The organism is Pseudomonas sp. MHK4 (assembly GCF_054600775.1).
On record NZ_BAAIAK010000006.1, the window covers coordinates 57,672 to 393,210 of the forward strand.

General features: G+C 60.3%; 295 protein-coding genes, 3 tRNA genes, 7 pseudogenes and 2 riboswitches (1 of these 307 running past the window's edge). Of the genes and pseudogenes, 134 read left to right on the plus strand and 171 right to left on the minus strand.

What is annotated here, in order from left to right; all coding sequences use genetic code 11:
• A protein-coding gene (locus ACYP2Q_RS16740) for a GntR family transcriptional regulator (RefSeq protein ID WP_459731483.1) crosses the window boundary here: on the minus strand, positions 1-480 show its 5' portion. It extends 261 nt beyond the left edge of the window; the window shows 480 of its 741 coding nt (coding positions 1-480); the start codon lies at positions 478-480; its stop codon lies off the left edge, out of view.
• A 116-nt stretch (positions 481-596) separates the two neighbouring features.
• On the opposite strand from ACYP2Q_RS16740, the gene ACYP2Q_RS16745 reads away from it, so the two are divergent.
• Positions 597-1,952, plus strand: a complete 1,356-nt coding sequence (locus ACYP2Q_RS16745) for a class-II fumarase/aspartase family protein (protein ID WP_459731484.1) — start codon at positions 597-599, stop codon at positions 1,950-1,952.
• Between the two features lie 72 nt (positions 1,953-2,024).
• Positions 2,025-3,326: a C4-dicarboxylate transporter DctA gene (dctA, locus tag ACYP2Q_RS16750; RefSeq protein ID WP_110625416.1), complete on the plus strand. Its 1,302-nt coding sequence runs from the start codon at positions 2,025-2,027 to the stop codon at positions 3,324-3,326.
• 188 nt (positions 3,327-3,514) lie between these two features.
• On the opposite strand, the gene ACYP2Q_RS16755 is transcribed toward dctA, so the two are convergent.
• The 6 genes from ACYP2Q_RS16755 to ACYP2Q_RS16780 form a co-directional block, all read right to left on the minus strand.
• Positions 3,515-3,588, minus strand: a tRNA-Cys gene (locus tag ACYP2Q_RS16755).
• A 45-nt stretch (positions 3,589-3,633) separates the two neighbouring features.
• Positions 3,634-3,709 (minus strand) — tRNA-Gly (locus tag ACYP2Q_RS16760).
• A gap of 60 nt (positions 3,710-3,769) precedes the next feature.
• Positions 3,770-4,330, minus strand: a complete 561-nt coding sequence (gene pgsA, locus ACYP2Q_RS16765; protein ID WP_459731485.1) for a CDP-diacylglycerol--glycerol-3-phosphate 3-phosphatidyltransferase — start codon at positions 4,328-4,330, stop codon at positions 3,770-3,772.
• A 32-nt stretch (positions 4,331-4,362) separates the two neighbouring features.
• Positions 4,363-6,186, minus strand: a complete 1,824-nt coding sequence (uvrC, locus tag ACYP2Q_RS16770) for an excinuclease ABC subunit UvrC (RefSeq protein WP_459731486.1) — start codon at positions 6,184-6,186, stop codon at positions 4,363-4,365.
• Positions 6,187-6,188: 2 nt separating this feature from the next.
• Complete coding sequence (gacA, locus tag ACYP2Q_RS16775) at positions 6,189-6,830, minus strand: response regulator transcription factor GacA (protein ID WP_008015884.1); 642 nt, start codon at positions 6,828-6,830, stop codon at positions 6,189-6,191.
• A gap of 127 nt (positions 6,831-6,957) precedes the next feature.
• Positions 6,958-7,434, minus strand: coding sequence for a GNAT family N-acetyltransferase (locus tag ACYP2Q_RS16780; protein ID WP_459731487.1), 477 nt, complete (start codon positions 7,432-7,434; stop codon positions 6,958-6,960).
• A 626-nt stretch (positions 7,435-8,060) separates the two neighbouring features.
• Between ACYP2Q_RS16780 and ACYP2Q_RS16785 the strand changes: the two genes are divergently transcribed.
• From ACYP2Q_RS16785 to ACYP2Q_RS16845, 13 genes are all read left to right on the plus strand, one after another.
• Positions 8,061-9,137 (plus strand): 3-deoxy-7-phosphoheptulonate synthase, encoded by a 1,077-nt coding sequence (locus ACYP2Q_RS16785; protein ID WP_459731488.1) that lies wholly within the window; start codon positions 8,061-8,063, stop codon positions 9,135-9,137.
• 188 nt (positions 9,138-9,325) lie between these two features.
• The gene (locus ACYP2Q_RS16790; RefSeq protein WP_459731490.1) at positions 9,326-10,207 is read left to right on the plus strand and encodes an esterase/lipase family protein; all 882 of its coding nucleotides are present in this window, start codon (positions 9,326-9,328) and stop codon (positions 10,205-10,207) included.
• Between the two features lie 106 nt (positions 10,208-10,313).
• Positions 10,314-10,595 carry a peptidylprolyl isomerase gene (locus ACYP2Q_RS16795; RefSeq protein ID WP_047529711.1) on the plus strand — a complete coding sequence of 94 codons (282 nt, stop codon included), beginning with the start codon at positions 10,314-10,316 and terminating at the stop codon, positions 10,593-10,595.
• Positions 10,596-10,730: 135 nt separating this feature from the next.
• Entirely contained in the window at positions 10,731-12,599 is a 1,869-nt protein-coding gene (locus tag ACYP2Q_RS16800) for an extracellular solute-binding protein (RefSeq protein WP_459731491.1), read from the plus strand.
• Positions 12,599-13,657 carry a microcin C ABC transporter permease YejB gene (locus ACYP2Q_RS16805; RefSeq protein ID WP_408596664.1) on the plus strand — a complete coding sequence of 353 codons (1,059 nt, stop codon included), beginning with the start codon at positions 12,599-12,601 and terminating at the stop codon, positions 13,655-13,657. Before ACYP2Q_RS16800 ends, ACYP2Q_RS16805 begins: the two co-directional genes overlap by 1 nt.
• A complete protein-coding gene (locus ACYP2Q_RS16810; RefSeq protein WP_459731492.1) occupies positions 13,657-14,679 on the plus strand; it encodes an ABC transporter permease in 1,023 nt (340 codons plus the stop codon). The genes ACYP2Q_RS16805 and ACYP2Q_RS16810 overlap by 1 nt, the downstream gene beginning before the upstream one ends.
• A gap of 14 nt (positions 14,680-14,693) precedes the next feature.
• Positions 14,694-16,271 carry an ABC transporter ATP-binding protein gene (locus ACYP2Q_RS16815; RefSeq protein ID WP_459731493.1) on the plus strand — a complete coding sequence of 526 codons (1,578 nt, stop codon included), beginning with the start codon at positions 14,694-14,696 and terminating at the stop codon, positions 16,269-16,271.
• 134 nt (positions 16,272-16,405) lie between these two features.
• Positions 16,406-17,821 (plus strand): sigma-54 interaction domain-containing protein, encoded by a 1,416-nt coding sequence (locus ACYP2Q_RS16820; protein WP_459731494.1) that lies wholly within the window; start codon positions 16,406-16,408, stop codon positions 17,819-17,821.
• Between the two features lie 286 nt (positions 17,822-18,107).
• Positions 18,108-19,499 (plus strand): GntP family permease, encoded by a 1,392-nt coding sequence (locus tag ACYP2Q_RS16825; RefSeq protein WP_459731495.1) that lies wholly within the window; start codon positions 18,108-18,110, stop codon positions 19,497-19,499.
• 7 nt (positions 19,500-19,506) lie between these two features.
• The gene (hbdH, locus tag ACYP2Q_RS16830; protein WP_459731496.1) at positions 19,507-20,280 is read left to right on the plus strand and encodes a 3-hydroxybutyrate dehydrogenase; all 774 of its coding nucleotides are present in this window, start codon (positions 19,507-19,509) and stop codon (positions 20,278-20,280) included.
• 117 nt (positions 20,281-20,397) lie between these two features.
• Positions 20,398-22,353, plus strand: a complete 1,956-nt coding sequence (locus ACYP2Q_RS16835; protein ID WP_459731497.1) for an acetoacetate--CoA ligase — start codon at positions 20,398-20,400, stop codon at positions 22,351-22,353.
• A gap of 266 nt (positions 22,354-22,619) precedes the next feature.
• Positions 22,620-25,157 carry a PAS domain-containing hybrid sensor histidine kinase/response regulator gene (locus tag ACYP2Q_RS16840; protein ID WP_459731498.1) on the plus strand — a complete coding sequence of 846 codons (2,538 nt, stop codon included), beginning with the start codon at positions 22,620-22,622 and terminating at the stop codon, positions 25,155-25,157.
• A gap of 49 nt (positions 25,158-25,206) precedes the next feature.
• Positions 25,207-25,482 (plus strand): peptidylprolyl isomerase, encoded by a 276-nt coding sequence (locus tag ACYP2Q_RS16845; protein ID WP_007933743.1) that lies wholly within the window; start codon positions 25,207-25,209, stop codon positions 25,480-25,482.
• Positions 25,483-25,532: 50 nt separating this feature from the next.
• Here ACYP2Q_RS16845 and ACYP2Q_RS16850 read toward each other — a convergent pair whose 3' ends face one another.
• From ACYP2Q_RS16850 to ACYP2Q_RS16895, 10 genes are all read right to left on the minus strand, one after another.
• A complete protein-coding gene (locus ACYP2Q_RS16850; protein WP_459731499.1) occupies positions 25,533-26,450 on the minus strand; it encodes a sugar kinase in 918 nt (305 codons plus the stop codon).
• Between the two features lie 140 nt (positions 26,451-26,590).
• The gene (locus tag ACYP2Q_RS16855; RefSeq protein WP_459731500.1) at positions 26,591-27,808 is read right to left on the minus strand and encodes an amino acid deaminase; all 1,218 of its coding nucleotides are present in this window, start codon (positions 27,806-27,808) and stop codon (positions 26,591-26,593) included.
• A gap of 38 nt (positions 27,809-27,846) precedes the next feature.
• Positions 27,847-28,611: an IclR family transcriptional regulator gene (locus tag ACYP2Q_RS16860; protein WP_459731501.1), complete on the minus strand. Its 765-nt coding sequence runs from the start codon at positions 28,609-28,611 to the stop codon at positions 27,847-27,849.
• A gap of 153 nt (positions 28,612-28,764) precedes the next feature.
• Complete coding sequence (locus ACYP2Q_RS16865) at positions 28,765-29,154, minus strand: RidA family protein (RefSeq protein WP_459731502.1); 390 nt, start codon at positions 29,152-29,154, stop codon at positions 28,765-28,767.
• A gap of 29 nt (positions 29,155-29,183) precedes the next feature.
• A complete protein-coding gene (locus ACYP2Q_RS16870) occupies positions 29,184-29,978 on the minus strand; it encodes an amino acid ABC transporter ATP-binding protein (protein ID WP_459731503.1) in 795 nt (264 codons plus the stop codon).
• Positions 29,975-30,637 carry an amino acid ABC transporter permease gene (locus ACYP2Q_RS16875; RefSeq protein ID WP_274075952.1) on the minus strand — a complete coding sequence of 221 codons (663 nt, stop codon included), beginning with the start codon at positions 30,635-30,637 and terminating at the stop codon, positions 29,975-29,977. Before ACYP2Q_RS16875 ends, ACYP2Q_RS16870 begins: the two co-directional genes overlap by 4 nt.
• A 9-nt stretch (positions 30,638-30,646) precedes the next feature.
• Positions 30,647-31,309 (minus strand): amino acid ABC transporter permease, encoded by a 663-nt coding sequence (locus ACYP2Q_RS16880; protein WP_459731504.1) that lies wholly within the window; start codon positions 31,307-31,309, stop codon positions 30,647-30,649.
• Between the two features lie 47 nt (positions 31,310-31,356).
• The gene (locus ACYP2Q_RS16885) at positions 31,357-32,205 is read right to left on the minus strand and encodes a transporter substrate-binding domain-containing protein (RefSeq protein WP_459731506.1); all 849 of its coding nucleotides are present in this window, start codon (positions 32,203-32,205) and stop codon (positions 31,357-31,359) included.
• 366 nt (positions 32,206-32,571) lie between these two features.
• Complete coding sequence (locus ACYP2Q_RS16890; protein WP_459731507.1) at positions 32,572-34,131, minus strand: TerC family protein; 1,560 nt, start codon at positions 34,129-34,131, stop codon at positions 32,572-32,574.
• 302 nt (positions 34,132-34,433) lie between these two features.
• Positions 34,434-35,300, minus strand: a complete 867-nt coding sequence (locus tag ACYP2Q_RS16895; protein ID WP_459731508.1) for a LysR family transcriptional regulator — start codon at positions 35,298-35,300, stop codon at positions 34,434-34,436.
• Positions 35,301-35,403: 103 nt separating this feature from the next.
• On the opposite strand from ACYP2Q_RS16895, the gene ACYP2Q_RS16900 reads away from it, so the two are divergent.
• The gene (locus ACYP2Q_RS16900; protein WP_459731510.1) at positions 35,404-36,948 is read left to right on the plus strand and encodes an MFS transporter; all 1,545 of its coding nucleotides are present in this window, start codon (positions 35,404-35,406) and stop codon (positions 36,946-36,948) included.
• Between the two features lie 156 nt (positions 36,949-37,104).
• Here the strand turns inward: ACYP2Q_RS16900 and ACYP2Q_RS16905 are convergent, their stop codons facing one another.
• The 4 genes from ACYP2Q_RS16905 to cobW all read right to left on the minus strand — a co-directional run bounded on the left by ACYP2Q_RS16905 (position 37,105) and on the right by cobW (position 43,825).
• On the minus strand, positions 37,105-37,650 hold the full coding sequence (locus tag ACYP2Q_RS16905) for a vWA domain-containing protein (RefSeq protein WP_459731789.1): 546 nt from the start codon (positions 37,648-37,650) through the stop codon (positions 37,105-37,107).
• 119 nt (positions 37,651-37,769) lie between these two features.
• Positions 37,770-38,768: an ATP-binding protein gene (locus tag ACYP2Q_RS16910; protein WP_459731512.1), complete on the minus strand. Its 999-nt coding sequence runs from the start codon at positions 38,766-38,768 to the stop codon at positions 37,770-37,772.
• Between the two features lie 161 nt (positions 38,769-38,929).
• Positions 38,930-42,754 carry a cobaltochelatase subunit CobN gene (gene cobN, locus ACYP2Q_RS16915; RefSeq protein WP_459731513.1) on the minus strand — a complete coding sequence of 1,275 codons (3,825 nt, stop codon included), beginning with the start codon at positions 42,752-42,754 and terminating at the stop codon, positions 38,930-38,932.
• 3 nt (positions 42,755-42,757) lie between these two features.
• On the minus strand, positions 42,758-43,825 hold the full coding sequence (gene cobW, locus ACYP2Q_RS16920; RefSeq protein ID WP_459731515.1) for a cobalamin biosynthesis protein CobW: 1,068 nt from the start codon (positions 43,823-43,825) through the stop codon (positions 42,758-42,760).
• A 99-nt stretch (positions 43,826-43,924) separates the two neighbouring features.
• Positions 43,925-44,136, minus strand: a riboswitch (cobalamin riboswitch).
• Between the two features lie 95 nt (positions 44,137-44,231).
• Positions 44,232-44,457: riboswitch (cobalamin riboswitch) on the plus strand.
• Between the two features lie 121 nt (positions 44,458-44,578).
• Between cobW and ACYP2Q_RS16925 the strand changes: the two genes are divergently transcribed.
• The 4 genes from ACYP2Q_RS16925 to cobM all read left to right on the plus strand — a co-directional run bounded on the left by ACYP2Q_RS16925 (position 44,579) and on the right by cobM (position 46,725).
• Complete coding sequence (locus ACYP2Q_RS16925) at positions 44,579-44,770, plus strand: CbtB domain-containing protein (protein ID WP_459731517.1); 192 nt, start codon at positions 44,579-44,581, stop codon at positions 44,768-44,770.
• A gap of 11 nt (positions 44,771-44,781) precedes the next feature.
• Complete coding sequence (locus ACYP2Q_RS16930; RefSeq protein ID WP_459731519.1) at positions 44,782-45,486, plus strand: CbtA family protein; 705 nt, start codon at positions 44,782-44,784, stop codon at positions 45,484-45,486.
• Positions 45,483-45,896 carry a cobalamin biosynthesis protein gene (locus tag ACYP2Q_RS16935; protein WP_459731521.1) on the plus strand — a complete coding sequence of 138 codons (414 nt, stop codon included), beginning with the start codon at positions 45,483-45,485 and terminating at the stop codon, positions 45,894-45,896. Before ACYP2Q_RS16930 ends, ACYP2Q_RS16935 begins: the two co-directional genes overlap by 4 nt.
• Positions 45,897-45,978: 82 nt before the next feature.
• Positions 45,979-46,725, plus strand: a complete 747-nt coding sequence (gene cobM / locus ACYP2Q_RS16940; RefSeq protein WP_459731523.1) for a precorrin-4 C(11)-methyltransferase — start codon at positions 45,979-45,981, stop codon at positions 46,723-46,725.
• 142 nt (positions 46,726-46,867) lie between these two features.
• Here the strand turns inward: cobM and nfuA are convergent, their stop codons facing one another.
• The 3 genes from nfuA to ACYP2Q_RS16955 form a co-directional block, all read right to left on the minus strand.
• Positions 46,868-47,452, minus strand: coding sequence for a Fe-S biogenesis protein NfuA (gene nfuA, locus ACYP2Q_RS16945; protein ID WP_007912592.1), 585 nt, complete (start codon positions 47,450-47,452; stop codon positions 46,868-46,870).
• 57 nt (positions 47,453-47,509) lie between these two features.
• Positions 47,510-48,544, minus strand: coding sequence for an acyltransferase family protein (locus ACYP2Q_RS16950; protein ID WP_459731525.1), 1,035 nt, complete (start codon positions 48,542-48,544; stop codon positions 47,510-47,512).
• Between the two features lie 87 nt (positions 48,545-48,631).
• The gene (locus ACYP2Q_RS16955) at positions 48,632-50,929 is read right to left on the minus strand and encodes a fatty acid cis/trans isomerase (RefSeq protein WP_459731527.1); all 2,298 of its coding nucleotides are present in this window, start codon (positions 50,927-50,929) and stop codon (positions 48,632-48,634) included.
• A 156-nt stretch (positions 50,930-51,085) separates the two neighbouring features.
• Between ACYP2Q_RS16955 and metH the strand changes: the two genes are divergently transcribed.
• Positions 51,086-54,796: a methionine synthase gene (gene metH, locus ACYP2Q_RS16960; RefSeq protein WP_459731529.1), complete on the plus strand. Its 3,711-nt coding sequence runs from the start codon at positions 51,086-51,088 to the stop codon at positions 54,794-54,796.
• 52 nt (positions 54,797-54,848) lie between these two features.
• Here the strand turns inward: metH and ACYP2Q_RS16965 are convergent, their stop codons facing one another.
• On the minus strand, positions 54,849-59,627 hold the full coding sequence (locus tag ACYP2Q_RS16965) for an NEL-type E3 ubiquitin ligase domain-containing protein (protein WP_459731531.1): 4,779 nt from the start codon (positions 59,625-59,627) through the stop codon (positions 54,849-54,851).
• 5 nt (positions 59,628-59,632) lie between these two features.
• A complete protein-coding gene (locus tag ACYP2Q_RS16970; protein WP_459731533.1) occupies positions 59,633-61,882 on the minus strand; it encodes a dermonecrotic toxin domain-containing protein in 2,250 nt (749 codons plus the stop codon).
• A gap of 174 nt (positions 61,883-62,056) precedes the next feature.
• Here ACYP2Q_RS16970 and ACYP2Q_RS16975 point away from each other — a divergent pair, with 174 nt between their 5' ends.
• The 3 genes from ACYP2Q_RS16975 (at position 62,057) to ACYP2Q_RS16985 (ending at position 64,927) form a co-directional block, all read left to right on the plus strand.
• Complete coding sequence (locus tag ACYP2Q_RS16975) at positions 62,057-62,272, plus strand: DUF2970 domain-containing protein (RefSeq protein WP_459731534.1); 216 nt, start codon at positions 62,057-62,059, stop codon at positions 62,270-62,272.
• A 518-nt stretch (positions 62,273-62,790) separates the two neighbouring features.
• Complete coding sequence (locus ACYP2Q_RS16980) at positions 62,791-64,449, plus strand: nitrite/sulfite reductase (RefSeq protein ID WP_459731536.1); 1,659 nt, start codon at positions 62,791-62,793, stop codon at positions 64,447-64,449.
• The gene (locus ACYP2Q_RS16985) at positions 64,433-64,927 is read left to right on the plus strand and encodes a DUF934 domain-containing protein (protein WP_459731538.1); all 495 of its coding nucleotides are present in this window, start codon (positions 64,433-64,435) and stop codon (positions 64,925-64,927) included. The genes ACYP2Q_RS16980 and ACYP2Q_RS16985 overlap by 17 nt, the downstream gene beginning before the upstream one ends.
• Before the next feature lie 68 nt (positions 64,928-64,995).
• Here the strand turns inward: ACYP2Q_RS16985 and ACYP2Q_RS16990 are convergent, their stop codons facing one another.
• Together ACYP2Q_RS16990 and sohB are read right to left on the minus strand one after the other, a co-directional pair.
• On the minus strand, positions 64,996-68,823 hold the full coding sequence (locus ACYP2Q_RS16990) for a leucine-rich repeat domain-containing protein (protein ID WP_459731540.1): 3,828 nt from the start codon (positions 68,821-68,823) through the stop codon (positions 64,996-64,998).
• A 178-nt stretch (positions 68,824-69,001) separates the two neighbouring features.
• A complete protein-coding gene (gene sohB, locus ACYP2Q_RS16995; protein ID WP_459731541.1) occupies positions 69,002-70,024 on the minus strand; it encodes a protease SohB in 1,023 nt (340 codons plus the stop codon).
• A gap of 201 nt (positions 70,025-70,225) precedes the next feature.
• Here sohB and ACYP2Q_RS17000 point away from each other — a divergent pair, with 201 nt between their 5' ends.
• The 6 genes from ACYP2Q_RS17000 to ACYP2Q_RS17025 all read left to right on the plus strand — a co-directional run bounded on the left by ACYP2Q_RS17000 (position 70,226) and on the right by ACYP2Q_RS17025 (position 77,536).
• Positions 70,226-70,936 carry a histidine phosphatase family protein gene (locus tag ACYP2Q_RS17000; protein WP_459731542.1) on the plus strand — a complete coding sequence of 237 codons (711 nt, stop codon included), beginning with the start codon at positions 70,226-70,228 and terminating at the stop codon, positions 70,934-70,936.
• A gap of 78 nt (positions 70,937-71,014) precedes the next feature.
• Entirely contained in the window at positions 71,015-71,329 is a 315-nt protein-coding gene (locus ACYP2Q_RS17005; RefSeq protein WP_459731543.1) for an SCP2 sterol-binding domain-containing protein, read from the plus strand.
• Between the two features lie 292 nt (positions 71,330-71,621).
• Positions 71,622-73,469, plus strand: coding sequence for an amidohydrolase (locus ACYP2Q_RS17010; RefSeq protein WP_459731790.1), 1,848 nt, complete (start codon positions 71,622-71,624; stop codon positions 73,467-73,469).
• A gap of 221 nt (positions 73,470-73,690) precedes the next feature.
• On the plus strand, positions 73,691-74,554 hold the full coding sequence (locus ACYP2Q_RS17015; RefSeq protein ID WP_459731545.1) for a LysR family transcriptional regulator: 864 nt from the start codon (positions 73,691-73,693) through the stop codon (positions 74,552-74,554).
• 745 nt (positions 74,555-75,299) lie between these two features.
• A complete protein-coding gene (locus tag ACYP2Q_RS17020) occupies positions 75,300-76,451 on the plus strand; it encodes a sterol desaturase/SRPBCC family protein (protein ID WP_459731546.1) in 1,152 nt (383 codons plus the stop codon).
• Positions 76,448-77,536 carry an SMP-30/gluconolactonase/LRE family protein gene (locus ACYP2Q_RS17025; protein ID WP_459731547.1) on the plus strand — a complete coding sequence of 363 codons (1,089 nt, stop codon included), beginning with the start codon at positions 76,448-76,450 and terminating at the stop codon, positions 77,534-77,536. Before ACYP2Q_RS17020 ends, ACYP2Q_RS17025 begins: the two co-directional genes overlap by 4 nt.
• Before the next feature lie 113 nt (positions 77,537-77,649).
• On the opposite strand, the gene ACYP2Q_RS17030 is transcribed toward ACYP2Q_RS17025, so the two are convergent.
• The gene (locus ACYP2Q_RS17030; protein WP_459731548.1) at positions 77,650-77,892 is read right to left on the minus strand and encodes a hypothetical protein; all 243 of its coding nucleotides are present in this window, start codon (positions 77,890-77,892) and stop codon (positions 77,650-77,652) included.
• A 97-nt stretch (positions 77,893-77,989) separates the two neighbouring features.
• Positions 77,990-78,220, minus strand: coding sequence for a DUF465 domain-containing protein (locus ACYP2Q_RS17035; protein WP_459731549.1), 231 nt, complete (start codon positions 78,218-78,220; stop codon positions 77,990-77,992).
• Between the two features lie 218 nt (positions 78,221-78,438).
• On the opposite strand from ACYP2Q_RS17035, the gene ACYP2Q_RS17040 reads away from it, so the two are divergent.
• Positions 78,439-78,960, plus strand: coding sequence for a DUF4142 domain-containing protein (locus tag ACYP2Q_RS17040; RefSeq protein WP_459731550.1), 522 nt, complete (start codon positions 78,439-78,441; stop codon positions 78,958-78,960).
• A 56-nt stretch (positions 78,961-79,016) separates the two neighbouring features.
• Here the strand turns inward: ACYP2Q_RS17040 and ACYP2Q_RS17045 are convergent, their stop codons facing one another.
• Complete coding sequence (locus ACYP2Q_RS17045; RefSeq protein WP_274075921.1) at positions 79,017-79,205, minus strand: hypothetical protein; 189 nt, start codon at positions 79,203-79,205, stop codon at positions 79,017-79,019.
• A 214-nt stretch (positions 79,206-79,419) separates the two neighbouring features.
• On the opposite strand from ACYP2Q_RS17045, the gene ACYP2Q_RS17050 reads away from it, so the two are divergent.
• From ACYP2Q_RS17050 to ACYP2Q_RS17075, 6 genes are read left to right on the plus strand one after another with little or no spacing between them, the layout of a single operon-like run.
• Complete coding sequence (locus ACYP2Q_RS17050; protein ID WP_459731551.1) at positions 79,420-80,271, plus strand: STAS domain-containing protein; 852 nt, start codon at positions 79,420-79,422, stop codon at positions 80,269-80,271.
• Between the two features lies 1 nt (position 80,272).
• A complete protein-coding gene (locus ACYP2Q_RS17055) occupies positions 80,273-80,635 on the plus strand; it encodes an STAS domain-containing protein (RefSeq protein WP_213938129.1) in 363 nt (120 codons plus the stop codon).
• On the plus strand, positions 80,632-81,036 hold the full coding sequence (locus tag ACYP2Q_RS17060) for an anti-sigma regulatory factor (RefSeq protein ID WP_323606389.1): 405 nt from the start codon (positions 80,632-80,634) through the stop codon (positions 81,034-81,036). The genes ACYP2Q_RS17055 and ACYP2Q_RS17060 overlap by 4 nt, the downstream gene beginning before the upstream one ends.
• Entirely contained in the window at positions 81,033-82,043 is a 1,011-nt protein-coding gene (locus ACYP2Q_RS17065) for an ATP-binding protein (protein WP_459731791.1), read from the plus strand. The genes ACYP2Q_RS17060 and ACYP2Q_RS17065 overlap by 4 nt, the downstream gene beginning before the upstream one ends.
• Positions 82,036-82,911, plus strand: coding sequence for a sensor histidine kinase (locus ACYP2Q_RS17070; RefSeq protein ID WP_459731552.1), 876 nt, complete (start codon positions 82,036-82,038; stop codon positions 82,909-82,911). The genes ACYP2Q_RS17065 and ACYP2Q_RS17070 overlap by 8 nt, the downstream gene beginning before the upstream one ends.
• The gene (locus tag ACYP2Q_RS17075; protein ID WP_459731554.1) at positions 82,901-84,844 is read left to right on the plus strand and encodes a response regulator; all 1,944 of its coding nucleotides are present in this window, start codon (positions 82,901-82,903) and stop codon (positions 84,842-84,844) included. The genes ACYP2Q_RS17070 and ACYP2Q_RS17075 overlap by 11 nt, the downstream gene beginning before the upstream one ends.
• Positions 84,845-85,020: 176 nt before the next feature.
• On the opposite strand, the gene ACYP2Q_RS17080 is transcribed toward ACYP2Q_RS17075, so the two are convergent.
• The 3 genes from ACYP2Q_RS17080 to ACYP2Q_RS17090 all read right to left on the minus strand — a co-directional run bounded on the left by ACYP2Q_RS17080 (position 85,021) and on the right by ACYP2Q_RS17090 (position 90,803).
• On the minus strand, positions 85,021-87,654 hold the full coding sequence (locus tag ACYP2Q_RS17080; RefSeq protein ID WP_459731555.1) for an excinuclease ABC subunit UvrA: 2,634 nt from the start codon (positions 87,652-87,654) through the stop codon (positions 85,021-85,023).
• A gap of 142 nt (positions 87,655-87,796) precedes the next feature.
• Entirely contained in the window at positions 87,797-89,908 is a 2,112-nt protein-coding gene (locus ACYP2Q_RS17085; RefSeq protein WP_459731557.1) for a hybrid sensor histidine kinase/response regulator, read from the minus strand.
• A gap of 205 nt (positions 89,909-90,113) precedes the next feature.
• Positions 90,114-90,803 (minus strand): GntR family transcriptional regulator, encoded by a 690-nt coding sequence (locus ACYP2Q_RS17090; protein ID WP_459731558.1) that lies wholly within the window; start codon positions 90,801-90,803, stop codon positions 90,114-90,116.
• Between the two features lie 140 nt (positions 90,804-90,943).
• Between ACYP2Q_RS17090 and ACYP2Q_RS17095 the strand changes: the two genes are divergently transcribed.
• The 7 genes from ACYP2Q_RS17095 (at position 90,944) to ACYP2Q_RS17125 (ending at position 98,292) form a co-directional block, all read left to right on the plus strand.
• Positions 90,944-92,029 (plus strand): ABC transporter ATP-binding protein, encoded by a 1,086-nt coding sequence (locus ACYP2Q_RS17095; protein WP_459731559.1) that lies wholly within the window; start codon positions 90,944-90,946, stop codon positions 92,027-92,029.
• 1 nt (position 92,030) lies between these two features.
• Positions 92,031-92,948 (plus strand): ABC transporter permease, encoded by a 918-nt coding sequence (locus tag ACYP2Q_RS17100; protein WP_459731560.1) that lies wholly within the window; start codon positions 92,031-92,033, stop codon positions 92,946-92,948.
• Entirely contained in the window at positions 92,945-93,733 is a 789-nt protein-coding gene (locus tag ACYP2Q_RS17105; RefSeq protein ID WP_459731561.1) for an ABC transporter permease, read from the plus strand. Before ACYP2Q_RS17100 ends, ACYP2Q_RS17105 begins: the two co-directional genes overlap by 4 nt.
• An 18-nt stretch (positions 93,734-93,751) precedes the next feature.
• Complete coding sequence (locus ACYP2Q_RS17110) at positions 93,752-94,804, plus strand: extracellular solute-binding protein (RefSeq protein WP_274075910.1); 1,053 nt, start codon at positions 93,752-93,754, stop codon at positions 94,802-94,804.
• 132 nt (positions 94,805-94,936) lie between these two features.
• On the plus strand, positions 94,937-96,133 hold the full coding sequence (locus ACYP2Q_RS17115; protein WP_459731563.1) for an amidohydrolase family protein: 1,197 nt from the start codon (positions 94,937-94,939) through the stop codon (positions 96,131-96,133).
• On the plus strand, positions 96,130-97,617 hold the full coding sequence (locus tag ACYP2Q_RS17120; protein WP_459731564.1) for an amidohydrolase family protein: 1,488 nt from the start codon (positions 96,130-96,132) through the stop codon (positions 97,615-97,617). Before ACYP2Q_RS17115 ends, ACYP2Q_RS17120 begins: the two co-directional genes overlap by 4 nt.
• Positions 97,618-97,629: 12 nt before the next feature.
• Positions 97,630-98,292, plus strand: coding sequence for a flavin reductase family protein (locus tag ACYP2Q_RS17125; protein WP_459731565.1), 663 nt, complete (start codon positions 97,630-97,632; stop codon positions 98,290-98,292).
• A 132-nt stretch (positions 98,293-98,424) separates the two neighbouring features.
• Here the strand turns inward: ACYP2Q_RS17125 and ACYP2Q_RS17130 are convergent, their stop codons facing one another.
• The 5 genes from ACYP2Q_RS17130 to ACYP2Q_RS17150 form a co-directional block, all read right to left on the minus strand.
• Positions 98,425-101,523, minus strand: coding sequence for an error-prone DNA polymerase (locus ACYP2Q_RS17130; protein ID WP_459731566.1), 3,099 nt, complete (start codon positions 101,521-101,523; stop codon positions 98,425-98,427).
• Positions 101,499-102,914 carry a Y-family DNA polymerase gene (locus ACYP2Q_RS17135; RefSeq protein WP_459731568.1) on the minus strand — a complete coding sequence of 472 codons (1,416 nt, stop codon included), beginning with the start codon at positions 102,912-102,914 and terminating at the stop codon, positions 101,499-101,501. Before ACYP2Q_RS17135 ends, ACYP2Q_RS17130 begins: the two co-directional genes overlap by 25 nt.
• A 7-nt stretch (positions 102,915-102,921) precedes the next feature.
• On the minus strand, positions 102,922-103,539 hold the full coding sequence (gene imuA, locus ACYP2Q_RS17140) for a translesion DNA synthesis-associated protein ImuA (RefSeq protein WP_459731569.1): 618 nt from the start codon (positions 103,537-103,539) through the stop codon (positions 102,922-102,924).
• A complete protein-coding gene (gene lexA, locus ACYP2Q_RS17145) occupies positions 103,539-104,156 on the minus strand; it encodes a transcriptional repressor LexA (RefSeq protein WP_459731570.1) in 618 nt (205 codons plus the stop codon). Before lexA ends, imuA begins: the two co-directional genes overlap by 1 nt.
• A 142-nt stretch (positions 104,157-104,298) precedes the next feature.
• Entirely contained in the window at positions 104,299-105,213 is a 915-nt protein-coding gene (locus ACYP2Q_RS17150; RefSeq protein WP_459731572.1) for a LysR family transcriptional regulator, read from the minus strand.
• Between the two features lie 103 nt (positions 105,214-105,316).
• Between ACYP2Q_RS17150 and ACYP2Q_RS17155 the strand changes: the two genes are divergently transcribed.
• The gene (locus tag ACYP2Q_RS17155; protein ID WP_459731574.1) at positions 105,317-107,059 is read left to right on the plus strand and encodes an amidohydrolase; all 1,743 of its coding nucleotides are present in this window, start codon (positions 105,317-105,319) and stop codon (positions 107,057-107,059) included.
• Between the two features lie 109 nt (positions 107,060-107,168).
• On the plus strand, positions 107,169-107,906 hold the full coding sequence (locus ACYP2Q_RS17160; protein ID WP_459731575.1) for a TorF family putative porin: 738 nt from the start codon (positions 107,169-107,171) through the stop codon (positions 107,904-107,906).
• A gap of 153 nt (positions 107,907-108,059) precedes the next feature.
• Here the strand turns inward: ACYP2Q_RS17160 and ACYP2Q_RS17165 are convergent, their stop codons facing one another.
• From ACYP2Q_RS17165 to ACYP2Q_RS17205, 9 genes are all read right to left on the minus strand, one after another.
• Complete coding sequence (locus tag ACYP2Q_RS17165) at positions 108,060-108,338, minus strand: DUF971 domain-containing protein (protein ID WP_459731577.1); 279 nt, start codon at positions 108,336-108,338, stop codon at positions 108,060-108,062.
• Positions 108,335-109,297 carry a HEAT repeat domain-containing protein gene (locus ACYP2Q_RS17170; protein ID WP_459731579.1) on the minus strand — a complete coding sequence of 321 codons (963 nt, stop codon included), beginning with the start codon at positions 109,295-109,297 and terminating at the stop codon, positions 108,335-108,337. Before ACYP2Q_RS17170 ends, ACYP2Q_RS17165 begins: the two co-directional genes overlap by 4 nt.
• Positions 109,294-110,142 (minus strand): ABC transporter ATP-binding protein, encoded by an 849-nt coding sequence (locus ACYP2Q_RS17175; protein ID WP_459731580.1) that lies wholly within the window; start codon positions 110,140-110,142, stop codon positions 109,294-109,296. The genes ACYP2Q_RS17170 and ACYP2Q_RS17175 overlap by 4 nt, the downstream gene beginning before the upstream one ends.
• Positions 110,142-110,924 (minus strand): ABC transporter permease, encoded by a 783-nt coding sequence (locus ACYP2Q_RS17180; RefSeq protein WP_459731582.1) that lies wholly within the window; start codon positions 110,922-110,924, stop codon positions 110,142-110,144. Before ACYP2Q_RS17180 ends, ACYP2Q_RS17175 begins: the two co-directional genes overlap by 1 nt.
• Before the next feature lie 133 nt (positions 110,925-111,057).
• Entirely contained in the window at positions 111,058-112,464 is a 1,407-nt protein-coding gene (locus ACYP2Q_RS17185) for an ABC transporter substrate-binding protein (protein WP_459731583.1), read from the minus strand.
• Positions 112,465-112,682: 218 nt separating this feature from the next.
• Complete coding sequence (locus ACYP2Q_RS17190; RefSeq protein WP_008060065.1) at positions 112,683-112,928, minus strand: 4Fe-4S dicluster domain-containing protein; 246 nt, start codon at positions 112,926-112,928, stop codon at positions 112,683-112,685.
• 26 nt (positions 112,929-112,954) lie between these two features.
• Positions 112,955-114,685 (minus strand): fumarate reductase/succinate dehydrogenase flavoprotein subunit, encoded by a 1,731-nt coding sequence (locus ACYP2Q_RS17195; protein ID WP_459731584.1) that lies wholly within the window; start codon positions 114,683-114,685, stop codon positions 112,955-112,957.
• Positions 114,682-115,434 carry a GntR family transcriptional regulator gene (locus ACYP2Q_RS17200; RefSeq protein ID WP_459731585.1) on the minus strand — a complete coding sequence of 251 codons (753 nt, stop codon included), beginning with the start codon at positions 115,432-115,434 and terminating at the stop codon, positions 114,682-114,684. The genes ACYP2Q_RS17195 and ACYP2Q_RS17200 overlap by 4 nt, the downstream gene beginning before the upstream one ends.
• Before the next feature lie 179 nt (positions 115,435-115,613).
• Positions 115,614-116,501 carry a Dyp-type peroxidase gene (locus tag ACYP2Q_RS17205; protein WP_459731586.1) on the minus strand — a complete coding sequence of 296 codons (888 nt, stop codon included), beginning with the start codon at positions 116,499-116,501 and terminating at the stop codon, positions 115,614-115,616.
• 259 nt (positions 116,502-116,760) lie between these two features.
• On the opposite strand from ACYP2Q_RS17205, the gene ACYP2Q_RS17210 reads away from it, so the two are divergent.
• On the plus strand, positions 116,761-118,386 hold the full coding sequence (locus ACYP2Q_RS17210; RefSeq protein WP_459731587.1) for an NADP-dependent glyceraldehyde-3-phosphate dehydrogenase: 1,626 nt from the start codon (positions 116,761-116,763) through the stop codon (positions 118,384-118,386).
• Positions 118,387-118,430: 44 nt separating this feature from the next.
• Positions 118,431-119,453: an FUSC family protein gene (locus ACYP2Q_RS17215; RefSeq protein WP_459731792.1), complete on the plus strand. Its 1,023-nt coding sequence runs from the start codon at positions 118,431-118,433 to the stop codon at positions 119,451-119,453.
• Positions 119,454-119,459: 6 nt separating this feature from the next.
• Here the strand turns inward: ACYP2Q_RS17215 and ACYP2Q_RS17220 are convergent, their stop codons facing one another.
• Positions 119,460-120,353 (minus strand): DMT family transporter, encoded by an 894-nt coding sequence (locus ACYP2Q_RS17220; protein ID WP_459731588.1) that lies wholly within the window; start codon positions 120,351-120,353, stop codon positions 119,460-119,462.
• Positions 120,354-120,490: 137 nt separating this feature from the next.
• Here ACYP2Q_RS17220 and ACYP2Q_RS17225 point away from each other — a divergent pair, with 137 nt between their 5' ends.
• A complete protein-coding gene (locus ACYP2Q_RS17225; protein WP_459731589.1) occupies positions 120,491-120,928 on the plus strand; it encodes an Lrp/AsnC family transcriptional regulator in 438 nt (145 codons plus the stop codon).
• Between the two features lie 67 nt (positions 120,929-120,995).
• Here ACYP2Q_RS17225 and ACYP2Q_RS17230 read toward each other — a convergent pair whose 3' ends face one another.
• Positions 120,996-121,667 carry a Bax inhibitor-1/YccA family protein gene (locus ACYP2Q_RS17230; RefSeq protein WP_431758902.1) on the minus strand — a complete coding sequence of 224 codons (672 nt, stop codon included), beginning with the start codon at positions 121,665-121,667 and terminating at the stop codon, positions 120,996-120,998.
• Positions 121,668-121,790: 123 nt separating this feature from the next.
• Here ACYP2Q_RS17230 and ACYP2Q_RS17235 point away from each other — a divergent pair.
• From ACYP2Q_RS17235 to ACYP2Q_RS17245, 3 genes and pseudogenes are all read left to right on the plus strand, one after another.
• Positions 121,791-121,878: transfer RNA gene (locus ACYP2Q_RS17235), tRNA-Ser, on the plus strand.
• A 217-nt stretch (positions 121,879-122,095) separates the two neighbouring features.
• Positions 122,096-122,304 (plus strand): annotated as a pseudogene (locus tag ACYP2Q_RS17240) (hypothetical protein).
• Positions 122,305-122,836: 532 nt separating this feature from the next.
• Positions 122,837-123,247, plus strand: coding sequence for a response regulator (locus ACYP2Q_RS17245; RefSeq protein WP_459731590.1), 411 nt, complete (start codon positions 122,837-122,839; stop codon positions 123,245-123,247).
• Positions 123,248-123,418: 171 nt separating this feature from the next.
• On the opposite strand, the gene ACYP2Q_RS17250 is transcribed toward ACYP2Q_RS17245, so the two are convergent.
• From ACYP2Q_RS17250 to ACYP2Q_RS17260, 3 genes are all read right to left on the minus strand, one after another.
• Positions 123,419-124,090, minus strand: coding sequence for a response regulator (locus ACYP2Q_RS17250; RefSeq protein ID WP_459731591.1), 672 nt, complete (start codon positions 124,088-124,090; stop codon positions 123,419-123,421).
• 237 nt (positions 124,091-124,327) lie between these two features.
• Positions 124,328-125,308 (minus strand): tripartite tricarboxylate transporter substrate binding protein, encoded by a 981-nt coding sequence (locus tag ACYP2Q_RS17255; RefSeq protein WP_459731592.1) that lies wholly within the window; start codon positions 125,306-125,308, stop codon positions 124,328-124,330.
• 53 nt (positions 125,309-125,361) lie between these two features.
• Complete coding sequence (locus ACYP2Q_RS17260) at positions 125,362-126,651, minus strand: OprD family porin (RefSeq protein ID WP_459731793.1); 1,290 nt, start codon at positions 126,649-126,651, stop codon at positions 125,362-125,364.
• A gap of 602 nt (positions 126,652-127,253) precedes the next feature.
• Between ACYP2Q_RS17260 and ACYP2Q_RS17265 the strand changes: the two genes are divergently transcribed.
• The 3 genes from ACYP2Q_RS17265 to ACYP2Q_RS17275 all read left to right on the plus strand — a co-directional run bounded on the left by ACYP2Q_RS17265 (position 127,254) and on the right by ACYP2Q_RS17275 (position 129,039).
• On the plus strand, positions 127,254-127,463 hold the full coding sequence (locus tag ACYP2Q_RS17265) for a hypothetical protein (RefSeq protein ID WP_401125917.1): 210 nt from the start codon (positions 127,254-127,256) through the stop codon (positions 127,461-127,463).
• Positions 127,464-127,548: 85 nt separating this feature from the next.
• On the plus strand, positions 127,549-127,875 hold the full coding sequence (locus tag ACYP2Q_RS17270; RefSeq protein WP_459731593.1) for a hypothetical protein: 327 nt from the start codon (positions 127,549-127,551) through the stop codon (positions 127,873-127,875).
• 285 nt (positions 127,876-128,160) lie between these two features.
• Positions 128,161-129,039 carry a sterol desaturase family protein gene (locus ACYP2Q_RS17275; protein WP_459731594.1) on the plus strand — a complete coding sequence of 293 codons (879 nt, stop codon included), beginning with the start codon at positions 128,161-128,163 and terminating at the stop codon, positions 129,037-129,039.
• A 199-nt stretch (positions 129,040-129,238) separates the two neighbouring features.
• Here ACYP2Q_RS17275 and ACYP2Q_RS17280 read toward each other — a convergent pair whose 3' ends face one another.
• The 39 genes and pseudogenes from ACYP2Q_RS17280 to ACYP2Q_RS17470 form a co-directional block, all read right to left on the minus strand.
• Positions 129,239-130,171, minus strand: a complete 933-nt coding sequence (locus ACYP2Q_RS17280; RefSeq protein WP_459731595.1) for an FkbM family methyltransferase — start codon at positions 130,169-130,171, stop codon at positions 129,239-129,241.
• Between the two features lie 599 nt (positions 130,172-130,770).
• Positions 130,771-131,829, minus strand: coding sequence for an acyltransferase family protein (locus ACYP2Q_RS17285; protein ID WP_459731596.1), 1,059 nt, complete (start codon positions 131,827-131,829; stop codon positions 130,771-130,773).
• 177 nt (positions 131,830-132,006) lie between these two features.
• Entirely contained in the window at positions 132,007-132,522 is a 516-nt protein-coding gene (locus ACYP2Q_RS17290; RefSeq protein WP_459731597.1) for a DUF2514 family protein, read from the minus strand.
• On the minus strand, positions 132,519-133,070 hold the full coding sequence (locus tag ACYP2Q_RS17295; protein WP_459731598.1) for a glycoside hydrolase family 19 protein: 552 nt from the start codon (positions 133,068-133,070) through the stop codon (positions 132,519-132,521). Before ACYP2Q_RS17295 ends, ACYP2Q_RS17290 begins: the two co-directional genes overlap by 4 nt.
• A 56-nt stretch (positions 133,071-133,126) precedes the next feature.
• Positions 133,127-133,342 (minus strand): hypothetical protein, encoded by a 216-nt coding sequence (locus tag ACYP2Q_RS17300; protein ID WP_459731599.1) that lies wholly within the window; start codon positions 133,340-133,342, stop codon positions 133,127-133,129.
• 80 nt (positions 133,343-133,422) lie between these two features.
• Complete coding sequence (locus tag ACYP2Q_RS17305; protein WP_459731600.1) at positions 133,423-133,836, minus strand: DUF1353 domain-containing protein; 414 nt, start codon at positions 133,834-133,836, stop codon at positions 133,423-133,425.
• Positions 133,833-134,351, minus strand: coding sequence for a DUF4376 domain-containing protein (locus ACYP2Q_RS17310; protein WP_459731601.1), 519 nt, complete (start codon positions 134,349-134,351; stop codon positions 133,833-133,835). Before ACYP2Q_RS17310 ends, ACYP2Q_RS17305 begins: the two co-directional genes overlap by 4 nt.
• A 544-nt stretch (positions 134,352-134,895) precedes the next feature.
• Positions 134,896-135,283: pseudogene (locus tag ACYP2Q_RS17315) on the minus strand (tail fiber domain-containing protein); the annotation flags it as partial.
• A gap of 1,090 nt (positions 135,284-136,373) precedes the next feature.
• Positions 136,374-143,546, minus strand: coding sequence for a phage tail tip fiber protein (locus tag ACYP2Q_RS17320; protein WP_459731602.1), 7,173 nt, complete (start codon positions 143,544-143,546; stop codon positions 136,374-136,376).
• A complete protein-coding gene (locus tag ACYP2Q_RS17325) occupies positions 143,543-143,941 on the minus strand; it encodes a DUF6950 family protein (RefSeq protein ID WP_459731603.1) in 399 nt (132 codons plus the stop codon). The genes ACYP2Q_RS17320 and ACYP2Q_RS17325 overlap by 4 nt, the downstream gene beginning before the upstream one ends.
• A gap of 5 nt (positions 143,942-143,946) precedes the next feature.
• Positions 143,947-144,546 carry a hypothetical protein gene (locus ACYP2Q_RS17330; protein WP_459731604.1) on the minus strand — a complete coding sequence of 200 codons (600 nt, stop codon included), beginning with the start codon at positions 144,544-144,546 and terminating at the stop codon, positions 143,947-143,949.
• A complete protein-coding gene (locus ACYP2Q_RS17335; protein WP_459731605.1) occupies positions 144,546-145,130 on the minus strand; it encodes a hypothetical protein in 585 nt (194 codons plus the stop codon). The genes ACYP2Q_RS17330 and ACYP2Q_RS17335 overlap by 1 nt, the downstream gene beginning before the upstream one ends.
• A gap of 19 nt (positions 145,131-145,149) precedes the next feature.
• Complete coding sequence (locus ACYP2Q_RS17340; RefSeq protein ID WP_459731607.1) at positions 145,150-148,398, minus strand: phage tail tape measure protein; 3,249 nt, start codon at positions 148,396-148,398, stop codon at positions 145,150-145,152.
• A gap of 87 nt (positions 148,399-148,485) precedes the next feature.
• Positions 148,486-148,932, minus strand: a complete 447-nt coding sequence (locus tag ACYP2Q_RS17345; RefSeq protein ID WP_459731608.1) for a hypothetical protein — start codon at positions 148,930-148,932, stop codon at positions 148,486-148,488.
• A gap of 285 nt (positions 148,933-149,217) precedes the next feature.
• Positions 149,218-149,547 carry a hypothetical protein gene (locus ACYP2Q_RS17350; protein ID WP_459731609.1) on the minus strand — a complete coding sequence of 110 codons (330 nt, stop codon included), beginning with the start codon at positions 149,545-149,547 and terminating at the stop codon, positions 149,218-149,220.
• Between the two features lie 40 nt (positions 149,548-149,587).
• Positions 149,588-150,076, minus strand: coding sequence for a hypothetical protein (locus ACYP2Q_RS17355; RefSeq protein WP_008061040.1), 489 nt, complete (start codon positions 150,074-150,076; stop codon positions 149,588-149,590).
• A 53-nt stretch (positions 150,077-150,129) separates the two neighbouring features.
• Positions 150,130-150,516 (minus strand): DUF3168 domain-containing protein, encoded by a 387-nt coding sequence (locus tag ACYP2Q_RS17360; protein ID WP_459731610.1) that lies wholly within the window; start codon positions 150,514-150,516, stop codon positions 150,130-150,132.
• Entirely contained in the window at positions 150,509-151,087 is a 579-nt protein-coding gene (locus ACYP2Q_RS17365; protein WP_459731611.1) for an HK97-gp10 family putative phage morphogenesis protein, read from the minus strand. The genes ACYP2Q_RS17360 and ACYP2Q_RS17365 overlap by 8 nt, the downstream gene beginning before the upstream one ends.
• A 5-nt stretch (positions 151,088-151,092) precedes the next feature.
• The gene (locus ACYP2Q_RS17370) at positions 151,093-151,260 is read right to left on the minus strand and encodes a hypothetical protein (protein WP_459731613.1); all 168 of its coding nucleotides are present in this window, start codon (positions 151,258-151,260) and stop codon (positions 151,093-151,095) included.
• Between the two features lie 9 nt (positions 151,261-151,269).
• Complete coding sequence (locus tag ACYP2Q_RS17375; protein WP_459731614.1) at positions 151,270-151,602, minus strand: head-tail adaptor protein; 333 nt, start codon at positions 151,600-151,602, stop codon at positions 151,270-151,272.
• On the minus strand, positions 151,602-151,943 hold the full coding sequence (locus tag ACYP2Q_RS17380) for a head-tail connector protein (RefSeq protein WP_459731615.1): 342 nt from the start codon (positions 151,941-151,943) through the stop codon (positions 151,602-151,604). The genes ACYP2Q_RS17375 and ACYP2Q_RS17380 overlap by 1 nt, the downstream gene beginning before the upstream one ends.
• A gap of 1 nt (position 151,944) precedes the next feature.
• A complete protein-coding gene (locus tag ACYP2Q_RS17385) occupies positions 151,945-152,280 on the minus strand; it encodes a hypothetical protein (protein ID WP_459731616.1) in 336 nt (111 codons plus the stop codon).
• Positions 152,281-152,334: 54 nt separating this feature from the next.
• The gene (locus ACYP2Q_RS17390) at positions 152,335-153,525 is read right to left on the minus strand and encodes a phage major capsid protein (protein WP_459731617.1); all 1,191 of its coding nucleotides are present in this window, start codon (positions 153,523-153,525) and stop codon (positions 152,335-152,337) included.
• Positions 153,526-153,594: 69 nt separating this feature from the next.
• Positions 153,595-154,458, minus strand: a complete 864-nt coding sequence (locus tag ACYP2Q_RS17395; RefSeq protein ID WP_459731618.1) for a head maturation protease, ClpP-related — start codon at positions 154,456-154,458, stop codon at positions 153,595-153,597.
• Positions 154,459-154,460: 2 nt separating this feature from the next.
• A complete protein-coding gene (locus tag ACYP2Q_RS17400) occupies positions 154,461-155,771 on the minus strand; it encodes a phage portal protein (RefSeq protein WP_459731619.1) in 1,311 nt (436 codons plus the stop codon).
• A 150-nt stretch (positions 155,772-155,921) separates the two neighbouring features.
• Positions 155,922-157,610, minus strand: a complete 1,689-nt coding sequence (locus ACYP2Q_RS17405; protein ID WP_459731620.1) for a terminase large subunit — start codon at positions 157,608-157,610, stop codon at positions 155,922-155,924.
• The gene (locus tag ACYP2Q_RS17410; RefSeq protein WP_459731621.1) at positions 157,611-158,105 is read right to left on the minus strand and encodes a terminase small subunit; all 495 of its coding nucleotides are present in this window, start codon (positions 158,103-158,105) and stop codon (positions 157,611-157,613) included.
• Between the two features lie 156 nt (positions 158,106-158,261).
• On the minus strand, positions 158,262-158,585 hold the full coding sequence (locus ACYP2Q_RS17415) for an HNH endonuclease (protein ID WP_459731622.1): 324 nt from the start codon (positions 158,583-158,585) through the stop codon (positions 158,262-158,264).
• 54 nt (positions 158,586-158,639) lie between these two features.
• On the minus strand, positions 158,640-158,834 hold the full coding sequence (locus ACYP2Q_RS17420) for a DUF7940 domain-containing protein (protein WP_459731624.1): 195 nt from the start codon (positions 158,832-158,834) through the stop codon (positions 158,640-158,642).
• A 3-nt stretch (positions 158,835-158,837) separates the two neighbouring features.
• Entirely contained in the window at positions 158,838-159,167 is a 330-nt protein-coding gene (locus ACYP2Q_RS17425) for a phage holin, lambda family (protein ID WP_459731625.1), read from the minus strand.
• A 136-nt stretch (positions 159,168-159,303) separates the two neighbouring features.
• The gene (locus tag ACYP2Q_RS17430) at positions 159,304-159,708 is read right to left on the minus strand and encodes a hypothetical protein (protein WP_459731626.1); all 405 of its coding nucleotides are present in this window, start codon (positions 159,706-159,708) and stop codon (positions 159,304-159,306) included.
• A gap of 191 nt (positions 159,709-159,899) precedes the next feature.
• Positions 159,900-160,463: a hypothetical protein gene (locus ACYP2Q_RS17435; protein ID WP_459731628.1), complete on the minus strand. Its 564-nt coding sequence runs from the start codon at positions 160,461-160,463 to the stop codon at positions 159,900-159,902.
• A 3-nt stretch (positions 160,464-160,466) separates the two neighbouring features.
• Positions 160,467-160,616 (minus strand): hypothetical protein, encoded by a 150-nt coding sequence (locus tag ACYP2Q_RS17440; RefSeq protein ID WP_459731630.1) that lies wholly within the window; start codon positions 160,614-160,616, stop codon positions 160,467-160,469.
• Between the two features lie 97 nt (positions 160,617-160,713).
• A complete protein-coding gene (locus tag ACYP2Q_RS17445) occupies positions 160,714-162,000 on the minus strand; it encodes a tyrosine-type recombinase/integrase (protein ID WP_459731631.1) in 1,287 nt (428 codons plus the stop codon).
• Positions 161,997-162,428, minus strand: coding sequence for a VRR-NUC domain-containing protein (locus tag ACYP2Q_RS17450; RefSeq protein ID WP_459731633.1), 432 nt, complete (start codon positions 162,426-162,428; stop codon positions 161,997-161,999). Before ACYP2Q_RS17450 ends, ACYP2Q_RS17445 begins: the two co-directional genes overlap by 4 nt.
• Entirely contained in the window at positions 162,425-162,643 is a 219-nt protein-coding gene (locus tag ACYP2Q_RS17455) for a DUF3310 domain-containing protein (protein ID WP_008055947.1), read from the minus strand. Before ACYP2Q_RS17455 ends, ACYP2Q_RS17450 begins: the two co-directional genes overlap by 4 nt.
• Positions 162,643-163,143, minus strand: a complete 501-nt coding sequence (locus ACYP2Q_RS17460) for a hypothetical protein (protein WP_459731634.1) — start codon at positions 163,141-163,143, stop codon at positions 162,643-162,645. Before ACYP2Q_RS17460 ends, ACYP2Q_RS17455 begins: the two co-directional genes overlap by 1 nt.
• Positions 163,143-164,129 (minus strand): annotated as a pseudogene (locus ACYP2Q_RS17465) (replicative DNA helicase); the annotation flags it as partial. The pseudogene ACYP2Q_RS17465 and the gene ACYP2Q_RS17460, both read right to left, overlap by 1 nt.
• An 83-nt stretch (positions 164,130-164,212) precedes the next feature.
• Positions 164,213-164,428: a Cro/CI family transcriptional regulator gene (locus tag ACYP2Q_RS17470; RefSeq protein ID WP_459731635.1), complete on the minus strand. Its 216-nt coding sequence runs from the start codon at positions 164,426-164,428 to the stop codon at positions 164,213-164,215.
• A gap of 87 nt (positions 164,429-164,515) precedes the next feature.
• Between ACYP2Q_RS17470 and ACYP2Q_RS17475 the strand changes: the two genes are divergently transcribed.
• From ACYP2Q_RS17475 to ACYP2Q_RS17515, 9 genes and pseudogenes are all read left to right on the plus strand, one after another.
• On the plus strand, positions 164,516-165,172 hold the full coding sequence (locus ACYP2Q_RS17475; protein ID WP_459731794.1) for a helix-turn-helix domain-containing protein: 657 nt from the start codon (positions 164,516-164,518) through the stop codon (positions 165,170-165,172).
• A gap of 153 nt (positions 165,173-165,325) precedes the next feature.
• Positions 165,326-165,577, plus strand: coding sequence for a DUF1654 domain-containing protein (locus ACYP2Q_RS17480; protein WP_459731636.1), 252 nt, complete (start codon positions 165,326-165,328; stop codon positions 165,575-165,577).
• Between the two features lie 415 nt (positions 165,578-165,992).
• Positions 165,993-166,181: pseudogene (gene csrA / locus ACYP2Q_RS17485) on the plus strand (carbon storage regulator CsrA); the annotation flags it as partial.
• Between the two features lie 98 nt (positions 166,182-166,279).
• Entirely contained in the window at positions 166,280-166,954 is a 675-nt protein-coding gene (locus tag ACYP2Q_RS17490) for a polysaccharide lyase family 7 protein (protein WP_459731637.1), read from the plus strand.
• A gap of 483 nt (positions 166,955-167,437) precedes the next feature.
• Positions 167,438-167,800 (plus strand): hypothetical protein, encoded by a 363-nt coding sequence (locus ACYP2Q_RS17495; RefSeq protein ID WP_459731638.1) that lies wholly within the window; start codon positions 167,438-167,440, stop codon positions 167,798-167,800.
• Between the two features lie 11 nt (positions 167,801-167,811).
• Positions 167,812-168,030: a hypothetical protein gene (locus ACYP2Q_RS17500; protein ID WP_459731639.1), complete on the plus strand. Its 219-nt coding sequence runs from the start codon at positions 167,812-167,814 to the stop codon at positions 168,028-168,030.
• On the plus strand, positions 168,027-168,488 hold the full coding sequence (locus tag ACYP2Q_RS17505; RefSeq protein ID WP_459731641.1) for a hypothetical protein: 462 nt from the start codon (positions 168,027-168,029) through the stop codon (positions 168,486-168,488). Before ACYP2Q_RS17500 ends, ACYP2Q_RS17505 begins: the two co-directional genes overlap by 4 nt.
• An 81-nt stretch (positions 168,489-168,569) precedes the next feature.
• Positions 168,570-168,998 (plus strand): hypothetical protein, encoded by a 429-nt coding sequence (locus ACYP2Q_RS17510; RefSeq protein ID WP_459731642.1) that lies wholly within the window; start codon positions 168,570-168,572, stop codon positions 168,996-168,998.
• A 667-nt stretch (positions 168,999-169,665) separates the two neighbouring features.
• Complete coding sequence (locus ACYP2Q_RS17515) at positions 169,666-170,016, plus strand: hypothetical protein (RefSeq protein ID WP_459731644.1); 351 nt, start codon at positions 169,666-169,668, stop codon at positions 170,014-170,016.
• A gap of 11 nt (positions 170,017-170,027) precedes the next feature.
• On the opposite strand, the gene ACYP2Q_RS17520 is transcribed toward ACYP2Q_RS17515, so the two are convergent.
• The gene (locus ACYP2Q_RS17520; protein ID WP_459731645.1) at positions 170,028-170,408 is read right to left on the minus strand and encodes a hypothetical protein; all 381 of its coding nucleotides are present in this window, start codon (positions 170,406-170,408) and stop codon (positions 170,028-170,030) included.
• A 105-nt stretch (positions 170,409-170,513) separates the two neighbouring features.
• On the opposite strand from ACYP2Q_RS17520, the gene ACYP2Q_RS17525 reads away from it, so the two are divergent.
• On the plus strand, positions 170,514-171,377 hold the full coding sequence (locus ACYP2Q_RS17525) for a hypothetical protein (RefSeq protein WP_459731646.1): 864 nt from the start codon (positions 170,514-170,516) through the stop codon (positions 171,375-171,377).
• On the opposite strand, the gene ACYP2Q_RS17530 is transcribed toward ACYP2Q_RS17525, so the two are convergent.
• A complete protein-coding gene (locus ACYP2Q_RS17530) occupies positions 171,374-171,835 on the minus strand; it encodes a hypothetical protein (protein WP_459731647.1) in 462 nt (153 codons plus the stop codon). The two genes, ACYP2Q_RS17525 and ACYP2Q_RS17530, sit on opposite strands and share 4 nt — an antisense overlap.
• 49 nt (positions 171,836-171,884) lie before the next feature.
• Here ACYP2Q_RS17530 and ACYP2Q_RS17535 point away from each other — a divergent pair, with 49 nt between their 5' ends.
• Complete coding sequence (locus tag ACYP2Q_RS17535) at positions 171,885-172,445, plus strand: hypothetical protein (RefSeq protein WP_459731648.1); 561 nt, start codon at positions 171,885-171,887, stop codon at positions 172,443-172,445.
• A 117-nt stretch (positions 172,446-172,562) separates the two neighbouring features.
• Here ACYP2Q_RS17535 and ACYP2Q_RS17540 read toward each other — a convergent pair whose 3' ends face one another.
• The gene (locus tag ACYP2Q_RS17540) at positions 172,563-173,816 is read right to left on the minus strand and encodes an HNH endonuclease (RefSeq protein WP_459731649.1); all 1,254 of its coding nucleotides are present in this window, start codon (positions 173,814-173,816) and stop codon (positions 172,563-172,565) included.
• Between the two features lie 131 nt (positions 173,817-173,947).
• Here ACYP2Q_RS17540 and ACYP2Q_RS17545 point away from each other — a divergent pair, with 131 nt between their 5' ends.
• The 6 genes from ACYP2Q_RS17545 (at position 173,948) to ACYP2Q_RS17570 (ending at position 176,999) form a co-directional block, all read left to right on the plus strand.
• Complete coding sequence (locus ACYP2Q_RS17545) at positions 173,948-174,274, plus strand: hypothetical protein (RefSeq protein ID WP_459731651.1); 327 nt, start codon at positions 173,948-173,950, stop codon at positions 174,272-174,274.
• A complete protein-coding gene (locus tag ACYP2Q_RS17550) occupies positions 174,271-174,465 on the plus strand; it encodes a hypothetical protein (RefSeq protein ID WP_459731653.1) in 195 nt (64 codons plus the stop codon). The genes ACYP2Q_RS17545 and ACYP2Q_RS17550 overlap by 4 nt, the downstream gene beginning before the upstream one ends.
• 217 nt (positions 174,466-174,682) lie before the next feature.
• Positions 174,683-174,928, plus strand: coding sequence for a hypothetical protein (locus ACYP2Q_RS17555; protein ID WP_459731655.1), 246 nt, complete (start codon positions 174,683-174,685; stop codon positions 174,926-174,928).
• Positions 174,925-175,650 (plus strand): hypothetical protein, encoded by a 726-nt coding sequence (locus ACYP2Q_RS17560; protein ID WP_459731656.1) that lies wholly within the window; start codon positions 174,925-174,927, stop codon positions 175,648-175,650. Before ACYP2Q_RS17555 ends, ACYP2Q_RS17560 begins: the two co-directional genes overlap by 4 nt.
• 41 nt (positions 175,651-175,691) lie before the next feature.
• Entirely contained in the window at positions 175,692-175,928 is a 237-nt protein-coding gene (locus tag ACYP2Q_RS17565; protein WP_459731657.1) for a DUF4224 domain-containing protein, read from the plus strand.
• A 3-nt stretch (positions 175,929-175,931) separates the two neighbouring features.
• Complete coding sequence (locus ACYP2Q_RS17570; protein ID WP_459731658.1) at positions 175,932-176,999, plus strand: tyrosine-type recombinase/integrase; 1,068 nt, start codon at positions 175,932-175,934, stop codon at positions 176,997-176,999.
• 296 nt (positions 177,000-177,295) lie between these two features.
• Here the strand turns inward: ACYP2Q_RS17570 and ACYP2Q_RS17575 are convergent.
• A pseudogene (locus tag ACYP2Q_RS17575) lies at positions 177,296-177,891 on the minus strand (SAM-dependent methyltransferase).
• 264 nt (positions 177,892-178,155) lie between these two features.
• Positions 178,156-179,943 carry a thiamine pyrophosphate-requiring protein gene (locus tag ACYP2Q_RS17580; RefSeq protein WP_459731659.1) on the minus strand — a complete coding sequence of 596 codons (1,788 nt, stop codon included), beginning with the start codon at positions 179,941-179,943 and terminating at the stop codon, positions 178,156-178,158.
• 288 nt (positions 179,944-180,231) lie between these two features.
• Here ACYP2Q_RS17580 and ACYP2Q_RS17585 point away from each other — a divergent pair, with 288 nt between their 5' ends.
• Together ACYP2Q_RS17585 and ACYP2Q_RS17590 are read left to right on the plus strand one after the other, a co-directional pair.
• Positions 180,232-182,091 carry an ABC transporter ATP-binding protein gene (locus tag ACYP2Q_RS17585; protein WP_459731660.1) on the plus strand — a complete coding sequence of 620 codons (1,860 nt, stop codon included), beginning with the start codon at positions 180,232-180,234 and terminating at the stop codon, positions 182,089-182,091.
• Between the two features lie 188 nt (positions 182,092-182,279).
• The gene (locus tag ACYP2Q_RS17590; protein WP_459731661.1) at positions 182,280-182,840 is read left to right on the plus strand and encodes a hypothetical protein; all 561 of its coding nucleotides are present in this window, start codon (positions 182,280-182,282) and stop codon (positions 182,838-182,840) included.
• 908 nt (positions 182,841-183,748) lie between these two features.
• Here ACYP2Q_RS17590 and ACYP2Q_RS17595 read toward each other — a convergent pair.
• The 3 genes from ACYP2Q_RS17595 to ACYP2Q_RS17605 form a co-directional block, all read right to left on the minus strand.
• Positions 183,749-185,152: an MFS transporter gene (locus ACYP2Q_RS17595; protein WP_459731663.1), complete on the minus strand. Its 1,404-nt coding sequence runs from the start codon at positions 185,150-185,152 to the stop codon at positions 183,749-183,751.
• 83 nt (positions 185,153-185,235) lie between these two features.
• Positions 185,236-186,579 (minus strand): dicarboxylate/amino acid:cation symporter, encoded by a 1,344-nt coding sequence (locus tag ACYP2Q_RS17600; RefSeq protein WP_459731664.1) that lies wholly within the window; start codon positions 186,577-186,579, stop codon positions 185,236-185,238.
• 107 nt (positions 186,580-186,686) lie between these two features.
• Positions 186,687-187,742 carry a tartrate dehydrogenase gene (locus ACYP2Q_RS17605; RefSeq protein WP_459731666.1) on the minus strand — a complete coding sequence of 352 codons (1,056 nt, stop codon included), beginning with the start codon at positions 187,740-187,742 and terminating at the stop codon, positions 186,687-186,689.
• A 136-nt stretch (positions 187,743-187,878) separates the two neighbouring features.
• Here ACYP2Q_RS17605 and ACYP2Q_RS17610 point away from each other — a divergent pair, with 136 nt between their 5' ends.
• Positions 187,879-188,787 (plus strand): LysR family transcriptional regulator, encoded by a 909-nt coding sequence (locus tag ACYP2Q_RS17610; protein WP_459731667.1) that lies wholly within the window; start codon positions 187,879-187,881, stop codon positions 188,785-188,787.
• A gap of 31 nt (positions 188,788-188,818) precedes the next feature.
• Here ACYP2Q_RS17610 and ACYP2Q_RS17615 read toward each other — a convergent pair whose 3' ends face one another.
• The 8 genes from ACYP2Q_RS17615 to ACYP2Q_RS17650 all read right to left on the minus strand — a co-directional run bounded on the left by ACYP2Q_RS17615 (position 188,819) and on the right by ACYP2Q_RS17650 (position 197,384).
• Complete coding sequence (locus ACYP2Q_RS17615) at positions 188,819-189,724, minus strand: LysR substrate-binding domain-containing protein (protein WP_459731668.1); 906 nt, start codon at positions 189,722-189,724, stop codon at positions 188,819-188,821.
• A gap of 88 nt (positions 189,725-189,812) precedes the next feature.
• Positions 189,813-190,349, minus strand: a complete 537-nt coding sequence (locus ACYP2Q_RS17620; RefSeq protein WP_459731669.1) for a 2,4'-dihydroxyacetophenone dioxygenase family protein — start codon at positions 190,347-190,349, stop codon at positions 189,813-189,815.
• 213 nt (positions 190,350-190,562) lie between these two features.
• Positions 190,563-191,678 (minus strand): glycerol dehydrogenase, encoded by a 1,116-nt coding sequence (locus tag ACYP2Q_RS17625; RefSeq protein WP_459731671.1) that lies wholly within the window; start codon positions 191,676-191,678, stop codon positions 190,563-190,565.
• Between the two features lie 61 nt (positions 191,679-191,739).
• Positions 191,740-192,510, minus strand: coding sequence for an SDR family oxidoreductase (locus tag ACYP2Q_RS17630; RefSeq protein ID WP_459731672.1), 771 nt, complete (start codon positions 192,508-192,510; stop codon positions 191,740-191,742).
• Between the two features lie 58 nt (positions 192,511-192,568).
• The gene (locus ACYP2Q_RS17635) at positions 192,569-193,273 is read right to left on the minus strand and encodes an ABC transporter ATP-binding protein (protein ID WP_459731674.1); all 705 of its coding nucleotides are present in this window, start codon (positions 193,271-193,273) and stop codon (positions 192,569-192,571) included.
• Complete coding sequence (locus ACYP2Q_RS17640; RefSeq protein WP_459731676.1) at positions 193,266-195,047, minus strand: branched-chain amino acid ABC transporter ATP-binding protein/permease; 1,782 nt, start codon at positions 195,045-195,047, stop codon at positions 193,266-193,268. Before ACYP2Q_RS17640 ends, ACYP2Q_RS17635 begins: the two co-directional genes overlap by 8 nt.
• Before the next feature lie 11 nt (positions 195,048-195,058).
• Positions 195,059-195,934, minus strand: a complete 876-nt coding sequence (locus tag ACYP2Q_RS17645; protein WP_459731677.1) for a branched-chain amino acid ABC transporter permease — start codon at positions 195,932-195,934, stop codon at positions 195,059-195,061.
• Between the two features lie 70 nt (positions 195,935-196,004).
• Positions 196,005-197,384 carry an ABC transporter substrate-binding protein gene (locus tag ACYP2Q_RS17650; protein WP_459731679.1) on the minus strand — a complete coding sequence of 460 codons (1,380 nt, stop codon included), beginning with the start codon at positions 197,382-197,384 and terminating at the stop codon, positions 196,005-196,007.
• Between the two features lie 304 nt (positions 197,385-197,688).
• On the opposite strand from ACYP2Q_RS17650, the gene ACYP2Q_RS17655 reads away from it, so the two are divergent.
• The 5 genes from ACYP2Q_RS17655 to ACYP2Q_RS17675 all read left to right on the plus strand — a co-directional run bounded on the left by ACYP2Q_RS17655 (position 197,689) and on the right by ACYP2Q_RS17675 (position 203,613).
• Positions 197,689-198,477, plus strand: a complete 789-nt coding sequence (locus ACYP2Q_RS17655; RefSeq protein WP_459731680.1) for an SDR family oxidoreductase — start codon at positions 197,689-197,691, stop codon at positions 198,475-198,477.
• Positions 198,478-198,685: 208 nt separating this feature from the next.
• Positions 198,686-199,648, plus strand: coding sequence for a 3-hydroxyacyl-CoA dehydrogenase (locus tag ACYP2Q_RS17660; RefSeq protein WP_459731681.1), 963 nt, complete (start codon positions 198,686-198,688; stop codon positions 199,646-199,648).
• A gap of 50 nt (positions 199,649-199,698) precedes the next feature.
• Positions 199,699-200,625: a beta-keto acid cleavage family enzyme gene (locus tag ACYP2Q_RS17665; RefSeq protein WP_448119020.1), complete on the plus strand. Its 927-nt coding sequence runs from the start codon at positions 199,699-199,701 to the stop codon at positions 200,623-200,625.
• Between the two features lie 97 nt (positions 200,626-200,722).
• On the plus strand, positions 200,723-202,090 hold the full coding sequence (locus ACYP2Q_RS17670) for an MFS transporter (protein ID WP_448119021.1): 1,368 nt from the start codon (positions 200,723-200,725) through the stop codon (positions 202,088-202,090).
• Positions 202,087-203,613, plus strand: coding sequence for a UxaA family hydrolase (locus tag ACYP2Q_RS17675; RefSeq protein WP_459731682.1), 1,527 nt, complete (start codon positions 202,087-202,089; stop codon positions 203,611-203,613). Before ACYP2Q_RS17670 ends, ACYP2Q_RS17675 begins: the two co-directional genes overlap by 4 nt.
• Positions 203,614-203,684: 71 nt before the next feature.
• Here the strand turns inward: ACYP2Q_RS17675 and ACYP2Q_RS17680 are convergent, their stop codons facing one another.
• The 7 genes from ACYP2Q_RS17680 to ptrR all read right to left on the minus strand — a co-directional run bounded on the left by ACYP2Q_RS17680 (position 203,685) and on the right by ptrR (position 209,982).
• Positions 203,685-204,458: a GntR family transcriptional regulator gene (locus ACYP2Q_RS17680; protein ID WP_459731683.1), complete on the minus strand. Its 774-nt coding sequence runs from the start codon at positions 204,456-204,458 to the stop codon at positions 203,685-203,687.
• An 11-nt stretch (positions 204,459-204,469) separates the two neighbouring features.
• Positions 204,470-205,000 carry a gamma carbonic anhydrase family protein gene (locus ACYP2Q_RS17685; RefSeq protein WP_448119024.1) on the minus strand — a complete coding sequence of 177 codons (531 nt, stop codon included), beginning with the start codon at positions 204,998-205,000 and terminating at the stop codon, positions 204,470-204,472.
• A gap of 115 nt (positions 205,001-205,115) precedes the next feature.
• A complete protein-coding gene (locus ACYP2Q_RS17690; protein ID WP_459731684.1) occupies positions 205,116-206,456 on the minus strand; it encodes an MFS transporter in 1,341 nt (446 codons plus the stop codon).
• A 36-nt stretch (positions 206,457-206,492) separates the two neighbouring features.
• Positions 206,493-207,425 (minus strand): beta-keto acid cleavage family enzyme, encoded by a 933-nt coding sequence (locus tag ACYP2Q_RS17695; RefSeq protein WP_110751312.1) that lies wholly within the window; start codon positions 207,423-207,425, stop codon positions 206,493-206,495.
• 93 nt (positions 207,426-207,518) lie between these two features.
• Positions 207,519-208,307: an SDR family oxidoreductase gene (locus ACYP2Q_RS17700; RefSeq protein WP_459731686.1), complete on the minus strand. Its 789-nt coding sequence runs from the start codon at positions 208,305-208,307 to the stop codon at positions 207,519-207,521.
• Positions 208,304-209,026, minus strand: coding sequence for a GntR family transcriptional regulator (locus ACYP2Q_RS17705; RefSeq protein WP_459731687.1), 723 nt, complete (start codon positions 209,024-209,026; stop codon positions 208,304-208,306). Before ACYP2Q_RS17705 ends, ACYP2Q_RS17700 begins: the two co-directional genes overlap by 4 nt.
• A gap of 83 nt (positions 209,027-209,109) precedes the next feature.
• On the minus strand, positions 209,110-209,982 hold the full coding sequence (gene ptrR / locus ACYP2Q_RS17710; RefSeq protein ID WP_459731689.1) for a putrescine utilization regulator PtrR: 873 nt from the start codon (positions 209,980-209,982) through the stop codon (positions 209,110-209,112).
• A gap of 100 nt (positions 209,983-210,082) precedes the next feature.
• Here ptrR and ACYP2Q_RS17715 point away from each other — a divergent pair, with 100 nt between their 5' ends.
• Positions 210,083-211,474, plus strand: coding sequence for an aldehyde dehydrogenase family protein (locus ACYP2Q_RS17715; protein ID WP_459731690.1), 1,392 nt, complete (start codon positions 210,083-210,085; stop codon positions 211,472-211,474).
• Between the two features lie 129 nt (positions 211,475-211,603).
• On the opposite strand, the gene ACYP2Q_RS17720 is transcribed toward ACYP2Q_RS17715, so the two are convergent.
• Entirely contained in the window at positions 211,604-212,848 is a 1,245-nt protein-coding gene (locus tag ACYP2Q_RS17720; RefSeq protein ID WP_459731691.1) for a saccharopine dehydrogenase family protein, read from the minus strand.
• Between the two features lie 27 nt (positions 212,849-212,875).
• Positions 212,876-213,973 carry a carboxynorspermidine decarboxylase gene (nspC, locus tag ACYP2Q_RS17725; protein WP_459731693.1) on the minus strand — a complete coding sequence of 366 codons (1,098 nt, stop codon included), beginning with the start codon at positions 213,971-213,973 and terminating at the stop codon, positions 212,876-212,878.
• A gap of 508 nt (positions 213,974-214,481) precedes the next feature.
• On the opposite strand from nspC, the gene ACYP2Q_RS17730 reads away from it, so the two are divergent.
• Positions 214,482-214,688 carry a hypothetical protein gene (locus ACYP2Q_RS17730; RefSeq protein ID WP_459731694.1) on the plus strand — a complete coding sequence of 69 codons (207 nt, stop codon included), beginning with the start codon at positions 214,482-214,484 and terminating at the stop codon, positions 214,686-214,688.
• A 540-nt stretch (positions 214,689-215,228) separates the two neighbouring features.
• On the opposite strand, the gene ACYP2Q_RS17735 is transcribed toward ACYP2Q_RS17730, so the two are convergent.
• On the minus strand, positions 215,229-215,783 hold the full coding sequence (locus ACYP2Q_RS17735) for a nucleotidyltransferase family protein (RefSeq protein ID WP_459731695.1): 555 nt from the start codon (positions 215,781-215,783) through the stop codon (positions 215,229-215,231).
• 135 nt (positions 215,784-215,918) lie between these two features.
• Here ACYP2Q_RS17735 and ACYP2Q_RS17740 point away from each other — a divergent pair, with 135 nt between their 5' ends.
• Positions 215,919-216,902 (plus strand): LysR substrate-binding domain-containing protein, encoded by a 984-nt coding sequence (locus tag ACYP2Q_RS17740; RefSeq protein ID WP_459731696.1) that lies wholly within the window; start codon positions 215,919-215,921, stop codon positions 216,900-216,902.
• Here the strand turns inward: ACYP2Q_RS17740 and ACYP2Q_RS17745 are convergent.
• Positions 216,794-218,017 (minus strand): YbfB/YjiJ family MFS transporter, encoded by a 1,224-nt coding sequence (locus tag ACYP2Q_RS17745; protein ID WP_459731697.1) that lies wholly within the window; start codon positions 218,015-218,017, stop codon positions 216,794-216,796. The genes ACYP2Q_RS17740 and ACYP2Q_RS17745 overlap by 109 nt on opposite strands.
• 226 nt (positions 218,018-218,243) lie before the next feature.
• On the opposite strand from ACYP2Q_RS17745, the gene ACYP2Q_RS17750 reads away from it, so the two are divergent.
• Complete coding sequence (locus ACYP2Q_RS17750) at positions 218,244-219,272, plus strand: D-cysteine desulfhydrase family protein (protein ID WP_459731698.1); 1,029 nt, start codon at positions 218,244-218,246, stop codon at positions 219,270-219,272.
• 1,178 nt (positions 219,273-220,450) lie between these two features.
• Here ACYP2Q_RS17750 and ACYP2Q_RS17755 read toward each other — a convergent pair.
• The 3 genes and pseudogenes from ACYP2Q_RS17755 to ACYP2Q_RS17765 all read right to left on the minus strand — a co-directional run.
• Positions 220,451-220,564: pseudogene (locus tag ACYP2Q_RS17755) on the minus strand (DUF6124 family protein); the annotation flags it as partial.
• Between the two features lie 233 nt (positions 220,565-220,797).
• Positions 220,798-222,219, minus strand: coding sequence for a group II intron reverse transcriptase/maturase (gene ltrA / locus ACYP2Q_RS17760; RefSeq protein WP_459731699.1), 1,422 nt, complete (start codon positions 222,217-222,219; stop codon positions 220,798-220,800).
• 627 nt (positions 222,220-222,846) lie between these two features.
• Positions 222,847-223,308: an HvfA family oxazolone/thioamide-modified RiPP metallophore gene (locus ACYP2Q_RS17765; protein WP_459731700.1), complete on the minus strand. Its 462-nt coding sequence runs from the start codon at positions 223,306-223,308 to the stop codon at positions 222,847-222,849.
• A 381-nt stretch (positions 223,309-223,689) separates the two neighbouring features.
• Here ACYP2Q_RS17765 and ACYP2Q_RS17770 point away from each other — a divergent pair, with 381 nt between their 5' ends.
• Positions 223,690-224,226, plus strand: a complete 537-nt coding sequence (locus ACYP2Q_RS17770; protein ID WP_459731701.1) for a glyoxalase superfamily protein — start codon at positions 223,690-223,692, stop codon at positions 224,224-224,226.
• Positions 224,227-224,347: 121 nt separating this feature from the next.
• On the opposite strand, the gene ACYP2Q_RS17775 is transcribed toward ACYP2Q_RS17770, so the two are convergent.
• The 13 genes from ACYP2Q_RS17775 to ACYP2Q_RS17835 form a co-directional block, all read right to left on the minus strand.
• Complete coding sequence (locus ACYP2Q_RS17775) at positions 224,348-224,743, minus strand: hypothetical protein (RefSeq protein WP_459731702.1); 396 nt, start codon at positions 224,741-224,743, stop codon at positions 224,348-224,350.
• A 22-nt stretch (positions 224,744-224,765) separates the two neighbouring features.
• Positions 224,766-225,164, minus strand: a complete 399-nt coding sequence (locus ACYP2Q_RS17780; protein ID WP_447803113.1) for a hypothetical protein — start codon at positions 225,162-225,164, stop codon at positions 224,766-224,768.
• 148 nt (positions 225,165-225,312) lie between these two features.
• Positions 225,313-226,455, minus strand: coding sequence for an acyl-CoA dehydrogenase family protein (locus ACYP2Q_RS17785; protein ID WP_459731703.1), 1,143 nt, complete (start codon positions 226,453-226,455; stop codon positions 225,313-225,315).
• Positions 226,456-226,467: 12 nt separating this feature from the next.
• Positions 226,468-227,661: an acyl-CoA dehydrogenase family protein gene (locus tag ACYP2Q_RS17790; RefSeq protein WP_459731704.1), complete on the minus strand. Its 1,194-nt coding sequence runs from the start codon at positions 227,659-227,661 to the stop codon at positions 226,468-226,470.
• 140 nt (positions 227,662-227,801) lie between these two features.
• Positions 227,802-228,884, minus strand: a complete 1,083-nt coding sequence (locus tag ACYP2Q_RS17795; protein ID WP_459731706.1) for a Zn-dependent alcohol dehydrogenase — start codon at positions 228,882-228,884, stop codon at positions 227,802-227,804.
• Between the two features lie 28 nt (positions 228,885-228,912).
• Positions 228,913-230,340, minus strand: a complete 1,428-nt coding sequence (locus tag ACYP2Q_RS17800; RefSeq protein ID WP_459731707.1) for a coniferyl aldehyde dehydrogenase — start codon at positions 230,338-230,340, stop codon at positions 228,913-228,915.
• 95 nt (positions 230,341-230,435) lie between these two features.
• Positions 230,436-231,803, minus strand: coding sequence for a DUF1329 domain-containing protein (locus ACYP2Q_RS17805; protein ID WP_459731708.1), 1,368 nt, complete (start codon positions 231,801-231,803; stop codon positions 230,436-230,438).
• A gap of 26 nt (positions 231,804-231,829) precedes the next feature.
• Positions 231,830-233,662 carry a DUF1302 domain-containing protein gene (locus ACYP2Q_RS17810; protein ID WP_459731709.1) on the minus strand — a complete coding sequence of 611 codons (1,833 nt, stop codon included), beginning with the start codon at positions 233,660-233,662 and terminating at the stop codon, positions 231,830-231,832.
• Positions 233,663-233,724: 62 nt separating this feature from the next.
• Complete coding sequence (locus tag ACYP2Q_RS17815; RefSeq protein WP_459731710.1) at positions 233,725-234,933, minus strand: lipid-transfer protein; 1,209 nt, start codon at positions 234,931-234,933, stop codon at positions 233,725-233,727.
• A 31-nt stretch (positions 234,934-234,964) separates the two neighbouring features.
• Positions 234,965-236,104 (minus strand): acyl-CoA dehydrogenase family protein, encoded by a 1,140-nt coding sequence (locus tag ACYP2Q_RS17820; RefSeq protein ID WP_459731711.1) that lies wholly within the window; start codon positions 236,102-236,104, stop codon positions 234,965-234,967.
• A 222-nt stretch (positions 236,105-236,326) separates the two neighbouring features.
• Positions 236,327-237,850: an acyl-CoA synthetase gene (locus tag ACYP2Q_RS17825; protein WP_459731712.1), complete on the minus strand. Its 1,524-nt coding sequence runs from the start codon at positions 237,848-237,850 to the stop codon at positions 236,327-236,329.
• Between the two features lie 4 nt (positions 237,851-237,854).
• The gene (locus tag ACYP2Q_RS17830) at positions 237,855-239,411 is read right to left on the minus strand and encodes an acyl-CoA synthetase (protein WP_459731713.1); all 1,557 of its coding nucleotides are present in this window, start codon (positions 239,409-239,411) and stop codon (positions 237,855-237,857) included.
• A gap of 60 nt (positions 239,412-239,471) precedes the next feature.
• Positions 239,472-240,275: an enoyl-CoA hydratase/isomerase family protein gene (locus tag ACYP2Q_RS17835; protein WP_459731714.1), complete on the minus strand. Its 804-nt coding sequence runs from the start codon at positions 240,273-240,275 to the stop codon at positions 239,472-239,474.
• Positions 240,276-240,478: 203 nt separating this feature from the next.
• On the opposite strand from ACYP2Q_RS17835, the gene ACYP2Q_RS17840 reads away from it, so the two are divergent.
• From ACYP2Q_RS17840 to ACYP2Q_RS17865, 6 genes are all read left to right on the plus strand, one after another.
• Entirely contained in the window at positions 240,479-243,292 is a 2,814-nt protein-coding gene (locus tag ACYP2Q_RS17840; protein WP_459731715.1) for a LuxR C-terminal-related transcriptional regulator, read from the plus strand.
• Between the two features lie 256 nt (positions 243,293-243,548).
• Entirely contained in the window at positions 243,549-244,688 is a 1,140-nt protein-coding gene (locus ACYP2Q_RS17845) for an acyl-CoA dehydrogenase family protein (RefSeq protein ID WP_459731717.1), read from the plus strand.
• A gap of 27 nt (positions 244,689-244,715) precedes the next feature.
• Positions 244,716-245,900, plus strand: a complete 1,185-nt coding sequence (locus ACYP2Q_RS17850; RefSeq protein ID WP_459731718.1) for a lipid-transfer protein — start codon at positions 244,716-244,718, stop codon at positions 245,898-245,900.
• 29 nt (positions 245,901-245,929) lie between these two features.
• Positions 245,930-246,370: a MaoC family dehydratase N-terminal domain-containing protein gene (locus ACYP2Q_RS17855; RefSeq protein ID WP_459731719.1), complete on the plus strand. Its 441-nt coding sequence runs from the start codon at positions 245,930-245,932 to the stop codon at positions 246,368-246,370.
• A 14-nt stretch (positions 246,371-246,384) separates the two neighbouring features.
• Positions 246,385-246,801: a MaoC family dehydratase gene (locus ACYP2Q_RS17860; RefSeq protein ID WP_459731720.1), complete on the plus strand. Its 417-nt coding sequence runs from the start codon at positions 246,385-246,387 to the stop codon at positions 246,799-246,801.
• A 31-nt stretch (positions 246,802-246,832) separates the two neighbouring features.
• Entirely contained in the window at positions 246,833-247,657 is an 825-nt protein-coding gene (locus tag ACYP2Q_RS17865) for an SDR family NAD(P)-dependent oxidoreductase (RefSeq protein ID WP_459731721.1), read from the plus strand.
• Positions 247,658-247,751: 94 nt separating this feature from the next.
• On the opposite strand, the gene ACYP2Q_RS17870 is transcribed toward ACYP2Q_RS17865, so the two are convergent.
• The 3 genes from ACYP2Q_RS17870 to mexE are packed head-to-tail and all read right to left on the minus strand — an operon-like array spanning position 247,752 to position 253,618.
• On the minus strand, positions 247,752-249,170 hold the full coding sequence (locus ACYP2Q_RS17870; RefSeq protein ID WP_459731722.1) for an efflux transporter outer membrane subunit: 1,419 nt from the start codon (positions 249,168-249,170) through the stop codon (positions 247,752-247,754).
• Positions 249,167-252,346, minus strand: coding sequence for an efflux RND transporter permease subunit (locus ACYP2Q_RS17875; RefSeq protein WP_459731723.1), 3,180 nt, complete (start codon positions 252,344-252,346; stop codon positions 249,167-249,169). Before ACYP2Q_RS17875 ends, ACYP2Q_RS17870 begins: the two co-directional genes overlap by 4 nt.
• A gap of 12 nt (positions 252,347-252,358) precedes the next feature.
• The gene (mexE, locus tag ACYP2Q_RS17880) at positions 252,359-253,618 is read right to left on the minus strand and encodes a multidrug efflux RND transporter periplasmic adaptor subunit MexE (protein ID WP_459731724.1); all 1,260 of its coding nucleotides are present in this window, start codon (positions 253,616-253,618) and stop codon (positions 252,359-252,361) included.
• A gap of 173 nt (positions 253,619-253,791) precedes the next feature.
• Between mexE and ACYP2Q_RS17885 the strand changes: the two genes are divergently transcribed.
• Positions 253,792-254,349, plus strand: a complete 558-nt coding sequence (locus tag ACYP2Q_RS17885; protein ID WP_459731725.1) for a TetR/AcrR family transcriptional regulator — start codon at positions 253,792-253,794, stop codon at positions 254,347-254,349.
• A 3-nt stretch (positions 254,350-254,352) separates the two neighbouring features.
• Here the strand turns inward: ACYP2Q_RS17885 and ACYP2Q_RS17890 are convergent, their stop codons facing one another.
• Genes ACYP2Q_RS17890 through ACYP2Q_RS17900 form a run of 3 tightly spaced genes read right to left on the minus strand, consistent with a single transcriptional unit; the run spans position 254,353 to position 257,887 of the window.
• Positions 254,353-255,585: a nucleoside permease gene (locus tag ACYP2Q_RS17890; RefSeq protein ID WP_459731726.1), complete on the minus strand. Its 1,233-nt coding sequence runs from the start codon at positions 255,583-255,585 to the stop codon at positions 254,353-254,355.
• A 44-nt stretch (positions 255,586-255,629) separates the two neighbouring features.
• Positions 255,630-256,682, minus strand: coding sequence for a sugar phosphate isomerase/epimerase family protein (locus tag ACYP2Q_RS17895; protein ID WP_459731795.1), 1,053 nt, complete (start codon positions 256,680-256,682; stop codon positions 255,630-255,632).
• 38 nt (positions 256,683-256,720) lie between these two features.
• The gene (locus tag ACYP2Q_RS17900; RefSeq protein ID WP_459731727.1) at positions 256,721-257,887 is read right to left on the minus strand and encodes a Gfo/Idh/MocA family protein; all 1,167 of its coding nucleotides are present in this window, start codon (positions 257,885-257,887) and stop codon (positions 256,721-256,723) included.
• A gap of 190 nt (positions 257,888-258,077) precedes the next feature.
• Here ACYP2Q_RS17900 and ACYP2Q_RS17905 point away from each other — a divergent pair, with 190 nt between their 5' ends.
• On the plus strand, positions 258,078-259,085 hold the full coding sequence (locus ACYP2Q_RS17905; RefSeq protein ID WP_459731728.1) for a LacI family DNA-binding transcriptional regulator: 1,008 nt from the start codon (positions 258,078-258,080) through the stop codon (positions 259,083-259,085).
• Between the two features lie 244 nt (positions 259,086-259,329).
• On the opposite strand, the gene ACYP2Q_RS17910 is transcribed toward ACYP2Q_RS17905, so the two are convergent.
• A complete protein-coding gene (locus tag ACYP2Q_RS17910; RefSeq protein ID WP_459731729.1) occupies positions 259,330-259,668 on the minus strand; it encodes a hypothetical protein in 339 nt (112 codons plus the stop codon).
• A 111-nt stretch (positions 259,669-259,779) separates the two neighbouring features.
• Entirely contained in the window at positions 259,780-260,298 is a 519-nt protein-coding gene (locus tag ACYP2Q_RS17915; RefSeq protein WP_459731730.1) for a winged helix-turn-helix transcriptional regulator, read from the minus strand.
• Positions 260,299-260,397: 99 nt separating this feature from the next.
• Here ACYP2Q_RS17915 and ACYP2Q_RS17920 point away from each other — a divergent pair, with 99 nt between their 5' ends.
• Both ACYP2Q_RS17920 and ACYP2Q_RS17925 read left to right on the plus strand, forming a co-directional pair.
• On the plus strand, positions 260,398-261,021 hold the full coding sequence (locus ACYP2Q_RS17920) for a cysteine hydrolase family protein (protein WP_459731731.1): 624 nt from the start codon (positions 260,398-260,400) through the stop codon (positions 261,019-261,021).
• 7 nt (positions 261,022-261,028) lie between these two features.
• On the plus strand, positions 261,029-262,594 hold the full coding sequence (locus tag ACYP2Q_RS17925; protein WP_459731732.1) for an aldehyde dehydrogenase (NADP(+)): 1,566 nt from the start codon (positions 261,029-261,031) through the stop codon (positions 262,592-262,594).
• 65 nt (positions 262,595-262,659) lie between these two features.
• On the opposite strand, the gene ACYP2Q_RS17930 is transcribed toward ACYP2Q_RS17925, so the two are convergent.
• From ACYP2Q_RS17930 to ACYP2Q_RS17940, 3 genes are all read right to left on the minus strand, one after another.
• The gene (locus ACYP2Q_RS17930) at positions 262,660-263,730 is read right to left on the minus strand and encodes a GGDEF domain-containing protein (RefSeq protein WP_459731733.1); all 1,071 of its coding nucleotides are present in this window, start codon (positions 263,728-263,730) and stop codon (positions 262,660-262,662) included.
• Between the two features lie 407 nt (positions 263,731-264,137).
• On the minus strand, positions 264,138-264,335 hold the full coding sequence (locus ACYP2Q_RS17935; RefSeq protein ID WP_034150399.1) for a YbdD/YjiX family protein: 198 nt from the start codon (positions 264,333-264,335) through the stop codon (positions 264,138-264,140).
• A gap of 2 nt (positions 264,336-264,337) precedes the next feature.
• Positions 264,338-266,395 carry a carbon starvation CstA family protein gene (locus ACYP2Q_RS17940; protein WP_459731734.1) on the minus strand — a complete coding sequence of 686 codons (2,058 nt, stop codon included), beginning with the start codon at positions 266,393-266,395 and terminating at the stop codon, positions 264,338-264,340.
• A gap of 296 nt (positions 266,396-266,691) precedes the next feature.
• Between ACYP2Q_RS17940 and ACYP2Q_RS17945 the strand changes: the two genes are divergently transcribed.
• The 3 genes and pseudogenes from ACYP2Q_RS17945 to ACYP2Q_RS17955 form a co-directional block, all read left to right on the plus strand.
• Entirely contained in the window at positions 266,692-268,062 is a 1,371-nt protein-coding gene (locus tag ACYP2Q_RS17945) for a cache domain-containing protein (RefSeq protein ID WP_459731735.1), read from the plus strand.
• Between the two features lie 7 nt (positions 268,063-268,069).
• Complete coding sequence (locus ACYP2Q_RS17950) at positions 268,070-268,702, plus strand: response regulator (protein ID WP_459731736.1); 633 nt, start codon at positions 268,070-268,072, stop codon at positions 268,700-268,702.
• Positions 268,703-268,839: 137 nt separating this feature from the next.
• A pseudogene (locus ACYP2Q_RS17955) lies at positions 268,840-269,121 on the plus strand (hypothetical protein); the annotation flags it as partial.
• A 98-nt stretch (positions 269,122-269,219) separates the two neighbouring features.
• Here the strand turns inward: ACYP2Q_RS17955 and ACYP2Q_RS17960 are convergent.
• Positions 269,220-269,435: a TOBE domain-containing protein gene (locus ACYP2Q_RS17960; protein ID WP_007904463.1), complete on the minus strand. Its 216-nt coding sequence runs from the start codon at positions 269,433-269,435 to the stop codon at positions 269,220-269,222.
• 239 nt (positions 269,436-269,674) lie between these two features.
• Here ACYP2Q_RS17960 and ACYP2Q_RS17965 point away from each other — a divergent pair, with 239 nt between their 5' ends.
• Together ACYP2Q_RS17965 and ACYP2Q_RS17970 are read left to right on the plus strand one after the other, a co-directional pair.
• Positions 269,675-269,836, plus strand: a complete 162-nt coding sequence (locus tag ACYP2Q_RS17965; RefSeq protein ID WP_459731738.1) for a hypothetical protein — start codon at positions 269,675-269,677, stop codon at positions 269,834-269,836.
• Positions 269,833-270,480 (plus strand): helix-turn-helix domain-containing protein, encoded by a 648-nt coding sequence (locus ACYP2Q_RS17970; protein WP_459731739.1) that lies wholly within the window; start codon positions 269,833-269,835, stop codon positions 270,478-270,480. The genes ACYP2Q_RS17965 and ACYP2Q_RS17970 overlap by 4 nt, the downstream gene beginning before the upstream one ends.
• 115 nt (positions 270,481-270,595) lie before the next feature.
• Here ACYP2Q_RS17970 and ACYP2Q_RS17975 read toward each other — a convergent pair whose 3' ends face one another.
• The 8 genes from ACYP2Q_RS17975 to ACYP2Q_RS18010 form a co-directional block, all read right to left on the minus strand.
• Complete coding sequence (locus ACYP2Q_RS17975) at positions 270,596-271,117, minus strand: hypothetical protein (protein ID WP_459731740.1); 522 nt, start codon at positions 271,115-271,117, stop codon at positions 270,596-270,598.
• 345 nt (positions 271,118-271,462) lie between these two features.
• On the minus strand, positions 271,463-272,350 hold the full coding sequence (locus ACYP2Q_RS17980; protein ID WP_459731741.1) for a hypothetical protein: 888 nt from the start codon (positions 272,348-272,350) through the stop codon (positions 271,463-271,465).
• A gap of 88 nt (positions 272,351-272,438) precedes the next feature.
• A complete protein-coding gene (locus ACYP2Q_RS17985) occupies positions 272,439-273,419 on the minus strand; it encodes a YiiG family protein (RefSeq protein WP_459731742.1) in 981 nt (326 codons plus the stop codon).
• Positions 273,420-273,589: 170 nt separating this feature from the next.
• The gene (locus ACYP2Q_RS17990; protein WP_459731743.1) at positions 273,590-273,895 is read right to left on the minus strand and encodes a hypothetical protein; all 306 of its coding nucleotides are present in this window, start codon (positions 273,893-273,895) and stop codon (positions 273,590-273,592) included.
• A gap of 14 nt (positions 273,896-273,909) precedes the next feature.
• A complete protein-coding gene (locus ACYP2Q_RS17995) occupies positions 273,910-278,112 on the minus strand; it encodes an RHS repeat-associated core domain-containing protein (RefSeq protein ID WP_459731744.1) in 4,203 nt (1,400 codons plus the stop codon).
• Positions 278,113-278,117: 5 nt separating this feature from the next.
• Positions 278,118-278,585, minus strand: a complete 468-nt coding sequence (locus ACYP2Q_RS18000; protein ID WP_459731745.1) for a DcrB-related protein — start codon at positions 278,583-278,585, stop codon at positions 278,118-278,120.
• Positions 278,586-278,621: 36 nt separating this feature from the next.
• Positions 278,622-279,209 carry a hypothetical protein gene (locus tag ACYP2Q_RS18005; RefSeq protein ID WP_459731746.1) on the minus strand — a complete coding sequence of 196 codons (588 nt, stop codon included), beginning with the start codon at positions 279,207-279,209 and terminating at the stop codon, positions 278,622-278,624.
• Positions 279,210-279,221: 12 nt separating this feature from the next.
• On the minus strand, positions 279,222-281,075 hold the full coding sequence (locus ACYP2Q_RS18010; protein ID WP_166620575.1) for a type VI secretion system Vgr family protein: 1,854 nt from the start codon (positions 281,073-281,075) through the stop codon (positions 279,222-279,224).
• Between the two features lie 633 nt (positions 281,076-281,708).
• Between ACYP2Q_RS18010 and ACYP2Q_RS18015 the strand changes: the two genes are divergently transcribed.
• The 7 genes from ACYP2Q_RS18015 to ACYP2Q_RS18045 all read left to right on the plus strand — a co-directional run bounded on the left by ACYP2Q_RS18015 (position 281,709) and on the right by ACYP2Q_RS18045 (position 285,712).
• Positions 281,709-283,169 (plus strand): DUF6861 domain-containing protein, encoded by a 1,461-nt coding sequence (locus ACYP2Q_RS18015; RefSeq protein WP_459731747.1) that lies wholly within the window; start codon positions 281,709-281,711, stop codon positions 283,167-283,169.
• Positions 283,170-283,177: 8 nt separating this feature from the next.
• Entirely contained in the window at positions 283,178-283,507 is a 330-nt protein-coding gene (locus ACYP2Q_RS18020) for a hypothetical protein (protein ID WP_046820293.1), read from the plus strand.
• Between the two features lie 62 nt (positions 283,508-283,569).
• Positions 283,570-283,800: a hypothetical protein gene (locus tag ACYP2Q_RS18025; RefSeq protein ID WP_052760685.1), complete on the plus strand. Its 231-nt coding sequence runs from the start codon at positions 283,570-283,572 to the stop codon at positions 283,798-283,800.
• Positions 283,787-284,050 (plus strand): hypothetical protein, encoded by a 264-nt coding sequence (locus ACYP2Q_RS18030; protein WP_459731748.1) that lies wholly within the window; start codon positions 283,787-283,789, stop codon positions 284,048-284,050. Before ACYP2Q_RS18025 ends, ACYP2Q_RS18030 begins: the two co-directional genes overlap by 14 nt.
• A 68-nt stretch (positions 284,051-284,118) precedes the next feature.
• A complete protein-coding gene (locus tag ACYP2Q_RS18035; protein WP_459731749.1) occupies positions 284,119-285,027 on the plus strand; it encodes an immunity protein Tsi6 family protein in 909 nt (302 codons plus the stop codon).
• A 39-nt stretch (positions 285,028-285,066) separates the two neighbouring features.
• A complete protein-coding gene (locus ACYP2Q_RS18040; protein ID WP_077183100.1) occupies positions 285,067-285,414 on the plus strand; it encodes a hypothetical protein in 348 nt (115 codons plus the stop codon).
• A gap of 19 nt (positions 285,415-285,433) precedes the next feature.
• Positions 285,434-285,712 (plus strand): DUF6966 domain-containing protein, encoded by a 279-nt coding sequence (locus tag ACYP2Q_RS18045; protein WP_046820296.1) that lies wholly within the window; start codon positions 285,434-285,436, stop codon positions 285,710-285,712.
• 266 nt (positions 285,713-285,978) lie between these two features.
• Here the strand turns inward: ACYP2Q_RS18045 and ACYP2Q_RS18050 are convergent, their stop codons facing one another.
• The 5 genes from ACYP2Q_RS18050 to ACYP2Q_RS18070 form a co-directional block, all read right to left on the minus strand.
• Positions 285,979-286,452 (minus strand): hypothetical protein, encoded by a 474-nt coding sequence (locus ACYP2Q_RS18050; RefSeq protein WP_459731750.1) that lies wholly within the window; start codon positions 286,450-286,452, stop codon positions 285,979-285,981.
• 39 nt (positions 286,453-286,491) lie between these two features.
• A complete protein-coding gene (locus ACYP2Q_RS18055) occupies positions 286,492-286,770 on the minus strand; it encodes a hypothetical protein (RefSeq protein ID WP_223542075.1) in 279 nt (92 codons plus the stop codon).
• 46 nt (positions 286,771-286,816) lie between these two features.
• The gene (locus tag ACYP2Q_RS18060) at positions 286,817-287,359 is read right to left on the minus strand and encodes a CbrC family protein (protein ID WP_046820299.1); all 543 of its coding nucleotides are present in this window, start codon (positions 287,357-287,359) and stop codon (positions 286,817-286,819) included.
• A gap of 28 nt (positions 287,360-287,387) precedes the next feature.
• Positions 287,388-287,915, minus strand: coding sequence for a DUF4303 domain-containing protein (locus ACYP2Q_RS18065; RefSeq protein WP_046820300.1), 528 nt, complete (start codon positions 287,913-287,915; stop codon positions 287,388-287,390).
• Positions 287,916-288,185: 270 nt separating this feature from the next.
• The gene (locus ACYP2Q_RS18070) at positions 288,186-290,351 is read right to left on the minus strand and encodes a M48 family metallopeptidase (protein ID WP_459731751.1); all 2,166 of its coding nucleotides are present in this window, start codon (positions 290,349-290,351) and stop codon (positions 288,186-288,188) included.
• A gap of 301 nt (positions 290,352-290,652) precedes the next feature.
• On the opposite strand from ACYP2Q_RS18070, the gene ACYP2Q_RS18075 reads away from it, so the two are divergent.
• From ACYP2Q_RS18075 to tssA, 16 genes are all read left to right on the plus strand, one after another.
• Positions 290,653-291,063: a hypothetical protein gene (locus ACYP2Q_RS18075; RefSeq protein WP_459731752.1), complete on the plus strand. Its 411-nt coding sequence runs from the start codon at positions 290,653-290,655 to the stop codon at positions 291,061-291,063.
• Positions 291,044-291,796, plus strand: a complete 753-nt coding sequence (locus ACYP2Q_RS18080) for a hypothetical protein (protein ID WP_459731753.1) — start codon at positions 291,044-291,046, stop codon at positions 291,794-291,796. The genes ACYP2Q_RS18075 and ACYP2Q_RS18080 overlap by 20 nt, the downstream gene beginning before the upstream one ends.
• Before the next feature lie 68 nt (positions 291,797-291,864).
• Positions 291,865-292,398 carry a type VI secretion system contractile sheath small subunit gene (gene tssB / locus ACYP2Q_RS18085; protein ID WP_007978739.1) on the plus strand — a complete coding sequence of 178 codons (534 nt, stop codon included), beginning with the start codon at positions 291,865-291,867 and terminating at the stop codon, positions 292,396-292,398.
• A gap of 10 nt (positions 292,399-292,408) precedes the next feature.
• Positions 292,409-293,911 carry a type VI secretion system contractile sheath large subunit gene (gene tssC, locus ACYP2Q_RS18090; RefSeq protein ID WP_459731754.1) on the plus strand — a complete coding sequence of 501 codons (1,503 nt, stop codon included), beginning with the start codon at positions 292,409-292,411 and terminating at the stop codon, positions 293,909-293,911.
• 25 nt (positions 293,912-293,936) lie between these two features.
• Positions 293,937-294,419, plus strand: a complete 483-nt coding sequence (tssE, locus tag ACYP2Q_RS18095; RefSeq protein WP_459731755.1) for a type VI secretion system baseplate subunit TssE — start codon at positions 293,937-293,939, stop codon at positions 294,417-294,419.
• Positions 294,419-296,251 (plus strand): type VI secretion system baseplate subunit TssF, encoded by a 1,833-nt coding sequence (tssF, locus tag ACYP2Q_RS18100; protein WP_459731756.1) that lies wholly within the window; start codon positions 294,419-294,421, stop codon positions 296,249-296,251. The genes tssE and tssF overlap by 1 nt, the downstream gene beginning before the upstream one ends.
• Positions 296,215-297,276, plus strand: a complete 1,062-nt coding sequence (gene tssG / locus ACYP2Q_RS18105; RefSeq protein ID WP_459731757.1) for a type VI secretion system baseplate subunit TssG — start codon at positions 296,215-296,217, stop codon at positions 297,274-297,276. The genes tssF and tssG overlap by 37 nt, the downstream gene beginning before the upstream one ends.
• Positions 297,273-299,864, plus strand: coding sequence for a type VI secretion system ATPase TssH (gene tssH / locus ACYP2Q_RS18110; RefSeq protein ID WP_459731758.1), 2,592 nt, complete (start codon positions 297,273-297,275; stop codon positions 299,862-299,864). Before tssG ends, tssH begins: the two co-directional genes overlap by 4 nt.
• 23 nt (positions 299,865-299,887) lie before the next feature.
• Entirely contained in the window at positions 299,888-300,643 is a 756-nt protein-coding gene (gene tssJ, locus ACYP2Q_RS18115; protein ID WP_459731759.1) for a type VI secretion system lipoprotein TssJ, read from the plus strand.
• Positions 300,640-301,983, plus strand: coding sequence for a type VI secretion system baseplate subunit TssK (tssK, locus tag ACYP2Q_RS18120; RefSeq protein WP_459731760.1), 1,344 nt, complete (start codon positions 300,640-300,642; stop codon positions 301,981-301,983). Before tssJ ends, tssK begins: the two co-directional genes overlap by 4 nt.
• Entirely contained in the window at positions 301,980-302,693 is a 714-nt protein-coding gene (icmH, locus tag ACYP2Q_RS18125; protein ID WP_323628529.1) for a type IVB secretion system protein IcmH/DotU, read from the plus strand. The genes tssK and icmH overlap by 4 nt, the downstream gene beginning before the upstream one ends.
• Before the next feature lie 30 nt (positions 302,694-302,723).
• Complete coding sequence (locus tag ACYP2Q_RS18130; protein ID WP_459731761.1) at positions 302,724-306,587, plus strand: type VI secretion protein IcmF/TssM N-terminal domain-containing protein; 3,864 nt, start codon at positions 302,724-302,726, stop codon at positions 306,585-306,587.
• A gap of 31 nt (positions 306,588-306,618) precedes the next feature.
• Entirely contained in the window at positions 306,619-307,545 is a 927-nt protein-coding gene (tagF, locus tag ACYP2Q_RS18135; RefSeq protein ID WP_459731796.1) for a type VI secretion system-associated protein TagF, read from the plus strand.
• Positions 307,542-310,016: a type VI secretion system membrane subunit TssM gene (gene tssM / locus ACYP2Q_RS18140; RefSeq protein ID WP_459731762.1), complete on the plus strand. Its 2,475-nt coding sequence runs from the start codon at positions 307,542-307,544 to the stop codon at positions 310,014-310,016. Before tagF ends, tssM begins: the two co-directional genes overlap by 4 nt.
• Before the next feature lie 152 nt (positions 310,017-310,168).
• A complete protein-coding gene (locus ACYP2Q_RS18145; protein WP_077183092.1) occupies positions 310,169-310,687 on the plus strand; it encodes an Hcp family type VI secretion system effector in 519 nt (172 codons plus the stop codon).
• A gap of 95 nt (positions 310,688-310,782) precedes the next feature.
• Positions 310,783-311,871: a type VI secretion system protein TssA gene (tssA, locus tag ACYP2Q_RS18150; RefSeq protein ID WP_459731763.1), complete on the plus strand. Its 1,089-nt coding sequence runs from the start codon at positions 310,783-310,785 to the stop codon at positions 311,869-311,871.
• A 221-nt stretch (positions 311,872-312,092) separates the two neighbouring features.
• On the opposite strand, the gene ACYP2Q_RS18155 is transcribed toward tssA, so the two are convergent.
• The 3 genes from ACYP2Q_RS18155 to ACYP2Q_RS18165 are packed head-to-tail and all read right to left on the minus strand — an operon-like array spanning position 312,093 to position 315,332.
• On the minus strand, positions 312,093-313,439 hold the full coding sequence (locus ACYP2Q_RS18155; RefSeq protein ID WP_459731764.1) for a glutamine synthetase family protein: 1,347 nt from the start codon (positions 313,437-313,439) through the stop codon (positions 312,093-312,095).
• Between the two features lie 23 nt (positions 313,440-313,462).
• Entirely contained in the window at positions 313,463-314,017 is a 555-nt protein-coding gene (locus ACYP2Q_RS18160) for a helix-turn-helix domain-containing protein (RefSeq protein ID WP_046820316.1), read from the minus strand.
• 25 nt (positions 314,018-314,042) lie between these two features.
• Complete coding sequence (locus ACYP2Q_RS18165; protein ID WP_459731765.1) at positions 314,043-315,332, minus strand: NAD(P)/FAD-dependent oxidoreductase; 1,290 nt, start codon at positions 315,330-315,332, stop codon at positions 314,043-314,045.
• 492 nt (positions 315,333-315,824) lie between these two features.
• Here ACYP2Q_RS18165 and purU point away from each other — a divergent pair, with 492 nt between their 5' ends.
• From purU to ACYP2Q_RS18195, 6 genes are read left to right on the plus strand one after another with little or no spacing between them, the layout of a single operon-like run.
• Positions 315,825-316,691, plus strand: a complete 867-nt coding sequence (purU, locus tag ACYP2Q_RS18170) for a formyltetrahydrofolate deformylase (protein ID WP_459731766.1) — start codon at positions 315,825-315,827, stop codon at positions 316,689-316,691.
• Complete coding sequence (folD, locus tag ACYP2Q_RS18175) at positions 316,688-317,584, plus strand: bifunctional methylenetetrahydrofolate dehydrogenase/methenyltetrahydrofolate cyclohydrolase FolD (protein WP_459731767.1); 897 nt, start codon at positions 316,688-316,690, stop codon at positions 317,582-317,584. Before purU ends, folD begins: the two co-directional genes overlap by 4 nt.
• The gene (locus tag ACYP2Q_RS18180) at positions 317,566-318,807 is read left to right on the plus strand and encodes an FAD-dependent oxidoreductase (RefSeq protein ID WP_459731768.1); all 1,242 of its coding nucleotides are present in this window, start codon (positions 317,566-317,568) and stop codon (positions 318,805-318,807) included. The genes folD and ACYP2Q_RS18180 overlap by 19 nt, the downstream gene beginning before the upstream one ends.
• Before the next feature lie 13 nt (positions 318,808-318,820).
• Positions 318,821-319,120 (plus strand): sarcosine oxidase subunit delta, encoded by a 300-nt coding sequence (locus ACYP2Q_RS18185; RefSeq protein WP_459731769.1) that lies wholly within the window; start codon positions 318,821-318,823, stop codon positions 319,118-319,120.
• A complete protein-coding gene (locus ACYP2Q_RS18190; RefSeq protein ID WP_459731770.1) occupies positions 319,117-322,014 on the plus strand; it encodes a 2Fe-2S iron-sulfur cluster-binding protein in 2,898 nt (965 codons plus the stop codon). The genes ACYP2Q_RS18185 and ACYP2Q_RS18190 overlap by 4 nt, the downstream gene beginning before the upstream one ends.
• Positions 322,015-322,017: 3 nt before the next feature.
• Positions 322,018-322,596 (plus strand): sarcosine oxidase subunit gamma, encoded by a 579-nt coding sequence (locus ACYP2Q_RS18195; protein ID WP_459731771.1) that lies wholly within the window; start codon positions 322,018-322,020, stop codon positions 322,594-322,596.
• 701 nt (positions 322,597-323,297) lie between these two features.
• On the opposite strand, the gene ACYP2Q_RS18200 is transcribed toward ACYP2Q_RS18195, so the two are convergent.
• The gene (locus ACYP2Q_RS18200; RefSeq protein WP_459731798.1) at positions 323,298-324,119 is read right to left on the minus strand and encodes an AraC family transcriptional regulator; all 822 of its coding nucleotides are present in this window, start codon (positions 324,117-324,119) and stop codon (positions 323,298-323,300) included.
• Positions 324,120-324,207: 88 nt separating this feature from the next.
• Between ACYP2Q_RS18200 and ACYP2Q_RS18205 the strand changes: the two genes are divergently transcribed.
• Positions 324,208-325,425 carry an MFS transporter gene (locus tag ACYP2Q_RS18205; protein ID WP_459731772.1) on the plus strand — a complete coding sequence of 406 codons (1,218 nt, stop codon included), beginning with the start codon at positions 324,208-324,210 and terminating at the stop codon, positions 325,423-325,425.
• Here the strand turns inward: ACYP2Q_RS18205 and ACYP2Q_RS18210 are convergent.
• The gene (locus ACYP2Q_RS18210; protein ID WP_459731773.1) at positions 325,409-326,155 is read right to left on the minus strand and encodes a DUF72 domain-containing protein; all 747 of its coding nucleotides are present in this window, start codon (positions 326,153-326,155) and stop codon (positions 325,409-325,411) included. The genes ACYP2Q_RS18205 and ACYP2Q_RS18210 overlap by 17 nt on opposite strands.
• Positions 326,156-326,333: 178 nt before the next feature.
• Between ACYP2Q_RS18210 and ACYP2Q_RS18215 the strand changes: the two genes are divergently transcribed.
• Positions 326,334-326,984, plus strand: coding sequence for a glycosyltransferase family 2 protein (locus ACYP2Q_RS18215; protein ID WP_459731774.1), 651 nt, complete (start codon positions 326,334-326,336; stop codon positions 326,982-326,984).
• Here ACYP2Q_RS18215 and ACYP2Q_RS18220 read toward each other — a convergent pair whose 3' ends face one another.
• Genes ACYP2Q_RS18220 through ACYP2Q_RS18230 form a run of 3 tightly spaced genes read right to left on the minus strand, consistent with a single transcriptional unit; the run spans position 326,985 to position 329,379 of the window.
• Entirely contained in the window at positions 326,985-327,584 is a 600-nt protein-coding gene (locus tag ACYP2Q_RS18220; protein WP_459731775.1) for a class I SAM-dependent methyltransferase, read from the minus strand. It abuts the gene before it with no gap.
• Positions 327,581-328,354, minus strand: a complete 774-nt coding sequence (locus ACYP2Q_RS18225) for a PIG-L deacetylase family protein (protein ID WP_459731776.1) — start codon at positions 328,352-328,354, stop codon at positions 327,581-327,583. The genes ACYP2Q_RS18220 and ACYP2Q_RS18225 overlap by 4 nt, the downstream gene beginning before the upstream one ends.
• Positions 328,351-329,379 carry an acyl-CoA dehydrogenase family protein gene (locus ACYP2Q_RS18230; RefSeq protein ID WP_459731778.1) on the minus strand — a complete coding sequence of 343 codons (1,029 nt, stop codon included), beginning with the start codon at positions 329,377-329,379 and terminating at the stop codon, positions 328,351-328,353. The genes ACYP2Q_RS18225 and ACYP2Q_RS18230 overlap by 4 nt, the downstream gene beginning before the upstream one ends.
• Before the next feature lie 191 nt (positions 329,380-329,570).
• On the opposite strand from ACYP2Q_RS18230, the gene ACYP2Q_RS18235 reads away from it, so the two are divergent.
• Both ACYP2Q_RS18235 and ACYP2Q_RS18240 read left to right on the plus strand, forming a co-directional pair.
• On the plus strand, positions 329,571-330,107 hold the full coding sequence (locus ACYP2Q_RS18235; protein ID WP_459731779.1) for a cupin: 537 nt from the start codon (positions 329,571-329,573) through the stop codon (positions 330,105-330,107).
• 51 nt (positions 330,108-330,158) lie between these two features.
• Entirely contained in the window at positions 330,159-330,314 is a 156-nt protein-coding gene (locus tag ACYP2Q_RS18240) for a hypothetical protein (protein WP_459731780.1), read from the plus strand.
• Between the two features lie 12 nt (positions 330,315-330,326).
• On the opposite strand, the gene ACYP2Q_RS18245 is transcribed toward ACYP2Q_RS18240, so the two are convergent.
• From ACYP2Q_RS18245 to ACYP2Q_RS18255, 3 genes are read right to left on the minus strand one after another with little or no spacing between them, the layout of a single operon-like run.
• Positions 330,327-331,271 (minus strand): methyltransferase, encoded by a 945-nt coding sequence (locus ACYP2Q_RS18245; RefSeq protein ID WP_459731781.1) that lies wholly within the window; start codon positions 331,269-331,271, stop codon positions 330,327-330,329.
• Positions 331,272-331,288: 17 nt separating this feature from the next.
• Positions 331,289-332,671: an iron-containing redox enzyme family protein gene (locus ACYP2Q_RS18250; RefSeq protein WP_459731782.1), complete on the minus strand. Its 1,383-nt coding sequence runs from the start codon at positions 332,669-332,671 to the stop codon at positions 331,289-331,291.
• A gap of 47 nt (positions 332,672-332,718) precedes the next feature.
• On the minus strand, positions 332,719-332,916 hold the full coding sequence (locus ACYP2Q_RS18255; protein ID WP_459731783.1) for a hypothetical protein: 198 nt from the start codon (positions 332,914-332,916) through the stop codon (positions 332,719-332,721).
• 289 nt (positions 332,917-333,205) lie between these two features.
• Here ACYP2Q_RS18255 and ACYP2Q_RS18260 point away from each other — a divergent pair.
• Positions 333,206-334,560, plus strand: a protein-coding gene (locus ACYP2Q_RS18260; RefSeq protein ID WP_459731784.1) for an IS3 family transposase whose coding sequence is annotated in 2 segments (ribosomal slippage) — positions 333,206-333,662 and positions 333,662-334,560 — 1,356 coding nt in all. Because the reading frame shifts where the segments join, the coding sequence is not laid out codon by codon here.
• Positions 334,561-335,539: the final 979 nt, after the last annotated feature.

Sequence of the window (335,539 nt, forward strand, 5' to 3'; positions counted from 1 at the left end):
ATGCTGCTCGGCAAGCTCGATGACTTCCGAATAAATGTCCTGGGCATACACGTCAGTCCAGCACAGTGGCGCACGTAGATTCTCTTGGTCGACCCGAATGCTCGAAACACAAAAATAGTGCTCGCCAGGTTCTAGCCCCAATCGTTTGGCCAGCGCGATATCGGCCACGAAGTGCTGCACGCTCTGAATGCTGCGCACCTGGGTTTCGGCCAGATGAACCAGGTCGGATACCGAGGCCAGCGACTGCGAATAGCCGCCCTTGGGTGTGGCGGACTCGACTCGCGTGCCCACCCGTTTGCGCCGTGACACCAGCCCCTGATTCTGCAACTGAGTGATGGCGGCACGTACCGTATGTCGGCTCACGTCATACAACTCGCACAGCTCGAATTCCGTCGGCAGCAACGTTCCAATCGGGTATCGCCCGCTGGAAATACCCTCCATCAAGTCTTTTGCAACGACCGCATAGCGCGTCTGGTTCATACCTTTCATCAGTCCCGAGCGTTCACCGAGTTGACAGTGTATCAGTGAGCACGTAAGAATTATGTACGGACATATAGAATATGTCCGATCAATAACAAACATATCAGGATTACCTCATGTCCAGCACTGTCTTCGACTCCGCCCTCTTTCGCGACATGTTCGGCACCGCCGAGATGCGTGGTGTGTTTTCCGACAAAGCCCTGATCGAACGCTATATCGAAGTGGAAGTGGCGCTGGCCCGCGCCGAAGCCCGCTGTGGCGTAATTCCGAATGAGGCCGCCGAGCAAATTGCCGAACTGGCCACCTACGCCTCTCTCGACTTGACGCTGATGCAGCACGAAACCGAAATCGTCGGTTACCCGATCCTGCCGTTGGTTGAACAACTGTCGAAAACCTGTGGCGAAGCCGGTCGCTACGTTCACTGGGGTGCTACTACCCAAGACATCATGGACACTGCTGTTGTGCTGCAAGTACGCGCTGCGCTGGCATTGGTCGAGCGCGACATCCAGGCCGTCCGTGGCCTGCTAGCCGATTTGGCCAAGCGCTATCGCGACACCCCTATGGCGGGTCGTACTCACCTGCAACATGCCCTGCCAATCACCTTCGGCTACAAATGTGCGGTGTGGCTGAGCATGTTCGACCGTCACGCCGAGCGCCTGGTGGAATTGCGCCCTCGGGTCGAGATCGGTCAGTTCGCCGGTGCGGCAGGCACCTTGGCGTCATTAGGCGACAAAGGCCTGGAAGTCCAGGAGGCCCTGATGGCTGAATTGGGTCTGGGCGTGCCACAAGCGACTTGGCACGTTGCGCGGGACGGCCTGGCTGAAACCCTGAATTTCCTCGGCTTGGTCACTGGCTCCCTCGGCAAAGTCGCCTTGGATGTGATGATGATGATGACCAGCGAGCTGGGCGAAGTGTACGAACCCTTCGTCAAAGGTCGTGGCGCAAGCAGCACCATGCCGCAGAAGCGCAACCCGATTTCCTGCGAGTTGATGTACGCCGCTGCCAAAGGCGTCCGCCAGCACGCCGGTCTGATGCTCGATGCAATGATTCAGGACTTCGAGCGCTCTACCGGCCCTTGGCAGGCCGAATGGATCGCCATTCCTGAAGCCTTTGCCTTGAGCGCCGCCTCTCTTGGCCAAGCGAAATTCATGCTCGCAGGTTTGGAAGTCCGCACTGAGCGCATGCGCAAAAACCTCGACATGACGCAAGGCCTGATTGTGGCTGAAGCGGTGATGATGGGCCTGGCCCCAGCGCTCGGTCGCCAGGTGGCACACGACGTGGTGTATGCGGCCTGCCGTATGGCAAACGATGAAGGCACCAGTCTGCTCGATGCCTTGCTCGCTCAGGGCGAAGCCACCGCGCAACTGGATATCGAGGAACTCAAGCGCTTGACCGACCCGTCTAACTATTTGGGCCTTGCTCCCCAAATGGTGGATATCGCGCTGTCTCGTGAGGGTTCTGTTAAGCGTTAATTTCACGGGGCTCGTCCATGCCGGGCCCCTTTCTGCATTTTGCTCGCCAATAAAAACAACGAGATCGCAGACATGACCACTATCAACAAAAAGCCGTTCTACAAAGACCTGACCTTCCAGGTCATCGCAGCCATGGTGCTGGGTATTGCCTTCGGCTTTCTGGCACCGGAACTGGCTGCCAAATTCAAGATTCTCGGCGATATCTTTCTCAAGTTGATCAAGACTGCCGTTGCCCCCCTGGTGTTCTTCACCGTCGTCCATGGCATCGCCTCGGCAGGCGATATCAAGCGGGTCGGCAAGGTCGGCTTGCGTGCGCTGATCTACTTCGAAATCGTCTCAACCATTGCCCTGGCCATAGGCCTGCTGTGGGGTAATTTGCTGAACATCGGCTCGGGCATGCACGACGCCCATCCGAGCAGTGCCACGGCGGCAGCTGCCAGTGCGGCGGTCGCCAAAGGTCACGCCCCGGCCTCGACGATGGACTTTATCTACGGGATTTTCCCGGACAACTTCGTCGGAGCCTTCGCTGGCGGACAATTGCTGCAGGTGCTGGTGATCTCGGTACTGTTCGGTTTTGCCCTGCTGGCGCTCAAGCCTGAGCGTCGCAGCGTGATCGAGGACGGTTTGAGCCGCGTCTCCGAATGCTTCTTCGAGTTCATTAACTTGATCATGAAGTTCGCCCCGCTCGGCGCCTTCGGTTCAGTAGCTTATGCCGTGGGTAGCAACGGCAGCGCCGTGCTTATGTCGCTGGCCAACCTGGTGCTGATGTTCTACATCTGTGTCGCGTTTTTCATCTTCGTAGTGCTGGGCGCGGTTTGCCGTATTTCAGGCTTCAGCCTGTGGCGATTCCTCAAGTACATCAAGGATGAGATTTTCATCGTGCTCGGTACTGCTTCCTCGGAAAGCGCTCTGCCACGCCTCCTGCAGAAACTGGAGAAATTCGGTTGCTCGAAGCAGAGCGTCGGCCTGGTGTTGCCTACCGGCTATGCCTTCAACCTCGATGGCACCTCGATCTACATGTCGTTGTGCGTGCTGTTCATCGCCAATGCCTACGGCGTACCGATGAGCTGGGAGCAACAACTCGGCACCATCGCCATCATGCTGGTGACTTCAAAGGGTGCAGCGGCGGTTTCCGGTGGCAGCTTTGTGGTGTTCGCTGCCACGGTGACAGCGATCGGCGTGCTGCCAGTGGAAGGCCTGGCACTGCTGTTCGGGGTATACCGGTTCATGTCCATGGCCATCGCCACCTGCAACACCATCGGCAATAGCGTGGCAACGGTAGTGGTATCGAAATGGTCAGGAGAGTTTACCGAGCAGACTGCGAAGGCTGAATACAGCCGAGTATTCGGGCGGAATCCGGAGGCGGCGCTTTAATGGTTCCAAGGTGGTAACTGGAAATGCCAACTCCCTCAGACTGAATAAAAATCGATAACAAAAAAGGTTCTTCACGGATTACCGGGAAAGACGCTCTTGATCTTCATGAAAAAGAACGCGCTGTCCCGGTAATCCGTGAAGAACCAATAAAAAACCCCGCAGACGTTAATCTGCGGGGTTTTCAATAGTGGAGGCCGAGGTCGGAATCGAACCGGCGTAGGCGGATTTGCAATCCGCTGCATAACCATTTTGCTACTCGGCCTCAAAACATCTGTTGTCAGTAGCGCGACATCAAATGCGTAAAACTTGGAGCGGGAAACGAGACTCGAACTCGCGACCCCGACCTTGGCAAGGTCGTGCTCTACCAACTGAGCTATTCCCGCTTGGTGTGGCGCATTCTATAGAAATCAGAAGCGCCGTCAACCCTTTGATTCAAAAAAGTTTTATTTCTTTTGCACGTCGGTACGCAGATGCGGCCAGGCTGCCCGCAAGTACTGGACCATGGACCACAATGTCAGGGCCGCGGACACCATCAGCAGGGTGTAGCCCAGCAGAACCCAGAAGCTGAAGTCCTTCGGATTGGCCAGCAGGATGACCAGCGCCAGCATTTGCGCGGCGGTTTTCCATTTGCCCAGGTTCGACACGGCCACGTGCGCACGGGCGCCGAGCTCGGCCATCCATTCGCGCAAGGCCGAGACCACGATCTCGCGACCGATGATCACCGCAGCCGGCAGCGTGAGCCACAGGTTGCCGTGTTCCTGTACCAGCAACACCAGGGCAACGGCGACCATCAGCTTGTCGGCCACTGGGTCGAGGAAAGCCCCGAACGGCGTGCTTTGTTCCAGGCGTCGGGCCAGGTACCCGTCCAGCCAGTCGGTGGCGGCGGCGAAGGCGAAGACCGAAGCTGACGCCAGGTAACTCCACTGGTAAGGCAGGTAGAACAGCAAAATGAAGATCGGTATGAGCAGGACGCGTAGAACGGTAATCAGATTAGGGATATTCATCGGCACAACTGGCTACGAGGTGAGGGGGCATTCTACTCGCTGTGCAGATTTGCATAAATCAACTCTGCGAGCTTTTTACTGATCCCGGGGGCTTTGGCGATTTCGTCGATGCTGGCACGAGACAGCTCCTGCAATCCACCAAAATGTTTGAGCAAATCGCGACGACGTGTCGGCCCGACACCGGCAACGCCTTCCAGCGTCGAGGTGCGGCGGGTCTTGCCGCGTCGCGCGCGGTGCCCGGTAATCGCAAAACGGTGGGCTTCGTCGCGAATCTGCTGGATCAGGTGCAGCGCGGGGGAATCACCGCGCAAGGTGAATTCGTGGGCGGCGTCGTTGAGGTACAGGGTTTCGAAACCAGCCTTGCGCGTCGCACCCTTGGCCACGCCAAGCAGGATCAGGTCGGGCACCGCCAGCTCATCGAGTACGTCGCGGGCCATCGACAACTGGCCCTTGCCACCATCGACCAGGAGGATGTCCGGCAGCTTGCCCTCCCCGTCCTTGAGCTTGCTGAAGCGCCGGGTCAGCGCCTGGTGCATGGCGGCGTAGTCATCGCCGGCCGTGACGCCTTCGATGTTGTAGCGCCGGTAATCGGACTTGATCGGGCCTTCGGGGCCAAACACCACGCACGAGGCCACGGTCGCCTCCCCGCTGGAGTGACTGATGTCATAGCACTCGAGGCGCTGGGGTGGTTCGTCCAGCTTGAGCACTTGCGCCAGGGCCTCGAAACGCTCGGCAACGTGTTGCCGGTTTGCCAGGCGCGCACCCAGGGCCTGCTCGGCATTGGTCACCGCCAGTTGCTGCCAACGCGCACGCGTTCCGCGCACCCGGTGACTGATGCTCAGTTCGCGACCGCGCAGCTCGACAATGGCCGCGATCAGTGTCGGAAAGTCCTCGTGGACCACATTGACGATCAGCTCGCTCGGCAAGTCGCGTTCAGGGCTGCTGACATAGTACTGGCCGAGAAACGCTGCCATGACTTCAGAAACGTCCTCTTCGATACCCACCTGCGGGAAGAAGTTCTTGCTGCCCAGCACTCGCCCGCCGCGCACGCTGATCAGGTGAACACAGGCACCGCCCGGGTTGACGAACGCTGCAATCACATCGACGTCGCCCGTGCCACCTTCCATGCTCTGTTGATCCTGGACCCGGCGCAGCAGCGAAATCTGATCGCGCAGTTCGGCGGCGCGCTCGAATTCGAGGTTGATCGCCGCCTCTTCCATGGCCGCGGACAGCTCGTCGGTCAGTGCATTGCTGCGCCCTTCGAGGAACATCACCGAGTGCCGCACGTCTTCGGCATATACCTGCGGGTCGACCAGGCCGACACAAGGCGCCTTGCAGCGCTTGATCTGGTATTGCAGGCAGGGCCGCGTGCGGTTCTTGTAGTAGCTGTCTTCACACTGGCGCACGAAAAATGTCTTCTGCAACAGGCTCAGGCTTTCGCGGATCGCGCCGGCACTCGGATAAGGGCCGAAGTACTTGCCCTTGGCCTTCTTCGCCCCGCGGTGGATGCTCAAGCGCGGAAACTGGCCATCGGAGAGAAAAACGTAAGGGTAGGATTTGTCGTCGCGCAGCAGGATGTTGTACGGCGGCCGCCACTCCTTGATCAGCGTCTGCTCAAGCAGCAAGGCCTCGGTTTCATTGGCCGTGATGGTCGTTTCGACCTGGGCGATACGGGCCACCAGGGCCGCGGTCTTGGGGGCCAGGCCGGTTTTTCGGAAGTAGCTCGACAGGCGATTCTTGAGGTTCTTCGCCTTGCCGACGTAGAGCAGGCGCGCATCGCTGTCGAACATGCGATACACACCGGGGCGCCCGCTGACCGTCGACAGGAAGGCGCTTGGATCGAAGATTTCGGTCATTTTCAGAGGCTGGCATCAACCATGCCGTGACGAACCGCCAACAGCGTCAACTCGACATCGCTGCTGATCGAAAGCTTCTCGAAAATGCGATAACGGTAGGTGTTCACGGTTTTCGGCGACAGGCACAACTTGTCGGAAATGATCTGGACTTTCTGGCAGCCGACAATCATCAACGCGATCTGGATCTCCCGTTCCGACAGGGCGTCAAAGGGCGAATCGTTGGTTGGCTGGAAAGACTTGATCGCCAGTTGCTGGGCAATCTGCGGGCTGATGTAGCGCTGCCCGGCAAACACCAGGCGGATGGCCTGGACCATTTCCGGCAATCCGGCGCCCTTGGTCAGATACCCTGCCGCACCGGCTTGCAACAGCCGCGTGGGAAACGGATCTTCCTCGCACACGGTCACGGCGACGACCTTGATGTCGGGATGGCTGCGCAATAATTTGCGGGTGGCTTCAAGACCGCCGATCCCGGGCATCTTGACGTCCATCAACACCACATCGGGTTTCAACTCACGCGCCTTCAGCAGGGACTCTTCCCCGGACTCTGCCTGGCCGACTACTTGCAGGCCATCGATGTCAGCCAGCATTCGTGTAATGCCTGTACGAACGAGATCATGGTCATCGACTACTAGCACCCTAATCAAGCAGACACCCCGCGATATGATCTTGTTGGATTGCCCGCCACCTTAGCAAAAAGCAACTGGCAGACCTAGCGGCAAGCGTTATATAAAAAGTTTCCATTCATCTTGCAGGGCCTGTCGGCAGCGTGTTTCAGCGCTGCGCTGCGGCTACTTCCCGCTCCATGCGCAGGAAACACTCGTCCCTGCCCACCACCTTCAAGCCTTTGCGTTCGTACAGGGCCCGCGCCGGATTATTCTCAAAAACCGTCAAGCGCAAGGCCGCACGCCCTTCCCCGCACGCCAGTGCCACTACCTGATCGATTGCCCAGGCACCGGCCCCCTGCCCTCGATACGCCTGGCCAACCTGAAGTTCGCGGATGTACAGCGCCCGGGCATCCCGACTCAGGCTGACGAACCCCAGCCGGCACTCAAAGCGCACAATCACCCGGTTGTCACGCCCGGCCCAGGCGACATCGAACGCTTCGTCCAGCCACAACAGATCATGCTGGATGTAATAGCGCAGCATGTTGATGCGCGTCAGGTCCCGGGCGAAATCGAGGTCGTGATGGGTCGCCGGGCGCCAGTCAATCTCCGGCAAGCCCCGGCGAATGTCGGGCAGTGGCGTCATGCTGATCCCGTGGCGGCAAAAAACCCGGAGTGTGTCACAACTTCTTCGGCACTCAAGCAATAGAAAACGCCGTCGATGAGCGATAGCATTTTCTGATTGAAACCTCGTACCGGCCTCTAGTAAGCTCGGTGCACTCATCGGAGACAGACCATGTCCAACGCCCGCCCACCGCTTCATACCGCCAGCGCCCCGCGCTCGGTTGCGGCTGCCCGGGTGAATGACGTGTGCACTCCGGCAAGCTTTTATTTTGGGTATTGGTTTAGCCACTGGCGCGCCTGATACCCACACGGCGCCCACTTCAAACGGGTCGCCACCAGAGAATTCTCAACCCCCGGTCGGCTTCCCGACCGGGGGTTTTGTTTTTTTGGGCCCGCCACCCGCTCCAGACACGTTTAGCGACATACCGCCATCAAGAGGATTTTAGAAATGAACTACGCCACTTATTACCGTAACGACAGTTTTACCGCCTGGCGATTTACCACCCTCCGCTCGGGACAGCCTGCCGCCTCCGATCGGTCACCCACAGGTGGCAAGCACACACACGCAGCCAATCCGGCCAATTGTCGAACACCCCAGTAGGGCCGAGCGCGCGGGAATGAACCCGCCGCCGCCCAGGAAGCCTGAACATGAACTCGTCCGTCTCTGCTCTGCCACTGTCGACCCTCACCTGTGCCAACGAAGCGCTGACCCTGCGCCTGCCCAGTTCGTTGCAACTCAAGCAGCAATTGCCACTGACCAATGCCCTGGCCCGGCAAGTCGCGGCTCACCGCCAGGCGGTTCGCGCGATCCTCGACGGTGAAGACTCCCGTCTGCTGGTCATCGTCGGCCCCTGCTCCATCCACGACCCGCAATCAGCACTTGAATACGCCGACAATCTCGCCCGCCTGAGCGCCGATGTCAGCGACCAGATGCTCCTGGTGATGCGCGCCTACGTCGAAAAACCTCGCACCACCGTCGGCTGGAAAGGCCTGGCCTACGATCCGCACCTCGATGGCAGCGATGACATGGCCGCCGGCCTGACCCTGTCCCGCGAGCTGATGCGGGAAATGCTCATGCTCGGCTTGCCGGTGGCGACTGAACTGCTGCAACCCATGGCCGCCGGCTACTTCGACGACCTGCTGAGCTGGGTGGCCATTGGCGCCCGCACTACCGAGTCGCAAATCCATCGCGAGATGGCCAGCGGCCTGGGCATGCCGGTAGGCTTCAAGAACGGCACCGACGGCGGTGTCGGCGTCGCCTGTGACGCCATGCGCTCGGCCGCCCACCCGCATCGACACTTCGGCGTCGACAGCCAGGGCCATCCCGCGATCATCCAGACACCGGGCAACCCCGACACCCACCTGGTGTTGCGCGGCGGTCATCACGGACCGAACTACGACCGCGCCAGCGTCGCCCGCGTGCACGGCGACTTGACCCGACTGAAGATCCCGGCCCGGATCATGGTCGACTGCAGCCACGCCAACAGCAGCAAAGATCCGCTGCGCCAACCCGCCGTGTTCAATGACGTGCTGGAGCAACGCCTGCAGGGCGATCGCTCGCTGATCGGCATGATGATCGAAAGTCATTTGTTCGAGGGCTGCCAGCCACTGAGCCCGTCGCTGAACTACGGCGTATCGGTCACCGACGGCTGCCTGGGCTGGGGCGCGACAGAACAACTGTTGCACCAGGCGGCGGATCGGCTGCGGGCACAGCAAGCCCGCTGACCGCCGGCATCATCGAACTGCACCAACCCGTCTTCATCCGCAGACGGGTTGACAGCCACCAGGATTCGTACCCTGCCTATGCCTTTTTCCCCAGGCCACAGCGGCTATTTCATACATCGCTGCGGCGCTGGAGTCATTAGAGTGACGTTGAAATCACTTTCTTGAACCACCCTGGAAAAGGAATGAACATGCAACGGAATGCAAAGACTCATTATCCCGTCCTGCTGGTGCACGGGTTGTTCGGCTTCGAGCGCATCGCCAGCGTGCACCTCTTCCACGACGTCAGGCAGGCCCTGCGCAGCGCAGGCACGAGGGTGTTCGTCCCGCATTTGTCCGCCACCCACAGCAACGAAGTACGCGGCGAACAACTGCTGGCGCAGATCCAGCGGGTGCTGGAGGGAACCGGCGCCAACAAGGTCAACCTGATCGGCCATAGCCAAGGTGCACTGGCCGCACGCTATGCCGCCGCGACAGCGCCCGGCAAGGTCGCCTCGGTGACGTCCGTCAGCGGGCCGAACCATGGCTCGGAGCTGGCGGACCTGCTGCGCAAGGCCTTGACGCCGGGCCTCCTGCCGGAAATCGTGGCCGAAACCATAACCACCTTGTTCGCCGACTTTCTTTCGTTACTCAGTGGCAAAAGCCGGATGCCGCAAAATGCCATCGCCGCGCTGAACGCCCTGACCACCCAAGGTGTGGGCGCATTCAACCAGAAGTACCCGCAAGGGTTGCCGCAAACCTTTGGTGGCAAGGGCCGCGAACAGGTCAACGGTGTCCGCTACTACTCATGGAGTGGCATCCTGCAGGGAAAGCGCTGGCACGAAGGACTTGACGCCGCCGATCCGTCCCATGGACTGATGCGCGCGCTCTCCCGTTATTTCACCCTCGAGCCCTTGCAGAATGATGGCCTGGTCGGCCGCTACAGCTCCCACCTGGGCACCGTCATCCGCTCGGACTACCCGCTTGACCATCTGGGCACCCTTCGCCAGGCGGGCGGTCAAAGTGTAAGGCGCGTCGACCCGATCGATCTTTACGTGCAACACGCCGAGCGCCTGAAAAAAGCCGGGCTTTGACCCAAGCCTGCCGTCCAGAGCACTGGCAACGGAACTTTGAGGAGAATTAGGCCACTGAATCCGGTAGGCTCAGCACTTTACCGTACATTGAATGGAGAGTTTTCCCATGGCCAAAGCCACTGCCCGTCACATCCTTGTTGCCAGCGAAGCCAAATGCAACGAACTGAAGGCCCAAATCGAGGCGGGTGCAGACTTCGCCGAAATCGCCAAAGCCAACTCCACCTGCCCTTCCAGCCGCCAGGGCGGTGACCTGGGTTCGTTCGGCCCGGGCCAGATGGTCAAGGAGTTCGACACCGTGGTCTTCAGCGCACCGATCAACGTGGTGCAAGGTCCGGTCAAGACCCAGTTCGGCTACCACCTGCTGGAAGTAACCAGCCGCCAGGACTGATAGACGCCTGGATGTGCTTTGCAACGGCCCGCCATCTGGTGGGCCGTCGTGTTTCAGATGCGTAATACGGCTGGCGAGGGACGCGCCGCTAGCGTACAAATTGTGGCTGACGACCACCCGGCTCTAAGGCTGAAAATGCGACTGGCTTTCCCGACTTTATTGTTCACTGCCGTGGCCCTGCTCCTGGGCGCCGCCGGTGTGAATGCCGCACCCCAACATGCGTTGACCGTCTACGGCGAGCCCGCCAAGTACCCTGCCGGCTTCAGTCATTTTGCCTACACCAACCCGCAGGCCCCGAAAGGCGGGACGATGAGGCGTTCGGCGATCGAGATCGGGCATTTCGATCACATCCTGCCTTATATAGACAAGGGCATTGGCGTGACCCAGATCGATGGCCTGCTCTACTCCCCCCTGGCGCAGCGCTCGCTGGACGAACCCTACACCGTGTACGGCCTGGTGGCGCAGCAGATGGAGCGCTCCGACGACGGCCTGTTTCTGCGCTTCTACCTCAACCCCAAGGCGCGCTTTGCCGATGGCAAGCCGATCACAGCCGAGGACGTACGCTACACCTTCGATCTGTTGATGACCCAGGGCAGCCTGCGTTATCGCACGCAGTTCGCCGACGTCAAGGGCGTCGAAGTGGAATCGCCATTGACCGTGCGCTTCGACTTCAAGAACAACGAAAATCGCACCCTGCCGCTGGACATCGCGACCTTGCCAGTGTTTCCCGAACACTGGTGGAAGACCCGTGATTTTGCCGATGGCGGCGGTTACGAGCCGCCCCTGGGCAGCGGACCGTACAAGGTCGGCAAGGTCGATTCGGGACGCAGCATCACGTTCGAACGCAACCCCGACTGGTGGGGCAAGGACCTGCCGGTCAGCCGCGGCCTGTACAACTTCGACCATTTCAGCATCGAGTATTTCGGCGATACCGATGTCGCCCGCCAGGTCTTGCGCGGTGGCGCCTACGACTACAACCGCGAGTTTTCCGCCACCGGCTACTCCATCGGCTACGACAGCCCGGCCCTGAGCGACGGTCGCCTGCAAAAGGCCCACCTGGCCACCGAAGCGCCACAATCGGCCCAGGGTTTCGTGTTCAACCTGCAAAATCCGATGTTCCAGGACCGCCGGGTGCGCCAGGCGCTGGCGATGCTCTGGGACTTCGAATGGAGCAACCGGCAGATGATGCGCAACCTGTACATCCGCCAGCAGAGCTTCTTTTCCAATACCGACCTGGCGGCCAGGCAGCTGCCTGATGCCGGTGAGCTGGCAATCCTGGAACCCTTGCGCGGACAGATCCCCGATGAAGTCTTCAGCCAAGTGTTCGAGCCACCGAAAACCGATGGCAGCGGCTTGATTCGTGACAAGCAACTGCAAGCCCTGGAGCTGCTGAAACAGGCCGGTTGGAAACCCCAGGGCGACCAACTGGTGAACGCCGACGGCGAGCCACTGAGCTTCACCTTCCTGGTCAGCCAGAACGGCATGGACCGCTTGCTCCTGCCCTACAAGCGCACCCTGAAACAGATCGGCATTGACCTGAACATCCGTCGCATCGATTCGTCCCAGTACGTCAATCGCCTGATGAGCCGCGACTACGACATGATCGTCACCGGCTATCCGGTCACCACCTCCCCCGGCGGCGAACTGATCAACTACTTCGCCTCGGTCTCGGCCCTTGATCCCGGCGCCAACAACTACATGGTCTTGAAGAACCCGGCGGTGGACACCCTGATCAACGGCCTGATCCGCGCCAACACCCAGGCCGACATGCTGCACTATGCCCATGCGCTCGACCGGGTGCTGCAATGGAACTATTACTGGATTCCCAACTATTACCCGCCGGGCAGTTCCACCGTGTGGTGGAATCGCTTCGGCATACCGAACGTGCAGGCAAGCAATGACGAAGCCATCGAGAGCTGGTGGGAAATGAGCACCACGCCGCTGACCAACCAGCAGATGACCGCCGAGCGGATCCGTCGCGGCGGCCCCGGAGGACCCCATTGATGTGGGCTTATATCGTGCGGCGCCTGCTGCTGATCATCCCGACCCTGGTGATCATTCTGCTGGTCAACTTCGTGATCGTCCAGGCCGCGCCGGGTGGCCCGGTGGAACAGGCCATCGCGCACCTGCAGGGCATCGGCGGCGCCAATGTCGGGGGCGGCTCGAGCGAGACCATGGGCCATTCACGCGCCAGCCGCGGCCTCGATCCGCAGTTGATCAAGGACATCGAAAAGCAATACGGCTTCGACAAGCCGGCACCTGAGCGCCTGTGGTTGATGCTCACCAGTTACGCGCGCCTGGACTTCGGCAAGAGCTTCTTTCGCGGGGCCACCGTCACCGACCTGATCCTGGAAAAAATGCCGGTCACCATCTCCCTCGGGCTCTGGGCGACGCTGATCACCTACCTGGTGTCGATTCCCCTGGGGATCCGAAAGGCCGTGCACCACGGTAGCCACTTCGATGTCTGGAGCAGCACCGCGATCATCATCGGCTATGCCATGCCGGCCTTCCTGTTCGCCATGTTCCTGATCGTAGTGTTCGCCGGCGGCACCTCGCTGAACTGGTTCCCGGTGCGCGGGCTGGTCTCGGACAATTTCGAGTCGCTGTCGACCCTGGGCAAGGTCGCCGATTACTTCTGGCACCTGGTGCTGCCGGTAACCGCCCTGGTGATTGGCGGTTTCGCGACCCTGACCATCCTGACCAAGAACTCCTTCCTCAACGAAATCACCCGCCAGTACGTGGTCACCGCCCGCGCCAAGGGCCTGAGCGAACGCCGGGTGCTGTACGGCCACGTGTTCCGCAACGCCATGTTGCTGGTGGTATCGGGGATTCCCCAGGCCTTCATCAGCGTGTTTTTTGCCGGCTCCCTGCTGATCGAAGTGATCTTCTCCCTCGATGGCCTGGGTCGCATGAGCTACGAGGCGGCCGTGTCCCGGGACTACCCGGTGGTGTTCGGTTCGCTGTTCATCTTCACGCTGTTTGGCCTGCTGATAAAACTCGTCGGCGACCTGTGCTACACCCTGGTCGACCCGCGCATCGATTTCGCCGCGAGGAACGCCTGATGCTCAAGCTTTCGCCGCTGGGCCGACGCCGCTTCGAGCGTTTCAAGAAAAACCGCCGCGGCTGGTGGTCGCTGTGGTTGTTTGTCGGGTTGTTCCTGCTGACGCTGTGTGGCGAGCTGATCGCCAATGACAAGCCGCTGATCGTCAGTTATGAGGGGTCGTTGTACTTCCCGGCGCTCAAGCGCTATACCGAGCAGGAATTTGGCGGACAACTGCCCTTCCAGGCCGATTACCGCAGCGACTACGTGCAGAAGCTGATCAAGAAGGACGGTGGCTGGCTGCTGTTCCCGCCCATCCCCTTCAGCGACGACACGCCGAACTATGACCTGAACAAGCCGGCCCCGAGCCCGCCTTCGAACGTCAACTGGCTAGGCACCGACGACCAGGCGCGGGACGTGTTGGCGCGGGTGATTTTCGGCGCGCGGGTGTCGATCCTGTTTGCCCTGATGCTGACCTTCGTCAGCGCGCTGATCGGCATCGCCGCCGGCGCCCTGCAAGGCTATTACGGTGGCTGGGTCGACTTGCTCGGTCAGCGGCTGCTGGAGGTCTGGTCCGGGTTGCCGGTGTTGTACCTGCTGATCATTCTTTCGGGGTTCGTCGAGCCGAATTTCTGGTGGTTGCTGGGGATCATGGCGCTGTTTTCCTGGCTGGCGCTGGTGGACGTGGTGCGTGCCGAATTCCTGCGCGGGCGCAATCTGGAATACGTCAAGGCGGCCCGTGCGCTGGGCCTCAGCGATCGCAAAGTGATCGTACGGCACATCCTGCCCAATGCCATGAACGCGACCTTGAGTTACCTGCCGTTCATTTTGACCGGGGCCATCTCGACCCTCACCGCGCTGGATTTCCTTGGTTTCGGCATGCCGGCCGGCAGTGCGTCGCTGGGCGAACTGATCGGCCAGGGCAAGCAGAACCTGCAGGCGCCCTGGCTGGGTCTGACGGCGTTTTTCACCCTGGCGTTGATTCTTTCTCTATTGGTGTTCATCGGCGAAGCCTTGCGCGACGCTTTTGACCCTCGTGCGTGAAGCGGACCGTTGATATGAGCAACCTGATCGAAATCCGTGACCTCAGCGTGGCCTTCAGTGGCCAGACCGTGGTGCGCAACCTGTGCCTGGACATCCGCCCCGGCGAATGCCTGGCGCTGGTCGGCGAGTCAGGTTCGGGCAAGTCGGTGACCGCCCACTCGATCCTGCAACTGCTGCCCGAATGCGGCACCGACACCACCGGCAGCATCCGTTATCGCGGCCAGGAACTGGTGGGCGCCGATGCGCGCAAATTGCGCGAACTGCGGGGTAATCGCATCGCGATGATTTTCCAGGAGCCGATGACCTCCCTGAACCCGTTGCACAGTATCGAAAAGCAGATCGGCGAAACCCTGCTGGTGCACAAAGGCATGGCCGGCAAGGCGGCGCAGGCGCGGATCCTCGAGTTGCTGCACCTGGTAGGCATCCAGAAGCCCAAGGAGCGGCTCAAGGCCTATCCCCACCAATTATCCGGTGGCCAGCGCCAGCGGGTGATGATCGCCATGGCCCTGGCCTGCGAACCAGAATTGCTGATCGCCGACGAACCGACCACGGCACTGGACGTGACGGTACAACGCAAGATCCTGCTGCTGCTCAAGTCGCTGCAACAGCGACTGGGCATGTCGCTGCTGCTGATCAGCCACGACCTCAACCTGGTGCGCAGCATTGCCCAGCGCGTCTGCGTGATGAAGACTGGGGAAATAGTCGAGCAGGCCACCTGCGAGACGATGTTCACCGCACCGAAACACCCTTACAGCTGCCTGCTGCTCAATGCCGAGCCGGAAGGCGAAGCGCTGCCCCGGGACGAGCGCGAGAAAGTCCTGGAAGTGCACGACCTGCGGGTGCAATTTCCGGTCAGTGGTGGACTGTTCCGGCGCAAGACTTACCTCAAGGCCGTGGACGGCATCAGCCTGAATATCCAGCGTGGCAAGACCCTGGGCATCGTCGGCGAATCGGGTTCCGGCAAGTCCACCCTCGGCCAGGCGATCCTGCGCCTGCTGGATTCCGAAGGTGGTATTCGCTTCCAGGGGCAGGCCCTCGATGGCCTGACGCAAAAGCAGTTGCGGCCATGGCGCAAGAAAATGCAGGTAGTGTTCCAGGACCCGTTTGGCAGCCTCAGCCCGCGCATGTCCGTGGCGCAGATCATCAGCGAAGGCCTGGAGGTGCATAGCCAGTTGAGCGCGGAGCAATGCAACGCCGAGGTGATACGGGCGCTGCAGGAAGTCGGGCTCGACCCCCAAAGCCGGCATCGCTACCCCCACGAGTTTTCCGGTGGCCAGCGCCAGCGCATCGCCATTGCCCGGGCACTGGTGTTGAAACCGGCGCTTATCCTGCTCGACGAGCCGACCTCGGCGCTGGACCGCACCGTGCAGAAGCAGGTGGTTGCCCTGCTGCGCCAGCTTCAGGAAAAACACGGGCTGACCTACCTGTTCATCAGCCATGACCTGGCGGTGGTGCGCGCCCTGGCCCACGACATGATCGTGATCAAGGACGGCAAGGTGGTCGAAAGCGGCGCCAGCCACGACGTGTTCGATTCGCCGCAGCATCCCTATACCAAGGAGCTGTTGGCGGCGGCGCATGTGGGGCAGGCATAATCCAGCCAGACCGCGTCGCGGCCTTCGCGAGCAAGCCCGCACACAGGGGATTTGTGACCGACACAGATCACCTGTGGGAGCGGGCTTGCTCGCGAAGACGGCCTCATCGGCAATACACATCCAGGACCTTGCGCATGAACACCACCGAAAGCCTCAAGGACTACCAGCGCGTGCGCCTGTTGGCGATCCGCTCGCTGTTCGAGATCATCGAGCAGTCCAGTGAAGGCACGGTGATCGTCGACCGCGATGCCAACATCGTCTGGATGAACGAACGTTATGCCAAGCGTTTCGGCCTGCAATCGGCCGAAAGCGCAATCGGCAAGGCCTGCGAAAGCGTGATCCCCGGCAGCCTGTTGCGCGAGGTGGTGCGCACCGGCCGACCGATCCTGCTCGACATGCAGGACACCCCCAAGGAACCACTGGTGGTCATGCGCCTGCCGATCCACGACGATGCGGGCGAGGTAATCGGTGCCATCGGCTTTGCCCTGTTCGACGAATTGCGCAGCCTGTCACCGATGCTCAAGCGCTACATGAGCATGCAGCAAGAGCTGGCTTCCACGCGCTCGCTGCTGCGGGCGCGCCAGACTCGCTACAACTTCGCCCACTTCATCGGCACCAGCGCCGCCAGCCTGGAGGTCAAGCGCCGCGCCCGGCGCAGCGCCAGCACCGACTCGCCGGTGTTACTGCTCGGTGAAACCGGCACCGGCAAGGAATTGCTGGCCCAGGCGATCCACAATGCATCGCCGCGAGCCCACAAGGCGTTTGTCAGCATCAACAGTGCCGCGATCCCCGAAACACTGCTGGAAGCCGAATTTTTCGGCACCGCCCCTGGCGCTTTCACCGGCGCCGACCGTAAAGGCCGCGCCGGCAAGTTGCAGATCGCCCAGGGCGGCACGCTCTTTCTCGATGAGATCGGCGACATGCCATTGCCGCTGCAAAGCAAGTTGCTGCGCGTACTGCAGGAAAAGGAATTCGAGCCGGTCGGCTCCAACGAGGTGATCCAGAGCGATGTACGGGTCATCGCCGCAACCTCGACCGACCTGGAAGCGGCGATCAAGCGCGGCAAGTTTCGCGCCGACCTCTACTACCGCCTCAACGTCCTGCCGATCCAGGTGCCACCCCTGCGCGACCGTCTCGACGACCTGCCCGCCCTCAGTGAAGCGATCCTTGAAGAGCTGCGCAGCCAGCACGAACTGAACAGCGAAGCGCTGGCGCTCTTAGGTCAGCACGCCTGGCCGGGGAACATTCGCGAACTGCGCAACGTGCTGGAGCGGGCGGCGTTGCTCAGTGATGATTTGCGGCTGACGGTGGCGGATATCCGTGCTGCGATCGGCACGTTCATGCCGGTTGCGCGCGTGGCGCCGTTGACCATCGAGCCGGTGGAACATGAGACGTTCAGTGCCGCGCGGGAGCGGTTTGACCGGCAATTGATTGAAACGGCCTTGGCGCAATGCGGGGGCAAGGTGATTGAAGCGGCGGCGCGATTGGGGTTGGGGCGGTCGACGCTATACAAGAAGATGGTGGCGTTGGGGATTGCCGAGTCTCAATAAAGAGACACTAATCTCCATTGGTAGATATGGCCACTTCGCGGGCAAGCCGCTCCTACAGGTCTACCGTCGCTCCTGATTAATACGATCACTGTAGGAGCGGGCTTGCCCGCGATGGGGCCGGAAAAACCGCTGAAAATCTCCAAACCGAGACAGTTCAAACCATCTCAATTCGGCACAACAGAATATTTCTTTATATTTCAATAACTTAGCCAAATGGCACGAAACTCGCTATAGCCCCTCCCCACAACGTACTACCTTAAAAAAATAACAATCCAGGAGACACACCATGAGTGTGATCATTGCCTTGGCAGCCCTCACGCTGCTGATGTTGGCTGCCTACCGTGGCTACAGCGTGATCCTTTTTGCCCCGATTGCCGCCCTCGGCGCCGTCCTGCTCACCGACCCTTCTGCCGTCGCCCCGGCCTTCACCGGGGTGTTCATGGAAAAAATGGTCGGTTTCATCAAGCTGTATTTCCCGGTGTTCCTGCTGGGCGCGGTGTTCGGCAAGCTCATCGAGTTGTCCGGCTTCTCGCGCTCGATCGTCGCGGCGGCCATTCGCCTGCTCGGTACCCGCCAGGCGATGCTGGTGATCGTGCTGGTCTGTGCCCTGCTGACCTACGGTGGCGTCTCGCTGTTCGTGGTGGTGTTCGCGGTCTATCCCTTTGCCGCGGAAATGTTCCGCCAGAGCAACATCCCCAAGCGCCTGATCCCGGCGACCATCGCTCTGGGCGCCTTTTCGTTCACCATGGACGCCCTGCCCGGCACCCCGCAGATCCAGAACATCATCCCCAGCACCTTCTTCAACACCACCGCCTGGGCCGCGCCATGGCTGGGGGTGATCGGCACGATCTTCGTGTTCTGCGCCGGCATGCTGTTTCTCCAGCGCCAGCGCAACAAGGCCCAGCGGGCCGGTGAAGGTTATGGCACGGAACTGCGCAATGAGCCGGAAACCGCCGCCGACATCCAGCTGCCCAACCCCTGGATCGCCCTGTCGCCACTGTTGGCCGTGGGCATCATGAACCTGCTGTTCACCCATTGGATTCCGCAGTGGTACGGCAAGACCCACAGCCTTTCGCTGCCAGGCATGGCCGCACCGGTGACCACCGAAATCGCCAAGCTGACGGCCATCTGGGCAGTCCAGGCGGCGCTGTTGGTGGGCATCCTCATGGTGCTGGCGTTCGGCTACAAGGCGATCAGCAGCAAGCTGGCCGAAGGCAGTAAAAGCGCGGTCAGCGGGGCCTTGCTGGCGGCGATGAACACCGCCTCGGAATACGGTTTCGGTGCGGTGATCGCCTCCCTGCCGGGCTTCCTGGTGCTGGCCGACTGGCTCAAGAGCATCCCCAACCCGTTGGTCAATGAAGCGATTACCGTCACCCTGCTGGCCGGCATCACCGGTTCCGCCTCGGGGGGCATGAGCATCGCCCTGGCGGCGATGTCCGAGCAGTTCATCAGCGCCGCCCACGCCGCGAACATCCCGCTGGAAGTGTTGCACCGGGTTGCCGCCATGGCCAGTGGCGGCATGGACACCCTGCCGCACAACGGCGCGGTGATTACCTTGCTGGCAGTGACCGGCCTGACCCACCGCGAGGCCTACAAAGACATTTTCTGTATTACGCTGATCAAGACCCTCGCGGTTTTCGTAGTGATCGGCACTTTCTACGCCACTGGCATTGTGTGAGGTATTGATGACGACTCTTTCGGGCAAGACCGCACTGGTCACCGGCTCCACCAGCGGCATTGGCTTGGGGATCGCCCTGAGCCTGGCCAAAGCCGGGGCTAACCTGATTCTCAACGGATTTGGCGATGCATCCAAAGTGATTGCCGAGGTCGAACAGTTCGGCGGCAAGGTCGGCCATCACCCGGCCGACGTCAGCGACCCGGCGCAGATCGCCGACATGATCGCCTATGCCGAGCGTGAATTCGGCGGTGTCGACATTCTGGTCAACAACGCCGGCATCCAGCATGTGGCGCCGGTGGACGAGTTCCCGGTGGAGCGCTGGGACTCGATCATTGCCATCAACCTGTCGTCGGTGTTCCACAGCACCCGGCTGAGCCTGCCGGGCATGCGCGCCAAGGGCTGGGGCCGGGTGATCAATATCGCTTCGGTGCATGGCCTGGTAGGTTCGACGGGCAAAGCCGCCTATGTCGCCGCCAAACACGGGGTGATCGGGCTGACCAAAGTGGTCGCCCTGGAAACCGCCACCAGCAACATCACCTGTAACGCGATTTGCCCGGGCTGGGTGCTGACGCCGCTGGTGCAGAAACAGATCGACGATCGCGCCGCCACCGGCATCGACCCGCAGCAGGCGCAACATGACCTGCTGGCCGAGAAGCAGCCGTCGCTGGAGTTCGTCACGCCGCCGCAATTGGGTGAACTGGTGCTGTTCCTGTGCAGCGAAGCCGGCACCCAGGTGCGTGGCGCGGCGTGGAATGTCGATGGTGGGTGGTTGGCGCAGTGATCTGACGTAGACCGCGTTATCGTTCTTCGCGAGCAGGCTCGCTCCCACAGGGGATCGCATTTCAAGTAGAAGTGAGCCTGTTTGTGTATGAATTTGAATTAGAAGAAGAGGCAAATCATGTCCGACATCCTCTGGCAACCCAGCGCCGAACGCATCGGCAAGACACGCATGGAGGCCTTTCGGCGCTTCATCAATCAACGCCACCACCTGCACATCGACGACTACCCCGCCCTGCACCAATGGTCGATCGATCAGCGACCGGACTTCTGGCAGGCGATCGTCGACTTCTTCGACATCCGCTTCCATGAGCAACCCGACGCAGTGCTGCTCGAAGGCCGGCAAATGCCCAGCGCCCAGTGGTTCCCCGGCGCGACCCTGAACTTCGCCGAACACCTGCTGAGCCGTCGCGACGATGCCTTGGCGGTGGTGGCCGTGGCTGAAAACGGTCAGCGTGAACACCTGACCTGGGCCGAGCTGGCAGAGCATGTCGCCGGCTTTCAAAATGGCTTGATCGCGGCCGGTGTCGGCCTCGGCGACCGGGTGGCGGCGTGCATGCCCAACACCTGGCAAACCCTGGTGGCCATGCTCGCCACCACCAGCCTCGGGGCCATCTGGTCCTGCTCATCGCCCGACTTCGGCACTCAAGGGGTGATCGACCGTTTCGGCCAGATCGAGCCGAAAGTGCTGGTCACCTGCGCCGGCTATCGTTACGCCGGCAGGGAGATCGACCAGACCGCCAAGGTCAACGAAATTCTCGAGCGCCTGCCGACGTTGCAACAGTTGGTCATCGTGCCTTACGCACGACCGAAAACCCACATCGAAGACTTCCGTACCCGGGCCAATGTGACGCTGTGGGACGACTTCTATGAACCAGGCGGCGAACCGGATTTCGTCCCGGTGCCCTTCGACCATCCGCTGTACATCCTCTACTCCAGCGGCACCACTGGCGTGCCCAAATGCATCATCCACCGCACCGGCGGCGTGCTGCTGCAACACGTCAAGGAACATGGCCTGCATTGCGATCTCGGCCCCGGTGACCGCTTGTTCTACTACACCACCTGCGGCTGGATGATGTGGAACTGGCTGGTCTCCGCCCTGGCGGTGGGCAGCGCCGTGGTGCTGTACGACGGCTCGCCGTTCCAGCCGGATGCCGAACGCTTGGTCGAGCTGATCGACGACGAGCGGATCACGGTGTTCGGCACCAGCCCCAAGTACCTCGCCACCCTGCAAAGCAGCGGCGTGAAGCCTGCGCAAAGCCATGACCTGGGCAGCCTCAAGACGCTGCTCTGCACCGGTTCCGCGCTGTCGCCGCAGAGCTACGACTACGTCTACCGCGATTTCAAGGCGGACCTGTGCCTGGCGTCGATGTCGGGCGGCACCGACGTCGTCTCATGCTTTGTCAATGGGAACCCTTGGCAGCCCGTGCGCCGTGGCGAAATCCAGGGCAAGAGCCTGGGCATGGCCGTGGAGGTGTGGAACGACGAGGGCCAAGCGGTGATCGGTGAAAAAGGCGAGCTGGTGTGTACCCGGCATTTCCCGGCGATGCCCATCGGCCTGTGGAACGACCCCGATGGCGAAAAACTCAAGGCTTCCTACTTCAGCCAATTTCCGGGTGTCTGGGCCCAGGGCGACTACGCCGAACAACTGCCCCATGGCGCGATGATGATCCACGGCCGTTCGGACGCCGTGCTCAATCCCGGTGGCGTGCGCATCGGCACTGCGGAAATCTACCGCCAGGTGGAGAAAGTCCCGCAAGTGCTCGACAGCGTCGCCATCGGTCAACAGTGGCAGGATGACGTACGGGTGGTGCTGTTCGTGCGCTTGCACGATGGCGTGGAGCTCGATGATGCCCTGCAGCAGCAGATCCGCCAGGTCATTCGCGCCAACACCACGCCGCGGCATGTGCCGGCGAAGATTGTCGCGGTGACCGACATCCCGCGGACCATCAGCGGCAAAGTCGTCGAGTTGGCGGTGCGCAATGTAGTGCACGGCCAAAAAGTGAAGAACACCGACGCCCTGGCCAACCCTCAAGCCCTCGAGCAATTCCGCAACCGCCCCGAACTCCAGGACTGAACGCTGCCCCCTTGTAGGAGCTGGCTTGCCAGCGAAGGGGCCCCTGAGCTTTGCAATAAGCTCATTGACGCCTTCGCTGGCAAGCGAGCTCCTACAGGGGATCGCGTTAGTCCATCAGTCGGCGTGCAACGCATCGATTTGCATGGCAAAAAACACCTGCGAAGCATTCAATGATAAAAAAATGACCTGAAGCAGGTCATCCAGCGTCTACTGCACTGCAAAGGATAGTAGACGCCGCCACACCGAATCATGTGCAGGACATCTTGATGAACGCATCACCCACCGGCAGCGATGCCCAGGCCTTGATTGCCAGACTCGACTGGGCGAGCAGCCCGCTAGGCGCTGCCGGCACCTGGCCGCAGAGCCTGCGAACCGCCGTGGACATCGTGATTCATTCGCCGATGCCGATGCTGCTGCTCTGGGGGCCGCAACTGACGCAGATCTACAACGATGGCTTTGCGCTGCTGGCCGGCAGCAAGCATCCGCACGCTTTCGGACAGCCAACCCACCTGATCTGGCCCGAATTAAAGGACTTTACCGACCCGATTTACAGCGCGGTCCTGCAAGGCCAGGTGCGAACCTACAGCGAACAGCGCTTCACCCTGCAGCGCGACGGCATCGATTCCGACTTCTGGCTTGACCTGACCTACAGCCCCATCCGCGACGAAAACGCCCAGGTCGCCGGGATCCTGGTCACCGCCATCGAAACCAATGAACGCCGGCGCATCGCCCTCGAGCTGGAACAGCGCTCCGCCGCAAGCCTCAAGGCCCAGCAAGATACCGAGGAACGCCTGCAACTGGCCCTCGCCGCCACCGACGCGGTCGGCACCTGGGACTGGGACATCAGCGAGGACCGCTTCATCGCCGACGCCCATTTCGCCCAGTTGCACGGCATCGAACCGGCCCTGTCCGGCCAACTGCCAATCAGCGAATACCTGCACGGCGTCCACCCCGAAGACCGCACCCTGATCGCCCGCAGCATCAAGCATTGCATCACCCACGGCACCGAATACGCCGAGGAATACCGCCTGCTGCAACCCGATGGTGAGTTGCGCTGGGTGTTCGCCCGCGGACGTTGCTACAAGGATCACCACGGCCGGCCGATCCGTTTCCTCGGCGCCGCCCTGGACCTGACCGATCGCAAGAACACCGAACAGGCCTTGCGCCAGAGCCAGACCGAACTGCAGTTGATCATCAACGCCATGCCGATCCTGATCAGCTACGCCGACCGCGAGGAACGCTTTCGCCTGAACAATGCCGCCTACCTGGACTGGTATGGCCTGACGCCCCAGGAGCTCTATGGCCGCACCATCCGTGAAGTGCTGGGTGACGAGGCCTATGAATTGCGCGCCGGGTACATCGCCCAAGCCCTGTCCGGCAAGGCGTGCAGCTTCAGCATCAGCACCCCGCACCGCGATGGCAGCATCCGCCAGGCGCTGATGAATTACCTGCCGCGTCACGGCGCGGATGGCGCGGTGAACGGTTTCTACATCTTCGTCATCGATGAAACCGAGCGTAAACAGACCGAAGAAGCCCTGCGCAACCTCAATGAAACCCTCGAGGAACGGGTGAGCGCCCGCACCCGCCAACTGGCCGAGGCCAATGAAAAGTTGCTCAGCGAGATGTTCGAACGCGAGCGCGCCGAAGAAGCCCTGCGCCATGCGCAGAAGATGGAAGCGGTTGGCCAGCTCACCGGCGGCATTGCCCATGACTTCAACAATATGCTCACCGGCATCATCGGCAGCCTCGACCTGATGCAACGCTACATTGCCGACGGCCGCGCCGCCGAAATCGCCCGTTTCACCGAGGCCGCGGTGTCCTCGGCCAACCGCGCCGCCGCCCTCACCCATCGGCTGCTGGCGTTCTCCAGACGGCAGTCGCTGGACCGCAAGACGCTGAACGCCAATGACCTGATCCACTCCCTGGAAGACCTGCTCAGCCGGACCAAGGGCGACCATATCGAACTCAAGCTGCAACTGACAGAAGACGTCTGGCCGGTCAGTACCGACGTCAGTCAACTGGAAAACGCCCTGCTCAACCTGGTGATCAACGCCCGGGATGCCATGCCCGATGGTGGCCAGTTGTGCATCGAAACCGCCAATGTCTATCTGGACGGCAGTGACATCACCACCCTGGAACCGGTCAAGGCCGGGGATTACCTGATGATCGCGGTCAGCGACAACGGCACCGGCATGACCCCCAAGGTATTGGCCAAGGCGTTCGACCCGTTCTTCACCACCAAACCCATCGGCCAGGGCACCGGATTGGGCCTGTCGATGATCTACGGTTTTGCCCAGCAGTCCGGTGGCCACGTGACCCTGTTCAGCATGCCGGGCCAGGGCACCAGCGTACGCCTGTACTTGCCGCGCCTGCTCGACGTCGAGCCGCAGGACGTGCTATCGCCCGTGATCGGCGAACCACCGTCGGCGATTGCCGGCGAAACGGTGGTGCTGGTGGAAGACGATCCGGCGGTGCGCATGCTGGTGTTCGACCTGCTCAAGGAGTTGGGTTATCACGCCTATGAAGCCGAGGACGCGAAGACCGCCCTGCCCTTGCTCGAGTCCGACCTGCGGGTCGATCTGTTGGTCACCGATGTCGGATTGCCCGGGATGAACGGCCGGCAACTGGCGGAGATTGCCCGTCAGCATCGGCCGGAACTGAAAGTGCTGTTCATGACCGGTTACGCGCAAATGGCCGCCGAACGCCAGGGTTTTCTCGAAGAAGGCATGGACATGGTGGCCAAACCGTTTTCCATCGATCTGTTGGCCAACAAGATTCGCACGATGATCGGTCAACCGAGATAGGGCATAATCACGCGCCCCGCTGTCAAGACCGTTGCAAGGTATCTACCCCATGAAAGCTCAAGCCCGCCATATTCTGGTGAAAACCTCGGAAGAAGCCGAGCAACTCAAGCAACGCATCGCCAAGGGCGAAGCCTTCGATGTGCTGGCCAAGAAGTACTCCACCTGCCCGTCCGGTAAACGCGGCGGCGACCTGGGCGAAGTGCGGCCGGGGCAGATGGTCGGCGCGATCGATGCGGTGATCTTCAAGAAACCGCTGCGGGTGGTGCATGGGCCGATCAAGAGCAAGTTCGGTTATCACCTGGTGCAGGTGTTTTATCGGGATTGATGGGTTGGCTTGAGGGCCCCATCGCTGGCAAGCCAGCGGCCATCCTCCCCTTACCTCGGAATCAACGCCCCCGGCACCTGAATCACCCGACTCGCCAACCGATGCCCCGCCTCGGCCGCTTCAATCGGGCTCCCACCCTTGAGCCGCGAAGCTAGGTACGCCGCACTGAACGAATCCCCCGCCGCCGTGGTATCCACCACCCGTTCGACCTTCTGCGCCGGCACTTCGAACGACTCGCCGGCACAACGAATCAGACAGTCCTCGGCACCGCGCTTGAGCACCACTTCAGGCGTGCCGATCTGCTCGTACGCGGCAAACACCGCCGCACAATCGGAGAAATGGAACAGCGCCTGCTCGTCATCGACGGTCAGCAGCGCCAGGTCGACATAGGGCAGGACCTTGCGATATGCCGCCCGCGCGTCCTCCACCGAGGCCCACAGACGCGGGCGGTAGTTGTTGTCGAAGACGATCCGCGCATCGCGCTGGCGGGCCTCGATCAGGGTTTCCAGCAGTTTTTCCCGACCTTGTACGCCCAGTACCGCGAGAGTGATGCCGCTGAAATACAACACTTCGTAATCCGGCAGCGCCGCCAGGATTGGCGCGGCGGCTGGGGTGGTGAAGCAATCGCGCACTGCCGCTTCATTGCGCCAATAGAGAAAACGCCGCTCGCCGGCGGCATCGGTCTGGATGCAATACAGCCCCGGCAAGCGGCCGGGCAGGCGCTGGACCATGCCAAGGCCGATGTTTTCGGCGGCCCAGCTCTGGCACATGGCATCGCTGAAACTGTCATCGCCCAGGGCGGTGACGTAATCCACCGAGCCACCCGCACCCAGCTCTCGGGACAGGTAGACCGCGGTGTTCAGGGTATCGCCGCCGAAACTCTGTTGCAGACTGCCGTCGGCGCGGTGTTGCAACTCGATCATGCATTCGCCGATCAGGGCGATGCGTGGGGTGTTGATGGTGCTCATTTTTGTGGGGTCTCTGGTGTTGCGATGTTGTCTGTCAGGGCCCCATCGCCAGCAGGCTGGCTCCCACAATGGATCTTCAGTGTCCACAAGACCCTTGTGGGAGCCAGCCTGCTGGCGATGGCCGCGCCGCGGTCGGAACCTTAGAAACAGGTTTGCATGTTCTCGATGACGTTCAATTGCTCATCCACCAGACACCCCGTGCGCCACTTGTCGAACGTCAGGCACGGGTGCGAAGTGCCGAACGAAATGATATCGCCCACCCGTAAATCAACCCCCGGCGCCACGGTCATGAAGGCATGCTGGTCCATCACCGCGGTGACCTTGCAGGCACTCACATCATCGCCCTTGGCCGGCACCACACCGGCCGGGTAACGCCGCAACGGCACCGGCAGACCGGCGTCGTAGGCCACGTCGCGTTTACCCAGGGCAATCACCGCAAAACCCGGCTCCGGCAACGACTGCACGTGCGCCCAGACTTCCAGCGCCGGACGCAGGCCCTCCTGCAGATCACTGCGACGATCGAGCACGCAGCATTGCGCTTCCTTATAGATGCCATGGTCGTGCGCCACATAACTGCCGGGACGCAAGACGCTGAGGAAACGCCCGCCCGCGTTCTGCGCCTCGAACTCTTCGGCAATCAGGTCATACCAGGCCGAACCGGAAGCAGTGATGATCGGCTTGGCAATCGCGAAGGCGCCGCTGTCCTGCAACTGCACCGCCAGGCGCACCAAAGAACCGGCGAATGCGCGGATGCCGCTCACCGCGTGGTCACCGTGGATCACGCCTTCATAACCTTCGATCCCGGTCAGTGCCAATGCCGGTTGCGCGGCGATTGCCTTGGCCAGGTCCAGTACTTCCTGTTCGCTGCGGCAACCGCAACGACCGCCGACCACGCCGTATTCAATCATCACGTTCAGGCGCACGCCGCGGGAAGCGAAATAGGCACCGAGGTCAGCGACGTTGTCCGGGTGATCGACCATGCAATAGAAGTCGAAGTTCGGATCCGCCAAAAGATCGGCAATCAACGCCATGTTCGGCGTGCCGACCAGTTGATTCGCCATCAGCACCCGGTGCACGCCGTGGGCATAGGCCGCACGGGTTTGCGTGGCGCTGGCCAGGGTGATGCCCCAGGCGCCGGCATCGAGTTGTCGACGAAACAGCGCCGGGGTCATGCTTGTCTTGCCGTGGGGCGCGAGTTCAGCGCCGCTGTTGCTGACAAAGTCCTGCATCCAGCGGATGTTGTGTTCCAGCGCTTCGCGATGCAGCACCAACGCTGGCAGGCTGACGTCGCGCACCAGGTTGGCGCCAGTGTGGGCAAAGCCCTTTTCCACGGCGGCAGTATTTTTCGCAGAAGACATGGTCGAACTCCTCACTTCGCGGCCGCAGGCAGCCGCTGTTATTCGTTGATGCGACGGGCCAGGCTGTTGGCGCTGTCGATCAGCACCCGGCGGTAGTCGGTGTAATGGGTTCTGGCATCGGCCCGTGGGGCAACGATGCACAAAGTGGCAATGGCCACGCCATCGGGGTCTTTGACCGGGGCGGCGAAGCAATGGGTAAAGGTGTCGGCCACGCTGTCGAAGGAAAAAAAGCCATCGATGCCGGCCTGGCGGATTTCCCTGAGGAACTGTTCCAGCGGCAAACGTTCACCGTTGGGCAGGATGAAGTCGTCATGGTCGATCAGGTCGATGATTTCCTCGTCACTCAGGTGCGCCAGCAACAGGCGCCCGGATGCGGTCCAGGGGATGGGCGCGTTCTCGCCGATGTCCGAGGAAATGCGGAAATGCCGCTCGCCTTCCTTCATCAGCGCCACGGTGTATTTGCGCCCGTTGAGCAGGCACATCTGTGCGGTTTCGTGGGTCTGGCTGACGATGTCCTGCAGGGCGTGATCGGCCTCGCGGGTCAAGTCGAAATGACGCAGGTGCGCCTGCCCAAGGAAGTACAACTGACGGCCGAGGTAGACGTGACCGTCCTTGCCGACCGGCTCCAGGATACGTCGTTCAAGCAACGAGGCCACCAGCTCGTAGACCGTGGATTTCGGACTGCCGATGCCGTTGGCGATGTCGTTCGGGCGCAGGGGCTGGCCAATCTCCTTGAGGAAATCGAGAATATCGAACGCCCGGTCCAGACCGCGTGCCCGGCGCTTGATGGTGTCTTCGCTCATGTCAGTGGTCCCCATTCAAATTCGCCGGGATATTAACGGACTGCGGTGGCGACAGTCAGGCCGCCTTCGCTGGCAAGCCAGCTCCTACAGGTATGCGCAGGACCTGTAGGAGCTGGCTTGCCAGCGAAAGCGCCCGCACCGCTACCGCAAATCTCAGGCCTTTTTCTTGTACGCGATGCAGTCGATCTCGACCTTGCAGTCGACCATCATGTTCGCCTGCACACAGGCCCGCGCCGGGGCGTGTTCGGGCTTGAAGTACTCGCCGAAGACCTTGTTGAAACTGGTGAAATCCCGCGGATCCTCCAGCCACACGCCAACACGCACCACATCTTCCAGGCCGAAACCGGCCTCTTGCAGAATCGCGATCAGGTTCTTCATGGTCTGGTGGGACTGTTCAACAATCCCGCCAGTGATGATCTCGCCGTCCACCGCCGGCACCTGCCCGGAAACGTGCAGCCAGCCATCGGCTTCAACGGCGCGGGCGAAAGGGCGAGGCTGGCCGCCAGCGGCGGTGCTGCCGGTGCCGTAACGAGTAATGCTCATGAGTGTTTCTCCTGATTGAAATTGAGAGTTTAAAACCGCGTGCTTTTGAGAAATTCAGCCAGTCGCGGCGATTGCGGGCGCTCGAACAGGTCCTTGGGCGGACCCTGCTCTTCAATGCGCCCCTGATTCATGAAGACGATCTTGTCCGAGACCTCGAAGGCGAAGCGCATTTCGTGGGTCACCAGCAGCATGGTCATGCCGTCTTCGGCCAGGCCCTTGATCACGCTGAGCACTTCGCCCACCAGTTCCGGGTCAAGCGCCGAGGTCACTTCGTCGAACAGCATCAGGCTCGGGTTCATCGCAATCGCCCGAGCTATCGCCACACGCTGTTGCTGGCCGCCGGACAGCTGGCCGGGAAAATGATCGCGGCGCTCCAGCAGGCCGACCCGCTCCAGCCATTTTTCCGCCAGGGCCACCGCTTCGTCCTTGTGCAGCTTCTTGACCTTGAGCAAACCCAGGGTGACGTTCTGCAGCGCGGTCAGGTGCGGGAACAGGTTGAATTGCTGGAACGCCATGCCGGTCATGGCGCGATGGCGGGCGATGACCTTCTCCGGGTGGCGGATGCGCTTGCCGTTGACTTCGTCATAGCCGATGGATTCGCCGTCCAGCAGGATCTGCCCGCCCTGGAATTCTTCGAGCATGTTCACGCAGCGCAGCAGCGTGGTCTTGCCCGAACCGCTGGAACCGATCAGCGTCACCACGTTGCCGCGTTGCATGCTCAGGTCGACGCCCTTGAGCACTTCGAGCTGGTCGTAACGCTTGTGCAGGCCGCGGATATCCAGCAGCGGTTGACCGTTTTGTGCGTTGGTTTGAGTCTGAGTCATGGCAAGGCCACCCGCTTTTCAATATGCCGGCCGAGTAACTCGATGCCGTAGTTGATGACGAAGAACAGGAATCCGGCGAACAGGTAGAACTCCAGGGTCATGAAGTTGCGGGCGATGATCTGTTGGGTGCTGAGCAGCAGCTCGGCCACGCCGATCACCGACAACAGCGTCGACGCCTTGACGATCTCGGTAGACGAGTTGACCCAGGTCGGCAGGATCTGCCGCATCGCCTGGGGCAACAGCACGTAGCCGAGGGCCTGGTAGAACGTCAGGCCGATGGCCTGGCTCGCTTCCATCTGCCCGCGCGGCAGAGCCTGCAACGCACCGCGCACGATTTCGGCGACGTGGGAGCCGCAAAACAGCGTCAGCCCCAGGGCACCGGCCTGGAACGCGCTGATCTGCCAGCCCAGCGCCGGCGCCATGTAGAAGCAGGCCAGCACCAGCACGAACACCGGGGTACCGCGAATCACGTCGACGTAAAAACGAAACGGCGCGCGCATCCAGAACTTGCCGTAGGTCAGCACCAGACCGGCGAACACACCGAGCAGTGTGCCAAGCAAAATCGCCAGCGCCGACACCTGCACGCTGGTCAGGAAGCCTTGCCAGAGCGGCTCGCGCGCCACCCATAACTCATGCAACCAACTGGGGGATTCGTACATCGGGGCCTCCTATCGGCGGATCGCCAGACGCTGCTCGAGGTAACGCAGCATCATGGCAATGAGGTAACAGGCCGCCACATAGAGCGCCGTGGTCACCAGCCAGGTTTCAATTACCCGGTAGCTCTCGACATTGATCTTGCGCGCGTAATAGGTCAGCTCCGGCACGGCGATCGCCGCCGCCAGCGAGGTGTCCTTGAACAGCGAAATGAAGTTGTTCGACAGCGCCGGCAGCACATTGCGCAGCATCACCGGCACGGTGACGTAGGCCTTGACCTGCCATTCGCCCAGGCCGATGGCCAGGCCGGCTTCGCGCTGGCCCTTGGGAATGCTCAGCAGGCCGCCGCGGAACACTTCGGTCAGGTAGGCCCCGGCATACAGCGACAGGGTGATGATGAACGACGGAATCTTGTCCAGGCGAATCCCCAGGCTCGGCAAGGCGAAATAGATCAACAGAATCAACACCAGGATCGGCGTGTTACGGATCACCGTGACATACACCGAAGCCAGCACCCGCAACGCGCGATGCCTGGACAACAAGGCAAACGCCATCAGCAGGCCGATCACGCAGCCGATGGCGATCGACACCAGCGCCAGTTCAAGGCCCAGGCCGAGCCCCGCCAGCAAGGTGTCGAAATCGCGCCACACGGCGGCAAAGTTCAACTGATAGTTCATGGTCGGCAATACCTTGAGCGGGGCGCGAACGCCCCGCCCTCACGGGATCATTTGAATTCGGCGGGGAAACCGATGGCAGGCGTCGGCAGGTCGACACCGAACCACTGCTTGAACGACGCCGCGTAGGTGGGGAACTCAACGCCGGTCATGGCTTCATGCAGGGTGGTGTTGACGAAGTTCAGCCAGTCCTGATCGCCGCGCTTGACCGCACAGGCATAGGTTTGCGGGCTCCAGGCATAGGCCGGGCTGCGATAGCGGCCAGCGTTCTGCACCATCAGGTATTTCACCGAAGACTGGTCGGTGGCCGCCGCGTCGGCACGGCCGGAGTTCACGGCCTGGTACATCAGGTCGACGCTGTCGTACTGATCGACCTTGGCTTTGGGCAGCGCCTGGTGCACCAATTCTTCGGCGTAGACGTTTTGCAGCACTGCCACGGTGACGCTGTCACCTGCGGCTTGCATGTCGTCGATTTCCTTGTACTTGCTGTTGGCCGGCAACAGCAGGCCAACGCCTTCGCGGTAGTACGGCAAGGTAAAGGCCACTTGCTGGGCACGGCTGGCGGTCACGGTGATGAACTGGCAGCTCATGTCGACCTTGTCGGTCAGCAGGTTGGGAATCCGCGCATCGGACGACTGCACCACGAACTCGACCTTGCTCGGATCGTTGAACAAGCCTTTGGCAACCATGCGCGCAATATCGATATCAAAGCCCTGCAACTTGCCATCCGCCCCCTGGAAATGCCAAGGCGCATTGGTGCTGCCAGTGCCCACGATCAGTTTGCCGCGGGCCAGAACACTGTCGAGCTTGCTGTCCGCCGCCTGGGCCACGCCCACGGCAGCAGCAGACGCTGCAAAAAGTAAAACACACGCTTTGAACAATGAAGGTCGGCGATGCATGGCAAGCACTCCAGGGTGATGTTTATTCCGCTATACCGGAATACGGTATGTAACAACGGAATAGACAGCAGAAAGTGTGCCACAGGTTGTGAAGGGAATGTAGGGGAGATTGAAAAGTGTTTTGAATCAGTGGGATGCAATGATGCGAGGAAAAAGCGTTACTAAAGGAGGCGGTGACGCAGCGCTACCGTTGGCTACGGGTGGCGGGTATCTGGTTCCCGTAGGGCGCGAATGTGTTTCCCTGTGTGAGCGAGCCTGCTCGCGATGGACGTCAACGATAACGCGGGCTGTCTGAATGCCCGCGTTGTCCGGGCGTTTTTCGCGAGCAGGCTCGCTCCTGCAGGTGCAACGCAGGTTACGGAAAAATCACCCGCCGAGGCGCGCCAGAAACACCCGCTTCACCCTCCGCTCTTCAACCGACATGACGGTCATACGCCAGCCTTCCCACTCGTGGCTGTCACCGATCATCGGCAGCCGATCCAGCAGGCTCACCACCATACCGGCCAGGGTCTGATAGTCGTCGGTCGGTTGTGCCGCGAACCCGGTCCGCTGATGCACCCGCGCCAGGTTCAATGCGCCGCTGACCACGAACCCGCCCATTTCCTCGACCACGTCCGGGCCTTCGATTTCGCTGGCGTCGGGCAACTCGCCCGCAATCGACTCGAGAATGTCGGTCATGGTCAAAACGCCAACGAAATCACCGAATTCGTTGACCACAAAGGCGATATGGGTCGACGCCTTGCGCATCTGCTCCAGGGCATTGAGTATCGAATAGCTGTCCAGCAGGTTGATGGTCTGACGCGCCAGGTGGGCAAGATCGGGCTGGTTGCCGGCCAGGAATTCCTTCAGCAGCTCCTTCTTGTGTACGAAGCCCAGCGGCTCATCCACCGCGCCGTCGCGAATCAGCGGCAGTCGCGAGTACGACGAATGCATCAGCCTTGTACGAATCGCCTCGGCGTCGTCAGCCAAGTCGATGTGATCGACGTCGGCGCGTACGGTCATCAAGCTGCGGATCGGCCGCTCGGCCAGTTGCAAGACACCACTGATCATCACCCGCTCACGACGATCGAACAGCTGTTCGCCCGGCGCCTCACCGTTATCCAGCATGTCGGCAATGTCTTCACCGACCTCTTCCACCGCCAGCTTGCGCCCGCCAAGCAAGCGCATCACCGCATGGGCGGTACGCTCACGCATCGGTCGCAGGCCCTGCATCGAGCGCTTGCGCCGTGCCCGGGCGATCTGGTTGAACACTTCGATCAGGATCGAGAACCCGATGGCCGCGTACAGGTACCCTTTGGGGATGTGGAAGCCCAGGCCTTCGGCGGTCAGCGCAAAGCCGATCATCATCAAAAAGCCCAGGCACAGCATGATTACTGTGGGGTGAGCATTGACGAAGCGGGTCAACGGCTTGCTGGCGACGATCATCAGGCCGATGGAAATGATCACGGCGATCATCATCACCGCGAGCTCGTCGACCATGCCCACCGCAGTAATCACCGCATCGAGGGAGAACACCGCATCGAGCACCACGATTTGCGCCACGATCGGCCAGAACATGGCGTAAGCCGCATTGGACGTGCGCTCGCCGACATTACCTTCGAGCCGTTCATGCAGCTCCATGGTCGCCTTGAACAACAGGAACACACCGCCAAACAGCATGATCAGGTCGCGACCCGAGAAGCTCTTGTCGAACACTTCGAACAGCGGCTGGGTCAGGGTCACCAGCCAGGAAATACTCGCCAACAGGCCCAGGCGCATCAACAACGCCAGGGACAGACCGATGATTCGCGCGCGGTCGCGCTGTTCGGGCGGCAATTTGTCCGCCAGGATCGCGATGAACACCAGGTTGTCGATGCCCAGCACCAACTCCAGCACAATCAACGTCAACAAGCCCAGCCATGCCGTGGGGTCAGCTAACCATTCCATTTAAACGTCTCGATCTCTTCAGTGAATTCAGAATGCCGGGCAAGGCAAGGCACGGCGCAGAGGCCGGGGAAGTGCAATGGCAGGGAGATCGGGACGCCAGAAGACCGGATGTTTCGCGTGCATCAAGACCGCGCGTTGGCGCGAGGGGAAAGGATAACTGGGGGGCTCCGTGAGGGCGTTCATGCAAGTCCTGAAAAGGAAAAAAGGACTTGAATCGTACAGGCGATGCCGACAATTCCTACAGCTGGAAATCATTTCAAAATCTGTAGCATCGTTGCAGTTGCAGTGTTCTCGCGATGTTTTTAACTATTCTTGACTCGCTCGATGTACCGCACCACCGCCGGGGACTTCTCGAACCGCCGATGAATCAACGCCAGCCACGACGATGCATTGCAGTCGTTGATCTGGCGATACACCACGTTCGGCAAACTGACGTGGCCAACCACCGACTCCGGCACCACCGCCACGCCCTGCGCCAGGGAAACCAAGGCAATCACCGCCACCAGCCCACCGGGCTGCGCACCGAGTTTCGGTACGAAATGACCTTGGGAAGCGATTTGCAATGTACCCACGACCTGTTCCGGGAGAATGAAGTTTTCATTCTGTAAATGCGCCGAATTGATCAACGGCAAGCGATTGAGCCACGAGTTGACCGGCAACGCCAATACAAAGCCTTCGTCGCTCAACCGCACAGCCTCGATGCCCTCGGGCAGGGCCAGCGGACAACGGATATAGCCCAGGTCGAAGCGACCTTCCAGGATCATGTTCGGCAGGCTGGCCATGGGGCTTTCCCGCACGTTGAGGCTGACATCCGGGTACTCGGCGGCAAATCCCTGCACCTGTTTTTGCAGCAGCCCCGAATACACCGCCGAGGCCACGTAACCCAGTTCGATATGACCAATGTCTCCGCGCCCGGCGCGCTGGGCGTTTTGTTGGGCGTATTCAAATTGCCGCACCGTTGCCTCGGCTTCGATCAACAGTGCGGCGCCGGCTTCGGTCAAGCTGACTTCACGCGTCTGGCGCACGAACAGGCGCGTGCCGAGTTCGTTTTCCATGTCCTGGATCTGCCGAGTCAAGGTCGGCGGTGCGATGCCAAGTTGTTCCGCGGCGCGAGTGAAGTTGCCTTGCCGGGCAACAGCGAGAAAATAGCGGAAATGACGGATGTCCATCGGTGCGTTAGCTCAAAGGTAATGAAGTGACAGTACGCGCCTAACAAAGGGGGCGTCAGCCAGCGATAAGCTGCACCCAACCTCACAGTAGAGAACCCTGGCCATGTCCGTCAAACCCAAGGTGAGCCCGCGCCTGACCCTGCTCACCGCCTCCGCGGTGTGCTCGCTGATCGTGCTCGACACCAACATCGTCGCTGTTACCTTGCCCAGCATCGCCCGGGACCTGGGGGCGAATTTCGCCGACATCGAATGGGTGGTCAGCGCCTACATGCTGGCCTTCGCCGCGCTGTTGCTGCCCGCTGGCAGTCTGGCCGATCGCTTTGGCCGGCAGAAAATGCTGATGTGGGGGCTGGGCATTTTCATCCTCGCGTCGATTGGCTGCGCAGCGGCACCGAATGCACTGTTTCTCGACATTGCCCGCGCCATCAAGGGCGTTGGCGCGGCATTGCTGTTGACCTCGGCGCTCGCCTCCATCGGCCACACCTTTCACGATGAAGTCGAACGGGCCAAGGCCTGGGCATTCTGGGGCGGGTGCATGGGCGTGGCGATGACTGCCGCGCCGACCCTGGGCGGCTTGATCACCGAATACATCGGCTGGCGCTGGATTTTTTACCTCAACCTGCCAGTGGGACTGCTGCTGATGGTCATGGTATGGCGCGCGGTGCCGGAATCGCGCGATGCCCAGGCCGCCCGCCTTGATCCGTGGGGCAGCCTGGCTTTCAGCGCCAGCCTGTTGTGCCTGATCTGGGGCTTGATCGAAGCCAACCGGATCGGCTGGAACACCCCCCAGACCTACGCCCGCTTGGTGGGCGGCGCCCTGTTGCTGGGGTTTTTCGTAGTGATCGAACGCCTGCAACAGCGGCCGATGATCGACCTGCAACTGTTCCGTCACCCGCGTTTCATCGGCGCGTTGCTTGGCATGTTTTCCTACGCCGCGTGCGCCCAGGTGATGATGACCATGCTGCCGTTCTACTTGCAGAACGGCTTGGGTTTCAGCGCCATTTCCGCGGGGCTGGGCATGCTGCCATTTGCGGTGACCATGCTGATTTTTCCGCGCATCGGTGCACGCCTGGCGGGCCGCGTGACGCCGGCAAACATGATGGCCATCGGGCTGACCCTGGTCGGCAGCGGTAACTTGCTCAGCGCGTGGGCGGTCAATAGCGGCGGTTACCTGCCCTTCGCCCTGGCGATTGCCGTGACCGGTGCCGGGGCCGGATTGCTCAATGGCGATACACAGAAAAACATCATGGCCTACGTGCCTCGGGAGCGCACCGGCATGGCGTCGGGCATGAGTACGACGATGCGCTTCAGTGCGGTGATGCTGGCCATCGGCGTGTATGGCGCGTTGCTTTCGGGGCACAGCGAACGGCTGCTGCACGACGGCCTGGTGGCACAGGGCGGGCAATGGCTCGAACTCACCCAAGGCGTCGCCTCGCGGGTGGTGGCGGGCGACATGTCGGCGGCGCTGAGTTTGTTGCCAGAAGCCGCGCGGCCGATGGTCGAGCCGCTGGCGCGACAGGCGTTCGTGGGTGGTTTCAGCCTGTTGCTTTGGGTTGCAGGGCTCGCGGGATTGGTGGGGGCGCTGGTGGTGGGCACGCTGATGCGCAATCCGATTCCGGCGCCCCGCACAGCACTGGTGCTTGAATGACGCGTACCTGGCGATTTCATCTTTGAATGTGCGGCCCTCATCGCCAGCAGGCTGGCTCCCACAGGGGATATTCGGCGCCCATGAAATCTGCGTCTCACCCGAATCTCTGTGGGAGCCAGCTTGCTGGCGATTTGGCCAGCACAGGCAACATAGAACTCAACCAGGAAACAGCTCGTCGATATGCCGATATTCGGATTGCAACTGCGCCGCCAATAATTTGCTGCGTTCGAGACGAATCGGCCCGCGCTCGATGTCGATCACCAGCCCAGGACAATCGAGCGCGGACAACGACGGCCATTCTTTCAACCGGCCATCGGTCACCACCAGTAACCTTTGCTGCTCCGCCGGAAAACGCTTTTGCCGCACGGCCAGCCAGCGCCCCGCTTCACCCAGCGCCGCCAGCAACGGCGTACCACCACCGGCGCCCAAGCCATCGAGCCATTGGCGCAAACCCGTCGACGCTTTCAGCCCCTGCACCTGCCACTTCGGCAGCGCACCGCTGGCCGTCAGCAAGGCCAGGCGCGCACGCTGGCGGTAGGCGTCGTCGAACAACTGTGCCAGTAACCCCTTGGCATCACTCAAGGCTTGATGACGCCGGGTGGACGCCGACGCATCGACAATCACCAGCCACAGTTCATGGGGCGAGCGCGTGCGTTGCTGGAACAACAGGTCCTGGCGCTGACGCGGCCGGCCGTTGAGCAGCGTGCCTGGCCAATTGATCGAGCCGCCATGGGTCGCGTGACGTTTACCCTGCTTGCCGTGATCCAGTCGTCCGGCACGAGGTCTGGCATTCGCCCCCGCATCAGATCGAGGGCGAATGCCTAGGGCTTTTTTGGCCAGGTCGGCACTTCACGTCGCGCACCCACCGGCAGCGCCTGAGCGGGCATTTCGCCCCACTGGCCCTGTCCTTCGCCGGGATTGGAATTCTGGGTGGACTGAGCCTGGTTCTGTTGGGGTGCAGGTGGAGCCTGTTCTCGACGACGATGGCGCAGGGCAAACTCGGCGACCGCGTCGATATCATCGATGCCAATCGATGTAGCCCCGCGCCACGCCGCATGCGCTCGCGCCGCGCGCAACCAGACCAGATCGGCGCGCAGGCCATCGACACCGGCGGCAAAGCAGCGCTCGGTAATCTGCGCCAACGCTGCATCGTCGAGGGGAATGCTCGCCAATGTGCTGCGCGCTGTTTCGCAGCGCTCACGCAACGTCTGCTGCTGGCTCTCCCATTCGGCGCAGAATCGTTGCGGATCACTGTCGAAATCCAGGCGCCGACGGATGATTTGCCCGCGTTCGGTCGGGGCCGTGTGGCCACTCAGGGCGACGTTCAAGCCAAAGCGATCGAGCAGTTGTGGACGTAGCTCGCCCTCTTCCGGGTTCATGGTGCCGATCAGCACGAACTTCGCCGAATGCCGATGGGAAATACCGTCGCGCTCAACCACATTGATGCCGCTGGCGGCCACGTCGAGCAGCAGGTCAACCAGATGATCGGGCAGCAGATTGACCTCGTCGACATACAACACGCCGCCGTCAGCCTTGGCCAGCACACCGGGGGAAAATTGCGCGCGCCCCTCACTCAGGGCCGCGTCGAGGTCGAGGGTGCCGACCAGGCGTTCTTCGGTTGCACCCAAGGGCAAGGTGACGAACTGGCCGCTGGCCAACAGGTCCGCCAGGCCGCGGGCGAGGGTCGACTTGGCCATGCCGCGCGGGCCTTCGATCAATACGCCGCCGATCTTCGGGTCGATGGCGGTCAGGTACAACGCGAGTTTCAGATCGTCGGCGCCGACCACGGCGGAAAGCGGGAAATGGGGGGTGTCGGTCATTGTTCAATCTCGGTCATGGTCGGTGATCTTTCAACAATATCTCATGCACCTCAACCCCTGCAGGAGCGGGCTTGCCCGCGAAGAGGCCAGCACATTCAACAGCTTCGTTGACTGACAGACCGCCTTCGCGGGCAAGCCTGCTCCTACAGGTTTTGCGGTGATCAGTTGTCTTCTTCTATATCCAGCAACAGGTTTTCCAGCGCCTCGCGGTAGTCCCCCGGCTCTTTCCACATGCCCCGCTGTTGCGCTTCGAGCATGCGCTCGGTCATGTCGCGCAGGGCATGGGGATTGTGCTCACGCACGAAATTCCGAGTGCCCGGATCGAGCAAATAGGCATCCGCCAGCAGTGCGTACTGGTGATCGTCGATCAACTGGGTGGTGGCGTCGAAGGCGAACAGGTTGTCGACCGTCGCCGCCATTTCAAAGGCGCCTTTATAGCCGTGCCGCTTGACCCCATCGAGCCACTTCGGATTGGCCGCCCGGGAGCGGATGACCCGGTTCAGCTCTTCCTTCAGCGTGCGAATCTTCGGCAGGTCCGGCTGGCTGTGATCGCCGTGATAACTGGCGGCCGCCTCGCCACGCAGGCTTTCCACGGCGGCCAGCATGCCGCCCTGGAATTGGTAGTAGTCATTGGAGTCGAGCAGGTCGTGTTCGCGGTTGTCCTGGTTTTGCAGCACTGCTTGCACCTGACCCAGGCGCCGGGAGAACTGCTCACGGGCTGCGGTGCCTTCGTCGGAACCGCCGTAGGCGTAGCCGCCCCAGTTCAGGTAGACCTCGGCCAGGTCCTCGCGGCTTTGCCACAGTCGACCGTCGATGGCGCCTTGGACACCCGCGCCATAGGCGCCGGGTTTGGCACCGAAGATGCGCCATCCGGCCTGTCGCCTGGCAGCGTCTTCATCCATCCCCGATTGCAGCAGCGCCTGACGTTCGGCGCGAACCTTGGCGGCCAAGGGATTGAGGTCGTCTGGCTCGTCCAGTTCGGCCACCGCTTGCACTGCGGCATCGAACAGGCGAATCAGATTGGCAAAGGCATCGCGGAAGAAACCCGATACACGCAAGGTAACGTCCACCCGCGGTCGATCAAGCAGACTCAACGGCAGGATTTCAAAGTCGTCGACCCGCTGACTGCCGGTGGCCCAGACCGGGCGCACGCCCATCAACGCCATGGCCTGGGCGATGTCGTCGCCGCCGGTGCGCATGGTCGCGGTGCCCCAGACTGACAGGCCGAGTTGGCGCAAGTGATCGCCATGGTCTTGCAGATGGCGCTCAAGAATCAGGTTGGCCGACTGGAAACCGATGCGCCACGCGGTGGTGGTCGGCAGGTTACGCACGTCCACCGAATAGAAGTTGCGCCCGGTGGGCAGCACGTCCAGGCGACCGCGACTGGGTGCGCCGCTCGGGCCGGCAGGGACGAAACGGCCACTGAGGGCATCGAGCAGGCCGCGCATCTCGGCGGGACCACAGGCATCCAGTCTGGGGGCGACGACTTCGCGCAGGTGGTCGAGGATGGCGTTCACTTCAGACCAACTCGCCTCCTGTGGGAGCCAGCCTGCTGGCGATGGAGTGTCAGTCGACATCAATGTGGCTGACACTCCATCGCCAGCAGGCTGGCTCCCACAGGAGATCAGTTGTGTGGCGAACAGTTCGAGACGTTCGCGGGTATCGCCGGTGGTGCGCCAGGGCTCATCACTGATCGACAACAAGTCGCTCGGACGCGGCCCAACCCACGGCTCGGCCAGCGCACAATCGAGCGGATCGAAGCCCAGCGCGAACGCCTTGGCCAGCGCCCGCAGCAGACTCGATTGCGCACCACGGCCATCGCCCCGGGGAATGCGCAGCAGCGCGAGCAAGGTATCGATGCGCAGCCGCCCCACCGGGGACTCGCCAAACACGTGCAAGCCATCGCGGATCTGCGACTCTTTCAAGTCGCACAGGTAAGTGTCCAGGCGCGGCAGCCAGATCGCCGCATCGGCATCGCTGTCCAGCTTTTCGTCCAACTGCAGTTCGCGGTCGATGTGGGTGTCGCGCACCAGTTGCAGGATGTCGCGCTGCAACTCCCGGGCACGGCGCGGGTCGAGCAACTGCGCCTCGTAATACTCGTCGGCCAACAGTTCGAGGTTGCGCAGTGGACCGTAGGTTTCGGCGCGGGTCAGCGGTGGCATCAAGTGATCGATGATCACTGCCTGCGTGCGGCGCTTGGCCTGGGCGCCCTCGCCCGGATCGTTGACGATGAACGGATAGATGTTCGGCAGTGGCCCGAGCAGCGCATCCGGCCAGCAGTGCTCCGAGAGCCCGACGCCTTTACCCGGCAACCATTCCAGGTTGCCGTGCTTGCCGACGTGGATCACGCCGTGGGCGCCGTAGGTGGTGCGCAACCAGAAATAGAACGCCAGGTAGCCGTGGGGCGGCACCAGGTCCGGGTCGTGGTAAACCGCACTCGGGTCCACCTGATAACCCCGCGCCGGCTGGATGCCAACAAAGGTCAGGCCAAAGCGCAACCCAGCGATCATCATTCGCCCGCCACGGCACATCGGATCGCTGTCGGGCGCACCCCAGCGCTCCAGCACGGCCTGGCGGTTGGCTTCGGGCAAGGCATTGAACATGCGCAAATAGTCGTCCATCGCCAGGCTTTGCTGGCACGGACGCTGGTCGAGGGTGTCGAGGTCGTTGCTGACGCCGCCGAGCAACTGCTGGATCAACGCAGTGCCGCTGTCGGGCAACTTGGCTGGCAGCGGATACCCTTCTTCATGCAGCGCCCGCAGGATATTCAGCGCCGCAGCCGGGGTATCGAGCCCGACGCCGTTGCCGATGCGACCATCGCGGGTCGGGTAATTGGCCAGGATCAGCGCAATGCGTTTTTGCCCGTTGGGCACCCGCGCCAGCTCGATCCAGCGCCGTGCCAGTTGCGCGACAAAGTCCATGCGTTCCGGCTGCGCGCGATAGCAGACCACGTCGGACTGACTGCGCTCGCTGCGCCAGGCCAGGTCCTTGAAGCTGATCGGCCGGCTGATGATGCGCCCGTCCAGTTCCGGCAACGCAATGTGCATCGCCAGGTCCCGCGGGCCGAGACCCTGTTCACTGGCGCGCCAGCCCGGTTCGTTGTCCTGGGCGCAAATGGCCTGGATCACCGGGATATTACGGCGAAACGGTCGCAAATGTGGTGCTTCAGGGCTGGATTGGGCGAAACCGGTGGTATTGAGAATCACCCCTGCCTCGACTTCATCCAGCCAGTCCTCGACCACGCAAAGGCAGCCGGGCTCTTTCAAGCTGGCCAGCGCAATCGGCAACGGGTTAAGCCCCGCCGCCTGCAAACGCTGGCAGAAAACATCGATGAAAGCGGTGTTCGCCGCCTGCAAGTGCGAGCGGTAAAACAGCACCGCCGCCACCGGTTGACCGGTCTGCCAGTCGGCTTGCCAGTCACTCAGTTGCGCGGGGCTTTTTCGCGGGTGGTAAATCGCCGTGCGCGGCAGGGTTTGCGGCTCGGCCCAGGCGTACTCGCGATCCAGCCAGCGATTGGCCAGGCAGCGGAAAAAGTCGAGGGCATTGCCCATGCCACCCTGGCGCAGGAATTGCCAAAGGCGGTCGCGATCCTCAGGGCCCACGGTGCTGAGGTCGCTGAGCTCCGGGTCCGGGCGATCATCGCCAGGCACCAGGATCAGCTGCACGCCGCGCTGCGACAGCTCCACCAACCGCTCGACGCCATAACGCCAATAGGCAATGCCGCCGTGCAGCGAAATAAGGATGACTTTGGCGTGGCGCAGTACTTCGTCGACATACAGATCGACCGACGCATGGTTCTGCACCTGCATCGGGTTGGCCAGGCGCACGCTCGGGTAATCGTCGGGCAACTGCTGCGCCGCTTCGGCAAGCAGTGCCAGGCTGGAGTCGCCGCTGCACAGGATCACCAGCTCGGCGGGGGTTTGTCCAAGGTCGGCAATGTTGTCGTCCGACACGAATCCGCCGGGCTGGGTCCTGAGCAGGTGCATGGGTTACACGCTGAGCGCGGCGCGCAATTGCGCTTCGAGCGTTGTTGCATCCAATGCCTGGCCGATCAACACCAGGCGCGTGGTGCGTAGTTCTTCAGCGCCCCACTGGCGGTCGAAATGTTTGTCGAAACGAGTGCCCACGCCCTGAATCAGCAGGCGCATCGGTTTGTTCGGGATCGCCGCGAAACCCTTGACGCGCAGGATGCTGTGCTCGACCACCAGTTGGGTCAGCGCATCCATCAGCAGGCTTTCGTCGGCTTGCGGCAGTTCGATGGAGATCGAATCGAAGGCGTCGTGATCGTGGTCATCATGATCCTCATCGTCGTGGTGGTGATCGTGATGGCTGTGACGGCTGTCGATGTGTTCTTCGGAACCGGCGCCGAGGCCGATCAGCACGTCCAGCGGCAGGCGACCGCTGCTGGCTTCGATGACTTTCACCGCAGGCGGCAATTCTTCGGCGACTTCCAGGCGCACACGGGCCAGGTCTTCCGGGCTGATCAGGTCGGCCTTGTTGAGGATCACCAGGTCGGCGCTGGACAACTGGTCGGCGAACAGCTCGTGCAGCGGCGATTCGTGGTCCAGGTTCGGGTCGAGTTTACGCTGGGCGTCGACCTGGTCCGGGAACGCGGCGAAAGTACCCGCCGCCACAGCCGGGCTGTCGACCACGGTGATCACCGCATCAACGGTGCAGGCACTGCGGATTTCCGGCCACTGGAAGGCTTGCACCAGCGGTTTGGGCAGGGCCAGGCCGGAGGTTTCGATCAGGATGTGGTCGAGATCGCCGCGACGGGCCACCAGTTCGCGCATCACCGGGAAGAACTCTTCCTGCACGGTGCAGCACAGGCAGCCGTTGGCCAGTTCATAGACGCGGCCATTGGCTTCATCGATGGTGCAACCGATGGAGCACTGCTTGAGAATTTCGCCGTCGATGCCCAGTTCGCCGAACTCGTTGACGATCACCGCGATGCGGCGGCCCTGGGCGTTGTCGAGCATGTGCCGTAGCAAGGTGGTCTTGCCCGAGCCGAGGAAGCCGGTGACGATGGTGACGGGGAGTTTGGCCAGTGTTTTCATCGGATGCCCTTTGGCAAGGTGGCGGGCATACGGGACGAGAACCGGCCACGCACAAGCGCGCCAGAAGCGTTCGCCACCGGATCACCCCGCCCGGTTGTAGTGAGAATCTGTATCGAGGCAGGTCTCCTGGCTGACGGTGTGCTGGCCTTGGAGCCTGGCATTCGCTGCGCCTTCCCGCGGGCTCGGACTTGAGCGTGCAGTGGCGTGGCAGCGAACATCACCGTTCACAGTTGCGGGGGCAGCCGCGGCATTGACCGCGTTCCCTTCTTAGCTTCGACAAGCGCCGAAGAACCTCGAAAGCGCAAGGCTACGCATGGTAATGGGGCGGGTCAATGTTCACATGAGATTGACTCGGTTCCAAGTTGAGAACGCTTGCCAATTGACGCGAATCCCTCACCCATGCTCTCCTACGCACCTTGTTACGGGTGCCCTTCACAGGGTGAAACGGGAAACCGGTGAATCATGTGCTTTACTCTAAAGCCATGTCAGTCCGGTGCTGCCCCCGCAACGGTAAGCGAGCGAAGCGTCAGATCCACTGTGCCAATGCGGCATGGGAAGGTGACGCTTGCAGGTCAAGGCTAACGCCTGCGCCCCTCGTGAGCCCGGAGACCGGCCCGCAACACAAAGTGACCAACACGATCACTGAATCAACAAACCCGCGGTGGGCGGGCGCTGTTCGGACTTCTGCGCGCTCGCTCGTGCGGGGTCCTGCCTGCGCTCTTATTCCCCGCTGACAGAACAGAGGGAAGCGCCATGTCGATCATCAGTAGCACCGGCCACAGCACCACCAGCAGCACCACTACCCTGTCCCAACGCCTGACCGCCGCTATTTGCGCGTCGATCCTCGGCGCGTGCCTTGTTTATTTCGCCGGTTTCTCGCACATCGAAGCCGTGCACAACGCCGCTCACGATACCCGCCACAGCTCCGCATTCCCGTGCCATTGAGACCTGCCGACATGATCAAGCGTATTGCGCAAACCGCAGGTTTCACCGGGCTGCTGGCCGCCCTGCTGCTGACGCTGCTGCAGAGCTTCTGGGTTTCGCCGCTGATCCTGCAGGCCGAAACCTACGAAAAATCCGAACCTGCCGCCGTTGCAGTCCACGAACACGCCGCGGGCGTCGCTGCCCACACTCACGACGCCGAAGCCTGGGAGCCGGAAGACGGCTGGCAGCGCGTGCTGTCGACCACGGGCGGCAACCTGGTGGTGGCAGTCGGTTTCGCCCTGATGCTCGCCGGCCTCTATACCTTGCGCGCGCCGACCAAAACCTCCCAGGGCCTGCTCTGGGGCCTGGCCGGTTACGCCACCTTCGTCCTGGCGCCGACCCTTGGCTTGCCGCCTGAGCTGCCGGGCACCGCGGCGGCGGATCTGGCGCAACGGCAGATCTGGTGGATCGCAACCGCAGCGTCCACCGCAGTCGGTATCGCCCTGATCGTATTCAGCCGTCACTGGCTGATGAAGGTCCTCGGCGTGGCGATCCTCGCCGTCCCCCATGTAATTGGCGCACCGCAACCGCAAGTGCATTCGATGCTCGCGCCAGAAGCCCTGGAAGCCCAGTTCAAGATCGCTTCGCAGCTGACCAACGTGGCGTTCTGGCTGGCCCTGGGTCTGATCAGCGCCTGGTTGTTCCGCCGCAAGAGCGACGGTCAATACCACGCATGACGGATCTCAGCACAGCGCCGACCCTGGTGGTCGGCCTGGGCTGCCAGCGCGGCTGCCCCGTCAGTACGTTGCGGGCATTGCTCGACCAGGCATTGCAAGCGCACCAAATCGAACTGCATCAGATCAAGGCCTTGGCCAGCATCGACCTGAAGCGCGGCGAACCGGCCCTGATCGAACTGGCCGAACAGCTTGGGCTGCAGATGATGTATTTCAGCAGTGAGCAACTGGCAGGTTATCAACCCCGACTCAGTCACCATTCGGACATCGCCTTTGAACGTACCGGGTGCTATGGCGTGGCGGAAAGTGCCGCACTGGCCCTGGCCGAACAACTGGCCAATGCCCCGGCCAAATTGCTGATCCCGCGACAGAAATATGCCCAGGCCACCCTGGCATTGGCCGGCGCCGCGTAAAATCCCCGATAGTCCACGCATTCGATCATGAGCAATCTTCATCTGAAGCCTGCCTTTCCCCTATTTCCAACAGGAACCGACGATGACCGTCTACTTCATTGGCGCAGGTCCCGGCGACCCCGAACTGATCACCGTCAAGGGCCAGCGGCTGATTCGCAGCTGCCCCGTGATCATCTATGCCGGCTCGCTGGTGCCCGCCGCAGTACTGGAAGGACACTGCGCCGAACAGGTGGTCAACAGCGCCGAACTGCACCTGGAACAGATCATCGAACTGATCAAGGCCGCCCACGCCAATGGCCAGGACGTGGCCCGCGTGCATTCCGGCGACCCGAGCCTGTATGGCGCCATCGGCGAGCAGATTCGCCATCTGCGTGAACTGGATATTGCGTTTGAAATCATTCCCGGCGTGACCGCAACGGCCGCCTGCGCGGCGCTTCTGGGCGCGGAACTGACCTTGCCGGACGTGTCACAAAGCGTGATCCTGACTCGCTACGCCGACAAGACCGCGATGCCCGCCGGAGAAGAACTGGTCAGCCTGGCGCAGCACGGGGCGACCATGGCGATTCATCTGGGGGTCAATCACCTGGCAAAAATCGTCGAGGAGCTGCTGCCACACTACGGCGCCGATTGCCCGATTGCGGTGATTCACCGGGCGACCTGGCCGGATCAGGATTGGGTGGTGGGAACGCTTGAGGATATTGCCGGGAAGGTCGAAGCCAAGAGGTTTCGGCGTACGGCGTTGATTCTGGTGGGTCGGGTATTGGGCAGCGAGCATTTCAGCGAGTCGTCGCTGTATCGTGCGGGGCATGCACATTTGTATCGGCCATAGGGCCTCATCGCTGGCAAGCCAGCTCCTACAGGTGACCACGTTCCAATGTAGGAGCTGGCCTGCCAGCGATGAGGCCATTGAATTTATCCCATAAAAAAACGGCGCTCACGGGGCGCCGTTTTTTCTTTTCGCAGCGAACACCTTAGTAGTAGGCGTTTTCTTTCTGCGTGTGGTCGGTCACGTCACGCACACCCTTGAGCTCGGGAATACGCTCGAGCAAGGTGCGCTCGATGCCTTCCTTCAAGGTCACGTCGGCCTGGCCACAGCCCTGGCAACCGCCACCGAATTGCAGCACGGCAATGCCGTCTTCAACTACGTCGATCAGGCTGACCTGGCCGCCGTGGCTGGCCAACCCCGGGTTGATCTCGGTTTGCAGGTAGTAGTTGATGCGCTCGTTGACCGGGCTGTCGGCGTTGACCATCGGCACTTTGGCGTTGGGCGCCTTGATGGTCAGCTGGCCACCCATGCGGTCGGTGGCGTAGTCGACCACGGCATCGTCCAGGAACGCTTCGCTGAAGTGGTCGATGTAGGCGGTGAAGCTTTTCAGCCCCAACGCCGTGTCTTCGGGTTTTTCTTCGCCCGGCTTGCAGTAGGCAATGCAGGTTTCGGCGTACTGGGTGCCAGGCTGGGTGATGAAGACGCGGATGCCGATGCCCGGGGTGTTCTGCTTGGAGAGCAGATCAGCCAGGTAATCGTGGGCGGCGTCGGTGATGGTAATAGCGGTCATGGAAACTCCTCGCAGGCTTGGACGCAGTTTACGCCAATCATCGCGCCGGACAAAGTCCTAGTATTTTTGTCGGGAAAGAATCGGGGTAGCCTCAACTGGCGATTCACCGTCAATCCAGACTTTAAGCCGCCGATAACTGCTTTTTTCCACCCATTCATAACTTGCCCACGATCCCACTCCGATGGTCACGACACAGATTGCGAACATGACGTAGGAATCGATCCCATAGCGCTGTGCGACAAAACCGCCGGCGGATAACACCAGCACATGCATCAGGTACACCGAGTAGGAACAATCGCCCAGTAACTTGAACAATCTGTTGTTCGCGAAAAACCGCTCGAGCGACATGCAAGCCATGACCAGCACCGCGCTCGGCAAGCCCCAGGCCAGCAACCGTGGCTGCGGGGCTGCGTGATAGATCACCATCAGCGCGCCGACGATGCCCAGCAACGGCAACCAGAGCCCGGGCTTGATCCAGCCACTGCGGTAGATCATGCCAATGGCGATCCCCAACAGAAACTCATAAACAATGCCCGAGCGATAAAACTCGCTGACCCAGCCATATCCCGTCCACGCCTGGCATACCGCAAACAGCAAGGCCGCGACAATCAACAACCGGACCTGCAAGCGAAACAGCAGCGCCCAGGCAAACAGCACGTAAAACAGCATTTCATAGTTGAGCGTCCAGCCAACATTAAGCGTCGGATAAATACCGTAGCCACCAGGGTTCTGCGTAGGAATAAACAACAACGACAGCAGGAAATGCGACCAGTCGACCGTCTGATCCGGCAACACTGGTTTGGCGAACACGACCAAAAGGGCCATCAGCACCGTATACAGCCAATACGCCGGGACAATGCGAAACAGTCGATACAGTAGAAAGCGACCTGGCGGCAGTGATTTGTTCTCGGTGGACAAGAAAATCACCAGCCCGCTGATGACGAAAAAGATGTCGACGCCCACCGCGCCCTTGTCGATGAACATCTGCCCAATCGGCCCGCGAGCATGAAAGTCGAAGAAAATCTGCATGAAATGGTGGCAAACCACTGTCCAGGCCGCGAGCGCGCGAAGCGCCTGTACTGAAATCAACATCGATGGCCCTCCCAATACTTCAACCCACCAACCCCGTGCAGGATCGGTGGAGCCTATTGAGTCCGACACCAGACCATCGTCAATCGATCAAAGATTCTCGTAGCGATTCATGTCCAGCACGCCCTCTTCCACCGGGTCGGTTTCGTGGATATAGCGGCTCAAATCATGAAAATACTGCCAGAACTGCGGGTGACTGCGACGGATGCCCCAGCGTTCGACGATTTTCTCGAAGCGGTTGGCAACCTTGGCATTCTCCATCGCATCGACGAATTCCGGGACTTGATCAGCGGGAATGTTGAACATGAAATTCGGGTAACTGCTGAGAACTCCAGGAAAAATCGTGAGCGTATCGAGCCCCGGCTGGTAGCGCAGCGACTCACCGATCAGGAACGCCACATTGCTGTGTGCGCGGTTGCGCAGCAGGCTGTAGATCACACGCTGTCCGCTTGCGGTCTCGACCCGCAGCATGGTCGCTTCCGGCAGTTGATCGATGACCTTGAGGCCGGCCGCCGGACGGGAGGCCAGGCGACTCAACGCCTGCTCAGCCGCCTGCAGGACCGGATCGATGTTCGGCCGCGAACAATAGGCACCGTCGCAGCGATTGATCGGATCAGGCTTGGCATTCAGCTCGCCGTAGCGCGCCAGCAACTGCATGGCGAAGTCGCGCTTGGGGTCCTGCTCATTGAGTTTCAGCGCCGTCGACGTGTCGTCGTCGATGGACTCATAGTCCAGCCACATCTTGAATTTGCCGCTGTTCTGGTACCAGTCGTCGAGGTAACCCTCCCGCGAGTCAGCCGGCATCAGGCGCAGGAAATTCTGTTCGGCGCCATTGCGGATCAGGTCGAAATACAGGCGCGTCTGGGCCTGATGGGACACATTGCCGAACACGTCGAAATTCACCGCCAACTGGTAATAGGTGCGCTCCAGCAACGGAAAGTCGAACAGCCACATGGTCTGCGGCACGTCGCCGATCAGGCCCTTGGTCACCGCGGCGCTGTCGAAATGGCGGAAGATGCTCAGCAGTGCGTTGTCGTTGCCGGCCCACAGGCTCGACCAGCTTGGCGGCGGCTCATCGGCGTAGCTATCCCGGCGCAGGGCTTCGTATTCGTTGCGTTTGTCGCGGTAGTCGTGCCACAGGCTCAGGACACTGCCAACATCGTCGTTTTGCCCCGGCATCGCCAGCAACGGCGTGGCCTGCCCGCGATAGTTCGGGTCGGTGATGTAGAGGTCGTGCTCCGGCGCCTGGAACAGCGCCCAGAAATTGTCGCGGATCACATCCGTGGCGATCTGCCCCCGGCAGACCGGGCCGCGAATGAAGGTACGGACGAAATACTCGGCGTTGTCGAGCATGAACTGATAACGCGCCTGGGCCGGGATCGCTTCGAAGGTGGCAAACGGATTGGCCCGACGTTCCGGGCCGTAGCCCGGCAAGGCATTGACCTGCCAGTTGCCGTTATAGAACAGGCTTTTGACCCGCGCCATCTTCGCCGCGCCCAGCGGATAGGTGATGTGCGTCTTGTGCACGATCACGCCCTGCACCGGCCATAAGCGGTAATACACCTGGGTGCCGGGGTCGTCATTCGGCCGACGGGTGTTGATCAGGTCGATGGGCTGGCCGGTGGGCGTGCGAGACCGCACCCACTGGAAGAAATGCCCCGGCTCGCCGTCCTTGAAATAGAGGTGCGCAAGAAACCAGTGTTCGAACAACCAGCGCCCGACCAGGCTCTCCCGCGCGCCCGGAGCATTGAGCAGGTTTTCCCACTGCACCACCTGCAATGCTTCTTTTGCGCTGGGCACCAGGGCCTGTTCATCGATGGGTGCACCCGAGGACAGCCAGCGTTGCAACGTCTGGTATTGCTGATCGGTCAGGCCGGTGACCGCCAGGGGCATGCCTTCCCTGGGATGAGTACGGGCATAACCATCGAACTCGTCCGGCGAGGCGCACATGTTGTTGCGATTGAGGCCCAGGACAATGCCCTCGGGCAATTTGGCATTGGGCTGCAACGCATTGCTGTGACCCAGCTCCAGCATGCGCGCCATCAATGCCGCCTGGCTGCCCTGGGCGTCGAGCACCGAATAGAAGCCTTTCTGTTGCCAGGCCCGCTTGCCGAATGCGTCATAGAACAGACGGCTGGGCGCGACCGCCTGGCTGCGATCACCGTCATACACCGGGACTTTCGTCGCGCCACGGGCCGCACCCTCCCCGCTGCCCAGGTTGAGCTGACAGGCGGCGTCGTTGCAGGCGTGGCAGGCCACGCACTTTTCGCTGAAGATCGGCTGGATGTCGCGACTGTAGGAAATACCAGCGGGATTTGCCGGACCTTGCGCAATCGCGCCCCAGCTTAAAAGCAGCAATACACTGCTGATGACGACGCGATACGACATGTCCCTGGTCCCGATCCTTTAGAAAACGCCGCGATTCTACCGGGCTGGCCGTCTCACCAACATGAGCGATATTCATGCAAAACCCGGACATGCTCTAAAAGCGCACAGGTTTGCTATCATCCCGGCCCTTCGTCATGGTCTTTCCGAGTAGTCCCAATGTCCGATCGCAGCGTTCGCCTCCAAGCCCTCAAGCACGCCCTCAAAGAGCGCATCCTGATTCTCGATGGCGGCATGGGCACGATGATCCAGAGCTACAAGCTCGAAGAGCAGGATTATCGTGGCAAACGCTTCGCTGACTGGCCGAGCGATGTCAAAGGCAACAACGACCTGTTGGTGCTGACGCGCCCGGACGTGATTGGTGGCATCGAGAAAGCCTACCTGGATGCCGGTGCCGACATTCTGGAAACCAACACATTCAACGCCACCCGGATTTCCATGGCCGATTACGGCATGGAAGAACTGGCCTACGAATTGAACGTAGAAGGCGCTCGCCTGGCGCGCAAGATCGCCGATGCGAAAACCCTCGAGAACCCGGACAAGCCGCGTTTCGTCGCCGGCGTGCTCGGTCCTACCAGTCGCACCTGTTCGCTGTCGCCGGACGTGAACAACCCCGGCTATCGCAACGTGACCTTCGATGAGCTGGTAGAAAACTACACCGAAGCCACCAAGGGGCTGATCGAAGGCGGTGCCGACCTGATCCTGATCGAAACCATCTTCGACACCCTCAACGCCAAGGCCGCGATCTTCGCCGTACAAGGGGTGTTCGAAGAGCTGCACATCGAATTGCCGATCATGATCTCCGGCACCATCACCGATGCCTCCGGCCGTACCCTGTCCGGCCAGACCACCGAAGCCTTCTGGAACTCCGTGGCCCACGCCAAGCCGATTTCGGTCGGCCTGAACTGCGCGCTGGGTGCCAGCGAGTTGCGCCCGTACCTGGAAGAGCTGTCGAACAAGGCCAACACCCACGTTTCCGCACACCCGAACGCCGGCCTGCCCAACGAGTTCGGCGAGTACGACGAATTGCCGGCGCAAACCGCCAAGGTCATCGAAGAGTTCGCCCAAAGCGGTTTCCTCAACATCGTCGGCGGCTGCTGCGGCACCACGCCGGGCCACATCGAAGCCATCGCCAAGGCCGTGGCCGGTTATGCCCCACGGCAGATTCCGGAAATCCCCAAGGCTTGCCGCCTGTCGGGGCTGGAGCCGTTCACCATCGATCGCAACTCGCTGTTCGTCAACGTTGGCGAGCGGACCAACATCACCGGCTCGGCCAAATTCGCCCGCCTGATCCGTGAAGACAACTACACCGAAGCTTTGGAAGTCGCGCTGCAACAGGTCGAGGCCGGCGCCCAGATCATCGACATCAACATGGACGAAGGGATGCTCGATTCGAAGAAGGCCATGGTGACCTTCCTCAATCTGATTGCCGGCGAACCGGACATCTCCCGCGTACCGATCATGATCGACTCCTCCAAGTGGGAAGTGATCGAAGCCGGCCTCAAGTGCATCCAGGGCAAGGGCATCGTCAACTCGATCAGCATGAAGGAAGGCGTCGAGCAGTTCATCCATCACGCCAAGCTGTGCAAGCGCTACGGCGCCGCGGTGGTGGTGATGGCCTTCGACGAAGCCGGCCAGGCCGACACCGAAGCGCGCAAGAAAGAGATCTGCAAACGCTCCTACGACATTCTGGTCAACGACGTCGGCTTCCCGCCGGAAGACATCATCTTCGACCCGAACATCTTTGCCGTAGCAACCGGCATCGAAGAACACAACAACTATGCCGTGGACTTCATCAACGCCTGCGCCTACATCCGCGACGAACTGCCGTACGCGCTGACCTCGGGCGGCGTGTCCAACGTCTCGTTCTCGTTCCGTGGCAACAACCCGGTGCGCGAGGCGATCCACTCGGTGTTCCTGCTGTACGCGATCCGCGCCGGCCTGACCATGGGTATCGTCAACGCCGGGCAACTGGAGATCTACGACCAGATCCCGGTGGAACTGCGCGACGCCGTCGAAGACGTGATCCTCAATCGCACCCCGGAAGGCACCGACGCCCTCCTCGCCATTGCCGACAAATACAAGGGCGACGGCAGCGTCAAGGAAGCCGAGACCGAAGAGTGGCGCAACTGGGACGTCAACAAGCGTCTGGAGCATGCCCTGGTCAAGGGCATCACCACGCACATCGTCGAAGACACCGAAGAATCGCGCCAGTCATTCGCCCGTCCGATCGAAGTGATCGAAGGCCCGCTGATGTCCGGCATGAACATCGTTGGCGACCTGTTCGGCGCCGGCAAGATGTTCCTGCCGCAGGTGGTGAAATCTGCCCGCGTGATGAAGCAGGCCGTGGCGCACTTGATCCCGTTCATCGAACTGGAAAAAGGCGACAAACCAGAGGCCAAGGGCAAGATCCTCATGGCCACGGTCAAGGGCGACGTGCACGACATCGGCAAGAACATCGTCGGCGTGGTGCTGGGATGCAACGGTTACGACATCGTCGACCTCGGCGTGATGGTGCCGGCGGAAAAAATCCTGCAGGTGGCCAAGGAACAGAAGTGCGACATCATCGGCCTGTCCGGCCTGATCACCCCTTCGCTGGATGAGATGGTCCACGTGGCGCGCGAGATGCAGCGCCAGGACTTCCACCTGCCGTTGATGATCGGTGGCGCCACGACTTCCAAGGCACACACCGCGGTGAAGATCGAGCCCAAGTACAGCAACGACGCGGTGGTGTATGTCACGGACGCCTCCCGTGCTGTCGGCGTGGCGACCCAGTTGCTGTCCAAGGAGCTGAAGGCTGGCTTCGTCGAGAGAACCCGCGAGGAGTACATCGAAGTCCGCGAGCGCACCGCCAACCGCAGCGCCCGCACCGAACGCCTGAGCTACGCCGCCGCCATTGCGAAAAAGCCGCAGTTCGACTGGAGCACCTACGAACCTGTCAAGCCGACGTTCACCGGCGCCAAAGTGCTGGATAACATCGACCTGAAAGTGCTGGCCGAATACATCGACTGGACGCCGTTCTTCATCTCCTGGGACCTGGCCGGCAAGTTCCCGCGCATCCTCCAGGACGAAGTGGTCGGTGAGGCCGCCACCGCGCTGTACGCCGACGCCCAGGAAATGCTCGCCAAACTGATCGACGAGAAATTGATCAGCGCCCGTGCGGTGTTCGGCTTCTGGCCGGCCAACCAGGTGCGAGACGACGACATCGAAGTCTACGGCGATGACGGCAAGCCTCTGGCCAAGCTGCATCACCTGCGCCAGCAGATCATCAAGACCGACGGCAAGCCGAACTTCTCCCTCGCCGACTTCGTCGCTCCGAAGGACAGCGAAATCACCGACTACGTGGGTGGCTTCATCACCACCGCCGGGATCGGCGCCGAAGAAGTGGCCAAGGCTTACCAGGACGCCGGCGACGATTACAACTCGATCATGGTCAAGGCCCTGGCCGACCGCCTGGCCGAAGCCTGTGCCGAGTGGCTGCACCAGCAAGTGCGCAAAGAGCACTGGGGTTACGCCAAGGATGAAACCCTCGACAACGAAGCGTTGATCAAGGAGCAATACAGCGGCATCCGCCCTGCCCCCGGCTACCCGGCGTGCCCGGATCACACCGAGAAAGCCACGCTGTTCAAGCTGCTGGACCCGCAAGCGGAAGAACTCAAGGCCGGTCGCAGCGGCGTGTTCCTCACCGAGCATTACGCGATGTTCCCGGCAGCAGCGGTCAGCGGTTGGTACTTCGCTCACCCGCAGGCGCAGTATTTTGCCGTGGGCAAGATCGACAAGGACCAGGTGCAGAGCTACACCTCGCGCAAAGGCCAGGAGTTGAGTGTGACCGAGCGTTGGTTGGCGCCGAACCTTGGGTACGACGACTGACCCGATCCACGCCGCTGCAATCACGCCGATTGCAGCGGCTGCCGTTTCCCCCTTACAGGCCCAATTCAGTCCGCTCAAGCCCCGTGAGCTCAATTTTCAACGCCTGCTCTGCGACGTTTTTGTCGATACTCCAGGCCTGCATCGCCAGTTCGCGCGCATCGTCGAAATTCGGATGAAGTTCCTCCACCCGGTCGTACTCAACTTCATGTTGACGTTGAAAATCGGCAAACCTTTGCGGATACGTTTTCTTCAGGTAGTCGCTCCAGAATGTGCGCTCTGCAAGGCTGCTCACCAATTCGTCCGTTTGCTCCGCCGCCGTCACCTGGGAGAAGGCAGCGTCGAGATCGGTAGAGGAAATGTTGGCTATACCTTCATACAACATGTCCCGTGGCTGGTTCGGCAGTTGCAGTCTATTGGCTAGGCCCTTGCGATAGGCCAAGCGAATTTCTGCCGGATCCGTCCCTGGATTGGCTTTGACGCGCGCGTCGGCAATGGCCTTGACCTTGTCCAGGCGAAATAGCCGTTTGGCCAATCCGAGGAGTGCGGCGCCTTGTTGCCCGGTTCCCACGGATTGTTCGGTGTTGAACACCAGCACCTGAACTTCCAGGTCGCTGAACAGCAGAATGCGTCCATCCCCGCAGGTGTAGCCTGATCGCGACGCGCCGAACAGCAGCTCGCGGAGAGAGTCATTACGATCAGCAGCCTCCAAGACTTGCCAGACGCGGTCGGTGAGGTCGGCCCGGGTTCGGGCAAAGTCGGCGCTTTCCCTCAGTTCCGAGAGCAAGTGAAAGAACGCCTCGTTGCTCTCTTGCGCCTTGAGCCGCTGCCAAATGGCTCTTCTTGTTGCGTTATTCGCCACATCGTCGGTCAACCAGCGTGCCAGTTGTTCCTCCTCGCAATCATTGGCTTGCCCCAGAGACTCGTCGGCAGACGCCTCTTCTTCGCCCGACATCGAACCCTCGTCCGAGGCACTTCCTTCAAGGTCATCCTGGGAGTAACCAAGGCGATGGCCATGCTCTCGCGAACAATCGAGAATGGCCAAAACGTCCTCGTGCGATAGAGGGTTGTCGCTGATATCCATGCCACTGATCAAGCGCTCATGCCTGAGTACAGCGTTCACATACGGCCCCCGAGGCGGGCCACTCTGCAAATCCCATAACGCCTCGGGAATCGTTGTCAGTCGATTGCGGCTCAGGTTCAGTGTCCTGAGGCCTGGAACCTGCAACACCCCCGTAGGCCATTCCGCCAGGTTGTTGCCTTCCAGATTCAGGACCTCAAGCCGAGGCATTACACTGACGTCAAATGCCAGCAGGCGGTTGTTGCCCAAGTCCAACTCCCTGAGCGCAGACAGGCTGTTGAGTTGGCGTTGCAATGTCTCGGTCATCGACAATTCGTTGTAGCGCAATTGCAAGCAGCTGAGGTCACGCATGCCAGTCACTGCGTCCGGCAAACTCTCGAGCCGGTTTTGATCGAGCACCAGATTGCGCAGTCGAGGAAAACTGTTGAGGAACCCATTGGAACCTTGCTCACTCAACCCCGCGCCACCCAACCTGAGGGTATGAACCGAGGCAAGAGGTTGCGCCAGGGCCGGTAAATCCCCCAGCCCCAGATCCGTCAGGTCGAGGATCGCCCCGCCGCCGGGTGCCCGCTCAACCGGGCCGACCAGCACTTCCCGGCGCCAGCACCACAGGATGCTGTCTGCAGCGCGTCGACGGGAGCGCTGCGAAACATTGCGCCCTGCCTCGCCGAAGACCCGGCTTTCAATCCAGGTATTGAGCGTATTCCTCGTCGTTACATACGCCTGGCGCCATTGCGTGATGCGCGCATCAATCTGCGTCGGGCTCAGGCCCTCGCCCTCAAGTCCCTCGATGACCTTGTGCGCCATCGCCTGGTCCATGTCCGGATCGAGCCTGCGCAAGCGTTCGTGCGCGGTGAGCGCCGGTTCACCCGGGACCACCTCGGCGGGCAAGTCCGGCAACACGCATTCGGCACGTATCGCGTCGAGGTCCGGATAAAAAAGCGGTTGAGCCGGCTCAAGCATCATTTGCAGATGACTTCGATCTGCAACCGCAGGAGCGGGCATGGGCGGAAGCCCTAGACGTGCACGAAGCCGATTGGCGACATCCAGTTGCTCGGCGATGGCCTGATCGGTCAATCGGCAGCCACGCACTTGAGCCATGGCCAACAGGTGCTCGTTCGCTATCGTTATCGGCTGCGGGAAGGAGGTGATACCGCTGTTGTTGAAGTTCACGCTGCGCAAGTTGGGCAAATCCAGTACCCCGTTTGGCCACTGGGTAACGGCAGTACTGCTCAAATCCAGGGATTTGAGTGCGGTCATGCCACTGACATCCAGCGCTCCCACCCGGTTGAATTGCAGGTTCAGTACTTCAAGGCTGGTCAAGCGGCTCAAGCGCCCCTGTATGGCAGGGGTAATCGTCAGGTCGTTATGGCTCAGGTCCAACACCCGCAACCGGGTGAGCTGGTCCACGGCGGTCGGCAGCTCGTAGAGGCGGTTGTACCTCAGATCCAGGTTTTGCAGCTGCGGCAGTCGGGCCAGAAGACGGTCCACCTCGCCTTGCGCCAGGAATGTCCTTTGCAGGTTCAGGGTCTGCACATGGGTGTAGGCCGCCGACGGCAGATCGGGCAAATCAGCTAACAGGCCGCCCGACAAATCAAGCACTGGTGCCGTCGCGTGCCCTTGGGTTTCTCCCCCCCAACGGGCCTGCACGCCATAACGCCAAGAAGCCAGCAGGCGATCAGCAACGACTTGGCGATGATCGCCGTCATAGCCCATACGTTCGACCCTGATCGATTGGGCCTTCCAGTCATCCAGTTGCCGCACGAACTGGTCCTCCTCCCGGCGCATCTCGCCGATCTGCTCAAGCAAGGTGGCGGTGGTGACGCCTTCCTCCCTGGACGGTAGTTGGAAACGGGCCTGTTCGGACACCGGCACTCGGCTTCTCAAGCATCCCCCGCGGTAATGGTTGGCCATTTGCTCGGCGTCGGCCAGGTGGGCAGGGTTGTCCAGCACATGGCGATAAGCCGACATGAATGATGCATGCTCCAGCTTGCTCCAATCCATGACCAGGCCTCTCCACAGCGGCTCATGGCCGCTGAGCAGCGCCTGCGGCAGCCTGCTGATCGGGTTTCCCGATAGATTCAGTGACTGCAAGTGATCCAACTCCAGGATGCCCGCCGGCCATTGCTGCAACTGGCAATAGGACAAATCCAGCTGTCGCAGCTGGCTCAGGCGGTTCAGGTCAAGGCCTTCCATCTTCCCTCTGATGCTGAGCGTTTGCAGCTGCGGCATCGCATTCAATTGCGCTTGCAACTCAGCCGAATGGCTAAGCTCCCAACCCTCAAGGTGCAGCTCGCGAAGGCCAGTGGCGGCCGTGACGGAGGCTGGTAACTGCGCGCCCTCGGTGATCGTCACACGAACGCTCCTCAGCTTGGGGAACTGACTCAACAGTTCCCCGGCAGCGGGCGACGCGCAGAGTGCGCTATTGAGCTTTATCTCTTTGACATGGGAGAAGTCAGCCGCCAGGACAGGAAGGTCGCTAGCGCCAGAGAGATCCAGGTTAACGTTGGCGTTGCCGTCGCGGTGCAGCCCCAATCGCCAGCAATGAATCAAACGGTCGGCGACGACTCGCCGATTCAGGCGATCAATACTCAGCGATGGCCCTGCCTGGGGTTCTACCCACCCATCAAGTGTCGCGGTCAATGCTTCGAGTTCGCGGGAACGGTTGTTCAGTAAAGTGAAAATCTGCTGATCGGACCGCCCGCAAAGCATTTGGTCACTGACAAACCGACCCGCCATTTCCTCCGTCAGGTTGGGATAGATGTCCCGCACCCGGGCAACCAGTGAGGCGTTGTAGCCCACCTGCGCGCCGGCGCCGCGCCCACTCAGCCCATAGGCTGCAACGCCCGGCTCCGGCCCCCTGAATCCGCGTCTGGGTGGTTGTTGTTTCAATGCTCGCGACATCTCGCTGCGATGGCCAATGGCATACTCGGTCACTGCCTTTTGCAGGTCCGCACCCTGCCCCACGCTGGGCATCGCCAGATCGCTGCGCACGCCATCCGGCAGGGCATGAAGGATGGAGGAAAAGTAGTTACGCCCCTGGCCCGACACGCCGTTCAAAGTGTTTCCCTCAGCGTCATAGGCTTGGAACTGATTGTCCCGGATGACCAGGTATTTACGTTCTGGCGCCATATCACTACCGATGCTGTCGACCAGGCGACCCTCTACGCTGCCTTCGCGAATCTCCAGTCGTACCTTGCCCTGCCAGCCCGGCAGGTGCTCCAGCGCGTGCAGCGCGACGCGATCGCTGTCCAGCGAAGCCAGGCTGTCCAGGCTCAGGCCGGCAAAGGCCCGGTTCAGGCGGGCCTGTTGCATCAACCCGCGAGCCTTTTCGGCCATGGCCAGCGGCACGCGTTGGCGCTTGTTCAGGCTCAGACGTTCCAGCTCGGAGGCCTCGGTCAACAACTGTCGTGCGATGCTGTCAGGCATGCCGGGATTGGCCCGCTGAAGGACTTTTAAATCCGCTTCGACGGCGCCTGTGCCTCTTTCAATTTGGGTGAACATAGAGGTCTTTTGGCTGTTCAAGTGGTCAGCCATCTGCTTGCTGAACTCGGTCACCCACTCGCTCCTGCCTCTGGCGCCTTCGCCCCCGAGTAACTGGCTGACTTCCCGCTCGTCCAGCGCGGCCAGTACAGACCCCGGCAGTTGACCGCTGGAAACCTGCTCTGCGGTGACCTTGATCGTGGGCTTGGCCCGTGTCGGTGCATACCCGTAACGCGTCGACTTGCCCACAAGCCCCGGGCCCTCGAACACTTCGATCACCCGGCCGAACGGCCAGCGGGCATATCAACCAGTACCGGTAATACAATGTCGGCACGGTTATCGGCGATGCCTTTACCCGTGCGCACCTGGTCTACCAGCGTATTGACTTCCTGGTGGATCTTGAACTGGTTCAAGGTTTCGGCCAGCAGCGGTGGAGGTGGCTGATGATCGATGTGCATGGCGCGCAGTGCGTCGTCGCTGACCCCGCTGACGTCGGCAATGTGCGCCAACACCTCATCGGTAAAGGGCTCCGTCACATGGCCCATGCGCCGCAACAGCATGGGGCGATCCCACTCCAGGGGCTGCTCCAGGCTATGACGCCAGGCGCCCAGACCGTTGTGGTGCAAGATGGGCTGGTACGCGTCGAGGTCGGTCGGGTGCCTGAGCCGCCATTTTTTGATCTGTGAATCAAAGTGTTTTTCATAGACCTTGCCGTCCTGGCGAATGTAGCTTTTGCCGTTCACCGAATACTCGCCCTGGGCGTTGGGCTTGAGCGTTTCGCCCAGCAACACGTCGCTTTCGTAGGGAACCAGGTCGGGCTTCCACAACCGTACCTGGCCATTGGGCAACTTGACCGGCAGCAACCCGTCCACCACCTGGCTGCCCCTGATTTGCGGAGGTGTGCCGGCTTTTGCGCCGATCACACCCAATGCAGCGATGAATGCGACGTTTTGCACAACGGATCGCAGGTGTGTCCATGCCTCCTCGGCATCGCCCTGTTTCCAGGCTTCCACCCCGTGGTAAACCTCGACCGACAATTGGACGACGGTCACCGCCATCATCACCTCTCCCAGCCCCGGCACGAAAAAGGCGGCCACGTTCAGGACATTGAGCCCCCATTCAGCGTAGTGCTTGAGCCGTTCGATCCAGGCCTCGTGATCTACTTCAGCGGTGGGAATCGCCAGCAACAGCGCATCGGCTTTGATCCTGGCCAAATGACTTTTATAGAGCTCACCAAACACCTCACCGTCAATGAAGGTTTCATCCATCGCAAGATCAATGTCGTCGTTCCAGACTTGTTCGTATATGCCATCGCGAAACGCCAACGGGTTATAGGGTGGGCCTGGATAGACCGGGTTTGGGTTCCAACGGTAGACCTTGAGCTGATTCTTGAGTCGATGAAAGAACCTCGCGTACTCATCCCGCGGGACAAATCCTGAGAAGAATCGCTGATAGCTGGCAGACCGCAGATTGATTGCCAGCACCTTGGAGAACTCGCTCAAGGAGGCATATTGTTTGAAGGGACTCAGAGGGTCCGCCGGGATGTAGACAATGATTTGAGTGTCAGACAAAAACCTCGTAAGAGTGGGTAAAACAGGCACCGCCATTGTCCAAGGATTCTCGCCGATTTTGCGCAATTTTCGCCAACCTGGGCCGATAACCAGGATATCGTTCAAGTCCGAGCCAAAGACCTGCAACCGGCTATAGGACAGCGATGCCGAGACGCTATTGGTTTGCGGCGTGTCATTGAGTATCGCCATCAACGTGGTGTAGGCCGTTTCATCTATGTTGGAGCGCGCCCGGGCGATATGCGCTTGCAAGCGCATCCGATCCTTGTTGGCCGTAATCGTCTGCCGGCGCACCTGCGCGGCCATGTGAGGCGCGTCGAACGTCGCGCTCAGGTGGTCCTGATACTGCTTGCCCAGGTCCAGCTTGCGGCACAGGCTGGCAAACTCGGCAGGCTTGATCGACAGCTTGTTGTGAATGATGTAGCGCGAATTGAAATGGGGGAAGATCGGACTCGTACCGTACGCCTGGCTCTCCAGTGCATCCGCGGGGGCCAAGGCACTGGTTTCCTGCAAGGCAACCCCATCAAAAGGTTCATCAGCCTCGAAGTTGCGCAGCGCCGCCTGCAGCAGGGGCTGATGTTCGAGCAGGTTGGGCGAGCGTAAATGAAACAGGTGGGTCCGATTGACATCCGGAGCCTGGCCGAACTGTTTGCGCATGGCCTCTTCCAGCAATGGCTTGGCAAACTCGGTGATGCCTTTGAAGTCTTTGAGGGTCTTGGCCAGCGCCAGGTTGGATGCTGTGCTCTGTGCCTGGCTGTCAAGCAAGGCTTGGCGCAATGCGGGCGATGCCTGGGCGTACTGCTGGGGGTAAGCAGCGATGAACTGCTGAGCGGGGTCCCGAGCCCGATCCAACGCCTGAATATGGGCGGGCGTGAGGTGCTCAATCCAGCCGGGTAGACGACTCTTGATCAACGAGGCGTGGAGTCCCGGTCCGGCGGGTTTTGAAGGAGCTGGCATAAAGTCGTTCCTGATACCTGAAAAATGAGGTGTCAGGACATCACGCCCGTGTCCGGTCATGGTGGTACATAGTTATAACGGCAAAGCTTGATCATAGAGCCAGGATTGCCGCGATCAGCGGTAAAACTGACTACCCTAGGGTGAGTACACAGACATCACATCGCGTGAGGCCCCATGGACGATTCAAACAACAAACCGCCGACTTTCTGGCAAATGCTCCACAGCGTGATGGCGGCGGCGTTCGGCGTGCAAAGCGCGAAGAACCGCGCCCGCGACTTTACCCACGGCAAGCCCAGTCATTTCGTGATTTTGGGGATTGGGTTCACGGTGGTGTTTGCCCTGATGCTGTTTGGCATCGTCAAACTGGTGCTGATGTTGGCAGGGGTTTGACGCGCCCCCCCCGGCCATTCGCTGCGCCTCAAAGCCAGCGAATGTCCGTGAAACGACGCTTGTTGCGGTTTTCGCCCGTCAATTGCCGCAGCGGAGCCCGGACGGGGCCGATTACTGGTGACTGACCCAGAATACCGCAGTGCCGACGACCAGGATGATCAGGAACAGAATCGCCCAGGCATCGACCGAACTATCGCTTTTCGTTGCTTTGGTTGGGTTGCTCATTGCATCGCCTCTTGTCGGTTTTATCGGTGATTGCATAAAGACTCGATCACATTAAAGACGACGATTGCCCGCACCACAAACAGGGTCTTTGCAACAACGATTCTCATTAGTCCTTTTGGTTCTTTACATATACTCAAACATCACTTTTGCGCATAACCGCAAACTGGTATCTTGCCCCGGCTCCGTAGGGAGTGCGCGGCCGTGCGCGCAGAATTGCAGAGGTTTTATCGGACTCCGGCAAGCACAAAAACGCAGCGGTATCCGAGCGACCCAAGCCTGAGAACAGGACTTATATGTACGTATACGACGAATACGATCAGCGGATCATCGAGGACCGCGTCAAGCAGTTCCGTGATCAGACCCGACGCTATCTGGCAGGCGAGCTGAGCGAAGAAGAATTCCGCCCCCTGCGCCTGCAAAATGGCCTCTATATCCAGCGTTTCGCGCCGATGTTGCGAGTCGCCGTGCCTTACGGCCAGCTGACTTCGCGGCAAATGCGAATGATGGCCAAGATTGCCCGCGACTACGACAAGGGCTACGCGCACATCAGCACCCGGCAGAACGTGCAGTTCAACTGGCCGGCCGTGGAAGACATCCCGGATATCCTGGCTGAGCTGGCCACCGTGCAGATGCACGCGATCCAGACCAGCGGCAACTGCCTGCGCAACGTCACCACCGACCAGTTCGCCGGTGTCGCTGCCGACGAATTGATCGACCCGCGCCCATGGTGCGAGATCGTGCGCCAGTGGACCACCTTCCACCCGGAATTCGCCTACCTGCCGCGCAAGTTCAAGATTGCCGTCAACGGTTCGACGTCCGACCGTGCCGCCATCGAAGTCCATGACATCGGCCTTGAGCCGGTGCACAACGCCGCTGGCGAACTGGGCTTCCGTGTGCTGGTCGGTGGTGGCCTGGGCCGTACGCCGGTGGTGGGCGCGTTCATCAATGAATTCCTGCCGTGGCAAGACCTGTTGAGCTACCTCGACGCCATCCTGCGGGTCTACAACCGCTATGGCCGTCGCGACAACAAGTACAAGGCGCGGATCAAGATCCTGGTGAAAGCGCTGACCCCTGAAGTCTTCGCCCAGAAAGTCGACGCGGAAATGGAACACCTGCGCGGTGGCCAGACCACGTTGACCGAAGCCGAAGTGCATCGCGTCGCCAAACACTTCGTCGACCCGGACTACAAGGCGCTGGATAACCAGACCGCCGCCCTGGCCGAACTCGACCAGCAACACCCAGGCTTCGCCCGCTGGCGCGTGCGCAATACCCTGGCCCACAAGAAGCCCGGTTATGTCGCCGTGACCCTGTCCCTGAAACCGACCGGCGTTGCCCCGGGCGACATCACCGACAAGCAGCTCGACGCCGTGGCCGACCTGGCCGAGCGTTACAGCTACGGCCAACTGCGCACTTCCCACGAGCAGAACATCATCCTGGCCGACGTCGAACAGGACAAGCTGTTCGCCCTGTGGGGCGAGTTGCGCGAGCAAGGTTTCGCCACGCCGAACATCGGCCTGCTGACCGACATCATCTGCTGCCCGGGTGGCGATTTCTGCTCCCTGGCCAACGCCAAGTCGATCCCGATCGCCGAATCGATCCAGCGCCGTTTCGACGACCTGGACTACCTGTTCGACATCGGTGAACTGGACCTGAACATCTCCGGTTGCATGAACGCCTGTGGTCACCACCACGTCGGCCACATCGGCATCCTCGGGGTGGACAAGAAAGGCGAAGAGTTCTACCAGGTTTCGCTCGGCGGCAGCGCCAGCCGTGACGCCAGCCTGGGCAAGATCCTCGGCCCGTCCTTCGCCCAGGAAGCCATGCCTGACGTGATCGAGAAGCTGATCGACGTGTACATCGAACAACGTACCGAAGACGAGCGTTTCATCGACACCTACCAGCGTATTGGCATCGACCTCTTCAAGGAACGCGTCTATGCAGCGAATCATTAAGAACAACGAAGTCGTCGACGAAACCTGGCACCTGCTGCCCAAGGACTTCAACATCGACGAGATCACCAACTGCGACGACTACATCGTTCCGTTGCAGCTGTGGCGCGAACACAGCCGCATGCTCCTGGCCCGCGACGGCGGCCTGGGCATCTGGCTGGATGCCGGTGAAGAAGCCGAAGAAATCGGTGAAGACGTGGCGAGCTTCCAGGTCATTGCCTTGAACTTCCCGGCCTTCACCGATGGCCGTAACTACTCCAATGCCCGTTTGCTGCGTGACCGTTACGGTTTCAAAGGCGAACTGCGGGCGATTGGCGATGTACTGCGCGACCAGTTGTTCTACCTGCACCGCTGCGGTTTCGATGCGTTCGCGATACGCCCCGACAAAGATCCGTACGAAGCCCTGGAAGGTCTCAAGGACTTCTCGGTGACCTATCAGGCCGCCACCGACGAACCGCTGCCGCTGTTCCGTCGCCGCTGACTGTCAAACCTTGAACCCCGTTCGGGGTTCAAGGCTCCCTCCCTGCAGGCACCACGGATAATATCCGTTCAAAGGCCTGCGCACCGTTCCAGCGTCCCGAAAGCCACCCATGGGTTTTCCAGCCGCCCGCGCACCGCGATCAATTGACTCCATAAGACGTCTGAAGCATCGGCCTGCTCCAGGAGTCGCCAAACGCGCGCCTGAAGCATCGGATAAGCGACACGGAAGTCTGGGGTCAGGCTCAACCTGTCTATTGCGCTCAAGAACCGCGTACCGGAGGGTTTTCCTGCCAGCCGTTGCCAAAGTGCTTGCCGGGATTGTTGCAGCGCTGCGTCGCAGTCTCGCAGCCATGCCATCGGCTGCCCATAGTCAGCGCCTGGCGCGCCCAGCCATAAACTGATCCCCGTTTGCTCGCGATGAGCGATCAGTCGGCGCAGCGTGTCCTCGTCCGTCAATGGATTGCCCCACAGCAGCACACGATCCACCGAGACAGCCTGGTTCATCACCGCGGGCGGAATCCGCGCAATGTGGTTATCACGCAAATCCAGTGTGATCATATAGGGCTCGTGGTTGATGCCGATCGGGCAAGAGGTAATCCGGGTGTTGTACAAGTTCAGCCGCCGCAAGTCATTCATCCCAAGCACCAGGGGGGGGACGCCCAATGGGTTGTCGCTCAGGTCCAGTGCTCGCAGCCTGACCAGCCCGCTCAACTGCGAGGCCGTCGCTTCGGTGAATTCCAGGCCGATGGCCTTGAGACTCAGCGACCTGAGATGTGTCATGCTGAAGATGGCCGTCGGCAGCACAGTCCGCCCATTGCCCTGGTCGTCGAATTCCATCAGTTCGGCACCTTCGAGATTCAGGGTCTGCAGGTTTGGAAAACACTCCAGGAACCCGCTCAGGGTTTCACGCTCGGCCACGTGGAAGTGCGACATCTGCAACTCGACGACATCGTTGAACCGTATGTTCATGACCGGCAATCGGTGATAGTCCTCGTACCCCAGGTGGAGCTTGAAACCCACGAGTTCCTCGCCTGAATAGACACGCAGGTCGTCTTTCGCACGCCTTTGCCAGATGTCTTTGAGCTCGTCAGCCAGCTCGATCCTGGTTTCCCGTTCGTAGTTGATCGCATTCTGGACCAGCTCTTCGTTATGCTCTTCGATCTCCTCATCCGCCAGTCCCTCTGCCCCGTCATCGTCTGCGTCGAGGAAGTCAATGTCCATGTCCTCAATGTCGTCCATCACCTGATCGATCCAGGCATTCAAGTCAGTGTTGAGCTGCTGGAACTGTTGTTTCAGCCAATCGATGTGTGCCTGCGCACCGCCACCGGTACGCTGTAGCAGCTCATCGGCTTCAGTATTGGTGAAATCCGGGTAGATCTCCTTGAGCTGCAGCCTCATCATTTCGTGCGTCACCGCTGCACCCTCCGGCGGACCGGGGAAACCGCCACCGCGCAGCCCTTGCGCCTCGAAGGGCACACCGCTGTCCATCCTGTGCAGTCCGCGCACCAATTCCGGGCGTGGCAATGCCTGCTCACTGACTTTCAGCCGCAACGCCAATGCCGGATCGACCGCAGACAATTGCAATGCCGAACGCTCGTCCTCGGACAAGACTTCGACCAGTGCTGCATAAAAATCCATCTGCCCGGCTCGCCCCTGGTAATGACCTGCAACCTTGATCAGTCGTCTGACGCTGGGGGCGTCAAGCCCGCCGGTACGATCGATCATTGGGCCGATGAGGGAGTGCTCGCGGACTTCAATTCGCAGGTTCTTTGGCCATCCGGGCAGATTTTTCAGCGAATGCAGGGCCAGCGTGTCCGCCTGCGCAGTGACCTGCGAGCGAATGTACAAGCCTTCATAGGCACGATTGAGCCGCACATGCTCCTGGTATTGCAGGGCCTTGTGGTTCAGCTGCTTGAACGCTTGACGGACACGGGCAGCGTCCACAGGGCTCTGGATGTCCACGCCATAGCGGTCGAGCATTTGTTCGATGGCGCTCCTGGGCAGGCCAGCGTATTGCCGCTGGAACATCCGGACCCACTGATGCTCCGAGCGCTGAAGCGCCTGGTAACGGGTGGAAAACAGCTCGGCGCGTGCGCTTTGTGACATTAGCGCTTGCTCCAGTTCCTGATCGATCCTGAAACGGCTGATGATATCGGCCAGCAAGGGCGTCGGCGGGCGCCCGCTGTGCATCAGGCGCAGCATGTCATCATCGATTGCACTGACCTTGCCGATCTGCGCCAGCACTTCATCGCTCAAGGATGCCACTGAGGGTCCGATTCCGCGAAGAAGCTCCACACGGTTCAACGTTGCAAGATCCGCTGGCGCTGGAGGGCCCGCGAGCGGATCCGGCAATGGCCTGGCGTCGCCCGGATTCAGGCCTGGTTCGCGGAGACGCCCGGCAATGCCGCCAGCCTCCGCAGCATCGCCCTTGAGCACTGCGCCTGCGCCTGCCAGCGGCAGCGCATTGAGCAAACCGAATACGGTGCGGGTGACACCCGCCGCTCGATCATCCGAAGTTGCACCGTTGACTGCCTGATCGAGACCATAACCGGCGTCGATGATGCCGGCCAGCGCCAGCAGCCCTTCGCCACCGGGGACGAACAGCGCCAGTGGACCGAACCGGTTGATCCACTGCACCACAGGTTCGACGACTGCACTCAGGTTATCCCGATTGACCTGTGCATCGTCACGGATGGTTTTGACACTGGCCAGGGAGGCCTCCTTCATGCTCAGCACCATCTGGGCAAACGGCTCTGCGCCTGCTGGCGAGTCATCGAAACCGACGTAGCGCGCAGGCTCCCAAAAACCGTCATCGTTGAAGAACCCCGCTTCTTTGGTCAGCCGGTGTTGCCGCGGATAGACCGCCATGCCATCCAGCGCCGTCAGTACACCGGCGTGAAAGGTGCCGTCCTTGCGGTCATCCTCGGCAAAGTGCTCAGCTAGGGCTAGTTTCGTCGCGTCACTTCTGCCCTGTTCCACCACCCATTGCTGCATTTGCCCGGCATCGTTGAAGACGTGCAGCGGCGAAGCGTTACCGGGGATGTACAAAGCAATCCGACCATCCGGATCACGCCAGCCCCAGATATCCTTCGCGGTGTAGCGATAAAGCTTCAGGCGACCCGACTTCGGCTTCAGTCTGCGGTCCGGTGCCTGCAGTTGTTCGAGTTTAAGTGTTGCCCACGCCTGATCAGGCGGCAGTCCTGCGGCCTGCAGGGCAAGCTCCAGGCCTTTTCGACTCAGGCTGCTCTCACGAAACTGTAGAAAAGCGGCCATGACAAAGGCGGCTCTGGCCGAGGTTTTCAGGGCGTGCGGCCGGGCTGCGACGATCTCGGCGTCCGCTGGCCAGGCTTGATCTAGATAGGCCTGGTACAGGCCCTGCAAATTCAGTCGCCAGACCCACTGCTTGAAATCGGCGGGCCTCACGGCGATTTGGGTGGCGGGCCCGTAGCCTTGCGGCACAGTCTGGCGATAGATGCCTTCGTAGCTGGCGTGGTTGCCGCTGCCAACATCGGCAAACTCGTCGACGTGCGCCACGATCCGTATCGACGGCCCGACGTCCGGTGGCGTGTACATCCCAAAGGCGGTTTCACCGAAGCGCCCGTCGCCCACGGTCTGATAGTTGGACAGCAATGCTTGCACCAGGGACATCGAACTCACCACCCGTCCCTGGTGGATGCCGTCCTGCGCAGGACGCCCTTTGAAATCGTAATCCAGCGTCACCAACTGCGCGGTCGCCGGATCAATGTCCTGGCCCCACTGTTGCCTGATCAAATACTCGCCAAACTGGCCAGGGGTTTGCGGCAGGGATATGTCCAAAGCAGCTTTGAGTTCATCGCGCATCCGCAGACGCGGAGCGGGTTCAGGGCTTGTAACAGTGTCGAGAGGGATTTCATTCATGGTGCATTCCATTGCGATCATTTCAGGAACATCACCATACCCGGCCCCGATCCCCGCGAAAGCGGGAGCTATCGTCAGGGACTCTAGGAAATTTCCCTTCTTCGCAAGGAATGTGGAGCGTCCTGAAAGAAAAAAACCGTGGGGTTATCCACGGTTTTTTTTTCAATGGCTAATGAAATTACCAGAAGCGTTGCTGGGTCAATCGGCTCCACCAACTCAGCAACACACGATCGACCGAACCGCTGGCCGCCATGCCAATGCGCTCTTGCAGGCTTTTGCGTTCGGCATAATGCAAGTGATAAAGCTCGGATTGCTTGGCGCGCTCGGCCAGGTACTCGTCACTGGTCTTCAGTTCGTCCACCAGTTGCTTGTCCAGCGCCGCAATGCCCAGCCAGATTTCACCGGTGGCGACTTCATCGATGGCCAGTTGCGGGCGATAGCGGGCAACGAAGTTCTTGAACAACTGGTGGGTGATGTCCAGGTCTTCCTGGAATTTCTCCCGCCCCTTCTCGGTGTTTTCGCCAAATACCGTCAGGGTGCGTTTGTACTCACCGGCCGTCAGCACTTCGAAGTCGATGTCGTGCTTTTTCAGCAGACGATTGACGTTGGGCAACTGCGCGACCACGCCGATCGAGCCGAGGATCGCGAACGGCGCGCTGATGATTTTCTCGCCAATGCAAGCCATCATGTATCCGCCGCTGGCCGCGACCTTGTCGATGCACACGGTCAGCGGTACGCCGGCCTCACGGATACGCGCCAGCTGGGAGGACGCCAGGCCGTAGCTGTGGACCATGCCGCCGCCGCTTTCCAGGCGCAGGACCACTTCGTCCTTGGGCGTGGCCAGGGTCAGCAGCGCGGTGATTTCGTGGCGCAGGCTTTCAGTGGCTGAAGCCTTGATATCGCCGTCGAAGTCCAGCACGAAAACCCGCGGTTTGGCCTCGTGCTGCTTCTTCTGTTTTTTCTCGCTCTTGACCTGGGACTTGCGCAAGGCCTTGAGCTGGTCCTTGTCGAGCAAGGTTTGCTCCAGGCGTTCGCGCAGCCCCTTGTAGAAATCATTCAGTTTGCTGACCTGCAACTGGCCGGCGGTTTTGCGTCGACCTTTGCTGCGCAAGGCCGCAAAGCTGGCCAGCACCACCAGGATGGCGATCACCAGGGTCACGGTCTTGGCCAGGAAAACGGCGTACTCGGACAAAAACTCCACAGGGACTCCTTAAACGTTGCGCGGCATGCAAGCGCGCGGGATACCACCAGCATACCCATGCGCCGCGCCTGCGACCAGCCGTGAAACCAATGGCAACAGGCCTGTAACGAGCATTTCAAACAAGCGTATGTTTTTTCATTGACAGCTCAGCGTCATCCCCATAACCTCGCCAAACCTTCAACGTACCGGGACGACGCGGACGTGGGCAGCATCTATTTGATTCGACATGGCCAGGCCTCCTTTGGTGCAGACGACTATGACGTCCTGTCGCCCACCGGTATTCGCCAGGCACAAATTCTCGGCCAGCACCTGGCGGAACTCGGTATCAGCTTCGATCGTTGCCTGTCGGGCGACCTGCGTCGCCAGCAACATACGGCCAACAGCGCGCTCGAACAATATGCCGCCGTGGGCCTGCCGGTGCCGATCCTGGAGACCGATTCGGCGTTCAATGAATTCGATGCCGACGCGGTGATACGCGCGCTGTTGCCGGCCATGCTGGCGGACGAGCCCGACGCGCTGAACATCCTGCGCAACGCCACACAGAACCGCGCCGAATTCCAGCGTATTTTCGCCCTGATCATCGAGCGCTGGCTCGCCGGCACCTATGACACCCCAGGCCTGGAAAGCTGGCTGGGCTTTGTCGAGCGGGTTCAGGCCGGTTTGCAGCGCATCCTCGAACGAGCCGACAACACCCAGAAAATCGCCGTATTCACCTCCGGCGGCACCATCACCGCCCTGCTCCACCTGATTACCCAAATGCCTGCCAAACAGGCCTTTGAACTGAACTGGCAAATCGTCAACACCTCGCTCAACCACCTCAAGTTTCGTGGTCGCGAGGTGGCCCTGGCTTCCTTCAACAGTCATGCGCACCTGCAACTGCTGAAGGCCCCGGAACTCATCACGTTTCGCTGAGTCCGGACTATTGTGACCCTGGCTGTAATCACCCAGCTCTAATTACCCTGCTCTAATTACCAGAAAAAGGATCAAACCATGACCTCCGTAGCAGATGCAGTACAAGCAATGAAAGCCAAGTTCAACCCAGCCGCTGCTGCCGGTCTGGACCTGGTCTTCGGTTTCCGCATCGACGACACCAAGAACTTCTCGCTGGTCGTCAAGGACAGCACCTGCGAGCTGCTGGAAGGCGAAAACCCGGACGCTCAGGTGACCCTGGTGATGGACGGCGAAACCCTGGAAGGCATCGTCAGCGGCGAAACCGACGGCATGCAGGCATTCATGGGTGGCAAACTGCGCGCTGAAGGCGACATGATGCTGGCGATGAAACTGTCCGAGTTGTTCCCGGCCTAAGCGCGCCGCTTGCGGCTTTCGCAAGCGCGCCTGGCTGCAAACGAATCCCGCCCCTTGTGGCGGGATTCGTCGTTTCGGCGTCTGAAAACGCCTGCCCGCGGATTTGCCGACTATATTCCTTCTGGCCGCATGCGGCGCTTTGCGCTGTTTGCCCTCAACTCACGTTGCGCAGAGCACTGACATGAGCCCACCTGAGGAACACCACGGCGTCAACCGCCGTCACGTACTGCAAGGTCTTAGCGCAGGCGCCGTCGGTGCCTGGATCAGCCCGCTGTTCGCAGGGAGTAAAACCATGCCAGACACCCCCGCCGACCTCATTCTCTACAACGGACGCCTGCACACCGTCGATCGCAAGAAACCCCAGGCCAGTGCCGTCGCCATCAAGGACGGGCGCTTCGTGGTGGTTGGCAGCGACGCTCAGGCCATGGCCCTGCAAGGTCCCGGCACGCAGGTCATCGACCTGCACGGGCGCACGGTGATCCCCGGCCTCAACGACTCGCACTTGCACCTGATCCGCGGTGGCCTCAACTACAACCTCGAACTGCGCTGGGAAGGCGTACCCTCGCTGGTCGATGCGTTGCGCCTGCTCAAGGACCAGGCCGACCGCACGCCAACTCCGCAGTGGGTACGGGTGGTCGGTGGCTGGAACGAATTCCAGTTCGCCGAAAAGCGCCTGCCCACCCTCGACGAGCTGAACAAGGCCGCGCCCGACACGCCGGTGTTCGTCCTGCACCTATATGATCGCGCGCTGCTCAATCGCGCCGCGTTGAAAGTGGTGGGTTATACCCGCGATACGCCGAACCCGCCGGGCGGCGAAATCCAGCGCGATACCAATGGCGATCCCACGGGCATGTTGATCGCCCGGCCCAATGCGATGATCCTGTACTCGACCCTGGCCAAGGGGCCGAAGCTGCCACTGGAGCACCAGGTCAACTCGACCCGGCAATTCATGCGCGAGCTCAATCGCCTGGGAGTCACCAGCGCGATCGACGCCGGCGGTGGCTACCAGAATTACCCGGACGACTACCAGGTCATCCAGCAACTGGCCAAGGACCAGCAGCTGACCGTACGCATCGCCTACAACCTGTTCACCCAGAAACCCAAGGAAGAGCTCACCGATTTCAAGAACTGGACCAGCACCTCGCGCTACGGCCAGGGCGACGATTTCCTGCGGCACAACGGAGCCGGGGAAATGCTGGTGTTCTCGGCGGCGGATTTCGAAGACTTCCTTGAACCGCGCCCGGACCTGCCGGCGAGCATGGAACAGGACCTGGAGCCGGTGGTGCGGCATCTGGTGGAGCAACGCTGGCCGTTTCGCCTGCATGCCACCTACAACGAATCCATCAGCCGCATGCTCGATGTGTTCGAGAAGGTCAACCGCGACATTCCGTTCGACGGCTTGCCGTGGTTTTTCGACCACGCCGAAACCATCACCCCGCAGAACATCGAGCGGGTCAAGGCGCTGGGCGGCGGCATTGCCATCCAGGATCGCATGGCGTTCCAGGGCGAATACTTCGTCGACCGCTATGGCGCCCAGGCGGCGGAACACACGCCGCCGATTGCCCGCATGCTGGCCGAAGGCGTACCGGTGGGCGCCGGCACCGATGCGACGCGGGTGTCGAGCTACAACCCCTGGACTTCGTTGTACTGGCTGGTCAGCGGCCGCACGGTCGGCGGCCTGGCGTTGTACCCGCAGGGCTTGAGCCGCGATACCGCGCTGGAGTTGTTTACCCATGGCAGCGCCTGGTTCTCGTCCGAGCAAGGCAAGAAAGGCCAGATCAAGGTCGGGCAGCTGGCGGACCTGATTGCCCTGTCGGGGGATTATTTCCATATGGAGGCCGATGGCATCAAAGGGATCGAATCGGTGCTGACCCTGGTCGATGGCAAGATTGTCTACGCCAGCGTCGAGTTCGAAAAACTCGGGCCGCCACCCATCCCCGTGGTACCGGAGTGGTCGCCAGTGGCCAAAGTGCCTGGGCACTGGAAAGCATCGGCACCGCTGACGGCTCAGGTGCATCAGTGTGTCGGGGCTTGTGCGGTGCATGCGCACAGTCATGAGCGGGCGCGCTTGTCGAATGCGCCGGTCAGTGATTTCCGTGGTTTCTGGGGTGCGTTTGGCTGCTCCTGTTTCGCGTTTTGACCGACAGTCTCGCTAGCATCGCAATCCAATGTGGGAGCGGGCTTGCTCGCGAAGGGGCCATGTCAGTCAACGCAAATGTTGACTGAACTACCGCTTTCGCGAGCAAACCCGCTCCCACATTGGATCTGCGTGGGGGGTGCATTTTTCATCGCTGAACACCACCTGTAGCAGCTGGTGAAGCCTGCTCCTACAATGCCAGCACTTCCCGCACCGGCCACCCCATGGACATCGATCTCGCCCGTACCTTCCTGGAAATCGTCCGCCACGGCAGCCTTGCCGCGGCGGCCGAGAAACTCCACGTCACCCAGACCGCGATCACCGCCCGGGTACAGAAGCTCGAAAGCCACCTGGGCAGCACGCTGTTCGTGCGCAACCGCGCCGGTGCCCGCCTGACGCCCAATGGCGAGGCCTTCGTGATCTATGCCAATCAACTGGTGGAAACCTGGGAAGCCGCACGGCGGGACTTGCCCTTGCCCGAGGGGTTCCACGACGTCCTGCACATCGGTGGCGAGGTCAGCCTGTGCAATCCGTTGATGCTCAGTTGGGCCGGCGTGCTGCGCGACAGGATTCCCGGCCATGCGCTGCGCATGGAAATCCGCGACGGCGAAAACCTGCTGCGCCAACTGGAGCTTGGCGTGCTCGATGCGGCGCTGGTCTATCAACCCGAGTACTGGCCACGCTTGCAGGTCGAGCAGATCCTCGAGGAAAAACTCATCCTCGTACGCCACCCCGAACGCTCCGAACCCTACGTCTACATCGACTGGGGCCAGCACTTTCGCCGCCAGCACGACGCCGCCCTGCCGGAAAAAGCCAAGGCGGCGCTCAGTTTCAACCTTGGCCCGCTGGGTTTGCAGTACATCCTCGAACACGGCGGCAGCGGTTACTTCCGCACCCGGGTGGTCCAGAGCTACCTGGAAAACGGCATGCTGGAACCCGTGCCCAAGGCCCCGGAATTCAGTTACCCGACCTACCTGGTCTACTCCCGCGACCGCGACTCGCCGGCGCTGCAACGGGCCTTCGACCTGCTGCGCGAGGTGATCAGGAGCGATGATGATTGGTCGCAGCGGTGGAATCCGCTGACTTGAGTAGGCTTTGCATACTGCACTGTTCTTTCGGGCGCCATCGCTGCGATGCGGCGACCCGACAAGCCAGCTCCTACAGGGGAACGCGTACCCACCCAACAACGAGGTCGAGCGTTAGCTCGCCTCGCTTTGGCTTTTGCTTTTGCTTTTGATCTGGCTTTTGATTTTCTTGCCCCATCGAGAGGCTTCGTTCCGGTTCTGCGCAGTGGGTAAACCGGCATGGATGCCGGTTTAGCCGCGCTGGGCCATGGATGGCCCAGCGCGGCGGGCCCACGGAGCAGGACCGGAGCGAGGGCATGCCGAGCATTAGCGAGGCACCGAACGCCAGGGGCAAGAGCCCTTGGTTACTTAGGGCCGGGCGGCGTTCCGTTCTTCCAAGTGACTCGCTGTAAGAGCGAAACCATAAGCGGCCGTTACCGCAGGAATGGATATGTACTCGGTTAGCAAATAATAGGTCGTCTGTCAGGACGCCATCGCCGGCAGGCCGGCTCCCACAGTAGATCGGGCACAGCCGCGAGAGATTGGTTGGCTGTGAGGCCGTCATCGCCGGCAAGCCAGCTCCTACAGTTTGATCGGGCACAACCGCGAGAGATTGGTTTGCTGTCATGCCGCCATCGCTGGCAAGCCCGCACAGTGGATCGGGTACAGCCGCGAGAAATGGGTCGTCAACAAAATCCAGCCCGGCCACCAGCCAAAACCGCGGGATCGGCTAATCTGCTGGAGATAACAAAAAAGACAGGTGATTGCAGTGAGGCAGACCACCGAAGCATTCCGTGCCCGTTACCGTTGCGACATCCATCCCCACTATAACCCTTGGCTGCATGGCACCTTCGTACTGGTGTTCGGCCTGGTGGCGATCAGCGCTTTCTGGAGCACCGTGCACCAGGTAAAGCCCCTTGAATGGCTGGCAGTACCGGTGGCGTTGCTGTTCTTCAATCTCATCGTGTACCTGGTGCATCGGCACCTCGGTCATCACAAAAAGAACTTCGCGCGGATGTTCTATGCCCGCCATGCCGGCGATCACCACAGCTTTTTCGCCCCCGGCCACATGACCTACGACAGCGCTCGCGACTGGCGGGTGATCCTGTTCCCGGCCTGGCTGATCGTGCTGCATACCCTGTTGATCACCCTGCCCCTGTGGTGGCTGCTCAAGGCCCTGGATGTAAACGTCGCCGGACTGGTTGGCGGCTGCCTGGTCCTGGGCTACCTGACCTATGAGGTGTTCCATGCCTGCGAGCATCTGCCGGCGCACAACCGCATCACGCGCCTGCCCTGGATCCGCCAGATGCGGCGCCTGCATGAACTGCATCACCGCCGCGAAATGATGCAGCAGCGCAATTTCAACATCGTTTTTCCGTTGATGGATTACCTGTTTGGCACCCTCTACTGGGAACCCGAACCGGAGCCGGCCTTCCAGCACCTGAGGAGAACGCCCATGACCCGCATGCGGCATCAGATCGACATCGCCGGCGACCCCATCGCCGTGCTCGCCTATGCCAGCACCGTGACCCACTGGCCGGACTGGCATCCATCGTCCCTCAGGATCAATGGCCAGAATGGACCCTTGCACGCCGGCGCGCGGTTCGAGGAGGACATCCGCGCCGGTGGGCGTGACGGGCACTTGAGCTGGATGGTCGATGAGTATCTGCCTGGACGCCGCTGGATTGCCCGGGCCCAAGGCGATAATGGCCTTTCATTGATTCTGACCTACGAATGCGCGGCCGAGGGCGATGCCACGCGCTTTGTTCGCACCCTGGACTACCACTTCAGTGGATGGGCGATGCGCATGGCCAACCCATTGCTGCTCAAGCGACGGATCGAGCGCGAATCGGCGGCGTCGATGCTGTCACTGCGCAAATGCGCGGAAAAACACCTGGCACCCTCAGGAGTCCGTGCGTGAGCCGAGCGATCAGGTTTCATCATTGGCTATTGCTGCTGATCGTTGCCCTCGTCGCCTTCCTGCTATTGATGCCGACCAAGGTCAAGCCCGTCGCCTGGACCCCGCAACCGGCACCGTCCCTCAGCAGTGGCCCATACGCGGACAACCAGCGCCTCAAGGGCATGGAACGCGTCGGCGCCGCGGACATCGACGGCCCCGAAGCGCTGCTCATGGAAAACAACGCGCTGATCACCGGGTTGCATGATGGTCGGGTCATTCGCACCAGCCTGGACGGTCAGGACACCAAGGTGTTGGCCGACACCGGCGGCCGGCCCCTGGGGTTGGCCCGCCACCCCAATGGCTTGCTGGTGATCGCCGACGCGGTCAAGGGCTTGTTGTCGCTGGACGCCCAGGGACGCCTGGTAGCATTGACCACCAGCGCCAACGGCGTGGCATTTGGTTTCACCGACGACGTGGTCATCGACAAGCCCGGGCACTACGCCTACTTCAGCGACGCTTCCAGCCGATTCGGCTACGGCAAGGACCTTGATGCCATCATCGAGCATGGCGGCGACGGACGCTTGCTGCGTTATGACTTCCAGACCGGCAAGACCTCGGTGCTGCTGGACAAGCTGGAGTTTGCCAATGGCGTCAGCCTGGGTCCGGACGACGCCTTTGTGCTGGTCAACGAAACCGGCGCGTATCGCATCAGTCGCTACTGGCTGAGCGGGCCGAACGCCGGCAGCCATGACCTGTTCATCGACAACCTGCCGGGGTTGCCGGACAACCTGGCCTTCAATGGCCGCGATCGCTTCTGGGTGGCGCTGTATGCGCCGCGCAACGCCTTGCTCGACAAAACGGCGGCGCACCCTTTCGCGCGCAAGATGATCGCGCGCGCGATGCTCGTCCTGCCCAGGCCAGTGGAAAAACGCGCGTTTGTGCTGGGACTGGACCTCGAGGGCAAGGTGGTCACCAATCTCCAGGACGGCAGCAGCGACAATTATTCGCCGATCACCACCGTGCGTGAGTATGGGCAGTGGTTGTATTTTGGCTCGTTAAAAGCGAAGAACATGGCCCGATTGCGGCTAAGCACGGCATTGCAATAAGCCTGTAGGAGCGTGGCTTGCCCGCGATGGCGCCCTGTCAGTCGATATCAATGTTGAATTTGCTGGCCGCATCGCGGGCAAGCCCGCTCCCACAGGAAATGTCGATGTCCGAATTACCTGGGATCCATCTCGCCATCGCGCACTGCATTATCGGTTTCTTCCCGTACCCGCTCCCGATCGATGTCAGCGCCGTCATCCTGATCCATGGGGATGGCACCTTCGTTGTTCGGTAGTTCATCTATTCCCGGCTCATCCTCAGGGTTGACGGTAGTGCGGCCGGGACTCAAGGGTTCTGGGTGGGTCGGGATGGGATCGTAGCCGCCCTGTTCTTCACTGGGGAATTTTGGATCAGTCATGAGGCACCTCGCATGTAGCCGCGTCATCGGGCTCCAAGCATTCGAGGTGCCGGTCAATATCGCCGTTCCAATTATTCAGCCACCGATTGTCGGTGGCTCACGGCGCCTGGAGTTGCCTGACGATCTTGTCCTTGACCTCCAGGCGCTTGGCCTTGAGCTTTAACACCGCGTCATCACTGGATTTGGCTTGCTCTGCCTTCACGACTTCGGCGTCCGCCTGCGAGTATTTGTTGATCAGTGAATCCAATAACGGATCCTTGGTGCGTTTCTGCTGGATTTCTTCCTTTGTGCAACTCAAATCCTGATAAAGGTCATGGGGCACCGGCATGGAACACCTCCGTTTGTTAATCGGTAGCAAACGCGATTGATTGCGTTCGCCAACTATCAGAATGGCCTTGGTTGGCCGGTTCTGTCGACCACCTGTCAGACCAGCGGTGTCCGTTCGTCGTCCTTTCGAAAATGCAATAAAACCTTTGCCCCCGCCGCGCCCTCCACAGCATAACGATCAACTCGATCGCCAATGATCAACTGTGTGGAGAAGAACCAATGGACGGATTTAACCTGCGCCACCTCACTCTGGCCATCGCCTTGAGCACCACCATGGGCGCGGCATTCGCGGCAACCTCCAACGATTTCGTCGACAAGGCAGCCGCAGGCGGTATCGCCGAGATCGAGACCAGCCGCCTGGCGCTGGAAAAAAGCCAGTCAGCCGACGTCAAGGCGTTCGCCAACATGATGATCACCGATCATTCCAAGGCCAACGATGAACTGGCGGCCATCGCGAAAAAGAATGACATTGAAGTGCCGGACACCACGACACTGGTGAAACAGGCCAAGGAAAAGATCCTCGACATGCGAGACGAGTCCTTCGATTCGGCCTATGCCAACAATCAGGTCAAGGCTCACGAAGACACCATCGAGCTGTTCAAGAAAGAAGCCAATACCGTGACCGACGACAAGACCAAAGGCGCAACGGAGCTCAAGGGCTTCGCGCAAAAAATGTTGCCAGGGCTGGAAAAACACTTGGATATGGCGAAAAAGCTGCAGGCCGCCCATCCAGACAAATAGGCCTCATTAAACAAAAAAAGACCGCATCAGATGCGGTCTTTTTATTTACGCCAAACCTAGCCACCGTCGGTATCGATGTCGGCATCCGTGTCATCGCCAGGCTTGGGCCGATCGGGATCAGGTTTAAAGCCCGGGCTGAACTCATTGTCGTTGTCGCTGTGAACATTTTTCTGATCGACCGCTTTGTCGGCACTTTCCGGTTCGGGGGTCTTGGCGTTTTCGTCTAGTTCATTTTCATCTTTCATAACTACCTCGTGCATCGCGTTCGAAACGTTCGGGTCATAACAATTCGAAGTCTCAAAGCCAGCAACGTTCCCTTCGCTTCTGTCCTACAGTCCATGGGCAAGCGGATGAAATTTCCTGTTGAACGCGAACAACTATTTCATCCGCCAAATGTCACTGCTTTGCGCCGGTCATTTTTTGGGGAATCGGCTGCATACTTTCAAGGAGACAAGTCCCATGGCGGCACTGCAAACCAGCACGCTCGAAGCGATGAAGAAAAACCAGGCACACCTGCTTGCCGAATGGAAAAACGGCCTGGAGGCCAGCGGCGCCACGCGCAATCTCAAAGAGCAGGATCTGCAACAGCAGACTTCGGAATTCCTGCAACTGGTCATCTCGGGCCTGCAAAATGGCAATGGCCAGAACATTGCCGCGTCGAGCTGGGATGAAATTCGCCAGTTCCTCGACAAGCTCTCCCATAGCCGCGCCCTGCTCGGCCAGGATTCGCACCAGACCGCCAGTTTCATCTTCTCGCTCAAAGGTCCGCTGTTTGCCCTGTTGCAGAACCATTACCAGGACAGCCCGGCGCTGTTGGCCGAGCAACTCTGGGAAATCTCCGAACTGCTCGACGCCCTGGGCATGCACACCATCCGCACCTTCCAGAAATCTCGCGAAGCGGTGATCAAGCGCCAGCAGGAAGAACTGCTGGAGCTGTCGACCCCGGTGGTCAAACTGTGGGACGGCGTCCTCGCCCTGCCCATGATCGGCACCCTGGATTCGCAACGCACCCAGGTGGTGATGGAATCGCTGCTGCAGCGGATCGTCGACACCGGCTCGGAGATCGCCATCATCGACATCACCGGCGTGCCGACCGTCGATACCCTGGTGGCCCAGCACCTGCTCAAGACCGTCACCGCGATTCGCCTGATGGGTGCCGACTGCATCATCAGTGGGGTGCGCCCACAGATCGCCCAGACCATCGTGCACCTGGGGCTGGACCTGCAAGGCGTGGTGACCAAGGCCAACCTGGCCGATGCCCTGAAACTGGCCCTGACCCGGCTGGGACTGAACGTCAGCAAGGCGCACTGAGATGGAGCGCATTCCGATTCTGCAAATGGGCGACTTCCTCCTGGTGACCATCCAGGTGGACATGCATGACCAGTTGGCCCTCACCCTGCAAGACGACCTGTCCGAACGCATCAGCCGCACCTCCGCCCGCGGCGTGCTGATCGATATCTCCGCCCTGGACATGGTGGACTCGTTCATCGGCCGGATGATCGGGACCATTTCCGGGCTGTCGAGAATCATGGACGCCCAGACCGTGCTGGTCGGCATGCAGCCCGCGGTGGCCATCACCCTGGTGGAGCTTGGCCTGACCCTGCCCGGTGTCAGTACCGCGCTGAATGTCGAGCGCGGGATGAAACTGCTTCAGGCACGAGTACGCGAACAATGACTGTACGCAGCAGCGGCACTCATCCGATTCACATCGAGCAGGACGTCGTCCTGGCCCGCCAGCTGGCGCGCAAACTCGCCCAGGAATGCGGCATGCGCCTGATCGACCTGACCAAAATGGTCACCGCGGTCAGCGAGTTGGCGCGCAATACCATGGTCTACGGCGGTGGCGGCGACATGGACTGGCAAATCCTCGATGAAGACCCGCGCGTTGGCCTGCGCCTGGTGTTCCGTGACGAAGGCCCGGGTATCCCCGACATCAAACTGGCCATGACCGATGGCTGGACCTCCGGTTCCGGCCTGGGCCTGGGCCTGACCGGTGCCAAGCGTCTGGTCAATGAATTCGAACTCGACACTGCACCGGGAAAGGGTACTCGCGTAACGATTACCCGATGGACATGAATTTCGGCGGAGCGATGACCCAAGTGCTGGTCATCGAGGACAACAGCCAAATCGGCCATGCACGGCGTACTGCGCACAAACTTGCAGAGCTTCACGGCTTCGACACCACGGACGCGGGACGGGTAGCGCTGGTCGCCACCGAGCTGGCCAGCAACATTCTCAAGCACGCCGCCCGGGGCGAAATGCACCTGAGGGTATTGCCCCGGACAAACGGCGCCGGTATCGAGATGCTCGCCATCGACCGCGCCCAGGGTTTTGACCTGCAGGCCTGCCTGGCCGACGGGTTTTCCACCGGAGGCACCCAGGGTATTGGCCTCGGCGCCGTATCGCGCCAGACCGAGGTGTTCGATGTGTATGCAGATTCGCGGGGGGCCGTGCTGCTCACGCGCTTGTACCCACGCACGGACAAGGCCGCGGACCTGCGCATCGGTGTCAGCCAGCATTCGTTGCGCAACGATCCCGCCTGTGGCGATACCTGGCACCTGGCGCTGGACGGGCCGCGCATCAGCGCCCTGGTGATCGATGGCCTGGGTCATGGTGAAGAAGCCGAACTCGCCGCCCGCGCCGGCGAGAAAGCCTACGCGCTGCAGCCCTTCGCCTCACCGCTGCTGGTGTTGGAAGACATTCATCACGCCATGACCGGTACCCGCGGCGGTGCGCTGGCCGTTGCCCAGTTCGACGCTGACCGCGATGCGTTGCAGTTCATCGGCATCGGCAACATCGGCGCCTGCCTGATCGCACCGGACAAGTCCCGCGGCCTGGCCTCTCACCCCGGCATCGTCGGCGGGCAGTATCGAAAGGCGCAGCCCTTTGACTATGCTCAGGTAAGCGGTCAACTGCTGATCATGTACAGCGACGGCCTGCAGTCGCGCTGGAACCTTGCGGATTACCCCGGCCTGGTGCACCGCCATCCGGCCGTGATCGCCGCCATCCTGCACCGCGATTTCTGCCGTGGACGCGACGATGTCACGGTGCTGGTCATTGCCCTGGAGGCAGCCCATGGCTGACATGCCCATGAGTCAAATCGACGAACAAGCCGCCATGATCGCGCGCTTGCAGGGTGAAGCCATTGCCCTGCGCGCCGAGCTGGATGAAACCAACCAGGGCGTTTTGGCGCTATACGCCGAACTCGACAACCAGGCCGAACAGCTGCGCCAGGCCTCGGACCTGAAAAGTCGCTTCCTGTCCTACATGAGCCATGAGTTTCGCACGCCCTTGGGCTCGATCCTGAGCATCGCCAGCCTGCTGACCGATGAACTCGACGGGCCGCTGAGTGGCGAGCAGCACAAGCAGGTGGCCTTCGTCAGCAATGCCGCGCGGGAGCTGAGCGACATGGTCGACGACCTGCTGGACCTGGCGAAGATCGAAGCCGGGCGCATCACCATTTCACCGGCCTGGTTCGACATGTTCGACCTGTTCGCCGCCCTGCGCGGCATGTTCCGGCCGATTGTCGATACCAGCGCCGTGGACCTGATCTTCGAAGAGCCGGTGGGCCTGCCCCGGCTGTACACCGACGACAAGAAGCTCGCGCAGATCCTGCGCAACTTCATTGCCAACTCGTTGAAGTTCACCACCCGCGGAGAAGTCCGGGTCTCGGCGCGCCTGGAAAACGATGACTACGTGCGTTTCGCCGTCAGCGACAGCGGAATTGGTATCGCTCCAGAGCTACATGGTGCATTGTTTGAAGACTTCTCCCAAGTCGACTCTCCGCTGCAAAAACGCCTGCGTGGAACCGGGCTCGGGCTGTCGCTGTGCAAACGCTTCGCGCTGTTGCTGGGCGGCGAAGTCGGGGTCCAGAGCACGCCAGGCGTGGGCTCGACCTTTTTCGTGATCATCCCGCTGGCCATCGCCATGGAGCCTGCCGATGAAACGTGACCTGCGTTTGCTGATCGTCGACGACAACGTCGCCACGCGCTACGCCTTGCGCCGGCGCCTGGAACGTCACGGCTATGAAGTGCTGGAGAGCGGCACCGGCAGCGAAGGCCTGGAGTTGATCGCCAGCGTGGCGATCGACGCCTTGATCCTCGACGTCAACCTGCCGGACATGAGCGGTTTCGACATCGTCCGCAAACTGCGCTCGGAGCCTGCTACCGCCCTGCTCCCGGTGATTCACGTATCCGCGGCGTCGATCCAGACCGGCGACATCATCACCGGCCTCGACGCCGGTGCCGACGCCTACCTGATCCACCCGGTGGACCCGGATGTGCTGCTGGCGACCCTGCGTACCCTGCTGCGGGTGCGCGAAACCGAGAATGCCCTGCGCGAAAGCGAGTCGCGCTTTCGCGAGATTTTCGTCAATGTCTCGGCGCCCATCGCCGTGCTGGATGCGCAACTCAAGGTCCACGAATGCAACCATGCGTTCGCCCAGCTGATTCAGGACAACCTCGAGCCGGAGACCCTGAGCCAGTGTTTCGCCGACGACCAGTGCGCGGTCATCGAGGAGCTGCGCCTGCGCCTGGCCTATGGCGAACGCTGGAAAGGCACCTTGAGCATGCGCGTGCAGGGGGAGATTCGCGAGACGGAGTGGCAGATTTCACCTTACCGCACACCGGAACTGAGCCTGGTGTTCGTCGAGGATGTCACCGAGCACCGGCACCGCGAACGCTCGCACCTGGCGCGACTGGACGATGCCACGACCCAACTGGCCAACGAAGTCGCCGAACGCGCGCGCACCGAAGCCCAGCTGCTGCAGGTGCAGAAAATGGACGCGCTGGGCAAGCTGACCGGCGGCATTGCCCACGACTTCAACAACCTGCTGACTGGCATCATCACCAGCCTGGAACTGATCCAGAAACGAGTCGCCGAGTCGCGTACCGACAAGGTCGCGTTCTATGCCGAAGCGGCGTTGAACTCGGCCATGAGTGCCGCCTCCCTGACCCATCGCCTGCTCGCATTCGCCCGTCAGCAACCCCTCGATACCCGGCCCGTGGACATCAACCAGCACATCCGCTCCCTCGAGGAACTGCTGGTGCGCACCATCGGCGAACGCATCGCCCTCAAGCTTGAACTGACCAGCAAACCGGCCATCGCCCTGGTCGATCCGATCCAACTGGAAAGCGCCGTGCTCAACCTGGTGATCAACGCCCGCGATGCCCTGCCCCAGGGTGGCAATATCTGGGTCAACACCTATGCCGCCTATTCCCACGGCGATCCCAACCTGGCCGATGGCGCCTATGTCGCCCTGTCGGTGCGCGACGACGGTACCGGTATCGAACACAACGTGATCGACAAGGTGTTCGATCCGTTTTTCACCACCAAACCCCTGGGCCAGGGCACCGGGCTCGGGTTGTCGACCATCTACGGTTTCGCCCGCCAGTCAGGTGGCGATGCGCATATCCGTAGCGTGGCGCGACGCGGGACCGAAGTCACCATCATGTTGCCGGCCAGCGCCGACCCCACCGCCGCCGCCGTCGAATCGGCGACCATGGCCCCTGAGGGTGGCGGTGAACATGTGCTGATCGTCGAGGACACACCGTCGGTGCGCATGTTCGTCGCCGAAGTGCTGGTGGATGCCGGCTACCGTTGCACACAGGCGAGCGACATCGAAGGGGCCCTGGAACGCCTGCAGAACGACGAATCCATCGACCTGTTGCTGACCGATGTCGGCCTGCCGCGCATGAGCGGCCGGGAACTGGCCGACATCGCGCGGGGCTGGCGCGAACACCTGCCGATCCTGTTCATGACCGGCTATGCCGAAACCGCGATCAACCGCCAGGTGTTTTTGGGTGACGGCATGGAGATACTGATCAAGCCGTTCCAGATCAATGAGCTGCTGGACAAGGTGCGGCGCACGATCAACGGCGCCTGAGAGCATGATGGCGGCATAACGGCCGCCACCGCATCGCCAGCAAGCCGGCTCCTACAGATCTGTGTCACGCCCCAAACCCAACGCACCCCGCAAACCCTGTAGGAGCTGGCTTGCCAGCGAAGGCGGCATAACGGCCACCATCGCATCGCCAGCAAGCCGGCTCCTACAGAGGCGTGTCACGCTCCTAGAACCCGTGCCAGAAACGGCGCCGTCCGGCTTTTTTTGCTGCCGGCGACTTTCTGCGGCGCCCCCGCCACCACAACCTTGCCCCCCTGATCCCCCGCCCCCGGGCCGATATCGATCACCCAGTCACACTGCGCCACCACGCGCATTTCATGTTCGACGACGATCACCGTGTGCCCCGCAGACACCAGGTTGTTCAACTGCTCGAGCAAGCGATCGACGTCGCGCGGGTGCAGGCCCGTCGTCGGTTCGTCGAGCACGTAGAGCGTCGCCCCGCGCTGGTTGCGTTGCAGCTCGGTGGCCAGCTTGATGCGCTGGGCTTCACCCCCGGACAGCTCGGTGGCCGGTTGGCCGAGGCGCAGGTAGCCCAGGCCGATATCGCGCAGCACCTCCAGGGAACGGCGCACCGCCGCTTGTTCGGCGAACACTTCCACCGCCTGGTCCACCGTCAGTTGCAGCACCTGGGCGATGGTCAGGCCCTGCCAGGTGATCGCCAGCGTCTCGGGGTTGTAGCGCGCGCCGTGGCAGGTCGGGCATGGCGCATAGACGCTGGGCATGAACAGCAATTCGACGCTGACAAAACCTTCGCCTTCACAGGTCGGGCAGCGGCCTTTGGCGACATTGAAGGAGAACTGCCCGGCGTCGTATCCCGCCGCCTGCGCCTCAGGCGTGGCCGCGTAGAGCTTGCGCACGTTGTCGAACAGCCCGGTGTAGGTCGCGAGGTTGGAGCGCGGTGTGCGGCCAATGGGCTTCTGATCGACCTGCACCAGGCGCTTGATCGACGCCAGGCCCGCCGTGACCTGCCCGCCACTGACGGTCGGGGCTTCGTCTTCCAGGCTCAGTTCCTGCGGCTCGCTCTCGGTGCCCGGACGCCCCAGATGCGCACCGACCAGCTCCAGCAACGCCTGGCTGACCAGGCTGGATTTACCCGAACCCGACACACCGGTCACCGCCGTGAAACAGCCCAAGGGAAACTCGACGCTGAGGTTGTTAAGATTGTTGCGCGTGACGCCTTCGAGACGCAGCCAGTCGCTGGCCTTGCGGGCACGGCGGGATTGGCTGACGTGTTCGGCGAACAGGTAGGCGCGGGTCTGCGAATCCTTCACGTCTGCCAGCCCCGCCGGCGCACCGCTGTACAGCACCCGGCCGCCATGCTCGCCCGCCGCCGGGCCGACATCGATCAACCAGTCGGCGCGGCGCATGGTTTCCAGGTCGTGCTCGACCACGAACAGGGTATTGCCCGCCGCCTTCAAGCGCTGCAGGGCTTCGAACAGCGCTTCACCGTCGGCCGGGTGCAATCCAGCCGAGGGTTCGTCCAGCACATAGATCACGCCGAACAACTGAGAACCCAGCTGGGTCGCCAGGCGCAGGCGCTGCAACTCTCCGGATGAAAGGGTCGGCGTACTGCGCTCCAGGGCCAGGTAACCGAGGCCAAGGTCGGTCAAGGTGCTGACCCGCTCCAGCAAGTCCTGGGCAATGCGTTGCGCAGCGAGGCGTTTTTCCACCGAGAGATTCGGCGTGTGGCGCACATCGGGGGCGTTGGCGTGGCCACTGGCGCCGTGGGCCACGCGTTGCTCGCGGGCCTGGCGGGTCTGCTGGTGGGTCAATACCTCACCGGCCTCATCGGCCTCTTCGAGGTAATGCCGGGCCGCTACCGGCTTGAGCACTTCGGCGACTTGCAGCAAGGGCATCTGCGACAGTTCACCGATGTCGTAGCCGGCGAAGGTCACCGACAGGGCTTCGTGCTTGAGGCGCTTGCCCGCACACAACGGGCAAGGGCTGCCGAGCATGAAACGCGAGACGCGCTTCTTCATCAGCGCACTTTGCGAATGGGTGAACGTGTGCAGGATGTAGCGCCGGGCGCCGGTGAAGGTGCCCTGGTAACTCGGTTCCATCTTGCGCTTGAGGGCGACCCGGGTTTCCTGCGGGGTGAGCCCGGCGTACACCGGCACTGTGGGGGTTTCTTCGGTGAAGAGAATCCAGTCGCGCTGCTTTTTCGGCAGGTCGCGCCAGGGCACATCGACGTCGTAGCCCAGGGTCACCAGGATGTCCCGCAGGTTCTGGCCCTGCCAGGCCATGGGCCAGGAAGCGATGGCGCGCTGGCGAATGGTCAGGCTCGGGTCCGGCACCATCAGTGCTTCCGTGACTTCGTATACCCGGCCCAGGCCGTGGCATTGCGGGCATGCGCCTTGGGGCGTGTTCGGAGAAAAGTCTTCGGCATAGAGCATCGGCTGCCCCGCCGGGTAGCTGCCGGCACGGGAATACAGCATGCGGATCAGGCTCGACAAGGTCGTGACGCTGCCCACCGAAGAACGTGTGCTCGGCGTGCCCCGTTGTTGCTGCAGGGCCACCGCGGGCGGCAAGCCCTCGATGGAATCGACATCCGGCACGCCCACCTGATCGATCAGGCGTCGCGCATAAGGCGCCACGGATTCGAAATAGCGCCGCTGTGCTTCGGCGTACAGGGTCGAAAACGCCAGGGACGACTTGCCCGAGCCGGACACGCCGGTGAACACCACCAGGGCATCGCGGGGAATGTCGACATCGACGTTCTTGAGATTGTGCTCCCGGGCGCCACGCACCCTGACCATGCCGGAGGGAGGGTTGCAGGTGCGTTTGTCAGTCATGGCCCAGCCTTGATCGGAAGGTTAAAAACTGTAGGAGCTGGCTTGCCAGCGAAGGCGGCTTCGCAGTCAACAACAATGCCAGCTGATACACCGCCATCGCTGCGATGCGGCGACCCGACAAGCCAGCTCCTACAGGACATGTTCAGCCGTTGAGCACTGTACGGATCATCTGGGTCAGCGCTTGCGGCCCATAGGGCTTGCTCAGCAAATGAGTATCCGGGCTGAGCTGGTGATTGCGCGAGATGATGTCGCGGGTGTGGCCGGAGGTGAACAACACCGCCACCGGGGGATGCTGGACCTTGGCCCATGCCGCCAGGTCCGAGCTTTTGATCAGGCCCGGCATGACCACGTCGGTGAAGATCAGGTCCACCGCCGCGCCCTCCAGCAACATCTGCATGGCAGCATCGGCATTGGCGGCGGTGAGCACCTGGTAGCCCTCTTCGCGCAGCAACTCCACGGTTGAAACGCGTACCGCCTCATTGTCCTCGACCACCAGGATGCGCTCGTTGGCGCCCTGTTGCTGCACATCGGCACGGGGCGTTTCACTGTCCATCGAACGCAGGCTGCGCGGGAAATACATCTGCACCCGGGTGCCCTGCCCAACCACGCTGGACATTTCGATATGCCCGCCACTCTGCTTGACGAAACCGAACACCATGCTCAAGCCCAGCCCCGTGCCCTGGCCGTCGGGCTTGGTGGTGAAAAACGGCTCGAACGCCTGGGCGAGCACCTGCGGCGGCATACCGGCGCCGCTGTCGGCCACGGACACCCGCACATAGTCGCCGGCGACGATGCCCTTGCCGGTGCAAAAGCCCTGGTCAAGGCAAATATTCTCGGCGCCAAGGTCGATGGTCCCCTCACCCTGCATCGCATCACGGGCATTGATCGCCAGGTTGAGGATGGCGTTTTCCAGTTGATTGCGGTCGACGAAGACCTGCCAGGAGTTCGGTGGCGCGCTCATATGGACGTGGATGGTTTCGCCCAGCGCGCGCTGCAGCAGTTCACCCAGGCCGTCGAAAATCTGCTGCGGCGTACAAATGGCCGGGGACAACGGCTGGCGCCGGGCAAATGCAAGCAATTGCGAAGACAATTTTGCCCCGCGCTCGACAGCGGCAATCGACGCCGCCACCCGGCGCTGGACATTGGCGTTCTGCGGCTCATGTCGGGCCAGCAGGTGCAGGTTGCCAGCGATCACCTGCAACAGGTTATTGAAGTCATGGGCCACGCCCCCGGTCAGGCCCCCAATGGCCTCGAGTTTCTGCGACTGGCGCAATTGCTCTTCCGCCGCCAGCCGCGCCTCGACTTCGTCGGCAACTCGCTGCTCCAGATTGCGGGTGAACCTGAGCAAGGATTCTTCGGCGCTCTTGCGTTCATGGATGTCGATCAACACCCCGGGGAAACGAAACGGTTCGCCCTGCTCGTTGAACTCGCAGCAGCCACTGGCGAGCACCCAACGGTAGCTGCCATCGGCGCGCAGCACCCGGTATTCGGCATTGAAGGGCTCGCCGGTTGCGACTGACTGCTCGACCTGTTCCTGCATCCAACTGAGATCGTCGGGGTGAATCCGTGCTTCGGCGATGTCCGGTGGCAGGTCGGCCAGGTTTTGCTCGGCGGGGTAGGAGAAGGTCCGGGCGAAACGTTCATCGCCGCTCAGCACATTGGCCTTGACGTCCCAGACGAACGATCCGAGCAAGGCGCCGGCATTCAACGCCAGGCGCACGCGTTCGTTATCGGCGCGATAAGCATCTTCGGCAGCCTGGCGACGGCGTTCGGAAATCACATGTTCCGTCGTCTCGACGACCATTGCCATGACCCCGGCCGGCTTGCCGTCATCGTCAGCCACCGGGCTGTAATAGAGGTCCAGCCAGACGTCCTCGGGGACGCCATCGCGCAGCAGCACCAACTCCTTGCCCCGGTAGGACAAGGTGCCGCCGGCCAGGCAGGTATCGACCACGTGCCGATTGAATTCGGCGACTTCCGGCCAGCCCAGTTCCACCGGCGCCCCCAACAGATAGGGATGGCGCCCGCCGGCGAACTTCGAATAGGCGTCGTTGTAGATCATGTAGCCGGGCCGCCCCCACAACATCACCATCGGCAACGGCGAGGCGAGCATCATCTGCACCGAACTGCCAAGGCTTTTCGGCCAGGCATCGAGGCTGCCCAGCTCGGTCCGGCTCCAGTCGAACGCACGAATACGCTCGGCCATTTCGCCGTTCCAACCGGCACATCCGTGGCTATCTTCTAGAAACTGCATCGACTGGATCTGCGTCCCGGTAATTGCACCCGTCTGTTTCGAGCATCGCGGATGGCAATGGTTTCATAGAGGTATAGCTGATTCGAGAAATTGACGCAGCCCTTGAAGGAGCTGCCGCAGGCTGCGATCTTTTGATCTTGCTTTGAAAAAATCAAAGTCAAAAGATCGCAGCCTTCGACAGCTCCTACAAGGGGCGCGGGAAACTTTAGACCTCAATCAAATGCTTGAGCGGGTGATACCCCGTTTTCAACGTGGCCGCCACATCCAGAATCGCCTTCTCGATGCCATTCAAATGGATGCAGGTCAGCTCGATCGCCGCGCTCTGGTTGCCCGCCTCGATGTACTCGATCAAACGCAGGTGTTCGTCATCGCGACAGGCTTCGTGGCTGTCGTCGTCCAGCGCGGCGGCGTACAGCGAGGCCCGGGAGATCAGTTTCTGGAACCAGTCGAGCAACACCGGGTTGTTCAGGCTGCGGGCCAGCTTGATGTGGAACTCGCCGAGCAGATGGATCAAGCGTTCGTGGTCACCGTCGCGATGGGCCTCGTCCTCCAGTAGCAAGTGATCGCGCAGATCCCGGGTCACCGCCGTATCGCGCCGGCGACACAGTTCGCTGACGATGCCGATCTCGACCAGGCGCCGGGTTTCGAACAACGAACGAATCTCTTCGTCGCTAGGCAGCGACACCGACGCACCCTTATTGGGCTCGGTGGTGACCAGTCCATCGGCTTCCAATTGCTTGAGCGCGGCACGCACGGACGTGCGGCTAACGTTGAAAAGTTCGGCCAACGAAGATTCGCCGAGCTTCATGCCAGGACGCAGCGAGCGTTTGCTGATCGCCTCGTAAACCCCTTGGTAGACGCGGTCGACCGTGGTTTCCAGTTTCTTCTCCGCCATTCGATGACTCCTTGAGCGCTACGCAACCCACTCCAGGCGAATCCACAGCCTTGCAAAAGGGGGTTGCACAAGCAGGTTAATCCGGGTATTTCTAAATTGCATCCAGATTTTGCATACAATAATTAGAGGAATGCACCATTATGGGTCATCCAATTGCAATTGAAGTGCGAAGCGTCTCAAAACGTTATTCCGACGATCCCGGGCTGGCGCCAGCCCTCGACAATGTGTCTGTCGACATCGCCGACAACGAATTCTTCACCCTGCTCGGCCCCTCCGGCTGCGGCAAGACCACCCTGCTGCGCACCATCGCCGGCTTCGAGCATGTCAGTGAGGGCGAGATTCGTCTTGCCGGTGAACCGGTCAACGATCTGCCGCCGTTCAAGCGTCGGGTCAACACGGTGTTCCAGAGCTACGCGCTGTTTCCGCACATGAGTGTCGCGCAGAATATCGCCTTCGGCCTCGAGATGCAGGGTCTTGATCGCAAGCTGATCCCGCAACGGGTCGATGAGATGCTGGCGCTGGTGCAAATGCAACACCTGGCCAAGCGCAAACCGGCGGAACTGTCCGGTGGCCAGCAACAGCGAGTGGCGCTGGCCCGGGCCCTGGCGCCGAAGCCCAAGGTGCTGTTGCTGGATGAACCGCTGTCGGCGCTGGACCTCAAGCTGCGCAAGGAAATGCAGGTCGAACTCAAGCGCGTGCAGAAAGAAGCCGGGATCACCTTCATCTTTGTCACCCACGATCAGGAAGAAGCCCTGACCCTGTCCGATCGCATCGCCGTCATGTCCGCCGGCAAGATCCTGCAGATCGGCACGCCGAACGAAATCTACGAAAATCCCCAGCACCGGTTCGTCGCCCAGTTCATTGGCGACATCAACTTCCTCCCCGGCCACCTCAAGCGCGGCCAGCACAACGAAAAGCTCTTCGTGCCCAACGGCATGCCGGTGGAAATCCCCTGCCCGGCCCAGGGCTTCGACGGCTCCAGCGTGCAACTGGCGTTCCGCCCGGAGCGTTCGCAACTGGTCGACCCGACGCAACCACACCACCTGCGCGGGGTGATCGAAGCGGTGTTGTATGTCGGCACCGCGACCCTCTACCAGTGCCGCTTGAACAACGACATCAAGGTCATGCTGCGCGAAAACAACGAAGGCCTTAACCGCAATCGCGGGGTCGGCGACCGTGTCGCGGTCAACCTGCCACCCCACGCCTGCCTGTTGATGGAGGCCTGAGATGAGTGTCAGCAGCACTTCCCCAGCCCTCAACCGCGCGCTGTTACTCAGCCCGGTGGTCCTGACCCTGCTGGCCCTGATCGCCATTCCGCTGGGCATCATGGGCTACATCAGCCTGTTGCCGCGCAACGTCTATGGCGGCGTCGACTGGCAGGCCGACTGGCAATTGCAAAGTTATGTGCAGCTGTTTTTCCAGGAAGGTTTCGACGGCGAACTGGAGCTTAATTGGGTCTATGCCCAGGCGCTGATCCGCTCGGTGTTCCAGGCAGGCGGCACCACGGTGTTGTGTTTCCTGTTCGGCTTTCCGGTGGCACTGTGGATGTCGAGCCTGACCCCGCGTCGGCGCAACCTGATGGTGTTGCTGATCACCATCCCGTTCTGGACCAACCTGCTGATCCGCAACTACGCCTGGCTGATCATCCTGCGCGAACAGGGCTGGGTCGCCCAGAGCCTCAACGCGCTGTTCCCCCAGGCCGGCGGCATCACCCTGCTCTACAACGACTTCGCGGTCAGCGTCGGGCTGGTCTACAGCTTCCTGCCGTTCATGATCCTGCCGATCTACTCGACCCTGGAAAAACTCGACTGGCGCCTGGTGGAAGCCGCTTATGACCTGGGGGCCAACCGCTGGCATGCGTTGAAGCGGATCATCCTGCCGCTGTCGATGCCGGGGGTGATCGCCGGTTCATTGCTGGTGTTCGTACCGAGCCTCGGTGCCTTTATCACCCCGGCGATTCTCGGCGGCGGCAAGACCTTGATGATCGGCAACCTGATCCAGCAACAGTTCGGCACCGCGCGCAACTGGCCCCTGGGCAGTTCGCTGTCGTTCCTGCTGCTGGGGATCATGTTGCTGTCCCTGGTGCTGTACGCCCTCTATAGCCGCAAGGCCGCCAAGACCCACCGCCCGGGAGCACACGCATGATCGCCCTGCACCTGAAAAAACTGCCGCTGACCCGTGAAGTCAGTCTGTTGATGCTGGCCTATCTGTACCTGCCGATCTTCGTGCTGATCGCCTACAGTTTCAACGCCAACCGCTCGGCGACGGTATGGACCGAGTTCTCGTTTGCCTGGTACGGGCGGATCCTGGCCAACCCGTCGATCCAGACCGCGGCGCTGAACTCGATCATCGTCGCCAGCATCGCCACGGTGTGTGCCACGGCGATTGCCCTGCTCGCGGCACTGGCGACCTACCGGCCGTTCTATGGGCAGAAGATGGTCGAAGGCGGGATCAACCTGCCGCTGATCCTGCCGGAGATCGTCACAGCCGTGGCCACCCTGCTGCTGTTCATGGCGCTGGGGATCAAGCTCGGTTTGCTCACGGTGATCGTCGCGCACGTCGGCTTCTGCATTCCCTTCGCCTACCTGCCGATCCGCGCGCGGCTCAATGACCTGGACAAGAGCCTGCTGGAAGCGGCGAACGACCTGTACGCCAATCCATGGCAGGTGTTCCGCCGGGTGACGCTGCCGTTGCTGTGGCCGGCGGTGCTGTCCGGGTCGGTGCTGGCGTTCGTGGTCAGCCTCGACGATTTCATCATGACCTTCTTCGTCGCCGGTCCCGGTTCGACCACCTTGCCGGTGTACATCTTCTCCGCGATCAAGGCCGGCGTGACGCCGGAGATCAACGCGATCTCGACCCTGATGCTGGTGATTTCCATCGTGCTGGTGGTGCTGGCCTTCTGGCTGGGACAGCGCGGCAAAAACCAATAATCCTGGAGCGCTTCAACCATGAAAACAAAAAGCATGTGCTTCGCTGTTGCCGGTCTGGCCCTGAGTTGCTTCACCGCGTTGAGTACACAGGCCGCCGAGCCCAAGGAACTGTTCTTCTACAACTGGACCGACTACTACCCGGTCGACCTGCTGGCCAAGTTCGAAAAGGAGACCGGGATCAAGGTCACCATGGACGGCTACGACAGCAATGAAACCCTGCTGGCCAAATTGCAGGCCGGTGGCGCGGCGTACGACGTGATCGTGCCGTCGCAATCGATCATGCGCACCCTGATCAACCAGGACCTGCTGCTGGAAATCGACGCCTCGGCCCTGCCCAACTTCCAGCACGTCAAGCCGGCGTTCCGCGACCCGAGCTTCGACCCCGGCCGCAAGTTCTCGGCACCGTACCTGTGGGGTACCACCGGGTTCTCCTATGACAGCGCGCGGGTGCCCGGCGGCAAACTCGACGACTCGTGGAAAGAGTTTTTCGAACCGCGCAAGGAACTGCAAGGCCAACTCGCCGCCCTCGACACTTCCAGCAGCGTGATCAACGCCGCCAGCCACTACCTGAATGTCGATGAATGCAGCGAAAACCCCCAGGACGCCAAGCGCATCCTGGAGCTGCTGCAAAAGCAGAAACCCTTCCTGAAGATGTACAGCTCGGACAACACCGTCGACCGCATGGCCAGCGGTGAAGTGATCATGATGCAGAACTGGAACGGCTCCACGGCCCGGGCCACCTTGCAGAAGAGCACGATCAAGTACGTGTATCCGAAGGAAGGCCTGGCGATGTTCCAGGACAACTTCGCCGTGCCGAAAAGCGCACCGCACCCCGGCAACGCGAAGATCTTCATCGACTGGATGATGAAACCGGAAAACGCCGCCGCCGTGTCCAACGCCATCGCCTACGCCAACGGCATCCAGAGCGACAAGTTGATCGACGCCAAGTGGCGCGTCATGGATGCGATCAACATGCCCGACGAATTCGCCTCACGCCTGCGCCCGGAGAAGGAATGCAGCAACAAGGCGCGGGAGCTGCAGGACCGCATTTGGGCGAAGCTCAAGGGCTGATCCAGGACCGAGTCGCGGCCTTCGCTGGCAAGCCAGCTCCTACAGGTATTGTGTTTACGCCGACGTCCCCCTGTAGGAGCTGGCTTGCCAGCGAAGAGGCCCGCCTGAACAACACAGAATTAGAGGTATGAAATGACCCCACCCCGCTGGCTACGAAATGTACGCCCCTACGGCGCCCCCGCCGAAGACATGCTGATCGAAAACGGCCGCTTCACCCAACGTCGCCCCGCCTCGACCACCGAGCTGCTGGCCACCGACATCGACGGCCAGAACCACCTGCTGACCCCCGCCCTGGTGGAAAGCCACGTGCACCTGGACAAGACCCTCTGGGGCCAACCCTGGCGCCCGAACAGTGCCGGCCCGACCCTCAAGGACTACATCGCCAACGAACGACGAATCCTGCGCGAAGTCACCGCGCCCATCGCGCAACGGGCCGGCACCCTGCTGGAAAACTGCATCGCCCGTGGCTCGCTGACCATGCGCTGTCATGTCGACATCGACCCGGAATTCGGCCTGCGCCACGTCGAGGCCATGCAGCAACTGCAGGACAAATACCGCGACCTGATCGACCTGCAACTGGTGGTGTTCCCGCAAACCGGCCTGATCAGCCGCCCCGGTACCGCCGAGCTGATGCGCGAAGCCATGGCCCTGGGCGTGGAAAACGTCGGGGGCCTGGACCCGTGCGGCATCGACAACGACCCAGTGGCGCAACTCGACTTCGTGTTCAACCTGGCCAGCGAGTTCGAGCGTGGCGTCGACATTCACCTGCACGACAAGGGCGAGCTGGGCCTGTGGCAGATCGCGCTGATCGCCGACTACACCGAGCGCTTCGGGCTTGAAGGCCGGGTGATGATCAGTCATGCCTATTGCCTGGGCATGTTGCCCTGGAGCCAGGTCAAGCCTGTAGCCGAGCGTCTGGCAGCCCTGGGTATTTCGCTGATGAGTTCGGCGCCGGCCGACTGCGCGGTTCCGCCGTTCCTGGCGTTGCGCGAGGCTGGCGTCAATGTCTGCCTGGGTTCCGATGGGATTCGCGACGCCTGGTCGCCCATGGGCAACGGCGACATGCTGGAGCGGGCGATGCTGCTGGCGTTTCGATTCGACTTGAACAAGGACGAAGAACTGGCGGCGGCGTTTGCGGCGGCAACGGTCAATGGTGCCCGGGCGCTGGGTTGTGAAGGTTATGGCCTGGAGATGGGTCAAGCGGCAGACTTTTTGTTGATACCAGTGCAGACCCTGGGCGAAGCCGTGGTTTCGCGGCCGGTTCGCCAGGTGTATCGCGGCGGACAATTGATCGCTTCTGGCGGTCGTTTGCTGGAAAGCCGCCTGTGAAACGCATCGGCTTGCGGGCCAGCTGCGTGGTCGGCTTCGACGGCACGCAGCATGTGCTGTGGCGCGATGGCGAAGTGGTGTTCGAAGGCTCGCGCACCGTGTTTGTCGGGCGCGATTACGCCGGGCCGGTGGATCAGTGGATCGACCATGGCAACGCGCTGATCGGCCCGGGTTTCATCGATCTGGATGCGCTGGGCGATCTCGATTCCACGGTGCTGACCCTGGACAACGGCGACGAGCGCGCCATGGGCCGGATGTGGTCGGCGCAGTATCTGGCGCGCGGCCCGCGGGAGAGTTACAGCGCCGAAGAAGAAGTCTTCAAGTACCGCTACGCCTTCAGCCAATTGATCCGCAATGGCATCACCACGGCCATGCCGATCACCTCGATGTATTACCGCGAGTGGGCCGAAACCTACGACGAGTTTGCCGCGGTGGCGGGCGTGGCGGCCGAGCTGGGGCTGCGCACTTACCTCGGCCCCTGCTACATGAGCGGCATGGGTTACTGGCAGGCCGACGGCACGCTGGCCCATCACTGGGACGAAGCCAGGGGCATGGCCGGGCTCGAGGCGGCCGAGCGGTTTTTCCAGGATTTCGATGGAACTCATGGCGGCCTGATTCGCGGCGCACTGCTGCCGGATCGCATCCAGACCTGCACGCCGGCGCTGCTGCAACGCACCGCCGCACTGAGCCGCGAACTCAACGCGCCGATGCGTTTGCATTGCTGCCAGGGGCTCGGCGAGGTGGCGATGGTTGAACAACTGCGCGGTCTTTCGCCACTGGCCTGGCTGGAGGATTTGGGCCTGCTAACCCCGCGCAGCCTGTTGCCCCATGGCATCTACACCCAGGGCGATGCCGACCTGCAACGGGTGGTGGATGGCGGCGCCAGCCTGGTGCATTGCCCGGTGGTGTTTGCCCGGGATGGCGAGGCGCTCAATTCCTTTGGTCGCTATCGCGCCAAGGGCATCAACTTCGCCCTGGGCACCGACACCTGGCCGGCGGACCTGCTGGACAACATGCGCCAGGGTTTGAACATCGCGCGGTTGATGGAAGGCGGTAATTCCCTGACCAGCACGCTGGATCTGTACAACGCCGCCACCCTCGGCGGTGCCAAGGCCCTGGGCCGTGACGATCTCGGGCGCCTGGCGCCGGGGGCCAAGGCCGACATCACGGTGTTCAGCCTGCGCGGCCTGCACCTGGGGCCGCTGTTCGACCCACTGAAAAACCTGGTTTTGGCCGGGCGTGGAGACGATTGCATCGCCAGCTACATCGACGGTCGCTGCGTGATGCTGGACGGTCAGGTCCAAGGTGTCGACTACCCCGCCCTGCAGCGCCAGGCCCAACGACAATTCGAAAAACTGATGCGCAGCCACAGCGACCGGGCCTTCGGCCAACCGGACTGGAAGACCTTGTTCCAGCCGGCCATCCCGTTCGCCGACGACTACAGCGCACAGGTGCCGCTCTGCGCCATCGATCCACTCCTTTAGAGAATTCTGCCTATGCAAAGCTTCGACTTCAGCACACTGAGTGCGCGCGACAAATACAAGATCCTGATCGGCAGCGTGGTGCCACGGCCGATTGCCCTGGTCACCACCGTCGATGCTGAAGGCCGCGTCAATGCCGCGCCGTTCAGCTTTTTCAATGCGCTGTCGGCCGACCCACCGATCCTGGCGCTGGGCGTAGAAAACTACGGCGACCAGAGCCCCAAGGACACCACGCGCAACATCCAGCTCAACCAGGAGTTCACCGTGAACATCGTCAGCGATGCCCTGGTGGAAGCCATGAACGTCTGCGCCGTGCCCTTCGCCCCGGGTTTCGACGAATTGACCGCCGCCGGCCTCACGGCCATCGCCGGCACCACGGTCAAATGCCCGCGCATCGGCGAGGCGCCGGTGGCCCTGGAATGCCGGCGGATGATGGCGCTGTCCATCGGCCAGTCGCGGGAGATCATCTTTGGCGAAGTGTTGATGGCCCATGTACGGGATGAATTGATCGACCCGAAAACCCTGTACATCGATCAGCTCGGGCTCGATGCGATCGGGCGGATGGGCGGGCATGGGTATGCGCGCACGCGGGATTACTTTGATTTGCCGACGCGGTCGTTGCAGGCGTGGACGGATGCACCGGGGGGTGGTGAGCGGTTTTGGCCAGTCACAAAATAACCCGCCTTCACGAATAACCTGTAGGAGCGAGCTTGCTCGCGATGGACATCAGGACGCCGCGGGGCATCAGGTTTTTCGCGTCATCGTTGACGACCATCGCGAGCAGGCTCGCTCCTACAGGGGGATGTGGCGTTAGTGGAAATCGCGGCTGCGCACGGTGATGCCGTCGAGCAGCGGGCTCAGGTCACTTAACCGCCCGGCAATCAAATGCCGCACCTCCCCTTCCTTCTCCCAGCGCCCATCGACCTTGAGCAACTGCGAGCCGACCAACACCTGGCGCTGGCGCTCGGCCAGGTCGCGCCAGACCACCACGTTGACGTTGCCGAACTCGTCTTCCAGGGTGACGAAGGTCACGCCGCTGGCGGTGCTGGGGCGTTGGCGACCGGTCACCAGCCCGGCGACGCTGACCGGCCGCCCGTGTTCGACATCCAGCAACTCCTTCGAACTGCGGCAGCGCCGGGCTTTCAACTCACCGCGCAACAAGGCCAACGGATGCGGCCCGAGGGTGGTGCCGAGGCTGTTGTAATCGGCCAGCAGGTCCTCGCCCACCGTGGGTTTGGGCAGCGCCACCGCGTCCTCCTCCTGACGGGGCAGGCCGGCAAACAGGCCGAGCTGTTTTTGCACCCCCGCCACTTCCCAGCGCGCCCGATGCCGGTCACCGGCCAGCCCCCGCAATGCTCCGGCATCGGCCAGTTGTTCCTGGGCGCGGGCATCCAGGCGCGCCCGTTCGCCAAGGTCGGCGATGTCGGCAAACGCACCCTTGGACCGCGCCACCTCGATGCGCCGGGCATCGTCCTCGCGAAAGCCCTTGATCATGCGCAACCCCATGCGAATCGCCGGTTGCGCGCCGGCAATCGGTTCCAGGCTGCAATCCCAGTCGCTGGCTCGCACGTCCACCGGGCGAATCTGCAAATGGTGACGGCGCGCGTCCTGCAGAATCTGGTCGGGGCTGTAGAACCCCATGGGCCAACTGTTGATCAGGGCACAGGCGAAGGCCGCCGGTTCGTGGCATTTCAACCAGCAACTGGCGTAGGTCAGCAAGGCAAAACTGGCGGCGTGGGATTCGGGGAAACCGTAGCTGCCAAAACCCTTGATCTGCTCGAAGATCTGCGCGGCGAAATCCGCGCTGTAGCCTTTTTTCTTCATCCCGGCGGCCAGGCGATCCTTGTGTGGCTCCAGCCCGCCATGGCGTTTCCAGGCCGCCATGGAGCGGCGCAACTGATCGGCTTCGCCGGGGCTGTAGTCGGCGGCGACGATGGCGATCTGCATCACCTGCTCCTGGAACAGCGGCACGCCGAGGGTGCGTTTCAACACCTCGCGCAACTCCTCGGAGGGATAGCTTTCCAGCTCTTCCTTGTTTCGCCGGCGCAGGTACGGGTGCACCATGCCACCCTGGATGGGACCTGGGCGCACGATCGCCACCTCGATCACCAGGTCATAGAACTTGCGCGGCTTGAGCCTGGGCAGCATCGACATCTGTGCCCGGGACTCGATCTGGAACACGCCGACGGTGTCGGCGCGGCCAATCATGTCGTAGGTCAGCGAGTCCTCGGAGGGGATGGTCGCCAGGCTCAAGTCGAGGTTGCGATGCCGCCGCAGCAGATCGAGGCAGCGGCGAATCGCGCTGAGCATGCCCAGCGCCAGGATATCGACCTTGAGCAGGCCGACCGCGTCCAGATCATCCTTGTCCCACTGGATGATGGTGCGCTCGGCCATGGCGGCGTTTTCCACCGGCACCAGGTGGTCCAGCGGCTGCTCGGAAATCACGAAGCCGCCAGGGTGCTGGGACAGGTGCCGGGGGAAACCGATCAACTGTTGGGTCAAGCTCAACACCCGGCGCAGCACCGGGCTCTCGGGATCGAAACCGCCTTCGCGCAGGCGCTCCACCGGCGGTGTTTCATCACTCCAGTGACCACAGCAATCGGCCAGGGCATTGATCTGGTCCGGCGGCAGGCCCAGCGCCTTGGCCACATCGCGCACGGCGCCGGCCGCGTGGTAAGTGCTGACCACGGCAGTCAATGCCGCGCGGGTCCGGCCATAGCGCTGGAACACGTACTGCAGGACTTCCTCGCGGCGTTCGTGCTCGAAGTCCACATCGATATCCGGCGGTTCGTCGCGCTCCTTGGAAAGAAAGCGTTCAAACAGCATGTTCATTCGGTCCGGGTCGATCTCGGTGATGCCCAAGGCGAAACACACCGCTGAGTTGGCCGCCGAACCCCGGCCCTGACAGAGAATTTTTTCGCGCCGGGCGAAGGCGACGATGTCCTGGACGGTGAGGAAATAACTCTCATAGCCCAGCTCGGCGATCAGCCCCAATTCCTTGTCGATCAGCCCGCGCACCTTCTCGCTCGCCCCCTGGGGCCAGCGCTGGCGAATGCCGCGCTCGGTCAATTCCCTCAGCCAGGACGCGGCGCTGTGGCCATCGGGCACCAGCTCCCGCGGATACTGATAACGCAACTGGCCAAGATCAAAGGTGCAGCGCCGGGCAATGTTCAGGGTTTCGTCGAGCAAGGCTGGCGGATAGAGCTCACGCAGCGCATCGAGGCCGCGCAAGTGGCGTTCGCCGTTGGGGTGCAGGCGCAACCCGGCATCGGCCACCGGCAGGTGATGGCGGATCGCGGTCATGGTGTCCTGCAGGGCCCGGCGCCCGCGCGCGTGCATGTGCACATCGCCGCTGGCCACCGCGGGGATGTGCAGTTGCCTGGCCAACGCCAGCAGATCGTTCAGGCGCCGGCTATCGTCCTGGCCGCGATGCAGCTGGACCGCCAACCACAGGCGTTCGGCGAAGACCTGCTGCAACCACTGGCCCTGTTCGACGTCATCGACCGCGTCCGGCACCCACAGCGCCAACAGCCCTGGCAAGGGTTCGGCGAAGTCTTCGCGCAGCACTTGATACTGGCCTTTCTGGGTACGGCGTCGGGCGCGGGTGATCAGTCGGCACAGGGTCTGGTAACCCTCGAGGTTTTCCACCAGCAACACCAGTTTCGGGCCATTCTCGATGCGCACTTCACTGCCGATGATCAGCGCCAGCTCCACGGATTTCGCCGCCTGCCAGGCACGAACGATACCGGCCAGGGTGCATTCGTCGGTGATCGCCAGGGCCTGGTAGCCCTGTTTTTTCGCCCGCTGGAACAGCTCGAGGGCACTGGAAGCACCGCGCTGGAAACTGAAGTTCGACAGGCAGTGCAGCTCGGCATATCCGGCGCTCATGCGAACCAGCCCTGCAGCCACAACGGACCACCCTCGCCCACCGTGCGATAAGCCCAACCCTGCTGGCCGGCACGGGTTTCGATCAGGTAGTAATCGCGGCGCACGTCGGCACCGTCCCACCAACCGGACTCGATGCGTTCCGGCCCCATGAGGATGCGCGTCGAGCCTTCGTGCACCGCCAGCGGCTCGGTCAGCAGCCAGCCCGGTCGCTGCACGGTCGGCAAGCCCGCACAGGGCTGGTGGTCGGCACTGGCCTGCCACGCGCACTCGGGCCGGTGATCGGCCTGAAAGCCCAGGCCATGCACCGCGTCATCCCCCAGCCGTGCGCGCAGGCGCTCACGCAGTTGCTCCCAGGGCAAGGATTGCTGCGGGCGATCGTCGAACAGCTCCTGAAACTGCGGAACGAAGCTCGGCAAGTCTTCGGCGCGCAGGCGAAAACCGCGCACCGGGGCCTCGACCTGGACTTGCTCCAGCCGCCCCCGGGCCAGTTCGAACAGCATGGCCGGATCGCGTTCGGCGCTGAGCAGGCCGACCTTGATCAGCGTGTCGGGCAGCCCGGCGTGTTCCAGGTGCAGGTCGAAACGCTGCACACCGCTGTCCCGACCGCAGAGGAACGCCGACAGGTCACCGGTCAATCGGCGCAGCGGAAACAGCAAGGCCTGATGGGACTGCACATCGAAATTGAGCTCGATGCGCACATCGAAACGGTCCGGCGGCAGGTAGAACGTCAGCGCTAACCGCCGCGTGCCCAGCAACGCATCCAGGTGCTTGAGCACCTCGGCCTCGAAACGCCGGGCCAGGCTATGCCGGGGCAACGCCTGCACCTGGCTCAAGGTGCGCAGGCCCATGCGCGACAACGCCGTGGCGACGCTGGCCGCAAGCCCGATGCGGTCGACAGGCATTTGCCCGAGGTGATGCTGCAAGGCTTGCTCGTCGGGCACCACCAGGCCGTCATGGGCGTTGGCCAGCATCCGCGCCGCCACCGGGTTGGGCGCGGCGACGATGCGGTGACGAAAACCCAGCTCGCCGAGTTCGCTGCGCAGTCGCGCCTCGAATTGCGGCCAGGCGCCGAACAGGCCCAGGCTGGACTCGATTTCGAACACCAGCGCCCGCGGGTAATGCACGCTGACCTGGGAACTGAAGCGATAAGCCCAGGCGGCGAGAAATTGCTGCCAATGTTCGATGGCGGCGACGTCGTACTCGGCGGTGGCAAAACCCTTGCTCAAGGCCTGGGCGGCGCTCATGGACTGGCCGGGGCGCAGACCCTGTGCCCGTGCCGGGCCATTGACCGCCTGCAGCACCCGACGCTGGGCCGGGCCGGTCAACAGCGCCAGCGGCTCTTCGGGGTCGGCGCGCTGGCGCAGTACCGCGTCCAGCGCCAATTGCGGGAACAGAATACACACCCAGCGCATGGCAACCTCAATGCCCCACGGCGAAGGCAATCGGCGCCGAACGGGCCAACCCGCCCCGGCACTTGAGCACCCGCAATTGCGCAGGCCTGGCATCGATGGCGATGCGCAGGGCCGCGGGCGACGGGTTGATCGCTTCACTGAGCGAGCGATAGGCGAACGCCAGGGTCGAGCCGGTTTCCGCGGCCACCTGCAAGCGGCGCAAGGCGCGGTCATCGGCCTTGTGCGGCCAGCACAGCACCGCGCCGCAACTGCCCGAGCGCAGGCATTGTTCCGCCGCCCACAACGCCTCGCGCTCGCTGGCCTGGATGATCGACAACTGGCGCAGATCGACCCCGGCGCGCTGCCAGGCCTGGGGATACGGCACATACGGCGGCGCCACCAGGACAATGCGCTCGCCCGCCGCCGACAGCCGCGCCAGCGCCGGCCACACCAGTTGCAACTCGCCCACGCCCTGTCCGGCCAGGAGGATTTCCGTCAGCGCCGCCTCCGGCCAGCCGCCCGTGGGCAGCGCCGCATCCAGCGCGGCATGCCCGGTGGGTTGCGGGCTGACGGTCGGCGGCGCAGGCCGGCCTCGCCAGACCTGGCCGCCATTGAACAGCGTATCCAGCGCAACGACGGCACCCATCAGCCTTGCCTCACCAGTCCGCAGAACACCCCTTCGATGGCCAGGTCCCGGTCGGCTTCGACGATGATCGGCTGATAGGCCGGGTTGCGCGGCAACAGGCGAACCCGCTCGCCGACCCGCTCGAAGCGCTTGATGGTGACTTCGCCGTCGAGACGCGCCACGACGATCTGGCCGTTCAGCGCCTCGGGGCTGCGGTGCACGCCCACCAGGTCGCCGTCGAGAATGCCGTCCTCGATCATCGAGTCGCCGCGCACCCGCAGCATGTAGTCCGGCACCCGGGAGAACATCGACGGATCGAGCAGCAAGCGGCGATGGACCTCGGCATCGGCACCGATCGGCGCACCGGCCGCGACCCGGCCAAGGACCGGGATGTCCAGCAGCTCGGGGCGCGGTGGCTGCCCGAGCAAACGAATGCCCCGGGCCTGATGCGGGTTGACCTCGATAAACCCGGCTTCGGTCAGCGCCAGCACATGCTTGCGCGCCACGCTGCGGGAGGCGAAACCAAACGCCTCGCTGATCTCAGCGAGGCTCGGGGACTGACCGTGCTCGGCGATGCGCTCGCGGATAAAGGTCAGGATGGCGGTACGGCGGAGAGTCAGGGTCGTCATGGAGTACATTTGTACTCCTGTCGGAATTATCTGACAAGCACTTGTAGGAGCGAGCTTGCTCCGAGCGGCGATCCGACGATGAACTTCAGAGCGCCGCGTTCAGCCAGAAAACACGCGTTATCGTTAACGACCATCGCGAGCAAGCTCGCTCCTACAAACCACGGCCCCCCAGAAACCCTGCGATGTAATCAATGAACGCCAGCACCTTGGCCGTGGCCCGCCGATGGCTGGGATACACCGCCAGGATGTGCGGGCCGAAACTGTCCGGGTCGATCGCGTAATCGGCCATCAATCGCACCAGTCGCCCATCCGCGATATACGGCGCCGCGCTCCACAACGGCGTATGCAGCAGGCCGCGTCCGGCCAGGGCATTGGCCAGCAACAAGTCGTAGTTGTCGCTGCGCAGGCGTGGCGCCTGGGGCTGCGGCAGGCTCAGGCGCTGGCCGTCGCGCTCGACCCACCAGAATTCGCGGCTGAGCAACGGATGGCAATACAGCAACCAGTCATGCTCGTCGAGGGTTTGCGGGGTGACCGCCAGGCCCTTGCGTTCGAGGTATGCAGGGCTGGCGCACAGCGCCAGGCAATTGCTGCCGACCACACGGGCGATCAACCCCGGCAAGTCGTCATGCCCTTCGCGCAAGGCCAGGTCATGGCCGCTCTCCAGCAGATTGACGAAGTCGTCGCACAGGTCCACTTGCAGGTTGATCTGCGGGTACTGGTCAAGAAAACCGCCACACACCTGATCGAGAAAGGCCTGTCCATAGGCCAGTGGCGCGGTGATTTTCAGGCTGCCGCGCAAACCATGCTGCAATTGCTCGATTTCCTCGCCGGCCTCGTCCAGTCGCTGCAACACCTGGCGCGCGGTTTCCAGGTAGAGCCGCCCGGATTCGGTGAGCAGGATCCGCCGGGTACTGCGCTCGAACAACCGCGCGCCGAGCTCCGCTTCCAGGTGATTGACCGCTTTGGTCAGCGCCGACGGGGTCTTGCCCAATTGCTCGGCGGCGCGGCTGAAGCTGCCCAGTTGCGCCGTGACCACGAACATTTTCAGTGCACCCAGCTTGTCCATACTTTTTCCATTCAGGCAAAAACGTTTTTCGTGAGTGAGGCGTTCTGTCGAGCGCGGCAAGCCACTAATCTGGCCATCAGACGCAATAACAAGGAAACATTCAATGAAAAGATTCATCCCGAATCTGTTGATGCTGGCAGTCAGTTTTGCCTCGTTGGAAGCCATGGCGGCGACCGACCTGGTGCTTATCAACGGCAAGATCTTCACCGCCGACCGCAACCAGCCCAAGGTCCAGGCGCTGGCGGTACAGGATGGAAAAGTGTTGCAAGTGGGCAGCGATGCCCAGATCAAGGCCCTGATCGAGCCAGGCACCCAAGTCATTGACCTGGGCGGCAAGACCCTGATGCCCGGCCTGATCGATAGCCACTCCCACGCGATTTTCGGTGGCCTGGAAATGGTGTCGGCCAATATGGAAGACGAGGTGGTCGATCTCGACGAACTGGAAAAACGCCTGCGCGCCTGGCGTGACGACGGTAAAGCCAGGCATGGCGATGTCCTGAGCGTGGCCGGCATGAGCTCGGCTTACTGGGCTCAGGCCGAAGCCCTGGGCAAGAAATTCAACAGCGGCGAATGGGCCGACGTCTTCGTGGTATTCACCGGCAGCGATCACCACACAGCCTGGGCCAACAACGTGATGCTCAAGCGCGCCGGCATCGATGCCGCGCTGCTGAAAAGCCTGCCGGACGCCGAGAAAGACACCATCGGCAAACTCGCCGACGGCAGCCCCAACGGTTTCCTGGTGGACGCCGGCTGGGACCGGGTGGCCTCGAAAATGCCATCGCCAAGTGCCGCCGATATGTTGAAAGCCGCGCAAACCGCCGTGAGCTACAACAACAGCCTCGGCATCACAGCGTGGATGGACCCCGCCGCCAACGCCGCGCCCGGCGAGCCGATTTTCGCCCTCAAGCCCACGGAAAAAACCGTCGGCGTGCTGCCGGTGTACAAGGCCCTGTCGGAAAGCGGCGGCATGAGCGCTCACGTGGCGGCGCTGCTGGTGGCCAACGGCAAGAGCGTTCCCGCCGATCTCGACACCCTGGACAAGGTCCGCCAGCAATTCCAAGGCATTCCCGACCTGACGTTGCCCGGTATCAAGATCTTCGCCGATGGCGTGATCGAGTACCCGGCGCAGAGCGCAGCGATGATCGACCCTTACACCAACTCGCACAAACCGGGCGAGTTGCTGATCGATCCGAAGCACTTCGGTGAGCTGGTCAGCGCCATCGATCAGCGCGGCTGGCTGGTGCACATCCACGCCATCGGCGACCGCGCGGTGCGCGAATCGCTGAACGGCATCGCCCAGGCGCGCAAGGACCGGCAGAGCGGCGTGACCCACTCCGTCACGCACTTGCAGATCGTCAACCCGAAAGAGTTCGCCCGCTTCAAACCCCTCGACGTCATCGCCTCGATGCAACTGCTCTGGGCCAGCGCCGACGACTACACCACGGACATGATCAAGCCTTACGTCAGTGCCCTGGCGTTCCGTTACCAGTACCCGGCGCACTCGCTGCTCAAACAGGGCGCGACCATTTCCGGGGCCAGCGACTGGCCGGTGTCCACGCCGAACCCGTTCAACGCCATGGCCCAGGCCATGACCCGGGTCGGCCCGCTGGGCGTGCTCAACGCCGAGGAACGCATCGACCGCGAAACCATGTTCTACGCCTACACCCTCAATGCCGCTCGCACCATCGGCCTGGACAAACAAATCGGCTCGCTGAGTGCCGGTAAACAGGCCGACTTCATCGTGGTCGATCGCGATGTGTTCAGCGTCGACGAAAAAGCCCTGCACGACACGCAAGTACTGCAGACCTGGTTCGCCGGCCGTCAGGTCTACGCGCAAACCCTCTGACAAAAAGCTGCAACGCCCCCACCGCCCGACCTCGTGTTTCTCGACACGAGGCCCGGCGCAGCCTTGCCCGACATCTGCCCTTAACAATAAAAACAACGGGACGTACCCCATGAAAGCTTTCACCCTGTTCGCCCTCGGTTCCTTGAGCTTGCTGCCAATGTGCAGCCAGGCCGTGCCCTTGAACGATGATTTCTCCTTGCTGCTGGATGTCACCCTGGCCAGCGACTACCGCACCCGCGGCATCTCGCAGACCCAGAACGACCCCGCCTTGCAGGCCGGTGCAACCCTGGCGCACAGCAGCGGCCTGTACCTGGGCGCGTGGACGTCCAACGTCGACTTTGGCGGCGGCCTGAAGACCCGGCAGGAAGTCGACTACTACGCCGGTTGGTTCTGGCAGGCCACCGATGATGTCAGTCTCGACCTGGGCTATCTGAAGTACTCATATCCGAAGGAGAGCCAATTCAATCAGAGCGAGGTCTACGGGATTCTCAGTGTCTATGGTGTGAAGCTCGGCGCCTATTATTCCGACGATGCCCCGGGCATCGACAGCGAGCAGAACTCGCTCTACAGCTACGTCGGCTACGAGACCGAACTGCCTTACGACACCGGCCTGAAACTGCGCTACGGCTTGATGGACTTCAAGGATCCGCACCTGTATTCGAGCTCGGGTGAAGCCGAGGATTCGTACCGTGAATGGGAGGTCAAGCTGACCCACGAACTGGCGGGTGTGATGCTGGGCCTGAGCTACATCGACACCGATCTGTCCAAGAGCCAGTGCACCAGCAACTGGGGTTTCGACGACGTCTGCAGCGCGACCGTGGTAGCAAGCATCAGCAAATCCTTCTGAGTTCCCACTCTGTATTTGGCCTTTGAATCTTGTGCTGAATTTGAGATTGCCATCGCTGGCAAGCCAGCTCCTACAGGGGCCAGGCGACCACAATATTGGTGTCGTCCCCGATCAATTGTAGGAGCTGGCTTGCCAGCGAAAGCGGTATTCCATTCACAGATCAAGTCCGCGGAGATAGGCCCACGGGTAGATCCCGCGTTCGTGGCCATCACTGAACACCAACTGCAATCCATACCCTTGGGCATTCACTTCGATCAGCCGAACACGGTCGTCCACCAGCGGTGTCATCCCGCGCAAGCGAAACGCCCGGCATTGCGAACAGGGGCATTGACGGCGCAACTGCGCGTGATCCAGCCGCTGCTCACGGCCATCGGGCCAGTTCAAGCGCAGCTGTTGTTTGCTCCGCGAATTGCCCACCGCCACCGGGTTCATTGCAGCTGACTCAGGGCAATGCGCACCGCCTTGCGCACTTCCGGATCGCCATCGTCCTGCGCGGCCAGCAACGGCGCAATGGCGCCTTTTTCGTTCAACTCACCGAGGGCCAGGGCGGCTTCCTTGCGCAGGTTGCTGATGCGGTGGCCGAGGGTGTCGATCAGCGCGTCTAAACCCTGGGCGAAACGCAAACGACCCAGACTGCGGGTGGCGCGCAGGCGCACTTGCCAATAATCGTCGCTCAAGGCTTCGACCAGGGCCGGGCCGGCGTCGATGTGCCCGACCTTGCCCAAGGTCGTGGCGGCTTCCTCGCGCACTTGCCAGGCTTGGTCCCGCAACGCCTGGCGCAGGGCCGGCAGCACCTGTGAGTCGGACGCCAGGCCGAGGGCACCGGTGGCGGCGCGGCGCACTTCGGTGTCCGGGTCGGCGCTGGCCAATCGTGCCAAAGCCGGCAAGGCATCGAGCTGCTTGAGCCAGCCCAGCACCCCCACCGCTTCACGGCGGACATTGGCGTCCTGATCGGCCAAGGCCAACAGCGCCGCCGAGGCCGCTTGCGGATAGCGCAACTCGCGCAAGGCCCTGAACGCGGCGATGCGCACACCGATGTCGGCATGCCCGGTCCACGGCAGGATCACCCGGCCCGCCGCCTCACTCTTGAGCAGGCTGAGACTTTGCGCGGCGGCGGCTTGCACCGCGGTGGAGGGGTCGGTCAGCGCCTGGCACAGCGCCTCGACCACCGGCTCATCTTCCCAGGCCTCCAGCAGCCGTGCGCCTTCGGCACGGACCTCCTCGGCCGGGTCTTGAGCCAGTCGATCGACCAACCACAGCAGGCCGTCCGGCTCTTCCAGGTCGGCCAGTTCAATAAGTGCGATGCGGCGCACGCCGGCATCGTCATCGGTCAGGCGCGGTTGCAGGGCAAGAATGTCGTCGTTGTCGGTTACATCGAATAGTGAGGTCATAGGGCAAATCGCGGCAGTTTGTTTTCAGGAGGCAGTCCGAGAGGGTTCAGGCGCGGTAATTGCCGACCGTCTTCGTGACGCAGTAATTCGAGGCAGTGACGTTTCAAGCGGGAGAACTCATGGCTGGTCACCAGTTCAGTGGTGCGCGGCCGGGAAAAATCCAGGCGCAGGTCTTCGATGATCCGCCCGGGACGCGAACTCATGACCAGCAGGCGGTCGGCGAGGAACAGCGCTTCGTCGATGTCGTGGGTGACAAACACCACGGTGGTGCGAATGCGCGTCCAGATGTCCAGCAACAGTTCCTGCATGTTCAAGCGGGTCAGGGCATCGAGGGCGCCAAAGGGCTCGTCCATCAGCAACAGCCGTGGCCGATTGACCAGCACCCGGGCGATTTCCACCCGCTGCTGCATACCGCCGGAGAGCTGATCCGGCCAGCGCTCGGCAAAACCTTGCAGGCCCACCAGGGCGAGGATTTCGTCGGCGGCCTGGTGTCGCTCGGTTTGGCCGACGCCGCGCATTTTCAGGCCGAAGGCAACGTTGTCGCGCACGGTTCGCCAAGGGAACAGCGTGTGATGCTGGAACACCATGCCGCGTTGCGGCGACGGTCCCGAGACTTTTGCACCGTCGACATTCAAGGTCCCGGTGTACGTGGTCAGATGCCCGGCCAGGGCGCCAAGCAAGGTGGATTTGCCGCACCCGGACGGCCCGAGGATGCACACGAACTGCCCCGGTTCGATCAGGCAATCGAGGCCTTGCACGGCTTCAAACGCCGCACTGCCCTCACCCAGGCTGATCGACAAAGCGCGGATATCGATACGCCCTTCAGGTTGTTGAAAAACACTCATCAGGCTTTTCCTCGTGGTCGATGCCAGGGCGTGAACACGCCGCCCAGGCGTTTGATCAACAGGCTGCTGCCCATCCCGAGTACGCCGATCAGCAACATGCCGACCACGATGTCGGGGTAGTTCTGGATGGTGTAGGACTCCCAGGTGTAATAGCCGATGCCGTATTGGCCGGAGATCATCTCGGCGGTCACCAGGCAGAACCACGAGGTGCCCATGCCAATGGCCAGGCCGGTGATGATGCTCGGCGCGGCGCCCGGCAGGATCACTTCCAGCAGCATCGCCCGGCGCCCTGCCCCGAGGCTTTTCGCCGAGGCGATCAACCGTGGGTCAACGCCTTCTACGCCGTGCACGGTGTTGAGCAGGATCGGGAACAAGGCGCCGGTAAAGGTGATGAAAACCATCGACAGCTCGGACGAGGGGAACATCAGGATTGCCAGGGGAATCCAGGCCACGGCGGGGATTGGGCGCAGTACTTCCAGTGGAGGCAGCAGCAAGTCTTCGGCCCATTTCGAGCGACCGATGGCCAGGCCCAGGGCGACGCCGATGATCAGCGCGGCGAGGTAGCCGGCAAAGACTCGGCTGAGGCTGCTGCCAAGGTGTCGGGCGAGCTTGCCGGAGTCGCCGAGGCCCAGCGCCGCCTCAATAACGGCCAAGGGGGTCGGGACGTTGGCGAAGGTCACCAGGCCCAGGTTCCAGTGGTGGCTGGCGGCGAGGTGCCAGAACAGCAGGCAGAGCAGCAAGGATGCGGCCCTTGGAATCCAGCGTAAAAATGATCCGTACACATTATTCCCTCTCTCTGGAAACCTGTGGGAGCTGGCTTGCCAGCGATTGCGGTGTGTCAGTCAACATTGATGTTGGCTGGTCGGACGCCTTCGCTGGCAACCAGCTCCTACAGGGTTCGAGGTGTTCTGGCGGTTAGCGGACGGCCAGGGCCTGGGTGGTGGCGTCGGTGAAATCGAACACCTTGCCGCCCTGGGCCGTGGCGAATTGCTGGGCCTGGCCCTTGAGCAGGAACGCACTCAGACCACCCTTGGCATCACTGGCAAACCACGCCTGGTCCGCCAGCAACTTGATCCCGCTGTCACTGGCCTGGGCATACACCGCGCGGATGTTCTTGCCTTCCTGCTTCAGCGCGGCCAGCGCGGTGAACGCCGCTTGCGCCGAGGCGTACTGGCGAACCTTAGGCTCGCCGCGCACCCAGATCTCAGCCACATGGCTGAAGTCGGTGATGGCTTCGCCGCTGGCGGCATCGACGGCCTTGAGCGGCGTCTGCTGGTAATTGGCAAGCTGCGCGCTGTAGTCCAGGTTCGAGGCCTTGAACGCGGCGCGGATGTACTGGTCGTCGATGAAGGTATTCAGGTCGAGGCCGCGATCGGCTTTTTTCAACAGCTTGAGGGTGTCGATGGCGGTACCGACGGCCTGGCGATATTCCGGTTTCCAGGTGAGATCACGGGTCTGCACGCCGAGCGGGCCGTGGAACAGGTAGTTGACCTCGGCATCGACCCCGGTGACCTTGGCGATCAGTTCGCTGTACTTCTCAGGTTCGGCGGCGAGCAGCTGGTTGGCTTCGATACTGGCGCGCAGGTAAGCGACGACGATTTCCGGGTATTTCTTCGCATAGGCCTGGTCGACCAGCGCCCCGTGGAAAGTCGGCGCGCCGGCTTGGGAACCGTCGTAGATCTTGCGTGCAAAACCCCGGCTCGGGAACAGTTCGGCGAACGGCACGAAGTCGGCATGGGCGTCGATCTTGCCGGCCTGCAACGCGGAACCGGCGACTTCCGGCGGCTGGGCAATGATGTTCACGTCCTTGAGCGGGTCCCAGCCCTGGGCTGCCACCGCGCGCAGCAACATGCCATGGGCGGTGGACGCGAACGGCACGGAAATGGTCTTGCCCTTGAGCTCGGCCAGCGACTGCACACCCGATGCGCTCGGCACCACGATGCCGTTGCCACTGCCCTTGGTGCTGCCCGACAGCACGCTGATAAACAGGCTGTGCTTGCCGGCGGTTTCGAAGGCCACGCCGTTGAACGAACCGGGGAAATCGGCCATGGCGCCGAAGTCGAGCTTGCCGGCGACCATCTCGTTGGTCAGCGGCGCGCCACTGGTGAAGTTCCTCCACTCGACGTCGTATTGGGCGTCTTTGTACTGGCCGTCGTGGGGCAGGTATTTGTCCAGCAGGCCCAGTTCGCGAATCAACAGGCCGCCGGCGGCGCAGTTGATGGTGGTGTCCTGGGTGCCGATGGCAATGCGGATGGTTTCGGCCTGGGCCGACAAGGTGAATGAAGCCAGTACCAGACCGGCCAATGCTGCACGCAATAACATGGTAAATCCCCTCGAATCATTTATTGGATGTTCGTCTCCGCCACGATCAGGGCGTGGTGGGAAACGAGGGGTGTCTTTCAATTCAGCGTCCGGTGTTGCCGGGTGGCTTTTGGGTTGTCTGGGCTGGCCTCATCGCTGGCAAGCCAGCTCCTACAAGGTCCGGAGTCGTTCACAAAGCACCTGCAGGAGCTGGCTTGCCAGCGATAGCGGTCTGTGATTCAACGCAGCAAATAAGGAATGTCCACTTTCACCGCCCCCGTCGGGCAATCCTTTTCACAGGGCATGCAGTACCAGCATTCATCGAAGGCCATGTAGGCCTTTTGCGTGGCCGGGTTGATCGCCAGCAAGTCCATCGGGCAGACGTCGACGCACACGGTGCAGCCCTTGTGGGCGATGCACAGGTCCTCATCGACTGTGACCGGCGCATTGGAGCGAAAGAATATTTCCTGGGGTTGGTAGGCCATTTCACGGTCTCTCTCTAGTGTCATGCTCAAGCCGCATCGGCACCGACCCGCAACCGGTCGTAGGCCTGCATTTCCGCGGCTTCCAGCGGGATGATGTAAGGCTCGACAGCTTTCTTGAAACTGCTCATCAGGCCGTTTTCATCCTTCTTCAGGTGGCAGTGGCAGAACCAGTCGCTGTCGTTGCGTTGCGGGTGATCGACCCGGTAGTGATAAAGCCCCCAGCGACTTTCGGCGCGAAACAACGAAGCACGGGCGGCCATTTCGGCGCAGTCGCGGATCATGCTGACTTCCATGGCTCGCATCAGCTCATGGGCGTTATGGGCCTTGATCTGATCGAGGTCGCGCTCGATGTCGCTGAAGCGCTGCAAACCGATCTGCATCTTCTTGGTCACTTTCGGCGGCTGCAGGTAGTCGTTGACGAAGCGCCGCAGCTTGTACTCGACCTGGGCCGGCGGCAGGCCGTGTTCGCGATCCAGGGGTGCGTAGACCCGCTGCTTCTCGACTTCGATCTGCTGTGCATCCAGCGCGGAAAACTCGCGGCCGGCGACAAAATCCGCCGCGTTGTTGCCGGCAAACCAGCCATAGGTAAACGCACCCAGCATGTAGTTGTGCGGCACCGCAGCCATGTCACCCGCCGAATACAGGCCCTTGACCGACGTCTCGGCCTTCTCGTTGACCCACACCCCCGACGCCGAATGCCCGCTGCAAAAGCCGATTTCGGAGATGTGCATCTCGACCATCTGCGTGCGGTAATCGGTGCCACGATTGGCATGGAACTGACCGCGGCTCGGCCGCTCGTTGCTGTGCAGGATCTCTTCGATGTTCTGGATGGTTTCCTCGGCCAGATGATCGAGCTTGAGGAACACCGGGCCGTTGCCGCTTTCCAGCTCCTGGTGGAACTCCCACATCATCTGCCCGCTCCAGTAGTCGCACTCGATGAAGCGCTCGCCCTTGTTGTTGGCGGTGTAGCCGCCCAGGGGGCCGGTGACATAGGCGCAGGCCGGGCCGTTGTAGTCCTTGATCAGCGGGTTGATCTGGAAGCATTCCAGGTTCGCCAGTTCCGCCCCGGCGTGGTAGGCCATGGCGTAGCCGTCGCCGGCATTGGTCGGGTTTTCGTAGGTGCCCATCAGGTAACCCGAGGCCGGCAGCCCCAGGCGCCCGGCGGCACCGCAGGCGAGGATCACCGCCTTGGCCTTGATCACATGGAAGTCGGCCGTGCGGCAATCGAACCCCATCACGCCGTTGACCGCGCCCTCGGTGTCGGTCAGCAAGCGCGTGCAGACCAGGCGATTGGTGATGCTCACACGCGCCCGCTTCAACTGCCGGTAGAGGACTTTCTTGATGTCATGCCCTTCCGGCATCGGCAGCACGTAGGCGCCCATGTGGTGGACCTTTTTCACCGCGTAGTCGCCGGTTTCGTCCTTCTCGAACTTGACGCCCCAGCGGTCCAGTTGCTCGATGGTCTCGAAGCTGTGGGTCGCGTAGGCATACACCGCGGCCTGATTGACGATGCCGTCGTTGGCGATGGTGATTTCCTTGGTGTACTGCTCAGGTGTCGAGTGGCCGGGGATGATCGCGTTGTTCAGGCCGTCCATGCCCATGCTGATCGCGCCGCTGCGCTTGACGTTGGCCTTGTCGATCAACAACACGCGCAGATCGCGGTTGCGCTCCTTGGCCTTGATCGCCGCCATGGGCCCGGCGGTGCCGCCGCCGATCACGACGATGTCGTATTCCTGTTCCAGAGTCGTTCGGGTCATGCCTGCGCCCCTTTTTGCCGGTCGATCCGCAGGCGGTACTGGAAGGCATCGCCACGGTAGTAAAGGTGTTCGAAGTCCACTGGCCGGCCTTGGGCATCGTGGGTCAGGCGCTCGATGCGCATGATCGGCGAGCCGGCCTCGACGTTCAGCGCCTGGGTCAGGTCGCTGTCGGCCAGCACCGCGTCGATGGCCAGGTCAGCGTGCCCCAGGGCCAGGCCGCAGTCGTTTTCCAGGATCAGGAAGATGTCGCGGGTGACCAGGTCGGCCTTCTCCAGGCGTTCGCCAAGGGCTTTGGGCAGGTAGGTGATTTCCAGCGAAATCGGCTCGCGGTTGATCAGCCGCACCCGCTTGATCTGCGCCACGGTCTCGCCTTCGGCGACCTGCAGACGTTCGGCGACCAGCTTGTCGGCGGCGATGAATTTGAAGCTGCGCAGGCGGTTGATCACCTCATAACCGCGACCGGTCATGGACTCGGCCAGGCCTTGCAGGGTGCTGACGTTCTGGAAGGTTTTCGGTTTGGCGACGAAGGTGCCTTTGCCGTGAATCTTGAAGATCAGCCCTTCCTTCTGCAGATCGCCGAGGGCCTGGCGCACGGTGATGCGGCTGACCTTGAACAACGTGCCAAGCTCGCTTTCGGACGGCATCTGGCCGTCCTGCGGGTATTCACCGTCGAGGATGCGCGCACGCAGTATGTCGCGCAGCTGGGTGTGCAGCGGAACGCTGCTCAGGGATAGAACGTTATCGGTCATGAAGATCACTTGTCATAACGAGTTATGACGTGATCTTAGAGTTCTAAGGACAGGCTTGAGAAATACTGTTTGAGCATAAGGTTAGATTCACTGTAGGAGCTGGCTTGCCAGCGAAGGCGGTATGCCTGACTCACCGCATCGCCCTATTCGCCGGCAAGCCGGCTCCTACAGATAATGTCTCAACCGAGACGCAGCGCGCGCAGATCGAGATGACCGTCCTTGAGCGGCGGGCACCAGTAATAGCCGCCGGTGATCGGCCGGCTGATGCGATACAAACCATCGGTAATCCCGTCTTCCAAGCCGCTCATGCGTCGCAGTTGGGCTTCGAAGGCATCAAGGGAAAAGCCGAAGGCCAGGAACATCAGCCCGGCGCGGTCGCCTTCGATCCACGGCATCGAGCGGCGAACCACGAACGCTTCAGGGGCAAAGCTCTCCTGGGCGGTGCGTTTGACGTGGGCGGAAATCGGCGCGTCGTCGAGTTCTTCGTTATCGCTCAGGCGGCGGCCCATGATGTCATCCGTCTCGTGGGACGGCAGCGCGCGAAAGCCCTTGAGGTCATGCTGCCACTGCTGAATCGCGGCGAAACTGCCGCCCACCGTGCCCTCGACGCCCGCCCTCACCAGCGCGGCGGCCGCGGCGGCTTCGTCACGGGGGTTTTCGGTGCCGTCTTCGTAGCCGGTCAGGTCATGGCCGTCACGGTGGCGGAACCCTTCGGTCACTTGCACCAGGCGCAGGGCCGGCGCCAGGGCCGCCTCAAGGGCGTGGCTGCGGTTCAGCAGTTCGCCACGGTCGGTGCCGTGCAACCAGCACCACAGCGCCTGTTGCGTCGACGGGTTGTCGACACCGACACCCGCCAGCGCCGGAAATGGCCGCAAGCCGTCGATATGCCCGTCGAGGGCCTTGACCAGGGATTCACCGAAACCGACCACCGCCGATTTGCCGTCCACCAGTTGCATCAGCTTGTCCAGCGCGGCCGGCAGTGCAGCCACCGATTCCAGGGCGAAGAACATATGACGGGCGAGCGGCGGAACAGGGGTGGCGAGAATGCCCGGCTGGTAGTGACTCATGTGAACTCCTTATGAAAGAGCGCGAAGTTTAACCTCGACACCGGCCATTGTGTGGTCCCAGGTCAAAAGATCGCGTTTCACCCAACGCCGATTGCGGTCTACGCTTGAAGCACAAGATCCACACCTTCACCCCTCTACTCTGCCCATCAGCGCTCGATTGCAGCTAAAAAACCGCACCAACAAGGCGTATAACCCTTGAACCGGATTCTTCAACGGCTAGCCATAAGCGCACGGCTGACACTACACACGGGGTAGCGACATGACCACAGCACAGATTCTCGGCAACCTGTTTCCCGACGCCGGCAGCATCCCGGAAAAATACCGTCTCGACGGCCAGACCGAACAACGTGAGTACCTGGTCGACGGCGTCCTGAAAACCTGGCCTGGCCCCCTCGCCCAGGTCCGCAGCCCGGTGTACCTCGCAGGCCCCGACGGCGATGAACAAGTCATCCTCGGCAGCACGCCACTGCTGGATGCCGCCACCGCCCTGACCGCCCTCGACGCCGCCGTGCGCGCCTATGATCGTGGCCAGGGTTTGTGGCCGACCATGCGCGTGGCCGAACGCATCCAGCACGTGGAAACCTTCCTCGGCCACATGCGGGAACAGCGCGACGCGGTGGTCAAGTTACTGATGTGGGAAATCGGCAAGAACCTCAAGGACTCGGAAAAGGAGTTCGATCGCACCTGCGACTACATCGTCGACACCATCAACGCCCTCAAGGAACTCGACCGACGCTCCAGCCGCTTCGAGCTGGAACAGGACACCCTCGGCCAGATCCGCCGCGTCCCCTTGGGCGTGGCGCTGTGCATGGGGCCCTACAACTATCCGCTGAACGAAACCTTCACCACGCTGATCCCGGCGCTGATCATGGGCAACACCGTGGTATTCAAGCCGGCCAAGCTTGGCGTGCTGTTGATTCGCCCGCTGCTGGAGGCCTTCCGTGACAGCTTCCCGGCCGGGGTGATCAACGTGATCTATGGCAGCGGGCGCGAGACGGTCAGTGCGCTGATGGCCAGCGGCAACATCGACATCTTTGCGTTCATCGGCACCAACAAGGCCGCCAGCGACCTGAAGAAACTGCATCCAAGGCCGCATCGTCTGCGCGCGGCGCTGGGACTCGATGCGAAGAACCCTGGCATCGTCCTGCCGGAGGTGGACCTGGACAACGCGGTCAACGAAGCGGTCACCGGTTCCCTGTCGTTCAACGGCCAGCGTTGCACCGCGTTGAAGATCCTGTTTGTCCACGAAGACGTGGTCGAAACCTTCATCGAGAAATTCAACGCCAAACTCGCCACGCTCAAGCCCGGCATGCCGTGGGACAGTGGCGTGGCCCTGACGCCGCTGCCGGAATCGGGCAAGGTCGATTACCTGCACTCGCTGGTGGCCGACGCAGAGAGCAAGGGCGCCAAAGTGGTGAACCCCCATGGCGGCGAGGCCCGCGCGTCGTTCTTCTATCCTGCTGTGTTGTACCCGGTGACGCCGCAGATGCGCGTCTATCAGGAAGAACAATTTGGCCCGGTGGTGCCGATCGTGCCCTATCGCCACCTGGACACGGTGATCGATTACGTCCTCGAATCGGACTTCGGCCAGCAACTGAGCATCTTCGGCACCAACCCGGTGGCGGTCGGCCGCCTGGTCGACACCTTCGCCAACCAGGTCGGGCGCATCAACCTCAACGCCCAATGCCAGCGCGGCCCGGACACCTACCCGTTCAACGGCCGGAAAAACTCCGCCGAGGGTACCTTGTCGGTGCATGACGCCCTGCGGGTTTTTTCGATCCGCACGCTGGTGGCGACCAAATTCCAGGAGACCAACAAGGATCTCATCAGCGAGATCATCAGCGGCCGCAGTTCAAGCTTCCTGACCACTGATTACATCTTCTGAGGAGAGTCAACCTGAGCGCATCCACGGCCCTTCACCTGCCACCGCTGCTGCGTCGGTTATTGCGTCCGTTGCTGGACCCATACCGGCGCTATCGCCATGCACGGATGATCCATGCGGTCCGCGTGTCGCTCGGATTACTGGCGTCGATCCTGCTGACTACCGGCATCCACCTGCCCCACGGCGAGTGGGCGTCGGTGACGATGCTGGTGGTGATCGGCGGCTTGCAGCACCACGGCAACATCGGCAAAAAAGCCGCCGAACGGGCCATCGGCACCCTGGTCGGGGCGGCTGTCGGCCTGGTCCTGGTGGTGCAACAGTCCTGGCTCGGCATGCCGTGGCTGACCTATTTCGCCATGGCGGTGGTGTGCGGATTCTTCTCGTACCACGCCATCGGCAAAGGCGGATACACCGCGCTGCTGGCCGGCATTACCGTGTTCATCGTCGCAGGCCATGGTGACAATCCGGTCTCCGACGGGCTGTGGCGCGGGGTCGACATCCTGATCGGCATTGCCCTGGCCCTGGCGTTTTCCTTCGCCCTGCCGCTCTATGCGGTTTATTCCTGGCGCTACAACCTGGCGGACGCCCTGCGTGATTGCGCGACGATCTACGGGCGCATCATCAGCGGCCAATCGGTGACCGCCGACGAACACCTCAAGTTGATGGGTCGCCTGAACGTGGTCATGGTGCAACTGCGCTCACTGATGCCATCGGTGTCCAAGGAGGTGAAGATTTCCATGAACGAACTCGATGCCATCCAGCGTCAGCTGCGTCTGTGTGTCAGCACCCTGGAGATATTGGGCAATACCCGGCCGGACGCCAGTGACCTGCAAACGGCATTGAAAGCGGAGCATCGGCTGATTCGCGTGCAACTGATCGGTATGGCCCGGGCGCTGAAGTCCGGCGTCACCCAGCGACTGAACCGGCCCATGGCGTTGCCGGTCGTCAGTCTCGATGCCCCGGTCTACAACGCCCTGGACGGTTACCGTTTGTTGACTGAACAACTGGCCGCCAACATCGGCGAGATGCGCCATCGTCTGGCCAGGACTGCGCCGAACTGGAACATCTGATCGGGCTCATGGGGTGACTGTGCGGCGAAACTTCAGGCTCCAGCCCTGCTGCATGCCGGCAGCGGCCAGCAGGATCGCGACAACCCCGAGCCATTGCAGCGGTTCCAGGCGATGGCCGAAGGCAAACCAGTCGACGAAGATCGCCGCGATCGGGTAGATGAACGACAGCGCGCCGGTCAGCGCCGTCGGCAGTTTCTGGATCGCGCCATACAGCAACACATACATCACGCCGGTGTGCACGATACCCAGCGTCACCAGGCTGGCCCACTCGCCCGGCGCTTGCGGCAGCGCCGAAAAATGCGCGAATGGCGCGAGCAACAGCACGCCGGTACTGACCTGAATCAGCGCGATCAAATGCGGTGGCGTCCCGGTCAGGCGCTTGATGATCAACGCCGCAATCGCATAAAGGAACGCCGCACCCAGCGCCAGGACAATCCCGATCAGGTACTGGCTGCCGCTTTCGCCCTGCCCGCCATGGGCACTGACGATCGCCAGCATCCCGAGAAAAGACACCCCCAGCCAGGCCAGTTTCTGCAGGGTGATTTTCTCGTTGAGAAATACCGCCGCCAGCCCCACCAGCATGAATGGCTGGACGTTGTAGACCGCCGTACCGATGGCAATCGAGGCCCGGGAATAGGAGGCGAACAACAGCACCCAGTTGCCGACAATCGCCACACCACTGAGCACCGCCAGCAGAAAGGTGGTGCGGGTCAGAATGTCCGTACGCAAAAAACCGAAAGCCGCGCAAATCAGCAGCAAGGTGCCGGCCCCGAACAGGCAACGCCAGAACACCACATCCAGCACCGGTTGCCCGGACACCAGCACGAACCAGCCAATGGTCCCGGAGATCAGCATGGCGGCGGTCATTTCCAACGAGCCGCGACGTATCGAGTTGTCCATCATCAGACTCCTGTGATTGATGGGACAAAGTATGCCAATCGACCGGGGCGCTGCTCCAGCGCAAAAAGCAGGCTAAACTTCGAATCTGCCTTTAATGCGAAGGCGATTTTGCAAAACTGCCTAATTGAGGTTTCACCATGACCGATGACATCGACCAGGTGCTGATCACCGCCTTGATGGAAGACTCGCGACGCTCGCTCAAGGCCCTGGCGCAGATCAGCGGCCTGTCCTCGCCCAGCGTCGCCGAGCGCCTGCGCCGTCTCGAAGAACGCGGGGTGCTCAAGGGCTACACCGTGGACATCGACCCGAAATGCTTCGGCTATCAACTGCAGGCCATCGTGCGCATTCGCCCGCTGCCGGGCCAGTTGCAGGAAGTGGAACGGCAGATCATGGCCATTGCCGAGTTCACCGAGTGCGACAAGGTCACAGGAGACGACTGCTTCATCGCCCGCCTGCATGTGCGCTCGATGGAACAACTGGACACCCTGCTCGACCGCCTCAACACCCACGCCGAAACCAACACCGCCATCGTCAAGAAAACCCCGGTCAAGCGGCGCCTGCCGCCCATGGCCTGACCGCCGTTAGATTGGCCGCGCATAAAAAAACCCGCCGAAGCGGGTTTTTTTCAATCATGGCTGGCGATCAATCATCGCGACCCATGATGCCAAACAGCTGCAACAAGCTGATGAACAGGTTGTAGATCGATACATACAGGCTGATGGTGGCCATGATGTAGTTGCGTTCGCCGCCGTGGATGATGGCGCTGGTCTGGAACAGGATGCACACCGACGAGAACAGCACGAAGCCCGCGCTGATCGCCAGTTGCAGGCCGCTGATCTGGAAGAAGAAGCTCGCCAGCGTCGCACCCAGCAGCACAAAGAAGCCCGCCGTGATGAAACCGCCGAGGAAGCTCATGTCCTTGCGGGTAATCAGCACGTAGGCCGACAGACCGCCGAACACCAGGGCCGTCATCGCAAACGCCGAACTCACGACCTCGGCACCGCCCTGCATGCCCAGGTAACGGTTGAGGATCGGGCCGAGCAGGAAACCCATGAAACCGGTCAGGGCAAAGGCGGACACCAGGCCCCAGGCGGAATCACGAAGCTTGTTGGTGAGGAAGAAAAGGCCGTAGAAACCGATCAGCACCACGAAGATGTTCGGGTAGCCGACACGCATCTGCTGGGCGACAAACGCCATCACGCCGCTGAATGCGAGGGTGAGAGCGAGCAAGCCGTATGTGTTGCGCAGGACGCGGCTAACCTCTAGCTGCTCAGCCTGCACGCTGTTATTAACTGCGTAATCCTGTTCGCGCATGGCGACACTCCTGTTGGTTTGAAACGTTCAGTCGCAAAGATCATAACAGACGCCCTGTAACAAGCTATGCAGAGAGTTTGACAGTGTGTTTCATTCAGGTATTATGGCGCCCGCAACACAAACGGAGGTGTGGCCGAGTGGTTTAAGGCAACGGTCTTGAAAACCGTCGACTGTAACAGGTCCATGAGTTCGAATCCCATCGCCTCCGCCATCTTCTATACGAGAAAGCCCTGATTATTCAGGGCTTTGTCGTTTCTGGGGTTTGAGTTTTCGTTCTGGCTTCCACTGATCGTTTCCGCATCTTTTCGGCTATTTCCGCAACTCGCCCTCAGAAATGACTTGAGACAGCTGCCTTTCTCCCCCTTCCCCCGGCGTACTGCCGGCCTTAAATTGCCCTGCTACGCTTACCTCAAAACCGAGGATTCGCGATGCCAAATTCTGATCTGCTCCCTTCTCTGCTTTTCAAAATCAATGAAAACCAACTCGCCCTGGAAGCCGCCATCCTAGAGCTTTCGAACTGGGTCGAGCAGCGCGGCGCGGCCGACGTCCCGATAACGTCCGCGGCGCCTTGGACACCATCGATAAAAATGAAGAGTTCATCAAGCTGACGCTCGCTGTGCTGATGACCCCGGAGTGACTACGATCGGCCAAAAGCAGCCGTTCGATTCATCCCAAAAAAGATGCATTGATGTATCATCAGCGGCTGGTTATCGCACCACTGAATGCAAAACGATAACGCTCAGTGCCCATCCGAATGCAAGAATTCCCATTCCAAACGTGATGCCAAGAAGCAGAGGATGTTTCCACAAGGGTCTGTCTCCTATTGCCGTCTTTAGTGATTCTCAGTAGAAACGTTAGAGCAATATCCAAGCCACTAAACAACACAGGGTCTAGGATCAATGCCTAGCGACGAAGTGGCCGCTAGGTAGCGTTGCAGATTTCAATTGTCTGAGGCAGAAAGCCCAAAACCTGGGGAGCCTTCCCAACAACGGGGGTTAAGACCCCAACATCGCGGCACATATTTCCCTTTCGCTACCCACTCCTTTGTCGCCAGGAAAGGCTCGCAACAAGCCGAATCGCTTTCGGGCAGGCAGGACTCGCAAGGCGGAATACACTCAACAATGAAAGTTGGAATGCATTTGTGTCTTGCATGGCTAAGGAGCCGAAAATTGAAGGTTAATTGGGAAGGTCTGCTACCGGTTCAAGGAGAAATCATCGTCATCGAAGATGATGTGACACTACGTGGACTAATGGTGGAAATCGTCAAAGAATCAGGCGCTAAGGCATCAGCATTCGAAACCGCTGATGATGCGCTGACCTATCTATTGCAGGCACAGGGCGAATGCCGGCTCGTGATTGTCGATCACGGTCTCCCTGGGCAAATTCAAGGCATAGAGTTCATTGAAATGGTCAGAGGAAAATGGCCTTCCATTGCGTCGATTCTCACCTCCGGATACCAAATAGATCCCGCAGCAGTGCCACCCTCCACGATTTACCTGCACAAGCCGTGGTCACTGGATGACTTGATCACTGCGATAGCCGCTTTGCTTCAGCCTGACTTTCCGATCCGAAAAACGTAAAGCTTGCGAACACCAACGTCGGCGATGGATCGTTCCCGCCCCTCGTGACAGGCCTAAACGGCCAATAGCTGTCATTCGCCAAGACTACATCACTGATGCTCCACCAGTCGCCCCCCAATCTACTCGACGAGTACCCAACCGTTCGGGAAGAGCTGGAACGATCCGAAACCTCTAAACATCACGGCTTTCAAGCAAATAACCCAGACCACGAAAAGTTACGATCGATATGGGGTTGCCTTCGAGTTTTTTTCGCAACCGATGGATATAGATTTCGATCGCCTCGAGACTCACCTCTTCGTGCATGCCAAACACTTGCGCAGCCAACTGATCCTTGCTCCTCAACCGCCCCGCATTGGTGATTAATACTTCAAGCACGACTTGCTCTCGGTATGTCAGCACCAACGGTTCTTCGCCAATGGTAAAGCGTCGTGTGTCGAGGTTATAAATCAATACGCCACAGCGGTATTCGCGTGCACTGGCGGGCACGCTACGGCGTTGTAGGGCTCTTACGCGAGCTTCGAGCTCGGTCAGCTCGAATGGCTTGGCCAGGTAGTCATCAGCTCCCGCGTTCAGACCATACACGCGATCCTTCACATCGCTGCGGGCAGTCAGCATTAGCACCGGCAAGTTCCGACCACAACCACGCAAGTGATTCAGAACTTCAAAACCGTCCATGCCTGGTAGCCCAACATCGAGAATGACCATGGTGTATTGCCCGGTTTTCAGAGCCGCGTCCACGTCCTCGCCGCGATATACCACGTCTACTTTGAATCCCTTGCTTCTCAAGGCCTGAGCGATGACGTCCGACAAACTCAGATGGTCTTCGGCGAGCAGAATACGCATACGTCTCCTATAACGCGCTGGCCTGTGGAGGCAGTGACGGCGCGGACTATGGTCATTGACGATCTGCTGGATAAATTGTGGTCGGGAGAACGACGAGCCACACAAACAACGGTATCAACGTCAATTTTCAGGGCGATACAGTCAGTACCTTTTCGCTGAGTCGACCACAAACCGCGCTAGCACGGTGGCAATGCCGGCGCACATGACAGTAGGATTTCAGATATCAGACGTGGTCAGTTACTGGGACTGGCTGAGCTCTTTGACCAGCAGCCTGTAATTCACCACCTGCTGCTTCACGTACTTATCCAGCTCTTCACCGGTCAGGGCAAAGGGCAGCAATTTACGTTCGCTCCGCAGTTTGGCGAAGGCTTGCGAAGCCAGTTGTTTATCGAAAGTGTTTTTCCACCAGGTATAGGCTTCGTCGCTGACTTTTGGCCCAAGGTAAAAGCCTCGAACCACCGGACAGACGATGTCGTAGCCTTGCTCCCTGGCAGTCGGGATGTCTTTCATCTCAGGCGTATCCAGGCGGCTTTCCGAGAACACCGCAAGTAGGCGGACTTCACCGCGCAGGACATAGGGCATGGACTCGAAAACGTCGGTGCTGCTGACCTGAATGTGCCCGCCGAGCAAGGCGGTAGTGATTTCACCACCACCTTCCAAGGCGATATTACGCAAGTCTTGTATGTTTATACCTGCGGCCTTGGCGATCAATGCTGCTTGCAACCAGTCGTGGCTGCCAGCGGTGCCACTCGTACCAAACAAGACTTGGCGTGGATTTTTTTTCAGTGCTTTGACTACGTCATCGAGGTTTTTGTACGGAGAGTCGCTTTTAACCGCAATGGCGCCGTAACTTTTACCCACAGCAGCCACCCAGCGCACCGCGCTTTCATCGAAACGACCAAACTTGCCTTGCGCAATATTCAATAACGAGCCGCTTGACCAAGCTACCAGCGTGCCTTCCTCTGCTGGCCGTTGTGTGACGATCGTGTTGTAGGTTACCGCCCCAACTCCACCAGGCAGGTAGGACACCCGCATCGGTTCGTTTAAAACCTTGCTCTCGGCTAAAGCGCTTTTTATCAGTTGGCACGTCAAGTCGCCTCCCCCACCCGGAGCGCCCGGTACAATGCACTCAGGATGGAGGAGCTCCACAGCGAACAGTCGGGTTGCCACAGCCATGCAAATGGCAGCCAGAGCAAAACGATGCAATGTTAAAATCATGACGGTCTCTCTTTGGAGTTCTTGTTTTTTTCAAGCAAATGATTTTTCAACTTTTACCAGATGCGAAGCGTGTAACTCACCAGCAGCCTTACCTCATCAGCGTCGCGGGCAAAGCTTGAGCGATAAGTAGCGTTGCGCAGGCGCACAGCGATGTCTTTCAACGCGCCGCTCTGTACCACGTATTTGATTTCGCTATTGCGCTCCCACTCTTTGCCGTTTTCGCCATTGTTCAGTTTCACATTATCGCCGCTCACATAGCGGCTCATGAAACTCAGGCCGGGAATGCCGAGGGCAACGAAGTCGTAATCGTAGCGGGCTTGCCAGGAACGCTCGTCAGCGCCAGCAAAGTCATTGATCTGCACGAAATTGACCAAGTAAGGGTCACTACCATCCACGTAGGGAAATGCCGTGTCGCCTGACATGTGCTGATAGGCAGCACTGAATTTGTGACCGCTGAGGCTATAGCTGAGCATGCCATTGAGCGAGGTGTTGTCGATATTGCCGCCGCGCGCCTGGCCCTGTTCATCGCTGAAGGCGGCACGCAAGTCGCTGGCGAAAGTGCCCTCCCCCAGTTTCTGCGAGGTGGTCAGGCCGACGAAATGCTGGCGGTAAACGTCGTCGAGTTGGGCGAAATAGTAACTGCCGGTGATCTTGTCGGTGAGCTTGTAGTCCAGGCCCGCAGTATCGAAATGGTTGCCGGTCACGGTACCGAGAAAGCGATTGTTCTTGTTGTTTAGGGCGATGTCTTCCCAGTTGGTGTCATCGCGATCCTTGATCCTGTCCAGGCGTCCACCGGTGAACGTCAAGCCCTTGATTTCCCTCGAGGTCAGCAAGCCCCCTTCGAAGGTTTGCGGCAGAATGCGTCCATCGTTGGCCTTGAGGACAGGTAGTTCGGGGGCCTGTGTGCCGACCTTCAATTCTGTGGCGGAGACCTTCACCTTGCCGGTCAGACCGAGCTTGGAATACTCGTCAGCAGCGCGACCGTCATCATGGGTCGGTAAGAGGCCGGATCCTGTGCGGTCAGGGCTGGAGTCAAGCTTGATCCCGAGCATGCCCAAGGCATCGATACCGAACCCGACAACACCGTCGGTGTAACCTGATTCCAGATTGAGCATGAAGCCCTGGGCCCACTCGTCGCGCTTGGATTGCTGCGCACTAGTGCCGTCGTGAAAATCGCGGTTGAAGTACATATTACGCGTTTCGAAGGTTGCGCTGCTGTCTTCGTAGAAAGCAGCGAAGCTTAATGGTGAGAATCCGGCCAAGACGGCGGCGCTGGCAAAGGCAGCGGGTTGTAGGCGAAAGGTTGGGGCAGGCGCGATGGCCTGAGGCTGCATGGTCAGCATCATCTATGACTCCAATATTGTTCTTATTAGTGCCGAAAAACACGTCGAGGTGTATTCCGGTGGTGCTACAGGGTTGCGACCTGTCAAATCGACCCTGAAGCGATGCTAAGACCAGGAGCTTTCAATAACCTTTCAGCGCAATGTCATTGTCGTTGTGGCTTCAAAGGTTGGAGGCGCGGGAATGGGTTCCCGCGAAGTCGATATCAGATCGCCAATATCTGGTAGTGATTGGTTCAAGGCATCGGTGAGAGACAGCTGCGGGATAGAATCAATGGGATACAAATTTCTTAATCGCTCTCTGGGTAATTTTCTGCGGACTACAACCGACCGCTTTGGGTCGATTTCAGCCCCTCGCAAAGCCGGTATAGCTTCTGCCCTCCTTCGGCGTCCTGCCAACCGAACACAATCCGCCCTTCGCAGTAGAGATTCACCGATTCAACGCTGGTATTCTCGCCGCCACGTTCGCCAGGCATTAAGGGATGCAGGCGAAAATAGAAGCCCCGGAGCCGCGAACCTTCGGGGGCTTTGCTTTTTCTGAACTCTCCGGCCCGGCCTTCCCCGCCCCCCGGTGCTACGCTGAAATCTCCATGGAGGATTTCGCGATGCCAAACTCTGACCTGCTCCCTTCCCTGCTTTTCAAGATCAATGAAAACCAGCTCGCCCTCGAAGCGGCCATCCTGGAGCTCTCGAACTGGGTCGAGCAGCGCGGCGCGGCCGACGTCGCCGATAACGTCCGCGGCGCCTTGGACACCATTGATAAAAATGAAGAATTCATCAAGCTGACGCTCGCGGTGCTGATGACCCCCGAGTGACCAGCTTTGCATTCCGTCGCCAGCATTCGCCATCTCGCCCGCTCTCGATTACTGTATATCCAAACAGTATCCGTAAGGCGCAACCGTGGACCACTACGACATCGAAGACACCAGCGATTGGCTCGGCAGTCCGACCAGGCTGGAAACCGTCAAGCATTACGCCCATATGCTCGAGGAGGACATCGAAGAGCTGAGGCGGCAACTAAATGCGGCAAAGGAAAACATTTTCACCCTTGTCGAAATGAACGACCAGCTGTCAGCCGAACTCCAAAAGAAGCGGATATGGATGGCGAACCTAGAGGCGGAAACCACCGATCAGCTTGGCCAGATCCGGAGCCTGACAATGGTCCTGGATCAAAAAGAAAGGCTCATTCGAGATCTGCAGGCGGGCACACCGAACCAGAGGAGCTGACAGGTACGGAAGACTCTCCAGATACTGCGAGATACACGACTTCGTTGCTGCGCTGAGTATGCCAAATGCCTAGCCAGTTCCACCGGTGTCCAGCAGAACAAATAGAACGGCCCTAGGGGAGTCGAGTGAGGCCTTCACATGGTTTAAAGTGGAACGCGAAATAGGCAATGTCCGCAATCAAGGTTATGAGTTGATCAAGGCGGACAACGATTCACCTCCCTGACTTTTGCATTGGACCTGACAAGCTGGGTCTCTGTAGACTCGCCCACAAAAAATGGGGCGGCAATGAACGATTTCTTGCAGTACATGATCCTGGTGGCTCAGGGCAACGCCAAAGCAGGGCTGGTCGCAGTCATGATTACGGGTGCCGTTTGGTTGTTTGAATGGTGGAAGCCAGCCGTAGCCGACCCTGGCTTACGCGGTAGGTGGCACAATGTCAAAGTCTTCATTTTATTGCTATTCGGCTTAACACTTGCAGCGCCTTTATTAAATCGATGCACGCAACTCTTGCCGAGCATTTCACTGCTCGACCGAATAGTGCCGGATTGGCAATCAAAAGGTATAGTCGGTGGCATCCTTGCCACCCTCATCTATGCATTCATTTGGGATTTTTTCCAATATTGGACTCATCGATTTGAGCATAAATATGGTGCCCTGTGGGCATTTCATCGTGTGCATCACAGCGATGCGGACATGCATGCCTCAACCTCTCTTCGCCAAAGTGTTGGAGGTGCACTCATCGGCTATTTCCTTGCGCACTTACCCACATCAATAATATGTGGAGGAAACATGCTTCCATATCTTGGCTCGTTGATATTATTCAGCGGCTGGGGCTATTTCAATCATGCGAATGTCCGCGTCTCATTGGGCCCGCTCACCCGATTCATTTCAGGCCCACAGTGGCATAGACTGCATCACGGGAAAGAAACTCAGCATCACAATTCAAACTATGCTGCTTTTTTTCCTATTTTCGACCTGGTATTTGGGACATTACGACTACCGAAAAAAGACGAGTGGGTAGAAACTGGCCTTCTAAATGATATATCTCCACAGAATTCGTTTAAACAAGCCTTTTTATCTTGGCGCAATAAAGACACATCTATTTCCAACACACCTCACGCCCATTCTTCTGCAGAGCCCCTAGAGCCGCTTGGTCAGCGATGAACCCTGCGCCCACGGGGCCTGTATCGCCCCTTCCGGAAACGCTGGCGGTACCGGATACGTCCCCGCCACTGGTACGGTAACTTTCCGCGATGCCAGCCGGCGAGCAGAGCCAGCAGCACGACATGGACCGCCAACCGGCAAGCCGCCATGCGGGGCAGTTATGGCACGCCCTTGAAGAAGACGTGCTGGCCCAGAGATCTCACTTGGTTATTGATGACGTAAGGTGTTTCGCTAACCCACTCTTTCCGTAAACCAACTCCGCGACTGCGGCCTGTGCCAAGGCATCATCGTCAGTCTCTGTATGTTCTCGAAAGAACACGGCATCTGCCCAACCCAGCCGTTCGCCAGTAGTTGTCGGGTCTGGAACGGCTTCATACGCATAGCGGCACAGGTGCGTGAAATCGACGAAATAGAACCCACTTTTTGCCAGCAAGCGTTCAATTTCGGAAAAAACGGAAGTGCCTTTGTAAATCGGCGCAAACTCTACTTCGCAGTGGACGACATTGGTACGCTGCAAAACCTTTTGCGCTCCTAGAAGCGCCGGACCTTCGAAGCCTTGAATGTCAAGCTTCAGGAAATCAACTCGCCCAACATCGGATAACACGTCGTCAAGCCGCGATGTTTTCACCCGCTCCGTTCTAAGCGTTCTAAGTCCAGACAGGTGGTTGTGGTGGCTATTGAATTCTTCATTCAACGGGAGCAACGACGAAGTAGCATCGTCATTATTGACGTAGAATGTCTGCTCTGATCCGTCACCTATGAAATGTGGCAACATTTCTATAGTGCCGTCCTCACGCTCGATGCGTTTGTTCTCCAGCGGTTCAAACCCGATGCAACGGTTCGGCAGCTGCATCAATGGCGCATAGATATGGCTTTCGTTGGCCAGATTTTGCGCCCCAACATCAACAATAACCAACGGTCTGGATGGTCTGTAACTAACGAGTGGCTTTGCCGTTTTCGGCAGCTTTGCCGACTTCAGAAGATACTCCTCGCTAGATGTGATCGAGTTCAAGACTTCTCGCGGCCCATTATTGGCTGCCATCAGAGCGACGTAGTGCGCCAGTCCGCCTGGGTCGGGCTCCCGGGCCAATAGTGTCCGATAAAGTGTTGACACATATTCTTCGTCGTTCATGCGGAAACCTTAGAGAGGATGGCCTTGTAAGTGGCGTTGATTGGTTGGGACGCCAAGGCATCGCTCAACACAACCCGCCGTGCACGCTTGACACACTATCAATGCATCGTGGACCTTTACAAGGCGACATCGGCGCAAAAACCCACGTTCAGCGCGATGCCAAGTGGCACGTCGGCGGCGATCGGGTGGGTCACCATACGCGATTTGTACGCTGTGATCGCAGTCCAGTGCGGCGAGTATGCAAGTTCTTGCCACAGACGCTCCTGATCGCTCCGTCTGCGGATGGTGTCCCTCTCCAACAACCTCGGCATGCATCAGTGTAATTGCTTGGCAATATCAACATTCGCCTGTTGCTAGTCTGGCCTAGGGCCGGGCGTGGTCAGCAAGTGCTACCCATCACTCGTTTCGCTTGATCATCAGCACACACTGTTACGCCGTGGGCAACTGACTATTTAACAACAGCACTGGTGGCATGGTGGGCATCTACGACCGCAGACCAGTGACGCTATCGTCCAGAACTGGCCCAAGGAGGCGTTTGGCTGGTTCGAATTTGACCGGGCCATCGGCAAGGAAAGAGGCATCCATGCCAGGCCGGCTTTTTATGACGATTGCAACTCTTGTTTTGCTACGATATCCGTCTCGGTGTTCTGCTTCCTTACCCTAGATTGCAGCCGCTTCCTCATCGCATGAACTGGGCGCTCTACCAAATAATGCCCAATGGCACCTAGTATAAATACGCATGATAGGTATATACCGAGGGAGTCAACTGCTGTAAAGACACCGTAGTTTGCAGCGGCGTCAATCACCAGCACATGGCACAAGAATGCTCCATAAGATACATTACCCAGCCACTCGTCAAAGCCCCTTCGCTTTAAATTTGAAAGTATAAACACAAGAGGAATACCAACAATCAGGCCAAGCAATACAGCTTTGTTGTAAGTTGCCAACTTATCCATCATCGAGCAAGCAACATATAACGCCAAAGTAAATGCATAAATCAGCAGCAGCAAAACTCCTGCCTGTTTTTTACCATTGTTATAGTCGTACATCAGGGAACCGCTTAGGAAAACGAACAGCACACCTGGAAGAAAAAAGTAACCATACACAGGTTGATTTACGACATCCAGAGCTGCCAATGCGAAAAGCACTGAGCTGGAGATCACTGCAACCAAGCGGGATCGCAGAAAAAGTATAAAAGGAAAAATAATATAGAACTGCATCTCTAAGCCCAACGACCATGCTGGATGGATTAGAATGTACCGCGTTAGCCCGCCGAACTCTGAAAAAATATGGAACACGCTTCCTGATAGCACAGCCCAATTGAGAGGTACGATAGCTAGGCTTAAGAGGAAGTTTTTAATTGAGAACGGGTCTATTGGATACCCAGCTCCCTGAAATCCGGAATATTCAAAAAACAAGACGTACAACAGGTAAAAAAATATGAACTGCGGATAGATACGCAAAAGACGATCAGCATAAAATTTTGGAATAGTAGCGTAACTAGTAAACTTCGTCCTTAATAGGCCGGTCATGACAAACCCAGAGAGCATGAAAAATATCGTCACGGCGCAGATTCCGAAATTTATCCCGAAAATTACTGTGCCCGTATGACCGATAGCAACGAAAAATGCCAAAAGCAAGCGCAAAGTCCCAAACATTTTAGGCGATCATCTAGTGAAAAAAGTGAGCAACGATACCTTACTCGCCAATATTCATCTAGATGGTAGCGCTGGTATTAAATTGGATCCAAGATGCATGTTAACACCAAGCTTTGCTGGCAATTCGTGATGGCACAGAACGACCTTCTCCGACAACTTTGTCATGAATCAGCGTAATTACTTGGCAACATCATCATATGCCTGTTCGCAAGTCAGTCCCCGGGCTCGGGCTTGGTCAGCAATTGCAGCCAGGTCGCCCGCTCGCTGGTCAGTGCGCTTGAGCACGTCGGCAAGCACCATTGCGGCGCGGGCAGCTGCCTTGCTTGCGGCGGCAGTGCAGGAATTACCGCTGGCTTGACTGGCTGCGAGTTGAGCTGCAAGGGCGTCGGCTGCCACGCGCAGGCTGTCAGCAGAAGTGCGAGCGGCAGCAGCATCAGCAGTTGCTTGATCGATCGTGCGTTGACCATCTTGAATTGCCTTGTTGATTAATTGTTGGCGGGTTTGTTCTTTGGCTCGCTCGGTGGACTCATTGGCGGCTAGAGCCTTAGCGTCCAGAGTGTTGCGGTCGTTCCACAGGCTCTGCCATTCAGTATCTTTCACCGACAGGCCGTGATGGTAGGCGCCGAACAGTGCACCGACCGCCAGCAGCACCGCAGCTATATAAGGAAGCAGTCGGAGCAGGATGGCGTTCATGCCAGCACCCTCAGCGCGGTGTTGTAGAATGCTTGCCGCTCGGCCAGGCCATTGGTACCACCATTGATGCGCCGTGTTACTCCAACAAAATCTTCAGAATCGGCCAATACGTTCAGATTTCGCGAATTCCAGAACCACGCCGCCGACTTGCAAGCCCACTCTGCCTGCTCGAGCAGTTCAGGCGTGCGCAACAAACGGTCGTCGCCGAACAGCGCCTTGCTGCAGGCCAGATAGTTGTCACGGCCCGTTATTTGAATCAAACCCCTGCCCCTGTACTTCTGCCCGTCCCCGTCCGCCTCTGGCGTATTGCCAAGACGTTTAGCCAGCGGGCCGGTGTCGTACTTGCTCAGGTACTGGTCGCCGCCGATCTCCTTCACGTAGCGGAATTGGCCCGACTCATGTCCCACCTGGGCAATGAAAGCCGCCATGCGCAACCTGGTATTGATCTGGTACCGCTCCATCGCCAAATTGAGCGCAGACACAAAAACGCCGGCTTGTTTGCCGACGTTCGGGAGGATCTGCAGCAGCTGCTGCTGAGTGAGAGGCATACTTTTCTCCAGGCGAAAAAAAGCCCGCGCGTGCGGGCACAGGAAGGTGCGCGTAGTCAGTTCGCAGGGTCTGTAACTACATCCGGCACGGGCTCGGCCGTAATGATTACCTCGGCGCTGTAGGCACTGATCAGCTGCGCCGTGCGGACCACGGCCTGCGGCTGTCCGGTGACAATGGCGCGCGCCTGGACGTCCGCCTCTTCGGCCGTGGCGAAGACTTCGTGATGGATCGGGTCGAAGTTGTTGCTGGTGTTGATGACGATAAAGGACATGGTGAATCTCCGGTTGCAGATTTTGGGCAAAAATAAACCCGCTCGATGGCGGGTGACTGTGTTCTGTGCAGATCAGACCATCAGGGTTGCGGCGGGGAGCTGGTCAGGGTATTGGCCGGCCTGGGAGCCTTGCTGTATCGCCCAGCGCCACCTATTCGAACACCGCCCCAGAACAGCCAGGCTCGCCAACGCGCCACCCCTTCAGCGCGCAGGGCACGGTAGAAAATGGCGTCAGCTTGCTTGCGGCTGACGGTACCGGTTGCGTACAGCCAGTCATGCACTGTTGCTGCATAGTTGCCGTAGCCTGACACCAGCGCGAAGAGCGCGAACAGGAAGGCATTGTGCAGCACCTTGATACTGGCGAAGTCCGTGGCGAAGCCGGCCGGCACCGTGATGACGCGCTGGTTCTCATCGGCCAGCACCAACTCATCAAGGAGAATGTGCGTCCACTTGCCGATCTGCTCAGTTTTCAGGGTGGTGGTGAAACGACTCATACCGGCCACCCCTCATTCAACATGGCGGCAGTGAAGGTACCATCGCCCACCGCTGCCAGCAGGTCAGCTTCACGATCAAAGCAGCCCTGGACAAAGTCCGCGACCGCCTCTGCCATCACCAATACCTGGGCAGACGGCAGGTCAACGAAACCTTCCGGGGTTTTCCAGCGCAAGGTGTAGGCCAGGTTGCGCATGGCCTTAATGGCTGAACCATTGATCAAGGTCTTGGCGCGGTCATCGGTATTGATGGCCATGCCATCAACGGTGATGCCCGCCGTTTCAACTTCATACCGCCGTTCCGCGATGCGCGCCGCTTGCTGTTCTGGCGTCAATTGAGCTTGCACGTAAAGGCCGATAGCGCCGTGCGCACCCGAGGTGAGAGATGCATACAGCTCACGACCGAACTCATTGTCATCGTCTGGCGAGGCGGTAAAAGGAATCCAGCCTAGGGCCTCGTGCTCTACTTCACAATCGACGGTGCCGCGTTGGTTGTAACGAGGATTTTTAATATTCATTACGAAACCCTCATAAACAACGTTGCTTGATTGTTTGCGGCGGCGCTCATGGCCCTCCAAGCACCTGTAGGCGCACCCCAAGCAGAGTTAGCGGTATCACTAAAACTTAGGCTTGAGCCAGCCACTACTGCTCCACTGGCCACGACGGCGCCCGTTAAGTTTCTAAGGAAGGAATAACTACCCACTTGATTGAAGGCAACGGATGAAGCCAAGTTATTGGTGGTGATAACTTCATCCCAGACACTCCACGCATTCGTAACGTAGATTCGTTCAAACTTCCGTCGCGACCCCCAATATGTCAGTGTTTGGTAAATCACTACTGTAGATAGATTCTTTACCTCCAACAGTGCATCACCAACAATTGGCATGTTTCCTGAGCCACTCAGTATGTAGTACAAGCCAGAAGGTCTTACACCATTTGCATCGGAAATGGTTTGTAATGTAGTGCCCGTCATTCCCCAGCCAAATGCTCCGGGCATTAACAGAGCCCCTGCTGTAGCGTCATGCGACGATGTTTGCACTGCGCGAGTGGAGCCATTGCCTAGCCCGAGCCCCGCTCTCGCGCTCGCCGCATCGGTGCCACCCGTCCCGCCCTTGGTAAGAGGCAAGATGTCGAAGTTGCCGGTGGTCCCCAGGGCGGCCATCTTGCTGCCGAACTGGTTCACCAATGCCCGCAGAGTATCGGCCGAGTCTTTGACGTAGCCCTGCATCGGTGCCAGCGCATAGACGCCCGCTGCGGTGGTCGCCCCCTGATAGTTCGGCGAGATTGCCAGGGCCGTGTCGCTGGCAATATTGGTGATTTCATACCAGCCCCCATCCGGGCCGCGGAAGGCATCACCGACACGGGCATTGGCAATAAACGCGGTGCCCGCGCCAATGACGGAATTGGAATTTTGGGTGACAGAGACTGATCCCGATTTATACCAGGGCAATTGAATATCTCCAGAAAGTGTTCAGGCCAGTAATTTGGCGCAGAGGAATGCCGGCGTTTATCGCCTAGTAGTTAAGTGCCAGGGAGTCGAGCAAAGATCGCGGCGGGCTGACCGTTATCCGTCCATGGCCCCGCTCCCAAAGCCACGACATACGTCTGCAGCCTGTTTTCTGAGTAGTTAAATCTGACGCCTAAGTTGAGCCACCCGGCGTTCTGCGGTCTAAGTACGCCACGTGAAAATGGGTTAATCATGAAGTATTCATCAGACGCAAGCGCGGCTACCAGTTCATTTCTGTAATAGAACTGAGAGCCAATCGTCATCGGAACACTCCCTTGATAACTCCAAGAATGGTTGGCTTTGGTGACGATAACGGGAACGGCACCTGAGTCGTAACAGAGCGAACCGTCTGCTGCCCACAACCGCAGGCCGTAGGCGCTCTTAGCCAGTGATGCGAACACCGCAGCAAACCACTTACCCAAAGGCCGCCAAGTTACGTTAGCCGCCTGTATGTTGAAGCCTGTCCAATTACCAGGACCACCATCGATTGTTGTTTGCCAGTAAATATCATTCGGTCTAGACGGGTCATTCCTTATAAAAATACACGGAGGCTCGCTCGTCGTAATGGGTGACGGGAACGTGACTCTAGCGTAGTGGTCGCCAGTGGCCTGATATGTTCCATTGTAAAGTGCGCACAGCCTTGGAGTTTCAGAGTCAATCTGGACATAATTACTCCCATTGATTGCCATTAGCCCAAAGCTCAATTTTTATACCTCATCACTAGAAGTCGGAACTGAATAGCCGAACCAATGGATGCGCTTGGCTCGGAAGGGTTGCGCGATCTAATCGTTACAACCCCTTCTGCCACTGACTCATAAGGCATGGCGTTCAAACTGTTTTCCGCCGAAGCGGCTTGTGTTGGAAGAATAGCAGCAGCGCAGGTAGATGGACTAAACCCCGCAATGGGGATTGTTAGAACCTGATTCACCGCCAACTGATACAGTCCATTGTGAATAACTTGATACGTGAAGTTGTCTGTGTCGAGCTCAGGAGTGCCATTGGCACTCCAAGTCCTCAGTCCATATGCCATTTTTTACCCCAGATAGCCAAGCCGGACACGCAACACATTGTTGGCGTCGTAGACCGAGACGTTCTGCGAGTTGATCACCAGCCGCCCCTGTCCCGGGACAATGCCGTTGATCTCTAGCGTTCCGTCTTTATAGAGAACCCAGCCTTGCTGGCCGGCGATGTAGTTGGTGGAACTGATGTAGCTGCCGATCTTGGCATTGGTGATGGTGCCGTCCTGAATGAACGCAGAGTTCATGAAGACCTGGCCGCCCTGCACTGCAAACGGAACCGAAAGGGCACCGCCAGCCATGCTGTTGACGACGGCAAACCGATCTGCGGCGACCAGAAACTGGCTTTGCAGTCCAGCACCGGTGTTCTCGATGCCCAACCCGGCGCCCGCGGCAACATACTTGCCGTCGGCAGTGACCTGCATCTTCACCGACCACATCACGTTGAGCTTTCCGGCGGTGTCGGCATAGGCCGTTGACGTCTGCTGGATGGCAGCCGTGTTTTGCCCTGCCGTTACAGACAGCTGATCAATCTTCGTCGCCGTCGCAGACTGATTGGTCGCAACCACCTGTTCCAGCTCGGTGATGTTGGCCGTGTTCGCTCCTATCTGGGCCTCAAAGCCAGTGAGCCGCTGCGCAAAGGCTTCAGTTTCAGAGGTGCGAACCTTGGATTCCGAAGCGATTTCGGCGGTACTGGTCCAGCCTTTCAGCGCGTCCGCCAGATCGCCTTCCCCGTTGTCGTCTCGCGACGATGCTTGAAGCGCCTGAAACGCTGTGGCCTGGGCGGTGACCTTCCCTTCCGTGGAAGTGACCCGCGTATCCAGCGAATTGAGCGCCGTCGCCTGACCGCTGTTGACACCCTCGACATCGCCCACCCGGTTTGTCAGTTGCGTGAGGCTGTTGCCTTGACTGGTGAGCGTGGTGCCTTGTGAGGTGACGGTGCTGCTCAGCGAGCTGATGGCCGCGCTCAAGGCTTCCGCGTTGCGCTCGTTCGAAGGCGCGTAGGCCGTGGCGACAGAACCTTCCTGAAACTGGACGTTGTCCACTTCCATCCACATGTCCATGGTCCCGCCGCTGCGGTTGAACATCCGGCCGGCGTAGATGCCGCCGAATGCTGCACCTGCCGGAGCCACCCCAGTGAGGACATAGCGGGTGAACGTCGTGGTCAGTGCGACCTCAGCAAGCGTCATCGTGCTGAGCACGGTGCTGCCCGCAGCGTCGAGGAACTGCACGTAGGTCGCCAAGCGTACCGTTGCAGCCGAGCCTCTGGCCCACACGCTCAAGGTGTACGGCTGACCCGGCGTGACCTTCGGCCGGGCGGCCTCCAACGAGTTGAAGATCACGTCGGAATACTGCCCGTTGGTGGCGGCCAAGCGAGTGATCCTTAGCGCCTTAGTGCTGGATGGCAGCGCCGAATCCACAATGGATGGCGTTGGCACGGCGGTACCGCCGACGCTCCAGTTCAGGGGGCGAGTGGTACTGCCCGCTGCCAGCGTCTCGAACGAGGAGTTCGGCAGCAGGTTGTCGCCGCCAATGGCGTTCAAGCTGTTGGTCAGCGAGGTGATCGAACTGCCCTGACTGCTGATCGTCCCTTCCGCCGCCGTCACTCGAGTGGTCAGACTACTGACCGCCGAGGCATCGGCCTTGGTCGCGACCTGCGACAGCGCGGAGGCCGCTGCAGCCGCTGCATCGGTGGCCACCTTATCGGTCACCGCGACCCACGCCGAGCCGGTCCAGCGCTTCGGCGTGTTCGCCCCGCCGGTGATGTCGATCCACAGGTTCTGCGCCAGCTGATCGGCCGCCGCCGGTGCGCCGGTTTGCACGATCACCTTGCCCTTACCGCCGGCCAAAGTGTTCGCCGCGTTCGCTGCTGTCTGCGCGGCAGTCACGTTGGTGTTGGTGGTGGTCAGGCTGTTGTTCAGCGAGGTGATCAACGACGACTGACTGGTGTTCACACCTTCGGCCGCTGCCACCCTGGCATCCAGCGCCGACACGGCAGATGCGTTAGCCAGGCTCTGGTCGAAACTGTTACCCGTAACGAACGGCGACGGATCAGTTACGCCGTTGACCACCGGCTCGACCATGATCTGATCCAGCCAAAGCACGCGACCGGTAACGTTAGAGCGGTTGGTCTGGATACTCAGCTGCGCCTTGTCGCCGCTGAAGCTGCCGGCGTTGGACACGTCCATCACGACCGAATATCGCGCCCAGGTATCGGTCACAGTCAGCAACGTGGCTGGACCGGTATTGAAGCCCGAGCCTGCCGCGTTCAACACCCGCAGGTAACTGGCAATCTGATGCCCAGCCACGCTGGCCCGAGCCTTGAACGACACGATGTATTTCTGCGCCTTGAATGACATGTTGCAGCCGGCCGCAGTCAGCGACGGGCCCAACGTAACCGTCGTGTTGGTGGTGTTGGTGGACTCGACCCGCAAGGCATAGCCGCGCAGGGTCGCCGCGTCCGCCTCTGTAGTCACCGTGAACGACCCTGTAGTGGTCACTGGCGCAGACGGCCCGAACACCGTGTACTCAGCCGGCAGCAGGTTGACCCCGCTGGCCCCAAGCCCCCCAATCGCCGCCTGAACACTGGTCAACGCAGCACCTTGCGCCGTCAGGCTGTCGCCCTGTTGACTCACGGTGTTGCTCAATGCCGACACGCTGTCCGCGCTCGCCTTGGTGTTGGCCACCGACAGGGCATTGGCGGCTGCCGTTGCCGCATCGGTTGCCACCTTGTCGGTCACCGCGACCCACGCCGAGCCGGTCCAGCGCTTCGGCGTGTTCGCCCCGCCGGTGATGTCGATCCACAGGTTTTGCGCCAGTTGATCGGCCGCCCCCGGTGCGCCGGTTTGCACGATCACCTTGCCCTTACCGCCGGCCAAAGTGTTCGCCGCGTTCGCTGCCGTCTGCGCGGCATTCACGTTGGTGTTGGTCGTGGTCAGGCTGTTGTTCAGCGAAGTGAGCGAGGCGCTCTGACTGGTCAGGATTGTGCCCTGCTGAGTCACGGTGCTGGTCAGCGAGCTCAAGGCATCCGACGTGGCCGCCTGATCGGATGCCAGCGCCAGCGTGCTATCTCTCCAGCCCGACACGGCCGACCCGAGTTCCAGCTGGGCGCGGGTGAATTCCACGAAGCCAGCTGTGACGCTGCCGCCGAAAATGCGGAAGAACGACGTGACCTTCGCGGTGTTGGCTGGCAGGTTCGCAAACAGCAGCGTGGCGCGCTGGGTAGAGCCGGTGGCCACGATCAGCGACGTGGACGGTACCGACAGCACGTTGCCTGCCGCGTTGTTGGCTTCCAGATAAATCCGAACCTGCAAGCCTGCAGTCGCGCGGAAGTAAACGGACAGCGCGACAGAGGTACCCGCCTGCACAGCCGGTCTTACCGCAGCGACCGGGATGATCGAGCGGTACAGGTTGGTGTCGTTCAGCCCGGTTACGTCGATGCGCTGGGCGTTCTCGCTGGCGTTGATCCACGACGGCACCAACGAGTAGACGCCGGTAGAAGCACCAGGCGTGATCGGTGTGTTGACAGCCCACCCATCCGCCACACCGGTAACGCTGCCCAACTTGACGAACGCTGGGTTGTATAACAGGTTCTCGCTACCTACATCGCCGATGCTGTTGGTCAGGCTGACGATCGAGCTGCCTTGCGAACTAATCAGTCCCTCTGCAGCGGTGACCCGTGTACCCAGGCTGGTGACCGCCGAGGCATCTGCTTTGGTCACGACCTGCGACAGTGCCGAAGCGGCCGCAGCGGCAGCGTCGGTGGCGATCTTGTCCGTTACGGCGGCCCAGGCACTGCCGGTCCAACGCTTCGGCGTGTTTGCCCCGCCGGTGGTATCGATCCACAGATTCTGCGCCAACTGATCGGCCGCCGCCGGTGCGCCAGTTTGCACGATCACCTTGCCCTTGCCGCCGGCCAAAGTGTTCGCCGCGTTCGCCGCGTTTTGCGCGGCAGTCACGTTACCGTTGGTGGTGGTCAGGCTGTTGTTCAACCCGGTGATCGAAGTGCCTTGGCTGCTGATCGTCCCTTCCGCCGAGGTTACCCGGGTGGTCAAGCTGGTCAGCGCTGCCGCATCGGCCTTGGTGTTGGCCACCGACAAGGCGTTGGCGGCTGCCGTTGCCGCATCGGTGGCCACCTTGTCGGTCACGGCTGCCCAAGCCGAACCCGTCCAGCGCTTCGGCGTGTTCGCCCCGCCAGTGATATCAATCCACAGGTTCTGCGCCAACTGATCGGCCGTCGCCGGCGCAGCGGTCTGCACGATCACCTTGCCCTTGCCGCCGGCCAAAGTGTTCGCCGCGTTCGCCGCGTTTTGCGCAGCAGTCACGTTACCGTTGGTGGTGGTCAGGCTGTTGTTCAGCCCGGTGATCGAGCTACCCTGGCTGCTGATCGTCCCTTCAGCCGCTGTCACGCGGCTGTCCAGGCTCTTGACTGCCGAGGCATCGGCCTTGGTGTTGGCCACCGACAAGGCATTGGCTGCCGCTGCCGCCGCATCGGTGGCCACCTTGTCCGTCACCGCTGCCCACGCCGAGCCGGTCCAGCGCTTCGGCGTGTTCGCCCCGCCGGTGATATCAATCCACAGGTTCTGCGCCAACTGATCGGCCGCCGCCGGCGCAGCGGTTTGCACGATCACCTTGCCCTTGCCGCCGGCCAAGGTGTTCGCCGCGTTCGCCGCGTTTTGCGCGGCGGTCACGTTACCGTTGGTGGTGGTCAGGCTGTTGTTCAGGCCGGTGATGGCCGTGCCTTGGCTGGTATTGACCCCCTCGATGCTGGTGATTTTGGTTTCAGTGGTGTTGACCCGAGCAGCCAAACCGTTCGACTCGGACACTACTTGACCAACATCCACCCAATAGGTCGCATTCGGCGGCGACTTCGCGCCGCTGGCATCCGCCGGTACCGCGATTTTGGCTTGGTACAGACGATCACTCAGGCGCGTTGAGGCGCCGGCGGCGTAGGCTTTGTCCTTCTGGTATTCGGCCGACTTTGCGAGTGTGGAGACCTGATCGATTTGCAACTGAAGGTCGGCTTGAGTTTCGCTGAACGCCTGCTGCGCTTCGCTCAGCGCGACTTGCCCTTCGTTCACCAGCTCCTGCAGGTGATCCGTGACTTCGCCGATTTGCTCGCCCAGCTCATTCACTCGATTGTTGACTGATCCCGGCAGAGTTGATGGGCCGTCAATCAGCTCGATCCGCCCCAGCAGATGCTGGCCGAGGTGAGAATCCGTTATTTCCCCCTCCAGCGCATCCAGGTAAGCACCGACGTCATTCGACGTTGATGCGGGTACGTACAGAAATGCGCTTTTGCCATAAGCATTTGACGACCGAACGAAGTAGTAATAGTTGGTGTAGAAGCCGAGTCCGGTATGAGTAAAGGAAAGACCCTGCCCCAGATACACCGCATCATCCGGGTCAGATGCTGGAACCGTGCTGAAGAAGTACTCATAAGTCCCGCCATTCAGCCCGCGCAAGGTGTTGGACGGAATCAAGGTGATCGAATCAATCGATGACTGCACCACACAGGCTTCAGGAATGGGCGGACCATTCACGCTGACTGAAATAGTCGCCTCGCCCGACCGAGCCATCGGCCCCACCGCCGCCACACTCATCGTGTAGCTACCCGAAGGCAAGCCATTGATAGCCCGCTCGGTGGACGTCGCCGGAACATTGTGCGATTGGATCGCGGTCGCACCCTGGCGAACGATGACGATGTATTCCTTCACAATGCCGGACGGAGGCACCCAGGAGAGGATGCCCTGTGTCACCTCGGCCGATGCATCCTGCGTCCACTTGAGGTTTGTGGGAGAACCCAGGCCACCGGTCGGTAGGTTGATAAAGCCGATCGGATTGTAGGGCTGGCCAACTGCATCACTGAAAATGGCCGGCTCATACTGCGCCACCGAGACACTGCAGCCATCTTTATCACCCATCGACCAATTGGTGACGATGAACTCCCCCAGGATGTTCAGCGACGGCAGGTTGACCCTGATGACCCGACCAGGCCGGCAGTTGTAGCCGGAAAGGTTCATGGGAATGCTGATGGTCCCACCCGCCCGCCGGCGGCGCAGTTCGATGTTTGCCAGGCGCTGAGCCTGGTACGGATCAGTGACATAGGAGAAGGTCAGCGTCTCCGCCGCCTCCCCACCGTCTTCGACAACCCACTGATCCACTTGCACTTCGGGATAGTCGGTTTCGGTCCAGGACTGCGAAGGGTCAATGAAGGTGCCGCGCACCGTGTTGATGGCAGAATCGTTGGTTGGCTCGGTGCTGCCAGTGATGGTGCCCACCACCATGTCTTCGGTGATCTCGAAATCATACGGACCGTAGTACGCGCCCGTCTGGAGCATCCAGCGACCACCTACACGGATAAGCTTGCCCGCGCACGCCGCCTCAAGTTTCTGCAATACACCTGTGCGTTGCTCGTCAGCGCCGATTACGCAAGATGTCCGGTAGCGCGGACTGGCCGATCCGTCAGCGTTGGTGACCGTCTCATCGCAGACGTTGGCTGCACTGGCAAAAGTCGAAAACACAATCTCATCATCCGGCACACCGCAGCGCGTGCGCAGGTACCAGAGAATGTGCAGCGCCGTGTTTGCGGAATACCCGGATGTCCCAGTGCGCGGGTCATAAATATCGTTGCGGCCACGAACCACGAAACGCGCATCCGGAATGCCCGATGGAAACTTCTCGGCGCTGTACCGGAAAGACACGCGCACGAACGAGAGCCCGCGGCCGATCTGGCTTTCCTTCCACCCCGGGCAATTGGCAAGAAGGAAGGCGTTTACTTGCGTTGGATTGACGACCAGTTCATAGCTGGCGAACTCGCCGAATGTACCGATCTCCTCTTCGCCCAGGTAGATATTTTCCAGCGCGTCGATGCCGCCCTCACAGAGGACGTAGACCATATGCAACCATTCGCCGTCTCCGACAGTGCCGGACTGCTCCTGGCCCCAGGCAAGCACGCCACCGGTTGCAGCACGGCCCAGGATGAAGCGCACTGGAGCCTTTGAAGAGCGCAGTGTCTGCGCTGAGGGCTCGTTGTCGCGAAGTGGCGATTTGGTGTTGAGCTTTTCCTGCTGCTCGGCAGCATAAAAGGCCAGGCCGGCACCGATGATCGCACCGACAATATTGCCTTGAGCAAAACCAATTACCGCGCCGACGGCAACTTGGGCAAGTTTTTTTACGCCAGAACTCATTCAACCCTCCACGCGGCCAGTGGCGCGCACTCAACCCGGGCGACACCGTCTTCAGTGGTTGCCCAGAAATCACCTGCCCAGAACACGGCCATACTTCGGCCGCCAGGCGCGTCGTACAACACCACGTCACCGCGCTGAATGAAGGCCAGGGACACCCGCGTAAAGCAGGCATCCCATGCCGCTTCAAGGCTGCCGTGCTGTTTCCTGAGCTGCCGCTTTGCTCCCCGCTCGGTCTTGTATTTGCCGCGGTACTGCTCGGCAGGATCGACACCGCACACAGCAACAGTGCAATCCGCGGAAAACAGGCAGCAGTCAAATTCGCCCCATGAAAAAGGCCGCCCGTGGGCAGCCTTGATAACGTCATGAAGACGCGTGGTCCAATCTCTATGCCGCATGGTGTCTACTCATAGGTGAATGTCGGTGCGTCCTTCTTCGACCCCCAGTAAATGGGCCACTCGGACATCTGGGCGATGGCGTAAAAGAAGCGGTCGCCGTCATGACGCGCACGGTGGTTTTCGTCGGTGAACCGCTCGGTACCGGTACGGCTCCACTCGGCCATACGGTCGATCACCGGAACGGCGATGCTGTTGCCTTCCGGACCATTACCAGCAAAGGAAAACTTGGCGGCATCCATGCGCCCCGAGAAAAGGATGTCAGCGGCATAGGTGCCGTTCTCGTCGAACACCACGAATATCACCTTGGCCAACCGCCCGCGACAACCGCGCACATTGGTCTCGGACAGGATGTACGCATCGAGGCCGCTCAACGTCAGCTCAACCGACATCGGCGAGCTTGAGTTGTCGCTTTCCTGGGACTGACTCACCTCGCCGAAATTGCCGACTCCCAGATAGGTAATGCCGTCGATGACGAGATCGCCGGTACCGGTATGTGCGAAGACCATGCCGTCGACAAAGTCCAACTGCACGGCATAGACGGGCATGAACTTGCCGGTGGCGATGATGTTCACCACGCTCTGGCTGAATGGGAATGCTGACGGCATCAGAAAGCCTCTCGAAACTGAAAGCTGCCGTTGGCCACGACGGGCTGAACAGTCAGCTGATTGGTGTCATCCACTCGGCGCATCTCGGAATAGGGGTTGCGATACTCCACGGCAGCCCCGGGCGTGATAGCCCGGCGAATCCGTTTGTTGAGAAACACCTGAACCCGTCCCTGAACGTTCGATGCGGCGTCGTCCACCACCTCAAACATCTCACCGGCGATGGAGATGTAGTCGCCAAAAGAAAAGACCTTCTGGTTCGGCGTCACCCCACCCAAGATCATGTTGGTGGCTTGGGCATTTGCTGTGGCCACCACCGGTGCGCCAATGTTGTCGGACCTGGTACGCGTGAAGGCAGGAATATTCACCGTCCCAAACATGCCCTGAAGGCGGCCCAGCAGCGCCGTTACTTCGCGCTCGTCCTCATCAAACAGGCCATCAAAGCTGAGCGTGCACAACCAGTAGGCCCCCGGATAGCCCATGATCTGCTGGGCGTTGGACAGCGTCGACGTGAAGGCCCGGTTGTTGTAGACCATGCCCCAGGTCATTTGCGACGGCCACAACGCAGCCGGCCAAGCGATAGCCATGAAGTACTCCTACAGCCGTTTACCGGCGATTGATTAGCTGACGGGCGGGGCCGTTTTGTTTGAGGTCCTTGAGCACCATCTGGTAGCCGCCTTCGGCACCACGTCGCGCCGCCTCCTGGATACGGGCGAGCGTGGCTTCGTCAGCATTGCCCTGTACGGTGATGTGCTGCGTGATTCCGCCAACGGACACTATTGCAGCGGATTCAGCTGCTGACGCCTCTGATCCACCAATGGCCCGAACGCCGAGCGACCCATCAGCCGCCCGAGTGAGCGGCATGATTGCCTCGGGGCCGGCTTCCGCGAAGATGCCGGCGCCCTTGGCGAAGGCGAAGGTCTGCGGTGTGTCGTAGACACCGCCAGAATACGATGACAGGCTCGCAGAGCTGTAGACACCACCTTTGGCGTTGGCCACCATCGCGCCTTCGCTGAAGCCGGTCATGGTTCCGCTGCCAGCCCCCCAGCCCGTGAATGCGCTGAATGCACTGCTGAGGAAACCGGCAGCGGCTTGCCGAACCTGAATTCGAATCAAGTCCTCGATAATCGAGTCAGCCATATCCTTAAAGGACAGCTTCCCCGTTTTAACGAAGTCGACGATGCCATCCTCCAGCCCACTAAAGGCACTGGTGAACATTTGCTTGGTTTGGCCGGCAACATCAGCAGCCTGGTCAACGTAGTCCTGCAGTGCATCCGACGCACCGTTTGACCAGTCGGACTGGGCGGCATCCACCTGGCTGAAGTAGGTCTGTTGGGCAGCCAGCCGCTTGCCGAGCTCATCCTGCAGAACTTTCGTCTCGCTGGCATAGAGCTCTGGCGAAATCTGTCCGGTGTTGCGTTGTTCGTTCAAGCTGGCCAAGTCAGCCGCGTACTTTTGTCGAAGCGCCAGATCCGCACGCATCCGGTCGCGGGCCTTGTCGCCCATGCCGATGCCGGCCAATTCCTGATCGAAACCGTCCTGTGTGGTCTGCGTACCAGTGGCCTGCGCCGCCTTGAAGGCCGTCAGCTTCAGGTCGTCTTCATTGGCCTTCTTGATCTTATTCAGCGCGTCGAGCTCGGCGGCCATGCCCAGCAGGCGTTTTTTCTGCTCCTCGGTCAGCTTGCCGAGTTTGCCTTCCTGCAGCTCGAAGGAGAGCTTCGCCACCTCGGTGGCATCCTTCTGCTTTTCGCCAGTGGTGTTGATCAGCTCGATCTGACGTTTGTAGCTTTCCTCAGTCGACTCAAACGACTTGAGTTGCTGCTTGGCGGCTGACTCGCCTTCGCTGGCGTTCTTCTTTGAGGCCTTGGTTGCGGCATCATCCGCCGCTTTCTGGGCGTCTTTGGCAGCAGCAGCCGAACGGATGGCGACGATCATGCCTTCCGTGAGGTCAGTGTTTTCCTCAATGAATCGGTTTGCGGCATCCAGGCTGGTTTTGTCCTGAGCGGCGCCGAGTTGCTTCTGCAGTTGATCGAGGTATGCCTGGCCGACACCCGCCGCTTTCGCTTTGGCGGCTGCGTTTCCGCGCTCTGCACGCGTATTTTCGTCAGTCTCGCCGGTCAGGGCCGCAAAGGTCGCTCGTTGTTTATCAAGCTCCGCAGATAGCTCGGTGACGGGGCGTTGGCTTTCCTCAATGGCCTGCGCCATCGACTCAGTGACACCAGGCATAACACGGAGCTGGTCAGCGACGGCCTTCCAGTCGACAGTCATACCGGTCGCCTGATCTTTGGAAGCTTTGCGCACCAGTTCCAGTGCGCTCTGCGCCTCCGCCGGCAGCGGTGCCAGCCCTGTCATTAGACCATCGGCGCCGGCAGCACCGATGTTCCGGAGATCATTCTCGAACTGGTCAGCGATAGCCCCGGCTTTCTGCCCGAGGCGAGATTGCATGTCGTCGATTTCCGACTTCAACTGGCGAAGCGTGACCGATTGAGTGGCCCGATTCAGCGCACCGAAGCGCTCGATCAGCTTATCGATAGGGTCGGCGAGATCACCGAGCTTATCCTCCAGCACGCTGGTGTTATCACGCAACGTCAGAAATGCCGTGGCCGCACCAATGGCGAGCGCTGCAATTCCTAACGGCCCGCCAAGGACGCCCATAATCACGCCGCTGGTACGACTCAATCCGGCCTGAGCGACAGCTACGGCGCTCGTTGCACGCGCCTCCACCATCCTGGCCTCGGCCAACTGGATCGACATTTGAGTCTGTACCGCTGTGCCACGCGCCGCGACGGCCTCTCTTTCGGCCAGAACCACCGAGGTCCGGGCCTTCTGCTGCTCGGCCTCAGCGGCGAGCAGAACAGCCGCGGCTTGCGCCTTTCGTGCGGCAGCATCTTTAAATGCGGCATACGTCGCCACGGCGGCGGTATTCGCGGAACTCACCCCGTACCGGGTCAAGGCAGCGATAGCCGAAACAATGGCAATATCTGCCAAGGTTTCGAAGTTGTTGCCTAGGGCACTAATCCCCCTGCCCAAGACGCCTGTGAAATCAGCTGTCTCGTTCAGCCTGCCCATGTAGACGGTGAATGCGTTCGAGAGGTTCTGCACCGCATCGCGAACTGCGATGCTCATGCTGTCCGCCAATATTCCATTTGCCTCTGCGGACTTCTGCAGGCCTTCGGTCAGAATATCCAGGCTGAGCTTACCCTGTGCCCCAAGGCTGCGGATCTCTTCGGCTGTTTTCCCTGTGGACTTTGCAATCGTGTCGACCACTGTCGGCATGGCTGCGAGAATCGACTGCCAGCCGTCAGCTTCGACCTTGCCGGTTTGCAGCGCTTGCGAATAGGCGTCGATGGCTGAGCTGGCCTTGTCTGCCGTCGCCGAATTGGTCACCAGCAGGAAGCTGAAGCTGTCCATCACATCCAGCGCCTGGCCGGTGTTGTAGCCCATCGACTTCAAGCTGTCAGCGGTCCGGATGTATAGCTCTTGCGCTTCACTCAACGGGCGATAGGTGCGCTTCGCGGTCTCCAGCAAGCGCTGCTGCACCAGGTCGTATTCGCCGACACTGCTGGTAGCCATGCCGATGCGGTCGGACATCTGTCCGTAGGAGTCTGCCGCTTCTACAATCCTGCCGATGGCTGCGACGCCAATTGCCGCGCCAAGGGCGTTCTTGATCAATCCAGCGGCGCTTTCGGCGCTTTCACCAGCACGATCAAAGGCTTCGTCTACTTGCCCCAGGCTCTTATCGATTTTGCCGGACGCCTGGGCCACGCTGGAGTCAGCCCGCGCCATCTCTTGACGCAACTGTGCAGTAGTTGCCTCAATGCGAACCAGCATCCCCTGCACATCTGTGTCTGCCATGGTTTTCTCCTGGCACAAAAAAGCCCGGCGCAGTCCGGGCTCTTCGCTGTCTTCTAATTTTGGCCAATCATCTGGCAGAACGCGGCATCATTTGCCGCCAGATTTATACAAATAAGGTGGTCGACCGGAGAGCGACAGCCCAGGGTCACCCATCATCCCTCTGTAACCCCTGACTTGATAGGAGTAGCCCGGTTTCAAGTCCAATGCGAGCTCCTGTAAACCGCCACCTCCACACATGCTGTTGCTCTTGATTCCAAGCATTACCGGGCCGGGACGGTGATAAAAAGTAGCTGTCTCTGACGTTCCAACCGATGCAACCTTCTCTCCGTCGATGTGAAGATGCAAGTCATAGAGCATGCATGAAGCGCCGCTATCTCTAGTAAACACGATTCGCGCATCATCAGGACTGGTAGATCGCTGCATTCCGTAGAGGGAGTCGGCTGGTACCGGATCTGCCTCGTTTGGAGGCACTGGACTGGTGGCGCAGCCGGCGGTCACAATTAACGCAACCGTCACGGTTAAAAATTTCAGCACGTTCAATTCCTCTTTGAGCGGGCCTCAACTCTATCAATTATTTCGATTCGCGTCCGGTGAACGCCTGCCGCAGCTTGGCCGCAACGGTCGACGGCTTTGGCTTTTCCTTCGGACCGGACTGCTTTCCGCCAAAGGGGTTGGTCATCTGTGCCCACTCGATCCGCGCGTCCATCGCTAGGAACAACTCGGGGAGCGGCGTACGCCACGCAGTTTCGGGCGACCACCCCAGCCAGCCCGTGGCCACCGCGTACATCCGGTCGACGTAGCTGCCGTCCTCGACAGCGCTTACTCCTTCGCCGTCTTCTCCTTTCCCGGCACTGTACCCCGTGGGTTATACAGCGCCGCCAGGTAACTGTTCAGCTGAACAGATACTTCAACCACACCCGCCTGCCACACTTGTTCCTCGACCGCTTCAGCGTGCTTTCCAGCGAGGCCAGCACCAGCAGCAATGATTGCAGCGCAGCCCTCAACGCTAAGCGACGTGATGGCCTGGGCTGCGCCCCGCAATCCGCCAAAGCGCGCTTCGATCGCGCGAACAGCGGCCAACGTTGGCAGCAGTTCATAGCTCTCATCTCCCAGGGTGATGGTGGTCGTACCGTGCAGGGTTTTGCTCATGGATCAATTCCTTGGAAGGTTGGGGCCGGAGCCCCACCGGTCATGTCGGGAGGATTTCAAGGATGTCGGAGTTGATGCCGATGGTGACATTGCGGCGCACCACGTTGTCAGCGGCACCGGCAGCGACGGTGTTGTTCATGACCTTGCCACGCATGTAGAACGTGGTCGGAAGAATGGCCGGGGTTGCATCAGGATCGCCGTCGTTCAGGGTGACTTTGATGTTGTAGTCACCTTTGCTGCGATCCTTGTGGGCAACTTTAAGCTTGGCTTGGCCCAGGTCGCCGTTGTCCAGGCCCACGGTCAGCGTCAGGTCGCCCGCATCGGCGGTACCCTTGTATTTGCGAACACGACCATCCCGTAGGGACGTGAAGTTCACGGAGCTGAAAGTGTCGCCGAATTCGCCCAGGTCTTCGATCTCGCCGACTTCGACATAGGTGTCCGCCTTGTAGAGCGCTTCGGTATCGGCGCCGTTCTTGCTGCCGATCGAGAATCGGCAGCCGGCGGCGGTATTGAGGTTGTCATCGGCCATGGGGGTTCCTCCAAAGGCACATTGGATAAAGCCGCGAGGCGGCCGGATTTAAATTAATGAGTGGTGATAACGCGAACAGCGATCGAACCTTGATAGGTGACACCATCCGCATCGCGCTGAGCGTCGGCCTGCTCAACCCTTACGGAGACAACCCGGCCAACCGTCAACGGTAAACGGCGCTCGTCCAAGGCTGCGACGATCTCGCCGTTGATCCGCTTCACTTCCGCCTGGCCGTGAGCATCAGACCAAACCGACAGGTAGAGCATCCGGGTTTCGCGCTTACGGCCGGAGATGGGCCGAGTATTCACCGAGACTTCGCGATCAAACGAAATGTAAGGCATCGGCGTATCCATCGGAGCACCGTCGTACACAGGACACGAAACCTCAGCTTCCAGTCGCGCGACCAGCGCTTCCTGCAGTGCAACAGACGGATCAGCCATCGGTAATGCCCTCACTCGCTTTGCTCAATGTCCTGGCCACGGCGGCACGGATATTGGCCAGGACAAATTCCCGATTCACGGCCATTGCAGGTCGTAGCCATGGGTGTGCGGGCCGAGCCGGTATATCCGGGTAATTGCCGTAAAAGTGACCACCATCACTTTTGTTCTTGGTAGGCCGCTGGTTCAGGGCATTGCGGCGCCCCTTGAGTTGCGACTTATCCCGGTTGTTGGTGTGCTCACCGCCGACGGCGTTGGCATCAGCCCGTCGATAAAGCGCGCCGCTGTAACCCTTGGTGCCGTACTCAAGAAAGCGCAAATAGAAAAACCGCCGCATGTCCTTTTTACCTCGGATGCCGATCTGCGCATCCAGGCCACTTTTGGAAACGAAGGTTCTCAAAGCAGACGCAGCGGTGCCGGTATCTTTCGGCACCAACTGCCGCATGGTGGTGAGGATTTGGTCCGCTGACTCCTGCATCGCCGGGACCAATTCGTTATCCATCTTCAAGTGAATGTTGCGCAATGTGCGCCGCAACTTGAAGTCACCGGACATGCGCGAGCGGCGAGCAGCCATGACCATTACTCCTTTGCTGCTTCGGTCTTTTTGGCCACCGGCGACTCGACTGCTTCGCGAACAAGCCCGCGATTGACCAGTTCGGCACCTGTCTTGGCATCGACAGTGAACTCCTCGCCTTTAAATTTTTCGCCAGTGGCGCCGGACAGGTTGCCCAATGCAATTACTTTCATGGTTCACCTCTAAGGATTGGGGACGTTTGAACAGAGGAGCCGAAGCATCGAGCGGGCGTTATCCGGCAACACCGCCTCGATGAGGTAGGTCATGGCGATACCGCCGACCACATGCACCAGGCGATTTCCGGCGACTGCATCCGCGCGGGGCCGGATGCGAATTTCAGCTGACACAGTCGCCTTCAATTGCTCAGCAACAGGGGCGATGCGTCCGGTGGGCAGCGCGATATCAGCCCAAAGCTTGCCGACTTCTGCCCAAGTGACCTCGAAGCCGGCAGATGAGTTCTTAACGCGCACCGGCTTTTGCATGGCACAGCGATGACGCAAGGATCCTGCTCTCACTACACCCCCCAGCCAATACGATATGGCGTTAACAACGATCGTGACCCCATGGGTAGCTCGGAAGAAATCGTACCGACGACGACATCTTCCCGGTTCGCGTAGAGACTGCCGGCTATCAGCAGGCACGCCGCGCTAATGGATGGGTTAATGACAATTGGCTTGCTGCCAGCAGAGCCATCCGACACGGCTGCAGCAAGCGACAGTTCATCCGAATAAAAGCGTCGGTTCAGAAACTGTGCCGCGCTGTCTTCGGCTGCCGCCAGAAGCAACTCCACATACGCACGATCGTCTTCCTCCGCACGTAAATGCTGCATTGCTTCATCGGTCGATATGGCGCTCATATCAGGCCTTTGGATCTTTGTCAGTCGCGAGGCCGGCAGCGATCAGCGAGGTCGCGTCATGCTTCGGCGAAAGATAACCGGCACCACCCCGGCGGCGGATTTCTTTGCCGTCCAGGTAGCTGCGCAGCGGGTAAATCATGATCGAGTTGTCCGACGCTTGTACGCTTGTAGCGGTGATCGCACGCACATCGAGCGCGGCGATACCCATGGCAGTAGAGTCGCCGGGGATAACCTGCCCTGCATTGTCAGTAGCCGCTCCGCCAGCGGCAGATGCAGCCACAGACGTATCAGTGACATTGTCATTTTCCGCAGGCGAGCTTGAAGTATTACGCGCCATATCGATCTCTCCTAAACGAGCAAGGCCACCGAGCGGTGGCCTTTTAATTGGGGATTAAGCGGCAGTCAGGTCGCCAGTAACGAACGCTTCAGGTCGGTACACGGCGAACGCCAAGCGTTCTTCTGCACGGATGGTGACCATGTTGTTTTCGAAGTCCTTGTCGTTCTCGGTCGAGATGAGCACCTCGATGCCCATGCGGTCGAAGATCTGCGCGGCAAGGCTGAAGGCGCCGACCAGGAACTGGTCTTGGACGATGGCCTGAGTTTCAACAACCGGCAGGTTCCATAGGCGAGGTGCGGTGCCGTCCTGAGGCTTGCCGATGATGTAGCGACCATCGCCGTCCTTCAGGAGTTCGATCGCAGCCCAGTCGATCGGGTTAAGAACCACGCCGGTCGATGGGAACTCAGCCAATGTCGCCTGCAGCAGCGCCAGGCGAATGCGGTCGATGCGCTGCTCGGCGGCCACGGTGATTCCGGCCGGCGCGGCGTACGCTTGAGCTTGGGGAATGATGCCGTTCAGGTTGTTGCCGGTACCGTTGCCATACAGCAACTGGGCTTCTTCGGCCAGCAGCAGCCCGTAACGCGCACGTGCGTCAATGTAGCTTTGCAGTGCGGCGGCATCGTCCAGAATCTGGCGGCTACCTTTGAACAGGTGAGCAATGGTGCGAACGTTCGCGTTCTCCAGCCCGAAGGTCAGATCGCTGTATGGCTTGGCCAAGCCTTCGCCGACGATCGCCGCGTTGTTGGTAAAGCCGGTCTCCCGGACGTACTCGACAGCGTTGCTGCCAGTGGTACCCGGCGCGACCAAGTCGCGAATAGTCAGGCGGCGCTGAGGGGCAATAATCACGCCGACGCGGTCAGGGGCGACCAGGGCGCCGCCGGTGGCAGTGGTGATGGCGGCGCGCGGAACCTCGACTCGACGCGAGCCGCGAAACGAACTGGTCACGCCCTCTTCGGTCATCTTGGCGGCCACCAGGTGACCAGCAGATTGCTGCACTTCTGGCTCGTGCAGCTTGCCAGCATTGACCAGCTTCTGCTCGGCCTCCTGCACACGGGCTTGCAGCTCGCCTTGCTTGAGCAGCAGCTCATCCACCTTGCCACGGGTTTCCGCCTGCATCTCACCGGAAGCTTTGATTTCCTTCTCGGTGCGCTCAGCATAGGTTTTGATTTGATCGCCAACAGCTTTTAGGTCGGCCTGGGTTTGCTTCTGGGAGGCTTCGATTTGAGCATAATCCGGAGCTGGCATTTTTTGGTCCTTTCAGAAATGAAAAAACCGCCACAGGGGCGGTAGGTAATCGGGTGCGGTTACAGCCGCTCAGCGGCTCGGGAACAAACTTCGAAGCGCTGACGCCTGGTTTGCGGTTTCTTCAAACGCGGATACATCAAGGACAGCGCTGGGCATGCCCGGCACGACAGCGCGAAGCGTGTCGCCGCCAGCAGTGCTAGACGTGCTGGTCTTGATTTCGGAAATGAGCTTTCGCCGTTCGCTGCGAGGCATGCCGGACTTCGCCAGTGCCGCGTCAAGCTTGCGCGCTGAATGGGCCTGCGCCCCCTCTTCGCTTGGCGTTTGCTCAACCTCGGTTGCGGAAATAAGACCGGTAGCGAATCCCTTCTCGACGGCGTTCGATCCGTTCATGTAGGTCTCGGCGTCGAGCATTTTCTCTACCGCAGCTTCATTTTGCCCGCTGGTGTCTGCGTACAAGCTGATCATGGCGCGATCGAACTCCTCCATGGTGTCGGCCAGTTCGCGGATGGCGTGCCGGTTGCCAGCGAAGTACGTCCAGCAGTTGTGGATCATCAGGAATGCGGTCTTGGCAACTTCGCGTTTGGCGCCTGCCATGGCAATAACGGATGCCGCCGAAGCGGCCAGGCCTAGCACCTTGATGGTGACCTCTTGCGAATGCTCGATCAGGCGGTTGTAAATCGCGATGCCTTCGAACATGTCGCCACCTGGCGAGTTGATATAAACGGTGACCGGCTTATCACCAATGGCCCGCAGCGCTGCGTCGACGCGCTTGAGGGTGACGCCCTCGCCGTACCAGTCCTCACCAATAATGCCGTACATGGTAATGGTGTCGGTACCGGCCTCCAGCGCCGCGCGCAGATCCGGGTTCCATAGATCGAGCGCGCGCGGGCTCAGCTCGCAGTTGAAACTGCGAGCATTGATATTCAGTGCCATGGTTACTCCTTATGGCCGAGCCAGCTTTTCAAGGCTGTTTGTGCGGCCTGGCCATCGGTGGATTCGCCCAGCTTGTCGATGGGGGTCAAGTTTGTTTGAACTGTTAGCACGCCTGCATTGCCGCCGTGTCGGGGCAGGTTCTCTTTTACCCTGCACTCGTCACGAGTCATGATGCCGTTCTGGGTCATCTGGCTATACCAGGCTGAACGCCCGGCGGTGTCGGCTTTCAGGAATGCCTCAAGCGAAAATTCGGCGTAGTACGAAACGCGATCCGCCGGAGTCAACAATCGCTTGTTAACGCACTGCTGAATCTGGTTGGTAATCGAACTGATACTAAAGGTCAGGAAGGCAATCATCTGCTGCTCAAGCCCGGTACCCCAATTACTGCCCGCATCCGTTTTTCCCACCATCCATGGCGGAACGCCGAACCAGCGGCACACCTCTTCAACGCTGTAACCCCTGGACTCGAGCAACTGAGCATCCACGGGATTAATCCCGATGGATTCTGGCGTGATGCCCTGCTCAAGCACTGGCGATCGCCCAGCATTCAAAGCCCCCGACACCTGCTTTACATAATCGCGAAACTCTTCTCGCTGCTCTGGCTTGAGCACGCGATCAACCTTAAACGCCACCGCGGGAAGCAACCCGTTCTTGAACGTTCCATTCGCGGCATCATCCGCGGACATTGCAGCGCCGAAAACATCAGCGCCGTAGCGGATGGCCGAAAGGCCAACACGCCCGTCTAGGCTAAACGCCGGGATATGCAACATGTTCGAACGCTGGATCTGGCGCCGGGCACCTTTTTTCGGGCGGTACCAATAGGTGATCCTGCCATCCGCATCCAATTCCAAATCGACACGGCTCGGTAGCAGGAAATCTAAGGCGACAACTCGATTACCTATGCGCAAGATTTCCGCAAATGCATTCCCGCGTAGAAGCATGGCGGCAACCATCGCCTGCCAGAATTGAAACGCCGTCATGTCCTCGTTGGGGCTTGTGTGCACGATGTCATAGAGGCCAAAGTCCCGGGCATCCTTGCGTCCACCGTCAGCTTCGCGTCGATACACACCCATCGGCAGGCCGGCCACCGACGTCGAGATGATCCTGACGCAAGACCAAACCGCCGAGAGCTGCATAGCGTTGTCGACCGTAACGTTCTTGCCCGAGCTGGATTCGCCACCAAGGAACTGCCCCCAGAAGCCGCCGTCGCCCAAGCCGATCTGCCGACCGATCCATTCGTTCAGGGTGTGTCCCAGCGATGCGCTCGGCTTGCGGGCCGCGCGGCCCAGCACGGCCGATAATGATTTAGTCACTGATCAGCCCCTTGCGCACAAATCCAGCGAGCAGAAGTAACGCAACGCCTCCGGCGATTAGCGCCCAGCCCAAGCCTTGCAGAACGTAAACGCCTGCAACGACCGAACCGAACCCGCACAGCGCGAGCAGAATGAATACGTGCAATGGGTTCATACGATGATCGGGTTCCTAATGGCGGCCATGAAGTCATCGTTGCCCCGGCCTTCGGGGTTCAGAGAAATCAAGGTCACCGCGTTGAATAGAGCCATCAAGGGATCGATCTTGGCCGAGCCACTGGCTTGCTTGGTGATCAGGATGGAGTTCGCCCGCGGCTCGACTTTCGCATTGCTGACACACCAGGCCATCATGGGTTGGCCGCCGTGCTTCATGCCGCCTTCGGCGAGCTTGCGTTCCGCCGTCTTGATCGCCCCGCCGAGCTTCCAGCCCTGGCTGATGGCGACAATCTTTTCCGGAGGGATTTCGCGCTCGATCATCGCGTCGTAAATCGCGCCAATCCCGACCGGGTCGACGCCGACCTTGTCCAGCAGGCCCGACTCTTCCACCTGTTCAACCAGGTCAGCCACCTCGAGCACGTCATCGCCGATTCGCTTTGACAGAGTCAGGTCGCCGTCTTTCTCAAAATCATGGAAGCGTGGGGCTTCTGCCTTTCTTCGCTCGAGCACGGAGGGATGCGCCCAAGCGTGAGTCCAAACCAACCAATCTCGGGTTCGTTTGTCCCGGCCCACCGCAGCGAAACCCAGTAAATCGTCCAGACCACCGCCATCGATCCCGATGTCGATGACGTCGCATCGGGCAATCACATCATCAAGGGTGAGCTTCTTTTCTGCTGCGCCGACCCAGTAATCAGCGCCTGCCCACCGGTCTGAGCGCAACGCGAGGCCGATCTCGACGTTAAGGTGCTTGGACATAAAGCCCAGCACCTCCGCCTCACCGGCCTCCTCCGCCTTTTTCATTTCCCGAATCAGGAATTTCTCGCTAACCGAGTACCCCATGTTCGGGTTGGTGATGTAGAAATTCTCGGGCTTGCGATGATCATCTGCCTCAAGGATCTTTTTCGGAAACTCGTAGATCACCGGCAGGAAGTTCGGATCGACAATCGTGCCGTCACGCACCCCCCGGGCGTACTGGAGCTTTTCGCGAAACACTCCCGCCGGGGGCTGGTCAGACTGCGTCGTGAGATAGATCACGAACCCTTCGGGCCGAGACGCAAGTCCACCGGTGGCTTCGCGCAGCATGTTGGCCGCATGTGGGTTCTTGCCAAACAGGTGAAGCTCATCGACCAGGACGACGGCGGCCTTCTTCCCGCCGACAGTATTTTGATCGGCGGCCACCACCTTCAATGTCGCCCCGGACTCACGATGGGTGATCGTCCGAACGTGATCCTGCACATGCAGCAGTGCCGAAAGCTCTTCATCGTGTTTGACCATGTCGCGGGCCGGCGCGTAGGCGTTGTTCGCCACCTCGATCGTCGGGGCCAGGATGATGAACTCGGCTGACTGGCGCCAGTTACGGATCAGCACCGTGAGCATGATCGCCGCAGCAATGGTGCTCTTTGCGTTCTTTTTACTGATGAGGAGAAAGAACTCCTGAATCAGCCGCTCGCCAGTATTGGAGTTGTAAGCGCCGAAAATGGCGCCGGCCAGGTCACTGATCCACGGTGCACAGGAGTCGCCAATCAACGGGCTACCAGGTGCGTCGACAATCCGCAGGTCATTAAGGACCTGCATGCACTCGGCCGCCTCATCCGGAAACAGCGGCGGAAACGGAACCAGCGATTGTCGATTGATGATTCGCGATTCCCAGTCTGGGCACGCTGTGTCCCAGGTGGGTTCGTTCACTTATTTCACCGATCGCAAATGAGTTGGGGGTGGAGGTGCAGCGCCGAACTTGCCTTTGGCAGCCTTCTTCGCGGCATCTTCCTTTTCTTCCTTTTTGCCGCCTTCACCTTTACGCGGATGAATGAACGGCATGAGTGCTTTCGCTGCGTCGACCCGAAGCTTCGCGTCCGCGTCGTAGTCGTTCATGGTCGCGATCAAGAATGCTTTCGGATCGGTAAATGTCATCGCCTTGGAAAAGTCGAAAGAGGATTCGACATCACCCCGGGCTAGGTTTTCGGCCGGCGGTTTTTCATTTACCGGCTTGGGGCCGGCTTTAACATTTTTGTTAATGGGTGAAGAGGCCAATGCGGCGAGGACATTCGGGTGTTTGGCCAATCGTGAACCGGCGACCGACGCGCTGGAGGCCGCATATCCTGCGGCTATCGCTGCATCTTTGTTGGACGCACCTCCCCTCACAGCGTCGACAAAAGCACGCTGCTTGGTTGTTAACGCCATTAACAAAAAACCTGTGTGGGGGAAAAAATCTGTCCGTGCGGTCGGGGGCGGTGTCCTATGCAAAATCTTCCATGGTTTCGACCCGGCCCGGGGTACTGGCGTGCCACAGAAGCCAATCGATACCGATTCGCATTGGACCGACGAAATCGCCGGACATCACGCTCGCCCCGCCCCCTCGGCCGACTCGGCGGCGGTCTTCTGCTTGTGGCATGGGATGCAGAGCGCCTGAAGGTTCTCTTCGTCGTCCAACCCACCACGAGCGCGGTTCACAATGTGATCGACCTCGAGCTGCAACGTGATGATGCCGCAGGTTTGGCAGGTGTACTCGTCACGTATCAGTATCGCGGCACGCTTACGTCGCCAAGGTCGACCACCACGGCCCGAACCCCAGCCATCTGCACCTCCATCTGCGATGGGGACAGCGAATGGTCGTCCTTCGGTTTGCTTAATTCGAGGCGGTAAAGTTTTAAGTCGAGACATACTTGATTGACCTTTGGGCGACACAACTTGCCTATTCGCGAAACGTGTCGCGAGCTACTTTCTGAGCTTCGGCTGCAGCACGACTCGGGCGATCATCACCAGGAGGCCCAGCACCCCGTAGGCCACCGGAGGCAGCACAGCCTGTAGTTGCGGCATCAGTTGCTCAGCCACGCCAAGCACTGCGATAGCACCACCTGCCTGAACACTGGTCATGCTCAATGCTTGCTTCCAGTTGTCGATCAGTTGCATCGGTTACTCCTGCCGCTTGGGCAATTTGAAGTCAGTGAATCGGTCGGCCAGGTCGGCCACCTTCTTCACCCCCAGGGTGCCGATGACGGCGCCGAGAGCTGCCGCCAGACTTGATGGGAGGTTGAAGTATTCGAGCAGCGGGAATGCCCCGGCTGTGATCGCGCCGCACAGGCAGGACTCAAGCATGGCCTGACGCCGTCCGCCGCCGCCGTAGATGACACGCAGGAAGGCAATCCAGCACGAAAGCGTTGCGGCATAGAACATCGGGGCATGCTGGCTCAGCCAGGCCACAGCGATAAGCCAGGTGTCTGGTTTGTCGGGCATGTTCGGCATCTCGGATTCCTCCCTCGCGGGGAGCGGTATAGGTCCGGCTCCAGCAGCACTCCCAACTCGGAGCGATCGTTGTGGTGGAGCCGAAAACGAAAAAGCCCCGGCGGATGCCGAGGCTCTGTGTTAAGGGGATAACGCGTTAAAGAATGAGGTAGCCCGTGATAAGGGCGTACGAGATACAGACAATAGATTTACCGAGATAACCTGGAGCCTTCCACACCAGTACGCCGCCTAGAGCAATCAGAGCTAAGGCCGCAGCCAATCCAACTCGATCTGACACAACGGGCGAATACCCAGACACCTTCATTGACTTTTCCACAACAACCCAGAGTTTGTGAGCTGCAAGGAGGCAAGCTGCGCCCGCAATTGAGATGATGAACTGAAAGCGGTTCGCAGCGTCATTAGAGCCACGGTTAGATGATGAACCCGAAGAGGCGCGCGCGGCTTCCTTTTGGCGAATGTCTCTATTAGCCCATTCGGCATCATGAGAGTAAAAATGCTCATTCCCTTTTGAGTCTCTGTGCCAACCATCTTGATCACTCATCGCCCTCACCATCCCTGGATAGAAATACTCAATTTTCAGGATAGTAGCCAAAGGCCAATATCTTCGCCAGGGCGAGCAGGTTTATCGAACCAAAAAAAAGCCCAACTCAATGGCCGGGCTTTTTGTGTCGTATCTCATAACGCGCAAGATCGACATGATGGGTTTAATTTACGGCCAGTCGGCCATCACGGTCAAGCGGCATCTACAAAGATTTGTTCCTGGTCGAATATCTCGGTCGCATGGATGACTGCCGCCTCTTCGAGCTGCTCCAACCGCTTGTGGACTCCTGCCCTCCAGTTGCGGCGGGTGCGCTCCGGTGAGCCGGCGAGATCCCAGTTGTTCATGTCGTAGAACTCGGCAGGAAGGACGATCATGTCGGTGGAACGCTTACCGGTCTGGATGCCCTTGAGCTTGGGAATAGCCCAGGCAGTGAGTGCCTTGTAGACGAACAGCTGCGGCGCCGGGGAGATCATTCGAGATCCCAAGCGGCCAATGGCGGCAACCTTGTTCGCCTTGTGGGTAGAGTACTTCGCGACGAGGACATCCCATTGGGCCGGCTCAAGCTGTCGATGAAGCAGCGCGTACAGGCAGCAGTCGTAATCGAACTTGTCCCGGGGTGAAAGAGTGCTGCCGGAACCACCTTGGCGAAGGTCAGCGTCGATCAGCTTCTGCCAGGACTGCTTCGTGCTGTTGTCGATGTTGTCGGCGGCCAGTACGCGCACCAGTGTGCCCATCACGTCTTTATAGATACCCATCGCTCAATCCCCTGTGAAGTTCGTTCCGCCGGCCCCGCGGCGGTTGTTCTGTTCGTATTGCTCCTGGGCACCGCCGATGACATGGCGCGCCTTGGCGATCTCGGTGAGTGCGTCCTTCAAGCGCGCATTGAGTACCGGTACAACGTCGCTCAACGGCAGAGTCTGGAGGGTGTGGCCGCATACCGCATCGAGCTGATTTCGGCTGGATTCACGGCGAGGCCGGATGCCTTATCGAGCAAAATCATCATTTTTAAACCTCGCCTATGGTTGATTCATGATTGGCCTCGCAGGCCTTGTATTCTGCGGCTTCCAGCGGATTTCCCGAATTTTCGTTTCTACCGTCCTTCAACCCGTGAATTAGGGAAAAACCCTTGCCGTCTAAATGGCCGTGCCACAGTTCGAGGGCGGCGCGCTTTCGCTCTTCGACGGTGGTATGGATGTAGGCCTGCACGTTGTGGCCCATCGCGTGGTTGATCAGCATCTCGCCGATTAGGAAGTCGATCCCAAGGTCTGCCCATCCAGTCCGGGCCAACTTGCGCAGGTCGTGACTGCTCCACTCGCCCTTCCCTAGCCCGGTGAACACGGCGCTGGCCTGCGCTTTGCTCATGCCCTTCCCATTTCTAGCGGGAAACAGGAACTGCCCCTCGTAGCCGCTTGCCTTCTGGTGTGCCCGATACCCAATCAGCAGCGCACACACCTGCTCAGTCAGTGGTAGCGAGTGCTCGACTCGGGTCTTGGTGTTGCCTACCGGCAGATACCAGGTGCGCTCTGACAAACTGACGTGCGACCACTGCGCTTTGCGGGTTTCACCGATGCGCGTGCCGTGGCAGAGCATCATCAGCGCGAGCATGGCCGGTTGTGGATCGGACTCGAAAAGCTCATGCAATTGGCTCATCAGCGCCTCGATCTGCACGCCACGAAGACGCGCCGGCTTGGCTTTGATCTTTGTCTTGGAGAAGTCGCTGAACTTGATGCCCACCATCGGGTTCTTCGGTATCAAGCCCAAGGTGTGCGCCTGCCGGCACGCCACTACCAGCACACCAAAAATCAACCGCACATACTCGAGCGAGAGTGTCTCTTGCAGCGGCCACATCAATTGAGCATCGAGGGTGCCGTGACGTATGTCTGTTATCGGCATTTCACCTACACGCGGGATAAGGTGCCGCGCGATTGCTGACTTACTCGTTGCCTTGCGCTCATCCGACAGGTTGCGATCCCGGCTCATCCGGTCGGCGTGCCACTTAAACAGCTCGCCCAGCGTCGACCATGCGGACACGGTGGCACCAGCCTCCGGATCTGCTCCCAACCTCATGCGTAGGTCGGGCAGCGCGGCCAGCACAGCTTTCGCCGAAAGGTCGGGATAGGCGCCGATCCGGTTCCACTTCTTCCGAACGACTAGGCTCCAGGTCCCGCGTGGGCGAGCCTCGGTGAACCGGAAATACAACCCCGGGTGACGAGGATCACGCATCAGCACCGCGGCCGGGTCATCGGCACGCCGACGAATTTCGGCATCGGAGAAGGCCACGGTCATTGTCATGCGGCCACCACCGTAGGAGCGAGCCGCAGGTAGGCTCGAATTTGCTCCATCGTGTCGAAATGCCCACGACATACGACCGCCAGATAACCCTGGTCATTGAGCTTGCGAATGCGTTCGTGCTGATTGGGCGAGATCGCAGCATCGTTCGGCGGCGTGGCCTTGAACTCGATGTACAGACCAAAGTAGCCCCCACGGGCCATGGTCAAAACCAGATCGGGAATGCCGGCCTTCACACCCTGGGCTTTCAACTTGCCAGCGACCGCTTTGACACGGTGCCCACCGTTAGGAACGTGGTAGATCAGTTCGAACACCGCCGGGTAGCGCAGTTCAAGCTCGCGCATGAGCGCAGTCTGTTCCTGCCCTTCGCGGTCGACTGGCTTACCCCGCACGGGCTTCTGTTTGAACAACTTTGGGTTGGTTAGGGTCATTCCGGCGCCCTCGCCTGCTCAAGTTCAATCAGCAGCTCGAGGAAATGCTTGGCCTTCTCCAGATCGGCAATGCCGCCCTTATCGCGCCACCGCGTCACGTACTTGATGACGCTGCCTTCGGCGAAGGGAATGCCGTTCGCGTGAATGTATTCGATCGGCTGGATCTTCAACGACTTGTAGTGCCCGCCTGACACCTGTTTTCCCAGTGCGCTCATTACGCAAACTCCCTCAACGCTTCCTGCAAACGCTTGGCTTTGATGATCGCTTCGGCATTGCTCTCCCTTTCGGCTTCAACAGAAAGCGCCACCTCTTCGATCCGCGCAGCAAGAGCTTTCATGCGCTTGCTGAACTCACCCGACAGGTCCACCACTTCGCCGGAAAGAGCCGCTAGCACATCGAGTGCACCCTCAGGCTTCTTGTTAGGTACAGCTGTCTGCGGGGCTACCTGTGTCATCACTTGCTCCTTCTTTGGTTTTGGGATGGCTGCATCGCGCTGAAACTTTCCGCCTACCGGCTCCCGGACGAGCCCGGCGTCCTTCAGCTCGCCAAGTGCTCGGCGTATCGCATATGCCGACGCACCTGTTGCATTGGCTGCAATGACAGCCCCGTGGATATCGTGAGCGCTCCAGCTCGCTTGCATCGGTACGAAACCAAAGACCTTTTGGGCGATTGAGGACTGGCCTGCGAGGATTTGGGTTTGGCGTGATTCGTTCATCAGAATCGTTCCTTTTTGGCATATCGACTGGCCAGGCTTGCAACCTTTTCCGGCTGCTCGGCAGGCTCTGGCTTCCACCCGGCAGCAAGGTTTTCGAATCGGTTGTATTGGCCAAGGAAGGCGGTGCGGACGGTGCCCATCTCGATGTCTCGACCCTTGCCGATGATGATTTCGGCAATGCCTTTTGCCTCGGTGTTTTCGTGGTAGACCTCGTCGCGATAGACGAACATGATCACGTCGGCGTCTTGTTCGATGGCACCCGATTCACGCAAGTCGGAGGGCACCGGGCGCTTGTTGGGACGCTCTTCGCATTTGCGAGACAGTTGACTCAACAACACGACAGGGATGCCCAACTCTTTGGCAAGCAGCTTGCAGCCGCGACTGATGCTGCTCACCTCTTCGGTACGGTTGCCGCCGTCCCCTTCCACAAGCTGCAGGTAGTCGATCATCAGCAGGTCCAGGCCATACCGAAGCTTGTGGCGTCTGGCCAAGGAGCGAATGCGCCCAATCGTCGAGCCGGCACGGTCGGCAATGTATAACGGGGCGCTGCGCAACAACCCAGCCGCTGCCGCCAGTTCCGCGCCATGGCTCTGGCAAGCCGTGCCCGTCTTCATCAGGTTGAGTGGAATACGCCCCTCCGAAGCCACGGCACGGTCCAGCAACTGACCTTTGTTCATTTCTAAACTAATAACGAGTGCCGACTTGCTCTGGCGTACTGCTGCGTCGATGACAAAGCCCATGGCAAGCGTGGTCTTGCCCATGGCCGGACGCCCGGCAACGATGTACAGGTGGTCAGGCTGCAAACCACCGAGCTTCTCATCCAGATCTTTCAAGCCAGTCGACAGACCAATGAGGGTTTCGCCCCGGGAATGGCGATCATGGCGGTCCTGCCAGACTTCAAGCTGATCGACGAGCACGTCTCCGACTTTGACGATGTCGTCATCACCCGAACCGCAATCAATCGCCATGGCCGCCGCCTGAGGCGCACCTTCACCTGGTGCTCGTGCCGGTGGGTTTTATCGTCGTAGGCCATAGATTTACTTCCGCTTTCGGGGTGGCGTGGCGTGGTTTAGGCGGCTGTTTTGCGAGCTGTCTGATGGCGGGAGCAAAGGTCGCGAGCAGTGATTTGCCCGCCTGTCAGCTCTTCCGCTTTGAAAGCCTTCTCGGCGCTCATCAGATGAGTTCCGGACACCCAGTACGAAACCGCAGCCTGAGATACGCTGAGAGCCAAAGCTGTTTTGGTTTGCCCGCCGAAGAAGTCGACGAGCCTTTCGATGGGAGTCATTCCTATCCCTCCTGATAAGCCTGCTTATATCCTAAGTAGAAGGACACTTATTTGCAAGCCGATAAGGAAACTTATAAATTCCAACGGATGAGCACACTCGCCGAACGAATTAAATCCGCACGAATTCACGCCAAACTGACGCAAAAGGCTCTCGCCCTAAAGGCTGGAGTCGAGCAGCCAGTGATTTCGCAGTTGGAGACTGGAAAGAATCTTCAAAGCGCTCACCTGCCGAAGATCGCGCATGCTTGTGGCGTGAGCGCAATCTGGCTGTCTGAAAATATTGGTCCAATGATCAATGCCGCGAAGGTCGACTCGAACGTAGGCGAAGCTCGCCAGCCGGTTGAGTCTTTCCGGTATCCGGTAATCAGCTGGGTTGCCGCCGGCGCATGGGCCGAAGCGGTTGAGCCCTTCCCTCCTGGATATTCCGATCGGTATGAACTGTCGGACTACGACTCAAAAGGTCCTGCTTTTTGGCTCGAGGTAAAAGGTGATTCGATGACGTCGCCAGTCGGAACGAGCATCACCGAGGGGACACTGATCCTGGTCGATACGGAAGCTGATGCCCAGTCAGGAAAATTGGTGGTAGCGAAACTGGCAGATAGCGACCAGGCAACTTTTAAAAAACTTGTCGATGATGGCGGCCGACGGTTCCTGAAACCGCTAAATCCTGCGTACCCTACTGAAATGTGTGCAGAAAATTGCAGGATTGTCGGCGTGGTAGTCAGGGCGCTACAAAAGCTTTAGAGATTGCCCGAAATTTACGCGTCACAAAGCCCACCACCGAGTGGGCTTTTTTGTGCCAGACATCGAAAAGAGTACAAATGTACTCCATACATCTTGCCAAAATGATTCCGCACTAATACTGTACATTCATACAGTTACGTTAAGGAAAACCGCATGCTCTCCTCCTCGATTCCTACGACAAAACCTCGCACGTCCTACGAATTAACCGGGCGCCGCTTACAAGCGATCATTGCAGCACCTGGCGTTCAAAAGGTTCAAGCGGTCACGGTGTTCAGGCTGGAACACGAAACCGTTGAGGATTGGCAGCGTTTAATCGATGAGATCAGCGAGACGGCAGGTGTAATGGTCGAATCCTTAGAGGGAGGTGCCGTCAGGATCGGTTGGAGACAGTATTGCGAAGCATGAAATGAGCCCGCCGTTTGAGCGGGCTTTTTATCGCCACGAGGAAATTTTATAAGCCTGCTTATTGACGGCTAAAATAAGCCGGCTTATATTCACTCCATCGCCGCCGAGTACCCAACAAGGGACCAGCTAGCGACAGGGCCCATAGGCCTGCCGCTCTTTAACAGTCAGCGCAATAAACAACGGACCGCATTGCCTCTACCGGCGACCGGCGAGCAGACAGGCCCGAAAGCCTGCCCACGACAGGAACAACCTGGACGGCTGCTCGATGGTGAAACGCCAAAACCGTGTATGCCCAGTAGGCACGAATGACCCGGCAAGCAATGCGCCCCGCTCCTCCAGCGGAAATAGGACGGACAGCATCACTGAAGCACCTGGGTAACCGGGTGCTTTGGGATGACAACCAAGGAGCAGGACCATGTTGATACTCACCCGTAAACCAAGTGAAACCATCCGAATCAATGACGACATCAGCATCACGGTGCTGAGCGTTAGCGGGCAGCAAGTAAAGCTGGCGTTTGAGGCACCGAAAGAGGTCGCCGTGCATCGTCAAGAGATCTATCAGCGTATTCAGGATGCAGCTAAGGCCCGATCGAAAAGCATCACTTCTGCACCTTGGCGACAGGGTGCAGCGGGATGTAGGCCTACATCAAGCGAAGGGCTCAACAGAGCATAGGTGACATCAAATGAAGTAAGGAATCGACAATGACTGTAGATATCAGCAATTTCATCATCGCCACCCCGCTTCCAATTTCCGACACGAACCCTATTTCCCTGGACTTGATAGGCTGGCGAGCGTTGATCGAATGCCCAAGCGTCATTTCGCTGCTTCCCGACGGATCGCTGCAGATGACAGCGCCCACCCTTGGCGCCTCCAGTAAAAGCGTCCATCGAACTCGTTGTGAATGGAAAGAGCCTGGCTACTGGCTGTTTTCCAGTGCTGCAGACCATTGGTGCCGTCAAGAAATGCGGCTGACGAAGGTCAATTCGTTGCAGAAGGTCGTGATCGGCCAAATTCATGTGCAGGGTTCAGAGCGCCCACCGGTAAAGGTGTTTTGGAACAAAGGCAAAATCACCATGGGGTTCCGGTCGAGCTACCTACAAGACGATCCCGTGAATTCAACGGTGCTGGAGAACGTACCGCTCGGTGCGATTTTCAAAATCAACATTCACGCCAACGCCAGCGGTGCCGTTTCCGTATCGGCGAGCTGTAACGGCGTCAAATCTACTTCCGCAATCATGCGCCTCGACAACACGTGGGACACGAAAACTCTCGCCTTCCACGGCGGCGTGTACAACCAGATCGATTACTCCGACACCACCGATCCCGAGGACGCTTCGATCTGCGTAATTAGCGATCTGTCCATCACTCATAGCTAAGACCAACCAGTGCCACGTCAGCCTGACGATAACTGCCCGAGCACCTGGTACTCCCCAGCACCAGGCCGCATCGGAGTTTGATCTGAATGCGCAGGCTGATGCGCGAACGCGTTTCAAACAAGTCGGGTGTTTGAGCCAAGGTAATGACCCATGGCAGGCGGACACCCTGTGCCGGAGATCAGCGCCGGCCAGATCACACCCCGATGTGGATGATTCTGCACCACGCAAGGCGGCCCCCTGCATCCAGTAGGACCGGAAACAAACTGCACCTAACCGGAAAAGTTTTTCCAGCCCACTCCAACCGAGGATGACCACCATGAAATAGACCAAAGCCCGAAATTCACTGCATCTGTGAAAGGCCCGAACGTCCAACGGGCCTTTCTTTTGCCCGCCTTTATCCGTCAGCACTCTCCCCTGCGCCCAACGGCAACCAGCAGGCGGCCAGAGCGCTGACGAATACACGCAACCATCCGAGGGAAGGACATGAATCAGACTCTCCAACAGCGCCGCGCCATCCTCGATGGGCTGCGTCAGCGAGCCACACTGGCTACCGCCGAGTTTTATCAAAAGGTAGGGATCTCCTCTCCTGCCATGCCAGTGCGCTTCACCGTCGTGCCGCACGGAAACAATCTGTTCGGTGTGGTTGATCGCCAGACCGGCACCGAGCGCGCCGAAGTAGCCGGCCACATGAACGCTTGCCGCTCAGCTCAGCGTTTCGAAAACGCCGCTCACTTCACCCAGGCCGCGCACCTCACTGCTACCAATGTGGCGAGCTGGATGACTCGTTGGACACTGGTTTTCGCCTTGGTTCTTTTGGTCTTCGTCTTCATGGGTATGTCGCGATGAATATAGGCCCAATGCCCAACCCGAAAGACGCCATCATCGCGAACCTGAACCGTCAGTTGGACCATTTCTTCGGCGCCGGCGGCAAAGCAGAACCGGCCGCCTCCTTCAAGCCTAAACACCGACCGCCGCGCTCCAACAAGGTCGATCCCGAAACCATCCTGAAGCGCCGTCGCCCTTCCCCATCCCACGCTGAACGCATCGCGCTGCGGCGAATAACGGTGGCGCTATGAGCAAGCGCAAGGCGAACAATGGCTTCGCCCGGGCCGAACGCAGTTGCCGGGCGTTGCTCAGGACGAACCACGTCGCAGTCGTGAACATCGACCCCAGCGGCGCGCAGATCATGGCGAACTGGAAGAGCTGCCGGCAGATTAGGAGCTTGGCGATTGCCAACGCTCTGTTCGACTTCTCCTACCACTGGACGATCTACATCAGCGTCATATGTCGAGACGAGCGCGGTGGTGAGTACGTCAAGTCGGTGGAGATATCGCCGGAGGGCATCTACAAGGTCGAGCACCTGACGGATGCCATCGAGCATTACTACCTGGAGCTGCGAAAGAGTTGCAACCCGAACCACCTTGTTGCTTCTGGATGGATCGCTGTTCCTGCAGAGGTAGCGCTTGAAGAGGCGCAGGCCGCGAAGCTGTTCTACGCCGCCGGGGCCTGGCATCAGGTGAAGGTCGCGGCATGAGACGGATCAACAATCAGGTGCGCCATCGCCGACGACAGATATGGCTGGATCTACCGGCCCACGGAATTGAAGAGGCAGGCCATGGCCGAGAATCAGCAGGAACCGACGAAGGAAGCCATCAAGCAGCGCAAGAAACGCGAGAAATCAGCAGCGAAGGATGCCGTACTTGGCATTGGGAAGTTTCAGATCGAAATGGCAGGGGTGTTCAAACCTGATCTGCAAAAAGTAATGAAGGCCCACGGCATCAATAACCAGCAGGACATTCACCAGCGGCTGCTGAAAAACCTGATCGGTGCCGACTTAGAGACGCAGGTCTGGATGCTTCGAAATGTCACGACACCATACGAGCCAAGTGAAAAGGTGTTGCGACAGTTGAGGGCCGCCGGGCTGCAGCACTTGGCCAAACATCTCGGGGAACCCGAAGACGAGATTGTCGATCATGCCGCCAGCTATACAAAGCCAGAGCCACGTACAGGTGAGCCCAAAGTGGTTCCATCCCATATTGGATGATGTATGTCCGGCCCGTGAGTTCCGAGCTTTGTAATGTCGTGGCAAATCTGATATCGATTACCATCTGCTGATACCACTACGAGGCTGACTAGCTCGTAACAGTTTTCTTCGAAGTCATAACCTTCCGGAAACTGAAATTCTTTCGGGTGACTGATTTCAATTATCTTGATATCGCCAGGTTCAATAAGAAAGGACTCGAGAGGATCGCCGGATAGGATTGTAAAGGATCCATGCGACTTCAAATTCCCCCGAACATCCGGCCCCTGTAAGACCTCGATATCCTTCACGTACAACGTCTGTTTCCCGGTGTTACTAAGGCTGTACTTCAGATGCCTGATGGTAGGTGACCGCATCCGCCGCTCCATGGGCACATATGGTGAAGCGTTAGGCACGAACGTGAATTTCTCAGGTGTGAAAAGGCGCTCTAGCAGAATCAGAACTGCCCCGGATGGCTTGTGTATCTGTGAGAAATAAAAACTCGCAAATGAGACGATGAAAGCTGCGGCCGAAACCGAGAGCGTAACCACATCCTTCGTTTCCAAAACCATTCTCCTTGATCAGACATTTACTGGATCAGCAATAAAACACCATCACTAATCAATTTGCCACTACCCCCCCCTCTGCCGCATCCGATCACGGAGGACGGCGACTGACTGGAGTATCAGCCTTGAAAATTAAAATCAAAGAGCTGTACCGGTGCGGTGAGTGCCGCGAAATTCACGATGATGAGGGTGGAGCGCGCGAGTGCTGCATGCCTGCCGTGTACACCATCTACGTTTGCCCCGTATGCGACTCCAATCATGACGATCCGGATTCCGCGCTGGCATGTTGCAGTGTGGACGGCATCAATTGCCCCCAGTGCCGGCGAGATTACACCTCAGTCTCAATTGACTACTCGGCGATCAAGATCACCAGTCACTGCAACACCTGCAACCCACTCTTCACCATCGAACAGCGGCTCGCGATCCAGGACCTGCACTATCAGGAAACCGGGCATCGCGAGCACCTGCACGACTGACGCGCCCTCACTTATTGCGCGGAGTGCAGATTGAAAGGCAAATCACCATATGCCCAGATCAGCGTGCCAACGATGGTTAATCCGAAAATCAGCCACTCAGGGGCATTGAACTTCGAAATGAACACATCGCGCTGTTCCTGAAGACCGACCCACCCGAAGCCGATTGGGGTTATCGAAAGCTTGGCGCGCACCAAAACGCCTTCCGCGAGAATTGCGAAAACCGTAGTCACTGCACCACTTCTACCAAACCATCCGCCACGCTCCAGCCCAGGAATGGGGGGGAGCGGTAGAACCAGCGAAAGTATTGGAGCAAGTATCGCGAGCAGTATGAGGACCCTCGCAATATTTAGAGCATTCTTCAGATCTTTATCTTTTGGCTCTTCGAAAGTCACTTTACCCCCTCTTTAGCTGATCAGGCTCCATGCCGGGCCGAACACAAATACCCCACTTCAACAAATCACGCCAGCCGGCGAGGCAATCGGCTGTCTGGAGCAGTTATGAATCCCTATCTGATCACGGGCCCGGCCCAGATCGGCATCAGCGGTGGACGCACCAGCGCCCACATGGTCTACAAAATCCTCGAAGCGCACGGCGGTACTTTGCCGCAGGACGTGCACCTGTTCTTCCAGAACACCGGCAAAGAGCGTGAGGAGACACTGATCTTCATCGATCAAATCGCCAGGCGCTGGAACGTGAAAATCGTTTGGATGGAGTGGTGTCGCGTGTATGGCCAGCCGGATGACGCTCCCTGGTATAGGCTCGTGGACTTCGAAACAGCGAGCCGCAACGGTGAGCCTTTTGTGATGATGCTCGACTATTTTGCCGCGTACCGGAAGCAGGAGAAGGGCCTCCCAATGTGGCTGCCCAACTTCTCTAACAACGCGTGCACAGCCTATTTGAAAATTAAGGTAGGCGAAAAGCACATGCTATCTCTGGGGTATGACCGGTGGGATTGCGTGATTGGCATTCGAAAGGATGAGCCAGGCCGCTACCACCGCATGATGGCAGCTAACGCCAAGGGGAAAACTCGCTGGGAAAGCATCTGCCCTTCCTACACCGCGGGCGTTATGAAAGAAGACGTGGCGGCCTTCTGGCAGATGCAGGACTTTGATCTGGGCATGGATTCAGACCTAGGCAACTGCGATCTATGCTGGAAAAAGGGCGAAGACAAACTGTTCAAAGCCATCCAGGCCGAGCCAGAACGCGTGATCTTCTGGTCCGGCCTGGAAGAGAAATTCAATCAGGTGTTCCGCATGGACCGTCCGAAGTACTCCCACCTGGCCTGGTACGCTGAAAATTACAAAGGCCAGATGGATGCGTTTGGCTATTCCGAAGATATCGATTGTTTCTGCGGTGATTAGCCAAAAACCTTTAGCAGCGAGAGCACGCCTATTACGCTGCCACCGAGCCCCGTTAAAGCTGTACACCATGCCGTCAGTGCATCTCGCTTGTATTTCCTCGCTTCTCTAATTATGGAAATCGCAGCGTGCTCCCCGGCCATAGTAAGACAGCGCTCGCTCTGCTGAGTGATCCCGCTTTCAACGTCTTCCCAAAGCTTCGGATCAGCCGGGTCAGGCATTGGCATTGATAAGCTCTCAATCTGACGACGGTAGTTTTTTGTAATTAACGCCCGCCGATCTTGTTGTAGATCTGACCACTCGCAATAGAAAGAATGGTGAAGTCCGCGGTCGTGGGCCTCTTGAGTGTTCGGTGGCCTTTGTGACCAGATCTTATCCCCAATCTCGTCAAGCTCCCGAAGTTTCATCTTAAAAATGTACGAAGCCGGTAGCAACGCTTTTAGTTTTTTGCGTAAACCCATGTAAGCCCCCTTACCGCTCTTTTTCGCACTATAGCCGCGAGGTATCCCCATGCCCACAGAAAGCCAAAAGGCCTATCACGTTGGTGAAGGGTCCGAAGGCGAACACGTCATCACGTTCGCCAGCAGCAGCGCCCAGGCTCGACGCGAAGCCGGCAACGAACTGGGTCTCGAATTCAACGAGGTGAGCTTCTGCCGACGCGCACCGTGGGCAGATGAGTTTGCGGGTCAGCGATTCATTCCCGCCAAGGCGTACCACGATCAAGGCCGGTGGTTGTACTGCAACAACTGCGAGACGCAGCTGTATGAAGATGCTGCTGAAGACAACGACGGCAATCCGCTCACCATCATCTACGACGGCCGGCATGCCTACTGCGATCAGGACTGCAAGGATTCGCGGGACAAGTTGATCGCCGACGCGGATGCCAAGGGGGCGGCCTTCAAAGCCAAGGTGCTCGCCGAGCGCCCTGGCCTGACGTTCGGCGAGTTCAGCATTGGCTACCCGCACATCATCAAGTCCGTCACATTCAAGTTCCCGGGCTGCCAATACGGTGGTTCGGTGCGCGACCAGGAGGACAACGGCGAGCTGCACTGGTACGTCCCCCCAGGGTGACAAAGCAGCATGGGACTTCTATCAGCAGGAGCGCGCCGCATGACCAATCTCTTCTGGCGCCTGGTCGCCAAGCTGCTTGCGCGTCCGGCGATTGCTACCGGGCTTTCCCCCCGCTCGCTAGCCTTTGAAAATTTGGGCCCTGTGATAACGAAGAAATACCAATTGCTCTTTGGTGAAGGTCCCTACGTTGGAGACACCGCTCAGGCCCCACGAAGAAATAATAGCTCTAGCACTCTGCTCAACTAACACGTCCCCGTTATCCTCGAAAGTCATCCAGCCACGATCGAACAGTTTATCTACATGGGGGGCCAACAACAGACCATTATGACCATCAAGACGTTCGCTGTTATCGCCGCTCTTCCAAGGTTTTATGTGGCTGGCTACAAGAAATCGAGTATCGGTTATACCAGTGAGCCTGCACCCATTCTCTATCGACTGCACACGCTGGCGAAATAGGCCCTGACCAACTCGAGCCCTTGTTAACTGCTCACGCTCAGTCGGCGATATGCTCTGGTCCAGTTCAATCGCTATTTGCTGGGCATCCTCAAGAGAATGGTCTTCAAGCTCCAGTAGGCGATCGACAGAACCAGGGCTGACCTGACGCGCCAGGTCTAGCACGAGCGCCCCCAAATCGACAGAAACACTTGCCAAATAACAGCTTTGATTGCCGTTTCCGTTGCTCTGCAGGGGAGAGTTTCTGGAAGGGAGCAACGGTACGATAGCGGTCAAATGAGCTTTCGGTGATATGGGCATGTCGAGCACGACCCACTCAATTGGAACGAGCCAGCCGTTGGCTGACCAGTGTTCCCCCGTCAAACCGAACTCTTCAGGCTTTGGCTGCTCTTGATGCTCAGCTGTAACTACACCTACTGCCCGAATCTCGGCTCCTGCGTAAGAAAATACAATGTCGCCAGGCCGCACTAAGGTGAGGTTCAGATAGGTCTGATTCCGAGCGCCATTGCTATTTGCTTTAGGTGACCAGACATAACCACCCTCGATCTCTGAGCGGTAGGTTTGCTTGTGGTTTACCCACCAATATTGTACTGCCGCTACACGACTAGACTTCTCTGATTGTCGGGAAACAAAGGGCAGCTCCTGCCCCTTGTAAAAAGCGACCCGCATAGCTCCATTATTTTCGGTATTTTTACTGTCGTGGGGCAGCATTCTAATTTTGCCTTTTTGGTCGAACCGACCATCTTCGATCAATGCAATTAGATCCGTCGCGGTCGCAGGCTTGAAGCCTCGATTGTGGGATTCAAAGCTGTAGCTGAATTTTCCTTTTTGCCCCGCAACTGTCTGCTTGTAGGGATGGCATTCGATGCCGTCATCATTAATTCCTACAACGTCGTATAAAAATTCAAAACTACTCATTCGGCTGTGCTCAGGGTTTTAAGACTACCCAGATAATGGATTACCTCCCCCCAAAATGAAATCCGTTTCGACCGCGATACGTTAACCCCTCCCCCTTCAAAGTCAGCCGCTATAGCGGCAAGGACGAAGTCATGCCTGAAGAAATCAAATTGATCCAGCCAGCACCTGTCGTGCGCGATGAAATGGGTTCGTTTCAGCACCCAGATCTGCCCGACTTCGACGAGGGCGACGGTGACAAGTGCAAAGCATGGGTTGCCGAACAGCGCCTGAAGGTGGCGATGGTGAGCCTTGAGTATGCCGACGAAGCCGTTGCCGATCGCTACTTCGAATCCGGCGACCCGGATTACAGCTACTGGGAGCCTGACCGCCCCGAAGGCGAAGATTGGTTCTGCCTGGCGATTCACGACACCGACGATGGCCCTGTCTGCTGGTGGGCACGCCGAGAGGTGGCGCCATGACCCAGCAACGTGAACCGCTGCGGCGGTCAAAAACAGACGAAGACCGTATGAACCTTCCGGAAGGCAAGACTTGCGGTGACTGCGTGCATGCACGTCGCTGCACGATGATGTTCGGTCACATCCCGGAAGATGAGGCTTGCGACTGGGCACCGTCCCGGTTCCGCGAGGCATCTCAGCAGATGACGCCATGATCGCCCTCGCCTGGTTCGCCTACGTGTACTGCTGCAAGGGGCTTCGAACCTGAGGGTTCGCCCCACCAGTCACTTCAGGAAGGGGAGCTGCGAGTTACGCAACTGGCGAGACGAACGAGTAGACCATAGTCCAACCACTCAACCTTCCTCCCGCCCCTCATCTGATTTCCACAATCCACCTACCAGCCTGCCAGTGAACGGCGGGCGAGGACTGCGCGTGAATATTTACCGACACACCTTCGCAGCCGCCTGCCCAGTCGACGGCGAAATGATCATCTACCAGCTGGAGGTTCGGTCGTCGAAGATGATCCACGTTGAACACATCAAGGCCGCGACGGCGATCATCAAGAAAGGCTGGCACGAACAGATTGCCGATCGCCTGTCTGAAGCGCTGGGTGGTAATCAAACAATCATCGCCACCCACCAGGGCGTCGAGATCGAAACAATGAGGCTCAGTGGATGATTGCGTATCACGGCACGCCAATCGGAGGAACTCGACAAGACGGTGCGCGGTTCCTTGCCGGCCGGCACGCCCTCGTGCCGTTCCCGCGCCAAGACGACATGGGCATCGTCGCCGACGTTTGCCGGTCGTTCGTCTTCGACAACGGTGCATTTTCGGTCTGGAAGAAAGGCGGCAAGCTTGACGTCGACGGATACACCCGTTGGGTTGAGCAATGGCACAGGCACCCGGGTTTCGATTGGGCGCTGATCCCCGACGTCATCGATGGGGACGAAGCCGCGAACGACGCACTGCTGACGGCATGGCCGGTGGAGTTGCGCGGAGTACCGGTTTGGCATCTGCATGAATCGCTCGAGCGTCTTGCTCGCCTGGCTGCTGACTGGCCAACGGTGGCAATTGGCAGCTCCGGCCAGTGGGCGAGCCCAGGAACGTCAGCATGGTGGAAGCGGATCGGCTCAGCGATGGACGCCATCTGCGACGACCAAGGTCGGCCCGCTTGCCGCCTTCACGGTCTGCGCATGCTCGACCCAGCGATCTTCCAGCACCTGCCATTCTCCTCGGCTGACTCCACAAACGCAGCGGTCAACGGCGGCAGCATCAGCCGTTTCGGAATGTACGCCCCGCCTACCGCCGGCCAGCGCGCCAACGTCATTGCGGATCGCATCGAAGCGCACAACAGTTCACCCATCTGGCAACGAGAAACCCAGGCCGAGATGGCCGTCTAATCCACCACCTTCTGCCGCCACGCGCGGAATGGAGCAGCATCATGGAAATTCAAAGTGAAACTCTCGCCGATGAAGAGCTGGCGGCTATCACCGGCTATCAACTCCCTTCACGCCAACTTGGTTGGCTCAATCAAAATGGCTGGAAGTACGTGCTGACCGGTGCGCGCCGCCCTGTCGTCGGTCGGGTATATGCCCGAATGAAACTAGCCGGGGTCAGACCATCAGCAGAAAACGTTGCGGCCGAAGCCTGGTCGCTGGACTTGTCACGCGTGGGGTAAGGAATGCGCCCAAGAAAGGCAGCAAACAGAGACCTGCCGCCTCGGATGATCCGGCGGGTAAGGACGCTGAAAAGCGGTGTGCAGTGGGTGGGTTATTACTATGACGGGAAGGATGACGCGGGGAAGAGAATTGAAATTCCTCTTGGGGGGGATTTGGACATCGCCAAAGCTGAATGGGCGAAGCTCGACTGCAAGCCGGTACCGGCGAAGAACACTTTGCTGGGCAAAGTGTTTGACCGTTACGAAGCTGAGATCATCCCCAGCAAGAAGCCGAGAACCCAGAAGGACAATCTGCTCTCGCTGACACAGCTCAGGAAGGCATTCAGCGATGCGCCGATCAACGCGGTGACACCACAGGCAATCGCTCAGTACCGTGACAAACGAACCGGTAAGGTTCGGGCGAACCGCGAAATCTCGCTGCTGTCACACATCTACAACATCGCCAGGGAATGGGGGGTCACCGACAAGGAGAACCCCGCCTCTGGCGTGCGCAAGAATAAAGAAACGCCCCGCGACTTCTACGCCGATGCGACTATCTGGAACGCCGTGTACGGAGCGGCATCGCCTGAGCTGAAGGATGCCATGGACTTGGCCTATTTCACCGCTCAGCGCCCTGCTGATGTTCTGTCTATGCGCGCCACGGATGTCATCGACAGCTTCCTACAAGTTGCCCAGGGCAAGACGTCGAAGAAGTTACGCATTCGGCTCGAGGCTGGAGAGGTCATCAATGGCCTGGGCGAACTGATTGAGAGGCTGCTCGAGCAACGGAAGGCACGCGCCATCCGGAACCCATACCTGATTGTCACCGAGGATGGTCGACGGGTGACCGCAGCAATGCTTCGTCTGAGGTTTGACGATGCACGCAATACCGCGATCAAGGAAGCATTGGAGAATCAGGATGCCCATCTTGCGGCCAGCATTCGCCTATTTCAGTTCAGGGATATTCGGCCAAAGGCGGCCAGCGAAATCGACGATCTGGGGCATGCAAGTCGCCTGCTTGGTCACACCGACAAGCGCATCACCGAGACGGTTTACCGGCGCGTCGGGGAGATCGTAAAGCCCACCCGATGAGGCCGAAAAACAGACCAAATTCGTTTCCGCAAGTAAAGTGCCGCCCCTTGATTTTAGCGGCCTCCAGAGCATCGGAGAATGTTCGCTTGCGGAAACCAAGAAATGCTAACCAATTGATATATAACGTTTATTCTTCGGACTTGAAAACCGTCGACTGTAACAGGTCCATGAGTTCGAATCCCATCGCCTCCGCCATCTTTATACGACAAAGCCCTGATTTATCAGGGCTTTGTCGTTTCTGGGATTTGGCTTTCCCTGCCATCTCTACGCGGAGCGTTTGCCACTCAGATTGCCATTCAGACTGATTTACACGTTAACCAGGCACTCCAGAACAGGCTGCTGAAAAAACGGGTAGCGTCGCCAAAACCCGCATCGTGCAAAAGCTTCTGAACAGCCGCCTCAGAATGTGGAGGGTCAGCGCCTTGGAGAATCTTCCCAAGCTTGACCTTCACTTCATCCGGGCTCGCTCCGTGCTGCCGCCACCGTTGCCCCCAGGCAGCCAGGAGCAACGGCTGGCTGGCATAGGCATATTGGTTGCCGGCGACAATCAGCGCAGCGCCCGTTTCAGACGAGCCCGAATGGATCTCAGAATTTCTCCCTTGGCATCATCACCATCGAGATGATGGAGTACACCAATCAAAGTGGCTGCGTCGTAGGACTCATCTGCGGCCAAGTCTTCAACGTGCCCAAGGTGCACGTCCGTTCTTTCAAGCACGTTGTTTACGGCTAACTGCTGTTTAGCGGCTTCCAGCATCGGCCCGGATGGATCAACGGCGGTGAAGCGCCAGCCCGGTTCAAGCCTGGCCATCGCAATGATCTCCTGCGCCGTACCGCCAGCGCCGACTACCAGTATTTTTGCCGAGCCCCTATTTCCAAGGCTTGCCGCGAGCATGCACGCCACCAAGTCCTGACAGGCGTCATAACCTGCCAGTGCGATACGGCTCTGTCGTCCGTATTCACTGGCCCGGGCGTTATCAAACTTTCCAGCTGAATCAAGTGGTGATTTCAAGGCGGTTCTCCATGTCCTTGAATCAACTTAGGTCATAAACAGCGATAATAAAAATTCATTAATCTTATGCACTGCATTCCTGACAGAAATGCCATGGCACTCAGGTTTTGTCCAAGCGACACGTTTGATGTGCTTTCCTCCCGCGCCTTATTTCTTGTGCGGCAATACCGCGCCCAATACCTGCTTGGCCGTTTGCACGATCACCCCGGCTTCATTCGGGTCACCCTTGAGCAAAGTCGTGGCGAATTTCCTGGCCTGTTCGAGCTTGATGTGTGGCGGCAACGGCGGCACGTCGGGGTCGGTCTTGAACTCGATCAGCACCGGAACGTCCGAGGCCAGCGCCTGATCCCAGGCGGCGGCAACGTCTTCCTCGCGGTCGACGAAAATCCCTTTCAGCCCGATCGAAATGGCGAACAGGTGGTACGGCACGTCCGGGATGCTTTGCGATGCTTCGAACTTCGGATCCCCCTCCATCACCCGTTGCTCCCAGGTGACCTGATTGAGGTCTTCGTTGTTGAACACCGCGCAGATCCATCGCGGACTTTGCCATTGGCGCCAGTATTTGGCGACGGTGATCAGCTCGGCCATGTTGTTCATCTGCATGGCGCCGTCACCCACCAGTGCGATCACCGGGCGCTCGGGAAACGCAAACTTTGCTGCAATCGCATAGGGCACGGCGGCGCCCATCGAAGCCAATCCCCCGGACAGCGAGCATTTCATGCCGCGGCGTATTTTCAGGTCGCGGGCGTACCAGTTGGCGCACGAACCGGAGTCACTGGTGATGATCGCCTGCTCAGGCAAGCGTGGCGAAAGCTCATGGACCACCCGCTGCGGATTGATCGGCCTGGCTTTGCTCATGGCACGTTTTTCCAGGACCTTGTCCCAGCTCCCGCGCCAGCCTTCGACCTTCTTGCGCCATTTGCGCTCGGTTTTCTGTTCGAGCAAAGGCAGCAATGCGGCTAGTGTTTCTGCAGCATCGCCGAGCAGATTCACCTCCATGGGATAGCGCAGGCTGAGCATGTCCGGTTGCAAGTCGATCTGCACACCACGCGCCTGCCCTTCTTTGGGCAGGAACTCGGAATACGGGAAGCCCGAGCCGATCATCAGCAAGGTGTCACACTCGCTCATCAGCTTGTAGCTGGGTTCGGTACCGAGCAAACCAATACTGCCGGTGACCCAGGGCAAATCATCCGGCAACACGGCTTTACCGAGCAGCGCCTTGGCCACCCCGGCGCCGAGCCTCTCTGCCACTGCAATGACTTGATCGGTGGCCTGCAACGCGCCGGCGCCGACCAGAATCGCGACCTTTTTACCCGCATTCAAAACGTCTGCCGCGCGTTGCAGATCAACCTCGTAAGGCATCACTCTCGGCTTGCTGTAGCCGACCCCGGAATGCGCGGTGCCATGCGCCCTGCCCGGCGGCTCATACTCAAGATCCTGCAAGTCATTGGGCAGAATGATTGCGGTCACACGCCGCTCGCCGATGGCAGTGCGCACCGCCCGGTCGATCAGGTGGCGTACTTGCGCCGGTGCCGAAGCCTGCTGCACGAAGGCTCCGGCGACATCCTTGAACATCGACAGCAGATCGAGTTCTTGCTGGTAATGGCTGCCCAGCGCCGTGCGCGCCTGCTGGCCAACGATGGCCAGCACTGGCATGTGATCCATGCGCGCGTCGTAAAGGCCGGTGATAAGGTGCGACGCGCCGGGGCCGGAGGTTGCAATACAGACACCCAACTCACCGGTGAACTTGGCATGCGCCGACGCCATGAACGCGGCCATTTCCTCGTGCCTGGCCTGAACGAATTCAATCTTGCCCTTGGCCCGGCTCAGCGCTCCAAAAACGCCATTGATGCCATCCCCTGGATAACCAAAGATCCGTGTCACCCCCCATTCGCTGAGCCGCCCAATCAGAAAATCCCCAACTGTCGTCGTCATGTCGTTCCTCGCCTTCGACCGGTGCATCAAGCATTTCCGACACAAGGTTGAGCCGGAACCTGTAAGGGTCTGGACACCTGGGCGCAGATCGAAGTTCTGCTCGATGCACTAGGATGTCATCATGATTGTCCTGCCTGTCTGCGCGTTTTATGCAAAATCGCGTAAGGCGTATTCGATAACGACCCTGGTTCATGTGCCCATCATCGCAATTGACTTGGCAATATCGCTTTCAAGCCAAGCGTCTGCTTCATGGCACAATCCCCCACCTTGATCATTTCGGAGACCATAATGCTTCGCGTGTTTGAACGAAGGCTCGACCCATTTCCCCCCGACGAGACACCACCTCCGCCGGTCGGCCTGATGCGGTTCCTGTGGGCCTGCATGCGAGGAGCCCGCGGTTATGTCCTCTTGCTTGCGCTGCTCAGTGCCAGTGTGTCGATCTACGAAGCCTGGTTGTTTTCCTTTCTTGGACAGGTCGTGGACCTGCTCTCGACATGGCAGGCCGGTGGCAATGCGAACGGGCAGGAAAGTCGAGTGCTGTGGGGTATCGCGATCGTGTTGCTCACCAGCATTGGGCTGGTGGCGCTGCGCACCATGGTGCAGCACCAGGTATTGGCGATCAATCTGCCGCTGCGGCTGCGCTGGGACTTCCATCGGCTGATGCTGCGGCAAAGCCTTTCATTCTTTTCCGATGAGTTCTCCGGCCGGGTTACGACCAAGGTGATGCAGACGGCATTGGCGGTGCGCGAAGTGCTGTTCACCCTCATCGAAATCGCACCCGGCATCGGCGTTTACTTTATTGCAATCATCGCATTGGCCGGCGGCTTCGCCCTGAAACTCATGCTGCCTTTTCTTGCCTGGGTCGCGTTGTTCGGGCTGGCCATGCTGTACTTTGTGCCACGCCTGGGGCAAGTCGGGCAGGAACAGGCCCATGCGCGATCGTCGATGACGGGGCGTATTTCCGACGCCTACACCAATATCACCACAGTGAAACTGTTCTCCCACTCCAATCGTGAAGCGCATTTCGCGCGCGCGGCGATGGAGGATTTCAAGCAAACCGGCTTTCGCCAGATGCGCCTGGTCAGCCAGTTCGAGATCGTCAACCAGGCGTTGGTGGTGGCGTTGATCATGGCAGCAGGTGGCTACGCGCTGTGGCTATGGCACCAGGGTGAAGTCGGTGCAGGTGCCGTGGCGGCGATCACCGCCATGGCATTGCGTATCAATGGCATGTCGCACTGGATCATGTGGCAAATGACTTCGCTGTTCGAAAACATCGGCACCGTGCAGGACGGCATGGCCACCCTGACCCGTGGCCCCAAGGTGCAGGATGCACCGAACGCTGGCGTGCTGGTGCCCTCCGGCGGCGCGGTGACCTTTGACAAGGTGAGCTTCAACTACAACGGTGAACGCCAGGTGCTCGACGGCTTGAGCCTGAACATCCGCCCGGGCGAAAAGATCGGCCTGGTGGGCCGTTCCGGCGCCGGCAAATCGACTTTGATCAACCTGTTGCTGCGCTTCTATGACGTGGACAGCGGCGAGATCCGCATCGACGGGCAAAACATCGCCCAGGTGACCCAGGACAGCCTGCGCAGCGCTATCGGCATGGTCACTCAGGACACTTCCCTGTTGCACCGCTCGATTCGCGACAACATCGCCTACGGCCGTCCGGACGCGACCGACGCGCAGGTCCGCAGCGCCGCGGCCAACGCCCAAGCCGACGGTTTCATCAGCCAATTGAGCGATCGGCAAGGCCATAGCGGCTATGACACCCTGGTGGGTGAGCGCGGCATCAAGCTCTCGGGCGGCCAGCGCCAGCGCATCGCCATCGCCCGGGTGATGCTCAAGAACGCCCCGATCCTGTTACTGGACGAGGCCACCAGTGCCCTGGATTCCGAAGTCGAAGTCGCTATCCAGGAAAGCCTCGATGAAATGATGCAGGGCAAGACCGTCATCGCCATCGCCCATCGGCTGTCGACGATTGCGGCCATGGATCGGCTCATAGTCATGGATGAGGGACGCATCATCGAACAAGGTACCCACGCTCAATTGCTGGAAAGAAACGGCACCTACGCGCGGCTCTGGCAGCATCAGAGTGGTGGTTTCCTGGGAGAGGACCAGGGGGTGACCGAGGCGATGGATCAGGCTTGAACGTGAACGGTTGGAAGCAGTGATCGGCGACGGGTGCACCGGTTCGAATACGGTCCGTTGATCAGTGTCGGAATCTGAGCAACCTGCGTCATTGCATGGACGCAGGTGCCTTTGTACTTGCGCTTCGACATTCCCGATCTGCCACTAGGCGTCTACGCTTGCCAGAACATCAGTTTTGCGGAGCGATCATGAGCAACTTCCCTATCGTTGCCACGGTACTCTCGATGATTTTGGGGCTGTCCGTGACGCGCCTGCTGCTGGGTGCGTTAACGGTGTTCCGCATCCGTCGTGTGGCCAAGCCTGACTGGGTCGCGCTGGTCTGGGCCGCAATGCTTTTCGCCACACAGCTGGATTTCTGGTGGGCCGTCAACGCGCTGCCGGAGATAAAAGGGACATTCTCGTTTCTTGAGTTTCTTTTACTCGTTTTATTGGCGTTATCGCTTTTTGTATCTGCCGCATTATTGCTGCCAAGCCGAAGCGAGGACGAGCAACAGGGTCTTCGTGTCTACTTTGAACAGGATGGCCGCTATGCCCTTCTGTCACTGTCGACGTATCTTTTTCTCGGGCTCGTCGTAAATGTCACGTTATTCCAGGCATCGCCAATAACGCTTTGGGGCGCCCTGGATGTCATCATGATTGTTCTTCCTGTCTGCGCATTTTATGCAAAATCGCGCAAAGCGTATTCGATAATAACCCTGATCTTTGTGCCCATTATCGCGATTGACCTGGCGATATCGCTTTCAGCCTGAACTGCCCCCTGTGGGAGCGGGCCTGCTCGCGATGGCGGCGTATCAGGCGATGAAGGTGTTGGCTGTCCCGGCCTCTTCGCTGGCAAGCCAGCTCCTACAGGTTTATGAGCGCTTCCGGGATTTGCGTCTGGCGGTGATCCACTGTAGGAGCCGGCTTGCCGGCGACGGCGGTGTGTCAGGTGAGAGAGATACTGGATGTGGCCTCTTCGCTGGCAAGCCAGCTCCTACAGGTTTATGAGCGCTTCCGGGATTTGCGTCTGGCGTTGATCCACTGTAGGAGCCGGCTTGCCGGCGAAGGCGGTGTGTCAGGTGAGAGAGATACTGGATGTGGCCTCTTCGCTGGCAAGCCAGCTCCTACAGGTTTATGAGCGCTTCCGGGATTTGCGTCTGGCGGTGATCCACTGTAGGAGCCGGCTTGCTGGCGATGGCGGTGTGTCAGGTGAGGGAGATACTGGATGTGGCCTCTTCGCTGGCAAGCCAGCTCCTACAGGTTTATGAGCGCTTCCGGAATTTGCGTCCGGCGGTGATCCACTGTAGGAGCCGGCTTGCCGGCGAAGGCGGTGTGTCAGGTGAGAGAGATACTGGATGTGGCCTCTTCGCTGGCAAGCCAGCGCCTACAGGTTTATGAGCGCTTCCGGGATTTGCGTCTGGCGGTGATCCACTGTAGGAGCCGGCTTGCCGGCGAAGGCGGTGTGTCAGGTGAGGGAGATGCTGGATTTGGCCTCTTCGCTGGCAAGCCAGCTCCTACAGGTTTATGAGCGCTTCCGGGATTTGCGTCTGGCGTTGATCCACTGTAGGAGCCGGCTTGCCGGCGAAGGCGGTGTGTCAGGTGAGGGAGATGCTGGATGTGGCCTCTTCGCTGGCAAGCCAGCTCCTACAGGTTTATTGGGTGTTCGGTGATGCCCTGGCTAATCCTTGGCCCGTGCACGCTGCAACACCGACTCGCCCGCCTGTGGCGGCAGTCGCAGATTGTCCAGCAAGGCGATGGCCGCAATCACCGCCACACACAGGAACGCCAGCTGAAAGTCGCCCGTCTCGGCGTGCCCTGGCGTGCCATGGAGGTTCATGGCCAGGCGTAGCAGCAGCGCACCGATGGCCACCCCCATTGCCATGCTCAACTGGAAGAACATGCTGAACAAGGTCGAAGCGTCGCTCATCTGCTCCTTGGGGATTTCGGCAAAGGCCAGTGTGTTGAACACGGTGAACTGCATGGAGCGTGACAGGCCACCGACAAACAGGATGAACAGGATCAGCGCCGGGCTCATGCGCTCATCCAGCAACGCACAGGCCGCTATCGCCAGGACGCCCAGGATGCCGTTGACCATCAGCACCGGACGAAACCCCCAACGCTGCATCACCCAGGTGGTGAAGGGTTTCATCGCCAGGTTGCCGGCAAACACCGCCAGTACCAGCAGCCCCGCATCGAACGCGGAAAGACCAAACGCCAGTTGAAACATCAGCGGCAGGAGAAACGGCAAGGTGCTGATGGCAATGCGGAAAATCGAGCCACCGCACAGGCAGACGTTGAAGGTACGAATACCGGTTACCCCCAGCGCCAAGAGTGGGTGCGCACGCCGACGCATATGTCGCCAGGCAAACACACCAAGCACCCCACCGGCACCACTCAGCGCCAGCCCTTGCAACAGGTCGTCCTGGCTTTGCCCCAGCATCTCCACGCCATACAACAAGGCAGCGCTGGCGATGCCCACCAGCAGGAATCCACTGAAATCGAAAGCCCTGGCACTGGCGTCGTCCCGTTTGGGCAGCAAGACCTGCGCGACTATCAGGGCCAGCACGCCCAACGGCAGATTGAGGTAGAAAATCCACGGCCAGGACGCGTGGGTGACGATGAAACCGCCCACCGGAGGCCCGAGTACCGGAGCCACCAGGCCGGGCCAGGTAATGAATGAGATCGCGCGCACCAGGTCTTTTTTCTCAGTGGTACGCAGCACCGCCAGGCGCCCCACCGGTACCATCATCGCGCCGCTGATGCCCTGCAGCACGCGCGCGGCGACAAAGGTTTCCAGGCTATTGCTCAACCCGCACATCAGCGAAGACAGGCTGAACAGCACGATCGCCGAACTGAAGACCCAGCGCGTACCGAAACGATCGGCCAACCAGCCGCTGATGGGTATGAACACCGCCACCGCGAGCATGTAGGCGCTCATGCCAACGTTTAGGTCCACCGGCGCGACACCAAACGTGCTGGCCATGTCGGGCAGCGCGGTTGCGATTACCGTGGCATCGAGGTTCTCCATGAAGAAGGTGACGGCAACCAATAGGGCAATCCATGTTGAGCGGCGTTGAGACATTGGTCATTCCAGTTCGGCCAGGTCGTTGCCCGACACTGTACAACAGACAGGGCGCTGAACCTCCTGCTTCAGCGCCCTCCTCCTTACGCCCGCGTGGTTTTGTGCATAGTCGTTCGCAAGGGGTTGATGGCGACGGCCGCACTCTGGGCCGGCGCTGGCTCGATCTTTGTGTCTTCGACTTCGCCATTCAAGGCCTTGTGCATCTTCACCGTGTCCAGCGCCCCAACCCACTTGGCGATGGCCATGGTGCCGACGCCATTGCCGATGGTGTTGGTGATCGCCCTCGCCTCCGACATGAACCGATCGACACCCAACAGCAGCACCATGCCCGCGACAGGAATGGTGCCGAGGGACGATAACGTCGCCGCCAGGATGATGAACCCCGAGCCCGTGACACCCGCCGAGCCTTTGGAGGTGAACATCAACACCGCCAGCACAATCAGCTGGTCCGTCAGGGTGAGCGGCGTGTTGGTGGCCTGGGCGATGAAGATCGCGGCGATGGTGTAGTAGATCGCCTGGCCGTCCGGATTGAAGGTCAGGCCCGAGGGAATGATCATCCCCGCCACAGGTTTGGACACACCGGCCTTTTCCATCTTGGAAATCATCTGCGGCAACACCGATTCCGAAGAGCTGGTGCCGAGCACGGTGAACAGTTCGTCCTTGATGAACTTGAGGAACTTCCACAGGCTGAATCCGCTGTAGCGGCAGATCGGCCCCAGGACAAAGATCACGAACACGGCGCAGGTCAGGTAGACGCAGGCCATCAGCTTGCCCAGGGAGAACAGCGAGCCGAAGCCGTATTTGCCGATGGTGAACGCGATGGCGCCGAATGCACCGATGGGCGCCAGGCGCATGACCATGTTGACGATGCGAAACATACCCTGCATCAGGCTATCGAGCGTGTCGACGAACACTTTGCCCCGTGGCCCCACATACGCCAGCGCGACACCGAGCAGAATTGAAAACAGCAGGATCTGCAGGACATTGCCCTTGGCAAAGGCGTCGACGATGGTGTCGGGAATGATGTTCATGACGAAGTCCATGAACGACGCGTGCTTGACCGCAGTGGTATAGGTGGCAAGGCTGGAGGTGTCGAGGGTGGCGACATCGATGTTCATGCCGGCGCCAGGCTTGAACACATCGACCACTACCAGGCCGACGACCAGGGCCAGGGTGGACACCACCTCGAAATAAATCAATGCGCGAAAGCCGACGCGCCCCAACTCCTTCATGTTCTCCATCTTGGCGATGCCCGTGACCACGGTCAGGAAGATCACCGGGGCCAGGAGCATCTTGATCAGTTTGATGAACGCGTCGCCCAGGGGCTTGAGCGCAGTTCCGGTCTCGGGAATGAACACCCCGACGATGGCGCCGAGAATCACCGCGATGAGCACTTGTACGTAGAGTTTGCCGAATATTCTTTTCATGACAGGGCCCTGATTTTTTATTGTTGTCAGGAAATGCCGAGGAGCCGGATCCAGTGATCCGCCCCTCGGCGCTGTGCCGCAGTACTACTTTGAAGCGCTGGAAAATATCAGCGGTTGATCAAGGCGATGACGGCATCGGTGATCTGCCGGGTGCTGGCGTTACCGCCCAGATCCGGGGTGTGCAGGCCGCTTTCAGTCACGGCTTCGATGGCCGACATCAGCTGCTTGGCCGCGGCGGGCTCGCCCAGGTGTTCGAGCATCATGGCCGCGGTCCAGAAGGTCGCGATCGGGTTGGCGACACCTTTGCCGGTGATGTCGAAGGCCGAACCGTGGATCGGTTCGAACATCGAGGGGAATTTGCGCGACGGGTTGAGGTTGGCGGTCGGCGCAATGCCCAGGCTGCCGGACAGCGCGGCGGCGAGATCGGAGAGGATGTCGGCGTGCAGGTTGGTGGCGACGATCACGTCCAGGGTCGAGGGTTTGAGCACCATGCGCGTGGTCACGGCGTCGACCAGTTCCTTGTCGATCTGCACATCCGGAAAATCCTTGGCGACCTCGTAGAAGATCTCGTCCCACAGCACCATGCCATGACGCTGGGCATTGGACTTGGTGACCATGGTCAGGTGCTTGCGCGGCCGGCTTTGCGCCAGTTCGAAGGCGAAGCGGTGAATGCGCTCGACCCCGGCACGGGTGAACACCGACACTTCAGTGGCGACTTCTTCCGGCAAGCCCCGGTGCACGCGACCGCCGTTGCCGGAGTATTCGCCTTCGGAGTTTTCCCGCACCACCACCCAGTCGATCTGGTCGCCGTTGTGCAGCGGGCTTTTCACCCCGGGCAACACCCGCGCCGGACGCACGTTGGCGTATTGATCGAAACCCTGGCAGATCGGCAGGCGCAGGCCCCACAGGGAAATATGATCGGGAACGTTGAGCGCACCCACAGCGCCGAAGAAAATCGCGTCGAAGGTTTTCAGTTCTTCCAGCCCGCCTTGCGGGATGTAGTAACCATTTTTCAGGTAGTTATCCGAGTTCCAGTCGAAGTGTTTGAAATCCAGTTCGAAGCCGGACTTTTTCGACAGGGCTTGCAGCACCTCGACGCCTGCGGCGATCACTTCAACACCGATGCCGTCACCTGGAACCGCAGCTATTTTGTATGCGTTCATCGTTAACTCCACTCTCGTCACGTTCTTGTTGTGCCTGTTGAACGGGGTGTTCAATCAGGGGGTGAGCGGAGTATATGTAGTGAGCAAATGAGCGTGAGTTCCCCAAAATAACTACATAGATGAATCTGAGTTACGAATGGACCAAACCCTGGACTTGTCCTTTTTCCACCTGCTGGCCAATAAAGGCAGCCTGGCAGCCACGGCCCGAGAGCTGGGCGTGACGCCACCGGCGGTGAGCAAACGCCTGACCGCCCTGGAGGCTCGGCTCGGCACACGCCTGGTCAATCGCACCACAAGGTCGATGAGCCTGACTTCGGAAGGCGAGTTGTATTTCTCCCACGCCGCGCGGATCCTCACCCAGATCAACGAGCTTGAGCAGTTGGTCAGCAGCACCCGCGCCACCCCCAAGGGCCTGATCCGGGTCAACGCCTCCCTGGGCTTTGGCCGGCGCTACATCGGCCCGGCCCTGGCGGCGTTTTTCGCGCAGTACCCGGAGGTGGAGATCCAGCTGGAAATCAGCGACCACCCACTTGACCTTGCGACTCACGGTTTCGATCTGGGCATTCGTTTCGGTACCCTGCCGGACGCCGCCTTCCACGCCCGCAAGATCGCCTCCAATCGCCGCCTGTTGTGTGCCTCGCCGCTGTACCTGGACAAATACGGCACCCCAAGAAAACTCGCCGACCTGCAAGAGCACAACTGCATTTTCATACGCCAGAATGAAACGCCCTATGGCGTCTGGAGTTTCAACAACGGCGCACGCAAGGAAAACATCAAGGTGCATGGCGCCCTGGGTTGCAATGATGGCGAGGTGGCCCTGAACTGGGCACTGGATGGCTTTGGAATATTGCTGCGGGCCGAATGGGACATCGCACGTTATGTACGCAGTGGGCGCCTGCGCCTGGTGCTGGAAGACCAGACACCCACCCGCGCCGACGTGTATGCGGTGTATCCGCAACAACTGCATCTGTCAGCGCGGGTGCGCAGCCTGATCGATTTTCTCATCGAACGTTTCAAGCACATCGACAACATCGAGGAAAACTAACGCACGTATGAAGCGATCTCGCCCCCCACTTTCAAGACACTTTCCAGGGATGCTGGCGCCACTTGTCCTGGAAGAACTCGATAAACACCCGGATGCGGGGGCTGAGGTGTTTGCGGTCTGAATACAGCAGGTAAATCGGTTCAATGATGCCCGACTTGAATTCCTCCAGCAGTGGAACCAGTGTGCCGGCCTTGACGTCCAGCCCAACGTGGTAATCGGCAAGCTTGACGACACCGGCCCCCGACAGGGCCATGTCCCGTAGAAGATCACCTTGGGTGAAAGACGCGCTGGGCGTCACGGGCACCGAAACCCCCTCTCCATCCTGAACAAACGACCACTTGTTCCACGGGCTGACAAAGCTGAAGTTAAAGCATCTGTGGTTCAAAAGATCCGCTGGAACAGCGGGTACGCCCTTCTCGGCCAAATAGTCGGGCGAGGCGCAAATCAGCCACTCACACTCCCCGATCCGCTTGGCAACACGTGAAGAACTGGGCAGCACTCCGCTGTGGATAGCGATATCGAGCCCCTGCTCAAAATGGTCGACAAACTGCGCGCCCAACTGAATTTCAACATCGAGCGATGGATACAGATCCAGGAACTCGGGAAGCCAGGGCACTATCTGATGCTTGGCAAAAGAGGTCATGGTATGGATTCGCAGCGTCCCGCTGACCCTTGAGGGTAAACCTTCAGCCAGGGAGTCCGCCTCGTTCATGGCTTCGACGACCGCCTTGGCACTGCGCAGGTAAGCAGCCCCCTCCTCCGTCAACGTCAGAACGCGTGAGCCTCTCTGGAAAAGCCGGACCTGCAACCGGTCTTCCAGCCGAGAGATCAACTTGCTCACTGCAGAGGGGGTAATTTTGTGAACCCGGGCAGCCGCCGAGAAGCTGCCACATTCGGTAGACCAGATAAACGCGAGTAGCTGAGAGTAATTGTCCATCCCTTATCCTAACGTAAATCAAGCCGATTCATGCGCCCTGGACGGCCATGAAAAAACGCGCCGAAGCGCGCTTTTCTTCCCATCCCGTTTAGCGGATGAACTGCTCGATATAGTCGTCCGGCAAACCCAGGGACTTGTAATGATCGCGCGCCGCTTCAAGCTTGGTGAAAACGTCCTCGTAGCCTACCGCGACACCCTGGGGATCAACGTAGGTATAACCGCCCTGGACGTGGAACCAGGTGATCATTTCTTCAACGTCCTCGGGCACGAAAAGCGTGTGGGTTTCACCCGGCGGCTCGTAGGCAAAAGACCCTTCTTGCGCCACCCAGTCATGCTCCAGATAGTACCAGCGGCCTTTGAGCACGATCGCATGCACGCCGCCGCTATGACGGTGACGAGACAGCACGCCGGCCTGCCGCACCCGCAGAAGGTTGATGTAATACCCACCGCTGGTGTTGAGCAGAAGAGGCTTGAACGAAACGGTCTTGGTGACCGGCACCCACAGCTCGTCATCTTCCAGCCATTGGGTCATGACCCCCGGGTGAACCATGTCTGGCGTCATGAACGGAACCTGGGGCAACTGGTACGGAATCGCTAGCTCATCGGGCTTGGCGGGAGTATTCATTTTTTTGGGGCCTCACAGTTTTAGTGTCACGAATTTTCAGTGCGGTGATTGCGCGCTGATTTCGGCTGATTCAAAGGTTATGGCAGTGGTCCCACAGTGAAAATAGCTACATTTTCAAACCAGCTGTGACGCACGGTCATAGGGATCAGCAGCGGGCACGCTCGTAAAAAAGGGGATCCGAAGATCCCCTGATGATTGCGATTACTTGATAACTCACAGGGCGCAGGACGTTGCGTTGGTCAAGCGTGAGCCGATGTTGTCAGCCTTCGCCAAACCACCCACGAGACGCTCGTGGTTCAAGGGTGGGTGCATGTTTTTCGCGTAGGCAGCCGACAAGGTGGCTTCAACGATGGTGTTGATCTGCACCCTAGTCAGCGGCACGTCCTGACCCAATTGCGCGAACGTGACGGGCAGATTCACGGCATGCAGCAGTCGGGCGACCTTGTCGATCTCGTCGACAGGGCGCCCCTCCACGGCCATCTGCACCAACGCGCCGAAGGCAACCAGCTCTCCGTGAAGCATCGAGGCCATGGTCGGGATGGCGGTCAAGCCGCGTACCAGCGCATGGGACAACGACAACCCGCCGCTTTCAAAACCCACGCCACTGAGCAACACGGTGCCCTCGACGACCCGCTCGACATCGTCATTGACCTCGTTACGGCACACTGCCTGGTAAGCCGATACGCCGTATTGCATCAGCGTGTCGAACACCAGGTTTGTCAGCATCAAGGCGGTATGCAGCGCAGGTGTTCCGAAAGAGTTGCTGCCCCCTGCGAAATGGCATTGGTGGGCTTCGAATTTCTTGCTGATGGCGTCACCAATACCCGCGGCAAAAAAACGCGCCGGCGCCTGGGCGATGACGTGGGTATCGACGATGACCGCCGAGGGGTTCATCTTCAGGTACTCCACCCCCACCACCTTGTGATCCTCATCGTAGAGCACGATCAGCCGACTGGTGGGCGCGTCACTCGATGCAATGGTCGGGCAAACAATGATCGGGACGTCTAGATTGACAGCCAGGCCCTTGGCCGTATCAATCGTCTTGCCCCCACCCAGCGCAATGATGGTGTCAGGTGAGTGGATCGAGGCTTGCCCGGACAGCTGGGCAATGGCGGCGTGTGTACATTCGCCCGGAAACTCAATGTGCAACGGTTTGAAGCCATGCCTGTGCAAAGCATCGCTCACCTGCGGCCATAAATGCCTGGCGACAAACTCATCGCACACCACCAGAGGACGAGAGCGCCCCATGTCGGTCAGTATTCTACCCAACTGTTTCAACGCCCCCGGGCCTTGCTCGTAGCGCCCAGGGAACCCCATTGTCTTGACCATGATCGACGTTCTCTAAATCAGTGATTACCGCCTGAAACTCATTGTTTTTGACCTTGCACTGTTAGCGCATCAGCCATCCACCCGCCACATCGACGACTTGCCCCGTGATAAATTCGCTTTCATTGGAGGTGAGGAAACACGCCGCCCTGGCGACTTCAAGCGGTGTTCCCAGACGACGCAACGGCGTCTCGTCGACAACCGCCTGGTTGGCCTGCGCCGACACCGTTTTCAGCAACGGGGTTTCGATCCGCCCCGGCGCCAACGCATTCGCGGTGATGCCGTACGGGCCCAGTTCACCGGCCAGATGACGGGTAAAACCGATGATGGCCGCCTTGGTAGCGCTGTAGTGAGCCGCCACAATCGGCAAGAATGCGCTGCCCGCCACCGAAGACATGTTGACGATGCGACCGAAGCGGCGCTCCACCATGCCAGGCGTTAAAACCCGGACGAGGTTGAAGGAGCCATTGAGGTTGATATTGACCACCCGCTGCCATTCCTCTGGCGTCATTGCCCAGATCGGCGCGGGAGCGCCGTCGTGCTTGGGCGAAATACCGGCGTTATTGATCAAGGTATCGATGGGGCCCAGCTCACTGCTCAAACGGGCACAGGCATCAGCGCACACTTGATAATCCGCCACATCGGCTGTTGCCCAGCCGACCGTATAGCCCGCCTCACGCAGCAACCCGGCCTGCTGCTCGACCTTTGCTGCATCGGCATCGACCAGGGCGACCGCTGCGCCTTCCTGGCAATACAACTGGGCGATGGCAGCGCCAATGCCGCCGCCTGCCCCGGTGACCAAAACGACGCGCCCGGAGTGTCTGGAATTTGTCATAGTCTGTTCTCGTCTTTGGTTGTGGGTTTGACAAGTGTGCCGCTACGGGCCGTCCCCATCAGAGGCCCAGGTAGGCGCGCTTGACGTGGGGGTTATCGAGAAGCTCCTGCCCCGTGCCGCTCAGCACCACTTCACCGTTTTCCAGCACATAACCTCGATGGGCGATGCGCAGGGTATGGACGATGTTCTGCTCGACGATCAACACCGTCGTGCCCAGTTCCAGGATCTTGTTGATGATCTCGAAAACCTGTGAGACCAGCAGGGGTGACAAGCCCAGCGAGGGCTCGTCGAACATCAACAGCTTGGGCTCGGCCATCAGGCCACGGGCGATGGCGACCATTTGCTGCTCGCCACCCGAGAGTGTCCCGGCGTTCTGATCCAGGCGCTCGCGAACCCTGGGGAAGAGATCCAGGACATCGTCGAGACGTTTTTTGTATCCCGCACGGGCACTGCGCTTGTAGGCGCCCATCAACAGGTTGTCGCGCACGCTGATGAACGGAAACAACTGACGCCCTTCCGGTATCAGCGTCAGGCCAGCATCGACAATCTGGTCCGGACGATTGCCGTCGATGCGCTGCCCTTCGAATTCGATCGTGCCCCTTGAGGGAGTGACGATGCCGCACAGGCTGCGCAGGGTCGTGGTTTTACCCGCGCCATTCGCACCGACGATGGTGACCACTTCACCGGCGTTAACCTCGAAGGAAACGCCGCGGAGAATTTCAGTACCGCCATATCCGCAATGGATATTGTCGAGCTTAAGCATGGCTGTACTCCTTGCCGAGATAGGCTTCGATCACCTGGGGATCGCTGATGACATCCTTCGGCGCTCCTTGCATGAGCAGGCTCCCTGAGCTGATGACGATGATGCGGTCCGACAGGCTCATGGTCGCTTGCATCAGGTGTTCGATCATCAAGACGCTGACACCTGAATCGCGGACCCTGCGAATGACGGCGATCGCCCTGGCCACATCCGTTGGGTTGAGGCCGGCCATCACTTCGTCCAGCAACAGGATCCGCGGACGGGTTGCCAGGGCACGTGCCATTTCCAGGCGCTTCATCCCGCCGACGGTCAGGTTGCGCGCCCGGGTGTCCAGCAGACTGGTGAGTTCGGTCAACTCAGCGACTTGCTCTGCCACCGCCCTCGCCTCCCTGGCATCCGCCGTGTGCATGAACGCACCGAGCATGATGTTTTCGCAGACACTCAGGTCAGCGAAGGGCTGGACAATCTGAAAGGTGCGCCCGATGCCGGCCTTGGCAAACTCGGCCGGGCTACCCGGAGTAATCCATTGCCCATTGCGCAGGCGAACCTTGACCTGCCCCCTGGAGGGCAGCAGGAAACCCGAGAGCTGATTGAACACCGTGGTCTTGCCCGCGCCGTTGGGCCCGATCACTCCGACAATTTCGCCTTCGGCCAGGCTCAGCGACACATCGTTGGTCGCGTGCAGCCCACCAAAGAACTTATGCAGGTTTTCCGCCACCAGAATCGGCTCGCCGCCCATGACCGATTGCGGTTCGGGCACTTGGGATTCAACAACCCGGGTAGTCGGCACAACCGGTCGACGTCCACCGGGCAATGCGTCGATCCAGCCGAACACTCGCGCCCCGAATCGCCCCACCAGACCCTGGGGAATCGTCAGCACCACCACGACCAGCACAATCCCGTAGACCAGGCCGTGAACACCACTGCCCATATCGCCAAGCCAGCCGCGCGCGAGTTCTGCCAATGGCAATACCAGCAAGGTACCGATCAACGGACCCGAGACAGTGCCCAGGCCGCCGATCAGCGCAAACATGGCGATCTGAATCGACATGTCCAGCGAGAACATTGAGCCGGGTTCGATAAAGGTCAGGTACATCGCATGGAAACTGCCCACCAGGCTGGTGAGGAATGCCGACAGGACGACCGCTATCAACTTGACCTTGACCGAGTTGACGCCGACCGCATGCGCGGCGTCTTCACGCTCGCGAACTGCAATCAGGTAATAACCCAATCGCGAATTCTTGATCTTCCAGGACACCGCCAGGGTAATGAGCAGGAAGCCAAAGGCGATCAGCAAATAGGGCCAGCGTGGCCGGAACAACATCCATTCGACACCCAACTTGAGCGGTACGCCCAAGCCTGCGGCACCACCGGTCACATCATGTTGATTGATCGCCATCAACCGCACGACTTCCAGTACCGCAATCGTCGCCAGGGCGAAAAACGGCCCGCGCAACCTGAAGCAAGGCCAGCTGATCAACACGGCCACTATTGACGACAGGCACGCCCCCACCAGCATCCCGATCCAGGGACTCACGCCCAACTTGATCATCAGCAGCGTGCTGGTGTAAGCCCCAACTCCGTAAAACACCGCATGCCCCAGCGAGAGTTGACCGGCAAAACCTCCGACAATGTTCCAGGCACTTGCGAGCGCCGCATAACTGCAAATCAGGATGAACAAGTGATAAACGAAGGGGGAGCCAACCGTTAGCGGAATGACCAATAACAAAGCCAAAACCAATACGCTGACATAAACACGCGGATGCAGGATATTCATGTGCATTTTCCTTATTCAGACCCGCGACCGGCGCCGAAAAGACCCGTTGGACGGAACACCAGAATGCCGAGGAAGATCGAGAAATAGACAACTTCCTTCAGGTCCGGAGCAATGTAGTAACCCGCCAGGCTGTCGACGATTCCGATCAACATCGAACCCACCAGCGCTCCGGACAGACTGCCGAGGCCACCGAGTACAACGATCACGAATGCGGTCAAAACGAAGAAAGTCCCCACCGTAGGGAAAACCGGGTATTGAGGCGCGATAAGGCCCGATGCAACGCCCAGGCAGGCGCAGCCCAAACCAAATGCGAAGATGTAGATCTTCTTCACGTCGACGCCCATCAACTGCGCCGCATTACGATGTTGCGCGGTGGCCCGGACAGCTCGGCCCAGGAAGGTGTTTTGCAGGAACCAGTGCAACCCGGCGACCAGGACCAGAGACATCGCGAAGGTGATCAACTGGCCGCTGCTGGCGCGAAAGGCGCCCAGGCTGACAGTGCCGGTGCCGACGCTGACGTTCTGCACCGTCATGACGTCGGCGCCGAAGATCAACAGCGCGCCATTCATCAAGGCGATCGAGACACCCACTGTCGCGAATATCTGGATATGCCCCTCGGCGCTGAGCAAAGGCTGGATGATGAACCGCTGCATCGCGGCGCCAGCGGCAAACAAAAGGATTGTTGTGGGAATGATCGCCACATAGGGGTGAATCCCGAAGTGAGCGTTCATCAAATAGACCGCATACAGGCCTATCATCAAGAACTCGCCATGGGCGAAGTTGACCACCCTGACGATACCGAAAATAAGCGTCAGGCCTATGCTGATAATGGCCAGCGTGCCACCGAGCAACAGGCCGTTCAAAAGAAGCTGGATGAAAATTTCCACGGTTTTCGCCCTCCTGCGAGCGAACGAATCCGTGAAGCTCAACTAACGAGCTTCAACCGGATTACAGGCTTCAGGGTTGATCGGAAAAACGGGCTTTGGTCACTGCTGCTGCTTCGGGGTAAACGGTTTTCAGCACCCCGCCCTGCCACTGCATGATTGCCGTATCGGCTCGCAGGTTTTGCCCGTTGTCACCGAACCTGGCGCCGATGCCTGCGGCTGTTCCACCGACGGGAATGTCCACACTGGCAACGGAGGCACGAATCGCATCGGCGTCCAGCGACTGGCTTTGTTCCATGGCATCAAGGAAAACTTTCGCACCGACATAATTGATCAGACTGTGACCTGAACGCGGCTCACTGCCATAACGTTCCTTGTAGGCTTTGGCGAACGCGCCGATACCTGGAGCGCCCTTTTCATTGGTTTGAAACTGAGGAAAATCCACGTCCAGGATGCCTTCCATGTTGTCGGCCCCCACCACCGCCAAGGTGTCCTGCATGGAATAGCCGCCGCCCGCACCGACCACCGCCTTGGGCTTGAAACCGGCCTCACGGATCTGGCGGAAAAACAGGGTCGTGTCGTTCTGGTAGCTGGTTTGCAATACCACGTCCGCTTGGGCACCTTTGAGGCGAAGAATGAGCGACGAGAGGTCCACGGCTTTGGCCGAATAGGGAAGCACCTCGACCACGTTCAGCCCTTGTTCTTGCGCGAGTTTTTTCTGGAACCCGGCGATGGTCGTGCCGTACAGCGCGTCCTCATGGATGATGGCGATCTTGAGTTGCCTGGGGTCGATCTTGAGGGACGGCGCCACGATTTGAGTAATCGCGGTGATGGTCCCCTCGGCGAAGTTTCTTGCGGTTGGATTGCTGCGCATTACGTATTTGAGGTCACGCTCGGTGATGGTGTCGGAGACCGCACCGAGCTCGAAAAACGGCACGCCGGCGATTTCGGTGACCTGCGTCGCCGCGAACGATAGCGCCGAGGAGTAGCTGCCGAACACGGCGGTGACATTTTCAACAGACGTCAATTTACGGGCGGCACCTACAGCTTGCCCTGCGTCAACCGCATCGGCCTTGAGCAATTTGATCTGCTCACCTTTCAAGCCTCCCGCTGCGTTGCGTTCTGCAACCGCAATTTCCAGCCCGCGATAGCTTTCATCACCGAGCAGAGCCAGGGAACCACTGAGGGGATAGAGCGCACCGAGCTTGATGTCCGCGTGTGCGGCGATTGAAGCACTCAGGGAAAGCACGACGCAGGCGGTTTTAACCCAGTTGTTTGTACTCATTGTTATCTCCTGGTCTGGCGTCAGCGCACTGGGCCACCCATAGCTGGATTTTCTTTTTATTGTCCCGACTGATGATCCGTGCAGAGCACATTGCACGTCAGGCTTGCAGACGATTCCAGAACACTTGGCGCGTTCGAAACCACCGTTGCGAAGATTAAGGCTCTGCAAGATTTGATTGATATAGCTAGAAAATCACACCAGCTTTGAATTTTTGGCACAGGTCGATGGCACGTCCTTACGGGTGATCGAGCCTCTACCCTGTGCACATCGGCACGGCTCAACAGCGCCATCATTTCCCCGCAAAAAGGGCCCCGTTCCCTTCCCCCTAGAGGGCGATCAAACCCTCGCCTTGATCATTTGTGCTGCCTTGACAATACAACTGTGATCACATATCACTGTATAGGACTTCCTGGTCACACCAGGCGTCGACTGCGCAAACGTCCCTTAAAAAAACAAGACAGGTCTACTAGCTATGAACGTTGTGAAACGACTTACCCCCTACTCCGGATTGAAAGTCTTGATATCGGGAGGGGCGGCGGGAATTGGCGAAGTCATTGCTGCTGCGTATCTCGAAACCGGGGCGAAAGTGCATGTGTGTGATGTCAGTGAGAGAGCCATCTCACAGTTTCGCGAGCGCTACCCACAAGCCCTGGCCACGCAGGCCGATGTTTGCGATACGGCTCAAGTCAAGCGAGTCTTTGATATACAAAAGGACTGGGCGAACGGCCTCGATGTGCTGGTAAACAATGCCGGTATCGCAGGACCCACCGGCGGCATTGACACCATCAGCGAGGCCGAGTGGGAACAGACGATCGACATCAACCTCAATGCCCAGTACCGCTTCGCTCATAACGCGGTTCCCCTGCTGGTGGAGTCGCAACACGCTCACATCATTCACCTCTCATCCGTCGCAGGGCGCCTGGGTTATGCCTGGCGCACGCCTTATGCGGCAACCAAATGGGCCATTGTCGGGCTGATGAAATCATTGGCAGCGGAGTTGGGCGAAAAAGACATTCGAGTCAATGCACTTCTGCCGGGAATCGTCGAAGGCCCTCGCCAGGATCGCGTCATCAGTGATCGCGCCAGGCAACTGGGTGTCTCCGAGCCGGAGATGCTCCAGCAAACGCTGAAGAAAATCTCATTGCGCCGAATGACGCCACCCGAGGACGTGGCAGCCATGGCCCTGTTTCTCTGCTCTCCCGCCGCCCGCAATGTGACAGGCCAGGCGATCAGCATCGACGGCAATGTCGAGTATCTCTGATCAGGTTTCCTCGTGGATCTACGAAAAAGCCAACCGTCAGACGATCGCTAAAATTTCTTTGTGATCTGTGATCACACCAGATAGCATAAATTTCAGAGCGCGCATTTGAGCGGCGCCGACCCGCCAGGTCCCCCGCTCGAAACACGATGTGAAGTGCGCGAATCAGACCCGCAACTCCTGAACACAAATACAAGAACTGGAGAACATCATGGGAAGTACAACGACCTCTGCGACTGAGCATGGCCCCGTTGCCATTGTTGGCGCAGGCCTGATTGGCAGAGCCTGGGCGATCGTTTTTGCTCGCGCAGGGCATCCGGTGCGCCTGCACGATATGGATCTGCAAACGATGCAGAGTAGCCATGCCTATATCGAAGAGAGGCTCAATGAGCTCGCAGAATTCGATCTCCTCAATGACGCCCCCGTTACTGTGCTTGAGCGCATTACCTGTGTTCCCGATCTGGCAGACGCGCTACGGGACGTGGTGCTCGTGCAAGAAAACGTTCGGGAAACGGTCGAGGCAAAAATCGACATCTTCAGTCGAATGGATGCGCTGGCTCCCAAGGACGCGATCCTTGCCAGTTCGACGTCATGGCTGCCGGCCTCCGAGTTCACCCGGGACCTCCCTGGCCGGGGGCGATGCGTCGTTGCTCACCCGACCAACCCGCCTTACCTGGTTCCGCTGGTAGAGCTGTGCCCTGCGCCATGGACAGACTCCGAGGTCATGGTTCGCGCACATGAGATCTACTCCGCCGCCGGACAGAGCCCTGTCGTCCTCTCGAGGGAGATACACGGCTTCCTGCTCAATCGAGTTCAAGCCGCAGTGCTGAACGAATGCTTCAAATTGCACGAGGACGGCCTGGCCAGCGCCGAGGACATTGATCGGGTGCTCAAAGACGGGCTGGCCCTTCGGTGGTCTTTCATGGGCCCCTTCGAAACCATCGATCTCAACGCCCCTGCCGGCGTATCCGACTATGCCAGGCGGTATGGCCAACAAAACCGCGAGACGATCGGTTCTGAAAATGCTTTTGACTGGTCGGAATCAGCCGTTGCCCGAGTGCATGACGAGCGTCGCCAAAAGCTTGAGCTGGAGGGAATTGCATTGCGTTCCGCGTGGCGTGACCGACGCCTGATGGCCCTCGCTGCCCATAAGCGACAAGCCCCGAATTCTTGACCCCCTCTACTACATCCTGAACACCAAAAAAAAGCACCCAGGAGATCACCATGGCTCGTAAAGTCATCATTACTTGCGCCGTTACCGGCGCAATTCACACCCCTTCCATGTCCCCTTACCTGCCGGTCACGCCAGGCCAGATTGCCGAAGCGGCGATTGGTGCCGCTGAGGCAGGTGCCTCGATCGTCCACCTGCATGCTCGTAACCCGATTGATGGCAGCCCTTCCCAGGATCCTGAACTGTTCAAACAGTTTCTTCCTGCCATCAAGGAAGCCAGCGATGTAGTGATCAACCTGACCACCGGGGGCGCGCCGACTATGTCACTTGAGGATCGCCTGCGCCCGGCCCATCAATTCAAGCCGGAAGTGGCCTCGCTGAACATGGGCACGATGAACATGGGGCTTTACCCAATGCTCAATCGGTTCAAGACGTTCAAACATGCCTGGGAGGAACCTTACCTCGCTGGCAGCCATGATCGTATTTTCAAGAACACATTCACCGACATCGCCCACATCCTGGAGTCATGCAGTGAAAACGGCACCCGATTCGAGATCGAATGTTATGACATCGGGCATCTCTACACGGCCGCACATTTCATCGATCGCGGCCTCATCAAACCACCCTTCTTGATCCAGTCGGTGTTCGGCATCCTGGGCGGTATCGGCGCTCACCCTGAGGACGTCCTGCACATGAGGCGCACAGCCGATCGACTGTTCGGGGATGAGTATCAATGGTCGGTTCTTCCAGCAGGCAAGCAGCAGATGAGCATTGGCGCTCAATCGGCCACCTTGGGCGGGCACGTCCGGGTAGGTCTCGAAGATTCGCTTTGGGACGGCCCGGGCCAATTGGCCAAGAGCAACGCCGATCAAGTCTTGCGCATGCGCAGGATTCTTGAAGGCCTTTCACTAGAAGTGGCGACACCCGAAGACGCCAGGAAAATCCTGAAGCTCAAAGGTGGCGATAACGTCAATTTCTAAGCGTCGCACTCCCCCTGAAGTTTATCTGGAGGATAACCATGGACGCTGCACAACAGCAGCGTCCTGGAACGTTATCCTCATGAGGAGAATCCGAACCATGTCCGCTACGACCCATACAAAAATACAAAAGGGACAGTCGCTGAACGCTTTGATGTTTCGCAAGTTGATGCCCATGTTGGTCTTTGCTTACATCATCAGCTTTCTGGACAGAACCAACATTTCACTTGCCAAGACTCACATGGCAGTCGACCTGGGTATTTCCGCTGCCGCCTATGGTTTTGGAGCAGGGCTGTTCTTCCTCAGCTATGCGCTCATGGAAGTACCCAGCAACTTGATCATGCACCGGGTCGGTGCCCGACTCTGGATAACCAGGATCATGATCACCTGGGGATTATTGTCCGCAGGCATGGCCTTCATCACCGACGAAACGACGTTCTACATCGCCCGTGCACTACTGGGGGCCGCTGAAGCGGGATTATTTCCGGGCGTAATGCTCTACCTGACCTATTGGTTTGGTCGGGAGCAAAGAGCACGAGCCAGCGGCTATTTCCTCATCGGAGTGTGCCTGGCAAACATCATCAGCGGCCCGGTTGGCGGGCTGTTGCTGCAGATGGACGGAATCCTGGGGTGGCACGGCTGGCAATGGCTTTTCTTCATAGAAGGCATTCCAGCGGTACTCTTTTCCGTCGTCATCTGGCGCAAGCTTCCGGACGGGCCATCGACTGCAAGTTGGCTGTCCAGGGAACAAGCCGCTGAGGTAGAGCAAAACCTGAAGAAAGAACACGACGAAGAAATGGCGTCCGGCAATGTTGGCCATTCTTTCAAGGGGGTTCTTAAAATCCCTCAGTTGTGGCTCGCCATCGCGGTTTACTTCCTCCACCAGATCAGTGTCTATTCGGTCATTTTCTTTTTGCCGGGCATCATTGGCACTTACGGAGGTTTGACCTCCGTACAAATAGGACTGTTGAATTCGATCCCCTGGATAGCGGCAGCACTGGGCGCAGCCTTCCTTCCAAAATATGCAACGACGCCGAAGTTATCCCGCAAGATCATGTTTGGCGGCCTGCTCCTGATGTCGGCCGGCTTGACCCTCGCCGCTTATACCCCGCCCTTGGTCGCACTGATTGGATTTACGCTGACAGCGTCGATGTTCTTTGTTGTCCAGCCGGTGATCTTCCTCTTCGCCAGTTCAAGGCTGGCAGGCGCCGGCATGGCGGCGGGACTTGCGTTAGTCAATACCTTCGGAATTACCGGCGGTTTCTTCGGCCCTTCCCTGTTGGGTTTCGTAGAGCAGACAACAGGAAGTACCAAGAACGGTCTCATCATCGTTGCAGCGCTCTTGACCTTCGCCGCATTCCTCAGCCTGAGGTTGCGTCAAGCACAGGAAACAATCACTACAACTCGGGACAACATCGTATTGCCCCACGTCGCACCGTGCATGACTGAAAATTCGAGGATCAAATGAAGACCACCTCCCTGGTACTTAAACTCCACCCCAACGACAACGTTGCAATCGCACGCGCTCCTGTCTCCCAAGGAACGATGGTCAGAGAATTCGGCAATATCGTGGTGCGCACCGATGTGCCCGCAGCGCACAAGCTTGCCCTGGCGCATGTGAACGCAGGCGAAGCTGTCCTGCGTTACGGGCAAATTATCGGCTTTGCCACCCAAGCCATCGAACCAGGCGATTACGTGCACACGCACAATCTCGAGATGGCAACGTTCGAGCGGGACTACGCGTTCGGCGAGGACGCCAAAATCGCCTCCCCTGCCGCCGCTCCCGTCACGTTTCAAGGATTCGTCCGGGCGGACGGTCGGGTTGCGACTCGAAACTACATCGGTGTCGTGAGCACAGTGAACTGCTCCGCGACAGTGACCAAAATCGTGGTTGAACACTTCTCGCGAAACGGTGTGCTGGATGCTTATCCCAATGTGGACGGCGTGGTGCCGATCACCCACAGCTTCGGTTGCTGCATTGAGCACAATGGCGAGGGGGTGAACCAACTGCGGCGCACGCTTGGCGGGTTCATCAAGCACGCCAACTTCGCTGGCGTGGTGGTCATCGGCCTTGGCTGTGAAGCCAATCAGATGGGCGCGCTGTTCATGGCCCAGGGCATCGAGACTGGCAAGCTTATCGCTCCCGTGGTCATCCAAGACGTTGGCGGAACCCGCAATGCAGCGGATGCCGCCATTGCCGCCGTGGAATCGATGCTGCCGGTTGCCAACGAGTGCCGGCGCGAGCCGGTCTCGGCCAGACACCTCACCGTGGCGCTCCAGTGCGGCGGTTCGGACGGGTACTCAGGCATCACGGCCAACCCCGCACTCGGTGTGGCTGTCGATATGCTCATAGCGCAAGGTGGCACGGCCATACTCAGCGAAACGCCGGAGATTTACGGCGCTGAACACCTCCTGACTCGGCGCGCGGCAACCCGTGAGGTTGGCCAGGGTATCGTCGACCTTATCAAATGGTGGGAAAGCTACGCAGACCGCGAAAAAGGCAGCATCGATAACAATCCCACGCCTGGCAACAAAGCCGGCGGCCTGACAACCATTCTTGAAAAGTCTCTAGGCGCTGTTGCCAAAAGCGGCTCCTCCGCCCTCATGGGGGTGTACCGTTACGCCGAGCCCATTACGGCCCGAGGCCTGGTGTTCATGGATGCCCCTGGCTATGACCCGATGGGCGCCACAGGACAAATCGCCAGCGGCGCGAACCTGGTCGCATTTACCACTGGACGTGGCTCGTGCTTTGGCGCCAAACCTGCCCCATCGATCAAGCTGGCGACCAACACCAGGATGTACACCCGGATGAAGGATGACATGGATATCAACTGCGGGGACGTCATGGATGGCGATGCCACCCTTGAAACCAAGGGCAAGGAAATCTTCGACATGCTCATTCGAGTCGCGTCTGGAGAAAAATCCAAAAGCGAAGTGCTGGGCGTTGGCAACGAAGAAACCGTGCCCTGGATGATCGGCGCCCAGATGTAAGAGACGAGCAAAACAAAACGAGGTGCCCTGTCTTGCAGAGCACCTCGTTTTTTATCCTGGCGTTAAATCAATCAGTTTTCGACTGGCTTGATCACATCCGCCACGATCAGTGCACCGGTATGCACAATAAATTCTGCCGCACTCTTGATGTCGTTCTGCAACGACTCACAAGCCGCAACGGGGTCGCGCCTTTTCAAGGCATCAACCATCGCGGCATGGTGACTGGCTTGTACTCGCTGAACCACGCGTTCATTGCCGCAGCGCAGGTCAAAATTGAGGATGGGCCCGATTCTTAACCACAGCGACTCAACGATCTGCAGCAGAATGGGCATTTCAGCCTGATTATAGATGGCGAAATGCAGCTCTTTATTCAGTGCGATAAGTCGTGATTCATCGGGAGCGCTCTGTGCAAACTCTTTGCAGAAAGCGTCGTGTATAGCCTCAATTTCCTGCAGTGCCTCTGGGCTGACCAGCTCCGCAGCACGCGCCGCAGCTTGTCCTTCCAGATTCAATCGAATACTGGTGATTTCACGGAACTGGCTGACCGTCAGCAAAGGAACTCGAATATATCGATTTGCCGACATTTCAAGTGCCTGCTCAGCAACAAGCCGGTGAACCGCTTCTCGAACAGGCATCACGCTAACGCCCAGCGCATCCGCAATGGACCTGAGTGAAAGCTTCTCCCCTGGCATCACGCGTCCACTGATGAGCAGATCACGCAACTGGGAATATACGTCCGCACTAAGAGTCTGGCGGATCATTGGCGTTACAAGTGTGGATATATTCATGGCAAGGATTATAAGCAGATTCAACGGATCGGCATAGAACAAGGCATCTGTGATCACAGCTTGTCTTTTTACAATTCGTCGGGCTCTTCAGAGAGCGCTTTCGAAAAACGCAGGGCGTTGGCGACATAGCCTTTGGCATTGGCCCGCAATCCTGCCTGCTGCTCGTCACTGAGACTGCGCACGACTTTGGCGGGAGACCCCAGCACCAATGAGCCGTCGGGAATCACCATGTTCTCGGTCACGAGTGCCTTGGCTCCGATCAGGCAGTTCGCACCAATACGAGCGCCATTGAGCACGACGGCCTGAATGCCTACCAGACTGCCTTCGCCGACGTGGCAACCATGGAGCATGGCTTGATGGCCGATGGTAACGTCCTTTTCCAGGGTCAACGGGAATCCCGGATCGGTATGCAGAATGGCTCCGTCCTGGACGTTACTCCCTGACCCGATGCAGATCTGCTCATTGTCGCCACGAATCACCGCGCCAAACCAGACACTGGAACCCTCCTCCAGGCGTACCCTGCCGATGACAACGGCTGTGGGGGCGATCCAACTGTGCGGATGGGCTTCGACGCGTTGGTCTCCCAAACGATACTTCATCGAAAATTCCTCTCTGTGGGGGGTGTCCGCTTGGCGCTGTGCCAGCGGAGCAACTCAGCAAGACACCAAGTGAACCGGGTGGAAGTGTCGCGGATACCACTCCCACCCTGCACACTCATACAGGCTGGCGCCGACCGTGCAGCCGTTGTTTATCCACCTTCTGCTCATGCCCCTGGCGCAAGCGCAAGGCTGCAAGCGCCGCGAGCACCAGGATGATCGCCACGACCTTCATGCCGTTCATGGCATTGCCGGTACTTTGCTCGATCAAGCCCATCACCGAGGGGCCGACGAAACCGCCCAGCAGGCCGCACGAGTTGACGAAGCCCAACCCTCCTGCGAGCGCGGCGCCCTTGAGTCGCGAAGCCGGGTAGAGAAAGATGATCGACTGCACGACGAAGAACATCACCGCCGAGATGCAGAAGCCCAGCAGGCTGATCACCGGTCCCGCCAGCGAGGCGATCCCCAGCCCCGCGGCCATGGTCAGCAAACCCGCTACCAGTATTTGCCGGGACCGCGCTGGCGTGGTGGCGAATCGCGGCAGTGCAATGGCGCCCGCCGCTGCCGCCAGCCAAGGCAGGGAGGTCAGCAAGCCGATCTGCAAGGTGCTCAGGTCGCCGTATTTGCCGATGATGCCGGGCAGGAAAAAGATCACCGTGTAGATGGTGATCTGGTGGCAGAAGTAGACCAGGATCGCCAACAGGATCTGCGGGGTCAGGCATTGCTTGAGCGAGTGACCACCGGCACCGGCGCCCTCCTCCGATTCCGCGGCCAACTGCTGCTCGATCTGCCTGGCTTCAGCGGCGCTCAACCACGGCGCCTTGCTTGGGCGGTCCGGCAGTTTTTTCCACACCACCATGGCGAAGAACACCGCCGGCAAGCCCTCGAGCATGAACATCCACTGCCAGCCACGCCAGCCCCAGACACCGTCCAGTTGCATGAGCACGGCACCCAGTGGCCCGCCAACGATGTTGGCAAAACACACGCCCAGCAGAAAATAGCCGGTCGCCCGGGCCCGTTGTTCGCGGCCGAACCAGTACGTCAGGTACAGCATGACGCCAGGGAACAGGCCCGCTTCGGCGATGCCCAGCAGCAAGCGCAACACGTAGAACGAGGTTTCACCCTGGACAAACGCCATCGCCGCCGAGATCAAGCCCCAGGTGACCATGATTCGCGCAATCCAGAACCGCGCGCCGACCTTGTGCATGATCAGGTTGCTGGGCACTTCCGACAGTGCGTAGGTGAGGAAGAACAACCCGGCACCCAGCCCGTAGGCGGCGGCTGAAATGCCCAGGTCGACATCCAGGTGATGCTTGGCCAACGCGATGTTGGTGCGGTCGAGAAAGCTCAGCACGTAGGCCGCGATCAGCAACGGCATGAGCTTTACAAACATCAGTTTGTTCAACGTCGCCGAATCGCGGGGTTCGGAAAGCGCGTCGGTTTTATTTATTATTGTCATCGGACTAACCTTTTCGAGTTTTCGAGAGGTACGGCGTTAGAAATCGACCTGGTCCTTGCCCTTGAGGTCGAGCATTTCCCGCGCTTCATCCGGGGTCGCCACACGCCCGCCCAGGGCTTCGATCACCGTGCGAATGCGCTTGACCTGATCGGCGTTGGACGCCGCCAGTTTGCCCGGCCCGTCCCACAGCGAATCCTCCAGGCCGACGCGCACGTGGCTGCCCATGGACAGGCCCATGGTGCCCAGCGGAATCTGATTGCGCCCGGCGCCGAGAATCGACCATTGGTAGGCGTCGCCGAACAGGCGGTCAGCGGTACGGCGCATGTGCGCCAGGTCTTCAGGATGCCCGCCAATGCCGCCGCGCAGGCCGAACACCGACTGAATGAAAATCGGCGCCTTGAGCAAGCCGCGCTGCAGGAAGTGCGCAGCGGTGTACAGGTGGCCGATGTCGTAGCACTCGATTTCAAAGCGGGTGCGGTTCTCGGCACAGGCATTGAGTATATGGGCGATGTCGCGGAAGGTATTGCGGAAGATCCGGTCGTCACTCTCGGCCAGGTATGGCCGTTCCCAGTCGTGCTTGAACTCGGTGAAGCGATCGAGCATTTCGTACAGCCCGAAGTTCATCGAGCCCATGTTCAGCGAGGCCAGTTCCGGCTTGAGTTGCGCCACGGGCTGCAGGCGTTCTTCCACGCCCATGGTTGGAGCGCCGCCGGTGGTGATATTGATCACCACGTCACTCTTGGCCTTGATCTGCGGCAGGAACTGACGGAACAGGTCGACGTCCTGGCTCGGCCGGCCATCAATAGGATCGCGTGCATGCAGGTGGACAATCGAGGCCCCGGCCTCGGCGGCACCGATGGCGGCGTCGGCGATTTCCTGTGGCGTGATCGGCAGGTGCGGCGACATCGACGGCGTATGAATGGCGCCCGTGACGGCGCAGGTGATGATGATCGGGCGTTTTTTGGACATGAGTGTTCTCCGTTCTTGTTCTTGACGAGAAAGTTCTTGGGGTCACTCGACGCGGATTAAGTCCGGTCGTCGTTGCGATCAGGGTCGAGTCGCTTACAGGTACTCGACGTTGCCATCCACACTGATGGCCTGGCCGGTCACGTTGCGTGCGGCGGGCGAGCAAAGGAACAGCGCCATGGCGGCGACGTCTTCGGCTGTGACCATGCGTTTGAGCGAGATTTTTTTCAGGTACTCCTCGCGCATCTCGGCTTCAGGCACGTTCATCTGCTCGGCGCGGGCGCGGATCACACCGTCCATGCGCGGGCCTTCGACGATGCCGGGCAGCAAGGCGTTGACGCGGATGTCGCTTTCGCCAAGCTCCGACGCCAGGGATTTCATCAAACCGATGATGGCCCACTTGGTCGCGGCGTAAGGGGTGCGCCAGGCGTAACCCAGGCGGCCGGCCACCGAGGCGATGTGGATCAGGTGCGCGTTGGGCGATGCCTTGAGCAGCGGCACCGCGTGATGGGCAAAGCGGTACTGGCCAGTGAGGTTGATGTCGACAGTGCGTTGCCATTCTTCGTCGGTGATCGCGTCAATCCCGGCGGTGGGACCTGCGATGCCAGCGTTGTTGACCAGCACATCGAGACCGCCGAACTGTTCGCGCTGCACCTTGAACACCGCTTCGATCTGCGCCGGGTCAGCGACGTCGGCACGGGTGGCCACGCTGTCCGGGTAACGGTCGCGGAACGCCGCCAGGGCCGCCTCGCTGACATCGCACACATGCACCCTGGCGCCGGCTTCCATGTAGGCCGCCGCCAGCACTTCGCCGATCCCGGCAGCACCGCCGGAGATCAGGACGCGCAGGCCGGTGTAGGGAATCAGTCGGTTGAGAACGCTCATGCTTTTTTTACTCCAGAGACAGACGACCTAGTGCGGTCGCTCTTGACGATCAGGCGCGCCAGGGAGTCGGCGGCCTGCATGATGTCGTCGGTGACCGCCGCCCGGGCCGCGGCCCCGTCACGCGCGGCCAGGGCCTCGACGATGCGGTGGTGTGCTTCCATCGAGCGCTGCAGGTGCGCCTTGTCAGGCGCCACCAGCGCAAAGCAGGGGCCCATGTGCAGCCAGAAATTCTCCACGGCAGCGACGGTCAGCTCGGCCTTGGCCACCGCATAGATGCGCCGGTGGAAGGCAAAGTTGGTCCACAGGTAACGGGCCACGTCGACACTGTCGGCGGCCTGCTGCATCTGGTCACAGAGATGGCTGATGTCCTTGAGGTCGGTGTCGTTGAGCAGGATGACCGCTTTTTCGGCCAGCAGGCCTTCGAGCGCCACCCGGGCGTCGCGGATTTCGCGCAGGCGTTCGGGGGTCATCATGCGCACGCGCAGGCGGGCGGTTTCGGTGACTTCGAAGGCGTTCTCGGCACTCAGGCGGTTCAGCGCTTCACGTACCGGCATCGGGCTGGAACCGAGCGCCTCGGCCAGACCACGGATGGTCAGCTTCTGGCCCGGCTGGAAGCGGCCGCTCATCAGCGCTTCGCGGATCTGCCGGTAGACCTGGTCCTGCAGGGTATCGCGGGAAACCTGGCGCATGGTGGGCAGGAGGATCGGTTGATCTGTCATGAGTCAGCTCACATTGGACGTTCTTATGGCTCCAATATGTGATCACAAATAACATATGTCAAATTTTTTCTGGCTGCGGTCGCCTAATCCGGCACCTCACATCGCTCCTCGAGCAACCGCACGAACATGGTCAGGCTCTGCGACACCGTGCCCCTGCGCCATACCAGCCAGGTGCGCAGATAGCGCATGGACTCCGACAACGGCCAGACGCTGACCGTGCTGAATCCGGGCATGCTTTGCAGCATGCTGCGCGGCATCAGGGCCAGGCCGGCGCCGGCGCTGACGCAGGCGAGCATGCCGTGATAGGACTCCATTTCGAAGATCTTGCCCGGCACCGCGGCGTCCTTGGCGAACCAGCTTTCGAAGTGATGGCGGTAGGAGCAGTTGGAGCGGAAGGCGTAGATGTTTTCGCCGTTGACGTCCTGCGCGCGATGGACCGGGCTGTGGTTGAGCGGCGCAATCAGGACCATTTCTTCCTCAAACGCCGGTACGCCCTCCAGTGCCGGGTGCAGCACCGGACCATCGACAAAAGCGGCGGTCAGCCGGCCCGCCAGCACCCCGTCGATCATGGTCCCGGAGGGTCCGGTGGACAGGTCCAGCTCGACCTTGGCGTATTGCTGGTTGTAGGCCGCCAACAGCGCGGGAATCCGCACCGCCGCGGTGCTCTCCAGCGACCCCAGGGGAAAGGTGCCCTGGGGTTCTTCACCCGCCACGGTGGCGCGGGCCTCCTGGACCAGGTCGAGAATCCGCCGCGCGTAGTCGAGGAAACTCCACCCGGCCGGCGACAGGCGCAGGCGGCTTTTTTCGCGGATGAACAGGTCCACGCCCAGATCCTGCTCTAGTTGCTTGATCCGCGTGGTCAGGTTCGAAGGCACGCGGTGGATGTGCTGCGCGGCCACGCTGATGCTGCCGTGCTCGGCGACAGCCTTGAAAATCTCGAGCTGAACCAGGTCCAATTCATTCTCCAAACGTGAACATATCGCTCATTATTATTCAGTTTCAAGAAAACATACAGCACCGTAACCTGAGCGCATTCCTACCCCGCAGGACGGTGCCATGACCAACGTATCCAGCCTTACCCACGCCATTTCGATCAACCCGGCCACCGGTGAACAGATCGGCCACTACCCTTTCGAATCCGCCGAGGCATTGCAGGCCGCCCTGGCGCGTTCCGCTACCGGCTTCCGTGCCTGGAGCCGCCAACCGGTGGCACAACGCACCCAGCGTCTGCTTGCCCTCGGTCAGGCATTACGCGACAACGCTGAGGCCATGGCCCGCATGATCACCCTGGAAATGGGCAAGCCGATCGCCCAGGCCCGCGGTGAAATCGAAAAATGTGCGCAGCTCTGCGGGTGGTATGCCGAACACGGCCCGGCCATGCTCAACGCCGAACCTACCTTGGTCGAAGGCGGCAAGGCACGCATCGAATATCGCCCATTGGGGCCGATCCTCGCGGTCATGCCGTGGAACTTCCCGATCTGGCAAGTGCTGCGCGGCGCGGTCCCGACACTGCTGGCCGGTAATACCTACGTGCTCAAACACGCGCCGAATGTAATGGGCAGCGCCTACCTGCTGCGAGATGCGTTCAAGCAGGCCGGTTTTGCCGAAGGCGTGTTCGAGGTCATCAACGTTACGCCGGACGGTGTTTCCACGGCCATCGCCGACCCACGCATCGCCGCCGTCACCCTGACTGGCAGCGTGCGCGCCGGCATGGCCATCGGCGCCCAGGCCGGTGCAGTGCTGAAGAAGAGCGTGCTGGAACTGGGCGGTTCCGATCCGTTCATCGTGCTCAACGATGCCAACCTCGACGACGCCGTCAAAGCGGCCGTGATCGGGCGTTACCAGAACACCGGGCAAGTCTGTGCGGCGGCCAAGCGGCTGATCGTCGAGCAAGGCATTGTCGAGGAGTTCACCCGGCGCTTTGTCGACGCCACGCGCCAACTGGTGGTCGGCGATCCGCTGTCCGCCGAAACCTATATCGGCCCGATGGCGCGCTTCGATCTGCGCGATGAACTGGATCAACAGGTGCGCGACACCCTGGAGGAAGGCGCGATGTTGTTGCTGGGTGGCAAGAAAGCCGAAGGCCCGGGTAACTTCTATGAGCCCACGGTGCTGGCGGGTGTGACTGACCAGATGACTTCATTCAAGCAGGAGCTGTTTGGCCCGGTCGCTTCGATCATCACCGCCCGCGACGCAGCGCATGCGCTGGAGCTGGCGAACGACAGTGAATTTGGTCTGGCTGCGACCATCTATAGCGGCAATGTCGAGCGGGCCGAACAGATGGCCAGCGAACTGGAAACAGGCGGGGTCTTCATCAACGGCTACTGCGCCAGCGACCCGCGCGTGACCTTCGGTGGCGTGAAGAAAAGCGGATTCGGTCGCGAGCTGTCGCACTTCGGCGTGCGTGAATTCTGCAATGCGCAGACGGTGTGGCTGGATCGTCACTGATTGAATCGGCACTGCTGATCCAATGTGGGAGCGAGCCTGCTCGCGATGGTCGTTAACGATGACGCGTGTTTACTGAATAAACGCAGCGCTCTTCAGTCCATCGCGAGCAAGCTCGCTCCTACAAAGTCATCAGGCGTTGCAGTCCCACGCACGGTCGCCGTGCTCGTCCTTGATGCGGGTCGGCAGGCCCATCACGTCCAGCGCCTTGAGGAACGCCTCGGCTGGCAGCTCCTCGACGTTGACCATGCGCTGCACATCCCACTCACCACGGGCTACCAACAGGGCTGCAGCCACCGGTGGTACGCCGGCGGTGTAGGAAATGCCCTGGCTGTCGGTTTCGGCGAAGGCTTCCTCGTGATCCGCGACGTTGTAGATGAACACCTCGCGCGGCTGGCCATCCTTGGTGCCCTTGACCAGGTCACCGATGCAGGTCTTGCCGGTGTAGCCAGGGGCCAGCGAGCTCGGGTCAGGCAGCACGGCCTTGACCACTTTGAGCGGCACGACTTCCAGGCCCTCGGCGGTCTTGACCGGTTGCTCGGAGAGCAGGCCAAGATTCCTGAGCACGGTGAACACATTGATGTAGTGTTCGCCGAAGCTCATCCAGAAGCGCACGTTGGGCACGCCGAGGTTCTTCGACAGCGAGTGCACTTCATCGTGACCGGTCAGGTACAGGTTCTGCGAACCTACTACCGGCAGGTCGTCGGTGCGCTTGACTTCGAACATGGTGTTGCTGGTCCACTGGCTGTCCTGCCAGCTCCACACCTGCCCGGTGAACTCGCGGAAATTGATTTCCGGATCGAAGTTGGTGGCGAAATATTTGCCATGGGAACCGGCATTGACGTCGAGGATGTCGATCGAATCAATGCTGTCGAAATACTGTTGCTTGGCCAGGGCCGCATAGGCGTTGACCACGCCCGGATCGAAGCCCACGCCAAGAATGGCGGTAACGTTCTTTTGTTGGCATTCCTCGAGGTGTTTCCACTCGTAGTTGCCATACCAGGGCGGCGTCTCGCAAATCTTGCCCGGTTCTTCGTGAATGGCGGTGTCCAGGTAGGCCACGCCGGTATCGATGCAGGCGCGCAGCACCGACATGTTGAGGAAAGCGGAACCGACGTTGATGACGATCTGCGATTCGGTTTCGCGAATCAGCGCCTTGGTCGCTTCGACGTCCAGGGCATTGAGGGTGAATGCCTTGATTTCAGCAGGCTGTTTGAGGCTGCCCTTGGCCTTGACGCTGTCGATGATGGCCTGGCATTTGGAGATGTTGCGCGACGCGATAGCAATACGACCGAGTTCGTCGTTGTGCTGCGCGCACTTGTGGGCCACCACCTTGGCGACACCTCCTGCACCAATGATAAGTACGTTCTTCTTCAATTTTTCTCTCTCTCCTTCTCAGCCAGCTTACGAGAGGCTGGACATATAGTCGTTGTAACCGAACTCACGCACCACCTCGACAGTACCGTCGAGTTGTTTCACTACGATGGACGGCATTTTCAGGCCGTTGAACCAGTTCTTCTTGACCATGGTGTAGCCCGCTGCGTCGACGAACGACAGGCGGTCGCCGATGGCCAGCGGACGATCGAACTGGTACTCCCCGAAAATATCGCCGGCCAGGCAGGATTTGCCGCACACCATGTAGGTGTGCTCACCCTCGCTCGGGGCCAGCTTGGCATTCAGGCGGTAGATCAGCAGGTCGAGCATGTGCGCTTCGATGGAGCTGTCCACGACCGCCAGGTGCTTGCCGTTGTAGAGGGTGTCGAGCACGGTGACTTCCAGCGATGCACTCTGGGTGATGGCTGCTTCGCCCGGCTCCAGGTACACCTGTACGCCGTACTTCTGCGAGAAGTTCTTGAGGCGCGCGCAGAACTCATCCAGCGCATAGCCTTCGCCGGTGAAGTGAATACCGCCACCGAGGCTGACCCATTCGACCTTATGCAGCAGATGGCCGAAACGCTCTTCGATGGTGCACAGCATCTGGTCGAACAGGCCGAAGTCGCCGTTCTCGCAGTTGTTGTGGAACATGAAGCCGCAGATCTGCTCGATGACCTGCTCGATCTTCTCCGGGTCCCACTCGCCAAGACGGCTGAACGGCCGTGCCGGGTCGGCCAGCAGGTAATCGGAGCTGCTCACCTGGGGGTTGACCCGCAGACCACGGACCTTGCCTGCAGAGCTTTCAGTGTAGCGCTGCAATTGGCCGATGGAGTTGAAGATGATCTTGTCGCAGTTGTCGAGCATCTCCTCGATTTCGTCATCGGCCCAGGCCACGCTGTAGGCGTGGGTCTCGCCGGCGAACTTCTGCCGGCCGAGCTTGAGCTCGTAGAGCGAGGACGAGGTGGTGCCATCCATGTACTGCTGCATCAGGTCGAACACCGACCATGTGGCGAAGCACTTGAGCGCCAGCAGGGCCTTGGCCCCGGACTGCTCACGCACGTAGGCAATCTTTTCCATGTTGCCCAGCAGCTTTTGCTTGTCGATGAGGTAGTACGGCGTTTTGATCATTTCGAGGCCTCCGGCAAGGCCAGCCAAAAAAAGGATGCGCATTGTGCCCGCACTGGGGACATATCGAAAGAGCAGAAGTGCAGTTCGTCGGACGGGATTCCCGTGGCGACCCCGCAAAACCTCACTAAAACGCGACAAAAAGATGACGCCGAGGCGAAATGCCATCCAATTTACGTTCGCGCCGACGACCGGGCGGACGCCGCAGAAAAACCGACTATTGTTGTTAGTGACAGGCTCCCTCGGCCGCGTGCTGCGCTGATGGAGTGCTCATGGATAGTCCCATTCTTGCTGCTGTTGTCACTTGCGGGTCGGGGCCCTTCGACGCTTGGTCTTGCCCATAACCTTTCGTCGTAAATGAAATGGCCTGGGTAAATTACGGCCTCCTCTGGCGTGAGGATTGCACCGGCCCGCGTTAACCGTCGCCAACGACATAAAACTGACGCGACGGCTATCCAATCAACGCTAAAGGACTCCAGCAATACGCTTGGTCAGTCACCGGAGATGTAACGTGTCAACTCTCAACGAAATCGCAGCGAACCACGCGAGAATGGCTAAGGCAAAGGAACAAGAGTCGACCGGACTGAGCGAGCGACAGCTGCATATTGTAGGTAGCTTTGAAATTCTCACCCCTGTCGAGCAACCGCATGTGCCTTTGCACCTGGTCGCTGCCGCCCAGGACAATAACCTGGCCCAGGCATCGGCGTTCATTGCCTGACGGCACACGCGGGTGTTCCAACGCCCTGCACAAAAACCTTGTAGGAGCCGGCCGCGCGATCGCGGTGTGTCAGGCGAGGGAGATGCTGGATGTGCCGGCCTTTTCGCTGGCAAGCCAGCGCCTACAGGTTTGTTGGGTGTTGCCGGGAATGGCGTCTGGCGGTGATCCCTGTAGGAGCCGGCTTGCCGGCGATGGCGGTGGGTCAGGCGAGGAAGATGTTGGCTGTGTCGGCCTTTTCGCTGGCAAGCCAGCTCCTACAGGTTTATTGGGTGTTGCCGGAATTGGTGTCTGGCCGTGATCCCCTGTAGGAGCCGGCTTGCTGGCGATGGCGGTGGGTCAGGCGAGGGAGATGTTGGCTGTGCCGGCCTCATCGCTGGCAAGCCAGCTCCTACAGGTTTATTGGGTGTTGCCGGGATTGGTGTCTGGCCGTGATCCCCTGTAGGAGCCAGCTTGCTGGCGATGGCGGTGTGTCAGGCGAGGAAGATGTTGGCTGTGCCGGCTTCATCGCTGGCAAGCCAGCTCCTACAGGGGCGCGTTGTCTTACACAGTCCTCAACCACGGCCAGCGCACCTGATAACTTTTCGCCTTCTGCTCAAACAGTTCAGGCCTGGGGTTTGCCGGATTGATGCGCAGCACACCCTCGTCGACATCCGCCAAACCGTAAGGGGCATAGACCTCGCCGCTGGCGACATCCAGGCCGATACAAGTGCCCGCCACCAGATAGCGATCAACCCCGTCCCTGGCCGATTCAAGCCTGGGGTAGGCCCCACCAAAGCGCTGACCGTACCAAAGGTGCACGCGCGCCTGATTCTTGAATTCAACGTTGACCCCCAGGTCCTGCAGCAGCGGTCGAGCCCGATGGATGACCGCGTTCTCGGCCTCCCAGGACAGGTCCGCGTCAAAGTAAAAAACGTCGTAATCCTTGATGCCCCAGCCAGCATCACGCTGCGCCTGTGCATTCCATACCGCCTGGAACAGGCAGCCCGCCGTGAGCAGGCATTGATCCAGGCCGAGCTTGGGCAAGCGTGAAATCAATTGCGCGTTGATGGGGTTGGTCAGTGCGATGCCGACCAATCTTTCGGCTGTCAATGTCATGGTTCATCCCTTGAAAAGCGAGTCAGTCCTGTCGCCTAAGTTACAGCAAAACTTGTCTTCCAACCCCATCAGCCATAATCTCTTACAGGCTCAGCCATCAGCATTAGTTATTCCTTTTTCAGATAGGTAAGTTCGATGGATGTCACGGATCTCAAGGTAGTGGCCGCGGTAGCGCGCCACGGCAGCATGAACAAGGCTGCCAGCGAACTGAACACCGTGCAGTCGAACGTATCGGCGCGGATTCGCTCGCTGGAGGACGAGCTCGGCGTGGCCCTGTTCCAACGCAGCGCCAAGGGTGTACAGGTGACGCCCGCGGGACGGCGCATCCTGCCCTTTGCCGACCGCCTGGCGAAACTGCTGCTCGATGCCTCCAGCGCCGCCCGCGATGACGGACAGCCCAGGGGCGTGCTGGAGATCGGAACGCTGGAGACCACCCTGGCCCTGCGTCTGCCGCGGCTGATCGCCCGGTTCGCCAAGGATTACCCCGAGGTTCGCCCGGTGGTGCGCACCGGCACTACCTGCAGCCTGATCCAGGACGTCATCGACTGTAAGCTGGAGGGCGCGTTCGTGGTCGGGCCGGTCAATCATCCGGAGCTGCACAGCGAAGTGGTCTTTCGCGAAGAACTGGTGCTGGTCACCTCACAGGCCCTGCACCACCTGGTTGATGTCGCCACTGCCTTGAACCTCAAGACCGTGGTTTTCCGCCTTGGCTGCTCCTATCGCCAACGCCTGGACACGCTGCTGACCAGCCTCGGCGCCCCCGCCCCCGAACCGCTCGAGTTCGGCTCCATCGAAGCGATCATCGCCTGCGTGTCAGCCGGGGTCGGGGTTACGTTGTTGCCCAGGGGTGTGGTTGCCAACGCTGCCCGCGAGGGCTTGGTTGCTGTGCACGAACTGTCCCCCCAGCTGGGTGAAGTGGAGACGGTGTTCGTGCGGCGCATCGACGGTTATTTCTCCAGTGCCCTTTCCACCTTTCTGCACAGCGTGCGTGTGGATGGCGCAGGCGAACGTCAAGAGACCGATTCGTCCTGGCCTGGCGAGCTTCGCAACAGCGCCAGCAGGTCAATCACAAAGGCCAGCAACATGGCCGCCGTGCCGATCAGGAACAGCAGGCTGTAGTTGCCGCCGCTGTAGGAAAACAGGAACGACAGCCCATAAGCGGCGACCGCCTGGAACAGAGCGAAACCCACGGTGGCGGTCTGCCAGGCCGCGTTTTGCCGGGCAGGATGCCGGGCCAGGATTTCCTGGACCCGTCCCAACACCAGCGGCACGGTCCCGGTGACAAAGGCGCCGACCGTCACGCTGGATGCCATCAGCCAGGGGCTGCCCGGTGCGAAGGCCGGTACCGCAACGGCGATGGCCTCGATGATGAACGACACCCGCAACGCGCGACCGAAGCCAACCCGGTCCGCCAGCCCCCCTGCCAGCAGCGGGCCGATGGTGGCGCCAATGCCGAACAGCACCCAATACTGCGCGCCGGTCTGCAGGCCCTGGCCCAGGCCCCGCGCGACAAAATCCACCAGGAAAATCATGTGTGGCACCCAACCGGCGGCGTTCAGCGCGTACTCCACATACAGCGCCTTGAGAGTACCGTTGGGCAGCGAGTGATGGTGCTCGGCAACGCTGGCCACCGACGCGTTTTCCGTCGGCCAGCCGCGCCAGGCAATGGCGGTGAGCAACAGCGCGATCACTCCAAGGCCCAGCCAGGTTTGCCCAAGGCCCTGTTGCAGCAGCAACGGCACCAGGGTGCCGGACGCCACGATCCCGACGCCCACCCCCATGAAGATCACCCCGCCCGCCAGGCCCCGGCGCGCGGGCGGCACATGCGCCAGCACTGTCGGCGCGGCCAGCACCATCAGCGCTCCACCCGCCACACCCGAAAGGAATCGCCAGGCGAAGAACCAGGAAAAGGACAGGGGCCAGGCACAGGCAAAAAACGCAATGCTGGCCAGCAGCATCATCGCCCTGAGGGTCGATCGGGTTGAAGTTTTCGCCGCCAGTGTGCGGCCGAAAATCGCCCCGGCCAGATACCCCGCCAGGTTTGCCGCGCCGAGATAGGCCGCCCTGGATGCGTCAAACCAATGAGCGCCGACCAGCGCCGGCAGCAGCGGCGTATAGGCAAATCGAGCCAGGCCAATCCCGACCAGGCTCGCCGAAAACCCGGCCAGAGTGCCGCGCCATGGGCTGCCGGGATGTGGCGCACTGTCGGCCGTCGCGGGTTTCACATTGTTCATCGTCTGCCCTTCCCTTCTTCAGTCGGGCAAACCTTATCTCGCGCGATGATATCTCAATAAACGAATTATCAAGATCACACCTATCTGCAATAGAGATATCGCTATTCATTACACGGTGTATCAACTGTAATTCCTTGCCTGCGGTATATCTTCAAGCCACGGCTTTCTACAGTGGCAAATGGCGTTCAAGCCCACCGAGCTTCTCTTACTCCCTGAGCGATCCTTCATGCCCCACGACTTGAATCTTCTTGATGCCGCGCTGGCCGCCTACCCACGGGTGACCCTGCTCGAAGGCCCGACCCCGATCCAGAAACTGTCCCGATTGAGCTGCTTGCCCGAACTCAATGGCTGCAACCTCTACGTCAAGCGCGATGACCTGACCGGTCTCGGCGGCGGTGGCAACAAGCTGCGCAAACTCGAATTCCTGCTCGGCGAAGCCCTGGCCGAAGGTGCCGATACCCTGGTGACCTGGGGCGGTTTTCAGTCCAATCATGCGCGGCTGACCGCCGCTGTGGCGGCCCGTCACGGCCTCGCCTGCGAGCTGATCCTGACCCCCTCGGCCGTGCGCACCGACGACGACTTTTGCCACAACGGCAATGTGCTGCTGGATGCACTGTTTGGGGCGAAGGTCCATCGGCTGGCTCGGGGCGTCGTGCCTGACACCTATGCGGCCGAATTGGTCGACACGCTCAAGGGGCAAGGTAAAAAAACCTTCGTGATGCCCCTCGGCGGGTCCAGCCCCCGGGGCAGCCTGGGGTATGCCGCCTGCGCGGGCGAAATCCTGCGCCAGGCGGATGCGCTGGATGTGCACTTCGAGCAGATCATCGTGCCCAATGGCAGCGCTGGCACGCACTCAGGACTGCTGGCCGGTGTCACCCTGGCGGGCGCTTCGACGCAGATCCTCGGCTACTCGGTATTGGTGACCGAGGAGCTGGCCACGACCACGACCCTGGAAAAAACCCGTCAGGTTCTACAGCTTCTGGACCCGTCCAAAGCGCTGGTCGACACCTCGATTCGTGTGGATGGCAGCCAACGCGGCGATGCCTATGGCGCGCCGACCGAGGCGATGCTTGAAGCGGTTCGCCTGCTTGCGTCCCGGGAAGGTTTGCTCACCGACCCCGTCTACGGCGGCAAGGCCTTCGCCGGCCTGCTCGCCGCCGTACGCCGGGGAGACTATTCGGTGGGGAGCGATCTGCTGTTTGTGATGACTGGTGGCATGCCCGGGCTGTTTGCCTACCGTAGCGCTTTTGACTGAGGGTCAATCATGTCCATAGACTGCGATAGCGGCCTTAAAAACCGACCAATCTCTCGCGGCCGTACCCGATCCACTGTGGGGAGCTTGCTGGCGATGGCGGCCTTACAGCCGACCTGGATTTTACTGACCGAGTACATATCCATTCCTGCGGTAACGGCCACCTATGGTTCCGCTCTTACAGCGGGTCACTTTGAAGAGCGGAACGCCGCCCGGCGCAAAGTAACCAAACGCTCTTGCCCCTGGCGTTCGGTGCCTCGCTAATGCTCGGCATACCCTCGCGAGGTGGCAAGAAAATCAAAAGCCAAAGCGAGGCGAGCTAACGCTCGACCTCGTTGTCCGGTGGTACGCGTTCCCCTGTAGGAGCTGGCTTGCCAGCGATGGTCGTCAACGATGACGCGCCCTTTCTGAATGAATGCGTTGTCCAGACGTTTTCCGCGAGCAAGCTCGCTCCTACAAGTGCCAGGTCGGCTCTGGCTCTACTTTGCTCTGGCTTTTGATCTTGCTCTACCTGCCTCATTCCCAGAGGCCGAACGCAGGCGTTGCACAGTGGGCATCCCGGCATGGATGCCGGGATCGCCGCCCTCGGCCATGGATGACGGATTGCGGCGGGCCCACGGAGCAATGCCGGAGTGAGGGTCCCCCGAGCCTTAGCGAGGGGCCGAATGGTGGGGCAAGACTTTTTGGGTCCTTTTGTCTGGGCCGGCACTCCGGGCGTTTGACATGAGGGACTCGCCGTAAGGGCGAAACCATAGGTGGCCGTTACCGCAGGAATGGATATGTACTCGGTCAGTAAAATCCAGGTCGGCTGTAAGGCCGCCATCGCCAGCAAGCCGGCTCCTACAGTTGATCGGAGTACATCTGTGGGAAATTGGTCGGCAATATTCGCCACCATTCAGTTAAGGACGACAGCAGCATCCGGCATTTCGAGCAGGGCGTGATCTTGCCCAAGCAATTAGTCGAACGTTACCACCCACGCACCTGGCCCTTCTCCGACAAGATCACACGATCTGAGCAAGCGTTGAATGGTGCCTGCTCGGATAAGAAATCCGGCTCGAGCAGGACAGTAACGCCCCGCTTCCCATCGATGAAGGAGTGAGCTTGCGAAAAAACCAAAGGTGATTTCCACCATCGGAACGCCACCCGAAGCAAGCTAACTCCTACGACTCCAGCGCCCTGACCTACTCCTGCGGATCTACACGATCCAACACCCGGTTCACCGACAGCTCAGCCAAAGCAATCATCTGCTGAATGGCCAAGGCCAAATTACATTTCGGGCCATTGAGAATAAACGCGGGATTTGGCGTTGGTTTGAACATGATGAAGCTCCTATGAAAGTGAGCCCCTCCCCACCCGCTACCACGCAAATAGGGAGACGGCTGTACACAGGGTGGTAGACCGGTCATAGGAACCCGGCAGGCCGAAGCCTCCCATGCACAGCCGCCACAAAGCAGCCAATCGAGTAGGAGGCGGATTTACATCCGCCGTCCTCTCACACCACCGTACGTACGGATCCGTATACGGCGGTTCAAGCTATGCGGCTAAGCCGGTTTATCGTATCCAGTACCGAGACCAACCCAAGTTGATCCCATAGCTTCTTCGGCAGCGCCTGATTCATATGAGATGCTCCCGAGCTCCACCATGGGCCTCGGCCATTGAAGGCTGATTTGCAGGCGCGAGCTTCGCTAAGCCCCAGGCGCATCAAGTTACGTGCCCTCGTTGAGGGCCGCTTCCATTGACGCCAGACGACGCAGCGAAGTTTGCGCCGCACCCAGCCGTCAATTTCCTCAAGTGGCCGTTTGCTCTGACTGAGCTTGAAGTAGCCTGCCCACCCGCGCAGCACAGGGTTTATCCGTTCGATGACATTCGCCATCTTGTGGCCCCGCGCCCCGCGCAGCAGGTCTCTTAACCGGTCGTGCAAGCGACCCAGACTCATCGTCGCCACTCTCAGCCTCGGTTGCTGATGCCAGCTCATCCCATAACCCAGATAGTCGCAGACCCAAGGCTGTGCTACGTGGCTCTTTTCCCGGTTCAGCGTCAGTTTCAGGCGCTGATTCAGGAAACGCTCAACACCGGTCATCACCCGCGTGCCAGCTCGCTGACTGCGCACATAGATGTTCGCGTCGTCGGCATAACGCACGAAGCGATGGCCTCGCCGTTCCAGTTCGCGGTCGAGTTCGTTGAGCAGGATATTCGACAGCAACGGCGAGAGCGGGCCGCCTTGCGGCGTCCCTTCCTGCCGTCGGCTGACGAGTCCACCCGACATCGTTCCCGCTTCGAGGTAACGACGGATCAGCGTGAGCACACGCTTGTCTTCGATTTGACGCGCCACGTAGGCCATCAGGACATCGTGGTTGACCCGATCAAAGAACTTCTCGAGATCAAGTTCCACGCACCAGCGGTGACCCGCTGCCACGTGGCCGCGAGCGGTTTCGATGGCTTGGTGAGCGCTTCTACCCGGACGAAAGCCGTAGCTGTAGTCCGAGAACAGAGGATCGAAGATTGGCGTGAGCTGTTGCAGCAGTGCCTGTTGGATCAAGCGATCCACGACGCTGGGAATACCCAGTTGCCGTGTTCCGCCTTTGGGTTTGGGGATGTCAACGGCGCGTACACCCTGCGGGTGATACTCGCCGGCCAGCAACCTCACCTTGAGGGTCGGCCAATACTGTTTCACGTAGTCCGCCAAGTCGTCGACCGTCATGCCATCGGCACCCGGTGCGCCCTTGTTGCTGACCACACGTTGATACGCACGCCTAAGGTTGGCCGGTGCAAGCACCCGCTCCATCAGCGTGTCCGGCTCCGCGTTCGTCCACGTCACAGACGCCGCCGATACCTGTGCGCTGTCAGCCGTCATCCTCGGATACTGTCCGGGACTCGGAGTAACAGTCTTCTCTTGGAGAAATTTCTGCATTTCGGTATTCAACGAGACTTTGACGCCTACTGGCGGCATAACTTGTTCGGCCCTTGGTGACGGGGTTATTCGCCACTTACTACGGCCTCGGCTGACTTCTGCACGTTCATCCCGTCGCCTCTCGACGCTCGGTAGCACTGTGGCAAACGTGCAGATCTCCCAGGGTAATTCGCGCGACCTTCCTGCTTATGCCTGTCGGATCTACGTCGCAGCGTCCCGTGCAAGTATTGGGCTTTAGGGAAACACGCCCCTTTACCCCGCTGCGCCGCCTCTATCCGCTTGCTGTTCGTCAGGCCAGCATTTTGCCTCGGGCTTCCTTCAGATTCGCGGTCACCCGCGACACCCTTGCCTCTGGCTAACACTTCCCCTTGCCGGGTGTGTAAAGGACTTTCACCTCCAAGTCACCAGCGAGGCCACCACAGCCAAGCTGGTTGCGCTTGCGCGCAACGCGCCATGCCTGGCGCACGCATAAAAAAACGCCCTGAGGCGTTCTGGGTCTATGAAGTAACCGGGCTACCACACCCGTTCGCTGAATTGGCAGCGACCCAAGAAGGTTAACGAGGCGAAGTCTTTAACAACGCAAGTTCTTGCCAGCGAAGTTGCCTGAAAGATCAGTGCAATCTTCGAGGATGCCTTCGCCGGCAAGCCAGGTTCCAGTTCGCGTTTTCAGCTCTTCGCCTTGCTCATCTGGGTAAACAGCTCCGTAGGCACTTTCTTGCCGTTGGAGGTGAACTGGTTGGTGCGGAATTTGTAGACCTCGCCTTCGGACAGGAAGCCGTCGTTGTTGGTGTCCATGGCCTTGAACTCTTCACCACCCTGCGGGGCTACGGTCAACAGTTCCTTGAGGGAAACGCGGCCGTCGTGGTCGGCGTCGGTACGGGCGAACGAAGCATCGCCGCACTTGCCTTCACCGCACTTGCCTTCGCCGGCCTTGGTCACTTTGGCGCCGGCTTCATCTGCGCCACACTTGCCTTCGCCACACTTGCCTTCACTGGTCTTTTCCGCTGCGGCCAGTTGGTAGCCCTGAGGCAGTGCGTCTGCGGCAAAGGCGGTGGATGCGAGGTTGAGGCTGCCGGCCAGTGCAACAGCGATCAGGCCAATACGGGATTTGTTCGACATACGGGACATGGTGATTCTCCGGATACTGTGTGCGGCCGAGCCGCGCGGGTCTTGCCACAAGGGCGATAAGCCGTGGTGCGAGGTGCGTTTGCTTTCTCGCTAAGGCAGGGCTATTTGACGGCAACCGTGTATCCCGGATGTATCCGGTTGCAGGGGCATTTGTAAGCCAGTCTGCGTACGGCGGGTCTGGATACACAGCGATACACAGGCCCCCAGGTCTTCCTGTCACAGCAGCGGCTATGTACTATCGGCACCGGGCCAATGCTGCCCGCCGCTCGCTCCCGTTGGGAAAGGTGAAAGCATCGCTTCCTCATACCAACCCTGTCGTATCTCTTGACGGTCGAGGTTTGGCAACGCGGGCACCCAAGGATCTCGGCTAAAGGAGCCACGATGATTTCGATCGAGCAAGCCAAGCAAATGGCCAAACAGTTGCGCGCCTCGCTGGAGGAACGCAACCAGAGCCTGTCTCACTCCACCGCGCTGGAACTGGTCGCGCAACAACTGGGCTACAAGGACTGGAACACCGCGTCCGCGATGCTTCCCCAGGCCGATACCCAACCCTCCTCCACCGTGACCTTCGACAAGCCGATTCCCATACTGCGCATGTTCGACGAAGCCAAGGCCCGCGAGTTCTATCTCGATTTCCTGGGTTTCAGCGTCGAATTCGAACACCGCTTCGAAGCCGACCTGCCGCTGTACCTGGGCATCAGCCGCAACGGTCTGCAACTGCACCTGTCCGAACATCATGGCGACGCCAGCCCGGGCTCGACGGTGTTTGTGCCAATGAACAATATCGAACGGCTGCGCGACGAGTTGCTCGCCAAGCGCTACGGCTACGGACGACCAGAGATTATCCAGCAGGGCTGGGGGCAAGTGTTGGAAGTCTACGATCCGTTCGGCAACCGGATCCGCTTCTGCCAGGGCTGACCGGACCTGCAGGAGCGAGGTTTGCCGGCGGAGAACGATAATGTGGTGCAACAGGGGCACCACGGCGCCTGGTTCGCCGGCAAGCCTGGCTCCTGCACCTGGAGCTGTAGGCTCGCCTCGATCATTGCGCCGTCAAGGTGTAGTGGTAGTGCACTGCCCCCGTCTGTGGATCGACCAGCCAGTAGTCGTCCTTGTCCTTTTTCAGCCGATAACATTCCTTGGGGATCTTGGGCGAGGTGAAACAGATCACGCCATCCTTGACGGTCCAGTATTCGGTTTCGGGTGGATTGCCGGACATCTTGAATATTTCGGTACCGTCGGCATTGAAGCTTAATGAATACGGCAAGCCCGAAGGTCCTACATTATTGAGTTTGTTACCAATCAGGGTGCTGCGTACTTGCTCATCATCCAGCGCAACCGCCGTAGGTGAAACAGGCTTTATCGTATGGCTACCAGACGAAGCGCAACCGGACAAGACAAGGGCCAGGAATATCCAACTCCAATATTCTTTGTTCATGCCGCACCTCGCGCATCAACCTTTATTGAACGGTAAACTTGTTGTTGGTTTTGTTTTTTACACTGTCAACAAACCAGATCGTGACCCCGTCACTGAGTACTTTATTGCACTCCTTGCCATATTTCTGATAGGTCACGCAGATGACGTCTTCGGTAATCACCCAGGTGCCAGCCTGCATGGGCTCGCTGGAAATCTGGATGGTTGAGGTGCCGTCAGGGTTCAGTGTTTCAGAGAAGGGATAACCGGTTGAGGTTACGCTGGAATGCTTGCGACCTATTACCGTCGAGTTTATCTCGCTTGCGTTCAGCTGTTTGGCAGTCGCCGGAGCATCGGCATGCGCATCCATGGCAGCTTGATGACCTGAGGAAGAGCAACCCGCCAGCAACAGTACAACTATTGAACAGGCAATTATATTATTCATCTCCTTCACCTCTGATATAACGCAGCGGATCCAATCCTTTAAGAGTAGACACGCAACACTCTGCGAATATAACTATTCACGATAAAATTAATAGCGTGCGAAGAACAGGAGCACTTCCATGTCACTCCTGTAGGTTTAGGGACCCGACTTACGCCACCTGCATCAACTTCGCATAAGCCTGCAAATGGTGATCGTCATCACCCATCTGCCGGGCCACCATCAGTAACTGCTTGGCATGGTGCGACAGCATGTATTCCCAGGTCAGGCCGATGCCGCCATGCAGCTGGATGGCCTGGTCGGCGACGAAGCGGCTGGCGCGGCTGACGATGAACTTGGCGGCCGCCAGGATGCGACTGCGCTCGTCGCTGTCTGCCTGATCGGCCACACAGGCGGCCAGCAGGGTCATGGAGGTGGCCTGGTCCAGTTCGATGCGCATATCGACCATGCGGTGCTGCAGCACCTGGAACTTGCCGATCGGCTGGCCGAACTGTTGGCGGGTCTTCAGGTAGTCGAGGGTCAAGGCACAGGCGGCTTCCATGCTGCCGACGGCTTCGGCGCACTGGGCGGCGATGCAGCGGCCTTGCTGGTAACGCAGCGCGGCGAACGCCTGGCCCGGTTCGCCGAGTAGCTCGCCGCGCTCGACGAACACGTCCTCCAGGTACAGCTCGCAGGCCTTGCGTCCGTCCATGGTGGCGAAATCGCGCCGACGCACACCGGCCTCCTGCGGGTCGAGCAGAAACAGACTGATGCCCTGCTCGTCCCGAATCCCATGGCTGGTGCGAGCCGACACAAGGATCAGCCCGGCACTCTGGCCGCCGATGATCACCGACTTGCGGCCATTGAGCTTCCAGCCGCCGATCACCGCCTCGGCGTGGGTCTGCACATCGTTCAAGCGGTAATGACTCTGCGGCTCGTCAAGGGCCACGGCCAGTTGCAGGCTGGCGTTGCCGATCTGCGGCAACAAGGTGTCTTTCTGCGCTTCGCTGCCCAGTTGGGCGACCAGCCCGCCGGCAAAGATCACCGATTGCAGGTAAGGCTCAAGGCACAGGCCCCGGCCCAGCTCGGTCATGATCAGCATGTTCTCCACGCCGCTGCCACCGTAGCCGCCATAGGCCTCGGCGAAGGGCAAGGCGCACAGGCCGAGGTCGCCCAACTGCTGCATGAACGGGGCGCTGAACCCCTGTTGACTCTGGCGATAGCGCTCGCGCCGTTCGAAACCGTAGACGTCACGCACCAGGCGCGCGGCGGTTTCCTGCAGCATCAGCTGCTCTTCTGTCAGTTTGAAATCCATGATCGTGGCGCCTTACAGTTCGAGGATCATTTTCGCGATGATGTTCTTCTGGATCTCGTTGGCCCCGCCGTAGATCGAGGCCTTGCGCGCATCCAGATACTGATAGGTGGCCGCGCTGCTGTAATCGGAGTAGAGCAAAGGTTCGCTGCCATAACCCAGTTCATCCTCGATGAAGGGCAAGGCATAGGGGCCCACCGCCTTGCCGATCAGGTAGGTGATGGCCTGTCGGATCTCGGTACCCCTGATCTTCAGGAACGAACTTTCGGCACCGGGTACGTCACCGTTTTGAGTGGCAGCCAGTGTGCGCAAGTTGCTCATCTCGGCGGCCATCAATTGCATTTCGACCTCGGCAACCTGTGCGCGAAACAGCGGGTCTTCGATCAATGGCTGGCCGTCCCGTACCTCCTGGCTGGCAATGCGCTTGAGCCGGGTGAGCAATGCCTTGTTCTGGGCGATCCCGCCGATACTGGTGCGCTCATGGGTCAGCAGGTACTTGGCGCAGGTCCAGCCGTGATTCTCTTCGCCCACCAGGTTCGCCACCGGCACCCGCACGTTGTCGAAGAACACTTCGTTGACTTCATGTTCGCCATCCAGGGTGATGATCGGTCGTACGCTGATGCCCGGGGTTTTCATGTCGATCAACAGGAAGGAAATGCCCCGCTGCTGACGGGCCTCGGGGTCGGTGCGCACCAGGCAGAACATCCAGTCGGCATAGTGCGCCAGGGTGGTCCAGGTTTTCTGGCCGTTGACCACGTAGTGATCGCCCTCGCGCACGGCGCGGGTTTTCAACGAGGACAAATCGGAGCCCGCGCCGGGCTCGGAGTAGCCCTGGCACCACCAGTCTTCGCAGGAAAGAATGCGCGGCAGAAAGTGCGCCTTCTGCTGCGCCGTGCCGAACTTGATGATCACCGGTGCGACCATTTTCAGGCCGAAGGACACCACTTTCGGAGCGCCTGCTGCGAAACACTCCTCATCGAAGATGTGCTTTTGCACGGCACTCCAGCCGGTACCGCCGAACTCTTGGGGCCAGCCCGGCGCCAGCCAGCCTTGCCGGTCGAGAATCTGCATCCATTGCACCTGGTGTTCTTTACTCAGGCGTTTGCCCAGGGAAATTCGTTCGGCCAGTTCGCTCGGCAAGTTGTCGCGCAGGAAGGCCCGGGCCTCCTGGCGGAAGGCTTGTTCGTGGACCGTGAATTCAATGTCCATCCATCAACTCCAAAGAAATTCGGCATAACCACAATCCCTTGTAGGAGCGAGCTTGCTCGCGATGGTGCGTCAGCTACCCTGGTGCCGACTGACACACCTTCGCGAGCAAGCTCGCTCCTACAGGGGGGTAATCACGGTGCTTAGTCGAAAACGATGACCGAGCGCGCCAGTTCACCGCGACGCAACTCATCGAACGCCTCGTTGATCTGCTCCAGGCGGATGCGCTGGGAAATCATCTCGTCGAGCTTGAGCCTGCCGGCCATGTAGAAGTCCACCAGGCGCGGCATGTCCACCGGGAAGCGGTTGGAACCCATCAGCGAGCCCTGGATGCGTCGCTCGTGCAGCAACTGCAACGGGTCCAGTTCGATTTTCAGGCCCGGCTTGAGCATGCCGATCACGGTGGCGGTGCCGCCGCGAGCCAACATGGCGAACGCCTGCTCGGCGGTCTGCTTGAGGCCGATGCACTCGAAGGCGTGGTGCACGCCGCCACGGGTCAGCTCCAGCACTTGCTTGGCCGCATCGCCGTCGCGGCCATTGATCAGGTCGGTGGCCCCGAACTGTCTGGCCAGTTCCAGTTTCGAGTCGAGCATGTCGATGGCAATGATCCGCCCTGCCCCGGCCAGCGCCGCACCGTTGATGGCGGCCAGGCCGATACCGCCGCAGCCGATCACAGCCACGGTCTCGCCGGGGCGCACCTTGGCGGTGTTGAAGACCGCACCGGTGCCGGTGGTCACGGCGCAACCGAGCAGTGCGGCGCGATCCAGCGGCATGTCCCGGCGGATCGCCACGCAGGCGTTTTCGTGCACCAGCATCTGCTCGGCGAAACCGGACAGGTTGACGAATTGCGGGATGGGTTTTTGCACGTAGGTCAGACGCGACTCCTCGTCCTTGCCGCGCTTGGTTTCCGGGGATACGCAACGCGCCAGGTGACCGGTTACGCAGTGTTCGCAATGACCGCAGAACACGGTCAGGCAGGTGACCACGTGGTCCCCCGGCTTGACCGAACGCACCTCGCAGCCCACCTGTTCAACCACGCCCGCCGCTTCGTGACCCAACACCAGCGGGCCCGGGTACGGAAACGAGCCGTCGATGACGTGCAGATCCGAATGGCAGACACCCACTGCTTTGGTACGGATCAACACTTCCCGCGGACCCGGTTTGCTGATACCCACTTCTTCAATGACCAGCGGGGCTCCAACCTGATGGAATACGGCAGCTTTCATGGCAGTTCTCTCGAGAATGTGATGGGGTTCAGGCCGGGTTGGCCGCCGTGCGCAGTACGGCTTTGGCGTGGCTGAAGGTGCGGAAACCGTCAATGCCGTGGTAGGCACCCATGCCGCTCTGGCCGACACCACCGAACGGCAGGCCTTCGGTACTGGCGTGGCTTAACACGCCATTGAGGGTCACGCCGCCGGAACAGGTGCGGGTCAGCACCATGGCTTCTTCGGCGGCGTCATTGCCGAAGTAGTACAGCGCCAGCGGCCGCGGGCGGGCGTTGATCTGGGCGATCACCTCGCTGATGGCGTCATAGGGCTTGATCGGCAGCAGCGGGCCAAAGATTTCGTCCTGCATCACCTGCAGGTCGTCAGCAGGATTGCGCAACAGGGTCGGCACGATCTTGTTCAGCGTGGTCTGGCTGAAATCCTCGGCAGCGGCGTTCAGTTCGATCAGTTCGACACCGGCCTCGCGCGCTTCACGCAGATATCCCTGCAACCGCTCGAAATGCCGGGCGTTGATGATCGAGGTGTAGTCGGGGTTGTCCTTGAGCGTCGGGAAGAACCTGGCCACCACCGCCTTGGCCACGCCGATGAAAGCCTCCACCGACTCGTGCGGCACGAACACATAGTCAGGCGCCACGCACAGTTGACCGGCGTTGAGCAGCTTACCGATGACCACCTTGGCCACTGCGTCCTTGAAATCCGCGGTGCGTGAAATGATGGTCGGTGACTTGCCACCCAGTTCCAGGGTCACAGGTACAAGGTTCTGCGCCGCCGCGCGCAATACGTGCCTGCCGATGCTGGTGGCGCCAGTGAACAGCAAGTGATCGAACGGCTGGCTGCAGAAGTCCTGGCCGACCTCTGCCCCGCCAAGGACCACCGCCACTTCATCTTCGGCGTACACCGAGCGGATCAGGCGCGCGATCAGCCTTGAGGTGTGCGGGGTGAATTCCGACGGTTTGATCATCACCCGGTTACCGGCGGCCAAGGCACCGGCCAAACCGCTGAAGACCATGTAGCCGGGCACGTTCCAGGCGGTGACGATACCCACCACGCCCAGCGGCTGGTATTGCACCCAGGCTTCGCCGGCTCTCGCCTGGCGTTGTTGCGGGCGCATCCATCCGGCCAGTTCGGCCTTGGTCTGCTTGAGCGTCGCCAACGGCGACAGCACTTCGCTGCCCTTGGAAAAACCAGGGCTGCGATGACCGAAGTCCGCCGTCAACGCATCGACGATCTGCTGCTCATGAGTGACCAACAAGCCGATCGCCCGGTCGATCAATTCACAACGTTCTTCGAGGCTGTAGGGATCTCGGGCGAGGAAGGCCGCCCGTTGTTTATCCAGGATCGTGCGGATATCGGTACTCGCTGAACTCTCGATGACGCTCATCACTACCTCTCTTGTTTTTATGGACGCGCCGCGCTCAGGCAGCGATGCGTCGGGTCTGGCTGCATGGTTGATCATCACAGGGGCGGCGCCGCCACCCGGATCAGGTGGTGGGCACCCACAAACAGCACAACGCCCTGCGAACAGGGCGTTGGGTCAAACGCGGCCAATGGTCAGCGAATACCAGCGTTACGCAGTGCCGAAGGGGTGAAGTCGGTCATCTTCGCGGTCATGCCATAGGTGGTGGCATGCCGGGACTGGTTGGTCATCGCCAGCACGTTGTAGCGACCGGCAATCAGGTCGTAGATCCCGAGCATGGCGAAGTTCGGTGCGCCGCGCTCGTAGTCGTTGATCGCATAACCTTCCGCCACCCGCCATAGCTGGCCACGACCGTCGTAGTGATCGACCTCGGCCAGTTGCCAGGTGTCTTCGTCGAAGTACATGTCACGCTTGGCATAAACATGACGCTGGCCGGGCTTGAGCGTGGCCTCTACGTGCCACACACGGTGCAGCTCGTAGCGTGTCAGGTCCTGGTTGATGTGCCCTGGCTTGATGATGTCGTCGTACTTCACTTTCGGCGACTGCAAGCGATAGTTGTTGTACGGGATGTACAGTTCCTTCTTGCCGACCAGCTTCCAGTCATAACGATCCGGCGCGCCGTTCATCATGTCGGTATTGTCGGCGGTGCGCATGCCGTCGGAGCCGTTGCCCGGACCGTCGTAGGCCACCTGCGGTGCGCGGCGCACCCGGCGCTGGCCGGCGTTGTAGACCCACGCCAGACGCGGCTCCTTGACCTGGTCGATGGTCTCGTGGATCAGGATCACGCTGCCGGCCATGCGCGACGGCGCAGTAATTTCCTGCTTGTAGTAATACAGGACGTTGTCGCCCTCGCCGCCCGATACCCCTTCCATCAATTGCGGGAACGCCAGTTTGTCGTCGTACTCGACAATCGAATAGGAGCCGTTGGCTTGCGGTGCGGCCTGTGCCGCCTGGCGCTCCATGTTGCCACCGCGGTAGCGGTTGGTGTGGTTCCAGAAAACCTCGACGCCGCTCTTCGGAATCGGGAAAGGGTAATAGCGGGTCTGGCTGAAATTGAGCAGGCCATTGCCGTCGGGCGTCAGCTGCGTGGTCACCGCACTCTTTTTCGCAATGTCGTAGATGTCCTGCGGCGACGCGGCGGTACGCTGGGTCTTGTACACCGGGATCTTGTAGCTGTCCGGGTAGCGCTTGAACATCGCCAGTTGGCCCGGGGTCAGCTTGTCCTTGTACTGCTCGGCATTGGCCGCGGTGATCACCAGTTGCGGTTTTTCACCGGCAAACGGGTCACCGAGAAAACCGTTGTCGAGCGCTGCCGCACCGGGCTTGAGGCCACCGCTCCAGGGCGGAATGCTGCCGTTGGCATTGCCCTCTTTCTGGGCGCCCAAGGGGGTCAGCGTGGTGCCCAGTTGGGCGGCTTCCTGGGGCGAAACAGCGGCCATCACGGCACCAGCCAGCAACGACAGGCTCAGTGCGCCAGCGCGCAGGATAAAACGTGCTTTCATGTTCAGTTTCCTCTGGCAGGGTAACATCAGAAATTCACGCCGAAGCTGAGCGCAACGTAGTCGCGGTCGACGTTGGTGTTGAAATCGCCACCAAAGTAATTGGTGTAACTGAGGCTGGCGTTGTAGGTGTTCAGGTAATCGGCATCCACTCCGACGCTGACCGCCTTGGACCCTTCGTCGAAGTTCGGGCCGTAGCCCTGCACGTCATGGGACCAGGCCAGGTTCGGCGACAGGTTGATGCCGGCGATCACGTTCTGGTAGTCGAGCTTGCCGCGCAGGCGATAGCCCCAGCTGTTGCTGGTGTAGAAGCCATCGTCATTGCATTCCTGCGCCGGGTTGCTGGCGCTCGGCGTGCCCGCGGCGGTGCCCAGGCACGTGGCCGGGCCCGCGGCGCCCTGCAGTTCACCGGAACCAAACGCCGGGCTGCGACCGAAGCGCAACTCGGAACCATCGGCCTTGCCCAGGCCATTGATGTGGTTGTAGCCCACCTCACCGACCACGGTCAGGCGACTGGCGCCGAGCACCTGGTCGAAGAACTGGGTCGCGGTGACTTGCGCCTGGGTGACCGGCATGCGCTTGTAGCCGTTGACCTCGGCGCCCAGGTTGCGACCGGCGAAACCTGTGGTGATCAACGGCGAGGTTGCACCGAAGGTCGCGGCAGACAGCAGGTCGGCGGTATTGAGTTGCAGCGGCATGTTCGGCCGGTAGCTGACTTCGCCGCCCAGTGACACGCCCTCGACGTTGGTCTGGAAACTCAAGCCGTAGAGGCGGATATCTTCCGGATAGTCGATGAAATAACGCACGCTGCGGGCCGAGGTCACCCCCCCTGCCGCACTGCTCATCTGATTGATGCTCAGGTACGGGCTGCGGCTGTGGTAGTTCATCGCATAGGCGCCGAACTCGGTGTCGTTGAACTCGGGGACGAACCAGCGCAAGGCCAGGCCATACTGGCCACTGTCGCGGGCATCGTTGTCCTTCAGGCGCGGGATGAACGCATCGTCGGTGCCGGCGGCGATGGCGCCCAGGCCACCGGTATTGCGCGCGGCGCCCGGTGGCAGGTCGAGGCCGGCGACCACCAGCCGGTCGTTGCAGCCCTGGGGTACGCCGTCGCTGCCGAAGAACGTACCGCAGTTGTCCACCACCGATTTATCCCACTCCAGCTGGTAAAACGCTTCGGCGGTGATGTTGTCGGCCAGTCCCTGGGACACGTAGAGCAGGTTGACCGGAATCAGGCCTTCCTTGACCTCGGCACCCGGGCGGCGCAAGGCGGCCACGTCGACCGGGTTGATGCTGTTGATCGAGTTGCCGATGAACGTGCTCTCGCCCCAGCTCACCACCTGCTTGCCCAGGCGCACGTTGCCGACCTGATCGCCGATCGTGTAGTTGTGGTAGACGAAGCTGTCGAGGAACATCGCACCGGACGACTTGGCCGCCCGGTCACGTCCCGCGTCATCGATATCGTAGAACGGACGGCTTTCGTCCATCAGCTCGAAGTCATACCAATACTTGCCGCGCACGAACGCGCCGCTGTCGCCGTACTTCAGTTCCAGGTCATGCACGCCCTTGAAGATCTTCGAGAAGGTTTCGCCCTTCTTGAAGTTCAGCCGGTTGTCATCGGTGGTCCGCGAGGCGGAATCGCCACCGCTGACACCTTGGGAGTTAAAGTTGGAAATGAACTGCTTGTCCGGGTCCGTCGTGGACCAACTGGCTCCGATCGACAACGATGAATCGAAGCTACCCTGGACTTCTCCGATATTGAAATCGACAGCGTGAGCCTGTTTGCTCGTGCCCATGGCAAGCACTACGGCGACGGCCAGCAGACCTGGCTGAAAAACTCCGCGCATTGTTGTTTTTGTCATGCGGTTTCTCCGGTTGAGGATAAGTGTTGGGGAGCCCATTCCAGCGAGGCTCCGTGTGGTGATCAGCAGGCAACGCCCGTGTTTTTTCCGTAGAGCGTCACCACGCAGGCGCCACCCAGGCCAAGGTTGTGGGCCATGGCCAGACGTGCGCCTTGCACCTGACGCTGATCGGCGTTGCCACGCAATTGCTGGGTCAGCTCGTAGCACTGCGCCAGCCCGGTGGCGCCCAGCGGATGCCCCTTGGAAAGCAGGCCCCCGGACGGATTGATGACGACTTGGCCGCCGTAGGTGTTGTCGCCATCCATGACGAATTTCTCGGCACCGCCTTCGGGGCAAAAACCCAGCGACTCGTAGCAGATCACCTCGTTCTGGGCGAAACAGTCGTGCAGCTCGCAGACATCGATGTCCTGCGGGCCGACGCCGGCCTTCTCGTAGACCTGGCCCACGGCGGCGTGGGTCATGTGGGTGCCGACCCAGTCGAGCAGCGAGGGTTTGTCGAAGTTGAAGGATTCGGGTGTGTCGGTGGTCATCGCCTGGGCAACGATCTGCACGTCGCGGCGCAGGCCGTGCTTTCTGGCAAAGCGTTCGGAAACGAGGATTGCCGCAGCGCCACCGCAGGTTGGCGGACAGGCCATCAAACGGGTCATCGCGCCTGGCAGAATCACCGGATCGTTCATCACGTCTTCGACGCTGAGCACCTTGCGAAACAGTGCCAGCGGATTGTTGGCCGCATGGCGGCTGGCTTTGGCGCGTACAGCGGCGAAGGTTTCCATTTTGGTGCCGTACTTGTGCATGTACTCGCGCCCGGCACCGCCGAAGGTGCGGATGGCCTGGGGCATGCCGTCCAAGTCGGCGGTCAGCCCGCGCAGGATCGGCAGGAAGCGCTCGCGGGTTGGCGGACGGTCATCCCAGTGGGATTTCAAGGCGCCGGCCTGCATCTGTTCGAAACCGACCGCCAGCACGCAATCGGCCGAACCGGATTCGATGGCCTTGCGTGCCAGGTACAACGCGGTGGAACCGGTGGAGCAGTTGTTGTTGACGTTGACCACTGGAATCCCGGTCATGCCCACTTCGTACAGGACGGTCTGGCCGCTGGTGGAGTCGCCGTAGACATAACCGGCGTACGCCTCCTGGACCAGGTTGTAATCGATACCTGCATCGACCAGGGCGCGGCGGACCGCTTCAGCGCCCATCTGCACGTAGGTCGGGCTTGCGCCGGGCTTGCTGAACGGGATCATGCCGACGCCGGCAACCAGTACTTTTTCGCTCATGGTGTCACCTGGAAAAATGCGGGGAAAAGGATCACAACTGGCGCGCGATGAGTTCGCGCAGCACTTCGCTGGTGCCACCGAAGATGCGCGTCACGCGCATGTCGACGAAGGCGCGGGCGATCGGGTACTCCATCATGTAGCCGTAGCCGCCGTGCAGCTGGACCATGTCGTCGATGCACTTGCACAGGGTTTCGGTGGCGAACAGCTTGGCGATGGCCGACTCCTGCACCGTCAGGCGACGACGCATGTGTTCGCCGATGTAATGGTCGATGGTCAGGCGCACGGCGGTGGCCTGGGCCTTGATGTCGGCGAGCTTGAATTTGCTGTTCTGGAAGTCCCAGACGGTCTGGCCAAAGGCCTTGCGGTCCTTGACATACTCGACGGTCTGTTCCAGCAGGCGTTCGAGTTTGGCGGCGCTGTACAGGGCGATCACCAGGCGTTCCTGCGGTAGCTCTTCCATCAGGTGCATGAAGCCTTTGTTCTCTTCGCCCAGCAGGTTGCCCACCGGCACGCGCACGTTGTCGAAGAACAGCTCGGCGGTGTCGGCGGCGTGCTGGCCGACTTTTTCCAGCTTGCGCCCACGCCGGAAACCTTCGCGGTCGCACTCGACCATGATCAGGCTGCAGCCCTTGGCACCGGCGCCGGGATCGGTCTTGCAGACCACCACGACCATGTCGCAGGTCAGGCCGTTGCTGATGAAGGTCTTGCTGCCGTTGATCACCCACTCATCACCGTCGCGCACGGCGGTGGTACGGATTGCCTTGAGGTCCGAACCGGTCCCCGGCTCGGTCATCGCCACCGCCAGCACGGTTTCGCCGGAGCAGATTTTCGGCAGCCATTTCTGTTTCTGCTCTTCGGTACCCAGGCGCACGATGTACGGCGCGACGATGTCTGAGTGCACGCCCAGGCTCCAGCCCGAGACACCGGCGCGGTACAGCTCTTCGATCAGTACCGCCGAGTGACCGAAGTCGCCGCCGCCACCGCCGTATTCGGTCGGCACGGTCAGGCACAGCAGGTTGTGGCGGCCGGCCTTGAGCCAGGTCTCCCGGTCAACCTGCCCGGCCTCGTCCCACTGCGCCTGCTTGGGCAGGCATTCACGCTCGAAAAAACGCCGCGCGGTTTCACGCAGCATTTCGTGGTCTTCACGGTAGACGGTACGGTTGATGTGCATCGCAATCTCCAGTGGGTTGCCAGGCGGGCATGCGCCTGGTTCGTGAAACCACTGTATTGACGGGGGGTGGTCTTGAAGCCACCCGGATCGGGTAGCGAAAATCGAGAAGCTTGAAACACAACCTTTGTAGGAGCCGGCTTGCTGGCGATGGTCCTTGAAGCGTGCGGTGTTTCAACCAATGCCATCGCTGGCAAGCCAGCTCCTACAGGGGTTTGGGTGTGGTTACTTGCGCAGTTCGCGCTTGAGGATTTTGCCGGCGGCCGAGAGCGGTAACGCGTCACGGAACTCGACACTCTTGGGGCACTTGTACCCGGCGATGAATTCGCGGCAGTACAGTCGTAATTGCTCTTCATCGACCTCGGCGCCAGGCTTGCGCACCACCACTGCATGTACCGCCTCACCCCATTGTTCATGAGGAACGCCGATCACCGCCGCCAGCGCCACCGCCGGGTGTCGGGCGAGGACGTTCTCGACTTCCGCCGAATAAACGTTTTCACCGCCGCTGACGATCATGTCCTTGAGGCGGTCGACGATGAACAGGTAACCCTGCTCGTCCATGTACGCGCCGTCGCCGGTGTGCAACCAGCCATCGCGCAGTGCCCTGGCAGTTTCTTCGGGTTTGTTCCAGTAACCCTGCATGACGTTCGGCCCGCGCACGATGATCTCGCCCACGGTGCCGCGCGGGACCTCCTGGCCGTGGGGATCGACGATCTTCACGTTGACGCCCAGGCCACCGCGCCCTACCGAACGCGACAGGCCGCTGATGCGGGCCTCGGGGGTGTGGTTGCACGGCAGGTTGCTCGATACCACCGGACAGGCCTCGGTCAGCCCATAGGAATGGGACAGCTCGATGTCCGGAAACCGGGCGAGCACTTGCTCGACCATGTCGCCAGCACTGGGTGAAGCGCCGTAGGTGAGGCGCTTGAGACTGCCCAGGTCGTACTTGTCCCGGTCTGGATGCGCCAGCAACGCGAGGATCATGGTTGGCACCAGCAGCGTTTCGGTGACCCGTTCCCGCTCGATGATCTGTAGCGTTTGCAAGGCATCGAAGCCGGACACCAGCACATGGCTTTCACCCGCCAGGAACTGGATCAGCGCCCGGGCCATGCCGGCGACGTGGAACAGCGGCGCCACGTGCAACAACAGGCCGCCGCGGATCGGCGGCATATCGACCATGCGCGGCATGCACGCCGACCACAGGTTCCAGTGCGACTGCATCACCCCCTTGGGAAAACCGGTGGTGCCACCGGTGTACATGATGCAGGCCAGGTCCTCGCCCCCACGTCCGGCGTCTTGCACCGGCGCGGCCTGGGCAATCAGCTGCTCATAAGCGAGCATGCCCACCGGAACTTCGCCTTCGCCGGCGTAGATGAACCGTGGCGCCTGGCGAGCGGTGTTGCGGATGCCTTCGGCGAGGCCGGCGAAATGCTCGTCGACGATCAGGATGGCGGTGGCGCAATCGTCCAGCGAGTAGACGATCTCCGGCACGCTCCAGCGCACGTTCACCGGGTTGAGCACGCCACCGCCCCACCACACGCCCATGATGTATTCCAGGTAACGGTCGGAGTTGAGCGCGAGCATGCCGACCCGATCCCCCGCCGCCATGCCGAGGGTTTGCAAGGCGCCCGCCAGGCGCGCGACGCGCTCGGCAAACTGGCCGTAGGTGTGGCGCCGTGACGCGAAAATCGTCGCGATATGGTCCGGGTTCTGTTGCAGCGTGCGCTGCAGGCATTGGGTCATGTACATGGTGTCAGCTCACACCCCGATCCTTGCCGGCCCAGAACGGTTCGCGCAGGTCACGCTTGAGTACTTTGCCGGCGCCCGACAACGGCAAGGCCTGGCGGAACTCCACCGACTTGGGGGTCTTGTAGCCGGCGATCTGCCGGCGGCAGTGTTCGATGATCTGCGCGCCTGCGACTTCGTTGTCCGGCTTGAGCACCACCACCGCGTGCACCGCTTCGCCCCACTGCGCGCAGGGAATGCCGATCACCGCACAGGCGGCGACGGCCGGGTGGCTGGCTATCGCGCTTTCGACCTCACCCGAGTAAACGTTCTCGCCACCGCTGACGATCATGTCCTTGAAGCGGTCGACGATGTAGAGGTAACCCTCGTCGTCCATGTAGGCACCGTCACCGGTGTGCATCCAGCCGCCACGCAGGGCCTGGGCGGTCTCTTCAGGCTTGTTCCAGTAACCGAGCATGATGTTCGGGCCGCGGACCAGGACTTCGCCTACCGTTCCGCGCGGGACTTCGTTGTCATGTTCGTCGACGATACGCACCGTGACGCCCAGGCCAGGTCGTCCGGCCGAGCGCAAACGCCCATTGGCGATCCCTTCGGCACCGTGGTTTTCCGGGCCGTTGGCGCTGATTGGCGGCGCGGCTTCGGTCATGCCGTAGCCCTGGGTGAACTCGACGTTCGGCAAGGCCTTGAGGGCCAGTTCCAGCAACGGCACGGCAATCGGCGAGGCGCCATAGGTCAGGCTGCGCAGGCAGCCGAGATCGTGTTTGGCGAACTCGGGGTGCATGATCAACGCCTGGAGCATGGTTGGCACGATCAGGATGTCCGTGATCCGTTCACGCTCGATGGTTTGCATTACGCCCAGCGCATCGAAAGCCGGGACGAAGATGTTCGGCAATCCGAGCAGCGAGATCAGGATCACCCGCGACAGCGCCGCGAGGTGGAACATGGGGGCGATATGCAAGGTCAGCGCATCCGCCGGCACCGGTACGTCGGCCGCGCGGGCCACGGCCGACGACCACAGGTTCATGTGCGACTGCATCACGCCTTTGGGCAGGCCGGTGGTACCGCCGGTGTACAGGATGCTGGCCAGGTCGTCGCCGCCGCGGAAGGCGTCGTCGACGGGCTCGGCGTATTTGATCAGCTGTTCGTAGGAGAGCATGCCCTCGGGGGCCGGGCCGTCACCCACGTGGATCAGCAGCGGCCGCACCTTGGCCGCGCCGGCGATGTCTTCGGCCATGGGCAGGAAGCTGTCGTCGATCATCAGGATGCGCGTGTCGCAATCGTCCAGCGAGTAGACGATTTCCGCCACGCTCCAGCGGATATTGACCGGGTTGACCACGCCACCGCCCCACCAGGTGGCCAGGTAGTACTCGAGAAAACGGTCGGAGTTCAGACCGAGCAGGCCCACCCGGTCGCCGCTGTGCATGCCCAGTTGCTGCAAGGCACCGGCGAGACGGGCGACGCGATCGGCCAGCTGGGCATAGGTGTGGCGCCGGTCGCGGAAGACCGTCGCCAGGGCGTGGGGGCGCTGCTGCAAGACAAGGTGCAGTCCTTGGGTCAGATACATGGTGGTTTCCTGTGAATTATTGTTGTCAGGCAAGGCCGCCTACAGTGACTGGGCGGGGTGTCACGCTCCGTTGTATTTGGGTGCGCGTTTCTCGGACTGGGCCATGCGTCCTTCGACGTGATCCTGGCTGTCGCGCAGCAAGCCCCAGTGCAGGTGGGCTTGATTCACGAAATCCCGGGGCGTCAGGTGGGCGGTCTGGACCGCCAGTTGCTTGATCGACTGCACCGCCAGCGGGCCATTGGCGGCGATGCGTTCGGCGAGAATCAGGGCGGTGGACAACAACTGTTGCCGGGGCACAAGGTCGATGACCAGGCCGATGCGCAAGGCTTCCCGGGCATCGATCGGCTCACCGGTCAGGGCCATTTTCATGGCGTGGGCAGCAGGCACCGCGCGCAGCAGATACTGCACGCCACCCGCCGCCGGAATGGTCGCAGCGCAGACTTCCGGCAAGCCGAACGAGGCACTGTCGGCCGCGATGCGCAGGTCACACTGCAACGCCAGTTCAAGACCGCCGGCCAGGCAGGCGCCGTTGATGGCGGCGATGATCGGCTTCCAGATCTCCAGGTCGCTGAGGTCGAACAGCCGGGCATAGCTACCCTCCTCGGCTTCGGTCTCGCGGCTTTTCAGGGCACCGGCGACAAAACCGGGTTGCGTGCGCGACGGCTCGCGCGGACTGGCACCGCAGCAGAATCCGCGCTCACCGGCACCGGTGAGCACGATGACCCGCACCTGTTCATCATCCTGACAAGCCACCAGGGTCTTGCGCAGGTGCATGAGGTCGCTGATGGTCAGCGCACTGTTCGACTGTTGCGCATCGAGCGTGATGACTGCCACGTGATCGATGATCCTGAACTGAATGGCCATGGCCTAACCTCAACGCTCCACTGTTCTGACGGAGTGCCGCAGCTCCCCGATTCTTGTGCTTTCCAGTAGATCAATCCGTTGATCGGCGACGACCACCCGGATCGGGTGGTGGCCGGCAAAGACAGGGTCATGCCGCCCATGCTCTGGGTTACACTCGAAGGGATTCGACGCACTCACAAAACAAAAAAGAATCGGAAAGCCCCATGGACAAACACCGCCCGTCCAATGCATCGGACACCCTTGCCAGCCAGGTCTTCACTGCGGTTCAGTCGCCGATCGTCAGCAGCAAACTGCTTCCACCGCGCAGTGCCGGGCGCCTGATTTCCCGCGAACGCCTGCAGGAGCAGATGCTCAAGGCCCGCCGCCAGCGCTGCATCGTGCTCAAGGGGCCGGCCGGTTGCGGCAAGACCTCGACGCTCATCGCCTGGCGTCAGGCGCTGCTGCCATTGGGTTTCGATGTGGCGTGGCTGACGCTGTCTGCCGACGACAACGAGCTGACACGTTTTCTCGACTACCTGCTCGCCAGCCTCGGCCAGATCGAGCCGAACCTGGTCCACGAAGCCACTCAACTGGAAGGTCGCGGTATTGACAGCGAGGCGGTGGAACGCACCGTCATCACCCTGGTGCGCAGCATTGCCCGGCACAACCGCGAACTGGTGCTGGTGCTCGACGACCTGCACCACCTGACCGACGTCGGTATTCATCAGGCCCTGCAATGGCTGATCGACTACGCACCGGCCAATCTGCACCTTGCCCTGGTGTCACGCAGCAGCGTGCCGCTGTCGTTGGCGCGCTTGCGCAGCCAGGAGCTGGTACTGGAACTGAACCTGCGGGATTTGCGTTTTACCCCGGCGGAGTCCGAGCAATTTCTCAAGGCACAGCTGGGCGATATCAGCGCCCGCGATGCCAGGCAGATGCACGAACTGACCGATGGCTGGGTCGCCGGCCTGCAACTGCTCGCGGTCAGCCGCAAGAAAAATCGCCCGGCCGTTGCCACCACCGACCAGGTGCGCGACAACCAGGCGTTCGCCAAATATTTCGAAGTCGAGGTGTTGTCCCACCTGTCGCCGACGGATCTGGACCTGATGCTGCTCATGGCGGTCTGCAACCGCTTCTGCGCCTCGCTGTGCGCCGCCCTCAGTGGCCACCCACAAGCGATCGGCGAAGCCAATGCCCTGCTCGCCCGCCTGGAACGGGACAACCTGTTCCTGATCCCGGTGGACAGCGCCGCACGGGAAACCTGGTATCGCCTGCACCCGCTGCTGCGCGAAACCCTGCTCAAATACTTCGATTCGCGCAGCGCCGCCGAACAACAGGCGGTGCACGCGCGGGCATGGGCCTGGTTTCGCGATCACCAGCATCTGGATGAGGCGGTGCACCACGCCGTCATGGCCGGCGACCCGGATGCCGGCGCCGACCTGGTGCAGCAGAACGCCGAGACATTGTATGCCCATGGCGACCTGCGCATGCTCATCGAACTGGTGCGCCTGCTGCCGGTGGAGCAAGTGCAGGCGCGGATCAAGCTGCGCATCCTCAAGGCCCGGATGCAACTCTATGCGCGAGATTTCGTCGCCTGCGTCAACAGCCTGGATCAACTGCTCCACGACGTCCCTGAAAGTGACGTGCACGATCGTTTCATGATTGCGATCCTGCGCGCCTCCCTGGCGCTGCAGCGCGATGACACGGACGCGGCGATGGCGGTGCTGCCACAATTGCTCGATCCACCCCCGGGTAGCAACAGCGTTTCCCTGGGTTCATGCGCCAACCTCCTGTCCTGGCTCTACATGCACCGGGGCGAATACGAAAAGGCCCGTCAGGTACAACTCGACCGCCCCCTGCTGCTGATCAATGGCGAACCCCTCCTGGGCACCACCGCCGGCAGTCTGCAGGGGCGCTGCATGATTGGCTTGAGCCACGCCCTCGAAGGCCAGATGAAGCAGGCGGAGCGGGTTTACCGCGAGGTGATGCACGAAGCCGCGCAATGCGGCAAGGCCGGCGCCGACGCCACTTACCTCTCCGCTGCACTGCTGGGTGAGGTGCTGTACGAAACCAATGACGTCGACGCGGCGTTCAAGCTGCTGTCGGGCTGGGTCGATATCCTCGAGCGGATCTCGATTCCCGATTCGGTCCTGCGCGTGATGCAGGTGCTGTGGAACGTGCAATGGCTGGCGGGCAATCATCAGGAAGCCCTGGCCTACGTCGAACGGCTCGACGAGTACGCGATCAAGCTCGGGCTGGAGCGCCTGCAAGCCTACTGCCTGACCTGGCAGGTGCGCTGGCTGATGATGCTCGGCGAGCATGCCCAGGCCCACTCCAAACTGGCGCGCCTGGAAGCCATCGATGCGCGCCACCCGGATGCCGGGCACAGTGCCCTCAAGGAGATCCACATCCTGGCCGAGAATGCGCGGGTGCGCTGGCAAATCCAGCAAGGCGACCTGGACGGCGGGTTAAAGCGGATCGAAAAACTGATCGACACCTGTGAGCGGCACCGCCGCCAGCTCGGCACCGTGCGCCTTTTGGTCCTGAGCGGCGTGATCGAATCCCAGCGCGGCAACGCGCAGGCGGCCCGTGACCACGTCATGCAGGCGCTGCAACGCGGGCAACGCTTCGGGTTACTGCGCAGCCTGCTCGACGCCCACCCGGACGCCCTGAAACTGATCAGCGAGATCGCGAGCAAGGAAGACCTGGACCCCGTGCTGGCGTTCTACGTCGAGCGCCTGCAGGCGGCCCAGGTGACCGTACCGGCCGTGCCGACCGACAAACCCTCCCCCGTCACGCCGGGCAATCCCCTCGCCGCCGGCATGGAGCCGTTGAGCGAACGTGAAATCGAAGTGGTGCGCCTGCTCGCCCAGGCCCTGCCCAACAAGAAAATCGCCCGCGCCCTGGGGCTGTCCCCGGAAACCGTGAAATGGCACCTGAGCCATATCTACAGCAAGCTCGGCGTCAACAGCCGCGATGAAGCGGTGGCGCGGGTGCGCGATCTTGAGTCGCAGGAAGGCTCAAGCACTCCCCCCTGAAATCTCCAGACCAGGAACAAACCCTGTGGGAGCCAGCCTGCTGGCGATGAGGCCGGCACATACAACATCACTGTTGCCTGACACTCCGCCATCGCCAGCAGGCTGGCTCCCACAGTAGATTGCGGTGTTTTCTGATCACTGATTTCTACCTTGCCACCCGCCTCGGGTGGCGTTCCCGCCGGCCCCCCACCCTATCGTAACCCTCAGTTCCAAGGCGCCGGGCCCCAGCCGGCCCGTGATCATTGAGGAGTCTTGCATGCACATTGCCCGAACCGTTTTGCGCGACGACCATGAGATGTTCCGCACCACCGCACGGCGCTTTTTCGAGCGTGAATGCCTGCCGCGCCAGGCCGCCTGGGACAAGGCCGGCCAGGTCGACCGCGAGACCTGGCTCAAGGCCGGGCGTGAAGGCTTGCTCGGCATCACCTTGCCGACCGAATACGGCGGTGGCGGCGGCGATTTTGGCCACTGCGCAGTGTTCAACGAAGAGTTCGCCCGGGCCGGTGTGAGTGGCGCCTACTTCGGCATGCACTCCGACGTGATTGCCCCGTACATCAATCGCTGCGGCAACCAAGAACAGAAACGCAAGTGGCTGCCGGGCATCTGCGCAGGTGAAATCATTCTTGCCATCGCCATGACTGAACCCGGCACCGGCAGCGACCTCAAGGCCGTGCGCACTACAGCCGCACGCGATGGCGACGAGTACGTGATCAATGGCAGCAAGACCTTCATCAGCAATGGTCTCACCGCCGACCTGGTGATCGTGGTGTGCAAGACCGATCCCACCGCCGGTGCCAAGGGCATCAGCCTGATCGCCGTGGAAGCCAGCCGCGCGGGCTTCAAGCGCGGGCGCAAGCTGGAGAAGGTCGGCCAGGCCGCCGCCGACACCGCCGAGCTGTTCTTCGACAACGTGCGGGTGCCGGTCGGCAACCGCATCGGTGAAGAAGGCCTGGGCTTCACCTACCTGATGGGGGAGCTGCCGCAAGAGCGCTTCTCCATCGCCGTGTCCGCCGCCGCAAAACTGGAGCGCCTGCTGGAACAGACCGTCGAGTACGTGAAGGACCGCAAGGCCTTCAACCAGACCGTTTGGGACTTCCAGAACAGCAAATTCAAACTCGCCGATATCAAGGCCCAGGCCACCGCCCTGCGCGTCATGGTCGACTACTACCTGGGCGAGCACATGCGTCGGCGCCTGACCCTGGAAGAGGCAGCGATCGCCAAGCTCTACACCACCGAAACCCTGTGGAAGTGCATCGACGACATGGTCCAGTTGCACGGTGGCTACGGCTACATGATGGAGTACCCGATCGCCCGCGCGTTCGTCGACATGCGCGTCAACCGCATTTACGGCGGCACCAGTGAAGTCATGCGCGAAATGATCGCGCGCAAGCTCTGAACCTCTAAAACAACAAGGAAAACAACGATGAGCCAAAAAGTCTTCGTGGCTGGCGTCGGCATGATCCAGTTCAAGAAACCGGGGACCAACGAGCCCTACGATGTCATGGGCGAACAGGCGATTCGCCTGGCCCTGGCCGATTGTGGCCTGGACTTTCGCGACATCCAGCAGGCCTATGCCGGCTACGTCTACGGCGACTCCACCTGCGGCCAGAAAGCCCTGTATCGCGTGGGCATGACCGGCATCCCGCTGATCAACGTCAACAACAACTGCGCCACCGGTTCCAGCGCATTGTTCCTGGCCCGCCAGGCCGTGGCCAGTGGCGCGGTGGATTGCGCCCTGGCGTTCGGCTTTGAACAGATGAATCCGGGCGCGCTGAAATCCGCCTGGACCGACCGCGCGCCGGCCACCGAACGCGCGCTCAAGTTGACCAACGAACTGGTCGGCATGCCCGACCTGCCGACCGCCATCCGCCAGTTCGCCGGCGCCGGCTACGCGCACATGCAGAAGTACGGCACGCAGCTTGAGACCTTCGCCAAGATCCGCGCCAAGGCCAGCCGCCACGCCGCCAACAACCCTCTGGCGGTGTTCCGCAACGTGGTCAGTACCGAAGAAGTCCTGGCCGCGCCAATGTTGTGGGAAGGCGTGCTCACCCGCCTGATGGCTTGCCCGCCGACCTGTGGCGCCGCCGCCAGCATCGTAGTCTCTGAAGCGTTCGCGAAAAAACATGGCCTGCGCACCGACGTGTTGATGGCCGGCCAGGCGCTGACCACCGACCTGCCGAGCACTTATGACGCCAGGGACATGATCCGCGTGGTCGGTTTCGACATGACGCGCATGGCAGCAGATATCGCCTACAACCAGGCCGGCATCGGCCCGCAAGACATCGACGTGATCGAGTTGCACGACTGCTTCGCCCAGAACGAACTGCTGACCTACGAAGGCCTGGGTTTGTGCGAGGAAGGCGGTGGCGAGCGTTTGGTCAACGACGGCGACAACACTTACGGCGGCGAGTGGGTGACCAACCCTTCCGGCGGCCTGCTCTCCAAGGGCCACCCGCTGGGCGCCACCGGCCTTGCGCAGTGCTATGAGCTGACCCACCAGTTGCGTGGTACCGCCGAGCAGCGCCAGGTGCAGAACGCGCGCATCGCCGTGCAACACAACCTCGGCCTGGGCGGCGCCTGCGTCGTCACCGTGTACCAGAAAAACTGAAACGGCCAGCGATCCAGGGAGTCATTCAGATGATCGATAAAAAACACATCGGCAAGCAATTGCCCACCTTCCTCGTCAACGCCGAAGCCGGGCAACTGCGCTTCTTCGCCAAGGCCACCGGGGAAACCAACCCGATCTACATCGACGAACAGGCAGCGCGCGATGCCGGTCACCCCAACCTGCCGTTGCCGCCAACTTTTCTGTTCTCGCTGGAGTTCCAGATCCCGTCCAATGCCTGGCGTGACGAACTGGGCATCGTCACCGCGCGCATCCTGCACGGCGAAGAGTCGTTCCGTTATCACCGCATGGCCTATGCCGGCGACACGCTGCGCTTCGATGTGCGCATCGCCGACATCTACGACAAGAAAGCCGGCGCGCTGGAGTTCGTGGTGCGCGAAACCCGAGTCACCAATCAGCACGGTGAGCACGTCGCGGACCTGCGCAGCGTGCTCGTGCAGCGCAACAGCTGAAGCGGAGAACCCTGATGAACGCCATAAGCCTGGAAAAAATCAACGTCGGCGACACCTTGCCGCCACTGGTCCTGCCGCCGATCAACCGCACCACCCTGGCGCTGTTCGCCGGTGCGTCGGGAGACCACAACGCCATCCATATCGACACCGATTACGCCCGCCGCGCCGGCATGCCCGACGTGTTCGCCCACGGCATGTTGTCGATGGCCTACCTCGCTCGCCTGCTGACCCAGTGGGTCGATCAGCGCCAGTTGCGCGAGTTCGGCGTGCGTTTTCTCGGCATCACCCACCTGGGCCACCAAATTACCTGCAGCGGTGCTGTGATCGACCGCTTCGAAGTCGATGGCGAGCAACGGATCAAGGTCGAAGTGCGCACCACCAATCAATACGGCGAGACCAAGATCGTTGGCGACGCCGTGATCGCTCTGTAAACAAAAACTGATAACTGAGGAGCAACACCCCATGGCAAAACTCGACGGCAAAGTCGCACTGGTCACCGGTTCCGGCCGTGGCATCGGTCAACAGATCGCCCTGAAACTGGCGAGCGAAGGCGCGCGCATCGTAATCAACGACCTGGACGCCGACCCGGCCCATGAGACGGCAGAACTGATTCGCAAGATGGGCGGTGAAGCCGCTGTCTGCCACGGCAACGTCAGCGCCCCGGACTTCGGGGACCGCTACATCAAGACCGCGATGGACAACTTCGGCAGCATCGACATCATCGTCAACAACGCCGGCTACACCTGGGACGACGTGATCCAGAAAATGAGCGACGAGCAGTGGTACGCGATCCTCGACTGCCACATGACCGCGCCCTTCCGCATCCTGCGTGCCGCCTACCCGATCATCAAGGCCCAGGCCCAGGCCGATGCGGTGGCAGAGCGCGAAGTGTTCCGCAAAGTGGTGAACATTTCCTCGGTCTCGGCGCTCAATGGCAACGCCGGGCAGATGAACTATTCCTCGGCCAAGGCCGGTGTGATCGGCATGACCCGCGCGCTGGCGCGTGAATGGGGGCGCTTCAAGGTCAACGTCAACGCGGTGGCCTTCGGCTTCATCGAAACCCGCATGACCAAGGCTGACGCCCATGCCGGCGCCACCGTGAACATCGAAGGCCGTGACATCCGCGTCGGCATCAGTCCGGAAGCCGCCAAGTCGTTCGCCCAGCGCAACCCGCTGGGCCGCCCGGGCACTGTGCAGGAAGCGGCGGATGCGGTGTACCTGTTCTGCTCGCCGGAGTCGAACTACATCACGGCGCAGACCATCGCCGTGGCCGGCAACCTGCAATAAACGCCTGACACCCTCCCCTGTAGGAGCTGCCGCTCCTACAGATCAGGTCGGCTCGTAGGTCGCCTCGCTGAAAGGGCAAAGTGAATATCTGGCATCAGTTCATCGCGGCCAGCTTGTTGCCGCCACTGTCCCACCCGCCTCCCAGTGCCTTGTAGATTGCCACGATCCCCCGATACTGATCGACCTCACCCTGGGCCTGGGCATCCTCTGCATTCAAGCGCTCGCGCTCGGCATCGAGCAGCACCAGGTAATCGACAGAGCCTTCCTTGTACTGGACTGCGGCCAGACTGGCCGCCGCGCGGCTCGACTCACTTTGCTTGATTAGCGAGAGCAGCCGCTGTTGGCGTTTGCCATAGTCGCTGAAGGCGTTCTCCGATTCTTCCAGCGCCAGCAGCACTTGCTGCTCAAAGGTGGCCAGGGCGCCTTCGGCGTCGGCATTCGCGCCGCGGATGCGCGCACGTACGCTGCCCAGGTCAAAGGCCGCCCAGGTGATGCTCGGGCCCAGGCTCCAGGCGCGGGCGGCGCTGGAGCCGATTTGCGAACCGCGCCCGGCGGTGAAGCCCAGGAAGCCGCTGAGGCTGACCCGTGGAAACAGGTCGGCGGTGGCCACGCCGACATCCGCCGTCGCCGACGCCAGCCTGCGCTCGGCCGCCAGCACATCCGGACGCCGCTGCAGCAACTCGCCGGGGTCGCCGATCGGCAGCGCCTTGGCAATGGCCGGCAGGTCTGCCGGGCTCAGTGACACGCTCAGTTGGTCCGGGCGTTCACCGAGCAAGGTGGCGATGCGATTTTTCTGCCGGACCTGCTCCGCTTGCAGTTGCGGCACGCTCGCCTCCACCGCGGCCAGGCGCGCATCGGCGCGCACCACGTCGAGTTCGTTGCCGACCCCGGCATCGCGCAGGCTTATGGTGACGCTGCGCGAATCGCTCTGGTTCTTCAGGTTGGCCAGGGCGATTTTTTCCCGCAGTTGCGCGCCGCGCAGTTGCCCGTAGGCGTCCACCAGCTCGGCGATCATCGACACCCGCAGCTGATAGAGATCCGCCGCGGCAGCGTCTTCCCGCGCGTCGCTCGATTCGAGCTGACGCTGGATGCGCCCGAACACGTCGATCTCCCAGGCCATGTCCAGCCCCAGGTCGTAGCGCTCCAGATTGACCCGGTGCTCGGTCTGCCCCGGCACCTGCGCGCGCCCTTGCTCACTGCTGACGCGGCTGGTGACCACCGGCAGGTTGTCGTTGCTGACGTCGTCACGAATGGCCCGGGCCGCCTTCCAGCGGGCAAACGCCACGCGCAGGTCGCGGTTACCTTCCAGGGACTTGCTCACCAGCTGGTTCAGCGTGGGGTCGTCGAACTGCTGCCACCACAGGCGCTCGAAACGCGCCTGATCGTAGTTGGCCGCTTTGGCATAGACGCTGACCGCTTGCGGGGTGTCGGGGGTCTTGTAGTCCGGCCCGACCGTGCACGCCGCCAGTGCCGTCACCAGGAGACTCGGCAAAAACAACTTCAGGGCTTTCATGGTTGCACCTCCAGGTTCAGCGCATTGGCATGTTTGCGCGTTTGCTTGCGTTCGATGTAGCGGCGTATCAGGACAAAGAACACCGGTGTCAGCAGCAGGCCGAAGAAGGTCACCCCGAGCATCCCGGAGAACACCGCGACGCCCATGGCCCGGCGCATTTCCGAACCGGCACCGGTGGAGGTCACCAGCGGCACAACGCCCATGATGAATGCGAACGAGGTCATGAGGATCGGCCGCAGACGCATGCGGCACGCGTCGAGCACGGCGTCCAGCGGCGACAGGCCCTGGGCCTGCCGGTCCTTGGCGAACTCGACGATCAGGATCGCGTTCTTACATGCCAGGCCCACCAGGACGATCAGGCCGATCTGGGTGAAGATGTTGTTATCGCCCCGGGAAATGATCACCCCGGCAATCGCCGACAGCAGGGTCATCGGCACGATCAGGATCACCGCCAGCGGCAGGCTCCAGCTTTCATACAGGGCGGCCAGCACCAGGAACGCCAGCAGCACGCAAAGCGGGAATACCAGCAGCGCGGTGTTGCCGGACAGGATCTGTTGGTAGGTCAGGTCGGTCCACTCGTAGGTCATGCCGTTGGGCAGTTCTTCCTTGAGCAGTTTCTCGATGGCTTTCTGGGCCTGGCCGGAGCTGTAGCCGGGGGCAGCACTGCCGTTGATTTCCGCGGTGACGAAACCGTTGTAGTGCGAGACCCGGTCAGGCCCCGACGTCGGGCTGACCTTGACGAAAGTCGCCAGCGGAACCATTTCGCCGCGATCGTTGCGCACCTTCAACTGGCCGATCTGCTCCGGCTCCTGGCGGAACTGTTGCTCGGCCTGCACATTGACCTGGTAGGTGCGGCCAAAACGGTTGAAGTCGTTGGCGTACAGCGAGCCCAGGTACACCTGCAAGGTGTCGAAGATATCGTTGATCTTCACGCCGTGAGTCTTCGCCTTCTCCCGGTCGATGGCCGCTTCGACTTGCGGCACGTTGACCGTGTAGCTGGTGAACAGGTTGGCCAGTTCCGGGATGCTACGGCTCTTGGCGATGATATTCATGGTCTCTTTGTACAGCTCGTCATACCCCAGGTTGCCGCGGTCCTCGATCTGCAGGCGGAAACCCCCGATGGTGCCCAGGCCTTGTACAGGTGGTGGAGGGAATACGGCGATGTAGGCGTCCTGGATGTCGCCGAACTTGGCGTTGAGCGACGCGGAAATCGCCCCGGCGGACAAGCCCGGGTCTTTGCGCTCATCGAACGGGCGCAAGCCGATGAAGGCGATACCGGCGTTCGGGCTGTTGGTGAAACCGTTGATCGACAGTCCCGGAAAAGCCACGGCACTGTCGAACCCCGGCTCGTTCATGGCGATGGTGCTCATGCGGCGGATCACCGATTCGGTACGATCCAGGCTCGCCGCATCCGGCAACTGGGCAAAGGTCACCAGGTACTTCTTGTCCTGGGTCGGTACGAAGCCGGTCGGCGTGGTGCTGAAGCCCATGTAGGTCATGGCGATGAGGCCGGCGTACACCAGCAAGGCCACGCTGCTGCCACGAATGATCCTGGCCACGGCAACCACGTATCCATGGCTGGCCTTGTCGAAAAAGCGGTTGAAGGGTTTGAACAGCCAACCGCCCAGCATTCGATCCAGCACTTTCGAGAAGCGGTCTTTCGGCGCGCCGTGGGCCTTGAGCAGCACCGCCGCCAGCGCTGGCGACAAGGTCAGGGAGTTGAAGGCCGAGATCACCGTGGAGATGGCGATGGTCAGGGCGAATTGTTTATAGAACTGCCCGGTGAGGCCGGAAATGAACGCCGCCGGCACGAACACCGCGCACAACACCAGCGCCGTGGCGATGATTGGACCGGTCACCTCGCCCATGGCTTTCTTGGTGGCCTCGACCGGCTCCAGGCCCGATTCAATATTGCGCTCGACGTTCTCCACCACCACGATCGCGTCATCGACCACGATGCCGATGGCCAGCACCAGGCCGAACAGCGACAGCGCGTTGAGCGAGAACCCGAGCAGGTGCATCACGGCAAAGGTGCCGATCAGCGACACCGGTACAGCCACCAGTGGAATGATCGAGGCGCGCCAGGTCTGCAGGAACAGGATGACCACCAGCACCACCAGGACCAGGGCTTCGAACAGGGTGTGGACCACCGCCTCGATCGAGCTGCGCACGAAAATGGTCGGGTCGTAGACGATCTCGTAGTCCATGCCTTGCGGGAAGTTTTTCTTCAGCTCGGCCATCTTCGCCCGCACCTGATCGGAGATGTCGATGGCATTGGAACCCGGGCGCTGGAAGATCGGCATGGCCACCGCTTCCTGGTTGTTGAGCAAGGCCCGCAAGGCGTATTGGTTGGACCCCAGCTCGACCCGGGCAATGTCCTTGAGGCGGGTGATCTCGCCGTTCGGACCACTGCGGATGATCACGTTTTCGAACTCTTGCTCGGTGACCAACCGGCCTTGGGAATTGATCGACATCTGGAAACTGGTGGCATTCGGCGCCGGCGGCGAACCCAGCGCACCGGCTGCCACCTGGCGGTTCTGCTCGCGCACCGCGTTGACCACATCAGTGGCGGTCAAGTTGCGCGAGGCGGTCTTGTCCGGATCGAGCCAGATACGCAGGGAGTAGTCACCGATACCGAACATCTTCACGTCACCGATGCCGTCCAGGCGCGACAACTCATCCTTGACGTTGAGGATCGCGTAATTGGACAGGTACAGCATGTCGTAGCGTTTGTCCGGCGACACCAGGTGCACCAGCAAGGTCAATTCCGGCGAGGCCTTGTCCACGGTGATGCCGATGCGCGTCACTTCTTCCGGCAATTTCGGCTCGGTGCGGGTCACGCGGTTCTGCACCTGGACCTGGGCGTTATCCAGGTCGGTGCCCAGGGCGAAGGTCACGGTCAGCGTCAAGCGTCCGTCCGCCGTCGACTGCGAGGACATGTACAGCATGTTCTCGACGCCGGTGATGGCTTGCTCCAACGGGGCCGCCACGGTTTCGCCGATGACCTTGGGATTGGCCCCCGGGTAGTTGGCGTGGACCACCACGGTCGGCGGCACCACTTCAGGGTATTCGCTGATCGGCAGCTGGAACAGCGAGAGGGCGCCCGCGATCAGGATCAGCAGCGACAGCACAGCGGCGAAGATCGGCCGCGTGATGAAGAACTGTGAGAATTTCATGTCGGTGCTCCCTTATCCGCGCGGGCTGACAACCGCATCCGTTTTCACCAGGGCCGGTGCTTTGACGGAGGCGGAGGATGGGCTTGCAGGTTGATTGGCCGCCTCGACGGCCTGGCGTTGGCGGGTCAGTGTCGCCACCGTTTGCGGGTCGGCCATGGGCGCGTCCTGCGGGGCGACCACGGCACCGGGACGGACCCGCTGCAGGCCGTTGATGACGATCCGGTCATCTTTGTGCAACCCGCTGCGCACGATGCGCAGGCCTTCAAGCTTGGGGCCCAGGTCAACGCTGCGGTACACCGCCTTGTTGTCCTGATCGATGACCAGCACGAACTTCTTGCCAAGGTCGGTACCCACCGCCTCGTCCTTGATCAGCAGGCCGGCATAGGCGGCGCTGCCCACCAGTTTCAGCCGGGCGTACAACCCTGGCGTGTATTGGCCGTCGGCATTGTCGAACACCGCGCGACCGCGGATGGTGCCGGTCTTGGGATTGACCTGGTTGTCGATGAAGTTCATCTGCCCCAGGTGATCGTTGCCCTCTTCGTTCGACAGGCCCATGTACACCGGCGTGCTCTGGCCACGCTGGCCCTGGCGGGAGAGCTGGCCGTACTTGAGGAACAGGCGCTCGTCGGCATCGAAGTAGGCATAGACCTTGTCGGTGGAGACCACGCTGGTGAGCGGCGTGGTGTCGGCGGTGACGATGTTGCCGGCGGTAATTTCAGCGCGGCTGACACGGCCGCTGATCGGCGCGGTGACGCGGGTGAAGCTCAGGTTCAGCCGCGCCAGATCGAGCTGCGCCTGAATCGCATCGACACCAGCCTTGGCCTCTTGCGCGGTGGTTGTGCGGGTGTCGGCCAGTTCGGCGGAAATGGCATTGCTGCCGAGCAAACGCTGCCCGCGCTGCGCTTCATTGGCGGTGCGCAGCAGCGTCGCCCGGGCTTGTTGCAACTGGGCCTGGAAACGCTCGACCTCGTGCTCGAAGGGCCGCGGATCGATCTGGAACAGCAGGTCACCTTTGTTGACCAGCGCACCATCGGTGAACGCCACGCGCTCGATCTGCCCTGACACCCGTGGACGGACCTCGACGGTTTCCGGGGCTTGCAGTCGTGCGGTCACTTCATCCCACTCGGTGATCGGCTGCTCGATGACCTTGGCCACAGTCACGTGAGGCGCCCCCGCTACCTTGACTACATCGGGTGCCCGATCGCAAGCGGCAAGCATCGTGAGTGCCAAGGCGGCAATTGGATAACGCAGAGGTTTGAGTGACTGTTCCATGGGGTGTCCGCCTGACGGTGATCGGCATTGATGATAGTCATCATGTATAAGGGCAAAAAAAAGGGATTTGGCCCTCACACATTTGCGCCAACAATATATGATGACTATCATAATTACTAGCCTCTCAGTGACGACTTGCCAAGTGCCATTCACACCGGCCACAGGAGCACCCCATGAAAGTGACGAAAGACAAGGCCGCGGCCAACAAGGAAGCGATCCTCACAGCCGCCTCCCGGCTGTACCGCGAGAAAGGGATCGACGGGATCGGCATCGGTGAACTGTCCCGTTCGGTCGGGCTGACCCACGGCGGGTTCTACGGCCAGTTTCCAGGCGGCAAGGAACAGCTGGCTTGCGAAGCCGTCAGCAGGACATTCGAGACCAACATCCGACAATGGCAAAACGCCAAATCGATTCCTGAGCTGGTCCAGGGTTATCTGACCCAGAAGCACTTGGACAACTGGACCGAGGGCTGCCCGATTCCCGCCCTGGCAACCGACGTCGCGCGTACCGGCGGCGCGGTCAGCCAGTCCTTCACCAAGGGCATCGAACGCTTGATCGAGATACTGATGCCACTGGTGGAAGGCGCAAGCCAGGAAGCAAAACACCAGGAAGCGTTGCGGGTGATTGCCTCTATTGCCGGTGCCATGCTCGTCGCGCGGGCCTTGGATAAACCGCAGCTGTCCCAGCAATTCCTGACCTCGGTGATCGATGCATGGCCGGGGTCATTGTAGGGGTCAAACCGTGGTTTGCACCGCCACCGCCTGTCGTCCCTTGAACGCCAGGGAAAAACAGAAAAAGATTGCCAGGGCAAACCCGGCCGGGAACAGCCAGATGCTTTTCCAGTCATGGTCGCCCGCCGTCGCAGCGTAGTGGTCGGTCACCTGCCCCGCCACCCAGAAGCCGATCAGCATGCCCAGGCCGTAGGTCGCCAGGGTGATCAAGCCCTGGGCGGAACTCCTGAAGCGCTCCGATGCCTTGGCGTCGGTGTAGATCTGTCCGGAAACGAAGAAGAAGTCATAGCAGATGCCGTGCAAGGCGATGCCGGTGAACAGCATGAAAGCCAGGTCGCCGTTGTTGCCGTAGGCGAACAACAGATAGCGCAAGGCCCAGGCAAGCATCCCCACCAGCAGCGCAAGCTTGATCCCGAAGCGCTGGATGAACAGCGGCAGAAGCAGCATGAACAGCACTTCGGAAACTTGCCCGATGGCCATTTTCGCCGTGGGGTTGGTCACACCGATTTCCGCCAGGAACGGGTTGGCATTCTGGTAGTAGAACGCCAGCGGAATGCAGATCAGGATGGAGGCGATGAAGAACACCAGATAACTGCGATCCTTGAGCAACCCCAGGGCATCCAGCCCGAGCATCTGCTTGAGGCCGCCGCTCGATTCGCCTTTGAGCGGTGCAGTGCGCGGCAAGGTGAAGCTGTAGAGACCCAGCAGCAGTGACGCAACCGCCGACATCAGGAAGGTATTGCGCAACCCGCCCGACGAAATCGCCGCTCGTGAGTCCCAGGCAAACACGAAGCTGATCACCACGCCGGCGACGATCCAGCCGATCGTGCCCCACACGCGAATGCGCGAAAACTCCAGCGCCGGGTCGCTCATCTGGCGGAACGCGACGGAATTGACCAGGGCCAGGGTCGGCATGTAGATCATCATGTAGACCAGCACGAATGGATAGAAGGTGCTGAAGTCCGGCGCGCGATACAGCTGATACAGCAACACCGCGCCGACCAGGTGCAACACGGCGAGAATGCGCTCGGCGTTGAAGAAGCGGTCGGCGATCAAACCGATCACGAACGGCGCGATGATCGCCCCCCATGACTGGGTCGAGAACGCCATGCCGATCTGCCCGCCAGTGGCGCCCAGACTGTTGGTGAGAAAGGTACCGAGGGTGACGAACCAGCCACCCCAGATAAAGAACTGCAGGAACATCATTGCGCTCAGTCGCGCGGTCATCGTGGTCATGACAGTCACCGTTTTATTGTTGTTTTGGTGCGAGAGAAGTGGGTTCAGGCGTCGGGTAGCCCCAACAATCGTCGATTGAAAGCGGCGTCGGACGACACGCTGGCGAAATCGTCGAAGGCTTTTTGAGTCTTGCTGATCATGTGTCGCTCGATGAACGCCGCCCCTTCTGCGGCGCCCTGGGCGGAGTCCTTCAGGCAGCATTCCCACTCCAGCACGGCCCACCCGGCGAAGTCGTATTGGGTCAGTTTGCTGAAGATCGATTTGAAGTCGATCTGGCCATCGCCCAATGAGCGGAATCGCCCCGGCCGCTCGACCCAGCCCTGATAACCTCCGTAGACACCGGAACGGGCATCGGGCCGGAACTCGGCGTCCTTGACGTGGAACATGCGGATGCGCTCGTGGTAGCGATCGATGAAGCCCAGGTAGTCCATTTGCTGCAGCAGCAGGTGGCTCGGGTCATACAGGATCGCCGCACGGGGATGGTGATCGACCGCCTCCAGGAAGCGCTCGAAGGAAGCGCCGTCGTGCAGGTCTTCGCCGGGGTGGATCTCGTAGCACAGGTCGACGCCGGCCGCTTCGAAACAATCCAGGATCGGCAACCAGCGCCTGGCCAGTTCGGCAAAACCTTGCTCGACCAGGCCACTCGGGCGCTGCGGCCATGGGTAGAGGTAGGGCCAGAGCAGCGCGCCGGAAAAGGTCGCGTGGGCTTTGAGGCCCAAGCGCTGACTGGCGCGTGCGGCGAGCTTCAATTGGTCGATGGCCCAGTCGGTACGGGCCTGGGGTTGGCCGCGCAGGTGTGCCGGTGCGAAGTCGTCGAACAGACTGTCGAACGCCGGATGCACCGCCACCAGTTGGCCTTGCAGATGGGTCGACAGTTCACTGATTTCGACGCCTGCCCGGGCACAGACCGCTTTCAGTTCATCGCAGTAATCCTGGTCTTCGGCGGCGCGCGCAAGGTCGATGAACTGCGTGCCCAAGGTCGGCAACTGGATGCCCTTGTAACCCTGGGATGCTGCCCAGTGGGCGATGTTGGCCAGGCTATCGAAGGGTGCTTGGGCGGACATGAACTGCGCGAGGAAAATCCCCGGGCCACGCATGCCGGTTGTAGTCAGGTCGGTCATGGAAGTCTCCAGAGTCATGGGGTGCAGACCAGTTCGGTCCACTTGGCGTCGCCACGATGGTTGGCGATCACGGTTTCGATGAACGCCATGCCGCGCAGGCCGATGTCGATCCCCGGCACCCCGGGAGCATCGTGCCCCGTCACCCCGCCACGGATGGCGCGGGCAAAATCGCCGTAGAGATTGGCCATGGCCTCGAGATAGCCTTCGGGATGCCCGGCCGGCAAACGCATGCGCTGGCTGGCGGCTTCGCACAGCCACGGCTGGCCGACACCGGAGCGCAGGATGCGCATGGGTTGATCAAGGGCACGGTGGACCAGGCTCGCGGGTTCTTCCTGCCGCCACTCCAGAGCGCCCTTGTCGCCGTAGACGCGGATTTTCAGCGGGTTTTCTTCACCGGCGCAGACCTGACTGGCGATCAACACGCCGCTGGCGCCGCCGACCATCTTGAACAACATCGATGCGTCATCGTCCAACTGACGGCCCGCGATGTGCACGCCCAACATCGCGCACAGGTGCTCGATCGGTTGATCCGCGACAAACTCGGCCAGGGAAAAGGCATGGGTGCCGATATCACCGATGCAGCCGCCCAAACCGGACTGCTCAGGGCTGTCACGCCATTGCGCCTGCTTGTTGCCCTGCCCCGCCACATCCTGGCTGAGCCAGCCCTGGGGGTATTCGACAATGACCTTGCGCACCGCACCGATCACGCCGCTGCGCACCATTTCGCGCGCCTGCCAGACCATGGGATAGCCCAGGTACGTATGGGCCAGGCCGTATAGGCAGCCACTGCGTTCGATCACGTCCCTGAGTGCGAGCAGTTCGGCGAGGTTCAGCGCCGCTGGCTTTTCACTGAACACATGAAAACCTGCGCTCAACGCCTGGCTGGCAACCGGGGCGTGCAGGTGGTTGGGGGTGACGATTACCAGCAGCTCCATGCGCTGCCCGGCGGGCAAAGCGCGCTCGGCCTCGAGCATCTGCTGCCAGTCGCTGTAGCAGCGCGCGGCCGTCAGGCCCAATGCTGCGCCAGTGTTCCGATTATTCTGTGCATCACGACTGAACGCGCCGCACACCAGTTCAAAACGGCCATCAAGGCCGGCGGCCTGGCGGTGGGCTTGAGCAATGAATGCGCCCTCGCCGCCCCCGACAAATCCCATTCTTATTTTTGGTACTGCAGCGTTCATCGCAATGTTCTCTGTTTGAAGCGGGCTTATCAGACTAAAATCCCGGGCATGATGTAACCGGTTACATCGTGGCGGAAATTTAGGCTCAGTTTCGATGCCTGTCAAACCCGGTATTAGAATCCATGAACATTTCAGCGCAGGACTAACTGGGTTAAGCTCGCCGCCCGCGCGGTTCGATAACGAGGTGATCTTGTCCAATATCCGTGAAGTAGCCCGGCTGGCTGGCGTCTCGGTGGCCACGGTGTCCAGAACCCTGAAATCGCCTGAGCGTGTGCTCCCCCAGACGCGGGACAAGGTCAACGCGGCGGTGGAACAGGCCGGCTACAGGCCGAACCTGATGGCGGTGCAGTTCCGCTCGCGCCGCACCGGCAACCTGGTGATCCTGGTGCCGGCCATCGCCAACACTTTTTTCGCCCGGGTCATCAGCGGCGCGCAACAGGCGGCCCAGGCGGCCAACTATCGGCTGCTGCTGTGCGACACCCAGGGCCGAGAAGAGATCGAACGGGAATTCGCCGAGCTGGTGTACAACCACCAGGCCGACGGCGTGATCCAGTTGCGCGCGTACGACCCGTTCGAGGCGCCCTTCCCCAACACCGAGCTGCCACCCATCGTCAACGCGTGCGAGGTGATCCAGGGCGGCCGTCATCCGACCATCAGCCTGGACAATCGCGCGGCCGCCAAGGCCATGACCGAACACCTGATCGAACTGGGCCACCGCCGGATCGGCCTGATCAAGGGCCCCAAAAGCAGCCCGCTGACCCGCGATCGTGTGGCCGGTTATCAGGATGCCTTGCGTCAGGCCGGTATTGATTGCGACCCGGCGCTGATCTGCCATGGTGATTTCAGTCTGAAGGCCGGTGATGTCGGCGCCGCCGCCATGCTGGACCTGCCCGAGCGTCCCACTGCACTGTTCTGCGAAAACGATGAAATGGCCATCGGCGCGTTGAAACGCATCAAGCAACAGGGCTTGCGGGTGCCCGAGGACATTTCGCTGGTGGGTTTTGACGACATTCCCTTCGCAAAGTACTGCGACCCACCGTTGACGACCATCGCGCAACCCGCCGAAGTCTTCGGCCAGAAAGCCGTCGAGATGTTGATTGCGCTGATCGAAAAGAAACCGCTGGTACAGCGGCATGTGGTGTTGCCGTTCGAACTGACGCTGCGCGGTAGTACGGCGGTGGCGCAACAGACAAATTAGAAGACCACTGACACCGCTTTCGCCAGCAGGCCACTCCCACAAGAGGGTCTGTGTCGACCATCTATTTCGTGTTCACTGAAGATAAAACTGTGGGAGCGAGCCTGCTCGCGATGGCGGTGGCTCAGTCGACTTCCATGCTGAATGTACCGGCCTTATCGCGAGCAAGCTCGCTCACAGTGGATCTGCTTTGTTCCTGGTTTTTGAGTTCACTGAAGATCAATGGAGGGGGCCTGCGCAGGCTTTGTTAAAGGCATTCCTGGGCCGCACGTTCGAGGCGCGATGGCCCGAACGTCGAGGCCAGCAAGGTGCGTTCGTACAGGAACACCTTGCCGCCGTTCGAGGCCTTGTAGGCTTCGAGCACATCGTCGGCGGCGACCTTGCTCGAAACCACGATCCGGTAGCTGCGCTGGGTTTGCGAGAGGGTGGCGCTCAGCGCGTCGTCCTGCAGTTTCGGAAGGACACACTGGGCGTAGTCCGCCGGTGCCTTTTTCGTCTGCAGGGTCAGCGTCGGGTCATTGGGTGCCGAGGCACACCCGGCCAGCAGCAAGGGGGCGAACAGCGCCAGTCGAGTCAGCATCTTCATCACAGGATTCCGCAAAGCGTTTTCAATGCTCGGCATGTTCCCTGTTTGCCGGCAGCAACAGAACTTGTGATGAATGATTGTGACTATCAGTGCAACGAATAGTCGCCGTCTTCACTTGGCGGATTTGACCGCCGGCCCGCGCTTGAATGCCTCGCGCCGTTCCTGGCGCTCCAGGGCATAGGCCACGCTCGGCTCGCTGCTCAACTCGTCACGGCGCAACAGTTCGCCACAATGCTCGCACAACGGCCCGAGCCCCGCGGGCTGCCCGCAGCGCTGGTGGGTGTAGCGCACGGCCAGGCCCTCTTGCGGCGACTTGCACCAGGTTTCACCCCAGGCACGCAACGCCAGCACCACCGAGTAGAACGCCTGCCCCTTCGCCGTGAGGTGGTACTCGTAGCGCGGCGGCCGCTCGTTATAGGCGCGGCGCTCGACCATGCCGTCCGCCTCCAGGCTTTTCAGGCGCGTCGCCACCATCTGCGGGGTGCCGCCGGTCTGCGCCTGGATCTCATCGTAGCGATGATTGCGCATGAACAACTCGCGCAACACCAGCACGGTCCAGCGATCGCCGACCACGTCTTCGGCCCGGGCAATCGGACACAAGGTTTCAGGACTAGTCTTTTTTAACGCCATACGGGCTTGCCTCTTTCCAAGTAACTATGATTATCATATCTACATGCTGCCAAGACAAGCCCATGGCAGCGATCCGCCCATTTTCCTGGAGCATTGGTCATGTCCAACACCCCCTACCCGCTGGATCGAACCGCCTACCTGCTGGTCGATCCCTACAACGACTTCCTGTCCGAAGGCGGCAAGATTTTCCCGCTGCTCGAGCCGATCGCCCGGCAAGTCGGCCTGCTCGACAACCTGCGCACCCTCGACCGTACCGTCCGCGCCTTGGACATACCGGTGTTCATCGTACCGCACCGGCGCTGGGAACAAGGCGACTACGAAAACTGGGATCACCCCAGCCCCACCCAATGCAAGATCCAGCACATGCACCACTTCGCCCGCGGCAAATGGGGCGGCGAATGGCATCCCGATTTCGCGCCCCAGCCCGGCGACATCGTCGTCCAGGAGCATTGGGGTTCGAGCGGCTTTGCTAACACTGACCTGGATTTTCGCCTGAAGCAGAAAGGCATTACCCACGTGATCATCGTCGGCCTGCTGGCCAACACCTGCATCGAAGCCACCGCCCGCTACGCCCAGGAACTGGGCTACCACGTCACCCTGGTGCGCGACGCCACCGCCGCTTTCAAGCCGGAAATGATGCACGCCGCCCATGAACTGAACGGCCCGACCTTCGCCCATTCGATTGTCACCACCGAGCAACTGATCGCCACCCTCAAGCCGTGAGCACACCATGAAACTGACTGGAAACCTGTTGATCGGCGCCAACGAAGTCCCTGCCAGCGAAGGGACGATGAAAGCGCTGAACCCCGCCACCCATCAACTGATCGAGCCGGATTTTGCCTTCGGTGGCGCCGTCGAAGTGGACCTGGCGGCGTACCTCGCCGACGCCGCGTTCGACCACTACAGCCACACCTCGCTCGCCGAGCGTTCGGCCTTGCTGGAGCGCATCGCCGACAACCTGCAGGCCGTCGCCCAGCCGCTCGCCGCGCGGGCCGCCCTGGAAACCGGCCTGCCCGAAGCACAATTGCTGGGCGAAGCGGCCAAGGCCGCCACCCAGTTCCGCCAATTCGCCGAGGTCGTGCGCCGGGGGCGCTTCCTCCAGGCGGCCATCGATCCGGCCCAGCCTGAGCGCCAGCCACGCCCGCGCATGGATCATCGCCTGCAAAAAATCGCCCTCGGCCCGGTGGCGGTATTTGGCGCCAGCAATTTCCCCATCAGCTACTCGGTGGCCGGCGGCGACACGGCCGCGGCGCTGGCGGCCGGCGCGACGGTGATCGTCAAGGCCCACAACGCCCACCCGGGGGCCTCGGAAATCCAGGCCCGGGCCATCCGCAAGGCCGTGCAGGACAGCGGCTTGCCCGCCGGCGTGTTCTCGATGGTGCGCGGCGCCGGCAACGCGATCGGCGAAGCCCTGGTCGACCATCCGTTGATCAAGGCGGTGACCTTCACCGGCTCCGAACAGGGCGGCATGGCCCTGTATCGCCGGGCGCAGCTACGCCCTGAGCCGATCCCGGTATTCACCGAGATGGCCAGCGTCAACCCCACCTTCATCCTGCCTCAGGCACTGGCCGAGCGTGGCGCGCAGATCGGCGACGGTTTCATCGAGCGCATGCTGGTCAATGTCGGGCAGGCCTGTCTCAAGCCGGCGATCCTGATCGCCATCGCCGGGCCCGGCTTCGAGCCCCTGCGTACAGCCATGATCAACCGCGTGGCGGCGGCACCGGCACGGCCGATGTTGACGCCGGGCATCCATGGGGCTTACCTGAGCGGTCTCGACAAACTGCAGGGCGCCGGTGCGAGGCCAGTTGCCGAAGGTCTGGCCGCCATGGCGGATCTGGACGGCCAGTCCGCCTTGCTTGAGGTCGACGGCCAGCGCTTTCTCAGCGAAACAGGCCTTGCCCAGGAAGTGTTCGGGCCGGCAGCGCTGTTGGTGAAGGTCGAGGATGAGGCGCAAATGCTCGCGGTCGCCCGTGCGCTGCGCGGTCAGCTCAGTGCTGCCATGCATCTGGAAGACGCGGACCTGGGACTGGCCCGTCGCTTGCTGCCGATCCTGGAGCGGCGCACCGGGCGAATCGTCGTCAACGCTTTCGCCCATCCGCAGGAGGTGTCGTTTGCCAGCGTGCATGGCGGGCCGTTTCCAGCGTCGTCGGATAGCCGCTTCACTTCGGTGGGCATGAGTTCCATCGAGCGCTTCCTGCGGCCGGTGTGCTACCAGGGCTTTCCCGATGCGCTGCTGCCCGAGGCACTGCGCGAGGGCAACCCGCTCGGCGTACCGCGCAGCGTGGAGGGTCAATAAGCAGTTTCGCGCCTGGCAAAATCTAAATGTGTGCGGGCCTGCTCCCACAGGTCATCAGGGGCACGTCAGGATAAGGTAGTCGCCGCCCCTTCTTGCAAGGCAAACACCTGGTTACGCCCGTTGCGCTTGGCCTGGTACAACCCGTCATCGGCGCGGGTCAGCAAGCTTTCCAAATTGTCACCGGGCTGTGCCAGGGCGACGCCGAACGACGCGGTCACGGTGTCCAGCACGGTGTCGGTACTGCGCGCCTTGATCCGCAAGGACTGGACCTTCAGGCGCAGATGTTCGGCGAAGGCACAGGCACTGCCCAGGTCGGCGCAATCGGGCAGGACCACACAGAACTCTTCGCCGCCATAACGCGCCGCGAACGCATTGGCTGGCAACGCGCCACGCAATACCTGGGCGACATACTGCAAGACCCGGTCGCCGAGCGGGTGACCGTATTGATCATTGAATTGCTTGAAGTGGTCGATATCCAGCATCAACAGGGCCACCCCACGGGAGACCTTGCCCAGCGCCTGTTCAAGCAGGCGGGTGAACGCCGTGCGGTTGAGCAGTTCGGTCAGGCCATCGAGGGTCGCGGCCAGTTGGGCGCGCTGAAGCTTGTCGCGCAGGGTCTTGATTTCGTCCTGGGCCGAATGCAACTGCGCGAGGAAGTGCTCCTGCTGGCTCTGCATCAGCCGGGTGCTCTGCTGCAGCTCACTCAGGATGCCCGGCAGACGGTCGCTGGCCGGTTCGTCGAGCATTTCCAGGCACTGCCCCAGACGGTTCTGGAAGTTGAGGCTGCCCTCCACGCTTTGCGAGACGTCGCGCTCCATGCCATCGACCAGGCTGATGACCTGATGCTGTTCGGCACGGGCATCTTCAAGCTCGTCACGGATGATGTACTGGCGAAACAGGCGGGTTGCCGACTCTGGCGGGCATCCGTCGAAGTCCCGGACCACCCGGTCGAGGTGACGATTGAGTTCCGGGTCCAGGCCCTTGCTGTAGGTGTACCAGAGGGCGTAGTGCACGGGATTGGGCGGGATGTTATGGCGAACCATCAGCGGCACGGCCTGCTTGAGCAAAGCCGCCGCTTCGCGGGAGTCTTCCGGATACAGCGCTAGAACATTCGCACGCGGTTCTGATGAGCTCATAACGTCACTGTGGTTGTTTATCGTTGGCATTCGGGAGTGCGCTGAGCATACCGATACGCCTGATAAACGGCTATCCCCGCAATGACCTGACAACCGCCCCATTTCTCGCGGCTTTACCCGATCCACTGTAGGAGCAAGCTTGCTCGCGATGGAGGTCAACGATGACGCGGGGTCCCAGACACCACGCGGTGCTCTCAGGTTTTTCGCGAGCAAGCTCGCTCCTACAGAGGGCCCGCCGCGATGGGCGGGAAAAGCAAAAGCAAAAACGAGGCGAGCTAAGGCTCGGCCTCGTTTTTTGGTGGTATGCGTTCCCCTGTAAGAGCCCGACTTGCCGGCGAAGGCGTCCGGAAGATCGCCATCGCCAGCAAGCCGGCTCCTACAGTGGTGATACGTCAACCGGCTTCAGTTCAACAACACTTCGGCCCAGCCTTGCTACCGTAACGAGCCTCCTGGCGTTCCCGAAAGAACGCCTCGTAGTCCATCAGCGGTTTGTCCGGATGCTTGGTCTGCATGTGCTCGACGTAGTTGTCGTAGTCCGGCATTCCCACCATCAGGCGCGCGGCCTGACCGAGGTATTTACCGAGGCGACTCAGGTCATTGAACATGATCAGGCTTTCGGCAGCGCATGGAACGGCGCTTCCTTGTCCGTACGTTCATGGGTACCCCAGGCGGCGATGCCGACCTTGAGCGCGAAGAACAGGATGCTGAACACCACGAACAGGAACAGCGCGGTCAACGTCGCATTGGTGTAGGCGTTGAAAATCACGTGTTGCATCTGCGTGATGTCCTTGGCTGGGGCGAGGATCTGGCCGTTGGCCAGGGCATCGCTGTATTTTTTTGCCAGGGCCAGGAAGCCGATCGCCGGGTTGGCGTCGAACAGCTTGATGAAACCAGCGGTGGTGGTGCAGATCAGCAGCCACACCGCAGGCAGCAAGGTGACCCAGACATAACGCTGGCGTTTCATCTTGATCAGCACCACCGTGCCGAGCATCAGCGCGATACCGGCGAGCATCTGGTTGGAGATGCCGAACAGTGGCCACAAGGTATTGATGCCACCCAGCGGATCGATCACGCCCTGGTACAACAGGTAACCCCACATCGCCACGCAACCGGCGGTGGCGATCAGGTTGGCGGTCCAGGATTCGGTGCGCTTGAGCGATGGCACGAACGAGCCGAGCAAGTCCTGCAGCATGAAACGTCCGGCACGGGTGCCAGCGTCCACCGCGGTCAGGATGAACAGCGCTTCGAACAGGATCGCGAAGTGGTACCAGAACGCCATGGTGTTTTCACCTGGCAGTAGCTGGTGCAGGATCTGTGCGATACCGACCGCCAGGGTCGGCGCACCGCCGGCACGGGCCAGGATGGTGGTTTCACCGATGTCGTGGGCCACCGCCTGCAGCGCCTCCGGGGTGATTGCAAAGCCCCAGCTGCTGACGGTTTGCGCCACGGCAACCGCGTCGGCACCGACCACGGCAGCCGGGCTGTTCATGGCGAAGTACACGCCCGGATCGATCACCGACGCGGCGACCATGGCCATGATGGCCACGAAGGACTCCATCAGCATGCCGCCGTAACCGATGTAACGGGCGTGACCTTCACTGGCGAGCAGCTTCGGCGTGGTGCCGGAAGCGATCAGTGCGTGGAAACCCGATACCGCGCCACAGGCGATGGTGATGAACAGGAACGGGAACAGACCGCCCTTCCACACCGGACCGGTACCATCGATGAACTGGGTCAGCGCCGGCATTTTCAGCTCGGGCATGGTCACCAGGATGCCGATGGCCAGGGCGACGATGGTGCCGATTTTCAGGAACGTAGAGAGGTAATCACGCGGGGCAAGGATCAGCCACACCGGCAACACCGCCGCGACAAAACCGTAACCGATCAGCATCCAGGTGATCTGGATACCGGTAAAGGTAAAGGCCTTGGCCCACACTGGATCAGCAGCGATCTGCCCACCCAGCCAGATCGACCCCAGCAGCAACAGCACGCCAATCACGGAAATCTCACCGATGCGACCCGGGCGGATGTAGCGCATGTAGATGCCCATGAACATCGCGATCGGAATGGTCGCCATTACCGTGAACATGCCCCATGGGCTATCGGCCAAGGCCTTGACCACGATCAGCGCCAGCACCGCGAGGATGATGATCATGATCAGGAAGCAGCCGAACAGCGCGATGGTGCCGGGGATGCGGCCCATCTCTTCGCGGACCATGTCGCCCAGCGAACGACCGTTGCGGCGGGTGGACATGAACAGGACCATGAAGTCCTGAACCGCACCGGCCAGCACCACGCCGGCAATCAGCCACAGCGTGCCGGGCAGGTAGCCCATCTGCGCCGCCAGCACCGGCCCGACCAGCGGCCCCGCGCCGGCGATGGCCGCGAAGTGGTGACCGAAGAGCACGTGTTTGTTGGTAGGCACGTAGTCCAGGCCATCATTGTTGAGCACAGCGGGCGTGGCACGATTGGGGTCCAGTTGCATCACTTTATTGGCGATGAACAGGCTGTAATAACGGTAGGCAACGAGGTAGATGGCGACGGCTGCGACGACGATCCACAGGGCGTTTATCGCTTCGCCGCGGCGCAGGGCCACGACACTCAGCGCAATCGCTCCCAGGACAGCCACGGCAAACCAGGCGAGGTGTTTAGCCAGACGGGGCATAGGGGGTCTCCTGCCGACAGCTCGTGACTGCGGCGGTAATTTTTATAATTGTGTCCGCTGAGCGGAGCTGGCCCAATATCCGCGCATGGCGTCCACAAATAAATCCGCGTTACTACGTACGCGGAGCCTACGTAGTTCTACGTAGAGCACCCCCTCCCCCTGTAGGAGCGAGCTTGCTCGCGAAAAAGGTACAGCCGACGCCACTCAGCGCCTGAAATACCATCGCGAGCAAGCTCGCTCCTACAATGCCTCTCTTTGGCATATGATCCCCACCCCTCGCGCGGGCAGGAGTGAACATGCAGCTCAAACACAAGATCGTCGCCCTCGGCATTCTGCCGCTGGTGCTGGCCATTGCCGTCATTTGCGCCCTGGTGATTTCCCTCAACCGCCAACTGGGTGATCAACAGGCGCAGCTGATCGAAGACAGCATCCTGATGAGCAAGCGCGCGGAACTGAAAAACTACGTCGAAATGGCGAAAAGCCTGATCGAGCCGCTGTACGACAACGGCCAGGGCGATCAGCGCGCCCAGCAACAGGTGCTGGAAGAACTGCGCAAGCTCAGCTTTGGCATCAACGGCTATTTCTTCGTCTACGACCACGAAGGCCGCAGCCTGATGCACGCGCGCCAGTCGGAACTGGTGGGCCAATACCTGTGGGACATGAAGGACCCGCACGGCCTGCCGGTGATCCAGGCGCTGCTCAAGAGCGCGCAATCGGGCGAAGGTTTCCAACGCTACGCCTGGAACAAACCCTCTTCCGGCCAGGTCACCGACAAGCTCGCCTACGTAGTGATGCTCGATCGCTGGGGCTGGATGCTCGGCACCGGCATCTACCTCGAAGATGTCGAGCGCGCCACCCAGCAGGCCCGTGCCGAAGTGGCCCAGGGCATCCGCAAGACCATGATGGCGATTGCCGTGGTGGCGCTGGTGGCGGTGCTGTTTGTCTTCGCCACCGGCATGACCCTCAACGTCAGCGAGCATCGCCTGGCCGACAAGAAACTGCAGCGCCTGACCCAGCGCATCGTCAGCCTGCAGGAGGAAGAGCGCTCGCGGGTCTCCCGTGAGCTGCATGACGGCATCAGCCAGGTGCTGGTCTCGATCAAGTTCCAGTTCGAACTGGCCAGCCACTTGCTGGAAAGCGGGCAAAACCAGGACAAGGGCCTGGGCGCTTTGCGAGATGCCACCGCACGCCTGGGTGATGCCATCGGAGAAGTGCGTAGCCTCTCCCACGACTTGCGCTCATCCTTGCTCGACACCCTCGGCCTGTCGGCAGCAATCGGCCAACTGGCCGCCGAGTTCGAACAGCGCAGCGGCTTGACCGTGACCTACGACGAAAATGAATTCGACTGCCAACTGGTCGACGGTGCCGCTGTTGCGCTGTTTCGCATCGTCCAGGAAGGCCTGACCAACATCGAACGTCACGCCCAGGCGAAAAACGTGTCCATCAGCCTGCGCGGTTGTGAACAGTCCGTGCGGCTGACGCTGGTCGATGACGGCATCGGCTTCAATGTTGCCCAGGTCGAACGTCGCCAGGCCGGCATTGGCTTGCGTAACATCCGCGAACGCGTCGAACATTTTGGCGGGCGCTTCGATCTGATCTCGATGCCAGGCAGAAGCGAGCTGGACGTACGGCTGCCGATGAAACCTGGCGCAAAACTACAAGAGTGAACCTTGCATGAACCTGCCCTCCCCGATCCGCGTCGCCCTGGTCGACGATCACTCCCTGGTCCGTGACGGCATCAAGGCGCTCCTGGCCGTGATGTCGCCCCTGGAAATGGTCGGCGAAGCGGAAAACGGCGCCGAGGCCATCGCGATGGTCGGACGCTGCCAGCCCGACCTGCTGCTGGTCGACATCAGCCTGCCGGACATGAACGGCCTGGAACTGACCCGCGTGCTGCGCAGCCAGTACCCGTCGCTCAAGGTGCTGGTGCTGAGCATGTACGACAATTACGAATACGTCAGTGAATCGGTGCGCTCCGGCGCCAGCGGCTACGTGCTGAAGAACGCCCCGTCCCGGGAAATCATCGCCGCCATCGAAGCTATCAGCAGCGGCGGGACCTTCTACAGCGCCGACATCGCCCAGCGGCTGATCGCCGACAGAAACACCGACAACGAACTCACTCCGCGGGAAAGCCAGGTGTTGGCGAAAATGGCCCAGGGCCTGAACAACAAGGAAATGGCCCGGGAACTGGACATTAGCGTGCGCACCGTGGAAACCCATCGCCTGAGCATCCGGCGCAAGCTAAACATCGACAAGCCGGCGGCGCTGGTCAAGTACGCCCTTGATCACGGACTGATTTCCCGCTAACGCCCCGAACCCACAAGGATCACCGAATCCTCCATTGACTACGTCAATAGTCACCATTAACTCAATGAAGTTCTCTTAAAAACTGTGCGGCGTAACATCAGCTCCATACCAACCAACAACACCCGGAGCACACGATCATGAAACGCCAAACCCTCCTCAGCATCGCTTTCTCGGTTTTTGCAGTTAACGCTTTTGCCGCTACCTCTGTTCAACCTGTTGTGGCTGAAGGTGGCTCGGATCGTCTGATTGAAAGCCGAGTGGCTGAGGGTGGTTCTGACCGCCTGATCGAAAATCGTGTGGCTGCCGATGGTTCGGACCGTCTGCAAGGCAACACCGTTGCCGCCGATGGTTCCGATCGCCTGCAGGGCAACACCGTCGCTGCCGATGGTTCGGATCGTCTGCAAGGCAACACCGTCGCCTGACCCCATCGCTGCACCGCAGTACCCAACAAAAAGCCCGGCCTGATCAGCCGGGCTTTTTGTGCCTGTGATAATTAGTCAGGCGTTGAACCTCGGATTCAGAGTTTGGCAATCGAGACTTCAGTGGATTTCACGAAGGCAATCACTTCGCTCCCAACCTTCAGTTCAAGGTCGCGCACCGAGCGGGTGGTAATCACCGAGGTGACAATGCCGGACGCCGTTTGCACGTCGATTTCCGAGACCACTTCGCCTTCCAGTATTTCCTTGATGACGCCCTTGAACTGGTTGCGGACGTTGATCGCTTTGATGGTCATGATGAGGCTTCCTGTCTGGTGTCGACCCTTGCACATGAAGGGGCAGGCCTCCAAGGTGCACTGTCTTTATCGAAGACAAAAGGAATAAATAATTATCTATTAATATTTTTTTGGAATATAAAATTCAAAAAACTCTTTAGAGCTAAATAGAATTAATAAATAGATAATTAGTATTTATGGTTATAAATATACCCGGGTATTCTCTATTCACTCCGTCATCGACCACAGTGAAGTGCCCCATGAATCCGACTGACAACCTCATCGACTTCGCCAGCTACCGCAAACGCAAACAGGCTCAACAACGGGCACGAGCCATGTGGGAAATGTACGCACGCAACGCAGGTCTGCAGGCCTTTCCATGGGTGCAGACCGCCAATGCGATCGAGACCCGTCACGCGTGAACGTGAACGAACCCCCGCGCTATCTGGTGAGCGCCGATGAACCGGCGCTGGACTTCAATCAGCTGGATCACCAGGAAGAAGACGCCAACTGCGAACGGGTGGCACAGAATCTTCAACGCCTGCGCAGCAAGCGTCATCTGTCCCTTGATGCGCTGGCTCGCCAGTGCGGCGTAAGCCGGGCGATGCTGGCGCAGATCGAATCCCGACGCAGCGTGCCGTCGATCAAGGTGCTGTGCAAAATCGCCAAGGGCTTGAAGGTCTCGGTGGCCGCGTTTCTCGAGCATCGGGCCTTCGAAGGCGTAGCGGTGTTGTCGGCGAGCCAGAGCAAACGCCTGGTCAGTGCCAACGGCGCGTTTGTCAGCCGTGCGCTGTTCCCCTTCGACGTGGCCCGGCAATCGGAGTTTTATGAGTTGCGCCTGAGCCCGTTGGGTGAGGACCAGAGCGAAGGCCATGGCCCCGGTGTCCAGGAAAACCTGGTGGTGTCCCAGGGTGTGCTGGAAATCAGCGTCAACGATGAACGCTACCTGCTCTCCACGGGCGACTCGATCCTGTTTTATGCCGACCAGCCGCACCGCTATCGCAACCCGGCCGACAGTGAAGCGGTGGCTTATCTGGTGGTGACGTACCCGGAACGCCTGGACTGAAGAAGCCATTTGAACTGTAGGAGCCGGCTTGCTGGCGAAGGCGTCCTCGAGAACGCTTTCGCCAGCAAGCCGGCTCCTACAAAAATCATGCCCGAGGATTTTTACTGCCTTTGGATCAGCAGGTGCAGCACATCAGCGGCATGCCGTTGCAGCTCATCATCATCGGCATGCTGCAGTCGTTCATCATCTTCATCATCAGGGCGCAGCAGTTTTTCATCATGTCCATGTTCATGCCGGCCATCGGCATGATTTTGCACATCATGCCGTCGGCCATCATGGTGCATTCCATCACGCACTTCATCGACGGCATCGGCATGCCCATCATAGGCGGCATCATCGGCATGGACATCATCATGTTCATCATCGGCTCGGACATGCTCGCCTGGGACATGCACATCATGCTCATGTTGCCGCAGTGCATCATCATCGGCATGCCGCAGTTCATCATCATCTGCATCATTTCAGCGCTGTTCTTGAACATGGCCATGTCCATGCCAGCGGCCGGCATCATCTTGCATATCATGCCGTCGTCCATCATGTCGCAGGTCATGGTCGCCATCATCATTGGCATGCCCATCATCGACATCATTGGCATGTTGGCGTTCATCGGCATTTGCATCTGCATGGCGTTCATCATGGTGTTGCTCCCTGAAGGACTGGATAGTTGGACGAAGCTGATGGGGCGGATTCTATGGATTCGGCCAGGCGCCACAAGCTGTCGGTCAAACAGCCAAAGTCGATGTCGGGGCAGCCTTAGCGAAGCAGGCAGGACAGATTATTCTGCTGTAACGAACAACCGTCCTTGGTAACGGATGAGATAAACGCCAAGACGCGGATTTTTCGGCAATGGATATGCGGGTTGGGTCTATATAAATAACGTAAGGAAATAATCGTTCTAAACGCTCTACCACAGTCCCCAAAAAAAACCCGGCCTGATAAGCCGGGTTTATTTTAATGGTAGGCTGGCGGTGCCCTGAGATCCTCAGGCCAGGCTTGATGTCGTCTTATCGCTGCTGGTGCGCTCAGGATCCACCAAAACATCCAGAGTGGTGAGGAACAGGTCATGGCTCATGATGCCGGTGCACACCGTTGATAGAATCTGACTCCCGGTTGCATCCTTGATCGTAACCAACTCAGTCCATTTATTTAAATCAACGGTGGAGAGTGTCGACAGCGGCACCTTACTACCCTCAACTTCCAGAAAATCACGGGTCACAATGATTGGCAGAGTAGTGATATTCAGGAAGTCCCCCCCGATTCGTTTGCGCCAGACCTGTCCGGTAGGCACATAGTTGAAAGTCACTGCACCGCCAGACTCAAGCTGTTTCATCACAACCGGCAGACGCTCGCGGACGTGCAGCTCACGCACCAGTTCCTGAAATTCAAAAAAACCTTTGAGCGACGCGATAGTTCGATGAAATGGTTCACTGTCATTACGTCGGTACGCCAGGTTAGTGATCAAGCCAGAAATTGCGGTTTGCCCCGAACTGAACAGATACAGGTCTTCTATTTCAGCAAACGCCCTGTATCGATGATCCGCTCCGCTAATAGCAACAATACCGTGCTCGTAAACCTCATAATGGGTCCCGCGCAACTTCTTCTGCCACGTATAAAGTCCGAACAGGACCGCCGAAATGACGACCAGCAAGCCACTGACGGAATAGATCAGCAGCTGCGGACTGGAACCACTTCCGGCGTTCGTCCCGGAACTGCCCGTCGGCAGTATGGTCCCCAGGTATAACACAAACCCTGCCAGGCCCAACAAGACGATGGCGAACAACAGCATGAAAACCAGAAAGCCCTTGCCGTGGCGGTAAGTTTTGATCAGTTGACCTGTCACGGTAGGAGAGTGTGTTGTTGATTGCTGCATAAGGTGGTTACTTCCCTGGTAGTTGATTTAAAAGCACCGAAATCCAGACGGGAGCCTGCGATTTCACTGTCGGCTTCATTGAGCGACTTCAGATACAGGTTGTACGGTTCAGTCCGTTGATCACAGAATCAAAGGACTGCCCGAAAGATTTGGCATCTCGCTGGATGGGATTATTCATTTTCCACATCATTTGTCGTTGCTCATCAGGCTTGTAGCCACCGTTTCTTGCCGTATTGATCGCTTCACGCCCTTTACCGACAAAACGGTTCAAATCACTGAGCAAGACACTGCATTTGAGCGCTGGTGTCTGGGACTTGCCCTTCTTGTCCCAGCCTTCGATCATTTGAGCGGTCTTGTTCAGACTGTCCTCGAAAGTCCTGGCAGCCTCTTGCGCTCCAGCAGAGCGGAAAAACTCATCGGATAAGCGTACAGATTGCTTGGCATAAAGCACGATGCCCGCGCGGTAATAACCCAAACTGTCCTTCTCGGCGTCATCAAAGGCGGTCTTGGTGTTGATCTCGTCGCGTTTGCTAATACCGTCATAAAACTTCGCCTGCTCCACGGCGACATCCTCCAAAGCAGCTTCCAACGAGGGCTCCATTTCCCTGGCTTTTTTCCCGCCATCGCTCAGGTACCCTTTGGAATCGGCATAGTTGGCGAGTTCTCCGTGAATCGGCTGCAATTTTGCGAGCGCCACAAGCATGCCTTTCGCAGGCTCATCCAGTTCTGGCATCGGGTAAGAGAGTGCCAATGCCTTGTTAAGGTTGTCTTGCAGAATGCTGATGTCATAACCACTGAAAATGTAATAACTCGTCAGCTTCTTGCCTGACGCGAGCGTTTGCGAATACTCGTCCTTACGCTTCTCCAGCGTGGTGCCAAAATCCCCGCCCCTGTTCGCGGCTTCAACATAAATATTGTATTTTTCTACCTCCGCCTGGCTTGAACTCTTCTCTGCTTGGCGTGCCTGATCCTGGGGTGCAACACCTTGTGCATTGTCGGATTTGTCACATCCGCTCAGAAAAACCCCTACCAATATAAACATCCCTGCCAGCATATTTTTTGAATGCACGTTATATCTCCCTATCCATACAAAAAACTTATCTATTTCTGATCGAATCGAAGTATCAATACAATCCATGCATGCCCTCACCCCACGCTTTTCAACCCCTAGCAGTAAAAAAAGCCATAGGATGCCGCGCAAAGACCTTCGAACCAACAAGTCACAAATCCATCTAATAACTATTCTTGAAAATCATCATTCTCAAGATAGTACAGCGTCGCTTCCAGGTACTTATTTAAGTCGGGCTTCGAGTTACTTCTATCCGCGACAGATTTAATATCCAACATAGTCGGACATTCGACAAACGTACGCTTGGTATTCTCGAACGTAATTTCCTCTGAATCATCTTCTGCCACATAAAAAATTGCAGAATTCACAACATCTTTCGATGTTCTATCAACTGTAGAGTCGACGAAAATCCATCCAACAGCAGGTAGATGCCCTAGATTCAACACAAGCTCAGAAAAGCCGTTAAATACTTTCATAAAAACCCTCTTTATTATCGACAGGCAGTACCACCGCCCCATTTATTTCGCCCACCCTTGCCGTCTGGATGGTACACTTTGTGATATGTTTGATGATCTAGCCTGTCAACCAACTGGAGCGATCCAGGCTTGTCTCCGTGATGCCAGGTCATACCCGGAGGAGAACTGCCGCGGAACGAACCGTCTACCCGAGGCTGAACATGCTCTACTACGCCAGGGTACTTAGACTGCAACGTCTTTTTAAAATCGTAGTCGACTTTAATGCGCTCATATACTGATTGATTCGCACGACTGAAGTGCTCAACATCTGTCATTTTGAACTCTGAACTCATCAGAGTATGTTCGTGACTAGCATGGTATTTACCCAAGTCACGCACGCCCTCTCCATTGTACCAGCCAAGTGGATCTATCCAACGTACTGCGTTAACCGCATATTGATATAGATTATCCCCACCTAACAACCCAATCGGATCCTGCGTAACAAACCGCCCCACCTCCGGATCGTAATACCGAAACGTGTTGTAGTGCAGCCCCGTCTCGTCATCAAAATACTGCCCCTGAAACCGCAGGTTCTGCTCGACGTCATTGACCGCCAGCTTTTCAACCGCCCCCCAAGCCTTGTACGTCGCCTGCCAGACTATGCTCCCGTGCGCGTCGGTCATCTCCAGCGGCGTACCAATCTGATCAGTATGGAAGTAGTAAAGCTTCTGCTCCTCACCTTCCGCCTGATCCACCCGAGCCAATGGCGCATAACTCCCCGGCTCATACAGGTACAAACTGCTCTGCCCCGGACGCTCCTCACGCAGCATCCGCAAGCCTTGCCACAAAAAGTGCTTCTGCTCGGTCTTGCCGTTGACCTCTGAAACCTTGCCAACCCGTCGCCCCAAACTGTCGTACCGATACGAACCGGTACTCTCCAGCCTGCCATTCACCAACGTCTCAGCCCGCACCAAGCGATTTTCACAGTCATAAACAAACGTCTGCAGCTTGCCCATGCCGCTGCGTTTCTCAATCAGGTTGCCCCACGCATCGTAGGCATATTCCTGATCCCGCCAGCGCTTGAGGCGGTTGTCCTTGACGTGGTCAAACTGGCTGGTGTTGAAGTTCAGCCGGTTCGCTGCGGCGTCGTAGCGAAACTCTTCGCTGTCGATCAACTGACCGGTGTCGCGGCTGTGCAGCTGGCCGTTGGCTTCGTATTCGTACTTGATCTCGCCGCGCAGTTTGTCGAGGGTGCGGGTCAACTCGCCAGCCGGGTCGTACTGGTGACGGCGGTGGATCGGGTTGTAGGCGTGCTCGACCAGCAGGTCGGGCTGGATGCCGGGGTTGTGCAGGCGCGAGAGTTTTTCCGCCGGCAGGCGCGAGGCGAACTGCCAGCTCTTGCGGCCCATGGCGTCGTAGCCGAAGCAGCTGGTGAGCGTGCCCTGGGTGCGCAGGACTTCGCGGTGCAGGTCGTCGCGCTCTATGTCGCTGATCAATTGCCCATCGAGGTTGAGTTGGTGCAGGTGGCCGCTGCCGTAGTACAGGTGATTGAGGTGTTGGCCGCTGGGCAACGTCAAGGTGGTGAGGTTGCTCAGTGGGTCGTATTCGTAGGACAAGGCGCCTTGCGCCGTGGTCTCCTGGATCAGGCGACCAAGCAGATCGTAGGAGAATTCGAGCGTTTCTTCGCTGACGCCCATCTGCTTGCCCTGCGCGGTGGGCAGGCGCTGGATCGACAGCAGGCGATCGCCGTCGTCATACACATAATCCTGACGGGCATCGGCATTGAGTTTGGCCATTAGCCGACCAATGCTGTCGCGCTCGAATTCGGTGCGCCGTTGTGGCCGCTCGCCGCGTTCGCCGTAGCCGGTTTCATCGACCTGGGTCAGATGCCCGCCGAGGTTGTAGTTGAAGCGCCGGGTGAGGTTGTCGATGCGCTTTTCTTCGATTAACCGATCGCACGCATCGTAGGCGAACTGGTACGCCGCGTTGTTTTCGTTGATCAGCGCGGTCAGGCGAATGGCCGGGTCGTATTCGTAGCGGATGCGTTGGCCTTTGGCGTCCTGGCGGCTGCTCGGCAGCCCACGGGCGGTGCGCAGCAGCCGGGTGGTCTGGCCCTTGCCGTCGGTGTGCGTCAGCACCTGGCCGAGGGCATTGTAGGTGAACGACTCGGCGCTGCCATCCGGGTGATGGATGCGCAGCACTTCGCCGTCGGGCTTGCGCAGAAGCGTGGTGGTCTGGCCCAGCGCGTCGGTGACGGCGACCAGATGGTGGCGTTCGTCGAAGCGGTAGGAGGTGTTTTTACCCGAGCAATCCTGGAAGCGCTCGACCTGGGCCAGGGTGTTCCACCACAGGTATTTGGACTTGCCGGTGGCATCGATGATGGTGTGCGGCAGGCCGTCGTCGCCGTTGAGATATTCGGTGACATGACCGAGGGCGTCTACTTCGGCGATGAGGTTGCCCATGTCGTCGTAGCGGGCTTGCCAGGTGCTGCCGTCCGGGTAGTCCACCTGTGTTATCAGCGGGGTCAGGTGGTGATAGCGGTATTTGATCGTGCGCCCGAGCGGGTCGGTCTCTTCGAGCAGGCGTGAGTATTCGTCGTACTTGAGCGTGATCCTGTTGCCGTCAGGTAACGACAGGCCGGTCATGTTGCCCTTGTCATCGATGTCGATGACGTAGTGCTCGCCACCGAAGTCGCGACTGACGATCACGCGGTGATCGGTGTTGTAGTGAATCTCGGCTTCGCGCCCGAGCACGTCGGTGACTCGTGTGGTGCGCGCCTTGATGTCGTAGCGGAAGTGGAAACGTTCGCCATCGCTGGTCCAGTGCTCCACTACCCGGTGCTGGCCGTCGATGGACTCCCAGCGGTAGTTGCAGGTCAGGCCCAGGGCGTTGCTGTGGCTGGCCATTACCCCGTCGATGTAGCTGAAGCGGCGCACGGAATCGCCGTTGCGGTTGATCACCTCGGCGAGTTGGCCATTGTCGTCATAGCGATACTGCACCAGGGTTTCAACGGCTTCGTTGTCGACCACGCGCCTGACGTCGGTCAGGCGGCCCAGCGGGTTTTCGTAATGCAGGTGCACGCGCACGCCACCGGTGGCGCTGATGTCGGTGAGCGAACCCTGGGCGGTGCGGGTGAAATGCAGGAAGTGGCCCAGGGCGTTTTCGATGCGTTGCAGCGGCACGGGGTTGTTGTCGTCCGCGACTTCGCCGAAGTAGAAAAAGGTGTTGTCGAGGGTTTGCAGCAGGTAGTGGCCGCCTTCGGTGCAGACCAGATAGACCTGTTCATGGGGGTTGTAGATGCGCTCCCCCGGTTGCACGTCCACGAATGGAACGCTGCGCCCCTGATTGTCGGTGAGATAAACGAAGGCGCCACTGCGACGCAGGCTTTGCTCCCAGGGCAGGACCCAGCCCTTGCCGAGCACGCTGTCGACGCTCAGGTCGCTGGCATAAAACCGCGACCATTGGATCGGCATCAGGCCCGGCAAACTGAAGTCGGTTTCGTCGGTTATGACCTTGCGGCCGGTGGTGGCGTCGACGGGGTTGCCGATCAGGCCACCCACCGCTCGCTCGATGGCCGGCCCCACGACATAACGTGAGGCCACCTCACCGGCGACAAACCCGGCGGTGAATTTCAGGGCGCAGGGCATGATCGCTTTCATGCCGGCCTGGGTCCCGGCCTTGATCAATTGGGCGATACCACCCGCTGCGCCGGCGACCGCCATGAGGATGTCGACCGTGGTCCGCAACCAACCCGGGATCTCGTCGTCCACCGGCAGGTAGCGATGGGTACCACCACCGATGAAGACATTGTCCGAGCCGCTGGAGAGTGTCGCGCCGCAAGTCATCTTGTCGCCCTTGCGGGCGGCCGCCGTGCCGTTGATGAAGACGTTGGTCGAGCCTTCGGCGACCTTCACCGGGCCGGGATGCTTGTCGCAGGCTCCCGTGCTTTTTTCGACATGGGCGGCCTTGCGGCTATTGATGAACACGTTGGGCGACGCGGTGACGATGGTCCCCGCGGGTGAAGAAAACATACTGCCGATTTTCTCCCCGGCCGCGGTGAGCAGGCTACCTCCGACGCCTGCGACCAAACCCGCCAACAAAGCCACGCCAAACCCACAGGTGAACGTCGCGATCGCCACCGTGGCGACCAGCGCAATGCCGAGCGCTGCGCCGATGAGAAACCCGCCCAGGGCGCTGGTGTGCGACAGTTCATCGCCAAACCTTGCGGCTTCGAACATGACCGTTACTCCTGTGCGCTGGAGTCGGTCTTGGGGCCGCCGGGCTGGCGAGGCTGAAAGCTGGCCAGCAGGTCATTCCAGTTCTGATTCTGCTCGATGCTGAAATCAGCCTGGGCTGTGGTGGAAAAAATCAGCGCGCGTCCAGGCTCGATCAGGAACGCCGCCTGGCGCTGATAGAAAGGTCGGCCATCGGTCATGTAATACGCATCGATCTGCACGCCGTCGATCGGTGCCGAGGTCGACAGCGCAACGGCCTTCTTGCCCAACAGCGTATAGCCGCGCAGCTTGGACGCGAGCATCTTGACCTGACGCTCGACGTAGGCCTTGAGCGCCTCGCCGGGCAGCAATGTGTCTCGGGAAACGGTGATACTCAACGGCGCCGGAATGCTTGCCCCCAGCACGAACATGTTCACCGTGCGGTCCTGGAACCCTTGCGGCAGCGCGATGCTGCCTTCCTGCAACTCATAATCCATTCCGGGTAACTTCCTTGAATCAAAAAAATGTGGCGTTCAGCGCACGGCAAGGCCGTCGAGCATGCCGTCAAAATCAACCAGCCAGAGACTGAGCGCGGGCCGGGCCGGATCAATCTCGCAAGCGATACTCAGCCATTGGCCATCGTCACGCCCGGCGACGGGCACCAGGGCACCCACCAGGCGCGCGTGACGATCGGCATGGCCGCACTTGAAATGCAGATCCACCGACTTTGCCGCATTGCCGGCCACGCTGACATCGCGCTGGCGAATGATGCGCACGTCCGGGTGCTCCCGACGAAACGCCTGCACTGAGGCCTCGAAAAGCTGCTCCAGCGTCTGTCCCTGCTGCACATCACGACGCTTGATCGTCAGGCTGACCGGCTCGCCCTGGTGCTCGAGGGTGGTCTGGACCTCACGGAAATCGAAGCCCGCCGGGAAAGCCAGGTTGAAACCCCCGAAGGAGAAACTGCTGGGCGTGTCTTGCAGCGCCAACACAGGCTCGGGCTCGAGTTCCGGCTCAGGCTCAGGCTGCACGAGGAGCGCGTTCTGTTGAGCCAGGCGTTCGGCTTCCTCCCGCGCAATACGCTTTTCGGAAATGCGATCGTAGAGACTGACCCTGGTCATGACACCGTTACCTCAGTCATTGACCCTGACCTCGGAACCGGTAATCTGGGTCGTGCCGGTGCTGGTGGTGGTGATCGCCTTGCCTTTGATCTCGATGCCGTCCGGCGTGAGGGTGATGCTGCTGTCCCCCACCTGGAGAATGATGTGCTGGTTGGCGCTGACCTGAATGAACTGGTTGTCGACCTGAATCGTCAGCGAGCCTTCCTGGATATTCATCACCGTGTCTTTCTTGATGGTTTCGGTGTGCGTGCCACCGACCGTGATCGTGCGGTTGCTGCCGACACTGTGGGTCTCGTCGACCTCGATCTCGGTGTCCATGTTGCGCTCGGCATGCATGATGATCTGCTCGGCGCCGGACTTGTCTTCGAAGCGGAAGAAGTTCGCCGTACCGCCGTCACCTTTCATCGATCGCGTCAAAAACCCGCTCTGGGTCTTGTTCGCCGGCAACGACCACGGCGGGGTGTTCTGGCTGTTGTAGAGGCTGCCCATGACCAATGGGCGGTCGGGGTTGCCATCGAGGAACACCACCACGACTTCATCGCCCACACGGGGAATCTGGATGCTGCCGAAACCGCCGCTGGCGCCGGCCTGGGCAACGCGGACCCAGCAGGAGCTCTTGTCGTTGTGCTCGCCCTTGCGGTCCCAGTGGAACTGCACCTTCACGCGGCCGAGTTCGTCGGTGAATATTTCCTCCCCCGGCGGGCCGACGATGATCGCGGTTTGCGGGCCGGAGATGGTCGGTCGCGGGGTGGTGAGTTGAGGGCGGAAGACGATCTTTTTGCGCACGCAGGAGAAGGTGTTGTAGTAGCTCGCCTGCTGCCCGCTAAGGTAGTTGTTGTGGCCTTCGCTCTCGACGCTCATCAGCAGGAACTGACGATCATCGGCGGGGCCTTGATCGTGATCGTAATGCTGCAGCAGTTCGAAGGTGTAGCCGGGTTTCATCGCGCGGCAGTTGCTGGCGCCATGAAAACTCTTGCCCTTGAGTTCAAGCGCTTCGACCCGCAACCGCAGCAGCGCTTCACCTTCGTCGTAGGTGCCGTGGGTGTATTGGCCGGGGAAGTCGTAGATTTCAAACTCGTCGACATCGCCCTGCTTGTTCAGGCTCTTCATGGCGACCGGCAAGCGATTGGACGGCTGACGATAATCGAAGGTCTGGACCGCGATTTTCCCCGACTGCAACTGGCGGTTTCCGCTCCATTGGGTAATGGAGTCGGCGGTCTCGGTGACCGATGCCGTGTGGAAGCGGATCTGCGGTTGTTCAGGCAACGGCACCAGCGTGCTGGAGTCGTCGCAGATGATCATGGTGTGGCCTTCGGCGGTGTGCTCGAAGTAGTAGAACATCCCCTCTTCTTCCAGCAGGCGCTGGACAAAATTGAAGTCCGATTCACGGTACTGGGTGATGTAGGTGTAATGCTTGAGCGGCTTGCTCAGACGGAATTCGTGCCGGGAAAACGCGGTGCACAGGGCAAACACCTGGGTGACGACATCTTCCACCGTGCAGCCCTGGAAAATACGCGTGTCGAAGCGGTTCTTCAGCATGGAGAACCAGGGGTTCAGCGTCGCCGTATAGCGGGCCATGCCGCCGTCGCTGCCGATGCTGGCAAACCGCGTCAGGTAGCCTGCCAGGTAGCGAGGCGTGGCGTCTGCCAGCTCTATTTCCAGCAGCACGTGCTGGCCCATCATCGACTTCAACTCGACGCCGGAGTCCTGGCACACCAGCAGCAATTCGAAGTTGTACGCGCGGGACAGACCTTCGGTCCCCTTGAAGGACTCAAGCAACAATTGCTGTTCGGGGTTGGCGAAGTTCTTGAACTTGAACAGGCGCCGGTTTTGCGGGGAAAGCATTGCGGCAAGGTCCATCAACATGTGTATCTCCTTGAAAACAGTGGAAAGCTACCGCCCTCTCTCAACCACTGCGCACGAATCAGATAAAAGGGTCGAAACCCTGTTTGCCGCAACTATGAATTCTTCATTTTCATCGATTTTTTTAAACACCGAATGAAATCCCTTACACACCATTGTGCGTCAGGAACTGCGACCGCAACGCAGTATGAAAGTGCCATTACCCGGCGAAATAAATGAGAAATTTGTCACACTTTTGCGAATATCACGGGTTGTCGAACGCGGGAAGGAGACACCCATGTCGAGCACCCTGTCAAGCCGCAGGCAGTGCATGCGCACGCCTCCACGCACTGCGTACTCAATTCAGGATAATCTCTGAAAAATAATTATCGCCACGCTGGCCAGCCAGAAACGCCGATATATCAAGGGCAAACGGGAAGTTATACGCCATCATTCAGCAGATAATGCCTTATTGCCATCATTGCCGAATGTAACGCGAATAACAAAAAATGGGATCCATGTTGAAACTTTCAACTCGCCCCGCAGTCGGAAGTGCGGCCCATTGCCATCACTTAGGCAGTGCTGTGAAGTCGGATAATCGACAGTTCCACCGCAGCAACAAGGAAGCGCCTTTCCCCCAAGGACAGTGACGAGTAAATGGATCTTTTAGCCAACGTGCCCAGCTGGGCCGATGTCGAACGCAACCTCGACCAGAAATTCAGCGAGCTGAACCAGGGCGTCAACGACGGACTGCAGAGCGTTCACGACAACTGGAACGGCTTCACCCGGCGTGTCAGCAATGGCGCGAGCCAGGCCTATGGCTACATGGGCGGTCATCGCATCGATGCGGTGCATCAGGCGATGACACTCTCCTACCCGATGATCCAGATGGACCTCAAGCGCAAGTGGGCCTCGATTGAAATCGAGCAGATCCTGCCGGTGCTGCTGCAACTGGTCAAGGAAGTCTCGATGATTCTCGGCGGCAGCGTGGCGATCGGCACCGTGGCCGGCGGCGCAGCGGGCGCCTTCGCCTTCGGAATCGGCGCCGCCCCCGGAGCCGCAGCTGGGGCCGGTATCGGCCTGCAGGTCGGCAACCTGATTCTCATGGGCCTGGGCCTGTCCGCCATCGCCGAATACTTTTACCAAGGCCTGCCCGCCTGCCTGTCGACCTTGCAGGAAGGCATCGCCACAGCCTGGCACGCCGAAGAAGGCGTCAAACCGTCCGGCCTGGACCCCAGCGGCGGTTCCGCCGCACTGGTACAGGAACGTATCGAACGCGCGGCACGACAACTGGCTCGCGGGCAGGAGCAGCTTGTACTCCTGCTGCTCACCGCCATCGTCACCTACCTGACCCGGGGCCAGATGAAAGCCGGTGTGATGAACAGCATGGAAAGCATCGCGACCCGTAGCGCGAAGCTACAGGCGGAGATATCGAACAAGCAGTTGGCGGGTTGGTTGGCAAGGAATGAGCAGAAGTTGCTGGCTCGGGATGAGTTGCGGGTGAAGGAACCGGCGCCTCTTCAGAAGGCCGAGCCGGAGACAATGCGTGAGTATTACGCCAAGCAGGACCCTGACTTCGTTTCGGTGGAGGATCAGGTCAAGAAGGTCAAAACCTTCCAGACCAAGGGCTTGTCGAACGAGCAAATCGAAGGCTTCCTGAATACGCCTGACGGGGAAAAACTGCTGGGCAAACTGCAAGCGGCTGCCCCTGACGCTGATGCAACAACCATCTACTCACGGGCGTTCGACCAGGTAGCTTCCGGCTCCACCATCCCCGAAGTAAGGTTAATGGATTCGCCCCTTGTGAAAATCGTGCCCGAAGGCCAAGGCGTTTCACCTTACTCGCCGTTCTTTACCACTCATGAGGAGCTACAGGCAGCCGCGAACTCCGGGAGGACACTGGCTGATTCGTTCGGATTGCCGTTGAGCAGCGAATCAACCACCTATTCGATCTACGAGATGGCACCATTGAAGCCAACCGAGGTTTTTGTCAGTAAAGTCGCCCCTACATCAGAATTGAGCGGTGCAATCCAGAGAACCGGTGAATCATTCCAATATCTGACACCTAACCGTGCCGAGTGGGGAACACCAAAATTGATCGGAACCACAGCTAACTAGAGCCTCCTATGGATATCGAAAAACTTAAAGAAAAGACCCTGAAGCTACGGGCAGCCATCGATGCATTAAAGGCAAAAGACCCTGCTGCAGCTAAATTGGATCTAGAACTGGCCCCTCTGATGGATTTGGCCGAGCGTGGTCAAATCCGCACACCTATGGAATGGCGGGATATCCCTGGACGCTATCTGTTCACTGAGGAGGGGTTGCAGCAATATGCAGAGCTTGAGCACGCTTTTGCGGAGTTTAAAATCGAACTGATCGGAGGAGAATCCCCGACGCTACGTCGACTGAAAGCCCAGATGGAAGAAAAGAAGAACAGTAATCCGAAACCTACATAAGCACATAAAATGCCGTAGCCCCTTGACTCAAGCAAGGCGTACTGCAACGCGGTAAGGATTGAATGGCTATTCAGAAAGGCGAGCGTTTCGCCAACGAAGACATTATTCCTGGCCACCGCCTTTTCGACGAAACAAATCTGAGAATGCTGGGTGATCTGAACGGCGCTTACGCGAACTTTTACATTGAGCTGATTGGTGGTCGCGACTGGTCATCGTACAAACTCATTAAATCCAGAATGCGCGAAGATAAAAACCGCCAACCACCAGATCAAGGACACGATGAAATTCAGTGACGTTTTCGAAAGCCGTGAACATATGTTTGCCTTAGGCGTCGAGGAGACTACAGGTCGCCTTTACCTGTCGATTCCAGTCAGCAACGGCATGGTCGACTACGAGGAGTATTACCAAATTGACCGGGCAAACTTCGATCTCTTCCAAACGGATTTTGATACGGCCCTGGCGTTTGCCATGAGCTGTCGCCGCAGAGAGCTGGATGACCTGCTGATTGTGCAGCCGGGGGCCAATAGAGGAACGGCTATCTAAGGCAAGCTCGTCACTCCGGACCAATGGACCGCTGTCCTCGAAATCAAAATCCTTGAACGGCTACCTCCATGTCAAAACTACTGAAGCGCTTGAAAACCTTTTTCAGACAAAAGCCCGCTCCTCCACCCGCCCCCACCGAGCAGGTTGTCGATGCAGCCACCTTGACCGAAGTGGACAAGCAACCTTCCCGAGTGGAAAGGAACCTGTCGTGGCTGCCGAGCAATCGTGAGCCAGAGGTTTTTGTACCGTTGATGCCCCCTGCCTGCCCGGACCTGACGCTAGTGGATGCCCTCCTGTTGCAGCGTTATCGGGTATTCGTCATCGCAAATGACCGGGCCGGATGGACATCAGAGACGACGATAAACCGCGATAAAGCCAGGCAACTGGCTCGTGACTTGTACGGCAAGGGGACAGATATTGGTTATTGTCGAGGTACCGAATCCTCGTTCGAAATCTATTGGCTCATACAATGTGCGGCCATTGTTTCGCTGTTGGCCCATGGACCACAATCGGAACAATTCCTTACCTATAGAAAACATGTTGATTCCAATCGAGACTCTGCCCGGATTGGAGAGCAGGTCCGAATGTTTGATCAATACGTGGCGTCGCGCAGCAATCAAGACGTTGGTACCGAGAGGGACCGCCTCTTGAAAACGCCGACAACTGCCCTCGACTACATTGACAATGCGATCACCATCACCGCCCTGAGATACAACGGCTGTCCAGAATTCCAGATTTATTCAAGCTCGTTAATCCAGTTGCAATTCATCAAGAACGTGTTGCTGGGCGTTGAAAAAGATAAAGCCCGGTTGCACCAATTGACCATCGGCGTTTGGGCCAGCAAAGAGTTTGAAGCCGACGATCCTGAACTTGCTGGCGTACTGGGGGTTGCCTTCTACATAGGCATTCAGATCTCACGCGGTCTGAAGATTCAGCTGCCTAACGGGTTGCCACCGGAAAGTCTTCCTCGCACATGAAATTGCTGCGACTTCAGGGATAACACTAGAGGTAACGTCATGACCGAAACCTGGTACCACGTTGACAACGGCACCCTTTGGATAGCAGATCAATCCATTCACCTGCCTCACCCGGTCAAAGTCGCCTTGCAGCATGACGACAGGCTCGCGGTCCTGATCGAGTCCCCTTCAAATGTCATTTTCAACAAAAACATCCTTGCACTATCGAGGCATGGAAAGGTGGTTTGGTTCATCCAGGAAAGTCCCCACGGCACGCAAGCAGACAAGCCATACATGAGTCTTCAGTGCGACAAAAACGGGGCGTTGATCGTTAGTAACTGGAATGGCCTCAGTTACTCGGTCGATTGGCACAATGGTTCCGTCAGCGTTGTGAACTTTGATAAATGATTCGCTCAGGACTGGCGCCATGAAAGACATCTGCAAGATCTCCTCGAACCTTGCCCGAACAGCAGAACTACTGAGGAGATTCGGTCACCCGCAATGGGCCGACAGACTTGAGGAGTGCAGCCTTGCGCTGCCTCAGGATACGGCGTACGCGTTGTCTCGATTGATGTCGCTGTACGGCGGCATGGGCTCGATCAACGACGTTGTTCTGTATGAAGACGCAACGCCCTTGTTGGCCGAAAATAACGAACTTCAGACGCTGCTATCAGACCTCCATCAGCTCTGCGCACGGTGCCATTGAACTTCGCACCCCACGCTTGCAGGCCAAAATCGGCGATGTGCCGGATCGGCAATGGCGCCTTTAGGTTCGCAGATACCAAGTGCTCGGGCATCCGCAACAACGCCGTCTTGTTCGCCCGCTTGAGCATGCGCAACGAGAATGGCAGCAGGCACGCCATCAATACGACCAGCCCCCCCGCCAGCAACCAGTATCATCGATTTGCCGATGCAGTGGCCGGCGCTGGTGATTGCGGTTGTCTGCGCAGTGGTTGCCTTGCTGAAATAAGCTTACCGACCGCTCGGCAAGGGCGGTCGCGTTTCGACTTGCTCAAGGCTTACACGGTAGGTGGTGTAAGTGTCGCCGTCTTCAAGGTAAAGGTTGCTCTGGTAATTCGAGACTGCGCCTTTGAGTTTGATGTGCAGGCCGTTGGAGACACGCTGGATTACCACGTCCCTCAAGTCAGTGTCCGAGACCAGGAAGGCCGGGGTCTTGCCGAGGAGCACCTTCATCGTCTCATTATTCCTGCCGTCGCCATTGTTGACGTAGAACCTCAGGTTTTTGGGCTCATCTGGATCCCTGGCATCTTGAACGATGTAGATCGACTGCCCCGGAATGAAGTCTTGCTTCAGGACTACCTCGGAAGGAAATTCCGGTTTGTGCAGGTACGCATAGATGAAAACGCCTGCAAGGCAGAGCAAAAAGATAATCAAGAGATACTTTTTAACCCTGACTACAAGAGTTTGCAGTTCGGTCTTGTTCATGGGATTCAACTGTAATCGAAGGTGAATAGCACCAAGCCTTCAATCGGCTCTGTTTGCGCCGGCCGTCCGGTAATGGTAGCCATGGCACCCGTCCCGCTCGTTCAGCTCGCCGACAAAGCCCTCGTACGGTTCCAACGGGCTGAGCATGTGCAGCACGCCCGACCACTCGGGGTTTACGGTGCTGATATCTAAGCTGAACAAAGGGTGCAGATGGTTGGCCAGTTCCAGTTGATCGGCGACAAACACGTCTTCAACAGGTGGGAACGGCAGCATGCCGGTGGGGACTTTGGTGAAGTCGGGGGTGTGATCGTCGGTCATCAGAGATTCTTCCTTGTGGGGAGCCACGGATTGAGCACTTTGGGTATCAATGGCTGTCTTGGTAAGCGCCCAGCGTGGCGCAGTGGCGACATTTGAACAGGTAGGCGGTAGGCCCATGATCCTTATCCAGGGCATTGAAGAACGCTCGCCACTGCGGGCCGTCCTCCAATCCTGTTGAGTCCTGAACGGCGGCGATGGCCGCTGGGCCCAGTTCAAGCAACTCTGCATGGCCGGCCTTACCGACAAACTCGGCTGCGTCGTCGCAGTGAGTCAGCCAGCACTCTTGCTGCCAGCCATTAAAACCAGGCGTGCGCTGGCTGACTTCGGCGATCTGCGCCTCGCTCAGCGTGTCTTCGCCGTCCAGGCCGATACTCTCGTCATCGACAAACGTCGCGCCCAGGCGCTGGTGCGCACTCCCGTCGGCAATGCACCAAGGGCAGATGCAGTTTTCGTATTCATCAATGGCGTATACCGGGCCCACATAAATGTAGCCTCGCGCCTGATTGCAGCTCACGCAAGTGGCGTAAGAGGCTTGCACCGAACCGCTACCGACGGGATCGGGATGATAAATAAAGTGGGGCAGTGTCATGTACGCATCCTTGTTAAGTGCATGCCTTTCATTGCTCGACCTGCTCTAACCATGTCTTGAATTCGAGGGCTTGCTCGGGGGTATTGAGTTGCGTAATCCAGGCGATTTCTTCCGGCACGCTTTGAGAGTCAGAGACTGCGAATACATAAATGGCGTTCTCAAACGTGCACGTCGTCAGCGACCTCAAGGCCGCAACACAGTGTTCGAAGACGAGTGCGCGGTGACGTTCAAAATCTTCATCGGGAATCGAATCAGCCAAGTCCCACAACAGGCTCGACAGGACGTTGAAGTGATCGCCACCGAAGGTTTCGTGGCTCCATTCAGCGGGTGACCATTTGAAATAAGCCTGCTCAGCAGGTTCTTCAGCCTGCACGCGCGCCAAGTGATCAGCCGTGTTGAACGACGGCACCAGAGTCCGCGCATCAGCGTCTGAGTACAGCGCAAACCCACAGACATCGGCAGTGGGGTGCGCTTGGCGAAATTGCTCGATAGCCCTCTTGCACGCTACCTGAATATCTCGCTGAAAATGGTCGTTGATCTGGCCCGAGTCGCTCATTCAAAAAAGAACCTCATGAAACCATCCATATCCGTGCCCTCAACATCGCCGACCACTTCCCTGGCCCTGAACAGAAAGGCGGACGTGCGCTGCCCCAGGATACGGCGTACGCGTTGGCATGGGCTCGATCAACGACGTTGTCCTGTATGAAAACGCAACACCCTTGCTGGACGAAAACAACGAACTGCAAAGGCTGCTATCAGACCTTCATCAGCTTTGCGCAGGGAGCCTTTGAACCCGGCGCCCCACGTTTGCCAATGCTGAAAGCCTTCAGGCCTGCTCGAATCGCTGCTGCAGCAAGTGCCGTGCAGTGCCTGCATTCAGGTAGGTGCCAATCAGGTCCGCCAACTCCTGGTCCTTGAGTTTTTTGTCGTCGCGGCAGATTTGAAGCAAGTGCAGCTGGACCCAGCGCTTTTTCCTGTTGAGTTTCGCATCCGGCGAAAAGAACGAACGCGAGGCCAACTCAGGCATGGGGGCGTCGTCTTCCAGCAGCAGATTCAAGTGCACCCCTTGGCCCACTTGCAGACCAAAATCGGCGACGTGCCGGATCGGCAACGGCGCCTTGAAGTTGGCGAAAACGAAGTGCTCGGGCGTCAGCAACAACGCGGTCTTGTTCGCCCGCGTAAGCATGCGCAAGGAGAGCGGCAGCAGGAACGCCATGCAGATCAAGAGCAGAATGCCAACCAACTTCATTGTGGAATTCGCGTCCACGTAAACCTGCGGCAGCAGGTACGGCAGGATGAGCAGGCCCAAACCCAACAGCATGAAGAACGAGAAGCAACCCAGGGTAATCCACCCCCGCAATCGTGCGCCTTCATGCAACCGGACTTCCTGCGTGGCATTGCCGGCATGGCTGCGTAACTCTTGCACAACCGCCGCGTCCTGCTCCACGTAGTGGCCGAGAAAGTCCTCGGTAATGCGCGCACGCAGTGCCTGGGGATCGGCGAAATAGTGATCCATCGCGGCGCAGGCATGCGCCGCAATGATCGGGCGGGTGCCGCGGCTGACGGCCTCTTCGACCGAGACTTGCAGGGACGCCAGCCGCTCGCGATTGGAGGGGTGGGTGTCCGACGGATGAGGCTGGCTGGCGGCCATTTCCTCTTCGGGCAAGGTCAGCGGCTGGGCGGCCAGTTCCTGCACCACACTGCCTGGCAAGTCGCGGGTCAGGACGTGTTCGGCATTGGGGTTGGTCGCGCGGGCCACATGGGTCGATACACTGTGCTGCAACAAAGGGTCGATGGCAGCGATGCGCACCAACGCCGACGCGATGGCGATATTCCCCGTCAACTGCGCACCTGCCGCGTCCGCCGCAAGCTCACGCACGCGGCTCCAATGGCTCACCGCATGATCGAAACGCTCCATGAAATACTCACCGAGTATGAAGGCCGGCCACAGCGTCGTGCGTTGCAGTACATCGCTTTGCAGCATGGTTTCGGCAATCACCCCGAGGCTGCGGCCGATGCCCTCGTAGATCGGCACGAAGCGCAGGCTGTACTCGGTATCGGCACCGGCGAAGTGGGCCAGTTCGTGACCGATGACCGCGCCGGTTTCTGCCGAATCGAGCAAGCCCAGGTACATCATCGGTACGTGCAGGGTGCGGCCCTTGAGCGCGGTGTCTGCCGGCAGCAGGTTGACGTCGCTGGAGGTGACGTAAAAGCCTTCGACCATGCCCAGAACGATGTGATCGGGAGGTAGTGCGCCGACTCGACCGGCTAGACCGCGAACGTAATCCCATAGCTGCGGAGCCTGTTCTTGGGAAACCTCCTGGCCGAGGACGGGCATCGGCGTCGAGTCGAACATGCGCAGCATGACGGGTAACTGCTTGCCCATCCGCCAGATCGAGTAAAGGAAGCCGAAAATCACCATCATTGCGATGGCTATCAATTTGATTTCACCGGCCAACATTGGTCCCGCATGCCAGAACACCAAGGCTTCGAAAGCCAGGATGGCTGCGACCGCCGCCCCCATGAAGACAATATGGCCCACCAGCAAATAAGGCAGGGTACGACTGACTTCCGTAAATTTGTACAGCAGTTGTTCACGAGACCGGCCCGCACGCAATCCGGCCCAACCGAGCCAGAGCAAACCCGACACGCCGATCAGAGAGGCTGCAAGGCCAAGGACGACGACACCTTTGGCCAAAAAGACTCTCACCGCATTTACCGGGATAAGAGTGTCAAACGCATCCTCGACTTCTTCCAGGCGAGACAAGGCCAACGCTACGCCCACCCGCTCACCGTCGAAATCGACTGCGATAGAGCTGGAGCCTCGTTTCCTGGAAAGCGCTTCGAGCTGCGGACGAATATCGATCAGGTCAGCCCGAACCCTGTCGAACTGACGGCCAGTCTCACTGCTGCGTTGCAGTTCCCAGATGCCCAACAAACCAAGGCAAAATGGTAAAAGAACCAGTACAGCAATGAGTTTCAATGTTTTCAAGAGACGTGGCCTCACTAGTCGCGCCGCCTTACTTCCGTGGCGACCGTAAATTCCATTTAACGAAGGCCCCGAAAGCCCTCACGCTATTGCACGACCGACATGATAGTCATGAGGCGTAGTCGTACCTGGCGCGTTATACAGAAATAACGGCGATATGTAACCCCATATTGCCCGAACACTCGTTCAACAGCGCAAGGACGCTTTGTACATCCCCGGATATCTCGGGATGCCATCACTTCGCGCCAGTAATATGACACTTATCCTTCAATTTTTCCTTGCCGGAGAATCAAGCGGACATTAGGTGAACCGGTTCACCTTTTTTCAATTTTTTTTAATTAAAAATTGGATCCACTACCTTCCGGAAACCATTGAATCCATTGGGTTTGAGCCACTTGTGCCATTGGCATCCGGCGAATGGTGGCAAGCAGACATCATTGCGGCAGGTCACAAAAAAAAGAAAAAATCCGCGCCTCGTAGGAACTTTCCTACACATCCTGTTGCCATACACGACGTTACTGGCAACTCGATATCCATATGCCAGCATCGCACCCCCAATGATTCCTGGCAGTGTGATTTCTTGATGTCAAACATCAACGATCACAACTGTGAACTGGTCGAGAAATTAGTCACTGCGCCCGCACTCCCGTGTATATCCGGTAGTGGTCGCGAAGTGTTCAAGGACGAAGTTACCGATGACTCAGACGTTTTTTGATGTTGAAGCATTGATCAAGCTGCGAAGCCAGACCCGGGCCATTTCTGACGCGCTCAAGGCGCAGGCTTCGGATTACCTGGCGACCCTGGCTTTGCTGATTCGTCCACAGGCGTTTTTCGGTGAATACCTGCAGGGCGCGCAACGCAGCAGCGGGCGCGAGACCCAGCACCATTTCAAGGAACTCAAGGAGCTCTACGACCGCATCGGCTCGGCCGCTCCGTTCCAGCTGGTCAATGAACTCGAAGTGCCCCTCAACCTGCTCAGTACCACCCCGCAACTGTTTGCGCTGGAGTACGACAAGGTGCTGTCCCAAAGCGGCCAGTCCATTCGCATCACCAGCCCTGTGCGCTGGGTGGTCGGCTTCAGTTCGTTCGACCTGGCCCGTTTTCGCACGGTCATCAACGACCCCAATCGCAGCAGCGCCGAGCTGTACCGCTTCGTGGTGCATTACCTGGTGCTGTTCTACTGCCTGAGCAAGTCCCCCGGCATCAGCCGCTTGCTTGAAGGCCTGCGTTTTCCCGTCACCTTCGAACGCTTGAAGGACTTCGGCGACCTGCCCTTCTGCGTCATCAGCTCGCCGGTGCGCTCGCAGTTGCCCGACGAGGCGGTGATCCGCAGCAGCACCCAGATCGCCGGCAACACCAGCTTCGAAGAGTTGGTGGGACACGAAAACATCATGGAAATGAACGATGAAATTCGTCAGCGCCTGCTGCTGACGATCGAAGGAATGTAACGCGCTCGGCCACCCATTGAACCGACACGCATACGACTTGCAGCGAATTGTTCGCACAGGAGATCACGATGGCGAAGAAGGAAAGTACCCAGCACAAACTCGACCGCGTTCGCGCGCCTCGAGTCCATATCACCTACGACGTGGATATCGGTGACGCTCAGGAAAAGAAAGAGCTGCCCTTTGTCGTCGGTGTGCTGGGCGATTTCTCCGGTAACCCGCTGGAGCCGCTGCCGAAGCTCAAGGACCGCAAGTTCATCTTCATCGACCGCGACAACTTCAACGGTGTGCTCAAGGGCATCAAGCCGCGCCTGACCTACCGCGTCGACAACACCCTGGCGAAAAACGGCACGCAGCTGGGCGTCGAGCTCAACTTCAACGCCCTCGAAGACTTCGAACCGCAGAACGTGGTCAAGCAGGTCGAGCCGCTGCGCAAGCTGCTGGAAGTGCGCAACAAGCTGGCGGACCTGCGCAACAAGATGGGCGGCAACGACAAGCTCGAAGAGCTGCTGATGGACGTGCTGCAGAACACCGAGAAGTTGAAAACCCTGGGCAAGGAATTTGGCCGTGAAGCCGCCGTTCCAGCCACCGACGGCAAAGCGTAGGAGCCTGACGATGAACGACAAGCAAACCGTGACTCAACAGGACAGCACGCTGGTTGAAGTGGACAGCTTCACCGCGCAATCCTCGTTGCTCGACAGCATCATTTCGCAAAGCCGCGTGGCCCGCTCCGAGACCGAACGGTCCCGCACCCGCGACCTGATCGGTGAATTGGTCAACCAGATCCTGGAAGGCGAAATGACGCCGAGCAAGGACCTGATCGCCGTGCTCGATGCGCGCATCGCCGAGATCGACGCGATGCTCTCCGAGCAGATGAACGAGATCATGCACGCCAGTGAGTTCCAGCAGCTGGAAGCGTCCTGGCGCGGCCTGAAGTATCAGGTCGACCAGACCGAGACCAGCACCACGCTGAAGATCCACATGCTCAATGCGTCGAAGAAAGACCTGGTGCGCGACCTCAAGGCCGCATCCGAATTCGACCAGAGCGCGCTGTTCAAGAAGATCTACGAAGAAGAATACGGCACCTTCGGTGGTGCACCGTTCGGCATGCTGCTGGGTGATTACGAGTTCAACCGCAGCCCGGAAGACATGTACCTGCTCGAAGAGATTTCCCACGTCGCCGCGGCCGCCCACGCGCCGTTCATTTCGGCGGCCTCGCCTGAGCTGTTCGGCTGGGATTCGTTTACCGACATGTCCGGCCCACGGGACCTGGCGAAGATTTTCGACACCGTTGAATACGCCAAGTGGAAGTCGTTCCGCGCCAGCGAAGACTCGCGTTATGTCGGCCTGACCCTGCCCCACGTGCTCGGTCGCCTGCCTTACGGCCCGGATACCACGCCGGTCGAGGAATTCAACTTCGTCGAAAGCGTCGATGGCCGCGACCACAACAAGTACCTGTGGATGAACGCCGCCTACGCGCTGGGCACCCGGGTTACCGATGCGTTTTCCCGCTACGGCTGGTGCGTGGCGATCCGGGGTGTCGAGGGTGGTGGCCTGGTGGAAGGTCTGCCAACGCACACGTTCAAGACCGATGACGGTGAAATCGCCCTCAAGTGCCCGACCGAAATCGCCATCACCGATCGCCGCGAGAAAGAGCTGTCGGACCTGGGCTTCATTCCGCTGGTGCACTGCAAAGGCACCGACTACGCCGCGTTCTTCGGCACCCAGTCGACGCAAAAGCAGAAGCAGTACAACACCGACATCGCCAACGCCAACGCCCGGCTTTCCGCGCAGTTGCAGTACATCTTCGCCACCTCGCGCATTGCCCACTACATGAAGGCGATCATGCGCGACAAGATCGGCAGCTTCGCCTCGCGCAAGGACGTAGAAATGTTCCTCAACAAGTGGCTGTCGAGCTACGTGTTGCTGGACGACACCGCCAGCCAGGAAGCCAAGGCCAAGTTCCCGCTGCGCGAAGCCCGCGCCGAGGTGTTCGAAGTGCCAGGTAAACCGGGGGTGTACAAGGCCGTGACCTACCTGCGCCCGCACTACCAACTGGACGAACTGACCGCTTCGTTGCGCCTGGTCGCCGAACTGCCGCAATCGACTCGCGCCTGATCGCCCACACTGCCAGGGAGGCAACATGACCGGACAACACAAGCTGTTGCCATCACTGCTGGACCGATTGCTGGACGATCGTCCGCATCAGTCCATCGAAGCGTCATCGCAGCGCTTGTGTTCGCTGGCCGATTACAAGGCCAGCATCGTTCGCGACCTGGAAATCCTGGTCAACACCCGCCAGTCCCTGGTCGCCAACGAGCTGGAGGGTTTCGCCAACCTCAGCGGCAGCATCCTCGACTACGGCATGCCGGACTTCACCAGTCGCAGCGTGCTTGACCCCAAGGATCGCCTGCTGATCCAGCGGCAACTGGAGAAGGCCATCACGGTCGGCGACCGGCGCTTTCGCAGCGTCAAGGTGCAACTGCTCGCCCAACAAACCGGCCAACGCATGCTGACCTTTCGCGTGGACGCGGTCCTGCGCCTGCAAGACGTCACCCGCCAGGTGTCCTTCGACGCGGTGCTGCAGGTCAATACCCAGGAATACAAAGTGCAGAACCTCAACTGATGCTCGACGATCTGCTGCCCTATTACGAAAAGGAACTGTCGCACCTGCGCTTTTTGGGCCAGGAGTTTGCCAGCCAGTATCCGAAAATCGCTTCGCGGTTGCTCATCGAGGGCGATAACTGCGAAGACCCGCACACCGAGCGCTTGATCGAAGCCTTCTCGTTTCTCTCTGCACGCGTACACAAAAAGCTTGACGACGAGCTGCCGGAAATCGTCGAGTCGTTTCTCGAGGTGCTGTACCCGCATTACCTGCGCCCTACCCCGTCGATGTCGATCGTCGAGTTCAACCTGGGCAAGCAGGAAAAAGTCACCGAAGCGTTCCGTGTGCCCCGGCATACCGAACTCAGTGCCAACCCGATCGATGGCGTGGTGTGTAAATTCCGCACCTGCTACCCGGTCGAGCTGTGGCCGGTGTCGGTGCAACAGGCGTCATTCATCGAGATGGAACGCTCGGCGTTCAACGGCCACAGCGCTGACCTGGTCGCGCGCTTGCGTATCGGCCTGGTGGCGACCACCGACGTGATGTTCGGCAAACTGGAACTGGACAGCCTGCGGTTCTTCCTCGACGGCGAAAGCACGTTGATGCTGCAACTGTACGAGCTGCTGTTCAACAACCTGGCCAAGGCCACGCTGACCTTCGAAGATCAGGGGCGTTCGCGCGAGGTCGTGCTGCCGGCCAACGCGTTGAAAGCCGTCGGCTACTGCCTGGACGAAGGCCTGGTGGACTACTCCGAGCGCTCGTTCCTCGGCTATCGCCTGCTGCACGAGTACTTCACTTTCCCCGACAAGTTCATGTTCTTTGACCTGTCAGGCTTTGCACGGATTCTGGCGGGCAAGGAGATCGAGAAAGTCGAGGTCAACTTCTACTTTTCCGACTACGACCTGAGCGACCGCCTCGCGCGCCTCACGCAGAACATCGGGCGCAATAATTTCAAGCTCAACTGCACGCCGATCATCAACCTGTTCCGCCAGCAGGCCGAGCCGATCAAGTTGACCCACGCCCAGCACGAGTATGCAGTGACGCCGGATGTGCGCCTGCAAGGCTCTGCCGAAGTGGTGTCCATCGACCGCGTACGACGGGTGCGCAAGGTCGGCGGTATCGATCAGGTCGGCACTTGCCATCCTTTTTTCGAACCCCGTGGCGATCAGGGCCCGGGCCAAAGTTTCTGGATGGCCCGGCGCCGTGCGGTACAGGGCGGCCAGCGCGATGGCTCGAACGTGTTTATCCGCATCGTGGATCGCGAGCTGGGCCTGATGGAGGCCAACAACGATGCGTTGAGCATCCGCCTGACCTGCAGCAACCGTGACCTGCCCCTGCTGTTGCCGTTCGGTGGCGAGCGCGGCGATTTCAACATCCCGGGCAACTCGGTGATCAAGGACATCCGCTGCCTGCGCAAGCCCACCGCCACCGCTCGCGTACCCCTGGGTAACGGCGTGATCTGGCGGCTGATTTCGCACCTGTCGCTCAACCACATGTCGCTGGTGTCCCGAGGTCGCGAAGTGCTGCTGGAGCTGCTATCGCTCTACAACTACCGAAACGTGTCGGCGATCCGCAAACAGATCAACGGCATCGTCTCGGTGAGCAGCGAGCCTGTGGTCGCACGCATTGGCCACCCACGGCCGAACTTCGTGCGCGGCGTCGGCATCACCCTCAATTTCGATGAAAGCCAATACACCGGCAGCGGTGTGTTCCTGTTCGGCATGGTGCTCGATCACTTCTTTGGTCAGTACTGCTCCATGAACAGCTTTACCCAATTAACCCTTCGCACCTTGCAGCGCGAAAAGAGAGTCGTCCAATGGCCACCGCGAACCGGCGATCAACCCCTGGTCTGATCGACCAGGCACGGGCTGAGCCGCACCGATTCGAGTTTTTCCAGTTGGTGCGCTTGCTCCGCCTGCATTACAGCAGGACCGGGCGCATGGACCTGCAAACCCGACCGCACGAAGACCCCCTGCGTTTTCGCTCGCAGCTGTCGCTCAACTTCCCGGCCAGTGAAGTCAGCGACCTGCAGTTCGAGCGTGAAGGCAAGGTGTCCGTGGCCGGCCTGCCGCTGTCCGAGATGCAAGTGACCTTCATGGGGCTGGTCGGGCCGTCGGGCGTGTTGCCGCGCCCCTACACCGAGCTGTTGATCGAGCGGCACATCCAGTACCGGGATGACGCGGCCCATGCGTTCCTCGACATCTTTTCGCACCGCATGACCACGCTGTTCTACGAGGCCTGGCAAAAGTACAAGTTCTACATCGAGTACGAACGCAACGGCACTTCGGACTTCGACCGTTACCTGCTCAACCTGGTGGGCTTCGGCCCCGAGGCGCAGAAGCAGAAATTCGACAGACAAGGCTCGCCCCTGCGCCGGGAATTGTTCAGCTATTTCTCCGGCCTGTTCGCGCAGAAACCGCGCAACGCGCTGAACCTGGAAGCGATGCTGTCGTTCTACTTTTCGCTGCCGTTCAAGGTCAAGCCGTTTGCCGGTCGCTGGCTGAAACTCGACGCCAGCCAATGCACGCAACTGGGGCGCAAGAACGCCGTGCTCGGGCAAAGCGCCGTCGCCGGCAACCGGGTCTGGGACTACCAGTCGTGCGTGCGCATCGAGTTGGGTCCGCTGGAACTGGCCGACTATCAACGCTTCCAGCCAGGCACCGAGGACTACCAGAAGCTGGTGGAACTGGTGCGTTTCTATGTCGGTGCGGAGCTCGACTTCCAGTTGGCACCCAAGCTCAAATCCAAGGCCGTACCGGTCGCCCGCCTGGGCAACGTTTCCCTGGGCAGGCTCGGCTGGCTCAAGCGACCAGGCGTCGACGTGGAGCCATCCCGCTGCGCCCTCTTCCACATTCCTTTTGATGGGGTCTCCCTGTGAACCTGAAGTCCCTGTTTGCCAAGCTCAACGACACCAGCCGTGCCGCCACTGAAAGCGCCGCAGCCCTGTGCCTGTCGGAACACCACTACGATGTCGAGATCGAGCACCTGTTGTTGCAGTTGCTCGATGGCCACGACAACGACCTGCCGGCCATCCTGCGTCATTACGACGTGGTGCCTGAGCGCTTGCAGGCGCAATTGGTGACGGCACTGGGGACGTTCAAGAAAGGCAATACGCGCACCCCGGCGCTGTCGCCGCACCTGACCCGCCTGATCGAACAGGCGTGGGTCCTGGCCTCCATCGAGTTCGGCCAGGCGCAGATCCGCACCGGCCACCTGTTGCAGGCCCTGCTCGATGACGATGAGCTGCGCCGGGTGGTGATCGCGGGTGCGGCTGAACTTGAGAAAATCAACGCCGACGATCTGCGCGTGAACCTCAACGCCCTGGTGGAAGGCAGCGCCGAATCGGCCCTGGCCAAACCGCCGAGTGATGTCGCCAGCACGATCAAGGGCAATGGCAAGACACCGGCCCTGGATCAATACACCATCAACCTCACGCAAAGCGCTCGCGAAGGCCGGATCGACCCGGTGCTCGGTCGCGAGTTCGAGGTGCGGCAGATGGTCGACATCCTCACCCGCCGCCGCCAGAACAACCCGATCCTTACCGGTGAAGCCGGTGTCGGCAAGACCGCCGTGGTCGAAGGCCTGGCCCTGCGCATCATCCAGGGTGACGTGCCGTCGGTGCTCAAAGGCGTTGCCATCCACACCCTGGACCTGGGCCTGTTGCAGGCCGGTGCCGGGGTGAAAGGCGAATTCGAAAACCGCCTCAAGTCGGTGATCGAAGAAACCAAGCGCAGCCTGCACCCGATCATCCTGTTCATCGACGAAGCGCACACCCTGATCGGTTCGGGCGGCCAGGCCGGGCAGAACGACGCCGCCAACCTGCTCAAGCCAGCCTTGGCCCGGGGCGAGCTGCGCACCATCGCGGCAACCACCTGGGCCGAGTACAAGAAGTACTTCGAGAAGGATGCCGCCCTGGCCCGCCGTTTCCAGGTGGTGAAGGTCGAAGAGCCGGACGAAGACAAGGCGATCCACATGCTGCGCGGCCTGCTGGCCAGGATGCAAGAGCATCACAAGGTCACGGTGATGGACGAGGCGCTGGTGCAGGCCGTGCGCCTGTCCAATCGCTACATCACCGGGCGCCAACTGCCGGACAAGGCCGTCAGCGTGCTGGACACCGCCTGCGCCCGCGTTGCCCTGGGGCAATCGGCGCAGCCGGGGCCGCTGGAAGACTGCAAGCGCCAGATCGACAACCTGCAGGCGGAGATCTCGGTACTGCAGCAGGAAGCCGCCAAGGGCAGTGACCATGCCCGTCGCCTGACCGCCCTCAATACCGAACTGCTGGGTGAAAAGCAGACTCGCGATGCCCTCGAACAACAGTGGCAACGCGAGCTGCAACTGGTGGAACAACTCGGCGCCCTCAGCCATCCGGAGAACCAGGCACCGGATACACAAGAGATTGCCGCGGTGCGCGCCGAACTGGCCAGCGTCCAGGGTGAACAACCGCTGGTGCATGCCTTGGTGGATGGCGGCACCATCGGCGAAGTGATTTCCGGCTGGACCGGCATCCCGCTGGGCAAGATGCTGCGTGACGAAATCGACACCGTGCAGCGCCTGCCGGCACTGCTGGGCGAGCGGGTGCTCGGCCAGGACCACGCACTGCAGGAAATCGGCAAGCGCATCAAGATTTCCCGCGCCCGCATGGAAGACCCGAACAAACCCATCGGCGTGTTCCTGTTGCTCGGCCCGAGCGGCGTCGGCAAGACCGAAACCGCACTGGCCCTGGCCGACACCCTGTACGGCGGCGAGCGAAACCTGATCACCATCAACATGTCCGAGTACCAGGAAGCCCATACCGTCTCCAGCCTCAAGGGCTCGCCACCGGGTTATGTCGGCTATGGCGAGGGCGGCGTGCTGACCGAAGCGGTGCGACGCAAGCCGTACAGCGTGGTGCTGCTCGATGAAGTGGAAAAGGCCCACCCGGACGTGCTCGAACTGTTTTTCCAGGTGTTCGACAAAGGCGTGCTGGATGACGGCGAAGGTCGCGAGATCAACTTCCGCAATACCGTGATCATCCTCACGTCCAACACCGGGACCGAGCGCATCATGCAGTGGTGCCTGAACGCGCAGCAGCAACCGACCCCGGAAGAAATCGTCGAAGGGCTGCGTGACGAGTTGAACCAGGTGTTCAAGCCAGCCTTCCTCGGTCGCCTGACCATCGTCCCCTACTACCCGGTCCAGGACGCGATCCTTGAGCGCATCGTCTCGCTCAAGCTTGCGCGCATTCGCCAGCGCTTCGAGCGCAATCATCAGGCCGTCCTCGGTTATGACGAGGCGCTGGTAAAAGCCATTGCCTCGCGCTGCACCGAGGTCGACAGCGGCGCCCGCAACATCGACAACATTTTGTCCAAGACCCTGATGCCGGAACTGGCCCAGCGGGTCCTGGAGCGCATGGCGCAGGACAAACCGATCCAGAGTCTGAACATCGAGTTGGGCAGCGACGGCGATTTCGCCTATCGCCTGTGCTGATCGGGCATTTACAGGTAGTGGTCATGGACAAGAGAAATTCAGGGAAGCGTCGCGAAAAGACGGCGTTGGCCAAATGCCTGACGGCGGTGGCGATGATGGCGGTACTGAGCGCCTGTGGCGTCACCGACCGGGTTGGCAAACGGGTTGACGACACCTGGGCGGGCGACATGCTGTTCGACGACCAGGAGAAGGTCACCCTGACCTCCGACGGCGGCAACCAGCTCAATCCCGATGCGTCCGGCCAACCGCTTTCGGTGGTGCTGCGCGTGTACCAGCTGACCTCACTGGAGCGCTTTGCGTCGGTCGACGCCGACACACTGTGGGACGACCCGCAAAAAGCCCTCGGCAATACCCTGATCGAGAACCGCGAAATCACCCTGCTGCCGGGCATGGGCCAGGTCGACAAGTGGCCGCTGAACAAGGCCACCGGCTATGTCGGCGTCGCCGCGTTTTTCCGCACCGACGAGAACAGCCGCTGGAAGGTCGCGTTTGACGCCAACTCCCTGCGCAAGGACGGCATCTGGTTCTCCTCCGACGGCCTGCGGGTGCTGGTGGACGACAACAAGGTGTCCGCCGTCAGTGGCGTCGACGTCCTGGACAAACCCAAGACCCAGGAGCAGCTCGCCAAAGCCGCCGCCCTGCCCGACCAGCCGGCCGAGCCCACGCTGACCGAGCGCGTGCAGGACGTCGTGGTGCAGAAGGCCCAGGACCAGGCGAGTGCCTCTGCGCAAAAAGCCGTGGACTCGAAATTGAATTCATTTTTGGAAGGCGCTCAATGAGTAAGCAAAGCCGGGTGATGTGGTCCGAAGGCATGTTCCTTTTGCCACAACATTTCCAGTATCAGGATGAGTTCCACCAGCATCAGCTGGCGCAGGCGACCCTGCGCAACACGCCCTTTCACTGGGGCGTGCAGCTGCTGGAAGTGGACGAGGAAGCCCTCGCCACCGGCTCCCTGCAGCTCAAGCGGCTGAAACTGGTGTTTCCCGACGGCAGCCTGTTCGACGCGCCGCAGCACGATCCGCTGCCGGCCGCCCGCGACCTGAAGGACCTGCTCAAGGGTAACGACCTGAAGGTCTACGCCGCGCTGAAACTGCCGGAGCCCTTCGGCCTGAACTACGTCGAAGACGGCCAGGAGCAGAAGACCGGGCGACGTTTTCGCAAGCAGTTCGACACCTTGCCGGACCTCAACGAAGGCGACCTGGAAAACGAAATCACCAGCCTGCGCCTGAACGTGGTGATGCTGATCGACGGCGACAACCTCGATGGCTACACCTGGTGCCCGATCGCCCGGTTGTCACGCAACAACATCGGCGGCTTCAACCTCGACGGGCATTTCGTGCACCCGACGCTGCACTTGGGCACCCATGACACCCTGATCGGCCTGGGCAAGCGTTTGCTCGGTGCCCTGCAATCGAAAAGCAAGGCGCTGTCGGGTCGGCGTCGCGAGCGCGCCGACCAGATTGCCGAGTTCGGCTCAAGCGACGTGACCCTGTTCTGGCTGTTGAACACGGTGAACCGTGCCCACCCGGCCCTGGCGCACCTGCTCGCGCACCCGCGCCTGCACCCCGAGCGCCTGTATCTGTTCCTGGCAGAACTGGCCGGCGGCTTGCTGACGTTCTCGCTGGACACCCAGCTCAACGACATTCCCGAGTACGACCACCACGACCCCGCGGCCTCGCTGGTCAGGCTCGACGAAATGATTCGCGTGCTGCTCGACAACGTGGTGCCGAACCAGTGCGTGGTGATCAACCTGACCCAGACCAAACCCTCGTACTGGCAAGGGCAGTTGCACGATCCACGGCTGGCGGAGGCGGATTTCTACATTTGCGTGCACGCCGACATGCCGGGCGCGAGCCTGCTGGAACTGGTGCCACGGGCGTTCAAGGTCGGCTCGCCGGAAGACATCGAAGTGGTGGTCAACAGCGCCATGCCGGGGGTCACCCTCAATCATTCGACCCGCCTGCCCAATGCGATTCCGGTGCGACTGGACAATCACTACTTCTCCATCGAGCCCCATGGCCGGGTGTATGAACGAATGATGAGTGCCCAGGCCATCTCCTTCTATGCGCCCAGCGCGTTCACCAACCTCAAGCTTGAACTGATGGCGGTACTCAAATGACCGAAGCCGTAATGCAAGGCGCCGTTGCCGCCGCCCGTGAAAAACCGACGCTCAAGGACCTGGTGCAGGACTTCATCAGCATGGCGCTGATCGTGCGCAAGGGTCGCCAGGTGACGTCGGTCAGCGCCTTCGAGGCGAGCGTCGACAGCTTCTTCAAGGCGCTGGAGCTCGATGCCCGTGGCGCCAACTACAGCGTTGAACAGGTCAAGGACACCCAGTACGCCCTGTGTGCGTTCCTCGATGAAAGCGTGTTGCGCTCCGGGGACAACGAACTGCGGCGGCACTTTGAACTGCAACCCCTGCAGTTCCGCTATTTCGGCGTGCACCTGGCGGGCGAAGGCTTCTTCGAAAAAATCGATGCACTGCGTGGCGACGTCAAGCAGAACCTCGATGTGCTCGAGGTGTACCACCTGTGCCTGGCCCTGGGTTTCGAAGGCAAGTTCAGCCTCGGGCAAAAGGACCAGCTGCGCTACCTGGCCAATACCCTGGGCCAGGACATCGCGCGTTTTCGCAAGACGCCCAAGGCCCTCTCGCCTGACTGGGCATTGCCCGACCAGGTCTCGCAGATGCTGCGCCATGAAGTACCCCTGTGGCTCTACCTGGCGCTGATTGCGCTGGTCTGCGCCGGGGTCTACCTGACGCTGGACTGGCTGCTGGGCAAAGACGTAGCCGCGTTGTCCGAACAAATCAGCCAGCTGTTCAGTGCCTGAGCACAGGTCAGGTAACCGAGTCAGGAAGACATGAAGACATTATTGCGTTCGTTGAAAAGTTTTTGGTTCCTCGTTCCCGTCCTGTGGCTGGCGAGCCTGGCGGTCTGCTGGTTCGTGGCCCCGCACGTGAGTTGGCTGCGCGGTTATGCGCTGGAGGCGATGGCGCTGATCAGCGCCTTCTACCTGCTGGTCATTGTGCTGCGTCAGTACAAGCGCATCCGCGCCGAGCACAACCTTGAGAACCTGGTACAGATCGAAGTCGATCGCTCGCTCAAATCCTCGGGTGAGTTCCGCGACCAGCACGTGCTGCGCGAACGCCTCAAGCACGCCATTGCGATGTTGCGCACCGACCGCTCGGCCGGTGGCGGCGGCTCGTCGGCGCTTTATGATTTGCCTTGGTACCTGGTGATCGGCATGTCCGCGGCGGGCAAGACCTCGCTGCTGACCCGCTCGGGCCTGTCCGCCAGCATTGCCAGCAGCGCCAACGACACACAAAGCGGCACCCAGCATTGCGATTGGTATTTCAGCCCCGAGGCCGTGATGATCGACACGGCCGGCCGATACCTGCGGGACGACCCGTCAGCCAGCGAATTCGCCGCCTTCCTGCGGCTGCTGAAAAAGCAGCGCAGCAAGGCCGCGGTCAACGGCCTGGTGTTGGTGGTGAGCCTGCCCGAATTGCTGGCGTGCAGCGCTTCCGAGCGCAACGAACTCGCCGCACAACTGGTATCGCGCATCGAGGAATACAACGATTGCCTGGGCGCCAATCCACCGATCTACCTGATGCTGAGCAAGACCGATCAATTGCCGGGTTTCAGCCAGGCGTTTGAAGGCCTGGACCTGAACGAGCGCCAGCAACCGCTGGGCATGACCTTCGGTTTGTCCGAGATCCGCAACCAGGGCCTGCGCCCGGTGCTGGATGCCAAGCTGGCCAACCTGCACGGTCATATACGTCGCCACGTCGACGCCCAGATGATTGCCCTGGGCGCCGATGCCGACAGCGCGCTGCTGAACTTCCCGAACTATTTCGCCGAGCTTTCCGGGGTGCTGGAGCAGTTCCTCCAGCACTTCGCCGAAACCCGTCGCAGCGGTGCGCCACTGTTGCTGCGCGGGCTGTATTTCACCAGCGCCCTGCAGACTGATCAGCAGTTGAGCCAGGTGTATGAAGACGACCTGGCCGAGTCGTTCGCCTTGCAGCCAGCCCCCGAGCAGCAGCCGCACAGCAGCGGCAAGACCCTCAGCGACCGCAGCTACTTCATTACTGATACGTTCCGTCGGGTGATCTTCCCGGATCGTGACCTGACCCTTTATCAATCGCGCCTGGGCAAGAACACCTCCGCCAGCCCTGCCCTGTTGGGCCTGGCGGTACTGGCCGGTGTTGCGTTCATCGGCTGGCAAGCGCTGTCGTTCCAGAACAACCGGCAGTGGCTGGCCGCATTGCGCGAGCAACTGAGCGAACTGCAACAAGCCCCGGACCGTGCCGAGTTACTCGCCTCGGGCCAGGGCCTGGAGCTGCTGCGCGAGCAACTCACAGCCATCGAAAGGCACCGTGCCAACGGCGTGCCGCTGCAATTGAGTGCCGGTCTCTATCGTGGTGACGACATCTACCTCGTTGCGCAGACCGCTTACTTGCAGCAACTGCGCACCCAGGCGCTGGAACCCGTCACCGTGCAACTGCAATTGCAGATGCGCACCTTCAATGAATTCGCCAGGACCATGGATGCGCAGAACAGCTATGCGCCCGCGCCAAACAAGGCCAAAGCCCGCGCGTCGGGCCAGAAACTGCCGACCCGATTGAACAACCTGCCGCGCAGTAGCGGTGATGTCGCCAGCCGCCTGACCGGTGCCGCCAAGGGTGCCGCGAACAAGGTACGGGGCGAAGCGCTGACGGCGCTGCGCAACCCTGCCACCGCGAGCGATGCCGCGGATCTGTCGGCGACCACCGGCGGGCTGTCGTTGTCCGAAGAAATGCTCGGCCGGCTGGATGAGCGCCAGGTCGCGTCCATCATCGAATCCTATAATGCGCTGAAGCTCTACCTGATGCTCACGCAACCGGCCACCCACCCGGACCCTGAATTTGTCGGCGCTGCGTTGCCGGTGGCCTGGGCCAATACCGCCAGTGCCGACCATCCTGTCAGCATCGAGGTGATTGAGGACAACTCGCCGGTCTATGTGCAATTGCTCAAGAATGGCCAGGCACCGGCCTTGTCGCGTAACGAGCAGCTCATCAGCGAAACCCGCAACAGCCTGAAGTCCTTCATGATTTCCAGCTCGCTGGTGGACCGTGAATACCTGCGCCTGCAACTGGAATCCAGCCGTCAGTTCCCGGCCGTTGGCTTGAGCGACCTGGTGCCGCTGCCCGGCCGCCAGCTGCTGTACGGCAGCGAAGCGGTCCCGGCGATCTTCACCCGCCAGGGCTGGGAACAGTTCGTCAAGCCTGAGCTGATCAAGCTGGTGTCGGGCAATCTGCAAAACGAAACGGACTGGGTGCTCGATGGCGAAGGCGGCGACAGCATCGTGCAGAAAGCCAACTTCATCCGTGAGTTCATGACGCGCTACAAGCGCGACTACACCCAGGCCTGGTACACCTTTGTCGACAGCGTTGGCGTTCGTCATTTCACCGACATGGCCAATGCCACCCAGCAACTGTCGCTGCTCAGCGACGTGCAGAACTCGCCGGTGAAAACCCTCCTGGCGGCGGTCAACGACAACACCCAGTGGGACGTCCCTGCCCCCCGCGAAACCCTGCAGGCGGGCAACAAGCCCGATGACGGGTTCTGGAGCAGCGTCAGCGGGATCTTCGATGGCAAGAACACGGCGCCCGGTGCGCTGGTATCGCCTCTGCCGGCGGTCGACGACGGCAGCCTGGCGAAGCGTTTCGAACCGGTATCGCGGGTGTTCGCCGTGCAAAACGCCGAAGGCGCCGACAGCACGATCATGGACCGCTACCTCGCGGCCTTGCGCAAGCTCAAGGTGCGGATGAACAACATCCAGCGCTCCCAGGACGTTGGCAAGAGCAGCAAGCAGCTGATCAGTGAAACCCTCGAAGGCCAGCCGAGCGAAGTGACCAGCGTGCGCAACTATGTCGAGACCACCGTCGACACCAGCCAGGGCGGCCTGTCCGATTCGTTGCAGGGCCTGTTCAGCCTGCCGATCCAGTTTGCCTGGGAAACCCTGCGCGACCCGGCCGGCCAACAGATAGCCAAGGCCTGGGCGCAGCAGATCGCCAAGCCCTGGGAGCAGGTCATGGCGCACCGCTACCCGATTGCGCCAGGCAGCCGCAATGAAGCCTCGGTCAAGGATCTGCAGCGTTTCGTCGACCCGGAATCCGGGCTGCTGCCGAACTTCAAGCGCAACGAGATCGGCAACCTGTCCGGTGGCGAAGGCCTGGGGATGAGCAGCAACAGCAAGGCCACGCCGCTGGTCAACCCGAACATGGTCAACAGCATCGACAAGGCCAGTTCGTTGGGCCAGGTGATCGCCAGCCTGTCGGACCGCGACAACGGCTTCGAGATCATGCTCGAGCCTTCCGCCAACCTGACCGACATCATCTTCACCCTCGATGGCCAGGTGCAGCACTACCGTAACGGCCGGACCAGCTGGAGCCGTTTCTCCTGGCCGGGCACGACCACCACGCCGGGCGCACGCCTGGATGTGGTGACCCTGAGCGGCGAGCGCATCACGGTGTTCGACTACCCGGGCCGCTGGGGCCTGCTGCGCATGAACGACAGCGCACGGGTCAGCGATCTCGACGGCATCCAGCAACGCTTCAGCTGGAACACCGGCAGTGGCCCGGTCAGCCTCGCCGTGCGCAACTACGGCGGCGTCAAGCTGACCGACCTGGCGAACGTCAAGGCGCTGAGCGCGCTCAATGCCAAAGAAGGTCAAGCGCTGTGAGCCGGCGAACCTTGAAGCGGGGTCGCGGCCAATGATCGGCTGCTTCGGCAAGGTCCCCGCAAGCCCGGACTTCGTCAGCCTGCAAGGTGCGGGCGACGACGTCTGCGAGTTCGACGGCTGGCTGCAAGGCGCACTGGCCGCCCTGCAGCATCGCGACGACTGGCGCGAGCTGTTCGACGCCTTGCCGCTGTGCTTTTTCAGCTACCGCGCGCGCAGCGGCAACTGGTTGCTGGGCGGGCTGATCAGCTCGAAGGATTCGAGTGGGCGGCGCTATCCGTTTTTCATTTTCCAGACCCTCAAGGCCAGCGAAACCGAGCCGCTCGTGAATCCGTTCACCCTGGGCGAACTGTTCAGCGGGCAGATCAGGCCGCTGCTGCACCTGGCCGTCCAGGGCGAGAGCACTTCGGTGCTGTTCGAGCGCATCAAGGCCCTGCGCCCGCTGCAAGGCCAGGACTTCGAGTTGTTCCGGCGCGTGCATGACAAGTTCATGGTGAACTTCAACCTGCGCGACATCAGTACCGCGCTCGAAGGCGCCTACCCGGAGTTCGTCACCAACGCCGTGCTGACCCGGCTGCAGGCCCTGAGAAAGCACTTGGTCCAGGTAACACCGATCGGTATCACCCTGCCCTTGCCGGCGGAAAGGGGCTTGAAAAACCCCACCGCCGATCTGTGGGTCACCTGGCTGACGCACATGACCCCGGAGCGCGCCGTGCCGCACGTCAGCCTGCTGGCGGACGATTTCATGCGCCCCCGGCTGATCTGTTTTGCCTCGCGCCATACCAGCGATGCCTATCGCCTGCTGACCGGCATCAATGACCGCTCGCAGAGCTATGACGTGCTGGCGTCTTTCGACGCCTTTGACGAGCACCACCGCCAACACGCCTTTGCCGAAATCGACCGCCCTCTGGGTGACGTTATCGACCGTTTTGTCGATGCCCTGGATTCGAAGCCTGTATGAACAAGATCAAGTATTACTTCTTGCGCTATCAACCCTACATCCTGGGGGTGTGCTTTTTCCTCACGATCTTCGTGGTGTGGGGCATCGGGCGTGCGTTCGGCTTCAGTTCACTCAACAGCCTGCTGACCGGCATCGGCGTGTTCCTGCTGCTGTCCGCCGGTTATGTGCTGCTGCTCTACCGTGGCGTGTCGCGGCATCACAACCTCGAAGGGCTGCTGCGCGAGGATGCCGACCAGGCCGTGTTGAACGCGAGCCCGGCGGATCGCGAGGAAGTCAGCCTGTTGCGCGAGCGGTTGTTGCAGAGCATCGAGCGCTTGCACAGCAACAAGCCTCGGGGCAGCAACCCCAAGGATGCGCTGTATGCCCTGCCCTGGTACCTGGTGGTCGGCCAGCCGGCCGCAGGCAAGAGCACCATGCTCTACCAGTCGGGCCTCAATTTTCCCTACGCCGAGCGCGAAGGTGTGCGAGTCGCAGGCCTGGGTGGTACGCGCAACTGCGATTGGTTCTTCAGCTCCGAGGCCGTCCTGCTGGACACCGCCGGGCGCTACATGAACAACCAGGAAGAGGCCGGTAAATGGCGCGCCTTCCTGCAACTGCTGCGCCAGCATCGTCAGCGCCGGCCACTCAACGGCCTGATCGTTACCGTCAGCATCCACGACATCCTGCAGACCTCGCTCGAAGATCAGGAGCGCATCGCCAAGCGCCTGCGCGAACGCATCCAGGAAACCCATGCCCTGCTGGAGGTGCGCCTGCCGGTCTACCTGGTGTTCACCAAGTGCGACCTGGTGCCGGGTTTCACCCCCTTCTATCGTCAACTGGACGAAACCGCCCGCGGCGAAGTGATGGGCAAGACCTTCTCCCACAAAGGTTACGAGCAGGCCGACTGGGGGCAGCGCTTCGGCGCCGCGATGGACGAGTTGGTCAGCTATTGGCAGCAGGTGGCGAGCCAGCAGCTGGTCACGCAGGACATCCAGATCACCCGGCAGGATTCGGCGGTGTATCGCTTCCCGCTGGAACTGGCGGCCCTCAAACCAAGGCTGCAACTGTTCGTCGACGCCCTGTTGCGCGCCAACCCTTATCAAAGTGCGGAACTGCTGCGCGGCTTCTATTTCACCAGCGCCCTCGACGCCGACCAGCCGGAATCGGGCGGGCACGCACGGCAGGTGACTGAACGCTTCTCGCTGGAGGGTGAGCGGGAGATCGCCAACGGCAACGCTCAACCGCGCCCGCTGTTCATCAATAGTCTGTTCCGCAAAGTCATCATTCCTGACCAGCACCTGGTGGCGCTGTACACCACCAACCACCGCGAGCGTCGGCGCAAGGCGACCTGGATCGGCGCTGCCGCACTGGTCGCAGTGCTGCTGTGCAGCCTGTTGGGCTGGTCGTTTGTGAACAACCGAAACACCTTGCACAGCCTTTCAGCAGAACTGACCCAGGCGGTAGCCGATGACCGCTCCGCCACCTTGCAGTACACCGCCTGGCAAACCCTGGATCGCCTGCGCTTCTGGACCGCGCATTACTACGCGCAGCACCACGACGAAGGTGTGCCGCTGCGCATGCGCCTGGGACTCTATCAAGGCTACAAGGTAGAACCACTGGTGCGCAGCCGCTACTTCGACCGGCTGGAAAGCGTGATGCTCAAGCCCACGGCCGACAACCTGACCCGCTCGTTGTATTTGCTGACCACCCTCAAGGTCTATCAGCGCAATGCCAAGGAATTGATGCCGGTGACCGGCGTGGACAGCGTCGAACCCAAGGCGTTGCCCAATGACAACCGGGCGCAATCCATTGCGCAGTTCGGCAAGGCGACGCTGGACACCTACGTGATGCTCTCGCGTGCCCAGCGGGAAAAGGCCGACCCTGGGTTCCTGAAAGCGAAGATCCCGGACTACTGGTACCCGGCGATGGCCCGCCAGGTCGGCAATGCCAGTGTCGCCGCCGCGGACTATGAGTTCGCCAGCCGCCAGATCAACTTCTACAGCGACCAGATTCACGAGCCCGACGTGCCGCGAATCCTCGACAACGCGTTCCTGGTCTCCAGCTCGCGCAATTACATCAACAGCCTGCTGACCCAATCGCTGCGCTCGATCGAAACCATCACGCTGGAGTCGGACACCCTGTTCGCCTTTGGCCGAGCCGACTTCCAGAGCCTGAAGAATGAAGGCCAAGGCCAGCTGAGTGCGATCGCCGGCAAGCTGCTCAGCACCCCCAATGTCGGGAAAATCATCATCGCCGGGCACGCCGATCAACTCGGCGATCCCCAGGGCAACCTGCAGGTTTCCCGGCAGCGGGCACAAACCATCAAGACCTATCTGGTGGGCAAAGGCGTACCGGGCGAACTGGTCGAGGCCGTCGGCGAAGGCAGCACCCGGCCCCTGGTCAAGTGCGACATGCAACAGCCAAGGACCCAGCTGATCCGGTGCCTGGAGCCTAACCGACGGGTAGAAATCGAGGTGCGGGCGCTCAACTGAAACGCCGCATCCGATGGAGAAAAATCGCTGCCCGGGCCGATCCCGGGTTGGCGCAACAAGCCTCTGTTGATCGATTCAAAGAGGTTAAAGCGAAGGGCTGTGATCTGTTTGCAGGTGACATCCTTTTTAATGAAGGTAAGGAGAAAGTAAAAATGGCATTTGACGCATACATCCAGATCGACGGCATTCCAGGCGAAGTACTGGACGACAAGCACAAGGATTGGATCGAAGTGCTGGGCTACGAGTACGGCGCCACCCAGGCGACCTCCGCGACAGCCAGCTCTTCGGGTGGCGCCTCGTCGGAGCGTGTGGCATTGAGCGACTTCAGCATCCGCAAAGCCGTGGACAAGGCTTCCGCCAAGCTGTTCGAAGCCTGCTGCAAGGGCACGCACATCGCCAAGATCCAGTTGAACGTCAACCGCGCCGGTGGCGACAAGGTGACGTACCTGACCATCAACCTGGAAGAAGTCGTGGTGTCTTCCGTCAAGGCGGTCGCTGGCGGTAGCCAGGGCGGCGAAGACAAAGCGGTGGGCGACCTGCCGATCGAAGAAATCAGCTTCAACTTCGCTCGCATCAAGACCACCTACACCCAGCAGAGCCGTGCCGACGGCCAGGGCGGCGGTAACGTCACCGGTGGTTGGGATCGCACTGCCAACAAGGTTTTCGCGTAAAACCCTGGCAATAACGGACCGCGAAAGCGGTCCGGTTTCAGCACCGCGCCCGCGAAAGCGGGCACGGTGTTCTTTTATTCCGATCCGAGTTGCCTATGTCTGAATTTCTCAACGACCTTTCGCTGGCCGAACTGACAGCGCCCATCAACGGCGGGAGCGGCGAAGACCTGAGCTTTTCCACCTTGTTCGACCAGGTGAAAGAAGCGCGGCGAGCAGACCCCGATTATCTGACCCAGGGTGACTGGCAAACCGACCTCAAGTCTTCGGACTGGGACCTGACCCTCACCCTGGCTGCCCAGGGCCTGGCTCGACAGAGCAAGGACCTGATGCTCGTCGCCTGGCTCAGTGAAGCCTTGGCGCACAAGCACCATTTCTCCGGCATCACCTTTGGCCTGACCCTGGCCGAACGCCTGCTGGACAATTTTTGGACCGGCCTCTTCCCTTCCCTCGAGGATGGCGTCGATGAACGCGCGGCCCGCCTGGCGTGGATGAAAACCACCCTGGCGGATGTGGTGGGCGGATTGCCCATCACCCAGGGCCAAGCGTACGGCCTGCTGCGGTACGACGAATCCCGGCACGTCGAAAACCTGGCGTTGCAGAACCCCCAGGCCATGCGTGCCGCTCTCGACGAAGGCAAGATCAACGCCGAGGTGTTCCAGCGTTCGGTGGTGCTGACCGACTCCGATCACCTGCGCCAGAAGGCCGGCGAAATCGCCGCCAGCCTCAATGCCTGCGAGCAACTGCAGAGCACCGCCGACAGGCTGTTCGGCCAGGACGCGCCGAGTTTTGCCGGGCTCCATGACGTGTTGTCCCGCGCAGGCCAACTGGCCGAAAAACTGCTCAAGGATCGCGGTATCGAACTGCACCCGGCCCCTGTCGCGCCCACCGCGGTCGTCGGCGAAAGCGCCGGCGCACAACCTGAAGGTGCAGCAATGACCCAGACCCAGCAAGACATTCCCGTCACGCCGCTGCGCACCACACCGCAAACCCGCGACGAGGCATTCACCCTGCTGGCGGGTATCGCGCAGTACTTCAAGCAGACCGAGCCCCAGAGCCCTGTTCCCTACCTGATCGAACGTGCGATCAAATGGGGCAACATGCCACTGGAGGGTTGGCTGAGCGATGTGATCAAGGACAGCAACGTGGTGGACAACATCCGCGACGTGCTGGGGACGAAGTCTTGATGGCAGGCCGACAGTTGAAAAACTGCAGGCAAAAAAAATCCCGGGCAGCTGATGGACGCCCGGGACTTAAAAATGCATAAACCGTGGTGGTGAACGCGGGGCGGATATTACGCAATATTTCGCCCTGTAACAAGATATTATCGTTAACCGTTCAGTTACTAAGATCTCTAAGCTGTTATATATCCAGATATTTTTTACGGTTAACCTCGAAACTACCTTAACTACAAGAACCAGCGATACTCACGGGCACTGATCTCATTCAAGAATGCCAGATGGTCCTGGCGCTTGTTTTCGCAATACACATTGACGAATTCCGCGCCCAAACCTTCACGCAGTTTTTGGTGGTTTTGCATGGACTGCACCGCTTCGAGCATCTCCAGCGGGAAGTCGATGCCACTGTTGCGGTCTTCGTTGAGCGGGGCGATCGGTTCGTGACCCTGCTCGAGGCCTTGTTCCATCCCCACCAGGATAGCGGCGAGTACCAGGTACGGGTTGGCGTCGGCGCCGGCGAGGCGATGTTCGACCCGCAGGTTCCTGGCGTCCGACTCCGGCACCCGCAGGCACGCGTCCCGATCCTCGAAGCCCCAACTGGCGCGCGAGGCGACGTTCACCGTGGCGCTCAAGCGCCGCATCGCGTTGTGATTCGGCGCGAAGATCGGCATGCAGTGTGGCAACACATCCAGGCAACCGGCCACCGCATGGCGCAACGCCTGTTGCCCTTTCGTCGCCAGCAGGTTGTTGCCCGCCTCGTCGTAAAGGCTCACATGCACATGCATGCCGCTGCCGGGGTGCTGCAAGTAAGGCTTGGCCATGAAACTGGCGCGGTAGTTGTGCTTGAGGGCCACGCCGCGCGTGCTGCGACAGAACAAGGCGGCCCAGTCGGCGGCGCGCAGGCCATCATCGAGATGACCGAAATTGATTTCGAACTGGCCAGGGCCGAGTTCGGCGGTGATCACCGTGGCATCGATGCCTTGGGCACGCGCGGTCTCGACCATTTCATCGAGCACCGGGGCAAAGCGCGAGAGGCGTTCGATGTGCATGTTCGGCTGGTCGTCCGCATCGCCGGTCAGCGGGTCGCGGGCAAACTGCGGCAAGCCATCACGCAACTGGCTATCGAACAGATAGAACTCCAGCTCGAACGCCACCACGGGAAAAATCCCTTTGCGGCCAAGCCGAGCCAGCACCTGGGCCAGGACCTCACGGGGTTCGAATTCGATCGGTTTTTCCGTGCCGTCGGAGGTGATCAGCATCTGTCCCAGCGGTTGCTTCTCCCAGCTCACCAGCTTGAGCGTGCCCGGCACCAGGCGGCGCAACGCGTCCGGATCGCCATCGTTGAAGCAGTAGTCGCCGATCTTGAACAGCCCGCCCTGGGTGCCGAGCAACACGCAGTTTTGCGGCAACTTGAGGGCGCTGCCAGCGGCCACTTTTTCAAGCATTTCGATCGGGTAGCGCTTGCCGTAGAAATGCCCGGGAATGTCCAGGGAAATCAGGTCGACATGGCGCACCTCGGGGTAGCGCTGACGAAACCCACGCACTTCGGCCAGCAGATCAGAGCACACAGCATCCATCGTTTTGTTCCTTGCTTGTTTTATCAGGTGTAGACCCAGAGCACGCGGGTCAGTTGGGCCGAGAGGTTGCCGTAGCGGCAGTGGGCATGACTGGCCAGTTGAAAGCTGTCGCCGGCGCGCAGGGTCACCGGATCGTCATCATCCAGCCACAGGGTCAGCTCGCCTTCCAGGACATAACCGCCCTGCTCCGAGCTGTCCTTCATGTGCCGGTCACCGCTGCTGGCACCGGGTTCCAGCTGGCTTTCGAGCATGGAAAAGGACGCGCGCATTTTTGGCGAGACCAGGATGTCGGTGATGCCGTCGGCGTAATACAGGGTGCGGCGCTCATCCGGCCGGGTCACCCAGGGCAGCGCCATGGGTTTTGGCAGGCTGTAGAAATAAGTGGTCGGCACGCCGAGGGTCTCGCTGATCGCGGTCAAGTCCGCCACCGTGGGGCGGGACAAGCCGCGCTCGACCTGGGAGAGAAACCCCACGGAACGGCCGATCTTGTCGGCCAGATCCTTCAAGGTGTACTTCTTGTGCTTGCGCAGGTCCTGGATCAGGATCGCCAGCGCCGAAATCTCTTCTTGCATGTCCATCTAAAGGCTTCCAGAAGTGGCCGATTCAAATGCTGTCGCGCAGCCGGTACCAGGCTTTGCCGATGGCTTCCAAGGGTGCTGCCATGTATTTTCCGCCGGGAAAGCTGCCATTGGTCAAACCCTGGTACAACGCCAACTCATCCGGCTGGCCGAGAATGGCGTCGGACACCGCCCGCGCCCCGGCCAGGGTCGGCAGCACGCCGTGCCCGGAGTAGCCCTGCAACCAGTACAGGTCGCCGCGTCGACCGATGTCGGGCGTGCGCTTGAGCGTCAGGTCGATGTGCCCGCCCCAGGCGAACTCCAGTTCAATGCCTTTCAATTGTGGAAACACCCGTTCCAGGCACGGCCGGGTTGCACTGGCAATGTCCTTGGGCATGCCACCCAGATAGGTGCAACCGCCGCCGAACAGCAGCCGGTTGTCCGGCGTGCGGCGGAAATAATCGAGCACGAACTGGTTGTCCGTGACGCAGGCGTTGCTCGGTAGCAGCGCAGTGGCCTGGGCATCGGACATCGGCGCCGTGGCAACCTGATAAGTCCCAACGGGCAATACGCAACTCGCCAGCTGCGGGTCGAGCCGGTCCAGATAGGCATTGCAGGCCAGTACCAGGACATCGGCGCGGATGCGTCCGCGATCAGTGGTCACCACGTAGCCGTTTTTGTCCTCGCGATAATTCAACGCCTTGCTTTGTTCATGAATCACGCCACCGGCCTGCTCGATCGCAGCGGCTAGCCCCAGCGCCAGTTTCAACGGGTTCAGGTGCCCGCCTTCGGGATCGAACAGGCCGGCATGATAGCGCTGACTGGCCACCCACTCGGGCAACTGGGCGCGCTCGATGAAGCGCAAACCGTCATGTCCCCATTTGTGGCTGGCCTCGTGTTGCCATTCGGTCAACAGGCTGACCCGGCGTGGCATCACCGAGGTCCACAGGTGGCCGGGTCGGTAGTCGCAATCGAAGCCATGGCGTTCGGGTAATTGGCGCAACTCTTTTGCTGCCCAGCGCATGCCGTCCCACAGCCGCCGGGCGCGTTCGTGACCCAGGGCGGCTTCCAGGGGTGGCATGTCACAGGACCAACCGAGAATAGCCTGGCCGCCATTGCGTCCTGATGCGGCCCAGGCGACGCGGCTGGCTTCCAGCAAGGTCACGCGTTTGCCGGCCAGGGCCAGGCGCAGCGCTGTGTGCAAACCGCTGAAGCCGGCGCCGATGACCAGCACGTCGGTGCTCTGCTCGCCTTCCAATGCTGCTCGATTGACCAGGCGATCGGCGCAGGTGTGGGCGTAGTAGCTGGCGACATGCTCGGTGGATTGCTGAAACATTTACCGGCTCCATGAAATTTTATAGTTTTAATTTCATGAAAAAATACAGGTTTAATTTCATACACGCAAGGTTGGTATCTTCGTTGGGGATGACTTGGCGGCCTGACAGATGACCCCTCTCCCACGGCCGCCCCCGATCCACTGTAGGAGCTGGCTTGCCAGCGATGGTCGTCAACGATGACGCGGGGAGCCTGATACCCCGCGTCATCGTTGACCTCCATCGCGAGCAAGCTTGCTCCTACAGGTAAGGGTGAAACCATACAAGTTGCGCCTACAGGCATTTCATCGCGACGTTTTTCAACCCATAAATTTCCCACCAGTTAAAAAACTTTCACAAAAACCTCTGGACGCACCCCCAGCATTCCCTTTATAAAGCCACCAACAGGAATATTTTATTCCTACCAAGAAAATGCGCTCAAGGAATGAGCCTCGCTGTCCGCTGACATTTTTTCGCTATGCGATGAGCTGCCGCCATCATCCCGAGGACGTGTCATGCAACACGAGAAAAACCATTTCATCATCAAGATCACCTGTCCCGCGGTGTCCGGCATTGTCGCGGCCGTCACCACTTTCCTCGCGGACAACGGTTGCTACATCGGGGAGATGGCGCAATTCGACGACGATTTCAGCGGCCGCTTTTTCATGCGCGCGGTGTTCCGTTTCAACGATGGCCATGCCGGGGATATCCAGCAGATCAAGGACGGTTTCAGCGACGTCGCCCAGGCCTTTGACATGAATTGGGAACTGCATGACACCCGCGAGCCCATGCGCGTGCTGCTGATGGTGAGCAAGTTCGACCACTGCCTGACCGACCTGCTCTATCGCTACCACAAGGGCGAGATGGACATGACCATCACCGCCATCGTCTCCAACCACCTCGACCTGCGGCCGATGGCCGAGCGCGAGGGCATTCGGTTCATCTACCTGCCAGTGACCAAGGACACCAAGGCCCGCCAGGAAGCCGAGCTGATGAAAGTGGTCGACGACACCGGCACCGAGCTGGTGGTGCTGGCGCGCTACATGCAAATTCTCTCCGACGACCTGTGCAAACAACTCTCCGGTCGGGCGATCAACATTCACCATTCGTTCCTGCCCGGCTTCAAGGGTGCCAAGCCGTATCACCAGGCGTATCAACGCGGCGTGAAACTGATTGGCGCCACCGCCCACTACGTCACCAGCGATCTCGATGAGGGGCCGATCATCGAGCAGGAGGTGCAGCGGGTCGATCACGTCTACCTGCCGGACGACCTTGTCGCCACCGGCCGTGACACCGAGACCGTGGCCCTGTCCAAGGCGGTCAAGTACCACCTGGAACACCGGGTCTTCCTCAACCAGGATCGAACGGTGATCTTCCGGTGAACATTCCTCGACTGATTGACGGCAAGGCCGCCGCCGCCCGGGTGTTGATCGAGGTTCGCAAGGACGTCGACAGCCTGCGCGCGCGAGACATCCAGCCGGCCCTGGCCGTAATCCTGGTCGGCAGCGACCCGGCCAGCCAGGTCTATGTGCGCAACAAGATCCTGCGCGCCGAAGAGGTCGGCATCCGCTCCCAGGAACATCGCCTGCCCACAGGCACCCGCACCGAACAACTGCTCGACCTGATCGCCCGCCTGAATGCGGATCACGCGATCCACGGCATTCTCTTGCAACTGCCCTTGCCTGCCCATGTCGATGAACTGCGGGCACTGCAAGCCATCGATCCAGGCAAGGATGTCGACGGTTTCCACAGTGAAAACGTCGGTGGCCTGAGCCAGGGCCGCCCGGTGCTCACGCCCTGCACGCCCAGCGGTTGCCTGTATTTGCTGGAACAGACCTGCGGCGATTTGCGCGGCAAGCACGCGGTGGTGATCGGCCGTTCGAACATCGTCGGCAAGCCCATGGTCGCCCTGTTGCTCAAGGCCGACTGCTCGGTGACCGTGCTGCACTCGCGCAGCCCGGACCCGCAAGCCCTGTGTCGCCAGGCGGACATCGTCATTGCCGCCGTGGGTCGTCCGCGCTTGATCGACGCCAGCTGGCTCAAGCCCGGCGCGGTGGTGATCGACGTCGGCATCAATCGCATCGACGACGCCGGTCGCAGCCGCCTGGTCGGCGACGTCGACTTCGACAGCGCCTTGCCCCAGGTCGCGGCGATCACCCCGGTACCCGGTGGTGTGGGGCCGATGACCATTGCCTTCCTGATGAAAAACACCGTGACCGCGGCCCTTATGCAACACCACAGCCAATCGGAGGCCGTATGCCCTTCAATCTCCTGAAGTACGGGTTGAGTTCCGAGTACCCGGTCGAAGTGGACCTGCCGCCACCGCGCGAGCTTAAATCAAGCTATGACGTGGTGATCATCGGTGCGGGTGGCCATGGCCTGGCCACCGCCTATTACCTGGCGAAATACCACGGCATCAGCAACATCGCGGTGCTGGAAAAATCCTATCTGGGCGGCGGCAATACCGCGCGCAACACGGCAGTGATCCGCTCCAACTACCTCACCAGCGAAGGCGTGCGTTTCTATGCCGAGTCGGTGCGGATGTTCCAGGGCCTGTCCAACGAATTCGATTTCAACATCATGTACTCCGAGCGCGGCCAACTGACCCTGGCCCACACCGATGCCACCGTGCGTTCGTTCCGCCAGCGCGCCGAGGTCAACAAGCACTTCGGCGGGCGCACCGAGATGATCGACCGCCAGCAGATTCGCGAACTGGTGCCCAGCCTCAACCTCGACCCCGGCCACCTGCCGGTGATCGCCGGCCTCTGGCACATCGATGGCGCCACCGCGCGCCACGACGCCGTGGCCTGGGGCTACGCCAAGCAGGCGGCCAAGCGTGGCGTGGAAATCCACCAGCTCACCGAGGTGCAGGACCTGATCATCGAGAACGGTGCGATCACCGCCGTGAAGACCAACCGCGGCACCATCCAGTGCGGCTGCGCGGTGCAGGCGATCGCCGGGCACAGCTCCTTGCTGATGGCCAAGGCCGGGATTCGTTCGCCGATCCAGACCTTCCCGCTGCAAGCCATGGTCACCCAGCCCTTCAAACCCTTTCTCGATCCGCTGGTGAGTTCTTCGGCGCTGCACTGCTACGTGCAACAGACCAGCCGCGGCGAAGTGGTGTTCGGCGGCGGCTCCGATCCGTACCCGCTGTTCAACACCCGTTCCACGCTGGACCTGAAGGAAAGCCTGCTGGCCCACGCCATCGAGATGTTCCCGTTCCTGGCCAACGCCAAGCTGATGCGCCAGTGGGCCGGGATCACCGACATGACCCCGGACTACAGCCCGATCATGGGCCTGTCGCCGGTGAAAAATTACTACCTGGACGCCGGTTGGGGCACCTGGGGTTTCAAGGCCACGCCGATCTGCGGCAAGACCATGGCCGAACTGGTGGCCAGCGGCGGCAAGGTCCCGGAGCTGATCAAGCCCTTTGGCCTGGAGCGCTTCTCGACCTTCCGGCAAGTCAACGAAATGGGCGCAACGGCGGCCAGTCACTGAGGGAGAGCGGACCATGAAAATCATCCATTGCCCGCTCAACGGGCCACGCAATATCAGCGAATTCACCTATGGCGGCGAATTCAAACCCATGCCCGACCCGGTCACGTGCAGCGATGCCGAGTGGGCCGACTACGTGTTCAACACTGACAACCTCGCCGGTGTGGTGCGCGAATGGTGGATGCACACGCCTTCGAGCTACTGGTTTCTCGCGGAACGTCACACCGTGACCGACGAGATCCTGCGCACCTTCGACCCCAAGGAACTTTTCCCCGCCCGCGTCGACTTCAACGCCGCCCAGGAGATCGCCGGATGAACCGCCTACCCGCCCCGATGGGCCTACTGATCGACCGTGACCAGCCGCTTGATTTCAGCTTCGATGGCCAACCCTACCAGGGCCTGCAAGGCGACAGCATCGCCAGCGCCCTGCTCGCCAACGGCCGTTTCCTGATTTCCCGCTCGTTCAAGTACCATCGCCCGCGTGGCCCGCTGACCATGGCCGGGCAGGACGCCAACAGCCTGGTGCAACTGCCCCAGGAACCCAACGTCCTGGCCGATGCACACGCGCTGGCGGCCGGTTTGCAGGTGACGGCGCAGAACGTCAACGGCTCGCTGGACAACGACCGCGATGCGTACCTGGGCAAGTTCTCCAGATTCATGCCGGTGGGCTTTTATTACCGCTCGTTCTACAAGCCCAAGGGCATGTGGAAAGTCTGGGAACCTATCATTCGCAAGAAAGCTGGCCTGGGCGTACTGGACCTCAAGTTCCAGCCCGAATACTACGACAAGGCCTACCTGTTCACCGACCTCGCCGTGATCGGCGCCGGTCCCGCCGGGCTGCACGCGGCACTGACCGCAGCCAATGCCGGGGCCAAGGTGCTGCTCATCGAGCAACAGCCGGTTCTCGGCGGATCGCTGACCTATGCCCGCTTCGACGTCGCGGGTACACGCGCCGACGCCTTGCGCCGCGAACTGCTGGAAGCGGTGCAGCAGCACGCCAATATCCGCATCCTCACAGAGGCGACCTGCAACGCCTGGTTCACCGACAATTACCTGCCGGTGATCCAGGGTAAACGCATGTACAAGGTGCGCGCCCGCCAGTGCCTGGTATGCAGCGGTGCATTCGACCAGCCGGTGGTGTTTCGCAACAACGACTTGCCCGGCGTGATGCTGACCAGCGCCGCGCAGCGCCTGATGAAGCTCTACGCGGTCAAGCCGGGCAAGCGCGCGGTGGTGCTGACCGGCAACGATGACGGTTACCTTGCCGCCCTGGATTTGTTTGACCAGGGCGTGGAAGTCGCCGCGGTGGTAGACCTGCGCCATGGCCCGGGCGATGAAGCCCTGCTCGGCGCGCTGGCGCAACGCAAGATCCCGTGCCAGCGCAACAGCACCGTGTACGAAGCCCTGCACGAAAAAGGCCTGCGCCATGTCAACGGCGTCGACGTGCGCCAGATCACCGCCCAGGGCCAGGTTGCCGAGAGCGGGCAGCGCCTGGCCTGTGACTTGCTGTGCATGTCCGCCGGCTACATGCCGGTCTATCAGCTGCTGTGCCAGGCCGGTGGCAAGCTGGCCTACGACGACCAGCGCGCCGAATTCACCCTCAGCGGGCTGCCGCAAAACCTCGCGGTCGCAGGCTCGGTCAATGGCCGACACCGCCTCGACAACGTGATCGCCGACGGCGTCAACGCCGGTGCCGACGCCGCCGCTGCGCTGGGTCTGGCGGTCGGCGCGCAACGTGCGCCCCTGGGCAGCGAGGTGCGGGTCAACTTCAACTGGCCGATCTTCCCCCACCCCAAGGGCAAGGACTTCGTCGATTTCGACGAGGACCTGCAAGTGGCGGACATCGTCAATGCCACGCGCATCGGCTATCGCGACGTGCAACTGGTCAAGCGTTATTCCACCGTGGGCATGGGCCCCTCGCAAGGCCGCCACTCGGCGCTGCCGACCGCGCGCCTGGTCGCCTGGGCCACCCAGCGCAACATCAGCGAAACCGGAGTGACCACCGCGCGCCCGCCCTTTGTCGCGGAAAAACTGGCCCACGTCGCCGGTCGCGCTTTCGATCCGTATCGCCAAACCCCCATGCATACCCGGCACCTGCAAGCCGGGGCGAAGATGATGCCGGCGGGCATCTGGCAGCGCCCGGCCTTCTACGGCCAGGCCAGGGACCGCGAAGCGTGCATGCAGGCCGAAGCCCTGCACGTGCGCAACAAGGTCGGGATCATCGATGTCTCGACCCTGGGCGGCCTGGATGTGCGCGGCCCGGACGCCGCCGAACTGCTCAATCGCATGTACACCTTCGCCTTCCTCAAGCAGCCGATTGGGCGAAGCCGTTATGCGCTGATGACCAATGAACATGGGGTGGTGATCGACGACGGTGTCTGCGCGCGGTTCGCCGAAAACCACTTCTACGTCACCGCCACCACCAGCGGCGTGGATCGCATCTACCAGCAGATGCTCAAGTGGAACGCGCAATGGCGCCTGGACGTGGACGTCGCCAACGTCACGGCGGCGATCTGCGCGGTCAATGTCGCCGGCCCCGACTCGCGCAAAGTGCTGGAGACAGTCTGCACCGACCTCAACCTGAGCGCCGCGGCGTTCCCCTACCTCGGCGTGCGCCAGGGCACCGTGGCCGGCATCAAGGCCCGGCTGTTGCGAGTCGGTTTTGTCGGCGAACTGGGTTACGAAATCCATGTACCTGCGCGCCATGGCCTCAAGCTGTGGGACGCGCTGATGGAGGCCGGCAAGGCCCATGACATCCGCCCTTTTGGCGTGGAGACCCAGCGTTTGCTGCGCCTGGAAAAAGGCCATGTGATCATCAGCCAGGACACCGATGGCATGACCCATCCGGCGGAAATCGACATGGGCTGGGCGGTCAGTCGCAACAAGCCGTTTTTTGTCGGACGGCGCTCGGTGGACATCCTCCAAGCCCAGCCGCAAACCCGCAAACTGGTGGGCTTCACCTTGCCCAAGGACAGCCTGCAACCGCTTGAAGGTCACCTGGTGCTCAACGGCCTGGACATCAGCGGCAACGTCACGTCCTGCGAGTACTCGGCGAGCCTGGGCAAGATCATCGGCCTGGCCTACGCCGGCATCGACCAGAGCACACCCGGGCAACGGATTGCGATCCGCGTCGAAGGTGGTCGCGTGGTTCAGGCCGAAGTCGTGTCGCTACCCTTTTTCGATCCCGCCAACCTGCGCCAGGAGCTTTGAGCCATGACCAGCCTGACACAACAACACAGCGCCGGTCAGCCGGCCCTCGCCCTCCTGTCCCGCTGTGCGCTGACCGACCTGACCGATCTGCCCCGGGTCGGCTTTCGCGGCGCCGCCAGCGCGCGCTATTTGCAGAGTCGGCACTTCGTGCTGCCGGACGCGCCCAATCGTGCCGTCGCCCAGGTTGACGGCAGCTGGGTGGTGCGTCTGTCCCAGACCGAATACCTGCTGCTGGGCAGTGCCCAGGACCAGGGCGAACGCATTGCCGACGAAGAGGCTCGCTGGGAGTTGGACCATCAAGCCAACTACCTGCTGCCGCGCCAGGACAGCCATGCCTGGTTCCAGCTCAGTGGCGAACATTTGCCCGAGGTCATGGCCAAACTCTGCGGCGTGGATCTGAGCGCGCAGGTGTTCGGCGCCGGCGCCGTGGCGCAGACGTCGGCTGCGCGGATCAACGTGATTGTGATCAATGCTACGTCGGTGCAATTGCCGAAGTTGTTCATCCTTTGTGACCGGGCGTCGACGGCTTACTTTCATGGTGCGTTGCTGGATGCGATGGAGGAGTTTTCGGGCATGGCATAAAAGTGTTTGTGGCCATACGCAGCTTTCGTCTGCGCTGCGGACACCTGTAGGAGCTGGCTTGCCAGCGATGAGGCCGGCACATCCAACATCTCTGGTGACTGACACACCGCCTTCGCTGGCAAGCCAGCTCCTACAAGGGATTTGTGGCCATACGCAGCTTTCGTGTGCGCTGCGGACACCTGTAGGAGCTGGCTTGCCAGCGATGAGGCCGGCACATCCAACATCGCGGGTGACTGACACACCGCCATCGCTGGCAAGCCAGCTCCTACAAGGGATTTGTGGCCGTACGCAGCTTTCGTGTGCGCTGCGGACACCAGTAGGAGCTGGCTTGCCAGCGATGAGGCCGGCACATCCAACATCTCTGGTGACTGACACACCGCCTTCGCTGGCAAGCCAGCTCCTACAAGGGATTTGTGGCCGTACGCAGCTTTCGTGTGCGCTGCGGACACCAGGAGCTGGCTTGCCAGCGATGAGGCCGGCACATCCACCATCTCTGGTGACTGACATACCGCCATCGCTGGCAAGCCAGCTCCTACAAGGGATTTGTGGCCGTACGCAGCTTTCGTGTGCGCTGCGGACACCAGTAGGAGCTGGCTTGCCAGCGATGAGGCCGGCACATCCAACATCGCGGGTGACTGACACACCGCCATCGCTGGCAAGCCAGCTCCTACAGTGGATTGGGTGTTGCCGCGAGAGCGCGGCTACCTGAAGAAATGACTGGGCGTCTTGCCGAACTGTTTCTTGAACATGCTGGTGAACGCACTGGGGCTGTCGTAGCCCAGCTCACCGGCAATGTCGATGATCTTCTCACCGACGGCAATGCGCTCCAGGGCCAGGAGCAAACGCGCCTGCTGACGCCATTGGCCAAAGGTCATCCCGGTGTCCTTGCGGAACAGACGCTGGATGGTTTTTTCGTCGAGGTCCAGTTGTGCGCTCCAGTGCGCCAGGGTCGAGCCATCGCCGGGATCGCGTTGCAACGCCGAGCACACCACCTTGAGCCGCGGGTCCGTAGGCTGAGGCAGGTGCAAAGGCAAGGTCGGCAGGATCCGCAGTTCATCGAGGATCAGGCGCATGACCCGGCCTTCGCGCGAGTCCGCGTCGTAGGGTCCGGTGATCTCCACCGAGACCTTGATCAATTCACTGAGCAACGCCGAAATACTCACCGCCCTGGGTTCGGATGGCATATCCGCAAACGATTCAGGCCTCACGAACAGGCTGCGCATTTTCAACGGGCCGACGCAGCGAATCGAGTGAATGTGCCGGCTCGGCATCCAGATCCCACGGCTGGGCGGTACCGTCCACTGGCTCAACCCCGAGTGCACCACCATCACGCCCTCGATGGCGTAGATCAGTTGATGGGCTTGATGGGAATGCGCTTCGATCACCCAATTTTCCGGGTAATCGGTGGCGCTGCTGCTCACGGCACAGGCGCGCCCGTCGATCTCCCTGAGGAATTCATCCAGCGACTTGATCATGATGCCCTTTTTGCGATAGTCGATTCCCGGATTGCGCGAGACAGGCAATAGGACGGTCCCTAGGATAGCGCTGAACCCTGAAATGGCCAGCGCTTTTACCCAGCGCCCGCCGTACTTTTTGCCCTGGAAGGATCCCATGTCCATCAGTACCACCGCCTCCCCCACTGCCACCGCCTCAGTGGCCAGCCAGGCCAGCCCGCTGGTGATGCGGGTCATCGGCGCCTGTGCCCTGGCGCACCTGATCAACGACCTGATCCAGGCCGTGTTGCCGTCGATCTACCCGATGCTCAAGGCCACCTATGGCTTGACCTTCACCCAGGTCGGCCTGATCACCCTGACTTTTCAACTGACCGCTTCGCTGCTGCAACCCTGGGTCGGTTACTACACCGACCGCCACCCCAAGCCGTGGCTGTTGCCGGCGGGCATGGTCTGCACCCTGATCGGCATTTTGATGCTGGCCATGGTCGGCAGCTTCGGGGCGATTCTGGTCGCCTCGGCGCTGGTGGGCATTGGCTCCTCGACCTTTCACCCGGAGACTTCCCGCGTCGCGCGCCTGGCCTCGGGCGGGCGCTACGGCCTGGCCCAGTCGACCTTCCAGGTCGGAGGCAACGCCGGCAGCGCCTTCGGTCCGCTGCTGGCCGCGGCGATCGTCATCCCCTACGGCCAGGGTAACGTCGCCTGGTTCGGCCTGTTCGCGGTCTTCGCGATCCTCGTGCAATACGGCCTGAGCCGCTGGTACCGCAACCACCTGAACCTGTTCAAGCTCAAGCAAGGCACCAAGACCACCCATGGCCTGTCCAAACAGCGGGTGAGTTTCGCCCTGGTGGTCCTGGCACTGCTGGTGTTCTCCAAGTATTTCTACATGGCCAGCTTCACCAGCTACTTCACCTTCTACCTGATCGAGAAGTTCGACCTGTCGGTGGCCAGTTCGCAGCTGTACCTGTTCCTGTTCCTCGGCGCCGTGGCAGCCGGCACCTTCTTCGGCGGGCCGATCGGCGACCGGATCGGGCGCAAGCAGGTGATCTGGTTCTCGATCCTCGGCGCCGCGCCCTTCACCCTCGCCCTGCCCTATGTCGACCTGTTCTGGACCGGCGTGCTGAGCATGATCATCGGCTTCATCCTCGCCTCGGCCTTCTCGGCCATCGTGGTCTTTGCCCAGGAACTGGTGCCCGGCAACGTCGGCATGATCGCAGGGGTGTTCTTCGGCCTGATGTTCGGTTTTGGCGGCATCGGCGCGGCGCTGCTCGGGCACCTGGCGGATATCCACGGCATCGAGTACGTGTACACGCTGTGCTCGTTCCTGCCGCTGCTGGGCATCCTGACGATCCTGTTGCCGTCTACCAAAGGCGTTTAGCGGCCAGGTTTTGCGCCAGCGTCAAGGCATTGCCCAGTGCCGCGCCGCTGGCGGTGTTGTCGAAGATGCACCAGGCGCACGACCCGTCCGCCGTGACTGTATGCATCTCGTCCGCCAGCCGTTCAAGCCGATGCTCTTCATAAGGGCTGTAATAGATGCGCGGCGAGCCATGCAGCCGCCAGTATTTGAGCCCCGGCCATCCCCGAGGCGTCGAGTCGGTGCTGATGCGCGAAGGATCCACCGCGGCCTGGGCGATGCGATAGTGCACCAGCAACGCCTCGGCCTCAGTCCAGGACTCGTGCCGAGGTTCAAGCACCACGTGCCCGGCAAAACACCGCCTGAGACTGACGAAAAAAGCCTCGGAATTCGCCGGGGCAAACTCCAGCGACGGCGGCAGCTGCACCAGCAGGCAACCCAGGCGATCGCCCAACCCGGCACATTGCAGCACAAACTCCTCGAGCGCCTGGTCGCAGTTCTGGAGGCGCAGCTCGTGGGTGATCAGCTTGGGCGCCTTGACGCTGAACCGGAAATCGGCCGGCACACAGACGCCCCAGCGCTGGTAGGTCTGGAGGCGATGCGGGCGATAAAACGAGCTGTTGATCTCAACGCAGCTCAGTCGCGCGGCATAACGCTGCAAGTGAGTGCCTTCAGCCGTAAAGGCGACCGAATATTCCCGGCCCAGGCTCCATCCGGCACACCCTGTGAAAATTCGCTGAGCGTTCACGTCCATCTGCCTCTACCAGTGCCTATGACTAAGGGCGCGGCACTGCTGCAGCGGTTCCTTTTTTCGTTCACGACAGCGGATCAATGGTCGACCGCCTTGGGTGATCGCCCCCGCACGCAAACAGTTGCAACCAATGGTCATCAACCCCGGTCGACATCGAAAAGCCAACCATGGGGATTTGCAGATGATTGGAGTGATTGTGCCGGTGCATAACGAGGAACAGCGCCTTGAAGAATGCATCGAGTCGCTGCTGACGGCGTCTTTTCACCGAGATCTGGACGATGAGGAAGTGAGGATCCTGATCGTCCTGGACGATTGCACGGACGCTTCCCTGGACATCGCCCAGGCCTATGACGTGTGGACGCTCAGTTGCAACCACCGCAACGTTGGCAAAACCCGGGCCCAGGGCGCCGAACACCTGCTGGCGAAGGATGCACGCTGGCTGGCCTTCACTGATGCCGACAGCGTCGTTCCGGATTCATGGCTGGCAGAGCAGATCAGCTTCAACGCGGATGCAGTCTGCGGCCTGGTCGAAGTCAGCGACTGGTCCGAACATCCGGAGCGGGTTCGCGAGCGCTATCACGCCAGTTACCGCGTCGTTGACGGTCACCGGCATATCCATGGTGCCAACCTCGGGGTCTCTTCGGCGGCTTACCTGAAGGCTGGCGGATTCCAGGCCTTGCCCGCTCATGAGGATGTGCAGCTGGTCGCAGACCTCGAGCGCAGCGGCGCGCGAATCATGTGGACGGCGAGGAACCGGGTCACCACCAGCGCCCGTCAGCACTGCCGTTGCCGGGAAGGCTTTGGCGACTACCTGAAGTCGTTGGCCTTTTGACTATTGGCAGGTCTCGGCGAGATCGATCGAGGTCGCCGTGCGGCTCCAGTATTCGAGGAGGAAATCCGTTTCTTCATGGCGCACCAGACGATGCAGGTGCAAGCGCTCGGCAAGCGCTGCGTGAACATCGCGACCGTCCTGGGAACAACCTTCGATCGGGTGCAACCAGTGACAGGCCAGCACGCCGCCTGCTGGGCCCAGGCTGCGCAAAGTCTGCTCGATGACCTGGTGCCATTCACCTGCATCGAGGAAGTAGCCCACTTCGCTGAGCACGATCAGATCAAACTCACCGTCTGGCCAGTCACGGGGAATACGGGCCTGTTCGACGCGGACATGTTGCAGGCCACCCAAGCGCTGACCCGCCAAACCCACCGCCTTCGCGTTGATGTCCTGGCACAGCAACGCGTCGCTGCGCCCGGCCAGCTGCGCACTGAGTTCACCGTTGGCGCAGGCCGGCTCGAAAACCCTTTGATAACGCTGGCGCGGCAGGCTCGCCATCGTCAGTTCGCGCTTGCGCTTTTCGTACCAGCGGGTACGAAAGGACCAGGGATCATCGCTGGCCTTGAACATTTGCTCGAAGTAGTCGGGCGACAGGCTCATAAAAACACCAGTTCAAAAGGTTGCAGCAGGCGGTCGAGGGTTTCTCGGCCCAACACCGCAGGTGACTGTTCTTCAGGGCTGACCTGCGAGGCATGGGCGGCAATGGCCTGGCGCTTTTGCGCCAACACCTGGGGATCCAGCATGTATTTGTGCGCTCGCGCCCAAGGGATCCGAGCATCGTCCGGTCGCGCCCAATGCCACGCCCAGACCGGCACTTCGATCAGGCAGGCCTGTTGCTGCGCGACCACGTTGGCGGTCGCCCGACCGGTCGCCTCGTGATCGCAGTGGCCGTCCTGGCGCCATGTGGTGATCACCCGATCTTGCGGGCGAATCATTGCCGCCAGTCGCTCGGTCAGTAACGCCTCGCGCTCCGGTACGCCGCTGTCGGGCAAGCCCAGGCGCTGCCAGTCCAGGGCATTGACATCGAGCCCCATCCGGGCGAGCGCGCGCGTGCTTTCCTGCGGGCGTTGGCGGCGCAGGCGCTCCGGTGTCCAGTGCCGTGACCGCGGATGGCTGGCTTCGCCATCAGTGACCGCGATCATCAAGACATCGGCCTCCCTGCCCTGCATCCCGGCCAGGATGCCGGCGCAACCGAGAACTTCGTCGTCTGGATGCGGAGCGACAACGACCAAGCGCTGTCCGACAGGTACCAGTTGGTGGTGGGTGATGATGGGTATCTGGACCAGCCAGTCACTGGCCTGCCATTCGGCCAGCGAAGTGCCCGAGCCCTGGATGAGATTTATTTCTACTGGAGCCGTCTCGGCGCTCACAGCTCCCACCCCTCTTGCGCTTGCGCGGCAAGCTGCTGTCCAAGCTGCGCCAGGTCCTTTTCGGCATGGCTCTGGCGCACGAATACCGGCAGGTCGGCGGCGAGCCTGGCGAAGTGACTATCACGACAGAACGGGGTGGCTCCCAACCCACGCCCGACATGGGCAAGCACGCTGTCGGCCGCGACTTCCACTTGGGCGCGCAGGCGCCTGACCGGAAGTTGCGCGCAGCGCCTTGGGTTGTCATCGATCCACTGGGCCGTTTCCCGAAGCGCCGCCCTGGCCATGCACAGCGCCGCATCGACAGCCCCCAGATGAGCCTCGGCATGCACGTCGCGATACGGCTGCGTGCAGTGCTGGCGAAGATAACCGGCGAGCGCGCAGGCGGCGCCGTACCAGCACGCGGCAATCCCGCCGCCACCGTGCCAGAAGCCGGGTCGATCGACATACTGCCCGGGCGCCCCGACACAACGGCCAAGACTACCTTCGAACAGCAGGTCGACGCTGGCCGTACTGCCCATGCCGACTGCCTGCCAGCCATCTTCGAGCAACCTGATCGAGGGCTGGCGCAACGTGATCGCGACCAACTGCGGCCGTTGCTGTTCGTCCCACGCCGTTACGAGGGCCTGATCGAGCACGGCAGCGCCGGAACACCAGGCCTTGCGCCCCTGCAGGTAAACATTGCCTGCCTGGCGATCGACAATCTCGAGCCGGGCAAAGGGAGGCTCGGCCGCCCAGGTTCCCCAACTGCCAACGGCCACAGACGAGTCGGGCTCGAGCTCGGCCATGATTGCCAACGCATCGGTATGGCCTTCGAACAACTTGGCCAGCCGCAGGTCGCTGGTGGAGACGGCTGCCAGGGTGCGCCAGCGTTCCAGCGTATGGCCATGCCCGGGCATTGGCAGCTGGGCAAATCCCGCCCTGATGAGTTGCTCGAGCATCGGTTGCAGACCGGCGTCCACGGTGCCTATCGCGGGTCGGCAGGCAAACGGCTGCAGCAGACTTTCGAGGGTTGCCACATTGCTCATGGCTCATTCTCCCTGTTCGCGACGGAGTGCTCTTGATATTCGGAACTTGATGTTGAGAGGCAGGCAGCCTGCAGGAGTTCATTGCATCTGTACCTGAATCGCCGAGCCAGTTTTTAGAACCACCCATGCCCGGGCAAGGTCTCTGCTCAATAGACATCCTTCAAATCGATGGGCAACGGAGGAGAACTCAGATGACCTCGCAAGCGCATGCTCCCGCGCAAAAACTGCTGTTTGAACGCAATGGCTGGGTGCCGAACAACTCGCGCCTGCCGGTGCTGATTTATCCCAACGCCATCGCTGTCCAGGGCGACGATCCCGCGGCCCTGTTCGAGCAAACCTTCAGCGCCAATGGCTGGCCGCCGCAATGGCGCTATGGCGTGTATGACTATCACCACTACCACACCGAAGGCCATGAAGTGCTTGGCGTAGCCAGCGGACATGCCCGCCTGATGCTGGGCGGTCCTGATGGCCTGGTGCTGGAAGTCAGTGCCGGGGATGTACTGTTGTTGCCGGCCGGCACCGGTCACTGCAACCTGGAGTCGAGCGACGACTTCCTGGTGGTCGGCGCCTATCCACCGGGCCAGCATGCCGACATTTGCCGTGAGGCGCCGAGCGCCGCGCAACAGTTGAGCATCGACACGCTACCGTTTCCCGATCGGGACCCGGTGCAAGGTTCCCATGGCGCGGTAAGCGAGTATTGGTCTAAAGCCCAGCAGAGAAAAATCTAGAACTCGAAGCCCAGGCCCCGATCCAATGGTTAGACAATGGAGGCAAGCACCATGAACAACGATGACCGAATCCCCCCTGCCGACACGCCGCACCCCGACGAGGATGAGACCCTTGAGCCCTCACCTCCCGAAACCACCGAGGAGCAAGCCGAGGACCAGCGGCGCAAAGTGGCCGAGATTGAACGCAAGGTGGCGGACGGCAATTGAACCCGCGATGCATCAATGCCGCCGGGTCACGATCAGCGCCACCACGGCGATGCGCTCCACCCGTTCATAGCCGGGTTTGAGCAACTCCTCGCCGAACACGTCGGGGTCCAGCTCTCGGTAGGTCCAGTCAAACCTGTCGTCGCCAAGCAGCGGCTGGACGGATTCCAGAAAGGGGTCCGCCCCGGCGACCATCGCTACCCCGGTGTACAACACCAGGCTGCCGGCCTTATCCAGGCGCGGCAGCGATTCGCGGGCGATGCGCACAGACAAGGCTTCACCCAGCGCCCCACCACCGTGGCGATAGGCACGTTGCTGGCTGTCGTTCATGTAGGGCGGGTTGGCGATGATCAGGTCGAACTGCCCTTCGACACTGCCCAGCACATCGCTTTGGTATGCGCTGACATTACTGGCCTGGGCCAGCTCGGCATTCACCGCCGACAGGCGCAGCGCCCGCGGATTGATATCCACCGCCAGCACTTCGGCGTCCGGCCGGGCAAGGGCGATAACCAGCGCGCCAATGCCGGACCCGCAGCCTATGTCCACCGCTCGCCGCACGGGTTCCGCGCGCTGCTGCAGATGAGCTTCGATCAACTGGGCAAAACGATAGCTGTCGGGCCCGAAAAACACCGCGTCGCTCTGCGTGGTCGGGTACGCCGAATGGGCAATCAGCAAGCGTCCCAGGCTTGACCAGCGCACCGTGCTGCGCCAAAGCGATCCCTCCTTTTCGACGATGCCTGCCTGTTCCAGTTCAGCCAGTTGCTGCGGTGAAAACAGCCCGTGCTCGAAAGGCATCGACCAGCCGAACACATCCCGCAGGTCCTTGGCCAAGAGCGGCACAAAGCGCTGGCACACCCGTTCATGGGTCAAGGGCGTCGGGGTGATGAAACGGTAGTCTTCGGCAGCGAGTAGCCTACCCAGCTCCAGCAATGTGCGATCGGCAATCTGTTGTCCTGACATGCATGACACCTCTGGAATCAGCGCAAACGGGTCACGCATTCAATGAAAAGTCGCGTGGCGTAAAGTCCGGCGGGTCGACAATGACGCTGTGCCGAAAGCCACGGGATCAGCAATTGAAGTTGTTGCTGTGGTGACAGGTCGTGCAGGGAATCCTGCAACGCCTTGAGCTCAGGGTCGTTCGCAAAAGCTTCATCGGCGAAGGCATCGTCGGACGGCGCCCGGCGTGGCACTGGCTGGCGCTGCGGGTCTTGCCAGTCACCGGCGATCCAGTCGTGCAGCAGTTGTTTTTCGTAACCACTGAACACGCCGAACATGGCCGCCGTATCGCCCTCGATCAATTGCCAGAATCGGCTCTCCTTGGGCGGGCCATGCCGTTTGATCCAACCCTTGCGTTGCAGCGCGCCGAGAAAATCTTCGATCTGGCCCGGCGTCGCCAGCCACTGATTGACGGTCTGGCCTTCGACCTTGCAGTAATCGGAATGCATGTGCTGGCCGAAGCTGCGTTTGCGTTCGAGCATGGCGATCACTTCCTGCTGCAGGTCGAAGCCTGCAATCACCGCCGTCGAGCCCGGCCCCAGGTCATTGAGTCGATAGCCGATGGCGACACGCCGATAGAACTCCTCCCGCCCCTGCTCCACGGGCATCAGATCGAGCAGCGCTTCAATCGCCTTGCGTCCGTGCCCGCTGCTGACGTTGTCGATGGTCACGTGCAGGGTGAAATAGTACGGGTCGATCCCCAGCTCACGCAGTTCATAGGCGCTGATCAGCAGGTGCAGCGGCAATTGCTCGTAGCCGAGGTTGTAGCCGATGACTTCAGGCATGAACATCTCGCTGCACTGCCCCAAAGCCAATTGAATCGCACCTTGGCGAAAATGTTCGTCGAGCAGTCCCTGGCGGTCGCCACAGTCGTGCGCCGCCAGCAGCTTGCGGTAGATCACCACGTGATTCTGCCGCGGATCGCCGTTGCCCAGCTCCTCCAGATAAGTGCTCAGCAGCCCGTCATAACGCAGGTCCTGCCAGTGCTCGAGCACACCGGCCAGCCAGGCGCCGTCGACCTCTTTGGTGGGTGCTACCCGTTGCAGGAAAAACAGCGCATGGGCCTTGTTCGAGAAGTATCGACGCGGCCCACCCTGCTTGCGTTCCTCGAGGTAAAGGGCATAGTCGCGCGCGACATCGGCGCAGTGTTGTTCCGTCCATGCTGCCAATTGTCCTGGGGCTTCGGGCAGATCACAGGGCAGTCCGGCGGCCTCGGCCAGTTGCTCGCGCAGGAACTGTTCGCCCAGCGTTGCTGCTTGCGGGTCGTTGCTGTAGAGCAAGGCGTAGAGCTCGCGGTACTGGCCGCCGGCGTCGGCATCCGCAAGCGTCGAAGGCGAACCTGTCAAGGGCGTGAATAGGGTCATTGGCTGTTCTCCTGGGCAGTACTTCGATCTATCACCGGGCGCTTTTCCTAGCGCCTGTCGTCGGACAAAGGTGTTTGCTCATCTGCCTCAGGCAGCTTCCTGTCGCGCTCGTTCCATTCCTGCTCGCCCTCTTCATCGTCGAGGTCGGCCTGTTTCAGGGGATCGTATTTGCCCGGATCGTCCGACGTGGGTAGCGTCTTGTCCGGGTCTTGTTTGTTGTCCTGGAAAGTCGAATCGCTGGACATGTCTCACCTCACAAACCGGGCCCGGATTTTCCGGGTCGTACTGCTTTGAAGGTGTCCAGGGGATTGCGTGCGTTCGAGTAGACGAGCGGCATACACCCTTGCAGGAGACCGGCTTGCCGGCGAAGGCGCCCTCCAGTCAACCAGTCCCCACGGCTGTCCCCGATTTACTGTAGGAGCCGGCTTGCTGGCGAAGGCGCCCTCCCAGTCAACCAGTCTCTCGCGACTGTACCCGACCTACTGAACTGCCCCCCAAAAGTTGGACACCGATCCTGACTTTTGGGGTGTTCCAATGGGAAAGTATTCCGTGCAGTTCAAAATCACAGCCGTTGAGGCCTACATCTACGGCGACGATGGGTTTCGAAAAATCGGCAATCGCTACTCAATTGATTGCAGTCTCCTGCGTCGTTGGGTTGCCGCTTTCCAAGCCCGTGGCAGCGCGGGTCTGCAAGCGAATGGTCACCACTACAGTGCGGCGTTCAAGCTTTCGGTCGTTGAATGTATGTACAAAGAACGACTTTCCTGTCGCGAGGCCGCCACCCGTTTTGGGCTCGGTCAGTCTTCGCAGGTGGGCATTTGGGAGCGCCAGTATTACAGTGGCGGTCTTGATGTACCCAAGAGAAAAAAGACGGTCTCCATGCCAAAAAAATCGCCTGTCCCACCCCAGTCCCCACTCGTAGATGATGATTCGAAAAGTCGGGAACAACTCAAGGCCGAGCTTGAATATCTGCGCATGGAGAACGCCTATCTAAAAAAGCTCGAGGAAATAAGGGAGGCTCCGAACAGGAGCCATCCCCCCAAGAAAAAACGCTCACCGTGATGGCGCTGCGCTCGAGGTTTCCTTTGGACGGCCTGCTCAGGCTGGCCAATCTCGCGCGCAGTACTTTCTACTACCAGGTCGGCGCGCTTCAGAAGCCTGACAAGCATGCGGACCTGAAAGCCACCATCCAGAGCCTCTACCATGAGCATGAGGGGCGTTTCGGCTATCGCCGTATTACCCTGGCGATCCGCAAAAAAGAGCCGGTCAACGAAAAAAGGGTTCAGCGTTTGATGGACGACATGAACCTCAAATCGCTGGTGCGTCCAAAAAGATATCGGTCTTACAAAGGTCTGGTCGGCAAAATAGCGCCGAATCTTCTGGAGCGTAACTTCCTCGCCCAACGGCCCAACCAGAAGTGGGTGACCGATGTTACGGAGTTTAAGGTCGGGCAGAAGAAGCTCTATCTGTCGCCCGTCATGGATCTGTACAACGGCGAGATCCTGGCCTACCAGATCGATGCGCGACCGAGTTTTGCCTGGGTAACCGAGATGCTGGATAAGGCTATTGAACAGCTGCAAGGCCCGGTTAATCTGGTGCTCCACTCCGATCAAGGTTGGCAATACCAACAACCGCGATACCAGCATGTGCTAAAGGATCGAGGCATAAAGCAAAGCATGTCGAGAAAGGGGAATTGCTTGGATAATGCGGTGATCGAGAGCTTTTTCGGAACACTGAAGTCCGAGTTTTTCCACCTCAAACGTTTTGAAAGTGTGGAAGAGCTCCAAACAGGCCTGGACAAGTACATCCGTTACTACAACCATGACCGAATCAAGGCGAAGCTCGGCGGACTGAGTCCTGTGGAATACAGAACCCGATCCGCTGGCTAGCGACAAAGACCGTCCAACATTTGGGCGTCAGTTCATACTGTAGGAGCCGGCTTGCCGGCGAAGGCGGCCTCCCAATCAACCACTCTCTCGCGGCTGTACCCGACCTACTGTGGGAGCCGGCCTGCCGGCGATGACGTCCTCCCAGTCAACCTGTCTCTCGCGGCTGTACCCGATCTACTGTAGGAGCCGGCTTGCTGGCGATGACGTCCTCCCAGTCAACCAGTCGCTGGCGGCTGTACCCGTTCTATTGTGAGGCCTGCCGACGATGGCGGCCTGACAGCCGACCTGTTCCCAAGTGAACGCATCCCCCTGGAGCTGCCGAAGGCTGCGATCTATTGATCTTCTATTCAGCCCGATCAATCCGCTCCAGCGCCCGACTCACCGCCAGCTCGCCGAGCACCGCTTCAACCTTGGCCGGGCTACTAAACCCGATCACTGACCATCAGTGACACGAATCAAGTTACCGAGCGACCCCAAGGCGCACAAACCGGCGGATTCTGGCGTAATCGTAGGCAACGACGCAAGGCGCTGTAGCTTTCGGGAAGTAACCCGGCAAGCTTTTAAACACGTGGGTATTGCTCACAAAAGCGCTGCTAATAAAGGCCGGAAAACCCTCGTTCCAAACGCTCGAACACCATGAAATTCCCCCCGCGCTCCTCCCTCCATCAAACCTGCAAAAATTCCTACAGATCCAACGCGCAGCCATCTCCGACGGATCCTACGCACTCATCGGAAGCGTCCGATCCCAACCTTTATTAGATTCCTGAAAGCTCTCGGGTGCTTGAACGAGGGTGGAAAACCAAGCCTCCCCGTATGCCGATCCAGCCCAGGGAGGACTGATTTTGTCCAACACACCGCGCATTTTCTTTGACCACACTCGCCACAAGTTCACGATCTACCGATTCGACGCTGTCTTCGACGTCCTGGCCTTCGAAGGCCAGGAACACCTGAGCCAGCCCTTCAACTACCGCATCGAATT

What these genes read in the sequence shown, in the direction of transcription:
- ACYP2Q_RS16745 (WP_459731484.1), top strand. Translation starts at nt 597, where the DNA reads ATGTCCAGCACTGTCTTCGACTCCGCCCTCTTTCGCGACATGTTCGGC.
- dctA (WP_110625416.1), top strand. Translation starts at nt 2,025, where the DNA reads ATGACCACTATCAACAAAAAGCCGTTCTACAAAGACCTGACCTTCCAG.
- pgsA (WP_459731485.1), bottom strand. Translation starts at nt 4,330, where the DNA reads ATGAATATCCCTAATCTGATTACCGTTCTACGCGTCCTGCTCATACCG.
- uvrC (WP_459731486.1), bottom strand. Translation starts at nt 6,186, where the DNA reads ATGACCGAAATCTTCGATCCAAGCGCCTTCCTGTCGACGGTCAGCGGG.
- ACYP2Q_RS16780 (WP_459731487.1), bottom strand. Translation starts at nt 7,434, where the DNA reads ATGACGCCACTGCCCGACATTCGCCGGGGCTTGCCGGAGATTGACTGG.
- ACYP2Q_RS16785 (WP_459731488.1), top strand. Translation starts at nt 8,061, where the DNA reads ATGAACTCGTCCGTCTCTGCTCTGCCACTGTCGACCCTCACCTGTGCC.
- ACYP2Q_RS16790 (WP_459731490.1), top strand. Translation starts at nt 9,326, where the DNA reads ATGCAACGGAATGCAAAGACTCATTATCCCGTCCTGCTGGTGCACGGG.
- ACYP2Q_RS16795 (WP_047529711.1), top strand. Translation starts at nt 10,314, where the DNA reads ATGGCCAAAGCCACTGCCCGTCACATCCTTGTTGCCAGCGAAGCCAAA.
- ACYP2Q_RS16800 (WP_459731491.1), top strand. Translation starts at nt 10,731, where the DNA reads ATGCGACTGGCTTTCCCGACTTTATTGTTCACTGCCGTGGCCCTGCTC.
- ACYP2Q_RS16805 (WP_408596664.1), top strand. Translation starts at nt 12,599, where the DNA reads ATGTGGGCTTATATCGTGCGGCGCCTGCTGCTGATCATCCCGACCCTG.
- ACYP2Q_RS16810 (WP_459731492.1), top strand. Translation starts at nt 13,657, where the DNA reads ATGCTCAAGCTTTCGCCGCTGGGCCGACGCCGCTTCGAGCGTTTCAAG.
- ACYP2Q_RS16815 (WP_459731493.1), top strand. Translation starts at nt 14,694, where the DNA reads ATGAGCAACCTGATCGAAATCCGTGACCTCAGCGTGGCCTTCAGTGGC.
- ACYP2Q_RS16820 (WP_459731494.1), top strand. Translation starts at nt 16,406, where the DNA reads ATGAACACCACCGAAAGCCTCAAGGACTACCAGCGCGTGCGCCTGTTG.
- ACYP2Q_RS16825 (WP_459731495.1), top strand. Translation starts at nt 18,108, where the DNA reads ATGAGTGTGATCATTGCCTTGGCAGCCCTCACGCTGCTGATGTTGGCT.
- hbdH (WP_459731496.1), top strand. Translation starts at nt 19,507, where the DNA reads ATGACGACTCTTTCGGGCAAGACCGCACTGGTCACCGGCTCCACCAGC.
- ACYP2Q_RS16835 (WP_459731497.1), top strand. Translation starts at nt 20,398, where the DNA reads ATGTCCGACATCCTCTGGCAACCCAGCGCCGAACGCATCGGCAAGACA.
- ACYP2Q_RS16840 (WP_459731498.1), top strand. Translation starts at nt 22,620, where the DNA reads ATGAACGCATCACCCACCGGCAGCGATGCCCAGGCCTTGATTGCCAGA.
- ACYP2Q_RS16845 (WP_007933743.1), top strand. Translation starts at nt 25,207, where the DNA reads ATGAAAGCTCAAGCCCGCCATATTCTGGTGAAAACCTCGGAAGAAGCC.
- ACYP2Q_RS16850 (WP_459731499.1), bottom strand. Translation starts at nt 26,450, where the DNA reads ATGAGCACCATCAACACCCCACGCATCGCCCTGATCGGCGAATGCATG.
- ACYP2Q_RS16855 (WP_459731500.1), bottom strand. Translation starts at nt 27,808, where the DNA reads ATGTCTTCTGCGAAAAATACTGCCGCCGTGGAAAAGGGCTTTGCCCAC.
- ACYP2Q_RS16860 (WP_459731501.1), bottom strand. Translation starts at nt 28,611, where the DNA reads ATGAGCGAAGACACCATCAAGCGCCGGGCACGCGGTCTGGACCGGGCG.
- ACYP2Q_RS16865 (WP_459731502.1), bottom strand. Translation starts at nt 29,154, where the DNA reads ATGAGCATTACTCGTTACGGCACCGGCAGCACCGCCGCTGGCGGCCAG.
- ACYP2Q_RS16870 (WP_459731503.1), bottom strand. Translation starts at nt 29,978, where the DNA reads ATGACTCAGACTCAAACCAACGCACAAAACGGTCAACCGCTGCTGGAT.
- ACYP2Q_RS16875 (WP_274075952.1), bottom strand. Translation starts at nt 30,637, where the DNA reads ATGTACGAATCCCCCAGTTGGTTGCATGAGTTATGGGTGGCGCGCGAG.
- ACYP2Q_RS16880 (WP_459731504.1), bottom strand. Translation starts at nt 31,309, where the DNA reads ATGAACTATCAGTTGAACTTTGCCGCCGTGTGGCGCGATTTCGACACC.
- ACYP2Q_RS16885 (WP_459731506.1), bottom strand. Translation starts at nt 32,205, where the DNA reads ATGCATCGCCGACCTTCATTGTTCAAAGCGTGTGTTTTACTTTTTGCA.
- ACYP2Q_RS16890 (WP_459731507.1), bottom strand. Translation starts at nt 34,131, where the DNA reads ATGGAATGGTTAGCTGACCCCACGGCATGGCTGGGCTTGTTGACGTTG.
- ACYP2Q_RS16895 (WP_459731508.1), bottom strand. Translation starts at nt 35,300, where the DNA reads ATGGACATCCGTCATTTCCGCTATTTTCTCGCTGTTGCCCGGCAAGGC.
- ACYP2Q_RS16900 (WP_459731510.1), top strand. Translation starts at nt 35,404, where the DNA reads ATGTCCGTCAAACCCAAGGTGAGCCCGCGCCTGACCCTGCTCACCGCC.
- ACYP2Q_RS16910 (WP_459731512.1), bottom strand. Translation starts at nt 38,768, where the DNA reads ATGACCGACACCCCCCATTTCCCGCTTTCCGCCGTGGTCGGCGCCGAC.
- cobN (WP_459731513.1), bottom strand. Translation starts at nt 42,754, where the DNA reads ATGCACCTGCTCAGGACCCAGCCCGGCGGATTCGTGTCGGACGACAAC.
- cobW (WP_459731515.1), bottom strand. Translation starts at nt 43,825, where the DNA reads ATGAAAACACTGGCCAAACTCCCCGTCACCATCGTCACCGGCTTCCTC.
- ACYP2Q_RS16925 (WP_459731517.1), top strand. Translation starts at nt 44,579, where the DNA reads ATGTCGATCATCAGTAGCACCGGCCACAGCACCACCAGCAGCACCACT.
- ACYP2Q_RS16930 (WP_459731519.1), top strand. Translation starts at nt 44,782, where the DNA reads ATGATCAAGCGTATTGCGCAAACCGCAGGTTTCACCGGGCTGCTGGCC.
- ACYP2Q_RS16935 (WP_459731521.1), top strand. Translation starts at nt 45,483, where the DNA reads ATGACGGATCTCAGCACAGCGCCGACCCTGGTGGTCGGCCTGGGCTGC.
- cobM (WP_459731523.1), top strand. Translation starts at nt 45,979, where the DNA reads ATGACCGTCTACTTCATTGGCGCAGGTCCCGGCGACCCCGAACTGATC.
- nfuA (WP_007912592.1), bottom strand. Translation starts at nt 47,452, where the DNA reads ATGACCGCTATTACCATCACCGACGCCGCCCACGATTACCTGGCTGAT.
- ACYP2Q_RS16950 (WP_459731525.1), bottom strand. Translation starts at nt 48,544, where the DNA reads ATGTTGATTTCAGTACAGGCGCTTCGCGCGCTCGCGGCCTGGACAGTG.
- ACYP2Q_RS16955 (WP_459731527.1), bottom strand. Translation starts at nt 50,929, where the DNA reads ATGTCGTATCGCGTCGTCATCAGCAGTGTATTGCTGCTTTTAAGCTGG.
- metH (WP_459731529.1), top strand. Translation starts at nt 51,086, where the DNA reads ATGTCCGATCGCAGCGTTCGCCTCCAAGCCCTCAAGCACGCCCTCAAA.
- ACYP2Q_RS16970 (WP_459731533.1), bottom strand. Translation starts at nt 61,882, where the DNA reads ATGCCAGCTCCTTCAAAACCCGCCGGACCGGGACTCCACGCCTCGTTG.
- ACYP2Q_RS16975 (WP_459731534.1), top strand. Translation starts at nt 62,057, where the DNA reads ATGGACGATTCAAACAACAAACCGCCGACTTTCTGGCAAATGCTCCAC.
- ACYP2Q_RS16980 (WP_459731536.1), top strand. Translation starts at nt 62,791, where the DNA reads ATGTACGTATACGACGAATACGATCAGCGGATCATCGAGGACCGCGTC.
- ACYP2Q_RS16985 (WP_459731538.1), top strand. Translation starts at nt 64,433, where the DNA reads ATGCAGCGAATCATTAAGAACAACGAAGTCGTCGACGAAACCTGGCAC.
- ACYP2Q_RS16990 (WP_459731540.1), bottom strand. Translation starts at nt 68,823, where the DNA reads ATGAATGAAATCCCTCTCGACACTGTTACAAGCCCTGAACCCGCTCCG.
- ACYP2Q_RS17005 (WP_459731543.1), top strand. Translation starts at nt 71,015, where the DNA reads ATGACCTCCGTAGCAGATGCAGTACAAGCAATGAAAGCCAAGTTCAAC.
- ACYP2Q_RS17010 (WP_459731790.1), top strand. Translation starts at nt 71,622, where the DNA reads ATGCCAGACACCCCCGCCGACCTCATTCTCTACAACGGACGCCTGCAC.
- ACYP2Q_RS17015 (WP_459731545.1), top strand. Translation starts at nt 73,691, where the DNA reads ATGGACATCGATCTCGCCCGTACCTTCCTGGAAATCGTCCGCCACGGC.
- ACYP2Q_RS17030 (WP_459731548.1), bottom strand. Translation starts at nt 77,892, where the DNA reads ATGACTGATCCAAAATTCCCCAGTGAAGAACAGGGCGGCTACGATCCC.
- ACYP2Q_RS17035 (WP_459731549.1), bottom strand. Translation starts at nt 78,220, where the DNA reads ATGCCGGTGCCCCATGACCTTTATCAGGATTTGAGTTGCACAAAGGAA.
- ACYP2Q_RS17040 (WP_459731550.1), top strand. Translation starts at nt 78,439, where the DNA reads ATGGACGGATTTAACCTGCGCCACCTCACTCTGGCCATCGCCTTGAGC.
- ACYP2Q_RS17045 (WP_274075921.1), bottom strand. Translation starts at nt 79,205, where the DNA reads ATGAAAGATGAAAATGAACTAGACGAAAACGCCAAGACCCCCGAACCG.
- ACYP2Q_RS17050 (WP_459731551.1), top strand. Translation starts at nt 79,420, where the DNA reads ATGGCGGCACTGCAAACCAGCACGCTCGAAGCGATGAAGAAAAACCAG.
- ACYP2Q_RS17055 (WP_213938129.1), top strand. Translation starts at nt 80,273, where the DNA reads ATGGAGCGCATTCCGATTCTGCAAATGGGCGACTTCCTCCTGGTGACC.
- ACYP2Q_RS17060 (WP_323606389.1), top strand. Translation starts at nt 80,632, where the DNA reads ATGACTGTACGCAGCAGCGGCACTCATCCGATTCACATCGAGCAGGAC.
- ACYP2Q_RS17065 (WP_459731791.1), top strand. Translation starts at nt 81,033, where the DNA reads ATGAATTTCGGCGGAGCGATGACCCAAGTGCTGGTCATCGAGGACAAC.
- ACYP2Q_RS17070 (WP_459731552.1), top strand. Translation starts at nt 82,036, where the DNA reads ATGGCTGACATGCCCATGAGTCAAATCGACGAACAAGCCGCCATGATC.
- ACYP2Q_RS17075 (WP_459731554.1), top strand. Translation starts at nt 82,901, where the DNA reads ATGAAACGTGACCTGCGTTTGCTGATCGTCGACGACAACGTCGCCACG.
- ACYP2Q_RS17080 (WP_459731555.1), bottom strand. Translation starts at nt 87,654, where the DNA reads ATGACTGACAAACGCACCTGCAACCCTCCCTCCGGCATGGTCAGGGTG.
- ACYP2Q_RS17085 (WP_459731557.1), bottom strand. Translation starts at nt 89,908, where the DNA reads ATGCAGTTTCTAGAAGATAGCCACGGATGTGCCGGTTGGAACGGCGAA.
- ACYP2Q_RS17090 (WP_459731558.1), bottom strand. Translation starts at nt 90,803, where the DNA reads ATGGCGGAGAAGAAACTGGAAACCACGGTCGACCGCGTCTACCAAGGG.
- ACYP2Q_RS17095 (WP_459731559.1), top strand. Translation starts at nt 90,944, where the DNA reads ATGGGTCATCCAATTGCAATTGAAGTGCGAAGCGTCTCAAAACGTTAT.
- ACYP2Q_RS17100 (WP_459731560.1), top strand. Translation starts at nt 92,031, where the DNA reads ATGAGTGTCAGCAGCACTTCCCCAGCCCTCAACCGCGCGCTGTTACTC.
- ACYP2Q_RS17105 (WP_459731561.1), top strand. Translation starts at nt 92,945, where the DNA reads ATGATCGCCCTGCACCTGAAAAAACTGCCGCTGACCCGTGAAGTCAGT.
- ACYP2Q_RS17110 (WP_274075910.1), top strand. Translation starts at nt 93,752, where the DNA reads ATGAAAACAAAAAGCATGTGCTTCGCTGTTGCCGGTCTGGCCCTGAGT.
- ACYP2Q_RS17115 (WP_459731563.1), top strand. Translation starts at nt 94,937, where the DNA reads ATGACCCCACCCCGCTGGCTACGAAATGTACGCCCCTACGGCGCCCCC.
- ACYP2Q_RS17125 (WP_459731565.1), top strand. Translation starts at nt 97,630, where the DNA reads ATGCAAAGCTTCGACTTCAGCACACTGAGTGCGCGCGACAAATACAAG.
- ACYP2Q_RS17135 (WP_459731568.1), bottom strand. Translation starts at nt 102,914, where the DNA reads ATGCGCTGGGTGTGTATTCTGTTCCCGCAATTGGCGCTGGACGCGGTA.
- imuA (WP_459731569.1), bottom strand. Translation starts at nt 103,539, where the DNA reads ATGGGTGCCGTCGTTGCGCTGGATACGCTGTTCAATGGCGGCCAGGTC.
- lexA (WP_459731570.1), bottom strand. Translation starts at nt 104,156, where the DNA reads ATGTACTCCATGACGACCCTGACTCTCCGCCGTACCGCCATCCTGACC.
- ACYP2Q_RS17150 (WP_459731572.1), bottom strand. Translation starts at nt 105,213, where the DNA reads ATGGACAAGCTGGGTGCACTGAAAATGTTCGTGGTCACGGCGCAACTG.
- ACYP2Q_RS17155 (WP_459731574.1), top strand. Translation starts at nt 105,317, where the DNA reads ATGAAAAGATTCATCCCGAATCTGTTGATGCTGGCAGTCAGTTTTGCC.
- ACYP2Q_RS17160 (WP_459731575.1), top strand. Translation starts at nt 107,169, where the DNA reads ATGAAAGCTTTCACCCTGTTCGCCCTCGGTTCCTTGAGCTTGCTGCCA.
- ACYP2Q_RS17165 (WP_459731577.1), bottom strand. Translation starts at nt 108,338, where the DNA reads ATGAACCCGGTGGCGGTGGGCAATTCGCGGAGCAAACAACAGCTGCGC.
- ACYP2Q_RS17170 (WP_459731579.1), bottom strand. Translation starts at nt 109,297, where the DNA reads ATGACCTCACTATTCGATGTAACCGACAACGACGACATTCTTGCCCTG.
- ACYP2Q_RS17175 (WP_459731580.1), bottom strand. Translation starts at nt 110,142, where the DNA reads ATGAGTGTTTTTCAACAACCTGAAGGGCGTATCGATATCCGCGCTTTG.
- ACYP2Q_RS17185 (WP_459731583.1), bottom strand. Translation starts at nt 112,464, where the DNA reads ATGTTATTGCGTGCAGCATTGGCCGGTCTGGTACTGGCTTCATTCACC.
- ACYP2Q_RS17190 (WP_008060065.1), bottom strand. Translation starts at nt 112,928, where the DNA reads ATGGCCTACCAACCCCAGGAAATATTCTTTCGCTCCAATGCGCCGGTC.
- ACYP2Q_RS17195 (WP_459731584.1), bottom strand. Translation starts at nt 114,685, where the DNA reads ATGACCCGAACGACTCTGGAACAGGAATACGACATCGTCGTGATCGGC.
- ACYP2Q_RS17200 (WP_459731585.1), bottom strand. Translation starts at nt 115,434, where the DNA reads ATGACCGATAACGTTCTATCCCTGAGCAGCGTTCCGCTGCACACCCAG.
- ACYP2Q_RS17205 (WP_459731586.1), bottom strand. Translation starts at nt 116,501, where the DNA reads ATGAGTCACTACCAGCCGGGCATTCTCGCCACCCCTGTTCCGCCGCTC.
- ACYP2Q_RS17210 (WP_459731587.1), top strand. Translation starts at nt 116,761, where the DNA reads ATGACCACAGCACAGATTCTCGGCAACCTGTTTCCCGACGCCGGCAGC.
- ACYP2Q_RS17220 (WP_459731588.1), bottom strand. Translation starts at nt 120,353, where the DNA reads ATGGACAACTCGATACGTCGCGGCTCGTTGGAAATGACCGCCGCCATG.
- ACYP2Q_RS17225 (WP_459731589.1), top strand. Translation starts at nt 120,491, where the DNA reads ATGACCGATGACATCGACCAGGTGCTGATCACCGCCTTGATGGAAGAC.
- ACYP2Q_RS17230 (WP_431758902.1), bottom strand. Translation starts at nt 121,667, where the DNA reads ATGCGCGAACAGGATTACGCAGTTAATAACAGCGTGCAGGCTGAGCAG.
- ACYP2Q_RS17250 (WP_459731591.1), bottom strand. Translation starts at nt 124,090, where the DNA reads ATGCGTATTCTGCTCGCCGAAGACCATCTGAGTTTGTCGGACGTCATC.
- ACYP2Q_RS17255 (WP_459731592.1), bottom strand. Translation starts at nt 125,308, where the DNA reads ATGATTTTAACATTGCATCGTTTTGCTCTGGCTGCCATTTGCATGGCT.
- ACYP2Q_RS17260 (WP_459731793.1), bottom strand. Translation starts at nt 126,651, where the DNA reads ATGCTGACCATGCAGCCTCAGGCCATCGCGCCTGCCCCAACCTTTCGC.
- ACYP2Q_RS17265 (WP_401125917.1), top strand. Translation starts at nt 127,254, where the DNA reads ATGCCAAACTCTGACCTGCTCCCTTCCCTGCTTTTCAAGATCAATGAA.
- ACYP2Q_RS17275 (WP_459731594.1), top strand. Translation starts at nt 128,161, where the DNA reads ATGAACGATTTCTTGCAGTACATGATCCTGGTGGCTCAGGGCAACGCC.
- ACYP2Q_RS17280 (WP_459731595.1), bottom strand. Translation starts at nt 130,171, where the DNA reads ATGAACGACGAAGAATATGTGTCAACACTTTATCGGACACTATTGGCC.
- ACYP2Q_RS17285 (WP_459731596.1), bottom strand. Translation starts at nt 131,829, where the DNA reads ATGTTTGGGACTTTGCGCTTGCTTTTGGCATTTTTCGTTGCTATCGGT.
- ACYP2Q_RS17290 (WP_459731597.1), bottom strand. Translation starts at nt 132,522, where the DNA reads ATGAACGCCATCCTGCTCCGACTGCTTCCTTATATAGCTGCGGTGCTG.
- ACYP2Q_RS17295 (WP_459731598.1), bottom strand. Translation starts at nt 133,070, where the DNA reads ATGCCTCTCACTCAGCAGCAGCTGCTGCAGATCCTCCCGAACGTCGGC.
- ACYP2Q_RS17300 (WP_459731599.1), bottom strand. Translation starts at nt 133,342, where the DNA reads ATGTCCTTTATCGTCATCAACACCAGCAACAACTTCGACCCGATCCAT.
- ACYP2Q_RS17305 (WP_459731600.1), bottom strand. Translation starts at nt 133,836, where the DNA reads ATGAGTCGTTTCACCACCACCCTGAAAACTGAGCAGATCGGCAAGTGG.
- ACYP2Q_RS17310 (WP_459731601.1), bottom strand. Translation starts at nt 134,351, where the DNA reads ATGAATATTAAAAATCCTCGTTACAACCAACGCGGCACCGTCGATTGT.
- ACYP2Q_RS17320 (WP_459731602.1), bottom strand. Translation starts at nt 143,546, where the DNA reads ATGAGTTCTGGCGTAAAAAAACTTGCCCAAGTTGCCGTCGGCGCGGTA.
- ACYP2Q_RS17325 (WP_459731603.1), bottom strand. Translation starts at nt 143,941, where the DNA reads ATGCGGCATAGAGATTGGACCACGCGTCTTCATGACGTTATCAAGGCT.
- ACYP2Q_RS17330 (WP_459731604.1), bottom strand. Translation starts at nt 144,546, where the DNA reads ATGCCGTCAGCATTCCCATTCAGCCAGAGCGTGGTGAACATCATCGCC.
- ACYP2Q_RS17335 (WP_459731605.1), bottom strand. Translation starts at nt 145,130, where the DNA reads ATGGCTATCGCTTGGCCGGCTGCGTTGTGGCCGTCGCAAATGACCTGG.
- ACYP2Q_RS17340 (WP_459731607.1), bottom strand. Translation starts at nt 148,398, where the DNA reads ATGGCAGACACAGATGTGCAGGGGATGCTGGTTCGCATTGAGGCAACT.
- ACYP2Q_RS17350 (WP_459731609.1), bottom strand. Translation starts at nt 149,547, where the DNA reads ATGAGCAAAACCCTGCACGGTACGACCACCATCACCCTGGGAGATGAG.
- ACYP2Q_RS17355 (WP_008061040.1), bottom strand. Translation starts at nt 150,076, where the DNA reads ATGGCCGATGACAACCTCAATACCGCCGCCGGCTGCCGATTCTCGATC.
- ACYP2Q_RS17360 (WP_459731610.1), bottom strand. Translation starts at nt 150,516, where the DNA reads ATGGCTGATCCGTCTGTTGCACTGCAGGAAGCGCTGGTCGCGCGACTG.
- ACYP2Q_RS17365 (WP_459731611.1), bottom strand. Translation starts at nt 151,087, where the DNA reads ATGGCTGCTCGCCGCTCGCGCATGTCCGGTGACTTCAAGTTGCGGCGC.
- ACYP2Q_RS17370 (WP_459731613.1), bottom strand. Translation starts at nt 151,260, where the DNA reads ATGAAAGTAATTGCATTGGGCAACCTGTCCGGCGCCACTGGCGAAAAA.
- ACYP2Q_RS17380 (WP_459731615.1), bottom strand. Translation starts at nt 151,943, where the DNA reads ATGAGCGCCATATCGACCGATGAAGCAATGCAGCATTTACGTGCGGAG.
- ACYP2Q_RS17385 (WP_459731616.1), bottom strand. Translation starts at nt 152,280, where the DNA reads ATGGCGCGTAATACTTCAAGCTCGCCTGCGGAAAATGACAATGTCACT.
- ACYP2Q_RS17390 (WP_459731617.1), bottom strand. Translation starts at nt 153,525, where the DNA reads ATGCCAGCTCCGGATTATGCTCAAATCGAAGCCTCCCAGAAGCAAACC.
- ACYP2Q_RS17395 (WP_459731618.1), bottom strand. Translation starts at nt 154,458, where the DNA reads ATGGCACTGAATATCAATGCTCGCAGTTTCAACTGCGAGCTGAGCCCG.
- ACYP2Q_RS17410 (WP_459731621.1), bottom strand. Translation starts at nt 158,105, where the DNA reads ATGGCGTTAACAACCAAGCAGCGTGCTTTTGTCGACGCTGTGAGGGGA.
- ACYP2Q_RS17415 (WP_459731622.1), bottom strand. Translation starts at nt 158,585, where the DNA reads ATGTCTCGACTTAAAACTTTACCGCCTCGAATTAAGCAAACCGAAGGA.
- ACYP2Q_RS17420 (WP_459731624.1), bottom strand. Translation starts at nt 158,834, where the DNA reads ATGCAACTGATCGACAACTGGAAGCAAGCATTGAGCATGACCAGTGTT.
- ACYP2Q_RS17425 (WP_459731625.1), bottom strand. Translation starts at nt 159,167, where the DNA reads ATGCCGAACATGCCCGACAAACCAGACACCTGGCTTATCGCTGTGGCC.
- ACYP2Q_RS17430 (WP_459731626.1), bottom strand. Translation starts at nt 159,708, where the DNA reads ATGAGTGATCAAGATGGTTGGCACAGAGACTCAAAAGGGAATGAGCAT.
- ACYP2Q_RS17435 (WP_459731628.1), bottom strand. Translation starts at nt 160,463, where the DNA reads ATGGGTATCTATAAAGACGTGATGGGCACACTGGTGCGCGTACTGGCC.
- ACYP2Q_RS17445 (WP_459731631.1), bottom strand. Translation starts at nt 162,000, where the DNA reads ATGACAATGACCGTGGCCTTCTCCGATGCCGAAATTCGTCGGCGTGCC.
- ACYP2Q_RS17450 (WP_459731633.1), bottom strand. Translation starts at nt 162,428, where the DNA reads ATGACCCTAACCAACCCAAAGTTGTTCAAACAGAAGCCCGTGCGGGGT.
- ACYP2Q_RS17455 (WP_008055947.1), bottom strand. Translation starts at nt 162,643, where the DNA reads ATGAGCGCACTGGGAAAACAGGTGTCAGGCGGGCACTACAAGTCGTTG.
- ACYP2Q_RS17460 (WP_459731634.1), bottom strand. Translation starts at nt 163,143, where the DNA reads ATGAACGAATCACGCCAAACCCAAATCCTCGCAGGCCAGTCCTCAATC.
- ACYP2Q_RS17470 (WP_459731635.1), bottom strand. Translation starts at nt 164,428, where the DNA reads ATGACTCCCATCGAAAGGCTCGTCGACTTCTTCGGCGGGCAAACCAAA.
- ACYP2Q_RS17475 (WP_459731794.1), top strand. Translation starts at nt 164,516, where the DNA reads ATGAGCACACTCGCCGAACGAATTAAATCCGCACGAATTCACGCCAAA.
- ACYP2Q_RS17480 (WP_459731636.1), top strand. Translation starts at nt 165,326, where the DNA reads ATGCTCTCCTCCTCGATTCCTACGACAAAACCTCGCACGTCCTACGAA.
- ACYP2Q_RS17490 (WP_459731637.1), top strand. Translation starts at nt 166,280, where the DNA reads ATGACTGTAGATATCAGCAATTTCATCATCGCCACCCCGCTTCCAATT.
- ACYP2Q_RS17495 (WP_459731638.1), top strand. Translation starts at nt 167,438, where the DNA reads ATGAATCAGACTCTCCAACAGCGCCGCGCCATCCTCGATGGGCTGCGT.
- ACYP2Q_RS17500 (WP_459731639.1), top strand. Translation starts at nt 167,812, where the DNA reads ATGCCCAACCCGAAAGACGCCATCATCGCGAACCTGAACCGTCAGTTG.
- ACYP2Q_RS17505 (WP_459731641.1), top strand. Translation starts at nt 168,027, where the DNA reads ATGAGCAAGCGCAAGGCGAACAATGGCTTCGCCCGGGCCGAACGCAGT.
- ACYP2Q_RS17510 (WP_459731642.1), top strand. Translation starts at nt 168,570, where the DNA reads ATGGCCGAGAATCAGCAGGAACCGACGAAGGAAGCCATCAAGCAGCGC.
- ACYP2Q_RS17525 (WP_459731646.1), top strand. Translation starts at nt 170,514, where the DNA reads ATGAATCCCTATCTGATCACGGGCCCGGCCCAGATCGGCATCAGCGGT.
- ACYP2Q_RS17530 (WP_459731647.1), bottom strand. Translation starts at nt 171,835, where the DNA reads ATGGGTTTACGCAAAAAACTAAAAGCGTTGCTACCGGCTTCGTACATT.
- ACYP2Q_RS17535 (WP_459731648.1), top strand. Translation starts at nt 171,885, where the DNA reads ATGCCCACAGAAAGCCAAAAGGCCTATCACGTTGGTGAAGGGTCCGAA.
- ACYP2Q_RS17540 (WP_459731649.1), bottom strand. Translation starts at nt 173,816, where the DNA reads ATGAGTAGTTTTGAATTTTTATACGACGTTGTAGGAATTAATGATGAC.
- ACYP2Q_RS17545 (WP_459731651.1), top strand. Translation starts at nt 173,948, where the DNA reads ATGCCTGAAGAAATCAAATTGATCCAGCCAGCACCTGTCGTGCGCGAT.
- ACYP2Q_RS17550 (WP_459731653.1), top strand. Translation starts at nt 174,271, where the DNA reads ATGACCCAGCAACGTGAACCGCTGCGGCGGTCAAAAACAGACGAAGAC.
- ACYP2Q_RS17560 (WP_459731656.1), top strand. Translation starts at nt 174,925, where the DNA reads ATGATTGCGTATCACGGCACGCCAATCGGAGGAACTCGACAAGACGGT.
- ACYP2Q_RS17565 (WP_459731657.1), top strand. Translation starts at nt 175,692, where the DNA reads ATGGAAATTCAAAGTGAAACTCTCGCCGATGAAGAGCTGGCGGCTATC.
- ACYP2Q_RS17570 (WP_459731658.1), top strand. Translation starts at nt 175,932, where the DNA reads ATGCGCCCAAGAAAGGCAGCAAACAGAGACCTGCCGCCTCGGATGATC.
- ACYP2Q_RS17580 (WP_459731659.1), bottom strand. Translation starts at nt 179,943, where the DNA reads ATGACGACGACAGTTGGGGATTTTCTGATTGGGCGGCTCAGCGAATGG.
- ACYP2Q_RS17585 (WP_459731660.1), top strand. Translation starts at nt 180,232, where the DNA reads ATGCTTCGCGTGTTTGAACGAAGGCTCGACCCATTTCCCCCCGACGAG.
- ACYP2Q_RS17590 (WP_459731661.1), top strand. Translation starts at nt 182,280, where the DNA reads ATGAGCAACTTCCCTATCGTTGCCACGGTACTCTCGATGATTTTGGGG.
- ACYP2Q_RS17595 (WP_459731663.1), bottom strand. Translation starts at nt 185,152, where the DNA reads ATGTCTCAACGCCGCTCAACATGGATTGCCCTATTGGTTGCCGTCACC.
- ACYP2Q_RS17600 (WP_459731664.1), bottom strand. Translation starts at nt 186,579, where the DNA reads ATGAAAAGAATATTCGGCAAACTCTACGTACAAGTGCTCATCGCGGTG.
- ACYP2Q_RS17605 (WP_459731666.1), bottom strand. Translation starts at nt 187,742, where the DNA reads ATGAACGCATACAAAATAGCTGCGGTTCCAGGTGACGGCATCGGTGTT.
- ACYP2Q_RS17610 (WP_459731667.1), top strand. Translation starts at nt 187,879, where the DNA reads ATGGACCAAACCCTGGACTTGTCCTTTTTCCACCTGCTGGCCAATAAA.
- ACYP2Q_RS17615 (WP_459731668.1), bottom strand. Translation starts at nt 189,724, where the DNA reads ATGGACAATTACTCTCAGCTACTCGCGTTTATCTGGTCTACCGAATGT.
- ACYP2Q_RS17620 (WP_459731669.1), bottom strand. Translation starts at nt 190,349, where the DNA reads ATGAATACTCCCGCCAAGCCCGATGAGCTAGCGATTCCGTACCAGTTG.
- ACYP2Q_RS17625 (WP_459731671.1), bottom strand. Translation starts at nt 191,678, where the DNA reads ATGGTCAAGACAATGGGGTTCCCTGGGCGCTACGAGCAAGGCCCGGGG.
- ACYP2Q_RS17630 (WP_459731672.1), bottom strand. Translation starts at nt 192,510, where the DNA reads ATGACAAATTCCAGACACTCCGGGCGCGTCGTTTTGGTCACCGGGGCA.
- ACYP2Q_RS17635 (WP_459731674.1), bottom strand. Translation starts at nt 193,273, where the DNA reads ATGCTTAAGCTCGACAATATCCATTGCGGATATGGCGGTACTGAAATT.
- ACYP2Q_RS17640 (WP_459731676.1), bottom strand. Translation starts at nt 195,047, where the DNA reads ATGAATATCCTGCATCCGCGTGTTTATGTCAGCGTATTGGTTTTGGCT.
- ACYP2Q_RS17655 (WP_459731680.1), top strand. Translation starts at nt 197,689, where the DNA reads ATGAACGTTGTGAAACGACTTACCCCCTACTCCGGATTGAAAGTCTTG.
- ACYP2Q_RS17660 (WP_459731681.1), top strand. Translation starts at nt 198,686, where the DNA reads ATGGGAAGTACAACGACCTCTGCGACTGAGCATGGCCCCGTTGCCATT.
- ACYP2Q_RS17665 (WP_448119020.1), top strand. Translation starts at nt 199,699, where the DNA reads ATGGCTCGTAAAGTCATCATTACTTGCGCCGTTACCGGCGCAATTCAC.
- ACYP2Q_RS17670 (WP_448119021.1), top strand. Translation starts at nt 200,723, where the DNA reads ATGTCCGCTACGACCCATACAAAAATACAAAAGGGACAGTCGCTGAAC.
- ACYP2Q_RS17675 (WP_459731682.1), top strand. Translation starts at nt 202,087, where the DNA reads ATGAAGACCACCTCCCTGGTACTTAAACTCCACCCCAACGACAACGTT.
- ACYP2Q_RS17685 (WP_448119024.1), bottom strand. Translation starts at nt 205,000, where the DNA reads ATGAAGTATCGTTTGGGAGACCAACGCGTCGAAGCCCATCCGCACAGT.
- ACYP2Q_RS17690 (WP_459731684.1), bottom strand. Translation starts at nt 206,456, where the DNA reads ATGACAATAATAAATAAAACCGACGCGCTTTCCGAACCCCGCGATTCG.
- ACYP2Q_RS17695 (WP_110751312.1), bottom strand. Translation starts at nt 207,425, where the DNA reads ATGTCCAAAAAACGCCCGATCATCATCACCTGCGCCGTCACGGGCGCC.
- ACYP2Q_RS17700 (WP_459731686.1), bottom strand. Translation starts at nt 208,307, where the DNA reads ATGAGCGTTCTCAACCGACTGATTCCCTACACCGGCCTGCGCGTCCTG.
- ACYP2Q_RS17705 (WP_459731687.1), bottom strand. Translation starts at nt 209,026, where the DNA reads ATGACAGATCAACCGATCCTCCTGCCCACCATGCGCCAGGTTTCCCGC.
- ACYP2Q_RS17715 (WP_459731690.1), top strand. Translation starts at nt 210,083, where the DNA reads ATGACCAACGTATCCAGCCTTACCCACGCCATTTCGATCAACCCGGCC.
- nspC (WP_459731693.1), bottom strand. Translation starts at nt 213,973, where the DNA reads ATGATCAAAACGCCGTACTACCTCATCGACAAGCAAAAGCTGCTGGGC.
- ACYP2Q_RS17735 (WP_459731695.1), bottom strand. Translation starts at nt 215,783, where the DNA reads ATGACATTGACAGCCGAAAGATTGGTCGGCATCGCACTGACCAACCCC.
- ACYP2Q_RS17740 (WP_459731696.1), top strand. Translation starts at nt 215,919, where the DNA reads ATGGATGTCACGGATCTCAAGGTAGTGGCCGCGGTAGCGCGCCACGGC.
- ACYP2Q_RS17745 (WP_459731697.1), bottom strand. Translation starts at nt 218,017, where the DNA reads ATGAACAATGTGAAACCCGCGACGGCCGACAGTGCGCCACATCCCGGC.
- ACYP2Q_RS17750 (WP_459731698.1), top strand. Translation starts at nt 218,244, where the DNA reads ATGCCCCACGACTTGAATCTTCTTGATGCCGCGCTGGCCGCCTACCCA.
- ltrA (WP_459731699.1), bottom strand. Translation starts at nt 222,219, where the DNA reads ATGCCGCCAGTAGGCGTCAAAGTCTCGTTGAATACCGAAATGCAGAAA.
- ACYP2Q_RS17765 (WP_459731700.1), bottom strand. Translation starts at nt 223,308, where the DNA reads ATGTCCCGTATGTCGAACAAATCCCGTATTGGCCTGATCGCTGTTGCA.
- ACYP2Q_RS17770 (WP_459731701.1), top strand. Translation starts at nt 223,690, where the DNA reads ATGATTTCGATCGAGCAAGCCAAGCAAATGGCCAAACAGTTGCGCGCC.
- ACYP2Q_RS17775 (WP_459731702.1), bottom strand. Translation starts at nt 224,743, where the DNA reads ATGAACAAAGAATATTGGAGTTGGATATTCCTGGCCCTTGTCTTGTCC.
- ACYP2Q_RS17780 (WP_447803113.1), bottom strand. Translation starts at nt 225,164, where the DNA reads ATGAATAATATAATTGCCTGTTCAATAGTTGTACTGTTGCTGGCGGGT.
- ACYP2Q_RS17785 (WP_459731703.1), bottom strand. Translation starts at nt 226,455, where the DNA reads ATGGATTTCAAACTGACAGAAGAGCAGCTGATGCTGCAGGAAACCGCC.
- ACYP2Q_RS17790 (WP_459731704.1), bottom strand. Translation starts at nt 227,661, where the DNA reads ATGGACATTGAATTCACGGTCCACGAACAAGCCTTCCGCCAGGAGGCC.
- ACYP2Q_RS17795 (WP_459731706.1), bottom strand. Translation starts at nt 228,884, where the DNA reads ATGAAAGCTGCCGTATTCCATCAGGTTGGAGCCCCGCTGGTCATTGAA.
- ACYP2Q_RS17800 (WP_459731707.1), bottom strand. Translation starts at nt 230,340, where the DNA reads ATGATCAACCATGCAGCCAGACCCGACGCATCGCTGCCTGAGCGCGGC.
- ACYP2Q_RS17805 (WP_459731708.1), bottom strand. Translation starts at nt 231,803, where the DNA reads ATGAAAGCACGTTTTATCCTGCGCGCTGGCGCACTGAGCCTGTCGTTG.
- ACYP2Q_RS17810 (WP_459731709.1), bottom strand. Translation starts at nt 233,662, where the DNA reads ATGACAAAAACAACAATGCGCGGAGTTTTTCAGCCAGGTCTGCTGGCC.
- ACYP2Q_RS17815 (WP_459731710.1), bottom strand. Translation starts at nt 234,933, where the DNA reads ATGAGCGAAAAAGTACTGGTTGCCGGCGTCGGCATGATCCCGTTCAGC.
- ACYP2Q_RS17820 (WP_459731711.1), bottom strand. Translation starts at nt 236,104, where the DNA reads ATGCACATCAACCGTACCGTCTACCGTGAAGACCACGAAATGCTGCGT.
- ACYP2Q_RS17825 (WP_459731712.1), bottom strand. Translation starts at nt 237,850, where the DNA reads ATGTACATGACCCAATGCCTGCAGCGCACGCTGCAACAGAACCCGGAC.
- ACYP2Q_RS17830 (WP_459731713.1), bottom strand. Translation starts at nt 239,411, where the DNA reads ATGTATCTGACCCAAGGACTGCACCTTGTCTTGCAGCAGCGCCCCCAC.
- ACYP2Q_RS17835 (WP_459731714.1), bottom strand. Translation starts at nt 240,275, where the DNA reads ATGGCCATTCAGTTCAGGATCATCGATCACGTGGCAGTCATCACGCTC.
- ACYP2Q_RS17840 (WP_459731715.1), top strand. Translation starts at nt 240,479, where the DNA reads ATGGACAAACACCGCCCGTCCAATGCATCGGACACCCTTGCCAGCCAG.
- ACYP2Q_RS17845 (WP_459731717.1), top strand. Translation starts at nt 243,549, where the DNA reads ATGCACATTGCCCGAACCGTTTTGCGCGACGACCATGAGATGTTCCGC.
- ACYP2Q_RS17850 (WP_459731718.1), top strand. Translation starts at nt 244,716, where the DNA reads ATGAGCCAAAAAGTCTTCGTGGCTGGCGTCGGCATGATCCAGTTCAAG.
- ACYP2Q_RS17855 (WP_459731719.1), top strand. Translation starts at nt 245,930, where the DNA reads ATGATCGATAAAAAACACATCGGCAAGCAATTGCCCACCTTCCTCGTC.
- ACYP2Q_RS17860 (WP_459731720.1), top strand. Translation starts at nt 246,385, where the DNA reads ATGAACGCCATAAGCCTGGAAAAAATCAACGTCGGCGACACCTTGCCG.
- ACYP2Q_RS17865 (WP_459731721.1), top strand. Translation starts at nt 246,833, where the DNA reads ATGGCAAAACTCGACGGCAAAGTCGCACTGGTCACCGGTTCCGGCCGT.
- ACYP2Q_RS17870 (WP_459731722.1), bottom strand. Translation starts at nt 249,170, where the DNA reads ATGAAAGCCCTGAAGTTGTTTTTGCCGAGTCTCCTGGTGACGGCACTG.
- ACYP2Q_RS17875 (WP_459731723.1), bottom strand. Translation starts at nt 252,346, where the DNA reads ATGAAATTCTCACAGTTCTTCATCACGCGGCCGATCTTCGCCGCTGTG.
- mexE (WP_459731724.1), bottom strand. Translation starts at nt 253,618, where the DNA reads ATGGAACAGTCACTCAAACCTCTGCGTTATCCAATTGCCGCCTTGGCA.
- ACYP2Q_RS17885 (WP_459731725.1), top strand. Translation starts at nt 253,792, where the DNA reads ATGAAAGTGACGAAAGACAAGGCCGCGGCCAACAAGGAAGCGATCCTC.
- ACYP2Q_RS17890 (WP_459731726.1), bottom strand. Translation starts at nt 255,585, where the DNA reads ATGACCACGATGACCGCGCGACTGAGCGCAATGATGTTCCTGCAGTTC.
- ACYP2Q_RS17895 (WP_459731795.1), bottom strand. Translation starts at nt 256,682, where the DNA reads ATGCGTGGCCCGGGGATTTTCCTCGCGCAGTTCATGTCCGCCCAAGCA.
- ACYP2Q_RS17900 (WP_459731727.1), bottom strand. Translation starts at nt 257,887, where the DNA reads ATGAACGCTGCAGTACCAAAAATAAGAATGGGATTTGTCGGGGGCGGC.
- ACYP2Q_RS17910 (WP_459731729.1), bottom strand. Translation starts at nt 259,668, where the DNA reads ATGAAGATGCTGACTCGACTGGCGCTGTTCGCCCCCTTGCTGCTGGCC.
- ACYP2Q_RS17915 (WP_459731730.1), bottom strand. Translation starts at nt 260,298, where the DNA reads ATGGCGTTAAAAAAGACTAGTCCTGAAACCTTGTGTCCGATTGCCCGG.
- ACYP2Q_RS17920 (WP_459731731.1), top strand. Translation starts at nt 260,398, where the DNA reads ATGTCCAACACCCCCTACCCGCTGGATCGAACCGCCTACCTGCTGGTC.
- ACYP2Q_RS17925 (WP_459731732.1), top strand. Translation starts at nt 261,029, where the DNA reads ATGAAACTGACTGGAAACCTGTTGATCGGCGCCAACGAAGTCCCTGCC.
- ACYP2Q_RS17930 (WP_459731733.1), bottom strand. Translation starts at nt 263,730, where the DNA reads ATGAGCTCATCAGAACCGCGTGCGAATGTTCTAGCGCTGTATCCGGAA.
- ACYP2Q_RS17935 (WP_034150399.1), bottom strand. Translation starts at nt 264,335, where the DNA reads ATGTTCAATGACCTGAGTCGCCTCGGTAAATACCTCGGTCAGGCCGCG.
- ACYP2Q_RS17940 (WP_459731734.1), bottom strand. Translation starts at nt 266,395, where the DNA reads ATGCCCCGTCTGGCTAAACACCTCGCCTGGTTTGCCGTGGCTGTCCTG.
- ACYP2Q_RS17945 (WP_459731735.1), top strand. Translation starts at nt 266,692, where the DNA reads ATGCAGCTCAAACACAAGATCGTCGCCCTCGGCATTCTGCCGCTGGTG.
- ACYP2Q_RS17950 (WP_459731736.1), top strand. Translation starts at nt 268,070, where the DNA reads ATGAACCTGCCCTCCCCGATCCGCGTCGCCCTGGTCGACGATCACTCC.
- ACYP2Q_RS17960 (WP_007904463.1), bottom strand. Translation starts at nt 269,435, where the DNA reads ATGACCATCAAAGCGATCAACGTCCGCAACCAGTTCAAGGGCGTCATC.
- ACYP2Q_RS17965 (WP_459731738.1), top strand. Translation starts at nt 269,675, where the DNA reads ATGAATCCGACTGACAACCTCATCGACTTCGCCAGCTACCGCAAACGC.
- ACYP2Q_RS17975 (WP_459731740.1), bottom strand. Translation starts at nt 271,117, where the DNA reads ATGATGAACGCCATGCAGATGCAAATGCCGATGAACGCCAACATGCCA.
- ACYP2Q_RS17980 (WP_459731741.1), bottom strand. Translation starts at nt 272,350, where the DNA reads ATGCAGCAATCAACAACACACTCTCCTACCGTGACAGGTCAACTGATC.
- ACYP2Q_RS17990 (WP_459731743.1), bottom strand. Translation starts at nt 273,895, where the DNA reads ATGAAAGTATTTAACGGCTTTTCTGAGCTTGTGTTGAATCTAGGGCAT.
- ACYP2Q_RS17995 (WP_459731744.1), bottom strand. Translation starts at nt 278,112, where the DNA reads ATGTTCGAAGCCGCAAGGTTTGGCGATGAACTGTCGCACACCAGCGCC.
- ACYP2Q_RS18000 (WP_459731745.1), bottom strand. Translation starts at nt 278,585, where the DNA reads ATGGATTATGAGTTGCAGGAAGGCAGCATCGCGCTGCCGCAAGGGTTC.
- ACYP2Q_RS18005 (WP_459731746.1), bottom strand. Translation starts at nt 279,209, where the DNA reads ATGACCAGGGTCAGTCTCTACGATCGCATTTCCGAAAAGCGTATTGCG.
- ACYP2Q_RS18010 (WP_166620575.1), bottom strand. Translation starts at nt 281,075, where the DNA reads ATGTTGATGGACCTTGCCGCAATGCTTTCCCCGCAAAACCGGCGCCTG.
- ACYP2Q_RS18015 (WP_459731747.1), top strand. Translation starts at nt 281,709, where the DNA reads ATGGATCTTTTAGCCAACGTGCCCAGCTGGGCCGATGTCGAACGCAAC.
- ACYP2Q_RS18020 (WP_046820293.1), top strand. Translation starts at nt 283,178, where the DNA reads ATGGATATCGAAAAACTTAAAGAAAAGACCCTGAAGCTACGGGCAGCC.
- ACYP2Q_RS18025 (WP_052760685.1), top strand. Translation starts at nt 283,570, where the DNA reads ATGGCTATTCAGAAAGGCGAGCGTTTCGCCAACGAAGACATTATTCCT.
- ACYP2Q_RS18030 (WP_459731748.1), top strand. Translation starts at nt 283,787, where the DNA reads ATGAAATTCAGTGACGTTTTCGAAAGCCGTGAACATATGTTTGCCTTA.
- ACYP2Q_RS18035 (WP_459731749.1), top strand. Translation starts at nt 284,119, where the DNA reads ATGTCAAAACTACTGAAGCGCTTGAAAACCTTTTTCAGACAAAAGCCC.
- ACYP2Q_RS18040 (WP_077183100.1), top strand. Translation starts at nt 285,067, where the DNA reads ATGACCGAAACCTGGTACCACGTTGACAACGGCACCCTTTGGATAGCA.
- ACYP2Q_RS18045 (WP_046820296.1), top strand. Translation starts at nt 285,434, where the DNA reads ATGAAAGACATCTGCAAGATCTCCTCGAACCTTGCCCGAACAGCAGAA.
- ACYP2Q_RS18050 (WP_459731750.1), bottom strand. Translation starts at nt 286,452, where the DNA reads ATGAACAAGACCGAACTGCAAACTCTTGTAGTCAGGGTTAAAAAGTAT.
- ACYP2Q_RS18055 (WP_223542075.1), bottom strand. Translation starts at nt 286,770, where the DNA reads ATGACCGACGATCACACCCCCGACTTCACCAAAGTCCCCACCGGCATG.
- ACYP2Q_RS18060 (WP_046820299.1), bottom strand. Translation starts at nt 287,359, where the DNA reads ATGACACTGCCCCACTTTATTTATCATCCCGATCCCGTCGGTAGCGGT.
- ACYP2Q_RS18065 (WP_046820300.1), bottom strand. Translation starts at nt 287,915, where the DNA reads ATGAGCGACTCGGGCCAGATCAACGACCATTTTCAGCGAGATATTCAG.
- ACYP2Q_RS18080 (WP_459731753.1), top strand. Translation starts at nt 291,044, where the DNA reads ATGACTCAGACGTTTTTTGATGTTGAAGCATTGATCAAGCTGCGAAGC.
- tssB (WP_007978739.1), top strand. Translation starts at nt 291,865, where the DNA reads ATGGCGAAGAAGGAAAGTACCCAGCACAAACTCGACCGCGTTCGCGCG.
- tssC (WP_459731754.1), top strand. Translation starts at nt 292,409, where the DNA reads ATGAACGACAAGCAAACCGTGACTCAACAGGACAGCACGCTGGTTGAA.
- tssE (WP_459731755.1), top strand. Translation starts at nt 293,937, where the DNA reads ATGACCGGACAACACAAGCTGTTGCCATCACTGCTGGACCGATTGCTG.
- tssF (WP_459731756.1), top strand. Translation starts at nt 294,419, where the DNA reads ATGCTCGACGATCTGCTGCCCTATTACGAAAAGGAACTGTCGCACCTG.
- tssG (WP_459731757.1), top strand. Translation starts at nt 296,215, where the DNA reads ATGGCCACCGCGAACCGGCGATCAACCCCTGGTCTGATCGACCAGGCA.
- tssJ (WP_459731759.1), top strand. Translation starts at nt 299,888, where the DNA reads ATGGACAAGAGAAATTCAGGGAAGCGTCGCGAAAAGACGGCGTTGGCC.
- tssK (WP_459731760.1), top strand. Translation starts at nt 300,640, where the DNA reads ATGAGTAAGCAAAGCCGGGTGATGTGGTCCGAAGGCATGTTCCTTTTG.
- icmH (WP_323628529.1), top strand. Translation starts at nt 301,980, where the DNA reads ATGACCGAAGCCGTAATGCAAGGCGCCGTTGCCGCCGCCCGTGAAAAA.
- ACYP2Q_RS18130 (WP_459731761.1), top strand. Translation starts at nt 302,724, where the DNA reads ATGAAGACATTATTGCGTTCGTTGAAAAGTTTTTGGTTCCTCGTTCCC.
- tagF (WP_459731796.1), top strand. Translation starts at nt 306,619, where the DNA reads ATGATCGGCTGCTTCGGCAAGGTCCCCGCAAGCCCGGACTTCGTCAGC.
- tssM (WP_459731762.1), top strand. Translation starts at nt 307,542, where the DNA reads ATGAACAAGATCAAGTATTACTTCTTGCGCTATCAACCCTACATCCTG.
- ACYP2Q_RS18145 (WP_077183092.1), top strand. Translation starts at nt 310,169, where the DNA reads ATGGCATTTGACGCATACATCCAGATCGACGGCATTCCAGGCGAAGTA.
- tssA (WP_459731763.1), top strand. Translation starts at nt 310,783, where the DNA reads ATGTCTGAATTTCTCAACGACCTTTCGCTGGCCGAACTGACAGCGCCC.
- ACYP2Q_RS18155 (WP_459731764.1), bottom strand. Translation starts at nt 313,439, where the DNA reads ATGGATGCTGTGTGCTCTGATCTGCTGGCCGAAGTGCGTGGGTTTCGT.
- ACYP2Q_RS18160 (WP_046820316.1), bottom strand. Translation starts at nt 314,017, where the DNA reads ATGGACATGCAAGAAGAGATTTCGGCGCTGGCGATCCTGATCCAGGAC.
- ACYP2Q_RS18165 (WP_459731765.1), bottom strand. Translation starts at nt 315,332, where the DNA reads ATGTTTCAGCAATCCACCGAGCATGTCGCCAGCTACTACGCCCACACC.
- purU (WP_459731766.1), top strand. Translation starts at nt 315,825, where the DNA reads ATGCAACACGAGAAAAACCATTTCATCATCAAGATCACCTGTCCCGCG.
- ACYP2Q_RS18180 (WP_459731768.1), top strand. Translation starts at nt 317,566, where the DNA reads ATGCCCTTCAATCTCCTGAAGTACGGGTTGAGTTCCGAGTACCCGGTC.
- ACYP2Q_RS18185 (WP_459731769.1), top strand. Translation starts at nt 318,821, where the DNA reads ATGAAAATCATCCATTGCCCGCTCAACGGGCCACGCAATATCAGCGAA.
- ACYP2Q_RS18190 (WP_459731770.1), top strand. Translation starts at nt 319,117, where the DNA reads ATGAACCGCCTACCCGCCCCGATGGGCCTACTGATCGACCGTGACCAG.
- ACYP2Q_RS18195 (WP_459731771.1), top strand. Translation starts at nt 322,018, where the DNA reads ATGACCAGCCTGACACAACAACACAGCGCCGGTCAGCCGGCCCTCGCC.
- ACYP2Q_RS18205 (WP_459731772.1), top strand. Translation starts at nt 324,208, where the DNA reads ATGTCCATCAGTACCACCGCCTCCCCCACTGCCACCGCCTCAGTGGCC.
- ACYP2Q_RS18210 (WP_459731773.1), bottom strand. Translation starts at nt 326,155, where the DNA reads ATGGACGTGAACGCTCAGCGAATTTTCACAGGGTGTGCCGGATGGAGC.
- ACYP2Q_RS18215 (WP_459731774.1), top strand. Translation starts at nt 326,334, where the DNA reads ATGATTGGAGTGATTGTGCCGGTGCATAACGAGGAACAGCGCCTTGAA.
- ACYP2Q_RS18220 (WP_459731775.1), bottom strand. Translation starts at nt 327,584, where the DNA reads ATGAGCCTGTCGCCCGACTACTTCGAGCAAATGTTCAAGGCCAGCGAT.
- ACYP2Q_RS18230 (WP_459731778.1), bottom strand. Translation starts at nt 329,379, where the DNA reads ATGAGCAATGTGGCAACCCTCGAAAGTCTGCTGCAGCCGTTTGCCTGC.
- ACYP2Q_RS18235 (WP_459731779.1), top strand. Translation starts at nt 329,571, where the DNA reads ATGACCTCGCAAGCGCATGCTCCCGCGCAAAAACTGCTGTTTGAACGC.
- ACYP2Q_RS18240 (WP_459731780.1), top strand. Translation starts at nt 330,159, where the DNA reads ATGAACAACGATGACCGAATCCCCCCTGCCGACACGCCGCACCCCGAC.
- ACYP2Q_RS18245 (WP_459731781.1), bottom strand. Translation starts at nt 331,271, where the DNA reads ATGTCAGGACAACAGATTGCCGATCGCACATTGCTGGAGCTGGGTAGG.
- ACYP2Q_RS18250 (WP_459731782.1), bottom strand. Translation starts at nt 332,671, where the DNA reads ATGACCCTATTCACGCCCTTGACAGGTTCGCCTTCGACGCTTGCGGAT.
- ACYP2Q_RS18255 (WP_459731783.1), bottom strand. Translation starts at nt 332,916, where the DNA reads ATGTCCAGCGATTCGACTTTCCAGGACAACAAACAAGACCCGGACAAG.